Source organism: Rhodanobacter sp. KK11, assembly GCF_033345435.1.
Lineage (GTDB): Bacteria > Pseudomonadota > Gammaproteobacteria > Xanthomonadales > Rhodanobacteraceae > Rhodanobacter.
The window spans coordinates 1-450,471 of record NZ_JAWPMI010000004.1 but is presented as its reverse complement, the minus strand read 5'-3'; the positions used below and the strand labels follow the sequence as shown (position 1 = coordinate 450,471).

The following is a 450,471-nucleotide window of genomic DNA, read 5'->3' as shown; positions in this document are numbered from 1 at the left end:
GACCGCGGCACGGGCCGCCATGGCGGCGGCACAGGCTGCCGGCATCGACGACCGCGACATCTCGCTGCTGGCCCGCGAGGACATCGAGCTGGAAAGAATCCCCGATCATCTGCTGCAGGGCCGCAACGACTTCTACCCCGCCGCGCTGCGCGGCGGCGCCTGCGGCGGCGGTACCGGCCTGCTGCTGGGGCTGATCGCGGTGGCCGTGCCGCCGCTGGGCGTGACGCTGGCCGGCGCCGCGGCGATGGCCGTTGCCGGCGCCGCGTTCGGCAGCTGCATCGGCGAGATCGTCGGCTTCGAGGTGCCGGACACGGTCAGCCGCAAATTCAAGGCCGAGATCGCAGCGGGCCGCATACTGGTGGTGATCGACGCCCGCCGGGACCAGCTCGGCGTGGCCGAGTCGGCGGTGGCGCGCACCGGCGCCACGCCGCTGCCGTTCCACGCGCATACCGTACTGACCTGACCGGCCCGCTCAGGCCTTCAGCCGGTAGCCGCTGCGGAAGATCCACCACACCAGCGCGAGGCAGATCGCGAGGAAGCCCAGCGTCATGCCCAGACTGAGGGCCACGCCGACGTCTGCCTTGCCGTAGAAGCTCCAGCGGAAACCGCTGATCAGGTACACCACCGGATTGAACAGGGTGACCTTCTGCCACAGCGGCGGCAGCATGTGGATCGAGTAGAAGCTGCCGCCGAGGAAGGTCAGCGGCGTCACCACCAGCAGCGGCACCAGCTGCAGCTTCTCGAAGTTGTCCGCCCAGATGCCGATGATGAAGCCGAACAGGCTGAAGGTCACCGCGGTGAGCAGCAGGAACGCGACCATCCACAGCGGATGCTCGATCTGGAACGGCACGAACAGCCGTGCGGTGGCCAGGATGATCAGGCCCAGGATGACCGACTTGCTCGCCGCCGCGCCGACGTAACCGGCCACGATCTCGAACGGCGACACCGGCGCCGACAGGATCTCGTAGATGGTGCCGACAAACTTCGGGAAGTAGATGCCGAACGAGGCGTTGGAGATGCTCTGCGTCAGCAGCGACAGCATGATCAGCCCCGGCACGATGAAGGCGCCGTAGCTGACCCCGTCGATGCCGTTCATGTGCGAGCCGATCGCCGCGCCGAACACCACGAAGTACAGCGAGGTGGAGATCACCGGCGAGACGATGCTCTGCAACAGCGTGCGCCACGTGCGGGCCATCTCGAAGCGGTAGATCGCGCGGATCGCGTAAATGTTCATGCGCGCTCCCGCAGCAGCCCGACGAAGATGTCCTCCAGCGAACTCTGCCGGGTCTGCAGGTCCTTGAAGTCGATGCCCGCCTCGCCCAGCCGGCGCAGCAGCGCGTCGATGCCGGTGTGCTCGCCCTGAGCGTCGAAGGTGTAGACCAGCCGACGATGGTCGTCCGACAGCTGCAGCGGGTAGCCGGCCAGTGCGGCAGGGATGCTTTCCAGCGGATTCTGCAAATGCAGGGTCAGCTGCCTGCGACCGAGCTTGTTCATCAGCTCGACCTTGTCTTCGACCAGGATCAGCTCGCCCTTGTGGATCACCCCGATGCGGTCGGCCATCTCCTCGGCCTCCTCGATGTAGTGGGTGGTCAGGATGATGGTGACGCCGGTGGCGCGCAGCGTGCGCACCATCGCCCACATGTCGCGGCGCAACTCCACGTCGACTCCGGCGGTGGGCTCGTCGAGGAACAGGATCCGTGGCTCGTGCGACAGCGCCTTGGCGATCATCACGCGCCGCTTCATGCCGCCGGACAGGGTGATCAGCTTGTTGTGGCGCTTCTCCCACAGCGAGAGATCCCTGAGCACCTTCTCGATGTGCGCCGGGTTGGCGCTCCTGCCGAACAGCCCGCGGCTGAAGCTGACCGTGTTCCACACCGTCTCGAACGCGTCGGTGGTCAGCTCCTGCGGCACCAGACCGATCTTCGCGCGCGCCGCGCGGTAGTCGCGCACCACGTCGTGGCCGTCAGCCAGCACGCTGCCCTCGCTGGGGTTGACGATGCCGCAGATGATGCTGATCAGGGTGGTCTTGCCGGCGCCGTTCGGCCCCAGCAACGCGAAAATCTCGCCGGAACGGATATCCAGATCGATCTGCCTCAGCGCCTGGAATCCGGAGGCGTAAGTCTTGCCGAGCTGCCTGACGCTGACGATCGGCTGCATGCGAGCTCCTGGGAAACGGGTCGGCCGCGGGGAGCGCCGATGGTATGCCCATCGCTGCCGTCGCGGCCAGCGCGGCGACACATCGGCCGCGGCTCTTCTCGACGGCGCGGCTGCGCTCTTGCTAAGGTCGCAAGCCCGTCGCCGGAACCTGCATGAACTCGATCGAAGTAGCGTTGGCCATGCTGCTGGCCGTGGTCGGCAGCGGCTACCTGGTGCGCATGCTGCCGTTCTCGCTGCCGCTGCCGCTGGTGCAGATCGGGCTGGGCGCGGTGATCGCCGGCGTGTTCAAGCACGGCGTGGCGCTCGATCCGGAGATCTTCTTCCTGCTGTTCCTGCCGCCGTTGCTGTTCCTGGACGGCTGGCGCATCCCCAAGGACGGCCTGCTGCGCGACCGCGGCGCGATCCTGGCGCTGGCGCTGGGCCTGGTGGTGGTCACCGTGGTCGGCGCCGGTTTCCTGATCCACTGGCTGATTCCCGCCATGCCGCTGGCGGTGGCGTTCGCGCTGGCGGCGATCGTGTCGCCGACCGATCCGGTGGCGGTGTCGTCGATCACCGCGCGCGTGCCGATCCCGAAGCGGCTGATGCACATCCTCGAAGGCGAGTCGCTGCTCAACGACGCGACCGGCCTGGTCTGCTTCCGCTTCGCCGTGGCGGCGGCGATGACCGGCGGCTTCTCGCTGCTGTCGGCGTCGCTGACCTTCCTGTGGGTGGCGCTGGCCGGGCTCGGCGTCGGCGTGCTGTTCACCGTGGCAGTGAGCTTCGCGCAACGCTGGCTGTCGCGGCACTTCGGCCAGGAGGCCGGCTCGCCGATCCTGATCAGCCTGCTGATCCCGTTCGGCGCCTACCTGCTGGCCGAGCAGTTGCATGCCTCCGGCATCCTCGCCGCGGTCGCCGCCGGCATCACCATGAGCTACGTCGAACTCAGCGGCCGCCTGCTGGCGACCACGCGGGTGCAGCGCACGGCGGTGTGGAACACCGTGCAATTCACCTTGAACGGCATCATGTTCGTGCTGCTGGGCGAGCAGTTGCCCGCCAGCCTGCAGGGCGCCATGGAGTCGGTAGCGCAGAGCGGCCACCGCAACCCCTGGTGGCTGCTGGTGTATGCGCTGGCGATCAACGCCGGGCTGGCGCTGCTGCGCCTGGCCTGGGTCTGGATCTCACTGCGGCTGAACGTGCTCAAGGCGCACCACCACGGCACCCCGGTGCGCCGGCCACACTGGCGTCTGCTGCTGGCCACCTCGCTGGCCGGCGTGCGTGGCGCGATCACCCTGGCCGGCGTGATGACACTGCCGTGGCTGCTGCCCGACGGCACGCCCTTCCCCGCGCGCGAGCTGACCATCTTCCTGGCCACCGCGGTGATCCTGCTCTCGCTGCTGGTCGCCAGCATCGGCCTGCCGCCGTTGCTGAAAGGCCTGGAATTGCCGCCCGAACCGGCCGTCCAGCGGGAAGAAAACCTGGCGCGTCGGGTCGCCGCCACCGCGGCGATCGCCGCCGTCGAGAAGACCCAGCACGAACTGCTGGAAAAAGCCCCGGCCAGTGATGTCGATACCTACACCAGTGCGGCCACCCGGGTGATCGCGCTGTACCAACACTGGCTGGACGAGGACGCCTCCAGCGAAGACGAGGCGCGACAACTGCGCAAGGCCGACACGGCCGAACGCGAGTTGCGCCTGGCCGCGCTGCAGGGCCAGCGCGAGGCGATCTTCGAACTGGCGCGCCACCGCCGCGTCTCCGACGAGGTGTCGCGCCGGCTGGTGCGCGAGATCGACCTGCAGGAAGCGCGCTACCGCTAGACCGCCTGCGGCGGTTCGATCATGCTTGGTCCTGCCCGTACCTTGCACGCTGCACGGAACCCGGCCATGCACCTGTCTTGCCGATTGCTGATGGTGGCGACCCTGGCCTGCACCGGGCCGGTTGCCGCCGCCAACCTGCCGAACCGGCCGGTGCCGTCGCTGGACCTGCACCGCTACGCCGGCCAGTGGCACGAGATCGCGCGCCTGCCGATGTACTTCGAGCGCAGGTGCCTGGATGGCGTGGTCGCCACCTACACGCCGAACCCCGACGGCACCGTACAGATCCACAATACCTGCCGCACCAGCAAGGGCCCGATGTCGGTGGAAGGCGTGGCGCGGATGAAGGACGACCAGCCTGCCGCGCTCGAAGTGCGCTTCGCGCCGGCCTGGCTGAGCTGGCTGCCGATGGCCCGGGCCGACTACTGGGTGATCGAGGTGGACGCCGACTACCAGTGGGCGGTGATCGGCAGTCCGGGGCGCCAGCACCTGTGGATACTCTCGCGCCGCCCCACGATGGATCGCGCACTGTTCCACGTCCTGGAGGAACACTCGCGCCAGCGCGGCTACGATGTCGGCCGACTGATCATGACCGCGCCGCTGGATTGACCGCACGGCGTGCGACGAAAGTCTCCGGACGAAGCCGACGCCTCAATCGACCGGGAAGATCGCTGCCGGCGCCAGCCCGAGCCCCAGGCCGACGATCAGGCGCAAACGCGCCTTGAGCGGCTGCAGGTTGCCCACCGGCAGCAGACCCTGCGCGATCAGGTCGCTCTCCGCGCCCGCGCCGCGATAGGTGGAAGTCAGCACCGGCCCGGCCGCACAACGGCTGGCGAGCACCACCGGCATGCGCCGGGCCAGCGTCTCCAGCACCTTCGCCGCCGCCGGCGGCACGTGGCCACCACCCATGCCGGCGACCACCAGACCGTCGGCGTAACTGCCCGCCGCCGCGGCGAGGCGGCCGTCGTCGCCGCTGGCCATGGTCAGCAACTCGACCCGATGCGACAGTTCACGCGGCCGGCCCAGTACCGGGCCCGCCGATGCACCCCACAGACGCACGCGGCCCTCACCGACGACGCCGACCGGACCGGCACCGGGACTGGCGAACGCTGCGGGACGGCTGGTGTGCACCTTGGTCACCCAGCGCGCGGCGTGGATCTCGTCGCCGAACACCAGCAGCGGCCCCAGCGCGGCGGCCTCGGCCTGCGCGGCCACCGCGATCGCCGCGGCCAGATTGGCCGGGCCGTCCGAGCCGGCAACTACGCCGGGGCGCATCGCGCCGGTCAGCACCACCGGCAACCGCGCGCCGCACATCAGCGCGAACAGGTAGGCGGTTTCCTCCAGCGTGTCGGTGCCCTGGCTGATCACCACACCGTCCGGCGGCTGCGCGCCGGTCGCCAGCGTCTCGACACACTCCACCAGTTGCAACACGTCGGCCAGCGACATCGCACGGCTCGGCACGGTGAGCGCGTCGATCGCGCTGACTTCGATGCCCGCCGGCAACGTCACCCCCGCCAGCAGTTCGGCGGCACGGCCCATCGGGCGAAAGCGGCCGGCTTCGTCGGCTCGGCCGGCGATCGTTCCCCCGCACGCAATCAGCATCACTCGGCGCATGTCCAGCCTCGTCATTCCAGGTCCAGCCGGGCGCGACGCGGTATCCGGCTTGCAGAGTCGGCCACAGCCAGCGCGATCAGCCGGCCGTTGGCAAAGGCGGCCAGCGGCAGGCCTGCAGGACGAAGCCTCCGCGTCGAGCGCTCGCTACCCCTCGCTGTCCAACGGGCTTGGCGCGCAACCCGCCTTCTGCACGGTGTAACTGACCCCGGCCACGCGCCAGCCGTCGGCGCTGCGCACCAGGCTGAAACTGTCGACGCCGCAGTGGGACAGCTTGCCGTCGAGGTGAAAATCGTACGGCGCCCATACCTGGGCAAGGTTGCCCTGCACCGTCACCTGCGCGTCCCAGATGCGCTCGCGGAACGCTTCCTTGTGCTTGCCCAGCGTCTCCAGGTAGCCGGTGTCGGGTTCGATCTTCACCGTGCCATCGGGCAGCACCACCACGAAACTGGCACCGGGCAGGATCAGCTGACGTGAGGCGTCCACGTCATGTCTTGCCATCGCCGCGAACAACGCATCCACCGCCCCGAGCGCTTCGCGCTGGGAGGCGTCGTAGGGGTCTTTCGCCTGCACGTTGCCGCCAGCCAGCACGAAGTACGCGGCAGCCAGCGTCGCAAGGGTTCTCGTCCGGAGGTTCATGCCAGGGCCTCATGCTGGTTTTCGGCGGTCATCGCCATCACGTCGTCGGCACGCCGGCCCGGCCAGCGTGCGGTACCGGTTTCGCGGCCGGCGCCCGCAGCAACTCTGCCGTATCGAGCAACTGCAGGCCGCCCGCCTGGGCCAGGTGGCCGCGCAGCCAGTAGCCATGCTCGGCGCCCACCAGCACCACGATGCGCTTGCCCGGGTTTTCTTTCGCCGCCCGCAGGATGACGTCCAGGAAATGCCGGTTCCAGCGCTCCCAACCGGTGCGCTCGCCGTCGCCGACCATCGCCTGTTGCAGCTCGTGCTTGGCGTGCAGCACCGCATCGGTCACCGCGTCGTTGACCCGTGCCGGTGACGTCCAGTACGCCTGCAGACCGGTATAGGCGCCGTCGCTGTAGCGGGAAAACGCTTCGGCCTGATCCGGCGCCCGCACGCTGAAATCGTGGCCGGCCTGGATGTACGGTTTGAGGATGTCGCTGTAGACCGGTTCGGCCGGTTCCATCGCATAGACGCGGTAATGGTGGCGGTCGATCAGCGGATAGACGACTTCGGGATATTCCTGCTTGGTCGCCTCCTCCGGGCGCCGCTGCAGGTCGTCCGGCTGCAGTTCCACGCACAGCACGTCCGGCTGCAGTTGCTCGACGGCACGGCCCAGCGCCTCGAACGAATAACCCGGCGTGGTCGCATGCAACTGGTGCAGCGTGACCAGCACGGCCACCTGCGCCGGCGGGGCCTTCGTCGCCGCCAGCGCCGGCAATGCCATGGCCAAAGCCATGGCCAGAACCAGCAGGATCCGCCTGGACATCTCTCGCTCCTCACCCGATGCGTGCGCCGCCACTTTAGGCCCAACGGCCAAGGTTTCGCCCGTGCCGGAAGCCATCCGGAAAACGGCATCGCCGCAGCCGCCGCAAGCTCGCATAGACATTTTCCGCACGAATTCCGGCTAGGCTTCGAAGCCGGCATGACCGCCACGCCAGGCTACGTACCCGCACTTACCCGAATGAACCAACCGCCTTCCCCGCTGCAACCGGGCGCCGACCCTCCCTTCAGCAACGTCATGGATCTCCTGCTCGACGCGATCTGCGTGGTGGACGCCCAGGGCCGTTATGTCTTTGTCAGCGCCGCCTTCGAGCGCATCTTCGGCTACGCACCGCAGGAGGTCATCGGCCAGCCGATGATCCAGCTGGTCCACCCCGACGACCGTGAGCGCACCCTGCAGGCGGCGTGCGAGATCATGTCCGGCCAGGCCAAGCCGCACTTCCAGAACCGCTACGTGCGCAAGGACGGCCGGGTCATCCACGTCATGTGGTCGGCGCGCTGGTCGGAGGCGGACCGGGTGCGGATCGCGGTGGCGCGCGACGTCACCGAGCTCAAGCGCGCCGAGCTGATGCAGGCAGCGCTGCACGCCATTTCCGAGGCGGCACACTCGGCGGAGGATCTGCTGGCGCTGTTCCAGCACATCCACCGCATCGTCGGCGAGCTGTTGCCGGCCAACAATTTCTTCGTGGCCCTGTACGACCCGGACAAGGACGAACTGAGCTTCCCCTACTTCGTCGACGAACACGACCCGCCACCGCCGACGCAGAGCCTGGACTCCGGCACGCTCAGCAGCGAGGTGATCCGCAGCGGACAGGCGCTGCTGCTGACGCCGGACACCCGGGTGGAACTGCCGCCGCGGGTGCGTCCGATCGTCGGCCGGGATCCGCTGGAATGGCTTGGCGTACCGCTTGGCGGGCCGCAGGGCGTGATCGGCGCACTGGTGGTGCAGAGCTACTCCGGCGAAGTGCGCTACACCCAGCAGGACAAGGCGCTGCTGCAGTTCGTCTCCACCCAGATCGCCGCGGCGATCGAGCGCAAGAAGGCCGAGACCCGGCTGCAATATCTTGCCCGGCACGACCAGCTCACCGACCTGCCCAACCGCGGACTGTTCCACGACCGGCTGCGCACCGCGCTGGCCAGGGCCCGGCGCGACCGGCAGCAGCTGGCCGTGCTGTACCTCGACCTCGACCGGTTCAAGCCGGTCAATGATCGCCACGGCCACGACGTCGGCGACTTGCTGCTGCGCGAGGTGGCCGCGCGCATCAACCGGTGCGTGCGCGAGTCGGACACGGTAGGCCGCATCGGCGGCGACGAATTCGTGGTGCTGCTCAACGGCATCGGCCGGCCCGAACACGCCGCCGCGGTTGCCGCGAAGATCCATGCCGCCTTCGAGCAGCCGTTCGAGCTGGCCGGCTGCCGGCTGCAGGTGTCGACGAGCATTGGCATCGCTCTCTACCCCGACCACGGCGAGGACGACAAACAACTGCTGCGGCACGCCGACGACGCGATGTACGACGCCAAGCGACAGGGCGGCAGGCGCACGCTGGTGAGCAGCGCGCCGTAACGGCCCCGCGCGCCGATGCCGCGCAGGCGCCAGGCCAACGCGACACGACCGTCATTGGCGCCTGAATCCGCACTGCTGCTAGGCTCACGCGTGCGTCGCGGCCGCTGCGGCACCGTCTGCCCGCCCCGTTTTCCCCACCGAACTGGAGGCCGACCAGCCATGACACGCCATGTCCGCGGCTGAGTCCTCCGGCGGCATCGCCTTTGCGCTGGAACAGGTGGGCAAGCGCTACGGCAAGGTCCGCGCGCTCGAACGGGTCAACCTGACGTTCCCCGCCGGCACCACCACGGCGCTTATCGGCAGCAGCGGTTCGGGCAAGTCCACCGTGCTGCGCCTGTTGCTCGGGCTGGAGTGGCCGGACCACGGCCACGTCGAAGTCGACGGCCGTGCCCTGCAGCGCAGCGACGTGCTGCCGCTGCGCCGGCGGGTCGGCTACGTGATCCAGGACGGCGGCCTGTTCCCGCACCTCACCGCACTGGGCAACCTGGCCCTGCTGCCGCGCCACCTCGGCTGGAACCGCGAGCGCATCCGCCAGCGCGCGGAGCAGCTCGCCGCACTGACTCACCTGCCGGCCGGCGTGCTGGAACGCTACCCGGCCGAACTGTCCGGTGGCCAGCGCCAGCGCGTGGCGCTGATGCGCGCGCTGATGGCCGACCCCGACGCGCTGCTGCTGGACGAACCGCTGGGTGCGCTCGACCCGGTGGTGCGGCACGAACTGCAGGACGAGCTCAAGCAGATCTTCGACCAGCTCGGCAAGACCGTGATCGTGGTCACCCACGACCTCTCCGAGGCGGCCTGGTTCGCCGAACGGCTGGTGCTGCTGCGCCGCGGCGCCGTGCTGCAGGACGGAACGCTCCGGGACCTGCGCGAGCGCCCCGCCGACGCCTTCGTCAGCCGCTTCGTCGCGGCGCAGCGACGCTTGCCGGAGGCCCCGTGATGCGCTGCCTGCTGAGCGCACTGATCCTGCTGCTGGGCACCTGCCCACTGCCCGCGTCGGCACAGGCCACGCCGGTGCACATCGGTTCCAAGCAGTTCACCGAGTCGGTGATCCTGGGCGAACTGGCGCTGGCCGGTGCGCGCGAGGCCGGCGTCGATGCCGTGCACCGGCGCGAACTGGGCGGCACCAGCATCCTGTGGCGCGCCCTGCTCGAAGGCGAGATCGACGCCTATCCCGAATACACCGGCACGCTCACCCAGGAGCTGCTGAAAGGCGTGCCGGCGAACGCGGACATCGCCACCTTGCGCACGCGGCTCCAGCCGCTCGGCATCGGCATCACCGATTCGCTCGGCTTCAGCGACACCTATGCAATCGGCATGCGCGCCGACACCGCTGCGCGGCTGGGCATCAAGAACATTTCCGACCTGCTGCAGCACCCCGACCTGCGCTTCGGCTTCTCCAACGAGTTCATGGACCGCGGCGATGGCTGGCCCGGCCTGCGCCGGCACTACGGCCTGCCGCAGACGAACGTGAGCGGCCTCGACCACACGCTGTCGTACCGCGCGGTGGCCAGCGGCGCGGTCGACGCTATCGACCTGTACAGCACGGATGCGGAAATCCCCTACTACCACCTGCGCACGCTGCGCGACGATCGCGATTACTTTCCGCGCTACGAGGCGGTCTACCTGTACCGCCTGGCCCTGGAGCAGCGTGCGCCCGCCTTCGTCGGCGTGCTGCACAAGCTCACCGGCAGCATCGACGAGGACGCGATGCGCGCAATGAACGCCCGGGTGAAACTGCGCGGCACCAACGAAAACGTGGTGGCCGCCGATTTCCTCGGCATCCATGCGGACGACCACGACGGCGGCCTATGGCCGCACCTGCTCCAGCGCAGCGCCGAACACGTCAAGCTGGTGGCGATCTCGCTGGGGCTGGCCATGCTGCTGGCGATCCCGCTGGGCATCCTGGCGGCCCGCCTGCGACGGCTGGGCCAGTGGGTGATCGGCCTGACCGGCGTGCTGCAGACGGTGCCATCGCTGGCGATGTTCGTGTTCATGATCCCGCTGCTCGGCATCGGCACCTGGCCGGCGATCGCCGCGCTGTTCCTGTACAGCCTGCTGCCGATCGTGCGCAACACGCACGCCGGCCTGGTCGGCATCGCGCCGGAATTGCGCGAATCCGCCGCCGCGCTGGGCCTGCCGCCCGGCGTGCGACTGCGCCGGGTGGAGCTGCCGCTGGCGATGCGCTCGATCCTGGCCGGCATCAAGACCGCGGCGGTGATCAACGTGGGCACCGCCACGCTGGCGGCGCTGATCGGCGCCGGCGGTTACGGCCAGCCGATCCTCACCGGCATCCGGCTGGACGACATGGGCCTGATCCTGCAGGGCGCGGTGCCGGCCGCGGTGCTGGCGTTGCTGGTGCAGGGTTTGTTCGAACTGGTCGAGCGCTGGCTGACGCCACGCGGGTTGCGGCTCGAAGCGCGCCAGTAGACCGATCTCAGGCCTTCTTCAGGAAGCAGGTCTTCAGCACCAGCCCCTTGATCTTGTCCGAGTTGCCTTCGATGTGTTCGTCGTCGCCGTCGACCAGGCGGATGTTGCGGATCAGCGTGCCCTGCTTCAGCGGGATCGACGAGCCCTTCACCTTCAGGTCCTTGATCACCGTCACCGTGTCGCCGCTGTTGAGCACGTTGCCGTTGACGTCGCGCACCACCGGCGCGGCATCGGCCGCATGCGCGCCCGCCGCGATCGGCCACTCGTGGCCGCAGTCGGCGCAGACGTAGTTGTCGCCATCCGGGTAGGTGTTCTCCATCGCGCACAGCGGGCAGGCGGGGATGTCGGGCATCGGTCGATCCTGGTCGTTCGTCGAGGGCCGCCGATTATACGGGGCCTGCGGCGCGCATCCGGCCGCGGTCGCGCGAATCGCCAACTGGATTATCCTGAACCCCCCTCGCCGAGGTATCCGCCATGTACCGTTTCCTGCTGCTGTTGCTGGCGCTCGTCATGTCCGTTTCGGTTTCCGTCGCCGCCGCGCCCGAGGAAGCCGCACTGGGCGGGCTCGACCACGTCGCGTTCCCGGCGCCGCACCGGGTGGCCTCCGGGCGCCTGCAGGCCAGCGACATCCCTGCGCTGAAGCACGCCGGCATCCGCCAGGTGATCGACCTCAGCCTGGACAGCGAGACGCCCGGCTTCGACGAAGCCGCCGCGGTGCGCGCGGCCGGCATCGGCTATCACAACCTGCCGATCCGCGGCGTCGGTGACCTCACCCGCGCCAGGGTCGTGCAGTTCGACCGCCTGCTGCGCGAGGTCGGCGAGCAGCCGACCCTGGTGCACTGCGCCAGCGGCAACCGGGTGGGCGCGATGATCGCCCTGCGCGCCGCGCTGATCGACGGTCAGCCGACCGACGCCGCGTTGGCGGAAGGCCGCCGCTGGGGCCTGAAAGGCCTGGAGCCGGCCGTGCGCAAACAGCTGCAGGCGTGGTCGAACGGCGCCATCGACGCGCCCGCGCCGCCCGCCCACTGACGCGCCGCGCCCGGCGGCGCGAAAGCCGCGGTGCAAGTGGGGTACCATGCGCGCCTGCCCAAGCTCCCACGGCCCGGCCCTGGACCCGATCCCCGCAACGTCGCCCACCTCCACGCCGCTGCCGCTGCGCGCGGTGCTGCTGATGCTGGGCAGCGCCGGCCTGTTCGCGCTGATGGCGGTCACCATCCGCTTCGCCTCCGCCCAGCTGCACCCGTTCCAGATCACCTTTTTCCGCAGCACGTTCGGCGCGCTGTTCGCGTTGCCGCTGCTGCATCTGCACGGCTGGCAGTTGCTGCACACGCCGCGCTTCGGCTTCTACGTGATGCGCTGCGTGCTCGGCATGGGCGGCATGCTGGCCGGCTTCTGGGCGATCGTGAACCTGCCGCTGGCCGAAGCGGTGGCGCTGTCGTATTCCTCGCCGCTGTTCGTCACCATCGGCGCGGTGCTGTTCCTCGGCGAGGTGGTGCGCCTGCGCCGCTGGAGCGCGGTGGTCGCCGGCTTCATCGGCGTGCTGGTGATCGTGCGGCCCGGCAGCGACGCGTTCACCGCCGGCAGCCTGGTCGCCCTGCTGGCGGCGGGGTTGAGTGGCGCGGTGACGATCAGCATCAAGTCGCTGACCGGCAGCGAGCCGGCCGACCGCATCGTGCTGCTGACCACCCTGCTGTGGGTACCGCTGTCGCTGCCCGCCGCGCTGGCCGTATGGCAATGGCCGCACGCGAACATCTGGCCGTGGCTGGTACTGTCCGGCGCGCTCGGCACCGGCGGGCACTGGTGCTGGACCCGCGCACTGCGCATGGCCGACGCCTCGTTGCTGGCGCCGTTCAGCTACCTGCAGCTGCTGATCGTGGCGGTGCTGGCGTGGTGGATCTTCGACGAAGGCGTGGACCGCTACACCATGGCGGGCGCGGCCATCATCATCGGCGCCAGCCTGTACATCGCCCATCGCGAACACAGCCTGGCACGCCAACGACGCCACGCGTTGCGCGCCGCGAATGCCGAACCGCCGATCTGACGGCCACCCTGCCCTGCGTCGATCACTCTTCGTCGGACCATGCCGGCAGATCCGGCAGATTGGCCATTTCCGCCAGCAGGTCCAGCGGCTCGGGCTCGGGGGGCAGCGTCAACGGCCAGCGGCCGACCACCTCGTATCTGCATTGGCCGAAGAAACTGCGGATCAGCACGAACTCGGACACGCGCCACTGGATCGCCACGACCGATTCCTCGATCGCATCGATGGCCTGGCCGTGCAGCACGGCCACGTGCGGCAGGAAACTGGACACGCCGCTGACCTGCAGGCCTGCGCGCAGCTGCGCCGCGGCCACAGCCTTGCGCAGCTCCAGCGCCGCCGCGGTGGTGGCGCCGTCTGCACACAGCACGAACGGAAACTGCTCGTCGCGGGCGCTGAAGCGCATCGCCGAATCCAGCGTGGCCACGAAACCCTGTGCGCGCACTTCGCCGGCCGCGGCGAGCAGTGCGTCTTCCAGCGGTTGCCGCAAGCCCGCCGGTTTGCCCATCGGGCATAGCGTCAGGTGCAGGTTGTCGACGCCGACCGGCGAGCCGGCAAGCCGGTGCGATTTGCGAAAACGCTCGCCCATGTCGGCGATCGCGCGGCGCGCGGCGTCATCCGGCAGCAACGCAAAAAAATAGTTGATGCCGGCGGCAAGCTCGGCTGGATTCGATGAGATGGGAATGACCGGTGCCTCCACGCAATCACGCCAGTGGCCGAAGCTCGGGCCGAGCAGACCCGAGCTTGCCGGTTGGCGGCGGGACGCACAAGTACCAGGTAGCCCGGCCCACTCAGCGCAGCTGGCTGTCCTTGCTGCCGCGGCGGTTGTACAGGGCGGCGCTGCGCTGTTCCGCATCCTGCGCCGTCTGGCAGGCCACGCACAGGCGCACGCCGGGCACCGCCTGGCGCCGTGCTGCGGGAATCGGCGCATCGCATTCCTCGCAGCGCTCCCGGCCCGGGCCCTGGCGCAACTGCTGGCGCGCCCGCTGCACCGCATCGTTGACGGTGGCGTCGATCTGGTCCTGCACGGCGCCGTCGCCGGCCCAACCGGTTGCCATGGTCTTGCCTCCACAAGTCAGGGGCGCGGGCGGGTCGCTCAGTGCGCCTTCGCCCGCAAGCCCTGGATATATCCAAGCTCGGCCAATGACTTGGGTTCGCCCGGCACGAGTTTCAAGCAGCCCTGGTAGGCCCCGGTCGCCTCGTCGAGCCGATGCAGCTCGACCAGCGCGTAGCCCTGGCCGCGCAAGGCCACGCACTTCAAGCGGGCGGCATCTTCGGGGGTGGCGCCACTGATCCCCGCATCGCCCTCGGCTTCCCGGTACAGGGCCAGCATCTTCTCCCAGTTACCGCTGCGCTGGTAGGTGAACGCAAGTTCGCTCTTGTACTGGCTGTCCATCGGCGACAACGCCAGGGCCTTCTCCAGCTCGGCGCGCGCATCGGCATAGCGGGCCATCTCGCTGTAGGCGTAGCCGCGCGCCCAGTACGCCTGCGCCCAGGCCGGGCCGATCACCTGCACGGGCACGTCGGCCTTGCCGTTGACCGCCTTGGCGCCCATGCCGGCGTAGGCCAGCGCATCGACCAGGCCGCGGGCGCAGAACACCTTGCCCGGCTTGCCCGCGTACATCGTCTCGTACTTGCTGACGACTTCGGTCAGCGGCCCGTCGATCGCCAGCTGGATCTTGCCCGCCTCGATCATCTTCAACGCGTCGAGCACTTTCTGTTCGTCGGCATCGGCAACCTGCTTGCCCGCCTCGTCGAGCGACAGGGTGATGGTACTGTCCGGCTTGACCGCGGCGTGCGGTGCGCAGCCGGCCAGCGTGAACGCGGCGAGCAGTGCCGCGCCGGCGAAGAGTCGTTTCATGGCATTCCCCCGAAATGATGCAGGGCGAGGATAGCCGAAGCGGGCCTGCGTCCATTGGCAGCAGGGCCAGACCGTCGGGAAGTGCCAGAATGGGCCATTCACCCACGCCAGGAGAACGCGTCGTGAGCACGCCATCGCCCGCCACCACCGAGCAGCCTGCGCTGCGCAGCGACGAGAGCGTCGCCAAGCAGCTGTTCCTGGGCAACATCCTGGAAGAGAACCTGTTCCCCTACCCGCAGATACGCGCCCGCGACCGCGAGATGCTGGGCGCGATGACCGACGCAATCGACCAGTTCCTGGCCGACAAAGGCGCCGAGCTGAAGCAGTACGACCGCGACGCCGAACAGCCGGCCGAGTTCATCCAGGCGCTGCGCGAGATGGGCCTGTTCGGCCTGATCATCCCCGAGCAGTTCGGCGGCATGGAACTCTCCAACGGCGCCTACGCCCGCGTGCTCGGCCAGACCAGCAGCCACGACAGCTCGGTCTCGCTGACCATCGGCGCGCACAGCTCGATCGGCATGAAGGGCCTCTTGCTGTTCGGCACCGACGCGCAGAAGCAGCGCTACCTGCCGAGGCTGGCCACGGGCGAGATGATTGCCGCGTTCTGCCTCACCGAATCCGGCGCCGGCTCCGACGCCGCCTCGATCCGCACCAAGGCGACCCGCAACGACGACGGCAGCTGGACGCTCTCCGGCGAGAAGATCTGGATCACCAACGGCGGCATCGCGGATTTCTACACCGTGTTCGCACGCACCGACACGCCCGAGGGCAAGATCACCGCGTTCCTGGTCGAAGCGGCGTGGCCCGGCGTCAGCCACGGTCCGCACGAGGACAAGATGGGCATCCGCGCCTCGTCCACCACCACGGTCGCATTCGCCGACGTGCGGGTGCCGCCGGAAAACGTGCTGGGCCCGGTCGGCAAGGGCTTCAAGGTGGCCATGAGCATCTTGAACAGCGGCCGCACCGGCCTGGGCGGCGGCGCGGTCGGCGGCATGCGCTCGCTGATCCGCCTTGCCTGCGCGCAGGCCAAGGAGCGCAAGCAGTTCGGCCAGCCGATCGCCGAGTTCGGCCTGGTGCGCGAGAAGATCGCGCAGATGACGGTGGACTGCTTCGCCGCCGAAAGTGCGGTGTGGATGGTTGCGCACCTTATCGACGGCGGCGCCAGCGACTACTCGGTCGAGGCGGCGATGAGCAAGGTGTTCGCCAGCGAGGCGGTACAGCGCGCCTCCTACGAGGCGCTGCAGATCGCCGCCGGCAACGGCTTCATGCGCGAGTTCCCGTACGAGCAGATCACCCGCGACACGCGCATCCTGTCGATCTTCGAGGGCACCAACGAGATCCTGCGCCTGTACGTCGCGTTGTCCGGCCTGAAAGGCGTGGGCGCGGGCCTCAGTGAACTGAAGGCCGCCGTCGGCGACATCTTCAACGACCCGATCAAGGGCTTCGGCGTGCTCGGCACGTACACCGGCCGGCGCGTGCGCGAGGCCACCGGCTACGGCATCGACCGCATCGCCCATGAGCTGTCGCCGCGCCTGCGCAAGGTCGCCGCCACTTACGAGAAGTACACGGTGGAGCTGTCCAAGTCCTCCGACGCGCTGCTGCGCCGCTACGGCAAGCAGGTGGCCGACCAGCAGCACGCACAGAAGCGCCTGGCCGACATCGCGATCGACCTGTTCGTGGGCCTGTGCGTGCTGTCGCGTGCCGACGCCCTGGCAAAACAGTCGCACCCGGCCGCCGAGGAGGCCGCCGGCATCGCCGAGATCTTCGCCAGGCAGGCACGCCGGCGCATGGCCCGCAACGTGCGCGGGCTGGAGCGCAACGAGGACGAAGCGATCGAACAGCTGGCCGGCGCGGTACTCGCGCACGACGGCTACCTGTGGGACGTGATCTGAAACCCGCCCAAGGAGAATCTTCCATGAGTACACCCTCCGTCCGCGCCAGCACCGGCAGCGCGCCGTACGCGGTCGATTTCACCGACGACCAGGGCAACACCTGGCGCGCCGACGAGCCGGTCGACGAAGGCGGCGCCAACACCGGCCCGGCGCCGCACCGACTGCTGCTTTCCGCGCTGGGCGCCTGCACCGCGATCACGCTGCAGATGTACGCGGCGCGCAAGGGCTGGCCGCTGCGCCATGTCGACGTCGAGCTCAAGTTCAACCCCGACGGCGCGCCCGCCGCGGGCAACGACATCACCCGCGTGATCACGCTCGAGGGCGAGCTGGATGACGAACAGCGCGAACGCCTGCTGCAGATCGCCAACAAGTGCCCCATCCACAAGGTGCTGACCGGCGGGGTGCGCATCGCCTCCAGCCTCGCGCCGTGACCTTCGGCGCTCCGGCGAAAACCGGAGCGTGGCGTGCTGCGCTCCCCGCTCAGGCCGGGACGCGCGGACGCAGCCACCGCAGCGGTGCCGGTACGCCGCCATGTTCGGCGGTGAGGCCCGACATCACCAGCCGCCGGAACGGCCGCAGCCGCGCGCCGGCGCCCAGCGCCAGCTTGCGCAATGCGCGCGCCGGGCGGCGGTCGTCGGTGTACAGGCCGGCCAGCGCGTTGGTGGCCAGGTACAGCGGCCGCGTGGCCAGCCGCAGGCGGCGTTCGTAGCGCGCCAGCAGCGCCGGTGCGGCGATGGGCTGGCCGGCGGCCCGCGCAGCACGCAGCTCGCGCGCCAGCAGCTCCTGCCCGAGCAGGCCGAAATTGAAGCCGTGCGCGGTGACCGGGTGCATGCCCACCGCGGCGTCGCCGACCAGCGCGAAGCGTTCGGCCACGAAGCGCTTCGCGTACACGCCCACCAGCGGATAGGCGCAGCGCGGGCCGGCCACGGTCATCGTGCCCAGCCGGTGCCCGAAGCGTTCGGCCATCGCCGCCTCCAGCGCCGCGTCGTCCAGTGCCAGCAGCTCGCGCATCGCCGGCGGAGCCAGGGTCAGCACCACCGAAGACGTGTGTGCATCGTGCAACGGCAGCAGCGCCAGGGTCTGGCCGTGGCCGAACCACTCCCATGCCACCTGCCCGTGCGGCACCTGGTGGCGCATGCGCAGCACCAGCATGGTCTTGCCGAAGTCGCGCATCTCCGCGCCGATGCCCATGGCCCGGCGGGTGTCGGAGAAGCGGCTGTCTGCCGCCACCACGAGCTGCGCGCGCAGCGTGTCGCCGTTGTCGAGGCCGACCTCGGCGCCGCCGGCATCGGTACGCACCGCGCCGACCCGCGCGCCGGTGATGCGCTCGACCTCGGGCAGCGTCATCACCTCTTCGTACGCGGCGCGGCGGATCGCATGGTTGGACAGCAGCCAACCCAGTTGTTCCCTGCCGGCTTCATCGTGGCGAAACATCAGGCCGTCGCGGTCGTCGCCGTCGAGCACCATCGCATCGCGCAGGGTGCCGATCTCCTCTTCACGCAGGCGCGCCCACAGGCCCAGCTCGCGCAGCAGGCGCTGCGAGTGGTGGGTGATCGCGATCTCGCGGCCATCGTCGGCCGGCGCGATCAGCGCCGCCTCTTCCTGCCGCTCCACCAGCGCGATGCGCAGGCCTCTGCCGGCCAGCGAACGGGCGAAGCACAAGCCGGCAGGGCCGGCGCCGATGATCACGATATCGAACGACATGCGGAGTACTCCGTGAAACGACACAGGCAGACCAGGCGCCGGCCGGACCGGCCGCGCCGAACGGGATCGGGCAACGCCGTGCTCAGCCGCTGCAGCCGCCGCAGCAGATCGAGGGCAGCTGTACCACCTGCTCCACCGCCACCGGCCAGCCGAGCTGGCGCAGTACCTCGGCCAGGTCCACCGCCGTCATGGCGGCAGATACCCGCAGCACCTGACCGCTCATGTCCAGATCGACCACCGCGGTCGGGTCGAGGTCGAACAGGGCATCCTGCACGACAGCGGGTTCGGGGGATGCGCTGGTCAGCGCGATATGGAATTCCATCGGTTTTCCTTGTTTCACGGGCAGCGCCGGGCGCCCTTGGCCCGATGCTGCGCGGGGTTGCCGCACGCCGCTTTGACGCCGGTCAAGCACCGCGTGGGGCAAATTGCCTCACCGGCGCCCGCATCGGCACCGGTACTCCGGCTTCGCTACCCGCTTCCATGAGGACTTCGTCGGCGCCGAAGGCGCGTCGTTCGGCCTGTCGGTATTCCTGTGCAAAGGCGATGCGATCTTCCAGACCGGGTTCAGCAGCGGCCGCGGCATCGAGCTGCCCACCAGCACCTTCGGCCTGCTCGACGTCACTCGTGGGATCGCCAGGACGCCTGGGAGGATTCACCCGACGGCTGGCCGCAGCAGCCCACCTGGAGCCAGGTGAAACTGCACGACCGGTACTCGCGCGAGTGCCTGCGCCACCACGGCGACGCAACCCGCAGGGCGGGCACGACCTGCCGTTCCCGCCCGTGGCACATCGAAGAGCGGACAGGCCCGGCCTGTCGTGCGGAAGACCAGGCGCGTGCCGGCCCCGGACAACCGTCACCCGCCCCGTTCCCGCGGCTCCCGGCGCAAACGCCTGCCGGCACAGCGCAGACGATGCCGGGCGTGCGTTACACGCCGCGACGACACGGCACTGCCAATACTCTGCGACGCAGCGCCCGAGGGCCAGGGCGCCGGCGTCACCATCCGGGCCCCAATCTGGAGGCAATCATGAAACGGCTGCTCCTCGCGGGCTTCGCGCTCGCGTTGCTGGTTCCTGCGTGCGCATTCGCGCAGGATTCGTTCACCGGCACCTGGAAACTGGACCCGGCCTCGGTGCAACGATCCGGCAAACCGCTGGTGTTTTCGCTCAAGGACGGCATGTACCACTGCAACTGCACGCCGCCGGTCAGCGTCAAGGCTGACGGCGAGGATCACCCGGTCAGCGGGCACGACGGCTTCAACACGGTCGCCGTCAAGGTCGTCGACGACCACGCCATCCAGGAAACCGACAAGCAGGACGGCAAGGTCGTGTCCACCAGCACGTTCACGGTGGCGGCCGACGGCAAGACCGCCACCAGCGAGTTCACCGATTACCACGACGGGGTCGCGACCGGCGGCACCAAGGCCACGTTCAAGCGGGTCGGCAAGGGCGCCCCGGGATCGCACGCGGTTGCCGGCTCATGGCAATTCGGCCGCGGCATCAGCGCCAGCGGCGGCATCTCCAGCAATACCTACAAGGTTGCCGGCAACGACATCAGCTACAGCGACGAGTCCGGCAATTCCTATACCGCAACGATCGACGGCAAGGCCGTGCCGCTGATGAACCACGGCAAGCAGGACGGCACCGTGTCGGTGAAACGGCTGGGCAAGCTGACCCTGCGCGAAACCTACCAGAAGGACGGCAAGACCACGCTGACCAGCACGATGGTCGTGTCGGCCGACGGCAAGTCCATGAAGACGACCAACCACAGCGAACCGTCCGGCCGCACCACGACGTTCGTTTCAGACAAGCAGTAAACCATCGGGAACCGCCACGCGGTCGTCGCCGCGTCGCGGGAAACCACGGGAAGGCCACGCTGTCGTGGCCTTCCCGCGCCACGACAGGGACCGCCGGCGCGCCGCACCTGCCGCGGCGCTGCCCGCCGCTACCAGCGGGCGATCACTCGGCCGGCACCGCCACCGCACGGCGCGCCCGGCGCCCCTTCCACAGGTATCCGATGCCCAGCAGCACGAACCACACCGGGCTGGCGATCAGCGCCTCGCGGGTATCCGGCTGCAGGCTCAGCAGCACCAGCACGAACACGAAAAACACCAGGCAGGCCCAGCACATGAACACGCCGCCGGGCATCTTGTAGATGGAGACCTCATGCAAGTGCGGGCGCTTGCGCCGGTAGGCCATGTAGGCGAACAGGATCAGCGACCACACGAACATGAACAGCACCGCGGACAGCGTGGTGATCAGGGTGAACGCGGTGATCAGGTCGGGGATCAGGTAGATCATCGCCGCGCCCAGCAGCAGGCAGAAGCAGGAGAACAGCAAGCCCAGCGACGGCACCGCCGCGCGCGACAGCCGCGCGAACGTCTTCGGCGCATGCTGCTCCTCGGCCAGGCCATAGAGCATGCGGCTGGTGGAGAAGATGCCGCTGTTGGCCGAGGACGTGGCCGAGGTCAGCACCACGAAGTTGATCAGGCTGGCCGCCGCCGGGATGCCGGCCAGCACGAACAGCTCCACGAACGGGCTCTTGCCGGCTTCCACCAGGCGCCACGGCGTCACCATCATGATCGCGACCAGGGCCAGCACGTAGAAGATGATGATGCGGATCGGGATCGAGTTGATCGCCTTGGGCAGGTTGCGCTTCGGGTCGGCCGTCTCGGCAGCGGTGGTGCCGACCAGCTCGATGCCGACGAAGGCGAACACTGCGATCTGGAAGCCGGCGAAGAAGCCGCTCATCCCCTGCGGGAAGAAGCCGCCGTCATTCCACAGGTTGGCCACGGAAGCCTTGTGCCCGCTCGGCGAGGTGAAGCCCCAGGCGACCAGCGCGAAGCCGGTGGCGATCAGCGCGATGATCGCCACGATCTTGATCAGCGCGAACCAGAATTCCATCTCGCCGAACAGCTTCACCGTCACCAGGTTCAGGCCGAGCAGCAGCAGCACGCACAGCACCGCGGGGATCCACGGCGCCAGTTCGGGAAACCAGAACTGCGTATAGGCGGCGATCGCGATCACGTCGGCGATCGCGGTGATGACCCAGCAGAACCAGTAGGTCCAGCCGCAGAAAAAGCCGGCCCACGGCCCGAGCAGGTCGGTGGAGAAGTCGATGAAGGACTTGTACTCGAGGTTGGACAGCAGCAGCTCGCCCATCGCCCGCATCACGAAGAACAGCATCACGCCGATGATCAGGTAGACCAGCAGGATCGACGGCCCGGCCAGGCTGATCGTCTTGCCCGAGCCCATGAACAGGCCGGTGCCGATCGCGCCGCCGATGGCGATCAGCTGCAGGTGCCGGTTGGAAAGGCTGCGCCTCAGGTGTTCGGGGTGTTCCAGCGATGCGGTCATGCGGCGCGCCTTGTCATGGAAAGCGGCCAACATACCGAAAAGCGCGCGCCGCATCCATGCGGTACGCGTCGCCCTTCGCCGTGGTCCGGCTCAATGCTGCCCACGCGGCTTCGCCGGCAGGCTGCGCAAGTAGGCGTACAGCGCGCCGATCTCCTCGTCGGTGAGGAAGCGGGTCACCCGCACCGGCATGTAGTCGGTCTTCATGGCCCGGCCGCCCGGCGCCACGCCGTCGCGCAACGCCTTCTTCAGGTCAGCCTCGCTCCAGTTCGCCAGGCCACTCGGGTCCGGCGTGAGGTTGGCCGCATCGGGCCAGTCTGGCGGCGTGCCGGGAATATGCCCGCCGGAGAAACCCTTGCCGTGGCAGCCGGCGCAGGCGGTGGCGAGGTAGGCGCCGTAGGCGGCGGTGGGGCCGGCCACGGGCGGCTCGCTGCGCTGCACGGTGTGGTCGACGATCTCCGCCGGCAGCAGCGGCACCTTGCCGGCCACGAACAGCACGCGTCCGAGCGGGCCGACCCGGTTCGCCGGCAGCGTGCGCTGCACCGCCGGCACGCTGTGCAGGTAGGCCAGCAGGTCGCCCAGGTCCGCGTCGCCGAGGTGGTTGAACTCCTGCGCCGGCATGAACAGCAGCGAGCGCCCGTCCGGCGCCACGCCGTGGCGGATCGCGCGGACCCGGTCCGCGTCGCTGAGCTTGCCGCCCGGCCCGGCCGGCGTGAGGTTGGTGCCCGACAGGCGGGCGAACAGCGGGTCGTCGATGAAGGTGGCACCGCCAAGGTCGGCGCCGTGGCAATCCTTGCAGCCACGGATCGCGGCCAGGTGGCTGCCCCGCTCGACCGCGGCCGCATCGGTGGGCACCACCGGCACCACCGGATCGATCCGGTACACCTTCGCCATGCGCCGCTCGCTCAGCACATAGGCCGCGAGCGACACCGCCACCAACAACACCAGCACGGCGGCCAGCAGGCGGCCGAGCCATTTCCACGCCCTGCGCATAAAGCCCCCTTCCCCATCTCCCCATGCGGAAGCGCGCAGGCTAGCGCGATGTCAGGCGCCGCGCCATCGGAACCGAGGGCCGGCGCTCGGGGCGCCGCCCGGGTGCCGCTTGTTCGTACTCGGTAAGCAAGCTAACGCCTGAATCACGCCGAGCCGCCGAGCGGCGTCGGCTTGGACGAATTGCCGGGCCTCGGCCGAGTACTCCACAAGGCCGGGGCCACGGCAAAGAACACCAGCGAGACTAGATAAACGCTGCCCGAAACAGGATCGCGGGAGGCGACATATTGGCCAGGCGACCGGGCTCCAAGGAAAAGCGCAACGGCCAGTTCCGCTGCCACCAAAAGGGCAAGAGCGACCAGGCCGACCGAAAGGCGCTCGAAACGGGTAAGGGTTGGATTGCGGTGCACGAGACGGCGCGAGGCCCATACGATGACTGCAAGCATGACCGGCATTTCGATCAGCTCGGCTATGCGTACACCGAATACCGGCACCAGGAAGGGGATTCGGATGAAGGCAAGAGCGAAGCCGGCACTGAACACCAGCAGGAAGTAAACGAACGCGAGCTTCGAAACGCGCATGAATCCGACGTCCCCCCGCTGAACGAATGAGGTCTCCGGGCGCGGTTTATACCCTGGTCCGAGCCAGCATCACCGGCTCAACAAGACCGTCTAAGGAAATGCAGTCTGGCAACGTTCGACGCCGCATCCCACTGACAAAGCAGCAAGCAACAAAGGACAAACACGACCACCAGCAGTCGCCTGAAAGCTCAGGGCAAAAGCATCATGCGCCCGGGGTTGACGGGAAGTCTCCTAAGGAGTGGTTAGGGCACATGTGTGACGACGTACCCACCGAGAGCCTCTAGCTTTTGAACGAGCAAATTGAGGTCGCTGTTGTTGTTTGCACTGAGTGTCAGATCGCCGGGATCTCCTTCGTAGTGCAAGTAAACTTCTGATTCGCCAAATTCGAACGTGTCGAACCTCTCGGCGAATGCAACGACTCCGGAGCTTGCCTTGACAGTAAGCCCCAGGCCCTTCGTTAGATCGAGGTTGACCTTGCACCACGCTTCGTGGGCGTGAGGATCGTTGGTCCCATTGACGAACGCAAACATCTTCTGCTGCCCAGCTACGTCTGAAGTAAATACACGGATGGCAAGAGACGTTTCTGGCATAGGAGATGCCCCGGCTGATGAGCCCTAACGCTAAGTAGACCCCAAAAGTGGGGTGTTGCGCCGAGTATGCAGTTCCATCCCCGACCGTTCAAGCAGCGGACTCCTGCGGCAAATCAGGCGTTTGCGTCGCGGCGCCGGTACGGACGTGGATGCGGGAGGCCGATGTTATCCGACATTTTTGAGGGTGTATGAGTTACACCGGCAAAAGTGGAGGTGTAACGGGAACGAAAACGCCGCGGTTGTTGGATCGGGTGCTGGCGTGCCGGGACATGGGGCGGGTCCATATGTCCCAGGCGGAAAACGGATCCCCCTCACCCCGGCCTCTCTACCCCCGGGCTCCATGCCACCTGATCGCGTCCCAGGTGCTTGGCCCGATACAGCGCCACGTCGGCGGCGCTGACCAGGCGCTCGAAGTTCGCGTCGGTGGCGGCAGCTCCGCCGATGCTGGTGGTGATGTTGATGGTGCGGCCGTCGAACACTGCCGGCTTCGCCGCCACCGCGGCGCGCATGCGTTCGGCCAGCGCGCCAACCTGCACCGGTTCGACCGCAGGCAACACCAGCACGAACTCCTCGCCGCCGTAACGCGCGAACAGGGCGTCGCGCACCAGGCCCACGCCGCGGATCACCCCGACGAAATGCCCGAGCACGGCGTCGCCCGCGGCATGGCCCCAGCTGTCGTTGATCGACTTGAAATGGTCCAGGTCGAACATCAGCACGCTGCAGGCCTGCCCGCGCGCGCGGCAGGCATCGACCAGGCGGGTGCCCGCCTCGATCAACGCGCTGCGGTTGAGCAGGCCGGTGAGTCCGTCGGTGCGCGCCAGCCGGCGCAGGTCCAGGGTCAGCCGCTCGGCCAGCATCAGGGTGAATCCGGTGCTCAGCAGGAACGAGGACAGGATGCCGAACAGGTAATTCCAGGTGGTAAGCAGCTCGTCGAGCGGCGTGTGCGCGAACGTCTGCGGAAACAGCACGACCACCGAACGCAGCAGGTAGAAGACTGCGTCGACGATGAAAATCAGCGCGGTGAAGCTGCAGGTGTTGCGCATGTCCCGCGGCGCGCGCCACAACAGCACCCAGACCATCCACACGTCCCAGACCACGCTGTACGCGCCGAACATCAGTGCCGATACCGTCTGCGACGGCGGCACCAGGTAGGCGTGGAGCTGATTGGCGGCGAACAACCCGACGACCGCCAGCGGCCAGCGCCAGCGCAGCGGGTAGTGCAGGTGGATGGCGATGCCCATCAGCATCAGCGCGTTGGCCAGCGCGATCAGGCCACCGCCCGCGACCGTCGAAAGCAGGCTGCCGTTTTCATCGAGACCCTGCGCGAACGCGGCGGCGGTCACTACCCAGAACGCGCTGGCCCAGATGCGCAGCGCCGGCAGGCCGCGCAGCACCAGCCCGAGCAGGGTGAAACTCATCGAGATGGCGATGCCGATGGCCGCGCCGATGACGCCCAGCGTATAGAGATCGAAGTGCATGCCCATGTCCATGTGCAACCCGAAAGCCAGGGTCGGCGTGACGCTTCCATCATGCGCACGCGGGACGTTCGGGCCGGCACGGCCCGCAAGGTAGCACGCCGTAGCACCCGCATCCCTGGCCGATGCCATGCCGCCGCAACACCACCTGCCCACCTCACCGTGCATACTCCGTCGGCAAACGCCCCACCGGCCCCCTGAAACCGCGCAGGAGTTATCCATGAAAATACTGGCCCCGCTCCTGTCCGCACTCGTCGTGCTCACCCTCACGGCGGTCGCGCCCGCCATCGCCACCACACCTGCCGCCAAGGAGCCCGCTGCCATGCATGCCACCGGCCATTTCGACGTCAAGGTCTCCCCGCAAACCCCCGACAATCCGCAGGCCCAGGCCTCCGGTCTTGCGCGGCTGTCGCTGGACAAGCAGTTCCACGGCGACCTCGACGCCGCAAGCCAGGGCGAGATGCTGGCGGCGGGTGACGGCACCACTTCGGGCGCCTACGTGGCGCTGGAAAAAGTCAGCGGCAAACTGCATGGCCGCAGCGGCAGCTTCGTGCTGGTGCACCGTGCCCTGATGGTCGACGGCACGCCGCAGGAGTGGACCGTGACGGTGGTGCCCGGCTCCGGCACCGGCGAACTGGCCGGCCTCGCTGGTGCGATGACGATCGCCATCGCCGACGGCAGGCACGGCTACGAGCTCGCCTATACCCTGCCCGGCCACTGAGCGATCGGACCGATCCCCGCCTTCGGAAAACGCCGCGATGAACCAGCCCACGGAAGCATCCGGCAGCGCCATGGCGAAAACGCCTTCCGTGCTGCGCCGGATACCGACCGGCATCTGGGCGCTCGGCCTGGTCTCGCTGTTGATGGACACCTCCTCGGAGATGATCCACGCGCTGTTGCCGATGTACCTGGTCAGCGTGCTCGGCGCCTCGGCGCTTGCGGTCGGCTTCATCGAAGGTATCGCCGAGGCCACCGCGGCGATCACCAAGGTGTTCTCCGGTGCGCTGTCCGACTGGCTGGGCCGGCGCAAGCTGCTGGTGGCGATCGGCTATGGCCTGGCCGCGTTCACCAAGCCGGTCTTCCCGCTGGCAGGCACGCTCGGCTGGGTGGTCGGCGCGCGCTTCGTGGACCGCATCGGCAAGGGTATCCGCGGCGCGCCGCGCGACGCGCTGATCGCCGACCTGGCGCCGGCCGAATTGCGCGGCGCCTCGTTCGGCCTGCGCCAGTCGCTCGATACCACCGGCGCGTTCCTTGGCCCCGCACTGGCGATCGCGCTGATGTGGCTGACCGCCGACAACATCCCGCTGGTGTTCTGGTTCGCCGTGCTGCCGGCGTTCGCCGCGTTCGCGCTGGTGCTGTTCGGCGTGCACGACGTGCCCGGCGACAGGGAAATGAAGCGGGTGCGCGCGCCGCTGTCGCGCGCCGAGCTGGCGCGCCTGCCGCGCTTGTACTGGGGCGTGGTGGCGATCGCCGCGGTGTTCACTTTGGCCCGTTTCAGCGAAGCGTTCCTGGTGCTGCGTGCGCAGGAACTGGGGTTGGGGCTGGCGCTGATCCCGCTGGTGCTGGTGGTGATGAACGTGGTGTATGCGTTGTCGTCCTACCCGGTCGGCGTGCTGGCCGATCGCTTCGACCGTGGCACGCTGCTGGCGCTGGGCGTGCTGGTGCTGGTGCTGTCGGACCTGGCACTGGCGCTCGTCGGCGGCTTGGCCGGGCTGGCCCTGGGCGTGACACTGTGGGGCCTGCACATGGGCATGACGCAAGGCCTGCTTGCCGCGATGGTCGCCGACACCGCGCCAGCCAATCTGCGCGGCACCGCGTACGGCATGTTCAACCTGGTCAGCGGATTGGCCCTGCTGGCGGCCAGCGTGGTCGCCGGCGGACTGTGGGATGCGTTCGGCTCGCGCGCCACCTTCCTCGCCGGCGCGGGCTTCGCGATCGTGGCGCTGCTCGCGCTGATCCCCGTCGCGCGGCGGGTGCGCAGGCATCGGCCCGCGCCGGGCTGAACAGCGTCACGGCGCGATGTCGATTTCGCCGGCACCGGTTCGTCGCCCAGACAATCCCGCCCCTCAGGAAAGCTGCGATGAGCCACATTCCCGCCCTCGTTCCCGCCACCGAACTGGCGGCGCGCAACCGCATGCGCTTCCCCAACGAAAGCGGCGATTACCGCCGCGCGCGCACCGCACTGCTGGCCGAGGAGATCGAGTTGCGACGGCACATCGAGCGCGTGGCCGCACTGCGCCGTGCGCTGCCGCCCGGTGGCGAGGTGACGGCCGGCTATCGCTTCCAGGGCGAACACGGGCCGGTCGATTTCGCCGGCCTGTTCGGCGACAAGCAGACCCTGGTCATCTACAGCTACATGTTCGGCCCGCAGCGCGCGCGGCCCTGTCCGATGTGCACCTCGCTGCTGAGCGCATGGGACGGCGAGGCGCGTGACGTCGACCAGCGCGTGGCGCTGGCCGTGGTGGCGCGATCGCCGATCGAGCGCCTGGTTGCGCTCAAGAACGAGCGCGGCTGGCGCGACCTCCGGCTGTACTCGGACAGCGACGGCGCCTACAGTCGCGACTACTTCGCCGTCGACCCGGCCGGCGGCGACGGCGACCAGGCCGCGCTCAATGTGTTCACCCGCCGCGACGGCACGATCCGCCACTTCTGGAGCGGCGAGATGGGCTTCGAGAGCGCCGACCCCGGCCAGGACCCGCGCGGTGCGCCGGACCTGATGCCGCTGTGGACCATCCTGGACATGACGCCCGAGGGCCGCGGCAGCGACTGGTACCCGAAACTCGACTACTGACCCCGCCAGCGGCGGAGGCGCGCGCCTCCGCCGAGCGCTCCTCAGGGCTTCGGCGCGCCGCAGTTCTCGTCCAGCTGACGCACTTCGCACTCGATCTCCCACTCGTCGCCGTGCACCTGCAGGAAGCGCCGGGTCAGCTCCAGCGCCTGCTGCATCGAATCGGCCTGCAGCAGCGCGTAGCCGCCGATCACCTCCTTGGTCTCGGTGAACGGGCCGTCGGTGTTGCCCAGCTTGCCGCGTGACAGCCGTACCCGCACGCCTTCGGCGGTGGGGCGCAGGCCACCGGTGTCCAGCAGCGTGCCGTCGGCCATCATCTCCGCCATCAGCTTGCCCATGTCGTCGATCAATTGCTGGCTGGGCTTCTGCCCGGTGCTCTCGTCGAGCCGGATCATCGAAAGGAATCGCATCGTCGTCTCTCCAGTGGGGGTGATGGAGCCATGCGACCGGGCCATCCGGCCCGCAAGCCACGCTCCTGCCATGGCGACGAACACAGTGGAGCCGGATCGACATCTGCGAAGCCACGCCCCCGCTGGCGACGAACCGCCAGCCGCACGAACTTGCGCCTATACTCGCCCGGCGTCAGCCGCACGGCGACGCCATCCATCCACGCAACGGGAGGTCATCATGATCCGCACGCTTGCATCCACCCTGCTGTTCGCGCTCGCCCTGCCCGTCCTGGCCCAGGATCACGCCAAGCCCCAGATGTCGCCGGACGAGGCGGCGATGATGGCGGCCTACCAGCGGGCCGGCACACCCGGCAAGCAGCACGCCGAACTGGCCAAGTCGGCCGGCAACTACACACTGTCGATCCGCAGCTGGGATCGGCCGGGCGCCGCGCCCAGCGATGAAAAAGGCACCGCCACGCGCAAGATGACCCTGGACGGCCGGGTGATGGTGGAAATGGTGCAGGCAAAGATGCACGGCCAGCCGTTCAGCGGCCACGGCATGGTCGGCTACGACAACGTCAGCGGCAAATGGTGGAGCACCTGGAACGACTCCATGTCCACCGGCCTGATGGTCAGCGAGGGCGACTGCGACGACCAGGGTGCCTGCATCTTCACCGGCAGCTGGAACGACCCGATCACCAAGGGCAAGGTCAGCGCGCGCATGGAAAGCCGCTGGACGAACCCCGACACCGAGGTGTTCTCGATGTACGGCCCGGGCCCGGACGGCAAGGAGTACAAGATGATGGAGATGACCTACACCCGCCATTGATCCGCCACGCGGTGCCGGGCCGCCGTGGCCCGGTACCGCATCACCGCAACGGCGTGCTCATGGCCCTCTCGCGCAGCGGTCGTCGCTGCAACCCTCTGCCGCTTGCGCGTCGACTGCCGCAGCGGACGACTGCCTCGCCTCGACCAGCAGCGCGCCAAGTTCCGCGCCGAGCAGCAGGTCGTCGTACTGGCCGAACACCTGGCGCCGCAAGCGTCCCTGCGCGTCGATCAGGATCGCGGTCGGCGTGCCCTGCATGGCGTACGCGCGCATGGTGCAAGGGATCGGATCGCCGTCCGGGCCGGGCGCGTCGATGCCGACCGGAAACGTCACGCGGTATTCGTACAGGAATGCGCGCAGCGACTCCGGCCCCATCGCCGCGTGATGCTCGAACACCGTGTGCAGGCCGACCACCGCCAGCGGCGCGCCCTCGAACAACTTCGCCACGCGCTGCGCCTGCGGGATGCCGTGCGCCACGCAACCCGGGCAGAGCATCTGGAAAGCATGCAGCAGCACCACCTTGCCGCGCAGCTGCGCGAGCTCCAGCGGCTGCGGCGTATTCAGCCAGGCGGTGGTGTGCCACTCGGGGGCCGGTTCCGGCAGCATCAGAAATCTCCCTCCTTGATGTACGGGTAGGTCCACAGCGTCATCTGCAGCAGACATGACTTCAGCCACGCAGCGTACATCTTCTCCACGTCTCCAGCGGAATGCCCCTTGCTGGCGAGGAACGCCCGGAGCGTGATCGTCACCGGGTAGATCAACGCAAACAGGTCGCGGAACGGCACGATGGCGGTCGAGGCGGCACCATCGGTGCGGTTCTTCTTCGCGCGGTGGTGGCGCAGGCCGATCTCGTGCTGGTAGTCGAGCCAGCGCTGGTCGTACTCGGCGTCGGCCGTGTCGAGGATCCAGCGGCCGAAGCGCTTGCGCACGGCGCCGAGGTAATCGCCCAGCGGCTTGCCGTCGGCGCTGCCGGTGAAGGATGCCAACAAGTGCGGTTGCGAGCCGACGAAGCCGTACCAGACGTCGAGGATCGCCTCGACCTGGTCTTCCACGATGCCGCGCGAAAGGCGCAGATACTTGACGTCCTCATCATCGAACAGGATGCTCTTCTTCATCAGTTCGAAGTCGCCGAGCGTCACTGGAGAACGCGCGAGCGCACTGGTGCCGAAGGTGTAGCCGGGGATGGCGTGGGTTTCTTTCATGGCCTGGTTCCTTTGGTTGCGCCGGGTTCGGGGCGCGGGCTTGCGCCTCGTGGCCGGGGACTCTAGCGACGGCGACGGCGCACGTCAGGAAGGCACTTTCCGGTAAGGTGGTTACGACATGGGCGAGCACGAACCCGCAACCAGCAGGCAGCCGGATACGGCGAACGCAGCTCCCATTCCCGTCGCCTCGATGGTCGAGAGCATCGTCGGCTGCAAGTGGTCGATCCGGCTGCTGCAGCTCTGCGCGGAAGGCAACCACCGCCCCAGCGCGCTGCTGCGCGCCTGCGCGGGGCTGTCCGCCAAGGTGATGAACGAGCGCCTGCGCAAGATGACCCGCTTCGGCATCATGCATCGCACCGTGCATGGCGAGAAACCGCCGGTGGAGGTGGAATACCGGCTGACGCCGTTCGGCCGCCGCTTCATGGGCATACTCGAAGAGGTGCAGCGGCTGCAGCAGGCGGTCGAGTGTGGCGCGATCGGCGACGTGTCGGAAAGGGCGCGGCGGGAAAACGCCTGATCGTCGATCGGGCGCCTGCATTTGGCGTAGGCCACATGGCAGGCCGGTCGCAGCGGACGACGGCGATGGTGCTATCCGTCCGCGGCGCGCGCTTCCGCGACCAGCGTGGGGATCAGTTCCGACACCGTCGGATGGATCGGCACCGTGCGCTGCAGCTGCGCGGCGGTGGCGCCCGTGCTCATCATGTCGATGATGCCGTGGATCGCCTCGTCGCCTTCGACGCCGAGGATCGCGGCGCCGAGGATCGCCTTCGTCTCCGCGTCGACGATCACCTTCATGAAGCCCTGCGTCTCGTCCTTTTCCACCGCGCGGCCGACCCGGCTCATCAGCCGCTTGCCGATCAGGAACGGGCGCCCGCGCTGGCGCGCCTGCGCCTCGTTGATGCCGACGCGACCCAGTGGCGGGTCGATGTACAGCGCGTAGCCGCTGACGCGTTCGCTGAGCTTGCGCTGCTCGCCATCGAGCAGGTTCGCCGCGACCATCTCGAAGTCGTTGTACGCGGTATGCGTGAACGCACCGCGGCCGTTGCAGTCGCCGAGTGCCCAGATGCCGGGCGCGCTGGTGCGCAACTCGTCGTCGACGGTGATGTAGCCGCGCGCATCGGTCGTCACGCCAGCCTTGTCGAGGCCGAGATCAGCGGTGTTCGGCACGCGCCCTACCGCTACCAGCACGTGGCTGCAGGCGAGCCGCTCGCCGTCGACCGTCACCGCGAGCGTTTCACCGGCGCCCGCGAACGCGAGCTCGGCGACGCCGGTACGGATGTCGATGCCCTCGCCTTCCAATATCCCGCGCACCGCCGTTGCCACGTCCTCGTCCTCGCGCCCGATCAGCTGTGGGCCTTTTTCCACCACGGTGACGCGGGCGCCAAAGCGGCGATACATCTGCGCGTATTCCAGCCCGATGTAGCTGCCGCCGACGATCAGCAAGTGTGCCGGTACGCGGTCCAGGCCCAGGATCGAGGTATTGGTGAGGTACGGAATGTCGTGCAGGCCGGGCATCTCCGGCACCGCGGCGCGGCCACCGACATTCAGGAAGATCTGCGGCGCGCTGAGCCGCTCCTCGCCCACGCGCAGGGTTCGCGCATCCTCGAACTGCGCATGGCCTTCGATCACCGTGCAGCCGTCCATGCCGTCCAGCCAGCTGCGCACGTTGCGGCGTGCGTTCGCGATGACGGTATCGGCGCGCGCCTTCACCCTGGCCATGTCGACGCCCACCGCGCCCGTCAGCACCACGCCGAAATCGGCCGCGCGGCGGGCTACGTGCGCGGCACGCGCGCTGGCGACCAGGGTCTTGGTCGGCATGCAGCCGGTGTTGACGCAGGTACCGCCAAACAGCTTGCGCTCGACCAGCGCCACCGACTGGCCGGCCTGGGTCAGCCGGTTCGCCAGCGGCGGGCCGGCCTGACCGGCGCCGACGATGATGGCGTCGAAGCGGCGGCTCACAGCGCCACGGCCGTGAACTGCAACGCGCCGTGCTTCGGCAACCCGGACCCGTGGAGAACCATGCCGCCACTTCCCGTACGAAAGCGGCTTTTGTAACGCGAACCGCCGCACGAGCCCGGCAAATTTCCGTGAAGCCAGCGTCCACGAGGACAGCGTGACCGCAACCCTTCAACCGCCGGGCGGCACGTCGAACCGATAAGTCGTGCTTTGCGCCGACGCGCGCTGGCCGAACTCGTGGGCGAAAGCCGCGAGGTGCGCATAGGGCGCGAGCGGGACGGTAACGCGGAAGGCCAGATGCTCGAGCAGGCAGAACAGCGAGACTTCCAGCACGCTGAGGTCGCGTGGCGGCAGCGCGTCGATCACCGCCGACAGCCGTTGGTCCAGCCACGCCAGCGCGTTGCGCAGGCCCGCGGCGGCCTTGACGAAGTAGACGCTGTCCGCCGGAAGCTTCGCGACCTGCATGCCGAAGGCGAGCTGCACCTGCGCCTGCATGGCATGCCAGACGAGTTCCTGCGCGTTGCGCGCCCGCAGGTCGCGCACATCCTCGGGCCAGACGATGCGCCGCGGCTGCGGCGCGGCTTCCGCCAGCACGCGGCAGATGTTTTCGGCGCCGAACACGGTCGCGGTGCCGATGCTGAGCACCGGCAGCTTGAGCGCCGGATTGCCCGCGTAGTCGCGCGCATCCAGCGACGCCAGGTCGTACACCGGAGCGAACTCGCAGGTCACGCCCAGCTCCTGCGCAAATACGCGCACCAGGCGGGTGAAATGCGAACTGCTGCGACCGGTGATCCGCAGCGGCGGCTTCATGTCTTCAGCACCATCTTCACGGGACAAGACACCACCTCATCGGCAACTCTGGAACAGGCAGGCTACTCCTCCAGGCCCGCGCCGACCCACTGCATTTCCGCAGCCACCGGCATTACGCGTTCCTCGCCGAACTGCCCTGCGCGAAAGCGACGAAACCCTCCACGAACTTGCGCAGCGAGTCACGGGCGCGCGCATCGGTGATGGCGCCGTCGGCATCGAACACGCTGCCTGCGCGCGACACCAGCAGGCGGCCGCCGGTCCAGAGTTCCGCACCAAGCGTGCGCAGCACCGGCAGCCAGGCGTTCTGCGACAGGATGGTGCCGAAGCCGCCGGGCGACGCGCCCATCAGCGCCACCGGCTTGCCGGCGAACACGCGCGGGATGTCGGCCGCCGGTCGCGTCAGCCAGTCCAGCGCGTTCTTGGTCACGCCGGGAATGCTGTTGTTGTATTCGGGCGTGGCGATCAGCAGGCCGTCGGCCGCGGCGATCGCATCCTTGAGCGCGGCGACCTCGGCAGGGATGCCGTGCGCGGCTTCATCGTCGCCGTTGTAGAGCGGAAACGCGGCGATCGACATCATCTCCAGCCGGCTGCCGGCCGGCATCATCGCGTCCGCGGCACGCAGCAGCGCGGTATTGAACGAGTTCTTGCGCAGGCTGCTGGAAAACCCCACCAGAACGGTCATGTCCCACCTCCGACACCGTCGCGGCGACGGGAGCGGCAAGCATAACGCAGGGGAAACGCGGCCGCGCCACGAGCGGGACTTTCGGCCCGGTCGCGGCCAACGCGCTTCCTCTACCATCGAAGAATCACCGATCCGGAGTTCCCCATGTCACTGCTTCGCCTCGCGATGCTCGCCACCCTGTCGCTCGCGCCCGCCGCGGCGTTCGCCGCCGACGAGAAGGACGGCAAGACGTCCAAATGGGACATCAATGCCGCGCATGGCCCGACCAAGACGGTCAAGTTCACCACCGACGAGGGCACCTGGATCGACCTCGACGTCAGCCCGGACGGCCGCAGCATCGTGTTCGCCCTGCTCGGCGACCTCTACCTGCTGCCGATCGAAGGCGGCAGCGCGAAGCGGCTCACCTCGGGGCCGGCCTGGGACGTGCAGCCGCGGTTTTCGCCGGACGGCAGGGAGATCGCGTTCACTTCGGACCGCGGCGGCGGCAACAATCTCTGGCGCATACCGGTGGGTGGCGGCAGCGCGAGCGCAGTCAGCAAGGAGGATTTCCGCCTGTTGAACAACCCGGCGTGGACGCCGGATGGCCAGTACCTGATCGGCCGCAAGCATTTCACCGGCGAGCGCTCGCTCGGCGCCGGCGAGCTGTGGATGTATCACAAGAGCGGCGGCGCCGGCCTGCAGCTGACCAAGCAGAAGAACGACCAGCAGGACCTGGGCGAACCTGCAGTGAGTCCGGATGGCCGCTATGTCTATTACTCCGAGGACGTCAGCGCCGGGCCGTACTTCCAATACAACAAGAATCCGCACGAGGTGATCTACGCGATCAAGCGGCTCGACCGCCGGACCGGCGAGACCGAGACCATCGTGGCGACGCCCGGTGGCGCGGTACGGCCGCAGCCATCGCCGGACGGAAAATCGCTGGCCTTCGTCAAGCGCGTGCGCGATAAGAGCGTGCTGCACCTGGTCGACCTCGACACCGGCGACGTGCGTGCGCTGTGGGACGGCCTCTCGCACGACATGCAGGAAGCCTGGGCGATCTTCGGCCCCTACGCGAACTTCGCCTGGACCCCGGATGCGAAAAACCTGGTGATCTGGGCGCAGGGCAAGCTGTGGCGCGTCGATGCCGACCATGGCGCGGCCACCCAGATCCCGTTCAGCGCCGCCGTCGAGCAGACCGTCGCGCAACCGCTGCGCTTCGAACAGAAACTCGACCAGGGCAGCTTCGCGCCGAAGATGATCCGCGACGTCGCCACCAGCCCCGACGGCACGACGCTGGTGTTCCATGCGGTCGGCCACCTGTGGACCAAGGCATTGCCGGATGGCACGCCGCAGCGGCTGGTTGCCGGAGACGGCCAGTTCGAATACCAGCCCGCGTTCAGCCCCGACGGTCGCAAGCTGCTGTACACGACCTGGTCCGACGCGGCACAGGGCGCGATCGTCGAGCGCGACCTTGCCAGCGGCCAGACCCGCACGCTGACCAACAAGCCCGGCTTCTACTACGCCCCGACGTATTCGCGCGACGGCAGCCAGATCGCCTACGCGAAGACCGCCGGCGGTTCGATCAGCGGCAATCTCAATGCCGGCGAAGCCGGCATCTACCTGATGCCGACCAACGGCGTCATGGCGACGCGGATCGCGAAATCCGGCAGCAACCCGCAGTTCGCTGCCGATGGTCAGCGCGTGTACTTCCTGACCGGCAGCGGCCTCAAGAAAAAGCTGCAAAGCGTGGGCATCCACGGCGAGGAACCGCGCGACGTGTTCGACCTGAAATACGTCGATGCAGTCAGCCTGAGCCCGGACGGCCAGTGGGTCGCGTTCACCGAACTGTTCAACGCCTACGTCGCACCGTTGCCGCAGACCGGCGCCGCGATCGAGCTGTCCAAGGACACCAAGGCGATTCCGGTGACCCAGGTCAGCAAGGATGTCGGCTCCTACCTGCACTGGTCGGCCGACTCGAAGGCGCTGCACTGGATGGTCGGGCGCAACTACCACTCGCGCGATCTCAAGGACGCGTTCGCCTTCGTGCCCGGCGCGCCGAAACAGCTGCCCAAGCCCGGCAGCGAAAAGGGCATCGACGTCGGCCTGACCGTGCCGATGGACCGCCCGAACGACACCTTTGCATTCACCCACGCGCGCATCATCACGATGAAGAACGCGCAAGGCGGCGAGCAGGAAGTGATCGAGGACGGCACGCTCGTCGTCGAGGGCGACACGATCAAGGCGGTCGGCGCGAACGTCGCGATCCCGGCCGACGCGACAGTCATCGACGTCACCGGCAAGACCATCGCGCCGGGCTACGTCGACGCGCACGCGCACGCCAACCACTTCTTCACCGGCGTGGTGCCGCAGGCGAACTGGGCGTATTACGCCAACCTCGCGTTCGGCGTCACCACCATGCACGATCCGTCGGCCACCACCGAAACCGTGTTCTCGCAGGCCGAACTGCTCAAGTCCGGCGACCTGGTCGGCCCGCGCGTGTTCTCCACCGGCACGATCCTGTACGGCGCCGACGGCGACTTCAAGGCGGTGGTGAACTCGCTCGACGACGCCCGCGCCCACCTGCGCCGGATGCAGGCGAACGGCGCGTTCAGCGTGAAGAGCTACAACCAGCCGCGCCGCGAACAGCACCAGCAGATCAACCAGGCCGCGCGCGAGCTGGGCATGCTGGTGGTCGAGGAAGGCGGCTCCACGCTCAACCACAACCTGCCGATGATCCTCGACGGCGTCACCAGCATCGAGCACAACCTGCCGGTCGCGCCGCTGTACGCCGACGTGATCAACCTGTGGAAGCAGACCGACGTGCGCAACACGCCGACCCTGGTGGTGAACTACGGCGGCCTGTCCGGCGAGAACTACTGGTATGCGCGCGACAACGTGTGGGAAGACAAGAAGCTCAACCGCTTCTTCCCGCGCGAAACGCTGGACGCCCGCTCGATCCGCCGCGACACCGCGCCGGAGTGGGACTACTACTACAAGGAAGTCGGCGCGGCCGCGAAGAAACTGCGCGACGCCGGCGTGAAGATCCAGACCGGCGGCCACGGCCAGCTGCAGGGCCTGTCCGAGAACTGGGAAATCTGGATGCTCGCGCAGAGCGGCTTCAGCAACTGGGAAGCCCTGCGCGCAGCCACCTACGACGGCGCCGACCTGCTCGGCCTGGCCCGCTACATCGGCTCGCTGGAACCGGGCAAGCGCGCCGACTTCGTTGTGCTCAACGGCAACCCGCTGGAGAACATCCGCGCCACCGCCGACACCCGCTACGTCGCCATCAATGGCCGCGTCTTCGACGTGGACGCCGACATGGCCGAAGTGGGCGGGAAAAATCGTCCGGCGCCCGAGTTCTACTGGCAACGCCACCGCGACGGCCGCAGCTTCGGCACCGAATTCGGGCCCACCGCGCAGTGCCACTGCCCGAAGTCCGGCACCGCGCACCGGCACTGAGGTTGAAGCCCCTCCCCCGGCGCCGGCGGGGGAAGGGCGGCTCGGCGGCCGGCATGCACTCCTGGCTGCCGCCGACGCGTTGGCCGGCAACGCCGGCCCGATGCCCTGAGGCCCCGGGTTTCGCCGCGGCGTTCCGCCTGCGACCGAAAATATCCATTTTTTGCCGCACTTCGACTCACATAACATCATGTTCATGGATGTTTGCGTAAGATACGTGGACTTCCCCTGCTCCGCAGCCCCATGTCGGGCTTTACCGCGCGCCCGGTCGTGCCGCAGAGCTATTGAGTCGTCGCCCGCCCCGGCGGGCGTCCCACCCTCTTCGCCGCACACCGCAGCAGCACAGGCCTGCACACCACCACGGAGCAACCAGCAGAAAGGAGAAACCATGCCCCGCAAGTCCATCCAGACCGCCAGCCAGCGCAGCACCACGTCGCGCCTGTTCGGCACCGGCAAGGGCAAAAACCCGGGCCACATCATGACCAGCGAAACCATCGCCGCCGACATCGCGGCATTCAAGAAACGCGGCGGCCGCATCGAGGTCTTGGGCGACACTCCGTTCCGTACCCGCAGCCAGGCCACCAGCTTCCGCTCCCGCAAGCCACGCCCCGCAGCCAGCAACACCGCCGCGCGAGACTGACGCCCGCCACCGGCAGGCGGACTTCGCATCGGGCGAAGTCTGCCTTCGATGCAGGACAGGACCCACTCCCGGAACACCCTTGGTTCCGTCCGAGGCCGGCGCTCGGCAAACCGGTCAGTCACGCGCCCTGCCCCGACCCCGCCCGTGGGTTACGATGCCGCCCTCGCCGCGCTCATGGCGAGCCGCCGCTCCAAGGAGATTGCCCGCCGTGCCGCACTATTCCGGCCCCCTGCTCACGCGCCCGACTGCCGCGGCGCTGCTGGCCGCGCGCGATGCCGGCGCGGGCGAATGGCACGGCTCGCTGGACCTGGAAGTCTCGAACGACAAGGCGTCGCTGCAGGCGGATGACTGGCTGTGGCGGGGGCGGCGCTATCCGTATCCGTCCGCGCTGAAGGACCGCACGATCTACTGCTGGGACGGCGACGAATTCGCGCCGGCGGCACGCTATGCCGGTTCGCTGATCAAGCTGGTGCCCACCGGGTGGGGGGCACCCACCTTCGAGATCGACGGCATCAAGATGCTGCCCACCGCGAAGGAATCGCCGATCGAGGACGCCCGGCGCAAGGTCGCGCTGATCGAGCCCCGCGGCAAGGTCGTGCTGGATACCTGCGGCGGCCTGGGCTACTTCGCGGCATGCTGCCTGGAGGCCGGCGCGGCCCGCATCCATTCGTTCGAGAAGAATTCCGACGTGCTGTGGCTGCGCACGCTCAACCCGTGGTCGCCCGACCCCGACGCCCCGGCAAGCGGCGGCCGCCTGCAGCTCACCCATGCCGACGTGTCGCAGGCGATTGCGCACATCGCCGACGCCTCGGCGGACGCGCTGCTGCACGACCCGCCGCGCTTCGGCATCGCCGGCGAGCTGTACGCGCAGGCATTCTACGAACAACTCGCGCGCGTGCTGCGCCGCGGCGGCCGGCTGTTCCACTACACCGGCAGCCCGAACAAGCTCACCAGTGGCCGCGACGTGCCGCGCGAGGTGGCCAGGCGACTGGAGCAAGCCGGCTTCAAGGCGCAACTGGCGCTGGACGGCGTGCTGGCGACGCGGCGCTGAAGAAGGCCGACCGGGAAAGCGGCCCGGGCTGATCCTCCGGTTCAAGCCAGAACGGGCGCGATGGACACCGCCCATCACGCCCGTTGCCGGGTGCCTTACCGAAACCTCAGAGCCCGATAGCCGAGATACGCGTCGCCCAGTTGCCCAGCGCACCGCGCGTGCCGCCACACTGGAACAGCGGAGCGGTCAGGTATTGGGCCAGGGTGCACGTCTGCGCGATGTACTCCGACGCGGTCCAGATCGTGTTGCCGTCGGCCGCAGCTGCACCATAGTCGCCCCAGCGCGGCGCGGAGCCGAAGAAGGGAAGCCCGGTAAAGCCGTCCCACGGACCGGCGCCCGCCGCGGCGACATGCACCTCGCCGGCGCCGATCTTCGCGTCCAGGCTGGCGTAGCCGGCGCTGGGATAGTCGTTGGGTCCAACCACGGTGAACGCGATGACGCCGCGTCCGCTTTGCGTGACGGCTGCCGCGCCGTAGGTCAGATTCGCGTCGGGCAGGGCCAGCGTGCCGTTGGCGAAGACGCCGCCGGAGTTCGGATTGATGACGAAGTAGTTGATGCCCGAACCATGGCTGCCATCAGCCAGCAGGACGTCGGTATCCAGCGTACCCCAGAGTTTGCCGTTGGCGTAGCTCACCTGCTGCATGCGCGAGTCGTTCACCGCCATGCCGCGTGGTGCCGGATAGACGATGTTCGGATAGCCGAGATAGGTCGGCGCGCACCCGGTCAGGGCGAAGCAGTCGCGCAGCGGCGTACTGCCCGGCTTCTGCCTGGCCAGGCTGCTCGGCACAGCGTACTGCTGCACCGTCAGCGGCGAAACGTTCAGCGTCAGCGCGGTGGGCGCGGTGTCGATGGCCTGCGTGTTCGACACCGACCACAACCAGATCGTGTTCGACGTGCCCGAGTCGTAGAACACGGCGTCCGAACTGAGCAGGTACTCGGTGCCGCCCTGCTTGCCGGCATATTGCCCGCCGGACGAGATGGCCGGCCAGACCGTGAACGCGGGCGCCGGGATGCTCGGATCGCCGCCGTTGAACAGCACCACGTTCGGCGAGGCGCCACCCGACGCCAGCGCCTGCTTGGAGATGGCGTAGATCTGCGCGCCGTAGAAGCCGGGTCCGAACAGCGCGAACTCGTTGGTGGTCAGGAAGACCGCATGGGCGTCGGCGCCGATGTGGGGGTAGTCGCCCAGGCAGAATCCGCCCGTACAGCCGTGATCCGGCGTGCCCTGCGTGCCGTTGTTCTGCACCGGCAGCGAGTAAACGTTCCAGGCGCCGGTGGGGTCGGCAGTCTGGCTGACCGCGATGTCCAGGTGATTGGTGCCGGCCAGGAACGACGTCGTGCCGATGCGGTCGAGCGTCAGCACGACCTGGAACCAGCGCTGCGTGCCTGCATCGTAGTAACAGGACGGGTCGGTGATGCTGGGTCCGTACGCGCCGGTGCCGCGATTGATCGCCGCGGGGTAGCCGTAGAACGTGTTGAGATCGACCGGGCCGACGAGCCTGTTGCCGGCGTTGTCGTAGATCGCCAGGACGTCGTTGACGCTTTCCATGACGAATCCGTTGCCGGCACACAAGCCCTGGTCAGGCGGCTCCACCGAGAACTGATTGCCGCCATTGGCGTAACGCTGGTCGTGGAAGTTGAGGCCGTCGAAGCCGCCCAGGAGTTCCGGGTGCGACTTGGCGCGCCTGGCATTTCCCATCCGGTTGCTGCCGGCGTGGCCGTGGGCGATGCTGCGATTCACCACGGGTTGCCCTCCGAGGTCACCGCCATCGCCCGAATCGGCGTCCCCCGCGGTCATCGCCGGATCCAGCTCCAGGCTGGCCAGCGGCGCGCCGCCTACCGGCGTGGTCGCTGGCACCGTGGTGCCCACTTTCTGCAGTTTGAGCGTCGTCGGCGTAGTGCCCAGGGCGCACGTGGCGAACGCCACGGCCGCTACTGCGATGAGCAGTCGAGTCTTCATGTCATCGGTCTCCCGTTTGTTTGACTAGGTGACCGCGTCCCCTGAAGGACGCTGGCATCGGTCGTGCCGACGAGCGCCCACGCAAGTACGCATATGGACATATGCGCCCGGCCACGATACGCGCGCCCAAAAAAGATCGCCACTGCCCCCGCAGAGCCCCCGGAAACCCCGCGCGAGCCAGCCAGACGACTGGAGAAAGCCTGGTTCAAGCCGCAGCTGGTGCCGGATGGCGTGCTGGCCACGCGGTACTGAAGCGCCAGTTGGCGGAAACACTCCCGGCAGGAACCACCCGGCGGATCGAATTCGATCTCCCAAAGGTGCACTGCGGTCCGACTGGCGAACGATTGTTGATCCACCGGTCGTGAAGAAGCACGGACTCAGGTGCTGATAAGCCCATCGCGCGAAAGCGGAGGCATGGACCGCAGTTGAGACTCGTCAGGCACGACATGCAACTCGTATTCGAAGCTCTGCTCCAGATCACCAGATGGCTTCCCCGCGTTGTCGTAGCGCGCATGCACCACCAAATAATGGACGCCCTCGCTCAACGGGCCAAGCATGATCCAGTAGCCGTCGCTGGCCGCCGGAACGTAGTCTTCGCGGCGTTCGAGATATTTTGCATTCGCATAGGCGTCGAAGCAGCGCGTGCCGCTGACCCGATGCGAACTGATCCGCTGGACGGGTTGGCCGTCCAGTATCACGCTGGCCTCGGCGAGTTTGTCGTTGTTGTCGCGAGCCTGCGACCGGGCTGCACTGCAGCCGATGGGCCTGCCGGGCCGGGCATGGACATTCATGGCAATGACGGGAAAGAAAATGAAGCGCCCACCCGGGACATCACATCGCCTTTTGACCCGCATCGTCCCCTCTGTGCCGGCCAGGAACCAGACTGGCCCCGACTGGTTCATACCGCACTGCGCGCCAGTGGGATCCTGATAGGCACGCACGCCGTCGGGCAGTTGCATCGCCCATTGCCACCAGCGTTCGGCATACTCCGACTGCGCTATGCCATCGACTTTCTGCTGCGGATCCAGCACCAGTGTCGTGGTGGTTTGCGCAACCACACCGGAAGCGGCCAGGAGGCAGGCCATCCAGACGTACCGGATCATTCGGACGATGCCTCCGATGTCTTGTCGATCGTCTTCAACATCGCCCTGACATGCTGCAGCTCCTGCATCTGCCGGAAATCGTTGGGATCGGCGGTTGCCTCAAACTTGCGTAGAGCCTGAGTCACTTCCTCGCCGTTGATGCCCTGCCCCAGCAACACGGACCCGCGGGTCATCCAGCCAGGAGCGAACTTGGGGTATTCCTTGTTCAGCAGATCGACGTACTTGCGCGCCTTGGTCAACTTGTGCGCGCTGAGCATTGCGCGCGTCAGTTCATGCAACGCAGCGCGCCGCGTACCGGCATCCTTCATGGCGGCCAGATAATCGGCTTCTGCCTGTGCAGGTGCCCCGGAATTCCAGTACGCGGCACCAAGCAGGTAATGGGCATAGGCATCTCCCGGGTCTTGTGCCACGGCGGCTTTCAGGCTGTCGATCGCCCACTTCGGCTCCCACGCCAGATTGACCAGCAGGCGCCCGCGAATCCGGTTGGCCTCCTGCGTACCCTGACCAAAACGCGAGGCTTCGAGCAGTATCACCAATTGCTCCCAGCGATCCACCGACGTCGTGTAGTCCAGCCATCGGCCCATCTTGTCAAAGGCAAGGCTGTTGGTCGAGTTGATCAGCACGGATCGAAGCATGCTTGCCGCAGCGTTGTAACTGTCGGTCTTGCTGGCCATGTCTGCCGCGTCGACTTGCGGCCAGATGGTATTGAGTGCCAGCAGGGGACGCTGTGGCACGTAAGCCGAAAGCTGGACAGCCAGCGTATTCATTGCCGCGTAACTGCCACCCCAGCGAGGCTCCAGGTTCACCATCATGGTGGCCGTGAGCACCTTGCATGCCGGATCCACGCTCATGCCATGCGCAAAAGCCGCGTTCTGCACATCATCGCGGCGTGATTCGAATCCGGCCGCCGACGCGATACCCGCGTCAGCCTGCAGCAACCGCGGCTCAAGCTCCAGCGCCTTGCGGTAGTTCTCGATGGCCTTGTCGAGGAACTCGGACATGCGCTGCATGTTCTCCGACGGAGTGTCAGCTGCCCATTTGCCTCCCCTCGCCTTGCTCGCCATGGCAAGAAAGTACTGGCCACGCGCAGTCAGGGCATAAGGACTTGCGGGTGCCATCTCGACCCATCGCATACTCAACTGACCGGACGCCACCGAGTCATCGAACCCCTCAAAGTCGCGGTGGATGACCTCGCTGAAGCGGTCCTTCGAAAAATGGCGGTCAAGGTCCGCCTTGAACCGGGCATCGAGTTCAGTGATGGCGTCGCGATCAAGATAACCACGAACGTCATCAAGCGTGATCGCCGGGTCGAACACCAAATGGCAGTGGGCGGCGGCCAGACCGGCAGGCCATTGGTTGTCCGGATAGTCCGGATACGCCAGGCAGCGCTGCAAGGGATCCTTGATCGCCTCTGCCTGTTTGGCCTTCTCGATAAAGCTGCGGTAACCCGCTGGCGCATCACGCCATGGCGCAGGCTTGGCTGGTACGGCTTGCGCCATGACCGACGGCATACCGACCGCCATGGCAATGCACAGCACGCCCCATGACAGGAATCGGCGACGGTTTTGCATTTCTTCCCCTGTGACCAGAGACCGACCCTGGCCCCCGCTGGCGATATTGCGCAAAACCGTAACCGTTTGTCACGTATCTACCCAGTTACGTCATGCACGTGATTCGCCGACAGCTATTCACCGCCACCATGATCGCCCGCGGGCGGATCAGGAGCCTGGTCGCCGCAGGCACTTCGATCCGCGTGGGTGGCATCTTCTCGCCCTACTTGCGCGCCGCGATGATCCGGCCGAGGTAGTCCGGCGTGCCTTCGACGCGCACCAGGTGCGGGTACTTCAGGCCGTCGTGGTAGTCCACCGGCACGGTCCGGTATGCGCCCTGGTACTTCAGCAACAGCTGGATCGGCGCCTTGCCGCCCTTGGCCGCGGCGATCGCATCCTTCAGCACGTCGCGCGTGTAGGCCGTGTCGTTGACCGCCACCAGGGTCGCGCCGGTGCTGACGCCGGCCTTGAACGCCGGGCCGTTCCAGCGCACGTCGTTGATCCGGTCGTTCTTGCCGATGGTCAGGCCGATCGACCAGGCGAAGTTGAACAGATGGCGGGACGATTCCGGCCGGCTGTCGTACTGCTTCTCGTATGCGCTCTGCTGGTCGGTGTAGACCAGCTTCCAGCCGCTGCCCGCGATGCCGTCCAGCAGCGGCGGCTTGCGCGCATCGACGCGCGCATGCAGGAAGTCGGCCCAGTCGTACGACGCCACGCCGTTCAGCGCCGCGACCACGTCGTCGAAGGTGTAGGTCCTGGTGACGAAGCTGCCGTCGTCGACGCCGAAGAATGCGCGTGCGAAATCGTCCAGCGACTTGCGCTCATGGGTAAGCGCGCGCAGTTTGGCGTCCACCGCCAGCCACAGCATCTGGCCGCCGCTGTAGTACTCCTCGCTCATCTGCCAGCTGCGGTACGGCAGGCCCGAGCGGCGCGCGGCAGTCGGGTCGTTGGTGGTGTCCTCCAGCGTGCGCCAGCCCAGACCGGGGCGGTTGCGCTCGTAGTTGGCGGCCACCATGGCCAGCGCGTCGCGGAACTGCTCGGGTGTCCACAGGCCGGCGCGCGCGGTCAGCACGAAGCCCCAGTACTGCGTCTGCCCTTCGTATACCCACAGCAGCGAATCGCCCATCGGCACGTTGAAGTTGGGCGTCCACAGGTCGGCCGGGCGGCGGAACTTGCCGTTCCACGAATGCGTGTACTCGTGCGCCAGCAGGTCGCGGCCGGGCGCGGCGTCGCTCCAGGCGGTGAAGTAGTCAGCGCCCAGGCCGTTCTCGCTGGACTGGTGATGTTCCAGGCCGTTGCCGTCCAGTTCGTCCGACAGCGAGAACAGGAAGTCGTAGTGGTCGTAATGGTGCGAGCCGAACAGCTTGGTCGCCTGCGTCACCAGCGCACGGTGCGCCTGCAGCTGCTGCGGGGTGATCTCCAGATACTTCGGCGCGTCGGCGACGATGTCCAGGTGCACCGGCGCCTTGCCGCCGGGGTTGAGGTCGACACGCTTGAAGTAGCGGCCCGCGTACATCGGCGAGTCGACCAGCGTGTTGAACGGCACCGGATTGAAGGCGGTGGTGTCGCCCGCGTGCGAGGCCGGCTCCAGCGCGCTGCCGAACTGCCAGCCCCGCGGCAGCGTCACGCTGGGCGCGAAGCTGATGCCGCGCGTGTATTGCCCGGCCGGATACAGCGCCATCTTGTTCCACTCCAGCGCCAGCATGCGGTCGGTCATTTCGATCGAGCCGTCGCTGCCGGTGCGGCCGGACAGGTACTGAAAGTCCGCCTCGATGCTGGAGACGCCGGCAGGCACGTCGAGATGGAACGCGTACACGTCGTACTCGTCGCGCGTCCATGCCAGCGACTTGCCGCCGGCGCTGAAGGCGAGGCCGGCGAGCATGGCGACCGGACCGGTCGGCGAGTGGTCGCCGGGAATCCACTGCGGGTACAGCAGGGTCAAGGCGCCGGGCTGCACCGGGATCGTCTCGTGCACCCGGAAGATGCCCTGCGAGGTGTCGCCGGCATCGACGTGGATGGCGATCGTGCCGGGGTACGGCGTGTCTTGCGGAGGCGGCACCCTGGCGCCCGATGCCGCTTGTGCGCACACGGTACCCGCGGCCAGCGCGAACGCTACGGCCATGGCCACGCGCGCCGCCCGGCGGTGCGCACCAGCCGGCAACCCGGCGAGAAAAGCAACGGACATGAGAGGCTCCAGCATGCAGCGCCAAGGACCCCAACAACTTAGCACCAGGCGAGGCCACGGCGCCCCGAAATGCGTTCCTTGCCGATGCGCAGCCACCTTCCCCTGCATCCTCCAGCCCGGTTGTGCCCTACTATCGGCCCGTGAGCACATCGACTCTCCGGCCTTCGGACAACTCCCGACGCGGCAGCCTGGCCTGCGTCGGCATGGGCATGACCCTGGGCTCCCACCTCACGCCGTTGGCGCGCAGCCATATCGAACAGGCCGACGTGGTGTTCGCGGCGCTCTCCGACGGTATCGTGGAGCTGTGGCTGCAGCGCATGCATCCGGACGTGCGCAGCCTGCAGCCCTACTACGCGGAGGGCAAGTCGAGGATGGTCACGTACCGGCAATGGGTCGAACTGATGATGACCGAGGTGCGTGCCGGCAAGAACGTCTGCGGCGTGTTCTACGGCCACCCGGGCATCTTCGCCTGGTCGCCGCACAAGGCCATCGAGGCGGCCCGTGCGGAAGGCTTCGAGGCGCACATGGAGCCAGGTATTTCCGCCGAAGACTGCCTCTATGCCGACCTGGGCATCGACCCGGGCCGCTTCGGCTGCCAGCACTTCGAGGCCAGCCAGCTGCTTTTCTACGAACGACGGATCGATCCGGCCGGCTATCTGGTGCTGTGGCAGGTCGGACTGGTCGGCGACATCTCGCTGAAGCGCTTTTCCACCGGGCCGGCCTACCGGCAGGCGCTGGTGGACGTGCTGAGCGCGGACTACCCACTCGACCACGAGGTGATCGTCTATCGCGGCGCCACCTTGCCGATCCAGCAGCCGCGGGTCCGCCGCATGGCGCTACGCGACTTGCCCGACGCCGAATTGACTGCCGAAGAGACCGTAGTGCTGCCGCCCGGCGCGCCCTTGAAGCAGGATCAATCCATGCGTGAGCGGCTGGCGGCGCTGGACAAGGAAGCTTCCGGCGCTTGACACACCGCGGCGGTCCGCAGCGCTTCAAAACGAACACTCGAGAACCATAGAAGCAGGGGGAACACATGTCGGACACGATCGAACTTCTGGAAGCCATCGGCCAGAACGCCGCTCTGCGCCACGCATCCGCCGACAAGCTTGCGTCCATGCTCGAACAGGCGGAGGCGTCCGTGGCCCTCCAGGCTGCCGTCGCTGCCGGCGACAGCTCGCTTCTATCCGGAGAGTTCGGACACAAGCTGAATCAGGTACCGCAGATCACCAACATTCCGGGGCATGAAGAGGACGAGCCGGACGATGACGGCGACAACAAGCCACATCGCCCATCCGAACCAGGCCACACTACGCCGCACAAACCTTCACCGCACACGCTATAGCCTCCCGCATCGTGTCCATCGGCCGGCGAAGCAGGAAACTGAGGGCCACCCTGGCGGCCCTGCTTCTCTGCGTCCCGATGCAGACAATCCGCGCCGCCGATCCTCCCCGGATCACCGACGCAAGCGCCTTCCTCAACCAGACCGAGGAGCTGCGCGTCAAGGACCACCGGCAGTTCGCCGAACGGCTGGCGCAGATCCATCGCGAGTCGCCCGCACTCACCACGGCCGAGCAATGGCACCTGCGCTACCTCGACGCATTTGAGTTTTCGATGAATGGCAAATTCGCCGCCGCGGAAAAGCCGCTGCACGATGTGATCGATCATTCAGGCGATCCGACGCTTGCCACCAAGGCATCGGCACTGCTCATGAACAACCTGGCAGTCGAGCGCCGCTACGAAGACGCCTTCAAACTGGCCCAGCAGCTCACGACCGACCTGCCCCGGATCAAGGACAGGATGGTCCGTCTCCAGGTCCTCAGCTACCTGTCGCAGGTGTTGAACCTGGCCGGACAGACCGACCTGGCGGTCAAGTACGCCCACATGATGGAGGACGCCACTCCTCCCGGCATGAGCTTGTGCAACTCGCGTTTCAGGCTGATTGCCGCGCTCTGGAACGCCAAGCGACTGCCCCTTTCCAGCCCGGAGCTGAAGCAGACCATCGATACTTGCCAAGCGGCCGGGCAGCCCATCGTGACAACAGCCGCGCAACTCATCCTCGGCACACTCCACCTGGAAGAGCACCAGCCGGCCAAGACATTGGCGCTGCTCGACCGGATCGCACCTGACATCCGGATCAACCATTACTACCCGCACACGCTGTCCGCACAGGTGCAACGGGCCCAGGCCTACGAGCAGCTCGGCAGGGACGAAGACGCACGCAAGGCAGCCCTGGCTGCCGTGGCCATGGCCGCTCCGGACGATGTCAACGATTACCTCAAGGAAGCCTACGAGGTGCTCTATCGGATCGCGAAGCGGCACGGCAACGCAGCCGCCGCGCTTGCCTACTATGAACACTACGTCACCCAGGACAAGGGCTCGCTCGACGATGTCGCCGCACAGGCACTGGCTTATCAAACGGTCCAGCAGCAGGTCCTGACCCGCAAGCTGGAAACCGAAGAGCTCAGCAAGCAGAACAGCATCCTCAGACTCCAGCAGGCTCTCGATGCCAAGGCGGCGGAAACCAGCCGGATCTACATCGCCCTGCTGCTCATTCTGCTGTCAGCCATCGTGCTCTGGCTGATCCGCACCACGCACTCGCAACGACGCTTCAAGCAAATGGCGGCTCGCGACGGGCTCACCGGCATCCTGAACCACCAGCACTTCATCAGCGAGGCCGATCGTGCACTGCACCTGCTGAAGAAGAAGCCCGGCCAGGCCTGCCTGATATCGATCGACCTCGACCACTTCAAGCAGGTCAACGACACCTATGGGCATGCCACGGGCGACGCCGTGCTGAAGCGGGCCGTCGCCATCTGCCAGCAACACCTGCGCCCCGCCGACCTGTTCGGCCGGCTGGGCGGCGAGGAATTCGGCATCCTGTTGCAGGAGTGCACCCGCGAACAGGGCATGGAGATCGCCAATCGCATCCGGGTGGCCATAGGCACCACCCCGATGGAGGCGGACGGGCACGGCATATTGATCTCCGCCAGCGTCGGCCTGGCTGCCACCGACGCTTCCGGCTACCAGCTGCAACGGCTCTGCAAGGAAGCGGATGCCGCGCTCTACCGTGCCAAGCGCACCGGACGCAACCGCGTCGTCGTCGACACCGGGAAAGGCAGCCTGATCGAGGCCTGAACCGAGCGGTCGTCGCGACCTCGTGACCCTTCAGAAAACCCGCATCGTGCCGATGATCCGGTCAGACCCGAAGGATCCTCCGATGCCACGACACGTCCGGACGCTCTCCCGTACAACGACGACGGCTGCCGAAAACGAGAGCTGCCGTCCGGCTCGGTCGCTTCGGCCGGGCCCATGCGCCGGACCCATGACCGGGTACGGCAAAGCCGATCGCTTCGTCGGCGCCCGTCGCAGCGCGTGGCCAGCATGATGGCCGGCAAAAACCACCCCACCCGCGCCAGCAACCGGGTCGACTGGAGCGACCCCAAGCTGCAGAAGTTGCTGGACAAGATCGAAGGCTGGGACCTGGACAACCGCGAAAACTTCCCGCGGGAAGACGTGCAGATCCAGGTCGGCTGGAGCGCCGGAAGCGGCAGGCCGGCAGTGCTGGTATGGAAGCGCGAGAAGGTCATGGTGCTGGAAGCCGGCTTCCCGATCCCCACCGGCGAATTCGTGCGGGTGGACAGCTTCTGCGGGGACGGCATGCGCAGCGTGTGGGGCGTGGTAGTCGAGGGCCGCGCCGGCAGGCGCGCGGAGGACTGCCGCAACGGCGTGAATGTCTACTGGCTGCACGAGTGCTGAGCGCCGGCTCGCCCGCACGGCCCTCATCCAGCCGCGGCATCACCTCACGGCACCTGCCGTGGCGGCGTCAGCCGATGCTCAGCCTGCTCAGGAACAGTCCGCGCTCGCGATCCTCGACGCGGTAGCCCTCGCGCCCCTCGACGATCCAGCCCCATACGCTGTGCGTACCGCCGGCACGCTGGCTGTCCACGCGCACATGTTCGCCCTGCGGCATCGGAAAGCGGGTCACCAGCACCAGGGTCTGCTCATCCATAGAGATCATCTGCGCCGGCTTGCTGACGACGGAGTTGGCCGTCCATCCGGAATTGACGTGGATCTGCACCTCCTGCCACGGCAGGTCGCTGCGGTTGTCGAGTTTCCAGCCGTCGACCTTCTGCATCAGTGCCTCCAGGCTCGGGGCACTCCAGTCGACCGGGCCGACCGAAACATCCGAGCGTGACTTGTCGTGACCCATATGGCTGACCTCCGCCGGTGAGTGCGCGTGGACATGCAGGCGTGCTTCCCGCGGCCAACATAGCAGAACCCGTGTCCGGCGACGGGCGGAAAAAAGATGGCCATGTCCATCATTTGTCCCGACGGGCCGGCGAAACGTCCGGCGCCGGGGTCGCCGCGCATCCGCCCGCGCGCTTGTAGCGTATAACTTGGCCGATCCATCAGCCCAGGAGCCCCCATGAACACCTTGTTGAAATTCGCCACGTTCGCCCTCGCCGGTGCCGCCACCCTCGCGGCGCCGGCATGGGCAGCGCTGAAGGAAGGCGCCCAGGCGCCCGACTTTTCCGCGCCGGCCTACCTCGCCGGAAAGCCCTTCACGTTCAAGCTCGCCGATGCCCTGAAGAAGGGCCCGGTGGTGGTGTACTTCTTTCCCGCCGCGCACACCCCGGGCTGCAACCTAGAGGCGCACCTGTTCTCCGAAGCCATCGACCAGTTCAAGGCGCAGCACGCCACGGTGATCGGCGTCACCGCCGGCAACACCTCGGAGCTGGCGGCGTTCTCGCAGGAAACCGAGCACTGCGGCGGCAAGTTCCCGGTCGCCGCCGACGACGGCGCAAAGATCGCCAAGGAATACGACGCGCTGCTGCCGATGCGACCGGGCTGGTCGGACCGCACTTCGTACGTGATCGCACCGTCCGGGAAGATCGTGCACGTCTACTCGAACCTGAACCCGAAGCAGCACGTGCGCGAGACGCTGGACGCGGTGAAGGCACTCGGGAAATAAGACGAGCTGGCGTCGCCCATGGCGACTTTCCCGGCATGACGACGGGCCGGAAAAACCGGCCCGTCAGTGCAACCGGCCGCGGAAATCAGTCTTCCAGCAGCGGCTTGCGCGGCAGTTTTTCCTCGCGCATGGCGGCGTGATAGACGAATGACGCGACGATGGCCGCCGCCTGCTTCAGGTCTTCCGGCTCGGCGTGGTCCCAGGTGTCCAGATGGCTGTGGTGGACGTTGCTGAAGTAGTCCAGGCGATCCTGGATGAACTGGAACCCCGGCAGGCCAACGCGATCGAAGGACACGTGGTCGGTGCTGCCGGTGTTGCGGGTGACCACGGTGGTGGCGCCGACGTCATGGAACGGCTCCAGCCAGGCCTGGAAGATCGGCATCACCGCCAGGTTTTCCTGGGCATAGATGCCGCGGAAACGGCCCGAGCCGTTGTCCATGTTGAAGTAGGCCGCGAAGCGGTCGTAGTCGCGCTTCTTCTGCAACGCACCGGTCGGTTCGCGCAGCGATGCCGGCAGCGCCTTCTGTTTCGGATCGGTCGGCTCCGGATACGCGGCGAAGTGCTTGGCCACGTACGCCTGCGAACCGATCAGGCCCTGCTCCTCGCCGCTCCACAGCGCCACGCGGATGGTGCGCTTCGGCTTGGCGCCCACCGCCTTGAGGATGCGCATGGCCTCCATCATCACCGCCACGCCGGCGGCGTTGTCGGCCGCGCCGGTGCCGGTGTGCCAGGAATCCATGTGCGCGCCCAGCATGACGATCTCGCCGGCCTTGCTGCCGCTGCCCGGGATCTCGGCCAGGGTGTTGTAGCCGGGCTGGTTGGCCTCGTCGGTGAAACGTGCTTTCACGTTCACCCGCAGCTTCACCGTCTGCTTGCGCTCGATTGCGCGCGCCAGCTGGTTGTAGTGCTCGGCCGCCATCGCCAGCTCCGGCACGCCCACCGATTCACCGGCCTTGCGCGAACCACCCCCGCCGACGCGGATGATGCCGTTGTCCCAGCCGCTGATGCCGATCGTGGCCAGCACGCCTTCGGCGACGAAGAACTCGTTGGTGGCGCGGGTCAGCTCCTGGCGCTCGGTGTATTGCTTGACCCGCTTGGCGCGATCCTTGTCGGCGTCCTTGGGCACGGCGAACGCCTGCAGTTCGGCCAGGCCGGCCTCGTCGTGGCGGTGCGAATCCGCTTCGACGCCGCGCTTGTACTCGCGCGCCTCGTTCAACAGCAGGATCTTGCCCGCCAGCTTGCCCTTGTACTTGTCCAGATCGGCGCGCTTCTTGATGGTGACCGCCATCACCTCGCCCTCGACCGGGCCGTTGGTGCCGGGCGTCCACGCCTTGGGCAACGCATGCAGCGGCAGCGTGCGCGGGCTGAGCATTTCCACGCTGGCGTCGCTGAATTCCCAGCCACGGCCGAAGTCGTCGAAGGCCTCGTCGTGGACGTTGGCCAGGCCCCACTCGCTGAATTTCCCGCGGGTCCAGGCATTGGCCTGGGCCATCTGCGGCGAGTTGGTCAGGCGCGGACCAATGCTCTCGGTCAGATGGCTGAAGGTGGCCATGACCTGCGAGCGATGGAACGCCTCCTGGCGGATGCGGCTGACCATATCCAGGTCCACCGGCTCCTGGGCTGCGGCGATACCGCTGATTCCCAGACCCACCATCAACAACATGCAACGCTTGATCACAGCTTTCCCCGGTACGGTTTGGACGCAAGAACTTTCGAATCTAGCGCCCTGCCTGCTCGCACTCATGGGCCTTTAGTCATGTTGCCTGCCCGACCCGGCGAATGGGCTGTTCGCAGGTACATGCGACCACGGGTGCCCGATCGACACGATGACGGCCGCGTTTGCCGAACCGGCATCGCTCTTCGCCAGTCGCAACGAACCGGTCGGGCCAGAAGCTGCTGCCGGCCGCATTCGATGGCTCGACTTGGCCGGTGCGATCACGAAATGCTGCAACCTCATCCTACGGCTCATCGGGCGAGCCCTGCCACGTGAAGGCGTCTCTTGAATACGTTTGGCCAAACGCCGGCCAGTGCGCCCGGCCCCGGCCTGTAATACCTTCGGCGCCGTACAGTGACTTGAGCCCGCGGAGGTCGCATGAACACTGTCGCCACGCCTGCACCCGGCCAGCCGCCCGCCCGCTTCCAGGGCAACGACCGCCTGCTGCTGGGCATCATCATGGGCGTGGTCGCGTTCTGGCTGTTCGCCCAGACCACGCTCAACATCGCACCCGACATGCAGCGCGACTTGGGGCTGGACGCGGCCACCATGAACATCGCGGTGGCGCTGACCTCGCTGTTCTCCGGCATCTTCATCGTGGTCTTCGGCGGGCTGGCCGACCGGGTCGGGCGGCTGCGGATCACCCGCATCGGCTTTTATCTCAGCATCGCCGGCTCGCTGCTGGTGGCGGTCACGCCCACCGGCGCGATGGCCGCGCCGGTGCTGTTGGCGGGGCGCGCGCTGCAGGGGCTGTCGGCGGCCTGCATGATGCCGGCCAGCCTGGCGCTGGTGAAGGCGTACTGGGACGGCGCCGCGCGCCAGCGCGCGGTGTCGATGTGGTCGATCGGCTCATGGGGCGGCGGCGGGCTGTGCTCGCTGGTCGGCGGACTGATGTCGCAGAATCTGGGCTGGCGCTCGATCTTCTGGCTGGCGATCGTGGTCAACGTGCTCGGCCTGTGGCTGATGCGCGGCACGCCGGAGAACAAGGCCGAGGCCAGCGGCAACTACAGGTTCGACCTGCCCGGAGTACTCACCTTCATGGTCGCGATGCTGGCGCTGCAGGTGCTGGTGACCCAGGGCAACACGCTGGGCTGGACCAGTCCGGCGGTGCTTGGCCTGATCGTCGCGACGCTGATATTCGGCGCGCTGTTCGTGGCGATCGAACGCCGCTCGGCGAATGCGTTCTTCGATTTCCGTCTGTTCGGCAATTCGACCTACACCGGCGCCACCATCTCCAACTTCCTGATCAACGCCACCGCCGGCACGCTGATCGTCTCGCTGCAGCTGGTGCAGCTGGGTGGCGGCATGAATGCGCAGCAGGCGGGCCTGCTGACGCTGGGCTACGCGATCGCGATCATCGCCTTCATCCGCGTGGGCGAGAAACTGCTGCAGCGCTTCGGTCCGCGCCAGCCGATGATCTGGGGCTGCCTGATCACCGGCGTGGCGATCGCGCTGTTGATGCCCACGCAACTGATGCTGGGGCAGTACACGATCCTGGCGGTGATCGGCTACGCGCTGTTCGGCCTGGGCCTGGCGTTCTACGCCACGCCGTCCACCGACGCGGCGCTGTCCAATCTGCCGGCCGCGCAAGGCGGTTCGGGTTCGGGCATCTACAAGATGGCCTCGTCGCTGGGCGCGGCCTTCGGCGTAGCGATCTCGGCGGCGGTGTTCACCGCGCTGGCCGGTGACAGCGGCAGCGTGCGCTGGCTGGAGGGCGTGATCACCTTCGCCGGCCGCCAGGACAACCTGGCGTTGCGCGAAGCCGCCTTCGTGGCGCTGGGTTTCAACGTGCTGATGGTGGCGGCGGCGATCGCCTCGATCGTCCTTACCGTGCCAAAGGGCCGCAGGACCAACGACTGAGCGCGGACCGGCGGATCAGCGGCGTCACGCCGGCTTGCACAGCCACGCCGAAGCCGCGACCGGGATCGCCCGCGCACCGACCTCGAAGGTTGAGCAACGGTCCCCATGCCTGCATGAGCGAATTCATCGGATGCTCCTGGGGGCGCTGCGGGCGTTTCACGTGACGCCCCTCCCCCGCAGGTCATCATCGGGATGGCCCCGGAAGCTGTCATTGGCAGGGTCGGCTATGGAACGATGCGCGCTGGTTCGTTTCGCCCTGAGGATTCGATGAAGACCATACATTCACCGCTGCATGCCCTGCATGACGGCGGCATGGAACTGCACCGCGGCGAGCTGGTGCCGTGTTTCGAGATGCCGGCGCGGGTCGACCATATCCTGACGGCGATCGCGCGCGCGGGCTGGGCGGTGGAAGCGCCGCGCGAGTACGACGATGCCGTGCTCGAGCGCGTACACGATGCGGACTACCTGGCGTTCCTGCGCGGGGCCTATGCGGAATGGCAGGCGGAAGGCCGCGACGGCTTCATGCTGCCCGGGGCATTCCCGGCGCGCGGCATGCGCCGCGACCGCGTGCCCACAGGCCTGCATGCGCGCCTGGGCTACTACGCCTTCGACGCCGGCAGCCCGATCGTGCAAGGCACTTGGCAGGCGGCACGCGCGTCGGCGTTCTGCGCACTGACCGCCGCGGACCTGGTCGCCGCGGGCGAACGTAGCACCTATGCCTTGTGCCGGCCGCCCGGCCATCACGCCGGGCGCGCGATGTTCGGCGGCTACTGCTTCCTCAACAATGCGGCGCTGGCAGCGCAGCGCCTGCGCGATGCCGGCCTGGCCCGGGTCGCGGTGCTCGACGTGGATTACCACCACGGCAATGGCACCCAGGACATCTTCCGCGAACGCGACGACGTGCTGTTCGTCTCGATCCACGGCGATCCGGACACCGAGTACCCGTTCTACCTCGGCTACGCGGACGAACGCGGCACCGGTGCCGGCGAGGGCTACAACCACAACTTCCCGCTGCCGCGCGGCACCGACTGGGCGCGCTATGCGGAGACGCTCGAGCGCGCGCTCGGGCTGGTGGCCGACTACGCCCCGCAGACGCTGGTCGTTTCGCTGGGTGTGGACATTTTCGAGGGTGACCCGATCAGCCAGTTCCGGCTGGGCGTGGGGGATTTCCCGCGACTGGGCGCGCGCATCGCCGCGCTGGGCCTGCCGACGGTGCTGGTGCAGGAAGGCGGCTACGCCGTGGCCGGGATCGGCGACAACGTGGTCGGCGTGCTCGCGGCGTTTGCCGGGCCATGAACCAGGCGCCCGACGGCACCGCGTTGGGGCGCTGGCTGCGCGCGGAATGGCAGCACCTGTCCACCTTCCATCCGTCGCGCCGACGCTGGCAGATGCCGGTGGCGGCCGGGCTGGCCACCGGCTTGCCGGTGCTGGTGGGCGTGTACTTCGGCCGGCTCGATGACGGACTGATCTCGTCGCTGGGCGGGCTGGCGTTCCTGTACCTGCCCGACACGCCGATGTACCACCGCATGGCCAGGCTGATGGCGTGCGCGTTCGGCATCGCGGCATGCTACGCGCTCGGCATCATGACCCACGCCGTGGCGGCGGCGACGGTGCCGCTGCTCACGGTGATCGCGGTGCTGGTCACGATGGCCTGCCGCTACTACCGCGTGGGGCCGCCGGCCAGCCTGTTTTTCGTGATGGTCGCGGCGATCGGCGCCTATTCCCCGGTACCGTTTCTCGACCTGCCGCTGATGGTCGGGCTGGTCTTCCTCGGCGGACTGCTGGCGGCCGTCATCGCCTTCGGCTACAGCCTGATCGTGCTGCGGCTGCAGGCGCCGGCGCCGGTGGAGCCGCTGCCCCAACCCACCTTCGACCACGTGGTGCTCGACTCGGTGCTGATCGGCGCGCTGGTCGGCCTGTCGCTGCTGCTGGCGGTGGCACTGCGGCTGGAGCGGCCGTACTGGGTGCCGGTGAGCTGCATGGCGGTGATCCAGGGAACGACGCTGCGCGCAGTCTGGAACCGCAACCTGCAACGCGTCGTCGGCACCGCGCTCGGCATGCTGGTGGCGTGGGGGCTGCTGTCGCTGCCGCTGGGCTCGTGGGCCGTGGCGCCGATCCTGATGCTGCTGTCGTTCACGGTGGAGTGGCTGGTCGTGCGCCACTACGGGTTGGCGACGGTGTTCATCACGCCACTGACGATCCTGCTGGCCGAGGCTGCCCGGCTCGACCCGCAGGTTTCGCATGCGGCGCTGATCCAGTCGCGTTTCCTGGATACCACGCTGGGCTGCGCGGTCGGCCTGCTCGGCGGCGTGGTCATGCACCAGCCACGCCTGCGCGCCGCGGTCGGCCAGGCGTTGCGGGCGCTGGTGCCGGCACGCATGAAAGGCAAACGCGACCGCGACGTCCGCTGAATGCACGATCCCCGCGCTGCATGAAACATGGCGGCCGGCGGCAAGACGGGCCCGGCGTACGGGCCCGTCCGCTCAACGGCGACGCAGGATCTTCGGGTTCGAGGTGCCCCAGACCGTGTACTGGTCGGCCAGGATGACACCGGTGATCTGCTCGACCTCAGCCAGGGTGATTTCGGCATCGCCCTGCTTGCCGAACAGCACGACCTCGTCGCCCGCCTGGACGCCGGGGATGTCGGTCACGTCGACCATCGTGGTATTCATGGTGACGTTGCCCATCACCGGCGCCCGCTGCCCGCGGATCAGCATCGAGCCCTTGTTGGAATACGCGCGCCGGTAGCCGTCCGAATAACCCACGGGAATGTTGGCCAGCAGCGAATCGCGCTTCAGCACGCAGGTGCGGTCGTAGCTCACCGTGTCGCCGGCGGGATAGGCCTGGACCGAGACCACCCGCGACTTGAAGGACGCCACGTGCGCGAACGGCGGCTTGGGCGTGCCGCCATAGCCGTACAGCGCGCCGCCGGGGCGCACCATGTCCAGGTGCGCCTCGGGAATGTGCTGGACGGCGTAGGAATTGGCGGCATGCAGGAGCACGTCCTCGCGCCGCAAGGCGGTATGGGCGAACAGCCAGTCGGTCTGTGCCTTGAACGCGTCGAGTCCCTGCAGGATGTCCGCGCGCTCTTCGGTCGGGAAATGGGTCATCAGGCCGACGATCTGCAGGCCCTCGATCCTCGTCAGCGCTTCGGCGTCCTGCCGGCCCTGTTCGGTCTCCATCTCGATCCCGTTGCGGCTCATGCCCGCCGAGTTCAGCGCCAGGTGCACGCGCAGCGTGCGACCGCGCTTGCGCGCACTGTCGCCCATGGCCCGTGCCTGGACGAGGTTGCCCGCCAGCTCCTCGACCTTGTACCGCAGCGCGTCGTGGATCTCGTCCAGCGTGGCGGCACGCACGCGCATGACGCGGCCCTTGTAGCCGCAGGCCCGCACCATGCGGGCTTCCTCGGTACTCGCGATGCCGACATAGGGGATGCGCGCCTTGATGACGCTGGGCATCACCAGGTCGATGCCGACGCCATAGGCATCGGCCTTCATGACGGCGCAGATCTTGGGCTGGCCGACCAGGGCGGCCTCGACCAGCCGAAGGTTGCTTTCGAACACCGCCGGATCGATCTCGATCCAAGCATTAAATGCGCCCGCCTTCCGCTGCCCCGGCAGGCCGAGCAGCGGCGCGGCAGGCGCGGGGATGGCCATCGCAAGGGCCGTCCCCGCGGTGGCCAGGAGGAATTGGCGGCGGCTGAGGGAGGGAGATGCGGAATGGCGCTCTGGCATGGTGCTCTCGAAGTGGCCGTCGCCGGTTTTCCGGCGGCGGCTGGATGCAGGTCGGGTCAGGCGACCGCCGATGTCAATCGAACCTGTATTCGGCCATCAGGTAGAACGAGCGGCCGCGCGGATCGGCCACGCGCGGCTCCCACGCGGCGCCCGAGGCGAAGTCGACCTGGTGCGCAGTGAACGGCGGATCGGTGTTCAGCAGGTTGCGCACCGCGAAGGTGAACTTCGTGTTCCGCAGGCCCGACCAGCCCAGGCTGTAGTTGTAGAGGATGTAGTCGTCGACGTTCGGGTTCCAGTTCACCGGGGTGTAGCTGCCGTTGGCGACGCTGATCGGCAATTCGTCCTTGTAGCCGGCGCGGTAGATCTGGCTCAGCGTATGCGTCCAGTCGCCCTTGGACCAGTTGAAGCTCAGGGTGTGCTTCCACTTCAACGGCAGGTTGTAGAACTGCACGTACTCGCCCACCCGGTTGCCGCTGTAGGGCTCGTTGGCCAGCGGTTTTTCCTTGAAGGTGTTGATGTAGCTGCCGTTGAGGTTGACGTGCCAACGGCCGCCCGCCAGTTCGCCGAGCAGGTTGGCGTCCAGCTCCACGCCGCGCATCAGGGTGCCGCCGGAGTTGATGAAGCGGCGGTCGATCGCGACCACCTTGCCGCTGCTGTCGCGGATCCAGTTGGCGGAGAACAGGCCGTAGTTGTCGATCAGCGTCGGCAGGTTGGGCGAGCGGATCGTGTTGGTGCGCTCGATCTCCCACCAGTCGAGGCTGGCGTTGAAGGTGCCGGTGGGCGCATAGACGAAGCCCACGCTCTTCTGCCTGGACGTCTCCGGCTGCAGGTCGGTCTTGCCGCCGGTGATGATGGTCGGCTGGATCAGCGCACAGCCCGGCACCGCCGAGTTGGCCACGCCACCGGGGCAGCTGGCCGGGTCGGCCAGGTCGAGGCCGAAATAGTCGACCCGGTTCACGCCGGCGAACAGCTTGGTGAATTCGGGCACCTTGAAGCCGATGCTGTAGGCCCCGCGGAACGCCAGCGATTCGAGCGGCTGCCACTTGAACGAATACTTCGGGTTGGTGGTGCCGCCGAAGGTGTCGTACTGGTCGCGGCGCACGGCCAGGGTCACGTCCAGCGTCTTCACGATCGGCAGATAGGCTTCCACGTAGGCCGCCTTCACGTTGCGGTGCACCTTGGGCAGGTCGCTCGTCTCGTCGAACGGCGCCTGGAAGATGGTGTCGTAGTTGAGCGGCAACCCGTTCAACTCCTGGACTCCGCCAAACTTGAATTCCTCGCGTCGCACTTCCAGGCCGGTCGCCAGCTGCGCCTCGCCACCCCACAGGTTGAAGCCCAGTCCGCCGCTGAAGCTGGCGTCCAGCGAGGTGACCGTGGACTCGCCGCCGTACAGATGGATCCCGGTGGCCGATGCCGCCTGCAACGCGGAAATGCCTGCCGGGTTCTGCGCCTGGCCCGGCATCAGGAACGGATTCAGCAGGCCACTGCCGAGCGCCTGCTTCAGGCCGCTCGAGAAGTAATAGCCCCCGGCAAGTACCGATTCGGCCTTGCTGGATGCGTGCGACAAGCCCACGTCGTAGTCCCAGCGGCCGATGATGCCCTGCACGCCGGCCAGCAGGCGCTGGGCCTTGGTGGTGGTTTCGATCTGGCGCGGCCCGCAGGGGACGCAGCGCCAACGGTACGGAATCTTGTTGCCGTATATCAGATTGTCCGTGCCGAAGAAGTCGGCGATGGCGTTGTAGATCATGTCGTAGGTCGGCTGGGTGTCCGCGTTCAGCGGATACCAGGTGCTGGGGTCGAGCACGGCGGTCGCTGACGCGCTGGAGGAAAGCTGCAGCGGCTCGTACTCGCGCTTCACCTTCACACGCGAGCCCATCGCTTCGGCGTAGAAACGGTGACTCTCGGCGATCTTGTAAGTGGTGCGCCCCAGGAACTGCAGGCTGTCCTGCGGCTGCTGCAGCGCCTGCGCGGCGGGGTAATCCCAGGCGCAGGCGTACTTCGAGCTGGCGCCGTCCCACAGCCGGTAGTCGTACGGCCCCATGTTGTCGCCGCCGTTCTTGCAGCCGGCGCCGCCCGGCAGGTTCAGGATGTTGATGTAGCGCATGGCGCCGCCGCCGTCCGGATCGGTCAGCGCGCCGTTGATGATGCCGCCGGTGGCGTTGGTCACCGTGGCGAATGGCGTGCCACGCGTGTCGGGCGATACGCCGCGGTCGGGCTGGAAGCTGTTGGCGAAGTCGCGCTGGCCGCTGCGCAGAATCTGCGCGCGCCGGTAGTTGATCGTGCCCCACGCGTTCCAGCCGTCGCGGTCGAGATCACCGATACCGCCCAGCGCACTGTAGGTCGTGATGCCACCGCCGCCATCCGCGGTCACGTCGACGCCGGCGTTGAGCGTGACGCCCCGGTAGTCGGTGCGGGTAATGAAGTTGATCACGCCGCCGATGGCGTCGGTGCCGTACATCGCCGAGGCGCCGTCGCGCAGCACCTCCACGCGCTCGATCGCCGCGAACGGAATCGAGTTCAGGTCCACCGCCTGGCCGCGCAGGCCGTGGGTTGCGACGCGGCGACCGTTCAGCAGCACCAGCGTGGCGTCGGACCCCTGCCCGCGCAGGTTGGCGCCCGACACGCCGGCGGTGCCGCGCAGTTCGCCGAGATCCATGTCGACGGCGGCCGAGGTGAGCCCGTCGGCACCGTTGCCGGCGATGTTGAGGAACTGCAGCAGTTGTTCCGCCGAGGTGATGCCCTGCGCGTCGATCTTCTCTTTCTCGATGATGGTGATCGGCAGCGCCGCTTCCACGTCGGTGCGCTTGATGCGCGAACCGGTGACGGTGATTTCCTTGAGCGTGACCGCCGCGGACTGCCCGGCGTCCGGCGCAGACTGGGCGGCCTCCTGCGCCGCGGCGGGAGCAGCCATCGCGACCAGCAGGGCCGCACAGAGAAGATTCAATCGGAGGTCGCGCCGGATATGCATGATGTGGCCTCTAGGTGATGAACGACGGATCGGGGTGGAACCAGCTCTCTGTTGCGGAAATCGGATTCAGTGCGGCTCGACCTGGGCATCGGCCAGGAACCATCGGCTGATCGAGATCGCCAGGTCGTACGGCGTCGGCTCGTTGCGGTTGCTCAGCACGACCACGGTCAGGCGCTGCTTCGGCCAGCGCACGATCGTGTTGCGAAAGCCGATGCTTTCGCCGGAATGCCATTGCAGGCCGTCGGCAAGGCGCCAGCCGAAGCCGTACCAGGTCGCGTCAGGCGCGCTGGAAACCTGCACCTGGTGCTTGAAGGCCAGCGCGCGCGACGCTTTGCTGAGCAGGCGGTCGTCGTCCAGCGCGGCCGCCCAGCGCGCCATGTCGGCGATGTTCGAATAGATGCCGCCATCGCCGAGCACCGCGCTGTAGGCGTTCTGATCGGTGCGGGTCCAGCCGTTGCAGGCCTTGCTGTAACCCCACGCACGGTGCGGCACTTCCGGCCCGCCTGCCACGTAGGCCAGGGTGTCGCGCATGCCCAGCGGCTGGAAGATGCGCGTGCGCAAGTACTCCGCGAAGCTCATCCCCGAAGCGCGTTCCGCCACCAGCGCCAGCAGCGCGTAGCCGCTGTTGCTGTAGCGGAAGGCGCTGCCTGGCGGGAAATACAGCCGGTCTTCCTTTTCCAGCAGGGCCAGCACGCCGGCATCGCGGATCTGCCCTTCGTAGGGCGCGGCCATCAGGTCTTCGTAATCCAGCACGCCCGAGGTGTGGTCGAGCAGGTTGCGCAGGGTGATGCCATCCGCCACCTTCGGCAGCGACGGCAGCCAGCGCTTGACCGGATCGTCGATGGCGAGTTTCCCGTCCTGCGCGAGCAGCAGGATCGCGGCGGCGGTGAATTGCTTGGTCACCGAGGCGAGCCGGTAGCTGGTCGCCGAGCTCGCCTCGATACCCCGCTCCAGATCGGATCGCCCGTAGCTGCGGCTGAAAACGGCCTTGCCGTCCTTGAGCACCAGCAGCGAGACGCCCGGCGCGTCGCCGTCATAGGGTTGCATCAGACGTTCGATCTCGGCCTGCCATCCGGCGTCGGTGAGGGCCGCCACCGGGATGTCGTAGAGCGTGTCCGGCGCGGGTTCGGGACGCAGCGTGTAGTGCCACCACTCCATCGCGTAGTTGCGGAAGCCCTGGGCTTCCATCGCCTCGCGCAGCAGGTGGCGGTTCGCGCGTTGCGCGGCATCGACTTCGGGCGAATCGGTATGCGCGCGGGTTCCGAAGAAATCGAAGTCGGTACCCATGTCCAGCGGTTCGCAATCGGCGTCGTGCGCATCGCAGCGCAGTACGGTCAGGTCGACGGTGGCGCCGCGGCTGTGGCCGGAGACCGGTGCGATGTAATCGCCGAGCAGCTTCGACTTGTCGAGGTCGGGGTAATGCGCAGCCTTCGTGCGCTGGTCGGCGGGGTCATTCGCCCAGCGCACGAAATGGGCGACCGCGCGCACCGGCCGGTAGCAGTCGAACACGCGCAGGCGCATGTGGCGTTCGCGCAGCGCGGCATCCACCCGCGCCAGTGCCTCGGCGGCTTCACGCTTCAGCCAGCAGCGCGGCGCCTGATAGCCGTGGATCGGCGCACCGACGAAGTTGTCGCTGCCGGCGTAGGCGATGGATTGCGAGATGTCCGGCACCAGGCTGCGGATGTCGACCATCCCGGCCTGTTCCATCGTGACCGCGGCCGACACACGCGGCGTGCCGTCGGCTTGCGCCAGTGCCGATACCGATGCCATGCACAGCGCAAGCAGCAGGGCGAGCTGCGTCGAACCGGGAACTCCGCTGCGCTTCCGGTCACGGCCGGCAGGGCTGGAGGAAGGGAAATCAAACGCAAGATAGTGCGAAATTGACCACCGGTATTGTCGGATTGGCACGGCATCTCCCGGGCGCCAGATCGAATGTGGATGGACAGCGTGCATGCCGGGCCAACCAGGCCCCGGATATCCGCGCCCGCCTCTTTCCCCTTTTGGGCCGTGTTTTCGGGTTCCCCGCCCGATGCCCCATCGCATGGCGCGCCTTGCTGTCACGCCATGTCTGCCGTCGCTGTGTACACGGCCAATTCAGAAGCGTCAACGGCGTGCCGCGAAGGCGTCACGACCTGTCCGGGACGGCTTCCGGGGCGATCGCATGCGCGCCAGCGGACACGGACGCCATCTTGCCTTCCGGCGAAAGATCATGCGAATCCGCGGGTTACCGGGATCGTCGCGGACCAGCGTGGCAGCGGGCAGCACTCGGTGGTGGCGTCGTGCGCCGAGGCGCCACGGCAAAAATCCATAACCAGGGGTTGTGGTACTAGCAAATCATTCCATGGACGGCCGATGCTTCCTGCACGTTGCCGGACACCCCACGGACACGCCACAGCCGCGCGGCCGACGCGAGCCGAAAACAAGCCCGACTGCTTTCAATGTCCCCACCCCGGTTTCGCGCGCCTCAATGCGGTAACAATGACGGCGATATCCCACAGGAAGCTGCTCCCATGATCCAGCGTTTCGATACCGGTCCCCGCATGTCCAAGATCATCATCCACAACGGCGTGGCCTATCTCGCCGGGCAGGTGCCCCAGGACGCCAGTGCCAGCATCGCCGGACAGGCCGAGCAGGTGCTCCATGCCATTGACGATCTGCTGCAGCGGGCTGGGACCGACAAGGCCCACATCCTTCGTGCGGACATCTTCCTGGCCGACATGGCGGATTTCGACGGCATGAACGAAGTCTGGGAGCGATGGGTGCCGGAAGGCGCCGCGCCGGCGCGTGCCACGGTGCAGGCCCGGCTCGCCCGACCGAACCTGAAAATCGAGATCGTGATCATTGCCGCGGTGCCGTGATCAAGCCGGACCACGAGATCAAGCCGAGTCAGGGGCTCTTCATGCGGCGCTTCGCCCGCGCGGGCCGATCGGTCCGCGTCCGTCGCCATGCCAGTCGCCGAGAACCAAGCCTGCAAGGAGCTGGCTGTCAGCCTGGGCCCCTGGCCTGCTTGACTCGGCGAAGCCATGCCGGCGAGCATGCCGGGGCGACTCAAGCCCGCCTTGCGCGGGCAGAACAACCGGAGAGGCTGCCTGGGGGGAGGTAGCGCACCCGGTGCCGGCAGCAGCGCCCATGCAATCGAGCTCCCCTTGCCCGTTTCCGACACGGGCTTCGTTACGGTCCGGTAACCACCTCGGGAGAACCACGATGATCCATCGATCCTTGCTCCTGCCACTGCTGGCGGTCCTGCTGGCGGGCTGCGATCCGTCGCCGAAGGCAGCCGGCGACACCGCGGCCGCTTCGCAAGCCGCCGCATTGCCGCTGTTCGACACCTTCGGCGATCTGCACCACGATGTGGCCACCCGCGTGCCGGCCGCGCAACACTATTTCGACCAGGGCCTGCGCCTGGCCTACGGCTTCAACCACGAGGCGGCCGGACGCAGTTTCGCCGAGGCGGCGCGGCTGGACCCGCAATGCGCGATGTGCGTCTGGGGCCAGGCCCTGGTGCTGGGACCGAACATCAACCTGGCGATGGACCCGGCGCAGGCGAAGGACGCCACCGCCCTCGCCGCGCGCGCCGCGAGCCTGGCCGCCACCGCGCGCCCGGTCGACCGCGCGCTGATCCAGGCGCTGCAGCTGCGTTACGCCGATCCGGCGCCGACGGATCGCACGCCGCTGGACCACGCCTATGCCGAGGCGATGGCGAAGGTGGTCGCGCAGTTTCCCGAGGACGACGACGCGGCGACCCTGTACGCGGAGGCGTTGATGGATCTCTCGCCGTGGGCGTACTGGGAAAAGGACGGTGCCCCGGCCGAGTTCACCCCGCGCCTGCTCGGCGAACTGGAACGCGTGCTGGCGCGCAACCCGCGCCACATCGGCGCGATGCACTACTACATCCACGCTACCGAATCGTCGCCCGAACCGCAGCGCGCCGAACCCTACGCGGACACCCTGGCGGCGCTGGCGCCCGGCTCGGGGCATCTGGTGCACATGCCTGCGCATACCTACATCCGCGTCGGCCGTTACCACGACGCCACCCTGACCAACCTTGCCGCCACCACCGCGGACAAGGATTTCCTCGCGATGTGCCGTGGCAGCAACGGCGTCTACCCGCTGGGCTACGTGCCGCACAACTGGCACTTCGCCACCATGACCACCGGCCTGACCGGCTCGCGCACGCTGGCGCTGCAGGCGGCCGAGCAGACCGCCCAGCGCGCCGACCGCGCCGTGATGGGCGAGGCGCCGATGGAATTCATGCAGCAGTTCGTGGTCACGCCGCTGCTCACCCAGGTCCGCTTCGGCGACTGGGACGCGATCCTGTCCGATGCCGCCGCGCAGCCGGAACTGCCGTACCCGGCCGCCATCCGGCACTTCGCCCGCGGCATGGCCCACCTGCGCAAGGGCGCACCGGCCGAGGCTGCGCGCGAGGCCGACGCGCTGCATGCGATCGCCGTCGACCCGGCCATGGCCAAGGTGGCCTTCTTCGACATCAACCACGCCGACAACGTGTTGCGCGTCGCCGATGCCCTGTTGCGCGGGGAACTGTTGCGTACGCGGGGCAAGCACGTGCAGGCCATCGCCGCCTTGCGCGAAGCGGCCGCCGCCGAGGACGCCCTGGCCTACAACGAACCGGCCGACTGGCCGCTGCCGGTGCGCCCCTACCTGGGCGCCGCACTGCTCGAAGCCGGTGACGCCAAGGGCGCAGCGCAAGCATTCGAGCAGGACCTGAAGACCTACCCGCTCAACGGCTGGTCGCTGTTCGGCCTGGCGCAGGCCCAGCAAAAACTCGGGCTGGCCGATGCGGCACGCGAGACCTCGAAGCAACAGGCAGACGCGTGGCAGTGGGCCGATGCGCCGCTGACGGCAGCGCGGTATTGAGGGCCCATCGGTGATCCGGGACGTGGCCGACTGAACGACCGAAGGCGGTGAAGCCACGCCGCCTTCGTCATCTGCGCTCGCATCGAATTCTCGCCGACGACGTTGTTCTTGTCATGGCTGGCCCGACGACGAGGCCGGCGCGCCCGCCACGACGATGTCTTTCTTTCCGACGACTTCGCCGTCTGCGGTGGTCAGGCTCAGCCGATAGCTGCCCGGCCGCAGATAGAGATCGCCCGAAGGTACGTTCTCGTAGTCGCCGAACACGGGAATGGAGGATCGGGTATTCATCGGCGGTGGCTGGGCGAGCACCATGCGATCTGCCGGAATCGCGTCCGCGCCTTCATCGCTGTAGCGTGCCTCGACCAGGCAGGGAAAGTGCCTGCGGCAGCGATCGCCACTGACCCGGTACGGCCGGCGCAGGCCACCCAGGCTGAGCCAGGTGGGACGCCCGTGCAGCATCTGCACCGGCGGAAAGAACACGCTCACGTCATAACCCGGACGCAACGACCACGGCTCGCCGGCTGCATTGACGAACACGATGGGCTCCTTCGGCCGCAACGCCTGCATGACGGTCGCGTAATAAGGATGGTCGGCGCTGCCCGAAGGGTGGGGATACAGCATGGTCTGCTCCACCGACAGCATGGGGATGCGGGTGAGCTTGTAAAGATGCTCGGCCATCGATGCGCCGCCGAGATACGCACCCGACTTCACGATATGGCTGTAGCCGGCATTGACCACCAGTCGCGCCTGCGGGTCGGTCTCGAACACCCGTTGCTCGATGTTGCGCGCCTGCCCGGTTTCGCGTGCGTCGCTCCCCACGGCATCCGAGGTCGCCTCATAGGCAATCACCTTGAAGCCGAGTTTCAGCGCCGTACGCACTATTTCCGCGTAAACCGGCTCCCTGGTGTAGAAGCCGCTGGCGTCGACGGGATAACCACGCGATGGCAGTGCGGTGTCGCCCTCATAAAGCGTTTCGGCGGCGAAATAATTGAAGCCTTCCCGGCGCAACCTGCCGAGCAGTTGCACGCTCAGGCTGCGGGTGAGCGGAATGTTGTGCGCTTCGTTGAGAAGCACGATGCGATAGCCGCGCGCCAGTTCCGCAATGGCATCCACGGCAGGACGGGCCACATAGCCGGCCCCGGCCAGTGGCGACGGGCTGTCGTCTTCCAGCGGTGGCTGCCCGATCGAATAGCTGTCCATCGCGGCGGGATAGTCGCCAAGAAAGCTCTGATACCAGCTGATGTATTGCGCGAAGATCAGGCGAAACGCCGGAGAATCGTCGCCGACATAGGCCTGGCGCATCACCTGATACTGGGCCAACAGCCCTTTGTGGGTGTTGGCTTCGGCCATGATCTTGTCCGACTTGCTTGCGGCGGCAGCCTGCAGCGCCTGCCACTCGGCGGCCGACTGGGCCCGGGCCGCCGTGGGCGCGCAGGCGCACAGCAGACATCCGATCGTCAGGGCCATGCGGCGTGCAGGCATCGGGCTTTCCTGGCAGATCCAGCCTCGTTGCAGCGTGTTTTACCACTCTCTCCTTTGTTGCGGCGGAACCGACGATCCGGGGTGCCGTGACGCCTGGGCATCCGGCATCTCCCAAGCGATCGTCCGCAATCAAAAGTGTCCGTTGAATCCGCGCCAGCTCACTGCGTTCCGCTTTCGCCCGGTTTGTTCCCGACGCGTGTTTCCTTGCTTGAGAAAGTGCACTTCGGCCCAGATGCTGTTGACCTGCGACGTCCTTCCGTTTGTGGGCCATGTTCGACAAGATCAGAAACTGGCGCGTACGGCGCACCATCGCCCGGCGCCCGATCGCCGAGCCGCTCTGGCGCGACGCGCTGCAGCGCTGTACTGCAGCGCGCCGGCTGGGCGCTTCCGACCAGGCCACGCTGCGCGTGCTGGCGACACTGTTCCTCGAAGCCAAGTCGCTGGAGCCGACCCAGGGCCTGCAGTTGGAGGACGCCGACCGCGTCCTGCTCGCGGCGCATGCCTGCGTCCCCATCGTGAAACTGGGCATCGACTGGTACGACGGCTGGCACAGCATCATCGTGTACCCGGACGTATTCATCCCACGCCGTCCGCACACGGATGCCGCGGGCGTGGTGCACCAGACCCACACCATGATGGCCGGCGAGGCATGGGGGCGCGGGCCGGTGATCCTGTCGTGGGCGGACGTGCTGAACAGCGGGAAGCGACCGGGGCACAACGTGGTCGTCCACGAAATGGCCCACAAGCTCGACATGCTCAACGGCGACGCCAACGGCTTCCCGCCGTTGCACCGACGCATGGACCGCCGCGCGTGGTCGCAGGTTTTCTCCAGCGCATGGGATCGCCTCAAGGAGGAGCAACGCAACGGGGCCGACTTGCCGATCGACCCGTATGCGCTGGAAAGCCCGGCCGAGTTCTTTGCGGTGGTCAGCGAGCAATTTTTCGAGACACCGGCCAACTTGCGCGAGCATCTACCGGACGTCTATCGGCAACTCGAGCAGTTTTACCGGCAGCACCCGTACTGAGCCCGGTGCTCGAGGGCCCGAAAGGAGGCTTGCGGAACCGGTGCGGCAACGCCCTTCCATGTGTTCCTGACCCACCTGGCCGGCGTCCTCGCGGTGGGCGATGCCCGTTCGGATTCGGTGAAGCATCCACGCCGATCACGCGCTGGCCCGAGTGAACCGGACGCCGCTTTTCAAGCACGCGAGCGCCCAGGCCGCAGCGTGCGTCGTTGGCCATGACGTCACGGACTGTCCCCGGCACCTTTTTTCACCAGCACTCCGCTGTCGTGCACGATGCGGCCGTCGATCAGGGTCAACACGCTGGTTGTGGCCGGCAGTGCGTCGACGTCCACGGTGAAAATGTCCTGCGACAGCACGGCCAGGTCGGCGAGCTGGCCGGGAGCGAGCCGGCCCCTGTCGTGCTCGGCAAACTCGGCATAGGCCGAACCGTAGGTATAGGCGGCCACCGCCGCCTCGCGCGAGATCGCCTCGGCCGGGTTGTTCGGATGGGTAACCGCGAACTTCAGGTTGAGGAACGGATTGACCGGGCCGTCCGAACCGAGCGCGAGCGGGATGCCGGCCTCGATCAGCGAACGCAGCGGCTGGTACTGCCGCACCCGCTCCGGACCGAGACGCGCCAGCGAAACTCCCGGCGGGTCGTCGAAGTGCGCCGGGTTCTCGACCACGATCACGCCCAGTTCGCGCGCCAACGCGTGCAGGTCGTCGAACAGGCCCTCGGCGTGTTCGAGACGCACGCGGCGTGCCCGCCAGGTCGCCGCGGGCGCAAGCTCCTGCATCAGGCGCAGCACTTGTTCGGCACTACGGTCGCCGCAGGTGTGGAACATCAACTGGTGCCCGGGCCCCGGTGGCTGCGCCAGCGCCTCGCGCAGCCGCGCACGCAGTTCGTCATCGGAAAAGTTGAGCCTGCCCGACTCGCCCGGTCGATCCGCATACGGGGCACGCAAGGCGGCCTGGCGTTCCAGCGGCGTGCCGTCGAGCATCCACTTCACGCCAGCCACACGGGCCTTGCCGCCGCTGGGCAACGGCCACGTCTGTTCGGCCGCACGCCACGCCGGGCGACCGGCAACCGCATCGGTGCCGGGCATCGGAATCAGGCGCAGCCGCACCGGCAACTCCATGCCGTGAAGCGCCTGCAACGTGGGCGCCGGCGCGATGTTGCTCGCGATGCTCTGGATCGAGGTGATGCCCAGCGGCAACGCTTCGGAAGCCGCCTGACTCAGCGCGGTCCGATGCAACGCCGCGGAGCGCCAGCCGACCTGCCGCATCACCGCATTGGTGTTGGCGTATTCAAGCAGCACGCCGGTCAGGCGGCCATCGCGGTCGCGCAGGAACTGGCCACCCGGCGGGTCGCGGGTGGTTTCGTCGTAGCCCAGTGCGCGCAGTGCGGCTGAGTTCAGCACGCTGCCATGGCCGGTATCGGCAGTGAGCATCACCGGGTTGTCCGGGGCGACGCGATCGAGCGCATCGCGTGGTACCTGCGAGTCCAGCACGGCCGCGCTGATCCGCATGCTCAACACCCAGCTTCCCCGCGGTGCCTCGGCGACCGTGCGGGCGAGCGCATCGAGCACCATGGCCATGGGCGGGTCGGGCGGCGGTTCCTGTTCACCGAACTTCAGCCGCACGCCGCCACGATCGACGGCGACATGCGCGTGGGCGTCATTGAACCCCGGCACCACGACGCGACCGCCAAGCTCGACGACACGCGTCCGCGGGCCGGCCAGCGCGCGCATGGCGGCATCGTCACCCACCGCGAGCACGCGCTGGCCGGCAATCGCCACGGCCGTGACCCACGGCCGCGCGGCATCGCCGGTGAACACCTTGCCGCCGAGCAGAACCCATTCGGGCGGACGGGCCGGCGAGTCCGACGGCGTGGCGTGCACCGCGGCGGACGCGAGCAGAAGCAGCATGCAGGCGATCAGTCTGAACATGGCGATCTCGCAAAGTCAGGGCAAACCAGCCGGGACCGAATGGGCCGTATCCGCCCCCTGCCCCCAGGCCGAACGCGCAGCGTCGGCGGCGGCAGATGGCCCCTGTGGCCAGCGCGATCATGCCGCAGCCGGGCACCCGATCAAAGCGGATCAGAGCTGCTTCCCGCAGCAGCTTTCCCATGCCGTGGCCGATGCGAGACAGGAGCCGGAGTGGACGTTCTCGAGCGTCGGCGCTGTCCCCGGCTTTCGCGCAGATGCACCCGCGCCTGCTCCGTCACCGCTTGCCGCAAGTGGGTCAGCGCCGCCGATGGTGGGCCGGGGGCGACATGCAGGCACAGCTCCACGTTCGGCAGCGGTGGCAGGCCGTGACGTTCATCCAGGCGCATCAGCGAAGGCGGGAGGTCGACGCCCGTGCGCACGGTAAGCCCCAGGCCCGCGGCCACGCCAGCCCACAGGCTGTGCAGGCTGGCGGTGACGAAGGCCGGCCGCCAGGCGATGCCGACCCGATCCAGTGCGGTCGTGCCGGCCTGGCGGAAGAAACACGGCGGCTGATACAGCGCCAGGTCCAGCACGGCATCGGGCCGCACGACCTCGCACGTGCCTGCCGCTCCGATCCAGGTCATCGGCAACAAGGCCAAGCGTTCGGCATCCGCGCGCCCGCCCTGGTTCATGGCAAGAACCAGCTCGAGCTCGCCGCGGTCGAGCCGTTCGAGCAGCACCCCGTTGCGTTCGACCAGTACATCCACCCGCACCGCCGGGTAGGCCTTGCGGAACTGCCCCAACGCCGCCGGCAACCAGGACTCGGCGAAGTCGCCCGGAAGGCCGAAGCGCACCGTGCCGTCGATCGCCGCACCACGCACCGCGTGGACCGCTTCGTCGTTGAGTTCCAGGATGCGGCGAGCGTAGGCGTGGACCCGATCGCCCGCCTCGGTCAACAACACGCGGCGGCCCTGCTTGCGGAACAGCGGCTGGCCCAGTTGCAGCTCCAGCTTGCGCATCTGCTGGCTGATCGCCGAGGGCGAACGCCCGATCCGTTCCGCGGCACGGGTCAGGCTGCCCAGGTGCAGGATCGCCACCAGGCTGCGCAGCGCGTCCATGTCGAGATTGGGGAGCGGCATCGGTAAGCAATTCGAAAATATCGCCGTCAAATTATTCGGTTTTCCCACATGGCGGCAAGCCCTACGATCGGCCAGGCCTCACCCACGAGTGCGCCACCCGATTCGAACGAGGAAACCCCCATGAGCCTGCATCACCTGTTCCCCCGCCTTGCCGCCATCGCCTGTCTGCTGCCCGGCCTGGCGTTGTCCTGCGGCACCCGGGCAGCCGACACCCGCGGCGATGTTTCGCTGGCCGGCACCTGGAGGCTGGTGGCGGCCGACGTGCTGCATCCGGACGGCTCGCGTTCGCATGACTACGGCGAGGCGCCGAAGGGCCTGCTGCTGATCGACCGCGCGGGGCATTACTCGCTGCAGATCTTCCGCACCGACCGCCCGCGCTTCGCCAACCCGGACAAGGCCAAGGCCAGCGCGCAGGAATACCGGGCGGCCGTGCTGGGCGCGAGCACCCACTACGGCACGCTCGCGCTCGATCCGGGCCGGCAGCAGATGGTGTTCCATATCGAGGGTGCCTCCTTCCCCAATTGGGAAGGGCAAGAGCAGCGCCGCGCCTTCGAGTTGCGCGGCGACACGCTCAGCTACCGGGTACCGCCGCGCCCCGACGGCAACGTGCCCGTATCGGTCTGGCGACGCATCGGCGACGGTGGCGTGGCCGAGCCTTTCCCTGACGCGCGAACAAGCAGCGCGTCAGGGAGCTGGTGAGCACTCATCCGTCGAACTCGACCGGACAGTCTGCTTTCCGTGAGCAGGAATCAGAGCCGGCTTTTCAAATCAAGCGCACTCCGCCCCCGCCTGGATCCCTGCCCTGATGGAGAATGGACCCGACCACTTCGGTTGAGCGTCAGGACGAGGACCTGTGGATGCGGTTGAACCATGTCGTGTACGCGCGCGTGAAAACGCCGCTGGGTGTGTTCGTGGTGGCGGCACGCGACGGCGCGCTGAAGGGCGGCTGGTTCGAAGGGCAGAAGTATTTTCCCGAGATCGACCCAGGCACCGGCTGGCGCGAGGACGAGACAGCCCTGTTGCACGCGGCGCGGCAACAGCTCGATGCTTATTTCGCCGGCGCGCTGACGCGTTTCGAGCTGCCGCTGGCGCCCGAAGGCACGGTATTCCAGCAACAGGTATGGAACGCGCTGTGCGCGGTGCCCTGCGGAGAAACCACGACCTATGCGGCGCTCGCACGCGCGCTGGGCCGGCCCGACGCCTTTCATCCGGTCGGTGCCGCGGTCGGGCGCAACCCGATCTCGTTGTTCGTTCCCTGCCACCGCGCGCTGGGCAGCGATGGCTCACTGACCGGGTACGCGGGCGGGCTCGAGCGCAAGCGCTGGCTGTTGGCTCACGAAGGCGGGGAGCGCGACCTGTTCGACTGAGAAGAGAAAAAGCGGACGCGGCCAATGCAAGGGCAAGCTTGCCGGTGACGGGCACGCCGACTGACGGCGCTGACCGTTCAGTGCGAAAGGTGACACTTTTTTCTCATCATTCCCCCAACTCCGGATCCAGCAGCAGCAGCGCGGCGGCGGCCGCGGCGAAGTACGTGCGCTGGCGATCATCGAGCCGGCGGTCCAGATGCACGCGGCCCTGGTTGAGCACGTCGACCACGGCGAGCGTGCGGCTGCCGTCGGCGATGACATAGCCGGTCGGGATCACGCCGGTAATCGGGGTTCCTTCGTAACCATGCAAGTCGCGCACGGCGTACTCGCGCCCCCACGGCGCCGACAGGCGGCCTCGCAGGCGGCCACCCTCGCGCGCGACGTCCAGCAGCTGCACGTCGTGGCCGTCCGGGCGCACGCCACAGGCCAGCAGCGGGCCGGCCAGTGCGGTGAGGTCCGCCGTGGTTCGCTGCGACTCGGGGCCGACACCCGCGGTCCACGCCCGCATGCGGCACTGCACTTCCACCGGCGCCTGCCCGGGCGCGGTCAGGGTATAGGCGTACGGCTTGGCAGTGCGGCCCACGCCCAGTGTGTTCAGCGATACGCTCCAGGCGAACGTCGAGCCCTCGCGCATGGCCTGCGCGCTATACGGGCCGAACTGCACCGGCTGGTTGAAGCGCCGCGGCGAATGACCGCTCACCTCATAGACCACCGCGTCGTGCGCGACGAAACCTTCCGGCAGGCGCACGCGCGCCGGTGCACAGGCCGACAGCGCGGCGGCGAGCGATGAGGAGATCAGGGCAAGGCGGATGGCGTGCATGGTCGAATCCTTTCAGAGAGGTGTGCACATGTTAGACGGCCGCCCGCGCACCCTACCCTGCCATTGGTTGGCCTCGCGCCGCCTGGTTCAGCCGCGGTTGGCGGCGAACCAGAGGCCGCATGGAGCTTCTCCGCGCCGCGGAGCGGCCGTTTCGCCAACGCTCGCGCGATGGCCCGCTACGCGAGCCGTGCCATGACCGCGTAACCCGCAGGCGTCGGGTGCACGCCGTCGCTGGCAAGGCGAGGGCAAAAGGCGGCGAAATGGTGACACCCTTTTTCCCGGCAACACCGCGGGGAAAATCGTGCCAGTCCGCCTGTTCTTCCGTGCCCGTGGATCCGGCGCAGGCACTGGCCACGCAGTACGTATTACCTCTGGCAGATGGCACGGTGTCACCAACAGGCGCACTCTACGTTCGCAGGGTGAGTCTCCGAGAGGCACGATCATGCCCCCCTCCGAACTGGACGACCACTGGCTATACCAATGCGACGGCATCGTCGTCGATCCCAGCGCACACCTGCTGGAACGTGATGGTCGAGCGCAACCCGTGGAACCCAAGGTCTATACGGTGCTGCTGACGCTGCTGCGGCAGGCGGGCAAGGTGGTCGACAAAGATACGTTGCTTGATGCGGCATGGGGTCACCGCTGCGTCACGCCGGGCGTACTGAGCCACGCGATCTCGCAGCTGCGTCGTGCCTTGGGTGATTCGGCGCTCCATCCGCGCTACATCGCCACCGTGCACACCATCGGTTATCGCTTCATCGGCGAGGTGCACCGGCGCTCCCGCCATACTCCCGTACCGACCGAACCATCACCCGGTGGACGCGTCCGCTGGCATCGAGGCCACCTCCTCAGCAACTTCAGCTTCCGCCTGGCCACCCGGTGAGCCATGGTGCTTCAGCGCCGGATGCGCGACTGTCCCGTTGAGGCAAAAATCCTCATGGCTGAGCTCACCCGCCTCGACGATAAGCCGGATCGGCTCATGGATGAGGTTCGGCACGTCATCGACGAAGCGAATTCCCTCAACGATGAGTGAAAAAGCCTCAGGCGTGAGCATGCGGAGCCTCGCCGAGTATCCGGGACCTCATGCATGAGTCGTTCGGGCTCGGCGTTGAGGCAAAGCCACTCGACGTCGAGCAGGCGGGAGTCAGCGCCGAGGTGCCCTCGCCTCAACGACGACACGCCGTTTCAGCGCTTCATATCCCCCAGGCGGCCAGCCGGCGCTGGCCGGCCTCCGTCATCGTGAGTTGGCGCGACTTGCCGCCCAGTACCCAGCGTTGGCTCAGCATCGCCTGCAACAGCAATCGGCCGAAGTCGCCCGCGAAATGAAATTCCCGCTCGGACCAGTCGAGGCAGGGCGTCGACTTGACCGGCAGCAGATCGCGGGGGATGCCGAGTTCGCCGAGAAAGTCCGCTGCCGCCGCAGTGATGGCAAATTGCGCCCCGGCGTGCGTGGTCCAGCCCCTGCTGGTGATCGCCCGGTAGATCCGTACGCCCAGTGCCCCGGCGATGTGATCGAAACACGTGCGGGCTTCGCGCAGCCGCGAAGGACAGCTCGACACGATCTGCCGCGGCAAGGGCGCATGCTGCAGCGACAGGATGGATTCGAGCGTGCGGGCGACATCCGGCCCGGCCAGTCTGAAATAGCGGTAGCGGCCCTGACGCAGCAGGACAAGCAGACCCGCTTTCGACATCTTGTCGAGATGGAAACTTGCGGTCTGCGGCGTGATGTCGGCGGCCCGCGCAAGTTCGTTTGCGGTATAGGCCTTGCCGTCGAGCAGGGCCAACAGCATCGCCGCACGCGAAGCATCGCTCAGCAAGGCGGCAGTCGCGGAAAAAGCGGCCGATTCTTCCATACTTCGATACCCATCGAACCTGTACGCCATCGGGCGTGGTTAGAGTTCCGCTCCGCAATGATGGAGCGCGATACATGATGTCACTACTCGCACTTGGCATGGCGTCAGCCCTGTCCACGGCGACGCCACGAATGGAGACCATCCGCCTGCCCGTCGGGCCGGGTTCCACCGACTACGTCGCCCTGCACTGCCTCGCCCCCGGATCGACCGTGGCCCGGTCCGCGCCCACGCCAGGCGTGCTGTTCATTCATGGCGCCAGCTTCCCCACCATGCTGGCGTTCGGATTCGAGTTCGCGCCGGGCGATTCGTGGATGTCCTACATGGCCGGCCGTGGCTACCTCGCATGCGGTCTGGATTTCCTCGGCTTTGGCGAGTCCAGCCGCCCGGCCGCCATGAAGGTGGCGGCGCAGGACGCGCCACCGGTGGATCGCGCTGCCGAGGCTGCGCGGCAGATTGCACTGGCGGTCGACTACATGCGCCGCCAGAGAGGCATCGCCCGACTGCACCTCGTCGCGCATTCGTGGGGCACCATCCCCGCGGCGACGTACACGGCCGGATCGCCGTCGACGGTGGCTTCGCTGACGCTGTTCGGACCGGTGGTGCCGAAGCCGGAGAAGCATCCCGAAAAGGTGGACTTCGCGTGGTGGCCGCTGTCTGCGCAAACACGCTACGAGCAGCTCAAGTTCACCGACGTGCTGCCGCCGACGATGCACCTGCTCGAACCCGCGGTGCATGCGCGATGGGCCGGCCAGTTCGCCGCTTCCGCGCCGCCGTCGTCAAAGGCATCGAACGGCGACCTGCGCATCCCGGCCGGCCCGCTGGCCGACCTGGCCGCCGCCGAGGCCGACCGTTATCCCTACGCGCAGGACAAGGTCACCTGCCCGGTATTCGTGGTGCTGGGGGATTACGACACCGTGGTCGATCGCGCAGGCGGCGCCGCCTTCCTGGCCCGATTCGTCGCCAGCCCGCTGAAATGGCTGGTGCAAATCGACCATGGCACGCACGTCATGCACCTGGAGAAGAACCGGCATTCGCTGTACTCGAGCGTCCAGGCCTTCATCGCCGCGGTGGAGGACCAAACCCCATGAAGCCTGCCTGCCCGATCCCGCCCAAGACCCCGATTGCGCTGCACATGCGGCAGCCCCTGGAGGAAGACCGATGATCGCCGTGATCTTCGAAGTGCGACCGCACGATCACCGGAAGGCCGCCTACCTGCAAGCCGCCGAACGGCTGCGCCCGCTCCTGGACCAGGTCGATGGCTTCATCTCGATCGAGCGATTCGAGAGCCTCGCGTCACCCGGGAAAATCCTCTCGTTGTCCTTCTGGCGCGATGAGGAAGCGGTGCGCCAATGGCGGAACAACGATGAGCACCGCCAGGTCCAGAAGGCCGGCCGCGACAGCATCTTCGCCGCATACCACCTGACTGTCGCGGAGGTATGCCGGACCTACGACATGCACGATCGGGCACAGGCCCCGGAAGATTCGCGTGCGGCCCACGATGACGCATCGAGGCGATCCGCAGACCCGCAAGCCGCTCCCGGTCCGGACAGGCCCGAAGGTGACGACCCGTAGTACGGCAAGCGCGGTTTCAGGCCGGCCGACCCGGTAGGCGCAGATGCATCGCGGCACGACCGGAGAAAAAGGAAAAGGCGCGGCGTCCTTTTCTCCTCCGGCGGCGGCGAAGCGCACGTTGACCAGGATGTTCCCTGCCTCCGGTTTTCCCGGGAATTGTCGCCGGCAGCTTCGCACTGCCGTCACCGGGCGCTTACGTGCCAAGGTCCACAATGGCTTTACCGCCCCTCGATCTACATCGCCGCCCGCCCCATCGCGGCGGTCAGCCGTAGATTTGTGCGACGTGATCACGCGGCAGCTGTCTTGTCCTCGTCCGGAAGATGGAAGCCCGAAGCGGAGAACGCGTCGTTTGCTTCCACCCAGTCGAGGAGAGGAACGATGAAATGTCCAGCCCGTAGCGCAAGGTTCACCAAGGCCATGCTGCTTGGTGTCGCGTTCGTCACCATACCGGTCGCCGCCTTGCATGCCGAAGACAACGATAACAGCAGGGTCAGGCAGGGGTTCGCGTTGAACCCGGTGCCGCTCAATCTCAACGGCAAGAATCCGGCACTGGTTGGCCTCGGGAGCTACATCGTCAACACGGGCGGCTGCAACGATTGCCATACCAATCCGGCGTTCGCCCCTGGCGGCAATCCCTATCTCGGTCAGCGAGAGCGAATCAACACGGCCGAATTCATGGCAGGTGGCCGCCTGTTTCCACCCTCCCCATTCAAGTCGGCCAACCTCACGCCCGATGCGACCGGCAAGCCGGCAGGCCTGACCCTTTATCAATTCATCGTAACGTTGCGCACGGGACACAACCCGCTCGACCCGCCGGGCGCACTGCTGCAAATCATGCCGTGGCCGGCGTTCGGGAAGAAAACCGATCTCGACCTTCGCGCGATCTACGAATACCTGCGCGCGATTCCACCGCTGCCCGACAACCCGCATCCCAGTCCCAATCCGTGAAGCGGGCTTCAGGCAAACCACGGCACGGGCTGCACACGATTAAAACAGGGTCAGAGTCGACTCTCGAGGAAGTGCAATCTGGCCCCTGTTTTTTTTCGGCGCACGCACGGTGGCCGCAGCAGGCTCCGACCCGGTCGGCTCTGCGAGCATCGTGTCGTTGCGAACGGGGCCCTAGCGCCCAAGCTGGCACGCGCCCGCTGCCACAGGCTGCACAAAGGCACGACGTTCGACCTCACGCGTGCCTTCGGTTGGTCACGCTGACGGTCGCAGGCCGGAACCGGGGCTTGGCTTCAAGCCAGTCACTCTGAAAGGCCGCGGCCGTCGGCACCCATGTCGTACGCAGGACCGCATGCGGACCCCTGGCGCCGCATGAAACACAACAGCGGGTGGTCAGCGGCATCGGTCAGAAATTGTCCCCGACATTTTTGCTCAATGACTCCGCCTCGCCTCTTTCATCCTGACCGCCTCGAGTTTCTTGTCGGTCCACGGTGTGGGCTGGATGTTGCTGGCTTTCTGGTACGCGTCCGTGGCGGCCGTGGTGTCGCCTTGCGCCCAGAGTACGTCGCCTTTCATGTTCAAGCCGTACGCCTTCAGCGAGGGTACGGCCTGCATCTTTGCGGACAGGTCCGACCAGGCGTGCAGATCATCGGCGCCCAAGCCCCTGGGCCTGCCCACTGACGAAATGGTTGCCTGGGCATGTGTCACGTCAGCGCTGACCATTTCTCCTGGTTCGCCCTTCGGCGGTTCCAGCGCCGGGTCCTGCAAGACACTCGGCACGCCCGACTTGGCGGAAATCACACTGGCTACCATCTGGGCGCCTTGCGTATTGACGATGTGCGGGGACGCCTGTTGCGCGTTCTGCAGTGCGGCGTTCGCAGGAGTGAGCAGCCCCAGCGATGCGAGCGCATCCGCCGTCAGCACCCATTTCGCCGCGGACGGTAGTTCCGGCGCCGTGCGGGAAACCGATTCACCGGCAACCTCGGCGATCTTCGCGAACTGCTGTTCCCTCGGCAGCCGGGTCAGCTCGGCGATGTTGTCGGACGACGACAAGTAGTTGGCCACCTGCGCCGTCACCTGGCGTGCCACGGCGTCCTGCCTGGCCTGCACGGCCTCCGCGTCCTTGATGCGTACCAAGACGAGTCGATCATCCAGCGGAGGCACGCTGAGCGTGAAGTGATATTCCTGCTGCAGCTGTCCGCGCATGAGCACCAGTTTCAGGTTGTCGCTGTGCTGCGCGGGAATGTCCTTGGGCGTGTCGTCGGGCAACACCATGAGATGGGGGTCCGATATCTGCCCGATGGTGTAGTTGAGCTTGCGCGCGCCATTGTTGATCAGGCGCGCGTCGTTCTTGCCGTTCGGGTCGGTGAGCTCGTACGTCCAGTGATCGCCCTCGTGCTGGAAGTCCGGCGTCACGAGCAGGGGCTGGCTGGAGCTGCCGAAGACATACTTGTTGAGAGCGTTGACCAGCACCACCACCGACGGATGCGCCAGCCGGTCCGGCTTGACGATGGTGAGATGGTCGGTGCCCTCGATGGCGGTGGGCACGTCCTTGCAGAACCGGGTGGCACTGGACCATGGAACGATCATGACGCCAGCCAGCGGCGCCGTTTCGTAGGCGCAGATGATGGCCGGCTTGTCCTGGTCCGGCAGCCGCCCCCATTCATCGCTCAGCAGTTGAAGAAAATCGTTCTGGTCCGCCATCAGCATCTGCCTGACAGCCGGGTTGCCGACCACGTGCTGGGCGATAGCGGTGATCTGCGAACCCTCCTGGGGTGTTGCGTAAAACACCATGAGCGGCACCTTGTCCCGGTGCGCCGGGTTGTCGATCATCTCGCGCATCGCGATCAGCCCGCCCATGCTGTGGGCGGCGAACACGACGGTCGGATAGTTCCACACGCCGTTGTACTGCAGCGACTGCTCCAGCATGTTCGCCGCCTCGCGGATATCGAGCGAGCCGTTCTTCAGCTTGTTGGACGTGAACCCGAACGCAAAGATATCGACCTGGTTGCCGATACCCGGCGCGGACTTCAGCAGCGTGAAGAAGCTTTTCCCGCTGGCGTTCGTCCAGGTGCCGTCCGTATCACCGAAAAGACCGTGGACGAAGACCACCGCCACCCTGGATGGCGGCGTGGCCTGCTGGACCCAGTGAGGGTCGGTGGTATTCGCTGCCGTGTTGTCGCTTCCGCAGCTCGCCATGACGGTGGCGATGCCGATCACCAGGGCCGCGCAGAGGGAAACCCGTAACGCAGGGCGATACCAAGTCACCCAGGCCGATAAACGCCGCAGAGTGTCCATGGACCCTCTCCCGAAGCAACGACATGGCGGTCGCCGACACATACTAAGGCCGCCGATTCCCGGCTTTCAATCACAATCAAGGCCAGTCAAAGCGACTCCGGGCCCGCACCGACAGCGCCCCTGTTCCGCCGCGGGCGGGCGGCGCGGATGCTGGTGCACGGCCGGTCATCGCCTCGATCTCGCGCTGGAACCGCGACGCGCCAAGCGCGTTGCCGTTGCAGGTACGCGCCAGTCCCTGTCTGGTCCCGGTTTCGCACGGCGCGAACCGCGGAGGTCCTGGTCGATCCGGTCTACACTGCGAAAGCCCTTGACCTGGTCGAACGCTGCGCACTGCCCGACGTGCGCAACATCGTCCACTGCACACCGGCGGCACGCCGGCCCTGTTTTTCTGTCCGACACCGAGCGACATGCATTCCCTGGAGCCCCTTGCATGAAAAACATCCTGTCGAGCGCACGCCGCGCCCTCCCGGCGGCATGCCTTCTCCTTCTCTCGGTGGCGCTGTCCGCCTGCAGCGGCCCCGCCGACAGCGTCAAGGCAGCGAGCCATGACCTCGCGATCACCAACGCGACCATCGTCGACGGCACCGGCAAGCCCGCGTACAAGGGCACGGTGCTGATCCGCGACGGCCGCTTTGCGGCGGTCGGCGACGTCGACACCTCTACGCTGGACGTCGCGCGCACCATCGACGCCGGCGGCAAGGTGCTCGCGCCCGGCTTCATCGACATGCATTCGCATGGCAACCCGCTGACGCAGTCGTTCGAGAATTTTCTCGCGATGGGCGTGACCAGCGTCGTGCTCGGGCAGGATGGAAGCAACCCGGTCGACACGCCATTGAAGCCCTGGCTTGCGACGCTGGAAGCCGACGGCGCCGAGGTCAACGTGCTGGCGCTGGCCGGCCACGGCGATATCCGCCGCGAGGCGGGCATCCCCGACGCGGTGCGCAAGCTCGACGCCGCACAGTCGCAGCGCCTGGCCGAGGTGCTGGAGGCCTCGCTGGCGCTCGGTCTGCACGGCATGTCCACCGGGCTGGAGTACGTCCCTGGGATCTACTCCGAGCCGTCGGAAATCGTCGCGCTGGGCAAGGTCATCAACCGCCATGGCGGCATCTTGATGAGCCACATGCGCAGCGAGAACGACGACCGGATCGAGGATTCGATCCGCGAGCTGGTCTCGCACAACCCAGACGGCCGCGTGCACATCTCGCACCTGAAGGACATTTACGGCAAGGGTGCGGAGCGTGCGAAGTCGCTGCTCGACTTCATCGACAACCTCGCGCAGCAAGGCCATGCCTTGACGGCCGATGCCTATCCCTACACCGCCGGTTACACCTGGATCGGCATCGTGTTTCCGGAGTGGGCGCTGCCGCCCACCGACTACGCGAAGGTGGTGGCCGAGCGGCACGACGAGCTGGCGGCCTACCTGCAGGAGCGCGTCACCGACCGCGGCGGTCCCGAGGCGATCCTGTTCGGCACGGCCCCTTATGCGGGCAAGCGGCTGGCCGACGTGGCGGCGGAGAAAAAGCAGTCCTTCGTCGACGTGCTGATCGAGCTTGGCCCCACGGGCGCCTCCGCGGCACACTTCACCATGGACGCGACGCTGCAAGACGCGCTGGTCGCAAGCCTGAAAACCGCGCTGTCGACCGACGGCAGCCCGAGCCTTTCGCACCCGCGCAGCAGCGGCACCTATGCGCGGCTGATCGAGCACTTCGTGGTCAAGACCGGGCAGTTGAGTCTGGAAGACGCGGTGTACAAGGCGAGCGGGCTGCCGGCACGGATCATGGGCCTGCCCGATCGCGGCACGATCAAGGTCGGCCAGTGGGCCGATGCGGTGCTGTTCGACCCCGCGTCGGTGCGCGAGCGTTCGACCTATGTCGAGCCGCATGCCCTCGCCGAAGGGTTCGACCTGGTGTTGGTCAACGGCGTGGTCGCGCGCGAGAACGGACGCCTGCAGGAAACGCACGCCGGTACGCTGATCAAGCCCGCGGCCACCGAGTGAATTCGCTGCGCGGGCCTGCCTGGCGGTGCCCGCGCGAGTGCACCGCGGAAAGGACAATCGGCCGCCCGGTCAACCTGCGCCGGTCTGGCCGGCCGAGGCGTGCGGACGTCGAGTCGGAGGATTCAACTTCCTCCGTCCCGGTTTCAGGGCGAACCGAGCGCAGTGCTGCTGCCGCTGTTGCGGGCTGACATGAAGACCTGCGAGGTGCCTGCACACCACGCCTGACTCCAGCTGGCGCCGGGCGCCAGGCCCCAACGTGCGCTGCAATCCCACCCCTTGGGCGTCATCGAGCACATGCGTACGTCCACAGGCGAAGGGCACTGGTTGGTGACCGAGGCCGACGTACCCTTGCCGCACGCATGGTTGGGGCCGACGATCGGCCGGCTCACGCAGGTGTTGGCATCGGTCAGCGTGGACGCCGAGCCGGCAGCTGCGGCCGACGCACTCTGCGCCTGGCGTTGCGTCTGCGTCTGCGCCCGGGCCTCCGCCTGTGTCTGGCGTTGCGCCTGCTGCTGCGCCTCGAACTGGCGTGCGATCTCGTACTGGCGCTGGGTGGCCTGGCGCGCGTTCTCGGCCTCGCGCCGGCGCTGCTCGGACTGGGCTGCCTGTTGTGCGTACTGCTGTTGCAGCCGGTACTGCTCCTGCTGGGCCTGGACCCGCGCCGCGGTTTCGTTGAGGCGCGCGATGGAGTCCGCCAGCCCCTGCTCGGAGGCCGATGCCATCGCATTCCAGGCGGCAGCCTTCTGGGCACGCTCGGCCTCGAACTCCGCTTCGTCCTCGGCCTCTTGCTGCTGCCGCGCCAACTCCTGCGCTTCCATCGCATCGCGCTCGGCCTGCCACCGCTCCGCCGCGAGCCGCGCCTCTTCGCGGAGACGCGCCTGCCGCTGCTGCCACCGGGCGACCCATTCGGGTGTGCTGGGGACATCGTAGCTCGTGCCGAGGGTGGTCCACGCCCCATCCCTGATGGCTTGGCTGGTCCACTGGATCCCACCGTCGGGCAACGCCCGCAACAACGTGCGTGATCCGCGGTTGTTCGGCTGCAGCGTCGATATGTGCGTGACGTCCCCGGTCTCGACGGTCACCTTGTGCACGTAGGCGGCCTTGGGATCGAGCGGCAGGCCGATCACCTCCCGGCGCTTGGCGTTCCACCGGTGGATCTGGATGGCCGGGCCTTCCTCGCCTGCCGTGATGCGCTTCCACTCGAGCTCCACCTCGGGGACGGTCCACGCGAACACGTAGCCTTTGTCGGGCGAACTGGGCGGATCGCGCTCGGGCTCCCTCCTGAAAACGAATCGCGGCTGGTCGATCAGCTTGGCCATCACGCCCAGGTGCGACGACAGCAGCTCTTGCTGCGTCACGCTTTTCGCGGCGCCTTTCTTGCCGGCAACGCCCTTCTTCGCAGCCGGCTTTTCGGGCGCCGGCTCATGGATTTCGATGGCGATGCCATCGGCCTGCCGCTTCGCGATCAGCGCCACCAGCGCATCGCAGAAGCGGCTCTTGCGCTCCGTCGCCGACGCGCACATATCCTCGAAGGTGCTCTGCAGCAGAGCATCGAAATCGGACAACGTCGGAGCGGCAGGGGCCGCTGCAGTAGCCGCCGTACCGCCGGCCGCAGCGACGACGGGTGCCTGCTTCACCTCGCTGGCCTGCGGCGCAGCAACGGTCGCGGGCGATGCGGGTGCCGTCGGCGTGGCCTGCGCCAGGCGAGCCTCCGGCGCCGGCGGCAAGCTGCCCGTCGGACCTTGCATCGCCGGCACTGCAGCCACCACGGGCGTGGGCGCCGTGGCCGGGGCTGTACCGCCATCGACCCGGCGGTAGCGCGTCTCGCGGGTGACCCGAACCACCCGGTTGGCGTCGTCCAGCTTCACCTTTTCCATCACCAGTTCGTCGCCGTCCAGCCGGATGCGCATCGGCATCTTGAGGACGCCGCGGCGGATCCACAGCACCGAGCCGTCCTCGCCGATGTAGCCGTCGTAGGTATGCCGCGACGTGTAGTACTGCACCAGCGTGCCCGGGCGTTCGCCCTGCACGATGGTGGCCGTGGGGAAGCCGGAGCCGGACTCAAGCAGGCTGTTGTCCGGTCCCCAGCGCCAGCGGTAATTGAGGTACTTGTCGCTCCAGCTGGTGCCGGCCAGCTGGCCGAGCACGCCCCACGGCGCGGGATCGCGGGCAACCGCCGGCTCCTCCGCGCGGGCAACGACAGCCAGCAACAGGCACAGGGGCAGCAGCAATACTGCCCGGATGACGGAAATGGCCATGGATGGCTCCCCCCCAGGAGGCTCCAATGTAACGGAGAACAAGGAGAAAAGGAGAAAAACGCGAAAGCGGGACGGCGGAAGTCAAATGACTTCGAGACCGGGCCCGCGCCTGCCTGCGCCGCCTCGCACCGCCGATGTTGCGCGAGACCCCGCCCGACGACGAGCTGACGACCATCCAAGCCCATCTCCGACAGCAACGTACCTTGGGTCGAGACGACTTCCACGCCATGGTCGAAGCCAAGGCTCGACGCTTTGTCGGCCTCGGGTCTGCGTACGGGCCACCAAGTCGCGATTCAAGCGGGTACAAGTGAAGCTGACCCTGTTTTTCTTTGCCCGCTGCCGTTCTCCGCTCCTCTTGACCTGCATCAACACCACCGCACGTCGCGGTACCAGCATGGGGTTCACGACCACCTCGCCGGACGGAGGGCACAAGCCATGAGCCATCGGTCTGGAGAGGGCATGCCGCGGCTCGGGTTCGCCGGTTCTCGACGACTACGCGCCAGGTCCAAACGGGGCAGCCGGGCGCCAGAACATGCCCGGGGCATTGCCGGACCACCCATGAAGCAACCTGGAGTGCTGGATGGCCATGAGACGAGGAATGCTGGCCGGCGTGTTGTTCGTCGCCGTACTCGGAAACGCAGCGATGGCCGTTGAAACGCCTGCGTACAACGAAGTCCGTCGCGACGGTGACTTTGAAGTGCGTGACTACCCCGCGCTCGTGGTGGCCGAAGTCACCGTGGACGGCGGTCAGAAAGAGGCCGCCAACAAGGGCTTTCGCCTGCTCGCCGGGTATATCTTCGGCGCCAACAAGAAGCGTCAGAGCATCGCCATGACGGCTCCCGTCGCGCAGCAAGCCGTCGGCGAAAGGATCGCGATGACCGCACCGGTCGCGCAAACGCAGGGTGCTGTCGGCAGCTGGGTGGTCCGCTTCACCATGCCACGCGCCTGGTCACTGGAAACACTTCCGGTACCCGACGACGCCAGGGTGAGGTTGCGCCGCACCAGACCGGCACGCGTTGCCGCCCTGCGGTTCTCGGGCCTGGCGAAACCCGATGATGTCCAGCGGAAATCCAGCGAACTGCTGGCATGGGTGGCATCCCATGGCCTGCACGCCACCGGCGCGGTCACGCTGGCGCAGTACAACCCGCCATGGACCTTGTGGTTCATGCGCCGGAACGAGGTCATGGTCGAGATCGAACGCTAGGTCAGCAGCCCTCGAAGCCGAGGCGTAAGCATTCGTGATGCGTGGTTTCCACCAGGCCGCCACGCCATCGGAGCCTGCGCCGCGGCATGGAGACGCAGCTGCGCGCCAACCGCCTCACCAACGAACGCTTCTGGGGTTGCACGTCCTACACGGGCTGCCACGGCACGCACCAACTAGCCGGAAGTGCACTCTGAGCCGGGTTTTCCGGAGAAGATTGCGGCCGCCTGCGACCTGCTCGAACGGGAGCTCGACGGCGCGCTGCCGGTGGATACCGTGCCCGACATCGGCGACATCGCTCTGGCCACCGCGCTCAGCTGGATTGCCTTCCGCCACATCTATCCATTTGCCGACGGCCGCCCACGCCTGTCCGCCTGGTACACGCACTTCAGCCAGCGCCCATCGATGCTGGCCACCACGCTCAGCGGCGACACTCGCGACTGAACGCTTCCCTCCGCACCGACTGGACCGCACACCCCCATGAGCTCCCTCTGGACCGACCTGTTGTTCCTGCATGGCCATATCACCGATGCGCGCCTGGCGCGCCGACTGGCTGCAGCGAAGCGATCCGCACCGCCGCCCGCCACCATCACGCCAGCAAAGTCTTCGCTGGACTGGCTGCGGCGGCTCTGCCTGGGCATTGGCGACGGCCAGCTGCGCCGGCAGTGACGTAAATCGTGAGTGGCGTAAAAGGTGCCGGGGACAATTTGAACGTGCAGGCGGACGCCGATCGGTCGGACCGCGGCAAACCGGCCTGTTCGTGCTTCGACCCATGCGCGGAACCGGCCGGATCCCGACACTTTCTGCTGCTGCAGATGATCGCGGACCGGATTGAGTTCGACATGGCGGCTGCAGGCAAGGAAGTAACGCCCCGAATCCACCAGGCTCGCCTTGTAGCGCCCTTCCCACAGCGTCCCGGTACGGCCGCCGCCCATTGAACAAACCCGCACAGTTTCGCGCGAAGACATGCATCAATCGCGGCAGTGCGCCCGCCGCGTCCCTCACCCCCAGCCGCCGCCGGAAATTGTCCCTGACACCTTCCTGAGGAAGTGAGCCTGCCCCCGTTGACCGGCAGCCCCTCCGCCGAAGGCGGGGCTCTTGCTGCGTCGTGCCAAGACGTCTAGAGTCGCTGGGCGCACGCGCCGAGTTTCTGCAGCTCATTGATCTTTCAGGGAGGATCTTTCCATGGCTGACCCCTCACCCTATCTGACGATCCACAAGAAGCTCGTCGCGGCGGTGCAGTCACCCGACAAGTATGCGAGCGACTGGAAACCCGTCGCCGAAGCGCTGCCGCGGCTGGTTCGCGACGATGGATTCAATTACCTGCAGGCGACGATTCCCAGCGCCATACGCCGGCGGCTCGCCGGCGCGAAATCGCTGGCCAAGACTTTTCGCGCCGCTGCCAAGGCCAACGGCGGGCTGCTCGGCAAGCCCTCGGACAATGCGCGCTCGCGGGCGTTGCTGCTCAAGACGCTCGCGCATCTCTATTACTCCGAAGTTGCGGGCGCGCAAAAGCTCTGGATGCTTTCCACCCCCTCGGCGCTGACCTCCCACCCGATCGAATTTGCCAACGAATCGGACGCGCTGGTGGACCAGGTGTTGAACGCCACCACGGAGATCTACAGCGAAGAGCAGAAGCGTCGCATCGAGGGCGCCGTGACGACAGCGCTGCGCTGGGTCGAACGCGCAATGATCGTGGCGGGGGATCCGACGCGGCCCGAACACAGGGCGCTGCTGCAGCGCTGGTTCATTCCGGCGGGCCATGCCGACATCGATGGTGCCGTCGCCGCCGCGGCGACCTCGCTGCGCCGCGGCCTGTTGAAAATCGCCATCGGCCTTAAGATCGGCGACCTGATTGTTCTCGACGATCCCGCCCAGCGCGGCTCCGGCAGCAGCTGGGAGCAGAGCGAGGCTTATACGTTTACCAATCACGACATCCACGCCATATGGGTCGAGCCCGGCTTCTGGGGTAACGGCAACACGCTGACCGGCGCCACCAACTGGGCGAGGATCATCGTGCACGAACTCACCCACAACTACTGCCAGACCGCCGACCACAGCTACAGCTGGCAGGGGCTGTTGCCGCGCGACTCGGATGTGTTCCGTCGTGTCAACAATGCGCGAGTGGCACTGCAACCCGGCTTTGCTCCCGTGCGCACGCTCACGATGGCGCAGTGCCTGGCCAATGCCGACAGCTGGGCATTCTTCTGCGCGGACGCCGCCGGTGCGCTGGGCGAGCGCGACCGCATTGCGGCGCTGGGCAACAAGCTCTACGACGACACAGGCTGGACAGCGACACAAAGGGTCGAGCGCAAGCTCGTCCGGCAATGAGGCATGCCGTCGTCATTGCGGCTGCGTTTTTCGTTTTGGCCGTGGCCGCGGGCTGCGGCGCCAGTGGCAAGGAAAACACCATGACCCACACTCCCGAACCCAGCGCCAGCCGCGCGCCTCCGCCGCGTGTACCACCCGTCTTCATCGCGGGCATGCGTTACGCCCAGGTTCCCGGCGACCTTGAAACGGATGGCCAGGTCGGCGGCATTCTCGCGGCTTACGACGCGTCCAATCGCGAAGTGTGGCGCCTCAAGGTTTACGAGAACCCACGTCGCCCCGAGCTGGAGGGCGACGTGCAGGACGTGTGGTTCCGCTCGCTGCGCGCCGAAGGCGGCAAGCTGCTGATCGAGAACGAGCGTGGCGAGCGGTTCGAGGTGGATCCCGCGACGCAGCGCGTCTCCGGCCGCCCGGCGCCTGCTCCGAAGCCCCAGTCGGACATCGATCCGACCTCGGGCCAGCCGCGCATCCGCAAGCCTGGGTAGTCGCCGGGCCCCATTTCCGGAAACCGGCGAGTGGCAGCGCCATTCCATTCGGCAATGTCCTGAATGGCCTGGTTCCGTCCTTAAAACCGGGGTCTAAAACAGTAAAACCGGGGTCAGAGTGCACTTTTAAAACCGGGGTCAGAGTGCACTTTCCGACGAAACGTCGTGGTAAGACCCGACAGATCGTGATCGGCTGGGCAGGAACACTGGCGATCTGCCCGCACGGAAGCCGCCATGCCCCGCCTGCCACGACTCGACCTCGCTCATATCCCCCAGCACGTCGTCCAGCGTGGCAATGATCGCCAGCCGTGCTTCTTTACCGACTTGGATCGCGTGCGTTACCTGCAAGACTTGCGCGAAATCTCACTGCGCGAAGGCTGCTACGTCCATGCGTATGTGTTGATGACCAATCACGTGCATCTGTTGATGACGCCCGCCGCCGGCGGACAGATCGCGCGGGTGATGCAGTCCCTGGGGCGGCGTTACGTGCGTTACGTCAATGATCGCTACCGGCGCACCGGCACGTTGTGGGAAGGCCGCTACAAGTCCTCACTGGTGGACCGGGAAACCTACCTGCTGCACTGCTATCGCTATATCGAACTGAACCCGGTCCGCGCCCGCATGACCGTCGACCCGCTGGACTACCCTTGGTCAAGCCACGCACACAATGCGTTCGGCCATGACGACCCGCTGATCCATCCCCATCCTGTATATCAGGCGCTGGGCAGCACAGACGATGAGCGACATCGCGCATACCGCGCCATCGCCACGGAAGACCTGCCCCAGGATCATCTCGACGCGATCCGCATCCACCTTCAGCGCCAGCACGCCCTAGGCCCCGACCGCTTCCGCATCGCTATTGAAGCGCAACTCTCGCGCCGCGCGGGGCCTGCCAAGATCGGCCGACCGAGGAAGACGCCTCAAAAAGCAAACATCAGAAAGTGCACTCTGACCCCTGTTTTTGATCATGGGCCTGCCCGACCGCGGCACGATCAAGGTCGGCCAGTGGGCCGATGCGGTGCTGTTCGACCCCGCGTCGGTGCGCGAGCGTTCGACCTATGTCGAGCCGCATGCCCTCGCCGAAGGGTTCGACCTGGTGCTGGTCAACGGCGTGGTCGCGCGCGAGAACGGACGCCTGCAGGAAACGCACGCCGGCATGCTGATCAAGCCGGCGGCCACCGAGTGAATTCGCTGCGCGGACCTGCCCTGGCCGTGCCCGCACACGTGCACAGGGACGGGATCCGCGATGACCGACGAGTGTCTGGACAGCAGCAAGGGCTGCTGTCGCGGCACTAACGGTGACTGGCGCCATCTTGGCGCCGCATGAAACACGGCGGAGGTGATCAGCGGCAAGACGAGCACTCACTCTTCGGGATTACCGGGGAAGAGCGAGTGCGGCCTATTGAATGCGGACGGCGAAATGGTGAACCAGCGGTGAAATGGTGGCCCCGTCCCCCGTTTCCCGGAGCATCTTGCGAAAGTGTCGACGATGTTTACAGAAACCGCTTCAAATCGCGACATTGAATAAACGTAACATGTTGATAAAAATAAACTTTAATATTATGGCACGAAGCGTGCTGGATAAAGCATGCCGCTGGAAACTATTGGTGCAGGCGGCTCACGTAATAAGCGTCTGAGAGACTCGCTACCTCCTGAACACAAATCCAAGTCGCCCACCCAGTCTGGGTTCTGAGACTGACATGGAGGCCGCGTTACCCCGCTCTCTATCTGTAATCATAAGGAGCCATGTCATGTTGAAGATCATAAAAGGTGTATTGAGGAGCACCTGGGTCGGCGCCGCTGTCCTGCTTTTCACTGGCGCCATGATCCAGTCGGCCAACGCGACCGTCATCCTGGAAGGCAGCGATGCGATCGGGCTCCATTCGAGATTCGGCGATCCAAGCGCGGTCGCCTATCGCGATCAGACTTGGACAGCCATCGGAGGCAGCGATCCAAGGCCAATCGCCGCCATTGGCAGTGCCACGTTGTCTTCGGGGACCCACTCCGTCATGAACTTCGCAAGCGTGGCTGCTGCGGGGCCGTTGAATGGTTATGTCGCTCTTTACTTCATCTCCTCCAGCGGCGGTTGCTGCATTGAGGATGACAGCTTGGTCACAGCTCCTGGTGCGGCGAGCGCCATCAGCGCGTACTTGGCGGCCGGCGGGACGGTGATGATCGAGAACTACACCGGCGGTGCGGCATGGGACTTTGCCGTCGGTGCCGGCGGTGCCGGCAATGCGCACGTTGCTGGTGTCGGCGGCAGTCTGTCCGGTTCAGGCTGCAGCGATGGCGAGACGGTCACTGCCGCGGGGATATCGAATGGCTTCACACAGCCCGGCGTTATTGGCTGCTGGACCCATCAGGCCTACGACCAGGCTGGTTTCTTTGCTGCGCTGGGTTTCACAACCAGCTATTTCAACGGTGGCCCCGATTATCCTGCCGGCTTCTCCAGCCTGTTGGCGAACGGTAAAACCGTTACGGGTGGTGGCGGCGGCGAGACAGTTCCCGAACCCCCAGCACTTGCGCTTTTCGGCCTCGGCCTGGCCGGACTCGCATTAAGCCGTCGCAAACTCGCCCGCTGAGCGAGCGGTTCCCGTTGACGGGCAAGCTTAAAACAGGGTCAGAGTCGACCTTCAAGAAAGTGCGCTCTGACCCTGCTTTCGCCGCAAAAGGCAAAAGGTGCCACCTTTTTGGGTTCGGAACCGGTTCGGAACCCCGAGACCCGGGCCCTCATGCCGCAATCCGCTCAATCTTGTCGACAGCCTTGCCGAGTGTCCGGCGGGCCTCTTCCAGATCGTAGTCCGCCTGAAGTCCCAGCCAGAAGCGCTCGCTGGTCCCCAGGGCAGCGGCCAGGCGCACGGCGGTATCTGCCGTGACACCACGCTTGCCGAGCACGATCTCGTTGATGCGGCGCGGCGGCACGCCGGCGGCACGGGCCAAGGCGTTCTGGCTGATGCCCATGGGCGTCAGAAACTCCTCGAGCAACACTTCGCCGGGATGGATGTTGGGCAGGCTCTTCATGATCGACTCGTTGGCGTCAGTGGTAATCGACGATTTCCACGTCGTGGGCGTCACCGTCGATCCATCGAAAGCAGATACGCCATTGATCGTTGATCCGGATGCTGTACTGGCCTTTGCGATCGCCTTTGAGGGCTTCGAGCCGATTGGCCGGCGGAACGCGCAGATCATCCAGCACGGAAGCGTTGCCAAGCATGCGCAATTTGCGGCGCGCCACGGATTGGATATCGGCGGGCAAGTGCCGGGATGGCGTTCCGCCGCAGATCTTTTCCGCTTCCTTGTCGGCAAAGTTCCTGATCACAGCCCCACCATAACGCAAGCCGTCATATGACGCAAGGCGTCATGAGAATCAAGGCGGGTCAGAGCCCGTTCCGAAAGCATCCTTGTTCCGTCGCGGGCGGTGGGCAGCACGAACGCTGGCGCAACGGCCGATCATTGCCTCGATCTCGCGCTGGAATCGCGGCGTGCCAAGCGCGCGTTGCTGCTGCACGTACGCACGAATCTGGACCAGGCGATCGTTGCCCAATACTTCCTCGAATAGTTGCCGGTAGGCGACGCAGCGTTCCGACACACTGGTACCAAGACGCAGATATTCGACGTGCGGCATTACCACCTTGTCTGGCAACGCCTGCGCGTTGGCACGGCAGCTTGACCACGCATAGTCGGCCGGATCAGCCACCATGGCTGCCCGCACAAGGTTCAGTTCGATATAGCGATAGCAGGTGAGCAGGTAGCGCTCGGTATCGACCAGGCAAGACTTGTAACGACCCTCCCACAGCGTGCCGGTACGCCGATACCGTCCGTTGATATAGCCCACATACTGGCGACCCAGCCACTGCATCATCCGCGACATTGCGCCAGCCGATGACGGCGTGACCAGCAAGTGCACGTGATTGGTCATCAGCACGTACGCATGTACCGAACAGCCATAGCGGATGGCTGATTCGCGCAATCCGGCAAGATAACGTCGGTAGTCGTCAGTCACGTAAAAGCATGGCTGACGATCATTGCCCCGCTGAACCACATGCTGCGGAACATCGGCAAGATCAGGTCTGGGTTGGCGCGGCATCCGGAGTCTCCCTCGGCACCACTCCAGCCTGCCAAGCCGATCACGTCCTGCCCATCAGCCTCCACCCCTCACCACGCCAGCCACCACGAACCTTGCTTGCAAGGGGCTCTGACCCGGTTACGCGGCGCCCTGGAAAAGCCACGCGCCGAGGGGGAAACAAGCCAGCCCCCTTTTTGGGGGCCAAGCACCAAGACCGCGCAATCCCTTCGCACCCTGCTGCCCGCCAGGCCAATCGCACGCGGTCGGAAAGTGCACTCTGACCCGGGCTTTGCTTGTGCCAGAATTCCGGCTCCAATCCACTGGGCGATGCACGGCATGAAAACCATCGGGCTGATCGGTGGCATGAGCTGGGAATCCACTCTGCACTACTACCAGCGCATCAACGAGCTGGTTGCCGCGCGCCTGGGCGGCCTGCACTCGGCCAGGTTGCTGCTGTGGAGTGTCGAGTTCGCCGAGATCGCGGCCCTGCAACACGCCGATGACTGGGATGCCGCCGGCCGCATCCTCGCCGATGCCGCGCGCCGGCTGGAAAACGCCGGGGCCGAAGGCCTGTTGATCTGCGCCAACACGATGCATCGGGTGGCGCCCGCGGTCGAGGCGGCCGTCAACGTTCCCGTGCTGCATCTTGCAGACATCACCGCCCGCGCCTTGCTGGCCGATGGCCACCGCCGCGCCGCGTTGCTCGGCACCCGCTTCACCATGGCCCAGCCGTTCTACCGCGAACGGCTGGAACGCCACGGCCTGTCCATCAGCGTGCCGACGCCGGAAGAACAGGACACGCTGCACCAGATCATTTTTGACGAGCTGGTAAAAGGACGCGTGGAAGCGGCATCGCGCGAACGTTTCATCACCATCATGCGCCGGATGCATACCGCAGGCGCGCAGGCGGTGATCCTCGGCTGCACCGAGTTCGGCATGCTGCTGCGCGCAGTGGACGCGCCGGACATCCCGCGCGTCGACACCACCGAACTGCACTGCCAGGCCGCCGTGGACTGGATGCTCGCGGAGCATTCCGGTTAAAGGTGCGACCTGATCGAAGTCGAGTCGGCCCCCTGCTCTCGCGTGTCGAGCCCGTGCCATTCGCCGCAGGGAACACTATCCTGGGCCATACTGACCGAGAGGGGCACTCAGCCGAATGGAAGGCGAATCCGACATCCGCATGCGTTCGGCCGCATTCGAGCACCTGCGTCGGCTAAACGCCACGCACGACTATTTGTCATCCCAGCAACTCGCCGAAGGTTTCTTTTTCGAAGGCAATCGTATACCGCTGGTGAATCCACAGCGCGGAATCTTCAAGCCGCGGCAGATGGAGCACCTCTTGTCCATCCGCACTGTCTTCCCGAAACCGGGCGCAAAGATCTGGTACGACGACCAACGCCATGTGCATCGCCAGATTTACCAAAGCGAGGACCTGGTCGAATACGCCTTTATGGGGACCAACCCGGATGCCGCTGACAACCGCTGGCTGCGAGAAGCCTGCGAGCAAAAAATCCCCATCATCTATTTCATTGGAATCGCGCCGGGGCGCTTCCTCGCGCAGGTTCCAGCGTTCATCGCAGCATGGGATCGGCACGCACTGAAAGCCATGGTGGGATTCGGCCAGCCTGCCGCGCACGGTGGCGCCGCATTTCCAGACGAACAGCCGGCACGTCGCTATGCCCTCAGTGCGGTCAAGCAACGCCTTCACCAGGCAACGTTCCGGCAAGCCGTACTCACCGCCTATGACGGGCGTTGCGCGCTAACCGGCCTGCCCGAGCCCATGCTGCTGGACGCCGCACACATCATCAGCGACAAGCATGAAGCCTTGGGTCAACCGGTCGTCCCTAATGGCCTCCCCCTATCAAAAATCCACCACGCCGCATTCGACGCCCACCTCATCGGCATTGACCCAGACTACTGCTTGCATGTTTCACAGCGCTTGATGGGCCAAAGGGATGGGCCGATGCTGGAAGCATTGAAGCAGCTTGACCGTCACCGCATCCGCTTGCCGGCGCGGCCGCGGGATCTGCCCGATCGCGATCGCCTCGCACTGCGATTCTCAGAGTTTCGCTCGGCGAACTAAGGCGAGCACCAACATAAAGCGCTTGGCGGCGTGACTTAATTACCTCCGTCCCCTTTGGCTGAACTTCCTCCATCCCGGTTTCGAAGGGCAGCCCGCGCGACCGGCCCGTCCGATCAGCGCGTCAATGAGCCTGTCGCCTGTTGCCCACTTGTAATGACCCAGCGGTTCCTGCACAGGTCAGGCCGCTAAAGCATACGCTTGAGCGGGTGTCTTCATGCCCAGTGCCTGATGCGGGCGCCGGTGGTTGTAGAAGCCGATCCAGTCGCCGATCACGCGCATGGCGTGCTGCTGGGTCTCGAAGCGGTGGCGATGGGCGCATTGCTCCTTCAAGGTGCGGATGACGCGCTCGACCATGCCGTTCTGCTGCGGGCAGTGCGGGGTGATGAACTCCTGCTTCAGGCCGTAGCTGCGCACCAGCCGGGTGTAGATGCGGCTGGTGAACACCAAGCCGTTGTCCGAGCGCAGCAGGAATGGCGTTGCAACCCGCCCCAACGTGTCGTAGCGCGCAAGCAGTGCCTGCTCCAGGGCCGCGGCGGCCGTGCTGGCCTTGCCACTGCGCGAGAGCTGCCAGCCCAGCAGCTGGCGGGTGTGGCAGTCGATGACCAGGGCTAGCGTCAGCCAGCCATCGCGACCACCCCAGATGCGGCAAAGGTCGGTGGCCCAGCGCTGATCCGGTGCCGTCGCCACGGAAGGCAAGGCCTGGACACGCGGGCGATGGCCCACCGCACGCTTGCGTACCTGCCAGCCCTTGAGCTGGAAGATCCGCTGCACGGTGTTCTTGTTCATGCCCAGCAGCCCAGCCACCGTGCGGTAACCGAACGAAGGTTCTTCCTCAATCAACGCCTTGATCGGTGTGGCCAACGCCTCGTTCACCTCCGGCGGCGCCTTGGTCGGCCGGTAGTACACCGTGCGTCGCGCCACGCCAAACCACCGGCACAGCTTGGCCATCGATACCGCGATGCCGTCCTCCTGCAGTCCCTGCTGGATCGTGACCATCAGGTCTCGTCCTTGCCCAACAGGGACGCCAATTTTTTTCGTGCGCGCAGCTCCAGCATGGCCTCGCCGTAGGCCTCCTGTAGGTCCTTCAGCTGTCGCTCGTACTGCTCGCGCACATCTTCCGGCTTGGCGCGCAGGGCGTTCTCCATCCCCGCCTTGCCCTGGTCGATCCATTCCTCGATCTCGGAGGGCTGCAGGTCAAACTGCCGGCTGGCTTCCGCCACCGTGGTCTTGCCTTGCACGATCTCCAGTACCAGCGCCGCCTTCCGGCGTGCCGTCCAACGCTTGATCTCTTCGTCCATCGTGATGCTCATGGGGTGTTCCTCTTCAAGGTAACACCTGAGCAGGTTTTCACTGGGTCAGTACACACTCGCGCTACTTTGCGCGAACTCCGGGAAGACCTCCGCGATCGACGTCTCTTCCGGCAAGATGTAGAACACCCCGCCCCGCTCGAAGGTCGGACGGATGATCTGCTCGTAGAACTCGGGCGAGACGTTGATACAACCGTGCGTAATGCGGTTGTCGTCCGGCGAAGGCGATGCAAGGCGTTCGGCGCGTCGCTCGGACGGGACGCCCGTCGCGGTAGGGTGGATGGAGACCGCGGAATCGTAGTCCACCCACAGCACGCGCCCGGCGTCGATCGACGGACCGAAACCGCCCACGAAGCGACCAGCCGGCGTCGTGCGATCCCGGGCCGGAATCTTGCGTAGCGCTAAACCGGCGACGCCGGGCGCCGAATGATCGCCGACCGCCGATCCGAAGAGCGCAGGGGCCGCGCCACGAAGCCGGCCGTCGCCGCCGAAGACCAGGACCTGTGCGGCGGCCTTGTCGATGACCGCGAATGGATAGCCTTGGTTGTCCCTGACGGCGACAACCCAGCCCGCGAGCGCGATCACCGTCCCGGACACCTTCTGGCCCGGCGGAAGCTGGTCGACGGCGGCGACCGGTGGCGCGGCGATCTCCTCGGCGCTGGCCACGCCGAAACTCGCAAACGCCAGCGCAAGTGCCAGTGCGCCACGAACGGCCCGGATCGCAGGGTATGGGCAGGTGCGGATGGGACGGCTCCTTGAAACCAGGATGGGGTGCAGACAAGGGATCCGGTGGCCAGCAAGGGCCACCGAATTCCGGTTCAGCCGTTCATCGCGAAGCGATGACTAACCGCGCGGCACGCGGCGCGGCGCCGTTTCGAGCTTCTGGACGCGGCCTTCCAATTGATCCAGCCGCTGGTTGGCCTGCTGCGCGGACTGATTGGCCTGCTGCGCGGACTGATTGGCGGCTTCGGCGCTCTGGGCCGCGCTCTGCACCTTCGCATCGAGTTGATCGAGGCGCGAGTTGACCCGCACGAAGTCGTCTTTGTAGGCGCAGGCGCCAAGGCCGCAGGTGGCAACGATCGCCACGCCGAGCAGACGCGCCATCGCCAGGTGTCGTTTGGTCAGAGACATTTCCTATCTCCTTCGTCTCGTATGGGAAATAAAGCGGCCTGCGTGCCGGCCTCCCGGCCCGCCTCCGGTGACGCTGGAATACATCCCTGCGTGTGAAGATGAGGTTGAATCCCGAGGCGTGGCTTGGACCAAGACCACATTTTCCTACAGCCGGACGAGGTCCTTGGCTGCGCGCTTGATGGAATCCAACGGCAGCCGTGTCGTGTCGCCAGGGGCATGCTGAGCCGACTCATCCCAGCGGACGCCCACCATGGCCAGACTGCCAAGACTTGACCTGCCGGGCATCCCGCAACACGTCGTGCAACGTGGCAACGATCGGCAGGCATGCTTCGCTACCAACGTCGATTACGGACAATACCTGCAGGAACTAGGCGAAGCCGCGCTCAAGCATGACTGCGCCGTACACGCCTTCGTACTGATAACCAACCATGTCCACCTGCTTGTAACGCCATCCGGCACGGGTGCCATTTCCCGCATGATGCAAGCGGTTGGGCGTCGCTACGTCGGCAGCTTCAACGCACGCTATCGGCGTACCGGCACATTGTGGGAGGGCCGATTCAAGGCCGCACTGATCGACTCGGAGCGCTACCTGATGGCCTGTTATCGGTATATCGAGCTCAACCCTGTCCGAGCCGGCATGACCACCATGCCCGGGGATTACCCGTGGTCGAGCTACGCCCACAATGCATGGGGAAAACAGCATCCACTGATCACCCCGCACCAGGAATATCTCAATCTGGGGCTCGATCCCGCCGCGCGCCAAACGGCCTATCGCGAACTGATCCGTGAGCACCTGGACGAACCACAGCTCATCGCCTTGCGCCAACACACCCAGCAACAACGTGCCTGGGGCAGCGACCGTTTCCACCAACAGATCGAAGCACTAACCCAGCGAGCCGTCAGCGTCCGACCGCGCGGCCGGCCACCGAAGCCACCCGAAACATTGGAAAAATGAACCTGACCCCTTTTTTTGGCCCTTTTTTCCGGCGGTTATCCACCATCGAACAGCTCATCGTCGTCGATGCCACGCGCCTTCACTCCGTTCTCCGACCTTTCACTTATACCGCGCCGGCCTGCAACTGTGGCCCAGACCTTCCCAACTGCCTGAAGAAATCTGGCGGCAAACTTCTTTTTCAAATAGTCGCCAAGTATGGATGTGACAACACCCAAAAAGAAGGTAGCTATTAACGACACGATAGAGTTAAAGGCAGAGGGCCTTTCTGCCTCCCCAAGGACGTCGTGCAATCGGCTAATTTCCTGAGCTTGCAACTGATTGGTTGCCGCCAGGCTTCGCTGCAGTTCTTGATAGGCTTTCGCGTCGACCGATGCACTCTGCTTGATCTCAAGCCACGCATCTGACTGCGCCTTGATCTCACGGTTGGCATACGACGCTAGACGAGCAGTATCGCTCAGCAACTCGGTGATATCTTTTAACCGGTAATCTTCGACATGTGCAGACACCTGCTCAATCCGTTTTGTTTGCTCTTCTAGCTGCAACAGGCTATGAGGTGTTCTCGTCATCAAGACAAGATTAGTTCGGCTACGGTTATCGTCTCCAACACTTAGATATGCAGCGCGCCAGAGCAATAACGCTGCGGCTAAGATTAAAAACGAGACAAGCAACGCCAACCGCTGTCGAACCCTGACATGAGACATGATCGACCCCTGCTCTCAAACCATTACAAATATCCCGGCGCCGAAAGAGCAGAAATTGTCCCTGACACTTTTTTTCCCTTGAACTCTGCCGTGAATCGTTGCCGCTTGACCACCTGACACCTCCCGGGGATTGTCCCCGTTCAAAGGTGTCCGTCAAACTCGGCCATCTTACTCTGACACCTTTTTTCTATTGTTGTTTTTTCTTCTTCTAGGTTTCGGCTAATCTTTTCGTTTCCGCGGTACCGCGAGCGCGTTTAGCAGAGCCTCCTCCGCATCGCGGATCGCTGTAATCACTGGGCTGGTGGCATCTCGGCACTGCCTTTGAGGGTCCTGGAAATCTTCTTGAAGGGTGATTGCGTTATTGAATGCACGCAATGCATCCGCCGTGCGCTTTGCATCTCCGCTATTAACGCACAAAGTTTCACAAACGTGCTGATTCAAACGACGAATTTCACTCACAATCAAAGCCGCGGATACGGGTGTTTTGGCGATAGCATCAGCGGCGACGTAGTGTGTTAGAGCGTCATTGGATATTTTATGGACTGATGTCTTGGCATCGTCCAACCAACGTGCTGACCACTCGTTCCTCGCTTTCGACCTCTCTCTTGAGAGAGTAAGAAAGTGCGTAGCGATCGCCACCACAATAGGTAGTGATACCACCAACCACCACGGAGCACCTGATGTGGTGGCCACTACTGCGTTTTCCCCGCTTCGTCGGAAGCCTCTCTAATTCTATCCCAAGCAGTTTCCACTGCCTCCGGGTCGTCCTCGGCCCGAATAATGACTCGTCGTTTGACTTCCGCCAACCCAAATATCGCCCCCAATTCTCCAAACGCCTCGTCCAAAAATCCAGAGCTATATCCAGCACTACCGGATAGGTCGAATATTACTCTGTCATGCTTCTCGAGTAACGGAAGTGCCACTGACTCAAGGAACTCTTCCCCAGAGTGAGGGCCATGCTGACGACGCCGGCCACCTGGGAAGCGTGTAAAGCTTTTTGCCACTGAGTAGTAGAACGAATCATTCATGGTCGTTTCCCGGGCTTGTTGCCAAGGCGCGCCCCTCGACGCCACGAAGTTTCCATACGATGAGTGTTCCATCCAGACCGTCATTTGGTAAATCCGTATTAAGCACTTGTCCAGAGGTTAGAAATTCAACATCACCCTTATTTGCCAACACCCGTAGAGCTCCGTCAACATCAAGGCCATCCAGAAATCTCTTCAATCTATCAAGGCCGTGCCCACGTCTCTTTGATTTATGCCTAGAAATAGGCCGAAGCACAGCTCGCTCAATCCAATGACTGTCCTTCCATGAAAGAAGATGTCTACTTCTTTCTATAAGTGAACGCTTCTTCCTCTTAATGGTTGAAGGAATACCCATGCCTTGATCATAAAAAATAAATCCAATAGATGAGTCACTGTGATCAGCATAACCGGCAAGCCACCATTCTTTATACAAATATGGATCATCGGCCATCTGATCGTAGGCGTGCTCAAAAACATTATCCATACATTCCACCAAAGCTACGTGAAGGCGCTTTCTATCGTCTGCTAAAAATGAACGCTCCTTAGAAAAGCAGTCCAATAGGGAGTCCGCGACTTCGGGGGAAATTTTGTCGCGACGCTCAATCCTTACATAGGTCCTTCTTTTATAGGACTCAGGCAATTGAGGAGGTTTAATATTAAGAGCCTCATAAAATCCAATTTCTTCTAACAGCTCAGTAACCTCATGTGCGCGTGGGTGCGTTCCAGTAATTTCTGTCTTCCCCTTGCAGTAAGCCTCGCACCTTTGGATTTCAGAAAGTATGAGAAGCGCAGCCTCGGGGTCCATGTACTTCAAATTGCTATGATCAAGCACAATTCGCTTGTGGCTTCCTTGTAATGCGGCTGTTCTAATTTCTTTCAAGAGGTCAAGCAGCCTGACGGAGTCGCCAAGAGAAGATAGCTGCAGCACCTCTGGAAATTTGAGAATTACTGTACCTCGGCGCTTGCCAGTGACTTTGAAGCGTGGATTGCGCTTGGGTTCATGTTCTTCGGACCATCGATCTGCCTGGTAAGTTCTAAGCCGACGAGCCAGCCTGCGGTCGTTTCGCTTTTTCGCAATGGCGATCTGATCCCATCGACTTCTTGGATTTTTTCGACCACCACTAGCCAAATCGTTCCCCTAGACAAGTCGAAAACGGAACGGAGGGAATTAACCTCCCTTGGCATTCTTCAAAGCCTGAACTCGAACTGCTTCGCCATCGGGCGTTTCTCCCTCGGCCACACCGGGCACAACGCCTCCACCGCCTCCATCAACTCCACCCAGTCCGACAGATCACCCCTGCCCGCCTGCACGACATCCAGCACGTTGGCACCGACCAACGGCTCGCGGACGCCTTCATGCTTCGTCGTTGGCGATTTCGGCGAGTAATTCATCCAGCATCTCCTGGCGATCGAACAGCGCGAAGTACTCTTGCACTTCCTGCATGTTGAGCCTGCCGCGCTGCGCGCGCAACAGCGCGCGAATGTCGTCGAGGTCGCGTGTGCGGGACGGGTTGTTGACCAGTGCCTGCAACTTGAAACCGATCAAACCTTCCGCGCTGATCACCCGCAGGGTGCCAAGCGCCGTAGCGCGTTCGCTGGCTTCACCCAGCAGGCGCCTCGCGATAGGGCGATGGGCGTAGAGCAGGTCCAGTCCTTCATCGCCGCGCAGGTAGTTGGCCGCGTCTTCGCTGCGATGCACGCAGCGATAACCCAGGCCCAGCAGGATGCCGTGCAGGCGATCCGCGTCGCCCGCATCGACGAGGAAGTCTACGTCCCGAGTGGCGCGTACCACCTGGTGCGCCGCCAACGCCAGCCCGCCGATCAACGCGGGCTTCGTCTTGCAGCCGACAAACGCGGCTACGGCCTGCTTGATCTGATCAACCAGGCGCGACATGCGTTACATGTTCCGCCGGTATTCGCCACCCACGTCATACAACGCATGGCTGATCTGCCCCAACGAGTGCGTCTTCACCGCCTCCATCAGCGCTGCAAAGACATTCTTGCGATCCCGCGCGGTGTTCTGCAGATAGGCCAGGCCGTGGTTGTCGTGGACGTGCTGCACGGGTGCGTCGGTGGAATCGGTGCCGTGCGTGTGCGAGGTCTCGCCCGCCGGCGCCAGCACATTGCGTGCCTTCTGGAACGCCTGCACGTTGGCGATCTGCTGCCCCTTCTCCTCCTCCGTCGAGCGAATCAACTCGATCTCGGTGGCGATCTCCCCGCCATGATCCTTCGGCAGGAACGTGTTGACGCCGATCAGCGGCAGCGAGCCGTCGTGCTTCTTGTGCTCGTAATACAGCGACTCTTCCTGGATCTTGCCGCGCTGGTACATGGTGTCCATCGCGCCGAGCACGCCGCCGCGCTCGCTGATCGCCTCGAACTCCTTGTAGACGGCCTCTTCCACCAGGTCGGTGAGTTCCTCGACCACGTAGCTGCCCTGCCACGGGTTCTCGTTGAAGTTGAGGCCCAGTTCCTTGTTGATGATCATCTGGATCGCCACCGCGCGGCGCACGCTCTCTTCGGTGGGCGTGGTGATGGCTTCGTCGTAGGCGTTGGTGTGCAGGGAGTTGCAGTTGTCGAACAGCGCGTACAGCGCCTGCAGCGTGGTGCGGATGTCGTTGAACTGGATCTCCTGCGCGTGCAGCGAGCGACCGCTCGTCTGGATGTGGTACTTCATCATCTGGCTGCGCGCGCTGGCGCCGTAGCGCTCGCGCATGGCGCGGGCCCAGATGCGGCGGGCGACGCGGCCGATCACGGTGTATTCCGGGTCCATGCCGTTGGAGAAGAAGAACGACAGGTTGGGCGCGAAGTCGTCGATCTTCATGCCGCGCGCGAGGTAGTACTCCACGATGGTGAAGCCGTTGCTCAGGGTGAAGGCGAGCTGGCTGATCGGGTTCGCGCCGGCTTCGGCGATGTGGTAGCCGGAAATGGACACCGAGTAGAAGTTGCGGACCTTGTGCTCCACGAAGTACTGCTGGATGTCGCCCATCATGCGCAGGGCGAATTCGGTGGAGAAGATGCAGGTGTTCTGCGCCTGGTCCTCCTTCAGGATGTCGGCCTGCACGGTGCCGCGCACGCGGGTCAGCGTGTCGGCCTTGATGCGGGCGTAGGTTTCCGCATCGACCAGCTGGTCGCCGGTCACGCCGAGCAGGCCCAACCCCAGGCCGTCGTTGCCCTGGGGCAGCTCGCCGGAATACTGCGGACGGCCGTTGGGGTACATCGCGGCGATGGTCTTTTCCGCCGCGGCCCAGCGCGCGGGATCTTCCTTGAGGTACTTCTCCACGTTCTGGTCGATCGCGGTGTTCATGAACATCGCCAGGATCATCGGCGCCGGGCCGTTGATGGTCATCGACACCGAGGTATCGGGCGCGCTCAGGTCAAAGCCGGAGTACAGCTTCTTCATGTCGTCCAACGTGGCGATGTTGACGCCGGAGTTGCCGATCTTGCCGTAGATGTCCGGGCGCGGCGCCGGGTCTTCGCCGTACAGCGTCACCGAGTCGAACGCGGTGGACAGGCGCGTGGCGGCGCCGCCCTGGCTGAGGTAGTGGAAGCGGCGGTTGGTGCGCTCCGGCGTGCCCTCGCCGGCGAACATGCGGGTGGGGTCCTCGCCGCTGCGGCGGTACGGGTACACGCCGCCGGTGTAGGGGTAGTGGCCGGGCAGGTTTTCCTTGCCGAGGAACATGAGCTGGTCGCCCCAGCTTTCGGTCTTCGGCGGCGCCACCTTGGGGATCTTCTGGTGGCTCAGCGATTCGCGGTAGTTCTCCACGCGGATCAGCTTGTCGCGCACCTTGTATTCGTTGACGTCCTTGGTCACCGACTCGCGCAGCTTCGGCCAGTCGCGCAGCAGGTGGATGGACTCGTGGCTGAGCTCCTTCAGCGCGGCATTGTAGCGCTGGCGCAGCAGCAGCAGGGTGCGGTCGGCGGCGCTGCCATCCTGGGGGTGAAGATCCTCGCCGTGGTACAGCTCCAGCGGCTTCGGCAGCTTGGCGTCGCCCAGTTCCTTCAGCGACTCGTAGTAGTGCTGCGCCTTGCTGGCGGCCTCGGCCTGGTGCGCGACCGAGGCGTTGATGCCGCGGCCCTGCTCGGCGATCTCGGCCAGGTAGCGCACGCGGCTGCCGGGGATCAGCACGGTGGCGCGCGGCTCCTTCAGCGTGGTGTCGACCTGCGGCGTCCACTTCTCCGCCGGCAAGTGCAGCTTGTCGCGCAGCAGCCGGCACAGGTTGGCGAACATCCAGGTGACGCCGGGGTCGTTGAACTGGCTGGCGATGGTGGGATACACCGGCACGTCCTCGTCGGCCACCTTGAACGCGGTGCGGTTGCGCTTCCATTGTTTGCGCACGTCGCGCAGCGCGTCCTCGGCGCCGCGCTTGTCGAACTTGTTGAGCACGATGAGCTCGGCGAAGTCGATCATGTCGATCTTCTCCAGCTGGCTGGCCGCGCCGTAGTCGCTGGTCATCACGTAGACCGGGAAGTCGACCAGGTCGACGATCTCCGAATCGCTCTGGCCGATGCCGGCGGTCTCGACGATGACCAGGTCGTACGGCTGGCTCTTCAGGAAATTGATGCAGTCGTGCAGCACCACGCTGGTGGCGGCGTGCTGGCGGCGGGTGGCCATCGAGCGCATGTAGACGCGCTTGGAGCGCAGCGAATTCATGCGGATGCGATCGCCCAGCAGCGCGCCACCGGAACGACGGCGGGTGGGGTCGACCGCGAGCACGGCGATGCGCATCTGCGGGAACGCGTGCAGGAAGCGCAGCAGCAGTTCGTCCACCACGCTGGATTTGCCGGCGCCGCCGGTGCCGGTGAGGCCGAGCACGGGCGTGTGCTTGCCGGCCAGCTTCCACTGCTTGCGCTGGTGTTCCAGCTCGGCATCGGAGAGCTTGCCCTCCTCGATCGCCGAGAGCATGTGGCCGATCGAGATCTCGTCGTCGATGTCGACCTTCGGCAGTGCGCCGGTTTCGGATTCGGCGCGCTTCGCGGCGGCGCTGCCGGCACGCTGCATCACGTCCTCGATCATCTCGACCAGGCCGAGCTTCATGCCGTCGTTCGGGTGGTAGATGCGCTCCACGCCGTAGGCCTGCAGTTCGCGGATCTCTTCCGGCGTGATGGTGCCGCCGCCGCCGCCGAACACGCGCACGTGGCCGGCGCCGCGCTCGCGCAGCATGTCGACCATGTACTTGAAGTATTCGACGTGGCCGCCCTGGTAGGAACTCAGCGCGATCGCGTCGGCGTCTTCCTGCAGCGCGGCGCGCACCACGTCCTCGACCGAGCGGTTGTGGCCGAGGTGGATCACTTCCGCGCCCTGGCTCTGGATGATCCGCCGCATGATGTTGATGGCCGCATCGTGGCCATCGAACAGGCTGGCCGCGGTGACGAAACGCAGCGGGGTGGTTTCCGTTTGCGTGGCGCTGGCGGGGACGTGCTTGGCGGGGGAACTCATGGCAACTCCGGACATCGGTGCTTGAACTTGTCGATTCTAGTGGATCGACAGGGAGCGCGGAGTTTTGAGCTACCACGCCGTCATCCCGGCGAAGGCCAGAAGTGCGATCCCGGCCTTCGCCGGGATGACGGCGTTATTTCCCCTGAAATTCCGGGGGAGAAGGGAAACCTACATGCAGAGCGCGAGGTCCGGGCTGCCGACCACGCGCGTGCCCACCTGTTCGCCGCGCACGAAAGCCAGCGCTGCCCCGATCACTTCGGGTGCGTCGAGCACGCGGCGGTGGCCCAAGCCCTGCGTGGTATACAGCCGCGCGCCGGGCGAGCACTGAGCATAGCGCTCGCCTTCGCCCCACGGCACGTCCGCGTCGCCCAGGTCATGCACGATCAGCGCGGGTCGGCCCAGCATGGGCAACTTGCGCTCCAGCCGCAGCTCGTCGATGTGCACGCCGGTGCGGCGATGCAGCCATTCGTAGAACTGCGGGCGCAGGTAGCCGGCCAGGTGCACGAAGCGGAAGAAGCGCCGAGTTGCCGCTTTCATGTCGGCGGCCGGCGCCACCAGGATCAGTCGGTCGGCATGCCAGGCTTCATCCTGCGCGAGGGTGACCGCGGCGCCGCCGAGCGAGTGGCCGACCGCCAGCGCGGCATTGCCGTAGCGCGCGCCGATCGCGCGGATCGTGGCGATGAATTCCGGCAGCGTGCACAGCTTGCCGCTGCTGTGGCCGTGGCCGGGCTGGTCGAAGGTGACCACGGCCAGACCCTGCGCGCGCAACTGCGCCACCCACGGCAGGAAGCGCAGGCCGAAGCTGGACCAGCCGTGCGCCAGCAGCGCGTACGGCTGGGTCGACGGGTCGCCCCAGACGTAGGTGGCGATGGTTTCGCCGCCGACCTGCAGTTCGCTGCGCCGCATGTCCGCGTCGCCCTGTGCCGCCTGCGCGCGGCGGCGGCTGCTGGCGAACGGGGTGGCGAACAGGCGCGCGGCGCGGTTCACCGTGCGCTGCGGGGCGATCCGGCCGCCCAGCACGAAGCCGGTGCGCACGGTGGTGAGCTTGATTCGGTCGATCACGGTGGACATGGGCATGGCCTCAGGGTTGCCAACTGCGCCACAGGCGCTCGAAAGCGGCGCGGGTGCGCTGCCCGGCCTCGTCGAAGCCGAACAGCCCGGCGTCGTGGTGCAGGCCGAGCATCAGGGCGTAGATCTCGAAGGCGAGCTGGGCGACGTCGGTGTCGCTGCGCAGGTGGCCCAGTTCGACCGCCTGCGCGATCGCCTTCTGCAGCTCGTCGCGCCAGCCGGCCTGCTGCGCCACCACACCGTCGTGCAGCGCGCCGTCGCGGCCGTCGTATTCGCTGGCGGCGGACAGCAGCACGCAGCCGCTCTTGTGCTCGCGTGCCCACTCGAACCAGTTCGCCACGATCGCGCGCAGCCGCGGCAGCCCGCGCGGCTGGCGCAGCGCCGGCAGCAGCACCCGGGCCACGAAGCGCTGGCGGCCGGTGTTGAGCACGGCCAGCTGCAGGTCTTCGCGCGAGCCGAAGTGGGCGAACACGCCGCTCTTGGACATGCCCACATCGCTCGCCAGATTGCCGATCGACAGGCCTTCCAACCCGTCGCGTCGGGCCAGCGCATAGGCGTGGTCAAGGATGGTGTCGCGGGTGGCCGCGCGCTTGCCGGGCTGCGTTACGATCGTCATGGCGGCATAAATAGCACGATCGTTCGTTCTATATCAAGCAAAAGCTCACGCCGTCTCCGCAGCCCCTGCCGGTATGCTGACCACTGCAAGCCAAGGAGGATCCCGCATGAAAATCCGCAACCTGAGCGTTCCGCTCGCCACCGCCCTGCTGGCCGCCTGCGTCACCTCGCCGACCGGCCGCTCGCAGCTGATGATGGTGTCGGACAGCCAGATGAGCCAGATGGGCCTGAGCGCGTTCAACGACATGCGCAAGCAGGGCAAGTTCGTCGACGCGCCGCGCGAACGTGCCTACGCCACCTGCGTGTCCAATGCGCTGATCGCGGTACTGCCGCCGCCGTGGAACACCCAGCAATGGGAAGTGCAGATCATCGGTGACGACACGGCCAACGCGTTCGCCCTGCCCGGCGGCCGGATCGGCGTGAACCGCGGCATGTTCAAGCTCGCCACCGACCAGGACCAGCTCGCGGTGGTGCTGGGTCACGAACTGTCACACGTGGTATCGCGCCACGGCGCGGAGCGCGTCTCCGACAACATGGCGGCGCAGGCCGCGGTGGCTGCCGGCAGCATCTACGCCGGCACGCGCGGCAGCGACACCGGCAACGTCGCGGCACTGCTCGGCGTGGGTGCGCAGGTGGGCATCCTGCTGCCGTTCTCGCGCACCCAGGAGAGCGAGGCCGACACACTGGGCCAGCGCTACATGGCCCAGGCCGGTTTCGATCCGCGCGCGGCAGTGACGCTGTGGCAGAAGATGGGCGCGCAAGGCGGCAGCAAGCCGCCGGCCTTCCTGTCCACCCACCCGTCTTCCGGCAACCGCGCGCAGGCGCTGGACCGGCAGGCGCAGCAACTGCTGCCGGTGTACCAGCAGGCGCGCGCCGGCGGCCATGCGCCGAACTGCCGCATGTAGGCGGGTGGAGATAATCACCGGCTGAACGGGTGGCGGCACGCCGTCAACTGTGCGCGCAGCCCTTCGTTTTCCGTCCTGCCTGCCGCATTTCGCGGCGCCGACGGAGCACCTGATGATGACCCGCATGCCTCTCAAGCTGGCCCTGCTGGCCGGACTCGGCCTGACCTTTGCCGGCGCCACCTACGCGCCGCCCGCCGCCGCGCGCACCCAGGTGGCGGTCGGCATCCACATCGGCGTGGCTCCGCCGCCGCCGCGCTTCGAGCGGGTGCCGCCGCCGCGCCGCGGCTATGTGTGGGCGCCGGGCTACTGGCGCTGGGATGGCTACGCGCACCGCCACGTGTGGGTCGGCGGCGGCTGGGTCCGGGTACAGCCGGGCCGCCACTACCGGCCGGCGCACTGGGTGCGCCATGGCCGCGAGTGGCGCTTCCGACCCGGTCACTGGGGCCGCTGAGCACCCCATACGCGCGTGGCTTGTTGCGTCGCGGCACCACCCACGGGAGCGACGTACTAAACTTGTCGCTTTGATTCATCGCCCCGGCCCCGGTCGGGGCGATGAGTTTCAGGCGTTTTCACACCCCTGGCAGGGTCCCTCGTCGCTCCCCGCCGCCCCTCTGTAGATGCCCACCGGCACCGCGAATCAATGGAGTCACCGTTCCAATGATCTTTGAAACCATCGCCAACACGGGTCACGAAGAAGTCGTCTTCTGCCACAACAAGGACGCCGGCCTGAAGGCCATCATCGCGATCCACAACACGGTGCTGGGCCCTGCGCTCGGCGGTCTGCGCATGTGGCCGTACAAGACCGAGCAGGAGGCGGTGAACGACGTGCTGCGCCTGTCGCGCGGCATGACCTACAAGAACGCCGTGGCCGGCCTCAACCTGGGCGGCGGCAAGGCGGTGATCATCGGCGACCCGAGCAAGGACAAGTCGGAGGCGCTGTTCCGCGCGTTCGGCCGCTTCGTCAACTCGCTCAACGGCCGTTACATCACCGCCGAGGACGTCGGCATCGACGTCAACGACATGGAATACGTGTTCCGCGAGACCGAATACGTGACCGGCGTGCACCAGGTGCATGGCGGCTCGGGCGACCCGTCGCCGTTCACCGCCTACGGCTCGCTGCAGGGTCTGATGGCCGCGCTGCACTTCAAGCACGGCAACGAGGAAGTGGGCAAGTACAGCTACGCCGTGCAAGGCGCCGGCCACGTCGGCGGCGAGTTCATCAAGCTGCTGCGCGAACAGGGCGCCAAGGTGTTCGTCACCGACATCAACAAGGATGCGGTGCAGCGTTGCGTGGACGAGCTGGGCTGCGAAGCGGTGGGCCTGGACGAGATCTACGACGTCGACGCCGACGTGTACTCGCCGTGCGCGCTGGGCGGCACGCTGAACGAGCAGACCATCGACCGCATCAAGGCCAAGATCATCTGCGGCCCGGCCAACAACCAGCTGGCCACCGACGAGATCGGCGACGAACTGAACCGTCGCGGCGTGCTGTACGCACCGGACTACGCGGTCAACGCCGGCGGCGTGATGAACGTGTCGCTGGAAATCGACGGCTACAACCGCGAGCGTGCGATGCGCATGATGCGCACGATCTACTACAACCTGGGGCGCATCTTCGAGATCTCGAAGAGCGAGAACATCCCGACCTACCGCGCCGCGGACCGCCTGGCCGAGGAGCGCATCAGCGCGATCGGCAAGCTGAAGCTGTCGCACATGGGCAACGGCGGCACCCGCTTCCAGGGTCGCATGCGCGGCCAGTAAGCCGCGCCGATCGGGCTCCTGCCGGCTTTCGGCAGGCCCGTGTTTCGCCAGGGCCTGCCGCCACCCGCGGCAGGCCTTTGCTTGTGCGGGGCGGTGACCGAATAATCGGCAGGCAAGGGGGTGTCACGGGTGCGCAGGATGATGATCTGGCTGGGCTGGGGCTTGTTCGCGCTGGTGCTGCTGATGATCAGCGGCCTGCTGCTGGCCGACTACCTGACGCCGCGTGCCACCGGTGCGCCCGGCACGACGTTGCCACTGCAGCCGGCACAAACCGCGATCGACCGCGAACTGGCGCCGTACCTGGCCACGCATCCCGGCGAGACGGCGGCGACCCTGTTGCCCGACGGCCTGGATGCGTTCGCCGCACGTGCCGCTTCCGCGCGGCTGGCCGGACGCAGTCTCGACCTGCAGTACTACATGTGGCACGACGACCTGGTCGGCCACCTGCTGGCCCGCGAGGTATACGCCGCGGCCGAGCGCGGCGTGCGCGTGCGCCTGCTGCTCGACGACATCAATACCAAGGGGCTCGACCCGGCGCTGCTGGCGCTGGACGCGCACCCGAACATCGAGGTGCGCCTGTACAACCCGTTCCGCAACCGCCGCGGCGCATGGCGCCTGCTGGAGATGGTGCAGCGCTTCTTCAGCGTGAACCACCGCATGCACAACAAGGCGTGGATCGCCGACGGCCGCGTCGCGCTGGTCGGCGGCCGCAACATCGGCGACGAATACTTCGACGCCGGCAGCAACGTGAACTTCCGCGACCTCGACATGCTGCTGCTCGGCCCGGCGGTGGCCGACGCCAGCGCGATCTTCGACGACTTCTGGAACTCCAGCGCCGCCGTGCCGATCGAGGCGCTGAACCCGCAGACGCCGGAGAACCTGCACAAGCTGGTGGCCGCGCTTGCCGACGAGTCCGCCGATGCCGCCGCGCAGGTCTACCTGGATCGGGTCGCCGCCTCGCCCTCGGCGCAGCGCCTGGCCAACCACGAACTGTCGCCGCACTGGAGCGCGAACATCACGGTGGCATCCGACCCGCCGCTGAAGACGAAAAGCGCCGATCGCCGCGACTGGCTGCAGCCGCGGCTGGCCGCCCACCTGGGCGGCGTGCACAGCGAGGTGCTGCTGATCTCGCCCTACTTCGTTCCCGGCAGCAAGGGCACGGCGACGCTGCTCGACCTGGTCCGCCGCGGCACCCGTGTCGGCGTGATCACCAACTCGCTGGCCGCGAACGACGTGCCCGCCGTGCACAGCGGCTACGAGCGCTACCGCCGGCAGCTGCTGAACGGCGGCGTGAGCCTGTTCGAGATCCGCCGCCACGGCCCGGTCGCCACCCACGGCCTGTTCGGCAGCAGCGGCGCGAGCCTGCACACCAAGGCCTTCGTGATCGACGGCGCGCGCGGTTTCGTCGGCTCGTTCAACCTCGACCCGCGCTCGGCCAACCTCAACACCGAGATGGGCGTGCTGTTCGACGACCCCGCCCTGGCCAGCGACCTGCGCCAGGAATACCTGCGGCTGGCCGCACCGGCGCTGAGCTACCGGCTCCGCCGCGGCGCGGACGGCTCGACGCAATGGCTGGATCGCAGCGTGCAGCCGCCGCAGGTGCTCGAACACGAACCCGAGGCCGGCTGGTGGCTGCGCACGATCACCCGTGCGATCAGCTGGCTGCCGATCGAGTCGCAGCTATAGCACCCTGCGCGATCGGCGCCGCGAAGCCGCGTGCGCTAAAATCGCCGTTCTGCCCTCCATGGAGTCCGCGATGCGTCCGTTCCCGCTCGGTGAAGAGATCGACCTGCTGCGCGAGTCCGTGCATGCGTTCGCGGAAAAGGAGATCGCGCCGCGCGCCGACCGCATCGACCGCGACAACCTGTTCCCCGCCGACCTGTGGCGCAAGTTCGGCGAGATGGGCCTGCTCGGCGTGACCATCCCCACCGAATACGGCGGCTCCGGCATGGGCTACCTCGCGCACATGGTGGCGATGGAGGAAATCTCGCGCGCGTCCGGCTCGGTGGGACTGTCCTACGGCGCGCACTCCAACCTGTGCGTCAACAACATCTTCCACAACGGCAACGAGGCACAGCGGCGCAAGTACATCCCCAGACTGTGCTCGGGCGAGTACGTGGGTGCGCTGGCGATGAGCGAGCCGGGCGCCGGCTCCGACGTGGTCGGCTCGATGAGCTGCAAGGCCGAGTTGCGCGGCGACGTATGGGTCGCCAATGGCACCAAGATGTGGATCACCAACGGCCCCGACGCCGATGTGCTGCTGGTCTACATGCGCACCGCGCCGCGCGCCGCCGGCAGCCGCTGCATGACCGCCTTCATCGTCGAGAAGGGCATGCCGGGTTTCGGCACGGCACAGAAGCTGGACAAGCTCGGCATGCGCGGCTCCAACACCTGCGAACTGGTGTTCGAGAACTGCGAGATCCCGGCCGAGAACATCGTGGGCGAGGTCAACGAAGGCGTGCGCGTGCTGATGAGCGGCCTGGACACCGAGCGGCTGGTGCTGTCCGGCGGTCCGATCGGCCTGATGCAGGCGGCGCTGGACCTTACCCTGCCCTACGTGCGCGAGCGCAAGCAGTTCAACGCACCGATCGGCACCTTCGGCGTGATGCAGGCCAAGGTGGCCGACATGTATACGGCGCTGCAGTCCTCGCGCGGCTTTGCCTACATGGTGGCGCAGCAGTTCGACGCCGGCGTGAAGTCGCGCATCGACCCGGCCGCCTGCCTGCTCAACGCCTCCACCAACGCGGTGAAGGTCGCGCTGGAGGCGATCCAGTCGCTGGGCGGCAACGGCTACATCAACGAGTTCCCCGCCGGCCGCCTGCTGCGCGACGCCAAGCTGTACGAGATCGGCGCGGGCACCAACGAGATCCGCCGCATGCTGATCGGCCGCGAGCTGTTTCACGGCAAGGCGTGAGACAACGCGCCACCGATGGAAGGCATCGGCGCCGGCACATCGAGCCGGCTTCCGCCGCATGCTGATCGGCCGCGAGCTGTTTCACGGCAAGGCGTGAGACAACGCGCCGCCGATGGAAGGCATCGGCGCCGGCACATCGAGCCGGCTCCCGCCGCATGCTGATTGGCCGCGAGCTGTTTCACGGCAAGGCGTGAGACAACGGCAAGGGGTGAGACAACGGCAAGGGGTGACTCCGCCTTGTCGGAAAAGGAAAGGCCCGCGCCATGCGGGCCTTTCTTCGGTGTGCTCCGATGTACTCAGAACGTCCAGCTGAAACTGGCGCTGGCCATCTGCCCCTGCCGGCCTTGACCCAGGTAACGGTCGTAGCCGAACTGCAGGCTGGCGCGCGGCGTCATCCGCCAGTCCAGCGTGGTGCCGAGCATGCCGCCGTAACGCGACAAACCGATACCGCCCACCGGGGCGAACAGGTTGATGCCGCTGAAGCTGGCATCGAATACCTCGCCGCGCAGGCCGAACGATTGCTGCCACAGCGCGTGCACCTGCAGGCCGAGGCTGCCGCCGCCGACCAATGTCCAGTCATGGCTGGCACGCATGCCTGCGCCGGCCTGCCAGCGCGCCGTGCTGTGCGCACCCGATTTCAGGCCGAAGCCGTAGGCGCCCAGCTCGTTGAAACCATCGCGCTGGATCTGCGCGTATTGGAGGCTCATGTACGGGGTGACCTGCGTGCGGCCCAGGGTGAAGCGGTAACCGCTTTCGCCATAGGCCACGCCGTAGCGGCCATTGACGTCGCTGGCCACCCCGGCGAACTGGTCGCCGAGTTGCAGTTGGCGACGCATGGTCTCGCGATAACTGCCGACGCCGAAGCGGCCCAGGGTGTACCACGAGCCGCGGATCATGCCGCCGTACAGCATGCCCTCCAGGGCGTGGCTGCGGCCCTGATCCGCGCTTTCGGCCAGCCGTCCCAGCCCCTGGCTCTGGCTCAGCGCATAGCCGGCGAAGCCGTTGCTGCCGACACGCAAGTCCTGCCCCACCAGCGCACCGCTGAGGTCGTAGCCGACGTGGCCGTAGCCGCTGCGCGACATGCCACCGTGATAGCCGAGGCTCTGCGCCCAGGCGCCGGCCTGCGGCGCATCGAGCAGGCTGTCGAAACGGTCGGACAGTGCGCGCGTGCCGGCGTCGATCGCCTCGAAGGTCATCGCCGCGCTGGCCGCATGCAGCTGACCGGAAAGACTTTCCAGCGAACGCTGCAACGAGCCCATGGTGGGCGTCTGCTGCAGGCTGGCCGCACCGGCGACGAACGCCGTCGCCGCCGGTGCGGCGCCCGCGGCCGACGTACCGTGGCCGAGCCCGGCGTTGATCAGCCCGAACGCACCGTCCACCCGCTGCGCGGCGCCATGCGAGGCGGCGGTGTACGCCATGCCCTGCACGGCCGTGGCCTGCACCTGGGTCACGTCGAGCCAGGCGCTGCCGGCGTCGTAGCCGAGCGTGGCGTCGAGCAGGACGACGTTGCTCGCCTTGTCCAGGGCGTCGAACGTGCCCTGCAATCCGCCAGCGGCGTCGATCACGTCGGTATGCAAATGGACGAGGTAACCCGGTTCGGTGCCGGTCACGTACAGGTCGCCGCCATTCAGGTAGGCGCCACCGCTTACCCGCAACACCGAACCCAGCGACAGCTCGAGCCGGCCATGGCCTTCCTGCACGTAATTGCCGGAGACCGTCACGTCGCCGCCGCTGACGCCCAGCACGCCCTGGTTGTTGATCGTGCCGCCGATCGACGGCGTACCGCGCAAGGCGCCTTGCGCACTTATGCGGACGCCGGATCCCAGCGACTTGGCCACCAGCGTGCCCGCCTGCACCTGGGTCGTTCCGTGATAGCTGGCATCTGCCGTCAGCGTCAGCGTGCCGCTGCCCTGCTTGATCAAGCCACCCGGGCCACTGATGGGATTGTTCCAGCGGGAGTCGCCGTCGAGATTGGCGGTGACGTCGCCCCAGTCGAACTTCATCGGTCCGTTCACCGCCCGGCCCACGTTCAACTTGCCGTAGCCGAACACCGGGTCGGGGCCGGCGGCGCCGACGTCGTCGGCGGTGCCGAGCAGGGTCTGCCGCACCAGGTCGTTGCTGAAATACGGATAGGCCTGCCACACCAGCGCAGCCGCGCCGGAGACTTCCGGCGCCGCGAACGAGGTGCCGCCGACGACCCAGTAGGCCGGACGGGTGCCGGCGACGGCGTCCTTGTCGCTGACGACCACGTCGCCCGGTGCGGCGAGGCAGTAGCTCATCGTCCTGCCGCAGGCGTTCGAGTAACTGGCCAGTTGACCCGGACGGTTGCTGTCGAGCGCCACAGCGACCAGCCAGCCCTGCTCCAGTTGCCGCGACGCCGTGCTGACCAGGCTGGGCAGGCTGGCGATGTCGCTGGGATTGCTGCGCGATTCGTTGCCGGCGGCGAACACCACCAGCCCGCCATGCTGCACCACGAACGGCGCATAAGCCTGGGCGAATGCCTGGGTGATCGAGAGGTCGCCGGTATTCCAGTAGATGCCGCCCCAGGAGTTGTTCATCACCTGCACGCCGGCATTGATCAGGGCCGGGTTGAGGGTCTGCGCGAAGAAGGCCGCATCGGCGGCGGTGACCGCATTGCCCTGGCCCGAACCGTCGTCCTTCGGTGCCACGTCGCTGATGATGCGCGCCGAAACCAGACTGGCGCCCGGCGCGATGCCGCCGGGGAACCTGTCGAACGCCTGGCCGGCTGCGATCTGCGAGACCCAGGTGCCGTGGCCGACCACATCGTCGATCGCCGTGTTGTTCGCGGCCGGATCGACGTAGATCAATTCCTGCCTGACCCGTCCGGCCAGCGCCGGATGATTGCGCATGATGCCGCTGTCGACCACGCCGATGGTCACGCCGGCGCCGGTGTAGCCCAGGATATGTGCGGCGGAGGCATTGGTGAGCGAAAGCTGGGCATCCAGCGGCGGCTGGCCGGTCGACGTGCTCGGCGGCGGTGACGGCGAACTCGGGATCGGCGTCGGCTTGACGTTTCCGCCTCCGCCGCAGGCACTCAATCCAAGTGCCATGGCCACCAGCCAAGCCATTTCGCGACGCCGCACACCCGAATCGAACATGTTCATCAGCCCCCGCCCGCACAGTCCCGATCGAAGCATCGCCGGCGTAATGGATACGCCGCGGTACTGCCCCGATGCACATCTTGGCACAACGAAAATCCAATGAAACGGACGCAAATCCGCGCACCACAAGGCCCCGGCCGCCGTTTGCCGAGCTTTGCGGCGGGCTGCGATAATCGCCCGGTTGTCTGTCAGGCGCTCGCGCCCCTCAAGTCTTGCAAGCGGAGTTATCCATGTCGGATGTCAACGTCGTCATCGTCGGTGCCAAGCGCACCGCCATCGGCTCCTTCCTCGGCCAGTTCACCGGCGTGCCCACCCCGAAGCTCGGCGCCACCGCCATCCGCGCCGCGCTGGAACAATCCGGCGTCGCCCCGGCCGAGGTCGGCGAAGTGATCATGGGCTGCGTGCTGCCGGCCAACCTGGGCCAGGCGCCGGCGCGCCAGGCGTCGCTCGGTGCGGGCCTGCCGGCCGGTACCGGCTGCACCACCATCAACAAGGTGTGCGGCTCGGGCATGAAGGCGATCATGCTGGGCCACGACCTGATCAAGGCCGGCTCGGCGGCCATCGTGGTGGCCGGCGGCATGGAGTCGATGACCAATGCGCCGCACATGGTGCAGGCGCGCACCGGCATCCGCTACGGCGACGGCCAGCTGGTCGACCACATGGCCTGGGACGGCCTCACCAACCCCTACGACGGCAAGGCCATGGGCGTGTTCGGCGAGCTGTGTGCCGACGAGTACCACTTCACCCGCGAGCAGCAGGACGCCTTCGCCATCGAGTCGGTCAAGCGCGCCCAGGCGGCGCAGCAGAACGGCGCGTTCGCCGGCGAGATCGTGCCGGTCACGGTCAGCGGCCGCAAGGGCGACGTGGTGGTCGACACCGACGAGCAGCCCGGCCGCTCCGACATCGCCAAGGTTCCCTCGCTGAAGCCGGCCTTCCGCAAGGAGAACGGCACCATCACCGCCGCCAGCTCGTCCAGCATCTCCGACGGCGCCGCGGCCGTGGTGCTGCTGTCGGCCGACGACGCGAAGGCGCGCGGGCTGCAGCCGTTGGCGCGCATCGTGGCGCACGCCACCCACTCGCAGGAGCCGGAGTGGTTCACCACCGCCCCGGTCGGGGCGATCCAGAAGGTGCTGGACAAGGCCGGCTGGAAGGTCGGCGACGTCGACCTGTTCGAGATCAACGAGGCGTTCGCGGTGGTGGCGATGACCCCGATGAAGGAGCTCGGCATCCCGCACGACAAGCTCAACGTCAACGGCGGCGCCTGCGCGCTCGGCCACCCGATCGGCGCCAGCGGTGCGCGCCTGGTGGTGACCCTGCTCAACGCGCTGAAAACACGCGGCCTCAAGCGCGGTGTCGCCTCCTTGTGCATCGGCGGCGGCGAGGCAACGGCGATCGCGGTGGAGTGCACCGACTGAGAGTCCGCTGCCGGCATGCCAGACGCACGATATCCAGATGACGGCCGGCTAAATCGGTTTTTAATCCGTCCTGAAGCATTCCCCATAAAGATGTGGCGCAATTAGCGCGAAAGCGCTATTAATACACGGCCAAACGGCATTCCACGGCAAAGGAGATCCACCATGAAGTTTACGCGTACCCTACTCGCCGCCGCGCTCGTCGCGCTGTTGGCGGCATGCAGCAACGGCGCGCAGGATTCCGCGCAAGACGCCCAGAAATCGGCCGACACCGCCCAGCAAGCTGCCGATACCGCGCAGCAGGCTGCCGCGGCCACCCCGACCCAGGCGACCGAGCAGGCTGCAGACCAGGCCAAGACCGCTGCCGAGGCAGCTGGCCAGGCCGCCGACCAGGCTGCCCAGGCGGCCACGGCTGCTTCCGCCGCTCCGGCTGCGACTTCCACCAGTGCTGCTGACCAGGCCAAGGACGCCGCGGCCAACGCCGCCAACGCCGCCGACAAGGCTGCGGACGCTGCCAAGGACGCCGCCAGCAACGCCAAGGAAGCTGCCAAGGACGCCACCAAGGGTCACTGACCTTTCCTGGTTGCCCGAGAAAACGGCCGCCTCGCGCGGCCGTTTTTTTTGCCGACTGCCGGCCGCTGCGCCCGCCGATTTTGGCCGCCGGCCGGCGACCGTTATCATCCGTGGTTTGGCCTTGATGGCAGCCCAACCGTGAGTCCGCATCCATGAGCGTCATTGCTTCGCAGGTCGATCCGCGTTCTGCCGAGTTCCAGGCCAGCAGCCGCCAGCTGCGCGCCGTGGTGGAGGATCTGCAGCGCGAGCTGGCGCGCAGCGCGGAAGGCGGTGGCGCGAAGGCCCGCGAGAAGCACGTCGCCCGCGGCAAGCTGCTGCCGCGCGAGCGCATCCGTGCACTGCTGGACCCCGGCTCGCCCTTCCTCGAGCTCTCGCCGCTGGCCGCCCACGGCATGTACGACGACGCCGCGCCGGCCGCCGGCCTGATCACCGGCATCGGCCGGGTCAACGGCACCGAGGTGGTAGTGGTCGCCAACGATGCCACGGTCAAGGGCGGCACCTACTTCCCGATCACCGTGAAGAAGCATCTGCGCGCGCAGGAAGTGGCGCTGGAAAACAACCTGCCGTGCATCTACCTGGTCGACTCCGGCGGCGCCTTCCTGCCGCTGCAGGACGAGGTGTTCCCGGACAAGGAGCATTTCGGGCGGATCTTCTACAACCAGGCGCGGATGTCCGCGCTGAACATCCCGCAGATCGCCGTGGTGATGGGCTCGTGCACCGCCGGCGGCGCCTACGTGCCGGCGATGAGCGACGAGACCATCATCGTGCGCGAACAGGGCACCATCTTCCTCGGCGGCCCGCCGCTGGTGAAGGCCGCCACCGGCGAAGTGGTGGATGCCGAGACGCTGGGTGGTGCGGACGTCCATACGTCCATCTCCGGCGTGGCCGACCACTACGCCGAGAACGACGCGCATGCGCTGTCGATCGCCCGTGACATCGTGGCCAGCCTCAACCGCAGGAAGGCCATGCCGCTGGCGCTGCGCACCCCGGTCGAGCCGAAGTACCCGGCCGAAGAGCTCTACGGCGTGATCCCGCAGGACACCCGCCGCCCGTTCGACATCCGCGAAGTGATCGCGCGCATCGTCGACGGCTCGGAGTTCCACGAGTTCAAGGCGCGTTACGGCAAGACCCTGGTGTGCGGCTTCGCGCACATCCACGGCTACCCGGTGGGCATCGTCGCCAACAACGGCATCCTGTTCGCCGAGAGCGCACTGAAGGGCGCGCACTTCATCGAGCTGTGCAACCAGCGCAACGTGCCGCTGGTGTTCCTGCAGAACATCACCGGCTTCATGGTCGGCAGGAAGTACGAGCAGGCCGGCATCGCCAAGGACGGCGCCAAGATGGTCACCGCGGTCGCCTGCTCGCACGTGCCGAAGTTCACCGTGGTGATCGGCGGCAGCTTCGGCGCCGGCAACTACGCCATGTGCGGCAGGGCTTATGGAGCAAGGTTCCTGTGGATGTGGCCGAACGCGCGCATCAGCGTGATGGGCGGCGAGCAGGCGGCGTCGGTGCTGGCCACGGTGAAGCGCGACGGCATCGAGGCCAAGGGCGGCGAATGGTCAGCTGACGAAGAGGAGGCGTTCAAGGCACCGCTGCGCGAGCAGTACGAACGCCAGGGCCACCCCTACTACGCCAGCGCTCGCCTGTGGGACGACGGCATCATCGACCCGGTCGACACTCGCCGCGTGCTGGGGCTGGCGATCTCCGCCTCGCTCAATGCGCCGATCGAGCCGCAGCGCTACGGCGTGTTCCGCATGTAGCCAGCCGGCCTCGCATGCATGCTGGCACGTGCGCTGGCCGGCGTCCTGCCGACCACCCGTGCCCCGGCCCACAACGCCAGCAGGGTCAGCACATAGAACAGCAATTGCATGCCGGCCGGCTGCGCATCGTAGCCGACCAGGATGTGCGCGGTCTGGCCCAGCAGCGAGCCGTTGCCGAGCAGCCACGAACTGTCCCACAACTGCTGGCCCCAGGCCGGCAGCAGGTTGGCCTGGATCAGGTAGCGCGCCGCGGTCGAGGCCAGGCCGGCGGCCAGCAGCACCAGCATAGCGTTGGTGGCGCCGAAGAAATGACGCATCGGAATGCGCAGCAGTCCCGCGTACAGCGCAACGCCCAGCGCCGCACCAGCCACCACACCGATCGTCAGGCCTGCCCACAAGTGCTCCGCGCCGCCGGCACGCATGCCGTACAGGAACAGCACTACCTCCGAGCCCTCGCGCAGCACGGCCAGCGCCACCACCGCCAGCAGCAGCCCCAGCGAACTGGCGCCACTGTGCACGGCATTGCCCAGCTCGCGCATCTGCCGGCTCAGTTCGCGGCCGTGGCTGGACATCCACAGCACGTGCCAGCCGATCATCAGCACCGCCGCCAGCAACACCGCAGCGTTGAACAGCTCCTGCCCCACGCCGCTGAAGGCCGCCGCCAGCCAGCCGGCCGACAGCGCCACCAGCACCGCGCCGCCCACGCCCAGCGCGATGCCGCCGGCCACGAACCCGCCGCGCCGCGGCACGCCGCGGGTGGCCGCGGCCACCACGCTGACGATCAGCGCCGCCTCCAGCACTTCCCGGAACACCAGCAAGGCAACTCCCCACATGGTCGCTACTCCACCACCAGCACGCCCTGCGCGGTCGGCTGGTGGAAATCGCCATAGAAGCGGTAGCGCCCCGGCTTGAACGGGCCGATGAACAGGCTGATGCGGCTGTTCGGCATCACGATCTTCTCGGCCGGAAAATCGTCGCTCTCGAATTCTTCCGGCGAAGGATCCTGGTTGATCAGTTCCAGCTTGATCCGGGTATTCGCGGGTATGCGCAGCTCGCTGGGCTGATAGCGGTGATCCTTCAGGGTCAGTGTGTAGCTGGGAGCGTCGGCCGCGCTGGCCAGGAGCGGCACCAGCATGGCAAGTACGAACGGCAGCCAACGGCGCATGGAAGTACTCCCGAATTTAATTGATTGATAGTCATTCTCATCCAATGGGCGCATAGTACTCCCTGACCTCCGCTGCCGCCAGCGGAATTCATTCAATGGCGTGGAACGCATATTCTGGCAGGCGCGAACCGCTGCCCCCTTGATCTGGATCAGAGGCCCGTTGACCGCGGTCTGATCAATCCTGCGCTTTTTCCCCACGCAGGCGCACGTCGCTCGGCAGCATGCCGATACGCTCCGCACTGGCCTCGCGCTGCGACTCGAAGAAGCGCTGCACCTGCTGGCACACGGCCATGGTGCCTTCGCGCGCGATCGCGGAGACCAGGAACCACGGTTGGGTCCAGCCCAGCTCGGCGATGAGCTTTTCCGCCACCGCCTGGCGGTCGCCCTCCGGCAGCACGTCGGCCTTGTTCAACACCAGCCAGCGCGGGCGCTCCAGCAGCTCCGGATTGAATTTCCGCAACTCCTGCTCGATGGCACGCACCTGGTCGGCCACGTTCGCGCCATCGATCGGGGCGATGTCGACGATGTGCAGCAGCAGGCTGGTGCGCGCCACGTGGCGCAGGAACTGGATGCCCAGCCCGGCGCCATCGGCGGCGCCCTCGATCAGGCCGGGGATGTCGGCGATCACGAAGCTCTGGTCGGTGCCCAGGCTGACCACGCCCAGGTTCGGGTGCAGCGTGGTGAACGGGTAATCCGCCACCCGCGGCGTTGCCGCGGACACCGCGCGAATGAAGGTGGACTTGCCGGCGTTCGGGAAACCGAGCAGGCCGACGTCCGCCAGCAGGCGCAGCTCCAGCTTCAGCTCGCGCAGCTCGCCCGGGGTGCCCGGGGTGGCCTTGCGCGGTGCGCGGTTCACCGAGCTCTTGAAATGGATGTTGCCCAGCCCGCCCTTGCCGCCCTGCGCCACCAGCAGGCGCTGGCCGTGGGCGGTGAGGTCACCGATCACTTCGTCGGTGTCGACGTTGGTGATCACGGTGCCCACCGGCACGCGAATGCTGGTGTCCTCGCCGCCCTTGCCGTACATCTGGCTGCCCATGCCGTTCTCGCCGCGCTGCGCCTTGAAGCTGCGCTGGTGGCGAAAGTCGACCAGGGTATTGAGCCCCTCGTCGGCCACCAGCCAGACCGAGCCACCCGAGCCGCCATCGCCGCCGTCGGGGCCACCGAACGGTATGAACTTCTCGCGGCGGAAGCTGATGCAGCCATTGCCGCCGTCACCGGCCTGGACCTTGATGATTGCTTCGTCGACGAATTTCATGGGAATGCCGGGACTGGGGATTCGGGATGGGAAATACGGTGAGCGCTGGCCGTCTGGCCATGGTACGGGAGGCGGAGCGTTTCGGCTTCCGCGGATTCCGCATCCCCCGACAAAAAACAAAGGCCCCGCCGAAGCGGGGCCTTCGCTGCCGCATCGAGAAGGGCTCAGCCCTGCACGACGCTGACGAAACGGCGGTTCTTGGCGCCGCCGATCTTGAACTCGACCTTGCCGTCGACCAGCGCGAACAACGTGTGGTCGCGCCCCAGGCCCACGCCGGTGCCCGGATGGAACTGGGTGCCGCGCTGGCGCACGATGATGTTGCCGGCCTCGATGGCCTGGCCACCGTACACCTTGACGCCGAGGTATTTCGGGTTCGAATCGCGACCGTTGCGGCTGGAACCTACGCCTTTTTTATGTGCCATGACTCAATGCTCCAGTTGCTCAGGCGTTGATGCCCGTGATCTCGATTTCGGTGAAATGCTGCCGATGGCCCTGCTGGCGCTTGTAATGCTTGCGGCGGCGGAACTTGATGATGCGGATCTTGTCGGCACGGCCGTGCTTGCGCACGGTGGCGCTGACGGTGGCGCCCGCGACCACCGGCGCACCGATGGTGACCGACTCGCCGGTACCGACCAGCAGCACCTGATCGAAGCTCACGCTGGCGCCTTCTTCGGCGGTCAGCAGCTCCACGCGCAGCACGTCGCCCTGCTGCACACGGTACTGCTTGCCACCGGTCTTGATGACTGCGTAACTCATGGGAATGCCCTTCTGTCGTTATTCTCTTGGGTATCGCCCCGGCCTGCATGGGCCCGGCGAACTGCGGATTGTAGCGGCACGCCGGCCCGGTGGTCAAATACTGACCACTCGGCCCGGCGGAAAGCCCGCGCGTCTCAGCGACTGGAGGACGGCGCCGGTTTCGGCGGCGTCGCGCCCGGGCTGGCCGGGCAGCGGCCGTTGGCGTCCAGCGTGCCGTTCTGCTGCAGCTGCCGGATCATCGCCTGGCCACGCTGGCGCCCCCATTCTTGGCCGACCTTCATGCCCTCGGCCATGGTTACCGGCATCTGCGTGATGACCTTCTGGCCCAGCGGCGACTTGTAGAACTTCAGCAGGCCGGCCACGTCGGCGGCACTGAAGTGGCGCTGGTAGATGGGCACCATCCGATCCAGCAGTTGCCGGCTGCCGCTGGCGTCGATGAAGCCCTGCCAGTACGACGCCGGCACGCACGGCACCGCCTGCCCCATCACGCCGGCCATCTGCGAATTCATCTGGTCAAACATGCGCTCCATGTGCATCACCTCGAACAGCTCGCGCACCTGTTTGTCGCTGGGCTGCGCAGCCATGACCTGCCCGGCGGCGCCCAGCGCCAACACGGCCGCAGCGGCCATTCCTGTCCATTTGTGCATTGCGGTCTCCCCCTTGAAGTCGAACCGGCATTTAGCCACAGCCGGCACTGCCGGCGAAAGCCGGGCGCCAGCTTTCACGCCAGGCGCTGAGCCACCAGAACTCCTTGGTATAGTAAAGAGTCCCCCTCATATCCGGCGTCCATGGACACCATTCGCATCCGCGGTGCACGCACGCACAACCTCAAGAACATCGACCTCGACCTGCCCCGCGACCAGTTGATCGTGATCACCGGCCTGTCCGGTTCGGGCAAATCCTCGCTGGCGTTCGACACCATCTACGCCGAAGGCCAGCGCCGCTATGTGGAATCCCTGTCGGCGTATGCGCGGCAGTTCCTGTCGATGATGGAAAAGCCCGACGTCGACCACATCGAAGGCCTCTCGCCGGCGATCTCGATCGAGCAGAAATCCACCTCGCACAACCCGCGCTCCACCGTCGGCACCATCACCGAGGTGTACGACTACCTGCGCCTGCTGTACGCCCGCGTCGGCACGCCGCGCTGCCCTGACCACGGCATCCCGCTGGAGGCGCAGACGGTGAGCCAGATGGTCGACGCCACGCTCACGCTCGCCCCCGAGAAACGCTACATGCTGCTGGCGCCGGTAGTGCGCGAGCGCAAGGGCGAGCACGTACAGGTGTTCGAGCAGCTGCGCGCGCAGGGCTTCGTGCGCGCCCGCGTCGACGGCCAGGTGTACGACCTCGACGCGGTGCCGCCGCTGGGCCTGCGCATCAAGCACACCATCGAGGCGGTGATCGACCGCTTCCGCCCGCGCGAGGACATCAAGCAGCGCCTGGCCGAGTCGTTCGAGACCGCGCTGCGGCTGGGCGACGGCCTGGTGATCCTGGCGGACATGGATGATCCGAAAGCGCAAGAACAGCTGCTGTCTTCGCGCTACTCCTGCCCGGTCTGCGACTACTCGCTGCCGGAGCTGGAGCCGCGACTGTTCTCGTTCAACTCGCCGATCGGCGCCTGTCCCGCCTGCGACGGCCTTGGCGTGACCCAGGTGTTCGATGCCGCCCGCGTGGTCGGCCACCCCGAGCTGTCGCTGGCAAGCGGCGCGGTGCGCGGTTGGGACCGGCGCAACGCACACTACTTCCAGCTGATCCTGTCGCTGGCCGCACACTACGGCTTCGACGTGGACACGCCGTGGCAGAAGCTTCCCGCGGACGTCCAGAAGGCCATCCTGTACGGCAGCGGCAAGGAGCGCATCGCGTTCCGTTACCTCACCGAGCGCGGTGGCAAGGTCACCCGCGAGCATCCGTTCGAGGGCATCCTGCCGAACCTGGAACGACGCTACAAGGAAACCGAATCCACCGCGGTGCGCGAGGAACTGGCCAAGTACATCAGCGACCAGCCCTGCCCGGACTGTGCCGGTCAGCGCCTGAACCGCTCGGCCCGCAACGTGTTCGTGGCCGACCACGCGCTGCCTTCGCTTACCGCGCGCTCGATCGACGACGCGTTGGCGTTCTTCGAGGAGCTGAAGCTCAGCGGCTGGCGCGGCGAGATCGCGGCGAAAATCGTCAAGGAGATCCGCGAGCGACTCACCTTCCTCAACGACGTGGGCCTGAACTATCTCACCCTCGACCGCCAGGCCGATTCGCTGTCCGGCGGCGAGGCGCAGCGCATCCGGCTCGCCTCGCAGATCGGCGCCGGTCTGGTCGGCGTGATGTACGTGCTGGACGAACCTTCCATCGGCCTGCACCAGCGCGACAACGAGCGCCTGCTCGGCACGCTCACGCGGCTGCGCGACCTCGGCAACACGGTGATCGTGGTCGAACACGACGAGGACGCGATCCGCATGGCCGACCACGTGCTCGACATCGGCCCCGGCGCCGGCGTGCACGGCGGCGAAGTGGTGGCGCAAGGCACGGTGCAGGACATGCTCGATGCGCCGCGTTCGGTTACCGGCCAGTTCCTCTCCGGCGAACGCGCGATCGAGGTGCCGAAACAGCGCCGCCTGCCCAACGACGACGCCTACTGGCTGCGCCTGAAAGGCGCCAGCGGCAACAACCTCAAGCACGTCGACCTGGCGATCCCGGCGGGGCTGTTCACCTGCGTCACCGGCGTCTCCGGTTCGGGCAAGTCGACCCTGGTCAACGACACCCTGTTCCGCCTCGCCGCGGCCGAACTCAACGGCGCCAGCGCGCAGCCGGCGCCGTTCAAGTCGGTGACCGGGCTGGAGCTGTTCGACAAGGTGGTCGACATCGACCAGTCGCCGATCGGCCGCACGCCGCGTTCCAACCCCGCCACGTACACCGGCTTGTTCACCCCGCTGCGCGAGATGTTCGCGCAGGTGCCCGAAGCGCGCTCGCGCGGCTACACGCCGGGCCGCTTCAGCTTCAACGTGCGCGGCGGCCGCTGCGAGGCATGCGAGGGCGACGGCATGCTCAAGGTGGAGATGCACTTCCTGCCCGACGTCTACGTGCCCTGCGACGTCTGCCACGGCAAGCGCTACAACCGCGAAACGCTGGAGGTCATGTACAAGGGCCACACCATCGCCGACGTGCTCGACATGACGGTGGAGGACGCGCTGAAGCTGTTCGAGAACGTGCCGACCATCGCGCGCAAGCTCGACACCCTGCGCGCCGTGGGCCTGGACTACATCAAGCTCGGCCAGAGCGCGACCACGCTGTCCGGCGGCGAGGCGCAGCGCGTGAAGCTGTCCAAGGAACTGTCCAAGCGCGACACCGGCAACACCCTGTACATCCTCGACGAACCCACCACCGGCCTGCATTTCCACGACATCGAGCAGTTGCTCGACGTGCTGCACCAGTTGGTCGACCAGGGCAACACGGTGGTGGTGATCGAGCACAACCTGGACGTGATCAAGACTGCTGACTGGGTCGTCGACCTCGGTCCCGAGGGCGGCGCCGGCGGCGGCCGCATCCTGGTCGCCGGCACGCCGGAAACCATCGCCGCCACGCCGGAGTCGCACACCGGCCGTTTCCTCGCGCCGCACCTGAAGCCGGCCAAGCCGAAGAAACCCGGCACCATCACGCGGGTCAAGGCCGCCACCAAGCACATCGCCTCGGCCGACAAGTACAAGCCGATGCGCGGCAGGAAGAAACCATCATGAGCTCCACCGGGATCGCCGACGCCAGCGGCACGCGTGAGCCGCATGCCGAGGCCGGCCAACCGCTGCACACCGCCTCGATCGGCGTACGCTGGCGCGACCTCGACGCGTTCAACCACGTCAACAACTCCAACTATCTCACCTACCTGGAAGAGGCGCGGCTGCAGTGGCTGAGCCATGTGCCCGGGCCATGGTTCGACGATCACGCGATGCCGGTGATGGCCGCCAGCCAGCTCAACTACCGCCGCCCGATCGCCTGGCCGGCGCAGCTGCAGGTGCAGTTGTTCTGCGCACGCATGGGCAACAGCTCGATGACCATCGCGCACCGGGTGATCGACGCCGAACATCCCGACCGGCTGTATTGCGACGGCCACGTGGTGATGGTGTGGATGGATCCGGCCAGCGGCAAGCCGGTGCCGCTGCCCGAGGCGATCCGCAGCGCCGTGGGGTAGCGGCCCATGCCGGCCACGGCGACGCGGTCGACGCACGGCATGCACGTGCCGTCGTTATGATGGCGATCCGTCCCCACGATGGAACGCGCCCCATGACGACCGCATATCGCCCCGTCCTTGCCCTCGCCTGTATCGCCGCCCTGGCCGGCGCCTCGACGGCGCAGGCCGCCGACACCACGGCGCTCACCCTGTACCGCAGCGACAGCCCCGCGCTGTACGCCAGCCACGGCGGCGGCGGTGAGGTCGACGAAGGCTACGCGGTGGTACGCGAGCAGCGTTCGCTGAGCCTCGCCGCCGGCGTCCACGACGTGGTGATCGGCGAGCTGCCCAACGCGCTCGACGCCGAGGCGCTGGCGCTGGGCTTTCCCGACGGCAACGCGAAAGTGATCTCGCAGCGCCTGCTGCTGGCGCAAGGCGCGGACGCGGCGCTGAGCGGCCTGCTCGGGCAGCAGGTGAGCGTGCTCGGCAGCAACGGCGAAGCGCTGGCCAGCGGCACCCTGCTGCGCGCGGGCAGCGGCCTGCTGGTGCGCGGCGCCAACGGCACCACGCTGGTGCGCGATTACGCCGCCGTGCGCAGCGCCGCAGGCGACTTCCCGCTTGGCTCCAGCCTCAGCCTGCGCGTGGACGCCGCGCGCACCGGCCAGGCCCGCGCCGTACTCAACTACCCCACCTCCGGCCTCGGCTGGCGCGCTGCCTACGTGGCCACGCTGCAGCCCGGCGCGGGCTGCCGCATGCGGTTCGAGTCGCGCGCCAGCATCGCCAACCGCAGCGGCCGCGACTGGCACGATGCACAAGTCACCCTGATCGCCGGCCAGCCGAACATGGCCAAGGCCTCGGCACCGCAACCGATGATGACGATGGCGCGCGGCTACTCGGCGAAGGCCGAAGCCATGCCGCAGCAGGACAGCCTCGGCGACTACCGCAGCTATGCCCTGCCCGACGCGGTCGAGCTGCCCGACGGCAGCGTCAGCCAGGTGCCGCTGTATGCCGACCGCACGCTGGGCTGCGAACGCACCGCGCTGTACGAAAACGGCAACCGCTACCAGCCGCCGCGACCGATCCTCGAACGCGACTTCAACCTCGACGGCGGCAGCGCCATCGTCAGCACGCTGAAGCTGACCGCGTTCGACAGCCTGCCGGCCGGCTACCTGCGCGTGCTCACCGCCGACCACCACGGCACGCCGCAGTTCATCGGCGAAGGCCGCATCGAGGACACCCCTAAAGGCAGCGACGCCTCCATCACGCTGGGCACCGCCTTCGACCTGCGCGCCACGCGCGAGCGCACCGCCTTCCACGTGGACAAGGATGGCCGCACGCTGGACGAGGCCTTCCGCATCAAGCTCAGCAACGCCGGCGACAGCGCCCGCACGGTGACCGTGCGCGAGCATCCCGGCCGCTGGCGCCAATGGACGCTGGTCTCCTCCAGCAGCAAGCCGAGCGCGCAGACGCCGGACACGCTGGAGTTCCGCATCGAAGTACCAGCCAACGGCCATGCCGTGCTGGATTACGCGGTGCGCTACCAGTGGACCGCCGACGAACAACCGCAATGACCCGACCGGAGTTTCCCATGCTCAAGCTCAGCAACCACGACCACGGCATCCGCGAGATCCAGCTCGCCCGCCCGCCGGTCAACGCCCTGGACCTGGAGTTGCTGCGCGAGCTGCATGCCGCCCTCGACGAGGCGGTGCGGGACGGCGTGCGCGGCATCGTGCTGTCCGGCGCGCCGGGGTTGTTCTCCGCCGGGGTCGACGTGCCGGCCCTGCTCCAGCGCGACCGCGCCGGCGTGCGCGAGTACTGGCGCGAGTTCTTCGCGCTGTGCGGCGCCCTGGCCCGCGCACCGATGCCGCTGGTGGCCGCGGTCACCGGCCACAGCCCGGCCGGCGGCGCGGTGCTGGCGCTGTTCTGCGACTACCGCGTGATGGCCGAAGGGCCGTACCGGATCGGCCTCAACGAGGTGCAGGTCGGGCTGATCGTGCCGGAGGCGATCCAGCTGGCGCTGCGCCGCGTGGTCGGCACATATCGGGCCGAACGCCTGCTGGTGGCCGGCGCGATGATCGAGTCCGCCGAGGCGCTGGCTTGCGGCTTCGTCGACGAACTCATCGGCGCCGACCAGGTCACCGTGCGCGCCCTGCAGTGGCTCGGCGAACTGCTGGCGCTGCCCTCGCACGCCATGCTGACTACCCGCGCACTGGCCCGCGCCGATCTCATCTCCGCCTACGCCGACCTGGACGCGCTACCGCTGGACGATTTCGTCGAGGCGTTCTTCCACCCGCAGACGCAGGCGGTATTGCAGCAACTGGTCGCCCGCCTGAAAGCCAAGAAATAAAACGCCCACCCGTAGGAGCCCGCTCGCGGGCGATGCTATTTGCTTTTGCGAATCGCGGCTTTCAACGGACGAACGTCCGGTCATCCCGGCCCTCGGGGCATCGCCCGCGAGCGGGCTCCTGCAACGGCTCGCCGGTTGCCACCGGCCGTGACGGGTCGCTGACCCAGCCGCTCCACGACGGCGCGTACAGGCGCGAGCCGGTGAGGCCGGCATGCTCCATCGCCAGCAGGTTGTAGCAGGCGGTGACGCCGGAGCCGCACATGTGCACGACCTGTGCGGGCGCGGTGTCGCCCAGTACCGCAGCGAACTCCTCGCGCAACTGCGCCGGCGGCTTGAAGTGGCCGTCGGCGAACAGGTTGTCCACGTAGGGGCGATTGCGCGCGCCCGGCACGTGGCCGGCGGCGCGGTCCAGCGGTTCGGTTTCGCCGCGATAGCGCGCAGCGGCGCGGGCGTCCAGCAGCAGTGGCGGCGGTGCGGCATGCAGCGTCGCGTGATCGACGATCACCTGGCGCGGGTCGTAATCCAGCATCACCTGCGTCGGCGTGCGCACCGGGACCGCGGTTTCCACCGGCCGTCCGGCCGCCTGCCAGGCGGCGTAGCCGCCGTCGAGCACCGCCACCGCACGCACGCCGGCGAAGCGCAGCAACCACCACAGCCGCGCCGCGGCCAACGCGCCCGGGCCGGCGTCGTAGCAGACCACCTGTTGCCGCGGCGTCCAGCCCCAACGACCGAGCAGGGCGCTGAACGCCTTCGCCGCCGGCAACGGGTGGCGTCCAAGCCCTTCGGGCACGCGCGACATGTCGGAGAGGTCGCGTTCCAGGTCGGCGTGCACGGCGCCGGGAAGGTGTCCGGCCAGATAGACCCGCTCACCTTGCGTGCGGTCGGCCAGGTCGACGCGGCAGTCGACGATGAGCAACTCGTCCGCCGGCAACGCGGCCAGCGCGTCGACGTCGATCAGCGTGGTATGCATGCTCATGTGCGTCCCATCCTCTCCAGCAGGTTGTACAGCATCGCGGCGGTGGCGCCCCAGATGCGGTGGCCGCCGTGGACGAATTCCACCATCGGTCGCGAGTGGCCGCGGAATTCCATCGTATAGCGGCGCAGGTTGGCCGGTTCCAGCAGGAACGCCAGCGGCACCTCGAACACTTCGGCCACCTCGGCGGGCGCCGGATACAGCCGGGCTTCGGCGGCGATCCGCGCCACCACCGGGGTGATGCAGTAGCCGCTGATCGTCTCGAAACGGTCGAGGTAGCCCAGCGGCGTCACCAGCGCGCGATCGAGACCGATCTCCTCTTCGCTCTCGCGCAGCGCGGTGGCCAGCGCATCGCCGTCGCCGGGGTCGCTGCGTCCACCGGGAAACGCCACCTGGCCGGCGTGCGCCTGCAACTGGTCGGTGCGCACGGTGAGCACCAGCCGCGGCTGCACGCCTTCGCGAAAACCCATCAGCACCGCAGCCGGCTGTCGCTCGCTGCCGCCGAGCAACTCGGACATGTCCGCATGGTTCCAGCCCGGCCCGGTCGGCGGCATCGACAACGGTCGCAGGGCGTTGGCCAATTCGTCCATCATGGGGTCTTGCGCAGCGGCAGGACGTCGCGCATCACGCGCAGCCGTTCGGCGTCGCTCATCGCGCGCCAGCGGCCGATCTCCTCGCCGGTGCGGCGACAGCCGAGGCAGTAGCCGCGCGCGTCCAGCCGGCAGGTGCCGATGCAGGGCGTCAATGGCGGGGTTTCGACGGGGAGCGGTGCGTTCTGCATGGCAAGCCATGCTACCACCGCGGCACTCAGGGCTTGTCCGTGTCCGGCTTGATCGCGAGCAGCTCGATCTCGAACACCAGTGCCTCGTTCGGACCGATCCGCGGCAACGCGCCGGTTTCGCCGTACGCCAGCTGCGGCGGAATCACCACCTTCCAGCGATCGCCCACGTGCATGCGCGGAATCACGTCCTGCCAGCCGCGGATCACCTTGTTGACGGTGAAGCTGACCGGCGCGCCATGCGCCCAGGTGCTGTCGAACTCGGTGCCGTCCACCAGCATGCCGCGATAGTTCACGGTGACCGTGCTGGTGACCGTGGGACTGACCTTGCCGCTGCCCTTGCTCAGCACCGCGTACTGGATGCCCGACGGCAGCTGCACCACGCCGGGCTGCTGCCGGTTCTTCGCCAGATAGCTGGTGCTCTTGCTCGCGTTGGCAGCGGCGATCCGCTTGAACTCGGCCAGCGCATCGGCATGCATCTGCTGGTCCAGCCGCTGCAGTTGCTGATGCATGTCCTGCATCGACACGCTGGGGTGGCGCCGGGCGTAGGCATCCTGGATCGCCCGCACCAGCACCGGGATCTCCACGTCCGGCTTGCCGTCGGCGAACTGGCTGCCGATCTGGTAGCCGATCGCGTACGACAACTTCACCTTGTCGGGCCTCGCGGCCGGCGCCGGCGCGACGCTCTGCGCATGTGCCGCGCCGCCCAGCAGCAGCGTCGCGCCGAGCAGCCCGCAACGCAGATGTGTCTTGCCTTTCTCCACCGGGCCCTTCCCTAATCGCGACAGTCGATCCTGACGGTTCATCCTAAGCGGTCCGCGCGCTTCGTGCAGCGCCGGCGCTCGTGGCTTGAGAAACCCTGCGGCGGCAAAGGTTCCCGCTGCTACCATCGCCCACTTGCCCCCTTCAGGAGCCGATCCATGGCCTATCGCAATCTGGAAACCGTCAACCGCGGCGCCGTCCGCACGATCGTCGTCAACCGCCCGGACAAGCTCAACGCGCTGAACCGCGACACGCTCAACGAGCTGAGCCTGGCGTTCGGCCAGGCCGCGCAGGACGACGCCGTGCGCGTGGTGGTGTTGACCGGCGCGGGCGAGAAGGCGTTCGTGGCCGGCGCCGACATCGCCGAAATGAACGGCTACACGCCGGTGCAGGCACAGGCGTTTTCGCGCGCCGGCCAGCGCCTGATGACGTCGATCGAGCGGCTCGGCAAGCCGGTGATCGCGCGCATCCAGGGCTTCGCGCTGGGCGGCGGCATGGAACTGGCGATGGCCTGCCACCTGCGGGTGGCCAGCGAGAAGGCGAAGCTCGGCCAGCCCGAAATCAACCTCGGCCTGATCCCCGGCTTCGGCGGCACCCAGCGCCTGCTGCGCCTGGCCGGCCGCGGCGCCGCGCTGGAACTGTGCCTCACCGGCGCACCGATCGGCGCGCAGCGTGCCTATGAGTTGGGCATCGTCAATCGCGTGACGACGCCGGAAGCGCTGGACGAAACCGTCGACGCGCTGGCCGACCAGCTTGCCGCCGCCGCGCCGCTGGCCGCCGCCGGTATCCTCGACGCGGTGCTGCAGGGCGGCGAAGCGTCGCTGGATCAAGGGCTGGAATTCGAAACCCAGGGCTTCGCGCTGGCGTTCTCCACCGAAGACATGCGCGAAGGCACCACGGCGTTCCTGGAAAAGCGCAAGGCCGCATTCAAGGGCCGCTGACCCTGCGCTGTGCTTCCGATGTCGGTCGCGACAAGACGCCGCGATCAGTCGTGCCCGCGAAACTTCAGCTCGCCTGCGGTCACCGGCAACTTCAGGCGGTTCTCCGGCGGCGCCAGCGGGCACACCACGTGCGGGGTGATCGCACACGGCGGGTTCTCGGCCAGGTTGAAGTCCAGCAGCACCTTGCCATCTTTCGGTGCGGCGGCGTACAGGAAGCGTGCGCCGGCATAGGTCAGCTTGCCGGCAGTGCGGTCGCTGAACACGAAGAACAGCCGACCGTCCTCGTCGATCGGCAGCAGTTCATACGTGTGGCCGTCACGCCGGAACACCGCCTTGCCCGCGACCGGCGTGTCGCTTTCGGTGCCGGTGACGTAGGCGATCTTCAGCACGTGCGGCACGGAGAACGGAACCCAGTCCGCCTCGATCCGCCACGACGGGTCGATCGGAAAATAATCAAAGCCCGGGAAGTGCGTGCGCAGCGGTGCGTCGTTGTCCTTCACGCGCAGGCCACGCTGCACGCCGCTCTCGATCACGTACAGGTAACTGTTGCCGAAGCCCACTCGGGTCGGTGGCTGCTTGCCGTCGGGACCCTGCGTACGCAGCGCGCTCACGGTCGATGCCGGCTGGCCGTCGATCGTGATTCCGCGGGTCTGCGCCAGCCGCAGGCTGACCTGTCCGTCCGCCGCCAACTGCAGCGTACCCAGCTGCGCAGGCGCACCGGGAACCTCGAAGCGATTGTCTGCGGCACTGCCCACGCTGTTCGCGCCGGGCTGCAGCCAGCCCGAGGCGGTGAGCGCCAGATAGCCGTCCACCTGCGTCAGCTGTTCGACGCGCTCGGCGCGTGCCCTGGTCACCGCAGCCACGTAGTCGGCCGGCGTGGCCGCCCTCAGCGAAAATACGGCCAGCAGGCCCAGCGCGGCGGCCGCGCACCGCTCAGCGATGCGCGCCACGATAGTTCTTCTCGCCGGCGGTGACGCGCAGGTCCAGCCGGTTTTCCGGCGGTGCCAAAGGACAGGTGGCGAACGGGGTGAACGCGCATGGCGGGTTGTAGGCCTTGTTGAAATCCAGCACGACCTTGCCGTCTTTCGGCGGGTCGATGTACAGGAAGCGCGCGGCACCGTAGGTTTCCTTGCCGCTGGTGCGATCGGCGAACACGATGAAGTACTGCGCATCGCCGGGCACCTCGATCACCGGCAGGATCTCGAAGCGCCTGCCGTCGCGACTGAACGCCAGCTTGCCCGGCACCGGGTACTTGTCGACGGTGCCGATCGCCGTGCCCATCTCCAGCGTCTCGCCCGGTGCTGCCGGCACCCAGTCCGCCTCGATCCGCCACGACGGGTCGACCGGGAACGCGTCGATGCCGGCGAAGTGCTTGCGGGTGGGCGCTTCGGTGTCCTTTACGCGCAGGCCCTTGCGGCCTTCGCGGTCGATCACGTAGAAGCTCGCCGTGCCGAAGCTCACCCGGGTCGGCGCAGCGTCCGCGCCGGCATGCAGGTCATCCACCAGCGTGGCTTCCGTCACGGACTTGCCGTCGATCGTCGCGTCGCCGTACTTGTCCAGCGCGATGCGCACGCTGCCGTCGCGCGCGAGCGTGACCACGCCCAGGTGCGCAGGCCCGGCACCCAGCACGATGTCGTTGTCGGCGGCGCTGCCGACGCGGTTCGCGCCTTCCTTCAACCATTCCAGCCCGATCAGGCTCAGCCAGCCGTCCGGCGCGGTCAGTCGCTCGAGCCGGCCGGCCTGCCATTGCTCGATGTTGTGCTTGTAACTGTCGATGTCGGCGGCGTGCACGGTGGCGACTCCCAGGATGGCGGCGGCAACAAACAAGCTGGTACGTATCATCAATGTCTCCAGCGAAACGTCTCTTGAAGGCGCGTCAACGGCCGCGCATGAACAACTTGTCGAGCTCGGCCAGGCTCAGCTGGACCCAGGTCGGACGCCCATGATTGCATTGTCCGGAGCGTTCGGTCGCCTCCATCTCGCGCAGCAGCGCATTCATCTCGGGCACCGTCAGGCGGCGCCCTGCGCGGACCGAGCCATGGCAGGCCATGGTAGAAAGCAGCTCGTTCTCCAGTTCCTGCAGGCGACGCGAGCTGCCGTGTTGGGCCAGCTCGGACAGCACGTCGCGGCTGAGCCGGCTCACGTCGGCGCCTTCCAGCAGCGCGGGAATGCGCCGCACCACGACCGCCGACGGGCCGCTGCGCGACAGCTCCAGGCCCCACTCGGCCAGCGCATCGGCGTGCTCCTCGGCCGCGGCGGCCTCCTTCGCGCTGACCGCGATCGACAGCGGCACCAGCAGCATCTGCGAGCGCAGGTTGCTGCAGGCGCGGCCGGCCTTCAGCTTCTCGTAGGTGATGCGCTCGTGCGCGGCGTGCATGTCCACCAGCACCAGGCCCTGCGCATTCTCGGCGAGGATGTAGATGCTCTTGAGCTGGGCGACGGCATAACCGAGCGGCGGTGCTTCACCCTCTTCCGCCGCCGGCAGCGGCGCGACGGGCACCAGGCGCGGCGCCTCGCCCAGCAGCGCGGCGTAGTCGGCCAGCGGTTCGTCACGCACGCCGAGCGCAAGGCGGTTCTGCCCGGCGTGCGCCGGCCACGATGTGGCGCGGGCGATGGCCGGCATGCCTGGAGGGGGCGGATGGGCGGCGCCCAGGCGCAGGTGACCGTCGTCCGTCTGCGCCTGCGAGACCACCTGCCCGGCACGGGTCCGCGCCAGGGCCTCGTGCAGGGTACGGAACAGAAAGTCGTGCACCAGCCGCTGTTCGCGGAAACGCACTTCATGCTTGGCCGGGTGCACATTCACGTCGACGCCGGCCGGGTCGAGTTCGAGATACAGCACGAACGCGGCATGGCGACCGTGGAACAGCACGTCGGCGTAGGCCTGGCGTACCGCGTGCGCCACCACGCGGTCGCGCACCAGCCGGCCGTTGACGTAGAAGTACTGCTGGTCGGGCTGGCTGCGCGAGGCGGTGGGCAAGCCGACCCAGCCGGACAGGCGCAGGCCGGCGGCGGCGTGGTCGATGCGCAGGCTCTGCGCCGGGAAATCCTCGCCGAGCACCTCGGCTACCCGCTGCAGCTGTGCCTGCTCGTCGCGCGCCGCCTTCCAGATGCGCACCGGCCTGCCGTTGTGGCTGAGCCGGAATTCCACCGAGCCGCGCGCCAGCGCCAGTGATTTCAGCAGGTCGTCGATGTGCGCGAATTCGGTGCGCTCGGCGCGCATGAACTTCTTGCGCGCCGGCACGTTGTAGAACAGGTCGCGCACCTCCACGCTGGTGCCTTGCGGATGCTGTGCCGGCCGCGCCGCCTGCAGCTTGCCGCCGTCGACCTCGATGCGGAACGCGGCGTCCTGGTCACGCGCACGCGAGGTCAGCGCGAAGCGCGCCACCGACGACACCGAAGCCAGCGCCTCGCCGCGGAAGCCCATGCTGGCGACGTGCTCCAGATCGTCGAAGCTGCCGATCTTGCTGGTCGCGTGCGAGGCCACCGCCAGCGGCAATTCCTCGGCGTGGATGCCACCGCCGTCGTCGCGCACGCGGATCAGCCGGGCACCACCGGCCTCGATCTCCACCTCGATGCGCGTGGCGCCGGCGTCGAGGCTGTTCTCGACCAGTTCCTTGACCACCGAGGACGGGCGTTCGATGACTTCGCCGGCGGCGATCTGGTTGATGAGTTCGGGGGGAAGCGGACGGATGACGGTCATCCGCGAACTTTAGCAGCGAACGCCTGCCAGGCCGTCGGCGAAGTCGGGATCAGCCGGCGGGAATGGTCAGCGTGGTGCCGGCACGCACTGTGTTGCTGTTGATCTGGTTGGCGTTCTTCAGGGCGCCGACGCTCACGCCATACTGCCGCGCGATGCTGCTCAGGCTCTCCCCGCGCCCGACCTTGTGCACGTCGCGCGCCTGCGCCCGCGTGCGGGCCGCAGGCCGACCTGCCGAGGCCGTGGCCGCCTTGCTGTCGCCGGAGCCCGCGCTGGACGCCAGCTGCACGCCGTTGCGGCGCGCGGCCTCGGCCGCGAACCAGGTACCAGGCGGCGGCGTGGATTCGAAATAATTCCGCACGCCGCCCATCACCGCTTCGGCAAGCTTCTTCTGGTGCGCCGGATCGCGCAGCTTGCGTTCCTCGGCCGGGTTGCTGATGAACGCGGTCTCGACCAGGATCGACGGCACGTCGGGCGAGCGCAGTACCACGAAGTTCGCGCGCTCGACGTAGCCGCGGTGGGTCGGCCCCAGTTGGGCCAATGCCTTCAGCACGTTGCCGGCGACCATGTCGCTGGCCTGCATCGCCCAGCCTTGCTGCATGTCCAGCAGCACCTTGGCCAGGCTGTCGTCCTTGTCGTCCAGCGTGGTGCCGCCAATCAGGTCGGCGCGGTTCTCGCGGTCGGCGAGCCAGCGCGCGGCCTCGCTGGTCTTGCCGCGCGGCGACAGCACCCATACCGACGAACCCCTGGCGTCGTCGCGGGTGAAGGCGTCGGCATGGATCGACACGAACAGGTCCGCATTGTGCTCGCGGGCGATCCGGTAACGCTGCGCCAGCGGGATGAAGAAGTCGCTGTCGCGGGTCAGCACCGCCTTCATGCCGGGCTGACGATTGATCTGCGCTGCCAGTTCGCGCGCCACCGCCAGGGTGACGTTCTTCTCCAGCGTGCCGCCGGGGCCGTGCGAACCGGGGTCCTTGCCGCCGTGGCCGGCGTCGATCGCCACCACCACCTGGCGCTGGCCGTTGAGCAATGCCGCCGCATGCTCGGCCGCCACCCGGCGGCTGTGGGTGGGATTGCTGTACTGCGGCACCGTTGCGGCGGCGACTTTCGTCGGGGCTGCCACGGGCGCGGCTCCGGACGTTCCGGCATCGGTGCCGTCGCCGGCGGGATACAGATCCAGCACCAGGCGATAGTCCGTGCCGGCGGCCGGCTTCAGCTCGAAGGTTTTCAGCCGGCTGGCCGGATCGACCCGGGCGGTCAACTGCAGGTTGTCGCCGATGCGGGCATGGCGCATGCCCCGGTACAGGCCCTGCGCGGCAGGCTCGGAAAAGTCATGGCTTGCGCGGCTGCCGATCAGGTCCACCACGACCTGGCCGTCCTTCTGGCTGATCGTGTAATGCAGCGGGCCGGTGGCATCGAGCACCATGCGGGTGTACTCGGGGCCCGCCCAGACCCGCGCACCCTTCAGATCCGCCGCCTGGGCCGCACACAGCGGCGCGGCCGCCAGGATCGCGACGACGACACATCCACCCAGCTTGTTCAGGTAGGCCCGCATGGGCCGCATTGAAACGCAGCCGGGCATCGAATGCAAGAAGGTTTTCCCTTGAATATCCATGACCTGCGAATCATTCGTCAGGTCGTATCAAGTTATGGACCGCAAAACGTACATTTCGGACAGATTTCGGCCGGCACCACGGGTCAGCAATCTGCAAGGAGAATCAATACTTAGCCAGCCGCCGCCGCAGCCGTTCGCCGCGTGCGGTGAATGCCCGCAGCGATGCCCGGCGCCCTTGGCCGGCATAGTCCAGGCACACTTCAAGATCCGCCGCCGGCAAGGCTCCGGCGCCGCGCTCGGGCCACTCCACCAGCACCAGGGCAGCCGGGTCGGCCAGTGCATCGAGGCCCAGCCATTCCAGTTCGCCGGGATCGGCAATCCGGTACAGGTCCAGGTGCCAAGCCGGGCGATCACGCAACGCATAGCCCTCGATCAGGCTGTAGGTGGGGCTCTTGACCCGCTCGCCTACTCCCAGCGCGGTCAGCAGGGCACGCGCGAAACTGGTTTTGCCGGCGCCAAGCGGACCGTGCAGGTACAGCACCAGGCCATCGTCCAGCACGCTGGCCAACTGCGCGGCCAGCGACGCCGTAGCCGCCTCGTCGGGCAGCGCCCAGGCCAGGTCGGCATCGGCCGACTCAGTCATGCTCACGCTCATGACCCGTCACGTCGTTGCCGAGTGCCTGCAGCGGGATCAGCAAGTCACTGGCCAGCAGCCCCCGCTCGCCCTGCCGGGCAGCGCGATCGCCGGCCCGCGCATGCAGCCCGACACCGAGGCAGGCGGCCCGCCATGCATTGCAGCCCTGCGCCAGAAGGGCTGCCACGATGCCGGTAAGCAGATCACCCATGCCGCCCGAAGCCATGCCGGGGTTGCCCCACGGACAGACGTCCAGACGTCCATCCGGATCGGCGACCAGGCTGCCGGCCCCCTTCAGCACGACGACCGCATCGTGGCGCCGCGCCAGTTCGCGCACGGCGGCGAAACGATCCTGCTCCACGGCGGCGGTGGCCACCCCGAGCAGCCGCGCCGCTTCGCCGGGGTGGGGCGTCAGTACGGCCGGCACGGCGAAACGGCGCGGCTCGTGCGCCAACAGGTTGAGACCGTCGGCATCGAGCACCAGCGGCTTGCCCGCCTCCAGCGCGGTCAGCCACAGCGCATGCCCCCAGGCCCCTTGCCCCAGGCCCGGCCCCAGCGCCAGCACGCTGGCGCGTTCGAGCAGCGGCGCCAGCGCCTGCGGGCCATCGACGCCATGTGCCATCAGTTCCGGTCGTGCCGCGTTCAGCGCGCCTACGTGCCCGGCACGGGTCGCTACGCTGACCAGACCGGCGCCGGCGCGCAGCGCCGACTCGCCGGCCAGGCGTACCGCGCCGGCCATGCCGTGCTCGCCGCCGATCACCAGCACATGGCCATAGTTGCCCTTGTTCGCGCAGCGCGTGCGTGGCGGCAGGGCCTCGGCGGCCAGCAATTGCGCATCGGGCAGCACGCCGGCGTACACGCTGTCCGGCACACCCAGGGTGGCCAGTTCGAGCATACCGACCTGATCGGCCGCACGCCCGCTATGCAGTCCGCGCTTGCCGGCGATGAAGGTCACCGTGACGTCCGCGCGGATCGCCGCGCCGGGACAATGGCCGGTGTCGGCGTCCAGCCCGCTGGGGATGTCCAGCGCCAGCACCGGACGACCGCTGCGGTTGATCGCCTCGATCAACCGGGCTGCATCCGGCTCCGGCGCACGGTTGAGGCCGATGCCGTACAGCGCGTCCACGTGCAGCTCGGCGTCGGGCAACTCGCCGTGCGCATCCCACAACCGCACCCGGCCACCACCCGCTTCCCAAGCCGTGCGCGCCGCCGCGGCGTCGCCGTGCGAGGCGGCGGTCAACGCCACCAACTCGACCTGCAGCCCGGCTTCGCGCGCCAGCACGGCGAGCAGGAAACCGTCGCCGCCGTTATTGCCGGGGCCGCAGTGGATGCAGACGTGCTGCAGTTGCGGCCAGGCCCGGCGCAGGCTGTTCAGCGCGGCGCTGGCCGCGCGGCGCATCAGCGCGGGGCCGGAAATGCCCAGTGCCGCCAGTGCCGCACGCTCCATCACCCGCACCTGTTCGACGGTATGCAGATGGCGGCTGTATGGGTGGGCGGGCATGCGCGGATTATAGGCATGCGCCGCATCTACAATAGGCGGATGCCCGATACCGAGACCCGCGTCGCTCCCGACTACGTCGCGCTCGCCCGCGACATCAAGCGCTGGGCGACCGAGCTGGGCTTCGCCGATGCCGGCATCAGCGGCACCGATCTGGGCGAGGACGAGCAGCACCTGCTGCGCTGGCTCGAGCACGGCCACCACGGCGAGATGGAGTACATGGCCCGCCATGGCACCAAGCGCACCCGCCCGGCCGAACTGGAGCCGGGCACGCAGCGGGTGATCTCGGTGCGCATGGACTACATCCCGCCCGGCACCGCGAGCGCCTGGGACGTGCTGGGCGATGGCGAGGCCGGTTACGTGTCGCGCTACGCGCTGGGACGCGACTACCACAAGCTGATGCGCCAGCGCCTGCAGAAGCTGGCCGAGCGCATCCACGGCGTGGTCGGCGACTTCGGCTACCGCGCCTACGTCGATTCCGCGCCGGTGCTGGAAAAGGCGCTGGCGCGCAACGCGGGGCTGGGCTGGATCGGCAAGCACACGGTGCTGATCAACCGTCACGCCGGTTCGTACTTCTTCCTCGGCGAGCTGTACACCGACCTGCCGCTGCCGGTGGACGCGCCGGCCAGCGCGCATTGCGGCAGCTGCACGCGCTGCATCGAGGTGTGCCCGACCCAGGCGATCCTGGGACCGTACCGGCTCGACGCGAAGCGCTGCATCTCGTACCTCACCATCGAGCTCAAGGGCAGCATCCCGGAAGAACTGCGCACGCCGATGGGCAACCGCATCTTCGGTTGTGACGACTGCCAGTTGGTGTGCCCGTGGAACAAGTTCGCCCAGGTCGCCGCCGAGCCGGACTTCGCGCCGCGGCACAGCCTGGACGGCGCCAAGCTGGTCGAGCTGTTCGCCTGGAGCGAGGACGAATTCCTCAAGCGCACCGAAGGCATGGCGATCCGCCGCACCGGCTACGAGGGCTGGCTGCGCAACATCGCGGTGGCGCTGGGCAACGCGCCGAAGTCGGCCGCGGCAATCGAAGCGCTCAGCACCCGCGCCGACCACCCTTCGGCGGTCGTGCGCGAGCACGTGGCATGGGCGCTGGCGAAGCAGCGCAGCTGAGAGCCTGTTCGAAGGTCTCAGGCCGCGGCCATCTGCTTCGGAATGGAATGATTGGTGTGGCTGATGCGGTTGCCCGGACCCGCTGCGATGTAGACGCAGGTGGGCCGGTACTGCTCCAGTTCCGCCTCGCTCAGCTGGGCGAACGCGGCGATGATGACGATGTCGCCTGCCTGCGCGCTGCGCGCGGCGCTGCCGTTGACCGAGATGATGCCGGAGCCTTCCTCGGCGCGCAGCGCGTAGGTGACGAAGCGCTGGCCGCTGTTGACGTTCCAGGCGTGGATCTGCTCGTACTCGCGGATGCCCGCGGCATCCAGCAACAGACCGTCGATCGCGATCGAGCCTTCGTAGTGCAGCTCGGCGTGGGTCACCGTGGCGCGGTGGATCTTGGCCTTGAGCATGTTCAGGTGCATGACTTTCTTTCCGGCAGGGACAGCCTGCAAAGTCGCCGATTATCGAACCGTTGACGCTGCGCCGCAACATCGCACGGCGTCAGGTCCGATATGCGGCCAGCTCAGCCGAACCGCAAGTTGTCGATCAGCCGGGTGTTGCCCAGACGGGCCGCAATCAGCGCCACCAGGCCCTCGTGTTCGCCATCGGCCGGCTCGGCCAGGTCTTCGGCACGGCGGATCACCACGTAGTCTGGAACGAAGCCCGCCCGCTCGAGGCGAGCGGTGGCGGTCTGCTCGACGACCCGCCACGGGTGGCCCTGCGCCAGCAGCTCGCGCATCTTCTGCAGGGTGTCGTGGATCAGCGGCGCGCGCGCACGCTCCGCGGCGTTCAGGTACTGGTTGCGCGAACTCAGTGCCAGGCCGTCATCGGCGCGCAGGATCGGCGCCGCCACCACCTTCACCGGCAGCCCCAGGTCGCGCACCATCCGTTCGACCACCTTCAGCTGCTGGAAATCCTTCTGGCCGAACACCGCCACGTCCGGCTGCACCAGGTTGAACAGCTTGCACACCACGGTGGCCATGCCGTCGAAATGCCCGGGGCGATGCGCGCCCTCCAGCGTGTCGGTGATCTGCGGCACGCGCACGCTGACGCTGTGCTCGGGGCCGAACGGATACATCGTGGCCACGTCCGGCGCAAACAGCAGGTCGCAATCCTGCTCTGCCAGCGCCGCCTGGTCCTGCACCAGGGTGCGCGGATAACGGTCGTAATCCTCGTTCGGACCGAACTGGGTGGGGTTGACGAAGACACTGGCCACCACCCGCTCGGTGCGCGCCCGCGCCAGCTTGATCAGCGACTGGTGACCCGCATGCAGGTTGCCCATGGTCGGCACGAAGCCCACCGTCTGGCCTTGCGTGCGCCAGCCACGGATCGCAGCGCGCAGTGCCGGGACGTCTTGTACGGTCTGCATGGGATGTCGACTCGCCAGGTCAGTTGAAACAATGCTCGGGAGCCGGGAAAGCACCGCTGCGCACGTCCTCGGCATAAGCAGCGATCGCCGCGGCGACGGAATCGCGCCCGGCCAGAAAATCCTTGCTGAACTTCGGCCGCTTGCCCGGGGTGATGCCGAGCATGTCGTGGATCACCAGCACCTGGCCGTCGCAATGCGGGCCGGCGCCGATGCCGATCACCGGAATCTTCAGCGCCGCCGTGACCCGCTGGCCCAGTTCGACCGGCACGCCTTCCATCACCAGCAGGTCCGCCCCGGCCGCCTGCACCGCCAGCGCCTCGGCCAGCACGCGCTCGGCGGCAGCCTGCTCGCGGCCCTGGATCTTGAAACCGCCGAACTTGTGCACCGACTGCGGAGTGAGCCCGAGATGCGCGCAGACCGGGATCGCGCGCGCGGTGAGTGCCGCGATAGCCTCCAGGATGTGCGGCGCGGCGCCCTCGATCTTCACCATGGCCGCGCCGGCTTCGCCGACCAGCCGCGCCCCCGCCTCCAGCGCATGCGCCACGTCACGATCGGCCATGAACGGCAGGTCGGCCACCAGCATCGTGGCCGACAGCCCGCGCGCCACCGCGGCGGTGTGATAGACCATGTGATCCAGCGTCACCGGCAGTGTGCTGCGATGCCCTTGCACCACCATGCCGAGCGAATCGCCGACCAGTGCGATGTCGACGCCGGCCGCCTCCAGCTGCCAGGCGAAACTGGCGTCGTAGGCGGTGAGCATCACGATGCGCCGTCCCTGCGCCTTCATCGCAAGCAGGCCTGGCACGGTCACCGGCTTGCGGTCGGGGACACTGGCGTTCTGCACGTACACGGCAATTCCTGGATGGGGGTGGCCGCCGATTATCCGGCGCGCTACGGTGATGGCTCAAGCCACGCGTTCGCAGCCGGTCAGGTCGAGGCGGGCAAGCAGCTCCGCCACCGTGGCCTGGCCGGGCAGGCGCAGCGTGGGCGCAATATCGTGCAAGGGCAACAGCACGAAGGCCCGTTCGGCCAGGCGCGGATGCGGCAGGGTCAGTTGCGGGTCGGCGAGCTGCACGCCGGTAACGTGCAACAGGTCCAGGTCCAGCGTACGCGGCCCGTTGCGCCCGGCGCGCACGCGGCCGGCGCGCTGCTCGATCGCCAGCAGGGCGTCCAGCAAGGCGTGCGGCGACAGCGCGGTGTCCAGTTCCACCGCGGCGTTGATGAATGGCGGCTGCTCCAGTACGCCCCACGGGGGCGTGCGGTACAGATGTGAGCGCTGCAGCAGGCGGGTGTCGGGCAGGTTCGCCAATGCCTCCATGGCATCGAGCAACTGTTGCCGCGGGTCGCCGAGATTGCTGCCCAGCGCGACGTAGGCCAGGGTCACGCGGGGTCCGAGTTGCGAGCCGACCGGTGCCGACGGCGGCGCGGACGCGGCGGCCTGGCGGCCACCGGCGGCGGTGCGTAATCGCCGGCACCACTGCTGCCGGCCGGCAGCGCAGCGGCCAGCACATCCGGCGGCAGCTGCTGGGCATGCGCCCACCATTGGCCCAGTTCGCGCACCGCCGGCGATTCCTCGCCGCGCAGCAGCAGGAAGTCGAACGCGGCGCGGAACCGCGGGTGCGCCATCAGGCGGAATACCCGCTTGCGCTGGACCTGTTCGAAACGCGGCTGCAGCGACCAGATCTCCTCCATGGTGAAGGTGAACCGGCGCGGGATCGCCACCCGCTGGCACTGCTCGCCGACCACCTGCGCCGCGGCGCGCGACCATGCCTCGTTGCCTTCGATGCCCCGACCGATCAGCTGGTGCGCCACGTCGCGCACCTCGCCCCACAGCAGCACCGCGAACAGGAACGCCGGGGTCACCGACTTGCCTTCGGCGATCCGCGCGTCGGTGTTCGCCAGGCCGCGCTCGACCAGCGCACGCAACGCCTCGTCGCCGCGCCTGAGTGCGCGCGCAGTGGCCGGGAACAGGAATTTCAGCAGGCCGCATTGCTCCAGCATGCGGAAGCCCTTCAGTCCGTTGCCGGCCAGGAACATCTTCAGCGACTCGTCGAACAGCCGTGCCGGAGCGGCGTCGGCCAGCAGCGGCCCCAGCGTCTCGAACGGCGCCATCGCGGCCGCATCGATGCGCATGCCAAGCTTCGCCGCCAGCCGCGCCGCGCGCAGCATGCGCACCGGGTCCTCGTGATAGCGGGTATCCGGGTCGCCGATCAGACGCAGCACGCGGTCTTCGAGATCCTGCATGCCGCCGACGTAGTCGCGCACCGAAAAATCGCTGATGTCGTAGTACATCGCGTTGACGCGGAAGTCGCGGCGCAGCGCATCCTCCTCGATCGTGCCCCAGATGTTGTCGCGCACGATGCGGCCATCGATGATGTGGCGGTCGCCTTCGCCGCCTTCCTCGCCGGTACCGCGGAAGGTGGCCACCTCGATGATCTCCGGTCCGAACACCACGTGGGCGAGCCGGAAGCGGCGGCCGATCAGACGGCAGTTGCGGAACAGTTTCTTCACCTCGTCCGGCGTGGCGTCGGTGGCCACGTCGAAGTCCTTCGGCCGCAGCCCCAGCAAGAGGTCGCGTACCGCGCCGCCGACCAGGTAGGCGGCATAGCCTGCCTCGTTGAGACGGTACAGCACGCGCAACGCCGCCTTGCTGATGTTCTTGCGCGAGATGACGTGCTGGTCACGCGGAATGATCCGCAGCGTCGACGTGGCGTCGGTCCTCGATTCGAGATTCAAGCGGTCGGAATCCTTGCAGGGCGAAGCTGCCCTTGAGTGGCAATATATCGCGGCGCGCAGCACCGCAACCCGTCCCGTCGGGGGCGCGGGACATCTGCGCCGGCGGGCCTGTCCCGGACCGAGCAAGCCAATGGCTGCCAAGCATTGCCGGGCGAAACAATTCCGCTATACTAGCGCGCTTCGGAAGTCAGCGCTCCCTTCGTCTAGTGGCCCAGGACACCGCCCTCTCAAGGCGGGAACACGAGTTCGAACCTCGTAGGGAGCGCCAGTTACCTGTGCGATCATCCGTGATCGCCGTTGTCTGGAAAGGCCTCGGTAACCCACGGTTGCCGGCCATTGGCCGGACCAGAAGCGGCCATCCATGGCCGCACTCTTCACAAGAGCGCTCCGATTCGCTTCTCTCAGAGCAGAGCCGCCCATGACTTTCGTTGTCATCGACAACTGCATCAAGTGCAAGTACACCGACTGCGTCGAGGTATGCCCGGTCGATGCCTTCCATGAAGGCCCCAATTTCCTGGTGATCGACCCGGACGAGTGCATCGACTGCACCTTGTGCGAACCGGAGTGTCCGATCAACGCGATCTATCCGGAAGACGACGTACCAGCCGGCCAGGAAGGCTTCGTGGCGCTGAATGCCGAACTGGCCAAGAGCTGGCCGGTGATCACCGAACGCAAGGACCCCCTGCCCGACGCCAAGGACTGGGAAGGCAGGCCGGGCAAGCTCGAACTGCTGCAGCGCTGAATGCACCTGCAAAAACGCCGCCCCGAGGGCGGCGTTTTTTGACGGTTGCCGCCGGGGATCAGCCGCCCAGACGCGATTTCAGCGCGTCGACCACCTTGCCCACCGCCGCGGCATTGCCTTCGGCGCGGATTTCGCTGGCCGCCGTACCGCTGCTGTTGACGCTGATCTGCACCTGGTGCGAGCCGGCGCCCGGGGCGGCCACCGAGCCGCTCTTGTCACGCCCGAACAGGCGGCCGAAAAAGCCTTTCTTCTTCTGCTGCACCATGGCGTCGGAAACATTCAGCGTATAGCTGTGCGCGGCGGCGTCGTGCCCGACCAGTTCGCCCAGGCTGCCGCTTTCCAGCACCTGGCCGACCCGGCGATAGGCACTGTCGACGCTGTCGGCCAGCACGAAGCCATCGCTGATCTGGCCGCCGGCCGAACCGACGCGTGCGGTGGCTCCGTTGGCGGTCGGCTGGTTCGCACCCGGCGGCGGGATCACCAGTGCTTCGCTGGTCGAGGGTCGGTCGAGGCTCGGCGGAATCTCCAGCGGGGCTTCCTGCACGGCCTTGTCCCACGCCTTGTGCGAACGGAACGCGCCGCAACCGGAAAGCAGCAGGCCACTGAGGGCCACGGCCGGCAGGGCCACGAGGAGCGAGGTTTTCTTCATGTAGTCGGATTCCGTGAGTAGGTCTAGCAACCGTCAGCCGGCTGCAGTCGCCAAGGATGCCAGACTGGACAGCGCTTGGTGCAACCTGGCGCGATCCGGGCCGTCGTTCAGTTCCACCAGCGGCAATCTCGGCAGCGCCAGTCCCAGCCCCAGCAGGGGCAGGCCGGCCTTGACCGCGATCGGGTTGGGCGCGCAGTTGAGTGCCTGCAGCAGCGGTTCCAACGCGGCATGGCAGCGCGCCGTCGCCACCCGATCACCCGCGACAGCCGCGTCGCACAGGGCGCGGAACGCCTGCGGCACCAGGTTGGCCACCACCGAGACCGTACCGGCCGCTCCGGCCAGCATCGCCGCGCCGGCACTGCCGTCGTCGCCGGACAGATAGACGAAATCCTCGCGCACAAGTTCCGCCAGCGCCGTTATCCGTTCGCGGTCGCCACGCGCCTCCTTGATGCCGACGATCGCCGGGTGTTCGCGCAACGCGGCCACGGTCGAGGGCAGCAGGTCGCAGCCGGTGCGGGTCGGCACGTTGTACAGCAGCACCGGCAATCCGCCGTGTTCGGCCACTTCGAGGAAATGCCGGCGCAGGCCTTCCTGGGTCGGGCGCACGTAATAAGGCGTCACCACCAGCGCCGCGTCGGCACCCAGCGCCTTCGCGCGGCGGGTCAGCGCCACCGTCTTGGCGGTGCCGGCCTCGCCGGTGCCGGCGATCACCGGCACCCGCCCGGCCACGCGCTCGAGCGCGAACGCCAGCAGGCGATCGAACTCGTCGTGCTCCAGCATGTGCGCCTCGCCGGTGGAACCGGCCACCACCAGCGCCTGGGTACCACCGACCAACTGATGATCGAGCAGCCGACCGAACGCATCCAGGTCGAGTGCACCGTCAGCCGTGAACGGGGTGGCCAATGCGCAGATGCTTCCGCGAATGTTCAAGACACGATTCCGCAACAAGGCAAGCTGCTCATGTTACTTGCCGCTTCGCGAGGCGGGCAAGTAAGCTCGACCGGAGTAGTCTCATGGCCCCGCGCCGCGCACGCAGACGTCCACAGGCAGACCCTTGAAACCTTCTCCCGGCCCTTCCTCCGCTTCGACGCGCTCGGGCAACGACAACCACTTGCTGATCCACGCACTCACCGCGACGACCAAATCGCCGCTGCTGGCGCTCGCGCGGCGCATCGCCGACGCCGGCTGCAACCTGTCCGAGTCGCGCGTGTCGACCATCGGCACGGAAGTCTCGCTGATGCTGCTGGCCACCGGCGCGTGGGACGCGCTGGCCAAGCTGGAGACCGCGCTGGCCAAGCTCGGCCGCGACGAGAGCCTGCACCTGGTGCATTACCGCACCGGGCCACGCCAGAACAGTTCGCACCTGCTGCCTTATCTGGTGGAAGTGGTGGCTGCCGACCGGCCGGGCATCGTGGCGCGCATCATGGATTTCTTCAGCCAGCACGGGATCAGCGTGGAACAGCTGAACTCCACCCGCTACCAGGCCATGCAGACCGGGGCGGAGATGTTCCAGGCCCAGTTCACCATCGGCATTCCGGCGGAAATCCACATCGCCGCCCTGCGCGACGATTTCCTGGAACTGTGCGACGGCCTGAACCTCGACGCGATCATGGATCCGGTGAAGTTCTAGGATGCATCGGCGATGACGGCCTGACAAGGCTGTCATCCGCCACGGTCGTCGCGCTAGTCTCTGCCTGCACACAGGCGAAACCCCCGTCGGGTTTCCGGAGAGACCATGCCAGACATCGGAAAGAAAGCCCCTGCCCTCAGCGGCACCACCGGCGACGGCCACGCCCTGAAGCTTGCCGACCTCAAGGGCCAATGGGTGGTGTTGTACTTCTACCCCAAGGACTCCACCCCCGGCTGCACCAGCGAGGCGAAGGATTTCCGCGACCTCTACCCCGCCTTCCGCAAGCGCCGCGCGCAGGTCGTCGGCGTGTCGCGCGATTCGCAGAAGTCCCACGCCAACTTCGCCGCCAAGCAGGAACTGCCGTTCCCGCTGGTGTCCGATGCCGACGAAAGCTGGTGTCGCGCGTTCGACGTGATCCACGAGAAAGTGCTGTATGGCAAGCGCCACCTTGGCATCGTGCGCAGCACCTTCCTGATCGACCCCGACGGCAAGCTGGTGCGCGAATGGCGCGGCGTGAAGGTGCCCGGCCATGCCCAGGCCGTGCTCGACGCCATTCCCGCCCGGTGACCGCCTCGCCGCGCATGGCCTCCATCCGCAGGCTCCCTCCACCCACCAGCGAGGACACTTCCGCATGACCGGAAGCAAGCGCATCTACGCTCTCGACACCAACGTCCTGCTGCACGACCCGACCTCGCTGTTCCGTTTCGAGGAACACGACGTCTTCATCCCGATGACCGTGCTGGAGGAACTGGACGAAAAGAAGAAGGGCGCCTCCGAGGTCTCGCGCAACGGCCGCCAGGCCAGCCGCTTCCTCAACGAGCTGATCGAGCGCGGCAAGCAGCATGACCTCGCCGACGGCCTGGAACTGAGCAACCCGCAGGGCGTCAAGCTCAAGCGTGGCTCCTCGGTCGGCCGGCTGTACTTCCAGCACCGCACCAGCAGCAATGGCCACGCCAAGGCGGACAACCAGATCCTGGCGGCGGTGATCGAGCTGCGCGACCAGCACCCGGGCCGCGACGTCATCCTGGTCACCAAGGACATCAACCTGCGGATCAAGGCCAGCATCAACGGGCTGGTCGCCGAGGACTACGAGAACGACCGCGCGCTGGACGACTTCTCGCTGCTCTACACCGGCTCGACCGCGTTGCCGGAGGATTTCTGGGAGCTGCACCCGGAGGTGCGCTCGTGGACCGAACGTGGGCGCACGTTCTACGAGCTGAAGCGGCGCGAAGATGAAGCCTGGTACCCCAACGAATGCCTGTACCTGCCCGGCGAGAACGCGATCGAGCTGCGCGTGCTGCACCTGGACGAGGCCAGTGCAACCTTGGTGCTGCTGGACGACCACTCGCACGCCAACCACCACGTGTGGGGCATCGGCGCGCGCAACCGCGAACAGAACTTCGCGCTCAACGCGCTGATGGACCCGGACATCGACTTCGTCACCCTGCTCGGCAACGCCGGCACCGGCAAGACCCTGCTGGCGCTGGCCGCCGGCCTGGCCCAGGTGATGGACCAGCAGCGCTACCGCGAGATCATCATGACCCGCGCCACCGTTTCCGTCGGCGAGGACATCGGCTTCCTGCCCGGCACCGAGGAAGAGAAGATGACGCCGTGGATGGGCGCGCTGACCGACAACCTCGAAGTGCTGGCCAACCCCGAGGACGGCGGCAGCTGGGGCCGCCAGGCTACCAACGACCTGCTCGCCTCGCGCATCAAGATCCGCTCGCTGAACTTCATGCGCGGGCGTACCTTCCTCAACCGCTACCTGATCATCGACGAGGCGCAGAATCTCACCCCGAAGCAGATGAAGACCCTGATCACCCGCGCCGGCCCCGGCACCAAGATCGTCTGCCTCGGCAACGTCGAGCAGATCGACACGCCCTACCTCACCGAGACCACCTCCGGCCTCACCTACGCGGTGGACCGCTTCAAGAACTGGGAGCACTCGGCGCACGTCACCCTGCGTCGCGGCGAGCGTTCGCGGCTGGCGGATTTCGCGGCCGAGGCGCTTTGAGCCGGAAACCGGGAAAAGCGCGACGCGCCCGATGCGCGTCGCGGAACCGGCGTGGCGAAGCAGCCCGGGGCCGGAGCGCGGCAAACGGGTAGAATGAAGGCTCCGGAATCCCCGCCAGGGCTGCTCGCCGCGCCATGATCCTCACGCCTCGCCTGATCCTGCTGATCCTGTTCGCCCTCTTCGTGCTGTGTGTGCTGCTGGTGCACCTTCGCGGGCGCGTGCGGTTGCGCTTCGACCGTCAGCTGGTTGACCACTCGGCGGTGTTCGCGCCGTACAACCTGCTGATGTACGCGTTCTCGGCAGTTCCGGCCAGGCCGATCCTCGACCGCCGCAGTTTCCCGCAGCTGGACCTGCTGCAGGCGAACTGGCAGACCATCCGCGACGAGGCGCTGCAGCTGTTCGACGAAGGCCACATCCGCGCCGCCGCGAAAAACGACGACGCCAGCTTCAACAGCTTCTTCAAGCAGGGCTGGAAGCGCTTCTACCTGAAGTGGTACGGCGAGCCGCTGGCCTCGGCCGAGGCGCTGTGCCCGAAGACGGTCGCGCTGCTGAACGCCATCCCCGGCATCAAGGCGGCGATGTTCGCCACGCTGGCCCCGAACAGCAAACTCAATCCCCACCGCGACCCGTTCGCCGGTTCGCTGCGCTACCACCTGGGCCTGATCACGCCGAATTCGCGCGACTGCCGCATCTTCGTCGACGGCGAGGAGCATGCCTGGGGCGATGGCAAGGACGTGGTATTCGACGAAACCTACGTGCACTGGGTAGAGAACAAGACCGACCAGACCCGGGTGATCCTGTTCGCCGACGTGGAGCGCCCGCTGCGCACGCGCTGGATGAACGCCATCAACCATCGCGTGGGCGCGTTCATGGGTCGCATCACCGCGTCGCCCAACAGCGACGCCGGCGCCGAGAAGACCGGCATCGTCAACCGCCTGTACGCGTGGAGCCAGCGCAAGGGCCCCGTGCACCACTGGAAGGCGGCGTTCAAGCGGCGCCACAAGAAGCTGTACAAGGCCGGCAAGTACGCCGGCATCTTGCTGCTGATCTGGTTGGTCTTCCTGGCGCCCTGGCCGCTGTTCCGCTGACGCTTGGCGAAAACAAGCGCCCGGCCTGGGCAGGCCGGTCACGTTCCGCCCTACCCGTGCGTCTTGGTAGCGTCCCTCCCCCGGAGCGTTCCATGGACCCGCAAACCGCTGTGTTCCAGCAACACCGCCAGCGCCTGTTCAGCCTGGCCTATCGCATGCTTGGCACGCCCAGCGACGCCGAAGACGTGCTGCACGACGCCTGGCTGCGCTGGCACGCCCAGGACGTCGCTGCGCTGGACGACCCGCAGGCTTGGCTGGTCACCGTGACCACGCGCATCGCGCTGGATCGCCTGCGCCGAGCCAAGACCGAGCGCGCGCACTACTCCGGCCCGTGGCTGCCGGAGCCGCTGACCGTCGACGCCGACCAGCCCGAAGCGCAACTGGAGCGCGCCGAAAGCCTCACCCTCACCTTCCTGTTGCTGCTGGAACGGCTGAGCGCCGAGGAGCGCGCCGCCTTCCTGCTGCGCGAAGTGTTCGACTACAGCCACGCCGAAACGGCTGCGATGCTGGAGATCAGCGAGGATGCCTGTCGCCAGCGCGTGCACCGCGCGAAGCAACGCCTGCGCGAAGACCGGCCGCGTCAGCCGCTGCCCGACACCAAGGCGCAGCACCGCCTGCTCGAACGCTTCGTGCAGGCGTTGCAGCAGCCGGACCTGGAAACCCTGCGCGCCCTGTTCGCCGAGGACGCGCTGCACGTCGCCGACAGCGGCGGGCTGGCCCGCGCCACGCTGCACCCGCTGCACGGCGCCGACCGGCTGGCGCGGCTCTATCTGCAGATTGCGCGGCAGCAGCGCCGCTACGGCGTACGCCACGAGATCCGCCAGCTCAACGGCACGCCGGCCCTGCTCAGCTGGTGTGACCAGACGCTGGTGGCAGCCAGCTGGATCGACAGCGACGGCGAACACATCACCGCGGTGCACGCTCTGCGTCACCCCGACAAACTCGCCCGGCTGGCGGCGGTCACAAAAGCGGCGGCGCCTGCGTCCTTGCATTGAACGGCCGCTGCCGGCCGCACATCGCGAGGAAAACCCATGCCCCGTTTCAACGTCAACAAGCGCCCCGACGCAGTCAAGCCACTGTTCGCCCTGAGCGAGTACGTCAGGAAATCCGGCCTCGAACCAGGCTTGATCGAACTGGTACAGATGCGCGTCTCGCAGCTCAACGGCTGCGCCTACTGCCTGGACATGCACAGCCAGGACGCCCGCGCCGCCGGCGAGACCGAGCAGCGCCTGTACCTGCTGCAGGCGTGGCGCGAGGCGCCGTTCTACAGCCCGCGCGAACGCGCCGCGCTGGCCTGGTGCGAGGCGGTGACCCGGCTCGACCCGATCCATGGCGTGCCGGACGAGGTCTACGAGGAGGCCCTCGCCGAATTCGGCGAGGAACAGCTGATCGACCTCAACATGGCGGTGATCGCGATCAACAGCTGGAACCGCATCGCCATCCCCTCGCGCGCCGAGCCCGGCCACTACAAGCCAAGCAAGCACTGAGCGGCTGCCGTCATGGCCACGATCAGGCTGTACCGCCATCCCAACTGCGCGGAATGCACACACTGCGAGCGGTAGCACCGCCTTCGATCGGCCGGATTGTTTCGGTCCGGGCGCCGCTCATGCAGGCGTGGATCCGACCAAAAAGCCGCGGAGCGACCGCGGCTTTTTGGTCGACCGGCGTTCCGGATCAGGCCGCGAGGCGCTTCACGATCGCGTCGGCGAAACTGCTGGTGCTGCCCTTGCCGCCGATGTCCGGCGTCACGCTGTCGCGGTCGTGGGTCATGGTGTCGCGGATCGCCTGGCGCAGGCGGTCGCCCTTGGCCACCATGTCCAGGTAATCGAGCATGTCGGCGGCGGCCAGCAGCAGCGCGCACGGGTTGGCGATGCCCTTGCCCGCGATGTCCGGCGCCGAGCCGTGCACCGCCTCGAAAATCGCCGCGTGCTCGCCGATGTTGTCGCCCGGCGCCAGGCCGAGGCCGCCGACCAGGCCGGCGCACAGGTCCGACAGGATGTCGCCGAACAGGTTGGTGGTGACGATCACGTCGAACTGGTACGGGTTCATCACCAGCTGCATGCAGGTGTTGTCCACGATCATCTCGTTGAACTCGATCTGCGGGTATTCCCTGGCGATCTCGCGCGCCACGTTGAGGAAGAGGCCCGAGGCAGTCTTGATGATGTTGGCCTTGTGCACCGCGGTGACCTTCTTGCGGCCCTTCTTCACCGCCAGCTCGAAGGCGTAGCGCACGATGCGCGCACAGCCCTTGCGGGTGACGCGGATCATCGAGGTGGCAACCTCGCCGTCCTCGGACAGGGTCTGGCCCTCGGACAGGTAGGCGCCCTCGGTGTTCTCGCGCACCGTGATGATGTCGATGTTGTCGAAACGCGCCTTGGTGCCGGGGAAGCTCACCGCCGGACGCACGTTGGCGTACAGGTCGAAGTGGCGGCGCAGGGTGACGTTGACCGAGGTGAAGCCGCCGCCGATCGGCGTGGTCAGCGGGCCCTTCAGCGCGACCCTGTGCTCGGCGATCCTGTCCAGCGTGGCCTTCGGCAGCAGGTCGCCGTGCTTCTCCAGCGCGACCATGCCGGCGTCGACGAAGTCGTACTTCAGGCCGCAGTCCAGCGCGTCGAGCACGCGCAGCGTGGCAGTCATGATCTCCGGGCCGATGCCGTCGCCGGGGATCACGGCAATCGTCTTGCTCATGGGGGGAACTCCTTGAAACGAAAGCTACGGGCAGTGCGTGCGCATGGGGATGCGCACGCACCGAAACCGGTCGATTATCGCCGATAAGCCCCCACACGAACAGGGCAACCGCCTCGCAACGCGTTGAAAATGCTCGCACGCAGCATTGCGGAAAGCCGCACACTCGTCCACGCGCCGAAGGCAACCGCCACGCCGGACGGGCCATGACCGCCCGGCAAAACGGAAGGTGCCGCGCTCAGGCGTGATCGGCGCATTCCGGCGCGGTGGATTCGCCGGCTTCCAGCTTGTCCAAGAAATCCACCGCGCGGCGCAGGTGCGGGATCACGATCGAGCCGCCCACCACCAGACCCACGCTGAACACCTCGAAGAACTCGTCGCGCTGCACGCCGGCGTCCTTGCACTGGGCCACGTGGTAGCTGATGCAGTCGTCGCAGCGCAGCACCAGCGAGGCGACCAGGCCCAGCATCTCCTTGGTCTTCACGTCCAGCGCACCGGCCTTGTAGGTCTGCGTGTCCAGCGCGAAGAAGCGCCGCACGACCTGGTTGTCCTCGGCCAGGATGCGCTCGTTCATGCGCTGGCGGAACGCGGTGAACTCGGCCAGACGGTCGCTCATGCGGCTTGCCCCAGCAGTTCGGCCAGCTTGCCGCTGCGGTCGGCGGCGACCAGGTCGTCGTAGCCGCCCACGTGCCGGTCGTTGATGAAGATCTGCGGCACCGTGCGGCGACCGCCGCTGCGCGCCAGCATCGCATCGCGCTGCACCGGATCGGTATCGATGCGCACCTCGGTCCACTCCAGCCCCTTGGACTTGAGCAGGTTCTTGGCCGCCACGCAGTACGGGCACACCGCAGTGGAATAGACCTCGATCTTCGACATCACGACACTCCGCAACTTGGTAGAGACACTCCAGATGGGGGCGCGCGCCGCCGGCTCAAGCGGAACCGACGCGGCGAGCCACGGTCACAATGCTATTGTCATCCACCTTATGAACATGGCACCACAACGACTCGTCCCGCGCCTGCTGACCGCCCTGACCTGCGCCGGACTGGCCTGCGCCGCCGGCGCCCGGCAGGACGTGCGCCTGCCCGACCTGGGCAGTTCGGCGAACGCGCTGATCTCGCCGCAGGAGGCGCAGAACTACGGCGCCTCCATGCTGCGCCAGATGCGTGCGCTGGACATGGTGGTGGACGACCCGCTGCTGGACGACTACATCAACGATCTCGGCTACCGGCTGGTCGCCAGCAGCGACAAGCCGAAGGAACACTTCGCGTTCTTCATCGTCAAGGATCCGGAAATCAATGCGTTCGCTGCTCCAGGCGGCTACATCGCAGTGAACGCCGGGCTGATGACGATCACCCGTGACGAAAGCGAGCTGGCCGGCGTGCTCGCCCACGAAATCGGCCACATCACCCAGAACCACCTGCAGCGCGCATTCGAGGATTCCAAGAAGGACGCGCCGCTGATGGCGCTGGTACTGCTCGGTGCGATCGCCGCCGGCGCCGGCAGCAAGAGTGGCGACGCACCGATGGCGGTGCTGGCCGGCGGCCAGGGCCTGATTGCACAGAAGTCGATCAACTTCACCCGCAAGGACGAAGTCGAGGCCGACCGCGTCGGCATCCAGACGCTGGCCCGGGCCGGCTTCGACCCGAACGCGATGGCCGGCTTCTTCCAGCGCATGCAGGACGCCATGAGCGCCGGCGCCGGCGGCGAGGACGTACCCGCCCTGCTGCAGACGCACCCGGTGACCACCATGCGTATCAGCGATGCCAAGGCGCGCGCCGGCGCGCTGATCGCCGCACAGAAGCTGCGCCCGGCCGGCACCGCCATGGACAGGCAGCAGTGGGAAAAAAGCACTGCGCCGATCGCCTTCGTGAAGGATCCCTCCCTGCTGGTCGCCGCACGGGGAAGCGGCGGCCTGGACAGCTACGCGCTGATGCGCGAGCGCGTGCGCGTGCTGGCCGGCGACGCCACCAAGCTGGCCACCTTCTACAGCGCCAGCCTGCACGACCGGCAGGACTTCGACAGCCCCGCGAACCGCTACGGCTATGCGCTGGCGCTCACCCGCAGCGGTCGCGGCGCCGCGGCGATCGAACAGTTGCAGCCGTTGCTGCAATCCCACCCCGAAAGCCTGATCCTGAAGCTGGCGCTGGCCGACGCCCGCCTGCAGGCCGGACAGCGCGCCGCGGCGCTGGCGGTGTACGCCGGACTCAACACGCAGTCCCCGCGCAACCGTGCCGTCGCGCTCGCCTACGCCAAGGCGCTCACCGCCGGCGGCGACCAGCAGCAGGCCCGCCTCGCCGCCGACCTGCTGCGGCCGCTGCTGGACAACGCCAGCGAACCGCAAATCTACGACGCCTACGCCCGCGCCAGCGACAAGGCCGGCGACGGCGTGCGCGCCGGCGAGGCGTTTGCCGATGCCAGCTATTATTCCGGCCGCCCGTACGACGCCATGGAGCAGCTCAAGCGGCTGCTCAAGCGCGACGACCTGGACTACTACGCGCGCGTGCGCATCCAGGCGCGCATCGCCGAACTGACTCCGCTGGTGCTGGAATTGCACAAGCGCAAGATCAAGACCGAGGACAGCCCGGGCGACGGCTCCCGGCAATAGGCCTGCCCGTGTCATCGACACGTAACATGGATCGGCTGCAATATGCCCGTCACAAGCCAAGGCGGACCACGGCGTGCACAAACGCATCCTGATCGTTGAAGACGAGGCCTCGATCCGCGAAATGATCGCCTTTGCCCTGCGCAAGGCCGGCATGGACGCGGTGCAGGCCGCCGATGCCCGTGCCGCCCAGCTGGCGCTGGCCGAACAGGTGCCCGACCTGATCCTGCTCGACTGGATGCTGCCGGGCATGAGCGGCCTGGAACTGGCCCGGCGCCTGCGCAAGGAAGAGCTGAGCCGCGAGGTCCCGATCATCATGCTCACCGCCCGCGGCGAGGAAATGGACCGCGTCAACGGCCTCGAGGCCGGCGTCGACGACTACGTGGTGAAACCCTTTTCCACCCGCGAACTGGTCGCCCGGATCAAGGCTGTGCTGCGGCGCAGCCAGGGCGACGACGGCTCCGGCGTGGTCGAGCTGGGCGGCCTGCGCATCGACGGTCCCGCCCACCGGGTGTTCGCCGGCGACGAGCCGGTATCGATCGGGCCCACCGAATACCGCCTGCTGTACTTCTTCATGACCCACCCCGAGCGCGTCTACTCGCGCACGCAGCTGCTCGATCACGTCTGGGGCGGCAGCGTGTACGTCGAAGAGCGTACCGTCGACGTGCACATCCGCCGCCTGCGCAAGACACTGGAGCCGTGGAAGCTGGACGAACTGGTGCAGACCGTGCGCGGCAGCGGCTACCGTTTCTCGACCAGCGTCTGAGCCGGCGGCGAGCTTGCGGTATGCGCGGCTTTTGCCGATGCTGGCTCGTCTTCCACGCTCCGGCGCCAGCATGACCCCGCCCACCCCGCCTTCCTGGAAACTGTCCACGGCGCTCGCCGCGGCACTGGGCGCCGGCGCCGTGCTGGGCTGGCTCGTCGGCGGGCATGCGGCCGCGGGCATCGCCCTGGTCGCCGTGGCCGAAGTCGTCTTGCTGCTGACCCGAATCCGTCATCAAGCGCGGGCGATGATGGCCGCACCGACGGCCGCCAGCCCTCTCCAGCATGACCGTTTCATGACGCGCTCCCGCCGCATCGCCTCCTCCCTGCGCGACTTGCGCAACGCCGCCGGCCAGTTGCCCGACGCGGTGGTCCTGCTCGACCAGCAACAGAACATCCGCTGGTTCAACCACGCCGCCGAAAGCCTGCTCGGGCTGCATCGCCCGGACGATCGCGGCGCCTCGCTGCAGCAGCAACTGGCCGGCTCGGAGCTGGCCGGCTGGCTGCGCGACGGCGCGCGCGAGCCGCTCACCGACGCCGTCGCCCCCGGCCGGGCGGACGGCCGGCTCAACGTCAGCCTGCTGCCGTTCGGCGATCACGAACAGTTGCTGCTGGCACACGACATCAGCCACCTGAGCCGACTCGAACAGGTGCGCCGCGACTTCGTGGCGAACGTGTCGCACGAGTTGCGCACGCCGCTGACGGTGATCCACGGCTACCTCGAACTGCTCGACCCGGAAGACGTGCCTGAACTGGCCCCGGTGCTGGGCGAGATGCGCACGCAATCGAAACGCATGGGCCAGATCGTGGAAGACCTGCTGACCCTGTCGCGGCTGGAAACCCAGCACGAAGTGGCCGACGAACGCGTGCCGATGGCGGCGCTGCTGGCCACCGTGCGCAAGGAGGCCGAGGCGCTCAGCCAGGGCCGCCACCGCATCGTGCTGGAATCCACCGCCGAGGCGGACCTGCTCGGCTCGCCGAAGGATCTGCACAGCGCGCTGTCGAACCTGGCCAGCAACGCAGTGCGCTACACCCCGGCCGGCGGCAGCATCACCATCCGCTGGCAGCGTGTGGCCGACGGCGCGGTGTACTCGGTCACCGATACCGGCTTCGGCATCCCCGCCTCGCACCTGGCCCGGCTCACCGAACGCTTCTACCGGGTCTCCTCCAGCCGCTCGCGCGAAAGCGGCGGCACCGGTCTGGGCCTGTCGATCGTCAAGCACGTGCTGAACCTGCACCAGGCGCAACTGAAGATCGAAAGCGCGCCGGGCATCGGCTCCACTTTTTCCTGCCATTTCGGTTCGGCCCGGCTGCTCGTTCCCGGCGGCGGCGACGAAAGCTGAGCGCCGGCCGGGCTTCCGCGGAGGCCCCGGGCAGGCTGCGGTGCCATGGCGGCGCGGCATGCAATGGCACGAGCCATGCGCCAGAATGCGGCATGGCCCAAGCTTCCCCCACTTCGCCCGACGCCACCGACCTGACCACGCCCGGCCTCTATCTCAGCCGCGAGCTGGCCGCACTGGAGTTCAACTTCCGCGTGCTGGCGATGGCCCGCGACGCCACCGTGCCGCTGCTGGAACGGCTGCGCTACCTGAGCATCGTGGCCAGCAACCTCGACGAATTCTTCGAGGTGCGGGTGGCGATGCTCAAGCACCACCACACCTACGGTTCGGCCGCGCCGGGGCCGGACGGCATTCCCTCCGGCGAGCTGCTGGCGCGCATCCGCAGCCGCGTGCTGGACCTGGTCGCCGAGCAGTACGCCGCCTGGCAGGAGCAGATCGGCCCGCAGCTCGACGCCGAACGGATCCACATCCTCACCCGCAAGCAGTGGAGCCCGCGCCAGCACCGCTGGCTGCGCGGCTATTTCGAGCACGAGGTGCTGCCGGTGCTGTCGCCGCTGGGACTGGACCCGGCGCACCCGTTCCCGCGCATCCTCAACAAGACGCTGAACATCGCGGTGGTGCTGCGCGGGCGCGACGCGTTCGGCCACGAAGGCCACATGGCGCTGGTGCGCGCGCCGCGTTCGCTGCCGCGGATCATCCGCATACCGGCCGAGGTCAGCGGCCCCGGCGAGCACTTCGTGTTCCTCGCCGAACTGCTGCAGGCCTTCGTCGACCTGATGTTCCCCGGCCTCAAGGTGGTCGGTTCGTACCAGTTTCGGGTCACCCGCAACAGCGAGCTGATCGTCGAGGAGGCCGAAGTGGAGAACCTCGCCCTCGCGCTCAGCGAGGAGCTGGCCGGGCGCGGCTACGCGCGGCCGGTGCGGCTGGAGATCGCCAACGATTGCCCGCAGGCGATCACCGCGATGCTGACCCACAATTTCCAGTTGGACGACGCCGACGTGTACCGCTGCGACGGCCCGGTCAACATCATTCGCGCCGGCCTGATCTACGACTGGCTGGATCGCCCGGAGCTGAAGTTCCCGCGCTTCACGCCGCAGTTGCCGCCGGCGCTGGAAAGCGGCCGCAACAAGTTCGACCTGATCGGCCAGCACGACGTGCTGCTGCATCACCCGTACCAGAGCTTCAGCGCGGTGATCGACCTGCTGCGTCAGGCCACCGCCGACCCGCAGGTGCTGGCGATCAAGCAGACCCTGTACCGTGCCGGCGAAGACACCCCGCTGGTCGACCTGCTGGTGGAGGCCGCGCGCAACGGCAAGGACGTCACCGTGGTGATCGAGCTGCGCGCACGCTTCGACGAGGAGGCCAACATCCGCCTCGCCACGCGGCTGCAGGAGGCCGGCGTGCAGGTGGTATACGGCGTGGTCGGCTACAAGACCCACGCCAAGATGATGCTGATCGTGCGCCGCGAGGGCGAGGCGCTGCGCCGCTACGTGCACCTGTCCACCGGCAACTACCACCAGGCCAACAGCCGCATGTACACCGACATCGGCCTGATGACGGCGGACCCGGAGATCGGCGAGGACATGCACAAGGTGTTCCAGCAGCTGTCCGGGCTGGGGCCGATCATCGAGCTGAAGCGGTTGCTGCATTCGCCGTTCACGCTGTACCCGAGCGTGCTGGCCAAGATCGAGCGCGAGACCGCGCACGCGCAGGCCGGCCGGCCCGCGCGCATCGTGGCCAAGCTCAACGCGCTGAACGAGGCGCGCGTGATCGCGGCGTTGTACCGCGCCTCACAGGCCGGGGTGGAGATCGACCTGATCGTGCGCGGCGCCTGCACGCTGCGACCCGGCCTGCCCGGCGTCTCCGAGCGCATCCGCGTGCGCTCGATCGTGGGACGCTTCCTCGAGCACAGCCGGGTGTACTGGTTCGCCAACGACGGCAACCCGGAAATCTACTGCGCCAGCGCCGACTGGATGGAGCGCAACCTGATGCGGCGGATCGAGGTGGCGTTCCCGATCCTCGACCCCGAGCTGGCCGCACGCGTGTTCGAGGAGACCCTGGCCAACGGCCTGGCAGACAACACCCAAGCATGGCTGCTTGACGGCGACGGCCGCTACGTGCGTGCCGAGCCCGGCGACCTCCCGCCGTACAGCGCCCAGCAGGGCCTGCTCGAGCGCTACTGCAAGTGAGCCGGGCGATCCGCATGGGCCGCCGTTTTCGCCATGCCGCGCATGCATGCGAGAATTCGCGCTTCGCCGTCGCCGGAGCCCGGGCGTGAGTCCAGCCGAACAGACACCGATCCGCGATGGCGAACTGATCGCCGCCGTGGACATGGGCTCGAACAGCTTCCATCTGGTGGTGGCGCGCATGGAGCACGGCGAGCCGCGCGTGATCGACCGCCTGCGCGACACCGTGCGCATGGCCGCCGGGCTGCGCGCCGACGGCACCCTGGATGCCGAACGGCGCGCCCGCGCGCTGGCCTGCCTGGCCCGCTTCGGCCAGCGCATCGCCGGCCTGCCGTCGATGCGGGTGCGCGCGGTGGCCACCAACACGGTGCGCCGGCTGGCTTCGCCGCAGACCTTCCTGACCGCCGCCGAAGCCGCGCTGGGCCATCCGATCGAGGTGGTTTCCGGGCGCGAGGAAGGCCGCCTGATCTTCCTCGGCGCCGCACACGATCTGCCCGCCTCGCGCGAGCCGCGGCTGGTGATGGACGTGGGCGGCGGCAGCACCGAGTTCATCATCGGCCGCGGACTGGCGCCGCTGCATACCGAAAGCGTGCAAGCCGGCTGCATCGCCTCGACCCTGCGTTTCTTCCCGGGCGGCAAGATCAACCGCAAGCGCTGGCAGCGCGCACGCAGCGAAATCGGCGTGCTGCTGCAGCAGTTCGCCGAGGATTACCGCGAATCGGGCTGGCAGGACGCCTACGGCTCCTCCGGCACCGCCAAGTCGATCGGCTCGGTGGTGCAGGCGATGAAGTTCTCCGACGACGGCATCACCCCGGGCTCGCTCGCCGCGCTGGCCGACGCGCTGATCGAGCACGGCCAAATCGGCACGCTCAAGCTGCCCGGCCTGGTCGACGAGCGCGCGCCGGTGCTCGCCGGTGGCGTGGTGATCTTCGAGGCGGCCTTCGCCGCGCTCGGCATCGAGCGGCTGCGCGTATGCGAAAGCTCGATGCGCGAGGGCCTGCTGTGGGACCTGCTCGGCCGCGCCGGCGGCAGCGACCCGCGCACCGCCAGCATCGACGCGCTGGCCACCCGCTACGGTGTCGACCGCGCCCAGGCACGGCGGGTGGAATCCACCGCACTGATGCTGTTCGACCAGGTCGCGCGCGCATGGAAACTGGACGCCGACGCCCGCGAATGGCTGTCGTGGGCGTCGCGCGTGCACGAGATCGGCCTGGCCATCGCGCACAGCCAGCACCACCACCACGGCGCGTACATCCTGCGCCACGCCGACCTGGCCGGCTTCTCGCGGCAGGAGCAGCAGCTGCTGGCCGCAGTGGTCGAGATGCACCGGCGCAAGCCGGACAAGTCGGTGGTCGCCGCGCTGCCGCAGCGCTACCGCCAGTTGGCTCGCCAGACCACCGCACTGCTGCGCCTGGCCGTGCTGTTCCGCCGCGCCCGCCGGGCCGAGTCGCTGCCGCAGATGAAACTCGCCGCCACCAGCAAGTCGCTACGGCTGACCCTGCCGTTGGCCTGGTTCGAGCAACACCCGCTCAGCGAAGCCGACCTGCAGCAGGAGCAGGCACCGATGGTCGAGCTCGGCATCAAGCTGGACATCTCCAGCAGCTGAGCGCGCCGACAAGCCCGCTTGCGTCGCAGCCGCGTATCATGCCCGGACGCCCAGACCATCCCGATGCCCATGTTGAAATCCCTGCTTGCCACACTGCTCCTGACCCTTCCGCCAGCGCTGGCGGCGCAATCGGCCAAGCCGGCGCCGACCACCGTCGCCGCGCCAGCAGCGCAGGTCGTGCTGCGTACCACGCAGGGCGACATCACGCTGGAGCTGTACCCGGACAAGGCGCCGAAGAGCGTGGCCAACTTCCTGCAGTACGTGCGCGACGGCTTCTACGACGGCACCCTGCTGCACCGGGCCATCCCCGGCTACCTGGTGCAGGGCGGCCTGTACACCCGCGACCTGCAGCCGAAGCGCACGCGCTCGGCGATCGCCAGCGAGGCGGACAACGGCCTGTCCAATCTGCGCGGCACCGTCGCCGTCGCCCGCGGCGCCGACCCGAACTCCGGCACCGCGCAGTTCTTCTTCAACCTGGTCGACAACCGCCGGCTGGACTTCGCCGGCACCCAGAGCGGACTGACCTGGGGCTACACCGTGTTCGGCAAGGTCATCAAGGGCATGGACGTGGTCGACAAGATCGCCGCCCTGCCCACCCGCCCGCTCGGCCCGTTCGCCGGCGACGTACCGAACCCGCTGGTGCTGATCGAAAGCGCCCACGTGGTCGGCGAGGAAACCCCGCCCGCCGCCAGCGCGGCCGCGCCGGCCACGGCCGCCTCCGCGGCCGCCGCGCCGGAGGCCGCCAAATCGGGCCGGAAAGCCGCCAAACCCGCCGGCAAAGGCTGACGCCGGCATGGCCACCCTGTTCATCGCCGACCTGCACCTGGATGCTTCCCGCCCGCAGATCACCGCGTTGTTCGAACGCTACCTGGCCGGCAGCGAAGTTCGCCACGCCGACGCGCTGTACATCCTCGGCGACCTGGTCGAAGCCTGGATCGGCGACGACGACGACGCCGAACTGCCCGCGCGCATCGCCACTGCCACCCGCGCCGTGCGCGACGCCGGCGTGCCGGTGTACTTCATGGCCGGCAACCGCGACTTCCTGCTCGGCCCCGCGTTCGCCGCACACGCCGGCCTGAGCCTGCTCGATGACGGCACCGTGCACGACATCCAGGGTCGGCGCACCCTGCTGATGCACGGCGACGTGCTGTGCACCGACGACCTCGCCTACCAGGCCGTGCGCCGGCAGGTGCGTACGCCCGCATGGCAGGCGCAGATCCTGGCAATGCCGCTGCCGGCACGCCGCGCATTCGCCGCCAAGGCGCGCGAGGACAGCAAGGCGCATACCGGCAGCACGATGGAAAGCATCATGGACGTCAACGGAGCGGCCGTGGCCGAGGCCATGCGCAAGGCGCAGGTGACCCGGTTGATCCACGGCCACACGCACCGGCCTGCCGTGCACGACTTCCGGCTCGATGGCGCGGCGGCACAACGAATCGTGCTGGGCGACTGGTACGAGCACGGCTCGGTGCTGCGGGTGGATGCGACCGGGGTCGAACTGCGCGGGCTGGCGGTGGCATGAGCCGCATCGCGCCGGCATCTACCCGCGACCGCGCCACCCGGACAAGGTGAGCTGATGTCCGGCCTCCTCGGCGATACGGCGGCTCGTGACTACTCGCGCAAGTTGCGCTTGTTCAACGCCTTCGCCGAGCCCGAGCTGCGCCAAGCCATCGCCAGCCTGGGCCTGGATCCGGGTGCCAGCGTGCTCGACGCGGGGTGCGGCACCGGCGAGGTACTGCGCTGGTTCGCCGATGCGGTAGGCCCTGACGGTACCGTGATCGGCATCGATCTGGCGACAGCACACGCCACTGCCGCCCGTGCGTGCGCTCCCGCCCAGGCCCTCGTACTGCAGGCGGATCTGCTGCATGCACCGCTGCGCGCCGGCAGCTTCGACCGGGTCTGGTGCATGAACACGATCAACCACCTGCGTGACCCGGTCGCCGGCACGCAGTTGCTCGCCTCCCTGCTGCGACCCGCCGGTCGCATCGCGCTGTGCCAAAGCTCCCTGCTGCCGGACATGTACTTCGCCTGGGACGCGCGGCTCGAGCGCCTGGTCAACGAGGCGGTGCGCCAGTACTACCGCGACCGCTACGGCGTCAGCGAACGCGACCTGGCGGCAGTCCGGTCCCTGGTCGGCGTGCTGCGCCGGGCGCAGCTGCGCAACGTCAGAGCGCACACGTTCGCGATCGAACGCGTATTCCCCCTGGGATCGGCGGACGAGGCCTATCTCGCCGAGGCCATCTTCCGCGACAGCTGGGGAGCACGGTTGCAGCCGTACCTGTCAAGCGACGACTACGACGAACTCACGCGTCTTTGCGATCCGCAGCACCCGCAGTTCGCCCTGCGTCGGGCGGACTTCCATTTTCTGCAGACTTTCACGGTAGTGAGCGGGGAACCGTGAGGTTGAGTGGCAAGCGGCGGGTAAATCGTCTGCACACAGCCTTCTTCCGGCGGATGCGCAAAATGTCCCGTGCAGGCTCGACTTTGATGGACGACGCGGCGTGGCGTGCGGGATTGTGAATCCCATCCATGGGATTCACGCTTCCGCGCTGCGCGCTCCGGGGCCGACCTTCGGTCGTCCAAATTCGTTCCGGACGAATTTGTCGAACCGTAAGGGTTCGTCCACCACCGCTCTCCGTCAGATACGCAAAACGCCCCTTGCGGGGCGCCCTTCGCTCGACTCCACGTTGACGTGTCGTGAGGGATTGTGAACCCCATTCGTGGGGTTCACCCCTGCGCGCTGCGCGCTCCGGGGCCGACCTTCGGTCGCCCAAATTCGTTCCGGACGAATTTGTCGAACCGGAGGGCTCGTCCACCACCGTCTCTCCGCCAGATACGCAAAACGCCCCTTGCGGGGCGCCCTTCGCTCGACTCCACGTTGACGTGTCGTGAGGGATTGTGAACCCGATCCATGGGGTTCACCCCTGCGCGCTGCGCGCTCCGGGGCCGACCTTCGGTCGTCCAAATTCGTTCCGGACGAATTTGTCGAACCGTAAGGGTTCGTCCACCACCGCTCTCCGCCAGATACGCAAAACGCCCCTTGCGGGGCGCCCTTCGCTCGACTCCACGTTGACGTGTCGTGAGGGATTGTGAACCCCGTCCATGGGGTTCACCCTTCCGCGCTGCGCGCTCCAGGGCCAGCCTGCGGCTGTCCGAATTCGTTCCAGACGAATTTGTCGAACCGGAGGGCTCGTCCACCACCGTCTCTCCGCCAGATACGCAAAACGCCCCTTGCGGGGCGCCCTTCGCTCGACTCCACGTTGACGTGTCGTGAGGGATTGTGAACCCCATCCATGGGGTTCACCCCTGCGCGCTGCGCGCTCCGGGGCCGACCTTCGGTCGTCCAAATTCGTTCCGGACGAATTTGTCGAACCGTAAGGGTTCGTCCACCACCTCTCTCCGCCAGATACGCAAAACGCCCCTTGCGGGGCGCTTTGCGTATCTGGCGGAGAGAGAGGGATTCGAACCCTCGATAAGGCTTTTGACCCTATACTCCCTTAGCAGGGGAGCCCCTTCGGCCACTCGGGCATCTCTCCGGGGTTTTCTTCGCATCGCTGCGGAGCCGGCAAGGATACCGACCGACGCGGTCGAGGTAAAGCCTCGATTCACACGATCAATGCTCGGCGGACTCGTCGGGAGTACTGCCGGTGTCGTGTTCGCCCTTGATCCGCTGGTAGATTTCTTCGCGATGGACGGCCACGGTTTTCGGTGCATTGATGCCGATGCGCACCTGATTGCCTTTCACGCCAAGAACGGTAACGGTCACCTCGTCACCGATCATCAGGGTTTCACCGACCCTGCGGGTCAGAATCAACATGATTGCTACTCCATGATGCTGTTGGTCACAGGCCTGCAGATTAACGGTGCCTCACCCCTGAGCGCCCGCCTTCCCGCAGTTCGACGATTGATCCGCCGAAGGCCCTACCGCCTTCCCGGCTCACAGCCAAAACACTCCTGAGCGTCCTGACTGGCAACACCACCGTTACCGATGGCGTCGACACTTGGTCGATAGTAACTGAGCCCGATTCACCTGTGCAATGCACCGGCACCGTGGTGGACGGTGCATTCAGGTTGCCCGCGCGCCAGCTACTGGGCCGCCACCCAATTCGGCAGCGCAGCAAGGATGGCGGGCAGGTTCGGCGCGTCGGTTCCGCCGCCCTGGGCCATGTCCGGCCGGCCGCCGCCCTTGCCGTCGATCTGCGTGGCGACGTGGGCCACCACGTTGCCGGCCTTGACCCGTTCGAGCGCCTTGCCGTGCACGCCGGCGATCAGCGAAACGCGGCCATCGGCGGCGCCGGCCAGCAGCACCACGCAGTCACCCAGTTGTTGCTTCAGGCGGTCCACGCTGTCACGCAGCGACTTCACGTCCAGCCCTTCCAGCCGGGCGGCGGCCACCTTGATCCCGCCGACGTCCTTCGCCGCGCGTGCCAGGTCGGCCGTGGCCGAACCTGCCGTCTTGCTGCGCAGCGACTCCAGTTCGCGCTCAAGTTTCTTCTGGCGGTCGAACAGCTGGTGCAGCTTTTCCACCGCATCGTCGCCGCTGCTGGAAAGCAGATGCGACAGCTCACCCAGGCGGCGTTCCTCGTCGGCCACCCAGGCCAGCGCGCCGGCGCCGGTAACCGCCTCGATGCGGCGTACGCCGGAGGCCACGCCGGCTTCGCCGACGATCTTGAACAGGCCGATGTCGCCGGTACGCGCCACGTGGGTGCCGCCGCACAATTCGGTGGAGAAATCGCCCATCCTCAGCACGCGCACTTCGTCGCCGTACTTCTCGCCGAACAACGCCATGGCGCCGAACGCGATGGCGTCGTCGTAGGCCATGTGATGCACCTCGGCCTCGGCGTTGCGGCGCACCTCGGCGTTCACCAATGCCTCGACCTGGGCCAGCTCCTCGCGGCTCATCGGCTTGTGATGGGCGAAATCGAAGCGCAGGCGGTCGGGCGCCACCAGCGAACCCTTCTGCGTCACGTGGGTACCCAGCACCGTGCGCAACGCGGCGTGCAGCAAGTGGGTGGCCGAATGATTGAGCACGATGGCCTGGCGGCGCGCAGCGTCGACCTGCGCATCCAGCATGTCGCCAGCCTTCAGTGGCTGGGTTCCGTGCCAGGTGCCGGCGTGGCCGAAGAACACGCCGCCCATCTTCAGCGTGTCGTCGACCTCGAAACGGCCGGCAGTACCGGACAACATGCCGGTGTCGCCGACCTGGCCGCCGGACTCGGCGTAGAACGGCGTGCGGTCGAGGATCACGTTGCCCTGTTCGCCTTGGGCGAGCTGCTTCACCTCGCGGCCATCGTGCACGATGCCCAGCACCTTGCAGCCCTGCGCCGCCAGCGCCTCGTAACCGAGGAAGGCGGTGGGTGCGAGCTGGCTGGCGAGTTCCGCCGGCATCTGGCCCCTGGCCCCGAACTTGCCCGCGGCACGGGCGCGCTCGCGCTGTTCGTTCATGGCCTGCTCGAAGCCGGCCATGTCCACTTCCAGCCCGCGCTCACGCGCGATGTCGGCAGTGAGGTCGACCGGAAAACCGTAGGTGTCGTAAAGACGGAACGCATCGGCACCGGGAATGGTTTTCCCCGACTTCGCCGCCACCTCGTCGAACAGGTGCATGCCGTGCTCCAGCGTCTCGCCGAAGCGATGCTCCTCGGTGCGCAACGCATCCTCGACGAACGCCTGCTTCGCCGGCAACTCGGGATAGGCCTGGCCCATTTCCTCGACCAGCGGCTGTACCATTTTCCAGAAGAAATCACCGCGCACGCCGAGCATCCAGCCATGGCGCAAGGCGCGGCGGATGATCCGGCGCAGCACGTAGCCGCGGCCTTCGTTCGACGGCAGCACGCCGTCGACGATCAGGAACGAACAGGCACGGATGTGGTCGGCGATCACGCGCAGCGACTTGTTGGCAAGGTCCTGCGTGCCGGTGAGTTCGCCGGCGACGCGGATCAGGTGCGCGAACAGGTCGATCTCGTAGTTCGAATGCTTGTGCTGCAGCACCGCGGCGAGGCGCTCCAGGCCCATGCCGGTATCCACGCACGGCGCCGGCAGCGGGCTCAGCGTGCCGTCGGGCGCGCGGTCGAACTGCATGAACACCAGGTTCCAGATCTCGATGTAGCGGTCGCCGTCCTCGTCCGGCGAACCGGGCGGACCGCCGGCCACGCCGGGGCCGTGGTCGTAGAAGATCTCGGTGCACGGGCCGCACGGGCCGGTATCGGCCATCTGCCAGAAATTGTCCGACGCGTAGGGTGCGCCCTTGTTGTCGCCGATGCGCACGATGCGTTCGGCCGGCACGCCCACTTCCTCGTGCCAGATGCCGTAGGCCTCGTCGTCGGTGTGATAGACCGTGACCCAGAGCTTGTCCGCCGGAAGCTTGAACACCTGGGTCAGCAGTTCCCAGGCCCAGATGATCGCGTCGCGCTTGAAGTAGTCGCCGAACGACCAGTTGCCCAGCATCTCGAAGAAGGTGTGGTGGCGCGCGGTATAGCCCACGGCGTCGAGGTCGTTGTGCTTGCCGCCGGCGCGCAGGCAGCGCTGCACGTCGGCTGCGCGCACGTAGGACAGTTTCTCGCTGCCCAGGAACACGTTCTTGAATGGCACCATGCCCGAGTTGGTGAACAGCAGGGTCGGGTCGCTGGCCGGCACCAGCGAGCTGGACGGCACGATGGTGTGGCCCTTGGAGCGGAAGTAGTCGAGGAAGGCAGAGCGGATGTCGGAGGTTTTCATGCAGATCAAACGTGGCAGGCGATAAAGGCCACGCCGCGGCCAGGCCGATCGACCCGTCAACCCGCCATCTTCGGAGGGCGGATTTCAGGAAATATCGTCGGCTTCGTCCACATCGGCGTGGGTAACACTTCGTACTGTGGCGGCGGCAAAGCCGCGGCGCAAGAGGAATTGCGCCCGGCGGGTGCGTTCGGCCGGGTCATTCGTGCCCGCGCCGCCATAGCGGCGGCGCAACTGGGCGGTGGCCGAAGCGGCCCAGTCGACCTCGGCTTCGTCCAGCAATTCGCGAATGCGCGCGTCGGCCAGGCCGTGGCTTTTCAGCTCCATGCGCAGGCGCTGCGGACCGTAACCCTGGGCGATCCGGCTGCGCAGCAGCACCTCGGCGAAGCGGTCGTCGTCCTGGTAATGCTGCTTGCCCAGCCGGTCCAGCGCGGCCGTGGCCTCGTCCCCCTCGTAGCCGCCCTGGCGCAGCTTGGTCTTCAGCTCCTTGCGCGAATGCTCGCGGCGCGCCAGCAGGCCCAGCGCCTTGTCATAGGCGCTGCGCTTCGGCTTGCCCGGATCGTCCGCGCCGGCGCGGCGTTTCATGGCTGCACAAACGGACATGGCCCGGGCGAGCCGGGCCATGTCTTCCGTGAGGAACCGTCAGCGGGCACGGCTCACGCTTCCTCGAGTGCCTCTTCCGCGGCGGCGGCCGGCTTGCCGACCGGCACCAGCAGACGCTCGCGCAGCTGCTTGTCGATCTCGTTGGCGATCGCCGGGTTGTCGCGCAGGAACTGGCGCACGTTCTCCTTGCCCTGGCCGATGCGGTCGCCGTTGTAGCTGTACCAGGCGCCTGACTTGTCGATCAGGTTCTGCGCCACGCCCAGCTCGATGATCTCGCCCTCGCGCGAGGTGCCCTCGCCGTACAGGATCTCGAACTCGCACTGGCGGAACGGCGGCGCCACCTTGTTCTTGACCACCTTGACGCGGGTTTCCGAGCCGATGATCTCGTCGCCCTTCTTCACCGCGCCGATGCGGCGGATGTCCAGGCGCACCGAGGCGTAGAACTTCAGCGCGTTGCCGCCGGTGGTGGTCTCGGGGCTGCCGAACATCACGCCGATCTTCATGCGGATCTGGTTGATGAAGATCACCAGGCAGCCGGATTTCTTGATGTTGGCGGTGAGCTTGCGCAGCGCCTGGCTCATCAGGCGGGCATGCAGGCCGACGTGGGAGTCGCCCATCTCGCCCTCGATTTCCGCCTTCGGGGTCAGCGCGGCGACCGAGTCGACCACCACCATGTCCACCGCTCCGGAACGCACCAGCATGTCGGCGATTTCCAGCGCCTGCTCACCGGTGTCCGGCTGCGAGACCAGCAGGTCGTCGACCTTGACGCCGAGCTTCTCGGCATAGCTGGGGTCGAGCGCGTGCTCGGCGTCGATGAAGGCGGCGGTGCCGCCGGCACGCTGGCAGCTGGCGATCGCCTGCAGGGTCATGGTGGTCTTGCCGGACGACTCCGGCCCGTAGATCTCGACCACGCGACCGCGCGGCAGGCCGCCGACGCCGAGCGCGATGTCCAACCCCAGCGAACCGGTGGAAATCGTCTCGACCGGTTCGTTGACGCGGTCGCCCATGCGCATCACGGCGCCTTTGCCGAACTGTTTTTCGATCTGGCCGAGGGCGGAGGTGAGCGCCTTGCGCTTGTTGTCATCCATCGTCTTGTGTTCCGGTTGGGCTGTGATTGGGTGGCATGATGCCCGGATCGAATCTCACCGGCTGCGATCAGGCTGGTGCGACCACGGAGGATCGACGCTGGCGGCCAGTATCCCACACCGGTCAAGCCGGTCTGGCGGCTGACCGCGCGTCACTCCGTCAGCGTTTTGCGCAAGCCGGTGAGCGCCGCCGCCACGGTCTGCCGGCGCACCGCCTCGCGGTCGCCCTGGAAGTGGAACAGCTGCGCGTGACCGTAGCCGCCGCGACGTTTCCAGCCGATCCACACCGTGCCGACCGGCTTGTCCGGAGTGCCGCCGGACGGCCCGGCGATGCCGGTCACCGCCACCGCCACGCCGGCGCCGAAACGGGCCAGCGCGCCGGACACCATCTCCAGCACGGTTTCCTCGCTGACCGCGCCGGTGTGCTCCAGCGTACGTGGATTGACCCCGAGCAGCGCTTCCTTGGCCTCGTAGCTGTAGGTCACCACGCCGGCGTCGAACCAGGCCGAGCTACCCGGCAGGTCGGTGAGCGTCTTGGCGATCCAACCGCCACTGCAGGATTCGGCCGTCACCAGCATCAGCCGGCAGCGCTGTACCTCGCTGGCCACCTCGGCGGCCAGCGCCAGCAACTCGGCATCGTTAGGAACGGACGACGACTCCATGCGAGACTCCCGGACTTGAACGAAACTTTGCGCCACGCGCAGAGGCACCGTTCTACCTGTTCCGCGCGACCACGCCAAGACTTGCATTGCATGAGCCCAGACGATCTCACCAAGCACACCCCGTTCATGCGCCAGTACCTGTCGGCCAAGGCCGCGCACCCGGACGTGCTGCTGTTCTTCCGCATGGGCGATTTCTACGAGCTGTTCTACGACGACGCGCGCAAGGCAGCGCGACTGCTCGACATCACCCTGACCCAGCGCGGGCAATCCGGCGGTGCGCCGATCCCGATGGCCGGCGTGCCGTACCACGCGGCGGAGAACTACCTGGCGCGGCTGGTGCGCCTCGGCGAATCAGTGGCGATCTGCGAGCAGATGGGCGATCCGGCGCTGGCCAAGGGCATCGTCGAGCGCAAGGTGGTGCGCATCGTCACCCCCGGCACGGTGACCGACGCCGCACTGCTGGAGGAACGCCGCGACAACCTGCTGCTGGCGATCGCTGCCGGCGCGCACGGCGACTACGGGCTGGCCTGGGTCGACCTCAGCAGCGGACGCTTCCTGCTCAGCGAAGTGCCGAATGCCGAGGCGCTGGCCGCCGAACTGGCGCGGCTGCAGCCGGCCGAGACGCTGGTCCAGGAAGACGTGGCCTGGCCGAAGCTGGTCAGTGCCCTGCCCGGCCTGCGCAAGCGGCCGCCATGGCATTTCGACGGCGACGCCGCCGCGCGCGAGCTGAACCGCTTCTTCGGCACCCGCGACCTCGGCGGCTTCGGCGCGGACAAGCTGCCGCTGGCGGTCGCTGCCGCCGGCTGCCTGCTCGGCTACGTCGAGGAAACCCAGAAGAGCGCGCTGCCGCACCTCACCGGCATGGCGGTGGAAAGCGCCAGCGAAACCATTGCGCTGGACGCCGCCACTCGCCGCAACCTGGAGCTGGACATCCACCCCAGCGGGCGCATCGAACACACCCTGCTCGGCGTGCTCGACGAGACGGTGACGCCGATGGGTGCGCGAGCGTTGCGTCGCTGGCTGACCCGGCCGCTGCGCTCACGCGAACTGCTGCGCCAGCGCCATCAGGCGATCGGCACGCTGATCGACAGCCATCGGCACGAAACGCTGCGCGAAACGCTGCGCGGCATCGGCGACCTGGAGCGCATCCTCGCCCGCGTGGCGCTGCGTTCGGCGCGTCCGCGCGATCTCTCCACCCTGCGCGACGGCTTGGCCGCGGCACCGAGGTTGCGCGAACACATCGCCACGCTGGACAGCCCGCTACTGCATGCCCTGGTCGAACGCATCGGCGACCACGCGGAAACCGCCGCCCTGCTCGCCCACGCCATCGTGGCGCAGCCGCCGGTGCTGCAGCGCGACGGCGGCGTGATCGCCGACGGCTACGACGCCGAACTCGACGAACTGCGCCGGCTGTCCACCCACGCCGACCAGTTCCTGGTCGAGCTGGAGGAACGCGAGAAGGCCGCCAGCGGCATCACCACGCTGAAGGTCGGCTACAACCGCGTGCACGGCTACTACATCGAGATCACCAAGGCGCAGTCGGACAAGGCGCCCACGCATTACACGCGCCGGCAGACCACAAAGAACGCCGAGCGCTATGTCACCGAGGAACTGAAAACGTTCGAGGACAAGGTGCTGTCGGCGAAGGAACGCTCGCTGATGCGCGAACGGGCGCTGTACGAGGCGCTGCTCGACAAGCTCATCGAGAACCTCGAACCGCTGAAAACCGCCGCCGCCGCGATGGCCGAGCTGGACGTGCTGGCCACCCTGGCCGAGCGCGCCGAGGCACTGGACTGGAGTGCACCGCAGCTCACCGACGAACCCGGCATCGCGATCGAGCGCGGCCGCCACCCGGTAGTCGAGAAAGTCCGCGACGAGCCGTTCGAGCCGAACGACCTGAAGCTCGACGACACCCGCCGCATGCTGGTGATCACCGGCCCGAACATGGGCGGCAAGTCCACCTACATGCGCCAGAACGCGCTGATCGTGCTGCTCGCGCACATCGGCAGCTACGTGCCGGCGGCGCGCGCGGTGATCGGCCCGATCGACCGCATCTTCACCCGCATCGGCGCCGGCGACGATCTTTCGCGTGGCCAGTCCACCTTCATGGTGGAAATGAGCGAGACGGCGAACATCCTGCACAACGCCACCGCCGACAGCCTGGTGCTGATGGACGAGGTCGGCCGCGGCACCAGCACCTACGACGGCCTGGCGCTGGCCCGCGCCGCCGCCGTGCACCTGGCGCGGCACAGCCGCGCCTATACGCTGTTCGCCACCCACTACTTCGAGCTGACCGAACTGGCCGGCGAGATTTCCACCATCGCCAACGTGCACCTGGACGCGGTGGAGTACGGCGAACAACTGGTGTTCATGCACGCGGTGAAGGACGGTCCGGCGAACCGCAGCTTCGGCCTGCAGGTGGCCGCGCTGGCCGGCCTGCCGAAGTCGGTGATCGCCGACGCCAAACGCACCCTGACCGAGCTCGAACGCGGCATGCACCGGCACGCCGGTACGCCCGCGCCGGCCGCCGAATCCTCGCCGCAGCTGGGACTGTTCGCTCCGGCCCAACCTTCCGCCGCCGAACGCGCGCTGGAACAGCTCGACCCGGATGCGCTTAGCCCGCGCGAAGCGCTAGAAGCCCTGTACCGCCTGAAACAGCTGAGCTGACCGCTCCGGCGGGCAACGTCGCCCGCCGCCGCCACCTTGCGCTCACGCTTCATCGGCCATGCTGGCTCGCCGGGCCCGGCAGGTGACCGCTCGACCCATAGCCGGGAGCTATCGCCTACATCGGAACATTCGAATTCCATTGATCGCCGTGCCGGCGCAGATTGACCGAACGCCCAAGTCCCCCACAGGAGCCCACCATGAGCCAGGACCGCAAGACCCTGACCACCGATGCCGGTGCACCGCTGGCCGACAACCAGAACAGCCTCACCGCCGGCCCGCGCGGCCCGCTGCTGGTGCAGGACGTGGCGCTGTTCGAGAAGCACGCGCACTTCAACCGCGAGCGCATCCCCGAACGCGTGGTGCATGCCAAGGCCTCGGCCGCGTTCGGCACGCTCACCATCACCCACGACATCACGAAGTACACCCGCGCCGAGGTGTTCAAGCCGGTCACGGTCACGCCGATGCTGGCGCGCTTCTCCACCGTGGCCGGCGAGCGCGGCGCGGCGGATGCCGAGCGCGACGTACGCGGCTTCGCATTGAAGTTCTACACCGGGGAAGGCAACTGGGATCTGGTCGGCAACAACACGCCGGTGTTCTTCATCCGTGACCCGTACAAGTTCCCCGACTTCATCCACACCCAGAAGCGCGACCCGCGTACGAACATGCGCAACGCCACCGCGATGTGGGACTACTGGTCGCTGTCGCCCGAGTCGCTGCACCAGGTCACCACGCTGATGAGCGACCGCGGCATCCCTGCCACGCTGCGCCACATGCACGGCTTCGGCAGCCACACCTACAGCTTCTGGAACGAGGCCGGCGAGCGTTACTGGGTGAAGTTCCACTTCAAGACCCGGCAAGGCATCAAGAACCTCACCAACGCCGAAGCGGCGACGCTGATCGGCAACGACCGCGAATCGCACCAGCGCGACCTGTACGAGGCGATCGAACGCAAGGATTTCCCGCGGTGGACGCTGTACGTGCAAATCATGCCCGAAGCCGATGCCGGAAGGACCTGGTACAACCCGTTCGACCTGACCAAGGTATGGCCGCACAAGGATTACCCGCTGATCGAGGTCGGCGTGATGGAGTTGAACCGCAACCCGGACAACTACTTCGCCCAGGTCGAACAGTCCAGCTTCTCGCCGGCCAACGTGGTGCCCGGCATCGGCTTCTCGCCGGACAAGGTGCTGCAGTTCCGCCTGTTCGCCTACGCCGACGCCGCGCGCTACCGGCTCGGCGCGAACCACGACCAGTTGCCGGTGAACCAGCCGCGCTGCCCGGTGCACAACTATGCCCGCGACGGCTCGATGCGCTACGGCGACAACGGCGGCGGCCGCGTGAACTACGAGCCGAACTCGTTCGGTGGCCCGGTCGAGGACCCGTCGATGAAGGAACCGCCGCTGCGGATCTCCGGCGACGCCGACCGCTACGACCATCGCGCCGGCAACGACGATTACCGGCAACCCGGCGATCTGTTCCGGCTGATGAGCGAGCAGCAGCAACAGCAGCTGTTCGACAACATCGCCGCGGCGATGCAGGGCGTGCCGGAGGAAATCATCCGTCGCCAACTCGGCCACTTCGCCAAGGCCGATCCGGCCTACGCGGCGGGCGTGGCCAGGGCACTGGGCATGACACTCTGAGGCAGGCGCTCAGCCGATGCCGTGAACCACCTGCAGCGGGGCTGCGCCAGCCAGGTGCGGCGTGGCTTCCGCGTCGGGCATCGCGATGTCGGGAATGTCGGCCAGCTCGTCGGCCGGCAGTTCCGCGACCAGTGCCGGCAATGCATCGACAGCCACCGGCGCCGACGGCTGCCGGCCGTCCAGGCGCCCGCAACGTACCAGCTGGCCGATGCGCAGGTAGACCTCGTCGCGGTCGAAGGGCTTCTGCATGAAATCGTCAGCGCCGAAGCGCTGCACGTAGAACTGCTCGGTCGCCTGCGGATTGCCGCTGATCATCACGATCGGGATGTCACGAGTCAGCGGGTCGTGGCGCAGCGCGCGCAACACCGCAAAGCCGTTCATGCCCGGCATCACGATGTCCAGGAAGATTAGCGCCGGCCGTTCGTTGCGGGCCAGCTCGATCGCCTCCTTGCCGTCGGTGGCCTTGAGCACCGCGTAGCCGTCCTGGCGCAGCATCTTGCCGAGCACGGCGCAGATCGTGGGCGAGTCGTCCACCACCAGCATGCGCGTGCCCAGCGCGGCCTGCGGCTCCACGCGCTGCTCGACGGCGCCGCGGCTGCCCAGCAGGCGCTTGAAGAAGCCGAGGCCGTTCATCAGTGCGTGTCCGTCCATGCAAACCTCCCGATTTTGTGAGATGGCGGTGCCAACCCGTGGAGTTGCATGGATATTCCCGCAGATTTGACCGACATTCTGCGATGCACTGCTCAGCGCAAGTCTCTAAGCCGTCGCAATTCGCGCCGCGCCTGCTTGTCCGGGCGCTTCGGCGGGCCGCCCGCGCCGATCAGCCGGTGCTGCTCGCGGGCGACTTCACGCGCCGCGCGACTGGCCTCGGTCTCGACATACAACGCCTGCGCCACGCTGGCCGGACCGCGCCGGTCGGACAACGCCACGACCTCGACTTCCAGCCGCTCCTCGCCACGGCCGATCTTCAGCCGGTCGCCGGCACGCAGGGTCTTCGCCGGCTTGCAGGCGGCGCCGTTGACGTCGATGCGCCCGCCGACGATCGCCTGCTTGGCGAGGCTGCGCGTCTTGAAGAAACGCGCGGCCCACAGCCACACGTCGGCGCGCACGTCGGTCATCGGTGGGGTGGGTGGTTGGCTCATCGCGCGGATTATCGCGCGATCGCGGACAGTTCAGGCCTGTTCGGCGGGCGGCACGACCATGTCGTGCGGGTCCGGCATCGCGATGTCCGGAATGGCGGCATGCTCGGCCGCGCTGGGTTCGGGCTCCGCCGGAATCCGTTCTGTTTCCGACCGCTGGCGCACCACCAGGCGCCCGCTGCGCGTGAGGTTGTCGATGCGCGCGAACACCTCGCTGCGGCCGAACGGCTTCTTCATGAAATCGTCGGCGCCGAAACGCTGCACGTAGAACTGCTCGGTCGCCTGCAGGTTGCCGCTGATCATCACGATCGGGATGTCGCGGGTCATCAGGTCGTGGCGCAACGCACGCAGTACGACGAAGCCGCTCATGCCGGGCATCACGATGTCGAGGAAGATCAGGTCGGGGCGTTCCGTGCGCGCGATCTCCAGCGCGCTCTCGCCATCGGCCGCCTTCAGCACCACGTGGTGGTTCTGCGCCAGCATCTTGCCGAGTACCGCGCGGATGGTGGGCGAGTCGTCCACCACCAGGATGCAGGCTTCCTTCGGCTCGCCGCTGCGCGGCGTCGCGCGACGTTCGCCGTGCTCGCCGAACATGCGCTTGATCAGATCGAAACCTGCCATGACACGAGCTCCCCCAGCCCATGAGACTGCGCGCTAGTCTCGACGCAGCGCGGGCCGGAAGCAAGCCGCGCGCTACGCCCCCAGCAGCCAGTTGCCCAGCGGGACGGTGAGCAGCGACAGCACGATGCCGGCGCCCAGCACGGTGTTGGCCAGCGCCGGCTCCAGGCCGTACTCGTCGGCCAGGATCGTCGCCGACACCATCGGCGCCATCGCCGCCTGCAGCACGCCGACGGTCAGCACCAGCCCGTCGACCCCGGCGGCCGCGCCTACCACCCAGCACAGCAGCGGCGCCAGCAACAGCTTCCAGCCCAAGCCCCAGCCGGTCGCGCCGAGCTGCCGCTGGCCCGGATGGAACCTGAACTGCAGGCCGACCGAGAACAGCGCCAGCGGCGTCAGCGTGGCGCCGATCGGCGCGAACACGCCATTCAACAGCTCGGGCCAGCCGCCGCACAGGCCGGCGATGACGCCCGCCACCAGCGCGATGAAGGCCGGAAAGGTGACGATGCGCCGGACGATCAGGCGCGGCTGCAGCGTGCGCCCGGAATAGACCGAAGCCACCACGATGCCGGCCGAGGCCAGCACCGGAAACGCGCCGATCTGGTCGGCCACCACCGCCAGCGCCAGGCCCGCCTTGCCGTGCAAGGCCTCGATCATCGGGTAGCCCATGTACGCCGTATTGCCCAGCCCGCACACCAGTATCAGCGCGCCGGTGCGCTGCCGCGACCAGCCCAGCCGCGGCCCGAGCAGGCCGAACAGCAGCCACGCGCCGCCGAAGGTGAGCCACATCGCCGCCACCGGAAACCACAGCTGCGGATCGAACTTCACCTTCGGGATCAGTTCCAGCACCAGCGCCGGCAGCGCCACATTGAGCACCCACCAGTTGATGCCCGGCACGATCCCCGCTGGCGGCTTCGCGTAGCGCGCCACCAGAGTGCCGAGGATCAGGCAGACGAACAGCAGCAGCATCGCGCTCATGCGTGGGCACCACGGGAAAGTCGGCCATTATAGGGACCGCCTGCCGCACGCCGGCGACCGGCGGACGCAGCCGCCACGCCCTTTCGGGGATAATCCGCGGCCTGCCCTGCCTGCGGACACCTCGCCACTCCATGAACGACCCGCTGCACCTCGCCCACGGACTGGCCGGCGACCACACACCGCCGGACTGGCCGCCGCTGACCGCCGGCGAGGTCGCCACGCTGCTGCGCGGCTATCCGGCACCCGGTGCGCCGCGCCGCATCGACTGGCACAGCCCGCGCCCACTGTCGGCGGCATGCCTGGTCGAGACCGAGCACGCCACCGTGTTCGTCAAGCGCCACCACCGCAGCGTGCGCTCGGTCGCCACGCTCACCGAGGAACATCGCTTCATCGCGCACCTGCGCGAACGCGACATGCCGATCCCGGGCGTGCTGCGCGATGCGCAAGGACGGACTGCCGTGGCGCTCGGCGACTGGGTCTACGAAGTGCACGAACGTGCCGCCGGCATCGACCTGTATCGCGAGGCGATCTCGTGGGAGCCGTTGTCGAACCTCGAACACGCCCGCACCGCCGGCCGCATGCTGGCCACGCTGCACGACGCCGCCGCGGACTACCGCGCGCCCCAGCGCGATGCCCACATCCTGGTTGCGCGCAGCGAGCTGATCGCTGCGCCCGATCCCGTCGCCGCGCTGCGCGCGCAGTTACCGCAGCGCCCGGGCCTGGACGATTACCTGCGCGAGCGCGACTGGCCACATGACTTCGCCGAACTGCTCGCCCCATGGCACGCTGCCGCCCAGCCACGACTGGCGCAGCAGCCGCGGCTGTGGACCCACGGCGACTGGCACGTCTCCAACCTGTGCTGGAGCAGCGGCGGCAGCGACGCGCGGATCAGCGCCGTGCTCGACTTCGGCCTCGCCGCCGCCAATTTCGCGCTGTTCGACCTGGCCACCGCGATCGAGCGCAACGCGATCGCCTGGTTAGCACTCGACACCGGACGCGACGCCGCCCACCCGGACGTCGCCCTTGCGCTGATCGACGGCTATCGCCGGCAGCGCCCGCTGGATGCGACCGACCTGGACTTGCTGGCGGACCTGCTACCGCTGGTGCACGTGGAATTCGCGCTGTCCGAGGTCGAGTATTACCACGCCATCACGCATTCGCGCGCGAACGCCGACGTCGCCTACGACACCTTCCTGCGCGGCCACGCGGCATGGTTCGGCACACCATCGGGGCAGGCCCTGCTGCAGGCCATCCGCGAGCACGCCTGACCCTCCCCGGCCATTCGTGGTCTAATACGCGTTCTTGAAGCGGGGGTGCCCGGCAAAAGCCGGGCTGAGAGAGTCCCTTGGAACCTGACCCGGTTAGTACCGGCGTAGGGAGCTTGCAGATCCGGTCTGTCCCGCGACAGCCGGGTCGCCGTCGCTTCGTCCGTACTCCCTTGACGACGACGATGACGATGCCATTTCCCCGCACTCCCCTGCTGCTCGCCCTGCTCGCCGCCATCGCACCGGCCCACGCCGGCGACACCGCCGACAACCCGCAAACGACGCAACTGGCGCCGGTGCAGGTGGAAGCCGACAGCGCCACCGGCTACCGCGCCGACAACTCGCAGATCGACACCTTCGGCAGCTTCGGCAATGCGCCGCTGCGCGACACCCCCGCCGCGATCACCGTGATCACCCGCGACCAGATCGACGACCGCCAGCCGCGCACGCTGAGCGAACTGGCCCGCTCCGACGCGGCACTCGGCGACAACTACGCGCCGGTCGGCTACTACCAGGACATCGCCATCCGCGGCTTCGCGCTGGACCTGGCCACCGGCTACCGGCTCAACGACATGACCATCAGCGGCGAGCAGCTGGCGCCGCTGGAGGACAAGCAGCGGGTGGAGATCCTCAAGGGCCTCGGCGGCCTCGAAGCCGGCGTGGTCGCGCCGGGCGGCCTGGTCAACTACGTCAGCAAGCGCCCGGCCGATGTGCGCAGCGCCACCGTCGGCACCGACTCGCACGGCTCGCGCTATGTCGCGGTGGACGTCGGCGGCTGGCTCTCGCCCGCCTTCGGCGCGCGCGTGAATGCCGCCCACGAGGACATGAACTCCGATGTGCGGCACGCCGATGGCCGCCGCACGTTCCTTTCGCTGGCCGCCGACTGGAAGATCAGTTCGAACGCCACGCTGCGGCTGGACACCAATTACCAGACCAGCGGGCAGCGCTCGGTCTCCGGCTACCAGTTGCTCGGCGGCACCATGCTTCCGGCGCATCCCGACCGCACGCGCCTGCTCGGCTTCCAGCCGTGGCAACAGCCGGTCGGCATCGACGCCAGCAACAGCACGCTGCGCTTCGATTACCGCTTCAGCGACCAATGGAGCACGCAACTGTCGGCCGGCCACAGCCACGTGGTGATCGACGACAACGTGGCGTTCGCCTACGGCTGCTTCTACTCGCCCGACTGCGCCAGCGGCGCCACGCCGGGCTGGTTCTTCGCGCCGAACGGCGACTACGACATCTACGACTACCGCAGCCCCGACGACACCCGCGTCAATGACGAGGCGCGAGCGGTGCTGAAGGGCGCGTTCGACACCGGCGCGCTCAGCCATGAAATCAGCGTCGGCACCAGCGCATTTCGCCGCAGCATCGACCGCCGCCCCTATGTCTACGACTACGTCGGCACCGGCAACATCGACCAGGTGGACCCACCGGTGTTCGCGCCGTCGCCGAACCAGCCGGGCGCGTCGGCACGCCGGCTGACCAGTTGGCAGCACTCGGTGTTCGCGCTGGACCGCGTGCACCTCGGTCCGCAGTGGCAGGTGCTGTTCGGCGGCCGCTTCGTGCGCCTGCACGAGCGCGCCTACGACGCCGGCGGCGTGCCGGAACGCGACACGCGTCTCAGCAAGGCACTGCCACAGGCTGCCGTGCTGTGGCAGCCCTCCGCGCAACTGACCACCTACGTCAGCTACAGCGAAAGCCTGTCGCTGGGCAACGAGGCACCGTACTGGACCTCCAACGGCGGTACCACGCTGCCCCCGTTGCTGGCACGTCAGGCCGAAGCCGGCGTGAAGTACGCCTGGAGCGATACGCTGGATCTTTCGGCCGCGCTGTACCGCATCCGCCAGCCGTACCAGTTCGCCCGGCCGGACGGCACCGCCGAAGGCTTCACCTTCGTGCAGCAGGGCAACGAGGTGCACAGCGGCCTGGAACTCAACGCCGCCGGCCAGCTCACCGACAACCTGCGCCTCACCGCCAGCCTCAACCTGATCCGGGCGCGCGCCGAGGGCACCGGCGCCCCGACCTACGAAGGCCACCAGGTAGTCAACGTGCCGCGCCTGCGCAGTGCGTTGTATGTCGACTACCGCCTGCCGTTCGCACCCCGGCTCGGCCTGCTCGGCGGCTGGCGCTATGCCAGCCCCAACGTGGCCACGCCGAACGGTCTGACCCGCGTGCCGGCGTACAACGTGTTCGATGCCGGCCTGCGTTACGCCAGCCAGTGGAACGGCCATGCGCTGACCTGGCGACTCAGCGTCGACAACGTGTTCAACCGCTTCTACTGGCGCGACACCGGCAGCTCCGGCGGCGACAGCTACCTGTTCCCGGGTGCGCCGCGGCTGGCCCGGCTGTCCGTGACGTACGCATTCTGAGCGGCCGGCAGCCATGACCTGGGTCGAACTCGTCGCCGCGCTGGTCAGCGCCTGGGGCGTCTGGCTCACCACCCGCCGGCGCCCGTGGTGCTGGCCGGTGGGGCTGATCTCGGTGCTGGTCTACGCGTGGGTGTTCGTCCACGCGAAGCTCTACTCCGATGCGCTGCTGCAGCTGGCGTTCGCGGTACTGATCGGCTACGGCTGGTACCGCTGGCTGCAGCACATGGGCGAGGACGGCCGCGTCGAAGTGGCCGCGCTGCCGCGACGGCAGGCGATCGTGCACCTGGCGCTCGGCAGCCTCGGCGCGCTGGCGCTGGGCGCGTTCATGCACTACCGCACCGACGCCGCCCTGCCCTGGCTGGACGCGGCGCTCACCGCCTTCAGTCTGGTCGCGCAGTGGTGGCAGGCCAAGCGGCACGTCGCCGCGTGGTGGCTGTGGATCGTGGTGGACGTGATCTACGTGGGCGAATACGTCTACAAGCATCTGCTGATCACGTCAGTGTTGTATGTGGGGTTCGTGGCACTGGCGGTGATCGGCCTGCGCGCATGGCGGCGCGTGGACAAGGCACCCACGCCAGCTCTCCCCATCCCGCCTCGCTGAAGCCCGCTGCAGCGCGACGTCGCTCTCGGCAGCACTCCACCCGGTGCCCGCCAAGCCGGAGCGATCAGAGCTTGCTGTGCTCCACCTGGCGCTCGCGCTGCATCAGCGTCCATTCGGCGTGTTCGGTGAGTGCCGCGTCGCCGAGCGAAAGCAGGATCTGCCGCTGCAGCACGGGATCGTGCGTGCGGTCCAGCGCCGCGCGTGCGCTGGCGAAGATGCGCTGCATGAAGCGGTACTGCCTGATCAATTCCTTGTCGGCCTTGCGGTAAGCGTAAGCCTCGCGCACGGCGGCGATGATCGACAGCACCGCCATGACCATCACCAGGGTGGTCTTGGTTTCCTGCGACAGCTTGAGCACGAAGGCGGCAAGGAACACGCTGATCGCCACGCCGCCCCACAGGCTGAGCGAGCCGATCGCTTCGGTCACGTGGTGCAGGCCGGTGCGCTCGATGGTCTTGCGCTCGTAGTAATGCAGCTGCCCGGACTTCCCCGACTCCCCCACCCACTCCGCAATGACGTCCGCCAGCGCGGTCGGCGGGGACGTCGCCACACCGGTCGCCGCGTCGAGGCCGGCAGCGCGCATGACGTTGCGGATCCAGCCCAGCTCGATGTTCTGCCTCTGCAGGAAGTTGTCATGCGCGAACTCGTGGTCGGCGTTCGCCGAGACGCCCGCCCGTCGCCAGTACGACTGGATCCGCAGGCCCTCCGCCAGCGCGCGGTAATCCAGATACTTGCGGTGCCAGCCGCGATACCGGGCCAGCGCCGCCACCGCGCCGCCGCTGGCGAACAGGAACAGGAACAGGTAGATCAGGAAGTTCTGCGCGGGCATGTGCGCATAGAACGTGAAGGCGATGCCCATCAAGGCCGCCAGCGTGTAAGTCAGGCGCATGGCCAGCAGTACCCGCCGCTGGAAATGCATCGCCAGCCAGTCGGCGGCATGGAACAGTCGATCGATCGCCGCGGTGTCGCGCGTTCCGGCGGCCGCTTGCGCCGGCGCGGCCGCGGCGATCGCGTCGGCGTATTTGTCGCATTCGCGATTGAACTCGACCATGCGCGCGAACATCAGCCGGAAATCCGCCGGCAGGCTGTCGGCGGCGGAAACCGTGTCAGCGGTACGCCACAACACCTGCAAGGGCAGCAGCCCGGCCGCCGGCGCACCATCGGGCCCGTCGCGCGAACAGACGATGTGATAGAGCAGGCTCTCGTCGCCGCCGCCCAGCACGTGGCGCGTATCCCGGCGCCGGTCGATCAGGCCCGGCATGCTGCCGCTCAGATGGTATTTCACGATCTGCGCGGTGCCGCCGAGCCGGCCCGATTCCTTGCCGTCCCAGATCGCCAGCAGGACATGGCAGTGGCTGGCGATATACACGCCGGCCTTGGCGTATTGACGATCGCGCGCGAAGCCCGGCGTGCCGAGCTCAAGCAACGACTGCTCCTTCGGCAGCGGCAGCTGCATGACCTCGGCCTGCGCGCACAGCGCGTCGAAACCGGCGCGCACCGCCGGGTCGGCAAAGTCATCCACGTACAGTTCCCGCGGCAACGGCAACGGCGCGACCAGGCGCGCGCCGGCGGCGAGCGCCTCGTGCGCCACCAGCTGGTCGCCGCCCTCGGCCAGTGCCGACAGCACCACCAGCGGCAGCGCAGGGAAGTCGCGCCGCAGTTGCGCCAGGAAATCCCGCACGCGTTGCCGGATCGGCTCGATTTCGCCGGCGGGGATGTTGCGATGGCTGGTGACGCCGATGACCAAGGGAGTCATGACGGCTTCCGGGTGAAGAGGGCTACGCACGATGGACCACGCACGCTCCCGCAGGCCCATGAAACCCCGCAGGAGGCCGCTGCCGGCAGCCTCCTCACGGAGCCGCATGAGCCCTGATGAATGCCAGGGCCGCAGCGCACCCTAATTATTCTTGATCGACGGGCGAGTGGCGGTGTCCGGCGAGGGCGTCCTCACCAGTGCGGATTCCTGCTCGGCTTCGCTATTCGCCAGGACGTTCTCGTCGTCAGCGGGCAGCGGCGTGGCCGGAGCGTCCTGACTTTCATGGCTGGTCTTTGGCATGTCGGTCTCCAAGGTGGTTGAAGCGATGACGTTGGTGCTCCGTGCCGGCATCCGTGCCTTGATGCGCATTGCCCCGAATTTTCCAAGGCTGCCGCGATGTCCGGACCTGGAGCCTGTCGGGCTCCTCGGGAACTAGTTGTTTTTGATCGACGGGTTCGTATTGGTCTCCGTGAGGGATGTCTTGTTGGACTGGTAGACCACACCGCCGATGGTGGCGCTCAGCTGATAGACCCAGTCGCCCGCCGTGCTGGCGCTGTTGTTGAGGTCGCTCATGGTTATTTCGTTGCCGTTCGAGCTGAGCGTCGGGGAGCCGAAGATGCCTGCCGGTGGCGCCGGGTCGACCCAGGCGAAGCCCGGCTTGGCAGCGTTTTGCGCATTGAACGATCCCGACGCCGCGTTGCCGTTCAGCTGCCAGGTGATGGTTTGCGCGTTGGGGCCTCGGCTGACGTGATTCGCGTTGTCTTTCTGATCGATGTCGAGACTTGGCGGGCTCGTGCTGTTGTCGAGGGTGACCTTGAGAAGGTTTGGCATGATGGATTCCTTGGTGATGAGGGTTTGATCCGATACCGCACTTGCCGGTGTTGCCTGCCCCCTGTTCGTTGCGCCCGGCCTTACTGACGGGCGCTGGTGTCGGTTGCCGCCAGCAGTTTCTGCTGGAAGGCCGCATTGACCGGATAGTCGATCCGCTCGCGCCGCAGCACGGCCAGCAGCGCCGCATCGCGGTAGCCGCTGCTCCACAGTTGCCGGATCACGGCCTGCGCTTCGGCTTTCATGCCCAGCGCCAGCAGCGCCTCGACCTGCAACGCCAGCAGACGCGGATCGTCGCCGCCGCTTTTCACCGCCTGCATCGCGTTCAAGGCGTCGTTGCGAAGTTGTCGGGTGGCCCGCGCCTCATCGGATACTGCCGCGAGCAAAAGCTGCGCTCCTGCCGTCGCCAGCAGAATGGCGCGGTCGTCGGGCTGCTTGACGAACAAGGGGGCGAGGATGGCCAGTGCAGCCTGCGCCTGCCTGCGCGCTGCGTCGGTTTGGCCGGCGGCCTGCGCTTGCGCGGCTTGCTCAAGCTGGGCCTCGGCGAACTCGCGCTGCCGGCCGACGTTTGCCGGATCCTGTTTCGTCAAGGCAAGGAAAATGGACAACGACTGCGCATTCAGCGCCTGAGCCGCGGGCAGATCGCCGCTCAGGCGCCGCAGCCGGCCCAGCTGTGAGGCATACAGTGCCAGATGCTCCTGGAAGCTGGTATTGCCCGGATCGATCTTCGTCAGTTGCCCGGCGATGTCGACCGCCTGTTGCAGATCGCGCATGCCCGCTTTGACGTCGCCGGTCAGGGCCAGCGTGCGCCCCAGAATGGCGCGAACGGTAAGCATGCTCTCGCGCTGATCGTTGTCCCTTGGGTCGCGCGCGGAGAGCGCGGTTTCGATCGTGTCGTCGGCGGCGTATTCGGCGACGGCCGTGGCAAGGTCGCCGCGCATTAATGCCAGCTTGCCGAGATTGTTGTGCGCTCCGCCCAATTCCAACGCCCACTCGGTGTTGCCGGGTTTGGTGGCCACCAGCTTCCGCGACAACACCAGCGCCTTGTGGTAGTAGCCGGCGGCCTCGTCCAGCTGACCGCGCGCTTCGAGCACATGGCCGATGTTGTTGTCCAGCATGGCCAGTTCGTACTGGAAGGGCAGGTTATCCGCGGCATTTGAACCGACACGCTGCAGAACGGTTTGCGCCGACACAAAACTCCGTTGCGCCGCATCCAGCTGTCCCTGATACCAATGGGTCATGCCGACGAAGGTCAATACCCGTGCATAGGCGTGCTGTCGCGCGGCATCTGCGGGAGCTGCCTCCGCCAGCGTGGCAGCGAGCTTCGAGGCCGCCCGAAACGACGCCATCGCCGCCGGCAGATGCCCCTGATCCAGCCGCACGCTGCCGATCTTTTCCAGCGCCTTGGCGCGCTGCGCCAGCGCTGCGTCGGTGACGTCGGCGGTCGGCAGCGACTGAAAATAATTCATCGCCTGGTCGTCGACGGCTTCCAGGATGTCCAGGCGCGACACTTGCCGAAGCTTGTCGTTGAGATCGCCGAGCATGAAGCCGACCAGATCCTCGGCCTGCTTCTGCCGGCGCTCGGCGGCCTGGCTGGCGACCACTGCGGCGTGGCGGGCGATCATGGCGGTGATCGCCAGGGTGGTGGTCGCCGCCATCACGATCAGCGCCAGCGTGGCCAGCGCCGCCATGCGCCGGGCGCGTCGCTGCAGCTCGCGCCGCTTCAGCGCATCGAAGCCGAGGTCGAGCATGCCGGCGATCAGCTTCAGCTTGGCGTTGGCCTTGCCGTCCTTGCCCGCGCGCGCGTCGGCGGCGATCGGCTCGGTGCGCTCATGGCTCAACGCACCATCGGCGCCGAGCTGGTGACGCAGTGCCGGCGCGAAACATTCCTCGACGGCGCGGCCGGGCAGCTCGCTGGCGCCGGGTTCGCCATCGACGATCAGGCAGAAGATGCGCTCGCTGCGGCCGAGCCGCTTGAACGCCAGCACTTCCTCGTTGACCCAGTGCGAAGTCGCCGAGTGCGGCGAGCAGATCACGATCAGGTTGGCCGATTGCGCCAGCGCCTCGTTGACCTTGCGGCCGAGGTCGGTGGCGCTGGCCAGCTCTTCGCGATCGCGGAAGATCGGCGCGAGGCGGGCGGGGATTTCGCCAAACGCCGTCACCTGGCCGACCAGGCGCTTCGGAACCGCGTAGGTTTCCAGCGCCCGATGCAGCCAGCCCGCCCAGGCCTTGTCCCGGTGGCTGTAGCTGATGAAGGCGCGGTACCGGAACACCGGCACCGCGGAAGCTTGCGTCATGACGCATTGGCTCCCGCACGAGGTGACGCATTCCCTTGCCGGGAAGTCCCCATCCACTCGACCTGACCCCGGTCGCCGGCCGGTCTGGACACTCCGGCAGGCACCCGTGGCGCGGGACAATAGCACCGTAAATGTGATGCAAGCCTCATTTTTTGAAGGCTTGAAGGCGGTTTCGGGGCTTGGAACCGCGCCATCGCGCCGCTCCGGCGCACCGGCAGGCAAACCGCCGGATTCCGCTGGTCGAACCGCCAGGCCGCCCGTCTGGCGGCTTTCCGTTCCGGCCATGGTGCAGACGACACCAGCCGGAGGCAGAATGTAGCCACCATGAAAAGCCTGACGACCGGAATCCGCCTCTCGGCTGCCGCCTTGCTGCTGGCCGCGGCACCGATCGCCGCCGGCCAGGACATCTACAAGTGCACGCAGGGCGGGCAAGTCGCCTACACCGACCATCCCTGCCCGAACGGCAGCGGCGAGTTGCTGCACCAGGCCGACGACACCGAGATCATCGACCGCTACCTGCGCCTGGGCCAGGACGAGCTGGCAAAGCGTTATGCGGATTCGCACCAGTTGGAAGCGCTCTACCAGCAGCGCCTCGACGCCCGCCAGCAGGCGCTGGACGAAAAGGCCCAGCGCCAGGTCGATGAAGCCTACGCTGCGCAACAGCGTGCCGAAGAGGCGCAGCAGCAGGCGCTGGCCGACCAGGCCGCGGAGCGCGACCGGCTGCAGGCCGAGAACCAGACGCTGCGCCAGCAGAACGCGGATTACCAGAACCAGTTGAACCAGCCGGTCTACAACGCGCCGCCCGCCTACTGGGGCGCCCCGCCGTACCCACGCCGCCATCGCGACCGTGACCACGACGGCGACCACCATCCGCCACCGGTATCGGACAAGCCGATCTTCCACCCGTGCAAGCAGCTGGCCGGCGGTCGCACGCAGTGCTGACAGGCCTGGCCTGACGGACCAAGGCCGCCGGGAAAAGTCAGGGCAACGCGGGAATCGCCAGACTGCGTTCCGCATCGCCGGTAGCGCCGGTGCGCAGGCTGGGCGGCAGGTGCCCGACGTCACCCACCGATATCACCTTGTAGCGGCCGTCCGCCTCGACCAGGATCCGGGTGATGCTGGCGTTGCCCACCGACATCTCCAGCCATGCGCGGCTGTCCACGCCCAGTGCGCGCACGACCATGTTGCGGATCACGTTGCCGTGGCAAACCATCAGCTCGGTCCGCGCATGCCCCGTCGCCGGCCTGAAGTAGCGGGCGAACAGGCGATCCAGCTGCTGCTTGCACGCCGCCAGGTCGGCCGGCTTCTCGTCCGCGACGGCCTCGGTACGCCGCGTCGGCGGCGTGCATTCGGCAAGGTCGTCCACCACCTCGAAGCGGCTGCCGGGAACATCGGCGGCGATGATGGCCGCCGTGTCTCTCGCACGCTGCACCGGACTGACGTACATCGCGCCGAAACGCCCAGGCAGGCCCGCCAGGCGCGCCCCAACCAGGCGAGCCTGCGCCACGCCGAGCGGCGCCAGGTGCGGGCCCAGCTTCGGATCGGCCTTCGCATCGGGCAGGTAGTAGCCGTGGCGCACCAGCACGATGGTGCGCGTCGCCGGTGCCTCGGCAGCGCACAGCGGCGCCGTCAGCAACAGGCAGCAAAGCATCAACGAAAGACGGGGCGGCATGGCATGTCTCGACGCGGGATCAGTGCCCGGAGTATCCACCGGCGCCCCACCCCGGACCAACCGTTCTGCCGCGGCGCGACCCGCCTCGGCCCCGCGCCTCACTTGAACCGATGGATGAAACCGACCCTGAAGCCGCCGGGCAGCCAGCTGACGATCAACGGCGAATCCCGATGCGCCGCCCACAGGCCAACTCCGGTACCGAGCGCGGCGCCGACCAGCACGTCGCTCTGCCAATGGCCATGCGTCTTCACCCGCGCCACCGCATCGTAGGCCGGCAGCAGGGCCAGCGCATACACCGCCGGGTGGTCGCGGCCATAGGTGACGATGAACGGCGTGACCGCCGCCGAGATTGCTGCCACTTCCCCGCTGGGAAAACTCTGCGCGTGGCTGCCGGCGAAGAAGCGGTCGGGATTGTCGGTCTGTGAAGGCCGCTCGCGCTGAAAGGCGTACTTCATCGCCTGGGCGCCGACGCTGGAAATCACCATGGCATCCACCGAGCGCCAGAACGTGTCGCCCAGTTGGTCGTTGTCGCCAAAGACCAGGGCACCCCCGACGACCGTACCGATCGTGCCGTACAGCAGCGCATTCTGATCGGAGCGGTTCCAGATGCCGCTGTTGTCGTAGCGGACGCGGTGGTCGATGCCGAGCGGGCCGCCACCCGCATGGGCAGCGCCCGAAACCAGGATGGCGGCGGCGCATAGCCAGGATCGCAATGCAGGCATCTCGCGGCTCCCGCATGACAGGCAGCGCCTGCCTTCCGGCCCGGACGCTACGCGACCCAGCTTTCGGTTGGCTTACGCGGCCAACCCGGAAGGGCCGTCGAAGCGCGCGCGAAAAAAGCGCACTCTGGGCTACCTAGGCCGACCCCGGATGCCGGGACGAACGGGAACCTCATGGAAAGTGCGGACGCGATCATCGTCGGCGCGGGCCCGGCAGGCCTTGCCTGCGCGGCGTGCATGCGCCAGCGCGGCCTCGACGTGCTGATCCTGGAAAAGGCCGGCGCGGTCGCTTCGGTGTGGCGGCGCCACTACGACCGGCTGCACCTGCACACGGACCGTGGCCACTCCGGCCTGCCCGGCATGGCGATGCCGCGCAGCTGGCCACGGTACCCGTCGCGCGCCCAGGTCGTCGACTATCTGGAAAGCTACGCGGCGCAGTTCGATCTGCAGCCGGTTTTCCACTGCGCGGTACACACGGTCCGTCGCGATGGTTACGCGTGGCGCGTGGAAACGACGCGGGGCGAGTTCACCGCGCCGGTGGTGGTGATCGCAACCGGCTGGGCCGATTTCCCGCATCGCCCGCGCTGGCCGGGGATGGATGCCTATCAAGGCCTGCTCGTCCACAGCAGCGACTATCGCAACCCGGCGGCCTGCGCGGGCAAGCGGGTGCTGGTGGTGGGCTTCGGCAATTCGGGCGGCGAGATTGCGCTGGACCTGGCGCAAGCCGGAGTCGACGTGACCCTGGCCGTGCGCGGCCCGGTGCAGATCCTGCCGCGCGAGCTGCTGGGCATCCCGATCCTGACCTGGGCGATCGCGCAGGCGCACCTGCCCGCGCGCGTGGCCGACTTCATCAACGCGCCGGCGATCCGGCTCGCCATCGGCCCGGTCAGGAGGCTCGGCTTGACCATCGCCCGCAAGGGGCCGCGCCGCATGATCGAGGAAGACCGTCGCATCCCCCTGCTCGACGTGGGCACGCTGGCCCGGATCCGCGACGGCGCGATCAAGGTGCGCGGCGGCATCGAGCGCTTCACCCGCGATGGCGTGGTGTTTGCGCAGTCGCCAGCCGAACCGTTCGATGCCGTCATCCTCGCCACCGGCTTCCGCCCCGACCTGCGCCCGCTGCTGCCCGAGGCGCATGGCGTCTTCGACGACCACGGCATGCCGCTGGTGACCGGCCGCACAACGTCCGAACCGGGGCTGTTCTTCTGCGGACTGATCGCCTCACCCACCGGACAATTACGCGAGATCGGCATCGAAGCCCGGCGCATCGCCGGCCTGGTGGCGGCTTGCCAGAGGTAGCCGCAGCCCCTTGCCGGTTAACGCGGCAGCACTCCGCGATAACAATGGAAACACCGGAGAGGTGCCACAATGCATGGGAGTCTCCACGCGGTTCCGCGATGCTTCAAGGAGGTCACCATGAAACGGTTCCAAACCACCCTGCTTTTCGGAATGCTGTCGATCGCGGCAGGCACGGCCCTGGCCTCCTCCGGCTCGCTCAACGAATTCCCGCCCAGGTTCCTGCCGGTGCTGGTGCAGGTGAACGCCCACGGCAAGGTCACCGACGCCTCACCGGCGATGGAACTTTCGCCGCGGCTCAACCGGCTGCTGCTGCAGAACCTGAATGAGATGATCGTCAAGCCGGCGACCGAACACGGGCGCCCGGTGTCCAGCCAGTTCGTCGCCAACCTGGCCCTGCGCACGACGCCTCGCACCGAAGGCAACTACGACGCCCAGTTCGTCTTCGTATCGAGCTCGCCGGTGCCGTCGGGCTCCTGGTACTGGGTCCACATCGACGGTCATCGGCTGGCGCTGGCGAGCCGGGATTCCTTCAATCGCGGGGCACGCATCCGCTTCAACGGCGACCGGAGAATGAGCCGACCCTGGACTCCCGCAAACTACCGGTCTGCGCCCATGCCGCTCATCCAGAACGCCATCCGCAGCACGCCCAGCCCCGCACCGGCACGCGCACCCGGACAGGGTCGCTGACACCTGACAAGGGCTGACATGAAAAGGCCCGCCTTCAGCGGCGAGCCTTTTGTTTGAAACAGCAAGCCAGGCGGCTTACGCCCCCAGCAACACCCGGTTCATCCTCTGCACGAACGCCGACGGGTCCGGCAGCTGCGCACCGGCCGCAATCTCGGCCTGCTCCAGCAGCAGCGTGGCCAGGTCCTTCGCCTTCGCCTCGTCCGCTTCCGCCTCGACCCGCTTCAGCAGCGCGTGCTGCGGGTTGATCTCCAGCGTGGGCTTGTTCTCGGGCATGTCGTGGCCGGCTTCGCGCAGCAGGCGGGCCAGGTGCGGGGCCATTTCGTAGTCGCTGAGGGCCAGGCACGACGGCGAGTCGGTGAGGCGTGCCGACACCTTCACCTCGCCGACGCGGTCGCCGAGCAGGTCCTTGAGTTTCTTCAGCAGCGGCTCGGCTTCTTTCGTCGCTTCCTCCTGCTTTTTCTTGTCCGCCTCGTCCAGCGGCAGCTCGCCCTTGGCCACGTTCCTGAGCTTCTTGCCTTCGTACTCGCTCAGGCTGCCGATCATCCACTCGTCGATGCGATCGGACATCAGCAGCACTTCGATGTCCTTGGCCTTGAACGCTTCCAGCTGCGGGCTGCCGAAGGCGGCGGCGTAGCTGTCGGCGGTGATGTACCAGATGGCGTCCTGGCCGACGGCCATGCGGCCGATGTAGTCGTCCAGCGAGACGTTCTGCGCCGTGCCTTCGCCCTTGGTGGAGGCGAAGCGCAGCAGCTTGGCGATGCGCTCGCGGTTGTTGGCGTCTTCGCTGATGCCTTCCTTCAACGTGTTGCCGAACGCCTTGTAGAAGGTGGCGAACTTCTCCGGCTCGTCCTTGGCCAGCTTCTCGATCAGGTCGAGCACGCGCTTGACGCAGGCGGCCTTGATGCGCTCGAGCTGGCGGTTGTGCTGCAGGATCTCGCGGCTGACGTTGAGCGGCAGGTCGTCGGCGTCGACCACGCCGCGCACGAAGCGCAGGTAGTTCGGCAGCAGTTCCTCGGCCGCGTCCATGATGAAGACGCGCTTGATGTAGAGCTTGAGTCCCTTGCGCTCGTCGCGGCCGCCCATCATCAGGTCGAACGGCGGTTGCGAGGGGACGTACAGCAAGGTGGTGAAGCTCTGGCTACCCTCGACGCGGTTGTGCGTCCACGCCAGCGCGTCGTTGAAGTCGTGGCCGAGCGACTTGTAGAAGCTCTGGTAGTCCGCGTCGGATATCTCAGCCTTGGGTTTGGTCCACAGCGCCGAGGCGGCGTTGATGGTCTCGAACTCGTCGGTGGGCTTGTCGTCTTTTTCCTTCGGCATGCGGATCGGGAAGGCAACGTGGTCGGAGTAGCGGGTGATCAGCGCGCGCAGCTGCCAGCGGCTGAGGAACTCGTCCTCGTCGGCCTTCAGGTGCAGGATCACGGCGGTGCCGCGCTCGGCCAGCTCGACCGGCTCCAGCGAGTACTCGCCCTTGCCGTCGCTCTCCCACTTCACGCCCTCGCCTGCCGGCGCGTCGGCGCGGCGGCTCAGCACGGTGACCTTGTCGGCCACCACGAAGGCGGAGTAGAAGCCCACGCCGAACTGGCCGATCAGGCGCGCGTCGGCCTTCTGCTCGCCCGACATGGCTTCCAGGAAACGGCGCGTGCCGGAGCTGGCGATGGTGCCGATGTTCGCCACCACCTCGTCGCGGCTCATGCCGATGCCGTTGTCGCGCACGGTGACGGTGCGCGCGGCCGGGTCCCAGCTGACGTCGATGTGCAGCTCGCTGTCGCCGGCGGAAAGTTCCGGCTTGGCGATCGACTCGAAGCGCAGCTTGTCGCAGGCGTCGGAGGCGTTGGAGATCAGCTCGCGCAGGAAGATTTCCTTGTGCGAGTACAGCGAGTGGGTGACCAGGTGCAGTACCTGGGCGACTTCGGCTTCGAACTTGCGGGTTTCGGCGGGTGCGTTCATGCGTGGATGTTCCGTTGTTGCGTTGACGATGGCGTGATTCCTCCCCCTGCTGGCAGGGGGAGGTCAGGAGGGGGTAGCTTTTGATCTCAAGCCTTGTCAAAAGCACCCCTCCCCGTCCCTCCCCTGCCTTGCAGGGAAGGGAGCAAAGCCTGCGATCAGACGCCGCGCTGCAGCGCGGCGATGCGCTCTTCCAGCGGCGGGTGGCTCATGAACAGGCGGCGGAAGCCGTCGGCCAGCGGGCCGGAGATGCCGAACGCGGCGATCGTGCTCGGCAGCGTGCTCTCGCCGTGGTTGGCCTGCAGCCGCTGCAGCGCCGAGATCATCGCGCCGCGACCGGCGAACTGCGCGCCCGCCGCGTCGGCGCGGAACTCGCGCCAGCGCGAGAACGCCATCACGATGATCGAGGCGAACAGGCCGAACACCAGCTGCAGCACCATCACCGTCACGAAGTAGCCGATGCCGGTGCCGCCCTCGCGGTCATCGCGGCCGCCCGACATCCAGCTGTCGACCAGCCGGCCCACGATGCGCGCGGCGAGGATCACCAGCGTGTTCAGCACGCCCTGGATCAGGGTCAGGGTGACCATGTCGCCGTTCGCCACGTGGCCGATCTCGTGGCCGAGCACGGCACCGGCCTGCTCGCGGTTCATCTGCTGCAGCAGACCGGAGCTGACCGCCACCAGCGAGCTGTTTTTCGTCATGCCGGTGGCGAAGGCGTTCATCTCCGGCGCGTCGTAGATCGCCACTTCCGGCATGCCGATGCCGGCGTTCTGCGCATGGCGGCGCACGGTGTCGACCAGCCAGCGCTCGGTCTCGTTCTGCGGCTGCTCGATCACCCGCGCGCCGGTGGACCACTTGGCGATCGTCTTGGACATTGCCAGCGAAATGAAGGCGCCGCCCATGCCGAACACGGCGGCGTAGGCCAGCAGGCCGCCCATGCCGCCGTAGCCGCGCGCGGCGGCCATCTGGTCGATGCCGAACAGACGGCAGACGATGCTCAGCAGGAGCAGGACGGCAAGGTTGGTGGCAATGAACAATGCGATGCGACGCATGGCTGTCTCTCTTTGGCAGTCATGAAGGAAACGGAAAAACCGCGGCTCAAGATTCGGGGCGCAAGTGGCATCTTTCAAGGGCCGCGAAGGTGGCGACCGGTCACGTCCCGCTACCCTAGAATGCGCCGATGAGCTACCGCGGCCGCTTCGCCCCCTCGCCCACCGGACAGCTGCACTTCGGCTCGCTGGTCGCCGCGGTGGGCAGCTGGCTGTGCGCGCGACATGCCGGCGGCGAGTGGCTGCTGCGGGTGGAAGACATCGACCCGCCGCGCGAGGTTCCCGGCTCGGCGTCGAGCATCCTCGCCGCGCTGCCGGCGTTCGGCCTGGTTGCCGACGCGCCGGCGCTGTTCCAGTCGCAACGCATCGCCGCCTACGACGCCGCGTTCGAGCAGCTGCGCGCGACCGGCCAAGTGTTCCCGTGCTGGTGCAGCCGCAGCGAGCTGGCCGGCACCGGCGGCATCCATCGCGACGGCCACTGCGTCGCGTCGCCGCGGGCGGACCAACCGCCGGCCTGGCGATTGCGCGTGCCGGACATCACCATCGCATTCGACGATGCGCTGCAAGGCCCGCAGCGGCAGAACCTGCGCGACGAGGTGGGCGACTTCGTGATCCGCCGGGTCGAGGGTTTCTATTCGTACCAGCTCGCCTGCGTGGTGGACGACGCGTACCAGGGCATCACCGAGGTGGTGCGCGGGCAAGACCTGCTCGACTCCACGGCGCGTCAGATCTGGCTGCAGCGCTGCCTGGGCCTGCCCACGCCGGCCTGGCGCCACCTGCCGCTGGTGCTGGATGGCGAGGGACGCAAGTTGTCCAAGTCCGAACAGGCCTTCCCGGTCGACCCGGCCGACCCGCTGCCGGCGCTGCGGCGGGCACTGGCGTTCCTGCGGGTACCGGCGCCGGCCGCGGCAGCAAATGCCGGCGATCTGCTGGCGCAGGCGCTGGCGAACTTCGACCCGGCGGGTTTGCCGCATTGCAGCGGTCACTCTTTCGCCTGAAACGCTATAAATGCAGTACGCATCGGCGTCCCGCGGCAACGGCTGCAACATGCCCCCGCCATGCTCCGGGGCGACAGCCCTCCGCTTCACTTGCACAGGAGTTACAAGGACATGACGCAGCGCACGGCATTGGTCACAGGCGGCACCGGCGGCATCGGCAGCGCGATCGTTCGCTACCTTGCCGGGCAAGGGCATCGGGTAGCCACCAACTATCGCGACCCGGGCAAGGCCGAAGCCTGGCGCAAGGCGATGGCGGCCGAGGGCATCGAGGTGTGCATGGTGCCCGGCGACGTCTCCGACCCGGTCGCCTGCGAGGCGATGATCCGTGCGATCGAGCAACAGTGCGGGCCGGTCGACATCCTGGTCAACAACGCCGGCATCACCCGCGACACCACCTTCCACAAGATGACCTACGAGCAGTGGACGGACGTGATCAACACCAACCTGAACGCCTGCTTCAACGTCACCCGCCCGGTGATCGAAGGCATGCGCGCGCGCAAGTGGGGCCGCATCGTGCAGATCAGCTCGATCAACGGCCAGAAGGGCCAGTACGGCCAGGCCAACTACGCCGCGGCGAAGGCCGGCATGCACGGCTTCACCATCTCGCTGGCGCAGGAGAACGCGAAGTTCGGCATCACCGTGAACACGGTCTCCCCCGGCTACGTCGGCACCGACATGGTGATGGCGGTGCCCGAGGAAGTGCGCGAGAAGATCGTGGCGCAGATCCCGGTGGGCCGCCTCGGTCGCCCGGACGAAATCGCCCATGCGGTGGCGTTCTTCACCGGCGAGCAGGCCAGCTGGATCACCGGCGCCAACCTGGCGATCAACGGCGGGCATTACATGGGGTGGTAATGACCCGGTAGGAGCCCGCTGGCGGGCGATGCTCTTGCTCTGGAGCCGCAAAGCAAACAGCATCGCCCGCCAGCGGGCTCCTACGAGGAAGGCAGCAGCTTCTCCAGCACCTTGCCTACCGCCGCGAAGGCGAACGCGCCGGTGACGTGGGTGGCCGCGCCAAGCCCGCCACCGCAGGCCAGGTTCATCGCGTCGCCGCCCGGCGGGCGGGTGCCGCACACGGTGCCGTCGGGTTGCGGGTACTGCACGTTCTGCAATGAGTAGACCGCGGACACGCCGAAGTAGCGGCCCGGGTTGCGCGGGAAGTTGAAATCCGCGCGGAGCTTCTTGCGGATCAGGCTGAACATCGCGTCGTGCTCGGTACGCGACAGGTCGCGCACGCGGATCTGGGTCGGGTCGGTGCGCCCGCCGGCCGAACCCACGCTGACGATCGGCAGCTTGCGCCGGCGGCACCAGGCGATGGTTTCCAGCTTCACGCGGAACGCATCGCAGGCATCCAGCACCATGTCGTAGCCGCGGTCGAGCAGTTCGTCCAGCGTGGACGGGGTGAGGAAGCGCTCGACTGCCTCCAGCCGGATGGTCGGGTTGATCGCATGGGCGCGTGCCGCCATCACGCCCACCTTGGACTTGCCGTACTCGCCGTCCAGCGCATGCAGCTGGCGATTGGTGTTGGACACGCAGACCTCGTCCGCGTCGATCAGGGTGAGCCGGCCCACGCCGCTGCGCGCCAGCGCCTCGACCGCCCACGAACCGACGCCGCCGATGCCGATCACGCACACGTGCGCACCCGCGAGCGTGGCCACGCTGCCAGTGCCATACAAACGCTCGACACCGGCGAAACGTTCAGTCGGAAAGGTCATCCCGCCCGCAGCGCCGTCGAGCGGATGCGTGGTCGTATCTGCGTGGGTCACCGGCGAATCCTGCAATGCGAATGCGGCATTTTATCGTGCCTGCGTGGATGCGGTGCGCCCGTGCGGGTTATCCTGCGCACTTCCCCACTCATGGAACCGTACCGATGCGCGTAGCCCTGATGATCCTGCTTGGCCTGGCGATCGGCGTGATCGGTACGGCCAACGTGATGAACGCGCTGGCCGCGCGCAACCCGATGCCCAAGGCGGTGATGGAAACCATGGGGTACCACATGGGCGAACTGAAGAACGCGATGAAGGCGAAGCAGTGCGACCCGGTCAAGGTGCAACATCACCTGGCCCGCATGGAGTCCACGTCCAGCGACATCATGCCGGTGTTCGGCATCGATGAAAAAACCTTCACCGACGACGCCACCCAGTTGCAGAACCGCCTGCAGCAGGCCGTGCAGGCCGCGCCCGTCACCTGCGAGGCGCTGGCCGCGGCGATCAAGCCGGTCGGCGAGACCTGCAAGAGCTGCCATCAGCAATATCGCTGAAACGTCTTCCTCCCCTGCCTGCAGGTAAGGACAGAATCAGAAGCGGATCTTGCCGCGCAGCATCTGGCCGTACATCACCCAGTCGCCGGCCAGGCTGTACAGCGGGTGCTTGAACGTGGCCGGGCGGTTCTTCTCGAACCCGAAGTGGCCGATCCAGGCAAAGCCGTAACCGAACACCGGCGCCAGCCACAGCCAGCGCAGCTGACCACTCGCCAAGGCCAGCACGATCACCGCCAGCACCAGCGTGCTGCCGATGAAGTGCATGCGCCGACAGCTGCGGTTGCTGTGCTCGCTGAGGTAGAACGGATAGAACTCGGCAAAGCTGTTGTAGCTGGACATCGTTCTGCTCCCCCGCGGAATGCCCTGATAGTGCCACGCAAGAGTGCCGCATGCCCTGCCTATTCCGGCAGCGGAATGAACTCCTTGTCGTCACCGGGCACTTTCGGAAAGCGGCCTTCGCGCCAGTCGGCCTTGGCCTGCTCGATGCGATCGCGCGTGCTGGCCACGAAGTTCCACCACAGGCTCCGCTCGCCATCCAGCGGCGCGCCGCCGAACAGCATCAGGCGGCTGGCCTCGTGCGCGCGCAGCGACGGCGCCGACGGGCCGGCCTGTACCGCCATCTGTTGTGCGCCGAGCGCCAGCTCGCCCCAGGCGACCGCGCCCTCGACCACGTGCACGCCACGCTCGACGTGCTCCGCCGGCAGCGCCAGTTCGGCGCCGGCGGCCAGCTGCACCTCGAGGAAGAACATCGGCGCGAACACCTTCACCGGCGAGCGCTCGCCGTAGGCCGTCCCCGCGATCAGCACCGCATCCACGCCGGGCCGGCGGATCCGCGGCAACGCCTCGCGCTCGTGGTGGTGGAACTCCGGCGCCACCTCGGCATCGGCCTGCGGCAGCGCCACCCAGACCTGGATGCCGTGCAGCTGCTGGCCGCTGGCGCGCGCCTCGGGCGGCGTGCGCTCGGAATGCACGATGCCGTGCCCGGCCGTCATCCAGTTCACCGCGCCGGGGCGGATGTCGGCCAGACTGCCCAGACTGTCGCGATGGCGGATCACGCCGTCGAACAGCCAGGTCACGGTGGCCAGGCCGATATGCGGATGCGGCCGCACGTCCATGCCGTTGCCGGCGGCGAAGGTGACCGGCCCCATGTGGTCGTAGAACACGAACGGGCCGACGTGGCGCGCCAGCAACACCGGCAGCATGCGCCGCACCACGAAGCCGTCGCCCAGATCGTGCAGGCGGGTACCTTCGACCAGGGTCGGCACGACGTTCATCACGATCTCCTCAGCGATTTACCACGCCCGCTGATATTGCACGGGCGCCTCGATCTTTGCACCCAACTGCTGCGCGGCGCGACGCGGAAAGTATGGATCACGCAGGCTTTCGCGGGCGATCAGCACCACGTCGGCGTCGCCGTTGGCGACGATCTGCGCGGCCTGCTCGGCACCGGTGATCAGGCCCACCGCGCCGGTGGCGATACCCGCCTCGCGGCGGATCTGCGCCGCGAACGGCACCTGGTAACCGGGCGCCGGCGTGATCTTCGCGTGCGGCACCAGGCCGCCGCTGGAAACGTCGACCAGATCCACGCCCAGCGGCTGTACCTGGCGCGCCAGTGCCACGCTCTCGGCTGCGCTCCAGCCGCCGTCGGCCCAATCGGTCGCCGAGACGCGCAGCCACAGCGGCAACTCGACCGGCCACACCCCGCGTATCGCGGTGACCACCTCGCGCACCAGCCGGGTGCGGTTCTCGAAACTGCCGCCGTAGCGATCCTCGCGGCGGTTGCTCAACGGCGACAGGAACTGGTGCAGCAGGTAGCCGTGCGCCGCATGCAGCTCGACCAGCTCGAAGCCGGCCGCCAGCGCGCGCTGCGCCGCGGCGCGGAAGTCCTCGACCAGTTGGCGGATGCCGGCCTCGTCCAGCGCCTGCGGCACCTGCCAGCCTTCGTCGAAAGCCAGCGCCGACGGCGCCACGATGGGCCAGTCGCCCTGCCCGGCCGGCACCGGGCCGTGTCCTTCCCACGGTCGCCGCGTGCTGGCCTTGCGCCCGGCATGCGCCAGTTGCACGCCGGCGACCGCGCCATGCGCCTTGATGAAGCGGGCGATCGGCTGCCATGCCTCGACCTGGACCTGGTTCCACAGGCCGGTGTCCTGCGGCGAGATGCGCCCCTGCGCGGTCACCGCGGTGGCCTCGGCGATCACCGCGCCCGCGCCGCCCACCGCGCGGCTGCCCAGGTGCACCAGATGCCAGTCGTTCGGCAGGCCGTCGACGGCCGAGTACTCGCACATCGGCGACACCACCAGGCGGTTGCGCAGGCGCAGGCTGCGCTGGGCGAATGGCTCGAACAGTTTCATGGGGAAATCCGGCAAGGCGGGCACTTCGACATGCTGGCGGGCCGCCGCGGAATCAACCGGCCGAATGGTCACGCACGATGGACGCTGCGTCCGATGCAGTCAGCCAGTCGGCGAGGCGCGAGGCGATCGGCACCGGCGTGTTCATCCAGCTGAAGTGATCGGCCGGCACGCCGTCCATGTCCGCGCGCGCGATCACTTCCACGCGCCGCTCGCCCGGGCCGAGCTTGCCCAGCAACCAGTCCAGCGACGCCGGCGGGCCCAGCCAGTCTTCCTGCAGGCGCAGCGCCAGCAGCGGCAACTGCAGCTCGGCCAGTCGGCGCTCGAAGTCCTGCGCGATCCCGGCCGCCGCATAACGGCCAGTGCGACCGCTGCGCGCCCAGTCGGCGGTCACCCCGCGCGCCTCGTTGCCGCCGAAACCGATCCGCCGCCCGGGCAGGTAACCGACCAGCGCGGCCAGCAGCGGCGCCAGTGCATAAGCCGCTCCGATCAACCAGCCATGCCGGAAGCGACGCCAGTACGGCGAACCGCTGGCGACCAGCAGCAGGCCGGCGAAATCGTGCGGATGCAGGCTGGCGTAGAGCAGGCCGAGCTGGCCGCCCAGGCTGTGCCCGCCCAGCCAGCGATGCGCCAGCGGCCAGCGCCGGCGCACCTCGGCCAGGCCGGCGGGCAGATCGCCCTGCAGCAGTTCGCGATAACCCCAGTTGCAGCCACGGCCGGCACGCCGATCACTGGAACCGATGCCGCGCCACTCATGCAGCACCACCGCGATGCCCCGCGCCGCCAGCGCCTGCGCCAACGGCAGGTAATGCCGGGCCGGAATACCCATCGCCGGGACCCAGTACAGCAAATGCCGCCAGGCGCCGGCGGGAAGCACGACCAGCAATTCACAGCGGGCGCCGTCGGCGGCGGTTACCGGAACCACCAGCGGCTCGCTCGCCGGGGAGGTGCTCGAGACGAATGAATCGGACATCGCCCCAGACTAGCCAATTGCCCCCGCCACCACAAAAAAGAGGCCGGCTTGCGCCGGCCTCTTCAAACGAATGCCGTCACCGCGATCAAACCGGGGTGACGTCTTCGGCCTGCAAGCCCTTCTGGCCATCGACGACCTTGAAGCTCACCTTCTGGCCTTCCTGCAGACTCTTGAAACCCGTACCGGTGATGGCACGGAAATGCACGAATACGTCAGGGCCGTTTTCCCGGCTGATGAAACCGAAACCCTTGGCGTCGTTGAACCACTTGACGGTACCTACTTCACGATCCGACATGACTCACTCCGATCCTTTCCAGACGCTGAGACAAACCGGCCCCAACGGGCCGACGGTTTACTGAGCATGCAGGGTCCGGTGCAACAGTCGGATTCAGGAAATCCCTACCGGGCACTCTCGTAGCCAAGCAGACGCAGCGGCCCAAGCATAACGGATTTTCAGCTCGCAAGTGATTTGTCAAGCGGGCCGCCCGGGACATTATCCAAGTAGGAAAAACCGGACATCTCTGCCCGGTTTCCCTTGCACAAGACCACGATCAGGCCGGGGTCACTTCCTCGGCCTGCAGGCCCTTCTGGCCTTGCACTACCTTGAACGAAACCTGCTGGCCTTCCTGCAGGCTCTTGAAGCCGCTGCCGGTAATGGCGCGGAAGTGCACGAAAACGTCCGGGCCATTGTCGCGGGCAATGAAACCGAAGCCCTTGGCGTCGTTGAACCACTTGACGGTACCCATCTGCCGATCAGACATGTTTATCACTCCACAGGTTTTATGGACGCGGCCGCCCGGGTCACCGACCGGCTCGACTGGTATGCAAGGAAACAACCCAGGGGGTGAACGATGAGGCAGATCGCGGATCGGCTGCATCGGGCCACAAACTCTGCTGACCCCGGCAAACACAGTGGGCGGATCATAACGGCACAACAGGGCCGAACGGAATGGAGCGGATTCACCGTTTTCCTGCCGATCCGGCGGCCAATTCAGATTCCCTTGACCTCCGGCGCGGTTTAGTGACGGTCCCGTTCCCGCGCCGGCCAACCCGATTTGCCGGCCGGGGCCGCCACCGCCGAGGAGAACCATGATGCCTGCCCCGTCCCGTCCGACCCTGATGTGGGTATTCGCAGGTCTGCTGCTGGCTGGCTGCGCGCAGCACCGCCAGGACACCAGGACGACGACTACGTCCAGCACGACAACCTCGTCGTCCTCCGCCACGAAAACCGCTGGCACCGCCCAGCGCGAACGCACCACGCCGGCCCGCGGCAAGCCTGCCGCCGAATCCGACCTGTCGGGGAACACCGGCATCGCCGCCTGCGACGACTACCTCGCCAGTTACCTGGCCTGCCACCGCGCGGCGGCGATCTTCCCGCCGGACCAGTTGCCGGCCCGCTACGAGGCGATGCGCACCGGCCTGCTGCGCGACTCGAAGAACCCGCAGACCCGACCGCAGCTGGCGGCCCGCTGCAACTCACTGGCCAGTCAGCTGCGCGAGGCCCTGCACGGCAAGTCGTGCGCAGCGAATCCGGCGCCGGCGGGCAGCACGCCGTAGGCCACCGGAATCGGGGCCGGCTGAAAAGCGCCTGTCACGCGTCGCGCCAGGCCGCGCGCAACAGTCGCGCCAGCAGCGCCGGCTGGGTGCGGCCCAGGCGGATTTCCGGGGTACCGTGCCAGCGGGCGGTATCGGCAATGGCCCCGGCCACCGCCCGCACCAGTGTCGGCTCCGGCGACACTCCGGGCTCCAGGTACAGGGCTTTGACCTCGAACACGCCGGCGTCACGATGGGCCTTCGCATCGAGTCGGCCGACCAGACGGCCCCGATGCAGGATCGGCAGCGCGTAGTAGCCGTAGCGGCGTTTCGACGCCGGCGTGTAGCACTCGATGGTGTACTCGAAATCGAACATCGCCAGTACGCGCGCCCGGTCCCACACCAGCGGGTCGAACGGCGACAGCAGCGCGGTACGGGTGGCGCGCAGCTTGCCGGCCCGTGCCCTGTCCAATGCCTCGGCATGGTCGCGGTGCACATAGCCGGGCGCGCTCCAGCCCTGCACCGGTACCGCCAGCAGTTCGCCGCTGGCCACCAGCGGCGCCAGCTCGCGCTCGCCGACCCTTGGCTTCAGGCGGAAGTAGTCGGCGATCCAGGCCGCCTGCGTCACCCCCAGCGCACGCACGCTGTCGACCACGAAGCGCCGGCGCCGCTGCGCCGCCGAAGGCGCGGCGGCGGCGTCGAACGGCGGGTCGAGCCGGGCCAGCACGTGCTCGGCCAGGTCGTAGACGCGCTGGAAATTGTCGCGCCGCGCCACCATCAGCTCGCCCAGCGCGAACCACGCCTCCAGCCAGCGCTTCTCCGGTTTCCATTCCCACCAGCCCGGTTTGCCGGCAGTGTCCTTGCGTGCGAAATCGGCGGCCCGCACCGGACCGGAGGCACGGATCGCAGCCAGCAGGGCCTCCATTTCGGCCCGCTGTTCGCGATGCATCCGCGCGGCGCTGCGATGCGCCCAGTGATGCGCGCGGTGGTCGTGTCCGCCGCGATGCCAGGCGACGTCGGCGGCGGTGATGAAACACGCCTCGTGCGCCCAGCATTCAGCCAGCCGCCCCTGTGCCAGCGCGTCGTCCAGCCAGTCCGCCGGGTAGTCGCCCAGACGCGAGTGCAGGACCAGGTAGGGGCTGCGCGCCACCACGTGGATGGTGTCGATCTGCAGCAGGCGCATGCGCCCGATCGCCGCCACCACGTCGTCGCGCCGGGGCCGTCGCCGCGGCGACTGCAACAAGCCCTGTGCGAACAGCTGCAGCGCCCGCGCCTGCGCCAGGCTCAACACGCGACCGTCACCTGAAGCGGCGCCCAACGGCGGTGCATCTTCACGACCTCGTGACCCGTATAGTGAGCCGGCATTTACAAAACCCTTGTTAGCGTGAAATCCGAATGGGGCCGGACGGAAACTCCACCCGATGGATCACCGACATCCGCACACCCTCGCTCAATCATTCTGACATGGAGCACCGATGATGAAATCCCGCAAGCCACTGCTGACCACCCTCGCCGCCGGCTCGCTGCTGTTCGCCGGCAGCCTGCTCGCACAGGACGTGCCTTCGCCGCCGTCCTCGACCGCGACGGCGACGCCGTCGCCGGCCGGCCAGCCCGACGCCGTCACCATGAATACGCCCGCCGGCGAGCTGGTCGTGCGCTCGAGCATGCCGCCGCCCCCGCCGGTCACCACGCCGCCCGCCTTCGAGCAGCTGTCCGGCGGCGGGAAATACATCAGCGAGGAACAGGCTGCGGTCTACCCGCTGCTCGCCAATGACTTCCTCTACGCCGACCACAACCGCGACGGCCGCATCAGCAAAAGCGAGTACGAGCGCTGGATCGCGAACAAGTAGACCCGTGCAAAAGCGGACGCCGGCTGCATGCGCGGCCGGCGTTTTCATGTGCCGGTCATCGCTGCCCATGGCCGCTCCGCTAGACTGGGCCGCTGCCCTGCCAGGAACTTTCCTCCATGAAGCGATCGACCGCGGCCGCTCTTCTGGCCTTGTCCGCCGGCGCCCTGGCCACCGTCGCGCATGCGCAGAACCCGGACCCCACCGACATCCGCGCCTGCACCGCGATCGAAAGCGATGCCCAGCGGCTGGCCTGCTACGACCATGCGACCGGCCGGGTCAACCTGCCGATCGCACAGAAGCGGGTGGACGCGACCACCACGACGCCGGACATCTTCAGCCGCGACCGCCAGAAGACGTCCAGTGCCAGCGTGGAGTCCAACAGCGAAGTGGCCACGCCGCTGTCGCTGCTCGACAGCCGCTGGGAACTGTCGCCGGAAAGCAAGCTCGGCACCTACAACATCCGCGGCTACAAGCCGGTGTACGTGTTGCCGGTGTTCGCCACCAGCAACCAGAACAGCCGGCCGCACAGCCCGAATCCGGACAACACCGTGCCGGCGCCGGGGGAGCAGCTGGACAACGCCGAGATGAAGTTCCAGCTCAGCCTGAAGGCCAAGCTGTGGCAGGGCGTGTTCGGCGACGCCGGTGACCTGTGGGTGGGCTACACCCAGTCCTCGCGCTGGCAGGTCTACAACGCGCAGCTGTCACGCCCGTTCCGCGAGACCAACTACGAACCCGAGGCGATGCTGATGTTCAGCACCCACTATCGGGTACTGGGCTGGGACGGGCGGATGCTCGGCATCGGCTTCAACCACCAGTCCAACGGCCGCAGCAACCCACTGTCGCGCAGCTGGAACCGGGTGATCGCCAACGTCGGTTTCGAGCGCGATGGCTGGACCGTGATGCTGCGCCCGTGGTGGCGCGTGCCGGAAGCACGCAGCGACGACAACAACCCCGACATCAGCGACTACATGGGGCGTGGCGAAATGCAGATCGTGCACGAATGGCACGGCCAGGAATTCGGCATGCAGCTGCGCCATTCCCTGCGCGGCGGCAGCCGCAGCCACGGCGCCGCACGCTTCAGCTGGAGCTTCCCGATGGCCGGCAACCTGCGCGGCTACATGGAAGTGTTCAAGGGCTACGGCGAAAGCCTGATCGACTACAACCACAACGCCACCTACCTGGGCCTGGGCGTGTCGCTGCTCGACTGGTATTGATAGCGACGAAGGCCCGGTGCGAGCGCCGGGCCTTCGTCGCATCAGCAGGGCGGCCTGGGGCCGCGCCGGCAATCAGTGGTGGTGGCCGCCGGCGCCGTGCACGTGGCCGTGCGCCAGCTCTTCGGCGGTGGCGCCACGCACGTCGGTCACCTCGATGGCGAAATGCAGGGTCTTGCCGGCCAGCGGGTGGTTGGCGTCGATGAAGACCACGTCATTCTCGACCTTGGTCACGGTGACGTTGATCTGGCCTTCCGGACCGTGGCCCTGGAACTGCATGCCGGGCTGGATGTCCTCGACGCCCTGGAACGCCGCGCGCGGCACTTCCTGCATCAGCTCGTCATGGCGCACGCCGTAGCCCTCTTCGGGCGCCACGTCGGCGGTGAACTTGTCGCCGACCGCGCGGCCTTCCATCTGTCTTTCCAGGCCCGGCACGATATGGCCGCTGCCATGCAGGTAGGTCAGCGGCTCGCGACCCTCGGAGCTGTCGATGACCTGGCCGTCGTCGTCGGTCAGCGTGTAGTGGAAGGCGGCAACGGCGTTCTGGGCAATCTGCATGAGGTTCTCGCGAATAGGTTCAAGTCCGCCGGCCAGGTGCCGACACGAACCGCGCAGGTTACCAGAACCGCGAAGAACCGCCTGCAGGCTGCGGGAATGCGCCAGCGTCGGCGCCGGCGAACTGGCGCGGAACTCGCGGGGAACCCGATCAGCCGGCCAGCCGGGCCCGCGTCTCCTTGCCGATCTTCTCCGGCGTGTCGGTGGAGGCGTAGCGCTTCACTACCTGGCCGTCCGCATCGACCAGGAACTTGGTGAAGTTCCACTTGATCGACTCGCTGCCGAGGATGCCCTTGCCTTCGCTCTTCAGCCACTTGTACAGCGGATCGGCATGCTCGCCGTTCACCTCGATCTTGGCGAACATCGGAAAGGTCACGTCGTACTGGGTGCTGCAGAACGTCTTGATCTCGGCCTCGTCGCCAGGTTCCTGGTGGCCGAACTGGTCGCATGGAAAGCCGAGCACCACCAGGCCCAGGTCGCGCTGGTCCTGCCACAGCGTCTCCAGCCCGCGGTACTGCGGGGTGAAGCCGCACTTGGAGGCAACATTGACGATCAACAGCGTCTTGCCGCGCCATTCGGCGAGCGAGCGCGGGTTGCCATCGATATCGCGAACGGTGAAATCGTAGACGCTGGACATGGACGGACTCCGTATTGATGGATCAATCCGGCAGCATACGCCATCGACCGTGATGCCCGTGGCATAGAATGGCCCACCACCCGCAAGCCAGGTTCCGTCGTGATCCGCTTCGTCGATGTCCACAAGTCCTACCGCGTCGACGGCAGGGACATTCCCGCGCTGCAGCCGTTCAACCTCGAGATCGCCGATGGCGAGGTGTTCGGCATCATCGGTCTGTCCGGCGCCGGCAAATCGACGCTCATACGGCTGATCAACCTGCTCGAGCGACCCAGTGGCGGGCGCATCTTCGTGGGCGACACCGAGATGACCGCGCTGGCCGAACCGGCATTGCGCGCACAGCGACGCCGGATCGGCATGATCTTCCAGCACTTCAACCTGCTCGCCTCGCAGACGGTGGCCGACAACGTCGCGTTTCCGCTGCGACTGGCCGGCGAGCGCGATGCCGGTGCATTGCGCGCACGCGTCGACGAGCTGCTGGCGCGGGTGGAGCTGACCGCGCATGCCGACAAGTACCCGTCGCAGTTGTCCGGCGGCCAGAAGCAGCGCGTCGGCATCGCCCGCGCACTGGCCAACCGGCCGTCCATCCTGCTGTGCGACGAGGCCACCAGTGCGCTCGACCCGCAGACCACCGCCTCGGTGCTGGAGCTGCTCGCCGAGATCAACCGCGAGCTGCAACTCACCATCGTGCTGATCACCCACGAAATGGACGTGGTGCGCCGGGTGTGCGATCGCGTGGCGGTGCTCGACGCCGGCACGATCGTCGAGCGCGGCGCGGTCGCCGACGTGTTCCTGCACCCGCAGCATCCCACCACGAAGCGCTTCGTCAACGAGGCGCTGCCGGAAGAAGCGGCCAGCGAACTGGCGCCGTTCGCCAAGGTGCCCGGACGCATCCTGCGCCTGAGTTTCCGCGGCGACGCCACGCTGACGCCGGCGCTGGGCCGCGTCGCGCGCGAGACCGGAGTCGAGTTCAACATCCTCGCCGGCCGCATCGACCGCATCAAGGACCTGCCCTACGGCCAGCTCACCCTGGCGATGCAGGGCGAACGGGTGGACGCCGCGCTCGCCGCGCTGCGCACGGCCGGCATCGAGATCGAGGAGTTGCACCGATGAACCCGCTGCAGGAACTCTTTCCGAACATCGACGACTGGGGCGAAATCGGCCGCGCCTGCATCGACACCCTGCTGATGCTGGGCGGCTCGCTGGCGCTCACCGTGCTGATCGGCCTGCCGCTGGGCGTGCTGCTGTATCTCACCGCCAAGGGCCAGCTGCGGCCGATGCCGAAGCTCTACGCGGTGACCTCGCTGCTGGTGAACATCCTGCGCTCGGTGCCGTTCATCATCCTGATGATCGTGCTGATGCCGGTCACCTACGCCCTGGTCGGCACCAAGCTGGGCATCCGCGGCGCGATCCCGCCGCTGGTGATCGGCGCCGCGCCGTTCTTCGCGCGGCTGGTGGAGACCGCGCTGCGCGAGGTGCAGCAAGGCGTGATCGAGGCCAGCCAGGCGATGGGCGCCAGCCTGTGGCAGATCGTGCGCCACGTACTCCTGCCGGAGGCGCGCGGTGGCCTGTTCGCCGGCATCACGGTCACCGCGATCGCCCTGGTCGGCTATACCGCGATGGGCGGCGCCATCGGCTCCGGCGGCCTCGGCGACCTGGCCTACCGCTACGGCTACCTCAGCTACAAGTCCGACTACATGCTGGTCACCGTGGTGCTGCTGATCGTGCTGGTGCAGCTGCTGCAGATGATCGGCGACCGTATCGTGGCTCACTACGGCCGGCGCTGAACGGACGTCTTTGCATCTGGCGGTATGGACGGCTATTCTTGTGCACCGCACAAGACTCCGCCACCATGAAACTGCAACTGCCCGCCATCGCCGCCATCTTTTCCCTGCTGTTGCTGGCCGGTTGCTCCGGTTCCGGCAAGCCGGACGACCATGTCCTCACCGTGGCCGCCACCGCCGTACCGCACGCGGAAATCCTCAAGCAGGCGAAGCCGCTGCTGGCGCAGGAAGGCGTGGACTTGCAAATCAAGGTGTTCGCCGACTACGTGCAACCGAATACCCAGGTAGCCGAGAAGAACATCGACCTGAATTATTTCCAGACCAAACCTTATCTGGATGCGTTCAACCGCGAACGCGGCACCCGGCTCACCATCATCACCGGCGTGCACATCGAACCGTTCGGTGCGTACTCGCACAAATACAAGAGCATCGACCAGCTGCCCGATGGCGCCAGCGTGACGCTTCCCAACGATCCCAGCAACAACAGCCGCGCGCTGCTGCTGCTGGCGAAACACGGCCTGATCACGCTGAAGGATCCGACCGACGAGATGGCCACGTTGAAGGACATCACCGCGAATCCGAAACACCTGAAGTTCCGCGAGCTGGAAGCGGCGATGCTGCCGCGCACGCTGGACGAGGTCGACCTGGCGCTGATCAACACCAACTACGCGCTGGCCGCGGGGCTTAACCCCACCAAGGACGCGCTGCTGATCGAGAGCAAGGACTCGCCCTACGTGAACTACCTGGTCGGCCGCCCCGACAACCAGAACGATCCGCGCGTGCAGAAACTGGCCAGGGCACTGACCAGCCCGCAGATCAAGGCATTCATCGAGCAGAAGTACCACGGCGCCGTGCTGCCCGCGTTCTGACTCCGTGCTCCCTCCCCTGCAACGCAGGGGAGGGCCGGGGAGGGGTTCGCTTTTGACTTGCTGTTTCCCGCCAGCCGGGGCTACCCCCTCCCAACCTCCCCCTGCAAGCAGGGGGAGGAGCAAAGCGTTTACCCCTGCGTCGCGGGAATCTGGAACACCTGCCGCAGATACGCCACGTAAGCCTCGTCCTCGCACATGTTCTTGCCCGGCGAGTCGCTGAGCTTGGCCACCGGCTGGCCGTTGCAGCGAATCATCTTGATCACGATGTTGAGCGGCGCGGGGCCCACGTCGTTGGTGAGGTTGGTGCCCACGCCGAAGGCAAGCTGGCAGCGGCCACGGAAGTGCGCGTACAGCTGCATCACTTTGGGGATGTCCAGCCCGTCGCTGAACACCAGCACCTTGCTGCGCGGATCGACGCGGTTCGCGCGGTAGTGCGCCAGCACCTTCTCGCCCCAGGCGAACGGGTCGCCGGAGTCGTGGCGGGTGCCGTCGAACAGCTTGCAGAAGTACATGTCGAAGTCGCGCAGAAACGCGTCCAGCCCATAGACGTCCGACAGCGCGATGCCGAGATCGCCGCGATACTCCTTCGCCCATGCTTCCAGTGCCGCCACCTGCGAGTCGCGCAGGCGCGGGCCCAGCGCCTGGTGCGCCTGCAGGTATTCGTGTGCCAGCGTGCCCAGCGGGGTCAGGTTGAGCTTGCGCGCCAACCACACGTTGCTGGTGCCGGCCAGCTGCTCGCCCAACCCCTCGCGCAACAGGGTCACCACTTTTTCCTGCCACACCCGCGAATAGCGCCGGCGCGTGCCGTAGTCGGCGATCCTGCAACCGGCGTAGTCCGGCGTGTCGCGCAACAATTCGATCTTCGCCTGCAACCGCCGATGCCCCTCGGCAAGATCGAGGCCGCTGCTGGTGTGGCGGAAGTACACCTCGTTGACGATCGCCAGCAACGGTACCTCGAACAGGATGGTGTGCAGCCACGGCCCGCGGATGCGGATCTCGATCTCGCCGTTGGCCGCCGCGGCCGGCGCGATCGCCACGTACTTCTCGTTGAGCTGGAACAGCCCCAGGAAATCGACGAAATCGCTCTTGATGAAGCGCCACGTGCGCAGGTAGTCGAGCTCGTCCGGCGCGAAGCGCAGCTGGCACAAGGCCTTCAGCTCGGTACGGATCTCGTCGATGTACGGCACCAGGTCGATGCCCGGCGTGCGGCACTTGAAACGGTACTCGACCTGGGCGGCCGGATACTGATGCAGCACCACCTGCATCATCGAGAACTTGTACAGGTCGGTGTCGAGCAGCGAGTCGATGATCATCGGTGGGCGGGGAGCGGGGCGGTGCCGGCCATTATCCACGCGAACCGCGCGGCTTGTTCCGCCCAAAAAGAAACCCCATCGGCCAGGGGAGGACCGACGGGGTTTGTCAGGCGGCATCCAGGGGAGGAAATGCCGGCCCCTCAGTGACGCGATGCATTGCGCCACTTCCTGTCGCCATCACGGCGATACGCCTGCTTAGTGTGGCTGCCAGCAGGTGAGTTCAACGTGCATGCCGGCCTTTGTTCAGCTTGCCGACAGGCTTGCGCCGCAAACGCAGCACGCGACGATGCGTATATCCGACGTCTACAATTTCCTCGCTCCTCAAGCGGGATCGACCATGAAGCTGTTCGCCGCGTACCTGTTCGCGCTGTGCCTGACCCTGCCCGCAATGGCCGCCGAGTTGAAGGTGGATCTCGGCCACGGCGTCGTCACCTACCGCAGCGAAGTCCTGCTCCAGCGCCGCGACGTGCGCACGATCAGCGTGCCCGGCGACGTCGCCTTCCACCGCACGATGCACTACCGCGCCGTGCCGCTGGCCGCGCTGCTCGAAGGCACCGGTCCCGGCGATCATCTGCAGTTCGTCGCCGGCGACGGCTTTGCCGCCGAGATCCCCGCCGCCCTGCTGCTGAACACGCAGGGCAGCACAGCCTGGCTGGCGATCGAGGACCCGGCGCAGCCGTGGCCCGCCGTGCCCGGGCACGGCAACGCCGGGCCGTTCTACGTGGTGTGGACGCAGCCGCAGGCCGCGCACGTCGGTCCGGAACAATGGCCGTACCAGCTGGCAAGCATCCGAAAGTCGAGTGGTGTGACCGAACGCTTTCCGGCGATCCTGCCCGATGCCTCGCTGCCGGCGGACAGCGACGTGCAGCGCGGCTTCGCGGCATTCCAGCGCACCTGTTTCGCCTGCCACACGCTCAACGGCCAGGGCGACGCCAGGCTCGGTCCGGACCTGAACATTCCGCACAACCCCACCGAATACCTGCGCGCCGACCTGCTGCGCGCCTTCATCCGCAATCCGCAGTCGCTGCGGCAATGGCCGCAGGCGAAGATGCCGGGGTTCGACACGCAAGCGCTGCCCGACGCCGACCTCGACGCCGTGCTGGCCTATCTGCGTCACATGGCTGGGCGCAAGCGCGGCGGCTGAGGCGACTGCGTCGCTCACGGCCCGGCCGCCGCCTCTGCCTGCTGCGCATCGCACAACGCCTGCAGCGCCTGTTCGCGCTGCGCCTTCGGTTCGCGCGCCAGTTCGCGCACGCCGGCGTAGAACGCCGGCCACTGCCCCTCGGCCTGGCGGAACAGCGCGGCGAACGCCGGCGTCCAGCGCTCGTACAGGCCGAACGGCAGCAGCCGCGCATTGTTGATCGGCTGCGCGACCCAGGCGTCGTAGCGGTGGTCGTCCGGCCAGTCGCGCTCGCGCCACTGCGCGTAGCGGGCGCGAAATGCCGCGATCTCGCGTTGCTTGCCGGCCTCCATCGCCGCCGCGTCCGCGCCGCTGGCGTACACGGCCGCCAGGCGCGCGCGCAGGTCCAGCACCAGATGGGTGAAGCCCTCGTCCATCGCCCGCGCCCGCTCGTCCGGCGGCGGCAGGCCGCGCGACCGGCGCCATTCGCGCAGGCCCTCGTTCTGCACGAAGGTCGCGAAAGATTCGTTGAACGCGGTGTCACCCTTCACGTAGAGCAGCTGGTGCGCCAGCTCGTGGAAGATGGTGCCGTCCAGTTCGTCGTCGTCCCAGCGCAGCATGCTCGACAGGATCGGATCGGCGAACCAGCCCAGGGTGGAATACGCCGGCACACCACCGACCCACACGTCGTCGCCGCGTTCGTGCAACCGTGCCGCGTACTTCTTCGCCGCCGCCTCGCTGAACCAGCCGCGGTAAGCCACGCAGCCGGCGATCGGGAAGCACTGCGGCACCGCCTGCACCGAATAGCGCGGCGCGGCGAACACGTTCCACACCACGTAGGGGCGATCCAGCGCGACATAGCCGGTGTAGCTGCGGTTGTCCGGCAGGGCCAGTCGCTGCGAGGCGAACCGGCGCGCCTGCTGCGCCTGGCGAAGGCGCGCGGCGAGTTGCAGGTCGGTGGACGGATCGCGCACCAGCTTGCTCACCGCTCGCCGCTGCACGATCAGCGCGCCCTGCCCGCGCGCCGCCTGCGCGTAGTAGCGCAGGCTGCCGCAGGCACACAGCAGAAGGCCCATCGACGCGATGACGATGAGCCTTGCAATACGGGGGCGTGGCGGCACGAATCCGGGCATCCCCCGATTGTGCCTCAAGCCTCAGTCGCGGCGATCGTGATCGCCGCTGTAGGAGCCTCGCCGCTGCCGGTTGCCGTCGCGACCGCCGCCGCGATAGTCGCTGCGGCCATCGCCATGGCCCCGCCACTGGCCGGCGTGACTGCGGTAGTCGCGATGATCGCGATAGCCGTCATGCCGATAGCGCGAACCGCCGTACCACACGCTGCTGACGCCCACGCTCACGCCGGGTGCGTAGCAGCAGCCGTAGTAGCCGTCGTAATAACCGCCGTAGTAGCTCGGCGCCACGTAGTAGGCGTTGCCGCCATCGCCATAGTAGGCATCGCCGCCGTAGGCGGAACCTCGCACATAGCTGTAGCCCGGATCGTAATAGCAGCCCGACAGCGTCGCGGCTGCGACGATCAGGACAACACTGGCCAACAGGCGTTTCATGATCCGTCCCCAGGTGGGAGTGGCAACGTCACGTTAGGCCGCCACACTTGAACGCGCACTGAGTTTCGGCACACGGCTCCAGCATGTTTACCCGCCAGCCATGTATCGCCGCCCGACCGCTTTCGCCGCCGCGGAACCGGCCGCCGGCGCCGGGCCGGCCTTACCCGCCCCGCTTGGCCAGCAAGGCCTGGATCTTCGCCACGGCGTCTTCCTGGCTGATGCGACGGACCGGCGTCGACTCCGGCGGACGCTGGTGCAAGTCGTGTTTCTTCGCGGCGACCCGGGTGGCGGGGCTGGCCACGGCCTTCTTCGCCGTCGTCTTCGTGGCCACTTTCTTCGCGGCTGCCTTCTTCGCCGCCGCCTTCTTCGCGGAGGCCTTCGCCACCGCCGTCTTGCGCGGGGCGGACTGCTGTGCGGCCGTTTTCGTGGCAGGCGCCTTGCTGGCGGCGGCTTTCTTTGCCGCGGATTTCCTCGCAGCCGACTTGCGGGTCATGGCCATGCGTTCGTTCTCCTGCGGTGGACAATGGAACCGCAGCCAGTATGCGCGCCCGGGCCGCGGCAGGCATTACGCAGCGCAGGAGGTGCCCATCACCGGAAGCTGGGCTGCATCAGCGCGTCGAGGAAATGCGGCAGCACCCGCGGCTCCACCAGCAAAGTGAAGACCACGCCGTAGGCCGCACCCCACAGGTGCGCGCTGTGATTGACGTTGCCCTGCCCGCGCCGGTCCATGTAGATCGAGTAGCCGGTATACAGCACGGCGTAGACGATCGCCGGCATCGGGATCACCAGCACGATGATGAGCGACCACGGCGCCAGCAGGATGAAGGCGAACAGCACCGCCGACACCGCGCCCGAGGCGCCGAGGCTGCGGTAGTCCGGGTTGCCGCGGTTCTTCAGGTAGGTCGGCAGGATCGAGACCACCAGGCCGCCGATATAGAACAGCGCGAAGCCGAACGGCCCCATGCGCGAGGCGAAGAAGTTCTCCATCACGCGGCCGAAGAAGAACAGCGTGATCATGTTGAACAGCAGGTGGCCGAAGTCCGCGTGCACCAGGCCGTAGGTCACCAGCCGGTGGTATTCGCGCTGGCGGGCGATCGCCGGCGGCCACAGGATCAGGTCGTTCAGCAGGCGGCTGTTCTTGAACGCCATGAACGAAACGATGCAGGTGATGGCGATGATGACCAGGGTGATCGGCATGGGCGGTTCCGCGTCCGGCAGCAAAAGCGCACATCTTGGCGCCGCCGCCGCGGCTTGTCGACTTCCGCGCGCATGCCCCTGCCGTCGCGTCACATGCCGGGAAATCACTGCCCGTACCCGCGGCGGGCAGCTATCATTCGCCGTTTTACGCGGCCATCCGGTCGCCCGGCGCATACCATGACCCCGCTTCGCTACCTGCATCTGGACGTCTTTGCCGCCACCTTGGGCGGCGGCAACCACCTCGGCGTGGTCATCGGCGCCGGCGGCTGGAACAGCGAGGCGATGCAGCGCTTCGCGCGCTGGACCGCGCTGGTCGAAACCACCTTCCTGCTGCCGCCGACCGATCCGCGGGCCAGCTATCGCGTACGCATCTTCACTCCGCACAAGGAGATTCCGTTCGCCGGCCATCCCAGCATCGGCAGTGCGCATGCCGCGCTCGAATGCGGCCTGGCCCAGCCGCGCGATGGCCTGTTGTGGCAGGAATGCGGCGCCGGCGTGCTGCCGATCCGCGTGCTGGGCCATGGCGCCCAGCGCGAACTGCTGCTGCAGTCGCCCGGCGAGCGCGTGCTGGATACCGGCCGCGACGCCCACCCGCGACTGGCGGCCACGCTGACCGGCATCGAACCAGGCGTGCTGCCGCCGGCGCTGGTCGACGGCGGCCGCCGCTGGTGGTTGGCCGAGGTGGCCGACGAAGCCGGCCTGCGCGCCTGGCAACCCGACCATGCGGCGATCGCCGCGCTGGCGCAGGCCAGCGACAGCATGGGCCTGTGCGCGTTCGCCCGCAGCCGTCACCCCGACTACCAGCTGGTGGTGCGCGCGTTCCCGGCCGGCGTGGGCATCGTCGAGGACCCTGCCTCCGGCGCCGCCAACGGCCTGATCGCCGCCTACATCGCCCACGCCGAACCGCACGGCCCGCTGGCCCGCGGCTACCAGGTCAGCCAGGGGCGCGAGATCGGCCACGACGCGCAACTGATCGTGCACATCGACGACGACGCGATCTGGGTCGGCGGGCGCAGCCATACGGTGATCGACGGCACGCTGCAGTGGGCGCCGTAACGCCTCGTGCCGGCTATTCGCGCTCGTCCAGATGCGCCCGGCGCGCGGCGACCAGCGCCAGCGCGGACCAGTCCAGTTCCGCGTCGCCGGCGGCCAGCGCCTCCAGCATGGCGTCGCGCAGCACGCCGGCGAACGGCAGCGGCACGCGCTGCGCGTCTCCCGCGGCCAGCGCCAACCCCACATCCTTGTAGCCCAGCGGCAAGGCGAACCCGGCCGGCTTGAAGCGCTGCTCGGCGATCAGCTTGCCGTAGCCCTGATAGGCGGGTGACGCAAACAAGGTGTTCGTCATCACGTCGAGAAAGTCCGCGGCACTGACGCCGTAGGCGCGCGTCAGCGCCGTCGCCTCGGCCATGCTTTCGATCGCGCTGGCCAGCATGAAGTTGCCGGCGATCTTCGCCACGTTGGCGCGCTCCGGCGCATCGCCCAATGGCCATACCCTGCTGCCCATCGCCTCCAGCAACGGCCGCGCGCGTTCGATCGCGGCCGACCCGCCGGCCACCAGGATATTCAGCCTCGCCGCGGCGGCCATGTCCGGACGGCCGAACACCGGCGCGGCGACGTACTCCAGTCCGCGTTTCTCATGCTCCGCGGCCAACTGCTGCGCCAACGCCACCGAGATCGTGGCGTGGTTGACGTGCACGGTGCCGCGATCCATCGCGTCGAGCAGGCCGCCGTCGAGGAACACCTCGCGTACCGCCTGGTCGTTCGCCAGCATGCTGCACAGCACCTCGCCCTGCGCGGCGCGATCGGCCGTCTTCGCTACCCTGGCGCCCAGCGAGGCCAGCGGCTCGGTGGCCGCGACGGAGCGGTTCCACACCGTCAGCGTGTGGCCGGCCGCCAGCAGGTTGCTGGCCATCGCGCTACCCATCGCGCCGAGACCGATGAATCCGACTTTCATGCGGGTGTCCTCGTGTCGAAACCGGCGCACAGTGAAGCACGCGGGATATTCAATCCATGCGAAGTCCAGCACGCGGGCAGCTCATGCCGCCTGCCCTGCCGCCTGCCCCGAGGCCCACGCCCACTGGAAGTTGTAGCCGCCGAGCCAGCCGGTGACGTCGACCACCTCGCCGACGAAATACAGCCCCGGCACCAGCTTCGACTGCATCGTGCTGGAGGACAGGCCGTCGGTGTCGACGCCGCCCAGGGTGACTTCGGCGGTGCGATAGCCTTCGGTGCCGCTGGCGATGATCGGCCAGGCGTTGAGTTGCGCACCGATCTGGCTCAGGTCGGCGTCGCGGTACTGGCGCATCGGGCGGCTCTCCAGCCACCGCTCGCACAGACGCTGCGCGAGGCGTTTCGGCAGCACGTCGCCGAGCACGGTCTTCAATTCCGCCAGCGGCCGCGCCGCGCGCTGCTCGACCAGATGCGCGCCGGCGTCCCGGTCCGGCAGCAGGTCGATGCGCAGATCGTCGCCGGGCTGCCAGTACGAGGAAATCTGCAGGATCGCCGGGCCGCTGAGGCCGCGGTGGGTGAACAGCAGCCCGGCACGGAAGCCCTGCTTGCCCACGCACGCCTCCACCGCGGGCAGCGCCACGCCGGCGAGGTCCGCGTAATGCTCCTGATGCTTGCCGCTCAAGGTCAGCGGCACCAGCCCGGCGCGCGTGGTCAGCACGGCGTGGCCGAACTGGCGCGCCAGTTCGTAGCCGAAACCGCTGGCGCCCATGCTGGGGATCGACAAACCGCCCGAGGCGACCACCAGCGATTCGGCGTGCACCTCGCCGCGCGCGGTGAGCACGCTGAAGCCTTCCGGCGTCTTGCGCACGCGCTGCACGCCACAGTTCGCTTCCACCGTGGCGCCGGCGGCGGCGCATTCGTCCAGCAGCATGCGCACGATCTGCCTGGACGAGTCGTCGCAGAACAGCTGGCCCAGTTCCTTCTCGTGGTAGGCGATGCGGTGTTTTTCCACCAGCGCGATGAAATCCCACGGCGTGTAGCGCGCCAGCGCGGACTTGGCGAAATGCGGGTTGGCCGACAGGTAGTTCGCCGGCGTGGCGCCCATGTTGGTGAAGTTGCAGCGCCCGCCACCGGACATCAGGATCTTCTTGCCGACCTTGTTCGCGTGATCGACCACCAGCACGCGGCGACCGCGCTGGCCCGCGGCGATCGCGCACATCAGGCCCGCGGCGCCGGCGCCGATGATCAACACGTCCACTTTCACGAACCGGCATCCTCGCGCCGCCACGGGTCGCGCATTATCGCCCAGCCGCATGGCTTACACTTCGGCCCTGTTTCCAGCGAGCCGCCGCCATGCCTTCCTTTGACGTGATCTCCGAAGTCGACAAGCACGAACTGACCAATGCGATCGACCAGGCCAACCGCGAGCTGACCACGCGCTTCGACTTCAAGGGCGTGGACGCGAAGTACGTGCTGGACGATGGCGTGATCACCCAGAGCGCGCCCAGCGAATTCCAGCTGCAGCAGATGCTGGACATCCTGCGCGGCCGGCTGACCGCGCGGAAGATCGACATCCGCGCGCTCGACGTCGGCGACCCGGAAACCAACCTGGGCGGCTCGCGGCAGAAGATCACCGTGAAGCAGGGCATCGAGCAGCCGGTCGCGAAGAAACTGGTGGCCGAGCTGAAGGCGGCCAAGCTCAAGGTCGAGGCGCAGATCAACGGCGACAAGCTGCGCGTCAGCGGCAAGAAGCGCGACGACCTGCAGCTGGCGATGGCGGTGCTGCGCAAGGCCGACGTGGAACTGCCGCTGCAGTTCGACAATTTCCGCGACTGAGCTTCCGCACCGCTCCGTAGGGCGGGCACGGCCCGCCGCCTTCCATGACGGCGCAAGGCAAGAGCAGAAGCCGGCGGGCAGTGCCCGCCCTACAACAGCCGCGCGGCCTCAAGCCTTTGACAGCAGCCGCCCACCCATCGCCGAATTGACCGCCATCACCACGATTACCGCCAGCGCATGGGTCAGCAGGTCGGTGGCAGCGGAGTCGAACGCGTGGCAGATCTCCAGCAGGCTGGCCGAAGCCGCCGCGCTGGCCAGCCCGATCAGCACCGCGGTGAGTACCGGCCGCAGCGGGCAGGCACGGCGCAGCAGCACGATCAACAGCGCGGACAGCGGCACCGAGAAGCCGATGATGAAGAGCAGGCAGTCGGCGCTCTGATGCACTCCGGCGAGTTCGGTGCCCGGTGCGATCCAGGTGCGCAGGCAGCCGAGGCCGCTGGCGCCGATCCACAGCAAGGCCCCGGGCAGCGGCAGCCACGCCCATGCCGCACGCCGCCCCGGCACGCCCAGCGCGAACGCGGCCCACGCCGCGCTGATCGCGGTGACCGCCGCGCCGATGCCGGCCCAGGCCAGGTCCGGCGTGGCGGCCCAGCGCCGCAGCATCGGGTCCGCGCCGTAATGCATCAGCAACCCGGCCGCCAGCGCCGCCACCAGCAGCAGCCAGCCGGCGGTGCGCAGCCATGGCGGCGGCAGCCGCCGCACCGGCACCAGCGCGGTGCCAAGGCGGCCGATCAGTGCCTCATGGGATTGCGGGTCGGCCATCACGTCAGGGTTCTCCATGGAAACGTTCGCGCAGTGCCTTCAGCGCACGATGCAGGTTCACTTTCAGCGCGCCAGTGTTGCGCCCGGTCAGCTCGGCCGCCTCGCTGAGCGAACGTTCGCGCAGGCCCAGCTGCTCCACCGCCTCGCGCTGGCCCGGCGGCAGGTCGGCGATCGCCTCGTGCAGGCGCTGCGCGCGCTGCTCGCCTTCGGCCGCCGCGCTGGCGTCGCTGCTGTCCGGATGCTGGTCGAGCGCGAAATCGTCGTGCAGTTCGCGGCTGTCGCGCCGACCGCGGCTGCGCAGCGCATCGATCGCGCGGCGGCTGGCGATCGCAGTCAGCCACGCGTCGTACGAACGGGTCGGGTCGTAGGTGTGACGCACCCGATGCACGGTGATCAGGGTTTCCTGCACCACGTCGTCCAGGCCATCCGGCGCGACGCCCTGGCGCCGCGCCGCGGCGCGGATCAGCGCCACCGAATCGGCCAGCAGCTTCTCGTAGGCACGCCGGTCACCGGCCTGCGCAGCCGCCATCCACGCCGCCCGGCGCCGGTCGGGCGATTCGCTGTCGTTCACCGTGGCGACATCGGCTGGCATGGTCTGCTCGAGACTCGCCCGCAGGGAAAGTCCACTATCTAGACCCATGCAGGCGGTGGCGGTCAAGGCTTGCGACATGCTTCGCTCCACGGCGGAACGCCTGTGAGGTATTCGCCGCAGCCGGCGCCAACGTTACTTCATGCCAGCGTGTAACCCTCGCCGGCGCAACGGCGAATAACCAGACAACCTTCCACGGATGCCCCCCATGCTCGTGCTGATCCTTGCCTACCTCGGCGGCGTACTGACCATCCTCAGCCCGTGCATCCTGCCGGTGCTGCCGTTCGTGTTCGCCCGCTCCGACCGGCCGTTCATGCGCAACGGTTTCCCGATGCTGCTGGGCATGGCGATCACCTTCGCCGCAGTCGCCACGCTGGCGGCGCTGGGCGGCGGCTGGGCGGTGCACGCGAACCAGTACGGCCGCTGGGTGGCGATGGCGGTGCTGGCCTTCCTGGGCCTGACCCTGCTGTCGACCCGCCTGGCCGAATGGATCACCCGCCCGTTCGTGGCGCTGGGCAACCGGCTGTCGCAGCGCTCGGCCGGCGACGGTGACTCGATCTGGGGCGCGGCCGGTCTCGGCGTCGCCACCGGATTGCTGTGGGCACCGTGCGCGGGGCCGATCCTGGGCCTGCTGCTGACCGGCGCGGCGCTGAACGGCGCCAGCGTGCAGACCACCTTGCTGCTGCTCACCTATGCCGCCGGCGCGGCCACCTCGCTGGGCCTGGCGCTGCTGATCGGCGGCAAGGTGTTCGCCCTGATGAAGCGTTCGCTCGGCGCCGGCGAATGGGTGCGTCGCGCGCTCGGCGCGCTGGTGCTGTGCGGCGTGGCCGCGATCGCGCTGGGCCTGGATACCGGCCTGCTCACCCGCGTTTCGCTGGCCAGCACCAGCGGCATCGAACAGAAGCTGATCAACGCCGTGCGCCCGGCACCGGCGCCACGGCCGGCACCGAAGGCTGGCGAGCCGCTGCCGGTGGAAGGCAGCTTCCCGTCGCTGGCCGGCGCCACGCAATGGCTGAACAGCCCGCCGCTGACCACCGAGTCGCTGCGCGGCAAGGTGGTGCTGGTCGATTTCTGGACCTACTCCTGCATCAACTGCATCCGCGCGCTGCCGTACGTGCGCGGCTGGGCCGACAAGTACAAGGACCACGGTCTGGTGGTGATCGGCGTGCATGCGCCGGAGTTCGCCTTCGAGAAGGATCCGGCCAACGTGATCAAAGCCGTGAAGGACCTGGGCGTCGACTACCCGGTCGCGCTGGACAACGATTACGCGATCTGGCAAGGCTTCGACAACCAATACTGGCCGGCGCACTACTTCATCGACGCGCAGGGACAGATCCGCCACCACCACTTCGGCGAAGGCGAATACCGGCAAAGCGAAGACGTGATCCGCCGGCTGCTGGCCGACGCCGGCCAGAAGAACCTGCCCGGCGGCTACGTCAGCGACGACCACCGCGGCGTCGAGGCGGCCGCGTCGGAGGACCCCACCCGTTCGCCGGAAACCTACGTCGGCTACGCGCGCGCGATGAACTTCGTCGGCGGCCGGGTGGCGCGCGACGACGCGCGTGATTACCGCGCACCCGCCTCGCTCGCCGTGAACCAGTGGTCACTCGACGGGCGCTGGACCGTGCACGACGAAAACGCTCAGCTGGCGCAGGCCGGCGGCCGCATCGTCTATCGCTTCCGCGGCCGCGACCTGCACCTGGTGCTCGGCCCCGCCGCTGACGGCAAGCCGATCCGCTACCGCGTCAGCATCGACGGCAAGCCGCCCGGCGCCGATCACGGCATGGACACCGACGCGGGCGGCAACGGCACGGTCACCAGCCAACGCCTGTACCAGCTGGTACGCCAGGCCCATGGCAGCGGCGAGCGGCTGTTCGAGATCGAGTTCCTGGATCCGGGCGTGCAGGCGTATGCGTTCACGTTCGGTTGATTGATTGCTGCATGCATCTCCACGGAGGCTGTCATGTCCCGCATCGATGAAACCCTCGCGATGGACCGCCGCCGCTTCCTGCGTGCCGCCCTTGGCGGTGGTGCGCTGCTCGCCGTCGGCGGCGGACTGCTGCTGCCGCGCCTGCACGCGGCGGCGAATACGCCAGTCGGCACGCCCGGCGAGGTATTGCTGGAAATCTTCGACGACGCCGGCCACGACCTCGGCGCGCGCAAGGTGGCGAAGCTGGTGCTGAGCGACGCGCAATGGCGCCGGCGGCTGTCGTGGGCGGCGTACGAAATCATGCGCCGCGACGGCACCGAGCCGGCCTTCAGCGGTGATCACGAAAAGCCCGCCAGACCCGGCCTGTTCCGCTGCGCGGCCTGCGCCACCGCGCTGTACGACGCGGCCACCGAGTTCGATTCCGGCACCGGTTGGCCCAGCTTCTGGCAGCCGATCGCGAAGACCAACGTGATCGAACGCAGCGACCACAGCTTCGGCTGGGTGCGCACCGCCGTCTCCTGCGCCGGCTGCGACAGCCACCTCGGCCACGTCTTCGACGACGGCCCGCGGCCGACCGGCCTGCGCTACTGCATGAACTCGGTGGCACTGCGCTTCGTGGCGCGCGCGGCAGCCTGATCGCCGAAGCGGCCTATCGGCCTTCCCGCCACCACGGCCACCAGCCACGCCCCGAGCGCGCGTAGCGGTCGGCCGCGCGCTCGAACGGGTTGCGCACGCTGATGCCGCCGCACAACAGATACAGCGGCAGGAACAGCGGACCCAGCAGCATGTACTGGTAGACATGCGCACGTTCGTGGTCGGCCAGCGACACCGGCGGCTCGATGCCACGACCGGCGCGATGCGCGTAGGTGAGGCACGGCACGTCCAAACGCTCGCCAGTGTGCACGATCACGTTGCCCAGGGTCAGCGCCCCGCCGCGCCCCCACGGCCAGCACCGCACCACCAGCGCCAGCTCGCGCGGCTGCCAGCGCAGGCGCGCACCGAAGGCCAGGCCGACCGCGCCGACCAGCAGGCCGAGCGCGCTGTTCGGCAGCGTCCACAGCATGCCAAGCACGAGCAGGCTTCGCCGCGGCCAGCGTGAAACGGATAAGACGGGGTGTCGCAGCATGTCGGCTCGGCTTGGTTTCGGAAACGGGCGCCGCCATCTAGCCAGCGTTGGCGCCTGCGCCGTCCGTGACCGGAGTCTGCCATGAGTACACCGCTGGCCATCCCCTGCCCGCATTGCGGCGCGCTGAACCGCGTACCGGCCGAACGCGCAGGCGAGCACCCGAACTGTGGCCGCTGCAAACAGGCGTTGTTCGAGGGACGTCCGGTGGAACTGACCGCGGCGAACTTCGACGCGATCGCCGGCCGCGGCGACCTGCCGGTGCTGGTGGATTTCTGGGCGCCGTGGTGCGGGCCGTGCGTCGGCTTCGCGCCGGTGTTCGTGCAGGCCGCCGGCAAGTTCGAACCGCGCCTGCGACTGGCCAAGCTGGACACCGAGGCGCAGCCGCAACTGGCCGGGCGCTTCAACATCCGCAGCATTCCCACCCTGATCCTGTTCAGGCAGGGCCGCGAGGTCGCGCGGCAATCCGGTGCGTTGAACGCGGCGCAGCTCTCGCAGTTCGTCGAGGGAGCGCTGGCGCGCGGCTGATCAGCGGGTACCGCCGGCCGCCTGCCAGCGCAGCCAGTCGATCACCGCGGCCACCGCCGCACGCGGCTTCGCCGGCGGCCGCACGATCCAGTACGACGGTCCCAGCGGCACGTCGAGCTCGCCGAACGGACGCAGCAAACTGCCGTTCGCCACGTCGTCCGCGGCCAGCCGGTGCCGTGCCAGCGCCACGCCCTGGCCCTGCATCGCCGCGCGCAGCACCAGGTCGGACGAGGTGTAGCGCGCGCCACCCTGCAGCGAAAGCCTGGCCGGCCCGTGTGCCTGCCGCCACAACTCCCATGCCGCCTGCGGGTCGCGATCGTGCAGCAAGCGCAGGCCAGCCAGCTGGGCCGGTTTCGACGGACGTCCGGACGCCTGCCACAGCGCCGGGCTCATCACCGGATACAGCGCGTCGTCCATCAGCGGTTCGGCATGCAGCGCAGGCCACGGCCCCTTGCCCATGCGGATCGCCAGGTCGATGCGGCCGTCGTCCAGCGCGTCGAGGCGCTGCTCCACCTGCACCGACAGTTCGATCTTCGGATGCGCCTTTTCCAGCGCAGGCAGTCGCGGCAGCAGCCAGCGGATCGCAAACGACGGCGAGGCGGACAAGGTCACCGCGTGCGCCGGGCGGGTCTCGCGCAACGCCGCCACCGCCTGTTCGATCTCGCGCAGGCCAGACAACGTGGCGCGACCCAGCGCCTCGCCCTGCGGCGTGAAAACCAGCGCGCCGCGACCCGCCGCCGTGCGCAGCAGCGGCACGCCCAGCCACCGGTCCAGTTCGCCCAGGTGCCGGCTTACCGAAGAATGCGCCATGCCCAGCTCGCGCGCCGCGGCGCGCACGCCGCCGTGGGCGTAGACCATGGCAAAGGCACGCAAGGCATTCAGCGGCAGCTCGTTCATGGTCGGAATTCTAGACCATAAGCCGTTCGACACAGACCAGCCATCGGCTTGAACATGCACTTCATCCGACCATTCACGATGAAGGACATGCCATGGATCCGTTGCTCGCCGCGTGCGGCCTGCTCTGCGTGGCCGCGATCACACCCGGCCCGAACAACCTGGTGGTCCTGCGCGCGGCAGGGCAGGCCGGCCTGCGCGGCGCGCTGCCGGCGGTCATCGGCATCGTGTGCGGCGGTCTGTTGCTGCTCGCGGTGATGGCGCTGGGTGCAGGTGCGGCGTTCGCCACGCACCCGCCACTGCGGCGCTGGACCGGCGCGATGGGCGCCCTGTACCTGATCTGGCTCGGCGTGTCGCTGTGCGTGGCCGGCATCGCGCCACGGCACGCCGTCGCGACGTCGGCGGCCTTGCCGGCCGGCATCCTGGGCCTGATCGGCTTCCAGTTCCTCAACCCGAAAAGCTGGGTGATCGTGCTGACCGTGCTGGCGGCGGTGCCGGCCGCCGGCCTGCGCGACTACCTGCCGCTGGCCGGACTGTTCGTGCTGATCCCCGCCCTGTGCCTGCTGCTGTGGGCCGCACTGGGTGCATGGCTGGCGCGCTGGCTGGTGCGTCCCACGGTCCGCCACGGCGTCGACATCGTGATGGGCGCCCTGCTGGTCGCCTGTGCCTTCCTGCTGCTGATCGAACCCTGACTCACTCTTTGCTCACCGGAGATACCGAGAATGACCACCTTCCACACGACTCCCGTCCGCCGCGTGCTGTGCCTTGCCGGCAGCCTGCGCCGCGATTCCTGGAACCGCCGCCTGCTGCAGGCGGCCGTGGTCCAGGCGCCGGCGACACTGCAGCTGGACGTCTACAACGCGCTGTCCGCCGTACCGCTGTTCGACGAGGACCTGGAACGGCGCGAACCGGCCGGCCCCGCCAGCGTGCAGGCACTGCGCGCGGCGATCGCCGCCGCGGACGGCCTGATCATCGCCACGCCCGAGTACAACCACGCCATGCCCGGCGTGCTGAAGAACGCGCTGGACTGGCTCTCGCGCGAAAGCCCCGCCGGCGAAGTGTTGTCGGAGAAGCCCGTCGGTGTGCTTGGCGCCAGCAGCGGTCCGTGGGGTACGCGCCTGGCGCAGGCCTCGCTGCGCCAGGTGCTGCATGCCTGCGGCGCCCTGGTGATGCCGGCGCCGACCCTGTTCGTGGCAAACGCGGCCAGCCGCTTCGACGCCGACAGCGCACTGACCGACCTGGCCACCGTACAGTCGCTGCAGAGCTTCACGCTGGCGTTCGAGCGCTGGATGGAACGCCTGGCCCCGCCGCTGCGTATGCCGGTGCCCGCCGTGGCGGCACGGCGCTGACCGCCATCACCCATGCCTTTACGCACCCCCCGGCCGCCGTGCCGCCGGTTAAGCTTGCCGCTTTCGCCCGCGAGGAAACGCCGTGCACAAGTCCCTGCTTTCCGCCCTGCTGGCCGCCTTCGTGCTGGCCGGCGCCGGCCTCGCCCCAGCCTTCGCCGCCGACGGCCACAAACCGGCGGCAGCAGAGGGGAGCAGCAGCGACGGCTTCCAGTTGCCGCCGCTGCCGGCCGATGCGCACGTGACGCAATCGACCACGGTGGATGGCCGCACGCTCAAGTACACCGTCACCGTCGGCTCGCTGCCGGTGCGCGACGACAAGGGCAAGACCACCGCCGAAGTGGTGTTCACCGCCTACACCATGCCTGGCAAGGATCGGCCGGTGACGTTCGCGCTGAACGGCGGTCCGGGCGCCTCGTCGGTGTACCTGAACCTCGGCGCGATCGGGCCGAAGAAGGTGAGCTTCGGCGTCGAGGGCGACAGCCCGTCCGACCCGGCCACGCTGCACGACAACCCCGGCACCTGGCTGGGCTTCACCGACCTGGTGTTCATCGACCCGGTGGGCACCGGCTACAGCCGCGCGCTGGTCGACGACAAGGAGGCGACCCGGCAGTTCTACAGCACCGACAGCGACATCAAGTACCTGTCGCGCATCGTCTACGACTGGCTGGTCAAGAACGGCCGCATGGGCTCGCGCAAGTACCTGGTCGGCGAGAGCTACGGCGGCTTCCGTGGCCCGCGCATCACCGAGTACCTGCAGACCCGCCTCGGCGTGGCGATGAAGGGCGTGGTGCTGCTGTCGCCCTACCTCGACCCGGCGGCGTACCACGACGAGAACGTATCGCCGCTGCCGTGGATGCTCACCCTGCCCTCGATCGCCGCCGCGCACCTGGAGCGCGAGCACAAGCTCAGCGCCGAGGCGATGGCGCCGATCATCGAGTACACCCGCGGCGAATACGCCAGCGACCTGATGCGCGGCCGCTCCAACCCGCACGCCACCGACCGCGTGGTGAAGAAGGTCACCGAGCTGACCGGGCTTGACCCGTTGTTCGTCAAGCGCTCCGGCGGCCGCATCGAGACCCAGGCCTACCTGCGCGAGGTGTACCGCGCCGAGGGCAAGCTGGGCAGCCGCTACGACTCCAACGTCACCGCCTGGGACCCGTTCCCGTATGCGCCGCACCAGCAGACCGGCGACCCTATCCTCAACGGCATCATCGCACCCACCACCACGGCGATGGTCGACTTCGTCACCCGCGTCGTGGGCTGGAAGGTCGACGCCCGCTACAACGCGCTCAGCTACGAGGTGAACAAGCTGTGGCACGAGGACGAGGACGCCGACAAGGGTTCGGTGTCGCAGCTGCGCGAGGCGGTCGCCAACGACCCGGGCCTGCGCGTGCTGATCGCTCACGGCTGGGACGACCTGTCCTGCCCGTTCATGGCCTCGGTACTGATCGTCGACCAGATGCCGGCGATGGGCGACCCGACCCGGGTGCAGGTGAAGAACTATCCCGGCGGTCACATGTTCTACGCGCGGGCGGACAGCCAGGCCGCATTGACCGCCGACGTGAAGGCACTGTACGGCGTGAAATGATCCGCTGGCCTGCGCGCAGGGCCGGCATCGCCAGCCCTGCACCGTGGCTCATCGCGCCGCCGCGCCGGCACGCACCAGGTACTGCACGCTGAACATCCGTTGCGGATCGGTCCACACGCGCTTCACGGCCAGTCCGGCCCGGGCAGCCAGCGCGGTGAAGTCCTCCAGCGAATACTTGCAGCTGTATTCGACCTGGATCGCCTCGTCGGCGCGGAACTTCACGTTCGCACGGCCCACCTTCACCTGCTGCTCGCGGCGGCTGACCAGATGCGTTTCGATGCGCCCGGCCATCGGGTTGTAGTGCGCGCGATGGGCGAACGCCGACAGTTCGAAGTTGCTGCCGATCTCGCGGTTGAGCCGCGCCAGCATGTTCAGGGTGAACTCGGCGGTGACGCCGGCGCGGTCGTTGTAGGCCGCCTCGATCAGCGCCGGGTCCTTCTTCAGGTCCACCCCGATCAGGATGCCGCCGGCGTCGCCCATCTCGTTGCGCATCTTGCGCAACAGGACAGCCGCTTCGCGATTCTCGAAATTGCCGATGGTGGAGCCGGGGAAGTACAGCACGGTGCGCCGCGGCGCACGCGGCGGGATCGGCAATCGCAGCGGCTTGCTGAAATCCGCACACAGCGGTTGCAGTGGCAACTGCGGGAACGCCGCGGCCAGCCGCTCGACACTGCGCCGCAACGGCTCCGGCGAAATTTCCACCGGCACGTAAGCCACCGGCGCGCGCAGGTGTTCGAGCAGCATGCGGGTCTTGTGCGCGTTGCCGCTGCCGTACTCGACCAGGCGCACGCCGCTGCCCAGTTCATCGGCGATGCTGGCCGCGTGTTCATCCATCAGCGCGATCTCGCAGCGCGTGAGGTAGTACTCCGGCTGCTCGCAGATCCGCTCGAACAGCGCCGAGCCGCGCTCGTCGTAGAACAGCCACGACGGCAGCCGCTTGGGCTTTGCACCGAGGCCGCGCTGGACGACTTCCAGAAGATCGCTCGACGGTGGGCGACGCTCGTCGTCGCTGAGGCCAAAGGGTTGCACGCTGCTCATCGGTCCTGTCCCAGTCGTAGCCCGGCAAACTGCCAGCGGGCCTGGGGTGGAAAGAAATTGCGGTAACTGGCGCGCAGGTGATCGCGCGGGGTGACGCAGGAACCGCCGCGCAACACCCATTGGCCGCACATGAATTTGCCGTTGTATTCGCCCAGCGAGCCGGGCAGCGGGCGGAAGCCCGGATAACTGATGTAAGGCGATGCGGTCCATTCCCACACATCGCCGTAAAGCTGCTGCAGCCCTGCATCGCCATTGGCCGCACGCGGCTGGAAGCGACCCTCGTCCTGCAGGTTGCCGTCGATGTCGACGCCCTGCGCCGCCGATTCCCATTCGGCCTCGGTGGGCAGCCGCGCACCGGCCCAACGCGCGAACGCCTCGGCCTCGTAATAGCTGAGGTGACAGACCGGCTCGTGCGGATCGAGCGCACGCACGCCGGCCAGGGTGAACTCGCTGGCCAGGTCGTCCTGCCAGTAGAGCGGATGCTGCCAGCCCTCGCGCTGCACCGTGGCCCAGCCGTCGGACAGCCACAGCCCGGGTTCGCGGTAACCGCCTTCGCGCACGAACGCCAGGTATTCGGCATTGGTCACCGGCCGGTTGGCCAGCGCGTGCGGCTGCAGCAGGGTGCGATGGCGCGGCGTCTCGTTGTCGAACGCGAAGCCCTCGCCACGATGGCCGATCTCGACGATGCCCTCGCAACCATCGACGAAGCGCAGCGGCACGGCTTTCGTACCCGCCGCCGCGATCGGCGCGCGATAGGCCGGCTGCAACGGATTGCACCAGAGCGCGTGCTTGATGTCGGTCAGCAGCAGCTCCTGGTGTTGCTGTTCGTGCTGCAGGCCCAGCTCGACCAGCCCGGACAGTTCCGCGTCGTCGTTGCGGCCGAGCAGTTCGCCCACCGCGTCGTCGATGTAGCGCCGGTAGTCGCGCACCTCGTCCAGCGACGGCCGCGACAACAGCCCGCGCTGCGGCCGCGCGTGCATCGGGCCGACCGACTGGTAGTAGGAGTTGAACAGGTAGCGCCAGGCCGGATCGCGCGGCCGGTACACCGGGTCGCGGCCCAGCACGAACTGCTCGAAGAACCAGCTGGTATGCGCCAGGTGCCACTTGCCGGGGCTGGCGTCGGGCATCGACTGCAGCTGCAGGTCCTCGGCGCTGAGGCCGGCGCAAAGTTCGAGTGTCCGCTGCCGCACCCGCAGGAACCGGGTCGCGATGCCTGCAGGTGCGGACGAGTGCCAGGTCGTCATCGCACCTCCCCGGGCACAGCCGGCAAGGCGGCCGCACGGCATGAGGTGTCGAGTGCTCTATCGCTCAAACGCATGTCCGCCAGCATGCCGCGCCAATCGTTCACTTCTCGTGATATGAAGATGGCAGATACTTTGCAGCGGCCTTCCCCATGCCGGTGCCAGTGCGGGCCGGCATACAGTCCCCGTGAGCGAATCACGGTATGCGTATTACCCGAACGGATGAGGTAACGCCCATGAAAACGATTCTCCCCACCCTGCTGCTCGCTCTCGCCGTCGGCACCGGCACCAGTGCCGTGCAGGCTGCCGAGACGGCGCCTGCCCGCTCGCCGCTGCCCGCGGGCGACTGCATCGACACCACCCAGATCAACGAGTGGCACATCGTCGACGATCGCACCGCCATCGTGCGCACCGGTCCGAAGCGTTACCTGGTGACACTGCAGAGCGCCTGCCCGCGACTGGGCACCCCGCCGCCCGGGCTGATCTTCCGCGCCAACCCGTCCAACGCCGTCGTCAATCGCGGTCGCATCTGCGGCGAGGTAGGCGAGACCGTGCATTCGCGCTACCAGCCGCCATGTGCAATCGAGTCGGTCAGCAAGATCGACAAGGAGCGCTTCGACCAGCTCAGTGCTCGTGCCACGCGCCATGGCAGCGGTGCGGAACAGCCGACGGCCATGCCGCCCGTCCACTGAACGAGCGCCGCGCCGGCTTGCACCCACAGGCGAAGGGCCCGGACATGCCGGGCCCTTCCTGTTTCTGGCACATCCGCCGATCGGCTCAGTCGTCGTAGCCGTCGTCGCGGATGTAGCGGGTCTGGTACGGGTCGTCGTATACCACCGTGCGCGTCTCGACCACGCGGCGGCGCACTACCGGCGCATCCTCGTAGATCACCGTGCGCGGCGGGCCGTACACCACCGGCGCTCCGTAATAGACCGGCGCCGGACGCAGCGCATTGTCGACCAGGCCGATCACCGCACCGGTGACGATCGCGCCGGCGATCCAGCGACCGCCGCTCCAATGACCGCCATGGCCGCCGTAGTAACCACCGTGATAGCCGCCATGGTAACCGCCGTAATAACCACCGCCGTGGCCGTGGTAGCCATGACCCCGCGCAGACGCGCTCAGTGGCATCGCCACTGCCGCTGCGACTGCCAGACTGATGGCTGCCAGCTTGCCTGCACCACTGAAACGTCGGGTCATGATCGTTCTCCGTTGTACGGGACGGATGCTCGTCCGATCACGCTTAATATGCACTGAAGGGTTCATTTTTTGATGTGCGCGGTGTCCCACGGATTGATTTCGGGGTCGGCCTTGCGCCGACGCAGCAGCCAGCAGCCGTGGATGTCGGCGCGACGGGCGAAGTCGAACGGGATGCTGGGCGTGGTCCAGTCCTCGATCTCGAAGTGCTGCGCCAGCGCCTCACGATCCAGCTTGAAGCGGCGGAAATTGTTCGAGAACACGATCACGCCGTCGCGGGTCAGCCGCTGGTTGCAGGCTTCCAGCAGCTTCACGTGGTCGCGCTGCACGTCGAAATCGTCGGCACGCTTGGAGTTGGAGAACGTCGGCGGGTCGACGAAGATCAGGCCGTAATGGCCGCGGTCGCGCAGCAGGAATTCCAGCGCATCGAACTGCATCAGCCGGTGGCGGGCGCCGGTGAAACCGTTCAACGCCAGGTTGCGCGAGGCCCATTCCAGGTAGGTGGCGGAAAGATCCACGCTGGTGGTTTCCAGCGCGCCGCCGGCCGCGGCGTACACGCTGGCGGTGGCGGTGTAGGCGAACAGGTTGAGGAAGCACTTGCCGTCGGCCAGTTCGCGCAGCTTGGCACGCACCAGCCGGTGGTCGAGGAACAGGCCGGTATCCAGATAGTCGGTGAGGTTGACCAGGAACTTCAGGCCGCCTTCTTCCACCTCGATGAATTCGCCGCGCTGGTCGAACTGGCCGTACTTGGAGCCACCCTTGCCGCGCTCGCGGGTCTTGATCGCGATGCGCTCGCGCGGCACGCCGAGCACTTCGCCGGCGACGCGGGCGAGCTCGCGCAGGCGCAGCCGCGCCACGTCGGCCGGCACGTCGGCCGGTGCGCGGTACTCCTGGATGTGCAGGTGGTCGTCGCCATGCGTGTCGCCGTAGACGTCGATCGCGGCGGCGTACTCGGGCAGGTCCTGATCGTAGGCGCGCCAGCAGCGGATGCCCTCGCGGGCGAGCCGCTTGCGCAGGTGCCTGGCGTTCTTCTCCAGCCGGTTCTTCAGCATCTGCGCACCGGCCGACAGCGGCTTCGGTTCGCGCGGCTTCTCGTCGCGCTGCTTCAGGTCGAAGGTCAGCAGCACGGTTTCCAGCGCGCCGTTGTACAGCACGTAGCGCTTGTCCGCATGCAGTTGCATCGCGCGGCCCAGTTCGGCGTCGCCGGCCAGCACTGCGGCACGCCAGCCGCTAAAGCGGTTGCGCAAGGTGTCGCCCAATGCGCGGTACAGTTTCGGCATCTCGGCGCGATCGCCGAGCCGCTCGCCGTACGGCGGATTGGTGATGACCAGGCCGTAGCCGACGCCCGGCGGCGGCGCGGCGTGCGCCACGTCCTGCCGGTCCAGGGTGAAGAAGCCGGCCACGCCCGCGGCCTGCGCATTGCGTTTGGCCGTCTGCACCATGCGCGGGTCGGCGTCGCTGCCGAAGAACACGCTGCGCAGGCCGCGCAGGCCGGTCTCGGCGCGCAGCGTCGCCTCGTCCAGCAGGCTGCGCCACAGCGCGATGTCGTGCTGCTGCCAGCCGAGGAACCCGAAGTACTCGCGGCGCAGGCCGGGCGCCGCGTCGGCGGCCATCAGCGCGCCTTCGATCAGCAGCGTGCCGGAACCGCACATCGGGTCGAGCAGCGCGCCACCGGCGGCGTACACTTCGGGCCAGTGCGCGCGCAGCAGCATTGCCGCGGCGAGGTTCTCCTTCAGCGGCGCTTCGCCCTGCTCCTCGCGCCAGCCGCGGCGGTGCAGCGGCGTACCGGCAAGATCCAGCGACACGGTGGCGCGATCGCGGCGCAGGCGCACGTTGATGCGCACGTCCGGCTCCTCGGTGTCGATGCCGGGGCGTGAACCGTCACGCTGGCGGAACTGGTCCACTACCGCGTCCTTCACCCGCAGGCCGACGAACTGGCTGTGGGTGAGCTTGCTCAGCGCAGTGCCGGCATCCACCGCAAAGGTAGCGTGCGCGGCGAGGTGTTCGCTCCAGTCGATCGCCTGCACGCCGCGGTACAGCGCCTCGTCGTCGGCCGCGTCGAACACGGCCAGCGGCAGCAGGATGCGGCTGGCCAGGCGCGACCACAGGCAGGCACGATAGGCAGTTTCCAGCGTGCCGGAGAAGTGCACGCCGGCCAGCGCCTCACGCACATCGAGCGCGCCGAGCGCAGCCAGTTCGTCGCGCAGCAGGTATTCCATGCCTTTCGGGCAGGTGGCGAAGAACGCGCCTGAGGGAAGCCGGTTCATGCGGCGACCGCCACGCGATCCAGCAGCAGACGAAACTGCGCCGCGATCGCGTCCATGCTGGTGCTCAGTCGATGATCGTCATCCAGCACCAGCAGCGGCAAGCGGCGCCTCGCGGCGAACGCGTGCACGCCGGCCAGCGGGCATACCTCGTCGCGCCAGCCGTGGACCAGCGTGGCGGGCACGCCCTCGCGCAGATCGAGCGGCCGCGCGTAACCGGGGATCGCGCTCGGCGTGGCCAGCAGCAGCAGGCCGGCCACCGGCGCGTCCAGCGAGACCAGGCCGGAAATGAATGCGCCCATGCTGGAGCCGACCAGCACGGGCGGCGCATCCAGCGCCTCGATGGTGGCGCGCAGGCGCGCGATGCGCGGCGCCACCGAGCCGGCGTAGCCGCGTGCATCGTCGCTGCGGTAGTCCGGCCGCTGCGTGCGCCAGCCCAGCGCCTCGGCCTGCGCGGCCAGCGCGCTGACCTTGGTGGCCTCCGGACCGGCGCCCGAGCCGTGCGAAAGGATGATCTGGCCGCGCATGGCGGGCTCCGTGGAAAACGCGAAAGGCAGGACGCGCATGGTAACAGGCGCGTTTCCGTCCCCGCCTGCCGCATGCGAGACTGCGCCGATGCCACTGACCCTGCGCGACCAGCCGCTGCCCTACGTCGACCTGCTGCCCGAACGTCCGGTCGGGGCGGTCGAGCTGGTGGTGATCCACTGCACCGAGCTGCCGGACCTGGCCATCGCGCGCGAGTACGGCGAACGGGTGCTGCACGCCAGCGGCACCGGCAACAGCGGCCACTACTACATCGACCGCGACGGCACGGTGCTGCGCTACGTGCCCGGCACCCGCGTGGCCAACCACGTGCGCGGGCACAACCCGAACTCGATCGGCATCGAGCTGGTCAACCTCGGGCGCTACCCGCACTGGTGGGATTCGCGCCACCAGCGGATGGACGAGCCGTACACCGCTGCGCAGATCGCCTCACTGGACGCCCTGCTCGCGCGATTACGCGAGGAGTTCCCGAACCTGCGCCAGATTGCCGGGCATGAAGATCTGGATACCGCATGGATGCCGGCCAGCGACGACCCTGCGCTGCAGGTCCGCCGCAAGCTCGACCCCGGCCCGCTGTTCCCGTGGAACGGCGTGCTCGAGCGCAGCGGGCTGGAGCGGATCGACGCACCCCCGGATCCCGTCCGGCCGCCACTATAATCGCGGCTTCGCCTTCGCCACGAGCCGCCCGCATGATGTCGCCCAACCACGTCGCCGAACTGGTCGAGTTGCTGCAGTTGGAACGGCTGGAGGACAACCTGTTCCGTGGCCAGAGCCGCGACATCGGCACCCGCTTCGTATTCGGCGGCCAGGTGCTGGGGCAGGCGCTGGCGGCGGCGCAGCAGACCGTGGACACCTCGCGCGAGGCGCATTCGCTGCACGCCTACTTCCTGCGCGCCGGCGACATCGAGGCGCCGATCGTCTACAGCGTGGAGCGCACCCGCGACGGCGGCACGTTCTCCTCGCGCCGGGTGGTGGCGATCCAGCACGGCCAGCCGATCCTGAACGGCTCGATCTCGTTCCAGGCACCCGAGCCGGGCGTCGAGCACCAGACCACGATGCCGGAAGTGCCGGCACCGGAAGACATCGAACCGTTGCACCCGCTGCCGCCGGGCGAACTGGCGCGGCTGCCGGTGAAGCTGCAACGCTGGCTCGGCATCGACGGCCCGTTCGAGTTCCGCCAGGTGTGGCCGCGCGACGAGCTGCATCCGGTCAAGCGCCCGCCGATCCAGCACATCTGGTTCCGGCTCACCGCGCCGATCGACGACGCGGCGATCCTGCACCGCGCGCTGCTGGCCTACGCCTCGGATTTCCACCTGATCGGCACCGCCACGCTGCCGCACGGCATCTCCTACATGACCCACAACGTGCAGATGGCCAGCCTCGACCACGCGCTGTGGTTCCACCGCCCGTTCCGCGTCGACGAATGGCTGCTGTACTCGTTCGACAGCCCCACCGCGCAGGGCGCACGTGGCCTGGCGCGCGGACAGATCTTCAGCCGCGACGGCCGCCTGGTCGCCTCCTCCGCACAGGAAGGGCTGATCCGCGTGCGCGGCGACTGAATACCGGCACCTGGCCATTCGCGTAAACTGCCTGCATGCGCCAGATCTACACCTCGCCCCGCCAGGAAAACATCGATATCGTGGTCGCCCTGATGGCCGAGCACGGCATCGAGGCCACCGTGGCCAACCGCTCCAACTACAACCGCCCGACCTGGAAGCGCTTCAGCTACTCGCAGCGGCAGGACGACCGCAGCAGCTGGGCGCAGGTGTGGATCACCCGCGCCGACGACTACACCAGGGCGCGCAAGCTGCTGCTCGACCTGGGCATCGAGCCGGTGATCCGCTACGGCGAGGAACTGGCCGCCGCGCGCAACCCCACCCCGGCCGATCGGCGCGCCCGCACGGTGGCCCGCGTGCGCCGCATCGTGCTGCTGGCCGTGCTGGCGGTGCTCGCCGTGGCGATGCTGCGCTTCCTGCGCATGGGCTGAACCGGCCGGGATGCGCCGCCATCGCGGGCGGCATAGAATCGGGAAATGCGCCGCTCCGACCAAGTCCGCCTGTTCCAGACGCTGCCCCATGCGTGCGGCTACTACGCCGATCGCACGGCGCAGAACCTGGTGCTGGACCCGGCCGCGCCGAACCTCGACAAGCTGTACGGCCCCGCGCTCGAGCGCGGCTTCCGCCGTGCCGGCGGCCACCTGTATTTCCCGCACTGCGCGCAATGCCACGCCTGCACGCCGTGCCGCATCGACGTGGCGAATTTCCGGCCGGACCGCTCCCAGCGCCGCTGCCTGAAGCGCAACGCCGACCTCACCGTCAGCGAGTCGATCCCCGGCTACAATCGCGAGCGCCACGCGCTGTACGAGCGCTACCTGCAGAATCGCCACGCCGGCGGCGGCATGGACGACGCCGAGGCCAGCGACTTCCGGCGGTTCCTCACTGCGCCGTGGAGCCCCACCCTGTTCATGGAATTGCGCCTGGGCGAACGCCTGCTCGCGGTGGCGGTCACCGACGTTTGCCCCAATGGAGCCTCGGCGGTCTACACGTTCTACGACCCCGACGAGACCGCGCGCGGCCTGGGCACCTACGCGATCCTGCAGCAGGTGGAACTGGCCCGCCGCCGTGGCCTGCCCTGGCTGTATCTCGGCTTCTGGATCGACGGCCACCCGAAGATGGACTACAAGCGCCGCTTCAAGCCACTGCAGATCCGCACCGCCGAGGGCTGGCAACCCATGGCGTAGGGGCCCGCTCGAGGGCGATGCTTTTGCTCTGCATGCCCAGGGGGAGACTCAGAGCAGGAGCATCGCCCGCCAGCGGGCTCCTAGGGGTGTGCGGGCGGAGCGCCGACTTGCGGGTACGGAAACAGCTTCTCCAGCGGAATCGACAACCCATCGTCGCCGACCACGCGGCAGTGGCTGCGGTTGAGCTGGCGCGGTTCGCTGACGCCGCAGCTGTGCGCGATGATGCCGACCTCGTGCATCAGGTTCTTCGCGTAGTGGTACACCCGCTCGCTCTTGTCGCTGACCACCAGGCCGCGCTGCAGCTTCGGGTTCTGCGTGGTGATGCCGGTGGGGCAGGTGTTGCGGTTGCACTGCAGCGACTGGATGCAGCCCAGCGCCAGCATGAAGCCGCGTGCGGAATTGACGAAGTCCGCGCCGATCGAGAGCGCCCACGCCACGTCGTAGGCGGTGATGCACTTGCCCGAGCAGACCACCTTGATACGCTGGCGCAGGCCCTTGACGATCAGCATGTCGATCAGTGCCGGCAACGCCTCGTGCAACGGCAGGCCGACGCCTTCCATCAGGGTCTGCGGCGCCGCGCCGGTACCGCCCTCGGAGCCGTCGACGATGATGAAGTCCGGCGCGCTCTCGATGCCGCGCTTCCACACCTCGTCGCACAGCTCGCCGATCCATTCGACGCCGCCCAGTACCGCCTTGAAGCCGACCGGCTTGCCGGTGAGCTCGCGGATGTGCGCGATCGCATCCATCAGCTCGGGCACGTTGCCGATGTCGAGATGGCGATTCGGGCTTTGCGAATCCTGGCCGACCGGGATGCCGCGGATCGCGGCGATCTCGGCGGTGACCTTGGCGCCGGGCAGCAGGCCGCCCATGCCGGGCTTGGCGCCCTGGCCGAGCTTGATGCTGACCATCTTCACCTGTGGGTGCGCGCAAATCGCCAGCAGCTTGCCGTCGTCGAGCTTGCCCTCGCTCGTGCGCACGCCGTACTTGGCGGTGCCGATCTCGAAGATGATGTCGCAACCGCCTTCGAGGTGATATGGCGCCAGGCCGCCCTCGCCGGTGTCCATCCAGATCCCGGCCTTGGCCGCGCCGCGCGACAGCGCGCGCACCGCCGGTGCCGACAAGGCGCCGAAGCTCATCGCCGAAATGTTGAAGAACGCCGCGTGGCTGTACGGCTCGCGCGCGTATGGGCCGATCGTGACCGGCACCGGCTCGACGTGGTCCACGCCCAGGTCGGGGAATGGCGCGTTGACGAAGAACGGCACGCCCTCGGCACGCAGGTCACGGCTGGAGCCGAACGCGTTGGTGTTGTCCACGTTCTTGGCGGCGCGATAGACCCAGGTGCGCTGCGCGCGGTTGAACGGCATCTCCTCGCGATCGCTGGAATACAGGTACTGGCGGAAGAACTCGCCCAGGTGCAGGAACCAGTAGCGGAAGTGGCCGATCACCGGAAAGTTGCGCAGCACCGCGTTGCCGGTCTGGTTGCGGTCGACCACCCAGGTCACCGCCAGCACCACCACTGCCAGCGCCAGCAGCAGCAGGGCAAAGGCCGTGACCAGTTCGACCAGCACGACCAGCCAGTGCGCAAATCCTGTCGATTCCATCCTGCCACCCTCTGTCAGTCAGCTGTCACGGCAGACCGCCCGCATGCCTGCAGGAGCCTCGTCACCCAAGCCTATCGCATCGAACCTGACCGGCGCCGGCGCTCACAACTCGATGCGCAGATGCCCGGCCGCGCGCACCGCCTTGCCCACCGCCGCTTCGAGCGACCCGGCACGCGCCAGCGTCACCGCCATGCGCCGGCGGCCCTTCACTTCGGGCTTGCCGAAGATGCGCAGCTGCGTGTCCGCCTCGACCAGCGCCGCGGCGACGCCGTGGTAGCGCGGCCCCGCACCGTCGCCTTCGACCAGCACCGCGCACGAGGCTGACGGCCCGTACTGGTGGATCACCGGGATCGGCAAACCAAGGATCGCGCGTGCATGCAGCGCGAACTCGGAGAACTCCTGCGAGATCAGCGTGACCAGGCCGGTGTCGTGCGGCCGCGGGCTCACCTCGGAGAAGATCACCGCATCGCCTTTCACGAAGAACTCCACGCCAAACACGCCCCAGCCGCCCAGCGCGCCGGTGACCGCGGCAGCCTGCCGTTGCGCCTCGGCCAGCGCGGCGTCGCTCATCGGTTGCGGTTGCCACGATTCGCGGTAGTCGCCCTCTTCCTGGCGGTGGCCGATCGGCGCGCAGAAACTCACGCCGTCGACGTGCCGCACGGTCAGCAGGGTGATCTCGTAGTCGAAGTCGACGAAGCCCTCGACGATCACCCGGCCCTTGCCGGCGCGCCCGCCGGACTGCGCGTAATCCCACGCGCGCTGCAGCGCGCCGGCGCCGCGCACCACGCTCTGGCCCTTGCCGGAGGAACTCATCACCGGCTTGATCACGAACGGGTAGCCGATCGCGGCCACCGCCTCGCGGTACTGCGCCTCGTCGTCGCAGAAGCGGTACGGCGAGGTGGGCAGCCTGAGCTCCTCGGCGGCCAGCCGGCGGATGCCTTCGCGGTCCATGGTCAGCCACGCCGCGCGCGCGGTGGGGATCACCCGCTGCCCCTCCTTTTCCAGTTCGATCAGGGTCGGCGTGTGGATCGCCTCGATCTCCGGCACCACCAGGTCGGGCCGCTCCTGCTCGATCACCGCGCGCAGCGCCTGGCCGTCCAGCATGTCGATCACATGGCTGCGATGGGCCACCTGCATCGCCGGTGCGTTCGCATAGCGGTCCACCGCGATCACCTCCACCGCATAGCGCTGCAGCTCGATCGCGACCTCTTTGCCGAGCTCGCCGGCGCCGAGCAGCAGCACGCGCAGCGCATGCTCGGAATGGGGGGTGCCGAATGGCTTCATCGGACTTCTCCGCGGCGTGCAAACCGACATTGTATGCGGCCGGGCCAGTCGACTGGCGGCGATGCCGCCGGCGTGCCGGAAGCCAGCTTGATTTAGATATCATTTTGATATCTAATTATCCAACCTCAGGGAGATCACCATGAACGAACAGCAAGGTTTTTCCGTCGCCGGCATCCCTTTCATCGGCTTCTGCCTGATCCTGGCCGCCATCGGCGTGTGGATGGTGACCGGCGCCATCCACGGCCAGCCGGATGCGCCGCCCGTCGCCCGTCTGCTTGGCGGTGCGCTGCTGCTGGCCTTTGACGGCTTCCTGCTCAAGGGCTTCTTCCAGGTCGCCCCGAACGAAGGCCAGGTACTGCAGTTGTTCGGCAAGTACGCCGGCAGCGTGCGCACGGAAGGCCTGCGCTGGACCAACCCGTTCTGCAGCCGCCGGCGCATCTCGCTGCGCGTGCGCAATTTCGAGAGCGGCAAGCTGAAGGTCAACGACAGCGACGGCAACCCGATCGAGATCGCCGCGGTGGTGGTGTGGCAGGTGATCGACACCGCCGAGGCGGTGTTCTGCGTCGACGACTACGAGAACTTCGTGCACATCCAGAGCGAATCGGCGCTGCGGCAGATGGCGCAGAGCTACCCGTACGACGCGCACGAGGACGGCAAGCCCTCGCTGCGCAGCCACGGCGACGTGATCAACTCGCACCTGCGCGACGAGATCCAGGCGCGCCTCGGCAAGGCCGGCGTGCAGGTGATCGAAGCGCGCATCAGCCACCTCGCCTACGCCCAGGAAATCGCCCAGGCGATGCTGCAGCGACAGCAGGCCGGTGCGATCATCGCCGCCCGCACGAAGATCGTCGAGGGCGCGGTGAGCATGGTTGAGATGGCACTGGACCAGCTCAGCCAGCGCGGCGTGGTGAACCTGGACGAGGAACGCAAGGCGGCCATGGTCAGCAACCTGCTGGTGGTGCTGTGCGGCGAGCGCGGTACCCAGCCGGTGCTGAACACCGGCACGCTGTACAACTGACGCGTTCCGATGGCGGTCGAGAAAAAAGCCTATCCCCTGCGCATCAGCGCCACCGTGCTGGACGCAATGCAGCGCTGGTCGGACGACGAGCTGCGCAGCCTCAACGCGCAGATCGAGTACGTGCTGCGCGAGGCACTGCGCAAGGCCGGCCGGCTGAAGGCCGGCCCGGCCAGGCCGGCAGTCGACGACAACGACGCGGATTGAACCGCCCACGAGGGAGTACGCACGCATGTCCGCCAGCCCCTCCACCGCGCCGGTCAACGGTCCGCACCTGAAACTCGCCGTGCTGTTCGGCAGCGCCGGCGCACTGGCCACGCTGGCGCTGATGCCGTACGTGATAGCGCTGACGCCGCAGAAATTCAGCGCACTGCCGCTGCCCTTGCCCGTCATCGTGCTGGCCGCGGCGGCACAGACCGGCATGCTGTGCTGGCTGCTGGGCTGGCTCGGCCTGTATCTGGGCGCGCCGTACGGCCTAGATGCGCCATGGCTGCGCGCCTGGGTATACCGGCGCCTGCGCGATCCGGCACGGCGCCCGCACTGGTGGCTGGCCACCCTGCTCGGCGTGCTGGCGGCGTTGCTGGTGGCCGGACTGTCGGCGTTCGGGCCGGAGCATGCGCACGACACCATCCAGGCGTGGCGTGGCGCGTTGGCTTCGCTCTACGGCGGCATCGTGGAGGAAGTGCTGTGCCGGCTGCTGCTGGTCAGCGCGCTGGTATGGCTGCTGGCGCGCTGCAACCGGCGCATGGCGCAACCGTGGATGTTCGCACTGGCGATCGTGCTGGCCGCGCTGCTGTTCGGCGCCAGCCACCTGCCCGCCGCACAGGCTGCCGGCCTGCTCGGCACGCCCCTGCTGATCGCGCGCATCGTGCTGTTGAATGCCGTCGCCGCCGTCGTGTTCGGCGGCCTGTTCTGGAAGTACGGGCTGGAGCACGCGATGCTGGCGCACTTCTGCGCCGACCTGGTGCTGCACGTGGCGCTGCCGCTGGCCGGCGGTTTCTAGCGCCCACCCACGGCAACCGCCTGCAACTCCGGCAACTTCAGCAGGCGCAGCTTCGGCTGCTGCCGGCCCGTCACCAACAGCCACCGCCCCAGCCGCGCGATCGACTGCACGTCCGGCAAGCCGTCGTCTGCGCCAAGCCGCTCCAGCGGGCGGCCGTCGGTGGCGTCGTAGACCACCAGCTCACGGGTCGCCGGGTCGACCACCAGCAGCCAGTCATGGGCCGCATCCTGCCAGTGCACGATCGGCTGGATCGAGGGTCCCGCCGCCGCGCGACCGGCGGCCGGCCAGCACCACCACAGCAGGCCCGCCGACAACGCCGCCAGCAGCACGATGGCGTTCAGGCGGCGGGGAATGCCGCCAGGCGACCAGGCTGCGAGGGCTCGTCGGCGCAGGGCGATTTGCATGCTCATGCCGGCACCATCGCTGCCGGCCATGACCGCGGCATGACATCCGCAAGAACTATTCGTTGCGCGTGCGCAGGCTCCAGCCGAGCGCAAGCCAGCCGACGACGAAAGCAAGCCCGCCGCATGGCGTGACGATCCCCGCCCCGCGCGGTGCACCCAGCGCCAGTGCGTACAGGCTGCCGCTGAACAGCACGATGCCGACGGCGAACGCCGCCAGCGCGATCCGCCCGCTGCGGCCGCGCCCGAGCCCGGCCGCCACGGCCAGCGCCAGCGCATGCCACGCGTGGTAGCTCACCGCCGTACGCCACAACTCGGCGCCACGGGCGTCGAGTACGCCGCGCAATGCATGCGCGCCGACCGCACCCAGCAGCACGGCACTGGCCCCGGCGATGCCGACCAGTACGGCGACGCGGGTATCGGCAGGTTGTCGCATCGCGTTCGTGTCCTCGGCCGGCGAACCCGGCCCGACTGTCGGTGTCGTATGCTTGCGCGGATGAAGACCAAGGATTCTCGCATGAAGCCCCGCCACTGGCTGCGCCCCGCCCTGCTGTGCCTGTTGCTGGTTGCCGCAACACTGCTGGGCGGTTGCCACCGCGGCGAGCCGCTGCCGTTCCGGCTGACCAACATCAGCGGGCACATGCCTGATCTCGACTTCAAGCTCACCGACGACAACGGCAAGGCCGTCACCGGCGCCGACTACCGCGGCAAGGTGGTGCTGCTGTACTTCGGCTATACCCACTGCCCCGACGTCTGCCCGCTGACCCTGGCGCAACTGCACGTGGTGATGCAGCGGCTGGAGCCGCTGGCCGACGACGCGCGCATCCTGTTCGTCAGCGTCGACCCGGCGCGCGACACGCCGGCGATCATGCACGCCTACGTCAACGCATTCGACAAGCGGGCCGTCGGACTGGTCGGCGACGCACGCAGCGTCGAGGCGCTGAGCAAGCGCTACCGTTCCGCCTTCACCCGCGAGCCGAGTTCGGCCGACGGCACCTACGAAGTCAGCCACAGCTCGGCGATCTACGTGTTCGACCGCGACGGCCGCGCCCGCGTGCTGGCCACGCCGTCCGCCTCGCAGGACGACCTGGTGCACGACCTGCATCTGCTGCTCAATACCGGAGCCACTCCATGAAGCCGATTGCCCTGTCGCTGCTGCTTTCCGGCCTGCTGTTGGCCGGCGGCGCGCACGCCGCCGACGCCGACCAGGTCCGCGCCAGCCATGCCTGGATCCGCCTGCTGCCCGGCGCGCTGCCGGCCGGCGCCTATGTCACGCTGGAGAATGACGGCGACCGACCGGTCGCGCTGCGCGGCGCCGCCAGCACGGTGTACGCCGAGGTGATGCTGCACCGGAGCTCGCGCGAGGGCGGCATGAGCCGCATGAGCATGGTCGACGCGCTGGAGGTGCCTGCGCACGGCAAGGCCGAACTGGCGCCCGCCGGCTACCACCTGATGCTGACGCAGCCGAAGGTGCCGGTAAAACCCGGCGACACCGTCACGCTGACGCTGCGGTTCGGCGACGGCAGCACGCTGGCCACCGATTTCATCGCACGCCCGGCGAATGCGCTGGACGCCGGCGATGAACACGCCGATCACGCGATGCCGGCGATGGACCACGGCGCGATGCCGCACGGCCACTGAGCCGCGGAAACCCTCAGTCCGGCACGGTCGCATCGACCGCGGCCGCGCGGCGGGCGGCGGGCCGGTGCGGCGGCTTGCGCGGCAGCCGGCCGTTGCGCGACAGCCGCAGCCACATGCGCAACGCCATCAGCCCGCCGACCGTTTCCACCAGCGCCGACGGCACCCAGATGATCACGCCGCCGATCAGCTGCCCGGTCAGCACGTTGAAGGTGAACGCGCGGCCGCAGATCTCGAAGATCGGGTACAGGTCGGTCTTGGAAAAGGTGACGATCGCGCCGGCCACGATCTGCGGCGTCATGGTGATCGCCGGCGACAGCACGCGCAGCCCGGCGGTCATCCGCCCCGGCGGATGCGGCCGGTGGTCCAGCACCAGCGACCAGTAGGCGAAGCCGCTGATCAACATGCTCCAGTTCATGAAGCGGTAGATGCGCCAGTCCAGCATCGCCAGCGTCTGCATGGAAGGGATCAGCCAGACCAGGATGAAGGCGATGAACAGCAGCGTCGCCACGGTGGGGTTGAGCAGTACGCCGAAGACCAGCCGCCACGGCCACGAACGCTGCAGCGGCCGCAGCAGGCGCAGCCGCCACGCCAGCGGCAGGCCGGCGCGCAGCGCCGTGGCCGGATACGCGGTGACGATCAGCAGCGGCGCGATGTGGTGCAGCAGCAGCTGCTGGATGCGATGCATGAAGAACTCATGCTCGGCGTAGTAGTCCAGGTAGGTGTGCAGCGACAGGTAGATGATCGCCATGCCGCACCAGAACGCCAGCCTGCGGCCGAAACCCACCGACAAGCGGCGACTGCCGCGCAGGTACAGCACGCCGGCCGTCACGAAGCACGCGAGCAGCACCCACGAGAACTCCCACGGCACGATCCATTTCAGCAAGGTTGCGGTCACTGCGCCGGCACTTCTGTCTGCGCCGGCAACGGCCGGCGACCGCCCAGCATAATGCCGCGCGGCGGCGGAGTCAGCCGCAGCGGCGCCACGGGCTTGCGGCAGATCGCCGCCCCGGAGCCTGCGCGCGCCGCGCCCCGAGGCTTCGTGCAGGCACTCAACGCCGCCGCCGGCTGTAGCGGGTGCGCCGCCAGCCGTACAGCAGGCCGAACAGCACCACCAGCGCCGGCACCAGCACGATGTTGATGAACTTCAGGCGCAGGCCGAGCGCGTCGATCTCGGCGTTGAGCTGGTGCTGCACGTCGCGCAGCTCCTTGTTGATCGCCAGCTGGCGTTGGCGGAACTGCTCGATCTCGCGGCGCTGCTCGGCGCTGGCGGTACTGGCGTGGCCGCCCTTGGCCGGCTGCAGCTCGTCCAGCCGGCGACGGGTGTCGGCCAGCTCCTGCTCCAGCTCGCGTTCCTTCTGCAGGAATTTCTGGTCGGCCACGTTGCGCAGTGCCTGCACCCGGGTGAACGGCCGCTGCGAGGTGGAGCGGCCACGGATCGACAGCAACGCCGAGGAACCACTGAGGTTGTCCACCAGGTTGGTGACGAAATCCCCGTTGTTGGCGAAGATCCGCATCATGGTCTGGCCCAGGATGGTCTGCGGCTCCACCCACAGCCGGTCGCTGAGCAGGTCGGTGTCGGCGATCAGGATCACCTCGGCATCCGGCGCCGACCGGGCATGGTGGCCCGCCACACCGGCCCGCTCCGGGAACGCGCTGTCGAAGGTGCCGCGCAGGCGCGCCGCCAGCACGTAGTGCGCGTTGTCCGGCTTGTAGTCCTGCAGCAGCGCGGTAGGGTCGCTGCTGGCATCCAGCACCCGCTGGGTCGGTACCACCTCGGCCTCGGCGCTGCTCTGCAGCAGCGGCACCAGCCGCGTGCGCGCATCCGCCGCCAGGTCGAAGTGGCCCGCGGTGGACACGTTGATGCGCTGCAGGCTGGCGGTGACCACGTCGTTGCGGTTCAGTTCCTGCGCACCCAGGTCGAGCATCGCCGGATGGTTGAGGCTGCTGCCGGCCAGTTCGATCTGCAGCGCGCGGGCGCGGTCCAGCACCACCTTGCGCGGGTCGTAAGTCACCCCCCAGGCCTTGAACAGCCGCGGCAGGTCCGAAGCGTGGTCGGGGAAGGTGATGCTGTCGGGCGCGTACGGCGAGGTGTCGAGTTCCGCGTCGGGATCGACGAACACCACCAGGTGGCCACCGCGCAGCACGTACTGGTCGATCGCGTACTGCGCGTCGGACGGCAGCCGCTTGGGATGGATCAGCAGCAGCACCTTGATGTCGTCGCCGACCTTCCGCAGCGTCGACGCGTCCAGCGTCCTTACGTCGAACAGCTGGCCGAGCTGCTGCAGCACCGTCCACGGCTGCTCGCCGAGCAGCGGATTGCCCTGCACCGGCAGCGAACTGATCACCCCGATCGGCGGCTTGCTGGCCTGGCTCAGCTCGTACAGCAACTTGGCGATGTCGTACTCCAGGAAGGCCTCGCGGGCCGGGTCGAAGAACGCGATCGCCAGTGTCTTCTCCGGCACGCGGTCGTCCGTGCTTTCGCTCTCGAAACCGCCGGACATGGCGCTGCCGGCCAGCCCGAAGAACACCCGTTCGCCGTTGCTGCCGCCGTTCGCCGCGGTCAGGCCGTTGCCCTCGGCGCTGGCCTCGTCGTCGGAATACGGCACCGGGTCGATGATCTGCAGGCGGATGTGCCCGTGCGAGCGCGCCACCACCTCCTGCAGCATCTCGCGCACGCGCTGCTCGTAGCTGCGCAGCTGCGGCAGGTCGCGGGTGGCGTGCTCGGAGAAGTACAGGGTCAGCCGCAGCGGCCGCTGCAGCGTGTCGACGATGTGCAGCGTGCCTGGCGTCAGCGTGTACAGCTTGTCGGTGGTGAGGTCGACCCGCGACGCATGCAGCCAGCGGCTGCTGGCCACGATCAACGGCACGAACAGCAGCACCAGCAGCACCAGCGCGCCATACAGCACACCGCGCCGGGTCAGCTGCAGCGGCGTGGTGAGCAGGCGAGGCAGGCGCGGGCGGGGCATGGCGTCAGCGCGTCCGTTTCAGGTCGAGCAGCAGCACGCCGGCGACCAGCCAGCCGACCGTGCTGAGCAGGAAGTACGTCAGGTCGCGGATGTCCAGCACGCCGCGCGCGATCGCCTCGAAGTGGCGCAGCATGGACAGGTGCGCCACCGCGTTGATCAGCTTGCGCGGCACGGTGCCCGAGAAGAAATCCTGCACCTGCGGCTGGCCGACCAGGATCAGCAGCACGCACACCAGCGCGGTGAGAATGAACGCCACCACCTGGCTGCGGGTCAGCGCGGACAGGCAGGCGCCGATCGCGATGAAGCTGCCGGCCATCAGCCAGCTGCCGAGGTAGCCGGCCAGGATCACCCCGTTGTCCGGCGAGCCGAGGTAGTTGACGGTGATCCAGATCGGGAACGTCAGCGCCAGCGCCAGCCCGATGAACAGCCACGCGGCGAGGAACTTGCCCAGCATCGCCTGCCACAGCGTCAGCGGCAGGGTCAGCAGCAGCTCCAGCGTGCCGCCCTTGGCCTCCTCCGCCCACATGCGCATGGTGATCGCCGGCACCAGGATCAGGTACAGCCACGGGTGCATGATGAAGAACGGTTGCAGGTCGGCCTGGCCGCGCTCGTAGAAATCGCCCGCGTAGAAAGTGAGGATGCCGGCCAGCACCAGGAAGATCACCAGGAACACGTACGCCACCGGGGTCACGAAATAGCTGCGCAGTTCGCGCCGCAGTACCGCGTTGAGCGGGCTCATGCGCGGCCTCCGGCGGCATCTCCGCCGGTAGTGATCTGGCGAAACACCTCGTCCAGCCGGCCGCGTTCGAGCTGAATCTCCGACACCTCGAGCCCCTGCTCGCGCAGCAGCGTCTCGACCGGCTCCAGGATCCGCACGCCCGGCTTCGGGAACACCGTGATGCGGCCGTCCAGCGGATCGACCTCGATCGCCGCCACCTGCGGCAGGCGGCCCAGCATTTCCTGCGACATGCCGCTGCCCGGCGCACTGAACGACACCGCGCCGTGGTAGCGCGAGCGCGCCTCCAGCTCCGCCGGCGTGGCATCCGCCAGCAGCTTGCCGCGCGCGATGATCACCACCCGGTTGCACAGCGCATGCACTTCTTCCAGCAGGTGGGTGGAAACCAGGATGGTGCGGTCGCGCGCCATCATGTCGATCAGCTGGCGCACCGTGTGTTTCTGGTTCGGGTCGAGGCCGTCGGTGGGTTCGTCCAGCATCAGCACCGGCGGGTCGTGCAGGATCGCCTGGGCCAGCCCGACGCGCCGGCGCAGGCCCTTCGACAACGTGTCGATGCACAGTCCCAGCACTTCCTCCAGCTGCAGCTGCTGCACCACCGCGTCGAAGTGCCGATAACCCGCCTCGGCCCCGAGCCCACGCATGCGCACGATGAACTGCAGGAACTCGCGCACGGTCATCTCGCCGTAGCTGGGCGCGCCTTCGGGCAGGTAGCCAAGCGCGCGCTTCGCCTTCAGCGGCTCGCGCATCACATCGTGCCCGCACACCCGCGCGCTGCCCGAGGTGGGCACCAGGAACCCGGCGATCATGCGCATCGCGGTGGACTTGCCCGCGCCGTTGGGGCCGAGCAGGCCGAGCACCTGGCCCGGCTCGGCACGAATGCTCAGCGCGTCCACTGCGGTCAGGTTGCCATAGCGTCGGGTGAGCTGGTCGGTCTCGATCATGTCCGGTAGCGGGCTGGAGCGGCATGCCGCGTCGGGTACGGGAAACCCTGCCGGGGCGCCGCGAACCGCCTTGCAATGTACCGCAAGACACCGTCCCGCGACCCGAAAAGAAAAAGGCCCTTCCGACGGAAGGGCCTTTCGATGCGTTGCCGCAGCGCCCGGCTTATTCGCCGGCGCTGGCCGCCTCGGCCGGCGCAGCGGCGCTGCCGGCGGGGGCCGGAGCGGAGCCCGACGTTGCCGGCGCCGCCTCGTCGAGCGTCGGCGGCTGCAGGCCGGCTTCCTGCTCCGGGGTCTGCTGCGGCGCGTTGCTGAGCGGCAGGAACACGTTGTACTTCGCATAGCGGGTGATGTTGCCGCCGGCATCCTTCACTTCCGGCGTGGCGATCACGTCGTAGGCGCGGTTGACCACGTCGTCGTACTTGTAGCCGTGGGTCTGCGCGTAGGCCTTGAGCATGTCGCGGGTCTGCGGCACGCCGGCGAAGGTGCCGTTCCACACGCCCTTCAATGCCGCGCCGCCGAAGGCCAGCGTGGCGCGCACGTTGCCGTCCACCACCAGGCGGCCGTAACGGTCGCGGCTGCCGACGGCGACGTTGGCATCCGCGGCAGCGGCCGCGCTGCTGGCCTCGGCCGGTGCGCCGGCGGCATCCAGCGACGGCGGAGTCGCCGCGGTCAGCTGCTCGCTCTGGCCGTTGATGGTCAGCGTGCTGGTGTCGATCGGGAACGCCACGTCGAAGCTGTAGGTCTGGTCGCCGTAGTTGGTGGTGATCAGGATGCGCGAGCCGGTGACGTTCACGCCAAGCTTCTTGGCAGCCGCCTGGATCTCGGTGTTGGCCTTGGCGATGGCGTCTTCCACCGCCTCCATGCCGTCCTTGCGCTGGATCGAGGTGGACACCAGCAGCACCGGGGTCGGCTGGGTCTGTTCGATGTACGGAATCAGCTGGCTGTAGTCGATGTTCGGCACGCCGGCCAGCACGTTCTGCAGGTTGTTCAGGCTGAACTGGATGAACGAGTCGGGCTCGCCATGGATGTACAGGTTGGCGAAACGGTTGATCAGGTTCCAGCCATAGGAAACGTCATATGACCAGGTGACCTGGGTCAGCTGGCCGCGGCTGCCCTGGCGCTCCAGGTCCAGCGTGAAATGCTTGTCCAGGCCGCGCCAGCTGTTGTCCAGGTTCCAGACGATGCTGGCGTTCTTGGTGTTGCTGTCGATCTTGTCGAACTCCGGCGTGGCGCTGGCGATGGTCAGGCCGCCGCTGCCGACCTTCGGGTCGCTGCTGGTCCAGCTGATCTCGGCGCCCGGGCCGTACGCCTTGCCGGAGAAGGTGAACTGGATGTTCGGGTCGAACGAGCGCAGCACCGAGTAGTCGGGCAGCCGCCGATAGTTGTCGAGCACGTCGTAGACCTGCCGCATGTCCTTGCCGATGACCAGCTGGCGCTCCACATGGCCACTGCCGGGCATGACCACGGCTGCCAGGACGCCGATGACCACCACGATCACCAAGGCAACCAGAAATTCAAAGACACGCATCATTCCAGAGTTCTCCGAAGCGTCTTTACGCCATACCTGGGTAGTGTTGCCCCAGCCGTCCGCGCGGGCCTGCCCGAGGTCTTCCCGAGGGCCATGGCAGGGGGTCGGCAAACGCCGAAGGAAGCGATGTTACTTGCTCGCGGGCTGGAACGCTATCGCCGGCATTGCCCCGTCCGGAAGGCCAAAAGCAGGGCCCGGCGACGCCCGGCCTGCTTCAGACGATGCCCATTTCCAGTGCCTTGAGCACGGCGCGGGTGCGGTCGCGCACGCCGAGCTTGGACAGGATGTTGGAAACGTGGTTTTTCACCGTGCCCTCGGCCACCTTCAGCGAGTTGGCGATTTCCTTGTTGCTGTAGCCGCCGGAGAGAAGGCGCAGTATCTCGGTCTCGCGCTCGGTCAGCGGATCGGGCTGCTCCAGGCTGGTGAAGCTGTTCTGCATCCGCGCCACGCCGGCCATCAGGCGCTGGGTGACCATCGGCGCCACCAGCGAGCCGCCGCCGGCCACGGTGCGTACCGCCTCGACCAGTTGCTCCAGCGAGACGTCCTTCAGCAGGTAGCCGCGCGCGCCGGCCTTGAGGCCCTGCAGCACCAACTGGTCGTCATCGAAGGTGGTCAGGATGATGGTCGGCGGCAGCTCGTTGCGGGCGGACAGTGTCTGCAGCACTTCCAGTCCACTCATGTTCGGCATGCGCAGGTCCAGCAGCACCACGTCCGGCCTGACCCGCGGAATGTCCTGCACGGCCTGGGCGCCGTCGGCGCACTCGGCCACCACACGGATGTCCTCGGCCAGGTCCAGCAGCGAGCGGACGCCCTGGCGCACCAGATTCTGGTCGTCGACGAGACAAACGGAAATCATCGTGGATCCTCGGGCTAGGCTGACTTCAAGGAAGGTGATGTTGACAGCCGGCAAGCCGGCCCGCTGCCGACGCCGACGCATTTTTGCACGCCGTGCGCGCCGCCAAGATTACGACACATCCAGCGCCGGCGGCTCGAGCCGCGTCGGTGCGTGCGCCAGTGCGGTGTGCTCGTCCAGCGGCAGCCGCACGGTCAGCGCGAAGCCCTGGCTCAACGCGGTATCCAGCGTCACGCTGCCGCCGAATTCGGCCAGCCGCTCGCGCATGCCGGACAGGCCGTTGCCGGGCTCGACGTTCTCGGCGCCGCGGCCGTCGTCGCGCGCATGCAGGCCGAGCAGGCTTTCCCCTGCATAGGCGAAGTTCAGCCACAGGTTGCGCGCGCCGGCATGGCGGGCGGTATTGGTGATGATCTCCTGTGCGCAGCGCAGCAGCACCTGGGCGCGGCGCGGGTCCTCCACGCTGAAGCGCGGCGGCATGATCACGTGCACGTTCAGGCCAGGCACGCCCTCGGTAAGGCTGCGCAGCGCCTGGGTCAGGTCGATCGCGTCGTCCTGGCGCAACTCGCTGACCACCTCGCGCACGTCGGCCAGCAGCAGTTTGGCCGTGCCCTGCGCCTTGCGCACGTGCGCGCCGGCCGCCTCGTTGCTGAGATGGCTGGCCACTTCGAGGTTCAGGCTCAACGCGGTCAGGTGGTGGCCGATCAGGTCATGCAGGTCGCGTGCGATGCGCATGCGCTCGGCAATCCGGCTGGATTCGGCCAGCAGGGCGCGAGTGGCCCTCAGCTCGGAATTCAGCCGGCGCTGCACCTCGCGCTGCTCGGCCTGCTGGCTGGCCGCCATCGATGCGATGTACATCAGCGCGGAGATGCCCAGATAGATGCTGGTCTGCAGGAAGGCCAGGCTCACGCTGTGGTCGTACTCGGGGAAGTTCACGAACACGACGACCAGGCTGAGGTTCTGCAGCACGATGCAGAGCACGCCGAGCCAGACCGGCAGCAGCCACGGCAGCGCCACCGCGCTGATCGCCATCAGCATGGCCGACAGGCCGCTGTGGCTGTACCAGCCCACCGCCATCGCGAAGATGCTCATCGCGACAAGCCCCAGCAGGCGCAGGCCCTGGTAACGGCGCGAGCCGAGATTGCTGGTCACCGCCCAGTACAGCAACCCGAACAACAGGTAGCACAGCGTCCACAGCAGCAGCGCGAAGTTGGGGCGGTGCAGCAGGCTCACGCGCTCGGCCGCCCAGTTGGTGATCAACGGCGTGCCGACGCACAGGTAGGTGAATAACCCGGCGTAGCGCAGCAACCGGACATGATTGAAATTGGACAACTGCATGCCCCGCATCATTGGCGAAGCGCGGCGCCCACGCAATGCGCGGGAAGTCATGCCCGCCGCCGGACCCGCCGCTTTACGAAGCTTTTACATGTGCCCTTGCGAGGTGTAAGGGCCGCGGGCGCATGTCATAATGGGCCATTGCAACGAGGCCGCTGCCTGACCTCGCCCCCGAATCCACCATTGCGGAGCAACGAATGGCCCTTGCCATCCGCGACGTGCGTGAGCACGACCTGGATGCCGTCCTGGCGCTCAACAACGCCGCCGGCCGCTCCATCCTCGCCCTCGATGCAGCCCAACTGCGCTATTTCCACGAACACGCCGAGTACTTCCGCGTGGCCGAGATCGACGGCCACTTGGCCGGCTTCCTGATCGCGCTGCGCGAAGGCAGCGACTACGCCAGCCCGAACTACCGCTGGTTCGCCGAGCACTACCCGCAGTTCGTCTACATCGACCGCATCGTGATCGCCAACGCCTACCGCCGCCACGGCCTGGGCCGCATCTTCTACTGCGACGTGCACAGCTACGCCGAGGTGCGCGTGCCGCTGCTCACCTGCGAGGTGTTGCTGGAGCCGCGCGACGACGTGGTGGTGCTGTTCCACGGCACTTACGGCTTCCAGGAGGTCGGCCAGCAGCGCATGGGCGAGCACGGCCCGCAGGTCAGCCTGCTGGCCCGCGACCTGCCCAGCTACGCCTACGTGCGCGACACCTGGCTCGAACACGGCGGCCTGCCCGACGTGCCATGGCTGGCCGAACGCGAACGCCCCTCCCTGCATGACTCCATCCCGCGCCGCCTCGCCGGAGAGCGGCGCCCATGAATGCACGAGTGGATGCTTCCGATGCCTGCGACCTGCGCTTCGGCCAGGTCGGCATTGCCTGCGTGCGCGTGCGCCGGGTCGACGCCGCCGCGCTGTGCGACGAACTGGAGCGCCGCGTGCGCTCGGCGCCGCAGATGTTCGCCCGCGCCGCGGTGGTGCTGGACCTGAGCCATCTGCCCGCGCTGCCCGATGACGGCGCCGTCGATGCGCTGCTCGAAGCCGTGCGCAGCGCCGGCATGCTGCCGGTGGGCCTGGCCTACGGCACCAGCGAAACCGAGGCGCTGGCCAGGCGCATGGGCCTGCCGTTGATCGCCAAGTTCCGCGCCGCCTACGAACCGGCCCAGGGCGGCGCGCCTGCCGCCGAGTCCGCCGCGCGCGCCGAACCGGCAGCGGCGGTGCAACACGAGCCGATCCTGTCCGCGCCGCCGGCCGGCGGCATGCAGGGCGCCCAGCACCATGCCGGCTCGGTGCGCTCGGGCCAGCAGGTCTATGCCCGCGAGCGCGACCTGATCGTCACCGGCGCCATCGCCAACGGCGCCGAAGTGATCGCCGACGGCAACATCCACATCTACGGCAGCCTGCGTGGCCGCGCCATGGCCGGCGCGCAGGGTGACGAGAAGGCACGCATCTTCGTCTCCGACTTTCGCGCCGAGCTGGTGGCGATTGCCGGGCAGTATCGCGTGTTCGAACAGATTCCCGGCGACCTCGAGGGCCAGTCCGTGCAATGCTGGCTCGAAGGCGACAAGCTGCTGATCGCCAGGCTGTAACCACCCACAACAAGAACAACCACGCGGAGATGGGCCCTTGACTGCTGAGATTATCGTTGTCACCTCCGGCAAAGGCGGCGTCGGCAAGACGACGACCAGCGCCTCCCTCGCCACCGGATTGGCCATGGCCGGCAAGAAAACCGCCGTGATCGACTTTGACGTCGGCTTGCGCAACCTCGACCTGATCATGGGCTGTGAGCGGCGCGTGGTGTACGACTTCGTCAACGTCGTGCACGGCGAAGCGACGCTGAAGCAGTCGCTGATCAAGGACAAGCGCTACGACAACCTCTACGTGCTGGCCGCCAGCCAGACCCGCGACAAGGACGCGCTGACCATGGAAGGCGTGGAGAAGGTACTCACCAGCCTGTCGGAGGACGGCTTCGAGTACGTGGTGTGCGACTCTCCGGCCGGCATCGAGAAGGGCGCCCACCTGGCGATGTACTTCGCCGACCACGCAGTCGTGGTGGTCAACCCGGAAGTCTCCTCGGTACGCGACTCCGACCGCATCCTCGGCCTGCTCGCCAGCAAGACCCGGCGCGCCGAGAAGGGCGAGACGCCGGTCGTCCAGCACCTGCTGCTGACCCGCTATAACCCCGCGCGCGTCGCCATCGGCGAAATGCTCAGCGTGAAGGACGTCGAGGAAATCCTCGGCATCGACGTGGTCGGCGTGATCCCCGAGTCGGAGAACGTGCTGACCGCCTCCAACAACGGCATCCCGGTGATCGTCGACGCCAACTCGCAGGCCGGCCAGGCCTACAGCGACACCGTGGCCCGCATCCTCGGCGAGGAGCGCCCGCTGCGCTTCATCGACGTGCCGAAGAAAGGCTTTCTCCAGCGCGTGTTCGGAGGTTGATCACGATGGGTATCCTCGATTTCCTCAAGCGCAAGCCCGAAGCCACCGCCAGCGTGGCGCGCGAACGCCTGCGCATCATCGTGGCGCAGGAACGCTCCACCCGCGGCGCACCCGATTACCTGCCGATGATGCGCAACGAGCTGCTCGAAGTGATCAAGAAATACGTCCAGGTCGACATCGACGCCATCAACATCAACGTCGAGCGCGACAGCGGCCAGGAGATCCTGGAGCTCTCGGTCACCCTGCCGGAAAGCAAACCGGGCGCGCGGAGCGAAACCAAGGGCGAAGCCAAGACCGGCTGAGCCGGCGCGCCGTCGCACACGCCTGCCGGGCGGCGCCGCGCCGCCCGGCCCCTTTCGCCATCCGAACCGCCAGCGCCCGCCGCGCCCGCCCATGCACCCCGACACCCACCCTGCTTCCGCCGACCCGGCCAGCACCGTGCTGCGCGTGGGCCAGATCGGCTTCGACGCGCCGGCGGCCCTGCTCGGCCGCTTCGGCCTGCAGCTTCGGCGCGTGATGCCGGACGAACCGATCCCCGGCAGCTTCTGGGGCGACGCCGAGGCCGGCATCATCGGCAACACCGTCTATGCCCGCGACGACACCCCGGTGCACTCGCTGCTGCATGAAGCCGGTCACCTGATCGTGCTGCCGGCGGAACGGCGCCCGGACGTCCATACCGACGCCACCGACTCGGTCGAGGAAGAGGACGCCACCTGCTACCTGCAGATCGTGCTGGCCGATCAGCTTCCCGGCGTGGGACGCGATCGCCTGATGGCCGACATGGACGCCTGGGGCTACACCTTCCGGCTCGGCTCGGCCCGCGCCTGGTTCGAGCGCGACGCCGGCAACGCCCGCGAATTCCTCACGGCGCGCGGCCTGCCGCACGCCTGAGGGGCGAGTCCCGAACCCTGGTCCCAACGCTACTTCGCGTGCCAGTCGCCGTCGGCGCCCTTCTCGTACTTCTTCTTGACCGCGGCCCAGGCCACCTTGTGCGCGGCCTCCTCGCGCGATTCGCGGCCGCGGCGCTCGCCCTTGTCGGCGTAGCCGTCCCAGGCGCTGTTGAACGCCGCCCTGTAGATCTCCTGCGCGTGTTTCGGTACGTGCTCGCGCACGCTGTCGGGCAGTTCGCCGATGGATGCATAAGGCATGGCAAGGACTCCGCAATGGACGGGTGACGCCCGGCCACCGTGTACCCCGTCCGATCAAGCCGTCGTCAACCCCACGTGGTCGCCACGGCAACCGCCACACCCCGTTCAGCGACGCGAGACGTGCGCATCGCCCGGCACGTACCAGCGCCACGGCTGCTCGATCGCCCGGGTGATGCCCACGCGCGTCGTGGCCACCGGCACGGCAGGCGGCGGCACGCCGTCGTCGACGATGCTGAAACCGCCGCTGCCGTCGACCAGGTCGATGCCGTCCTGCGTGCGGTCGATGCCCATGGCCTGGCACAGCCGCGCCGGCCCGCGGCACAGGTCGCGGTCGCTGCGGCAAGCCGGCCGCGCCGCACGCATCGCAGCCAGTCCGGTCAGTGGCGCCAATGCACGCAACAACACCGCGACGCCCTCGCCTTCCTCGCCGCAGACCGGGTTACAACACCAGTGCATGCCATAAGTGAAGTACACATAGAGCAGTCCCGGCACGCCGAACATCGTCGCATTGCGCGCCGTGCGGCCGCGCCAGGAGTGCGCGGCCGGATCCAGCGGCCCGCAGTAGGCTTCGGTTTCCACGATGCGGCCGCTGCGGCCGTCCGCACTCAGCAACACCTTGTTCAGCAGGTCGGGAGCGACTTCGCGCGGATCGCGCCGGTAAAACGCGCGGCCCAGCGCCACGGGGCGGCCGGACACGCCCGGCTGCGGTGCCGTCCGCGCCACGCTCAAGCCGCAGGCTTCGGCTGGTAGCTGCCCACGTCTGCGCGAAAACCGATCGCCAGACGGTTCCAGCCGTTGATGGCGATGATGGCGAGGGTCAGCTCGACCATGCCTTTGTCGTCGAACTGTGCGTGCACCTCGTCGTACAGCGCATCAGGCAGATCGTTGGTGGCCACCAGGGTGACCGCCTCGGCCCACGCCAGCGCCGCGCGCTCGCGCGCCGTGTAGCACGGCGCCTCGCGCCACGCCGACAACAGGTACAGTCGCTGCTCGGTTTCGCCGGCGGCGCGCGCATCCTTGCTGTGCATGTCCAGGCAATAGGCGCAGCCGTTGATCTGCGACACGCGCATCTTCACCAGCTCGATCAGCGCATGCTCCAGGCCGCCACGCTGCACGCCCGCCTCCAGCGCCAGCATCGCCTTGAATGCCTCGGGCGCGGCCTTGCGGTAATCAACACGGCTCTTGGTCATCGAAATCTCCTTGGGGTAAGTGTCGGTTCACGGCGGCGCGAACAGCCGCTGCGCGTCCGCATAGGTGAACGCGGACGCCAGGGCATCGAAACGGCCGCCGTCGAGCAGCGCCGTCGCCGCGCGGTCCACCGCTGCCAGCGCCAGCGTGGCGAAGCGCGTGGCCGTGCTCACGCGCGCCACGCCGAGTCGGGCCAGCTCGGCCGGCGCCGGCATGCCGGCGCCGGCGGCCACGTTGACCGGAGCGTCGATGGCCTGCACCAGCGCAGCCAGCGTGGCGCGGTCCTCCAGCCCGATCGGGTAGATGCAGTCCGCTCCTGCCGCCCGATAGGCCTGCGCACGCTGCACGGCGTCGGCGAGCGGCGCGGCCGGATCGGTGGCGTGCTGCAGCCAGTGGTCCACCCGTGCGTTGATCACGATCGGCACGCCGCTTGCGTCGGCGGCGACGCGCGCGGCGCGGATGCGGGCCGCGGCTTCCCCGACCGGCCGCAACGGACCGTGGCCGGGGCGGCCGTCTTCCAGGTTGATGCCCACCGCGCCGGCCGCGATCACCGCGCGCACCGTGGCGGCCACCGCCTCCGGTGTCTCGCCGTAGCCGGTCTCGATGTCCGCCGTCACCGGCAGCCCGGCCACCCGCACGATCCGCGCGATCGCCGCCAGCACCTCGGCCAGCGGTGCCCGTTCGCCGTCGGCATAGCCGAGCGACCAGGCCACGCCCGCACTGGTGGTGGCGATCGCCGCGAAACCGCGCTGCGCGAACAACCGCGCGCTGCCCGCGTCCCACGCATTCGGCAGCAGCAGGATCGCCGTGCGATCGTGCATCCGGCGGAACGCCCGCGCCTGGTCGATCTGTACCTGCCTGTCCATGCCCGTGGTATGCGCCCGTTGGCGATGTGGAAATGCACAGGGTACGCCTGCGCGCCGCTTCCGGCACTGGCCCGGCCAGCCGACGGGGCCTAGAGTCGCCATCGGCAACCCCGAATGCACCGCGCTGGAGGGCACCATGGCCACACGCCGGCTGGTACTGCTGTTCGACGGCACCTGGAACAAGCCCGAATCGAACACCAGCGTGGAGCGCCTGCGCCAGCTGATCGCGCCGCGCGATGCCGCCGGCAACCCGCAGCTGGTCAACTACATCCCGGGCGTGGGCGTGAAACCCGGCATCACCCACCTGCTCGGCGGTGCGTTCGGCTACGGCCTGTCCGACCACGTGCTCCATGGTTACCGCTGGCTGTGCGAAACCTGGCAGCCCGGCGACCTGCTCTACCTGTTCGGATTCAGCCGCGGCGCCTATACCGCGCGCAGCCTCGGCGGGCTGATCCGCAAGTGCGGCCTGCTGCGCTGCGACACCCACGGCAGCGTGGCCGAAGCCGACGTCTCCGCCGCCTACGATTTCTATCGCGACGCCGCCAGCCGGCCCGACGACCCGCTGGCGGTGGCATTCCGCGCCAGCCATTCGACCGTGATCGACATCCACTTCATCGGCGTATGGGACACCGTCGGCTCGCTCGGCATCCCCGGTACCGCCTCGTGGTTTCCGTTCGCGCGCAAGCGCTACCAGTTCCACGACACCGAACTCAGCAAGATCGTGAAATACGCCTACCAGGCGCTGGCGCTGGACGAGCACCGCGCCGACTTCGCGCCGACGGTGTGGACGCGCAACCCGTACACGGTGAAGCCCGGCGAGACGCTGACCTCGAAGAAGCTCGAACAGATCGAGATCGAGCAGCGCTGGTTCATCGGCGCGCACGCCGACGTCGGCGGCGGCAACGACCGCGACGGCGCCGGGCGCCGGCCCGACCCGCTGCCCGACCTGCCGCTGGCGTGGCTGCAGCGCAAGGCGATCGACGCCGGCCTGGCCTGCAACACGCTGTTCGTGCCGGCAGGCGACGCCGACAGCGGCGTGCCGCGCAACTCGTACGCGGAGTTCATGGCCGGCATCTACAAGGAGTTCAAGCCGCCGTTCGACCGCCGGCTCGGCACCGGCGTCAACGAGAAGGTGGACGACTCGGTCTGGCAACGCTGGCTCGCCGACGGCAGCTATCGCTCGCCGTCGCTGGTCCGCGCGTTGGCCGATGCTACCGTGCTGATGGCGGGGGATGCGGTGGTGCGCAACCCGGCGACCCTGCCGGAATCGCCGGCCTGACCCGCACCTTCAGCGCGGCTCGGCCATCTCCGCCTGCATGGCCGCCGCCGTGCCGGTGTCGGCCAGCGGCCGGTCCAGCGACTGGCGCGTGATGCGGTGATACCACCACCACGCCAGCACGCCGGCCACCGTCAACGCCGACGCGCCCAGCGCCAGTGGCAGCATGCTCATCGACAGCAGCGGCGACATCACCCCGGCCACGAAGCCGCACAACAGCAAGCTGGCGAACGCCTGCACCGAGGAAATCCCCCCGCGATGGTGCGGGAAACGATCCAGCAGCAGCAGCGTGAGAGTGGGGAACGCCAACTGCACGCCGATGCCGTGCAGCACCAGCGGCAGCATCGACCATGGCAGTCGTGGCGCGGGCAGCACCAGCGCCAGCAGCAGGTGCAGCGCGCAGGCCAGCAGCATCGCCGCATAGCCCAGGCTCACCGTGAACTTCGCGCTGCACCGTGAAGCCATCCGCCCGGACAGCCAGGCACCGCCGATCAGGCCGGCCACCACCGGCAGGAACAGCCACGGAAAGCCCTGCGCCGACAACTGCAGCAACTCGCGCACGATGCGCGGTGCCGAGGCGATGTACAGGAACAGCCCGGCAAAATTCACCGAGCTGGATACCAGCAGTGGCCAGAACGACCGGTCGCGGCCGAACCCGAGGTAACCGGCCAGCAGTGGCCGCAGCGCGAAACGGATGCGCCGCGACGGCGGATGCGTCTCGTGGAAGCTGCCCTGGAACACCACGGCCAGCAGCAGCGTGAAGCCGGCCAGCAGCCAGAAGATGCCGTGCCAGCCGCCCAGCGGCAGCAGCCATGCGCCAACCATCGGCGCAATCACCGGCGCCACCCCGAAGATCATCATCACCCGCGACATCAGCCGTTGCGCGTCGGCGCCTTCGAGACTGTCGCGGATCACCGCCCGTCCCACCACGATGCCGGCGCCGGCGCTCATGCCCTGCAGCGCGCGGCAGGCCAGCAGCATCGCGAACGAAGTGGACAGCGCCGCGCCCACCGATGCCAGCGCATACACCACCAGGCCCGCCACGATCACCGGCTTGCGCCCACGTGCATCGGAGATCGCGCCATGGAGCAGGCTCATCGCCGCATAGGTCACCAGATACACGCTGACCAGCTGTTGCAGCGCCGTGTCGTCCACCCGGAAATGCGCGCCGACCAGCGGGAACGCCGGGAACACCGCGTCGATCGAGAACGGCCCGATCATCGACAGCGCGGCCAGCAGCCACGGCAGGCGGCGGCGCACGGGATGGCGGGGTGGATTCATGGAGACACGGGTCATCGACGGGGCCGGGCAGTATAGATGTCCGCGCTTGACGTCGGGGCTGCCGGATCGACTAGGATGGCCGCTCGGAGATGGCATGCCTCCCGTTGCGGCACCCGCGATGGCGCCGGCACGAACCGCTTCCCGCGCCCGCGTCGAAGCTGATGATGCCTGCACCACCGGCTTCCGGCGGCGCAGGCGTGCCTGCCGCCGCGGCAGCCGGACACTTTCACTGTCGGGAGGCGTGCACGTGAGCTGGAACGGATTTGTGGCAATCGGCATCGGCGGCGCTTTGGGCTGCTGGCTGCGCTGGGGACTGGGCGTGCTGCTCAACCCCGTCTTCCCCACCCTGCCGCTGGGCACGCTGGCGGCGAACCTCGCCGGCGGCCTGCTGATGGGCTGCGTGATGGGCCTGTTCGACCACTTCCAGGCACTGTCACCGGCACTGCGGCTGTTCGTGTTCACCGGCTTCCTCGGCGGGCTGACCACGTTCTCCACTTTCTCGGCCGAGTCGGCCACCCTGCTGCTGCGCCAGCAATACCTGTGGTTCAGCGGGCACGTGGCGGCGCACCTGGCGGGTTCGCTGGCGATGACCGTGCTCGGCATCGCCCTCACCCGCAGCCTGTTGCGGCATTGAACCGGGAGCAGCGCATGCACCAGGAAACCCTGCAACACGGCGTGCACCTGACCTTCTACTGCCACTCGCGCAGCAAGCACGACGGCATGTTGCTGTCCGAGTGGCTGCTGGAGCAGGCCAGGGCGCATGGCCTGGGCGGCGGCTCGGTGTTCCGCGCGATCGCCGGCTTCGGCCGCCACGGCGTGCTGCACGAGGAGCAGTTCTTCGAGCTGGCCGACGACCTGCCGGTGAAGATCGAGTTCCTGCTGCGCGAGGATCAGGCCGAGTTGCTGCTGCAGCTGGTGCGCAACGCCGGCGTCGACGCGACGTATGCATGTGCGCCGGCAAGCTTTGCCGTGCTCGGCGGCGACTGACCTTCACGATTCCACCCACCGCGAGAACGACGCATGAGCCAGGACGATCTGAAAAATCGCGCCAGCGAACTGCTCGAACAGGCCGGCATCCGCATCGACGGCGATGCGCCCACCGACCTGCGTGTGCACGACGAACGCCTGTACGCACGCGTGTTCGCGCACGGCTCGCTGGGCCTGGGCGAAGCCTACATGGACGGCTGGTGGGACGCCGACGACCTGCCCGCCATGTGTACCCGCCTGCTCACCGCCGGGCTGGACCAGGAACTGAGAACCCTCGATACCCTGCTCGCCCACCTCAAGGCCCGCTTCGTCAACCTGCAGCGCGGCGAGCGCGCATTCGAGATCGGCAAGGTCCACTACGACCTCGGCAACGACCTGTTCCACGCCATGCTCGGCAAGCGCCTGGTGTATTCCTGCGGCTACTGGGCCAAGGCCGACAACCTCGACGACGCGCAGGCGGCCAAGCTCGACCTGGTCTGCCGCAAGCTGCAGCTGAAAACCGGCCAGCGCGTGCTCGACATCGGCTGCGGCTGGGGCGAGGCGCTGAAGTACGCGGCCGAGCGCTACGGCGTCGAGGGCGTCGGCATCACCGTGTCGCAGCAGCAGGCCGAGTACGCGCGCGAGCTGTGCGCCGGGCTGCCGATCGAGATCCGCCTGCAGGACTACCGCGAGGTCGACGAACGCTTCGACGCGGTGTACTCGATCGGCATGTTCGAGCACGTCGGCGGCAAGAACTACCGCACCTATTTCGAAACCGTGCGTCGCTGCCTGAAAGGTGACGGCCTGTCGCTGCTGCACTGCATCGGCAGCAACGGCGCGCCGGCGCAACCGGACCCGTGGATCGAGAAATACATCTTCCCCAACTCGATGATCCCCGCCGCCAGTCAGGTTGCCGCCGCGCTGGAAGACCTGTTCGTGGTCGAGGACTGGCACAATTTCGGCGCCGACTACGACCGCACCCTGACCGCCTGGCGCGCCAACATCGAAGCGGCGTGGCCCAGCCTGCCGCCGCACTACGACGAGCGCTTCCGGCGCATGTGGCGCTACTACCTGGCCGTCTCCGCCGCGGTGTTCCGCAGCCGCCGCGACCAGCTGTGGCAGATCACCCTGAGCCCGCACGGCGTGCCCGGCGGCTATCGCGTGCCGCGCTGAGTGCCGGCGGCGATAGCGGGCATGTGTGCGTCATTTCGGCCTGCAGCCAGGTTCCCAGCGCCTGCAGTTCGTCGCGTCGCGGCGTATCGGGTGCATGCACCAAGTGATAGCGGTAGCCCTCCAGTTCCGGGCCGAACGGCTGCACCAGCGCACCGCTATGGAGGTCGGGGGCCACTAGCAGCAGGCTGAGCAGTGCCACACCCTGTCCGGCCAGTGCCGCTTGGATCGCATGGCTCTCATCGGTGAATACCACACCCGAATCCACTTCCACGCCACGCACACCGGCTTGTTCCAGCCATCGCCCCCAGGTGGGATTGTCGCGGCGCCGATGGCGCCATTCGAAATGCAGCAGCGGCCACCGACGCAGGTCCGTGCGTCGGCGTAGGCCCAGGGCGGGGCTGCACACCGGAGCAAAGCGGTCGGCCACGAGCGGCAGCACGAACAGGCCGGGATACGGTCCGTGGCCGTAGCGAATCGCCGCGTCGATGTCGCGCCCTTGCAGACGCACCGGCTCATCCGACGCATGCACGCGCAAGTCGAGATCCGGGTGCGCCTTGCGGAACGAGGCGATGCGCGGTACCAGCCAGCGCGCGGCGAACGCGCTGGTCACCGATAGCGTCAGGCTGTGGCGGGTACGGCGCTCGGCCAGCGCATCCAACGCCCGCGCGAAAGCGTCGAAGCCGTCGCGCAATACCGGGTACAGCTCTCTCGCCGCCGCGGTGGCCACCACCTGGCGTGTCTGCCGCTCGAACAACCGCACTCCCAGCCGCTCCTCGAGCTGACGGATCTGGTGGCTTATCGCGGCTGGCGTCACGGCCAATTCGTCGGCCGCGTGTTTGAAACTCGAATGCCTCGCCGCCGCCTCGAAGGCGAGCAGCGAGGCCAGGGGCGGAAGCTTGCGCATGGCGATCCCGTAGTTGAATCAAGTTCATCCATCGGTTGGAAAATTATCGTTTGTCGCCCGTCTTTTCCAGCCTCACGCTGGCAACTAGATGAACTTTCCTCATCCTGCACGAGACGACTCATGATGACATTGCTACACATCGACGCGAGCGCCCGCCCCGGCCGCTCCGACCGCCAGGCTCACGGCTCGCACACCCGCCGGCTGAGCGCCCGCTTCGTCGAGCGCTGGCGGGCGGCGCGGCCGGGCGATGCCTACGTCTATCGCGACGTCGGCCGCCAACCGCCACCGCCGGTCAGCGGCGAATGGATCCATGCCGCCTTCACCCCGCCGGTTCAACGCGAGCCATGGATGCGCAAGGTATTGGCCGGCAGCGATGCGCTGGTGGACGAGCTGATCGACGCCGACCTGATCGTCGCCGGTGTGCCGATGTACAACTTCGGCGTGCCCGCCGCATTCAAGGCGTACATCGACCAGGTCGTCCGTGTGGGCCGCACCTTCGGCTTCGATCATTCACGCAAGGGCGCCCCCTACTGGCCCCTGCTGGACGACCGCCCGCGCCGGCTGGTGATCCTCGGCGCGCGCGGCGACTTCGGCTATGCCGACCGGTTGCGCGCGATGAACCACGTGGAGGACGCCATCCGCACCGCATTCGGTTATATCGGCATCACCGAGGTACATGCGGTGGCGGTGGAATACGATGAGTTCGGTGGAGAGGCGCTTGCCCGCTCGCTCGCTCAGGCGGAGGCAGACGTCGACCGGCTGGTCGAACGGCTGTGCGAGGCAGTGCGGAGCCCGCTCGTCCGCACCTCCTGAACGGCGTGAAGCAACGGAGCCACTGAGAGGCGCGTCCGGCCGCCACCGCGTGCCGCACTGGAACGCCCGTACCGCCGCAGTTGCAGGCAACACCACAGCACCGCATAGTCCTGTTTGACCTTGCACCCGAGGGAATACCGATGAAGCGTCGCATCGCCACCTTGCTGGCCGGCTTGGCCCTGCTCGCCGGCGCCGCCATGGCCAGCACCACCACACCCACCACCACCGCGCCCGGCGCTGGCTACTTCGACAACAGCGGCCGCGACGACGTGCTCGCCGGCGGCGTCAAGATGATCCCGATCACCACGCCCAAGGGCACGTTCCGCGTCTGGACCAAGCGCGTGGGCAACAACCCGAAGCTGAAAGTCCTGCTGCTGCACGGCGGCCCCGGCGCCACCCACGAATACTTCGAGGCGTTCGACAGCTACTTCCCTGGCGCCGGCATCGAGTACTACTACTACGACCAGCTCGGCTCGGCCTACAGCGACCAGCCGAAAGACGATGCGCTGTGGACCATCGACCGCTACGTAGACGAAGTGGAGCAGGTGCGCCGGGCGCTGCACCTGGACAAAGACAACTTCTGCCTGCTCGGCCAGTCCTGGGGCGGCATCCTGGCGATGGAGTACGCGCTGAAATACCAGCAGCACCTGAAGTGCCTGGTGATCTCCAACATGGTCGACTCGATCCCCGCCTACAACGACTACGCACACAAGATGCTGATGCCGGCGATGGATCAGAAACAGCTCGCCGAAGTAAAGAAGCTGGAAGCCGAACACCGCACCGACGACCCGCGCTACATGCAGATCCTCACCACCATGCACTACGAGAAACACGTGCTGCGCATGCCGTCGGCGCAATGGCCGGAACCCGTAACCCGTTCGTTCGGCCACATCAACCAGCATATCTACGCCCTGATGCAGGGCCCCAGCGAACTCGGCGCCAGCGGCCGCCTGCTCAACTGGGACCGCAGCAAGGACCTGCATCTCATCACCGTGCCCACCCTGGTGATCGGCGCGCAATACGACACCATGGACCCGAAGTACATGGCCGGCATGGCGAAGAAACTGCCGCACGGGCAGTTCCTGCTGTGCCCGAAGGGGAGCCATATGGCGATGTATGACGATCAGCAGGTGTACTTCGGGGGATTGATCGGGTTCTTGCGGGGCATCGAAGCCAAGTGACGTGAATCGGCGCGTCGAAACACCATGAATTTCTCAGGATCAGGGGTGACACATGAACATGTTCTTGCGGTGGGGCAGCGGGTTGTGCGTACTCGTGCTGTTCGGCATGGGATCGAGTGGCGCTGCCTTGGCCGCCGCTGCCAAGGCAATGCCCGCGTTCGGCAAATACGGCTGCACCTCGTCCAGGTACAAGGCTGCTTCAGGCACTTACGAGTATGCCCCGCGCGGCTCGTTTACGCTGGCAGCTGATGGAGCCTACGACTATCTCGGTTTCGACAAGCCGAGCAAGGGGAGTTACCGCTTCGACGGGTCGACTGGAAAAATCTCCTTCCGGGGCGGTTATTTCGACAAGGGCGAAGCCACGCCCATCGAGGGTCATGCCAACAGGTTCTATCTCGTTTTCCCGGGCATGCCGGAGAGCCGCTGGACCTGCGGCCTGAAGTGACCCTCGAAAATAAGGGGACGGAGGAAGTTAAATAGGCCAGCACTTATGGACCGTCCCCGCCCGTGCTCCGACACCTCCTTCCCCGCCCAGTCAACGGAAGCCATCCATGAGCCAGCCAGACCCGCCCTCCGACTACCTCATCCTCTCCCGCGGCCAATGGGACAAGGACGCCTCGCCGGAGCAGATCCAGACCGTGATCGACCGGTTCTACGCGTGGTACGACCGGCTGGTGAGCGAGGGCCGGATCGGTCCCGGCCAGCGGTTGGCGCGCGAGGGCAAGGTGGTGTCTCGGCAGGCGACTACGGACGGCCCGTTTGCCGAGGCCAAGGAAGTGGTCGGCGGTTACTGGTTCATCCGCGCGCACAGCCTGGATGAAGCAGCGCGCATCGCGGCGGAGAACCCATGCCTGGCCTACGGCCTGGTCTGCGAGGTGCGGCCGCTCGACCTGACGCGCGCCAGCGCCTATGCCCTGACCAACGAGACTCCGACGTAACCGCGGTACCGCACACCCCTCCACTCCACGCGAATCGCAGGCCGCGCCATGACCATTTCAGCCCTGGTACTCACCCTGTTCCTTGCCTGGACGCTGCTCCTGCTGGTCGTCATGGAGGTGCTGCGCAGCTACCTCGTCGTCACCGGCCGCGTGCGCTCGAACGAGTTCAAGCCCGACAACTCGAATATCTCGCCGTTCATGCAGCGGCTCGCCCGCGCACATGCGAACTGTGTCGAGAGCCTGCCGGTCTTCGGCGGCCTGCTGCTGGTCGCCATCGCGACGGGCCGGACGGAAGTCACGGACGCGCTGGCGCCCTGGTTGCTGGGCGCCCGGATCGTCCAGTCCGGCATCCACCTGGCCTCGACCAGCGTCATCGCCGTCAACGCCCGCTTCACCGCCTTCGCCGTGCAAATGGGCATCGGCGTCTATTGGGTCTGGAAGCTGCTTGGCCTGTAAGAGATAGGGCGACGGAAGGAATCAATCGACTGCAGGTGCAGGCACCACACCCTCACCACAAGGAACCGCAATGGATAGCCAGAACAAGTATTGGTTTCCGGCCAAGCGGTACGGCTGGGGTTGGGGTCTGCCGGTTCGATGGCAGGGCTGGGTTTGCGTGGCCATTTACGCGGGGTGCGTGGCGCTGGTCTTTCGTTTCCTGCGGCCAACGGCCGACCCCGTCATGTTCGCGATCAGCCTGGTGTTGCTTACCCTCGGCCTGACGGCCGTGTGCTGGCTGAAGGGCGAACCGCCCCGTTGGCGCTCGGGCGAGCGACCGGCCCTGAAATCGCGGGCATCCGCCCGCTCGGCCTCGCTGCGTCGCGCCGGGCGAGGCGACAGCGAAGCCCGGCGTCGGGGTCGCGAAGCCCGGCCGGGACGTGCCGAACCCCGACGCCGAGGTTCCGGACATCGACGGGGACCTGCGCCACCCCGACGCCGAGGTTCCGGACGTCGACGGGGACCTGCGCCACCCCGGCGCCGAGGCTCCGGACGTCGACGGGGACGTGCGCCACCCCGACGCCGAGGTTCCGGACGTCGACGGGGACGTGCGTAACCCCGACAGCGGGGTTGCCGAGATCGGCGGAGACCAACCGGACTTCGACGGCGAGGTTCCCGGAGCCGGCCGGCACCTGCGCCACCCCGACATCGCGGTTCCCCACTCCTTCGCCATCTCGCCGGGATTGAACTGGTCGCGGCCTGCCGCGACACTCCCGACATGAAGCCCTCGATCGCGCTGCGCCTGCTCGCCTGCCTCGCCTTGCTGCTCACCGGCGCCCCGGCGCTGGCGAAACCGGCCTTGTGGGTGGTGAAGGACGCCGACACCACGATCTACCTGTTCGGCACGGTGCACCTGATGCCGAGCGACGCCAGCTGGCATTACCCCGAGCTGGATCGGGCGATGGCGGACAGCCGCACGCTGTACATCGAGATCACCGACGACGACCCGGCGAACATGGCGGCGCTGGTGCTGCGCCACGGCATGGATGCGGCGCACCCGCTGTCCGGCCAGCTCGGCCCGGCGCAAGCGCACCGGCTGGACCGGCTGGCGAACAAGCTCGGCGTGCCCGGCGGCATGCAGACGCTGGACGTGATGCGCCCGTGGCTGGCCGCGCTGACGCTGGCGGTGACGCCGCTGCTGAAGGCCGGGCTCGACCCGGAACATGGCGTGGACAAGCAACTGAAGGCGCAGATGAGCGCTGCCGGCAAGCCGGTGCTGGGGCTGGAAACCGCCGAGCAGCAGATCCGCTTTCTCGCCGACCTGCCGCGCCCGGTCGAGCTGGCCCTGCTGCGCTCGACCATGCGCGACGCGGACAAAGGCACGTTGCGGCTCACCGAACTGATCGACGCCTGGAAGGCCGGCGACGTGGACGGCATCGCCCGCATCGGCAACGACGACATGCGCCGGCACGAGCCCAAGCTCTACCAACTGCTGCTGGTACAACGCAACCAGGCCTGGGCGACCAAGATCGCCGCGATGCTGCAGCAACCCGGCACCATCTTCATCGCCGTCGGCGCCGCGCACCTGGCCGGACCGGACAGCGTGCAGGCGCAGTTGCAAAAGCTCGGCGTCGAGGCCGTGCGCCAGTAATTCCCCGGCAGGAGTCCGCTCGCGGGCGATGCCTTTCGTGCCGTCATGCACCAGGGCGAACAGCATCGCCCGCGAGCGGGCTCCTACAAGAGGTCGCGGCTTTCTGGCACCATCGACCGGTTATCCCGCGCGTCGCGCGCCATTTTGCTGATCCAACCGCATGAACCTGCAAGCCAATTACGAACAGATCCCGCTGAAGGAATACGCCGAGCGGGCCTATCTCGATTATTCGATGTACGTGGTGCTGGACCGCGCGCTGCCGTTCGTGGGCGACGGGCTGAAGCCGGTGCAGCGGCGCATCATCTACGCGATGAGCGAGCTGGGCCTGGCCGCCACCGCCAAGCCGAAGAAGTCCGCGCGCACCATCGGCGACGTGATCGGCAAGTTCCACCCGCACGGCGACACTTCGTGCTACGAGGCGATGGTGCTGATGGCGCAGCCGTTCTCGTACCGCTATCCGCTGGTGGACGGCCAGGGCAACTTCGGCTCGCCGGACGACCCGAAGAGCTTCGCGGCGATGCGCTACACCGAAAGCAAGCTCAGCCCGATCGCCGAGGCGCTGCTGGGCGAGCTGGGCCAGGGCACGGTGGACTGGGTGCCGAACTTCGACGGCACGCTGGAGGAGCCCAGCTGGCTGCCGGCGCGCGTGCCGCACGTGCTGCTGAACGGCTCGATGGGCATCGCCGTGGGCATGGCCACCGACATCCCGCCGCACAACCTGCGCGAGCTGGCCAGCGCGTGCATCCACCTGCTCGACGAGCCGGACGCCACCGTGGCCCAGCTGTGCGAACACGTGCCGGGGCCGGATTACCCGACCGAGGCGGAAATCATCACACCGCGCAGGGAGTTGCTGGCGATCTACCAGACCGGCGGCGGCTCGGTGCGCGCCCGCGCGGTGTACAAGCGCGAGGAAGGCAACATCGTGATCACCGCGCTGCCGCACCAGGTCAGCCCGTCGAAGATCCTGGAGCAGATCGCCGCGCAGATGCGCGCGAAGAAGCTGCCGATGATCGAGGACCTGCGCGACGAGTCCGATCACGAGAACCCGATCCGCCTGGTGATCGTGCCGCGCTCGAACCGCGTCGACGCCGACGAGACCATGCAGCACCTGTTCGCCACCACCGACCTGGAAAAGAGCTTCCGCGTCAACCTCAACATGATCGGCCTGAACGGCCGGCCGCAGGTGAAGGACCTGAAGAAGATCCTCGCCGAGTGGCTGAGCTTCCGCACCAGCACGGTGACGCGCCGGCTCAACCACCGCCTGGCCAAGGTCGAGCGCCGCCTGCACCTGCTGGAAGGCCTGCGCATCGCCTACCTCAATCTCGATGAAGTCATCCGCATCGTGCGCACGGAGGACGAGCCCAAGCCGGCGCTGATGGCGCGCTTCAAGCTCTCCGAGGAGCAGACCGACTACATCCTGGAGACGAAGCTGCGCCAGCTGGCTCGCCTCGAGGAGATGAAGATCAACGCCGAGCGCGACCAGCTCGAAGAGGAGCGCGCGCGCATCAACGTGTTGCTGAAATCGCCGACCAAGTTGAAGAGCCTGATCAAGGATGAGCTACGCCTGGATGCCGAGAAATTCGGCGACGCGCGCCGTTCGCCGCTGGTCGAGCGCGAAGCGGCCCACGCCTTGGACGAGAGCGCGCTGGTGGCCAGCGAACCGGTCACCGTGGTGCTCTCGCAGAAGGGCTGGACACGCGCGGCCAAGGGCCACGACATCGACGCCGATGGCCTGAACTACCGCGAGGGCGACGGCCTGCTTGCCGCGGTGAAGGCGCGCACGACACAGCAGGTCGCCTTCATCGACTCCACCGGCCGCGCCTACTCCACGCCGGCGCACACCCTGCCCTCGGCGCGCGGCAACGGCGAACCGCTGACCGGCCGCTTCAGCCCGGCTGCCGGCGCCAGCTTCGACGCGGTGATCGCCGGCGACAACGACACCCGGCTGATCCTCGCCACCGACTTCGGCTACGGCTTCGTCAGCCGCTTCGAGGCGCTCACCGGCCGCAACAAGGCCGGCAAGCAGATCATCTCGCTCAGCGACGGCGCGAAAGTGCTGGCGCCGCAGGTCAGCGCCGATCCGGCGCGCGACCGCATCGTGGTGGTCACCAGCGAAGGCCACCTGCTGATGTTCTCGGTGGCCGAATTGCCCGAGCTGGACAAGGGCAAGGGCAACAAACTGATCGAGATCCCGAAGAAGCAGCTGGCCGAGGGCGAGCGCGTGGCCGGCGTGGCGGTGGTCACCGAAGGCAAGGGCGAAGTCACCATGTACGCCGGCGCGCGCAAGCTGACCCTGAAGTGGGCCGACCTGGTCGAATACGGCGGCAACCGCGCCACCCGCGGCGGCCTGCTGCCGCGCGGCCTGCGCCGGGTCGAGCGGATCGAGACCACCGGCTGAGCCACGCATCATCCGTAGGAGCCCGCTCGCGGGCGATGCCTTTGGGGCAGGATGACCAGACGTTCGTCTGTTGAGAGCCGGGATTCGCAAAAGCATCGCCTGCGGGCAGGCTCCTGCGATGGAGAGGAACTTGCCGTGGTTGCGCCGTTCCAACACGGATGTACACGACGGCGCAGCCTCGCGCGTTGGATACATGACAACTCCGGAGCGCGCATGAACATCCCACGATTTATTCCTGTCCTGCTGGCCACCCTGCTCGCCGCACCGGCATGGGCGCAGAGCACCGGCAAGCCGCTGAACCTGAAATTGCCGCCCAGCGACCTGCCGGCCGCCGGTAGCACTGCCGCGGCACCCGCCCGCGACGCGCCCGGCACGTACTACGGCGACACCAGCGGGCGCATGGGCAACAACGACACCGCCACGGCCGCGACCACCACCGACTGCGACGACTCCACCTACAACCAGCCGCAACTGCACGGCAGCGTCGGCATGGGCGTGGTCAGCGGCAACCATGTCGGCGGCAGCTACCAGACCGGCCGGGTGAACCTCACCAAGGCGTTCGGCAGCTGCGACCATCCCACCGGCGGCGTCAGCATCTCGGTCGGCGCCGGCAGCGGCCGCTTCCACGACCGCGGCCACTGACCGAAGCTATAATCGCCGGGTTGCGCAAGGGATGCTTTCGATGCACGGCGAATACAAGATGCCCGGCGGCAAGCTGGTGGTGATCGACCTGGCCGTGCGCGATGGTCGCCTCGCCGGCGTGCAGCTGAGCGGCGACTTCTTCCTGGAACCGGACAGCGCACTGGGCGCGATCAACCGCGCGCTGGAAGGCCACAGCGAACATGCCGACGAAGCCGCACTCGCCGCCAGCGTGCGCAACGCCCTCGCCACCGACGTGATGATGTACGGCATTTCGCCGGAAGCGATTGCAGCGGCCGTGCGCCGCGCCTTGCACGGGGAATCCGCCGCATGATGCGCACCGACTGGCGCGACCACGATTGGCAGCTGATCCACACCGCGCCGCAATCGCCCACCCTGCACATGGCGCTGGACGACGTACTGACCCACGAAGTCGGCGCCGGCCGCCGCGCACCGACCCTGCGCATCTGGGAGTGGGCGTCGCCGGCGGTGGTGATCGGCCGCTTCCAGTCGCTGCGCAACGAGGTGGACGGCGAGGCGGCGCGGCGCCACGGCATCGAGGTGGTGCGGCGCGTGTCCGGCGGCGGCGCGATGTTCATCGAGCCGGGTAACACCATCACCTATTCGATCTACGCGCCGCAGTCGCTGGTCAAGGGCTTGTCGTTCCAGGAGGCCTATGCCTTCTTCGACGCCTGGGTGCTGCAGGCGCTGGCCGAGCTGGGCATCAAGGCGTGGTACCAGCCGCTCAACGACATCACCTCCGAAGGCGGCAAGATCGCCGGCGCCGCCCAGGTACACCGCGGCGGCGCGGTGCTGCACCACGTCACCATGGCCTATGACATCGACGCGGCGAAGATGCTGGACGTGCTGCGCATCGGCCGCGAGAAACTCTCCGACAAGGGTACCGTCAGCGCGGCCAAGCGGGTCGACCCGCTGCGCAGCCAGACCGGCCTGCCGCGCGAGGCGGTGATCGAGCGCATGGTCGCCACCTTCCGTCGCCTGCACGGCCTCAGCGACAGCGCGCTGCGCGCCGACGAGCTGGCCCAGGCCGAAGCGCTCGCGCAGACCAAGTTCGGCAACCCCGCCTGGCTTGCCGACGTGGCCTGATCGCACGCATCGCCGCGGCTTTCGCAGGGCCCTGCGAACCCGGGGGCCGCCTCCCCCATTCGTCACTTGTGGACCCTCGCCGATCGCAGGACGATCCGGGTTCCGTTCGCGTTGACAAGGAGAGGTAGATGCGCGCTTCACGACTGTCCGTACTGGTCGCCGGGCTGTGCCTGGCCTTCGCCGCCCACGCGGCCGACACCGATACCTGGAAGCTGCCGGTCGCGGTGAAGAAACTCGACAACGGCCTCACCGTGGTGGTCTCCGAGGACCACAGCTCGCCCACCGTCGGCATCAGCATGGTCTACCACGTCGGCATGCGGCTGGAACCGCAGAACCGCACCGGCTTCGCCCACCTGTTCGAGCACCTGATGTTCGAAGGCACGCCGGACGCGCCCAAGGGCACCTTCGAGCGCGTGATCCAGGGCGGTGGCGGCGTGTTCAACGGTTCCACCCGCGCCGACTACACCAACTACATCGCTTCCGCGCCGTCGTCCGCGCTGGCGCCGATCCTGTGGCTGGAGGCCGACCGCATGAAGTCGCTCGACTTCAGCGCGAAGAACCTCGCCAACCAGCAGAACGTGGTGAAGGAGGAGATCCGCGTCAACGTGAAGAACCAGCCGTACGGCCTGTTCTTCTGGACCGACCTCAACCGCCTCGCGTTCGACAAGTGGGCCAACAACCACGACGGCTACGGCTCGTTCAAGGACCTGGACCACGCCAGCATCGCCGACGTGAAGACCTTCCACGACACCTTCTACCAGCCGGCCAACGCGGTGCTCGGCATCGCCGGCGACGTCACCCCGGAGCAGGCCTTCGCGCTGGCGCAGAAATATTTCGGCGGTCTGCCCGCGCGCGCGCTGCCGCCGCGGCCGGACGTTTCCGAACCGCTGAACGTCAAGCCACGCCACGAGGAGCAGACCGATGCGCTGGCCAAGGTGCCGGCGCTGGCGATCGGCTGGAAGATGCCCGCGCGCGGCAGCCGGGACCAGGTGCCGATGATGGTGCTGTCGCAGCTGCTGGTCGGCGACGACGCCTCGCGCTTCTACCAGGGCCTGGTCAAGGGCCGCGAGCTGCTGCTGAACATCCAGGGTGGGGTGAACTTCCCGCTCGGCGACGGCAGCGACTACGCCGGTCCGACCCTGCTGGGGCTGTTCGCGCTGTACAAGCCCAACGCCACGCCCGAGCAGGTGCTGGCCGCGATCGACGAGGAGATCGGCAAGGTCGCCAGCGGCGGCGTCGACGACGCCACCCTGGCCCGCGTGAAGACCAAGATGCTGTCGGACTGGTATGGCGGACTGGAATCCTTCCTCGGCCGCGCCGACACGCTGGCCAAGCTGCAGACCCTGTGGGGCGACGCGAACGTCGCTAACAAGATGCCCGGCTGGATCGAGGCGGTGAGTTCCGACGACCTCAAGCGCGTCGCCAGCGCCTATCTCACCGACGCCAACCGCAGCGTGATCGTGCGCCGTCCGGTCGCCGCCGCTGCCGCCCCCGCCGCCAAGGCATCCGCCAAGTGAGGACCGCCATGCAGACGCATACGACATTCAAGACGCTCGCCCTCGCGCTCGGCCTGGCCCTGGCCGGCGTCGCCCAGGCCTCCACCGCGCCGCTGCCGAAGGACCTGCCCGCGTACGGCCCGGACCAGCCGCTGCCCACTCCGCAGATCGCCCAGCGCACTTTGTCGAACGGGCTTACCGTGTGGGTGGTGCCGCGTGAAGGCCTGCCCAAGGTCAACGTGGCGCTGTCCGTGCTCGGCGGCACCGCCGCCGACGATGCCGCCACGCCGGCGATGTCGCAGATGCTGGCGCGCCTGCTCGACGAAGGTACCGCCAGCCGCAGCTCGCGCGACATCGCCGAAGCGTTGCAGGCGATCGGCGGCGACTACAGCGCCAGCGCCGACGACGACGCGGTCAACATCCGCGCCAGCGCACTGGCCTCGCACGCGTCGCAGCTGCTGGCGCTGGTAGCCGACACCGCGTTGCACCCGAGCTTCCCGGCCAGCGAAGTCGCCCTGGCCAAGGCCAACGCCCTGCAGTCGCTGAAGGTGCAGGAGTCCGATCCGGACTGGCAGGCCGGCCGCGCGTTCAACCACGCGGTCTTCGGCGAGCACCCGTATGCGCGCGATTCGCTGGCGGAAGCCACCGTGCAGGCCACCTCCACCGACGCGCTGCGCGCGCTGCACGATACCCGCTTCCGGCCTGATCGCGCCTTGCTGGTGATCGTCGGGCGCATCGATGCAAACGAGGCGTTCCGCCTGGCCGAACAGCAGTTCGGCGACTGGAAAGCCGACGGCAAGGCCTTGCCCGACACCGCACCGGCACCGCGCGAAGCGGCGCCGCAACGACTGCTGGTGTCGCGCGAGGGCGCCGTGCAGAGCAACATCCGCTACGGCCGCCCGGCCGTGCCCGCCAGTGATCCGGACTACATCCCGCTGACCGTGGCCAACACCATCCTCGGCGGCGGCTTCACCAGCCGCATCGTCCAGGACATCCGCGAGGACAAGGGCTACTCGTACAGCCCGTGGTCGCGCTTCGGCGCCAACCGCGTCGGCGGCAGCACGGTGGCCACGGTCGACGTGCGCAACGAGGTCACCGGCGCCACCCTGGCCGAACTGGCCAAACTGTTCGACAGCATGGCCAGCCAGCCGGTCAGCGCGGAAGAGCTCAACGGCGCCAAGCGCCTGGTCGGCGGCATCTACCTGCTGCGCAACCAGATCCAGGGCGCGCTGACCGGCACGCTGGCGAACTACTGGGTGGACGGATTGCCGCCGAGCTTCCTCGGCAGTTACGTCGCCGAGGCCAACAAGGTGACCGCCGCGCAGGTGCAGGCGATGGGGCGCAAGTACTTCGCCGCGAAGGACCAGAGCATCGTGATCGTCGGTGACCCCAAGGCAATCGATGCCCAGTTGAATCCGTACGGCACCTTCACCGCGTTCAAGCCCTGACGCCCGGGAATCGGGAAAGCATCGCGCTCAACGCGGGCTTCTCCGAAAACCCCGCCGGTGCACGGAAGCCCGCCACCGCTCCCTCCCCCTGCATCGCAGGGGACGGAGCAGGACGTGCAGTGGCGGGCTCGGTCCCTCCCCCTGCGATACAGAGGAGGGAGCAGAGCGTGCAGCCCCGGGATCGGTCCCTCCCCCTGCGCAGCAGGGGGAGGTCAGGAGGGGGTGCGCTCTTGATCCTGGCCCGAGAGCAAAGAGCGACCCCACCCCGACCCTCCCCTGCTTTGCAGGGGAGGGAGCAGAGCATGCGGCTGCGGGATCAGTCCCTCCCCCTGCGATGCAGAGGAGGGAGCAGAGCATGCGGCTGCGGGATCAGTCCCTCCCCCTGCGATGCAGAAGAGGGAGCAGAGCGTGCAGCTGCGGGATCAGTCCCTCCCCCTGCGATGCAGGGGAGGGAGCAGAGCATGCGGCTGCGGGATCAGTCCCTCCCCCTGCGCAGCAGGGGGAGGTCAGGAGGGGGTGCGCTCTTGACCTTGCATCACGAAGTACGGTCCCACCCTTGCAATCCAAAGGAGGAGCGGACACGCACGTCGCCGCTCACAACCGGCTGTACGACCACGACTGCATGCGGCCGTCCTTGTACGGCATCACGCCATGGAACGGGCGCGGGTCGGCGTCGAACACCAGCGGCAGGAAGTGGCGGTCGCCCTCCCACATCGGCAGTTCCATCAGCCGCGCGCGCGGCACCCATTCCAGCGTGCCTTCATGGTTGCCCTGGTGCGTCTCGCCGCTGAAGCGGTCGATCAGGAAGATGAAGCCGAGCCAGTCCTCGCCGTGCTTGCCGAAACCGGGCCAGTTCAGGGTGCCGCGCAACTGCATCGACTCGCACTCGATGCCGGCCTCCTCGCGGATCTCGCGGCGCATGCACACGGCGATGTCCTCGCCCGACTCCATCTTGCCGCCGAGGCCGTTGTACTTGCCGAGGTGCAGGTCGTCCGGGCGCGCATTGCGGTGGATCATCAGCACGTCGCGGTGATCGGGCGACAACACGTAACCGAGCGTCGCCACTATCGGGGTATAGGGCATGGGCGGGTACCGCGAAAAGAACCCAGTTTAGCGACAGCCGCCGCAACGTGCAGGCCCGGGCTTGCACCCGCACGGCCAGGCGGCGACCATCAATGGATGCATCCGCCCGCTTCCGCGCCCTGTCCTTTTCCGCTGCCGCCGTTGCGGCGCACGCTGCCGCACCTGCTGTCGCTCCTGCTGCTCGCCGGCATGTCCGGCTGCGCCCCGGGCGCACAGGCACTGGATAGCCGCGAGCTGGCGTTCGAGGGCCAGAACTACCGCGTCGTGCACGTGAACCTGAAACGCGAGCAGCTGAGTCTGCACTGGCGCGAGCCCGCCAGCGGCCAGCCATTCGGCAGTATCGAAGCGCTGCGCCAGTGGGGCGCGCGGCGCGGCCAGCGGCTGCTGTTTGCCGCCAACGCCGGCATCTACGACCACAAGTTCGCACCGCTGGGCCTGCACGTGGAGAACGGCAAGACCGTGGTGCCGCTGAACCTGGCACACGGCAACCCCGCCTCGGGCAATTTCTCGCTGCTGCCGAACGGCGTGTTCGCGGTGTACCCGGACGGCCATGCCGCGGTGCGCACCAGCGCCGCGTTCAAGGCCGAGGGCAAGAGCGTGCAGTGGGCGACCCAGTCGGGGCCGATGCTGCTGATCGACGGCAAGCTCAACGAGCAGTTCGTCGACGACTCCGCCAGCATGAAGTGGCGCAGCGGCGTCTGCGCGAAAACGCCCACCGACGTGGTGTTCGCCGTCAGCGAGACTCCGGTGAACTTCCACGCGTTCGGACGGCTGTTCCGCGACAGGCTGGGCTGCCGCGACGCACTCTACCTGGACGGCAGCATCTCGCAGCTGTACGTCGACGGTGAAGGCTATGCCGGCGCGCCGGCCTTCATGGTCAAGCCGTACGCGGGCATCTTCGCGGTATTCGCCAAGCCATGACGGCCCGCCGGTGGCGCGTCCTGCATGCCCTGTCGCTGGCCTTGCTGGCGCTGCTGGCGGTTGCCTTCGTGGTGTTGTGGTGGCTGCTCGCCGGCAGCCGCGCCCGGCTCGACGGCACGCGCCCGGCTACCGGCCTCGCCGCCGCGGTCAGCATCGGCCGCGACGCGCTGGGCACGGTCACCATCGAAGGCAAAAACCGTACGGACATCAGCTACGCGCTTGGCTACGTGCACGCACAGGAACGCTTCTTCGCGATGGACCTGATGCGCCGCGCGAGCGCCGGCGAGCTGTCCGCACTGGTCGGCCCGGCCGCGCTGAAGGTCGATCTCAACCATCGCCGCCATCGCCTGCGCGCCGTGGTCGAAGCCGCCTTTGCGCAGTTGCCGCCGGAGCAGCAACACGAACTCGACCGCTACCGCGACGGCGTCAACGCCGGCCTCGCCGATCTGCGCGTGCGGCCGTGGGAATACCTGCTGCTGGGCAGCCGGCCACAGCCGTGGCGTACGCAGGACAGCGCGCTGGTGATCGCCGCGATGTACCTGGACTTGAACGGCGACGGCCGCAACGAGCGTGAGCTGCGCCTGGCGCAAGTGCGGGCCGCGTTGCCCGGTCCGCTGGCGGATTTCCTGCTGGCGCCCGATCCCGACTGGGAGGCGCCGCTGAGCGGGCGGCTGTCGCGGGCACCGGTGATTCCAGGGGCCGACGTGTTCGACCTGCGCCAGCTGGCGCCGTCGCAGCCCTCCGCGACGCTGGTCGCCGCACTGGCGCCTGCGCTCGACGCAGTGCGCTCCGGCAGCAACAACTTCGCCGTTGCCGGCGCGCTCACCGGCAGCGGCGCGGCGATGCTGGCGAACGACATGCACCTGGGCCTGCGCGTGCCGAACATCTGGTTCCGCACCCGCCTGCGCTATCCAGACGCCAGCGCACCGGACGGCCGACGCGACGTCAACGGCGTCAGCCTGCCGGGCACGCCGGCGATCATCGTCGGCTCCAACGGCCAGATCGCCTGGGGCTTCACCAACAGCTACGGCGACTGGCAGGACTGGGTACGCGTGCTGCGTGATCCCGCCAACCCCACGCGCTACAAGGTGCCGGACGGCTGGGCATCGATCGAAAGCCACGACGAGCACATCCGGGTCAAGGGCCAGCCCGACACCATCCTCAAGGTCGAGGACACCCGCTGGGGCCCGATCATGGGCACCGACGTCGACGGCACGCCGCTGGCGCTGGCCTGGATCGGCGGCCGGCCGCGCGGCTACAACGTCGAGCTGATGCAGCTGGAACGCAGCACCGACGTGGCCGGCGCGCTGGACCTCGCCCCCACGCTCGGCATGCCGCCGCAGAACCTGCTGGTCGCCGACAATCGCGGCCACATCGGCTGGACCATCGCCGGCAACAGCATCCCGCTGCGCGCCGGCATCGACCCGCTGCTGCCGTCGGACTGGTCCAAGCCCGGTAGCGGCTGGCGAGGCTGGGCCACGCCGGCGCAATACCCGCGCATCGAGAACCCCGCCGACGGGCGGCTGTGGACGGCGAACAACCGCACCATCGACGGCGAGGCACTGGCCCTGCTCGGCAACGGCGGCCACGACCTCGGCGCGCGTGCGCAGCAGATCCGCGACGAGCTGCATGCACGCGCCAGCTTCACCCCCGGCGACCTGCTCGACATCCAGCTCGACGACCGCGCCGTGTTCCTCGCCCGCTGGCAGCGTCTGCTGCAGGACACCCTGGCCGACAACAGCGAGCCGTCGCTGCAACCGTTGCGCCAGCTGACCGCCGCCTGGCGCGGTCGCGCTGCCGTCGACAGCGTCGACTACCGGCTCGTGCGCACGTTCCGCGACCGGGTCAGCGCAGCCGTGCTGGCTCCGTTTGCAGCGCAGGTGCGGCAGCGCTACCCGGATTTCAGCTGGCCCGGCGAGAACAGCGCCGAGGCAGCCGTGTGGGCACTGCTGCGCGCCCGGCCCGCGCACCTGCTCGACCCGAAATACCCTGACTGGCATGCCCTGTTCGTTGATGCCGCGAGACAGGTGGTGGCCGAACTGGGGCGGCAACCCGGCGGCCTCGCCGCGCGCAGCTGGGGCGAACGCAACCGCGCCGGCATCCGCCATCCGCTGTCCGCCGCCCTGCCGTCGTGGCTGGCCCGTTTCATCGACATGCCCGACCAACCCATCCCCGGCGACAGCAACATGCCGCACGTCGCCACCCCCGGCTTCGGCGCCTCCGAGCACCTGGCCGTGGCCCCTGGCCACGAAGCCCACGGCATCCTCAACATGCCCGGCGGCCAGAGCGACCACCCGCTGTCGCCGTACTTCGGCGCGGGGCACCAGGATTGGGTCGAAGGAAAGCCGACACCGCTGCTGCCGGGGCCGACGCGGCACACACTGGTGCTGCAGCCGGCGGCACACTGACACGCCGCCCGGCGCCGACCGGCCGGGCCGCCCTGTGACATTCGACCGCACACCGCTCCCGGACATGTCTGATCGAAGTCAAAGGCAGCGTGCCCGTGCGCGCGCATGATCCGCACCGTCCACACGGCGGATTCATCCATGACCAGCCGCGACACCGTCATCGTCGGTACGAGCCTGTCCCGGGCCATCGCGCGGGGATTGCCGTGGCTGGACGCGCGCATGGTCGAGCGCACCCGTCCGGGCACGGCCTCGTCGCGCCGCCCCGTTGTGCATGAGGTCGGGCGCGGCACCGCCGCGCAACCTCCGCCACGCGTGGCCGCCAGCGCGGCCTGAACTCCCCCGCAGCACATCGCGCCCACACGCTCACCGCCACGGGAGACATCCCTTGCGCCGCTCCGCCGACTGCAACGACCCCGACGACCTGCACTCCCCCACGCGCCGCCACTGGTTGCGGCAGACCGGCCGGCTCGCGCTGGCCGGCGGCCTGCTGGCCGGCGGCGGCTGGGCGGTGCTCAGGCGCAAGCAGAACCTGTGGCAGGTGCGCCTCGAGCGCACGCTGATGCAGACCTCCGTTTCGGTGACCTGCATGTCCGACGACGTACAGGCCGCGGGTGCGGCGATCGAGGCGGCGTTCGCGCGGATGGCCGCGACCGCCGCCGAGCTGACCCGCTTCGACCCGGCCAGCCCGCTGGCGCGGCTGAACCGCGACGGCCGGCTGGCGCTGGTGCCGGCGAACCTGCACGCGGTGCTGCGCGAGGCGCTGTCGCTGTCGGCGCTGACCGGGGGCGCGTTCGACGTCACCGTGCTGCCGGTGCTGCGCTACTTCGAAACGCTGCGCGGCGCGAGCCGCACCGACGCGCACGAACGGCGCGCAGCCGAGGACCGCGACGCGCTGGTCGGCTACCGCGACCTCGTGCTGGACGCACGCGGCGCGCGGCTGCTGCGCCCCGGCATGGCGATCACTCTGGACGGCATCGCCAAGGGCCACGTGGTCGACCAGGGCATCGCGGCGCTGCGCGCGGCAGGCATCGAGTACGGCCTGATCGACGCCGGCGGCGACATCCAGGCGATCAGCGGCAACGACCCCGGGCGGCACTGGAACGTGGGCATCGTCGATCCGCGCGACACGAGCCGGGTGGCGGCGGTGCTGCAGTTGCGCAACGCGGCGCTGTCCACCTCGGGCAACTACCGCGTGTTCTTCTCCGCCGACCGGCGCCTGTTCCACATCGTCAACCCGCGCACCGGCTGGTCGCCGCAAAGCTATTCGAGCGTCACCGTGATGGCGCAACGTTCCGTGCTGGCCGACGGCATGAGCACCGCGGCGTTCTCGCTGGTGCGGCCGCAGCTGTCTGCGCTGATGGCGGCGCAGGACCACCAGTGGCTCGCGTTCTCGCGTACCGGCGAGCAACGCTGGCGTTCGCGCGAACTGCCGCTGATCGCCGGCACGGCGGAGCCGGCCTGATGCGCGACGCACGCTCACTCATCGCCCGGCTGCTGCTCGCGCTGGCGTTGCTGCTGCCCGCCTCCGCGGCGCTGGCCGGCATCGACGCGAAGTATCCGCAGCTGCACCAGGTGTTCCCGCAGGCCGACCGCTTCGGCGACGTCGAGGGCGATCCGCCCGCCGCGGCCGTGTACCACGGCGACCAGGTGATCGGTTACGTGTTCGAGACGGTGATGGTGGCGCCGGTGCCGGCCTACTCCGGCGCGCCGATCAACATGCTGGTGTCGATCGGCACCGACGGCAGCATCCGCGACGTCCGCGTGCTGGAGCAGCACGAGCCGATCCTCCTGGTCGGCATCCCGGTGCAGAAGCTGTACGACTTCGTGGCTCGCTACATCGGTCACCGCGTGGACGACCAGATCGTGGTCGGCGGCGGCGGCAGCGGCAGCGTGCGCATCGACGCGATCAGCAGCGCCACGGTGACCTCGATGGTGGCCAACGAGACCATCATGAACTCGGCGCTGAAGGTGGCCGCCTCGCGCAAGCTGATCGCCGGCGCCGTCGACACCGGCGCGGCCGCCGCGCAGGTGCGCGCCGACTACTTCGTGCCGGCCGACTGGCAGGCGCTGACCGGCAACGGCGCGATCGGCCACCTGCAGCTGACCCGGCAGGAGGTGATCGACGCCTTCAAGGGCCAGCCGGAGAGCGGCCTGGTCGACGACCCTACCGCGCCGGCGCCCGGCCACGGCGCGGACAGCTTCATCGACCTGTACTTCGCCGACGTCACCCCGCCGACGGTGGGCCGCAACCTGCTCGGTGAGGTGGCCCATGCCGACCTGATGAAGCTGCTCAAGCCCGGCGACTCGGCGATCGCGGTGATGGCCAACGGCATCTACTCGTTCAAGGGCGTGGGCTACGTGCGCGGCGGCATCTTCGACCGCGTGCACCTGCTGCAGGACGGCAAGCTGGTGCTGTTCAAGGACACCGACCTGGTGCCGTTGAACGACACCCCGCTGCGTGGCAAGCCGGCGTTCGTCGAGCAGGCGATCTTCATCGTGCGTGGCGGCGGCAGCGGCTTCGACGCGACGCGGCCGTGGACGCTGCAGCTGTTGGTGAATCGCCAGGTCGGCCCGCTGCAGAGCATCTACCACACCTTCACCCGCGACTACCGCATGCCGCCGGCCTACACCACGCGTCCGGAAGCGGCGGCCGCGACGGATGTCGACGCACTGCCGGCCGACGCGCCGCTGTGGCAGAAGGTGTGGCACGGACGGCGCGTCGATATCGCGCTGCTGGTGGCGGGGCTCAGCGTGCTCACCCTGATCCTGATGTTCCAGGACTGGATCGTGACGCGCCCGCACCTGCTCGAACGCCTGCGCGTGGGCTTCCTGATCTACACGCTGGTGTTCATCGGCTGGTACGGGCTGGCGCAGCTGTCGGTGGTGAACATCCTCACCTTCATCCAGGCGGTGCTGCACGGCTTCCACTGGTCCACCTTCCTGATGGATCCGCTGGTGTTCATCCTGTGGGTGTTCGTGGCCGCCACGTTGCTGCTGCTCGGGCGTGGCATCTACTGCGGCTGGCTGTGCCCGTTCGGCGCGCTGCAGGTGCTGGTGAACAAGCTGGCGCGCCGGCTGCACGTGCCGCAGTTCGAGGTGCCGCAGTACCTGCACGAGCGGCTGTGGGCGATCAAGTACATCGTGCTGCTGGTGCTGTTCGGCATGTCGCTGCAGTCGCTCAACCTGGCCGAGCACTACGCCGAGATCGAGCCGTTCAAGACCGCCATCACGCTGCACTTCGCCCGCTCCTGGGGCTACGTGCTCTATGCCGTGGCGCTGGTGGCGATGGCGGCGTTCAACAACAAGTTCTACTGCCGCTACGTGTGTCCGCTGGGCGCCGGGCTGGCGGTGTCCGGTCGCTGGCACCTGTTCGAGTGGCTGCGCCGGCGCAAGGAATGCGGCCGTCCCTGCCAGATCTGCGCCAACGAGTGCGAAGTGAAGGCGATCAACGCGATCGGCCAGATCAACTTCAACGAATGCCACTACTGCCTGGACTGCCAGGTCACCTACGCCAACGACCAGAAGTGCCCGCCGCTGGTGGAGCGCCGCAAGAAGCACGAGCGCGCCGCGCGGCCGCTGCCCACCCCGGTGCTGACGATCACCCCGGCGGCGACGCCGGCAACCCATGAGCCGGCGAAGGTCGCCGACTGACCCACCACCTATCCAAAGGGATGGAGCGCCATGCACGACGAATCGAGCAACCAACCCGGCCAGTCCGGACAAACTGCGGAACCGGGCAACCCTGCACGCCGCAACTTCATGAAGACCAGCGCACTGGCTGGCCTCGCCGGCGCGGCGGGACTGGCGCTGGCGGCTTGCGGCCGCAACGGCGAGCACGCCGGCGTGGACGGCGACGAGCATGAGGACAAGCGCCGACACGAAAAAGGTGAGCACGCAGCGGCTTCCGACCACGTGCCGCCCGGCCAGCTCGACGAGTACTACGGCTTCTGGAGCGGCGGCCAGTCCGGCGAGGTGCGCCTGGTCGGCGTGCCCTCGATGCGCGAGCTGATGCGCATCCCGGTGTTCAACCCCGACTTCACCATCGGCTGGGGCGTCACCAACGAGAGCAAGCGCGTGCTGGGGCCGAACTTCCCGCCCGGCGGCGACTGCCACCACCCGCACATGAGCCAGACCGACGGCCACTACGACGGCCGCTACATCTTCATCAACGACAAGGCGCACACCCGCGTGGCGCGCATCCGCTGCGACGTGATGCGCACCGACCGCATCATCGACGTACCCAACGTGCAGGCGATCCACGGCCTGCGCGTGCAGCGCGCGCCGCGCACCGGCTACGTGTTCGCCAACGGCGAGTTCCTGATCCCGGCGCCGAACGACGGCCGCGACCTGGACGACCCCGACAAGTACCAGACCATGTTCAGCGCCATCGACGGCGACACCATGGAAGTCGCCTGGCAGGTGCTGGTGGACGGCAACCTGGACAACACCGAGGCTGACTACGCCGGCAAGTACGCCATCTCCACCTGCTACAACAGCGAGAAGGGCGTGGACCTGCCCAGCACGATGCAGGCCGAGCGCGACTGGGTGGTGGTGTTCAACATCGCGCGCATCGAGGAGGCAGTGAAGCAGGGCAAGTTCAAGACCATCGGCAGCTCGAAGGTGCCGGTGCTGGACGGCCGCCACGGCTCCGCGTTCACGCTGTACATCCCGATCCCGAAGAACCCGCACGGCATCAACGCCAGCCCCGACGGCAAGTACGTGGTGGCCAACGGCAAGCTGTCGCCCACCGTCAGCGTGATGGAGTGGAGCCGCATCGACGACTGGTTCGCCGGCAAGCTGAAGGACCCGCGCGACGTGGTGGTGGCCGAGCCGGAGCTGGGCCTGGGCCCGCTGCATACCGCCTACGACGGCCGCGGCAACGCGTACACCACGCTGTTCATCGACAGCCAGATCGCCAAGTGGAACATCGCCGACGCGATCGCCGCCCACGACGGCAAGAAGGTCAACTACCTGCGCCAGAAGATCGACGTGGCCTACCAGCCCGGCCATTGCCACACCTCGATGGGCGAGACGCGCGACGCCGACGGCAAGTGGCTGGTGTCGCTGAACAAGTTCTCCAAGGACCGCTTCCTGCCCACCGGCCCGCTGCACCCGGACAACGATCAGCTGATCGACATCTCCGGCGAGACCATGAAGCTGGTCGCCGACGGCCCGGTCTACGCCGAGCCGCACGACGTGATCCTGCTGCACCGGCGGCTGCTGATCGACAAGGTGAAGAAGAGCTGGGACCGCGACGACCCGTTCTTCGCCGAGACGGTGGCGATGGCCAAGCGCCACGGCGTCAACGTGCTGTCCGACAGCAAGGTCATCCGCGAAGGCCGCAAGGTGTTCGTCTACATGACCTCGGCCGCGCCGATCTTCAGCATGGGCAGCTTCCAGGTGAAGAAGGGCGACGAGGTGACCGTGGTGGTGACCAACATCGACGCGGTGGAGGACGTCAGCCACGGCTTCTGCATCGTCAACTACGGCATCAACATGGAGATCAGCCCCGGCGCCACCGCCTCGGCCACCTTCACCGCCGACAAGGCGGGGGTGTTCTGGTACTACTGCACGTTCTTCTGCCATGCGATGCACATGGAGATGAGCGGGCGGATGCTGGTCGAGGCCTGAGCCGCGTTGTGCCGCCGCGCAGTGCGCGGCGGCACGAGCGGATCTCCTTTCCCATGCATGCACTTCGTTTCCTCGCGGTCCTGATGCTGGCATTGCCGCTGGCGGCGCCGGCGCGCGAGCCGCTGGAGCAGCGGGTGGCGGCGGCGGCGCCGGGCGCCACCATCAGCGTACCGGCCGGCGTGCACGCGGTGCACCTCAAGCTGGACAAGCCGATCACCCTCGTCGGCGAACCCGGCGCGATCCTCGATGGCGGCGGCTCAGGCGACGTCGTGCGCATCGCCGCCACCAACGTCACCGTGCGCGGCCTGACCGTGCGCCGCAGCGGCACCGACCTCACTGCGACGAACGCCGGCATCTTCGTCGAGCGCCAGGCGCGCGACGTCACGCTGGAGGGCAACCGCATCGAGCAGAGCCTGTTCGGCGTCTACCTCGACGGCGCGTCCAACGTGCGGGTCGCGCGCAACGTGATCCGCGGCATGCGCTCGCTGCGCGTGGCCGACCGCGGCGACGGCATCCATATGTGGAACGACACCGGCTGCACCATCGAGGACAACGACGTGGCCGACTCGCGCGACGGCATCTACGTCTACGTCAGCCCGCACAACACCATCGCGCGCAACGTGGTGCACGGCGTGCGCTACGGCATCCACTACATGTATTCCCAGGACAACCTGCTGCTGGACAACGTCAGCCGCGGCAACCTGGCCGGCTACGCGCTGATGTCCTCGCACCACCTGAAGGTGATCGGCAACAGTTCCGAGGACGAGCAATCCTACGGCTTCCTGCTCAACTACATCGCGCACAGCGAGATCGCCGGCAACCGCGTGCACCGCATCGACGGCCAGCGCGACGACGCCGGCGGCACCGTCGAGGGCACCGAGGGCAAGGGCCTGTTCGTCTACCTGTCGCAGTTCAACGACTTCCACGACAACGTCGTCGCCGACTCGCAGATCGGCATCCACGTGACCGCCGGCTCGGAGAACAACCGCCTGTGGAGCAACCGCTTCGTGGACAACCGCATCCAGGTGAAATACGTGCAGAACCTCGCCCAGGAGTGGTCGGCGCACGGCCGCGGCAATTTCTGGAGCGACTACCTCGGCTGGGACCTGGACGCCGACGGCATCGGCGACGTGCCGTTCCGTCCCAACGACGGCGTCGACGTGCTGCTGTGGAAATACCCCTCCGCGCGCAACCTGATGTCCAGCCCCTCGGTGCTGCTGCTGCGCTACGTGCAGCGCGCGTTCCCGGTATTCACGCCGCCGTCGGTGCAGGACAGCCGCCCGCTGATGCAAGCCCCCTCCTCCTTCCGGCCCGACCATGAACCACGCGATTGAATTCGAGGCGCTGGCCAAGCGCTACGGCGCGCTCGCCGCGCTCGACGGCATCAGCGCCTGCGTGCCGCGCGGCCGGGTGATCGGCCTGCTCGGCCACAACGGCGCCGGCAAGTCCACCCTGATCAAACTCATTCTTGGCCTGATCGCACCCAGCGACGGCCGCCTGGAGGTGCTCGGCCAGTCGCCGTGGCGCGCGCACGCGCTGCGCCGGCGCATCGGCTACCTGCCCGAGAACGCCACCTTCTACGCCAGCCTCAGCGGGCGCGAACTGCTCGACTACCTGGCCCGGCTGAAGCAGGCGCCGCGCGGCCAGGTCGCGGCGCTGCTGGAGCGCGTGGGCCTGGCGCACGCCGCCGACCGGCGCATCGGCACCTATTCCAAAGGCATGCGCCAGCGCCTCGGCCTGGCCCAGGCATTGCTGGGCTCGCCGGAACTGGTGCTGCTGGACGAGCCGACCACCGGGCTCGACCCGCAGGCCTCGCGCGAGCTGTACCGCATCGTCGGCGAGCTGCGCGCGGACGGGCGCAGCGTGCTGCTCTCCTCGCACCTGCTGGCCGAGCTGGAGCCGCACATCGACGGCGCGCTGATCCTGCGCCAGGGCCGCCTGCTCGCTGCCGGCAGCCTCGATGCACTGGGCGAACAGGCTGCGCTGCCCGCACGCCTGCTGCTGCGCCCGCGCGAGGACGCCGCCAGCGGGCTGCTGGTCCGGCTGGACGCGCGCGGCCTGCCTGCTCTGCTGCGCCCGGACGGCCTGCTGGAACTGCAGGTGCCGCGCGCCGGCAAGCTGCCGGTGCTGCGTGAACTGCTGGCCGACCCCGCGGTGGCCGACCTCGACGTGCGCGAGCCTACCCTGGCGCAGCTCTACGACTGGCTGGGCGCCGGCCAGCACAGCATGGCGGAGGCCTGCGCATGAACACCGTGCTGACCGTCGCCGGGAAGGAATTCCGCGACGACTTCCGCAACCGCTGGACAGTGGCGCTGACCATCCTGTTTGCGCTGCTGGCGCTGGGCATTGCCTGGTTCGGCAGCGCCGCCGCCGGCCGCGTGGGCTTCACCTCGTTCGACGCCACGCTGGCCAGCCTGACCACGCTGGGCGCGTTCGTGATCCCGCTGATCGGCCTGCTGATCGCCTACGACGCCATCGTCGGCGAGCGCGACGACGGCACCTTGCTGCTGATGCTGAGCTACCCGCTCTCGCGCGGCCAGCTGGTGGCCGGCAAGTTCCTCGGCCACTGCGGCGCACTGGCCGCCGCCACGCTAGCCGGTTTCGGCCTGGCGGTGGCGATCATGCAGTGGATGCAGCCGCCTGCGCAGACGCTGCAGGCGTGGCTGCACATCGGCCGCTTCATCCTCAGCGCCTCGCTGCTGGGCGCCTGTTTCGTCGGGCTGGCCTGTCTGATCAGCGTGCAGACTGCCGACAAGTCGCGCGCCGCCGGCCTGGCACTGATCGGCTGGCTGGCCAGCGTGGTGCTGTTCGACCTCGCGCTGCTGGCGCTGCTGGTGGTCAGCGGCGGCAACCCGGTGGAGCGGGCGGTGTATCCGTACCTGCTGCTGCTCAACCCGGTCGATGTGTTCCGCCTGGTCAACCTCACCGCGCTGGGCGACGGCGCCGGCAATGACCTGCTCACCGGGATGACCGCCCACCACGGCTACCCGCCGCTGCTGCTGGGCCTGGTGATGCTGACCTGGGCGGTGCTGCCATTCGCGTGGGCGCTGTTCGCGTTCCGGCGCAAGGAAGTCTGAGGAGAATCGCATGCGCAGCCACTGCACCCGCCCGCCCGCGCTGGTCCTGGCGCTGGCCCTGCTCGCCGGCTGCGGCGGTGGCCACGCCCCCGCCCAGCACGCGGTCGATACACATCCGGACGACGCCTGCGCGGTGTGCGGCATGTACCTGGACGGCTCGCCCGGCCCGCGCGCGGAAGCCTGGGTAAGCGGACGCACCAAGCCGCTGGTGTTCGATTCCACCCGCGACTTCTTTGCTTACGTGCTGCAGCCGGAGAACCAGTCCGCGCTGCAGGAGCTGTACGTGCAGGACAGCGCGCATATCGACTGGCGCCAGCCCAGCCATGCCGCAGCCAGCTTCATCGACGCGCGCCGTGCCTACTACGTGGCCTGGCAGCCGCTGCCCGGATCGATGGGACCGACGCTGGCGCCGTTCGCTACCCGCGCGGCGGCGGAAACCTTCGTGCACCAGCACGGCGGCGCCGTGCTCGCTTTCGACGAAGTCACGCCCGCGCTGGTGGCCACGCTGGATTACCGCTGCCCTGCCCAGGCCGCCGGCGCGCGTGGCCCGTTGCAGTGCCTGGCCGCAGCCACGGCATCCTTCGCCCTGCCGGCCACGCCGCACTCGCCGGCTGCATCTGCCTCGCCGGCGACGCCAGCCCATCCTCTTCCCTGACGAGAATCCACCCATGCTCGGACTGAACAGTTTTTCGCACTGGATCGTGCTGCTGGTGCTGGTGCTGCTGGTGTTCGGCACCGGCAAGCTGCGCAACGTCGGCCGCGACCTCGGCGGCGCCATCGCCGATTTCCGCAAGGGGCTGCGCGGCACCGCGCCGGACGAGGCCACGCCGCCAGCGATCCGCGCGGACGAACGGCAGCCCTGACCCGCGGCGCACGCCGACGAGGCGGCGCCCGGCCGGCCCGCCGCAGCAGGCGCCGCGAGGAGCGACGCCTGCTGCGGCGTTACGCGTTCAATGCTTCGCGTCGAGCGCCTGCGACAGGCCGGGCACGTACTCCTTGCCGTGCGGCACGGTGGCGCTGGAAGGGCCGAGCGCGCCGCCAATCGGCTCCACCCGCCCGCCCAGGCACTTACCCAGGAACTGCTCGGCCACCGCGTTGAAGGCGATGCTGTTCTCGGGCCGCGCGAAGCCGTGGCCCTCGTCGGGGAACAGCACGTAGGTGACCGGGATGTGCCTGGCCTGCATCGCCTTCACGATCTGGTCCGACTCGGCCTGGTTCACGCGCGGGTCGTTGGCGCCCTGCCCGATCAGCAACGGCCGCTTGATCGCCGCCGCCCTGAACACCGGTGAGCGGTCGTGCAGCAGTTGCCGGCCGGCCTCGGTGGTGGGGTCGCCCATGCGCTTGTAGAACTGCTGCTTGATCGCCTCCCAGTACGGCGGAATGGTCTTCAGCAAGGTGGCGAGATTGGACGGGCCGACGATGTCCACGCCGCAGGCGAAGGCGTCGGGCGTGAAGGTGAGGCCGACCAGGGTGGCGTAGCCGCCGTAGGAGCCGCCCATGATGGCCACCTTGTCCGCTTCGGCAATGCGGTTCTGCACCGCCCACTGCACGGCGTCGATCAGGTCGTCGTGCATCTTGCCGGCCCACTGCAGGTCGCCCGCGGCGATGTACTGCTTGCCGAACCCGGTGGAACCGCGGTAGTTCACCGACAGCACGGCATAGCCGCGGTTGGCCAGCCACTGGTGGTAGCTGTGGTAGCCGTAGCCGTCGCGCGCCCACGGACCGCCGTGCACGAACAGCACCATCGGCAGCGGCCGGTCGGGACGCCCGGCATGCGCCTGGTCGCTGCCGGCCGGCAGGGTCAGGTAGGAGACCTCGGTGAGGCCATCGCGGGTGCCGATCTCCTGCGGATACATCGGCGACAAGGTGGCCTTCTCCAGCTCCGGCCGGTTCACGAACAGCTTCACCAGCGTCTTCGCCTTGCGCCGGTACAGGTAGGTGGTGGCCGGCGCGGTGACCGGATCCACCGTCACCGTCCAGGCGTCGTCCGCGTCGGTGCGCGAACCGATGCCGAGGTTGCCCTTGAGCTGCGACGTTAGGAAATCGAGGTCGCCCTGGATGGCCGGGTCGATCGCCTTCCACTCGGTCTTCAGGTATTCCGCGGCATAGGCCTGCGCGCGGCCCGTCTGCGGGTCGGTGAGCACCTCGCCGATGTCGGCCCTGGGGTTTTCCGCCAGCACCGTGGTCTTGCCGCTGGCCACGTCCTGGGCGACCAGCGCGGCGGTGTCGCGACCGCGCGAATCGAGCCAGTACAGCGTCTTGCCGTCGGTGGTGAAGCCCAGCGGCGCCGTGGTCAGCGAATCGTCCAGCCCCACGCTGGCGAACGGCTTGGCTTCCACCTTGCCGTCGGCGAAGCGGTAGAAGTCGGTGCCTCCGTCGGCGCGCGACTTCGTCGCCAGGCGCAGGGTCAGCGTGTCGTCGGCGGTGAAGCCCGCGTAGTCACCGGTGTTCTCGAACACCGGGGTGAGCTTGCCGTTCCTCAGGTCCACGCTGTACACGTCATGCCAGCGCGGGTCGCGGTTGTTCACGCCGATCAGGATGCGGTCCTTGATGTGCACGCTGGTGGCGATCACTTCCACCCGCGTCTTCTGGAACGCGGTCAGCGACTGGGCCTTGCCACCCTTCACCGCGACCTTGTAGAGCAGGAAGTTCTCGTCGCCACCCTGGTCGTTGACGTAAAGGATGGACGAGGAATCGGGCGCCCAGAAATACTGGCGGATGGGCCGCGTCTTCTCGTCGGTCAGCGCGCGCGCCTGGTCGGGGTGGTCGATCGGCGCCACCCAGACGTTGAGCACGCCGTCGCGCGGCGCGATCCACGCCAGCCAGTGCCCATCGGGACTGAGTCGGCCGGCCACCCGGCTGGGATTGCCGAACAAGGCGGCGCGTTCGATCAGGGGAGCGGTGGGAGCAGTGGCGGCCCAGGCGGCGCTGGACAAGCCGGCGGCGGCGAGCGCCACGGCGAGCACGAACTTGCGCATGCGATTCTCCTTGGTGGATGAATACAGCGGCTTCCCGTGCGGGCACCCTCGCGGATGCCCGGTCGACGACAACGCGCTCCACTGTAGGCGAGCCTCCGCCGGGAGGCCAGTGCACTCAGAGCAGGCGCTCGCAGATCGCGCGGTACAGCTGCGGCAAGCGTTCCAGCTCGGCCACGTCCACCCACTCGTCCACCTTGTGGATGCTGGCGTTGACCGGCCCCAGCTCCACCACCTCGGCGCCGAGCGGCGCGATGAAGCGGCCGTCCGAGGTGCCGCCGCCGGTGCTCTGTTCGGGTTCGATCCCGCACAGCTCGCGACATACGGCCACCACGGTCTCGCGCAGCACGCCGCCGGGCGGCGTGAGGAAAGGCATGCCGCTCAAGTTCCAGTCCAGCACGTAGTCGAGGCCGTGCCGCTGCAGGATCGCCTCGGTGCGCGCACGCAGGTCGTCGGCGCGGCTGGCGGTGCAGTAGCGGAAGTTGATCGCGGCGACGAGCCCGCCCGGGATCACGTTGTTGGCGCCGGTACCGGCGTTGAGGTTGGAGACCTGGAACGAGGTGGGCGGGAAGTCGTCGTTGCCTTCGTCCCAGCGCTCGGTGGCCAGCTCGGCCAGGGCCGGTGCGAATGCGTGGATCGGGTTCAGCGCCTTCTCCGGGTAGGCCACGTGGCCTTGCACGCCGCGCACGCTGAGCGTTCCGGACAGCGAGCCGCGGCGGCCCACGCGGATCAGGTCGCCGAGCTTTTCCTTCGCCGACGGTTCGCCCACCACGCACCAGTCGATGCGCTCGCCGGTGGCGCGGAAGCGTTCCGCCACCTTGCGCACGCCATCGAGATTGGTCGGACCTTCCTCATCGCTGGTCAGCAGCAGTCCGACCCGGCCGCGATGATCCGGATGCATCGCCACGAACTGCTCCAGCGCCACCGCCATCGCCGCCACGGAACCTTTCATGTCGGCGGCGCCGCGGCCGTATAGACGGCCATCGCGCAGGGTCGGTTCGAACGGCGGGCTCTGCCACGCGACTTCCGGTCCGCTCGGCACCACGTCGGTATGGCCAAGGAAGATCAGGGTGGGACTGCCCGCGCCGTGGGTGGCCCACAGGTTGTCCACGTCGCCATAGCGCAGGTACTCGACGGCAAAACCGGCACGCGCCAACCGCCCGCCGAGCAGCGGCAGGCAGCCGGCATCCTCGGGCGTCACCGAGCGGCGGCGGATCAGGTCACGGGCGAGTTCGAGCACGTCGGACATGGGCTTCACGAAACGGTCGGTAGGCGCCGGCGCAGCATAGCAAGCGCGCCACGCGGCAGCGCCTTCAGCGGTCGCCTTCCGCGTCGCGCTGGCCCAGGAAGATCAGCGCGGCCAGCAGCACCACCACGAAGCGGAAGGCACTGGCCAGGCCATTCCATTGCGTGGACATCCACATGCCGAACCATTCGCCGCCGATCGCCATGAAGCCGCCCAGCCACAGCAACACGCCGAGCGTGAGTCCGGCCACGGCGGGCCGCATGGCGCGCTGGAACGTCGCCGCCGGCGTGCGGCGTGCGCACCACATGCGCCAGGCGCCGGCGCCGCACAGCACGGCGGCCAGCGTTTCGGCGGCGATGATCAGCACGTACGCGGCATGCTGCAGCAGCGGCGCATGGATCGCGCGGTAGTGGATGGCGGCGTCGGGGAAGATCGAATCCATCGCCAGCACGTGCTGCACGAAGGCGAGGTTGCTGCCGTAGTCGGTGAGGTTGCCGAACGCGACCAGCGCCAGCCACAGCGCGATCGTCGCCAGCAGCGCGATCTTCGACAGGCGCATCGCCATGTCAGCGCCCGAACAGTTTCTTGAAGCCGTTGTCGGTGAAGCCCACGCTTACCGAGCCGTCGCCCTGCACCACCACCGGACGGCGGATCAGCGCGGGATATTCCTTCAGCAGCAACGTCCACTCCGGATCGCTGCCGGGGTTCTTGCGCTGCGGCAGCAGGTTGCGCCAGGTGGTGGAGGACTTGTTGACCAGTTTTTCCCAGCCGCCGAGCTGCGCCGCCCAGTCCTTCAGCGTCGCCGCCGGCACCGGGTTGGCGCGGTAGTCGACGAAATCGTGCGCCACCTCGAAGCGGGTCAGCCAGTTGCGCGCCTTGCGGCAGGTATCGCAGGTGGGCAGTCCGTACAACACAGGGTTCATTCGCCGCTCCTGAGCAGTTCGTTGATGCTGGTCTTGCTGCGGGTCCTCTCGTCCACCTGCTTGACGATGATCGCCGCGTACAGGCTGTGGCTGCCGTCCTTCGCCGGCAGGCTGCCGGCCACCACCACGCTGCCGGCCGGCACGCGGCCGTAGCTGACTTCGCCGGTGGCGCGGTTGTAGATGCGGGTGGACTGGCCGAGGAACACGCCCATGCCGATCACGCTGCCGCGCTCCACCACCACCCCCTCGACCACTTCCGAGCGCGCGCCGATGAAGCAGCCGTCCTCGATGATGGTGGGGTTGGCCTGCAGCGGCTCCAGCACGCCGCCGATGCCGACGCCGCCGGACAGATGCACGCCCGCACCGATCTGTGCGCAGGAGCCCACCGTGGCCCAAGTGTCGACCATCGTGCCGGCACCGACGTAGGCACCGATGTTGACGTAGCTGGGCATCAGCACCGCATCCTTCGCGATGTGCGCGCCGCGGCGCACCAGCGCGCCGGGCACCACGCGCGCGCCGAGTTGCTGCAGTTCGGCGTCGTTGCCGTGGGCAAAGCGCAGCGGCACCTTGTCGAACGCCTGCGCCGGGCCGCCGTCGACCACGCGGTTGTCGTTGATGCGGAAGTACAACAGCACCGCCTTCTTGATCCACTGGCTCACCGTCCAGCCGCCGTGGCCATCGGGCTCGGCGACACGGCGCTCGCCGGCTTCGAGCAGGTCAAGCACCTGGCCGATGGCCGGCCGCAGGTGGGTTTCGATCTCGGCCTGGGTCAGCGCGTTGCGGCGTTCGAAGGCGTCGTCGATCAGGGTTTCGATGGCTTGCATGGGGCTCATTCGCTGGGGGGCGGCGACGACAGTCGCGGCCGGATTCGGCCATCCGTGATGGCGGGTTCTCCATTCTTCCACAGCCGACCCGCAAGCCGCGAATCGGGCCACGGCCAGGCCGGCGCAAGAGTTTCCATTTTCACCGTGCCGAGACGAGGACTGTGTCCATCATGCGCCACGGCTCGCCGCCGTTTGCGGAGCCCCTCCCGCCAACCCGCCCCGGGGGATCATGACATGCGCGAACAGATCAACGAGGGTTCCATGGTTTTCGTCGCCGACGGCCGCGAAGGCATCGGTTCCGTCCGCGAGATCCGGCATGGGCTGCCCGAACTGCTGGTCTACATCGAGAACGCCGGCGACTTCGTGGTACCGATGTCGGCCGTCAAGGCGATCCATTCGGGCAAGGTCATCCTCGACTTCGACCACCTCGACTTGCGCCTGCGCAACGCCATCCGCCATGCACGCGACTCGGAAGACCCCAACTACGTATCGCCCCCGTCGGAAGACGAAGAGTGACGCCCGTCCGGCACGGGCCGCGATTGCCGGTTTGCCGATACGATGGCGCTTTCCGGCACGGGGTAAGCTTTGCGGCATGATCGACAAAGACGAGGCCAGGCTCAACCGGCAACTCGACCGCTTCGAGCGGGAATTGCCGCAAGGCATCGGCCGCAGCTTCCGCTGGTTGCGCGAACCGTCTGCGCGCTGGGTGCGTATCCCCGCAGGACTGCTGCTCATCGCCGGAGGCATCCTCAGCATCCTGCCGTTCCTCGGCCTGTGGATGCTGCCGCTCGGACTGTTGCTGCTGGCCCAGGACCTGCCCTTCCTGCGCCGCCCGATGCGGCAGGCCTTGCTGTGGATGGAGCGGCGCTGGGTGCGATGGAAACGATTCCGCCGCACGCGGCAAGGCTGAGTGCCTGACGATCGGCGCATCGCCCTCCCTTCGCGAGGCCGTGCAGCCGATTATCGCGATATCGCCGGCAAAATCCCCCCGCCATTCATTCGCCGGCGCCGCCGCGATATTGCCGATTCGAATCCGGACCGGCCGCCTGCTGGTTTTGCGCAAATAATTTGTGATAATGGAACAATCCCACCCGGAAGGCGGTGCGAAACCATGGCGCAATACGATCTTGAGTCCTTGTTGGCACCGGTCGGAGACGAATCTCCGGCGGGCGACGATCTGGAATACGATCCCGAGTTTCTCGCACTCGAACGCGCCGCCGCGCCGAAGGCCGAACGCGCCATTGGCGACAACGTCAAGGCGGCCGAAGAACCCGACTGGGACAAGGTCATCGAACTGGCCCGGGCCGTACTGCTCAGGTCGAAAGATCTGCGCGCTGCCGTCCACCTCACCACGGCCTGGACCCGCACGTCGGGCATGCCGGGCTGGAACGCGGGCCTCAGCCTGATCCGGGGCCTGCTGGAGCATTTCTGGGACACCGTGCATCCGCAGCTGGACGCCGAGGACGACAACGACCCGACCATGCGGGTCAATTCGGTGGTTCCGCTCGGCGACCTGCAGGGAGCGTTGCGCTACTTCCGCACGACGCCTTTCGTGCAATCGCCACGCCTTGGCCGCTTCGACCTGCGCGACCTGCGTATCGCCAACGGCACGCTGAAAGTCGCCGCCACCGAGGGCGAGCCGCAGGCGAGCATGACCGAAATCGAAGCCTGCTGCATGGACTGCGCCGAGGAGGAGCTGGTTGCCGTGACGGCGGCCGTCAGCCAGGCGCTGGAAAACGCCAAGGCCATCGACTCGATTTTCAATGATCGGGTCGGCACCGCCGGGCCGGATTTCAAGACCCTGCTCAGCGAAATCTATGAACTGAAGAAGTTTCTGGATCCGCAGCTCGCGCGCCGCCTGCCGGCGGAAGGTTCTGCTGAAGATGGCGCAACCGGTGAAGAAGGCGGTGGCGGGGGCAGCGGAGTGCGCGCCTCCAACGGCGCGATTTCCGGTCCGCAGGACGTGATGCGCCGCATCGACGAGCTGTGCGATTACTACACCCGCAACGAACCGTCGAGCCCGGTACCGCTGCTGCTGCGCCGTGCGCAACGCCTGGTCGGCATGAGCTTCATGGACCTGCTGCAGGACCTCGCGCCCGGCGGCATTCCGGAGTTGCGCGTCGTTTCCGGGACGCCCGAGGACGAATGAGTCGCTGCGCAACCCGCAGCGCATTGCCCTGGGCCGCTCCCCATCCGCCTAGTACACGCCCCGGCAGCCGTTCGCGCCGGGGCGCAGGAACAGCTGGCGCACCGAGGGATCCCAGCTCAACGAAAGGCCACCCGGCAGCCCGGTGGTGATGCCGGCCGAGGCGGTCTGGCTGATCGGACCCACGGAAACGGCATGGCCGTCGCCGAACGTCGCCTTCGCACTGATCGCGTAGCTGACCGGATCGTCGCACCCTGGCACGTCGATCTGCTGCACGACCGCACCACCTCCGGTGAAATCCGGCAATGTCCCGGTGATCGCCGGCATGGCCCGGTCCGCGTCCCTGCCGGCGCGACACGTCGCGGTCAGCGTATAGCCCACGGACACCCTGACCGGCGGCGCCACCTGCACCACGGCGACAGCTTCGGGCTGCGCGGTGCAGCCGACCAGGAACGCCTTGTGCTTCGGCACCACGTGCAGCACGTAGCTGCCCGACTGGAGCTGGCCGCCGCCCAACTTCACCTCGATGCGGTTCGGCGACACGCCGGTCACGCTGGGCTGAATGCCCTGCGGCTTGCCTTGCGCATCGGTCGCGGTGACCACCGGATCCTCGCACTGGGCGTCGAGCAGGTTCGCGCCGACCAGCGCGAAAGTCATTTCCTTGCCGCCATCACGCAACACGAACAGCGGCCGGTGATCCACCGTCTCGACGCCGTCGATGACCGGTGGCAGCTTGGCCGGCCCGGATACGGCAGCGAGCTGCGCCACGCTGCTGGCCAATGCGTCGGCCATCGCGCCCGCATCGGCATCCAGGCAACCCTTGCTGGCGTCGAGAAAGGCTTGCGTCCGCTGGGCCATCGCGTGAGCCCGATACGCACTGGCTTTCGCACCCGCGCCGAGCGTGTCGATCGGCTTGCCGGCATCACCGCCCAGCATCTTGCGCAACGTGTCGGCCATGCCGGCCAGACGCTCGCTGACGGTGCCCAGACCGGAATGCGGCAGGCTGGCCGCTCGCACGGACAACTCGTGCCCGGCTGCCTCGAGTTCGGCGACGACGGTCGCTCCGGTCAACCGCGGGGCCACCTGCGCCACCGTCGGGCCGGCCAGGCCCGGCGCGAGCAGCCCGAACAGGATGCCGGCACCGAGTCTGCCGATCCTCATCGACGAACGTTCATCAGCACGCCCACCATGCCCACGGTATCGCCTCCCTCGCAGCCGGGCTGATCCGGCTGATCCGGGTCGCAACTGCCCTGCTGGTCGGCCGGCAGACGCACGCCGGACGGCACGATGCCATAGGAGCGATAGTTGGCGGTGATCACGCTCGGGTCGATGTAGGAGTCACCGTGATTGCCGTTCTGCGCACTGCCCGCGCCCGACGCCGTGGGCACGTTGACGGCCAGACCGCCACCCAGCGGCAACAGGTTGCCGCTGCTGTCCACCGCGTAGAAGTAGGCCGGCGGCAGGCCGATGTTGGCAATCGTCTGCAGCCCGGTGCCGACCACGTAGATCGGCGCCGCACCCGTGCCCATGCGCCCGGTCGACCCCCACACACCCATGCCGTTGTATACCGGCGTAGTACCGAGCTGGAACAGGTCGCCGTTGGTCACGGACAGGTAGAACGCGGATGTTCCTGCGTTCACCGTGAACGCGCTGCCTGCCACCGAGGCCAGCGTCAGCGTCTTGTTGTTGGTCATGCTGAAGCCGGCCGGCGACGAGAAGTTGCCGAGCGTGCTGACCAGGTTGCTGTTGCGCTGGCTCGGACCGCCGAGCATGGTCGTGCCGACGGCACTGCCGCTCAAGGTGCTGGCCGTGATCACGCCGCCCGCTCCTTCGCTGATCGCGCCGGCGGACTTGAGCGTGGTCTGGTTGCCGCTCACCGCCCCGTTGATCAGCAGGTCGCCCGCGGTGGTGGTCAGCGCGGTGCTGTTGCCGCCGTTGACCGGGCCGACTACGGTCAGCGCTTGCGCGTTGGTCAGACCGAAGTTCGCCGCGCTGAAACTGCCCAGCGTGCCGATGTGGTTGACGCCGTTCAGCGTGGTGGCACCGCCCGACTGGCCGCTCAGGGTGCCGGCCGTGATGCTGCCGCTGGCCCCTTCGCTGATTGCACCGGCCGATTTCAGCGTGGTGGTCGTGCCGCTGACCGCGCCGTTGATGGCCAGGTCGCCGGCCGTGGTGGTCAGCGCCGTGCTGGCCCCGCCGTTGACTGGGCCGCCGACCGTCAGTGCCTGCGCGTTGGTCAGTGCGAAGCCTGTTGCGGTGAAGCTGCCCAGCGTACCGACGCGGTTGCTGCCGTTCAGTGCCGTGGCGCCCGCCGACTGGCCGCTCAGGGTAGTGGCGGTGATGCTGCCGCCGGCCCCTTCGCTGATCGCGCCGGCCGACTTCAGCGTGGTGGTCGTGCCGCTGACCGTACCGTTGATGGCCAGGTCGCCGGCCGTGGTGGTCAGCGACGTGCTGGCGCCGCCGTTGACCGGGCCGCCTACCGCCAGCGCCTGTGCGTTGGTCAGCGTGAAGCCCGCTGCAGTGAAGCTACCCAGCGTGCCGATGTGGTTGCTGCCGTTCAGTGTGGTGGCGCCGGCCGACTGGCCACTCAGCGTGGCGGCGGTGATGCTGCCGCCGGCCCCTTCACTGATCGCACCGGCCGAGGTCAGCGTGGTAGTCGTGCCGCTCACGGCACCGTTGATGATCAGGTCACCAGCGGTCGTGGTCAACGACACCACCGGGCCACCGACCAGCGGTCCGACCACGGTCAGCGTCTGCCCATTGGTGAGGCTGAAGTCGGCACTGAAGCTGCCCAGCTGATTGATGTGGTTGACACCGTTGAGCGTCGTGGTGCCGGCCGAATGACCGGTCAGCAGGTTGGCCGTGATGCTGCCGCCGGCGCCTTCGCTGATAGCCCCCGCCGACTGCAGCGTGGTGGTGGCGCCACTGAGCGCGCCGTTGATGGCGAGGCCGCCGGCGGTGGTGGTCAGCGCCACGCTGCTCCCCCCGTTGATCGGACCGTTCACCGCCAGCGCCTGGCTGTTGACCAGGCTGAAGCCGTCGGCGCTGAAGCTGCCGAGTGTCGTGACCTTGTTGGCCCGACCCAGCGTGGCGCTGCCCACCGCACTGCCGTTCAGCGTGCCGGCCGTGAGGGTGCCGCCGCTCTGGCTGATGCTGCCGCCGGAGCCCAGCGTCACCGTGCCGCCGGTGATGTCGTTGGCCAACGCGAGGTCGCCGGCCGAGTTCAGCGCGACCGCGTGACCGACCAGCCCGGTGTTCACGGCCAGCGTACCGCTGGTGGTGGTCAAGGCGACATCGCCGCTGTTGCCGGTCGTCGTCAGCGGACCGTTCACCGTCAGCGCCTGCGCGTTGATCAGGCTGAAGTTCGCCGCGCTGAAGCTGCCCAGCGTGCCGATCAGGTTGGCTTGGCCAAGCGTGGTGTTGCCCACCGAGCTGCCGGTCAGCGTCCCGGCAGTGATGATACCCGCGCTCTGGCTGATGCCCGCACCACTGGTCAGACTCAGCGTGCCCGTGGCGTTCACGTTGTTGCTCAGCGTCAGGCCGCCATTCGCAGTCAGCGAGATGTCGTGCCCGCTGAGGTCTCCGGGCGTGCTCAGTGCGCCGCCATTCGAGGCCAGCACGAGGTTCGCGCTGCCGGTATTGATTGCCCCTGCCGGCAGCGTGAGCGTACCTCCCGCCACCAGGCTGACTGCACCGTTTGCGCCGTTGGTCAGTGCGGCCACAGTGAGGTTGCCGGCATCGACGACCTGCACGCCGGCGCCCGCCAGCGTCATCGCACCGGCGAAGTGGTTGCCGGCGTTGCTCAGCGTGATCGCGCCGTTGCCGGCATTGAGGTTGCTGGTGCCGCTCACGTTCAGCGCGCCAGTCTGGCTGATCGCGCCGTTGTTGCTGGTCGCCGCCAGATTGCCGCCGATGCTGCCGGCGCCAAGGTTCAGCGCACCGTGACTCACCGCGGTCAGCGCACCGGTGGCCAGCGTGCCCAACGTCAGCGCGTTCGCGCTGGTGATCTGGGTCGCGCCACCGGTCAGGTTGACCACGCCGGCGAAGTCGTTGCCCGCGTTGGTCAACGTGATCGTGCCGCTGCCGGCGTTGAAACTCGACGCCCCCGTCACCTTGAAGCCGCCACCCTGCGCGATGCCGCCAGTCGCGGCGGTCACCGACAACGGCCCGTTGATGGTCAGGGCGTTGGCACTGAAGGTGCCGCTGTTGGTGCTCAGGCGGGTCAATGCCGTGGCACCGCCCACCGCACCGCCGAAGCTGGTGCCGCCGCCGGTATTCACCGTCAACGCGTGCGCTCCGTCCACCGTCGAGCCGAAGCCGATATTGCCGCTACCGCTGCTCGTCAGCGTCGCGTCCGCACCCAGCGTCACCGCGCCGGTGTAGCTCTGCCCGCCGGTGGTGCTCACGCTGGAGGTGTTGAGTGCCGTGGTGCCGCTGACCTGCAGTGCGTTCACTCCCGCCACCGCGCCGCCCAGCACTGCGTTGCCCGCCACCGTCAGGTCGTGGGTTGCGCCGGTCACCCCGGCCAGGCTCACCGTGGTACCGGTCAGCGTGGCGTTGCCGCCCAGCGTTACGGTATCGCCGTAGGTCTGCGCACCGGTCGTAGTGACGTTGCCACCCAGCGTGGTGCCGCCACCGGCGTCCGTGCTCAGGCTGGTCAGCGTCGTGCTGCCACCCACCGCACCGCCGAAGCTGGTGCCGCCGCCGGTATTCACCGTCAACGCGTGCGCTCCGTCCACCGTCGAGCCGAAGCCGATATTGCCGCTACCGCTGCTCGTCAGCGTCGCGTCCGCACCCAGCGTCACCGCGCCGGTGTAGCTCTGTCCGCCGGTGGTGCTCACGCTGGCGGTATTGAGTGCCGTGGTGCCGCTGACCTGCAGTGCGTTCACTCCCGCCACCGCGCCGCCCAGCACCGCGTTGCCCGCCACCGTCAGGTCGTGGGTCGCGCCGGTCACCCCGGCCAGGCTCACCGTGGTACCGGTCAGCGTGGCGTTGCCGCCCAGCGTTACGGTATCGCCGTAAGTCTGCGCACCGGTCGTAGTGACGTTGCCGCCCAGCGTGGTGCCGCCGCCGGCATCCGTGCTCAGGCTGGCCAGCGCGACGGTGCCGCCCACTGCACCGCCAAAGCCGGTGACGCCTGAAGCGTTGACCGTCAGTGCCTGCGCGCCTGTCGACACGCCATCCAGCGTCGAAGAGAAATGGACGTCGCTGCCGGTCAGTGTTTGTGGCATGGCGCCGTACAACAGCACGGCATTGCCGTAGGTCTGCGCACCGCCCGTTTTCACGTTGCCGCCCAGGTAGATGCTGCCACCCGCCCCAACAGTGAGGCTGGTCAGCGCTGTCGTGCTGCCGATATCACCCGCAAAGGCCGCCCAAGCCACAGGCGCATTGACGGTCAATGCATGGGCACCATCCAGCGTCGAGCCAAAATAGACGACACCGCCGGTGCTGCCCAGCGTGACATCGGTCCCCAGCGTCACGGCATCGTAGTAGACCTGATCGCCGCTGGTGGTGACGTTGCCACCCAGCACGGTGCTGCCGCCGACATCCGTGGCCAGGCTGGTCAGCGCCGTGGTGCCACCCACCGCACCGCCGAAGCTGGTGGCTCCGCCGGTGTTCACCGTCAATGCATGCGCCCCGTCCAGCGTCGAGCCGAAGCTGATATTGCCGTTGCCGCTGCTCGCCAGCGTCGTGTCGGCACCCAGCGTCACCGCACCGGCGTAGCTCTGCCCGCCCGTGGTGTTCACGCTGGCAGTATTGAGCGCCGTGGTGCCACTGACCTGCAGCGTGTTCACCCCCGCCACCGCGCCGCTCAGCACCGCGTTGCCGGACACCGTCAGGTTGTTTCCAGCCCCCGTCACCCCAGTCAGGCTCACCGTCGTACCGGTCAGCGTGGCGTTGCCGCCCAGTGTCACCATGTCGTTGTAGGCCTGCGTGCCGCTGGTGGTGACATTGCCGCCCAGCACGGTACCGCCACCGGCATCCGTGGCCAGGCTCGCCACCTTCACCGCAGCATTGAAGTTGGTGATGCCGGTGCTGTTGACCGAAAGCGCTCCCAATGCGCCGTTGGCACCGCCGCCCACCGCGCCGCCGAACGTCACCGCGCCGCTGCCGGCGTTCACCGTGAGGTTGCGTGCCGTGGCGCTGGCGTTGTCCACCGTGCTGCCGAAGCCCACGCTGCTGTTCGTCGTGGCCAGCGTCACGTTGCCGCCCAGCGTCACCGCATCGCCATACGTCTGCGCGCCACTGGTGGTGACGTTGCCGCCCAGCGCGGCGCTGCCGCCGGCATCCGTGGCCAGGCTGGTCAGCGCCGTGGTGCCGCCCACCGCACCGCCGAAGCTGGTGGCGCCGCCAGTGTTCACCGTCAGCGCATGCGCACCGTTCACCGTCGCAGCGAAACCGATGTTGCCGTTGCCGCTGCTCGCCAGCGTCGCATCGGCACCCAGCGTCACCGCGCTGCGGTAGGTCTGCGCACCGGCCGTGGTGATGCTGCCGTTGATCGTGATGCCGCCGCCGGCCGTCACGTCCAGCGCGCCACCCACGCCGGTGGCCGGTACCGTCAGGGCTGCCGTGGTGTAGTTCAGCGTCAGGTTGCCGGCCACGCTCGCCGGCAGCGTCAGGGCACCCGGGGTCGCCCAGGTATTCTTCAGCGACAGGTTGTTGATGCCCGCGCCGGCACCCGCGGCAAACGTCACGCCGCCCCGGAGGCTGTTGTTCTGGCTGCCGAGGTCGATGTCCTGCGTGGCTCCGGCCGTGGTGTTGTTCTGGGTGAACGTGGCGAGACCGGTCACCGTCAGTGCACCGCTCTGGCTGATCGCTCCGTTGCTGCCCACGTCCAGGCTGCTTGCCGTCGTGGTGCCCAGCACCGTCGCCTGGCCGTTCGCCAGGCTCACGCTGCCGCCAATCAGGCTCACCGGGCCGGTGAAAGCATTGCCGGCGTTGGCCAGCGTGATCGCGTTCGCGCCAGCGTTGAAGCTCGACGCGCCGGTGACCGTGAACGCACCACCTTGTGTGATGCCGCCCGTCGTCGTCGTTACGGACAGGCCGCCGCTGCCGATGTTCAGCGCGCCCGCGCTGAACGTGGCGCTGTTCGTGGTCAGCCCGGCCAGCGCGCCATTGGCACCACCGCCCACCGCGCCGCCGAACGTCACCGCGCCGTTGCCGGCGTTCACCGTGAGGTTGCGTGCCGTGGCGCTGGCGTTGTCCACCGTGCTGCCGAAGCCCACGCTGCTGTTCGTCGTGGCCAGCGTCACGTTGCCGCCCAGCGTCACCGCATCGCCATACGTCTGCGCGCCACTGGTGGTGACGTTGCCGCCCAGTACGGTACTGCCGCCGGCATCCGTGGCCAGGCTGGTCAGCGCCGTGGTGCCACCCACCGCACCGCCGAAGCTGGTCGCTCCGCCGGTGTTCACCGTCAGTGCATGCGCCCCGTCCAGCGTCGAGCCGAAGCTGATATTGCCGTTGCCGCTGCTCGCCAGCGTCGTGTCGGCAACCAGCGTCACCGCACCGGTGTAGCTCTGCCCGCCCGTGGTGTTCACGCTGGCAGTATTGAGCGCCGTGGTGCCACTGACCTGCAGCGTGTTCACCCCCGCCACCGCGCCGCTCAGCACCGCGTTGCCGGACACCGTCAGGTTGTTTCCAGCCCCCGTCACCCCAGCCAGGCTCACCGTCGTACCGGTCAGCGTGGCGTTGCCGCCCAGTGTCACCATGTCGTTGTAGGTCTGCGTGCCGCTGGTGGTGACATTGCCGCCCAACACAGTACCGCCGCCGGCATCCGTGGCCAGGCTCGCCGCCTTCACCGCAGCATTGAAATTGGTGATGCCGGTGCTGTTGACCGAAAGTGCTCCCAATGCGCCGTTGGCACCGCCGCCCACCGCGCCGCCGAACGTCACCGCGCCGCTGCCGGCGTTCACCGTGAGGTTGCGTGCCGTGGCGCTGGCGTTGTCCACCGTGCTGCCGAAGCCCACGCTGCTGTTCGTCGTGGCCAGCGTCACGTTGCCGCCCAGCGTCACCGCATCGCCATACGTCTGCGCGCCACTGGTGGTGACGTTGCCGCCCAGCGCGGCGCTGCCGCCGGCATCCGTGGCCAGGCTGGTCAGCGCCGTGGTGCCGCCCACCGCACCGCCGAAGCTGGTGGCGCCGCCAGTGTTCACCGTCAGCGCATGCGCACCGTTCACCGTCGCAGCGAAACCGATGTTGCCGTTGCCGCTGCTCGCCAGCGTCGCATCGGCACCCAGCGTCACCGCGCTGCGGTAGGTCTGCGCACCGGCCGTGGTGATGTTGCCGTTGATCGTGATGCCACCGCCGGCCGTCAGATCCAGCCCGCCGGCTGTCGTGCTTGCCAATGGCACCGTCAAGGCGGCACTGGTGTAGTTCAAGGTCAGCATGCCGGCCACGCTCGCCGGCAGCGTCAGGGCACCCGGGGTCGCCCAGGTATTCTTCAGCGACAGGTTGTTGATGCCCGCGCCTGCACCCGCGGCAAACGTCACGCCGCCCCGGAGGCTGTTGTTCTGGCTGCCGAGGTCGATGTCCTGCGTGGCTCCGGCCGTGGTGTTGTTCTGGGTGAACGTGGCGAGACCGGTCACCGTCAGTGCACCGCTCTGGCTGATCGCTCCGTTGCTGCCCACGTCCAGGCTGCTTGCCGTCGTGGTGCCCAGCACCGTCGCCTGGCCGTTCGCCAGGCTCACGCTGCCGCCAACCAGGCTCACCGGGCCGGTGAAAGCATTGCCGGCATTGGCCAGCGTGATCGCGTTCGCGCCGGCGTTGAAGCTCGACGCGCCGGTGACCGTGAACGCACCACCTTGCGTGATGCCGCCCGCCGTCGTCGTTACGGACAGGCCGCCGCTGCCGATGTTCAGCGCGCCCGCGCTGAACGTGCCGCTGTTCGTCGTCAGTCCGGCCAGCGCGCCATTGGCACCGCCGCCCACCGCGCCGCCGAACGTCACCGCGCCGCTGCCGGCGTTCACCGTGAGGTTGCGTGCCGTGGCGCTGGCGTTGTCCACCGTGCTGGCGAAGTTCACGTCGCTGCTGTTCGAGCTCAGCGTGATGTCGCCGCCCAACGCTACTGCGCTGTGATAGGTCTGCGCACCGGCCGAGGTGATGTTGCCGCCGATCGTGATGCCACCGCTGGCCGTCACGTCCAGCGCCCCACCCACACCGATTGCCGATACCGCCAGCGCTGCTGCGGTGTAGTTGAGCGTCAGGTCGCCGTCCACGCTCGCCGGCAACGTCAGGGCACCCGGGGTCGCCCAGGTATTCTTCAGCGACAGGTTGTTGATGCCCGCGCCTGCACCCGCGGCAAACGTCACGCCGCCCCGGAGGCTGTTGTTCTGGCTGCCGAGGTCGATGTCCTGCGTGGCTCCGGCCGTGGTGTTGTTCTGGGTGAACGTGGCGAGGCCGGTCACCGTCAGTGCACCGTTCTGGCTGATCGCCCCGTTGCTGCCCACGTCCAGGCTGCTTGCCGTCGTGGTGCCCAGCACCGTCGCCTGGCCGTTCACCAGGCTCACGCTGCCGCCGGTCAGGCTTACCGGACCGCTGAAAGCGTTGCCGGTGTTGAGCAGCGAAATCGTGCCACTGTTTCCGGCGCTGAGCGTTGCCTGGCCCGCCACGATACTGTTGCCAACCGCGGACAACTGGGCGATGCCTGTGGCATTCACCGTCAACGCACCCCGCGCCGACGCGGCACCTGATGTGTTGATGGAGCCGATAAATGTTCCATTGCCGATCTTGAGGCCACCACCGGCATGGGTGGCATCACCAGTGCGGATATCCACGGCGCCACCGAACGTGGTGATCGCCGCATTGGCCGCATTGCCGATAGTGACCACGCAAGTCGCGCATGCTGCATTGCTGGAGTAGCTGGTGGCTGCCGCCGTTCCGCCGTAATTCGCCCAGAGATTCACGTTCAGGGCATTGGACCCGTCGCTCGAGATGCCGTCATTCAGGAGAATGCTGCCTGCAGCCTTGAGATAGAGCGTGCCTGCACCCGTGGCGGTAATGCCGTTGGTGACGGTGATGTCTCCGTTCTGGCCACCGCCCGTACCGGTATAGATGGAGACGCTGGTACCGCCAGTCAGCGCACTGCCGATAACGCCGGGGTCAATCGTGGAATTGGCCGCCGGCGCGGAAAAGATGCCCCCGGTAAGTGTCCCGCCACCACCCGTCACGATTTCAACGTTGCGCGGGTCGAGCAGCCAGAGGCCCGCCGTACCGTTCGGCGCCGAGGCATCGACATGACCTTGTACGTTCAGACCATAAAGCGACGAAGTCTCGACCCGCCCGCCGTTGCCACCCAGCGCACCGCCACGCGCGCTGATGCTGCCGTAGAAGTTGTTGACGTCGTTGCCCCACACCACCACTGAACCGCCGTCGCCCTGTTGCGTGGCGTCGGCCCTGAGTACGGCGTCCGGAGCCACGTAGGTCGCCGCCGCGGTCTGCAGCCCTTCGCCGCCCTGCCAGCCACCACCCACGCGGATACTGCCTCCGCCGAGGGTGCCCGAGGCGTCGATGCTGCCGCCGGTCACCCCGACGTTCCGGTCGGACAACAGCTGCACGCTGCCGCCGTGCGCACCGGACACATTGATGCTGCCGCTGCTCTCGACATTGCCGCCGGTGCCGACCAGCCGTACCACGCCGCCATCGGTGTTGATGCCTCTGGCATCGACGATGCCGGTGTTGTTGACCAGACTGGTGAACAGGTCCTTCGTCGCCGAGGCCTGCAGCACTACCGTGCCGTCCTCGGCGCGCAAGGTGCCCTTGTTGGTGACGGCCGCTTCGCGCTGGTCCAGGCGTTGCTTCAGTTCGCCGGTGATCTGGATGTTGATCAGGCCATTGCCGTCGAAGTCGAGCACGGCATGGTCGGCGCCGTCGAGGTTGATCTTGCCGTAGTTGGCGAAGATCAGCCCGTCGTTGAACACACTGCCGCCGACCAGCGCCACGGAACCACCGCTGGCGGCCTCGATCAGGCCGTGGTTGACGATGCCGGCGCCGGCACCGGCGACGTTGAGGTTGTAGTGCCCGGCAAGGAAGTCGTTCGGCGTAAGGTCGAGCGTGCTGGCGAGCAGACCGCCCACGTTCAACTGCGCGGTGGCGCCGAAGATGATGCCGTGGGTGTTGATCAGGAAGATCTGGCCGTTCGAGTTGATGCGGCCGAAGATCTGGCTGGGGTTCTGGTCGAGGATGCGGTTCAGCGCCACCGCCGAGCTCGATGGCTGGTTGAACAGCACCGATTCGTTGGCACCCACGTTGAAGGTCTGCCAGTTCAGCGCCAGCTTCTGCGACGCCTGGTTGATGATCGTGCTGTTGCCGCTCTGGGTGATCGAGCCCGCGCCCCCGACCACCGTGCCGCCGGTGGGGCCGCCAGCCAGCGCTTCACCGCTGAAAACGATCGAGCCCAACGCCAGCCCGACGCACAGGCTGATCGGCCAGGTCCTGCGCAGCGGCAAGGCCTTGCTCGTGACGGGATCCGTATGGGCATGCGCGAAGCCGCGCGACTGACGTAGGTGAGTGCTCTTGCTCATGGTCGTCATCCGTCAGAACGTGAAGCCGAAGCGGGAATAGATGTGATAGCCCTTTTTGTCGGACGCATCCTGCGAACTCAGGGGCACGGCACCATTGAGGTGGAACTCGAAGTGGCTGAACCGCGGCAGTCGGAAGATCAGGCCCGCACCCACGCCGCTGAGGGTTGCCGTATCCGGCGTGATGAGCTTGTTGGCGCCTGCCGAGTAGCCCTTGGCATAGTCGACGAAAACCTGGAATTCCAGCAGCTCGCGCCAGGGCCGGCCGTAGAATGGCGAAACCTTGTCGCCGAAGCCCGGCGCATCGACGTGGTATTCGAGGGAGGTGTAGTAGCCGCGGTCGCGCAGGGCATCGGCGATCGGATACGCGCGGGTGCTGTCCGGGCCGCCCAGCGCGAACTGCTCCAGCGGAATCAGCGCGTCGTTGCTGTACTGGCCGACGAACTTGAAGTTGAGCCGCTGCGACTTGGTCAGGAACTGCATGCGCGTGTAGGACAGTTTGGCGACCAGGAAATTGCTCGCGTGCTGCGGACTGACCAGATCCGGTTCCCGGGAGTCGTCGTTGATGGACTTGCGCAGGCCGACCTGCAGGATGTCGACGCCATGGAAGCGACGATCGGTGTGGAGCATCCCGTAGGTCAGCTCGGCCACACTGAACTTCTCGTCCGACAGGTTGATGCCGAGGCTGTCGAGCCGGGATTCCTCGCGGATGAAATGCAGCGTGCTCAGGGCCTGCAGGTCGTCCCGGTTGATGAACTTCCAGTCCAGGCCACCGTAGTAGAGCGAGCTGGGGCCCTTGACGTTCAGCGCGGCGAACGAGCCGGTGTTGATCTGCAACTCGTTGCGCGAAGCGCCGACCACGGCGCTCAGGCCCGGCACGCCCGGGGCCGGCGCGCGATACGACATGGCGCCGTAGACGTTGTCACTGGGATCCAGCGCGTAGTCCACGTTGAGGTTGAAGACATCGCCGACGCCGAGCGGGTTGGCCCACTCGACCCCGGCCTGCGCGCGGTAGCGGCCGGTGAGCTCGGTACCGTAGTTGTTGGCGCCGAGCATGAACTTGTAGGGACGTTTCGCCTCCGTGGCGATCATCACCAGATCGGTGTCACCGGTGTGCTCGCCCGGCTGGAACGTCGACGCCACGGTGACGCCGGGCAAATCGCGCGCGTACAGCAGTGCGCTGTCGACGTCGCTCTTCAGCAGCGGTTTGCCGCGCAGCTTTTCCGCCGGCGCCGAGATCACGGCGGGGCGATAGCGCTTGGTGCCCTTGACGATGATCTTGCCGATCTGGCCTTCCAGCACGCGGATTTCGACAATCTGGTCCGGACCGACGGTCTGTGCCGGAAGAAACGCATTGGAGACGATGAAGCCGGCCGTGCGGTAGCGCTCAACGATCTTGTCGGCGACGCCCTGCATGTCCTCGAAGCCCAGCTCGACCGGATGGCCGGCCTTGGCAGCCAGTTCCCGGTACTGTGCATCGGCCAGCGCCTGGATGCTTGCCGGCGTGACGCCCCGATCCGCATGGTCCGCAACGCCGGTAACGCGAAAACCGCGCACCGCGATCTTCTGCACGGGCGCGGTATCGCGATCCCGCACCGGCGGCACGACATTGCCGGGCGCCTGTTGCGGTGTACCGGCGGCCTCTGCTGGCGCAGCGGGGGGATCACCGGACGGTACCTGGTCGGGGAGAGCCCTGTCGGGCGAAACGGCGCCGGCGTCCTGCGCCCAAGCCGCTCCGCCAGTCGATGCCAACGCCAACGCCAACGTTGCCGCGAAGCAAACATTTCGCACGATACATTCCCCCGGTCGCATCATCGTTCCATTGACAGCACGCCCCGGATGCCGAGGCGTGCCAACTGCGAGATTCCAAAGCCCCCGATGACCAGGCAATTGCTGCCTGTTGGCGCGTACAGCCCCCATCAGGATACACCTTAGCACGTCCAAAGGAAGGGTCGCCCACCGTTGCGAAAAGCCTGCACAACGGCCGCACGACACCTACCAGCAAGACTGGAAAACCCTACCTTTCGGCGCCGCCATTCCTTGCAAAAAACAGCTCCATAGCGGACTTCCCTCCGAAACGACAATCCACCGCACCACGAATTCACGGCCCAGGCCCGGCATCGGTCCGCCGCCGCGCCACGGTCGCACGACGCAACTCATGCGCAAGAGCGCTGAATCACTGCCACGGACAGCATCGGCCGCGCGCTGACCGTGGTGAAAAACGCCTCTACTCCCCGAGAAAAAACCAGCACGCCGTCAGGATCAGCAGCGCGGCACCGACCAGCAAGGCAAGCAACGGTTTCCAGGCAATCGCCGGACGCATCGAGAGCAACGAGGTCAACGCCCGTCCGGCGGCCGCCGAAGCGTCATCGGATGCTGCGGCATGGACGCGGCGCGTGCGTGCGGTCGTGCTGGCGCCCGACGGCAGCAGAGTCTTGCGGGCGGTGACCACGCTGCTGCTGTCGTGCAGTGCCTGGAGCACGCGACGACGCCGGGCGCGGTATTCGGCGCGCGAGATCCGGCCCAGCCGGTGTGCCTCGTCCAGGACATGCAGATCCCGATTGATGGCACGTTCCCGATCGGTCATTTCAGCTCCCTGAGTACCCGAAAACCCACATCCCGCTGCGGCGAGCCACTATCGGAACGCTTCGTGTCGACGCTGCAGTCGGACCAGTAGCTGCTGTAGCTGCCGCCGCGCACCATCACGCTGCCGCCGCTGACCACCCACTCCCAGACATTGCCGGTCATGTTGACCAGGCCCCACGGGTTGCGCGAGCGCCCCCGCGCCGATACCGGGGCACCACTGCCGTCGCCGCCGCCGGCGGAAGGTGGTACGCAATTGCTGTCCTCGGCCTGCTTCCAGCTGCCGCCGGCCTTGGCCGCATGCACCCACTCGGCATCGGTCGGCAGCCGATAGGTGAAGCCGCCGCCGAGATCGCTGAGCCAGCGCGCATAGGCCCGTGCCTGGTCGAGGCTGATGTTGCTGATCGGCGCATTGCCGAGATCCTGGTCCGCCACGGCCACCGCGGCGCACTTGCCGGTCGCGCGGCAAAACTGGTTGAACTCGTTGATGGATATTTCGGCACGCGACATGGCGTAGGGCTTGCCGCCGCCGACGCCGGGCACCACCACCAGCAAGGGTCCGCGTGCGCCGGCGAGGGTGTCCGAGCAGAACTTGCCCTTGCCGACCAGGGCGGGGTTGGCGCATGCGTCGGGGCCGCTGGGGCCCGCCGGCCCGGCGACGGGAGGCGCCTTGGTGGCCGGCGCTGTACCGGGTTTGCCGGTGGCTGCGGGCAACCGGCCCGGGGTAGCGGCGGGCACCTCGGCGACCGGCGTGGACGGCGCCGCCTCGGCCGCCGGCTCCGCCGGTGCGGCACCGGTGGGCTTGAGCCGGTCGAGCTGCTCGGCCAGCGATTTGGCGCTCAGCTGACCCCGCATCTTCATGCTCGTCTCGAGTTTGCCGAGCTCGGTGGCATCGGTCCGGCGGAGCCCATCGAGTTGCTTCTTCAGCCGGGCATAGTCGGCGCCGGCCAACGGGCGCCCGCCTGCGGCCATGATGGCGGCAACCGTGTCGTAGCGCGCCTTCGCCGCACGCAACTCCGGATTGCCGCCGAGCGTGCCGAGTCCCTGCCCGAGCACGTCCGCGGCGCGCTGGTAACGACCCTTCTGGAACGCATCCTCGGCCTGGCCGAGATAGGCGTCAGCCAGCAGCTTCGGCCCTTCGGTCTGCAGGAACGGGTTGTCCGGCTGCAACGCCCTGATCCGTGCCAGCGACTGGCTGGCCTTGCCGACGTCGCCGGCCGCCACGGCGCTCTTCATCGACTCGATGCGCGACTTCACCTCGGCATCGGCGCTTTCCTGTGCCGCCTTGGCCTGCAGTTCCTGCTGCAGCGTATCGAGTGCCGCGCTCTGCGCGAGCAGCGGCGCCGATTTCGGCGCGTACTTCAGGCCGAAATCCACCGCGATCCTGGCTTGCGACAGGTGTTGCGGATCGGCAAGGCGCGCCGCCTCGTCGGCGATGGCTGCACCCAGCGCATTGATCGCCTGCTCGGTCTGCACCGACTTGTCGGCACGCAACGTATCCATGGCCGCGGCCACCGAACGCTGCCAGTCCGGCGTCAGCGTCGGCTTGGCGCCCAGCGCGGCCAGCGCCGTGCGCGCATCGGTGAGCGCCTGTGCCTGCTGCTGCAGGCTCTTCTGCTGGGCGGCGTTGCGGGCCCCCGCCACGTCGGCAAGGACCTTCGCATGGCCGGCTTCGGCCGGGTCGAGCTGCTGGCCGGCTTGGCCGATGCGCTCGGCGGCGTCCAGATCCCCCGCCGCGATCCGCTCGCGCGCCAGCTTGATCAGGCTGGCATCGACCTGGCCACGCACCTCGGCGTAACCCGGCGAATCGGCGCCGATCTGGCTGCGTGCGTTGTTCAGCGCGCTCTTGACGTCCTGCAACCAGACCACGGTGCCGAGCGGATTGGCCAGCAGGTCGGTGACCCTACTCTTGGCCAGCGCCAGGCGTTGCGCTTCGCTGGCCGCCTTCTGCGCCAGTTGGTTCTGCTGGTCCAGCAGCTTCTGGCGAGTGGCCGAGAGGCTGGCGTCGCCGGGGAACAGGTCGATGCCGAAGCCGGCGATAGCAATCGCGCCGGCCAGGTCACCCGCCCCCTGCTTCTCCGCCGCCTGCGCCGCCAGCACCTGCTTCAGCCGGGTAGTCTGCGCAGCCAGTCGCGGATCATCGCCGAGCAGGCCTGCCGCGTCGTGATACGCCGCCGCCACTTTCGTGCGCCAGTCGTCGGCGTTGCTTGCCTGATCGAGCAGTCCGGTGAGTGCCTGCAGGCCCTGCTCGCGTTGCTGCTCCAGTTGCTTCGCCTGTTGCTCCTGCAGCCGCTGCGCCGCCAGTGCCTTGCCCATTTCGTCCAGCTGCGCACCGCGCTGTTTCAGACGGGCGGAGTCGGGGAACAGGCCGCTGGCCAGCTTGAACTCGCTGGCCGCCTCGTCCACCCGCCCGGCGTCGAGTGACTTGCCGATCGCCGCGTCGTACTTCAATTCGAGTTCGGGATTCTTCAGCAGGCTGCTGTTCGGGTCGATCGCGCGGATATGCGCCAGCGTGGTGACGACGTTGTCCGGCTGGTTCTCGAAGATCGCATCGGCGCCGATCTGCTCGCTCAGCCTGGTGTCCAGCGTATTGAGCAGGTCGTTCTTCTGCTTCTCCACTTCGCTGCGCTTGATGTCCAGCGCCGGCGAATACAGCTTCAGCTCGTCGCGCAGCTTGAAGACCTGCTGCGTCCCGGCGTAGTTGTAGCGGTCCTTGTCCGGGTTCCAGTAGGCATCGATACGGCCCAGCAGGTAGTTCTGGATCAGCTCGCCCTGGTCAACGATGATGCGCTTGCGGTCGTCGTCGCCGAGGGTGCCCAGCGCCTGTTGCGCCTGGTTTTCGTTGGCGTAGTGATCGGGCCGCGCCAGCTGGAAGCGCGCGATCACTTCGGCCACATGGTGATTGTGCTGATAGGTGATCCAGCCCCATGCGCCACCGGCAATCAGCAGCACCGCCGGCACGCCGTAAAGCAGGTACGGCATGGCCTGCTCACGCAGGCCGACTTCGCGCAGGCCCTCCACCAGTTCGCTGGCGCTCTTCAGGCGCTGCGCCTTGGTGAAGGCGACGCTGGCGCACAGCGTCTTGTACTGCTGCTTGGTCAGGCCCTTCACCGGCGGCGGCTTGCGGCCTTCCCTCATCGCCACTTCGGCGCTGACCTTGTCGTACGGATGCTTGCCGGTCAGCAGCTCGAACGTCACGCAACCCAGCGCATAGACGTCGTCGCTGGGTACCGGATCTTCGCCCCGGATCATCTCCAGGCTGGCGTACGCCGGAGTCAGCGCGCCCAGCGTGCCGGCGTCGAACACGGTCTGCTCGCCCACCGCATCGCCCATGTGCTTGCCGGCGCGGGCGATGCCGAAGTCGAACACCTTGGGCACGCCGTCGCGGGTGACCATGACGTTGCCCGGTTTGAAGTCGGAGTGCACCACGCCGGCGGCATGCGCGCGACCGAGCGCACGGGCCATGCCTTCGATCAACGGCCGCGCCTGCGCCAGCGGCATGCCGTTGTAGGCCTTCTCGCGGATCAGCTGCTTGAGGTCGGAGCCGTCGACGTACTCCATCGTCATGAAGACGATGGTGCGGTCCTTGTCGAAATCGTAGACGCGCACGATGTTGTCGTGTGCCAGCTGCTGCGAACGGCGCGACTCGCGCTGCAGCGAGATCAGCGAATCGGGGTGGCGGCGGAATTCGTCGTTCAGCACCTTCACCGCGACGTAGGGGTCGCGGTCGCGCGCCTCGACCTTGCGCTCGTCGCGCGCCTTGAACACCACGCCCATGCCGCCGCGGCCGATCTCCTTCTCCAGGTAGAAACGGCCCTTGAGCAGCGAGCCGACGGTGACGAAGTCTCCGGCCTCGGCATCGGCGATGTGGCTCCAAGTGGAACTGCTCATGCTGGAACTGGTGCCGGTCCTGCCCTGCTGGGTGCCTTGCGTGCCGGTGGCCCCGACGGTATGCCCCTCGGCCGGGGGCAGCGGCGTACCCGAGGCAGGCTTGACGATGGTGACCTCGTCCGCGACGGGCGGTTGCGCGGGGCGCGAGGTCGGCTTGACCACGGTGGCATCGCCGACGTCGGCTGCCGACGGCGCAGCGGGGCGCGAGGCCGGCTGCACCCGGGTGGCCTCCTCGTCGCCGTCGCCCGGTGGCGGAACCGTCGGCGCGACCGGTCGCTGCGTGGCCGGCTTGATCATGGTGACGTCGGCGTCGGGCGTTGCCGGCACCAGCGGCGTCTGCACCGCGGCCAGCTTGGCCAGCAGGGCCTTGGCGACCATAGGATCGAGCGTGCCGGCGTCGCGCTGCTGCTCGAGCCATGCGCGCTCGGCGTGGTAGTCGGCTTCGGGCAGCGCGCCACGCGCGCCCAGCGCATCGAACACGGCGGGGAGTTTGAGCTTGTCGGCCTGGTAGGCGGAGACCAGTTCGGCTATGGAATTCATGATCGGGGAAGCTTCATCATTCTTGGATGCGTACGACGACGGCAGAAATGTTGTCCCGCCCGGCGCGGCTCATCGCCAGGTCGAACAGGCTGGCAACGAGATCCTGCGGCTGCGGGTTGCGGCGACATTCGTCGTCGAGTTCGGCATCGGACATCTCCTTGTTGATGCCGTCGGAACAAAGCACGAACGCCGTGCCAGGCCGGTTGCCGGCGATGACCCAGTCGACGAACAGGCTCTCTTCGGCCCCGACCGCGCGCGTGAGCACGCCGGAGCCGGCCTGCGGCGCCGGCGCGGCGCCGAAATGGGTGACGTCGTCCTCGTTGCCGTGCACATGGTCGCGCGTGATCTGGCGCAACCGGCCGTCTTCGAAACAGTAGGCGCGGCTGTCGCCGACCCAGCCGCACAGCATGCAGTCGGCATCGGACACCAGCACCACCACGGTCGAGCCGATCAGGTCGACGCCGCGCGTAGCCGCGGTCTGCAGCAGGTCGGCGTTGATCTGGACCAGGGTGTCCTCGATCGTCTCGATGAAGTCGACGGCGCTGCCCGGCCGGGGCAGCGCGCCGAGACGTTCGACGATCATGCTGCTGGCGTAGTCGCCGGCCGAGTGGCCGCCGAGGCCGTCGGCAACGACCCACAGGCCGACTTCGTCGCGCACCAGGATGGCGTCCTCGTTGTGCTTGCGGACCTTCCCGGTCACCGTGCGCCCGGCCGAAACGTATCGAGTCGTCATGCGTCAATCTCGATGATCGCCAGCGGCCAGCGGGCCGCATCCGTGCCCAGGCCCGCCGCCGTGGCGATATGCAGGTACGCGTCACCGCGGGACGGCATTGCCAGGCCGCGGGCAAGAACGTCCGGCGAAAGCTGCAGCAGCGGATGGGTGGCCATCAGCAGCAGGCGGTCGCCGGGCTCGACGGCACAGAGCACCTCGCTGCAGGCGGGCTGTGCCGTCGCGCCGAGCCCGGGCGTGGCCAGCGGTGCCGGGCTGAACAGCAGGTCGTCGAAATCGTCACCCCCGCCGGGGTTTTCCTGCGCCGGCGCCGCACCGTTCGCGAAGCAGGGCTGCAGTCGCCCCTGCCGCCAGTGCCAGGCAACGGCGGCGCCGATCCGCAGCATGCCCGCGCGGCCACCGGCCACCTGGGCGGCGACCACCGCACAATCTTCCAGCACCGGATCAATCAGGTCCTCGCTGGCCTGCTGCAGCTGTGGATTCAGCGCCATGATCCGCGTGCGCAACGCCTGCATGCCGGCCGCCGGTTCGGCAGCGGGCAGCAGCTCGCGGGCAATCGCGGACACGGCGGCAACGGCCTGCTGCCGCCGGTCGGGATGGCCAGCCTCGGCTGCCACCAGGGTCACCGCGGCGTCCGCTCGATGCCACACCGCCACGCCGGCAGCGGGACCCTCCGCCGCTGCCGCGGCGGCGACAGCGGCCTGGCCGACGGGTGGCGCCGGCGATGTCGACGTCAGCGTGGCCGCGTCGAGGTTGGACAGCAGTTCGGGATCGTCCGGCAACCAGGCAGCGGATGGTGGCGGCGGCGGGGGCGGCAAGGCGAACGCATCGGCCAGGTCGGCGGGGTCGACGGTGGCGACCGGTGTCGAGGGCCGCCGCGGCATGGCATCCGCAAATACGCCGCATGACTGCCACGAAGCCGCGCTGCCGGCATCGAGATAGCCGGCATAGGCCGCCGGCTGCGGCAGGCCGTTGGTGGCCAGCACGCTTGCCGGCACCCGCTCCGCGCCGGCCGTCCACCACAGGCACCAGCGTCCGGGCGCGGCGGCCAGGCGTGCCCACAGGTCGCCCAGGAACGGCCCGGCAGCGGTACCGGCCGACAGCGGCAGGCGCCAGTGACTGGACGAATTCCAGTCGACGCCTTGCAGGTATGCCGGCGCCGGCATGTCGAGCGGGCCGGCGAGTGCGGCGACCTGCTGGTCGAACATGTCCACGCTGATCGCCGCATCGGCCTGGGCGGCGTCGTGCGCCTGCGCGGCCGCATCGAACCAGCCGCTGCCCGCGGCCAGTGCCCGGGTGCAGGACGCGACATCGCCGGCGACGGGAGCGGCGATGACCATCGGGAAGCAGCGCCCCACCCGATCCACGCCCGGCCCCATGATCCCGGCCCAGGCCGACTCCCCGCAGATTCCCGCGGCCAGCAGGAAACGCCACACCGGGCTGGCGTGGTAGGCCTCGTGCCAGCCGCTGCCCAGCGCGCTGCGGCTTTCTGCCACCGCGTTCTCGAAATGGCGGTCCCACACGTCGACGAACCCCGCCGGCAAGCGCCGCTGCACGAAATCCCCGGCACTGGGCAGCTTTCCGAAAAAGCCGGCGGCGGGATTCGGCATGCGTTATCCCCCGCACCGGAAACTGGACAGGGCATTGCTCAGGAACGGGTTCTTCAGGTTGTTTGCCTGGATCGTCACTTTCGCCACGTGGCCGCCGAAGTTGAAGCTGGCCACGAAGCGCAGGTCGGACTGCTTCTGCAGATTGGCCGCCTGCAGCGCGCGGAAGAACGCCCAGTCGCCGTGATAGTCGAACGTGGTCAGCAGCGCACCGGCCGGGTCGTAGGCGGAGATCGAGACGCGCCCCGGCGTCGGCCCCGGCCACTTCATGGCGACGTTGCTGGCGCCGCCGGCCTGGTACTCGTACTTCTGTCCGTCGACCTCGATCACCAGCTTGCCGATGCCGGCGTCGAGCACCGGGGTGAGCAGCGTGAAATCGACCTCGGGCATGTTGCCGCTGCGGAAGAACATCTGCTTGATGCGGTCGGCGCCCTGCAGTTGCGCCAACATGCCGGCCGAACCGCTGACCGCACCCGGGCCGGTCTTCCATTGCCAATTGCGGCCGCTGGCGTCGATCAGCTTGCCGGCGGTCTGGTTGTAGAAGCTGTCGAAGCGTCCGCCGTAGCCGAACATCTCGCCGAAGTTCTGCAGCGGGATATCGTTGCTGCTGGACGGCGAGAACGGATAGCGGCCACGAGTGTAATCCGCGCAATCCTTCGCGACCGCCTGCTGATACTGGTCGTCCAGCGCGCCCTTGGTGCTGCTGGCCACCAGCGCCTGGCTCTTGCCGGTCAGCGCGGCGAACCAGCCGGCGGCCGGCGGCGGCAACTGCGCAGCCGCCTGCTGCGCCATCAGCAGTTGCGGATTCGGCTGCCCGGCGGCGTTGCTGAAGTCGCCCATGGTCAGCAGGGTCTTGCTGAGGTCGTCGAGCGTCTTCAGGGTCTGATCGATCGGTGCCGCACCCGGCGCGCCGTCGCTGAGCTTGTTGACCTGCTCGAAGTGGTCGCTGATCGCCTGCCCCGGCTTCTCGGCCGCCGCATCCGCGCCCGACGCCCCGGCGCTTGCGCCGGCCTGGGCCAACGCGCGCGCCAGCGCCGTCTGCGTGGCCTTCTTCTGCGCCAGCTTCTTGGCCACGTCCTCGGCCTTGTCCGCCGCATCGGCGGGCGGCGCGCGCATCAGGTCACTGGTGTTGTCACGCACCACCTTCAGCAGCAATTTCATCGGCGAGTTGGGCCCGGCCAGCTTGGCGGCAATCGTGCTGGCGTCCTGGATGTTGCCGATCGGCTGCAGTTCCAGGTCGGCCAGCAGGCCGTCCCACGCCTTGATGTAATCCTGCTCGTACAGCGCCAGCACCTGCTGCGCGAGGCGCGCCTTCTGCAGCGCGTCGATCTTGCTGGCGCCGAACACCCAGTCGTCCGCGGCGAACTGCGTCACCGCCAGCTCGATGCCCTTGTCGACCTCGTCCTTGAACACCGGCTGGGTGAACAGCGCCGGCAGCGGCTCGGACAGCGGCGCGCCGCTCTTGCGCCGGTACACGTTGCCGAGCAGGCCCAGCTCCTTGTCCAGCCGCAGCGGCGGGTAGGCGCCGTTGTCCGCGGTGAGCTTGATGTTGCCGTAGATCAGCGAGGCCAGGTCGGCGGTGCGTAGCGTGTTGCGCGCCTGTTCGACCAGGCTGTCGTCCAGGCTCAGCGCGCGCACGCGCCCCTCATGCCCGACCAGTGCATCGAAGTGTTTGCCCAGTGCCTTCTGCAGCACCGGATCGTTCGGGAACAGGCGACGCCACTCGATGCCGGCCAGGGCCACGATCTGGTCGCGGTCCAGATGCTGCGGCTGGCCCAGCATCAGGTAACCCTTGAGGTAGTAGTACAGCGTCTGCGGGTCGGTGGCGTTCGCCGCGAGGCCGGCGCGGAACTGCGACGCCACGCCCGGCAGCAACAGGCCGTTGAGCTCGCGGAAGTACGCATCGCGCACCTCGCCGCCGACGGCATTGCCCTGGTACAGCCCGAAGCGCATCGACAGCGGCACGTCGCCCTTGTACTGGTCGGCGACGTCCACCACGCCGGACAGCGACTCCAGCCGCTCCAGCACCATCGCGAAATACGCCTGCTGGTTCGGCGCCAGCGACAGGTCGCTCTGCGCCGGGTACTTCTGCAGCGCCGTCTGCACCTGCGCCAGGTAACTGCCGTTGCGCCGGTAGCTGCTGGCCAGGCCGAACACCAGCAGCGCGCACACCAGCAGCACGCCGGCGTAGGACGCCGCCTGCAGCAGCACCTTCTGCCGCTCCAGCTTCGGATCGGTACCGGCGAAACCCGATTCCTTGAACAGCACTTCCCTGAGCAGGCGCTCGACGAAGAAGGTGCGGCTCTGCGCACCAGGCGCGTGCAGGCGCGAGGCATCCAGCCCGAACGTGCGCGCCACCGCGCCCATCATGCGGTCGATCGGCGTGCCTTCCTGCGTGCCCGAGGTGAAGTACGCGCCGCGCAGCAGCAGCGGCGCATCGTACTGGTGGCCGGTGAACACGCCTTCGACGAACTGCCGGGTGATCTCGCGCAGCGCGCCGAGCTGCTGCGGGAACGACAGGATCGCCGCGCGCCGGCTGCGGTCGCGCTCGCCGTGCAGGCGGTCGAGGATGCGCGTGTTGAGCCGCTCCAGCAGCAGGTTGAACTCGTCGAGGAATTGCTTGGCGGCGGTGCCGTCCATGGTCTTGTCGACCGGGAACGACATGCCCCAGACCTGGCTGCGCAGCTGCGGGTTGAGATCGTCGAAGAACTCGGTGAAGCCGGCCACCAGATCGCACTTGGTGAACACCAGGTAGGCGGGCACGCCGATGCGCAGGTGCTTGGCCAGCTCGTCCAGCCGCTGGCGCACCGCAAGGATGTGCTGCTGGCGGCCGCTGGCGTCCAGCGTGAGCAGGTCGGACAGGCTCATCGCCACGATCACGCCATTGATCGGCCGGCGCTTGCGGTACTTGCGCAGCAGGTCGAGGAACTCCGCCCATGCCGAGGCGTCGGCGCCGCGGTCGGAATCCTGCGTGGTGTAGCGGCCGGCGGTATCGAGGAACACTGCCTCGTCGGTGAACCACCAGTCGCAGTTGCGGGTGCCGCCGACGCCGCGGATCGCTTCCTTGCCGAACTTGTTCGACAGCGGGAAGTTGAGCCCGGAGTTCTGCAGCAGCGTGCTCTTGCCGGAGCCGGGCGGACCGATCACCACGTACCACGGCAACGCGTACAGATTGGTGCCGCTGCTGCGGTTCTTCCGCAGCGTGTCGACCGCTTCCTGGAAACGCCCCTGCAGTTGGGCGCGCTCGTTGGCGGCGCGGTCGTCGCGCTCGCCGCCGGTCGGCGCGCCCTGCCCGCTCAGGTCGCTGGCCATCTGCTTGGCCTTGCCGCGCACGCGCATCTGCTGGACCTGCAGCCACACCGCCCAGACCACCACGATCACGATGATCACCAGCAACCGCACCACCGGGCTGGCCAGCGGCTGCGATTCGCCGATGCCGAGATAGGGGCCGCCGAACCAGATCAGCAACGACAGCAGCAACAAGCCGACGAGAGTGATGAACAGGCGGGATTTGAACAGCGCAAGAAGCTTGCCCACGGTGTTCAGTCCTCCGGGCTGTAAAGGATTTCGACGCGGCGGTTGCGCGCGCGGTTGGCCGGCAGGTCGGGCGGCAAGGCGATCGGCTGCGACGAGCCGGCACCGCTGGATTCCAGCCGCCCGGCGTTGTCGATGCCGTCGGCCAGGATCTTCAGCACGGCGCGCGCGCGTTCGGCCGACAGCGCGTAGTTGTCCTTGAAACGCAGCGAACGCACCGGCTGGTCGTCGGTATGGCCGACCACCACCACCCGCCCCGACACCTGGTTCAGCGCCGCGGTGATCGCATGCAGCATCGGTACCTGCTTCGCGGCGACCTCGGTGCCGCCCGAGGCGAACATCGCGGCCGCGTTGAGCCGCACCAGCGCGGAACCGTCCGGCTTCTCGTCGACGGTCAGCGCTCCGGCCTGCTCCTCGGGCGCCAACAACTGCTTCAGGCTCTTGCGCGCGACGGCCGGCGCGGGTTTGGGCCCGTCGCCCGGAGGCACCGCGCCGCGCAGGCCGATCTGCGCGACCTGCGCGCTGACCGGTGACGACAGCTCGTTCAGCCGCGTGTAGAAGTACAGGAAGACGCCGAGCAGCAGGCAGGCACCAGCGGCCACGATCACCCACAGCGGCACATAGCGCACCAGCGGGTTGCGCCGATCCTCGATGCCCTTCCAGTGCGGTGCCAGTTCCTCTGCCGCCGGCGGCCGCTGCGACTTGATGCGCCGGTACAGTTCTTCCTGGATGTCGGCCAGCTTGGCACGGCCGTCGGCCTCGATCTGGTAGCGCCCGCCGAAGCCGAGCGTGAGGCAGATGTACATCAGCTCGATCAGGTCGATATGCCGCGCAAAGTCGGCGCATAGCCGGTCGAGGATGACGAAAAACTTCTCGCCGCCGTATGACTCGCCATGGAACACCACCAGCAGGGTCTTCGCCGCCCAGCCGCTCTGCCCACCCCACGGCGTGTTCATCACCGATTCGTCGATCATCGTGCACAGCACATAGCGCGCCGCGGTGATCGTCTGCGTGGCGATACCGGCGGCCTGGGCGTTGCTTTCGAACTGGCGCACCTGCGCGATCACCTGCTCGCGCAGATGGACGGCATCGGGTTGCGACACGCTGTTGCGCAGTTGCACCGCCAGCAGCAGCAGCGGGCTGGCGGCCTGCACCAGCGCATTCAGGCCACCGCCAAGGAAGTCGCCGATCGCCGCTGGCGGCGCCGTGTCGGCGCGCGGCGCGGGCCCTCTCGTCGGCGCCGCGCCCGGCAGCGGCGTGCTGGGCGCCTGGGCCGCCGGAGCCACCGGGGCAGGCGCAGGAGCGGGAGGTGTCGGCGCCCCGCGCGGACGGACTACCGTGGCATCGCGCAGGGGATCGTCGTCATGGGGACCGTTGCTGCTCATGCGCTCAACCTCTGATCGCCCACAGTTGCAAGTCGAGACCTGCGAACTCGCCGCCGAAATGGAAGGCGATGCCGCCCGATGTCTTCAAGACCCGCCACATCGGCGAATTCTTGTCGAATTCGAAATACAGGTAGCCGGAGTTGTACGGAATCTGCCGCGGTGCCACCGGCATCGGCGCCACCGGAATGCCGGGCAGTTGCAGGTTCACCAGGTCGCGGATCTTCTCGACCGGACCGATCTTCGATTGCGCAGGCAACTGCCGGCGCAGGTCCTCGGATTTCAGGTCGGCCTTGGCCGCCAGCACGAACGCGGCGGTGTCGATCAGGCTGAGGTCCGGCACCACCGCGACCCACACGCCGAACTTGCGCTGCTGCAGCGGGATCGGGATGGCGGTCTGCTCCATCACCGCGCTGAGGCTGTTGCGCAGGGCGACGATCAGCGGCTCGAAGCTTTCGTAAAGCGCTTCGTGCCGGTACGGCGGAAACATCGGCGGCCGCTTGCCGGGCGCGGTGAAGGTGGAAAGCTCGCCGGCCATCTCGGTCAGCAGCCGGTAGAAGTCCTCCGGGTGCAGGATCGGCGCCGCGGCCAGGTGCGCGACCAGCGGCTGATAGCGGTTCACCACTTGCAGCAGCAGGAAGTCGGCGATCTCCGCCGCACCACCGCGGTCGGTCAGCGCAACGCGGCTGGCCAGCGCTTCGCCGCGCTGATGCAGCAGGCCGAGCAGCTCGGTGAGGAAGGTGGTCAACCGCGGCGCCGCGTGGCAGCTGAGCGCTGTCGGCATGAAGGCTTCTTCAAGGATCACGCGCCGGTCGGAACGGCACTCGACGATGCGCGCCAGCGGGATCTGCGTCAGGCCTTCCAGCGGCTGCGACTGCGGCAGCAGGCGGCTGTTGAGCCCGCCCACTTCCAGCGTGGTCAGACCATCGACGCTGCCCGAGGCGTCGCGGACCTCGGCCTCACGCACGCGGAAGCGGAACAGCTTGTCGGCCGACGCCTCGGGCCGGCCGCTGTCCGGCTGCGCCGGCGAGCGCAACGGCAAGGTGAGGAACACGGTCTGGTCGCGCCAGTTGCCGTCGACCTCCAGCGCCAGCGGCAGCGGATCGTCGCCAGGCATCGAGAAGGGCGTGCCGTCAGGGAACACGCCCCGCGCGCGCTTGATGCCGAGCTTGCCGATCGCCAGCAGGTCGGTCTCCAGTTCCAGTTCGGAGAAACCCCAGGTGTAGGGCCGCAGGCTGCCGGCGCGCAGTTCCACGAAGCGCTCGAGATAGCGTTCCTGCTGCTGCAGATGCTGGGGCCGAAGGAAAAGTCCCTCGCTCCAGACGACTTTGTTGTTGTCCGTCATGCGTTGCGTCTGCCCCTGTCAGATTCCCCCCGGCAGCGCTGCCGGGCATTCCGGTGCCGGCGGCATGGCCGTCGACACGTCCCCTGGATCCGTTCCCCAGCCTGTGGACTGCAGTGCCCCCCGTGCGCCCTAGCGACGTGACTGTTGCATTCTCCGCGCCGATTTCAGACGTGACAACTGTTCTTCGTAGGCCCGCGCGAACTCGTCGCCGAACAGCCGGCGGAAGCATTCGTCCGGATCCCGCGACAGCCCCTCGAAGTGCTCGCGGTACTTGTCCCAGTACTTGCCCTTGCCGGCAAACGCCGAACGCTTGCCGCCGTCGGTTTCCTGCTCGAAACGGTCCGGGCTGAAATGCGTCAGCAGCGATTCGAACGCTGCGCGCACGCCGGCCAGCATCGCCATCTGGTGGCAGCGGATATCGTCGAAGGCATCCTCGAACGCTGCCGTGCCCGACATGAACGCGCCGTTCGACGGCGCCATGATCTTCGCCAGCGCCTCGTCCGGGTTCGGCGCGAACTTCAGCGGGTTGTTCTCGGAGCGCTGGATGATCGTGACCGGCAGGCGGAACGTGTTCTTGATCTCGGCGCGTGCGCGCAGCACATCCATCACGCCGTCGACCACCACCCGGAAAATTTGGTCGACGTCCGCGGGCAAGGCCGTGGGGCCGGTCGTTTCGGCGAACGCCGTCGATGGCGGCGTGTGGTGCGAGTGCGCGGCGACGGGCGGTGTGGCGAGCGGAGCGGGCGGCGGACTGGGCGGCGACGAAAAATCGCCCATCGTCAGGTCCCAGTTTTCCGGCAAGGTGTTCGTGCTGGCCTGCCGTTGTTCGGTGGTCATCGGCGGGCGGAAGAAATCCTCCGTGCCGGGCGAATGGTTCCAGCCGGAGCTGGCGTTGCCGGTGGTGGCGTTCGACAGCAGGCCGGACGAAGCGCCGCTCGAGTCCAGAAAGCTCAGCGGATCGAGCTCGCTGGCGGAAGCCGTGCCGACCTCACCGGGAATCAGCTCAGCATCCAGCGGGATCGTCGTGGCCGGCGGCGGATAGGCGGGCGCGCGCGGCGCGGAACCCAGCAGGCCGAAATCCAGCGGATCCAGCGCCGCGGCCGCCGGTGCCACCGCAGCCAGCGGGTCCGGTGCGCCGGGCATGACCGATGCGGCCGCGGCATCCTGCAAGCGCACCTCGATTTCGAAAGTGTCGATCAGCAGCCGGTCGCCGTCCTTCAGGGCGGAAGGGTCGCCCTTGATCAGCGGCGCATCGTTCAGCAGCATGCCGTTGGTGCTGCGGTCCTCGATGAAGTACATGCCGTTGAGATAGCGGATCATCGCGTGGACACGCGAGACGCCGGAGGCGCTGAGCACCCAGTCGCAGTCCTCGGAACGGCCGATGCTGCCGCCTGCGGCCTCGAAAACCCTGCTGCTGCGACTGCCGAACTGGGCAGCCTGACGACCGGCAACGGCAAGGATCAGGGTCTGCGACGTCGGCACGCTTCTATTTCCCCTGCAACTGTCTACCCACCAGGACAGCGATGGACGGATCGCCCGTACCCGGGCAATGAACCAGTATCCAAGTACGCGGAAACCCAGCCTGGCTGATCGTTCGCGAACTATGCATCTTGCCCGGGAATGGGCCGAACGCGCGGACGATTCCCGCACCCCCGGCAATGCGCCCCCGCCATTCGTAACCCGACTCCCGTCGTTGACGACAGTCCGCGCGCAACGAAGCCGCGCAGGCCATCAATCCGAGGCCGGGGAGTCTCGTCCCGGCATGACTGATGAACCAGTCCGACGCGACGAAACCATCGTTCGCCATCCTATCGCCCATCCGCACAACGGGCAAGTCGGCGGGCAAGCAGGCAAGTGGGTTTCAGGCTCCGCTGGCGGCGTCCGCACCGGTATTGAGCAGGCTCATCGCCGGCTCGATGAAGCCGATGCGGCGGGCATCGAACTTCTCGATCACCAGCGCGGCCAGCATGTTGATTCCGGCCACCACCGCGCACGCGGTCAGGTGGTCCGCCGGCGGCACCGGCGTCGCCTGCGCGGCCGGCGCCAGGCTGCCGCCGGACCAGCCCGCCGCCGCCGCCAACCAGGCGCCGGCGGACTTGTAGCCGCCGGCATTGGCGTACTCGAACGCGGCACGGCGGTTGCTCTCGTTCGGTTCGCGTACCCACTTCTCGGCCAGCGACGCACCCGCCTTGTCCTCGGGATCAAGCGTCTGATCGCGGGCCACCTGGCACAGCCACGCCACTGCATAGCGCTTCGGCAGCAGCCTGGCCAGCAGCTTCAGGGCATCCTGCACCTGGCCGGCGTCGACCAGGGCCCGCACGGCAGTCGGCGCCGTCATGTCCGGCAGCAGCAGGGCGCGGGCGGGTTCGGACAATTCCATCTGGATGGATGCTTGCATGACTGCGGACATGTACGTTTCTCCCTGCCCGATCAACCGATCATGATCAAGCCGCCGGACAACTGCGCCATGCCGTCGCCCTTCAGCGTCAGCATCGGTCCCTTGACGGTCGCCATCGCACCACCGGCCACTTCCAGCATGGCGTCGGAGTGCATCTTCAGGGAGGCCCCCGCACCGATATCCATGGTAGCGCCCGCCTTGACCCCGACCTCGGCCTGCCCTTCCACCTTCACCGACACGGAGCCGGTGACCTTGATGTTGACGCCCTTGATCTCGATGGTCCCGTCGCTTTTCATGACGATGCTGGAGGCACCGGTGACCAGCTCGATCTCGGTGCCGGCGCTGAGCTTGAACTTCTGGCCGATCGTGGTGGTGCCGTTCTGGGTGACGTCGAGCTTGTCGTCATTGCCGACCTTGGTCTTGCGGTCGTGCTTGACCTCTTCGGTCTGGTCGTTCTTGATCGTGATCGTCTCGTCATGGTCGATCTGCACGAAGTGGTCGTTCTCCACTTCCTCACGCATGTCCTTCTGCGCGTGCAGGAACAGCTCCTCGCTGCCCTTCTTGTCCTCGAAGCGGATCTCGTTGAAATCGTCCGCGCCGCCGCCGGCATGGCTGCGGCTCTTGATGCCGCTCTGCGTCTTGTTGTCGGGCAGCGTGTACGGCGGCATGTTGTCCGCGTTGTAGACGCTGCCGATGACCAGCGGACGATCCGGGTCACCCTCCAGGAAGCTGACCACCACCTCCTGGCCGACGCGGGGAATGCTCACCGCGCCCCAGCTCTTGCCGGCCCATGACGAGGCCACCCGCACCGGGCAGGAAATGTGCGCGTTCTTCTTGTCCGGCTTGTTCCAGTGGAACGTCACCTGGATGCGCCCGTACTTGTCCACCGAGATGTCTTCGGCGGTGTCGCTGCCGGCCACCACCGCCGTCTGCAGACCCACGATCATCGGCTTCACCGCGGTCGGCATGGTGCGGAACGGCTGCCGGCTGCGGATCGCCGAAAAGTTGCACAGGAACAACTCGCCGTCCTGCTGCCCAGAGGTGCGCGCGGCGTTCTCGATATGCACCGTCGAGCCGGTGACCAGATACTCCTGGTTCAGTTCGTCGCGCGGGAACTTCATCAGCTTGAACAGTGCCCCGGTCAACAGGCCGGGGGCGTCGGTCGAACCCGAGCACTGCGACTGGGACACGTTGATCGCCTCGAGGCGAACCTGCGCGTAATGCTTGCCGGCGTCGCTGGCCTCGTGGTCCCCGGGGAAATCGAATGATTCGAGGCCGGGCACAGGGTGGTTGTCGTCGGCATTGCTGATCGCCTCGGTGCCCAGCAGCGAGGTCTTCGGCTTCATCGGGTCGTAATCGGTCAGCGAATACCTGGTCGTCTGCACCGAGCGCACCGACGAGAAGTCGCTGATCGAGACTTCCTGCGTCGAGCGGCTGCCCGCCGCCTGCGGCCGGTACGGCAGCTCCGCATACCCCTTCGTGGCGGCATGGGCGCCCAGCGAATCCGCCAGCACCATGGTGTGCACGCCATCGGCATGCTGGAAGAAATAATAGATGCCTTCCTGCTCCATCAGGCGACTGATGAAATTGAAGTAGTCCTCCCGGTACTGCACGCAGTACTCGCGCGCGGCATAGTTCCCGCTGAGGCTGAGCTTGACGTCGCCATAGCCGATTTCGGACAGCACGGTCTTGACGATGTCGGGCACCGACATCTTGAGGTAGATGCGGCAATCCACCTTGTGCAGCAACAACCACGCCTTGGGCACCAGCGTCACCGCATACTCGGCGTAGCGCTCTTCCTTGTAGCTCTCGAACCCGGTCTGGGAGATCTCCGAAACGATGCCGTTGAAATGGCGCGTGTAGCTGTCCGACTCGAACTTCACCGTCATCGAACTGCCGAGCAGGGGCAGCAGCTTGATCTCGCTGTCCTTGCTGAGCAGCTTCAGCTGGTAGGAAAAAAGCCTGCCGAGCTGCTCGCTGCCCGACAGGCTCGCCGGCAGCAGCTTGTCACCGAGGTCTGACTTCAGTGTCATCTGATGCGTCATTTCCGATCTCCCCCAGCGAGCCCGAGAAAGCGCTCATGCGATCCCGTCTGTTTACCATACTCGCGGCTTGCGCGGGAGGCCCTTCGAAGCGCCGTACCCGCGGTCGCCGCAACGTCTTGCCGCTATCGGCAAGCTCCCTGTCCGCGCGCATTTCGGGATACGCGCCGGTGCGGCCGTCCGCTGCCCTTCACGCCTGGCCGCGGGCGAATCCTCCCTTGCGCGCCAGCACCACCCAGCCAGCCACCGGCTTGCCCACCTCCTTGCGCAGGGCGGATGCAGTCATGCGCGCCTCCACGAAACCCGCCTCATCCAGCATCTGCTCGACGTAACCGCGCTCGTGCTGATAGCGTCCGCTGGAAGACAGTTCCAGGCGGCCGTTGCCCCCATCCAGCGCCTCCAGCGTGAAAGCCATCCAACCGCCGGCCCGCAGCGCCGCGTGGGCCGCAGCGAGCACCTCGCCCAGGTCGCCGAAGTAGACCAGCGTGTCGGCGGAAAGCACGACGTCCCACCTCTCCGGCCGTTCCCGCAGATAGGCGGTCAGCTCGGCCACCACCAGCTCGTCGTAGCCGCCGCGCAGGCGCGCCTTTTCGAGCATGCCGCCGGACAGGTCCACTCCGTCCAGGCGCCGGGCGTGCGGCCGTATCAGCGGGCCGCACAGGCCGGTGCCGCAACCGGCATCGAGCACGTCCAGCGCGTGCGCGGGCGCCCCGAGGATGCCGACCAGCGCATCGACCAGCACCTGCGGCGCGCGATAGTCGAGGTTTTCCAGCAGCTGCTCGTCGAAACTTTCGGCAAACTGGTCGAACACGTCGCGTACGTAGGCATCGTCCGCTCGCGGTGGTGCCGCCTCGCCGCCGCAGGCGGCGAGCATGTGCCGCGGCACGGGGTTGTCCGGTTCGTGCGCAAGCCAATCGCGATAGGCCCCCACCGCCTCGTCGCGGCGGCCGAGCATGTACAGCGTGACACCGAGCGCATCGAGCGCGCGCACGTTGCCGCCGTCGCAGCGGATCGCGCTCCGGAAGCAGGCCACCGCCTGCTCCAGATCCGCGATCTCGTCCACGTGCCGACGCAGGTACATGCCCTTCAGGTAATGGGCGCGACTGAGCTGCGGCGCCCGCTCGGGCAGATCGGCATAGGCCCGTCTCGCTTCCTGGAAACGCTGCTGCGCCTCCAGCACCAGCGCCAGGTTGCCCAGCGCGTCGATGTGATGCCCGTCGCAGGCCAGCGCGCGGCGATAGCAGGCTTCGGCTTCGGCAAGCTCGCCGGTCTCCTTGTGGATGTTGCCGAGGTTGTTGTGCGCATCGGCATGCCGCGGGACAGCGCGCAGGGCCATGCGGATCAGCCGGATGCCTTCGTCGCTGCGCCCGCGCTGGTGGCACAGCACGCCGAGGAAATGCAGCGCATCGGGCTGCCCGGCCCGCGTCTGCAGTACCTTGCGGTAGAGCGCCTCCGCCGCATCCAGTTGCCCGGCCCGATGCACCTCGACCGCCTGCTGCAGCATGCCGGCCAGGTCGCGCCCGGCCGCGGCGGCACGACGCCCGTGCCCGCGGCGGCCGGCCGATGCCCGCTTCATGCCGGCATCCGGCGACGGCCACCCGGGATTGCGCTTTCCGTGCTCGTCATCGCGAGGGCCGGTCCGCTCAACTGATCAGCACCTTGGGGCAACCCAGCACGATGCTGCCGCCGTGCGCCGTCAGGTCGCCCATGCGCGCGGCCGGCATCTTGTTGATGAGCACCTTGAACGAGCCCATCGCGATGACGTCGGGAGGGCCCACGCAGGTGGCCATGTCGCCGACCCGCGCGGCCGGCAGGCCGCCGATCAGTACCGTGACCGCACCCGGCGGCAGGATCGGGCCGCCCACGTGCGGCACCACGCCCGTCACCATCGGGCAGACATGCATGTCGGTGATTCTTGCTGCCGGAGGCATGCTTGATCTCCTTGAATGGATGGCTCGGCGGTCGAGGCCCGCCGTCTCGTCCGGTGGCCCGCGACCGGCCCGGTTGCCCGCCCCGCGCGGTCACCCGGTGAACGCCTCCACGGCGCGCAACGCTACCGTGGAGATGAATCTGAACAACAGGCCCAGCACATACTGCACGAAGTCCACCGTGATGCTCACGCTGGCGCTTGCCACGCGCCCCATGAAGCGCATCGCGGCCAGCATCAGGTTCCTGATCATGCCGGCCAGCCGGATCGACTGCAGGGCGCCGCTGTAAAGCAGCCGCGCGAGGCTGTCGATGATGGTGGCGCCGCCGAACAGGGTCAGCCCGGCCGCGTTGCCCAGTTGCTTCAGGATCCAGTCCAGCGCGGACAACACGAGCCTCAGCGCGGTGGCCGACAGCAGGATGCTGGCGCCGCCGCTGTCCGCGGCCTGGGCCAGCCACGCCTCGGCACTCTCCAGGCTGCCGAGTTTCGGCTGCAGCACCGGCAGCGACGCCCACGTCGATTCGCCGACCGAACGCATGTATTCGGGCATCAGGTGCGCATCCACGTTGACCCGCTGGCCCGGTCCTTTCATCGCATGGCCCGGCGACCGACAGGGTACGTGGCTGTACGGGAAGATTGGCACCATCGGCACCGGATCGGTGTCGTGCCAGGCGCGGTGGATGTTGCCGGCGCCGAGCTTGTCGGTGAGGTATTCGGCGTGCAGTTCCACCCCGGAGCGCGGCGCGCCGAACGTGTAGAGCTTCAGCCCGCAGCCGGTGTCGCCGAGGCTGTCCGCCATCAGCGTGGCGATCGCGCCGCCCAGGCTGTGGCCGACGACGTGGATGGTGGAAACGTCGCGGCGGCTGCGCAACTCCCGGCGCACTTGCGGCAGCAGCGATTGCGCCGCGGCCCAGAAACCGGCGTGCACCGGAAAGCCGCTCGGCCCGCGCACGCCGGCCATGCGGGCATTGGTGATCCAGTCGCAGGCGCTGGTCTTGAAGGTGCCACGCACGGAGACCAGGCACTCGCCCTGGCGCACGCCCTTGCCGAAGGCGACGTAGCCGAAGCCGGTCCGCTGCTGCAGGGCGGCCGCGCCGAGGCCGGTCACGCCGGTCAGGCGCGCGCCGCCGAGCAGGTCGAATGCACCGCGAGCCCGTGGCGCGGCGGTCGCCGCATCGAGCATGTCGGCCGACAGGCGCAACGCATACGCGCTGTTGGCGACCTCGGCCGCTTCGCCTGGCGAAAGTTCCACGGACATCGTCGCTCCCTCCGTCGTGGTGAGTAGGCCCCGGACTCAGGAGGCCCGGCATATTCCGTAATGCGTTCCCTCGAAATCGGGCTCTCTCGACAACTCGCAGACCAGTTGCATGGGCCTGCCGTCGAGCTCCGAGTTCTCCCCGTAGCTGTTCTTCGTATGCCGCCATGCCGGATAGTCGACGCCGTCGTAGCGGATGATCAGCTTCTGCAGGATCACCGGCTGGTGCGGCACCACCCGCAGTGTCCCCGGGCGGCGCTCGACGGCGGCAAAGGAAAACCGGCCGCTGCCGTCGCTGACCGTTTCCCGCGCAGGAATTTCATCCTTGTCGTCCGACCACACCACTTCCTGCCGGATCTGCGCTCCCGCGATCGGCACGCCATTCCTGAGCACCGTGCCATGCACTTCCGAGAACAGAACCAGTCGCGATGAAGCTCCCATGGCACACCCTCCACAAAGACCGAGCGACAAGACTGCGGCAATCGCCATGCCGCGGACAAGGCGCCATGCGGCAGGGCTGGCCCGACCAGGTCGCTCGTCTGCTTTCATGCGCATCGGCACGGCGCTCGTATTTTTCATGACAGGCGACCTCTCCCACCTGCCTGGCGTACCGAACCCGATCGTGGCACGGCGAACCGGACTGGTACGTCCGCTGCGTCATGCAGTTGGCAGGGGCTCTTCATGGTCCAACCCGCCTCAGCTCAACCCGATCTGCTTCATCGCCTTGCTCTTGATCCCGGCGAAGAAGCCCTTCTTGGTGTGCGTGCCCTTGTCGCTGCTCAGTCCTTCCAGTTGCAGCCGGGAGCTGCTGATGTTCTTGGTGGCGATCTTCAGCAGCGGGTCCATCTGCTTCTTCTTCATCAGCTCGACCTTGTCCATCCATCCCGGCAGGCCGATGTCGGCGACGAACATGTTCGCCACCGCCGAGGTGTCGGCGCAGGTGAGCAGGTAGCAGCCGAGGATCGGGCACTCGTTGAACACGGTCAGGTCCAGCGTGTTGGGTGCCGCCAGCCGCTTGTTGCCGGCACGCATGTCCTTGATGTCCAGGCCCAGCGAGAACAGCTGCAGGCCCAGGCTGGCCAGCGTGTTGGCCACGCCGATGGCCGCGGTGGTGCCGGTACCGAAGTCGGCGAACAAGCCGCCGATCTTCGCTCCCGTCGCGACCGTCTGCTGGCCCAGCTTCACCGAATGCTGGGCCAGGTCGCGCCTGATGATCGCCTGGATCGCCTCGGCCGCGGCGCTCGGGTCACCCATGCGGAAGCCGTTCTTGTATTCGTCGCTCTTGTAGAGGTTGTAGCCGTCCTGCGCCACCGCCTTGGCCGCCTTGGCCAGCTTCACCGTACTGGTGACCACGCCCAGGTAGGGCGTCACCTCCGACACCAATTCATGCAGCACTTCGCCGCCGATCGCCTCGATCACGTCGTGGATGTTGTGCACATCCGCGCACTCGACCATGAAGTTCTCGAACGCCTCCTTCATGCCCGGCACGCTGGCGACCTTGCTGGCCGTGCTGCCGCCCTTGGCGAGCTTGCCGACGCCCGACTTCAGCTTCTTGCCGGACGACAGCAGCGACTTGCCCGACGACAGCACGCTGGCGCTGCCGAATTTCAGGCGGGTACCGCCGAACATGTTTACCACCAGCTGGCGTCGCGCCTTGGCGAGCTCGCCCATGGCGATGAATTCGGCGCGACTCAAAGGGGTGGAAGGCATGACTATCCTCGGCTCATCAATGTTTCGGTCGGACCAGCACGATCATTGGCGGGCGACAGGGCTTTTGCACGCGGAGACACCATCAGCGACGAGGCGCCCCGCCTTGCGTCCGCTGGACTGCCTCGCACCCATGGCGCCGGTTCCCAACCGCCACCATTCCGTTCCCGTCCCGGCGGGCCCCGGCTCGCCCGACCTGCGCCGCCCCGGCGTCTCGACCAGGGCGAAAGACCTTCCTGGTGCACGCGCCTTGTCTCCCCTTCCCTCAAAGAATGCTGCCGACATTGGTGAGGTCGTTGCCCATCCTGGCCATCATGTCGTCGGTCGTCAGGTTGAGGTTCCAGATGGTTGCGCAACGATCGGGATCGGCAAAGTCCATCATGATGATGTTCGGCATGAAGGATTTCGCGCTACGCCCCATTGCGGTGGGCGGATAGCCATTGGCAAGCCACTGGCGATGCTGATGCCCCGCCCTGGCCACGATGTGGTCCCTCACGCCGGCACGCCACGCTTTCACCAGGGCCTGCTGGCCGGAGTTCCACATCTTCCGGTCACGGACCTGGATGCTCTCGAATGTCTTCAGGAGCTTTTCCCCGATCTTGGTAGTGAGGGTCCAGTACATCATGCCGAGCATCTCCGGGCTGCTCACGGGACCCTGCGAAAGAATCTCCAGCTGCTTGCGGATGTTCTTGTCGGTGGAACGGGTGTTGGAGTACTTGCCGAAATACTGCAACCCCCACTTGTACGGCTCGTACGTGGCATGTCCCTCTTCGGAATTGAACATGGCCTTCACCGGCAGGATGCCGGGCGTGGCTTTCGACGCCGGCGACAACTTGTTGAAATCGCCCTGGTCGAAGATGGTGATCACCTTGCCCTGGAGCGAATTGATGGATGCGATGTTGAGATTGACATTCTGGGCAAAACGCTCGTCGCCCAGTTTCAGGATGCATTGGTTGACCACGTCCTGCATGTCGCCGCATTTGGAGAACCGCAGAATGAGGAACTCTCCCGCGTTCTGCATGACGAAAGAACGCGCCTGGTCGAGCATCTGCGACAGGCGGTCGCTTCCATGGCCGGTGAACGTTCCGATCGCCACGGCGCTGGTCAACGACGGCTTCTGGTAGTTGCCCTCCTTGCCCGACACTTTCTTGAGCGCCGGGGCATGGTAGGCGCGTTGCTCCAGTCCGTTGCCGGTCTTGATGGTCGCGATGCGCAGATCGAAATACCTCACCCCTGCCGCGGCCTGCTCGCCGAGACTCAGGCTCTGCGTTTTTGCCGTACCGCCCAGTTCCGGGCCGTATATGCCGGCATCGTGTGTTCCAGGGAAGACCACATCGCACAGTCGCTTGTTCGGAAATGCAGCAAAGCCAGCCATCTCGTCACCTCGTCAGAAATCGATCCAAGCGAATCGGAAGCCGTGAGACCGGAACCCAGTCAGGCCATCGGCCGCCGCGTTTGCCGGCCATCGGGGCGCATGCCGGCCATCGCACCCGGTCACGGACATTGGCGGCGACGCGGCGATGGTCGCCCGCCAGTCAGAACGCATAGCTGAACTCCCCGTCCCTCACGCCGATGCGTGCCCGCTCGATCGGCTTGCCGTCGATCATCCGGTTGAGGAACTCGCGCGAGATGTCGGGCAGCATGGTATTGGTGAGGATCGCGTCGATCATGCGGCCGCCCGACTCGCTCTCGGTGCAACGACTCACCACCAGCTTCACCACCTCGTCGTCGTACTCGAACGGAATCCTGTAGCGGCCCTCGATGCGCTTCTTGATGCGGTTGAGCTGCAGCTTGACGATCTCGCCCAGCATCTTTTCGCTGAGCGGGTAGTACGGGATCGTGACCAGGCGGCCGAGCAGCGCGGGCGGAAAGATCTTCAGCAGCGGCTCGCGCAAGGCCTTAGCGATGCCCTCGGGTTCGGGCATCAGCTCCGGATCCTTGCACAGGCCGGCGATCATGTCGGTACCGGCGTTGGTGGTGAGCAGGATCAGGGTGTTCTTGAAGTCGATCTGGCGGCCCTCGCCGTCTTCCATCACGCCCTTGTCGAACACCTGGAAGAAGATCTCGTGGACGTCCGGGTGGGCCTTCTCCACCTCGTCCAGCAGCACCACGGAGTACGGCTTGCGGCGCACCGCCTCGGTCAGCACGCCGCCTTCGCCGTAACCGACGTAGCCCGGAGGCGCGCCCTTCAGCGTGGAGACGGTGTGTGCCTCCTGGAACTCGCTCATGTTGATGGTGATGACGTTCTGCTCGCCGCCGTACAACGCCTCGGCCAGCGCCAGCGCGGTCTCGGTCTTGCCCACGCCGGAGGTGCCGGCGAGCATGAACACGCCGATCGGCTTGTTGGGGTTGTCCAGGCCCGCACGCGAGGTCTGGATGCGCTTGGCGATCATCTCCATCGCGTGGTCCTGGCCGATCACGCGCTGCCCCATCAGCCTGGCCAGGTTCATCACGGTCTCGAGCTCGCTCTTGACCATGCGACCGACCGGGATGCCGGTCCAGTCGGACACCACCGAGCCCACCGCCACGTAGTCGACGGTGGGCAGGATCAACGGGCTTTCCCCCTGCAGCTCGGCCAGCTGCGCCTGCAGGCTCTTGAGCTGCTCCAGGGTGGCGGCGCGCTCGGCGTCGCTGAGGCCGGCCGGCGTTTCAGGCGCGGCCTCGGCTTCAGCCTTGGCGCTGGCGGCTTCCTCCAGCTGGCTGCCGGTGCCCTCCACCGGCGCGGCGTCGCCGCGCAGCTTGGCGCGCAGGGCAAGCACCTGCTCGACCAGCGCCTTCTCGGCCTGCCAGTCGGCTTCGAGCTTTTCCAGCCGCGCCTTCTGCGTGGCGAGTTTCTCGCTGGCGTTCGCCTCGCGCTCGGCCACGTCCACGCCAACGGTCTTTTCGCGGCCGATGATGGCGAGTTCGGTTTCCAGCGCCTGGATGCGCTTGCGGGTGTCGTCCACCTCCGGCGGCACGGCGTGCTGGCTGATCGCCACGCGGGCGCAGGCGGTGTCGAGCAGGCTCACCGCCTTGTCGGGCAGCTGGCGCGCGGGGATGTAGCGGTGCGACAGCTTCACCGCCGCCTCCAGTGCCTCGTCGAGGATCTGCACGCGGTGGTGCTTCTCCATCACGCTGGCCACGCCGCGCATCATCAGGATGCCCTTCTCCTCGCTGGGCTCTTCCACCAGCACGGTCTGGAAGCGGCGGGTGAGCGCGGGATCCTTCTCGATGTGTTTCTTGTACTCGGCCCAGGTGGTGGCGCCCACGGTGCGCAGGTTGCCGCGCGCCAGCGCGGGCTTGAGCAGGTTGGCGGCATCGCCTGTGCCCGCCGCGCCGCCTGCGCCGACCAGGGTGTGCGCCTCGTCGATGAACAGGATGATCGGCCTGGGACTGGACTGCACCTCCTCGATCACTTGGCGCAGGCGGTTTTCGAATTCGCCCTTCATGCTGGCGCCGGCCTGCAGCAGGCCCACGTCCAGCGTGCGCAGCTCCACGTCCTTCAGCTGCGGCGGCACGTCGCCATTGGCGATGCGCAGCGCGAAGCCCTCGACCACCGCGGTCTTGCCCACGCCGGCCTCGCCCACCAGCATCGGGTTGTTCTGGCGGCGGCGCATCAGGATGTCCACCACCTGGCGGATTTCCTCGTCGCGGCCAACGATGGGGTCGATCTTGCCGTTGCGGGCCTGTTCGGTGAGGTCCACGGTGAACTGGCGCAGCGCCTCCTGCTTGCCCATCTGCGCCGGCGACATCGCGCCGCTGGCTTCGCCCGGCGCGCTGCCGCCGCCCATGCGGAAACCGTCGTTGGCGACCTGGCCGTCCTCCGGCGAGCCGGCCACCACCTCGGCGAACTTTTCCAGCAGGGCCTCGGGCTTGATCTTGTCGAACTCGGCCGAGATGTGCACCAGCGTGTTGCGCAGATGGCGCGTGCGCAGGCAGCCCACGATCAGGTAGCCGGTGCGCACCTGGGCTTCGCCGAACATCAGCGTGGCGAACACCCAGCCGCGCTCGACCGCCTCCTCGACGTCGCTGGAAAGGTCGGAAATGGAGGAGGAACCGCGCGGCAGCCGGTCCAGTGCATCGGTGAGGTCGCGCACCAGATTGGAGGGATTGAGGTTGAACTGCTTGACGATGCGGTGCAGATCGGAATCCTGTAGTTGCAGGATCTGGTGGATCCAGTGCACCAGTTCCACGTACGGATTGCCGCGCAGCTTGCAGAATACGGTAGCGCTCTCGATACCCCGGAAAGCCAGCTTGTTGAGCTTTCCGAACAAGGCGCCGCGACTGATCTCGGCCATGGTCTTCGATCCTTATGCAGTAGTTGTCGATCCGGGTATCTTTCGTTGCGAACTCATTCCAAAGTCATGGCCCGCGTGTCGCTGCGCCCTAGCCCACCGGTCGCAGCACCACGTCGTCGGCATCGCCATCGCGCCGCGGCTGGCCCATCCAAGTGCTCAGGCCCATGCGGCCGCCCTGGCCCAGGCGAGTGGTCGGCACGTCGGCCTTTCTCAGCACCAATTGCACGTCCCACGCCTTCTCCTCGCCCACATAGGTCTTGACCGCGGCAACCAGCTGCCTGAGCGCCTCGCCGCCGGGCAGGAAGTTGTTGAATTCGGCCCGGCTCAGCGGCCCCAGTCGCAGACGGAAACGCTGCTGGCTGCCCCAGACATATTCGCCGGCGACTGCGGTAAGCCCCAGTGCCGCCACTTCGCCCGAACCGCCAAGCCGCAGATGCGCGGATGCCGGCAGCCGCATCCACTCGGCCACGAACTCGACGACGCCCACCGGAATGCGGAAGAACCGTTCGAGCAACCCCTTGAGACCTTCGGCATTGCGCGTCTGCTGCAGCAGGCGGCCAGCAAAGAAGCGCTTGAACTGGTCGGGTAGCGCATCGCGACCGCCGAGGCCCGGCGTGGCCAGCCCCACCAGCGCGCCCATGTACAGGCGGAAATGGTCCTCGGCGGGGCGATCCAGTTCCACGGTGGGCTGCGAATCGGCCCAGGCCCGGTAGAACAGGCTCATCATGCGGTGATGGAAGATGTTCGCGAATGCGGTGAAGGTGGAGTCCTTCGCGTTCAGTTCGCGCTCCATCGCGTATTCGGTGAGGTGCAACGGCATCGGCGCATTCGGCCCGAACAGGCCGAAAAACAGGCCATGCAGACTCGCCGGCTTGCCGGCACCGCCGGGCCGGTAGCGATCGACCGTTTTCGGGGCGAACGCCAGCGACGGCGTCTGGCACAGCCGCACGAAATCGTCCGCCGCCTTGGCCGAATGACCCAGCCGCGGCCGCTCGGGGAACGCGCACTCCAGCCGACGGACCGCTTCGAAGAATTCGAAGGCCTCGGGATGGTCGCGCAGCGCGATCTCCAGCGCTACAGCGTCTGCCGTGTTCCCAGCCTGGCCGGCCATCGGGCAACCTCGTTGCGTTCCAGCGTGCGCAGAACGGTTTCAGTGAAGGAGTTGATGGAGACGTAGCGCGCGAAGAAGTGCTGCATCACGGCCCCGAGCAGGAAGGCGCCGGTACCTTCGAACGCGCCATCGTCGCAGGTCAGGGTGATTTCCAGGCCACGGCCGAAGGTGATCGGGCCCGGCACCGGGACGCGCCGCACGATCGGCCGCGAACTGACCGCCTTGACGCCTTCGATCTGGCGCAACGCGCTGGAATCGAACTCGTCGCAGTACAGCGTCAGCATCTCGCGCAACGCCGCGGCGCCCTCGCCCGCATTGTTCTCCAACAACGAGACGTAGTTCAGCTGCAGGTGGCTGAGCAGCCGCCACGCGGTTTCGCCGGCGGCCACCGAGGCGCGCGGCTTGGTCGGCCCGGCGACGCAGCGGATCGACTCCACCGGCGCGCCGGATTCCAGGGTGAAGTCGGTCTTCGACTTGCCCACCGGCATCTGCAACGGCAGGTCGCGGTTGGTGCACATCAGCATCATGCCGATCTGGCGCAACTGGGTGGAGTAAGGCGCCTCGCTGGAGTCGACCAGGGAGATGAACAGCTCGTTGCCGATGTAGCTTGAGCGTGCGCCCTGCCGCTTCTGCCGCGACGAGATCAGACGCGGCTCGCGGCGGATCGTGTAGTAGGCCGAATGCCGACTGTGCCAGGTGCGCTCGTCGCAGCCGTAGAACGGCAGGAAACGCTGCTCCGGCTCCTGCCGGTCGCCGAAGCCTTCCACATTGCCGATGCTGTGCACCTCGAAATCCATCGGCCGGGTGCGGTCGGCGAGGATGTGATACTCGGCCTTGCCCTGCTGCAAATGGATGCGGTCGGCGCGACGCGGGAACAGATTGATTGCCGGCGTGCAGAACAGCCGGAAATTGCTCACATCAACCGCGTTGTGCAGGCTGGCCACGCTGCGGTCGAACAGCGCCACGATCTCGAATTCGCTGCCCTTCGAACGCGCCAGCACGGATTTCAGGCCGCTGAACTCGGCGAACAGGAAGCGCTCGGGACAGGCGAAGTATTCCTGCAGCAGCCGGTAGCCACTGAACGAGCGCCCGGTATAGGGGATCAGCGCCTCGTTCTCCTCGAAGCCCTTGCGGTGGATGTTCGAGGCGTCGAAATGCCGGCTGATCTCGCCGCTGGCGCCCTGCGCGCGCACGACGAAACCGGTGGCGTTGCCCAGCAGTTGCTCGTACAGGCGCTTGGGCAGCTCGTCCGCACCGGCGATGAAGACGGGCAACGCGTCGAGCGCCAGCATGTTCGCCTGCGCGCCGGCGGTCACCCGGAACTTCAGCCGCAGGCCTGCACGCACGGGTTTGCCCGCGGGCAGGGTCACGCCGGCGGCGGCGATCGCGGCTGGCGTTTCCAGGTACTTCGCATCAGTGAGTTCCAGCGGCCACAAGGTGACGTCATGGGCCGTGCGGTATTCGCAGGCGGTACGGTCGTCCTTGCCGATCAGGCTGCGCAAGGCCGTGTGGCGCTCCACGACATGGCCGGTCAGCAGGCCGCTCTCCTTCAGGTCCGGCTGCATCTGCACCACCGCCATCGACGGCACCGGCGCCAGGTAATGCGGGTAGATCATCTCCAGCAGGTGCTGGGTGAACACCGGGAACTGCGCGTCCAGCTTGAGTTGTACGCGGGCAGCGAGGAAGGCGAAGCCCTCCAGCAGCCGCTCCACGTAGGGGTCGGCGCACTCGAAGCCCTCCAGCCCGAGCCGCCCGGCGATCTTCGGGTACTCGCGCGCGAACTCGCCGCCCATCTCGCGGACGTGCTGCAGCTCCCGGTTGTAGTAACGCAGCAGGCGCGGGTCCATGGGCGATCAGCCGAAGCCCTCCGACACCTTGAAGCTGCCCGTTTCCAGGTCCACCTCAGTCTTCAGGAACAGGTTCAGCGGGATAGGCTGCGCCCACATTTCCGATTCGATGTTGAACATCAACGCCTGGCGATCCATCCGCTTGTGGTCGGCGTTCACCGCGACCCGCAGCGTGTTGGCGGTCAGGCGTGGCTCGAAGGCGAGGATCGCATCCTTGATCCGCCGCTGCAGGGTCTCCGAATTGATGCCCGACAAGGAAGCGCCGGTAAGGTCGGGAATGCCGAAATTGAGTACGGAACGGGCCACTTCCGGGTAATCGTCCAGGTTCACGTCCACGTCCAGGCTCACGCAGTTCAGCAGCCAGGAGACGTCGCGCGTGACGCAGTCGCGCAGCCGCGTGGCCGAGATCACGCGCTTGTCGCGGCTCTCCTCCAGCTTGTCCGGTTCGTCGTCGGTAAGCCGGTCCAGCAACGAGGGTTGCAACCGTTCCTGGGTGGTCAATTCGGCCATGGCTTGCGCGAACCTCCGCTCAGTCGACGTCGAACGAGATGAGCCTGGCATCGAGCAACGGGTACTCGCCCGCGTCGGTGGCCAGCATGCGTTGGCCGAGGCAGGTCTGCAGGCCGCCCCCACCATCCACCCATTCCGTCTTGCGGCCCTGCACCAGGTCATTGTCGCCGCTCCGCTCGGAGCCGGGGTAGCGTCCCGGCACAAAACCGATCGCCTTGCCGCCATTGGTCCAGGTCACTTCGGCCGGCACCCAGATCTTGTCGCGCAGATCGGTGGGCGCCTCGAACTTCAGTTCACGCAGGCGCGAGAACGGCACCCATGAATAGCCGCCGTTGACGACGATCTCCAGGCACGGCCCCAGCCTGGGGTCGGCGTCCGCGATCCATTCGAAGGCCACGCCGTCAATGCTGCCGCTCACGGCCGCGGCCAGCTCAAACGCCTGCTCGCGCAGATCGGCGGCTTGCTCATGGCGCCCCTGCGCATCCAGCTTGAGTGCCTGCAGCAGCAAGGCCAGCCACTGCTCGGGCTCGCCGATGATCACCGGCAGCCGCGCCCCGGCAAAGACCTCGGTGCGCACCGCCTCGCCCTTCAGCGCCTCGGTGTAGGCACCAACCATCATCGCGTTGAGTGGTTCCAGCTCGCCGCTGACGTTCAACTGGTTCTGCGCCCGCTCCCACTGCCCCAGCAAGGCCAGCAACTGGAATAAAAAAACCCGGCGCTTGGCATCTGCCGGGTTGTTGCGGACTTCCACCGTCAGCAGTTGCAGCGCCTCGTCCAGTCGACCTTCCTTCAGCTTGCTTTCAGGTGTCATTTCATCTCTCGCAAGCGCGCCTGGGCAATGTCCAGGCACGCCCGATCAAATGAGGGGATGTATCCGGGCAAGCCGGTCGAATCCCTGGACAAGCAGTCGGCTGAGTCATGCCGCCAGAACCGGGCTTGCGCCCGTGCGCGGTTTCAGGACCGACTTGCCCAGAGATTCACCGGGAGCTTCAGACTCCAATCGACAACCGTGGAGCGAGGCTCAACTGACTGCCACTTCCTCGACGCTGTAGCCCACGGTGCCTGCCGAAGCCACGACGCCCTTGTCGTTCTGCGCGAAGTACTCGACGTCGAATTTCGCGAAGCTGATCGAGATGTTTTCCGTCAGCATGTCTTCGCCGCCGGAGCCGCCCGTGCTGTAGCTGGTGACCATCGCGCTGGTCAGCTTGATCGTCAGGTAGTCTTCCTGCTTGCCGCCGGCCTTGGACACCGACAGTGTCACCGTGTCCATGTGGTCGCCGGTCACGAGCGCCTTGATGAACGAGGTCGTGCTCTTGTCGATGTACTTGGTGAAGCTGATGTCCTGCACGTTCGCCTTGCCCGCGCCGCCGCCGGTGCCGTGGCCGAACGAACCGCTCTGGGACATTCCCCACGACCACGCCAGGACCTGGATCTCGTCCTTGTGCTTGGCATGCTTCGATTCGCCCGTGAACTTGACCGAACCGCCTTCCAATTTCAAATGCATGTCTAGTGCCATCAGAATTCTCCTGGACTGCTTAGTTTCAGTTGAACCAGCTGCCGGACGAATTCATCCGGCAAACGCTGGAGGTTACCTTGCAACTACGTCGTACTCCTGGTGGAACCAGGTGACACCCATGCCGCTCAGCCCTTGGCGGCCGACGGCAGACGAGACACGAGCCTCAGGGAAACGGTCAGGCCTTCCAGCTGGTAATGCGGCTTGAGGAAGAACTTCGAGGTGTAGTAACCCGGGGCACCTTCGACTTCCTCGACGACCACTTCCGCAGCGGACAATGGCTTGCGCGCCTTGGTTTCCTCGCTGGAGTTCGCCGGGTCACCATCGACGTACTGCAGGATCCAGGACGTCAGCCAGCGTTCCATCGCGTCGCGGTCCTTGAACGAACCGATCTTGTCGCGCACGATGCACTTCAGGTAATGCGCGAAACGGCAGCACGCGAACATGTACGGCAGGCGTGCCCCGAGGGCGGCGTTGGCGGTGGCGTCGGGATCGTCGTATTCCTCCGGCTTGGCCAGCGACTGCGCGCTGATGAACGCGGCCATGTCCGAGTTCTTGCGGTGCACCAGCGGCATCATGCCCATCTTGTCCAGCTCGGCCGAGCGGCGATCGGTGATCGCGATCTCGGTGGGGCACTTCATGTCCACGCCGCCGTCGTCGGTGGGGAAGGTGTGCGCCGGCAGGCCTTCCACCGCACCGCCGGATTCGATGCCGCGGATGCGCGAGCACCAGCCGTACATCTTGAACGAGCGGTTGATGTTCACCGCCATCGCGTAGGCCGCGTTCTGCCAGGTGTACTTGGACGAATCCGCGCCGGCGGTGTCTTCCTCGAAGTTGAATTCCTCGACCGGATCCGTTGCCGCACCGTAAGGCAAACGGGCCAGCGTGCGCGGCATGGTCAGGCCGATGTACTTGGCGTCGTCCGACTCGCGCAAGGAACGCCACGCGGCGTAGTCCGGCGTGGAGAACACCTTGGCCAAGTCGCGCGGGTTGGCCAGCTCGTTCCAGCTGTCCATGCCCATCAGGGTGGAAGCGGCGGCCGAGATGAACGGGGCATGCGCGGCGGCCGCGACCTGGGCGATGCCGGAAAGCAGCTCGACGTCGGGCGGGCTGTGGTCGAAATAGTAGTCGCCGACCAGGCAGCCGTAGGGCTCGCCGCCCAACTGGCCGTATTCCTCTTCGTACAGCTTCTTGAAGATCGGACTCTGGTCCCAGGCCGTACCCTTGTAGCGCTTCAGGGTCTTGGCCAGTTCCTTCTTGGAGATGTTCATCACGCGGATCTTCAGCTGCTGATCCGTCTCGGTGTTGTTGACCAGGTGATGCAGGCCGCGCCATGCGCTTTCCAGCTTCTGGAAATCGGGGTGGTGCATGATCAGGTTGATCTGTTCGCTGAGCTTGCGATCGATTTCTGCAATGTAGGCGTTGATGGTCTGGGCAACGTCGTCAGAGACGATGTCTGACTTGTTCAGCACCTGCTCGGCCAGCGTGCGCACCGCCGACTCCACTTCTTCCTTCGCGCGGTCGCTCTTGGGCTTGAATTCCTTGCTCAGCAATGCGGCGAAATCGCCGGCATCCAGCGTCTGTACGGCACCGCCCTGTTCGGCGAGTTTCTCGGTTGCCATGCTCGCTTACTCCCCGTCTTTGTTGTTGTCGGCCGGCTTGGGCGCCGATACCAGGGATTGCAGCAGCGCCGGATCCTTCAGCGCCTGCGCGATCAGGTTCTCGGCACCGGCCTTGCCGTCCATGTAGGTGTCGAGGTTGGCGAGCTGGGTGCGTGCCTCGAGCAGTTTGGCCACCGCGCCCACCTTCCGCGCCACGGCGGTCGGCGAGAAGTCGTCCATGCTCTCGAACGTGATGTCCACGGCCAGGCTGCCCTCGCCGGTCAAGGTGTTCGGCACCGCAAAGGTGACCCGGGGCTTCATCGACTGCAGGCGGTTGTCGAAATTGTCGACGTCGATCTCGAGCGCCTTGCGGTCCTCGACCGGCGGAAGCTCACCCGCGTTGGCACCGGAAAGGTCTGACATCACGCCCATCACGAAGGGCACCTGGACCTTCTTCTGTGCGCCGTATACCTCGACGTCGTATTCGATCTGCACGCGCGGTGCCCGGTTGCGTGCGATGAATTTCTGACTGCTTTGCTTGGCCATGCGATGTCTCCCAGTAAATACTCTTCCGGTGTTGAATGGAGCGACCAGTTCGGCGCGGCGTAAGGCTGGCTCGCCACGGGAAAGCGGGACGTCGGCTTGACGATCGTCGGCGCGGCGCGGGCATTCCGCGGCGGCTTGCCGTCGATCTGCTGTCGATGCCATGGTGTCGCCGCCGCCAAGGCTGAGCGGGCCACGACTTGCGCGGACCGGCGGAATGCCCGGGGCATCAGCCAGCACGGTGGCGACATCGGCGGGTAAGCGTGTTCTTGTGTGCCGCGATCGGCGTCATCCGCTGCCGGGCCCGGTGCATGCCGAGCGGCCTGGGCTCCACGGGGTCAGCCCCGTCGCCGTCAGATGCGCATGTTCGCAAGCGTGATCGTCCCCCCTTCATTCCATGTGCTGGACAGGCATGCGGGGCATCCATAACGGCCCCCGCCCGGATCCTTACTACTCCACCGCCAAGTCCACCCCTCCAGTCGATGGACGTGCACTAGCGCCCTTGCTGCGGCAGTGAAGCATGTTGCGCCTTCCCATCCGCCCTACCGTCACCGGAGTACTGCCCGCTACCGGCGCAGTTCCTGTGAAAAAACGGAGGCCCCCGGATCTGACGCACGAAGCGCCGTGTCCCCTGCGCTCCGCTAGAATTCTGAACCAGAACGGTTCGCCCGCTAACCTACATCCGCCAACGCCTGTCTGCAAGCTGAATTTGAATTTGCCCGGCAAAAACGCTGCCTTGTCGGTATTCGGCATGGGTGTGCCTGGCGGAGGGCGCATGACGATTGCCGCGCATGGCACGCGCGTGTCGACGACAGGGGACCGCTGCCATGGTGGCAGCGATGGAAGCGCAGCGTGATGAGCACGGCAGAGTGCGACTGCCCTTGCCACAAAAATGCGCTCGTGAAGAGCGACTGCCGGGCTGCTGCACGCGAGTGCAAAGTTAGGCGGACGAAGGACCCGCCTCGACTTCGCGGGGTCAGTGCGGGTCAGTCGAAGCCGGATACAGAAACGGCGCCAAGCCCGAAAGCCGCGCCGTTGCCGGGTTTCAATTGGTGGGCGGTACAAGGATCGAACTTGTGACCCCTACCATGTCAAGGTAGTGCTCTACCGCTGAGCTAACCGCCCGTTTCGCGGCCCGTACCGGCCACGCGAGCCGCGCAGTATACGGCACGCACCGACGCTCGACAATATCCCGCCGCCGTGCCGCAATCGACTCAGCGCAAGGCCTGCTCTCGCAGCTGGTGGATCTGGTCGCGCAGCCGCGCTGCGTCCTCGAATTCCAGGTTCTGGGCGTGCTTGTACATCTGCGCCTCCAGCTTCCTGATCGCGGCGGCGGCTTTGGCCGGGTCCATCGCCTCGTAGCCTGCCGCCGGCTCGGCCACGACGGTGGCGGTGCGTTGTCGGCCCTTGCCGCCGCGACCGCGCGGCGACTCGCTGCGCGCACCTTCCATGATGTCGGCGATGCGCCGTTCCACCGTTTTCGGCGTGATGCCGTGCGCCTCGTTGAAGGCGACCTGCTTCTCGCGGCGCCGCGCGGTCTCGTCCATCGCCGCCTGCATCGAGCGGGTCACCCCGTCGGCGTAGAGGATCGCCTTGCCGCGCACGTTGCGGGCGGCGCGCCCGATGGTCTGGATCAGCGAGCCGGTGGAGCGCAGGAAGCCTTCCTTGTCGGCGTCGAGGACCGCCACCAGCGACACCTCGGGCATGTCCAGCCCCTCGCGCAGCAGGTTGATGCCGACCAGCACGTCGAACTCGCCAAGGCGCAGGTCGCGGATGATCTCGCTGCGTTCGACCGTCTCGATGTCCGAGTGCAGGTAGCGCACCTTCACGTCGTGCTCGGCGAGGTACTCGGTAAGGTTCTCGGCCATGCGCTTGGTCAGCGTGGTGACCAGCACGCGGTCGCCCATGGCGATGCGCTTGTGCGCTTCGCTGAGCAGGTCGTCGACCTGGGTGCGCACCGGGCGCACCTCCACTTCCGGGTCGACCAGGCCGGTCGGGCGCACCACCAGCTCGGTCACCGCATCGCCGGATTTGTGCAGCTCGTAATCGCGCGGCGTAGCCGAGACGTAGATTGCGCGGGGCACGCGTGCTTCCCATTCCTCGAAACGCAGCGGCCGGTTGTCCATCGCCGACGGCAGGCGGAAGCCGAACTCGACCAGGGTTTCCTTGCGCGAACGGTCGCCCTTGAACATGGCGCCGAGCTGCGGCACGGTGACGTGCGACTCGTCCACCACCAGCAGGCCGTCGGCCGGTAGGTAGTCGAACAGCGTGGGCGGGGGCTCGCCCGGCTCGCGCCGGCTCAGGTGGCGCGAGTAGTTCTCGATGCCCTGGCAGTAGCCGACCTCGGCCATCATCTCCAGGTCGAAGCGGGTGCGTTGTTCCAACCGCTGCGCCTCGACCAGCTTGTTGTCCCTGTACAACAACTCCAGCCGCTCCTTCAGCTCGATCTTGATCGTCTCGATCGCGTTGAGCACGCTCTCGCGCGTGCTGGCGTAGTGCGTGCGCGGGTAGACCGTGTAGCGCGGCACCTTGCGGATCGTCTCGCCGGTGAGCGGATCGAACAGCGACAGGTTCTCCACCTCGCCATCGAACAACTCGATGCGCAGCGCCTCGGTTTCCGACTCGGCCGGGAACACGTCGACGATCTCGCCGCGCACGCGGTAGGCACCGCGGCGCAGTTCCATCTCGTTGCGGGTGTACTGCAGCTCGGTCAGCTGGTGGATCAGTTTGCGCTGGTCGATGCGCTCACCCTTGGCCAGGATCAGACGCAGGCTCAGGTAGTCCTCCGGATTGCCCAGGCCGTAGATCGCCGATACCGTGGCCACGATGATCGAATCCCTGCGCGACAGCAGCGCCTTGGTCGCCGACAGCCGCATCTGCTCGATGTGCTCGTTGATCGAGGCGTCCTTCTCGATGAAGGTGTCCGACGCCACCACGTAGGCTTCCGGCTGGTAGTAGTCGTAGTAGCTGACGAAGTACTCCACCGCGTTGTGCGGGAAGAATTCCCGGAACTCACCGTACAGCTGCGCCGCCAGCGTCTTGTTCGGCGCCATCACGATGGTCGGACGCTGCACCCGCTCGATCACGTTGGCGATGGTGTAGGTCTTGCCCGAGCCGGTCACGCCGAGCAAGGTCTGCGCGGCCAGGCCGGCCTCGAAGCCTTCGGCCAGGCGCGCGATCGCCTGCGGCTGATCGCCGGCGGGCTGGTAAGGGGCGACGAGTTGGAAGCGGTCGGTCATCGGCTACAGATGTGGGTGCGGCGGGCCATTTTAAATCGCCCCTGCTGACAGCATGCGTCAGCAGGAGCCGACGCCAGGATGGCGTCCGGACGACTGGCCCGTCGACGGCGGCCCCCTAGCATGGGCTTCCCGGACCACGCAGGAAGCGACAACGTGACGGTTTCAAGGACTTCCCGGTTGCTGCAACGGCAATGCGGCATGACCCTGATCGAGCAGATCATGGTGCTCGCCATTACCGCGATCCTCATGGGCATCGCCGCCCCGCCCCTGCGGCAGTTGCTGACCCGCAACGCGCTGCGGGTCGCCCAGAACGATTTCATCGCCGCCCTGCAGCACGCCCGCGAGACTGCCGTGATGAGCGGCAAGCGCACGCTGTTCTGCCCTACCCGGGACGGCAGCCGCTGCAGCAATGCCAACCGGTGGGAAGGCGGTTGGCTGCTCGGCCGCGACGGCAACCGCGACGACCAGCCCGACAACGGCCCGCTGCGCGTCGGCCGCGGCTACGACGGCAAGATGATCATCCAGAGCGGCAACGGCCGGCATGTCGTGCGCTTCCACCCCGACGGCAGCGCCAGCGGCAGCAACATCACGCTGCTGTTCTGCCAGCCGGCCCACGCGAAAGATGCGCTCGCCGTGGTGGTCTCCAATGCCGGCCGCATCCGCGGCGCTCCCGCCGACGCTACCCAGGTCGCCGGCTGCGCCCAGTTGAACTGATCTGCTCCGGCGCCATCCGCGCGCCGGCATCGCATTCACTTGACCCCGATCAATACCCGGACCCACCGGTGCGCACATGCTTGTGTCCCGACCCCCGGAAGACACGGCCATGGGCAGACTGAGCGGCAAAGTGGCGCTGGTGACCGGCGGCGCCGTGGGCATCGGCGCCGCCTGCGTGCGGCGTCTGCGGGAGGCCGGTGCGCAGGTGGCCGTGGTCGACCTGCACGACGGGCCGGGACAGCAGTTGGCCGCGGAGCTCGGCGACGACGTGCGCTACTTCCACGCCGACGTGGCGGTGGAAGCCGAGGTGGCCGCAGCGGTCGCCGCCACCGTGGCGGCGTTCGGACGTCTGGACGTCCTGGTCAACAACGCCGGCATCGCCGGGGCGAACAAGCCCACCCACGAACTCACCGAGGCGGAATGGGACCGGGTGCAGGCAGTCAACGTGAAGGGCGTGTTCTTCTGCACCAAGCATGCGATCGCACCGCTGCGCGCGGCCGGCGGCGGCAGCATCATCAACCTGTCGTCGATCTACGGCCTGGTCGGCGCGGCGGACTCACCGCCCTACCATGCGTCCAAGGGTGCGGTGCGCCTGATGAGCAAGACCGACGCCATGCTGTACGCGGCTGAGCGCATCCGGGTCAACTCGATCCACCCCGGTTTCATCTGGACGCCGATGGTGGAGCAGCACATCGCCTCGATGGGCGGCGATCCGGCACAGCATCGGCGCGAAGTCGGCGCATTGCACCCGCTGGGGCACATGGGCGAGCCGGACGACATCGCGTGGGGCGTGGTGTACCTGGCTTCCGACGAGTCGAAATTCGTGACCGGCAGCGAGCTGGTCATCGATGGCGGCTACACCTGCCACTGATCATCCCGAGCAAGAGGAGTCACCATGTTCAAGCACATCCTGCTGCCCACCGACGGCTCCGAGCTGTCCCTGCGTGCGGTCGACACCGGCATCGAGCTGGCTGCCCGGCTGGGTGCCCGCGTGTACGCGTTCCACGTGATCGCGCCGTTCCCCGCCTCGATCTACTTCGCCGAGTTCGTCATGGCCAACGAACCGGCCTATACCCGCGAAGCCCTCGCCAACGCCGAACGCTATCTCGCCGACGTGCGCCAACGCGCCCGGACCGCCGGCGTTCCCTGCGAGAGCGGCCACGAGCTCGACGCACGGCCCTATTCGGCCATCGTCGGCGCCGCGCGCAAGCAGCAGTGCGACCTGATCGTGATGGCTTCGCACGGCTGGCGCGGCTTCGACCGGCTGCTGCTGGGCAGCGAGACGCACAAGGTGATCCTGAACGGCGACGTGCCGGTACTGGTTTGCCGTTGAGCGGCATCGGGGGCAGCCGGCGAATCAGGGCATGAACGAAATCGGATCGGCGGCATCGCCCGGCCACCCTGGCCTCGACCCGGCCGAGGCCGCACGGCGCCTGGCCGAACATGGCCCGAACCTGCTGCCGGGCAGCACACCCAAGAGCCTGCCCGCCATCGTCCGTGGCGTGCTGACCGAGCCGATGTTCCTGATGCTGCTGGTCGCCGGCGGCCTGTACCTGGCGCTGGGCGACCGCGCCGAGGCGGCGTTCCTGCTGTCGGCCGTGTTCGTGATCATCGGCATCACGCTGGCGCAGGAGCGCAAGACCCAGCGCGCGCTGGAATCGTTGCGCGAGCTGTCCGCCCCGCGCGCGCTGGTGATCCGCGGTGGCCGGGAAATCCGCGTGCCCGGGCGCGAGGTGGTGGTCGGCGACCTTCTGGTATTGCACGAGGGCGACCGCATCGCCGCCGACGCGCACCTGCTGGACGGCCATCTGGATGTCAACGAGTCGCTGCTGACCGGCGAGGCGGTGCCGGTCACCAAGCTGCCTGGCAGCGACACCGGCCAGCTGTTCGCCAGCACGGTGGTGACCAAGGGCGTCGGTACCGCCGAGGTCCACGCCGTGGCCGAATCCACCGCCGTCGGCCGTATCGGCCAGGCGCTGTCGTCCACCGTCGAACCGGTATCCAAATTGCAGCAGGACTCGCGTCGACTGATCCGCAACCTCGCCACCGGCGGGCTGCTGCTGGCCACGGCGTATGCGCTGCTCGGCTGGCTGTGGGACGGCCACGGCCTGCTGCAGAGCGTGCTGGCCGGCATCGCGCTGACCATGGCGATCCTGCCGGAAGAGATTCCGGTGATCCTCACCGTGTTCCTCGCATTGGGCGCGTGGCGGATCTCGAAGCACAAGGTGCTGACCCGGCGCGTGCCGGCGGTGGAGGCGCTGGGCGCGATCTCGGTGCTGGCGGTCGACAAGACCGGCACGCTGACGCAGAACCGCATGCAGGTGGCCGAATTGCGCCTGGCCGACGACAGCACGCACGACGAGCAGGCGAGCGAGCTGCCCGAGCCGTTCCATGCGCTGGTCGAGTTCGCCATGCTGGCCACCCCGGCCGATCCGTTCGATCCGATGGAGAAGGCGATCCAGCAGTTCGGGCTGCACTGGCTCACCGACACCGAGCACGTGCACGCCGAATGGGCGCCGGAATTCGAGTACGCGCTGTCACCGGACATCCTGGCGATGACCCACGTATTCCGCGGCGACGCGCGCCACGCGCATCTGCTGGCCACCAAGGGCGCACCGGAAGCGGTGATCGACCTGTGCCACCTGCCCGATGCCGACGCGGCGGCGATCCTGCACCAGGTGGAGGCGATGGCCGAACGCGGCCTGCGCGTGCTCGGCGTGGCCCGCGGCGAGTGGCAAGGCGAGACGTGGCCGCGCAGCCAGCACGACTTCGACTTCCGCTTCCTCGGCCTGGTCGGCTTCGTCGACCCGCCGCGCCCGGAGGTGCCGGCGGCGATCGCCGAGTGCCGCGACGCCGGCGTGCGCATCATCATGATGACCGGCGACCATCCGGCCACCGCACGCGCGATCGCCCGCCAGGTAGGCCTGAGCGAACGCGCCGAGGTGATCACCGGCGCGGAAATGGCCGCGCTGGACGCCGCCGCGTTGCGCGAACGCCTGCACCACGTCGACCTGTGCGCGCGGCTCAAGCCCGAGCAGAAGCTGCGCCTGGTGCAACTGCTGCGCGAGGACGGCGAGGTGGTGGCGATGACCGGCGACGGCGTCAACGACGCTCCCGCGCTGAAGGCCGCCGACGTCGGCATCGCGATGGGCGAGCGCGGCACCGACGTGGCGCGCGAGGCGGCCGCGCTGGTGCTGCTGGACGACAGCTTCGCCAGCATCGTCCGCGCGATCCGCCAGGGCCGGCGCATCTACGACAACATCACCAAGGCGACCCGCTTCGTGTTCGCCGTGCACATGCCGATCATCGCGCTGGCGCTGGTGCCGACCGTGCTGCACTGGCCGGTGCTGCTGATGCCGGTGCACATCGTGCTGCTGGAACTGCTGATCGACCCGGCCTGCTCGGTGGTGTACGAGGCCGAGCCCGCCGCCGGTGACATCATGCGGCGGCCGCCGCGCGCGCCATCGGACTCCCCGTTCGCCGTCGTCAACCTGCGCCAGGCGGTGATCCAGGGGCTCGGCTTCGCCGGTATCCTGCTGCTCGGCTACGGCCTGCTGCTCGGCCAGGGCATGCCTGCCGCGCAAAGTCGCAGCGCGGTGTTCATCGCGCTGATCGTCGGGTTGTTCCTGCTGACTCTGGCCAACCGCGATGCATCCCGCCCGGCGCTGGCCCGCGCCCCGGCGAAGAACCCCTGGCTGGCGCGAATGTTCGGCGGCGTGGCGCTGCTGCTGGCGGTGGTGGTCGGCGTGCCGTTCTTGCGCGACGTGATGGGACTGGCGCTGCCGGACCCGCTGATGCTGCTGGCCATCGCCGCCATGCTGGCGGCCACCATCGCATGGCTGGAACTGCTGCGCCGTACCACGCGCCAGGCCGAACGCGGAATTTCGCCGCAGCGTCCGTGACGGAGCGCCCGGCGTTCACGCATAGCCGGGCGCATGCGGCGCAACGGTGGCGATGCGTGGCAGGCTCAGGCTGACCCGGGCGCCGCCCAGCGCGGAACGGCCGAACGCCAGTTCACCGTGGTGCAGCCGGGCGATCGCCTGCGCGATCGACAGGCCCAGCCCGCTGCCCTCGCCCACGCTGCCTTCGGGACGGTGGAAGCGCTCGCCCAGCCGCTCGGCGTCGGCTGCGGCGAAGCCGGCGCCGTCGTCGTCCACCTCCAGGACCACCCGCTCGGCATGGCCGCCGACACGCACGCTCACCCGGCCGTGGTCGGGGGCGTGGCGCAAGGCGTTGTCGAGCAGATTCTGCAGCAGGATGCCGAGCAGGCCGCGGCTGCCCAGCACGAAGTCGTTGCCCTCGTGATCCAGCGACAACTCGATCGAGCGCGCCGCGGCGCGTTCGCTGACGTCGCGCAGCACGGCTTCGGCCACGCTGGCCAGGCGCAGCGGACCAGCGTCGTCCAGCTCGGTCAGCTTCTCGACCCGCGCCAGCATCAGCAACTGGGCCACCAGCCGCTGCATGCGGTCCAGCGCCTCCTGCGCGCGCTGCAGGTGCCGCGCGCGGGCGGCCGCATCCCCGTCGCGCCCGGCCAGGGCCAGCTCCAGCCGCAGCGCCGCCAGCGGGTGGCGCAATTCGTGCGCCGCGTCGGCGGTGAAGCGGCGCTCGTGCTCGAGGCTGCGCTGGAGCCGCGCCACCAGCCGGTCGATCGCCTCGGTGAACGGCGCCAGCTCGACCGGCACCCGCGCGTCGGTGAGCGAGGCGCCTGCCGCGTGGGTGTCGGCGGACAGCTGCCGGGTCAGTCGGCGCAGCGGCTGCAGCCCGCCGCGCAAACCGGCAAACACCGTCGGCGGCACCAGCACCAGCAACGCCAGCAGGGACAGCAGCGCCGGCGCCAGCAGCTTGCGCACCAGCTCGTCGCGCTCCTCCAGCGGCGCGCCGACCTGGATCCAGTATTTCTGCTGCGCGTCCCAGCGCTGGAACACCCGCCAGCGTCGCTGCGCATGGTTGACCGTGTGCAGGTGCGCGTCGCCCGGATCGAACTCCAGCGCGGGCAGCTCGGCACTGGCCACCAGCAGCCGGCCCCGCGCGTCGCGCACGGTGATGGCGGGCCGATGCGCGGTGGCATCGGAGTCCAGCAGCGGCCGATCCGGCAACTGCGCCGCCACGCCCGACGGCGGCGCGGCCGGCATCACCGCCAGCACGCTGGCCGCGCTGCGCACCAGCATCTGGTCGAAAATCTCGTCGACCTCGTGCAGGCTGCGCCAGGCCAGCCAGCCGGCGGCGGCGCACCACACCAGCACGATCCCGGCCACCAGCCGCAACACCAGCCGCCGGTTGAGCGAGGGGCGGATCATGCGGGCTCGCCGGCGGGCGGGTTGATCGCGTAGCCGATGCCGCGCAGGGTACGGATCCAGCCCGGCCCCAGCTTGTGGCGCAGGTGATGGATGTGCACCTCCACCGCGTTGCTGGCCACTTCGCGGTCCCAGCCGTACAGCGCATCCTCCAGTTGCTCGCGCGAATAGGCGCGCCCGGGGTGCCGCACCAGCATCTCCAGCAGTGCGTACTCGCGCGCGGTCAGCTCCAGCGCCGTGCCGGCCAGCGTGGCGCTGCGCGCGGCCGGGGTGACCTCCAGCGCGCCGACACGGATCGCCGGCTCGAGCTGGCCGTCGGCACGGCGCAGCAGCGCGCGCAGGCGCGCGGCCAGCTCGTCCAGGTGCACCGGCTTGACCACGTAGTCGTCGGCGCCGGCATCGAGCCCGGCGACGCGGTCGGCCAGTTCGTCGCGGGCGGTCAGCAGCAGCACCGGGGTGGCGTCCTTGCGCCGGCGCATGCCCGCAATGATCGCCGGGCCGCTGCTGCGCGGCAGGTTCCAGTCCAGCACGGCGGCCGCATAGCTGGTGTCGGCCAGCGCGACGGCGGCCTGGTTGCCGTCGGTGATCCAGTCCACCGCATAGCCGAGCTGGCGCAGGCCATCGGCCAGCGCCTGCCCCAGTGCCCGGTCGTCTTCGGCTAGCAGGATGCGCATGGCCGGATTCTAGTCAGCGCTGTAGCCGTCCATTTGACCTGAGGCAATTCATCGCAGGCCCTGCTCGCCGGCCGGGTCGTGCTCCAGCGCGCGCTTGCGGCCGTGGATCATCGCGGCCACCAGGTTCTCGCGGTAGTGCACGCTCTCGCCCACCGCCGCCAGCACGTGCACCACCACCAGCCCCAGTACGCCGTAGGCCAGCAGCTCGTGCAGTTCCTCCAGCCAGGGCGTGCCGAAGAACGCGTCGGTGGTCTGCAGCCAGCCGCTGACGCCCACCAGCAGCACGCCGACGAGCAGGGCCAGGATCATCACCGCCGCACCCGGGTTGTGTCCCAGCTGCCGCCGCGAGCGGCCGGCCAGGCGTTCGCGCAGGTAAGTGCGCACGCGGCGCGGGCCGGGCACCCAGTCGACGAAGCGCGCATGCCGCGTGCCGAGCCAGCCCCACACGAAGCGCACGGCGAGCAGGGCCAGCACGGCATAGCCGATCCCGCGATGGACCAGCTCGCCATCCTCGGTGAAGAAATTGGCGAGGAACAAGCCCGCCAGCGACCAGTGAAATACGCGTACCAGCGGATCCCACACCTTGACCATGGCATTCATGGGCTTGTCCTCGCGTCAGTGGTTGATTAGCCGCCCTTCTGCTTGACGATGCGGCCGTCGGTGGGGTCGAAGTAGATCTCCACGTTCTTGCCGGCCTTGTCCTTGCCGTAGATCTCGTAGCAGTTGCCCGAGACCTGGAACACCTTGATGGTGTAGCCCTGGTCGAGCACTTTCTGCTTCATCGTCGCCTCGGTGAGCCACTGCGCACGCGGCGCGTTGGTGCATTGCGGGGCGGCGAAGGCGGACGCCGACAGCGCGGCGGCGGCGAGGAACAGCGGAACGATGACGGTGCGTTTCATGGTGCGTCTCCGGTATCGGCAGGATTGCCTTGGACGGCATTGCAACCGGGACGGCTTATGTGGGTCTTAAGAACCCGCTGCGGCACGCGTCAGGTTCTGGAGCGGAGCGCCGACGGCGACACCACCACCGTCACCGCCTGGTCCCGCCCCGCATGCTTGGCGTCGTACAGCGCGGCGTCCACGCGCCGGATCAGATCCTCGCTGCCGTCAGCGACCGCGGCCTGCGCCACGCCGATGCTCACCGTTACAGCGCGGTACGGCCATGCAAAGTCGCGAAACGCATCGAGGACGCGCGTCGCCACTTCGTTCGCCCCCGCCACGTCGGTCTCCGGCAGCAGCAGCACGAACTCCTCGCCGCCGTAGCGCGCGGCCAGGTCCGAGGGCCGCAGTGTGGCGCGCAGCAGCTGACCGGTGATCCGCAGCACCTGGTCGCCGGCGAGGTGGCCGAACTCGTCGTTGAACGCCTTGAAGCGGTCCAGGTCGAGCATCAGCAGCGAGAACATCCGGTCGTGCTCGCGCTGGCTGCGCAGCAGGCCGGCCAGCACCTCGTCGAGCGCACGCCGGTTGGCCAGCCCGGTCAGGATGTCGGTGCCGGCGTCGTTGCGCAGCTCGATGCTCTCGCGGCGCTGGCGTTCCAGCTTGTCGAACAGGTTCGCCGCCGACCACACCATCCCGGCCGCCACGCCGCCGCTGAACAGGGCCATGAACACGAAGGCCAGCGTTTCGGGCGGGCCCAGCCAGGACCACAGCAGCTGGAACACGAACGCAAACAGGGCCGGCAGCAGCAGGGCCGGCAGCAGCAGGCGACGCGCCAGCACTCCACCCAGCGTATCTGCCGTGGCCACCCGGGTCAGCCCAAGGGTGGGTGTGGCGGACAGCCAGCCCAGTGTCGCCAGCAGCAACAGCAGCGCGGTGTGGATCGGCATCCGCCCGAACGACAGGTCGCTCCTGCCGGCCAGGGTGATGCCGTAGGAAGCCAGGCCGCTCATGGCAATCGCCAGCAGGCCCACGGCCAATCCTTCGCGCAGGTACAGCCAGTGCCGGACCGGCAGCAGCAGGCCCAAGCCGCCAAGCAGCACGAACCCCACCGCGACCGGTTCGCCCATGCGTCCGGGCCAGCGGCCGGAGCCGTGCGCCGGCGGGCCGCCAATGAGGTAGTCGATGCCCAGATCGGTCGCCCACCAGTACTCCGCCAGCGTGACCGCGCCGATCGCAAGCACGGCCAACGACAGCCCGCGACTGAAGTTCGGCCGCCCTGGCGGGTAGTGCTGGCTGAGCAGCAACGAACTGCCGGACAGCACGAAGCCGATCGCCGCGTTCGCCGTCATCGCGGCCTGGCCCGGCCATACCGTGGTCAGCAGCGGTCGATCCCACCACCAGCCGGCCAGCACGACCAGCGCCACCGCGCAGACCAGCAGGGCGATCGCACGCGAGAAGCGCAGGAACCCCTGCACAACGCCCAAATCGTGATGGAAAGGCACTATGGCCATGGCGACCCCGCGCGTGCCAGGGAAGCCCACCGCTACCCGCGCACGGCAGTACAACGGCACAGTCACACCATGGCACAGTGGGCGTGAGCCCCGAATTGACGGCGATCAATCCGGCGACTGGGGTACCCTGCCAGCGTCTGCCGCTGGCCGTCCGGACGGCCACCACCCGCACCTTCGAGGAACGCATGATCATCTACAGCTGCCACGGCGCCGCCAAGCAGGTCACCGGCTCCTGCCACCTGATTACCTGCAACGACCGCCGCGTGCTGATCGACTGCGGCCTGTTCCAGGGCAGCGAGGAGGTCGAGCGGGGCAACACCGAACCGTTCGGCTTCGACCCGGCCGGCATCGACGTGCTGCTGCTCACCCACGCCCACCTCGATCATTGCGGGCGCATCCCGCTGCTGGTGCGCCGGGGGTTCCGCGGCCGCATCCTCACCACCGCCGCCACCCGCGAACTGGCCCGCGTGGTGATGCTGGACGCCGCCGGCCTGCAGGAGGAGGACGCGCGCCGCGCGCAACGCAACAACCGCCGCGGCGACGTGGTGGCGCCGCCGCTGTACACGCTGGACGACGCACTGCACGCGCTGGACTTCTTCGGCCCGAACGTGGTCTACGGCGAAACCGTGCCCGTCGTCGACGGCATCAGCGCCTGCTTCCTCGACGCCGGCCACATCCTCGGCTCAGCCTCGGTGCTGCTGGAACTGGACGACGGCAAGCAGCGCCGCCGCATGCTGTTCTCCGGCGACCTCGGCAACCCGGGCCGCCCGCTGCTGCGCGACCCCACGCCCGCGCCGACCGCCGACTACGTGGTGATGGAGTGCACCTACGGCGATCGCCCGCACCGCTCGGTGCCCGACTCGGTCGACGAGATGTACCGCGCCATTCGCGACACGGTGAACCGGCGCGGCAACGTGGTGATTCCCACCTTCGCGCTGGAACGCACGCAGGAGATCCTCTACTACCTGCACCGCGGCATCACCGACGGTGCGATCCCGCCGCACGTGCGGGTGTTCCTGGATTCGCCGATGGCAATCTCCGCCACCGAGATCTTCCGCCGCCATCCGGAATGCTTCGACGACGGCTTCCTCGACGAACTGCGGCACGGCGACCCGTTCGCCATGCCCGGCCTGCATTTCACCCGCGAGACGGCCGAGTCGATGGCGATCAACAACGTCGACGGCGGCGCGATCATCCTGGCCGGCTCGGGCATGTGCAACGGGGGCCGCGTGCGCCACCACCTCAAGCACAACCTGTGGCGCGAGCGCTGCAGCGTGGTGTTCGTCGGCTATGCCGCGGAGGGCACGCTGGCGCGGCGGATCATCGACGGCGCGGCCAGCGTGCGCGTGTTCAACGAGGAGATCCCGGTGCGCGCGCAGGTGTGGACGATCAACGGCTTCTCCGCGCATGCCGACCGGCCCTCGCTGCTGGCCTGGCTGGGCGACGCGCCGCGGCGCAAGGTGTTCCTGGTGCACGGCGAATACAACCGCGGCATGCAGACCATGCGCGAGGTGCTGGAAGCGCGCGGCGTCGCCTGCCAGCTGCCGGGGCTGCACGAGCCGATCAAGATCGACTGAGCGGGCTGGCGCGCACCGGCGCGTGACCGGGGCAACATGCCTCGCGATTGACCTGGGTCAATTGCGCGGACTTGCTCAACCCTAGACTGAGTCCGTCGCGCGAGCGGGTCCGGCCAGCAGATGCCGGCACCGGCATTCACCCGTTCGGTTCCAACGGCCTCAGGAGCAACTTGCGATGAAGCGGATCATCCCCCAGCCCCTTCCTTCGCGGAACGACGCCCATGCCGGACTCCCCCCGCGATCGCTTCAGGGCGAGCTGACACCCGGGCGCCTGATCCGCTCGATACTGCGCAGCGTGCCGCTGCTGTTGCTGGGCGCCTGGCTGGCGCTGCTGCCGACGCAAAGCGCGTCGGCCATGCCCGAGTTCGCCCGCCGCTACAACCTCAGCTGCGCCGCCTGCCACTCCGCCTTCCCGCGCCTCAACAAGTTCGGCGAGGTCTTCATCAAGAACAACATGCGCCTGCCGAACTGGATGGAAACCGCCGACCAGCTCGGCGACGACCGGCTCGCCCTGCCCGACCACGTGCCGCTCGCCATCCGCGCCCAGGCTTACGTGCAGGCCCGCCAGGGCAAGGCGATCGATCCGGTCAGCGGCGCGCGTCAGTCCGCCACGACGGACTTCCAGTCGCCGTACCTGCTCAAGCTGCTGTCCAGCGCGCCGCTGAGCAAGGACATCACCTATTACTTCTACGCCATCATGGCCGAGAAGGGCGGCAACGGCGAGATCGTGGTGGAGGACGCCTGGTTCCGCCACGCCAACCTCTTCGGCAGCGGCATCGGCATGATGCTCGGCCAGTTCTCGCTGTCCGACGCGATGTTTCCGCGCGAGATCCGCCTGCCGTTCCAGGACTACATGGTCTACCGCATGGCCGGCATCACCTACGACCGCGGCGTGCAGTTCGACCGCGACGTCGGGCCGTTCGGCATCACCCTGGGCTTCACCAACGGCAACGGCATCACCGACAACTTCAAGATCAACGGCACTGGCTACTCGCGCCCGGACCGGATGTTCGACAACGACAACTCCAAGACCACCTTTGCCCATGTCGGCACCGATATCGGCCCGGTTGCCGTGGGGCTGTTCGGCGCCAGCGGCAAGCAGCGTGGCGCCGCCGGCCCAGCCGGCATGGACAAGAGCCGGCGCAACACCGACAAGCGCGTCGCCGGCCTCGACGCGTCCGGCGACGTCGGCGCCGACGCGCACTGGTACGCGCAATACCTGTGGAACAGCTGGAACGGTTTCCTGGACGCCGACCCGACGCGCAACTACCGATGGAACGGCGGCTTCGCCGGCCTCGACTGGATCCCGAACGAACGCTGGGCCTTCTCGGCGCTGTACAACTACGCCGGCGCGGGCGACTTCGCCCGCACCAACACCATCTACGAAGGCATTGCCATCAACAGCCTGAGCCTGACCGCGTCGCACTACTTCATGCGCAACGTCAAGGGCATCGTCGAGGTCAACATCGATTTCCTGAACAAGACCAAGCCGACTGGCCCCTACTTCACCGGCCACTTGAGCAGCGAGAACTACATCCTGTTCGGCTTCGACACCGCGTTCTGACATGCCAGCCCGCCGCCTCCCGACGCGATCGTGGGCACACGCCGGCGCGACCGTGCTCTTGCTCGCCGCCAGTGCCAGCGCGCATGCGCAGGCACTGCAGGTCGGCACGCTGCGCATCGAATCGACGCCTTCGGCAGCCGAGGTCGAACTGATCGGCGGCAAGGCCGGCGTCACGCCGCTGACCGTCAGCGAACGCGACATCTACCCGAACAGCTACCCGGATACGCGCGCCGCACTCTACGGCACGGTCACGCTGCGCCACGCCGGTTGTGATCCGCTGCGCCACCGCGTGACGCTGGACGACCTCAAGCAGGATCTGCACCTGCGCCTGGATTGCGTCGCCGCGACGACGACGCCCGCACCACCCCCGACGACACCGGCAGCGACGCCGGCAGCAGCAACAGCGGCGACGCGCGTGCCGCCCGCCCCGCCATCGACCATGCCGCAGCGGCGGCTGCGCCAGCTGCAAGTGCTGCAGGAACTGCTGGACGAAGGACTCATCAGTCCGGCCGAGGAGCAGCGTGTGCGTCGAAAGATCCTGCAGCTCAGCATCGGCACGGACGACTGACTGCAGCCACCACCGCGCATGGCCCGCGCAACGGCGCCCGCGGTTCCCGCGCAAGCGATGGCCCGCGTCGACGCCCCGCAACGGACGCGTCGAAATCACGCGCCCGCTTGACCTGGATCAGGCGTGCGCGCAAACGCCGCACCCTAGTATTCAACCGCCTTGCACGCGAATCCCTAGGGGTAGGGTTTCGGTGGTTCTGGTGCTATCCGACGAGGCTCGAACCCAAAGGGGGAAATCGCATGACGCAGCGGATCACTGATCTGATGCTTTCGGTGCTGGCCTGCGTGGCAGCCGTCCTGTTGTCCTGGCCATTCTGGCGCGACTTCGAGTACTGGCCCGAATCGCACGTCGCCTGGTGGATCTACTTCGCCTCCGGCTTCGTGCTGGCCGTGTACGTGTTCTACGTCTTCATCGGCAGCCTGCGCATCCTGTTCGTGCACGACACCCAGGGGCAGACCGCCATCACCAAGGACAAACTCTCATGAGCTGCGGAACCGGCGGTAGCAGTTGCGAGACGCCCCGGCGCCGGGGCGCATTCACGGTGTTGGCCATCCTGGCCCTGATCTTCGTCGTGTTGTCGATCTTCTCCTTCCTGAAGTCGCGCAACCAGGTGACTCCGGACACGGTGTCCTTCGGCCCCTACCAGGCCGTCGACGGCAAGCGCGTGTTCCAGGCCTACAACTGCATGGGCTGCCACACCATGGTCGGCAACGGCGCCTACCTGGGCCCGGACCTCACCCAGGAGTACAAGCACGCCGGACCGGCGTGGCTGGCGGCGTTCCTGCCGTCGGCCGGCGGCTGGCCGACCACGGCGGCGGTACGTGCGCAGCTGCTGGACCCGAACCAGCAGGCTGACGTCGGCAGCGACTCGATCGAGACCTACCTTAAGAAGTTCCCCGGCGCCGCCGAGCGCATCGATCGGCGCGGCGGCGGCACCACGATGATGCCGAACCTGCCGCTGACCAAGGACGAGATCGGCCAGCTCATCGCCTACCTCAAGTACACCTCGGCGATGAACACCGAGGGCTGGCCGCCGAAGGTGGAGGTGCAGGGCTTCGACCGCCGCGTGCAGCTTGCGCACGGCACGGTCGCGCTCGCCCAGGGCGTACCCGCGCCGGCACCGGCGTCAGCCGCGCCCGCCGCGGCAGACCCGGTGGCTCGCGGCGCGCAGTTGGCCAGGGACACCGGCTGCGTGGCCTGCCACGCCACCGACGACAAGAAGCTGGTCGGGCCCGGCTGGGGCGGCCTGTACAACTCGACGGTCAAGCTCGCCGACGGCAGCACGGTGATCGCCGATGACGCCTACCTGCGCGAGTCGATCCGCCAGCCCAACGCCAAGATCGTGGCTGGCTACGCGACCGGCGTGATGCCCGCCTACGAGGCCTTGCTCAAGGACGACGAAGTCAACGCCATCGTGGCCTACCTCCACTCCCTGGAGAAGCAGTGATGCAGATCGAATTCCAGACCCAACGGCTGAGCCTGCGTTTCTTCATGCTGATGCTGGTGCTGTTCGTGCTGCAGGTCGGCTACGGCCTGCTGCTGTCCTTGCAACAGACCGACCCGACCGTGCTCGCCGGCGTGGTGAACTTCAACGTCGCCCGCGCCGAGCACCTCAACCTCGGCATCCTGTGGATCCTGTGCGGCTTCATCGGCGCGATCCTGTTCGTCGGGCCGCTGCTGGCCAAGCGCGAGATGGTGGCGCCGTGGCTGATCAAGCTGCTGTTCTACGCGCTGATCGTGATCGCCGTGTGGAACTTCTTCACCCTGCGCCTGGCCCAGTTCGGCATCGCCGGCTGGTGGCAGGGGCAGCCGTGGCTGCAGCAGGGGCTCGAGTACCTGGAGGCGGGGCGGATCGCCGGCGTGCTGGTGCTGATCGGCTTCGCGATCCTCGCCTACGTGGTGCTGCGCACGTTCCCGCCGGTGCGCCAGTGGAACGAGATCCACTGGGGCCTCGGCCTCGGCGTCAGCGCGCTGATGGCGGTGTGGGTGTTCGGCCTGTTCTACGTGGCGCGGCTGGACCTGCAGGAATATTTCCGCTGGTTCGTGGTGCACTACTGGGTGGAGGGCGTGTGGGAAGTCATCCACATCACCCTGGTCGGCTTCCTGCTGGTGCTGATGTTCAAGGTCGACGTCAAGTCGGTGGGCTTCGCGGTGTTCTGGGGCGTGATGCTGGTGTGGCTGTCCGGGCTGATCGGCAACGCGCACCACTATTTCTGGATCGGCACGCCGGAGTTCTGGCAGTTCTGGGGTTCGCTGTTCAGCGCGCTGGAACCGCTGCCGCTGGTGTTCTGCTTCTGGCACATCTACCTCGACGCGCACGTCAACAAGCGCCCGCTGGAGAATGCGCCCGCGTTCTACTTCATCCTGGGCTCGGTGGTGCTGGAGCAGATCGGCGCCGGCATCCTGGGCTTCACCATGACCTTCGCGCTGACCAACGTGTGGTCCCACGGCACCTGGGTGACGCCGGGGCACGCGCACCTGGCGCTGTTCGGCACCTTCGGCATGCTGGGCATCGCGGCGGCCTATTACGCCGTGCCGATCCTGCGCAAGGTGCCGAACTACGACCAGCGGCTGGGCAAGCTCGGTTTCTGGCTGGTGCTGACCGGCGTGCTCGGCATGGCGTTCTCCTTCGCCATCGGCGGCACCGTGCAGATCTACGTCTACCGCATCCTGGGCCTGGACTGGTTCGGCGGCGACGTGGCCCGCACGATGGGCGTGTTCAAGCTGATGCTGCCGCTGTTCGGCATCGTCTTCGCGGTGGGCGCCGGCGTGCTGGCGTACGACCTGCTCACCCTGGGCCGTCGCGTGGCCGTGTCGGCCGGCACGGACGTCCACGGCGAGACCGTCGCGCCGCACGCCGCCACCCGCTGGAGCCGCCCGCTGAGCGGTTTCGAGGCAGGCATCTGGCTGATGCTGATGTGGATCTTCGGTGCGGTCATCACGCTCGGCCTGCTCAGCTTCAACCTGCCGCGGGTACGCGTGGAGGGCGACCCGACCCTGCCCTACCTGCTGGCCGGCGTGGGCTATCCGGGGCTGCTGCTGGTCACCCTGCTGTTCGTGTGGCGCTTCCTCGCCTCGATGGAGGCGCGCGCCAGCGCAGTGAGCGCACCGTCGCTGTTGAGAGTATTGCCTGCACAAGCCTGAGTGCAGGCGGGTGCGCAAGGTGAAGCAAGGGGAAAGGCCGTCGGGGGAAATTCCGGCGGCCTTCTTGCTGGCCCTCGGCCATCGTCTGCCTGATGTCGCCGGCGCCAGCGCACCGACAGCCGTGCCCGCTCAGCGCATCGCGAAGAGCTCCTGGTGGAAACGCCGCTCCACCGGAAATCCGTGTTTGGCCAGGTCCTGCTTCAATGCCTCGCCGAAGCCCGCCGGCCCGCAAAACCAGATACTCGCCTCGCGCCATTCGGGTACGGCAGCCCGTATGCGTTCGCCCGTCAGGCGGCCGTCGCGTGCGTCGATCAGCACGTGCAGTTGCACGTCGGCGGAGTGGGCGTCGCCGGCCAGCCGGTCGAGCGCTTCATCATCCACATCCGCGGTGCTGTGGAAGAGGTCGATCCTCTGGCCTGCGGGCCAATCCCGCGCTTCCTTCTGCCACGCCATGTGCTTCATGCGCCCGATGAAGGGCGTGATGCCGATGCCGCCGCCGATCCAGATCTGGCGGGGGCTGCCGTCGTCGAACGTGAAGCAGCCATAGGGGCCCTCGACCCGCACCGCCTGCGCCACGCGAAGCTTCTCGTGCAGGCGGTGCGTGTGGTCGCCCAGATCCTTGACCACGAAGGTGATCCTGGAGGTTTCTTTTCGCCAACCGGAGGCGATGGTGTAGGGGTGTGCGCCGTCCGCGGCGTCCGCGCTGACGAAAGCGAACTGGCCCGGCTTGTGGCCCGGCCACCCCTGCACCTCGGTTTCGATTTCGAGCGCATCCACCCCGTCGAAATGGTGCAGGGAGACGATGCTTCCCTGCATTTGCGAGCGCCTGCCCACCCGACGCAGCAGCACCACGAAGGCCGCCCAGCTGCCGCCGGCGAGCAGGACCGCCATCAGCCAGCCGACCGGCGTCGTCCAGTGGTCGAGCTTCAGCAGTACGACCGCATGGAAGACCAGCGCGAGATAGCCGACGGCAAGCAGGCGGTGCGTCTTGTAGAACAAGTGGTACGGAAAACGCCGGATCAGGGCCAGCGCGATCAGCACGACGATGGCGTAGAAAACCCATTCGCCCACGCCCTCCGCGGCACCGCGTTGACTGGACAGCAAGGACGCCAGCGGGTTTTCCGGCGCGCCCCGCACGCCGCGCGCTGGACGCTCCAGCCAGCCCCAACCCACCGCCCATTTCGGCCCCTGCGCCCACAACCAATGGACGATGGCGACGACCAGCGCGGAGATGCCGAGCCATTTGTGCATGCGGTACATCTTGTCGAGGCCGCCCAGCCACGCCTCGGGCCACCGCGGCCGCAGCGCCAGGACCATCGCCAGGCTCATGCAGCCGATCGCGACGAAGCCCGTCAGTTGCACCATGGCCCCGCGCAGGCCGAAAAAAGTGCTCGACCGGAAAACGGTGGGCTCGACAACGAGCCACAGCAGGACCAGGAAAGCGAGAGACCCCCAGAATGCACGCTTGAGATTACGCATGCGGTCCCCTCGAAGTCGTCGCGATGCGCGGTCGCCCCGCAGGCGGCCGGCAGCCCCGCATTCGCCGCATGCCGCTGCCCCAGCAGCAGCCGCTGCCGGCGGCATCGGCGCACGGCCTCACGAGGCCTGTCCGCCGCGCCGCGGCAGCATGTGCTGCAAGGAGTCGTCCCGGCTCACGTAGTGGTGGAACAGCGCGGCCGCCGCATGCAGGCCGACCAGGTAGTAGCCGGCGGTGCCGATGGTTTCGTGGATCTCCTTGAGCGAGCCGGCGAGTGCCTTGTCCGGCCCCACCAGCGCCGGCAGTTGCAGGCCGAAGAACGGGATCGGCTTGCCCGAGGCGCTGAGGGTGAGCCAGCCGAGCAGCGGCATCGCGATCAGGAAAACGTACAGCGCCAGGTGCATCAGCGCAGCCAGGCGCTGCTGCCACATCGGCGGCGTCGGCCGGACCGGCGGCGTCGGCCCCGACACGAGGCGGATCGCCAGCCGCACGAGGACCAGCGCGAACACGCTGAGGCCCAGCATGAAGTGCCAGGTCTTCAGGCCCTCGCGCAGGTCGCTGCCGCGCGGATAGAAGCCGCGCAGCTCGATGCAGGCATACACGGCGACCAGCACCAGCAGCATCAGCCAGTGCATGGCGATCGAGAGCGAGCCGTAATGATCGGTGGTGTTCTTCCAGTTCATGGCAACCTCTTGGCGGGATGTCGGCAACGGCCGGTTCGACGCGGTCACGCGTCGACCGGCACATGGCCACAGCCTGCGGCGAGGACGGCGTGCGCGACTTGATCGCAGTCAAATGGACACGAATTTTGCACCTCGCCATGCTATGGTGCGACCATGCGGCTTGGCTGCGTGCCGCGTTCACGAGAGCCCATCCCAAGCCACGCGGGGACGCCGATGGATCCCGGAACCAACGTCCTTGATCTGAGCCAGCTGCGCCGCAGTTGCTCGTCCTGCGCGCTGAGCGAGCTGTGCCTGCCGGCCGGCATCGGCAACGACGACCTGGAGCGGCTGGATACGGCCGTCCGCGACAAGCGCACGATAGACCGCGGCAGCGTGCTGTACCGCGATGGCGACCCGTTCGAGGCGCTTTACGTGGTGCGTTCCGGCTCGCTCAAGACTTTCGTGCAGGACGAGGCCGGCAACGTGCAGGTTCTCGGCTTCCACCTGCCCGGCGAGATCATCGGCTTCGACGCGCTGGCGTCCGACCGGCACGTCAGCCAGGCCGAGGCGCTGGAACGCAGCAGCATCTGCGAGCTGCCCTATGCGCGGCTGCAGCAGGTCACCGGACAAGTGCCCGCACTGCACCGGCAATTGATGCGGGTGATCAGCCGCGAGGTGATCGAGGAGCATCGCCATCTGGCGATGATGGGCCGGCAGCAGGCGCAGGAACAGCTGGCGATCTTCCTGAAGAGCCTGGCCGACCGCTACCAGCGCCTGCAGCGCGACAGCACCGCGCTCACCCTGTCGATGTCGCGCTACGACATCGCGAACTACCTTGGCCTGGTGGTCGAGACGGTCAGCCGGCTGTTCTCGCGCATGGAGGAAATGGGCGTGCTCGAGGTCAACCGCAAATCCGTGCGCATCCGCCGCCCCGATCTGCTGGCCGATCTCTGTCGCAGCGGCGTGATGGCACCGAAACAGAGCGGCGCCGGCTGAGCCTGCCGCCGCATTCCTCGGGATTGACCAGGGTCAAGTTGAGCCCCCGCCGGCCGGCGTAGAACTGAATCCCGCAAGAAGCCATGCTGCGACGGCCGCCCGTTTCGGCGTGGCATCGACTGCGATTCACCCGCCACCGGGAGCAGGCCATGTCCAACGTCCAGCATACTGACCACGTCCCCCCGCCCGCCGCGCCCTTCGGCGCCATCGAAGGCACCCACTGGATCGAGACCCTGAACGACGGCAGCGTGGTGCTGGTCCGTCCGCTGCGTCCGGAGGATCGCCAGCGCGAAGCGGATTTCATCAACCGCCTGTCGGAACAGGCCTGCCGCTTCCGCTTCCTCGGCAACGTGAAGGAAGCCAGCCCGGCCCTGCTCGACCAGCTGATGGACGTCGACGAGCGCCAGCGCGTGGCCTTCGTGGCGCTCGCCCACGACAACGGCGAACTGCGCGAGGTCGGCGTCAGCCGCTACGGCGCCAGTGACGACGGAAAACAATGCGAGTGTGCGGTGACGGTGGCCGACGACTGGCGTCATCGCGGCCTGGCCGTGCTGCTGATGAAGCGCCTGATCGACATCGCGCGCAAGAACGGATTCCGCCGGATGTTCTCGATCGACGCCGCCGAAAACGAGCCGATGCACGAATTGGCCGACTACCTGGGCTTCCAGCGCCGGCTCGATCCTGACGACGCCACGCAGGCCATCCACACCCTCGACCTCTGAACGATGCGCCACCCGGATTGAACGCCATGACCAAGACCGAACCGGCATCGCGCGTGACGCGCCCTGGCGACATCTTCGCCCTGGTGACCGCGACCGATCCGTGGAGTCCCGCCGCCGTCGCCGGCACTGCCATCGCCTCACGCTGGGACGCCGACCTGACCGGCTGCTTCATCGACCCCACGCTGCGGAAACTCGCCGGCGGCGAGGCCGGCGACGAGCCCACGGTGCTCGGCCTGCTGCTCGAACCGCGACCCGACTTCGCCGACGAGCGTGCGGCCTTCGAATCCTTCGCGCACCAGTCCGGCGTGCGCAACGCCGACTGGATCGTCGCCCGGGCCGGAGTCGCCGCCACCCTGCGCTGGCTCGGCGCGCGGCACGACCTGGCGGTGCTCGAGCGCGACATGGTGCAGGCATCCGGCCTGCTCGACATCCTCGGCGAGGCGATCCTGGGCTGCCGCGTGCCCTGCCTGATCCTGCCGCCGCAGTGGCGCGGCGAGATCCGCTTCGAGCGGATCGTGATCGGCTGCAACGGCAGCCTCGAAGCGATCCGCGCGATCCATGCCGCGCTGCCGTTCCTCAAGGTGGCGCAGCAGGTCGTCCTGGTCGACGGCGACCTGCGCGACGGCGACGAAGGGCGTCCGCGCTTCGACCCGTTCGTCTACCTGCTGCGCCACGGCATCACGCCGCGGCCCGGCTACGTCCGCGCCTCCTCCGCGATGGCCGGCGAAATCCTGCTGAAGGAAGTCGGCAACCTCGGCGCCGACCTGCTGGTGATGGGCGCCTATGGCCGCTCGCGCATGCGCGAGCGCGTGTTCGGCGGCGCCACCCGGCGGGTGCTGGAAGAAGCCACCGTCCCGGTGCTGATGCAGCATTAGGGGCGCGTGCGCGGAGCGTGCGTCCGCCGGCGCCCGCTGGATTGCGCCACTGCCGCAGCCTCGCGCCGGCGGCGGCGCCGGGCAGCGGCGGCAAGCACGGCGACCGCAGCGAGACTCCCCAGCAGGGCCTGCAGCATGTCCTGCTGCGCATCCCACGGATCGCCCTGGGTACCCAGGTAGGCCACGCCGAGATCGCCGCCGAAGCACACCGCGGCAGCCCACTCGAACAGCTCGAACAAGGTCGAACCCGCGGTGATCAGGCTGACCGGCACGAGCCAGCGCCAGACGCCGGGCGACGACGTGCGCGCAGCCACCAGCTCCGCCACCGCCGGGGTCACCAGCAGGCCGTACGCGAAATGGATGACCCGGTCGAAGTGGTTGCGCGAGAGCCCCAGCGCCTCGTGCAGCGAGAAGCCGCACAGCGCCGAGAACCACCGATCCCATGGCACCTCGGCATAGGTGTAATGCGCGCCGATCTCGTGCAGCAGCAGGAACACGAACAACGCCGCATAACTGCCATCGGAAAAGCGCAGCCGGCGAAACCCCAGCACCAGCACCGGCAAAGCCAGCAGCACCAGCACGTTCTCCAGCAGCCAGTCCTGGCGGTAGTGCGGCGAAATGCCCAGGGCCACCGCCACGACCAGGAAAACTGCCAGCAGCAGCAGCGGAAATCGGGCGTCCCGCAGCTTGTGCTGATCGTTCATGCCTGCCTGCCCCCTCGGCGTTGCGCGTCGCGCCGATCATGCCATGCCGGCCGCGCCCGGCTGCGACAATTTGCGCGGCACGTCGCAGTCGCCCGAATGACCTGCATCAAGATGGCTCCTCCCGGCCTCGCCGAGCATGCGCGCACTTTCCAGGGAGATGCGCGATGAGTACCACCCGAAAACTCTGGCTTGGACTGGCGACCCTGCTCGTCGCGTCCTTCGCCGTGCTGCTGTGGGTCGGCAGCGTGGTCCACCAGCAGGCACCGCCGCTGCCTGCCGCCGTCGTCACCGGCAATGGACAGACGCTGTACACCAGAGCCGACCTGGACCAGGGCCGCCAGGTGTGGCAGAGCATCGGCGGCCAGCAGCTCGGTTCGATCTGGGGCCACGGTGCGCTGCTGGCGCCGGACTGGAGCGCCGACTGGCTGCACCGCGAAGCCGCCACCATGCTCGAACTGCTGGCGCGCGACGAAGGCGCCGCCTCGTTCGAATCGCTCGACGCCGAGCGCCAGGCCGCACTGAAGGCACGCATCCAGCCCGAGCTGCGCACCAACACCTACGACGCCGCCACCGACACCATCACCGTGTCGCCGTTGCGCGCGCAGGCGATGGCCGTGGTGGCCGCGCACTACATGAGCCTGTTCAGCAACGACCCGGCCACCGCCAAGCTGCGCGAAACCTACGCGATGCGCGACAACACCGTCGCCGAGCTTGACCATCGCCGCGCGGTCACCGCGTTCTTCTGGTGGACGGCCTGGGCCGCCGCGGCCGACCGCCCCGGCAGCAGCATGAGCTACACGCAGAACTGGCCGTACGACCCGACGGTGGGCAACACTCCCACCTCGGCCAACTTCCTCTGGTCGGTTTTCAGCATCCTGTTCCTGATCCTCGGCATCGGCCTGCTGGGCTGGCACCACGCGCGCCAGACCCACGACCAGCCGCTGCCGCCGGTACCCGCACGCGACCCGCTGGGCGAGCTGAAACCCACCCCCTCGATGAAAGCCACCGCCAAGTATTTCTGGACGGTGATCGGCCTGTTCCTGGTGCAGATCCTGCTGGGCGCCACCACCGCGCACTACCAGGTGGAAGGCCAGCAGGCCTACGGCTTCGCGCTGGCCAACTACCTGCCCTACAGCCTCACGCGCACCTGGCATACCGAACTGGCGGTGCTGTGGATCGCCACCGCCTGGCTGGCCGCCGGCCTGTACATCGCGCCGATGATCTCGGGCTACGAGCCGAAGTACCAGCGCCTCGGGGTGAACTTCCTGTGGGTGTGCCTGCTGGTCATCGTGGTGGGTTCCTTCGCCGGCCAGTGGCTGGCGGTGATGGACAAGATGGACCTGTCGAAGAACTTCTGGTTCGGCCACCAGGGCTGGGAGTACGTTGACCTCGGCCGCTTCTGGCAGATCTTCCTGTTCGTCGGCCTGATGCTGTGGCTGTTCCTGGTGGGTCGCGCGCTGTGGCCGGCGATGCGCGGCGGCAAGCAGACCGCTTCCATCGTGGGCCTGCTGTTCCTCTCCACCGTGGCGATCGGCCTGCTCTACGGTGCCGGCCTGATGTGGGGCGAGCACACCCACATCGCGATGGTCGAATACTGGCGCTGGTGGGTGGTGCACCTGTGGGTGGAAGGCTTCTTCGAAGTGTTCGCCGCCGCCCTGATGAGCTACCTGTTCGTGCGCCTGGGCCTGCTGCGCGTCAGCAGCGCCACCACCAACGTGCTGTTCGCCACCATCGTGTTCATGGCCGGCGGCGTGCTGGGCACGCTGCACCATCTGTACTTCAGCGGCACCACCACGGCGGTGATCGCGCTGGGTGCCAGCTTCTCGGCGCTGGAAGTGGTGCCGCTGGCGCTGATCGGCCTGGAGGCCCTGGACACCTGGAAGAAGCAGCACGCCGCGCCGTGGATGGCGCGCTACCGCTGGCCGATCATGTTCTTCGTGGCGGTGAGCTTCTGGAACCTGGTGGGCGCCGGCCTGTTCGGCTTCCTGGTCAACACGCCGATCGCGCTGTACTTCATGCAGGGCCTCAACCTCACCGCCACCCACGGCCACACCGCGCTGATGGGCGTATACGGCATGCTCGGCCTGGGCCTGATGCTGTTCTGCCTGCGCGGCATCAAGCCGCAGGCCGAGTGGCGCGAAGGCTGGCTGAAGGGCTCGTTCTGGACCCTCAACATCGGCCTGTCGATGATGGCCGCGCTGACCCTGCTGCCGCTGGGCATCCTGCAGCTGAAGGCGGTGCTGGAACATGGCTACTGGTTCGCCCGCTCCGCCGAGTTCATGGACCAGGCCATCGTGCACCTGCTGGTGTGGATGCGCGTGCCGGGCGACACCCTGTTCGCGGTCGGCGCCCTGCTCTTCGGCGTGTTCGTCGCCTCGCTGTGGCTGGCGCCGGGGCGCAAGGCCGTCGTCCCCGACGCCCTTCCCGAAAACGCCTGACCCATGTCAGGGCGCGCCGCAAGGCGCGCCCTGATGCTTTGGTCAAACCGATTCCCCCATCCCCGATTCCCGCCGCCATGCTCGAGTTCTACCCGCAGATCAAATGGACGCACATCGCCTGCGTGCTGGCCAGCGGCGCGCTGTTCGCGCTGCGCGGCCTGCTGGTGCAGGCCGGCCACGCCGGCGTCGCGCAATCGGCACCGCTGCGCTGGCTGAGCTACGCCATCGACACCGCCCTGCTCACCGCGGCGCTGATGCTGGTGTCGATCCTGCCGCATGCGCTGTACGCCAACGGCTGGCTCGCCACCAAGCTGGTGCTGCTGGTGGTCTACGTGCTGATGGGCACGCTGGCGCTGAAGCGGGCGCGCACGCCGCACGCACGGCGAGCCTTCTACGTGGCCGCGCTGGCCATCTACGTCTACATGCTCGGCGTGGCGCGCATGCACCATCCGCTGGGCTGGCTGCACGGATGGCTGACATGAGTGCGGCACGGCCGTTTCCCGCGCAGGAGCCGCGCGACCACACGCTGGACGCCTGCTTCCTCGGCCCCTACGGCGAGAACGACGCGCTGCTGGAAAAGCTGCTGGTGGAGTTCCTGCGCGACCACGTCTACTGGCGGCGCAACTTCCACCCCGAGGACCCGCCGGCGATCGCCACCGCCGCCGCGCACCACCCGGACTACCTCGCCTTCGAGTCGCGCATGCGCCGCGAGCTGCACCAGCTCTCCGCCGCGCTGAAGAAGTCGGTGCCGTTCCACAGCCCGCGCTACATCGGCCACATGGCCAGCGACCTGCTGCTGCCGGGGTTGGCTGCGCAGATGCTCACGCTGCCGTACAACCCCAACAACGTCAGCGAGGACGCCGCGCCGGTCACCGTGGACATGGAGGTGCAGGCCGGCCTGCAGCTGGCGCGCATGCTCGGCTACCCGCACGACCCGGCGCAGGACGCCTGCGCGTTCGGCCACCTCACCTCGGGCGGCACCCTGGCCAACTACCAGGCATTGCGCCTGGCGCTGGCGCTGAAGGCGTTCCCGGTGGCGCTGCGCGCGGCGCAGGTGCCCGAGCTTGCGCTGCCGGAGGATGACTGGACCGCGTTCAACCTGTCGCAGGCCGCGGGCATCGCCCTGCTGGAACGCTGGCAGCAGTGGCTGGCCGCACAGGCACCGGCTGCGCGCCGGCACTGGCTGGACAAGGTCGAGCGCGAACGCATCGAGCAGCGCGGCCTGGCCGGCTTCTTCGCCGCGCACCCGTCTTTGCGCGTGCCGCGGGTGCTGGCGCCGGTCACCGCCCACTACTCGTGGAGCAAGGGACTGAAACTGCTCGGCTTCGGTCGCGACCAGCTGGAGCTGTTGCCCACCGACGGCATGCGCCTCGATGCCGCCGCCCTGCGCGACGCGCTGGCGCGCTGCGCGCGCGAATGCCAACCCGTGCTGATGTGCGTGGCCGTGCTCGGCGGCACCGAGTACGGCACCATCGACCCGATCGACGCCGTGCTCGCCGCGCGCGACGCCTCGCGCCGTGCCGGGCTGGATTTCGCCGTGCACGTCGACGCCGCCTGGGGCGGCTACCTGGCCACGCTGTTCCGCCATGAGGACGGCACGCTGCGCACCCGCGACGAGGTGGCCGCCGATTACGTGCAGTTCCCCACGCCTGCCGTGCACGCCGCGTTCGCCGCGCTGGGCGACACCGACTCGGTCACCGTCGACCCGCACAAGCTGGGCTATCTGCCCTACGGCAGCGGCGCCTTCGTCTGCCGCGACCACCGTGCGATGGCACTGCTGGCCGAGCGTGCCGACTACGTGTTCCATGCCGCCACGCCCGCCGGCTATCTGGCGCGCTACCGCAGTCTCGGCCAGTTCATTCCGGAAGGCTCGAAGTCCGGCGCGGCGGCCGCGGCGGTGTACGTGACGCACAAGGTGCTGCCGCTGGACCACGCCCACTTCGGCGCGTTGCCGCGCGCCACCGTGCGCGCCGCCGAGGCCTTCCATGCCCGCGCGCAGCGCTTCGCGCTGGAACTGGCCGGCGTCGCGCACGCACTGGTGCCGTTCGCGCCGGACAGCAACCTGGTGTGCCTGGCGCTCAACCCCTGCGGCAACACCTTGCCGGCGGCGGCCAATGCGTTCGTGCGCGCGCTGCACGACGAGCTGCGCTGCGATCCGCAGCAGCCGCTGCAGCTGAAGGAATTCTTCGGCTCGGTGACCAGCCTGCGCCCGGACATGCTGGGTCCGGCCCAGACCACACGTCTGCTTACTGCGCTGGGGCTGCGCGCGGACAGCTTCGATGCGGACGAGGATCGCCTGCTGATCCTGCGCCACACGCTGATGAACCCGTACCTGATGGACCACGAGAACGGCATCAGCTACATCGACCGCTACTTCGACTTCCTTGCCCGTCGTGTGCGCGCCCTGAGCCGCAACGCCGACCTTCGCCCATGATCACGGAGCCCCCGATGGACAGCGTCCTGCGTCTGGTCAACCTGCAACACGAGACGGATCGCCGCTGGGTGCACGATGCCCTGGCGAAGCTGGCGCAGGAGGCGGCACGTTCGGCCGACACCCACCTGCTGAAGCTGAACTTCCCCGGCTTTCACGGCATCGACTTCTACTTCAAGGACGAGGCCGCGCACCCCAGCGGCAGCCTGAAGCATCGCCTCGCGCGCTCGCTGTTCCTGTACGCGCTGTGCAACGGCCGGCTGCGCGGCGGGCAGGTCGTGGTGGACGCCTCCTCCGGCAGCACGGCGATCTCGGAAGCCTGGTTCGCGCGCCTGCTCGGCCTGTCCTTCACCGCGGTGATGCCGGCCTGCACCGCGCCGGGCAAGATCCGCGACGTGCAGGCGCTGGGCGGCGAGTGCGACCTGGTCGAGGACCCCGCCCAGGTACATGCGCGCGCCGCTGAGCACGCGGCGCGCGGCGCCTGCCACCTGGACCAGTTCGGTCTGGCCGAGCGCGCCACCGACTGGCGCGGCAACAACAACATCGCCGAGTCGATCATCGGCCAGCTCGCGCTCGAGGCCGAACCGGAACCCGCCTGGATCGTCTGTGGCGCCGGCACCGGCGGCACCTCGGCCACCATCGGCCGCTACCTGCGCTACCGCCGGCTGCATACCCGGCTGTGCGTGGCCGAGCCGACCGGCAGCGCCTACGTGCACGGCTGGCGCGACCGCGATGCACAGGCCGTCGCCAGCCAGCCCACCCTGATCGAAGGCATCGGCCGGCCGCGGGTGGAGCCGGGCTTCATCTTCGACGTGGTCGACCGCGTGGTCGAAGTGCCCGATGCCGCCTCGATCGCCGCCGCCTGGCTGCTGGAGGACCTGTTCGGCCACCGCTACGGCGGCTCCTCCGGCACCAACCTGGTCGCCTGCCTGCAACTGGCCGCCTCGATGCGTGCCCGCGGCGAGCGCGGCAGCATCGTCAGCCTGCTGTGCGATCGCGGCGAGCGCTACGCGCAGACGCTGTTCGATCCGTCGTGGCTGGCCGCCCGCGGCATCGACCTCGCGCCGTGGAGCGCCACCCTGCGTGCCAGCCTGGCCAGCGGTCGCCCGCCGCTCACCGCATGAACGCCGCCCGGCCACGCGAGCCGGCGCAGCCGGCCGCGACTTTCGCCGTGCTCGGCTACGGCCGTTTCGGCCGGGCCTTCGCCGACCTGCTGACGCAGGCGGGGCATCGCGTGCGCGCCTGGGATCCGCACGCGGCCGTTCCCGCCGCGCTCGCCGCCGCGTCGATGCCGGCCACGCTGGCCGATGCGTCGTGGATCGTGCTGGCGATGCCGGTGCCGCAGTTGCGCGATGCGCTGCTGGCGCTGCGCCCGCTGCTGCACGCCGGGCAGACCGTGCTCGACGTGGGCAGCGTGAAACTGCACCCCTGCGCGACGATGGACGAACTGCTCGGAGCGGACTTTCCGCACGTCGGCACGCATCCGCTGTTCGGCCCGCTCAGCCTGGCCCGCGGCGAGCCGTTGCGCACGGTGATCTGCCCCTCGGCGGCGCATACCGAGGCCGCCGCCCGCGCCGGCGAGCTGTTCCGCGCGCTGGGCTGCGAGGTCGTCGTGCAGGACCCGGAAAGCCACGACCGCGCCATGGCCCGCACCCACGCGCTGGCCTTCTTCGTGGCCAAGGGACTGGTCGGGCTGGGCGTGGGCGACGACATGGCGCTGGCGCCGCCCTCGTTCCAGGGCATGCGCCACATGCTGGACGCGGTGCGCGGCGACGCCGGCCACCTGTTCGCGGCGATCCAGCGCGAGAACCCGTTCGCCGCCGAGGCGCGCGCGCAGTTGCTGGCCGAGCTCGAACGGGTGCATCGCCAGTTGCTGACCGGCGCGGACGACGACCGCCTGGCGATCCCCGCGCCGTCCGCCTGAGTGGCTGCGACTCAGGGCTCGTCGTGCATCACGTGCTCGACCGGCGCCGGCTTGTCCCAGCCGGGGTCGTCGAAGTACTGCGGGTAGTGCGCGATCGCCGCACGCATGTCGGCCACCGCCGAGACTTTCTTCGGATCGGCCTTCAGGGTCTGTGCCGCAGCCATCAGCGGCACCAGGATGCCGTGCAGCGCGGCATCGGGCTCGGGTGCCAGCTTGCAGTGCGCGAACATGTAGGTCACCGCCTGCTCGACCTCGGTGGCGCGATCCACCGCCATCGGCGCGCTCATGTGGCCCATCTCGTAGTGGGCGAGCTGGTCCACCGCCGCGTGCGCGCGACGCATGCCCTCCGCCAGCGGCGCGTCGGGCGTCCAGCGCTGCGCCGGCACCGCCGCGGCGGCCGTGGCCGCATGCGCCGCATGGCTTTCGTGGGCATGCTGGGGGGAAGCCTGCACGGCCGTGGCCAGGCCCAGGCTGCACGCCAGTGCAAGAACGGCATGGAACGATTTCATGCGGAATACTCCGGCAAGCGGCATGGTGGCCGCGGGTGGCAACAGGCTAGCGTGCCGCGCGACGGCATTGGCTGACCCACGTCAATCCGGCACCACCGCCATCGGCGCCTGCGACAAACGGCCATCCGGTCCGACCCGGCGCCGCAGCCATGCGTAGTACAGCAGCGGGATCACCAGCAGGGTCAGCGCGGTCGAGACCAGGATGCCGAAGATCAGCGACACCGCCAGGCCCTGGAAGATCGGGTCGTCGAGGATGAAGAAGCCGCCGATCATCGCCGCCAGGCCGGTCAGCACGATCGGCTTGGCGCGCACCGCCGCGGCCTCGATCACCGCATCGCGCAACGGTTGGCCGGCGGCCAGCGCGTGGTTGATGAAGTCGATCAGCAGGATCGAGTTGCGCACGATGATGCCGGCCAGCGCGATCATGCCGATCATCGAGGTGGCGGTGTACTGCGCGCCCAGCAGGGCATGCCCGGGCATCACGCCGATCACGGTCAGCGGGATCGGCGCCATGATGATCAGCGGCACCAGGTAGCTCCTGAACTGGCCGACCACCAGCAGGTAGATCAGCAGCAGGCCGGCTGCATAGGCCAGCCCCATGTCGCGGAAGGTCTCGTAGGTGATCTGCCACTCGCCGTCCCACTTCACCGAGGCGGCGGTGGTGTCGGTCGGCTGGGCGATGAAATGCTGCTGCAGCAACTGCCCCGCCACCTTGTCGTGGCCGAGCTTGCCGACCAGCGAGAACATGCCGTACAGCGGGCTGTCGGTGGCGCCGGCGTCGTCGCCGGTGACGGCGGCATAGGGCAGCAGGTCCTTGTGCCAGATCGCCTGCTCGCGCTGCGCCGGCTGCACCGCGACCACCTCGGACAACGGCACCAGCGCGCCGCTGCGCGCCCGCACGCGCAGGGCCAGCAGCTGGCCCAGCGCCGCTTGGTCGCCGGCGCCCAGGCGCAGCCGGATCGGCACCGCGTACTTCGCCTGGCCGTCCATCAGGTAGCTGGCGTCGTCGCCGGACAGGGCGGTGCGCAGCGCCTGCGCGATGGCGGCCTGGTCCAGCCCCAGCCGCGCCGCGCGGGCGCGGTCGACCACCAGCACGTCGCGCGGCGCCTGCGCCTCCACGCTGGTGTCGACGTCGACGATGTCCGGGTTGGCCTTGAAATCCCGCTCCAGCCCCAGCGCGACCTTGCGCACGGTGGCGTAGTCCGGGCCGTACACCTCGGCCACGATCGGCGCCAGCACCGGCGGCCCGGGCGGCACCTCGACCACTTTCACCGAGGCGCCGTAGCGCGCGCCGATCCTCGCCAACGCCGGCCGCACGGCCAGCGCGATGGCGTGGCTCTGGCGCGAACGCTCGCTCTTGTCGACCAGGCCCACCTGCAGGTCGCCGACGATCGGGCCGCTGCGCAGGTAGTACTGGCGCACCAGCCCGTTGAAGGTGATCGGCGCGGCGATGCCGGCGTAGCCCTGCCAGTCCTTCACCTCGGGCAGCTTCGCCACTTCCTGCGCCAGCTCGCCGAGCAGGCGGTTGGTGCGCTCCAGCGTGCTGCCTTCGGGCATGTCCACCACCACCTGGAACTCGGACTTGTTGTCGAACGGCAGCATCTTCAGCACCACCGCCTTGGCCACCACCAGGCCCACCGCCGCCAGCACCAGCACGCCCATCGCGGCAAACAGCAGGTGGCGCCGGCGCGGCGCGCGGTCGCCGTGCAGGAACGGCGTCATCAGCCGCTGGAACAGCCGCGGCAGCCAGCCGCCGGCCGACTCGTGCGCAGCGGCCGTGGCGGCTTCGCCGGCAGGGTGGCTGTGGCCGAGCAGCCGCAGCGCCAGCCATGGCGTGACCACCAGCGCGACCGCCAGCGACAGCAGCATGCCGGCCGAGGCGTTGATCGGGATCGGCCGCATGTACGGCCCCATCAGGCCGGACACGAACGCCATCGGCAGCAGCGCGGCGATCACCGTGAAGGTGGCCAGGATGGTCGGCCCGCCGACCTCGCCGACCGCCTCGGGGATGGCCTCGCGCAACGTGCGCCCGCCCAGCGCCATGTGCCGGTGGATGTTCTCCACCACCACGATGGCGTCGTCGACCAGGATGCCGATCGAGAAGATCAGCGCGAACAGCGAGACGCGGTTGATGGTGAAGCCCATCGCCCACGAGGCGAACAGGGTCAGCGCCAAGGTGACGATCACCGCGCTGCCGACCACCACCGCCGCGCGCCAGCTCAGCGCCAGCAGCACCAGCAGCACCACCGACAAGGTGGCGAAGATCAGCTTGTGGATCAGCTTGTCCGCCTTGTCGGTGGCGGTCTGGCCGTAGTCGCGGGTGACCGCCACGTGCACCCCGGCGGGGATCGCCACGCCCTGCAGCGCGGCCAGCCGCTGGCGGATCGCGCCGGTGATGTCGGCTGCGTTGGTGCCCGGCTTTTTCGCCACCACGATGGTCACCGCCGGCGCATGGCCGGTGGCCGGGCCGGCCTTGCCCGCCGGCGCGCCGAACCAGGCGTAGCTGTCGGGCAGGTCGGCGCCCTGGCGGATCGTGGCCACGTCGGAGAGGAATACCGGCTGGCCGTTGTTCAGGCCGATCACCAGCTGCGACACCTCCGCCGCGTCGGCGAGGAAGCGCCCCGCGGTCACCGGCACGTCGCGGTCGCCGCCCACGCGGTCGCCGGCCTGGGCGACCGTGTTGGCCACCTTCAGCGCGTTCGACAGGTCGCCTGTGGTCAGGCCGTACGCGGCCAGCTTCGCCGCGTCCAGTTCCACCACCACCGCGCGGGTCGGCGTGCCGATGGTGTAGACGTCGCGGGTGCCCGGCACGCGCTTCAATTCGGTCTCCAGCGTGTGCGCCACCTCGGCCAATTGCACCGGGCCCTGCGCGGGGTCGTCGCTCCACAGGGTCAGCGCCATCACCGGCACGTCGTCGATGCCCATCGGCCGCACCAGCGGCGGGCCCACGCCGAGTCCCGGCGGCACGAAGCCCTGGTTCTGGAACACCTGGTTGTACAGCCGCACGATCGCCGCCTGCCGCGGCACGCCGACCTGGAACTCCACCGTCATCACCGCCATGCCGGGTCGGCTCACCGAGTAGACGTGCTTGACGCCCTCGATCTCGGCCAGCTTCTGCTCCAGCGGAAACGCCACCAGGTTCTCCACGTCGCGCACGTCGGCGCCGGGAAACGGCACCATCACGTTGGCCATGGTCACGTCGATCTGCGGCTCTTCCTCGCGCGGCGTGATCATCACCGCGACCAGCCCCAGCAGCAGCGCCGCGATTGCCAGGATCGGGGTCAGCGGCGAATCCTGGAAAGCGCGGGCGATGCGGCCGGAGAAGCCGAGCCGTGGCACGCTCACGGCGCGGCCCCGCGCCGCTGTGCGGCCAGCCAGCGCGCCGCGGCGGCCGGATCGACGGCGATGCGCTCGCCATCGTCGAGCCCGGCCAGCACCTCGACCCGGTCGCCGTGGCGGTGACCCAGGCGCAGCTGGCGCAGCACGGCCCCATGCTCGCCCAGCACGTACACGCCGACCAGCTCGCCACGCCGCACCAGCGCGGCCAGCGGCAGCAGCAGGCGCTTCGTCTCGCCGCCGGCGAACGCCACCCTCACCGTCATGCCCGGATACAGGCCGGTGTCGGCGCCGGGCAACTCCAGCCGCACGCCGAAGCTGTGCGTCTGCGGATCGGCATACGGGAACACGGTGAGCTTGCCGGCCGCCACGCGGCGACCGTCGTCGAGCACCACCTCGGCGGCACGGTAGCGGCGGATCGCGGCGACCGCACTTTGCGGCACCTGCACGCTGACCCGCAGATCCTGCAGCGACGCCAGCGCGATCAGCGGCTGCGGCGCCGGCGGCCCCGCCTGCACCGCTTCGCCCACCTGCACGAAGCGGCGGGTGACGATGCCGTCGTACGGCGCGCGCAGCACGGTGTAGTCGAACTGCTGGCCGACCTGGCTGGACTGCGCCCGCGCCGACTGCAACGCCGCCAGCGCCGCGTCGCGGCGGGCGCGTTCGGCGTCGAATTGCGCCTTGGAGACGAAACCCTTGCCGTAGATCTCGGCGAAGCGCCGGTAGGAGGCATCCGCCTCGGTGTACGCCGCCTGCGCCGCGGCGACCTGCGCCTGGGCGGCGCGCTGCGCGGACGCCTGCTCGACGTCGCTGAAGCGCACCAGCACATCGCCCTTGCGCACGGCGTCGTTGACGTCGTAGGGCAGCTCGGTCACCCGCGCGTTGGTCTGCGCCGAGATGACCGCCTCGTGCACCGCCTCCACCACGCCGTCCCAGGCCTGCTCGTCGTGCGCCGGCTCCGCGTGCAGCGTCAGCGCGGCCAGCGGCGGCGGTGCCGCCGCGGCGGGCGGTGGCGGCGTGCGCCCGCAGGCCGCGAGCGCGGCCACGGCGAACGCGGCGATGACGAGACGAGGTACGCCTCCGGTGATGTGCTTGCGCTGCATGTGGTTCTTCCGTCGATGGGACGCGGTCGTCGTGCTCATTCGTCGCCCGTGCCGGGCCGGATGCGCGCGATGCCCAGCGCCTTCATCACGTATTTCTCGTAGACCGGCGTGGTGTTGCCGGTGCGGATCTTGTGCATGAAGTATTTCTCGAACGCCACCTTGGCCAGATGCACCCACTTGCCCTCGCGCGCCCAGGTCACGTTGCGCGGCGGAATCTGCGGCAGCGCCACGAAGGCGGCGCCGCTGTCGCCCATGTCGGCCAGGCACACCGCATTCCAGGTCGCCTCGGCGGTGGCCGGCCGACTCTCGATGTCGGCCTTGATGTTCGCCGCCAGCGTGCTGACCATCGACTCGATCATGAAACCGGTCTTGGGCGCGCCGGTGGGCACCGGGGTGGCTTCCACCGGGGGGATCGCCACGCACACGCCGGCGGCGAACACGTTGCGGAAAGTGGGGTTGCGCTGGTGCTTGTCGATCAGCACGAAGCCGCGCGGGTTGACCAGGCCCTCGACGCCGCGCACGGCGGCGACACCGGTGAAGGCGGGGATCACCATCGCATAGCGGAACGGCAGCGCATGCTGCTCCGGCGCCTGGCCATGCGCGTCGAGCCCGCTGACGTGCATGGTGCCGTCCTCGACCTTGTCGATCCGCGCGTTGCAGATCCACTTGATGTGGCGCTGGCGCAACTGCCGCTCCAGCAGGCCCTGCGAGTCGCCGATGCCGCCCAGTCCCATGTGGCCGACGTAGGGCTCGCTGGTGACGAAGGTCATCGGCACGCGGTCGCGCAGCCTGCGCCGGCGCAGGTCAGTGTCGAGGATCAGGGCGAACTCGTAGGCCGGGCCGAAGCAGCTGGCGCCCTGCGCCGCGCCCACCACCACCGGGCCGGGGTTCCCCAGGAACGCCTGGTAGGCCTGCCATGCCGCGGCGGCATGCGGCGTGGTGCAGACCGACTGGGTATGGCCGTCCAGCGGCCCCAGTCCGGGGACTTCGTCGAACGCCAGCCGCGGCCCGGTGGTGATCACGAGGTAGTCGTATGCCAGCTCGCGGCCGTCCTGCAGCACCACGCGGTTGTCCGCCGGGCGCACCGCACTGGCCGGCGAATCGATGAACGCGATGTCATGCCGCTCCAGCGCCGATGCCGCGTCGAGCTGCACGTCGGCCGGCTGGCGCCAGCCGATGCCGACCCACGGGTTGGACGGCGTGAAAGAGAACTGGCGCCCATCGCCGACCACCGTGACACGGTGGGCCGCGCCCAGCGCCGCCTTGATTTCGAAAGCGGCGCTCATGCCGCCGAGGCCTGAACCCAAAACGACGATGTCGCTCATGATGACGGACTCCTGATCCGAGGTATCGACAGCATGCGCCGCCGGCATGGGCACCGACTTGAGCCTGGTCAAGCCAGCGGGTGCCGTGCCGGCGCCGGCGAGCCGGTTGCCGGCGGACCCGATCGGCGCGGCGCGGCGGCAGGCATCAAACCGCCTCGTCGATGCTGCGCATGACCACCGCCTGCACCTCCTGCGCGACCTGCGCCAGCGCGGGGTCGGTGGAGAGCATGGCCAGCATCGCCACCGGCTCGATCATGCCGATGCGGGTGCCGCCCGCCTCGGTGTACACCGACACGCGGCAGGGCAGCGCCATGTTCAGCCGCATGTCCACGGCCAGCACACGAGCCGCCTGGCGCGGGTTGCATACCTCGAACACCTTGCACTCGCGCTCGAACGCCACGCCCTTGCCGCGCAAGGTGGCGCCGAGGTCGTGCACGTGCAGCACGCCGAAGCCGTTGCGGACGATCGCCGCCTCCAGGTCAGCCGCGGCCTGGTCGAAGCCCTTGTTTGTCTCCACGACGTAGTACATGGCTCACCTCGCTATGTGCCGGATCGGCTTACGACGGGAAGGCGCAGCCGGGCTTCAGCCCCAGCTTGCGCAGCACCATCGCCAGCGGGCAAAAGCCGGTGAACGAGGACTGCAGCAGGTTGGCGCCCACGAACACCGACAACCAGATCCAGCCGGGTGCCACGAAATGCGCCAGCGCGATGCCGGCCAGCACCATGCTGCCGGCGAAACCAAGGACGAAACGGTCGACGTTCATGCGGGTTCCTCTTCTCGCTTGTATGGTTACTACCTAAATTAGATTTATCTTAATTAGATTGATGTGGTAAAGTCAAGCCGCTGGCCCCAACCAACCGGATGCCCATGAACACCCTCGCCCACGCCGACATGGCGCTCATGCATGCCAACGCCGAAGAGGCCTCGCGCCTGCTCAAGGCACTCGGCAACGCGCAGCGCCTGCGCATGCTGTGCCTGCTGGCCGACGGCGAGATGTCGGTGGGGCAGATCAACGAGCAGTTGCCGGAACTGAGCCAGTCGGCGCTCTCGCAGCACCTGGCCCGGCTGCGCGAGGAAGGCCTGGTGGATACCCGGCGCGAGGCGCAGAACGTGTGGTACTCGCTGCCGCCAGGGCCGGCACAGGCCATCATCGACACGCTGTACGGGCTCTACTGCGCCCCCACCGTGCGCAAGCCGGCGAAGCGAAGCGGTACGGCGCGCGGTCGCTGAGCGCACGCAGGCACGAGGCAGGATGGGCGCCCTTGGCGCCGAACGAAGCCTGTGCCCCCTATCGCAAGCAGGGAACAAACAAAGCGCGAGCCCCCTCACTGCAAAGCAGCAGGACAAGCAGAGTTTGTGCGCCCTCCCCTGCTTGCAGGGGAGGGCTGTGACCGAAGGGAATTCCTTCTGGGAGGGAGGGGTCGCTCTCTTTTGACGAGCGGAGAGCAAGAGCCTTACCCCCTCCCAACCTCCCCCTGCAAGCAGGGGGAGGAGCAGAGCTCGTGCGCCTTCACTACAAAGCAGGGGGAGTAGCAGAGCTCGCGCGCCTTCACTACAAAGCAGGGAACATCGCCACGGACCGCCGCGTGCAGCGCGCGTGACCTGTCCGGACCGCAGCGCGCCGGGACGGAACCGGTGGCTGCCTCGCTACGGCCCTAGACCCGGGCGAACACCAGGCTGGCGTTGGTGCCGCCGAAGCCGAAGCTGTTCGACATCACCGTGGCCAGTTGCGCCGGGCGGCTCTCGCGCAGGATCGGGAAACCCTCGGCACGCGGATCGAGTTCGTCGATGTTGGCCGAGCCGGCCATGAAGCCCTCGTTGAGCATCAGCAGGCTGTAGATCGCCTCGTGCACGCTGGCCGCGCCAAGCGAATGGCCGGTCAATGCCTTGGTCGAGGACAGCGGCGGCACCGCCTCGCCGAACGCCTCGCGCAGCGCCTGCAGTTCGACGATGTCGCCCAGCGGCGTGGCGGTGCCGTGGGTGTTGACGTAGTCGATCGGCGCGTCGACGCCGGCCATCGCCATGCGCATGCAGCGCACCGCGCCTTCGCCCGAGGGCGCCACCATGTCGGCGCCGTCGGAGGTGACGCCGTAGCCGACCAGCTCGGCGTGGATGTGCGCACCGCGCGCCTTCGCGTGCTCGTATTCCTCCAGCACCAGCATGCCGCCGCCGCCGGCGATGACGAAGCCGTCGCGGCCGGTGTCGTATGGGCGCGAGGCGGCCGCCGGCGTGGCGTTGTGGTGGCTGGACAGCGCGCCCATCGCATCGAACTGCGCGGTCATGCCCCAATGCACTTCCTCGCCGCCGCCGGCGAACATCACGTCCTGCGCGCCGTGGCGGATCAGGTCCGCGGCCGCACCGATGCAGTGCGCCGAGGTGGCGCAGGCGGCGGAGATCGAATAGCTCAGGCCGAGGATGCCGAACGCGGTGGCCAGCGTGGCCGACACGGTCGAGCACATCGTGCGCGGCACCATGTACGGGCCGACCTTGCGCACACCCTTCTCGCGCAGCAGGTCGCCGGTCTCGATCTGCCACTGCGCCGAGCCGCCGCCGGAGCCGGCGATCACGCCGCTGCGCGGATGGCGGATGTGCTCGATGGCCAGCCCCGCGTCGGCGATCGCCGAACGCATCGCCACGTAGGCGTACGCGGCGGCGTCACCCATGAAGCGCTTCAGCTTGCGGTCGATCGCCGCCTCCAGGTCGATCTGCGGCACGCCGGCCACGTGGCTGCGCAGGCCGCGTTCGATGTACTCCGGGATCGCCCGGATGCCGCTGCGGCCGTCGCGCAGCGCGTGCGCCACCGTCGCCGGCAGGTTGCCCAGGCACGACACGATGCCCATGCCGGTCACTACGACACGACGCATCTCAAAAACCCTCGGTGGTCTGGAACAGGCCCACGCGCATGTCGCTGGCCTCGTAGATCAGGCGATCGTCGACGAAGGTCTTGCCGTCGGCGATCACCAGTCGCAGCTTGCCGCGCATCACGCGGCGGATGTCGATCTCGTAGCGCACCAGCTTCGCGCTCGGCAGCACCTGGCCGGTGAACTTCACCTGGCCCACGCCCAGCGCGCGGCCGCGACCGGGTTCGCCCAGCCACGGCAGGAAGAAGCCGCTGAGCTGCCACATCGCATCCAGGCCGAGGCAACCGGGCATCACCGGATCGCCGATGAAATGGCAGTCGAAAAACCACAACTGCGGATGGATATCCAGTTCGGCACGGATCACGCCCTTGCCGTACGCCCCACCCTCGCTGGCGATGTGGGTGATGCGGTCGAACATCAGCATCGGCGGCGACGGCAGGCGGGCGTTGCCGTCGCCGAAAAGTTCGCCGCGGCCGCAGGCGCGCAGCTGTTCGTAGTCGAACGAAGAAGAGCGTGTCATGAAATGCTCACAGGCTGGGGAGTCTGTAGTGTGAAAGCCGCGACCGGTCGCCGCCTTGACTCCAGTCAACGGCGGACACGACGGCGGCGCATCCGGCGCCGCTGCAAGCACGGGAAAGCGTGCGGCACATCGCCGCATCGTACACTGACGCCTCAGACGGGGCAGCCGTGATCCTCGCGACAGTGCGCGCCGAGGCTGCGCCGGCGCAGACGCGCTGCGCGCAGCAGCGACTTGGCCAGCCGCGCCTGCCAGCCCGCATCGGCCATCGCGGCGCAGACGCGCCAGGCATCGCGCAGTCGCGACGCTTCGCGCACCGGGCCGGCAGCCTGCCACAGCAGCTCGCGCAAGGCTGCCAAGGGCTCCGCCTGCAGGCCGGCGCCGCGCTCGATCCAGCGACTCGCAGCATGCTCGCTACGATGGGCCCCGAGGCCCGCCAGCACGCCACCCAGCCGGCGCCCGCACGCCACCGCCTCGAGCAGCGAGTTGCTGGCCAGCCGGTTCGCGCCGTGCACGCCGTTGCAGGCCACCTCACCCACCGCGTAAAGCCCGGGCACACTGGTGCGGCCGTCGGCGTCGACCGCCAGGCCGCCCATGTGGAAATGCGCCGCCGGCGTGACCGGCATGGCGGCGCGGCGCGGATCGATCCCATGCGCCAGGCACGCCGCCAGCACAGTGGGAAAGCTCGCCGCCCAGTCGATCGCCAGGCCGCTCGCATCCAGCCAGACCCGGGTGCCTTCGCGTTGCGCCTGCCATACCCGCCGTGCCACCACGTCGCGCGGCGCCAGGTCGCCCAGCGGATGCAGCCCGGCCATCAGGCGTTGCCCGCCGGCATCGAGCAAGCGCGCACCGGCACCGCGCAGCGCTTCGGTGACCAACGGCAGACACTGTCCGGCGACGTCCAGCGCGGTCGGGTGGAACTGCACAAATTCGAGATCGCGCGGCATCGCGCCGGCCGCCAGCCCCAGCGCCAAGCCGACGCCGTCCGCGCCCGGCGGATTGCTGGTGCGCGCGAACAGCGCACCGATACCACCGGTAGCCAGCACCACCGCGGCTGCCTCGATCTCGGCCTGTCGTCCACACGCGTCGAGGGTACGCACTCCGGCCACGCAGCCGCCGCGCAGCAGCAACGCGTCAACCTCGACGCCGCCACGCCACTGGACGTGCGGTGCCGCCTGCGCCCGCGCGCGCAATGCCATGACCAGCGCGGCACCGCTGGCGTCGCCGCCAGCGTGCACGATGCGCGCCGCGCCGTGGCCGCCTTCACGCCCCAGCTGCAAGCGGCCATCGGCGTCGCAGTCGAACCGCACGCCCTGCGCCTGCAGCCACGCCACAACGCCCGGCGCCTCGCGGGTGAGCCACTGCACCATCGCCACGTCGTTGTGATGGGCACCGGCCAGCAAGGTGTCGGCGGCATGCGCGGCCGGATCGTCGGCCGGGTCCATCGCTGCGGCGATCCCGCCCTGCGCCAGTGCGCTGGCGCTGCCGCTGCCATCGTGCGCACGGCACAGCAGGCGCACCGGCGCGGGCGCTGCGGCCAGCGCCGTCGCCAGCCCGGCGACGCCGCTGCCTACCACCACGATCGGCAGACGTGCGTGCCTCACACGGTTTCGCGCCGGCCCACTGCCAGCATCCGTTCCAGCGCGCGACGCGCGCCCGCGATCGTTTCGGCAGGAATCTCGATGGCATGCTTCAGATCGCGCAGCGCGGCGTAAATGTTCTGCAAGGTAATGCGCTGCATGTGCGGACACAGGTTGCAGGGCTTGATGAACTCGGTCCGCGGGAACTGCGCACGCAGGTTGTCGGCCATCGAGCACTCGGTGATCATCGCCACCCTGCCCGGCTTCTCGCGTGCCAGCCACTTGCCCATGGCGGTGGTGGAACCCACGAAATCGGCCTCGGCCAGCACTTCCGGCGAACATTCCGGATGCGCCACCACCCGGGTGCCGAACTGCTCGCGCACGTGCCGCACCTCCTGCGCGGTGAACTTCTCGTGCACCTCGCAGCGACCGTGCCACAGCACCAGCTCCACCCCGGTCTGGCCGGCCACGTGGCGACCGAGGAATTCGTCGGGCAGGAAGATCACCTTGGCCGCGCCCATCGACTCCACCACCTGCACCGCGTTGGCCGAAGTGCAGATCGCGTCGGACTCCGCCTTCACCGCGGCCGAGGTGTTGGCGTAGCTCACCACCGGCACGCCTGGATGCTGCGCGCGCAGCGCACGCACGTCGGCGGCGGTGATCGACGAAGCCAGCGAGCAGCCGGCCTCCAGGTCAGGAATCAGCACGGTCTTGTGCGGCGCGAGGATCTTCGCGCTCTCGGCCATGAAGTGCACGCCGCACACCACGATCAGGTCTGCGTCGCAGTCGCGCGCCGCCTGCGCCAGGCCCAGCGAGTCGCCGGTGATGTCGGCCACGCCGTGGAAGATCTCCGGCGACTGGTAGCTGTGCGCCATGATCACCGCGCCGCGCTGCTTCTTCAGCTTGTTGATCGCGTCGATCCACGGCAGGTGCAGCGGGATCTCCAGGCACGGCACCAGCGGTTCGAGTCGCTCGGCCAGCGCGGCGTATTCGTGTTCGAGTTCGTCGCGCCAGACCGGCACGGGCAGCGTTGCAGAGGCGGTCATGGCGATCGCTTTTCGGTGGAGGGAAACGGGGTGGCTCAGACAGGCGTGCTGCGGTAGACGGATGCAGCGTACCGTTGTGCAAGGGTCGTGTCGAAAGCCTGGCCGGACATGGTGGGCGGCATCATGGCGGTGACGGCCAGACGCATGCCTTGACCCACGTCAACCGCCCCGCCCCGTTGCCGCTGCGCGCAGCGGGAGCGGACGAACTGGCGTTCACCGGCGGGGCTGCACGGTCGACAGGAAGAGCACGGCACGCCGCCGCACGCCGCACAACACCCACCACGCGCAGCCCCAGGCCAGCCCCAGCGCCAGTCCGGCGGCGCGGGCCAGCCACGGCGACGGCCACAGCGCGGCCGCCGGCAACAGCAGCAGCGGCACCTGCGCCAGCAGCACGCAGGTCTTGTCGCGCACAGGCAACAACCGCTGCACGCCGGGCAGCTGCACGCCACGACCGACGCGCCGATGCAACTCGATCCAGCCGACGAACGGAACGATCTCCAACGCCATGCCGACCACCAGCAGCGGCAACGCGATGCCCAGCCCCAGCGCCCCGGCCAGCATGCCGCCGCGCGCATCGGCAAGCAGCGCCAGCGCAGCCAGCGCCAGCACGATTAGTCCGGCGCGCCAGCTCCACAGCAACGGGCCGCGGCGCAGTCGCGACGCGCGCCATTGCAGCCACAGCGCGGCAGCAGCGAACAGCAAGGCGTGCACGGCCACCGTGCCGACCAGCCAGGCGCCACCGCGATCGGCCAGACGCCCGCACGCCGCGGCGGACAGCATCAGTACCACGCTGCCCAGCCACACCGCCTGCACCGGCGCGTGCAGCGTGCCGGTGCCCTGGAACATCGGCATCACCACCCGTGCCACGCTGGCCATCAACACCACCACCCAGCCCAGCACGCCCCAGCTCGCGTGCACGTCGGCCAGTGGCGCCAGCGGCAAGGCCACGTGGCCGGCAAGACCCAGCGCAAGCAAGCCGCCAAGCAGGGCGGTGAGCACGGCGCTACCGATCGCCACGCCGAAGCCGGCGCGCAGCAGGCGCTGCCCCAGCGCCGCCAGCAGGCCGGGCACGGTCATCGCCGCCAGCAGCACGAAGGCCAGCGGCAACAGAATCGCGGCGGCGACCAGGGCACTGCGCCAGCCCTGGTGCAGTCCCGCCACCAGCAAAACTACGCCGAGGTTGAACAGGACGTGCAGCCACGGTCCCAGCGCCGCGCCGCCGCGCACCCGCACGCCGGCCGCGGCGGGCAGGAACTGCAGCACGCTGCCGAACATCGCGTTGCCCAGCACGCCCAGCACGAACACGTGCACCAGTGCCAGCGTGGCGGGATTCCAGCGTGCGTGCAGCGCGACGTCGCCGTCGGCGATCAGCAGCGCACCGGCCAGCACACCCCAGCACGGCGCACCGAGCAGGAAGCGCCGCGGCAGCGAGGGTGGCGGAGCCTGCTCAAGCCGGAGCGACGTCATCGTTGCCCGGGCAGCGGATCAGCACGCGCGCGCCGCCGGTCGGCAAGGCGAACGCCGTCGCCTGCAGGCCGCGTGCGGCCAGTGCGTCGAGCAGCGGCGTCGGCAACAGCGGGGTGAGTACCTGTGTCGCCTGCCCCGGCAGCAGGGCGTCGGCAGCCGCCAGCGCGCGCAGCATCGGTTCCGGCGACGGCAGCCAGCGCAGGTCGAGTTCGGGCAATACCGCGTCGTCGACGGAGCGGGAGGATGATGACTGGGCTTGCATGGCAGCATTCCAGCGCAGTCGCGGGGCGTGTGCGCTGACCTGGGTCAACGCATGCGCCCGCCTTGCCGCACCGTTCAACGCGTGCCGGCCAGTGCCTGCTGGCCATGCCACTCCAGTTGCAGCCACAGCTTCGCGCTGTCGCGGCCGAAGCCGTCGGCGCGATAGTCCGCCACCTTGAGCAGGCCGCTGAGACCCCGCGCCAGCGGCACCGCCAGCGAAGCATTCCACTCGCTGCCGTAGCGGCCGCCGCGATCGGCGCGGTAGTCGTGGTACGCCACCGTCCAGTTCAGCCTGGCGGCCAGGCCATCGTGCCCGAAGTTGCCGGCGACGCTGGCGTAGCGATCTTCCAGCCCGCCGTTCGGCGTGACGTTGAACTGGTCGTCCCAGCCATTGAATGCGTGCAGCGTGGCCAACGGCGTCTGCAACGCATGTCGGCCATTGCCGCCCAGGTGTTCCCAGCCCAGCTTCGCGGTGATCCCGGATTGTGTCCAGCTCGGTTCCAGCAGCCAGTAGCTGTGCGCGAAATGCTGCGGGTTGTTGGCGTAGTCGTATTGCCGCGCCCCCTCCAGCGTCCAGCCGGGGCCATTGCCGCCGCGCAATGCCTTGCCGCTCCAACGCAGGCCGTAGGTGGCGCTGGAGGCGCTGGCCACGTCGCGGTCCTCGTGCAGGTAGGCGTAACCGCCCCATTGCTGCGCACCCTGGCTCCAGGCCAGGTTGAGCAGGTGGGTATTCAACTTGCGCTCGCGCGCCAACGGATTCAGTGCATCGCGGCCGGCGACCCGGTGCACCCGGTCGAGCCAGTCGTAGCGCAGCGTCAACGCCGCCAGTGGCTGCCAGCGCAACTCGACTGCATCGAAGGTCTGCTCATGCTGGCGCCAGCCGCTGTTGCCGACCCAGCGCTGGTTGTCCAGCAGCAGTCGTTGGCGGCCCACGGTGGCGCCGAACTGCTCGCCCTGCCAGCGCAACCAGTACTGGTTGAACTCGCCGCCGCGCGGGTCGGTCACCGCCGGGTACGAAGTACGGCCATTGGCGCCGCTGTTGTAGCGGTCGCCGGTGCTGGCCACGCCGGCGCCCTCGACCAGGCCGCTCCAGCCATGTCCGAACTCGGCATGCAGGCCAAGGCGCAGGCGCAAGGTGTCGGCACGGGCGTCGCGCGCGAACGCGTCGTCGTCGACCTGCTCGTGGCGCAGGCGGGCGTCCCATTCCAGTTGCCACGATGGCCCGGCCGGTGCGGCCGTCCCACCGGCGTCGCCGGTTCCGTTGGTCGCCCAGGCCGGTGTGGCCAGGATGGCGAGCAGGCAGGCGGTCGAAAGATAGTTGCGTACTCGGTTCATGCGGTTGCTCCCTGTTGATCGGCGGCAGTCTCGAAGCGGACGTGCATGCCCGACCTGACTCCGGTCAAGCCACGCTCATGCAGCGTTCGGCTGTGACAACGCGCCGCGGCCACGCACACCGCCGGAACGACAACGCCGGCCACGAGGGCCGGCGTTGTTTTTTGCCATGTTTCGTATGGGCGTCTTTGCTTCCAGACAGTTTTCCCGGAACAGCGCCGAATCAGTGCCCCGGCGCTGCCGCCGGTGCTGCCTCGGCCCGTGCCTTGGCCACCTCTTCCTTGGTGTACTGGCCGCCCGGGTTGCCCCAGCTGTTGATCACGTAGGTCAGAATGTTGGCCACCTCGTCGTCGTTGAGCTGGCTCATCGGCGGCATCACCGAGTCGTACTCGTGGCCGTTCACCGTGACCTTGCCGGACAGGCCGTGCGTCACGATCGTCATCGCCCGCTTCGGGTCGGCCGCCAGGTAGTCCGACTTGGCCAGCGGCGGGAACACGTTCGGCAGGCCTTCGCCGTTCGCCTGGTGGCACACCGAGCAGGTGCCGGTGAACAGCTGTTTGCCCGCCGCGATCTGTTCGGCCTTGGTCAGCGTGCCGGCCGCATGCGCCTTCGCCGCCGTGGTCACCGCCTTCAGGTTCGGCTCCGAGCGGTCGCCCAGGTAGACGTAGTCGACTTCCTTGCCCGAGTAGATCGTCTTGTCCTCCGGACCGTCCACCTTCAGGATGCCCAGCGCGCCCTTGTTGAATGCGCGGAAGATCGAGTGGTCGACCAGCACGTAGCTGCCCGGCACGTCGGTGTGGAACTCGACCATCGCCGCGCCGCCGGCCGGGATCAGCGTGGTCTGCACGTTGTGCTGCGCTACCGTGCCGCCTTCGGGCTGCACCTTGTCGAAGATCTCGCCGATCACGTGGAAGCTCGACACCAGGTTCGGCCCGCCGTTGCCCACGAACAGCCGCACCGTCTCGTTGGTCTTGGCGGTCAGCGCGTTGTCGCCGGTCAGCGCGCCTTCCTTGCCGTTGAACAGCACGTAGGTCGGGTGCTCGTCGATCGCCTTCTCCATGTCGAACGGCTGCAGGCCCTTCTGCCGGTACTTGCCGGTGGTGTAGAAGTCGCCCTGCATCACGTAGTACTCGTGATCGACCTTCGGCAACCCCTCCGGCGGCTCGACCAGGATCAGCCCGTACATGCCGTTGGCGATGTGCATGCCCACCGGCGCGGTGGCGCAGTGGTACACGTAGATGCCCTGGTTCAGCGCCTTGAAGGTGAACTGCGAGGCATGCCCCGGCGCGGTGAAGCTCGATGCCGCCCCGCCGCCCGGCCCGGTCACCCCGTGCAGGTCGATGTTGTGCGGCATCTTGCTGTCCGGCGCGTTCTTCAGGTGGAACTCCACCGTGTCGCCCTGGCGCACCCGGATGAAGCTGCCCGGCACGGTGCCGCCGAAGGTCCAGAACGTGTAGCTGACGCCTTCGGAGATCGGCATCTCCTTCTCGATCACCTCCAGCTCCACGATCACCTTCGCCGGGTAGTTGCGGTTGACCGGCGGCGGCACGTGCGGCGGGCTGGTCAGCACTGCGTGGATCGGCTCGCCCTGCGGCGGACCGAAGTCGCCGTGGAGGGCGGCGAGCGCAGCGGGGCTGGCGTCCGCCTCCCCCACCGGCGATATCGCAGATGGCTTGCCGGAGCAGCCGGCAAGCGCCAACGCGCCTGCCGCGGCAAGGATGAGCAACAACGAACGTGACATGGGTGTCTCCCTGTGGTTTCTGCGCGCAGACTAGGGAGACGCCGAAAAACGCGCTTGACGCAAGTCATGCCTGCCGATGGAAAACGGCAACTGCGTCAAGCCGCCACAGCCACCGCGAAGGCGCTCAGTGCGCGAGCAGGTTACGGCCGATCGCGCGCAGCTTTTCGGGATCGCGCAGGACCATTTCGCGACCCTCGAGTTCGATCAAGCCCTGCTGGCGGAAACGGCTGAGCACACGGCTCACCGTCTCGGCCGCCAGCCGCAGGTAGTTGGCGATGTCGCCGCGCGACATGCTGAGGTGGAAGCGCGTGCCGGAAAAGCCGCGCTCCTCGTAGCGCACGGCCAGGTCGGTGAGGAAAGCCGCCATGCGCACGTCGGCGTTGTGGTCCCCGGCCAGCAGGGTGGCCATGCCCAGCTCCTTGCTGATCAGCCGGAACAGGCGCTGCTGTACCGCCGGCATGCGCGTGGCCAGCGCGCTCATCGCCGGGAACGAGAAGCGGCAGAAGTAGGCGGTGTCCAGGGCCACCGCATCGCACGGAAACTGGTCCGGGTAGATCGCGTTGAGGCCGATCACCTCGCCGGGCAGGTAGAAGCCGAGCACCTGCTCGCGCCCCGCCGGATCGACCATGCTGGTCTTCACCGTGCCGGCGCGCACCGCGAAGATCGAGCGGAACGGATCGCCGGTACGAAAAATGTGCTCGCCGGCATGGAACGGCCCGACGTGCTCGACGAGGCAATGCAGCTCGACCAGCTCCGGCTTGCCGTAGCCCTCCGCAATGCACGCCCCGGAAAACGCGCAGGTGCGGCAAAAGTGCGTCTCGTCGCCGTCATCGGCGATCGGATTCGGTGGTTCGGGCAGGCGACCTGCCGGATGGTTGCGGCGCATGGGGAACCTTGGCAATCGCACGGATCGGATCGGACGCGAATGGCGCCTGGCTGCAGCCGGCACGCCAACACGCGGCGGAATATATCGCGATGATACGCAAATGACCGCGGTTGCCGCGGAGAGCGCCGCAGGGCATGACGTCGCACCGGCGCACGTGCCCGTCCCCGCGGCACCCGGAAAGAACAAGGGCCGGCATCGCTGCCGGCCCTTGTTAGCATATGGCGCCCGAAGTTGGACTCGAACCAACGACCCCCTGATTAACAGTCAAGTGCTCTAACCGGCTGAGCTATTCGGGCGGGAGCTGCGTAGTTTGCTGAGCATGTGGCGAACTGTCAAGTTCACGCGGACCCGCCGCCACCCCTCATTTTCAGGCGTTCAGCACCCGGTAGCACGGCTCGTACGCGGTGCCGCCAGGAAGCTTCATGCGGTGCTGCTCGACGAACGCCTGCAGCAGCTTGTCCAGCGCACGCATGATGTCCGCGTCGCCATCGATGGCGAACGGGCCGTCCTTCTCGATCGCCTGCATGCCCTCTTCCTTCACGTTGCCGGCGACGATGCCGGAAAACGCCCGGCGCAGGTCAGCCGCCAGCTCGTGCCGCGGACGGTCATGGTGGATCTGCAGGGCGCGCATCGCCTCGTGGGTGGGGCGGAACGGCTGCTGAAACTCCAGCGGGATCTGCAGCGCCCAGTTGAAGAAGAACGCGTCCTTGGTGTCGAGCCGGTTGTGGCGCACTTTCTCCAGGCCCTTCACCATCGTGCGCGCCACCGTCTCCGGATCGCTCACGATGATCTGGTAGTGCCGGGCCACCTCGTCGCCCAGGCTGAGTCGCAGGAAACGGTCGATCTGCTCGAAATAGGCGGCCGACTGGCGTGGCCCGGTGAAGATCAGCGGGAACGGTGTGCTGGCGTTGTCCGGATGCAGCAGGATGCCGAGCAGGTAGAGGATCTCCTCGGCTGTGCCGACGCCGCCCGGGAACACGATGATGCCGTGGCCCAGGCGCACGAAGGCCTCCAGCCGCTTCTCGATGTCCGGCATGATTACCAGGTGGTTGACGATCGGGTTCGGCGACTCGGCCGCGATGATGCCCGGCTCGGTAATGCCGATGTAGCGGTTGTGCCGGCGCCGCTGCTTGGCGTGCGAGATGGTGGCGCCCTTCATCGGCCCCTTCATCGCGCCGGGGCCGCAGCCGGTGCAGATGTCCAGCCCGCGCAGGCCGAGCTGGTAGCCGACCAGCTTGGTGTAGTCGTACTCCTCGCGCGAGATCGAGTGGCCGCCCCAGCACACCACCAGGTTCGGATCGACCTGCGGCTTGAGGATGCGCGCGTTGCGCAGAATCTCGAACACGCCCTGGGTCAACGCGGCGGACTCGTCCAGATCGAAACCGATCTGTTCCATCTGGGTCGACACGTAGACGATGTCGCGCACCACCGCGACCAGCAGCTCGTTGATGCCGCGGATGATCTGGCCGTCCACGAACGCCTGCGCCGGCGCGTTCGACAGCTCGATCTTCATGCCGCGATCCTGCTGCAGCACCTGGATGTCGAAGTCCGGATACTGCTCGAGGATCGCGCGCGGGTCGTCGCTGATGTTGCCGGAAGTCAGCACCGCCAGCGCGCAACGGCGCAGCAGCGCGTGCAGGCCCGAACCGCTGGCGCCGCGCAGGCGTGCCACTTCATTGCGGGACAGCACGTCCAGGCCGCCGATGGGGGAGATGCGTGCGCTGACGGTATTGGTGGAGCCGGCAAGTTCGGCGTGGGGGGTGTTCATCGAATCTCCATGTTCCTGCATCGAATGCTGCCCTGGCGCAAAGCAGACCGCCTAGCTTCAGGCCATACCCTGGGCAGGGTCAAGTGTTGCCCGACCGGTCGCGCTCTGGGCATGCGGCAATAAAAAACCGGCGCCCTCGCGGGCGCCGGCTGCTGCTTCCGGATAACGGCTTGCTCAGAAAGTGTAGCGAACCGTGGCCAGGATCGACCAACGCTGGGTCGGACCATTCAACTCGTCCGCGCGCGGCAAGGCCAGCGGGCTGTAGTTGCCGTTGCTGTCCTTGTAGGCCGCCTTGCTGATGTCGTAGATGTACTTGCCGTTGGCATCGACACCGGCGAAATCGGCGAGGTTGCGAACCAGCGGGAAGCTGGCGCGGTGGTCGACACCCCACTTCTTGTTGAGCATGTTGCCCAGGTTGTAGATGTCCAGGCGGATCACGCCCTTGTTGCCCTTGAACAGGCCCGGGATCTCCTGGCTGAAACTCAGGTCGATCTGGTTGACCCAGGGAGCGCGGGCACCATTGCGGCCGGCGATCTGCCCCTTGTGGTCCTTCAGGTACTTGTCGCTGTCGATGTACTGCCAGAACGAATCCTGCTGCGCCTGGGTCGTCCCCGGTGCGAAGGTGATGTCGCCCTTGTTCGGGATATAGACCAGGTCCGAGGTGAAGCCGTCACCGTTGGCGTCGTTGCCGAAGCGCCAGCTGTACGGGGTGCCCGAGTGACCGTCGTAGAACACCGTGGCGCTGGTGGCATAGTCGCCGAAGAAGCGATGCTGCCAGGTCAGCGAGGCGATCACGCGCTTCGGGATCGAGTAGCTGGAGGTGCTCGCCTTGTTCTCGTTCGGGTTCACCCAGACGTTGTTGCTGTAGCTCGAACGGGCCACGCTCGAGGTACCCGGGTTCACTTCGGTGGCGCGACTCCAGGTGAAGCCGACCATGCCGGACCACTCGTCCGCGAACGGCTTCTTCAAGGACAGGCTGAGGCTGTCGGCGCTGCCCTTGTCGCTGTTGGCCAGATTGATCACGGCATCGCCAAACGCCTGGTTGGCGTTCGAGCGCGCCGTGTTGCCGCCGGTACCGCCGACCGGGTTCTTGTAGTAGGTGAACCGGCCATCAGGCAACAAGCCCGTCGGTGCACCGATGTTGAGGTTCTGGTACCAGATCGCGTTGCGGTTCTTGATGTGCTCGTAGTCGGCCGTGAACACCACGCCCCACCACGGCAGCTCGCGATCAAAACCGAGCGACATCTTCCACACGCTTGGCAGCTGGAAGTTGTCGCTGACCGTGCTGACCGCCATCTGCGCGCCCTTGGCGCCGGGGATCGGCGCCGAGCCACCGTTCTGCCCATACGGGTTGGCGCTGAACGGCGGCAGGCCGGTCACGTTGTTGCACGCGCTCTGCGTCGGACCGCAGTTGTACTGCACCTGGGTCACGCCGGAGTTCTGGTAGATATTGCCCAGCCACACGCTCGGCGGGTTGGAAATGAACAGGCCGGCGCCGCCGCGCAGCTGGGTCAGGCGCTCGGTGTCGAAGGTGTAGTTGAACGACGCGCGCGGCTGCACCTGGCGGTTGCCATTGATCGTGCTGGTGTTGGTGCGACCGAAGCCACCGGCGGCCGAAACGCAGTTGGCAGCCACCACGGCCACGCCAGGGTTGGCCGCATAGCAGGGGTTGTACAGCGGCTGGTCGCTGGTCAACGGAATGTCGACACGGAAGCCGTACTGCACCGACAGATTCGAGTTCACCTGCCAAGTGTCCTGCAGGAACAGGCCGTATTCCTTCAGCTCGAATTTCGCGGCGACATCGCTCAGGCCCAGACCCGCAGCCGGCGCGTTGTAGCGATACTGCCAGTAATTGCCGTTGATGAAATCATTGAGCGTGTTGAACTGATAGCTGCCGAAGGCATTCTGCAGGAACAGGTTGTAGTACTGGCCGCGCTGGAAGTCGAAACCGCCCTTGACCGTGTGGTCACCCAGGTAGAGGCTGCCCGCCCACGCTGCATTCAGCGTCTTCACGTGCAGCACGTTGGCCTGGCTCGAGTACTCGGTACCGAACTCCACACCCGGCGAGCTGCTGCTGCTGGTGCAGCCGCTGGTGCCGTTCAGGCACACCGAAACGTCCGGCTGGGCGACGCCGTTGTACGGACCGCGGTTCTGCTGGAAATCGGCATAGGAGAGAGTGGTGTCGGTGGAGAAGACATCCGACCAGTCATCGTAGAAATGCAGTGCGTAGCTCTTGTTGTCGACGTTGGTCTTGTACCAGCCGCTGGACAGCACCAGGATGTTGTTGTTGCCGGTGATGATCGGCTTGTTTTCCTTGGTCTGGCTGTAGGTGAAGCTGGCGCGGTGGTTGTTGGTGATGTTCCAGTCGATCTTGGCCAGGTAACGCTTGTCCTGCAGATCGGAGCTGCCGCCACCGAGGCCGCCGACGTCAAAACCCTTGGCCTTGGCTGCCGCGGTGATGTCATCCACATTCTGCTGGGTCAGACCACGGATCTCGGTGGTCGCGCCGGAGCCCTGCACGCCATACTGGGAGGTCGGGCCGATCTGCTTGCTCTTCTCATACGAAGCAAAGAAGAACAGCTTGTCCTTGATGATCGGGCCGCCGACGGTGCCGCCGGCCGTCCAGGTGCGACGGAAGCCACCGTACGGCTTGCCGTTGTAGTCGGCGATCATGTCGTCACGGTTCTGGAATGCGTAGTACGCCGAGCCATGGAAATCGTTGGTACCGCTCTTGGTCACTGCATTCACGATCGCGCCGACGCCGCGGCGCGTGGCCACGTCGTAGTTGGCGGTCGAGATGTTGTATTCCTGGATCGTGTCCTGCGAAATCGGCGTGCCCAGCGTGGGCAGGCCGTTCGCGTTCAAGCCGAACGGATCGTTCGCGCTGACCGAATCCACCGTGATGTTGTTGTAACGGCTGTTCTGGCCGATCGCGGAGATCTCGCCGCGGTCGCGGTCGGAGATCACGATGCGCGGATCGAGGCGCACGATGTTCTGGATCGAACGACCCGGCGTCGGCGTCGCTTCGATTTCACGCTGCGACACGTTGGTCGAGATGCCCTTGTTGTCCGGGGTAAAGGTCTGCGCCAGAGTGTTTGCCGACACGGTGACGCCGGCAAGGTTCTGGACCTGCTGTGCCTGCTCGGCACCCATGGTCAGATTGACCGGGGTTTCCTGGGCCAGCTGCAGGTATACCTGCCCTTGCTCAGCCTGGGTCAGGCCGGCCTTGGAAGCAGTGACGTCGAACGGACCGCCCACGCGCAGGCCCTGCGCCGCATAGCGGCCATTGGCATCCGTCGTGGTGATCTTGGTGGTGCCCGACGGCTCATGCACGATCTGCACGGTGGCGCCGGCCACCGGCTGGCCGTTCGCGTCGAGCACGCGGCCGCTGATCGAGGAGGAGGTGTCCTGCGCGATGGCGGGCACCGACGCTGCCAGCAACGAGGCGATGGCAAGCGGCAGGAGTTTGGCGCGAATGCGGCTGTTCATTACTTGATTGACCCTCAGGCTCGAAACGAAAAAACTCTTGGATCGGGATCAAAAACGCGACCTCGCCCGGCATGTGCCAAGCGCAACTCGTCGCGATGAGTGACCCCAGTTGTGGTGACGCCGCGGTCCCATGAGGACATGGGCCCGCAAAATTCCAGCTCGCCGGACCTTCCCGCCTGCGGCTCTTGTTAAGGGATTTTAACGGTATTGTATGACACTTTTGTAACGCTTACACGTCGATTGCGTTCATCAGAGCCATCAGGATTCACGACGCGAATCGTTTGAAATCAAACAACTGGCGGCAGCCCTTGCTCCCTCATGCCGGCCATGCTGCAGCTCGCCGGCCCGGCTTGCCCATGCCGGATCAGTCGCGCTTGCCGAGATAGCGCGCACGTTTGGCCGGCTTCAGGTTGGCCAGGTCGAGCATCACCAGGCCGTCGACGCAGCCGGAAAAATCCGGATCCTCGCCAAAGTCAAGGAACTGCACGCCGGCAGGCTCGACCAGGTCGACGTACTGGCGGTACAGCACCGGCATGCTGACGCCCAGTGCATCCAGATGGTGTTTCAGCTTGCCCAGGCCGGCGACGGCATCAAGCCCTTCCAGCGCGGCGCGCACGCCCTGCACCACTTCGGACGAGACCACGAAGGGCTGGCGCGCAGCGGCCAGTCCCGGCGCACCGAAGTAATGCTGGTGCGCCGCGGCGATCCACTCGCGCGCCTCGCGCGGCAGATGCACCGACATGCTGACCGGGCCGAACAGGTAGCGCAGCTCCGGGTGCCGTTGCAGGTACAGGCCGATGCCCTGCCACAATTGGTCCAGTGCACGCGAGCGCCAGTAAGCCGGCGCGATGAAGCTGCGGCCCAGTTCCAGCCCCTGCGCCAGCCGCGACTCCAGCGCCGGCGAATAGTCGAACAAGCTGGAGGTGTACAGGCCGGCCAAGCCGCGCTCGGCGATCAGCCGGCCGCCGTGGCCGAAGCGATAGGCGCCGACGATGCGCAGCGCCTGCGGATCCCATAACACCAGATGTTCGTAATGCGGGTCGTAGGCGTCCAGGTCGCGCCGGGCACCGGTGCCCTCGCCGACCTTGCGGAAGGTCAGTTCGCGCAAGCGGCCGATCTCGCGCATCACCACGCTGTCGGGCGTGCCCCTGAACAGCCACGCCTGCTTGCCGTCGGCCAGGTCGGCCAGCTTCTCGCAAGCGGCCAGCTCCGCCGCGACTTGTTCGGCCGACTCGGGCAAGGCCAGCGGCGCCTGGCCGCCGAATACCAGGCCACGGTGCCGACCGACGCGGTAGACGTGCCGGCGCATCAGCTTCGCGGCCTGCTTCGGCGAGCCGCCGCTGCGTTGTCCGAGTTCCTCGGCGCCGACCAGGGCGCCGATGCTGAAGCCGATCCGCCGCTTGCCCGGCGCCACCGCCTCGCGCGGCAGCATCGCCGTGCTCAGCGGCTTGGCCAGCATCGACAGGCCATAGAACATCGCCGAATTGCGCGCCGAAACGTGCACCGGCAGCACCGGTGTCTTGCTGCGCAACGACAGCCGCGCGAAGCCGTCCGACCAGCGGCCGTCGCGCACGCCGCCGGGGCGCACGCGCGAGACCTCGCCGGCAGGAAACACGATCAGCGCCTCACCACGCTCCAGCGCGCGGTAGACGCCGCGCAGGCGCGAGGCGGCACCCTTGCCGAACACGTCCACCGGCAGCAGCAGCCGGCCCAGTTGCGGCACCGTCGCCAGCCAGTCGTTGCCGAGGATGCGTGCATCGCGACGCACCGAGCCGATCAGCTGCAGCAGCGCCAGCGCGTCCTGCATGCCCAGCGGATGATTGGCCACCACCAGCAGCGGACCGTCGACGGGAATGTTGTCGAGCTCGCCCGGATTGACGTGATGACTGGTACCGAGCACGTCGAGCACGCGGTCGACGAAATCAAAACCTTCGGCGGCTCCGACCCGCTCCAGCACGCGGTTGAACCCGTCTTCGTCGGCCAGCCGCCCAAGCACGCCCGCCATCGGCCGGCGGATGCGCGGGTACTGCGCCAACCATGGCAGTCGATCGACAAGGGACTGTTCGATGCTCAGCATGTCTGCCTCCTCGGATGCCCCCCATCCTGGCGACCGATTATGACAGCAGCTCGATCGCCCGAAACGATGCTTGCGGCATCGTGGCAACGCCGCCGTTTCAAACGTTCATGTGCAGGAACGATGCCACGCCGGCCATGAACATCTGCACGGACAGCGCGATCAGCAGCATGCCCATCACGCGCTCCAGTGCGGTCAGCACGCTCTCGCCCAGCCAGCGGAACAGATAGGTGGCGCTGAGCAGGATCGCCGAACTGGCCAGCCACGCCAGCAGCAGCGCGGTGACCCAGTCGGCAGTGCGGCCCGGCTGGGTATTGGTCAGCAGCAGCAACGCCGCCATCGCCGAGGGGCCGGCCACGCCGGGGATCGCCATCGGCACGATGAACGGCTCGCCGCCGCCGGCCTTGCCGAAAATGCCGCTGCCGTCGGCCGGCGGGAACACCATGCGGATGCCGATCAGGAACAGCACGATGCCGCCGGCGATGCTGATCGATTCCTGCTTCAGCTGCAGCAGCCGCAGGAAATACTGGCCGCCGAACAGGAACGCCAGCAACACGCCCAGCGCGATCAGCAGTTCGCGCACCATCACGTGGCGCCGGCGCTTCGGCGGCACTTCCTTCAGCAGGCTCAGGAACAGCGGGATGTTGCCCAGCGGGTCCATGATCAGGAACAGCAGGATGCCCGCCGACAATGTGGTCATCTGCGCTTCCATCTCGACTCTCTTCTCGCTGGCGGCACGCCACCGTGCCGCGGGTGAACCATCAGCCGGCCCGCAGGTCCAGCACCGCGCCGCGCGCCGCCGCACCCTGCGCGCTGAGCAGATAGACCGCGGCGGCGGCCGCCGCATCCGGCAAGGGCCGCTGCAGGATATCTTCGCCGAAATACGCCAGCTGCCGCAGCGCCGTGCGCATCGGCCCCGGCAGCAGCGCATGGACGCGCAGCGGCCCGTTGTCGGTTTCCTCGTGCAGGATCGCCACGAACCGCTCCAGCGCCGCCTTCGACGCGCCGTAGGCACCCCAGTGCGCGCGCTGCAGCAGCGCGGGATCGTCCAGCACGAACACCACCGCGCTGTCGCTGGCGTCGGTCAGCAGCGGCAGGCAGGCCTGGGTCAGTGCGAACGGGGCGTTCACGTTGACGTGCATGGCGCGCAGCCAGGCGTCCGGCTTGTGCATGCCGATCGGAGTCAGTCCGCCGAAACTCACCGCCGCGTGCACGATGCCGTCGAGCCGGCCGAAGTCGCGCTCCAGCCCTTCGGCCAGCGCAGCGTATTCGCGTGGCGTGGCCAGCTCCATGTCCAACGGATGGATCACCGGCTCGGCCAGGCCTTCGGCCAGCATCGCGTCGTACAGCTGCTCCAGCTGGCGCTTGCGTTTGCCGGTGATCACCACGGTGGCTCCGGCCCGCGATGCCGCGCGCGCCACCGCACCGCCGAGCCCGCCGTAGGCGCCGGTCACCAGCACCACGCGGTCGGCCAGGGTATCGGCGGCCGGTTGCCAGGCGCCCGGCAGACGCGATGTCGGCAGCGTCGTCAAGACGCCGCCCCGGCCACGTCACTGGCCATGCGTGACAACTCGCCGGAGGACTTCAGGTCTTCGATGATGTCGCAGCCGCCGATCAGCTCGCCCTGGATGAACAGCTGCGGGAAAGTCGGCCAGTTCGAGAAGTGCGGCAGCGCCGCGCGAATCTGCGGATCGGCCAGCACGTTCACCGCATGGAACACGGCGCCGGCGTCGGCCAGCGCCTTGGCCGCGCGGCTGGAGAAGCCGCACATCGGGAATTCGGGCGTGCCCTTCATGAAAAGCACGATGGGATGCGCAGCCAGCATCGCCTTGATTTGCTCGTTGATGTCCATAGCTTGGTGATTCATCTTTACAATGCAGGCAGGCCGATATTGTATCAGTCACCCGTCGGCTGCCGTTGCTTGCGCCGACCTTTTCCCCCCGCCACCGTTTAAGGAGCCTCATCATGGCGATCGAACTTCCTCCTCTGCCGTACGAGAAGAACGCACTGGAGCCGCATATCTCCGCCGAGACGCTGGAATACCACTACGGCAAGCATCACCAGGCCTACGTGACCAATCTCAACAAGCTGATCGAAGGCACCGAATTCGCCGACGCCTCGCTTGAAGACATCATCCGCAAGTCGTCCGGCGGCGTGTTCAACAACGCCGCGCAGATCTGGAACCACACCTTCTACTGGAATTCGATGAGCCCGAAGGGCGGCGGCGCGCCCAGCGGCAAGCTGGCCGACGCAATCAACAAGGCGTTCGGCTCGTTCGACAAGTTCAAGGAGGAATTCAGCAAGTCCGCCGCCGGCAACTTCGGCTCCGGCTGGACCTGGCTGGTGCAGCGCCCGGACGGCTCGCTCGGCATCGTCAACACCTCCAACGCGGCCACCCCGATCACCGGCAGCGACAAGCCGCTGTTCACCACCGACGTGTGGGAACACGCCTACTACATCGACTACCGCAACGCGCGCCCGAAGTACGTGGAAGCGTTCTGGAACCTGGTGAACTGGGAATTCGCAGCCGGCAACCTGGCCTGATCCCGGCAGCACGCGACAAAAAACGGAGCCGTCAGCGGCTCCGTTTTTTGCGTGCAACCGCTCCGCCGGCTTGTGCCGGCCCGGAGCCCGCGCACTCCCGAAGGAAGTCCCCTCGCGGCAGGATGCACTCCTACCGGAGGTTCAGCGCCTGCAGCACCGGGGCGGCCTGCTGCTCCCGCCCGAGCGCCGTGGCGATCTCAGACAACCGTGCGGCCAACAGGCCGGCGTCCGGAGCACATACCGTGGCATGCCCTACCTTGCGTCCCGGCCGGGCCTGCTTGCCGTAGTCGTGCCAGTGCGCATCGACGGCACCCAGCACCGCGGCCTCCTGCGGCAGCTCGCCGATCCAGTTGAACATCGCCGACAGGCCACACGCACCGGTGTCGCCCAGCGGCAGGCCGAGCACGGCGCGCACGTGGTTTTCGAACTGGCTGGTATGCGCGCCCTCGATGCTCCAGTGGCCGGAGTTGTGCACGCGCGGCGCCATCTCGTTGCCGAGCAACTCGCCATCCTTGACGAACAGCTCCAGCGCGAACACGCCGACGTAGTCCAGCCGTTCGGCCAGCGTGCGGGCCAGTGCGGTGGCGCGCGACTGCAGTTGCCCGATATCCGGCGCCGGCGCCAGGCTCATCGAGAGCACGCCGTCGACGTGCCAGTTGCCGGTCAGCGGCCAGGTGCGGAACTCGCCGTCGCGGCCGCGTACGGCGAGCACCGACAGCTCCCGTTCGAACGGCACGAACGCCTCCAGGATCAGGCCGTGCTTCGCTGCGGACGCGCCGAGCGCGGCCCACGCCGCGTCCGCGTCCGCCAATGCGTGCAGGCGGAACTGGCCCTTGCCGTCGTAGCCGAGCCGGCGCGTCTTCAGGATCGCCGGCGCGCCGACCGCGGCCAGTGCCTGATCCAGTTGCTCGCGCGTATCCACCGCCATGAAATCCGGCGTGGCCAGGCCGCACTCGCGGAACAGCGTCTTCTCGGCCAGCCGGTCCTGCGCCGCCGCCAGCGCCTGCGGGTTCGGGAACACCGCCACCCGCTCGGCCAGCCAGCGCGCCGTCTCGGCCGGCACATTCTCGAAATCGAAGGTGACCACATCGACCCGCGCGGCAAATGCGGCCAGCGCGGCGTAGTCGGTCCAGTCGGCCACCACCAGCGGCGCGACCTGGCCGGCGCAGGCGTCGGCAAGGTTGTCCACCGCCAGCGTCTTCACGCCCAGCGGCGCCGCCGCCAGCGCAAGCATGCGCGCCAGCTGGCCGCCGCCCAGGACACCCATCACGGGCTGTCGCCGTTCGCTCATTGGCGTGGGTCCGGCTGCTCGAGCACGGCCTGGGTCTGGCGCGCGCGCCAGTGGTCCAGCGCCGCGGCCAGTGCAGGATCGTGCAGCGCCAGCACCGCGGCGGCCAGCAGGCCGGCATTCACTGCGCCGGCGCGGCCGATGGCGAGGGTGCCGACCGGGACGCCGGCCGGCATCTGCGCGATCGAAAGCAGCGAATCCATGCCATTCAGCGCCTTCGACTGCACCGGCACGCCGAACACCGGCAGGCGGGTTTTCGCCGCCAGCATGCCCGGCAAGTGGGCGGCGCCGCCGGCGCCGGCGATGATCACCTGGATACCGCGAGCCGGTGCCTGCTCGGCGTAGCTGAACAGCAGATCCGGCGTGCGGTGGGCGGAAACCACCTGCACCTCGTGCGGCACGCCCAGCTCGGTCAGCACGTTGGCCGCGTGCTGCATGGTTTCCCAGTCCGAACGCGAGCCCATCACGACGCCGATGCGCGGCGACCTGCTTGTTCCTGTCATGGCCGGGCCGTCCAAAAACCGTTATTGTACGAACTTTCCCCACCCCGCACATCCAAGCCATGGACAAGCGCCTGCTCGACATCCTGTGCTGCCCGGTCAGCAAAATGCCGGTGCGTCCGCTGGGCAGGCGCGAACTCGACGCGCTGAACGACGCCATCGCTGCAGGCAAGGTCGACACCGTGACCGGCGTCGCCGTACGCGAGCGGATCGGCGAGGGCCTGATCACCACCGACCACAAGGTGATCTACCGGGTCGAGGACGGCATCCCGGTGATGCTGCCCGAGGAAGGCATCGGTACCGCCCAGCTGACCGGCTTTCCCACGGGCTGAAACCGCGCCGGCGGCCCCGACGGGCGCCCCGCGCATGACACGGACACCCGCTTTGCCTTATCGTGGACACTTGCGCGGCCCTGCCGGGCCGGTCTGTACATCGCAATGCTTCAAGGGGGCCGGCGATGAACGAAGCCAGTGATCCATCCCGAGTCGTCAATCTGAGCCAGCGCCTGGTTCCAACCAGCGAGCGCGTCGGCGAATTGCTGGGTGCGGTGCGCAACATCGCCGTCCAGCGGCTGCAGCAGTGGGTCGGCAACGCCTTCGAGCGGGTCGACGACGCCCTGTTCGACCTGGCCGAGAAGGCCGAGAACAACGCCGCCCAGACACATTACTTCGACGGCATGCGCGAGGTGCGCAAGCGCCGGCCGGCAGTGGAGCGCGCCTTCCTGGGCACGATCAGCCGCCATATCGGCGAACTGGCCCACTCGCCGCAACAGGCGGCCGCCGCCACACCGATGTCGCTGGGCACGGTCGAGCTGTCGCTGGTGGCCGACAACGAGCTGGAAGAGTCGCTGGCCATCACCAGCATGATCGGCAAGAACGAGTCGCGGCTGTCACGCGAGCTGTTCGCGGTCAACCAGCGGTTGTCGGTGATTTGCGGCGGCCGCAAAGTCGACGACGCCAGCAATCCGGTGGCGCCGGCGATCCTGGCGCAATCGTTCCGCCAGGCGCTGCAGGAGCTCAGCGCCGACATGCGGGTGAAGCTGATCATCTACAAGCTGTTCGACCGTTACGTGCTGTCGTCGCTGGAAGATCTCTACCAGGAGATCAACACTGAACTGGTACGCGCCGGCGTGCTGCCGCAGCTGCGCCACGAAGTGCAGCGCGGCAACGCGAAAGCCGCCGGCCAGGTGGCCGCCGGTGCGACGGACGAGGCCACCGGCGAGATCCCCAGCGACCTGCTGCAGACCTTGCATACGCTGTTCAGCGCGCGCCGCGGCCCGGCCGCAGGCACGGGCGCCGGCGTGCACGCGGTGCCGAGCGGCCCGCTGCCGTCGGCGAACGAATTGCTCGGCGCGCTCAGCGTGCTGCAGAACCAGATCGCCAGCGCCGGCCCGCTGCAGTACGCACAGCCCGGCGACGTCGCCGCGCTCGGCCAGGAAGTCCTGCAACTGAAGAGCCAGCTGATGACCCAGCTCGGTGCGTTGCGCGGCGAGAAACCCAGCCACGTCGCCAGCATCGATGAAGACACCATCGACCTGGTCGGCATGTTGTTCGAATTCATCCTGGAAGACCGCAACCTGCCGGCCACCATGCAGGTGATGCTGGCCCGGCTGCAGATCCCCTATCTCAAGGCGGCGATCCTCGACCGCAAGCTGTTCGCGCATCGCCAGCATCCGGCGCGCCGGCTGCTGGACTGCCTGGCCGAACAGGCCAAGGGCTGGTCGGAAGAGTCCGACCGCGATCGCCGCCTGCACGACAAGGTGAAGTCGGTCGTCGACCAGTTGCTGCACGACTTCGACGACGACATGGGCATCTTCGATCGCCTGCTGGTCGACCTGCAGCAATTCCAGGACCTCAACAAGCGCCGTTCCGAACTGGCCGAACAACGCGTGGCCGAATCCACCCGCGGCCGCGAGAAGCTCGAGCAGGCGCGCCGCCGCGCCGCCCGCGAGATTCTCGAACGCATCGGCGAGCACAAACTGCCGCCGCTGGTGCACGGCGTGCTGGCCCGCGCCTGGGCCAATCATCTCGTGCTGACCCTGCTGCGCCAGGGCGAGGCCTCGCCCGAGTTCAAGAGCGCGCTGCGCTTCGTCGACGACTTCATCGCCAGCACCGGGCCGGTGACCACCACGGAAAGCCGGCAGGCGCTGCGGCAGATGCTGCCCGGGATCGAGCGCGCGCTGCGCCAGGGCCTGGCCAACGTGGCGTTCCAGGAACAGGACATCGAGCGTCTGCTGGGCCAGCTGCACACCTATTACCGGCAGCAGCTCGGCGAAACGCTGGACGCCGCCGAAACGATCGCCGTCGACGAAGACGCCGCGATGCTGGCGATCCCCGACAGCATCCAGCCGGTCATCGACCAGAACACCACGCCGCAGGACGACCTCGGGGAAGACTTCGCCGAGGCGCCGCTGGACAGCCCGGAATGGCACCAGGTGCAGGCCTTGCAGCCTGGCACCTGGCTGGAATTCTGCCTGCCCGACGAGCCGATGACCCGCGCCAAGCTGTCCTGGATCAGCCCGATGAGCGGCCGCTACCTGTTCGTCAACCGGCGTGGTCTGAAGGTGGCCGACTACTCGCCGCAGGAACTGACCGTGCTGATCACCGACGGCCAGGCCCGCGTGCTGGCAGCCAATGCGCTGTTCGACCGCGCGATGAGCGCGATCGTCGACAAGCTGAGCCAGCCCGGCGCTGCGCCCACCGCCGGTACGGCCGCCGAATGAGCGAGGCCCCATCGTTTGCGGCGCCGGACGCCGCCCAGATCGTCGTCGACATCGAACGCGCCTTCGCCGAGGACCTCGGCCCGGGCGACGCCACCGCAGAGCTGCTGCCGCTCGATGCCCGGGCCCGCGCCGAGCTGACCTGCCGCGATGCGGCGGTGATCGCGGGTACACCATGGTTCGACGCCTGCTTCCGCCGGCTCGACCCCGCCGTGCGGATCGACTGGCAAGTCCGCGACGGCGACCGGGTCGCTCCCGGCTCGGTGATCTGCCGCTTGTCCGGCCATGCCCGTTCGCTGGTCACCGCGGAACGCTCGGCGCTGAATTTCCTGCAGCTGCTGTCCGCCACCGCCACGACGACCGCCGACTACGTCGCTGCCGTCGCCGGCACCGCGGTGCGCGTGCTGGACACCCGCAAGACCATCCCCGGCCTGCGCCTGGCGCAAAAGTACGCAGTACGCTGCGGCGGCGGCCACAACCAGCGCATGGGCCTGTACGACGCGATCCTGATCAAGGAAAACCACATCATCGCCGCCGGCGGCATCGGCGCCGCAGTGCAGGCCGCGCGCCGGCTGCGCCCCCACCTGCTGCTCGAAATCGAGGTGGAGAACCTCGACGAACTGGAGCAGGCACTGCGCTCCGGCGTGGACCGGATCATGCTGGACAATTTCGGGCTGGCGCAGATGCGCGAGGCGGTGCAGCGCACCGCCGGCCGCGTGCCGCTGGAAGTTTCCGGCAACGTCGACCTGCGCACCATCGGCGAATACGCGCGCACCGGCGTCGATTTCATTTCGGTCGGTGCGCTGACCAAGCACGTGCGCGCCGTCGACCTGTCGCTGCGCCTGCAACTGGACTGAGCGCCGGCTTGCGCCCACTTGCCCGTGCCCACACACTGCGGGCATGAGCGACCTTTCCAACCTGTTGCTGCTGCTGACGCTGGCCGCCGTCGTGGCACTGTGGCTGAGGCTCAGTGCAGCGCGCGAGCGTGCCGTGCTGGAAGCGCGGCAGCAATGCCAGCAGCACGGCCTGCAACTGCTCGACGAAACCGTCGGCCTGCGCGCCGTGCGCCTGCGCCGCGTCGACGGCCTGCGCAGGATCGAGCGCTGCTATGGTTTCGAGGTGAGCATCGACGGCCACGATCGCGAGTCGGCCCGGCTGTGGATGCTCGGCAACACGCTCAGCAGCCTGAGCCTGCCCACGATCGAGCTGCTGCCGCACGAAGAGGCCGCCGCAGGGAGCGATGCCCTGCCCCCGCCGTCCGGCAACGTCGTACCGTTGCGCCCGCGCGGCCGATTGAACTGAGTGCCGGCGACGTCCGCCGCAACCGGCGAACGCAGCAGACTTCCTCTCCGGCGCTGCCTACTTGACCACGCGCAGGTGCGGCATGCCGCGCTTCGGCCTGTCGCCGCCAACGTCGGTGGCGCCCGGCGCCGGCGTGGTGCCGTCGGGTTCGGGAGCGGGCGGCGGCGTGTCGTCGCCCTCTTCCTCGGCCGGGAACATCATGCCCTGGCCGTTTTCCTGCGCGTACAGCGCCAGCACCGCCTGGACCGGGATCCGGATCGCCTGGCTGACGCCGGAAAAGCGTGCCTCGAAACTGATCCACTCGTTGCCGAGGTCGAGGTTCGCCACCGCACGCATGGCCAGGTTGAGCACCACCTGGCCGTTCTTGACCACCTGCGGCGGCACCCGCACGCCGGCGAAACCGGCGTCGACCAGCACGTACGGGGTCAGGTCGTTGTCGCTGATCCAGTCGTAGATCGCCCGCAGCAGGTATGGGCGGTTGGTGGTCATCGGTACCGCTTCATTCTTGCTCATGGACTTGCCGCATCGCCTTTTCCTGGTCGGTCATGCTGCGCGCAAAACCCTGACTGTGGAACAAACGCTCGCCGTAATCGATCACCGGCTTGCCTTCGCGCCCCAGCTCCACACCCAGCCACGGCAGCCGCCAGATCACCGGGGCCACCAGGCAGTCGGCCAGGCTCATTTCCGGGTTGAGGAAGAATTTCGCGGCCTTGAACAGCGGCACCGAAGCCAGCAGATGCCCGCGCAGCCGCTTGCGCGCCGCGTCCGCGGGGCGGCCGCCCGCGCGGATGATGTCGATCTCGGTCAGCCAGTCCTTCTCGATGCGCACCGCGGCCACCCGCAGGCGCGCGCGCGATTGCGGATCGATCGGCATCAGCGGCGGGTGCGGATAACGCTCGTCGAGGTACTCGCACACCACCGAGGTGTCGAACAGGGTGAGATCGCGATCGACCAGGGTCGGCGTGCTGGCGTACGGATTCAGGTCGACCAGGTCTTCCGGCGGCCGGGCCGGATCCACCAATACCCTTTCGTAGCTGACCCCCTTGGCGGCCAGCACCAGCCGGGCGCGATGACACTGCACGTCATCGGCGGTGGTGTAGAGCGTCAGTACGCTGCGTGAGCGAGCGCTTGGGACCATGCGCAATTCCCCATCGGTGAGACGACTGCGGCGGCTCGTGGCCGCCGCAGTCGGATAATGCCATCCAGGCTGCTCAGTGGACGTCCTTCCAGTATTCCTTCTTCAGCAAGGCGGTCAGGAAAGTGAAGAACGCCAGGAACAGCAGCACCCACACGCCGTAATGGTGGCGCTGCAGGGCGGCCGGCTCGGAAGCGTATTCCAGGAAGGTCGTCAGGTCACGGCTGGCCTGCTGGAACTGCGCCGGAGTCAGCTTGCCCGGCTGCGACAACACCAGCTTCTCCACCGTGGCGTCCTCGCCCGGCTTGGCCTCGGTCATCACCGCGGTCTGCAGGCCCTGCAATTCCCACAGCGGGAATGGCATCGACGCGTTCGGGAACACCGTGTTGTTCCAGCCCACCGGACGGCTCGGGTCCAGGTAGAACGAGTTGAGATAGGCGTAGACCCAATCGGCGCCCTTCGCGCGAACCTCCAGCGAGAGATCCGGCGGAGCCTTGCCGAACCACTTGGCGGCCGAAGCTTCGGGCATGTGCGAAACCACGGTTTCACCGAACTTGGCGCCGGTGAAGTTGAGGTTCTGCATCACGTCCTGCTCGGTCAGCCCCAGGTCGCTGGCGATCCGCTCGTAGCGCATGTACTTCAGCGAGTGGCAGCCGACGCAGTAGTTGAAGAACAGCTTGGCGCCACGCTGCAGCGAGGCCTGGTCCTGCACGTTGGTGCCGGCAGGGGGCAGGCCGCCTTCCGAAGCCTGCACCGGCACGCTGCCGACGGCCAGACCGAACGCCACGGCCACCGGGAAGATGTATCGCTTCATTAGCAGCTGCCGCTTAGTCATGCGTGGTCACCCGTTCCGGAACCGGCTTGGTCTTTTCCCAGCCGTAGTATGTGTAGGCCCAAAGGAAGGCGAAGAACCCGAAGTAGATCAGCGTCATCACGCGGCCGAACAGGTTCTCCCAGAACGTCACGTCGACGTCGCCGAACCAGACCGGGATCACCTCGGCGGTGACGCCCGCACCGACCGCGCCGAGCATGATGTACGACACCACGAACAGGCCCAGCGCCACCTTGAAACCGGTGCCGCGGTAGCGGATCGACTTCACCTGGCCACGGTCGAGCCACGGCAGCAGGAACAGCAGTGCGATGGCGCCGAACATGCCCAGCACGCCCCACACGGCGGTGCCGAACAGCGACGGGATCATGCGCAGGATCGCGTAGAATGGGGTGAAGTACCACACCGGCTTGATGTGCGACGGCGTCGCCAGGTTGTTGGCCGGGATGAAGTTGTCGTGCTCCAGGAACCAGCCGCCGAAGGTCGGCGCGAAGAAGATGATGAACGCGGCGATCAGCAGGAAGAAGCCCACCCCGACCAGGTCCTTCACCGTGTAGTACGGATGGAACGGGATGCCGTCGGCCGGCTTCAGCGCATCCCAGCGGTTGCCCTTGGGACCCTTCTTGATCTCCACGCCGTCCGGGTTGTTCGAGCCCACCTCGTGCAGCGCTGCCAGGTGCAGCACCACCAGCAGCAGCAGCACGATCGGCAGCGCGATCACATGCAGCGCGAAGAAGCGGTTCAGCGTGGCGTCGGCCGGCAGGAAGTCGCCCATGATCCACTCGACCAGGTCGCCGCCGATGACGGGAATCGTGCCGAACAGCGAGATGATCACCTTGGCGCCCCAGAACGACATGTTGCCCCACGGCAGCACGTAGCCCATGAAGGCCTCGGCCATCAGCACCAGGAAGATCAGCATGCCGAGCAGCCACACCAGCTCGCGCGGCTTCTTGTACGAGCCGTACATGATGCCGCGGAACATGTGCAGGAAGACCACCACGAAGAACAGCGACGCGCCGGTGGAATGCATGTAGCGGATCAGCCAGCCCCACTCCACGTCACGCATGATGTACTCGACCGAGGCGAAGGCTCCTGCCGCGCTCGGGTTGTAGTTCATGGTGAGGAAGATGCCGGTGACGATCTGGTTGACCAGCACCAGCAGCGCCAGCGAACCGAAGTAGTACCAGAGGTTGAAGTTCTTCGGCGCGTAGTACTCGGTCATGTGCTTGCGATACACCGGCATCAAGCCGGGCGCCCGCTCGTTGAACCACTCGCCGATGCTCGTGAATACGTTGGCCATTAGCCAGCCTCCTTCGGATCCACGCCAATCTGGATGGTGCTGTCGTCAACGAAATGGTACGGCGGCACCGGCAGGTTCTTCGGCGCCGGCACGCCGGCGTAGACGCGACCGGCCAGGTCGTAGCGCGACTTGTGGCAGGGGCAGTAGAAGCCACCCTTCCATTCCGGATCGAACGGCTCGGGCTTGATCTCCGGCACGAAGTCGGGCACACAGCCCAGGTGCGTGCAGATGCCGATCACCACCAGCCACTCCGGCTTGATCGAGCGCGCCTCGTTCTGTGCGTACTTCGGCTGCTGGTCGGCGGAGGTGCCGTCGGACTTGGGATCCGCCAGGCGCGAGTCGACCATCGGCAGCGTGGCCAACTGGGCCTTGGTGCGGTTGAGCACGAACACCGGCAGGCTGCGCCACGACACGGTCAGCATCTGCCCCGCCTCGATCTTGGCCAGCGACTGGGTGACCGGAGCACCAGCGGCCTTGGCGCGCGCGCTGGGTTCCCACGACTTGATGAAGGGCACAGCCGCCGACACGATTCCGATGCCACCAACCACCGCGGTGGTTGCTGTCAGAAAACGGCGGCGGCCATGATCGACGACTTCGTTCGCCATCAGGCTCTCCGGTGCTTGCAATGTCATGGCAGGTGGGGTTTCGGACCCCGCAAAAATCGCGTTAGTGTAGCGTCAGGCCCCGCCCCGTACAATAAACCGCATCGCGGCGAAGTCCAGTTGCCGCAACACTCGCCACGATTGCCGGGACCCTTCTTTCGACATGAAACATGCCGCCGGCACGCTCCTTTTCATCGCGCGCTTCGCCATCCTCGGCCTAGCCGTGGCCTTCGTGGTCGGCCTGTTTTGGCCCGGCAGCGGCGAGCGCCTGCGCGAGCGCTTCGGCCTGGACGCGCCACCGGCCCACAAGACCAGTCCGAGCCGTGTCGACAGCGGCCCGGTCTCGTACGCCGACGCCGTGGCCGCCGCGGCGCCGTCGGTGGTCAACATCTACGCCAACAAGATCGTCACCGAGCAGGCCGTGCGGATGTACGACAACCCGGTGCTGCAGCAATTGTTCGGCGGCCAGCCCACCACCTTCCAGCACCGCGAGCAGACCCTCGGCTCCGGCGTCATCGTCAGCGCGCAGGGCCAGGGCTACGTGCTGACCAACAACCACGTGATCGTCCATGCGGCCGACATCCAGGTGCTGCTGTACGACGGGCGCATCGCCAAGGCCAGCCTGGTCGGCGCCGACGAGGAATCCGACCTGGCGGTACTCAGGATCGACGCCAGCAACCTGCCGGTGATCCACATCGCCGAGCAGCCGCTGCGGCCCGGCGACGTGGTGCTGGCGATCGGCAATCCGCTCGGCCTCAACCAGACCGTCACCATGGGCATCGTCAGCGCGATCGGACGCCAGTTGAACAGTTCCAGCGCGGAGGACTTCATCCAGACCGACGCGGCCATCAACCTGGGCAATTCCGGCGGCGCGCTGGTCAACGCCGAGGGCGACCTGGTCGGCATCAACACCCTGCTGATCGGCAAGGCCGCCGGCGCCGAAGGCATCGGCTTCGCGATCCCGGTGACCACGGCCAAGAAGGTGCTGGACCAGATCATCGCCACCGGCCACGTGGTGCGCGGCTGGCTCGGCGCCGACTACGCATTCGTGCCGGTGGCCGCCAACAGCGGCCTGCCGGGGGCGGCGCGCGGCGCCCTGGTCACCGCGGTCTATCCCGGCAGCCCGGCGGCGCTGGCCGGCATCCGCCCGCGCGACATCCTGCTGCGCCTGGGCACCGACGACATCCGCGATCCGGCCGACCTGCGCCGGCACGAGGCGGCGCTCAAGCCCGGCAGTCCGGTGGAAGTCTCGGGGCTGCGCAACGGCAATCCGTTCCACTTCGAAATCACTCCCGTCCAGCGGCCCGCGATGAACACCGGTGCCGAGTTCGGCAACTGACGCGGCTGGCGCCGGCGCGGCTCAGCCCGGCCCGCGCGACGCCAGCGGCGGGTGGATCGCCGCGCCATAGCGCTTGCGCAAGGTGCCCACCCGCTCCACGTAGACCCGGGTCTCGGCGTACGGCGGCACGCCCTTGTAGCGCTGCACCGCGCCGGGGCCGGCATTGTAGGCGGCGGCAGCCAGCCGCTCGTTGCCGTCGAAGTCGCGCAACAGCAAACCCAGGTAGCGCGCGCCGCCGCGGATGTTCTGGCCGGAGTCGAACGCGTCCAGCACGCCCATGTCGCTGGCCGTGCCCGGCATCAGCTGCATCAGCCCCTGCGCGCCCTTCAGCGACAGCGCACGCGGATTGAACGCGCTCTCGGCATGGATGATCGCGCGCAGGAACGCCTCGTCGACGCCGTACTCCATGCTGGCGGCACGGATCGTGTCCGCATACGCGGTGAGGTTGAGCGGCACGCTGCCCCAGCGGACCGTCGAGTGCAGGCTGCACGCAAAGCAGGTCTGGATGTACTCGACGAAGCTCCTGGTCACGAGATCGCCTTTCTGCACCGAAGGCTGCTGATCTCCAAGGTACAGGCTGCCGTCTGCGCGAACGACCTTGTAGTAGTAGGTGCGTCTCACGACCCCGGCCCCGGTGTCTCTTGAAGCCGCCGCGGGCGATGCCTTCGAGCCTGCCTTGCCCGAAGGCATTCCCGGCCCGGCTGCAACGGGATCCAGCGCGGTGCTCTCGGCCGAGCCCTGCACCGCGGCCAGCGAGGCCTGCTCCGCCGAAGTCCCGCCGATGCGCTGCGCGCTGGTCTCGACCGAGCCGCGCACGCCGGTCAGCGAGGCCGCTTCGCCGGCGTCCGCCGCAAGGCTGCGTGCCGTGGTCACGGCCGAGCCGGCCACCCGACCCAGCGCCGTTCGCGGCGGTGGCGCCGGTGGCGCAGGGCGCCGCGACGCAGGCGCGGCATAGCTGCTGATGACTCTGCAGCCGCGATAGCCGGCCTTGCTGCTGCTGAACACCGCCTCGCCGCTGGCGCCGGTGCACTGGTACAGCACGCCGGCGCGTGCCGATGGCCACCACAGCAGCGCACAGCCGAACGCGACCCCGCAAAGGATCGAACGCAATGGGAAGCCCCCGGCAGGCCGATCGACGCTTCCCCCATGGCTTGCGACGCCGAACATGGGGCGCAGTGTGCCGCCGGCAGGCGCCAGCGCCAAGTGCGAAGCGCCGATTCCGTGCGCCATGCGGCGTTCCGGCACCCGCGGGCGCGACCAGCGCCACCCGGACCGCCTCGCAAGTGGTTGATCCGCCATGTCGAATTGCTGGCGGCATCGCTTGCACGCGGGTACACTGCGCGGTTCATCGGATGGCGCGTCCGACTACACGAACCACGGTACCCCACGCCCATGAGCGGCAAACTTTTCATCAAGACCCACGGCTGCCAGATGAACGAGTACGACTCGGCCAAGATGGCCGACGTGCTGAAGGCCTCGCACGGCCTGGAGCTGACCCAGGACGAGTCCGAGGCGGACGTGATCCTGATCAACACCTGCTCGATCCGCGAAAAGGCGCAGGAGAAAGTGTTCAGCCAGCTCGGTCGCTGGAAGCAGCACAAGCAGGACGGCAAGCCGGTGCTGATCGGCGTCGGCGGTTGCGTGGCTTCGCAGGAAGGCGAGGCGATCGTCAAGCGCGCGCCCTACGTCGACCTGGTGTTCGGCCCGCAGACGCTGCATCGACTGCCGCAATTGATCGAGGCGCAGCGCGCCACCGGCAAGCCGCAGGTGGACATCAGCTTCCCCGAGATCGAAAAGTTCGACTGCCTGCCCGAGCCGCGCGCCGAAGGCCCGACCGCGTTCGTCTCGATCATGGAAGGCTGCTCGAAGTACTGCAGCTACTGCGTGGTGCCGTACACCCGCGGCGAGGAAATCAGCCGCCCGTTCGACGACGTGCTGGTGGAGGTGGCCAAGCTCGCCGCGCAGGGCGTGCGCGAGGTGAACCTGCTCGGCCAGAACGTCAACGCCTACCGCGGCCCGACCTTCGATGGCGGCACCGCCGACCTCGCCGTGCTGATCCACGCGATCGCGCAGATCGACGGCATCGGCCGCATCCGCTTCACCACTTCGCATCCGCTGGAGTTCTCCGACTCGCTGATCGAGGCCTACGCCAACGTGCCGCAGCTGGCGAACTACCTGCACCTGCCGGTGCAGGCCGGCTCCGACCGCATCCTCTCGGCGATGAAGCGTGGCTACACCACGCTGGAGTTCAAGCAGAAGATCCGCAAGCTGCGCGCGGTGCGGCCGGACATCTGCGTGTCGTCCGACTTCATCGTGGGCTTCCCCGGCGAGACCGACGAGGATTTCGAGAAGACCATGAAGCTGGTCGACGACATCGGCTTCGACCAGAGCTTCTCCTTCATCTTCTCCGCCCGCCCCGGCACGCCGGCGGCCAAGCTCGCCGACGACACCCCGGCGGCGGTGAAGCACGAACGGCTGGCGCGCCTGCAGGCCGCGCTCAACGCCAATGCGAAGCAGATCAACGAGGCGATGGTCGGTTCCGTGCAGCGCGTGCTGGTCGAAAAGCCCAGCACGCGCAACCCGAACGAACTCAGCGGCCGCACCGAGAACATGCGCTACGTGAACTTCGCCGGCCACCCGCGCCTGATCGGCCAGTTCGTCGACGTGGTGATCACCGAGGCGATGGCGAACTCGCTGCGGGGGCGGGTGAAGCTGGCCGGCGAAGTCGCCGCGTAGGGTGGGCACCGCCTGCCACGGTTCCGACACACGGCGATGGCGGGCGATGCCCGCTCTACGCGTTGTTGCTGTAGGAGCGCACCCTGTGCGCGATGCTTTTGGTGACGTGACGAAGAGCATCGCGCACAGGGTGCGCTCCTACAGCGCCATCGGGCAGCTCCTCAATCCAGCCGCTTGCGGAACCGCGCGATCGCCAGCGCCATCATCACCCCGGTGAACACCGCCAGCGCCAGCACGTCGATCCACATCTCCGACAACCCCGCACCGCGCAGCATCACGCCGCGGATCAGGCGCAGGAAATGGGTCAGCGGCAACACCTCGGCAAGCCATTGCACCAGCTTCGGCATGCCGGCGAACGGGAACATGAAGCCCGACAGCAGGATCGACGGCAGGAACACGAAGAAGGTCATCTGCATCGCCTGGAACTGCGACTGCGCGCGGGTGGAAATCAGCAGGCCGAGCGCCAGGTTGGCGAGGATCAGCAGACCCGCGGCCAGGTAGACATCGAGCACGCTGCCGCGGATCGGCACCTCGAACAACCACGTTCCGAGCGCCAGGATCACGCTGGTCTGCACCAGGCCGATCGCGACATACGGCAGCACCTTGCCGACCATCAGCTCGGCGCTGGTCAGCGGCGTGGCGATCAGCAGTTCCATGTTGCCGCGCTCGCGTTCGCGCACGACCGCGATGGCGGTGAACAGCACCATCGTCATGGTCAGGATCACGCCGATCAGGCCGGGCACGATGTTGACCGCCGAACGCCGCTGCGGGTTGTAGAAGCCGACCACGCTGATCCGCCCTTCGGCCGGCGTGCTGGTCGGCGGCGCGCGCGTGTCGGGCACGGCACTGTCGATCGGCACCTGCATCAGTTGCGCGGCAGCGGCCTGCACCGCCGTGTCGCTGCCGTCGACCAGGATCTGCGCCACGGCGCGGCCGTCGATGCGGCGACGTTCGAAATCCGGCGGCACCACGATGCCGATGCTGATCCGGCCCTGGCGGATCATCGCCATCAGTTCCTGCGGCGTCTCCGCCCTGGCCACCGGCGCGACCACGCCGGTAGCCAGCATGTCCAGCACCAGCGCGCGCGAACCGGCGGTGTTGGCCTGGTCGACGATGCCGGCATCGAGCCCGCGCAGGTTGGTGTTGATCGCGTAGCCGAACAGCACCAGCTGGATCACCGGAATGCCCACGATCATCGTCAGCGTGATGCGGTCGCGGCGCAGCTGGCGCAGCTCCTTGACCACGATCGCCCACAGCCGGCGCCAGTTCATGCCGCGCGCTCCTCGCCGCCGCCCTTGCGCGTGGCGGCGACGAACACGTCTTCGAGATTCGGCGGTGCCGCCGCCAGTCCGGCTTCCTGCCCGGCCGCAGCCAACGCCTTGTCCATGTCCGGCGTCGCGCCGTCGGCGCCGGTCAGCACGCGCAAGGTATTGCCGACCTGGGCCACGCCCAGCACGCCCGGCACATCGACCAGCGCACGCTGGGCAGCACGCGGGTTGCCCGTCTCGACGAGGAAGGTACGCCCCTCCAGTTGCGCGGTCAGCTCATGCGGCGTGCCGTCGGCGACCAGCACGCCACGATCGAGGATCGCCAGCCGGTGGCAACGCTCGGCCTCGTCCATCAGGTGGGTCGAGACCAGCAGGGTGGTGCCGAGGTCGGCCAGTTCAAAAAGCTTCTCCCAGAAGTCGCGGCGCGATTCCGGATCGACCGCGCTGGTCGGCTCGTCCAGGAACAGCAATTCCGGCTCGTGGATCGCCGCGCCGGCCAGTGCCAGGCGCTGCTTCTGGCCGCCGCTCAGGGTGCCGGCCAGTTGTTTCTGCCGATCGCCGAAGTGGTATTGCCCGATCAGCTCGCCGACGCGGCGCCCCGCCTTCACCTTCGGCACGCCCTGGATCGCGGCGAGGAACTCCAGGTTCTCGCGCACGCTGAGGTCCTCGAACAGCGAGAATTTCTGCGTCATGTAGCCGATGTGCGGACGCAACGCATCGGCCTGCGCCGGGATGCGCAGGCCGAGCACCTCGATCTCGCCCTCGCTCGGCGTCAACAGGCCGCACAGCATGCGGATCGTGGTCGACTTGCCCGAGCCGTTCGGGCCGAGGAAGCCGTAGACGCGCCTGGCCGGCACTTCGAGGTCGACATGATCGACCGCCACCAGCTTGCCGAAGCGCCGGGTCAGGCCGCGCGCGCGGATCGCCACGCCGCCGGCGCCGGTGCTCACTGCGCGGCTCCGCCGAGTTCGACGCGCACCGGCAGGCCGGCGGGCAGTGCCGCCGCGTCCGCGCCCAGCGCGACCTCGGCGAGATAGCTCAGCCGCGCCGCGTCGTCACCGATCAGCGCGTAGTACGGGGTGAACTCCGGTTCGCTGCGGATCATCCGCACCCTGCCCTCATATGCTTGCGCACGGCCAGCCACGAACACCCGCATCATGTCGCCCACGCGCACGCCGGCGCGCTGCGGCTCGGGCACGTAGATGCGCGCGTACGGCGCGTCGCCGGCCAGCAGGATCGCCAGCGGCGCGCCGACCGGCGCCTGGTCGCCCAGCTTGTACGGCAGGCTGTCGACGCGGCCGGCGCGCGGCGCCACCACGGCCAGCTTGCCCAGCAGTACTTGCTGCGCGTCGACCTGCGCGTCGGCCGCCGCCACCGCGGCCCGGGCCTGCGCGAGCTGCTCCGGGCGGGTGCCGTGCAGCAGTTCGTCCAGCGCGGCCTGCGCCGCCGCCACCCGGCCATCCGCGTTGCCTGCCGCAGCGCGGGCGCGGTCGAGGTCGGCGGCGGCCACGTAGCCGTTGCCCCTCAGCGGCGCCAGCCGCGCGTAATAGGCCCGCGCCTCGCGCGCCTGCGCCTGTGCGGCGGCGAGGTTGGCGCGCGCCTTGTCGATGTCCTCGCGGCGCGGCCCGGCTTCGAGCTCGGCCAGCCGCTCGCGTTGCTGCCGCGCCTGCGCCCGTGCCGTGGCGAGCTCGGCGCGGGTGCGCGCGGGGTCGAGCCGCAGCAACGGCTGGCCGGTTCGTACCGGTTCGCCTTCGCGCACCTCGATCGCCACGACGCGCTCGGCCGCCGGCGCCGGCAGGGTGATGCGGTCAAACTCGAGCGTGCCCAGTGCCTGCGGCGGCGGTTTGCTGCAACCGGCAAGGCTGGTCACGACCAGCAGCAGGGTCGCCAGCGACAGGCGATTGGCGGACGCGATCTTCATGCGATTTCTCCGGGTTGCGCCGTGCCGACTCCCTGCCCCAACAGCGCCAAGGTGTGCTCGAGCATGACCTCGGGCCCCAGCCCCTCGGCGCCCAGCGCACGCCGCCAGATCGGCGCACCGGCGGCAGGAAACAGGGTCAATCCGACCAGCGAGACGACCAGCAGGCGCGGGTCCAGCGCCGCATTCAGCCGCCCATCCGCCTGCGCCGTCGCGAAGCGCTGCGCCAGCAATTGCGGCACGCCCGGCACGGCCCGGGCGAACAGCACCTCACGCAGTGCGCCGCCTTCGCACAGCACCTCGCGCACCCACAGCGCCGGCAGCCAGGGATGGCGCTGCACCGCCGCGGCGATGCCGTGCGCGAAGATCCCGATCAGTTCGGACGGATCGTCGCCGGCAGCTTCGAGCCGGGCGCGCAACGGGGCCAGCACCGGCAGCAGCCGCTCGTCGATCACGGCGCGGACCAGCCGCGCCTTGTCGCCGAAGTAGTAATGCAGCATCGCCGGCGTGACACCCGCCCCCGCGGCGATCGCCCGCAGCGGGGTCGCGCCGATGCCTGCCCGCGCGAACTGCGCGATCGCGACATCGAGCAGGCGCGCGCGCAGGTCCGGCTCGTCACCGCTGGGTCGACCGGCGCGACGCCCGGCTTTCGGCTTGTTCGAAGCAGTCATGCGCATAAATTAATTCAATAGTTAATTATCGGCAAGCCATCCGTCGCCGGCCGCGGCCGTGGCTCTCCGGGCAGCGGCGCGCTACTCTCGCGCCCCTATGAGCGAACTCAACCAACGCGATTTCACCCTCGATCCCGAAGACAACGCCCGCCTCGCCAACCTGTGCGGCCCGTTCGACGAACACCTGCGCCAGGTCGAGCTGCGCCTGGGCGTGGAGATCAACCACCGCGGCAGCATCTTCCAGGTGATCGGCGAGGAAGCTCCCGCCAGGGCCACCGAGAAAGTGCTGCGCGCGCTGTACGCCGCCACCGCGGACGAGGCCCTGACCGGCGCGAAGATCAACCTGCAACTGGCCGAATCCGGCATCGACACGATCGCCGACGCGGCCGCCGAGGGCGCGCAGGAAGTGGTGATCAAGGTCAAGCGCGGCGTGATCAAGGGCCGCGGCCCGAACCAGGCACGCTACCTGCACGCGATCGCCAACCATGACATCAACTTCGGCGTAGGTCCGGCCGGCACCGGCAAGACCTACCTGGCCGTCGCCAGCGCGGTCGAGGCGCTGGAGGCGAACCGGGTGCAGCGACTGATCCTGGTGCGCCCGGCGGTTGAGGCCGGCGAGAAACTGGGTTTCCTGCCCGGCGACCTCAGCCAGAAGGTCGATCCCTACCTGCGCCCGCTGTACGACGCGCTGTACGAAATGCTCGGCTTCGAGAAGGTGGCCAAGCTGATCGAGCGCAACGTGATCGAGATCGCGCCGCTGGCCTACATGCGCGGGCGCACCTTGAACGATTCCTACGTGATCCTCGACGAGGCGCAGAACACCACCGTCGAGCAGATGAAGATGTTCCTGACCCGCATCGGCTTCGGCACGGTGGCGGTGATCACCGGCGACGTCACCCAGGTCGACCTGCCGCGCAACACGCGCTCGGGCCTGCGCCAGGCGATCGAGGTGCTGCGCGGCGTGGGCGGCATCAGCTTCACCTTCTTCACTTCGCGCGACGTGGTGCGCCACCCGCTGGTGGCGAAGATCGTGCGCGCCTACGAGACGTTCGAGCAGAAGGACGAGGACGGCGCATGAGCGCGCCGCTGACGCTCGCCGTCGGCTACGCGGTGCCGCGCGCCGGCCTGCCCGCACCAGCCAGCTTCCGCCGCTGGGTCGAGGCGGCGCTGCGCGGGGCGAAGCGGCGCAAGGGCGCCGAACTGGCGATCCGCATCGTCGACGCCGACGAAGGCCGCACGCTCAACCGCGACTACCGCGGCAAGGACTACGCCACCAACGTGCTGTCCTTCCCCGCCGAGTTGCCGCCCGGGGTGCACCTGCCGCTGCTCGGCGACCTGGCGATCTGCGCCCCGGTGGTGCTGCGCGAGGCCGCCGAACAAGGCAAATCGCCGCGCGACCACTGGGCCCATCTGACCGTCCACGGCGTACTGCACCTGCTCGGTTACGACCACATCGAAGATGCCGAGGCCGAGGCGATGGAAGCGCTGGAGACGCGCATCCTGGCCGGACTGGGCATCGCCGATCCCTACGCCTGAGCCCGGCATTGGCGTAGGGCGGGCACCGCCCGCCGTTGTTGCACCAGATCAAGAGCCGGCGGGCCGTGCCCGCCCTACACCGCTCAGAGAGGCGGGAGAGCAACACGTCGCTTGTGCCCTGAACTGAGCCCCGCTGTCGCAGTAGGGCGGGCACCGCCCGCCGCTCATCCAGCGAAGTCAAAAGCCGGCGAACAGTGTCCGCCCTGCCAGGCCTTCGCTCCTGAACCGTCGCGATTTTTCCTATAGAATCAGTCTTCCGCCCGGCTTCGGGCAGAATCCCAACGAGTAATGAGCGACGACCCTGGCAGTACCAGCGGCCCGGCCCACCGAACCTGGTGGGATCGACTGGGCCACATGTTTTCCGGCGAGCCGCGCAACCGCGACGAACTGATCGAGGAACTGCGTTCCGCCCAGACCAACGGACTGCTGTCCGTGGACACCCTCACCATGGTCGAGGGGGCGATCAAGGTCACCGAGCTGGACGTGGACGACGTGATGGTGCCGCGCGCGCAGATCGTGATGCTCGCCGCCGACTCGCCGCTGCCCGACATCCTCGCCGCCGTGGTCGAATCCGGCCACTCGCGCTTCCCCGTGCACGGCGAGGACAAGGACGAGATCCTCGGCATCCTGCTGGCCAAGGACCTGCTGAAATACTTCGGCGCCGCCGAACACTTCGACATCCGCGCGATCCTGCGCCCGGCCGTGCTGATTCCCGAGTCGATGCGACTGAACGTGCTGCTGGAGGAATTCCGGCTCAGCCGCAACCACATGGCGCTGGTGGTCAACGAATACGGCGGCGTCGCCGGCCTGGTCACCATCGAGGACGTGCTGGAGCAGATCGTCGGCGAGATCGACGACGAGCACGACGACGAGGTCGAGCCCGAGCTGATGCACGCGCAGCCCGGCGGCGACTGGCTGGTCAGCGCGTTGACTCCGATCGAGGATTTCAACGAACAGACCGGCGCCAATTTCTCCGACGAGGAATACGACACGGTGGGCGGCATGGTCACCTCCGAATTCGGCCACCTGCCCGAGGTCGGCGAAGAGGTCCGCGTCGGCGACTACCTGTTCCACGTCACCGAGGCCGACGACCGTCGCGTGCAGGCATTCCGCGTGGTCCGGCAGTAACTGCTTTGCCCCCTCCCAGCCTCCCCTGCAAGCGGGGGAGGAGCAAAAGCGCACAGGCGTCTGCATGATTTTCCCCCGCCAGCAAACCCGTCACCGCCACCTGTACGCACTGCTGCTCGCACTGCTGCTCGCCATTCTTCCGGCCGCCCACGCCAGCGTCGCCAACGCGCCCGGTGCGAACCTCGAGGTGTCGCTGGTCACCTACGGCCCGGGCGAAACCTACTGGGAACGCTTCGGCCACGACGCGATCGAACTGCGCGACACGGTCTCGGGCGAGGCGGTCAACTTCAATTACGGCGTGTTCGATTTCAGCGAAAAGAACTTCCTGCTGAACTTCGCCCGCGGCCGCATGCATTACCTGATGGACGCGGCGCCCAGCGATGTCGACGAGCGTTACTACGTCGGGACCGGCCGCTCGATCACCCGCCAGCGGCTGGCGATGACGGCTGACCAATCCGCCGCGCTGCGCGATTTCCTGCTGTGGAACCTGCGCCCGGAAAATGCCGGCTACGCCTACGACTACTACGTCGACAACTGCACCACCCGCGTGCGCGACGCGCTGGACAAGGCGCTCGGCGGCGTGCTGGAAACCCGCCTGAAGGCACGCCCCGGCGGCATGACCTATCGTCAGCAGACCGTGCGGCTGATGAGCGCGCAGCCCTGGCTGATGCTGCTGCTCGACCTGGGCCTGGGTCCGTATGCCGACCAGCCGCTGGATGCCTGGCAGGAAAGCTTCCTGCCCGAGGTGCTGCAGGCGCAGCTGCGCGCGGTGCGCGTCGGCGACGGCCGCGGTGGCCTGCGCCCGCTGGTGCAGGACGAACGGCTCGTCTCGCCGAACCGGCTGCAGGCGCCACCGCCCACCGCGCCCGACCTGCGCCTGCCGCTGGCGCTGGCCGGCCTGCTGCTGGCCGCGCTGATCGTGCTCGCCCGTCGCCGCTGGCCGGCCGGCCATGCCCTGCTCGGCGCGCTGTACCTGCTTGCCGCCGGCCTGGTCGGCCTGCTGCTGCTTGGGTTGTGGACGCTGACCACCCACCATTCGGCCTGGGCCAACGCGAACCTGCTGCTGTTCAACCCGCTGGCGTTCGTGTTGCTGCCCACACTGTGGCGCGCGCGCCGCGGCCTCGCCGCCTCGCGCCTCATCGACGGCGCGATCGCACTGCAGCTGCTCGCCTGCATGGCCGCGGTGCTGCTGCACCTGTTGCCCGGCACCGTGCAGCAGAACCAGCCGTGGCTGCTGTTCGCCCTGCCGTGCTGGCTGGCGCTGGCGTGGAGCCTGCGCCGCCGGTGAGCCGATTGCCCCGTCCGAGGGTGCGGGGCATGATGCGCGCATGAATGCGATCCCGCCGCCGAGCGCACCGCCAGCCAGCAGCCCGCCGATGGTGGTCAACTGCATCGCCTACCGCAAGGACGGCAGCCGCGTCGGAGAAATCACCATCGACGCGATCAGCGACGTGCTGGCCGAACCGGACACCTTCGTATGGGTCGGCCTGTACGAGCCGGACGAGGCGCTGCTGGAAAAGATCCAGGACGAATTCGGCCTGCACGACCTGGCCATCGAAGACGCGCACGCCGCGCACCAGCGCACCAAGCTGGAAGCCTACGGCGACTCGCTGTTCCTGGTGGTGCAGACCGCGCAGCTGATCGGCGGCGAGCTGGCCTTCGGCGAGACGCACATCTTCTTCGGCCCGCGCTACCTGGTCACCGTGCGCCACGGCGCCTCGCAGTCCTACGCGCCGGCGCGGCGCACCTGCGAGCACGCGCCGGAGCTGCTGGCGAACGGACCCAGCTACGGGCTGTACGGCGTGCTCGACTTCATCGTCGACAACCTGCTGCCGATCGTGCGCGACTTCCGCGAGGAGGTGCAGCAGCTCGAGCACGACATCTTCGGCGAGACGTTCAAGAGCAGCACGATCCGCCGCCTGTACGACATGCAGCGCGACCTGATGACGCTGCGCCTGGCGGTCGCGCCGCTGCAGGACATCATCAACCAGCTGATCCGGCTGCATCCGAACCTGATCCCCGACGAACTGCGCGTGTACTTCCGCGACGTCTACGACCACGCCTTCCGCGTCAACGAGGCGATCGGCGCGATGCGCGAGATGCTCACCGCCGCGATCAACGTCAACCTGTCGCTGGTCAGCCTGCGCCAGAACGAGGTGATGAAGAAGCTCGCCGGCTGGGCCGCGATGCTCGCCGCGCCGACCCTGCTGACCAGCTGGTACGGCATGAACTTCACCCACATGCCCGAGCTCGCCCAGCCGTGGGCCTACCCCGCCATCATCATGGTGGTGGGCAGCGTGGTCGGCGGCATCTATCTCGGGCTGAAGCGCGCGAAATGGCTATAGTGCGCGGCGGGCGGTTGTCGCTGCCGCACGGACCGTTCAAGATGCCGGCCAACGCCCGCTCCGCACGCAACCGCCGATGAACGACTCCGCCAGCCATGTCCCCGCCGATGCCTTCGCACCGGTGGAAACCCTGTACGAAGGCCGCTGGCTGAGCCTGCGCAAGCGCGGCCGCTGGGAATACGCCGAGCGCAACCACCCCGGCGGCGCGGTGATCATCCTGGCGGTGACGCCGCAGGACAAGGTGCTGTTCGTCGAGCAGTACCGCGTATCGATCCTGCAGAACACCATCGAGATGCCGGCCGGCCTGGTCGGCGACGAACCCGGCCTGGCCGACGAAGACGCGCTGCTGGCGGCGCGCCGCGAGCTGGAGGAAGAAACCGGCTGGCGCTGCGCGCGGGTGGAGTTCGTCCATCGCGGCCCGTCGTCCTCGGGCATGAGCACCGAGATGATCGCCTTCGTGCGCGCCTGGGGCCTGGAAAAGGTCGGCCCCGGCGGCGGCGACGACACCGAGAACATCGTGGTGCACGAGGTGCCGCGCCGCGAAGCGGGCGCCTGGCTGTTCGCCCGCGCCGCGGAAGGCTACTCGATCGACCCGAAGCTGTTCGCCGGGCTGTGGTTCATCGAGCACGGCCGCGGCTGAGCGCAGCTCGCCGCGGACGGCAAGGCTCGCTGCGGGACCCTTCCGTCTGCGCGGGTCGAGAGGGACTCACCAGGTGCGCACGTCGACCACACTGACAGTGAAGCTGCTCATGCCGGACTGGTAGCGGAACATGCAGGACTACACCGTCAGCGTGGTCGACGTGCGTACCTGGTGAGGCATCCGGCGCCATGACACGAAAAAAGGCTCCGAAAGGAGCCTTTTCGTGTCCGACGCCGGCGATGCGCGGCCGGCGCGAAAACCGCCGACGCGCTCAGTGCAGCACGAACAACTTGTCGAAGCCGGCCACGCGCAGGGTGCCGCGCAGCTCGTCGGAGGCGTTGACGATACGGATGTCGGCGCGGTCGGCACCGGCGTGCTCGCGCAGCAGCAACAGCATGCCGAGCGCCGAGCTGTCCATGCCGGTGACCGCGCCCAGGTCGACCACGTAACTGCGCGCGGGCTTGCCGCTGCCCAAACAGGCGTCGTGGAAGTCGCGGTGGATGCTGAAGTCGAAGTGCTCGCCCAATTGCAGGGTGAGGCAGTCCAGTTCGTGGTCGTGGTGGACGATCATGTTGCCATCCTCAGAAGAGTTCGATTTCGCCGGCATCCATCGAGTTCTGCAGCGCCGGGCCGCGCGAGCGCAGGCGCGCCTTCTCGCGCTGGATCGCCAGCCGGCTGCGCACGCGCTGGGCGCGTTCCTCCAGCGCGTCGGCCTCGAGCGTGGCGCAGGCCAGTTCCTCGATGTCGCGGGTGCACTCGATGGTGATCTCCTGCAGTTCGGCGAGCCGGGTACGGGTCTGGCCGATCAGCTGGCTCAGGATGTCCTCGAACTGCAGCGAGCGCACCGTGGTGGAGACGTCGCTGCCGAGGCCGCGGCTGATCTCGACCACCTGGTCGGCCACCTTGCTGGTGCGCGCGTCGCTCTCGGTGACGTGGGCCATCATCGCGTCGATGCCGCCCTTGGCCGACAGCGCCACGTTGAGGTCCTGCGAGGCCATCGCGCCGATCAGGCCGCGCAGTTGCTCCATCGCCGTGCGGGCGCGCTCGACGTGGCCGCCGATCTGCCCGTTGAGCTGGTTGGAATTGCTGGCCAGGTTGCGGATCTCGCCGGCCACCACCGCGAAGCCGCGGCCGGACTCGCCGGCGCGCGCGGCCTCGATCGCGGCGTTCAGCGCCAGCAGGTTGGTTTCCTCGGCGATGGTGTTGACGTTGCGCAGCAGGCCGAACACCGCGTCCATCTCCTTCGCCATGCCGTCGATGCGGTAGACGATGCGCAGGCTCTCGCGCGACATCTGCACGATCATGCCCACGAAGTGCTGCAGCAGGTCGCCGGTGCGCGCGGCAAAGTCCTGCACCGACACGCCGCCGTCCTGCACGTCGATGATCTGCTTGAGCAGCGACTGTTGCAGCGCGGTCTTGCTGGACAGGCCGTCGAAGCCGCCGCCCAGTTCGGAGACCGCGTCGCGCAGCAGGTCCAGGCCCTGGTGCAGTTCGCGGGTGGCGTGGCCGAGCTCGTCGACCAGCGCGCTGCGCACGTCCTCCAGCGCCACGCGCACCGGTTCGCTGTTGGCGGCGGCGGCGGCGACCGGCGCCGGTGCGTCGGCGCGGGCGGCGACGGCCCATGCCGCGGTCAGCGCCAGCACCAGCAGCGGCGCCAGCCAGGCCGGGTGCCACAGCAGCGCCAGCAGAAGGGCCACGGCGCTGGCCAGCCAGCCGTGGAGCCGGGGCGGGGCGAGGAAGGCGGGAAGATGCGACATGATCCGGTATCCGCAGGTCAGGCGCCGACGGCGCCGGTGTGAAGTTGGCGGGCCAGCCCCAGCAGGCGCGCCGCGATATGGTCCAGCGGCAGCATCTCGCTCGCCGCGTCGAGCTTCCAGGCGGCGCCGGGCATGCCCCACACCACCGAGCTGGCCTCGTCCTGCACCAGCGTGGCGGCGCCGGACTGGCGCAGCTCGAGCAGGCCGCGCGCGCCGTCGTCACCCATGCCGGTGAGCACGGCGGCGATGGTGGCCGCGCCGGCGCTGGCCGCCAGCGAACGGAACAGCACGTCGACGCTGGGGCGGTGCCGGTTCACCGGCGGGCCGTCGTGCAGGCGGCACACGTACTTCGCGCCGTCCCACATCACCAGCAGGTGGTGGCTGCCGGGCGCGATGTAGGCATGGCCGGACTGGATCGGCTGGCCGTCCTGCGCCTCGCACACGCGCATCGCCGAGCAGCGGTCCATGCGCGCGGCGAACGGGCCGCTGAAGGCCGCGGGGATGTGCTGGGTCACCAGGATCGGCGGCGCGTCCGGCGGCATCGCCTCCAGCACCACGCGCACCGCCTCGGTGCCGCCGGTGGAGGCGCCGATCGCGATGATCGGGCTGCCGCCGCGGCTGCCCGGCATCTGCGCCCGCGGCAACACCGCATCGGCCGAGAGCCGCGGCGCCACGTCCAGCTTGCGCACCGTGGTGCGCGCGCGCGGCTTCGCCTGCGCCGCCTGCTTTACCTTGGCGCAGATCTCCCGCGCGCTGTCGCCGAAACTGTTGGCCAGGTCGCTGCTGGGCTTGGCCAGGAAGTCCACCGCGCCGAGCTCCAGCGCGCGCAGGGTCACCTCGGCACCCTGCATGGTCAGCGACGACACCATCACCACCGGCATCGGCCGCAGCCGCATCAGGTTTTCCAGGAAGGTCAGTCCGTCCATGCGCGGCATCTCGACGTCCAGCGTGAGCACGTCGGGATCGAGCTGCTTGATCTTCTCGCGGGCGATCAGCGGGTCCGCCGCCGTGCCCACGACTTCGATGCCCGGATCGCAGGCAAGCATGGTCGACATCAGCTTGCGCACTAGCGCGGAATCGTCGACTACCAGAACACGCACTCTTTCCATTGCCCACCTTGCCAATGCATCCACGGCCGCTGCCGCCGGCGGCGGCCCGGTCTTCGCGCCGCGGCGGACATCCCGCCGCTAGAACAGCTCGACCTCACCCTTTATCGGATCGTTTGCCAAACGCTTGAGGTAGCCGCGCTCGTCGGCCACCAGCGCCACGTCGTCGCTGCGCCGCAGCTGGCGCACGCGCGCCCGGCCGCTGTACGGGAAAAACTGCACCTGGCGCGGGTACACGTCGCCCAGGTCTTCCGCCACCAGTTGCAATTGCTCGGCAGCGATGTAGCGGTGCACGAAGTCGATGTTGCGCTGGCCCACGTCGCTGAGCTGGGCCAGCACACGGCCCCCGCCGAACACCTTCACGCGCAGGTCCGCGCGCTGTCCGCCCGCCTTCAATATCGCGTTGATCAACTGCTCCATCGCGTCGCTGCCGTAGCGCGCCGCGCGGCCCACGGTGGACGACCAGTCGCCGCGCTCGCCCATCGGCTCAGGCAACATGAAGTGGTTCATGCCGCCGATGCCGCGGTTCACGTCGTGGATGCAGGCCGACACGCAGGAGCCGAGCACGGTGCTGACCAGCTCGTCCTGTGCGCTCACGTAGAACTCGCCCGGCAGCACCTTCACCACCATGCGCTGCTGGCCCGGGTCCCAGAAGCGGCGCAGATGCTCGAAGCCGGGCATGGCCTCGAGCAGCGTGGGCAGCGCCCGGCGATCGGCCGTCCGCACTGGCGTCATCCGCGTTTCCGGTAGACGGTGCGGCCGATCAGGTCGAAATCGTCGCTGATGCCGTGCAGCGACTCGGAGTGGCCCAGGAACAGGTGGCCGCCCGCCGGCAGCAGCGCGGCGTAGCGGCGAAACAGCCGCTGCTTGGTCGGCTGGTCGAAGTAGATCACCACGTTGCGGCAGAAGATCACGTCGAACGGCCCGCGCATCGGCCACTCGTGCAGCAGGTTCAGCGGCTGCACGGTCACCAGTTCGCGCAGGCGCGGGTGCACGCAGGCGTAGCCCTCGTACTCGCCGGCGCCGCGCAGCATCCAGCGGCGCCGGCGCTCTTCACTGACGCCACCGAGCCGGTCCAGCGGATACACGCCGTTGCGCGCGGCCTCCAGCGCCTGCGGCGACAGGTCGGTGGCGAGGATCTTCGCGTCGACGCCCGCGGCGCCATGCTGTTCCAGCGCCTCGGCCAGCACCATCGCCAGCGCATACGGCTCCTCGCCGGTGGAACAGCCGGCCGACCAGATCCGCAGGCGGTCGCCGTCGCGGCGCTTGTGCTGCAACCACTGCGGCAGCAATTCGCGCTCCAGCAATTCGTAGTGGTGCGGCTCGCGGAAGAACGAAGTGACATTGGTACTGATCACGCTGGCCAGCTCGCCCAGCTCGCTCTGCGGATCGTCGCGCAGCAGCGCGCAATAGGCGGCGTAGTCCGGCAGGCCCAGCGCGCGCAGGCGCCGCGCCAGCCGTCCCTGCACCAGCTGGCGCTTGTGCTCGCCCAGCGCGATGCCGCAGTGCTGGTAGACGAAGTCGCGCAGGAAGCGGAACTCGGCGTTGCCGAGCAGGACCACGCCGTCGCCTGCCGGGGCGATATCGCCTGCGCCCGCACCGGCGGCGACGGCCATCTCAGAACTCCTTCCAGGCACCGGCATCCGCCGCCTCGGCGGCGACGGCGCGCGGCGGCGCCTTGCGCACGGCGGCAAACACCGCCTCGGTGGCCCGCGCCACGTCCTTTACGCGCTCCCGCGGCGCGCCCTCCGCCGCCGGGCGGCTGGCGGCGAGACGGAAGAAGCCCACCTGGCTGGTCAGGTCGCCGGCCTGCTCGTGCATGGCGCGGGCGGCGGCCGAGGCTTCCTCGACCAGCGCCGCGTTCTGCTGGGTCATCTCGTCCATCTGCATCACGGCGTTGTTGACCTGGTCGATGCCGGCCGACTGTTCCTGGCTGGCCGCGGCGATCTCGGCCACGATGTCAGTGACCTTCTTCACGCTGTCGACGATGTCGGCCAGCGCCTTGCCGGACTGGTTGACCAGCTCCGAGCCGCTGCGCACCTTCTCCTCGCTCTCGGCGATCAGGCCCTTGATCTCCTTCGCCGCGCCGGCGCTGCGCTGCGCCAGGCTGCGCACCTCGCTGGCCACCACGGCGAAGCCGCGGCCCTGCTCGCCGGCGCGCGCCGCTTCCACCGCGGCGTTCAGCGCCAGCAGGTTGGTCTGGAACGCGATCTCCTGGATCAGGCCCACGATGTCGCCGATCTTGCGGCTGGAGGCGTCGATCTCGGCCATCGCGGCGATCGCCTTGACCGCCACTTCGCCGCCATGCTCGGCCTGTTCGCGGGCGCCGCGCGCCAGCTGGTTGGCATGGCTGGCGTTCTCCGCGTTCTGCTTCACGGTGGAGGTCATCTGCTCCATCGACGAGGCGGTTTCCTCCAGGCTGGAGGCCTGTTCCTGCGTGCGCTGGCTGAGGTCGTCGTTGCCGCGCGCGATCTGCTGCGCCGCGCTGCTCACGGCGTCGGAACCGTGAAGCACCTCGCCCACGATCGCGCTGAGGCGCTCGTCCATCGTGCGGAAGGCGTCGAGCAGGCGGCCCAGTTCGTCGTTCCGGCGGGTCTTGATCTCGTGGCCCAGCTGCCCTTCGGCGATGGCATGCGCGACCTTGACCAGATGCGTCAGCGTGCCGCTGATCGAGCGCACCAGCAAGGTCGCCACCAGCAGCGCGAACAGCAGGCCGCCGGCCAGCGCGATCAGCACCAGCACCCGCACCATCCTGAAGCGGGCGAGCTGGTCCTGGTAGAGCTGTTTGACCTCGCCGCTCTGCGCCTGCACCAGCTGGTTGAGGGTATCCAGGCGCAGCATCAGCTCCGGGCGTACCTGCATCTCCAGCAGGTCGCCGGTGCCTTCGTCCTGCTGGGCCAGGGCGTCGTAGATGTCCTTCAGGTTGCTCTCGTAATCCGCGTCGGTGGCGCGGTAGGCCTTGTACTTCGCCATGATGCCCGCGCTCATCGGCAGCGCCGACAGTTTCTTGTCGACCTCGGCGATTTCCTTCTGGATCGTCCGGGATTCGGCGACCTTCTGCTTCACCTGGTCGGGCTTGCCGATCGCCCCCGCCGCCTCGCCGAGCACGACGAAGTTCAGCAGCGACTTGGAGCGCAGGTCGCCCATCAGCTGGGCCGGCACCATGGCGTCTTCGTAGCTGTGGCGCAGACCTTCGTTCTGCCATTGCATCATGCCCAGGCCGACCGCCGCGCCCGCCACGAGCATGATCCCGAGCAGGGAGAACGTGCCGATCAGGCGGGCCTTGACGGTGAGGCTCGGCAGCCTGGTGAAACGTGCCATGAATTTCTTGATGTTCATCGTGATTCCCGGATCAAGCGGCAACTTCGACATCCCGGACGTCCGTCAGCGCGGCGTCCAGGGTTTCAACGTCTTCCGGACGCATCAGCTTCTCCACGTCCAGCAGCATCACCATGCGTTCGACATGGGTGGCCAGGCCCTTCAGGTAGCGGGTGTCGACGATCGCGCCCATGTCCGGCACCGGCCGGATCGCCGCCATGTCGATGTCCACCACGTCGGACACCGCGTCCACCACGATGCCGAACAGGCGCTCGGCCACCGCCACGATGATCATCACCGTGCTGTCGCCGTAGCTCTCGCGCTCCAGGCCGAAGCGCAGGCGCAGGTCCATCACCGGCACGATCGCGCCGCGCAGGTTCAGCACGCCGAGCACGTAGGCGGGTGCCTGCGGAATCCGCGTGACCCGTGTCCAGCCGCGTATCTCGCGCACCGTCAGGATGTCGACGCCGTACTCCTCGCCGGCCAGGCTGAAGGTGAGCTGCTGCACGGTGGACGCGACGCCCTGCTTGCTGTCGTTCATTGACCTGTCACCTCGTGATGGAGGCCCGCGGCCCCCCGTTGTCTCTGCCTGTGTCGGCGTGGCCGGTGGAAACTTGAGCCGCACGGCGACGCCGGCGCTGCGCCGCGCAGCCGCGTGTGGCCGACCCCGCATGAAAAAACCGCCAGGCCGTTGCCGGCCCGGCGGATTGGCGCATGACGGCCGAAACCCGTGGCGATGGTCGCGCCGGCGCACGCCCGGCGTGCAGCGGCTCAGGCGGCCTTGCCGGTGACCTTGTTGCGCCGGCTCAGCTGCACCACGCCGCCCACGTCGACGATCAGCGCCACCGAGCCGTCGCTGAGGATGGTGGCGCCGGAGATGCCCTGCACGCGGCGGTAATGCGCCTCCAGCGACTTGATCACCGCCTGCTGCTGGCCCAGCAGGTCGTCCACCAGCAGGCCCACGCGGCGGCCATCGTCCTCGATCACCACCACGATGCCGCGCTCGATCTCGGTGACCGCCGCGGCGCAGCCGAAGGTCCGGTGCAGGCGCATGATCGGCAGGTACTCGTCGCGGAAATGGAACACCTCGCCGCCGCTGGCGAGGCGCCGCACCGCCTCCGGCCCGAGCCGCAGCGACTCGACGATGGAAATCAGCGGCACGATGTAGCGCTCCTCGCCCACCGCGGTGACCAGGCCGTCGATGATCGCCAGGGTCAGCGGCAAGGCGATGGTGAAGGTGCTGCCCTGGCCGGCCACGCTCTTCACGCTCACGCTGCCGCCGAGGTCGCGCACGTTGCGGCGGACCACGTCCATGCCCACGCCGCGGCCGGACAGGTCGGTGGCCTGCGCGGCGGTGGAGAAGCCGGGCGCGAAGATCAGCTCGGCCACCTCCTCGTCGGAAAGCTCCTGGCCCGGGCTGACCAGGCCGCGCTCGACCGCCTTGCCGAGGATCGCGGCACGATTGAGCCCTGCGCCGTCGTCGCTGATCCGCACGATGATGTTGCCGCCCTCGTGGTGGGCGTCCAGGGTGAGCGTACCGGCCTCGGACTTGCCCGCTGCACGGCGCTTCTCCGGCGTTTCCAGGCCGTGGTCGATCGCGTTGCGCACCAGGTGCACCAGCGGGTCGCCGATCTTCTCCAGCACGGTCTTGTCCAGCTCGGTGTGCTCGCCGTGCAGTTCCAGCTTCACCTGCTTGCCCAGCTTGCGTTCCAGGTCGCGCACCAGCCGCGGGAAGCGGTTGAACACGCTGCCGATCGGCAGCATGCGGATGCGCATCACGCTTTCCTGCAGCTCGCGCGTGTTGCGTTCCAGCTGCGCCAGGCCCTCGCGCAGGCGTTCCAGCCTGGAGAAATCGAAATGCTCGCCGATGTCGCTGAGCATCGCCTGGGTGATCACCAGCTCGCCCATCATGTTGATCAGCGCGTCGACCTTGTCGATGCCCACGCGGATCGAACCGCCTTCGCCGGAGGTGGCAGTCGCGGTGGCCTCGCGTGCCGACGGCGTGGCGGGCACGGGCGCCATTGCTGCGGGAGCGGCAACCGCTGCCGGTGCTTCCACGGCCACCGCCTCGATGGCCAGTTCGCAGTCGCCGTCGAGCCAGTCGAATACCGCGTCGACGTCGCCGCGTGCCACCGCGCCGTGCAGACGCAGCTCCCAGCCGAGATGGCACTGGCCGGGATCGAGCTCGGCCAGCCGCGCCGGCGCGCTGTCCAGCACGAAGGCGCGGCGCACTTCCAGCCGGCCCAGTTGGCCAAGCTCGCGGAACAGCCGCAGCGGGTCGTTGCCGGTCTGCAGCAGGTGCGGCAGCGCGACGAAACGGATGTCCCAGCCGTCCACGGCCGCCGCCTGCGGCGCGGCGGCGGGCGCCGCTGCCGCCGCGCCGCTGACCAGCCGCACCAGTTCGCCGCGCAGCGCCTCGCTGTCGGCGTCGGCCGCCGGCTGGCCGCTACTCGAGCGCGCCAGCATGGCGCGCAGGCAGTCGACCGAGCGCAGCAGCAGGTCGATCAGCCCGCCATCCACCGCGCGGCGTTCGCTGCGCACTTCCTCCAGCAGCGATTCGGCCACGTGGGTGAACGCGGCCACGTCGGCGAAGCCGAAGGTCGCCGCACCGCCCTTGATCGAATGCGCGGCGCGGAAGATCGTATGCACCAGCTCGAGGTCGGTCGCGCCCGAGTCCAGCGCCAGCAACGCCGCCTCCATCGCATCGAGCCCTTCCAGGCTCTCCTCGAAGAAGGTCTTGTGGAATTGAGTCAGGTCGACCGCGCCCATGGACGTCTAACCCAGCACGCGCTTGACGGTCGCCAGCAGTTGCTCCGGGTCGAACGGCTTGACCAGCCAGCCGGTGGCGCCGGCCGCCTTGCCTTCCATCTTCTTGTCGGTATGCGACTCGGTGGTCAGCATCAGGATCGGCACGCCCTTGTAGGCGTCCATCGCGCGCAGCTCGCGCACCATGGCGATGCCATCCATCACCGGCATGTTGACGTCGGCCAGCACCAGGTCGAACGCGCTGCCGCGCGCGACGTCCAGCGCCAGCTGCCCGTTCTCGGCCTCGGCCACCTCGTGGCCGGCGCCGCGCAGGGTGAACGCCACCATGCCGCGCATCGAAACCGAATCGTCCACCGCGAGAATCTTTGCCATGCTGCCACCTCGTTCAGGCCGGCCCTGCGGCCGGCAGTTCCAGAATCCGCGCCAGGCCGAGCAGGCCGGCCGCTTCGTTGAAGGCCGCGCTGGCGTTGCGCCAGTCCAGCGTGGCGCCGCGCGCCTGCAGCTCGCGCCGCAGCAGCACCAGCAGCTGCAGCGCCGCGGTATCGACACGCTCCACTTCGCCGGCATCCAGCACCACGCCGGCGCCTTGCTCCAGCGCGTCCAGCAACTGCACCTTCAGCGCGGCCTGGGCGGCGATGCGGCAGTCGGCCGGCAGCACCACCGCGGCGGCGCCGTCCGGTGCCGTCTGCCGTCCGCCCTGTTCCTGCTTCGCCGCTCGTTTGCCGGCCATGCCGCCACTCCACGCGCGCCCGTCGGCGCTGACGAGTGGCTTATCGGCCATCGGCGCGATCGCTTTAGGGCGCCGCGGAAAACCGCCGTCACTCCGGCGAAAGCCGGGGCCAGTGCCGGCAAACCCTTGAAGCACAACGGCGCCGGATGCCTGCTTGCGCAGGAATGTCCAGCGAAAATGCCGGCCGCGTATGCGCCAGGCGCCCGATACGGGCCGCGGCTCAAGTTCGCCCGGGCGCGGCCGATGTCCTGCTGGACGCCCCCACTCGCATCCACGGCCCGCGTGCAGGAACCGACGTGATCATCCAACCGACCAGCCTGGCCGCTCTCACCTGGGCCGGTGCAGCCTCCGGCACCACGGCGCAAAGCTGGCGCATCGGCAGCGTGCTGTCGGCGCGGCCGTTGGGGGTGAACCCGCAGGGCCTGCTGGTGCTGCAGGTCGGCGCGCTCACGGTGGAGACGGAGCTGCCCGGCAGCCAGTTGCCGGCGCAGTTCCAGGTGCGGGTGCTGAGCCTGGGCGCGCAGCCGCAACTGGAAGTGCTGTCGCATCCGGCCGACCCGACCTTCCAGCGCGTGCTGCGCGAACGCCTGCCGCAGCAGAACGGCTATGCGCCGCTGCTGGCCACGCTGGGCACGCTGGCGCAGCGGCCGGTGCTGCGCCAGCTGCCGCCGGACCTGCGCACGGCGCTGGCCCTGCTCGAGCAATCGCTGCGCACGCCCGCCGAAATCACCCGCGGCGAAGGCCTGCGCGAGGCGATCAGCCGCAGCGGCCTGTTCTTCGAATCCCGCCTGGCCAGCCCGCACGGCAGCCTGGCCGCACTGGCCGAGGATGACTGGAAAGGCGCGCTGCTGCGCCTGGCCGGCCTGCTCGACCGGCGTGCGCCGGCGCCCGCGCCGCCGAACCGCAGCGATGCCGCGCCGCCGCTGCTGCAGCGTGGCATGCAGGCGCAACCGCGCCTGCCGCTGGCGCCGGCCGACGACGGCGTGGAACTGCTGCTGGATCGCCTGCACGGTGACGTGAAGGCAGCGCTGGCACGGGTGGAAGTGGCCCAGCTGGAAGCCGGCGCCAGTCCGCTGCCGGCCTGGATGATCGAGATTCCGCTGCAAAGCAAGGACGGCCGCGACGTGCTGCAGCTGCAGCTGGAGTTCGCCGCCGATCCCGTCGACGGCAGTCATGGCTGGACGCTCGGCTTCGCGCTGGACTTGCCGACCCTGGGTCCGGTGCAGGGCGAACTGCAGTTGCGCGAACCGCGACTGGCGGTGCGGCTGTGGGCCGAACAGGCGGAGACGGCGCAACGGCTGGAACGTCAGTTCGGCCCGCTGCGCCAGCGGCTGGCCGCCTGCGGCGTGCTGCTCGACCAGTTGAGCTGCCAGGTCGGCCTGCCGCAGCCGCCGGGCCGGCACAGCGCCGTGCTGCTGCAGGCCACCGCATGAGTACGCCATCATCGCTGCGCCGGGTCAGCCTGCGGCTGGCCGGCGGCAACCAGGCCGAGATCAAGCCGCTGCCGCCCGAGACGCTGGAAGCCCTGCTGGCGCGCGCGCAGGTGCTGGGCCTGCCGCTGCATCACGATCCGCAGATCGCCGCCCTGCTGACCGGCTTGCGCCTGCGCGAGGACGTACCGGCGCTGCTCTACGCCGCGGCTGCCTCGGTGCTGGCGGCGGTGTACGACGCGGCGGAAGAACAAGGCTGATTCGCGCCACCGGCACACGTGGCGCGAGGATCAGCGCCGCCTCGTCGCACGACAGTCCAAAGCATGCAAGCCGTGGTCTGGCATCCGCGCCTTCGCACGCGAGTTGTCCTGCCGGCAAGTGAACATGGAACCCCTCTAGAACCCAGGCTGTAGTGGCTGACCCGTAGCACCCGCCACACCTCGCCCAGCAGCCGCCGCGACTTGCCCGCATCGGCATGCATATCGGCGTTTTCGGAGCAACAAGACATGCACACCTCATTTCGCGAGATATGCATGCCAGCATCCGCCTGCGCGGCGAGCCGAGACAGCCGGACAAGTCCTTGATGGTTTGCAGGGATTCCCACGCTTGACGGTGCCTCAGCGAGCGTGGAGCATGGGATGCATATGCCCCAAGTTGGGGCAGGATCATTGCGGTAATGCGCATCGAAGGCGGACAGATCCAGCTGATCGACCAGGTGGTGCACGGCATGGGCAAATGATCCCGGCACCAGTTGCGCCTGCAGATCCACCGGCAACAGCTGCGAACTCATGTCGATGTGCCGGTAACGCGCCATACCGATCCCCTTGTCCACGTGAGGGGTATTGAAGCAAGGTCGGCAGAGATTTTTCTACAACCTCATTAGGGCTCAACATGACTATCGTCTCTTTGAAGAGAGTTTCTGCGACAAAAGGAGAGCCGCTTCCCGTTGAAGTAGCATTTGAGAAAGGTTCCAATTATCAGCGAGTTCAGATTGAAGTGTATGATGCTGGTGTGGTGAATCCAATTTCAAGATTAGGCTTTGGCACAGATCCAAAAATAAAAAATGGAGTTTTCGAAGTAGATATAGATACCAATTACTTAGATCTAGGAATATTTGAAGTCAAAATGGTTAGATTTCACTCTCCAAAAGAACCTACAATATTGCCACAAGTTGATTTGATATCTGGAAAAGACTATGAACGTATGTTTTTTGAGATTATCGACAAAGAACAAGAGCCCCACACTCAGGCAGAGCTTCGTAAAAAAATATTAAATATTGAATATCATCTTGAACAAGAATTTTTGAAACCTGTTGACATTCGAAGTTCTAAAGACGCACAGTTAAAAAACTGTTGTGTGTTTGTATTTGTCCACAATCTTCTCATAGGCACAAGAATTCGATTTGATCACTTCGAAATGATCCCAACAAATAGCGGCCTAGGAGCTAAAGACCAAATAGATTTAGTGAATGAGTTTTTCAAAAATAACAGTAGCGTGAGATTAAATTTCCCATACAGCAACGAACTTCGTAATTCCTCGCAACGATCAAATCCTGCGTTCGTTTTACATTTCCCGGAAGTGATAGGATCGAATTATGATGAAATAAATAAGTATTGCATTGATAAAGCAGTTCTACTATTACTCGCTGCTGCCCTGTCAAGAGATTCCAGTGGTGAAATATTCGGGATAGTTTTGTTAGATCGCATTTCTGGAAAGGCCATGCACTACCCAATTTCGAACCCGTATATTGGCAACCTCTTGGTTGGGAATTTATCTGGGGAAAGTCCTCGGCAATTGGAAACTTACTTAGCGGGCCTTCAGACCAAACCCATAAACCAGTTTTTCGCCAGATTATTCAAAGAGGCTAGGCGCGAAAAAAATACCGACTTTCAGTACGTTAGATATTGGCAAATTCTCGAGACCCTTGCTGAAAGCCGAAATTATGATTCATCGAAACCCTTGCTTGACTATGAAGGTGAACCACTGAAAAATGACTCTCAATTGAGATATGTAAGAGGTAGTGTAAATATTGTATTTAACCTATTGCGAGAATCTCAAATCGGTAACACAAAGGATTCTTGGGAAAACGTCAATGTTTGGTTTGCATTTAGAAATTCAGTTGCCCATCAGGGATCCGTCTCTCGATACACAGAATTATCTCAAGACAGAAGTAAAGTATGGGCAAAATATGGGCTTGGCGAAATCCAACGATTAGGCGGACATGATAGATATTTATGGGAACTCAAAGAAGATGTAAAACTTCTCATAATGCGTGAACTGGTATTGAATCGGGGCTAGATTGTCCACTATCGCCCTAACCACTCCGTAAGAGACTTCCCGTCAATGCCGGCTGCATGAAGTTTTTGCCCTGGGCGTTCGGGCCGCTGCCGGATGGGATCTTCTGGTGTTGCATGTCCGCCGCATGACGGCGGGCAACGTGTGTCAGGCGGCGTTTCATTCAAACCTGTTCTGGCGCCGCTTCCGCCATGTCGCCTTTCTCTTGCTTTTTCTTGGCCACGCAAGAGAAAAGTAACTCAGGCGCCGCAGGCGACCGAAACGGCTTTGATCCAGCGGTGACGAAGAGCAAAGGCCCCTCTCCCCCAAGCCCTTTCTGTACTGACCCAGTGAAAACCTGCTCAGGTGTTACCTTGAAGAGGAACACCCCATGAGCATCACGATGGACGAAGAGATCAAGCGTTGGACGGCACGCCGGAAGGCGGCGCTGGTACTGGAGATCGTGCAAGGCAAGACCACGGTGGCGGAAGCCAGCCGGCAGTTTGACCTGCAGCCCTCCGAGATCGAGGAATGGATCGACCAGGGCAAGGCGGGGATGGAGAACGCCCTGCGCGCCAAGCCGGAAGATGTGCGCGAGCAGTACGAGCGACAGCTGAAGGACCTACAGGAGGCCTACGGCGAGGCCATGCTGGAGCTGCGCGCACGAAAAAAATTGGCGTCCCTGTTGGGCAAGGACGAGACCTGATGGTCACGATCCAGCAGGGACTGCAGGAGGACGGCATCGCGGTATCGATGGCCAAGCTGTGCCGGTGGTTTGGCGTGGCGCGACGCACGGTGTACTACCGGCCGACCAAGGCGCCGCCGGAGGTGAACGAGGCGTTGGCCACACCGATCAAGGCGTTGATTGAGGAAGAACCTTCGTTCGGTTACCGCACGGTGGCTGGGCTGCTGGGCATGAACAAGAACACCGTGCAGCGGATCTTCCAGCTCAAGGGCTGGCAGGTACGCAAGCGTGCGGTGGGCCATCGCCCGCGTGTCCAGGCCTTGCCTTCCGTGGCGACGGCACCGGATCAGCGCTGGGCCACCGACCTTTGCCGCATCTGGGGTGGTCGCGATGGCTGGCTGACGCTAGCCCTGGTCATCGACTGCCACACCCGCCAGCTGCTGGGCTGGCAGCTCTCGCGCAGTGGCAAGGCCAGCACGGCCGCCGCGGCCCTGGAGCAGGCACTGCTTGCGCGCTACGACACGTTGGGGCGGGTTGCAACGCCATTCCTGCTGCGCTCGGACAACGGCTTGGTGTTCACCAGCCGCATCTACACCCGGCTGGTGCGCAGCTACGGCCTGAAGCAGGAGTTCATCACCCCGCACTGCCCGCAGCAGAACGGCATGGTCGAGCGCGTCATCCGCACCTTGAAGGAGCAATGCGCCCATCGCCACCGCTTCGAGACCCAGCAGCACGCCATGCGCGTGATCGGCGACTGGATCGGCTTCTACAACCACCGGCGCCCGCATCAGGCACTGGGCATGAAGACACCCGCTCAAGCGTATGCTTTAGCGGCCTGACCTGTGCAGGAACCGCTGGGTCATTACATTTCCCTCGAGTGGGAGAGGAAAGCAGAGTCGCTGCCCATCATCAAAGGCAGCGCCGGGCACCGGGAGACGTTGAACCGGTGCTTTACCTGGCCGGCGGGCGCATCGCGAGCACCAGCTTCGCCTCGTCGCGCGACAGGCCGCAGCGGCTGACCAGTTGCTCCACGTCGGCACCTTCGCGCGCCAGTTGCTGGGCCAGTTCGTAGGATTGGCGGGTCGGCGGCGGTTGCTGTTCGATCCGGCCAAGCTGGCGCTGCAGCTGCCCCAGCGCGGTCACCAGCATCGAGGTCGGCACGTCGGTGCAGGCATAGGCCACGTCGCGCGACTGGGCGGCAACGCGCCGCTGCAGCTCGCGCAACTGGCGCCAGCCGTGGAACAGCAACACCGATTGCGCCAGTGCCAACAGCAGCAGCACGCCCACGCCAAGCTCAAGCCACATGGCTGCCGCCCTCATCCGCCCGGCACAGCCGGCGCACGTCGAGCAGGGCCACGAAACCGCCCTGCCAGGCCAGCACGCCGCTGACCGGATCGCCGGCGCGACTGACGCGCCCCGGCGGCGGCGGCGCGATCTCGATGCCGTCGCTGCACAGCAGTTCGCCGACCGCATCCACCCGCAGGCCGACCCGCTGGCCGGCGTGTGCCAGCATCACCACGCGCACGGTGGCCGGGTCCGCCGCCGGCAAGGCGGGCAGACCCAGTCGGCGACGGCCGTCCATCACCGGCACGATGCGTCCGCGCAGATGCCGCACGCCGAGCAGGTCGGGGGCGGCGCCCGGCACCGGAGTCAGCTCGCCGTCGCGGATGACCTCGCTGACCTCGTCCAGCGGCGCGGCGTACAGTTGCGCGCCGATCCGGAACGACAGCCAGTGGCGGCTCCCTGCGATGCTGTCAGCGACAGTGGCGTTCATGCGGTGACTCCATGATGGTGCGGCCCGCTCATCGGACGGCATGGGCCGGACTGGTGCGCTCGGACAGGCGGCCCGCGCGGTCGTTGGCGTCCGGCGCCGCCGTCGTGGCCGGCGCGGCGGATGCGTTGTCCGCCGCGCCGCTTTCGGACGAGGCCGGCGTCAGCGGCATGACGGCGCGCACGGTGGGCAGCATGGCGGGTGCCGGCGCCTCGGCCACTCCGGCATGCTGGCCGAGATCGTCGGCGTCGCTGTGCTCGCGCGTCGGCAGCGGGCTGTTGGACATCACCACCACCAGCACGCGACGGTTCTGGTTGCGGCCTTCCACGGTGGCGTTGTCGGCCACCGGGTGCATCTCGCCCCAGCCGATGATGCCCAGCCGGTCCTGGGCCACCCCGCTGTTGACGAACAGGCGCGCCACGCTGCCGGCGCGTGCCGCCGAGAGCTCCCAGTTCGAGGGGTATAGCGCGGTGTTGATCGGCACGTCGTCGGTAAAACCCTCGACGCGCAACGGATTGGCGAATTCCCCCAGCACGCCGGCAAGGCTGTGCAGGATGCCCTGCGCCGGCGCCGACAGCTGGGCCACTCCGCTGGGGAACAGGATATCGGTGCGGATCTCGATTTCCAGCCAGTCCACCTTGTTGCGCACCTCGACCATCTTGCGGTCGATCAGCGGCTGCAGCGCCTTGCGCACTTCGCTCTCGATGCGCCCGAGGTCCTGCTGCGGCGCGCTGCGGTTGGCCACGTCGCGCCCGTTGCCGCCGCGCAGCGCCACCGGGTGCGGCGGGATCGGCACCGCGATCGGCACCATCGACGCACCCGACTGGCCGGCCGGCGCGGCAATCGCCGGGTTGATGTTGTGCGGGCGCACGTGGGTGGGCGGCAGCGGCGCGATGGCGTGGCTGGAGCCGTTGAACGCCTCGATCAGCGACTCGGACATCACCCGGAACTTGCCCTCGTTGACCACCGAGACCGCATACATCACCACGAAGAATGCGAGCAGCAGGGTCATCAGGTCGGCGTACGGGATCGCCCAGGCCTCATGATTGAGGTGCTCGTCGTGCTTGCGCCGTTTCATGCCAGGTAACCCTGCAGGCGCGCCTCGATCTGCCGCGGATTGTCGCCCTGGGCGATCGACACCAGGCCCTCGATCAGGATCTCGCGCATCTGCGTCTGCTTGCTGATCAGGCCCTTCAGCCGGGCCGCCATCGGCAGCATGAACAGGTTGGCCAGCGCCACGCCGTAAATCGTGGCGACGAACGCCGCGGCGATGCCGTGGCCGAGCTTGCTCGGATCGGCCAGGTTCTGCATCACCGCCATCAGGCCCATCACCGCGCCGATGATGCCCAGCGTGGGCGAGTAGATGCCGGCCATCTCGTATACCTTGGCGGCGGCCAGGTCGATCGCCTCACGGGTCTCCAGGTCCACCTCCAGCACGCTGCGGATCGCCTCCGGCTCGCCGCCGTCGACCAGCAGTTGCAGCCCCTTGCTGACGAACGGGTCCGGCTCGGCCTCGATCTGCGGCTCCAGTCCGAGCAGGCCCTGCCGGCGCGAGATCTCGCTCCAGCCGACGATGCGGCTGATCAGGTCGCCCGGCTGGTGCTGCGGCGGCCGGTAGACCATCGAGAGCATCTTGAACGCGCGCTTGAGCACCTTGCCCTGGGTCTGCACCAGCAAGGCGGCAGCCGTGCCGGCAAAGACGATCACGAACGCCGCGGCGTTCCACAGCGCACCGACGGTGGAACCCTTCAGGATGGTGCCGATGATGATGACCAGAAAGGCCAGAATGGTGCCGATGATGCTTACCAGGTCCATGCCAGTCAGCCGGTGAGTTGCAGTGAAGTCGGGAATTGCCGGTCGCCGCTGGCCAGGCCGGCCAGGTCCATCACCAGCGCCAGCCGGCCGTCACCGGTGACGGTGGCGCCGGCGACGCCCGGCACGCCGTCGAACAGCGGGCCGAGCGGCTTGACGATGACGTCCTCGCGGCCGAGCACCTCGTGTACCAGGCAGCCCAGCCGCTGGTGGCCGATGTGCAGCACGGCCACGTGCCGGCCCGCGCTCGCGGCCGCCGCAGCGGCCCAGCCGACCAGGTCGACCAGCGGCAGCGCACGGTCACGGTGCCGGGCGACCAGGCGACCGTCCAGCAGGCCATCCTGGCCGTCGTCGAGTTCGAACACCTCCTCCACGTTGCCCAGCGGCAAGGCGAGCAGGCGCTTGTCCACGCGCACCATCAGCACGCGCAGCACGGCCAGGGTCAGCGGCACCGCCAGCTCCAGCTCGCTGCCGTGGCCGAGTCGCGAATGCACCGCCAGGGTGCCGCCCAACTCGGTAATGCGGGTCTTCACCACGTCCATGCCCACGCCGCGGCCGGAGATGTCCGACACCGCCGCGGCGGTGCTGAAGCCGGGGCGGAAGATCAGCTCGTAGCACTCGACTTCGGACAGCCGTGCGGCCTGCGCCGCGTCGACCACGCCCTTCTCGACCGCCTTGCGGCGCAGGATCTCCGGGTCCATGCCGCGGCCGTCGTCGCGCACCGCGATCACGATGCGCTCGCCGCGCTGGCTGGCCGACAGGCACACCCGGCCCTTGCGCGGCTTGCCGGCCTGTTCGCGCTCGCCGGGCATCTCCACGCCATGGTCGAGCGCGTTGCGCAGCAGGTGGATCAGCGGGTCGGCCAGGGCCTCGACCAGGCTGCGGTCGAGGTCGGTGCCCTCGCCTTCCAGCACCAGTTCCACTTCCTTGCCGAGCTGGCGCGCCAGGTCGCGCACGATGCGCGGAAAGCGCTGGAACAAGCGGCCCACCGGCTGCATGCGCATCCCCATCACCGCGCTCTGCAGTTCGTCGGTGATGCGATCCAGTTCGCCGGCCGCTTCGGCCAGTGCCTCGTTGCCGTGACGCGCGGCCAGGCTGAGCAGGCGATTGCGCGCCAGCACCAGTTCGCCGGCGTGGTTGACCAGCGTATCCAGCCGCGCGGTATCCACCCGCACGGTGCTCTCCGCCGGCGCCGCGTGGTGCGCGGGAGCGACGGGAGCAGCCGGCGTCGGCGGCACGGCAGCGGCCGGTGGCGCTGCGCCGGGCTGGCCGGCCTTGCCGTGCAGCGTGTCCAGCAGCGCCTCGAACTCGTCGTCGTCGATCGTCGCCGCCGGCGCGGCCGGCAACGGCGCCGGCGCGACAGTGCCCGGCGCGGCGCTGCCGTACATGCTGTCCAGCAGTGCCTCGAATTCGCTGTCGTCGATCGTGCCGCCGCCGGTCGCCGCGGGCGCCGGCGCCGGCGCCGGCGCGGCGACCGGTACGACCGCCGCCGGCCGGTTGTCCGGCAGCAGCGATGCCAGCAGCGCCGGCGGCGGCATGTCCAGCGGCGCTCCGCTGCCCACTGCCCCCATCATGCCGTTGAGCAGGTCGAGCGACTCGAGCAGCGCGTCCATGTGGACGGCGCCCAGCACCAGCTTGCCGTTGCGGGCCTCGTTGAGCAGGTCCTCGGCGTGATGGCACAGCACCACCATCGGTTCCAGCGCCAGGAACCCGGCGCCGCCCTTGACCGTGTGGAAGGCGCGGAACACGGCATTCAGCAGCTCGCCGTCACCCGGCGCCGCTTCCAGCCCGACCAGCTGCTCGTCCAGCCGCTGCAGCAGCTCGCCGGCCTCGACCAGGAAATCCTGGCGCAGCTCGTTGTCGAAATCCGCGTTCACCTAGAACCCGAACTCGCTGAGCAGGCGATCGGCATCCTCCTGGCTGGACACCTTCACCGCACCCACCGGCGCCTCGGCGCCGGCCAGCGCGCCGGTCAGCCGCACCAGCTCCAGCAGCGACGATTCGACCGTGCCGATGAAGCTGGCGACTTTCTTGATGCGCTGCCCGGTCAGGTCCTGCCACGACTGCGCCAGCACCATGTCGGCGAGGCCGTCGCGGCAGCTGCCGGCGAACGCCACCGCCTCGCGCGCCAGTACCGCGGCGGCGTCGTTGCCGTTGGTCCATTCGAGCACCTGGCCGGCGTTGCGCGTCAGCGATTCGGCCTGCGGCCGCATGCGCTCGGCGAAATCGAGGCTGCGATGGGCGGCCTGCGCGCTCATCTCCAGCACGTCCTGCAGGTGCTGGCGCGCATCGGCCATGATGCCGGGCACGCCTTCCTGGGCCAGTTCGCCGCCGAGCCGGCGCACCGCGTCGTGCAGTTCGCGGGCCAGTTGGCCGAGCGCGCGGAACAGGCGCTGCTCGCGCTGGCGCACGATCGCGTCCAGCGCCTGCTCGAAGGCCGGGCCGTCGGGGCTGTTCAGCAGGTTGCGCAGTTCGGGCGGCAGGGTCTCGTCGATGGCGAGGGAGGATGGTGCGTTCATGCGCTGACTCCGCTGGCGGCGATCCGTTCGAAGATCTTGGTGAGCTTTTCCTTGAGGGTGACCGCGGTGAACGGCTTGACGATGTAGCCGTTCACGCCGGCCTGCGCGGCGGCGATGATCTGGTCGCGGTTGTTCTCGGCGGTGACCATCAGCACCGGCAGGCCTTTCAGCGACTCCTCCGTGCGGATCGCGCGCAGCAGGTCGATGCCGGTCATGTTCGGCATGTTCCAGTCGGTCACCACCAGGTCGAACGGCTGGCTGCGCAGCAGCGCCAGTGCACTCTCGCCGTCGTCGGCCTCCTGGATCAGCGGGTTGCTGAAGCCCAGCTCGACCAGCAGGTTGCGGACGATCCGTCGCATGGTGGAAAAGTCGTCCACCACCAGGATTTTCATGTTCTTGTCCAAACGTCTTCTCCACGTGCGGTACAGGCCGAGGTCCGGCCGCGGGGATTCGGGGGGATTTACTCGATCAACTGCGCCAACCGGCAAGCCGCGCGCGCAACCGGATCACCGCCTGCCCGTGGATCTGGCACACGCGCGATTCGCTCACGCCGAGCACGGCGCCGATTTCCTTGAGGTTCAGTTCCTGCTCGTAGTACAGCGACATCACCATCTGCTCGCGCTCGGGCAGGCCGCCGATCGCCTCGGCCAGCGCCTCGCGCATGCCGTCGCGCTCGATGTTCTCGGACGGGCCCAGGCTGCCTTCGTCGGCCACGTCGAGCACCGAGCCCTCCTCGCCGTCGTCCGATGCGGTAAGGCTGAGCAGGCGCACGCAGGCCGCGTCGGCAAGCACCTGGTGGTACTCCTCCACGCCGATGCCCAGCCGCCGCATGACTTCGGCGTCGTCGGCCTCGGCGCCGGTCTCGGTCTCGATCTGGCGAACCACCTCGGCCACTTCGCGGGTCTTGCGGTGCACCGAACGCGGGGTCCAGTCGGTCTTGCGCAACTCGTCCAGCATGGCGCCACGGATGCGGATGCCCGCATACGTCTCGAAGCTGGCGCCCTTGTCGTGGGCGAAGTGCCGTGCCGCCTCCAGCAAGCCGATCATTCCCGCCTGGATCAGGTCACCCACGTCGACGCTGGCCGGCAACCGCCCCATCAGGTGATAGGCGATCCGCCGGACCAGCGGCGCGTGCCGACGTACCAGTTCGTCGGCACTCTCGCGGGAAAGTTGCAGATATTCCGAAGCCACGCTCATCTCGGCACCCCACCCACCGGTGTTGTCCGGCCTCCAAAAAAAGCGATCCGGTCGAGACCCGCGCGGTCGGGCTCCACCCATTTATCGACCGCACCGGCCAATTGCTTGAATGCCAGCGCGGCGTGGCTGGACGGCCACAGGTCGACCACCGCGCACTGCCGGCGGATGGCCTGGCGCAGGCGCTCGTCGTGCGGCACCCAGCCGCCGAACTCGATCACCACGTCGAGGAAGCGGTCGCTGACCCGCGCCAGCTTCTGGTGCAGCGCCCGCGCGTCACCCTCGTTGCGCACCATGTTGGCGACCATGCGGATGCGCCGCACGCCGAAATCGCGGCTGAGCACCTTGGTCAGGCCGTAGGCATCGGTCAGAGACGCCGGCTCGTCGCACACCACCACGATCACCTCGGCGGCGGCCGCGGCGAACATCGTCACGTTGTCCGACAGGCCGGCGGCGGTATCCACCAGCAGGTATTCGGGCGGCTGCGCCAGTTCGTCGAAGGCGCGGATGATCGCGGCGTGCTCGCCGTTGTCCAGCTGCGCCAGCCGGCGCGCGCCGGAACCGGCCGGCACCACGCGCAGGCCGCGCGGCGCGCCCAGCATCAGTTCGTCCAGCGTGCATTCGCCGTCGAGCAGGTGGCCGATGTGGCGCGACGGCGTGAGGCCCAGCATCACGTCGACGTTGGCCAGGCCCATGTCGGCATCCAGCAGCACCACGTCGTGCCCGGCCACCGACAGCGCCATGCCCAGGTTCACCGCCACCGTGCTCTTGCCGACGCCGCCCTTGCCGCCGGCCACAGCGATCGTGCGGCAGGGCCGCTGCGCGGCCGACACGGCGGCCAGCAGGCTGCTGGCCTGGTGGGCGGACGGCGTGTCCGCCGCGGGCCGGCCGCTCGTGACCGACAACAGCTGCTTCAGTCCGGAAGCCTGATCCATCGCCAATGCTCCGCTCATGCGCCAGCCACCGCGAAGCCGAAGCGCTCGGCCATCAGGCCGTCGTCGGGCGGCGGGCTTTTCAGCGACTTCGCAGCGCGGCACACCAGCGCGCGCGCATCCGCCGCAGCGATGTCCTCGGGCACGCGCTGGCCGTCGGTGACGTAGTCCAGCGGCAGCTTGTGGCGGATCAGCACCGACAAGGCGCCGCCCAGCGCCGGCGCCTCGTCCAGCTTGGTCAGGATGCAGGCCTGCGGCTTCAGCGGCAGGTAGGCGCGGACCGCCTCGTCCAGCGCCTGCGACTGCGCGTTCGCCGCCAGCACCAGGCAGGCGCGCAGGCCGCCGGCGTCGGCGAGGATCTCCAGTTGCTGGTTGAGCCGCGGGTCGCTGCCGGCGACGCCGGCGGTGTCGATCAGCACGGTATGACTGCCGCGCAGCATCTCCAGCACCTTGTGCAGGCTCCGCGCGTCGTAGGCCGGGTAGACCCGCGCGCCGAGCAGCCGGCCGTAGTGCTCCAGCTGCGCGGCGGCGCCGATGCGGTAGTGGTCGGTGCTGACCAGCGCCACCTGGTCGGCGCCGTGGCGCATCACCGCTCTCGCAGCGAGTTTCGCAATGGTCGTGGTCTTGCCCACGCCGGTCGGGCCGACCAGCGCGACGACGCTGCTGTCGTCGCCGGACAGGTCGCGGCCGCTCACCATCAGGCTGCGGCTGAGCATGCCCAGCGGCAGGTAGCGTGCCTGGTCGGCGTTGATCTGCTCGGGCAGTTCAGCCACCAGCGTGCGCGCCACGTCGGGTTCGATCCCGAGCCGGGTCATCTCGCGCAGGATCCGCGCACGCAGCGGCTGGCGCCGCTCCAGGTCG

The 450,471-nt window shown here is 67.9% G+C and carries 417 protein-coding genes, 4 tRNA genes, 5 pseudogenes and 2 riboswitches (1 of these 428 only partly in view); of the genes and pseudogenes, 188 read left to right on the top strand and 238 right to left on the bottom strand.

What is annotated here, in order from left to right:
- Positions 1-463, top strand: partial view of a hypothetical protein gene (locus R5H19_RS12660; protein WP_318159356.1) — the 3' portion only. Its footprint begins 35 nt before the window's first position; only the last 463 of its 498 coding nucleotides appear in the window; its start codon lies off the left edge, out of view; it ends in the stop codon at positions 461-463.
- A gap of 9 nt (positions 464-472) precedes the next feature.
- Here R5H19_RS12660 and R5H19_RS12655 read toward each other — a convergent pair whose 3' ends face one another.
- Entirely contained in the window at positions 473-1,234 is a 762-nt protein-coding gene (locus R5H19_RS12655) for an ABC transporter permease (protein WP_318159355.1), read from the bottom strand.
- Complete coding sequence (locus R5H19_RS12650) at positions 1,231-2,157, bottom strand: ABC transporter ATP-binding protein (RefSeq protein WP_318159354.1); 927 nt, start codon at positions 2,155-2,157, stop codon at positions 1,231-1,233. The genes R5H19_RS12655 and R5H19_RS12650 overlap by 4 nt, the downstream gene beginning before the upstream one ends.
- A gap of 152 nt (positions 2,158-2,309) precedes the next feature.
- On the opposite strand from R5H19_RS12650, the gene R5H19_RS12645 reads away from it, so the two are divergent.
- Positions 2,310-3,950 carry a Na+/H+ antiporter gene (locus R5H19_RS12645; RefSeq protein ID WP_318159353.1) on the top strand — a complete coding sequence of 547 codons (1,641 nt, stop codon included), beginning with the start codon at positions 2,310-2,312 and terminating at the stop codon, positions 3,948-3,950.
- A gap of 66 nt (positions 3,951-4,016) precedes the next feature.
- Positions 4,017-4,556, top strand: a complete 540-nt coding sequence (locus tag R5H19_RS12640; protein WP_318159352.1) for a lipocalin family protein — start codon at positions 4,017-4,019, stop codon at positions 4,554-4,556.
- 42 nt (positions 4,557-4,598) lie between these two features.
- On the opposite strand, the gene R5H19_RS12635 is transcribed toward R5H19_RS12640, so the two are convergent.
- The 3 genes from R5H19_RS12635 to R5H19_RS12625 all read right to left on the bottom strand — a co-directional run bounded on the left by R5H19_RS12635 (position 4,599) and on the right by R5H19_RS12625 (position 7,005).
- Positions 4,599-5,561: an asparaginase gene (locus R5H19_RS12635; RefSeq protein WP_318159351.1), complete on the bottom strand. Its 963-nt coding sequence runs from the start codon at positions 5,559-5,561 to the stop codon at positions 4,599-4,601.
- Between the two features lie 144 nt (positions 5,562-5,705).
- Positions 5,706-6,197, bottom strand: coding sequence for a nuclear transport factor 2 family protein (locus R5H19_RS12630; RefSeq protein ID WP_318159350.1), 492 nt, complete (start codon positions 6,195-6,197; stop codon positions 5,706-5,708).
- Positions 6,198-6,234: 37 nt separating this feature from the next.
- Positions 6,235-7,005, bottom strand: coding sequence for a hypothetical protein (locus tag R5H19_RS12625; protein WP_318159349.1), 771 nt, complete (start codon positions 7,003-7,005; stop codon positions 6,235-6,237).
- A 195-nt stretch (positions 7,006-7,200) separates the two neighbouring features.
- Here R5H19_RS12625 and R5H19_RS12620 point away from each other — a divergent pair, with 195 nt between their 5' ends.
- The 3 genes from R5H19_RS12620 (at position 7,201) to R5H19_RS12610 (ending at position 11,010) form a co-directional block, all read left to right on the top strand.
- Positions 7,201-8,583: a diguanylate cyclase gene (locus R5H19_RS12620; protein WP_318159539.1), complete on the top strand. Its 1,383-nt coding sequence runs from the start codon at positions 7,201-7,203 to the stop codon at positions 8,581-8,583.
- 169 nt (positions 8,584-8,752) lie between these two features.
- Positions 8,753-9,520 (top strand): ATP-binding cassette domain-containing protein, encoded by a 768-nt coding sequence (locus tag R5H19_RS12615; RefSeq protein ID WP_318159348.1) that lies wholly within the window; start codon positions 8,753-8,755, stop codon positions 9,518-9,520.
- A complete protein-coding gene (locus R5H19_RS12610; RefSeq protein WP_318159347.1) occupies positions 9,517-11,010 on the top strand; it encodes a glycine betaine ABC transporter substrate-binding protein in 1,494 nt (497 codons plus the stop codon). Before R5H19_RS12615 ends, R5H19_RS12610 begins: the two co-directional genes overlap by 4 nt.
- Before the next feature lie 7 nt (positions 11,011-11,017).
- Here R5H19_RS12610 and R5H19_RS12605 read toward each other — a convergent pair whose 3' ends face one another.
- Positions 11,018-11,362: a zinc ribbon domain-containing protein YjdM gene (locus R5H19_RS12605; protein WP_318159346.1), complete on the bottom strand. Its 345-nt coding sequence runs from the start codon at positions 11,360-11,362 to the stop codon at positions 11,018-11,020.
- 122 nt (positions 11,363-11,484) lie between these two features.
- On the opposite strand from R5H19_RS12605, the gene R5H19_RS12600 reads away from it, so the two are divergent.
- Together R5H19_RS12600 and R5H19_RS12595 are read left to right on the top strand one after the other, a co-directional pair.
- Positions 11,485-12,039, top strand: coding sequence for a sulfur transferase domain-containing protein (locus R5H19_RS12600; RefSeq protein WP_318159345.1), 555 nt, complete (start codon positions 11,485-11,487; stop codon positions 12,037-12,039).
- A gap of 46 nt (positions 12,040-12,085) precedes the next feature.
- Positions 12,086-13,051 carry a DMT family transporter gene (locus tag R5H19_RS12595; RefSeq protein ID WP_318159344.1) on the top strand — a complete coding sequence of 322 codons (966 nt, stop codon included), beginning with the start codon at positions 12,086-12,088 and terminating at the stop codon, positions 13,049-13,051.
- A 22-nt stretch (positions 13,052-13,073) separates the two neighbouring features.
- Here R5H19_RS12595 and R5H19_RS12590 read toward each other — a convergent pair whose 3' ends face one another.
- The 3 genes from R5H19_RS12590 to R5H19_RS12580 form a co-directional block, all read right to left on the bottom strand.
- Positions 13,074-13,745 carry a 2'-5' RNA ligase family protein gene (locus R5H19_RS12590; protein ID WP_318159343.1) on the bottom strand — a complete coding sequence of 224 codons (672 nt, stop codon included), beginning with the start codon at positions 13,743-13,745 and terminating at the stop codon, positions 13,074-13,076.
- 91 nt (positions 13,746-13,836) lie between these two features.
- Positions 13,837-14,103 carry a DksA/TraR family C4-type zinc finger protein gene (locus tag R5H19_RS12585; RefSeq protein ID WP_318159342.1) on the bottom strand — a complete coding sequence of 89 codons (267 nt, stop codon included), beginning with the start codon at positions 14,101-14,103 and terminating at the stop codon, positions 13,837-13,839.
- 38 nt (positions 14,104-14,141) lie between these two features.
- Positions 14,142-14,906: a hypothetical protein gene (locus tag R5H19_RS12580; RefSeq protein WP_318159341.1), complete on the bottom strand. Its 765-nt coding sequence runs from the start codon at positions 14,904-14,906 to the stop codon at positions 14,142-14,144.
- Positions 14,907-15,028: 122 nt separating this feature from the next.
- On the opposite strand from R5H19_RS12580, the gene R5H19_RS12575 reads away from it, so the two are divergent.
- Both R5H19_RS12575 and R5H19_RS12570 read left to right on the top strand, forming a co-directional pair.
- A complete protein-coding gene (locus R5H19_RS12575) occupies positions 15,029-16,798 on the top strand; it encodes an acyl-CoA dehydrogenase family protein (protein ID WP_318159340.1) in 1,770 nt (589 codons plus the stop codon).
- Between the two features lie 23 nt (positions 16,799-16,821).
- Complete coding sequence (locus R5H19_RS12570) at positions 16,822-17,229, top strand: OsmC family protein (RefSeq protein WP_318159339.1); 408 nt, start codon at positions 16,822-16,824, stop codon at positions 17,227-17,229.
- A gap of 49 nt (positions 17,230-17,278) precedes the next feature.
- Here R5H19_RS12570 and ubiM read toward each other — a convergent pair whose 3' ends face one another.
- Together ubiM and R5H19_RS12560 are read right to left on the bottom strand one after the other, a co-directional pair.
- A complete protein-coding gene (ubiM, locus tag R5H19_RS12565; protein ID WP_318159338.1) occupies positions 17,279-18,502 on the bottom strand; it encodes a 5-demethoxyubiquinol-8 5-hydroxylase UbiM in 1,224 nt (407 codons plus the stop codon).
- Positions 18,503-18,584: 82 nt separating this feature from the next.
- The gene (locus R5H19_RS12560; protein WP_318159337.1) at positions 18,585-18,824 is read right to left on the bottom strand and encodes a hypothetical protein; all 240 of its coding nucleotides are present in this window, start codon (positions 18,822-18,824) and stop codon (positions 18,585-18,587) included.
- 702 nt (positions 18,825-19,526) lie between these two features.
- On the opposite strand from R5H19_RS12560, the gene R5H19_RS12555 reads away from it, so the two are divergent.
- Positions 19,527-20,315, top strand: coding sequence for a hypothetical protein (locus R5H19_RS12555; RefSeq protein ID WP_318159336.1), 789 nt, complete (start codon positions 19,527-19,529; stop codon positions 20,313-20,315).
- 142 nt (positions 20,316-20,457) lie between these two features.
- Here the strand turns inward: R5H19_RS12555 and cycA are convergent, their stop codons facing one another.
- From cycA to R5H19_RS12530, 5 genes are all read right to left on the bottom strand, one after another.
- Positions 20,458-21,855: a D-serine/D-alanine/glycine transporter gene (cycA, locus tag R5H19_RS12550; protein WP_318159335.1), complete on the bottom strand. Its 1,398-nt coding sequence runs from the start codon at positions 21,853-21,855 to the stop codon at positions 20,458-20,460.
- Between the two features lie 90 nt (positions 21,856-21,945).
- Entirely contained in the window at positions 21,946-22,845 is a 900-nt protein-coding gene (locus R5H19_RS12545) for a cytochrome c (protein ID WP_318159334.1), read from the bottom strand.
- Between the two features lie 143 nt (positions 22,846-22,988).
- Positions 22,989-23,423: a hypothetical protein gene (locus R5H19_RS12540; protein ID WP_318159333.1), complete on the bottom strand. Its 435-nt coding sequence runs from the start codon at positions 23,421-23,423 to the stop codon at positions 22,989-22,991.
- Between the two features lie 242 nt (positions 23,424-23,665).
- Positions 23,666-23,953, bottom strand: coding sequence for a hypothetical protein (locus tag R5H19_RS12535; RefSeq protein WP_318159332.1), 288 nt, complete (start codon positions 23,951-23,953; stop codon positions 23,666-23,668).
- Positions 23,954-24,324: 371 nt separating this feature from the next.
- Positions 24,325-25,491: a GGDEF domain-containing protein gene (locus tag R5H19_RS12530; RefSeq protein WP_318159331.1), complete on the bottom strand. Its 1,167-nt coding sequence runs from the start codon at positions 25,489-25,491 to the stop codon at positions 24,325-24,327.
- 217 nt (positions 25,492-25,708) lie between these two features.
- Between R5H19_RS12530 and R5H19_RS12525 the strand changes: the two genes are divergently transcribed.
- The 3 genes from R5H19_RS12525 (at position 25,709) to R5H19_RS12515 (ending at position 28,279) form a co-directional block, all read left to right on the top strand.
- Positions 25,709-26,209: a DUF3224 domain-containing protein gene (locus tag R5H19_RS12525; protein ID WP_318159330.1), complete on the top strand. Its 501-nt coding sequence runs from the start codon at positions 25,709-25,711 to the stop codon at positions 26,207-26,209.
- Between the two features lie 37 nt (positions 26,210-26,246).
- Complete coding sequence (locus tag R5H19_RS12520) at positions 26,247-27,491, top strand: MFS transporter (RefSeq protein WP_318159329.1); 1,245 nt, start codon at positions 26,247-26,249, stop codon at positions 27,489-27,491.
- A gap of 77 nt (positions 27,492-27,568) precedes the next feature.
- The gene (locus R5H19_RS12515; protein ID WP_318159328.1) at positions 27,569-28,279 is read left to right on the top strand and encodes a DUF899 family protein; all 711 of its coding nucleotides are present in this window, start codon (positions 27,569-27,571) and stop codon (positions 28,277-28,279) included.
- Between the two features lie 41 nt (positions 28,280-28,320).
- On the opposite strand, the gene R5H19_RS12510 is transcribed toward R5H19_RS12515, so the two are convergent.
- Positions 28,321-28,686 carry a YciI family protein gene (locus tag R5H19_RS12510; protein WP_318159327.1) on the bottom strand — a complete coding sequence of 122 codons (366 nt, stop codon included), beginning with the start codon at positions 28,684-28,686 and terminating at the stop codon, positions 28,321-28,323.
- Positions 28,687-28,903: 217 nt separating this feature from the next.
- Between R5H19_RS12510 and R5H19_RS12505 the strand changes: the two genes are divergently transcribed.
- Positions 28,904-29,494 (top strand): DUF1579 domain-containing protein, encoded by a 591-nt coding sequence (locus R5H19_RS12505; protein ID WP_318159326.1) that lies wholly within the window; start codon positions 28,904-28,906, stop codon positions 29,492-29,494.
- A gap of 57 nt (positions 29,495-29,551) precedes the next feature.
- On the opposite strand, the gene R5H19_RS12500 is transcribed toward R5H19_RS12505, so the two are convergent.
- Both R5H19_RS12500 and R5H19_RS12495 read right to left on the bottom strand, forming a co-directional pair.
- Positions 29,552-30,097 (bottom strand): redoxin domain-containing protein, encoded by a 546-nt coding sequence (locus R5H19_RS12500; RefSeq protein ID WP_318159325.1) that lies wholly within the window; start codon positions 30,095-30,097, stop codon positions 29,552-29,554.
- Positions 30,097-30,693 (bottom strand): protoglobin domain-containing protein, encoded by a 597-nt coding sequence (locus tag R5H19_RS12495; protein WP_318159324.1) that lies wholly within the window; start codon positions 30,691-30,693, stop codon positions 30,097-30,099. The genes R5H19_RS12500 and R5H19_RS12495 overlap by 1 nt, the downstream gene beginning before the upstream one ends.
- A gap of 118 nt (positions 30,694-30,811) precedes the next feature.
- Between R5H19_RS12495 and R5H19_RS12490 the strand changes: the two genes are divergently transcribed.
- Positions 30,812-31,210: a winged helix-turn-helix transcriptional regulator gene (locus tag R5H19_RS12490; RefSeq protein WP_318159323.1), complete on the top strand. Its 399-nt coding sequence runs from the start codon at positions 30,812-30,814 to the stop codon at positions 31,208-31,210.
- Positions 31,211-31,281: 71 nt separating this feature from the next.
- On the opposite strand, the gene R5H19_RS12485 is transcribed toward R5H19_RS12490, so the two are convergent.
- The 3 genes from R5H19_RS12485 to R5H19_RS12475 form a co-directional block, all read right to left on the bottom strand.
- Positions 31,282-32,652, bottom strand: a complete 1,371-nt coding sequence (locus R5H19_RS12485) for an FAD-containing oxidoreductase (protein ID WP_318159322.1) — start codon at positions 32,650-32,652, stop codon at positions 31,282-31,284.
- Positions 32,653-32,820: 168 nt separating this feature from the next.
- Positions 32,821-33,459, bottom strand: a complete 639-nt coding sequence (locus tag R5H19_RS12480; protein WP_318159321.1) for a glutathione S-transferase family protein — start codon at positions 33,457-33,459, stop codon at positions 32,821-32,823.
- Between the two features lie 112 nt (positions 33,460-33,571).
- Positions 33,572-34,141: an NADPH-dependent FMN reductase gene (locus tag R5H19_RS12475; protein ID WP_318159320.1), complete on the bottom strand. Its 570-nt coding sequence runs from the start codon at positions 34,139-34,141 to the stop codon at positions 33,572-33,574.
- A 144-nt stretch (positions 34,142-34,285) separates the two neighbouring features.
- Between R5H19_RS12475 and R5H19_RS12470 the strand changes: the two genes are divergently transcribed.
- From R5H19_RS12470 to R5H19_RS12460, 3 genes are all read left to right on the top strand, one after another.
- Complete coding sequence (locus R5H19_RS12470) at positions 34,286-37,579, top strand: amidohydrolase family protein (protein ID WP_318159319.1); 3,294 nt, start codon at positions 34,286-34,288, stop codon at positions 37,577-37,579.
- A gap of 385 nt (positions 37,580-37,964) precedes the next feature.
- The gene (locus R5H19_RS12465; RefSeq protein WP_318159318.1) at positions 37,965-38,216 is read left to right on the top strand and encodes a hypothetical protein; all 252 of its coding nucleotides are present in this window, start codon (positions 37,965-37,967) and stop codon (positions 38,214-38,216) included.
- A 208-nt stretch (positions 38,217-38,424) separates the two neighbouring features.
- Complete coding sequence (locus R5H19_RS12460; protein WP_318159317.1) at positions 38,425-39,267, top strand: SAM-dependent methyltransferase; 843 nt, start codon at positions 38,425-38,427, stop codon at positions 39,265-39,267.
- Between the two features lie 106 nt (positions 39,268-39,373).
- Here R5H19_RS12460 and R5H19_RS12455 read toward each other — a convergent pair whose 3' ends face one another.
- The 4 genes from R5H19_RS12455 to R5H19_RS12440 all read right to left on the bottom strand — a co-directional run bounded on the left by R5H19_RS12455 (position 39,374) and on the right by R5H19_RS12440 (position 46,065).
- Positions 39,374-41,227, bottom strand: a complete 1,854-nt coding sequence (locus R5H19_RS12455; RefSeq protein ID WP_318159316.1) for a hypothetical protein — start codon at positions 41,225-41,227, stop codon at positions 39,374-39,376.
- Between the two features lie 377 nt (positions 41,228-41,604).
- Entirely contained in the window at positions 41,605-42,330 is a 726-nt protein-coding gene (locus R5H19_RS12450) for a hypothetical protein (protein WP_318159315.1), read from the bottom strand.
- Positions 42,327-43,901, bottom strand: a complete 1,575-nt coding sequence (locus R5H19_RS12445; protein ID WP_318159314.1) for a DUF4034 domain-containing protein — start codon at positions 43,899-43,901, stop codon at positions 42,327-42,329. Before R5H19_RS12445 ends, R5H19_RS12450 begins: the two co-directional genes overlap by 4 nt.
- A gap of 202 nt (positions 43,902-44,103) precedes the next feature.
- A complete protein-coding gene (locus R5H19_RS12440) occupies positions 44,104-46,065 on the bottom strand; it encodes a peptidase M61 (RefSeq protein ID WP_318159313.1) in 1,962 nt (653 codons plus the stop codon).
- 188 nt (positions 46,066-46,253) lie between these two features.
- Here R5H19_RS12440 and R5H19_RS12435 point away from each other — a divergent pair, with 188 nt between their 5' ends.
- From R5H19_RS12435 to R5H19_RS12420, 4 genes are all read left to right on the top strand, one after another.
- Positions 46,254-47,033 carry an SAM-dependent methyltransferase gene (locus R5H19_RS12435; protein ID WP_318159538.1) on the top strand — a complete coding sequence of 260 codons (780 nt, stop codon included), beginning with the start codon at positions 46,254-46,256 and terminating at the stop codon, positions 47,031-47,033.
- Between the two features lie 65 nt (positions 47,034-47,098).
- Positions 47,099-47,407 carry a hypothetical protein gene (locus R5H19_RS12430; RefSeq protein ID WP_318159312.1) on the top strand — a complete coding sequence of 103 codons (309 nt, stop codon included), beginning with the start codon at positions 47,099-47,101 and terminating at the stop codon, positions 47,405-47,407.
- A 77-nt stretch (positions 47,408-47,484) separates the two neighbouring features.
- Complete coding sequence (locus tag R5H19_RS12425) at positions 47,485-49,200, top strand: GGDEF domain-containing protein (RefSeq protein WP_318159311.1); 1,716 nt, start codon at positions 47,485-47,487, stop codon at positions 49,198-49,200.
- Between the two features lie 246 nt (positions 49,201-49,446).
- Positions 49,447-49,821 carry a hypothetical protein gene (locus R5H19_RS12420; RefSeq protein WP_318159310.1) on the top strand — a complete coding sequence of 125 codons (375 nt, stop codon included), beginning with the start codon at positions 49,447-49,449 and terminating at the stop codon, positions 49,819-49,821.
- A gap of 67 nt (positions 49,822-49,888) precedes the next feature.
- Here R5H19_RS12420 and R5H19_RS12415 read toward each other — a convergent pair whose 3' ends face one another.
- The gene (locus R5H19_RS12415) at positions 49,889-50,200 is read right to left on the bottom strand and encodes a hypothetical protein (RefSeq protein ID WP_318159309.1); all 312 of its coding nucleotides are present in this window, start codon (positions 50,198-50,200) and stop codon (positions 49,889-49,891) included.
- Between the two features lie 291 nt (positions 50,201-50,491).
- Here R5H19_RS12415 and R5H19_RS12410 point away from each other — a divergent pair, with 291 nt between their 5' ends.
- A complete protein-coding gene (locus R5H19_RS12410) occupies positions 50,492-51,037 on the top strand; it encodes a peroxiredoxin (protein WP_318159308.1) in 546 nt (181 codons plus the stop codon).
- A gap of 85 nt (positions 51,038-51,122) precedes the next feature.
- Here R5H19_RS12410 and R5H19_RS12405 read toward each other — a convergent pair whose 3' ends face one another.
- On the bottom strand, positions 51,123-52,700 hold the full coding sequence (locus R5H19_RS12405) for a M20/M25/M40 family metallo-hydrolase (protein ID WP_318159307.1): 1,578 nt from the start codon (positions 52,698-52,700) through the stop codon (positions 51,123-51,125).
- A gap of 429 nt (positions 52,701-53,129) precedes the next feature.
- On the opposite strand from R5H19_RS12405, the gene R5H19_RS12400 reads away from it, so the two are divergent.
- The 3 genes from R5H19_RS12400 to R5H19_RS12390 all read left to right on the top strand — a co-directional run bounded on the left by R5H19_RS12400 (position 53,130) and on the right by R5H19_RS12390 (position 57,022).
- Positions 53,130-54,611: an MFS transporter gene (locus tag R5H19_RS12400; RefSeq protein WP_318159306.1), complete on the top strand. Its 1,482-nt coding sequence runs from the start codon at positions 53,130-53,132 to the stop codon at positions 54,609-54,611.
- Between the two features lie 267 nt (positions 54,612-54,878).
- Entirely contained in the window at positions 54,879-55,907 is a 1,029-nt protein-coding gene (locus tag R5H19_RS12395; RefSeq protein ID WP_318159305.1) for a histone deacetylase family protein, read from the top strand.
- Positions 55,904-57,022: an FUSC family protein gene (locus tag R5H19_RS12390; protein ID WP_318159304.1), complete on the top strand. Its 1,119-nt coding sequence runs from the start codon at positions 55,904-55,906 to the stop codon at positions 57,020-57,022. The genes R5H19_RS12395 and R5H19_RS12390 overlap by 4 nt, the downstream gene beginning before the upstream one ends.
- A 72-nt stretch (positions 57,023-57,094) precedes the next feature.
- Here the strand turns inward: R5H19_RS12390 and alr are convergent, their stop codons facing one another.
- The 4 genes and pseudogenes from alr to R5H19_RS12370 all read right to left on the bottom strand — a co-directional run.
- Complete coding sequence (gene alr, locus R5H19_RS12385) at positions 57,095-58,267, bottom strand: alanine racemase (RefSeq protein WP_318159303.1); 1,173 nt, start codon at positions 58,265-58,267, stop codon at positions 57,095-57,097.
- A gap of 151 nt (positions 58,268-58,418) precedes the next feature.
- Positions 58,419-61,289, bottom strand: a complete 2,871-nt coding sequence (locus R5H19_RS12380; RefSeq protein ID WP_318159302.1) for a TonB-dependent receptor — start codon at positions 61,287-61,289, stop codon at positions 58,419-58,421.
- A 90-nt stretch (positions 61,290-61,379) separates the two neighbouring features.
- Positions 61,380-62,357, bottom strand: a pseudogene (locus tag R5H19_RS12375) (serine hydrolase domain-containing protein); the annotation flags it as partial.
- Positions 62,358-62,405: 48 nt separating this feature from the next.
- Positions 62,406-63,083: pseudogene (locus R5H19_RS12370) on the bottom strand (M15 family metallopeptidase); the annotation flags it as partial.
- Positions 63,084-63,823: 740 nt separating this feature from the next.
- Here R5H19_RS12370 and R5H19_RS12365 point away from each other — a divergent pair.
- Positions 63,824-64,171: a RidA family protein gene (locus R5H19_RS12365; protein WP_318159301.1), complete on the top strand. Its 348-nt coding sequence runs from the start codon at positions 63,824-63,826 to the stop codon at positions 64,169-64,171.
- A 346-nt stretch (positions 64,172-64,517) separates the two neighbouring features.
- Positions 64,518-66,188: a hypothetical protein gene (locus tag R5H19_RS12360; protein ID WP_318159300.1), complete on the top strand. Its 1,671-nt coding sequence runs from the start codon at positions 64,518-64,520 to the stop codon at positions 66,186-66,188.
- Between the two features lie 111 nt (positions 66,189-66,299).
- Here R5H19_RS12360 and R5H19_RS12355 read toward each other — a convergent pair whose 3' ends face one another.
- Positions 66,300-67,670, bottom strand: a complete 1,371-nt coding sequence (locus R5H19_RS12355; protein WP_318159299.1) for a hypothetical protein — start codon at positions 67,668-67,670, stop codon at positions 66,300-66,302.
- Positions 67,671-67,939: 269 nt separating this feature from the next.
- Here R5H19_RS12355 and R5H19_RS12350 point away from each other — a divergent pair, with 269 nt between their 5' ends.
- Complete coding sequence (locus R5H19_RS12350) at positions 67,940-68,695, top strand: zinc-dependent peptidase (RefSeq protein WP_318159298.1); 756 nt, start codon at positions 67,940-67,942, stop codon at positions 68,693-68,695.
- A gap of 218 nt (positions 68,696-68,913) precedes the next feature.
- On the opposite strand, the gene R5H19_RS12345 is transcribed toward R5H19_RS12350, so the two are convergent.
- Complete coding sequence (locus R5H19_RS12345; RefSeq protein WP_318159297.1) at positions 68,914-70,620, bottom strand: amidohydrolase; 1,707 nt, start codon at positions 70,618-70,620, stop codon at positions 68,914-68,916.
- A gap of 140 nt (positions 70,621-70,760) precedes the next feature.
- Positions 70,761-71,738, bottom strand: a complete 978-nt coding sequence (locus tag R5H19_RS12340; RefSeq protein WP_318159296.1) for a LysR substrate-binding domain-containing protein — start codon at positions 71,736-71,738, stop codon at positions 70,761-70,763.
- A gap of 120 nt (positions 71,739-71,858) precedes the next feature.
- On the opposite strand from R5H19_RS12340, the gene R5H19_RS12335 reads away from it, so the two are divergent.
- The gene (locus R5H19_RS12335) at positions 71,859-72,437 is read left to right on the top strand and encodes a lipocalin-like domain-containing protein (protein ID WP_318159295.1); all 579 of its coding nucleotides are present in this window, start codon (positions 71,859-71,861) and stop codon (positions 72,435-72,437) included.
- Positions 72,438-72,550: 113 nt separating this feature from the next.
- On the top strand, positions 72,551-73,105 hold the full coding sequence (locus tag R5H19_RS12330) for a methylated-DNA--[protein]-cysteine S-methyltransferase (RefSeq protein WP_318159294.1): 555 nt from the start codon (positions 72,551-72,553) through the stop codon (positions 73,103-73,105).
- Between the two features lie 106 nt (positions 73,106-73,211).
- On the opposite strand, the gene R5H19_RS12325 is transcribed toward R5H19_RS12330, so the two are convergent.
- Complete coding sequence (locus R5H19_RS12325) at positions 73,212-73,925, bottom strand: hypothetical protein (protein ID WP_318159293.1); 714 nt, start codon at positions 73,923-73,925, stop codon at positions 73,212-73,214.
- Positions 73,926-74,367: 442 nt separating this feature from the next.
- Between R5H19_RS12325 and R5H19_RS12320 the strand changes: the two genes are divergently transcribed.
- Positions 74,368-74,808: a winged helix-turn-helix domain-containing protein gene (locus R5H19_RS12320; RefSeq protein ID WP_318159292.1), complete on the top strand. Its 441-nt coding sequence runs from the start codon at positions 74,368-74,370 to the stop codon at positions 74,806-74,808.
- 3 nt (positions 74,809-74,811) lie between these two features.
- Positions 74,812-74,958 carry a hypothetical protein gene (locus R5H19_RS12315; protein ID WP_318159291.1) on the top strand — a complete coding sequence of 49 codons (147 nt, stop codon included), beginning with the start codon at positions 74,812-74,814 and terminating at the stop codon, positions 74,956-74,958.
- Positions 74,959-75,118: 160 nt separating this feature from the next.
- On the opposite strand, the gene R5H19_RS12310 is transcribed toward R5H19_RS12315, so the two are convergent.
- On the bottom strand, positions 75,119-75,778 hold the full coding sequence (locus R5H19_RS12310) for a winged helix-turn-helix domain-containing protein (protein WP_318159290.1): 660 nt from the start codon (positions 75,776-75,778) through the stop codon (positions 75,119-75,121).
- Positions 75,779-75,852: 74 nt separating this feature from the next.
- On the opposite strand from R5H19_RS12310, the gene R5H19_RS12305 reads away from it, so the two are divergent.
- The 3 genes from R5H19_RS12305 (at position 75,853) to R5H19_RS12295 (ending at position 78,298) form a co-directional block, all read left to right on the top strand.
- Positions 75,853-76,866 carry an alpha/beta fold hydrolase gene (locus tag R5H19_RS12305; RefSeq protein WP_318159289.1) on the top strand — a complete coding sequence of 338 codons (1,014 nt, stop codon included), beginning with the start codon at positions 75,853-75,855 and terminating at the stop codon, positions 76,864-76,866.
- Positions 76,867-76,936: 70 nt separating this feature from the next.
- The gene (locus tag R5H19_RS12300; RefSeq protein ID WP_318159288.1) at positions 76,937-77,350 is read left to right on the top strand and encodes an antibiotic biosynthesis monooxygenase; all 414 of its coding nucleotides are present in this window, start codon (positions 76,937-76,939) and stop codon (positions 77,348-77,350) included.
- 378 nt (positions 77,351-77,728) lie between these two features.
- Complete coding sequence (locus R5H19_RS12295) at positions 77,729-78,298, top strand: hypothetical protein (RefSeq protein ID WP_318159287.1); 570 nt, start codon at positions 77,729-77,731, stop codon at positions 78,296-78,298.
- A 429-nt stretch (positions 78,299-78,727) separates the two neighbouring features.
- Here the strand turns inward: R5H19_RS12295 and R5H19_RS12290 are convergent, their stop codons facing one another.
- Complete coding sequence (locus R5H19_RS12290) at positions 78,728-80,593, bottom strand: hypothetical protein (protein ID WP_318159286.1); 1,866 nt, start codon at positions 80,591-80,593, stop codon at positions 78,728-78,730.
- 430 nt (positions 80,594-81,023) lie between these two features.
- Between R5H19_RS12290 and R5H19_RS12285 the strand changes: the two genes are divergently transcribed.
- The gene (locus tag R5H19_RS12285; protein ID WP_318159285.1) at positions 81,024-82,589 is read left to right on the top strand and encodes an amidohydrolase family protein; all 1,566 of its coding nucleotides are present in this window, start codon (positions 81,024-81,026) and stop codon (positions 82,587-82,589) included.
- A gap of 143 nt (positions 82,590-82,732) precedes the next feature.
- Here the strand turns inward: R5H19_RS12285 and R5H19_RS12280 are convergent, their stop codons facing one another.
- Entirely contained in the window at positions 82,733-84,847 is a 2,115-nt protein-coding gene (locus R5H19_RS12280; RefSeq protein WP_318159284.1) for a hypothetical protein, read from the bottom strand.
- Between the two features lie 598 nt (positions 84,848-85,445).
- On the opposite strand from R5H19_RS12280, the gene R5H19_RS12275 reads away from it, so the two are divergent.
- The 6 genes and pseudogenes from R5H19_RS12275 to R5H19_RS12250 all read left to right on the top strand — a co-directional run.
- Positions 85,446-86,051, top strand: a complete 606-nt coding sequence (locus tag R5H19_RS12275; protein WP_318159283.1) for a heme-binding protein — start codon at positions 85,446-85,448, stop codon at positions 86,049-86,051.
- A gap of 183 nt (positions 86,052-86,234) precedes the next feature.
- Entirely contained in the window at positions 86,235-86,492 is a 258-nt protein-coding gene (locus R5H19_RS12270; RefSeq protein ID WP_318159282.1) for a glutathione S-transferase C-terminal domain-containing protein, read from the top strand.
- A gap of 36 nt (positions 86,493-86,528) precedes the next feature.
- A complete protein-coding gene (locus R5H19_RS12265) occupies positions 86,529-86,717 on the top strand; it encodes a hypothetical protein (protein ID WP_318159281.1) in 189 nt (62 codons plus the stop codon).
- Between the two features lie 516 nt (positions 86,718-87,233).
- Complete coding sequence (locus R5H19_RS12260) at positions 87,234-88,379, top strand: M35 family metallo-endopeptidase (protein WP_318159280.1); 1,146 nt, start codon at positions 87,234-87,236, stop codon at positions 88,377-88,379.
- An 80-nt stretch (positions 88,380-88,459) separates the two neighbouring features.
- Positions 88,460-88,861, top strand: coding sequence for a hypothetical protein (locus R5H19_RS12255; protein WP_318159279.1), 402 nt, complete (start codon positions 88,460-88,462; stop codon positions 88,859-88,861).
- Positions 88,862-89,095: 234 nt separating this feature from the next.
- Positions 89,096-89,449 (top strand): annotated as a pseudogene (locus R5H19_RS12250) (transposase); the annotation flags it as partial.
- A 63-nt stretch (positions 89,450-89,512) separates the two neighbouring features.
- On the opposite strand, the gene R5H19_RS12245 reads toward R5H19_RS12250, so the two are convergent.
- Positions 89,513-89,689 (bottom strand): hypothetical protein, encoded by a 177-nt coding sequence (locus R5H19_RS12245; protein WP_318159550.1) that lies wholly within the window; start codon positions 89,687-89,689, stop codon positions 89,513-89,515.
- A 139-nt stretch (positions 89,690-89,828) separates the two neighbouring features.
- Between R5H19_RS12245 and R5H19_RS12240 the strand changes: the two genes are divergently transcribed.
- On the top strand, positions 89,829-90,047 hold the full coding sequence (locus tag R5H19_RS12240) for a hypothetical protein (protein ID WP_318159549.1): 219 nt from the start codon (positions 89,829-89,831) through the stop codon (positions 90,045-90,047).
- A 565-nt stretch (positions 90,048-90,612) separates the two neighbouring features.
- Entirely contained in the window at positions 90,613-91,443 is an 831-nt protein-coding gene (locus tag R5H19_RS12235; RefSeq protein WP_318159278.1) for a PEP-CTERM sorting domain-containing protein, read from the top strand.
- Between the two features lie 148 nt (positions 91,444-91,591).
- On the opposite strand, the gene R5H19_RS12230 is transcribed toward R5H19_RS12235, so the two are convergent.
- The 3 genes from R5H19_RS12230 to R5H19_RS12220 are packed head-to-tail and all read right to left on the bottom strand — an operon-like array spanning position 91,592 to position 92,948.
- On the bottom strand, positions 91,592-91,882 hold the full coding sequence (locus tag R5H19_RS12230; RefSeq protein ID WP_318159277.1) for a HigA family addiction module antitoxin: 291 nt from the start codon (positions 91,880-91,882) through the stop codon (positions 91,592-91,594).
- Between the two features lie 16 nt (positions 91,883-91,898).
- Positions 91,899-92,180, bottom strand: coding sequence for a type II toxin-antitoxin system RelE/ParE family toxin (locus tag R5H19_RS12225; RefSeq protein ID WP_318159276.1), 282 nt, complete (start codon positions 92,178-92,180; stop codon positions 91,899-91,901).
- A gap of 48 nt (positions 92,181-92,228) precedes the next feature.
- A complete protein-coding gene (locus R5H19_RS12220) occupies positions 92,229-92,948 on the bottom strand; it encodes a transposase (RefSeq protein WP_318159275.1) in 720 nt (239 codons plus the stop codon).
- Between the two features lie 315 nt (positions 92,949-93,263).
- On the opposite strand from R5H19_RS12220, the gene R5H19_RS12215 reads away from it, so the two are divergent.
- Both R5H19_RS12215 and R5H19_RS12210 read left to right on the top strand, forming a co-directional pair.
- Entirely contained in the window at positions 93,264-93,968 is a 705-nt protein-coding gene (locus R5H19_RS12215) for an aspartate/glutamate racemase family protein (RefSeq protein WP_318159274.1), read from the top strand.
- A gap of 115 nt (positions 93,969-94,083) precedes the next feature.
- Positions 94,084-95,010, top strand: coding sequence for an HNH endonuclease (locus R5H19_RS12210; RefSeq protein ID WP_318159273.1), 927 nt, complete (start codon positions 94,084-94,086; stop codon positions 95,008-95,010).
- A 177-nt stretch (positions 95,011-95,187) separates the two neighbouring features.
- Here the strand turns inward: R5H19_RS12210 and R5H19_RS12205 are convergent, their stop codons facing one another.
- From R5H19_RS12205 to R5H19_RS12190, 4 genes are all read right to left on the bottom strand, one after another.
- Positions 95,188-96,006 carry an IS3 family transposase gene (locus R5H19_RS12205; protein ID WP_318156980.1) on the bottom strand — a complete coding sequence of 273 codons (819 nt, stop codon included), beginning with the start codon at positions 96,004-96,006 and terminating at the stop codon, positions 95,188-95,190.
- Entirely contained in the window at positions 96,006-96,320 is a 315-nt protein-coding gene (locus R5H19_RS12200) for a transposase (RefSeq protein ID WP_318156981.1), read from the bottom strand. Before R5H19_RS12200 ends, R5H19_RS12205 begins: the two co-directional genes overlap by 1 nt.
- Before the next feature lie 45 nt (positions 96,321-96,365).
- Positions 96,366-96,983: a L,D-transpeptidase gene (locus tag R5H19_RS12195; RefSeq protein WP_343230727.1), complete on the bottom strand. Its 618-nt coding sequence runs from the start codon at positions 96,981-96,983 to the stop codon at positions 96,366-96,368.
- A gap of 177 nt (positions 96,984-97,160) precedes the next feature.
- Positions 97,161-97,448: an alanine-zipper protein gene (locus R5H19_RS12190; RefSeq protein ID WP_318159272.1), complete on the bottom strand. Its 288-nt coding sequence runs from the start codon at positions 97,446-97,448 to the stop codon at positions 97,161-97,163.
- Positions 97,449-97,698: 250 nt separating this feature from the next.
- On the opposite strand from R5H19_RS12190, the gene R5H19_RS12185 reads away from it, so the two are divergent.
- Positions 97,699-98,403: a transposase gene (locus R5H19_RS12185; RefSeq protein WP_318159271.1), complete on the top strand. Its 705-nt coding sequence runs from the start codon at positions 97,699-97,701 to the stop codon at positions 98,401-98,403.
- Between the two features lie 35 nt (positions 98,404-98,438).
- Here R5H19_RS12185 and R5H19_RS12180 read toward each other — a convergent pair whose 3' ends face one another.
- From R5H19_RS12180 to R5H19_RS12150, 7 genes are all read right to left on the bottom strand, one after another.
- Entirely contained in the window at positions 98,439-99,104 is a 666-nt protein-coding gene (locus R5H19_RS12180) for a hypothetical protein (RefSeq protein WP_318159270.1), read from the bottom strand.
- A 1,020-nt stretch (positions 99,105-100,124) separates the two neighbouring features.
- Positions 100,125-101,258 carry a hypothetical protein gene (locus R5H19_RS12175; protein ID WP_318159269.1) on the bottom strand — a complete coding sequence of 378 codons (1,134 nt, stop codon included), beginning with the start codon at positions 101,256-101,258 and terminating at the stop codon, positions 100,125-100,127.
- Between the two features lie 59 nt (positions 101,259-101,317).
- Positions 101,318-101,521, bottom strand: coding sequence for a hypothetical protein (locus R5H19_RS12170; protein WP_318159268.1), 204 nt, complete (start codon positions 101,519-101,521; stop codon positions 101,318-101,320).
- Complete coding sequence (locus R5H19_RS12165; protein WP_318159267.1) at positions 101,484-102,023, bottom strand: hypothetical protein; 540 nt, start codon at positions 102,021-102,023, stop codon at positions 101,484-101,486. The genes R5H19_RS12170 and R5H19_RS12165 overlap by 38 nt, the downstream gene beginning before the upstream one ends.
- 3 nt (positions 102,024-102,026) lie before the next feature.
- Positions 102,027-105,566: a methylmalonyl-CoA mutase family protein gene (locus R5H19_RS12160; protein ID WP_318159266.1), complete on the bottom strand. Its 3,540-nt coding sequence runs from the start codon at positions 105,564-105,566 to the stop codon at positions 102,027-102,029.
- 168 nt (positions 105,567-105,734) lie between these two features.
- On the bottom strand, positions 105,735-106,637 hold the full coding sequence (locus tag R5H19_RS12155; protein ID WP_318159265.1) for an alpha/beta fold hydrolase: 903 nt from the start codon (positions 106,635-106,637) through the stop codon (positions 105,735-105,737).
- 10 nt (positions 106,638-106,647) lie between these two features.
- Positions 106,648-107,250 carry a TetR/AcrR family transcriptional regulator gene (locus tag R5H19_RS12150; RefSeq protein ID WP_318159264.1) on the bottom strand — a complete coding sequence of 201 codons (603 nt, stop codon included), beginning with the start codon at positions 107,248-107,250 and terminating at the stop codon, positions 106,648-106,650.
- A 106-nt stretch (positions 107,251-107,356) separates the two neighbouring features.
- On the opposite strand from R5H19_RS12150, the gene R5H19_RS12145 reads away from it, so the two are divergent.
- The 5 genes from R5H19_RS12145 to R5H19_RS12125 all read left to right on the top strand — a co-directional run bounded on the left by R5H19_RS12145 (position 107,357) and on the right by R5H19_RS12125 (position 112,829).
- On the top strand, positions 107,357-108,154 hold the full coding sequence (locus R5H19_RS12145) for a M48 family metallopeptidase (RefSeq protein ID WP_318159263.1): 798 nt from the start codon (positions 107,357-107,359) through the stop codon (positions 108,152-108,154).
- A gap of 115 nt (positions 108,155-108,269) precedes the next feature.
- The gene (locus R5H19_RS12140) at positions 108,270-108,605 is read left to right on the top strand and encodes a hypothetical protein (RefSeq protein ID WP_318159262.1); all 336 of its coding nucleotides are present in this window, start codon (positions 108,270-108,272) and stop codon (positions 108,603-108,605) included.
- A 206-nt stretch (positions 108,606-108,811) separates the two neighbouring features.
- Positions 108,812-109,915: a Glu/Leu/Phe/Val dehydrogenase dimerization domain-containing protein gene (locus R5H19_RS12135; RefSeq protein WP_318159261.1), complete on the top strand. Its 1,104-nt coding sequence runs from the start codon at positions 108,812-108,814 to the stop codon at positions 109,913-109,915.
- A 138-nt stretch (positions 109,916-110,053) separates the two neighbouring features.
- Positions 110,054-111,601, top strand: coding sequence for a phospholipase D family protein (locus R5H19_RS12130; protein ID WP_318159260.1), 1,548 nt, complete (start codon positions 110,054-110,056; stop codon positions 111,599-111,601).
- A 70-nt stretch (positions 111,602-111,671) separates the two neighbouring features.
- A complete protein-coding gene (locus R5H19_RS12125; protein ID WP_318159259.1) occupies positions 111,672-112,829 on the top strand; it encodes an isovaleryl-CoA dehydrogenase in 1,158 nt (385 codons plus the stop codon).
- A gap of 296 nt (positions 112,830-113,125) precedes the next feature.
- On the opposite strand, the gene R5H19_RS12120 is transcribed toward R5H19_RS12125, so the two are convergent.
- On the bottom strand, positions 113,126-115,954 hold the full coding sequence (locus R5H19_RS12120; RefSeq protein WP_318159258.1) for a S8 family serine peptidase: 2,829 nt from the start codon (positions 115,952-115,954) through the stop codon (positions 113,126-113,128).
- A gap of 227 nt (positions 115,955-116,181) precedes the next feature.
- On the opposite strand from R5H19_RS12120, the gene R5H19_RS12115 reads away from it, so the two are divergent.
- The 3 genes from R5H19_RS12115 to R5H19_RS12105 all read left to right on the top strand — a co-directional run bounded on the left by R5H19_RS12115 (position 116,182) and on the right by R5H19_RS12105 (position 119,696).
- Positions 116,182-117,366, top strand: a complete 1,185-nt coding sequence (locus tag R5H19_RS12115; RefSeq protein ID WP_318159257.1) for an acetyl-CoA C-acyltransferase — start codon at positions 116,182-116,184, stop codon at positions 117,364-117,366.
- A gap of 162 nt (positions 117,367-117,528) precedes the next feature.
- Complete coding sequence (locus tag R5H19_RS12110; RefSeq protein WP_318159256.1) at positions 117,529-117,936, top strand: hypothetical protein; 408 nt, start codon at positions 117,529-117,531, stop codon at positions 117,934-117,936.
- 152 nt (positions 117,937-118,088) lie between these two features.
- Entirely contained in the window at positions 118,089-119,696 is a 1,608-nt protein-coding gene (locus R5H19_RS12105; protein ID WP_318159255.1) for a carboxyl transferase domain-containing protein, read from the top strand.
- Here the strand turns inward: R5H19_RS12105 and R5H19_RS12100 are convergent.
- The 6 genes from R5H19_RS12100 to R5H19_RS12075 form a co-directional block, all read right to left on the bottom strand.
- Complete coding sequence (locus R5H19_RS12100; RefSeq protein WP_318159254.1) at positions 119,675-120,529, bottom strand: FTR1 family protein; 855 nt, start codon at positions 120,527-120,529, stop codon at positions 119,675-119,677. The two genes, R5H19_RS12105 and R5H19_RS12100, sit on opposite strands and share 22 nt — an antisense overlap.
- A 5-nt stretch (positions 120,530-120,534) precedes the next feature.
- Positions 120,535-120,861, bottom strand: coding sequence for a cupredoxin domain-containing protein (locus R5H19_RS12095; protein WP_318159253.1), 327 nt, complete (start codon positions 120,859-120,861; stop codon positions 120,535-120,537).
- Between the two features lie 175 nt (positions 120,862-121,036).
- The gene (gene cgtA, locus R5H19_RS12090) at positions 121,037-122,116 is read right to left on the bottom strand and encodes an Obg family GTPase CgtA (protein WP_318159252.1); all 1,080 of its coding nucleotides are present in this window, start codon (positions 122,114-122,116) and stop codon (positions 121,037-121,039) included.
- Positions 122,117-122,280: 164 nt separating this feature from the next.
- Entirely contained in the window at positions 122,281-122,538 is a 258-nt protein-coding gene (rpmA, locus tag R5H19_RS12085; protein WP_318159251.1) for a 50S ribosomal protein L27, read from the bottom strand.
- A gap of 19 nt (positions 122,539-122,557) precedes the next feature.
- Positions 122,558-122,872 carry a 50S ribosomal protein L21 gene (rplU, locus tag R5H19_RS12080; protein ID WP_318159250.1) on the bottom strand — a complete coding sequence of 105 codons (315 nt, stop codon included), beginning with the start codon at positions 122,870-122,872 and terminating at the stop codon, positions 122,558-122,560.
- A gap of 134 nt (positions 122,873-123,006) precedes the next feature.
- Entirely contained in the window at positions 123,007-123,501 is a 495-nt protein-coding gene (locus tag R5H19_RS12075; RefSeq protein ID WP_318159249.1) for a DUF2059 domain-containing protein, read from the bottom strand.
- A 159-nt stretch (positions 123,502-123,660) separates the two neighbouring features.
- On the opposite strand from R5H19_RS12075, the gene uvrA reads away from it, so the two are divergent.
- The 4 genes from uvrA (at position 123,661) to R5H19_RS12055 (ending at position 129,369) form a co-directional block, all read left to right on the top strand.
- Positions 123,661-126,594 carry an excinuclease ABC subunit UvrA gene (gene uvrA / locus R5H19_RS12070; protein WP_318159248.1) on the top strand — a complete coding sequence of 978 codons (2,934 nt, stop codon included), beginning with the start codon at positions 123,661-123,663 and terminating at the stop codon, positions 126,592-126,594.
- Positions 126,591-127,043 (top strand): thioesterase family protein, encoded by a 453-nt coding sequence (locus R5H19_RS12065; RefSeq protein ID WP_318159247.1) that lies wholly within the window; start codon positions 126,591-126,593, stop codon positions 127,041-127,043. Before uvrA ends, R5H19_RS12065 begins: the two co-directional genes overlap by 4 nt.
- Before the next feature lie 92 nt (positions 127,044-127,135).
- Entirely contained in the window at positions 127,136-128,593 is a 1,458-nt protein-coding gene (locus R5H19_RS12060; protein WP_318159246.1) for a DUF4139 domain-containing protein, read from the top strand.
- A gap of 17 nt (positions 128,594-128,610) precedes the next feature.
- Entirely contained in the window at positions 128,611-129,369 is a 759-nt protein-coding gene (locus R5H19_RS12055; protein ID WP_318159245.1) for an enoyl-CoA hydratase/isomerase family protein, read from the top strand.
- 61 nt (positions 129,370-129,430) lie between these two features.
- Here R5H19_RS12055 and R5H19_RS12050 read toward each other — a convergent pair whose 3' ends face one another.
- From R5H19_RS12050 to R5H19_RS12040, 3 genes and pseudogenes are all read right to left on the bottom strand, one after another.
- The gene (locus R5H19_RS12050; RefSeq protein WP_318159244.1) at positions 129,431-130,345 is read right to left on the bottom strand and encodes a sulfurtransferase; all 915 of its coding nucleotides are present in this window, start codon (positions 130,343-130,345) and stop codon (positions 129,431-129,433) included.
- A pseudogene (locus tag R5H19_RS12045) lies at positions 130,342-131,123 on the bottom strand (DUF1289 domain-containing protein). The gene R5H19_RS12050 and the pseudogene R5H19_RS12045 overlap by 4 nt, the downstream one beginning before the upstream one ends.
- Positions 131,124-131,149: 26 nt before the next feature.
- The gene (locus R5H19_RS12040) at positions 131,150-131,926 is read right to left on the bottom strand and encodes an FKBP-type peptidyl-prolyl cis-trans isomerase (protein WP_318159243.1); all 777 of its coding nucleotides are present in this window, start codon (positions 131,924-131,926) and stop codon (positions 131,150-131,152) included.
- 114 nt (positions 131,927-132,040) lie between these two features.
- Here R5H19_RS12040 and R5H19_RS12035 point away from each other — a divergent pair, with 114 nt between their 5' ends.
- Entirely contained in the window at positions 132,041-132,823 is a 783-nt protein-coding gene (locus R5H19_RS12035; RefSeq protein WP_318159242.1) for an enoyl-CoA hydratase-related protein, read from the top strand.
- Positions 132,824-132,867: 44 nt separating this feature from the next.
- On the opposite strand, the gene R5H19_RS12030 is transcribed toward R5H19_RS12035, so the two are convergent.
- The 6 genes from R5H19_RS12030 to R5H19_RS12005 all read right to left on the bottom strand — a co-directional run bounded on the left by R5H19_RS12030 (position 132,868) and on the right by R5H19_RS12005 (position 140,210).
- On the bottom strand, positions 132,868-133,773 hold the full coding sequence (locus R5H19_RS12030) for a DUF1684 domain-containing protein (protein ID WP_318159241.1): 906 nt from the start codon (positions 133,771-133,773) through the stop codon (positions 132,868-132,870).
- Positions 133,757-134,665 (bottom strand): DUF1684 domain-containing protein, encoded by a 909-nt coding sequence (locus R5H19_RS12025; protein WP_318159240.1) that lies wholly within the window; start codon positions 134,663-134,665, stop codon positions 133,757-133,759. Before R5H19_RS12025 ends, R5H19_RS12030 begins: the two co-directional genes overlap by 17 nt.
- A gap of 34 nt (positions 134,666-134,699) precedes the next feature.
- Positions 134,700-136,523: a DNA mismatch repair endonuclease MutL gene (gene mutL, locus R5H19_RS12020; protein WP_318159239.1), complete on the bottom strand. Its 1,824-nt coding sequence runs from the start codon at positions 136,521-136,523 to the stop codon at positions 134,700-134,702.
- A 49-nt stretch (positions 136,524-136,572) separates the two neighbouring features.
- Positions 136,573-138,075 (bottom strand): N-acetylmuramoyl-L-alanine amidase, encoded by a 1,503-nt coding sequence (locus tag R5H19_RS12015; RefSeq protein ID WP_318159238.1) that lies wholly within the window; start codon positions 138,073-138,075, stop codon positions 136,573-136,575.
- Between the two features lie 163 nt (positions 138,076-138,238).
- Positions 138,239-138,718, bottom strand: coding sequence for a tRNA (adenosine(37)-N6)-threonylcarbamoyltransferase complex ATPase subunit type 1 TsaE (tsaE, locus tag R5H19_RS12010; RefSeq protein ID WP_318159237.1), 480 nt, complete (start codon positions 138,716-138,718; stop codon positions 138,239-138,241).
- The gene (locus R5H19_RS12005) at positions 138,711-140,210 is read right to left on the bottom strand and encodes an NAD(P)H-hydrate dehydratase (RefSeq protein ID WP_318159236.1); all 1,500 of its coding nucleotides are present in this window, start codon (positions 140,208-140,210) and stop codon (positions 138,711-138,713) included. Before R5H19_RS12005 ends, tsaE begins: the two co-directional genes overlap by 8 nt.
- 15 nt (positions 140,211-140,225) lie before the next feature.
- On the opposite strand from R5H19_RS12005, the gene queG reads away from it, so the two are divergent.
- Entirely contained in the window at positions 140,226-141,323 is a 1,098-nt protein-coding gene (gene queG / locus R5H19_RS12000; protein WP_318159235.1) for a tRNA epoxyqueuosine(34) reductase QueG, read from the top strand.
- Positions 141,324-141,340: 17 nt separating this feature from the next.
- Here queG and panD read toward each other — a convergent pair whose 3' ends face one another.
- The 5 genes from panD to pcnB all read right to left on the bottom strand — a co-directional run bounded on the left by panD (position 141,341) and on the right by pcnB (position 145,416).
- A complete protein-coding gene (gene panD, locus R5H19_RS11995) occupies positions 141,341-141,733 on the bottom strand; it encodes an aspartate 1-decarboxylase (RefSeq protein ID WP_318159234.1) in 393 nt (130 codons plus the stop codon).
- Positions 141,734-141,834: 101 nt separating this feature from the next.
- Positions 141,835-142,680, bottom strand: coding sequence for a pantoate--beta-alanine ligase (gene panC, locus R5H19_RS11990; RefSeq protein WP_318159233.1), 846 nt, complete (start codon positions 142,678-142,680; stop codon positions 141,835-141,837).
- Positions 142,681-142,699: 19 nt separating this feature from the next.
- Positions 142,700-143,491 (bottom strand): 3-methyl-2-oxobutanoate hydroxymethyltransferase, encoded by a 792-nt coding sequence (gene panB, locus R5H19_RS11985; protein WP_318159535.1) that lies wholly within the window; start codon positions 143,489-143,491, stop codon positions 142,700-142,702.
- Positions 143,492-143,584: 93 nt separating this feature from the next.
- Positions 143,585-144,064 carry a 2-amino-4-hydroxy-6-hydroxymethyldihydropteridine diphosphokinase gene (gene folK, locus R5H19_RS11980; protein WP_318159232.1) on the bottom strand — a complete coding sequence of 160 codons (480 nt, stop codon included), beginning with the start codon at positions 144,062-144,064 and terminating at the stop codon, positions 143,585-143,587.
- Positions 144,061-145,416, bottom strand: a complete 1,356-nt coding sequence (pcnB, locus tag R5H19_RS11975; RefSeq protein WP_318159231.1) for a polynucleotide adenylyltransferase PcnB — start codon at positions 145,414-145,416, stop codon at positions 144,061-144,063. The genes folK and pcnB overlap by 4 nt, the downstream gene beginning before the upstream one ends.
- 192 nt (positions 145,417-145,608) lie before the next feature.
- Here pcnB and R5H19_RS11970 point away from each other — a divergent pair.
- Together R5H19_RS11970 and fdxA are read left to right on the top strand one after the other, a co-directional pair.
- Positions 145,609-145,684, top strand: a tRNA-Glu gene (locus tag R5H19_RS11970).
- A 150-nt stretch (positions 145,685-145,834) separates the two neighbouring features.
- Positions 145,835-146,158, top strand: a complete 324-nt coding sequence (gene fdxA / locus R5H19_RS11965; protein ID WP_318159230.1) for a ferredoxin FdxA — start codon at positions 145,835-145,837, stop codon at positions 146,156-146,158.
- A gap of 58 nt (positions 146,159-146,216) precedes the next feature.
- On the opposite strand, the gene R5H19_RS11960 is transcribed toward fdxA, so the two are convergent.
- Together R5H19_RS11960 and dapA are read right to left on the bottom strand one after the other, a co-directional pair.
- Positions 146,217-146,807 (bottom strand): hypothetical protein, encoded by a 591-nt coding sequence (locus tag R5H19_RS11960; protein WP_318159229.1) that lies wholly within the window; start codon positions 146,805-146,807, stop codon positions 146,217-146,219.
- Positions 146,808-146,840: 33 nt separating this feature from the next.
- Positions 146,841-147,737: a 4-hydroxy-tetrahydrodipicolinate synthase gene (gene dapA, locus R5H19_RS11955; RefSeq protein WP_318159228.1), complete on the bottom strand. Its 897-nt coding sequence runs from the start codon at positions 147,735-147,737 to the stop codon at positions 146,841-146,843.
- A 124-nt stretch (positions 147,738-147,861) separates the two neighbouring features.
- On the opposite strand from dapA, the gene R5H19_RS11950 reads away from it, so the two are divergent.
- The 6 genes from R5H19_RS11950 (at position 147,862) to R5H19_RS11925 (ending at position 153,026) form a co-directional block, all read left to right on the top strand.
- Positions 147,862-148,437: a glycine cleavage system protein R gene (locus R5H19_RS11950; RefSeq protein WP_318159227.1), complete on the top strand. Its 576-nt coding sequence runs from the start codon at positions 147,862-147,864 to the stop codon at positions 148,435-148,437.
- Positions 148,438-148,542: 105 nt separating this feature from the next.
- Positions 148,543-149,004: a peroxiredoxin gene (locus R5H19_RS11945; RefSeq protein WP_318159226.1), complete on the top strand. Its 462-nt coding sequence runs from the start codon at positions 148,543-148,545 to the stop codon at positions 149,002-149,004.
- A 64-nt stretch (positions 149,005-149,068) separates the two neighbouring features.
- Complete coding sequence (locus tag R5H19_RS11940; protein ID WP_318159225.1) at positions 149,069-150,451, top strand: PhoH family protein; 1,383 nt, start codon at positions 149,069-149,071, stop codon at positions 150,449-150,451.
- A 152-nt stretch (positions 150,452-150,603) separates the two neighbouring features.
- On the top strand, positions 150,604-151,539 hold the full coding sequence (locus tag R5H19_RS11935) for an aspartyl/asparaginyl beta-hydroxylase domain-containing protein (RefSeq protein ID WP_318159534.1): 936 nt from the start codon (positions 150,604-150,606) through the stop codon (positions 151,537-151,539).
- A 92-nt stretch (positions 151,540-151,631) separates the two neighbouring features.
- Positions 151,632-152,534 (top strand): RNA polymerase sigma factor SigJ, encoded by a 903-nt coding sequence (sigJ, locus tag R5H19_RS11930; protein WP_318159224.1) that lies wholly within the window; start codon positions 151,632-151,634, stop codon positions 152,532-152,534.
- A 36-nt stretch (positions 152,535-152,570) separates the two neighbouring features.
- The gene (locus R5H19_RS11925; RefSeq protein ID WP_318159223.1) at positions 152,571-153,026 is read left to right on the top strand and encodes a carboxymuconolactone decarboxylase family protein; all 456 of its coding nucleotides are present in this window, start codon (positions 152,571-152,573) and stop codon (positions 153,024-153,026) included.
- Between the two features lie 187 nt (positions 153,027-153,213).
- Here the strand turns inward: R5H19_RS11925 and R5H19_RS11920 are convergent, their stop codons facing one another.
- The 3 genes from R5H19_RS11920 to grxC form a co-directional block, all read right to left on the bottom strand.
- Complete coding sequence (locus tag R5H19_RS11920) at positions 153,214-154,227, bottom strand: isocitrate dehydrogenase (protein ID WP_318159222.1); 1,014 nt, start codon at positions 154,225-154,227, stop codon at positions 153,214-153,216.
- A 235-nt stretch (positions 154,228-154,462) separates the two neighbouring features.
- On the bottom strand, positions 154,463-154,840 hold the full coding sequence (locus R5H19_RS11915) for a carboxymuconolactone decarboxylase family protein (protein ID WP_318159221.1): 378 nt from the start codon (positions 154,838-154,840) through the stop codon (positions 154,463-154,465).
- Positions 154,837-155,100: a glutaredoxin 3 gene (grxC, locus tag R5H19_RS11910; protein ID WP_318159220.1), complete on the bottom strand. Its 264-nt coding sequence runs from the start codon at positions 155,098-155,100 to the stop codon at positions 154,837-154,839. Before grxC ends, R5H19_RS11915 begins: the two co-directional genes overlap by 4 nt.
- A gap of 109 nt (positions 155,101-155,209) precedes the next feature.
- Between grxC and R5H19_RS11905 the strand changes: the two genes are divergently transcribed.
- From R5H19_RS11905 to R5H19_RS11870, 8 genes are all read left to right on the top strand, one after another.
- Positions 155,210-156,832 carry a M48 family metalloprotease gene (locus tag R5H19_RS11905; RefSeq protein WP_318159219.1) on the top strand — a complete coding sequence of 541 codons (1,623 nt, stop codon included), beginning with the start codon at positions 155,210-155,212 and terminating at the stop codon, positions 156,830-156,832.
- Positions 156,833-156,905: 73 nt separating this feature from the next.
- Positions 156,906-157,595, top strand: coding sequence for a phosphate regulon transcriptional regulator PhoB (gene phoB / locus R5H19_RS11900; RefSeq protein WP_318159218.1), 690 nt, complete (start codon positions 156,906-156,908; stop codon positions 157,593-157,595).
- A 70-nt stretch (positions 157,596-157,665) separates the two neighbouring features.
- Positions 157,666-158,934, top strand: a complete 1,269-nt coding sequence (gene phoR / locus R5H19_RS11895) for a phosphate regulon sensor histidine kinase PhoR (protein ID WP_318159217.1) — start codon at positions 157,666-157,668, stop codon at positions 158,932-158,934.
- Positions 158,935-159,026: 92 nt separating this feature from the next.
- On the top strand, positions 159,027-161,120 hold the full coding sequence (gene ppk1, locus R5H19_RS11890) for a polyphosphate kinase 1 (protein WP_318159216.1): 2,094 nt from the start codon (positions 159,027-159,029) through the stop codon (positions 161,118-161,120).
- Positions 161,121-161,205: 85 nt separating this feature from the next.
- A complete protein-coding gene (locus R5H19_RS11885) occupies positions 161,206-162,723 on the top strand; it encodes a Ppx/GppA phosphatase family protein (protein WP_318159215.1) in 1,518 nt (505 codons plus the stop codon).
- A 69-nt stretch (positions 162,724-162,792) separates the two neighbouring features.
- Positions 162,793-163,509 (top strand): peptidylprolyl isomerase, encoded by a 717-nt coding sequence (locus R5H19_RS11880; RefSeq protein ID WP_318159214.1) that lies wholly within the window; start codon positions 162,793-162,795, stop codon positions 163,507-163,509.
- Positions 163,510-163,516: 7 nt separating this feature from the next.
- Complete coding sequence (locus R5H19_RS11875; RefSeq protein WP_318159213.1) at positions 163,517-164,245, top strand: UDP-2,3-diacylglucosamine diphosphatase; 729 nt, start codon at positions 163,517-163,519, stop codon at positions 164,243-164,245.
- A gap of 54 nt (positions 164,246-164,299) precedes the next feature.
- Positions 164,300-165,124, top strand: a complete 825-nt coding sequence (locus R5H19_RS11870) for a methyltransferase domain-containing protein (protein WP_318159212.1) — start codon at positions 164,300-164,302, stop codon at positions 165,122-165,124.
- A 1,042-nt stretch (positions 165,125-166,166) separates the two neighbouring features.
- On the opposite strand, the gene R5H19_RS11865 is transcribed toward R5H19_RS11870, so the two are convergent.
- The 6 genes from R5H19_RS11865 to R5H19_RS11840 all read right to left on the bottom strand — a co-directional run bounded on the left by R5H19_RS11865 (position 166,167) and on the right by R5H19_RS11840 (position 171,784).
- Positions 166,167-166,259, bottom strand: a tRNA-Ser gene (locus R5H19_RS11865).
- A 77-nt stretch (positions 166,260-166,336) separates the two neighbouring features.
- Positions 166,337-166,540, bottom strand: coding sequence for a carbon storage regulator CsrA (csrA, locus tag R5H19_RS11860; protein ID WP_318159211.1), 204 nt, complete (start codon positions 166,538-166,540; stop codon positions 166,337-166,339).
- A gap of 269 nt (positions 166,541-166,809) precedes the next feature.
- Positions 166,810-169,437 (bottom strand): alanine--tRNA ligase, encoded by a 2,628-nt coding sequence (gene alaS / locus R5H19_RS11855; RefSeq protein ID WP_318159210.1) that lies wholly within the window; start codon positions 169,435-169,437, stop codon positions 166,810-166,812.
- 84 nt (positions 169,438-169,521) lie between these two features.
- Positions 169,522-170,058 carry a regulatory protein RecX gene (locus R5H19_RS11850; protein ID WP_318159209.1) on the bottom strand — a complete coding sequence of 179 codons (537 nt, stop codon included), beginning with the start codon at positions 170,056-170,058 and terminating at the stop codon, positions 169,522-169,524.
- 32 nt (positions 170,059-170,090) lie between these two features.
- Positions 170,091-171,125 (bottom strand): recombinase RecA, encoded by a 1,035-nt coding sequence (gene recA / locus R5H19_RS11845; protein WP_318159208.1) that lies wholly within the window; start codon positions 171,123-171,125, stop codon positions 170,091-170,093.
- A 149-nt stretch (positions 171,126-171,274) separates the two neighbouring features.
- The gene (locus R5H19_RS11840; protein WP_318159207.1) at positions 171,275-171,784 is read right to left on the bottom strand and encodes a CinA family protein; all 510 of its coding nucleotides are present in this window, start codon (positions 171,782-171,784) and stop codon (positions 171,275-171,277) included.
- Between the two features lie 90 nt (positions 171,785-171,874).
- On the opposite strand from R5H19_RS11840, the gene mutS reads away from it, so the two are divergent.
- Both mutS and R5H19_RS11830 read left to right on the top strand, forming a co-directional pair.
- Positions 171,875-174,451: a DNA mismatch repair protein MutS gene (gene mutS / locus R5H19_RS11835; protein ID WP_318159206.1), complete on the top strand. Its 2,577-nt coding sequence runs from the start codon at positions 171,875-171,877 to the stop codon at positions 174,449-174,451.
- Between the two features lie 197 nt (positions 174,452-174,648).
- Entirely contained in the window at positions 174,649-176,091 is a 1,443-nt protein-coding gene (locus tag R5H19_RS11830) for a catalase (RefSeq protein ID WP_318159205.1), read from the top strand.
- Between the two features lie 9 nt (positions 176,092-176,100).
- Here R5H19_RS11830 and R5H19_RS11825 read toward each other — a convergent pair whose 3' ends face one another.
- The 4 genes from R5H19_RS11825 to R5H19_RS11810 all read right to left on the bottom strand — a co-directional run bounded on the left by R5H19_RS11825 (position 176,101) and on the right by R5H19_RS11810 (position 178,817).
- A complete protein-coding gene (locus R5H19_RS11825) occupies positions 176,101-176,742 on the bottom strand; it encodes a response regulator (protein ID WP_318159204.1) in 642 nt (213 codons plus the stop codon).
- A gap of 92 nt (positions 176,743-176,834) precedes the next feature.
- Positions 176,835-177,233 carry an RNA-binding S4 domain-containing protein gene (locus R5H19_RS11820; RefSeq protein ID WP_318159203.1) on the bottom strand — a complete coding sequence of 133 codons (399 nt, stop codon included), beginning with the start codon at positions 177,231-177,233 and terminating at the stop codon, positions 176,835-176,837.
- Positions 177,234-177,263: 30 nt separating this feature from the next.
- Positions 177,264-177,851, bottom strand: coding sequence for a response regulator (locus R5H19_RS11815; protein WP_318159202.1), 588 nt, complete (start codon positions 177,849-177,851; stop codon positions 177,264-177,266).
- Between the two features lie 72 nt (positions 177,852-177,923).
- Positions 177,924-178,817: an AEC family transporter gene (locus R5H19_RS11810; RefSeq protein WP_318159533.1), complete on the bottom strand. Its 894-nt coding sequence runs from the start codon at positions 178,815-178,817 to the stop codon at positions 177,924-177,926.
- 140 nt (positions 178,818-178,957) lie between these two features.
- Between R5H19_RS11810 and R5H19_RS11805 the strand changes: the two genes are divergently transcribed.
- The 3 genes from R5H19_RS11805 (at position 178,958) to pnuC (ending at position 183,061) form a co-directional block, all read left to right on the top strand.
- Positions 178,958-180,094: a phosphotransferase gene (locus R5H19_RS11805; protein WP_318159201.1), complete on the top strand. Its 1,137-nt coding sequence runs from the start codon at positions 178,958-178,960 to the stop codon at positions 180,092-180,094.
- Between the two features lie 31 nt (positions 180,095-180,125).
- A riboswitch (TPP riboswitch) is annotated at positions 180,126-180,222 on the top strand.
- 54 nt (positions 180,223-180,276) lie between these two features.
- Positions 180,277-182,460 carry a TonB-dependent siderophore receptor gene (locus R5H19_RS11800; RefSeq protein WP_318159200.1) on the top strand — a complete coding sequence of 728 codons (2,184 nt, stop codon included), beginning with the start codon at positions 180,277-180,279 and terminating at the stop codon, positions 182,458-182,460.
- Between the two features lie 13 nt (positions 182,461-182,473).
- Positions 182,474-183,061 carry a nicotinamide riboside transporter PnuC gene (gene pnuC, locus R5H19_RS11795; RefSeq protein WP_318159199.1) on the top strand — a complete coding sequence of 196 codons (588 nt, stop codon included), beginning with the start codon at positions 182,474-182,476 and terminating at the stop codon, positions 183,059-183,061.
- A 64-nt stretch (positions 183,062-183,125) separates the two neighbouring features.
- Here pnuC and R5H19_RS11790 read toward each other — a convergent pair whose 3' ends face one another.
- From R5H19_RS11790 to R5H19_RS11775, 4 genes are all read right to left on the bottom strand, one after another.
- On the bottom strand, positions 183,126-184,817 hold the full coding sequence (locus tag R5H19_RS11790; protein WP_318159198.1) for a hypothetical protein: 1,692 nt from the start codon (positions 184,815-184,817) through the stop codon (positions 183,126-183,128).
- Between the two features lie 141 nt (positions 184,818-184,958).
- Positions 184,959-185,186, bottom strand: coding sequence for a hypothetical protein (locus R5H19_RS11785; protein WP_318159197.1), 228 nt, complete (start codon positions 185,184-185,186; stop codon positions 184,959-184,961).
- Positions 185,187-185,249: 63 nt separating this feature from the next.
- Complete coding sequence (locus tag R5H19_RS11780) at positions 185,250-185,648, bottom strand: hypothetical protein (protein WP_318159196.1); 399 nt, start codon at positions 185,646-185,648, stop codon at positions 185,250-185,252.
- 80 nt (positions 185,649-185,728) lie between these two features.
- Positions 185,729-188,374, bottom strand: coding sequence for a toll/interleukin-1 receptor domain-containing protein (locus R5H19_RS11775; RefSeq protein ID WP_318159195.1), 2,646 nt, complete (start codon positions 188,372-188,374; stop codon positions 185,729-185,731).
- On the opposite strand from R5H19_RS11775, the gene R5H19_RS11770 reads away from it, so the two are divergent.
- The gene (locus R5H19_RS11770; protein ID WP_318159194.1) at positions 188,309-188,884 is read left to right on the top strand and encodes a DUF4124 domain-containing protein; all 576 of its coding nucleotides are present in this window, start codon (positions 188,309-188,311) and stop codon (positions 188,882-188,884) included. The genes R5H19_RS11775 and R5H19_RS11770 overlap by 66 nt on opposite strands.
- A gap of 37 nt (positions 188,885-188,921) precedes the next feature.
- On the opposite strand, the gene R5H19_RS11765 is transcribed toward R5H19_RS11770, so the two are convergent.
- Together R5H19_RS11765 and R5H19_RS11760 are read right to left on the bottom strand one after the other, a co-directional pair.
- Positions 188,922-189,614 carry a histidine phosphatase family protein gene (locus tag R5H19_RS11765; protein ID WP_318159193.1) on the bottom strand — a complete coding sequence of 231 codons (693 nt, stop codon included), beginning with the start codon at positions 189,612-189,614 and terminating at the stop codon, positions 188,922-188,924.
- Positions 189,615-189,712: 98 nt separating this feature from the next.
- Complete coding sequence (locus tag R5H19_RS11760; RefSeq protein ID WP_318159192.1) at positions 189,713-190,336, bottom strand: phosphatase PAP2 family protein; 624 nt, start codon at positions 190,334-190,336, stop codon at positions 189,713-189,715.
- Positions 190,337-190,507: 171 nt separating this feature from the next.
- On the opposite strand from R5H19_RS11760, the gene R5H19_RS11755 reads away from it, so the two are divergent.
- Complete coding sequence (locus R5H19_RS11755) at positions 190,508-191,632, top strand: NAD(P)/FAD-dependent oxidoreductase (protein WP_318159191.1); 1,125 nt, start codon at positions 190,508-190,510, stop codon at positions 191,630-191,632.
- 150 nt (positions 191,633-191,782) lie between these two features.
- Positions 191,783-192,319, top strand: coding sequence for a hypothetical protein (locus R5H19_RS11750; protein ID WP_318159190.1), 537 nt, complete (start codon positions 191,783-191,785; stop codon positions 192,317-192,319).
- A 75-nt stretch (positions 192,320-192,394) separates the two neighbouring features.
- Here R5H19_RS11750 and htpG read toward each other — a convergent pair whose 3' ends face one another.
- A complete protein-coding gene (htpG, locus tag R5H19_RS11745; protein WP_318159189.1) occupies positions 192,395-194,266 on the bottom strand; it encodes a molecular chaperone HtpG in 1,872 nt (623 codons plus the stop codon).
- Between the two features lie 155 nt (positions 194,267-194,421).
- Positions 194,422-195,315 carry a protease HtpX gene (gene htpX / locus R5H19_RS11740; protein ID WP_318159188.1) on the bottom strand — a complete coding sequence of 298 codons (894 nt, stop codon included), beginning with the start codon at positions 195,313-195,315 and terminating at the stop codon, positions 194,422-194,424.
- Between the two features lie 128 nt (positions 195,316-195,443).
- On the opposite strand from htpX, the gene gluQRS reads away from it, so the two are divergent.
- Both gluQRS and phbB read left to right on the top strand, forming a co-directional pair.
- The gene (gene gluQRS / locus R5H19_RS11735) at positions 195,444-196,310 is read left to right on the top strand and encodes a tRNA glutamyl-Q(34) synthetase GluQRS (RefSeq protein WP_318159187.1); all 867 of its coding nucleotides are present in this window, start codon (positions 195,444-195,446) and stop codon (positions 196,308-196,310) included.
- A gap of 111 nt (positions 196,311-196,421) precedes the next feature.
- Positions 196,422-197,162, top strand: a complete 741-nt coding sequence (phbB, locus tag R5H19_RS11730) for an acetoacetyl-CoA reductase (protein ID WP_318159186.1) — start codon at positions 196,422-196,424, stop codon at positions 197,160-197,162.
- Positions 197,163-197,242: 80 nt separating this feature from the next.
- Here phbB and R5H19_RS11725 read toward each other — a convergent pair whose 3' ends face one another.
- Positions 197,243-198,022: a tRNA threonylcarbamoyladenosine dehydratase gene (locus R5H19_RS11725; RefSeq protein WP_318159532.1), complete on the bottom strand. Its 780-nt coding sequence runs from the start codon at positions 198,020-198,022 to the stop codon at positions 197,243-197,245.
- A 155-nt stretch (positions 198,023-198,177) separates the two neighbouring features.
- Between R5H19_RS11725 and R5H19_RS11720 the strand changes: the two genes are divergently transcribed.
- Positions 198,178-198,567 (top strand): cytochrome c, encoded by a 390-nt coding sequence (locus tag R5H19_RS11720; RefSeq protein WP_318159185.1) that lies wholly within the window; start codon positions 198,178-198,180, stop codon positions 198,565-198,567.
- A 36-nt stretch (positions 198,568-198,603) separates the two neighbouring features.
- Here R5H19_RS11720 and R5H19_RS11715 read toward each other — a convergent pair whose 3' ends face one another.
- The 6 genes from R5H19_RS11715 to R5H19_RS11690 all read right to left on the bottom strand — a co-directional run bounded on the left by R5H19_RS11715 (position 198,604) and on the right by R5H19_RS11690 (position 202,649).
- Positions 198,604-198,906 (bottom strand): DUF962 domain-containing protein, encoded by a 303-nt coding sequence (locus tag R5H19_RS11715; RefSeq protein WP_318159184.1) that lies wholly within the window; start codon positions 198,904-198,906, stop codon positions 198,604-198,606.
- Between the two features lie 59 nt (positions 198,907-198,965).
- On the bottom strand, positions 198,966-199,841 hold the full coding sequence (locus R5H19_RS11710) for a pirin family protein (RefSeq protein WP_318159183.1): 876 nt from the start codon (positions 199,839-199,841) through the stop codon (positions 198,966-198,968).
- Positions 199,842-199,859: 18 nt separating this feature from the next.
- Entirely contained in the window at positions 199,860-200,918 is a 1,059-nt protein-coding gene (locus R5H19_RS11705) for an NADH:flavin oxidoreductase/NADH oxidase (RefSeq protein ID WP_318159182.1), read from the bottom strand.
- 52 nt (positions 200,919-200,970) lie between these two features.
- Positions 200,971-201,888 carry an alpha/beta fold hydrolase gene (locus R5H19_RS11700; protein WP_318159181.1) on the bottom strand — a complete coding sequence of 306 codons (918 nt, stop codon included), beginning with the start codon at positions 201,886-201,888 and terminating at the stop codon, positions 200,971-200,973.
- Between the two features lie 85 nt (positions 201,889-201,973).
- Positions 201,974-202,183 (bottom strand): cold-shock protein, encoded by a 210-nt coding sequence (locus R5H19_RS11695; RefSeq protein ID WP_318159180.1) that lies wholly within the window; start codon positions 202,181-202,183, stop codon positions 201,974-201,976.
- A 256-nt stretch (positions 202,184-202,439) separates the two neighbouring features.
- The gene (locus R5H19_RS11690) at positions 202,440-202,649 is read right to left on the bottom strand and encodes a cold-shock protein (RefSeq protein ID WP_318159179.1); all 210 of its coding nucleotides are present in this window, start codon (positions 202,647-202,649) and stop codon (positions 202,440-202,442) included.
- A gap of 331 nt (positions 202,650-202,980) precedes the next feature.
- On the opposite strand from R5H19_RS11690, the gene R5H19_RS11685 reads away from it, so the two are divergent.
- On the top strand, positions 202,981-203,445 hold the full coding sequence (locus R5H19_RS11685; protein ID WP_318159178.1) for a hypothetical protein: 465 nt from the start codon (positions 202,981-202,983) through the stop codon (positions 203,443-203,445).
- Positions 203,446-203,479: 34 nt separating this feature from the next.
- Here R5H19_RS11685 and R5H19_RS11680 read toward each other — a convergent pair whose 3' ends face one another.
- On the bottom strand, positions 203,480-204,712 hold the full coding sequence (locus tag R5H19_RS11680; protein WP_318159177.1) for a crosslink repair DNA glycosylase YcaQ family protein: 1,233 nt from the start codon (positions 204,710-204,712) through the stop codon (positions 203,480-203,482).
- Between the two features lie 184 nt (positions 204,713-204,896).
- Between R5H19_RS11680 and R5H19_RS11675 the strand changes: the two genes are divergently transcribed.
- Positions 204,897-205,271 (top strand): hypothetical protein, encoded by a 375-nt coding sequence (locus tag R5H19_RS11675; protein ID WP_318159176.1) that lies wholly within the window; start codon positions 204,897-204,899, stop codon positions 205,269-205,271.
- Between the two features lie 116 nt (positions 205,272-205,387).
- Entirely contained in the window at positions 205,388-206,485 is a 1,098-nt protein-coding gene (locus R5H19_RS11670; RefSeq protein ID WP_318159175.1) for a phospholipase A, read from the top strand.
- A gap of 72 nt (positions 206,486-206,557) precedes the next feature.
- On the opposite strand, the gene R5H19_RS11665 is transcribed toward R5H19_RS11670, so the two are convergent.
- Positions 206,558-207,040, bottom strand: a complete 483-nt coding sequence (locus R5H19_RS11665) for a peptidylprolyl isomerase (protein ID WP_318159174.1) — start codon at positions 207,038-207,040, stop codon at positions 206,558-206,560.
- A 148-nt stretch (positions 207,041-207,188) separates the two neighbouring features.
- Positions 207,189-207,674, bottom strand: coding sequence for a glutathione peroxidase (locus R5H19_RS11660; RefSeq protein WP_318159173.1), 486 nt, complete (start codon positions 207,672-207,674; stop codon positions 207,189-207,191).
- Positions 207,675-207,773: 99 nt separating this feature from the next.
- Between R5H19_RS11660 and R5H19_RS11655 the strand changes: the two genes are divergently transcribed.
- The 3 genes from R5H19_RS11655 (at position 207,774) to R5H19_RS11645 (ending at position 210,324) form a co-directional block, all read left to right on the top strand.
- The gene (locus R5H19_RS11655; RefSeq protein WP_318159172.1) at positions 207,774-208,784 is read left to right on the top strand and encodes a methionine ABC transporter ATP-binding protein; all 1,011 of its coding nucleotides are present in this window, start codon (positions 207,774-207,776) and stop codon (positions 208,782-208,784) included.
- Entirely contained in the window at positions 208,781-209,458 is a 678-nt protein-coding gene (locus tag R5H19_RS11650; RefSeq protein ID WP_318159171.1) for a methionine ABC transporter permease, read from the top strand. Before R5H19_RS11655 ends, R5H19_RS11650 begins: the two co-directional genes overlap by 4 nt.
- Before the next feature lie 65 nt (positions 209,459-209,523).
- The gene (locus tag R5H19_RS11645; protein ID WP_318159170.1) at positions 209,524-210,324 is read left to right on the top strand and encodes a MetQ/NlpA family ABC transporter substrate-binding protein; all 801 of its coding nucleotides are present in this window, start codon (positions 209,524-209,526) and stop codon (positions 210,322-210,324) included.
- A 128-nt stretch (positions 210,325-210,452) separates the two neighbouring features.
- On the opposite strand, the gene pncB is transcribed toward R5H19_RS11645, so the two are convergent.
- Positions 210,453-211,637 carry a nicotinate phosphoribosyltransferase gene (gene pncB / locus R5H19_RS11640; protein ID WP_318159169.1) on the bottom strand — a complete coding sequence of 395 codons (1,185 nt, stop codon included), beginning with the start codon at positions 211,635-211,637 and terminating at the stop codon, positions 210,453-210,455.
- A gap of 337 nt (positions 211,638-211,974) precedes the next feature.
- Between pncB and R5H19_RS11635 the strand changes: the two genes are divergently transcribed.
- A complete protein-coding gene (locus R5H19_RS11635; protein WP_318159168.1) occupies positions 211,975-212,781 on the top strand; it encodes a cytochrome c in 807 nt (268 codons plus the stop codon).
- Between the two features lie 14 nt (positions 212,782-212,795).
- On the opposite strand, the gene R5H19_RS11630 is transcribed toward R5H19_RS11635, so the two are convergent.
- The 4 genes from R5H19_RS11630 to R5H19_RS11615 all read right to left on the bottom strand — a co-directional run bounded on the left by R5H19_RS11630 (position 212,796) and on the right by R5H19_RS11615 (position 215,516).
- On the bottom strand, positions 212,796-213,833 hold the full coding sequence (locus R5H19_RS11630; RefSeq protein ID WP_318159167.1) for an aminopeptidase: 1,038 nt from the start codon (positions 213,831-213,833) through the stop codon (positions 212,796-212,798).
- A 78-nt stretch (positions 213,834-213,911) separates the two neighbouring features.
- Positions 213,912-214,319, bottom strand: a complete 408-nt coding sequence (locus tag R5H19_RS11625) for a hypothetical protein (protein WP_318159166.1) — start codon at positions 214,317-214,319, stop codon at positions 213,912-213,914.
- Between the two features lie 160 nt (positions 214,320-214,479).
- Complete coding sequence (locus R5H19_RS11620) at positions 214,480-214,818, bottom strand: hypothetical protein (protein WP_318159165.1); 339 nt, start codon at positions 214,816-214,818, stop codon at positions 214,480-214,482.
- 89 nt (positions 214,819-214,907) lie between these two features.
- Positions 214,908-215,516, bottom strand: coding sequence for a rhomboid family intramembrane serine protease (locus R5H19_RS11615; RefSeq protein ID WP_318159164.1), 609 nt, complete (start codon positions 215,514-215,516; stop codon positions 214,908-214,910).
- Positions 215,517-215,693: 177 nt separating this feature from the next.
- Between R5H19_RS11615 and R5H19_RS11610 the strand changes: the two genes are divergently transcribed.
- Positions 215,694-216,572 carry a PhzF family phenazine biosynthesis protein gene (locus R5H19_RS11610; RefSeq protein ID WP_318159163.1) on the top strand — a complete coding sequence of 293 codons (879 nt, stop codon included), beginning with the start codon at positions 215,694-215,696 and terminating at the stop codon, positions 216,570-216,572.
- Between the two features lie 13 nt (positions 216,573-216,585).
- On the opposite strand, the gene R5H19_RS11605 is transcribed toward R5H19_RS11610, so the two are convergent.
- Both R5H19_RS11605 and R5H19_RS11600 read right to left on the bottom strand, forming a co-directional pair.
- Complete coding sequence (locus R5H19_RS11605; protein ID WP_343230726.1) at positions 216,586-217,470, bottom strand: NAD(P)-dependent oxidoreductase; 885 nt, start codon at positions 217,468-217,470, stop codon at positions 216,586-216,588.
- 81 nt (positions 217,471-217,551) lie between these two features.
- Positions 217,552-218,730 (bottom strand): NAD(P)/FAD-dependent oxidoreductase, encoded by a 1,179-nt coding sequence (locus R5H19_RS11600; protein WP_318159161.1) that lies wholly within the window; start codon positions 218,728-218,730, stop codon positions 217,552-217,554.
- A gap of 89 nt (positions 218,731-218,819) precedes the next feature.
- Between R5H19_RS11600 and R5H19_RS11595 the strand changes: the two genes are divergently transcribed.
- Complete coding sequence (locus R5H19_RS11595; protein ID WP_318159160.1) at positions 218,820-219,302, top strand: YajQ family cyclic di-GMP-binding protein; 483 nt, start codon at positions 218,820-218,822, stop codon at positions 219,300-219,302.
- A 108-nt stretch (positions 219,303-219,410) separates the two neighbouring features.
- On the opposite strand, the gene R5H19_RS11590 is transcribed toward R5H19_RS11595, so the two are convergent.
- Both R5H19_RS11590 and R5H19_RS11585 read right to left on the bottom strand, forming a co-directional pair.
- The gene (locus tag R5H19_RS11590) at positions 219,411-220,064 is read right to left on the bottom strand and encodes an NrsF family protein (RefSeq protein WP_318159531.1); all 654 of its coding nucleotides are present in this window, start codon (positions 220,062-220,064) and stop codon (positions 219,411-219,413) included.
- 4 nt (positions 220,065-220,068) lie between these two features.
- Positions 220,069-220,656 carry a sigma-70 family RNA polymerase sigma factor gene (locus R5H19_RS11585; protein ID WP_318159159.1) on the bottom strand — a complete coding sequence of 196 codons (588 nt, stop codon included), beginning with the start codon at positions 220,654-220,656 and terminating at the stop codon, positions 220,069-220,071.
- 205 nt (positions 220,657-220,861) lie between these two features.
- On the opposite strand from R5H19_RS11585, the gene R5H19_RS11580 reads away from it, so the two are divergent.
- Together R5H19_RS11580 and msrB are read left to right on the top strand one after the other, a co-directional pair.
- On the top strand, positions 220,862-222,583 hold the full coding sequence (locus tag R5H19_RS11580) for a cytochrome c biogenesis protein DipZ (protein ID WP_318159158.1): 1,722 nt from the start codon (positions 220,862-220,864) through the stop codon (positions 222,581-222,583).
- Between the two features lie 33 nt (positions 222,584-222,616).
- Positions 222,617-223,219, top strand: a complete 603-nt coding sequence (gene msrB / locus R5H19_RS11575; protein ID WP_318159157.1) for a peptide-methionine (R)-S-oxide reductase MsrB — start codon at positions 222,617-222,619, stop codon at positions 223,217-223,219.
- A gap of 13 nt (positions 223,220-223,232) precedes the next feature.
- Here msrB and R5H19_RS11570 read toward each other — a convergent pair whose 3' ends face one another.
- Positions 223,233-223,709 (bottom strand): hypothetical protein, encoded by a 477-nt coding sequence (locus R5H19_RS11570; RefSeq protein WP_318159156.1) that lies wholly within the window; start codon positions 223,707-223,709, stop codon positions 223,233-223,235.
- 81 nt (positions 223,710-223,790) lie between these two features.
- On the opposite strand from R5H19_RS11570, the gene trxC reads away from it, so the two are divergent.
- Positions 223,791-224,234, top strand: coding sequence for a thioredoxin TrxC (gene trxC / locus R5H19_RS11565; protein WP_318159155.1), 444 nt, complete (start codon positions 223,791-223,793; stop codon positions 224,232-224,234).
- On the opposite strand, the gene R5H19_RS11560 is transcribed toward trxC, so the two are convergent.
- A complete protein-coding gene (locus tag R5H19_RS11560; protein ID WP_318159154.1) occupies positions 224,235-225,131 on the bottom strand; it encodes a LysR substrate-binding domain-containing protein in 897 nt (298 codons plus the stop codon).
- A 92-nt stretch (positions 225,132-225,223) separates the two neighbouring features.
- Between R5H19_RS11560 and R5H19_RS11555 the strand changes: the two genes are divergently transcribed.
- From R5H19_RS11555 to R5H19_RS11545, 3 genes are all read left to right on the top strand, one after another.
- Positions 225,224-225,820, top strand: coding sequence for a LysE family transporter (locus tag R5H19_RS11555; protein WP_318159153.1), 597 nt, complete (start codon positions 225,224-225,226; stop codon positions 225,818-225,820).
- Positions 225,821-225,850: 30 nt separating this feature from the next.
- A complete protein-coding gene (locus tag R5H19_RS11550; RefSeq protein ID WP_318159152.1) occupies positions 225,851-226,477 on the top strand; it encodes an NADPH-dependent FMN reductase in 627 nt (208 codons plus the stop codon).
- An 82-nt stretch (positions 226,478-226,559) separates the two neighbouring features.
- A complete protein-coding gene (locus tag R5H19_RS11545; protein WP_318159151.1) occupies positions 226,560-228,065 on the top strand; it encodes a peptidase S10 in 1,506 nt (501 codons plus the stop codon).
- 48 nt (positions 228,066-228,113) lie between these two features.
- On the opposite strand, the gene egtD is transcribed toward R5H19_RS11545, so the two are convergent.
- The gene (gene egtD / locus R5H19_RS11540; RefSeq protein WP_318159150.1) at positions 228,114-229,103 is read right to left on the bottom strand and encodes an L-histidine N(alpha)-methyltransferase; all 990 of its coding nucleotides are present in this window, start codon (positions 229,101-229,103) and stop codon (positions 228,114-228,116) included.
- Positions 229,100-230,347, bottom strand: coding sequence for an ergothioneine biosynthesis protein EgtB (gene egtB, locus R5H19_RS11535; RefSeq protein ID WP_318159149.1), 1,248 nt, complete (start codon positions 230,345-230,347; stop codon positions 229,100-229,102). The genes egtD and egtB overlap by 4 nt, the downstream gene beginning before the upstream one ends.
- Positions 230,348-230,580: 233 nt before the next feature.
- Here egtB and R5H19_RS11530 point away from each other — a divergent pair, with 233 nt between their 5' ends.
- Complete coding sequence (locus R5H19_RS11530; RefSeq protein WP_318159148.1) at positions 230,581-231,036, top strand: DUF6491 family protein; 456 nt, start codon at positions 230,581-230,583, stop codon at positions 231,034-231,036.
- 85 nt (positions 231,037-231,121) lie between these two features.
- On the opposite strand, the gene R5H19_RS11525 is transcribed toward R5H19_RS11530, so the two are convergent.
- The 3 genes from R5H19_RS11525 to R5H19_RS11515 all read right to left on the bottom strand — a co-directional run bounded on the left by R5H19_RS11525 (position 231,122) and on the right by R5H19_RS11515 (position 234,332).
- A complete protein-coding gene (locus R5H19_RS11525; RefSeq protein ID WP_318159147.1) occupies positions 231,122-231,544 on the bottom strand; it encodes a hypothetical protein in 423 nt (140 codons plus the stop codon).
- A gap of 62 nt (positions 231,545-231,606) precedes the next feature.
- Positions 231,607-233,808, bottom strand: a complete 2,202-nt coding sequence (gene rlmKL, locus R5H19_RS11520) for a bifunctional 23S rRNA (guanine(2069)-N(7))-methyltransferase RlmK/23S rRNA (guanine(2445)-N(2))-methyltransferase RlmL (protein ID WP_318159146.1) — start codon at positions 233,806-233,808, stop codon at positions 231,607-231,609.
- The gene (locus R5H19_RS11515; RefSeq protein ID WP_318159145.1) at positions 233,805-234,332 is read right to left on the bottom strand and encodes an alpha/beta family hydrolase; all 528 of its coding nucleotides are present in this window, start codon (positions 234,330-234,332) and stop codon (positions 233,805-233,807) included. The genes rlmKL and R5H19_RS11515 overlap by 4 nt, the downstream gene beginning before the upstream one ends.
- Before the next feature lie 88 nt (positions 234,333-234,420).
- Here R5H19_RS11515 and R5H19_RS11510 point away from each other — a divergent pair, with 88 nt between their 5' ends.
- The 4 genes from R5H19_RS11510 to R5H19_RS11495 are packed head-to-tail and all read left to right on the top strand — an operon-like array spanning position 234,421 to position 237,088.
- Positions 234,421-235,005, top strand: coding sequence for an N-acetylmuramoyl-L-alanine amidase (locus R5H19_RS11510; protein ID WP_318159144.1), 585 nt, complete (start codon positions 234,421-234,423; stop codon positions 235,003-235,005).
- Positions 235,006-235,040: 35 nt separating this feature from the next.
- Positions 235,041-235,907, top strand: a complete 867-nt coding sequence (locus R5H19_RS11505; protein WP_318159530.1) for an acyl-CoA thioesterase II — start codon at positions 235,041-235,043, stop codon at positions 235,905-235,907.
- 35 nt (positions 235,908-235,942) lie between these two features.
- On the top strand, positions 235,943-236,335 hold the full coding sequence (locus R5H19_RS11500; protein ID WP_318159143.1) for a hypothetical protein: 393 nt from the start codon (positions 235,943-235,945) through the stop codon (positions 236,333-236,335).
- 45 nt (positions 236,336-236,380) lie between these two features.
- Positions 236,381-237,088 (top strand): arginyltransferase, encoded by a 708-nt coding sequence (locus R5H19_RS11495; RefSeq protein ID WP_318159142.1) that lies wholly within the window; start codon positions 236,381-236,383, stop codon positions 237,086-237,088.
- Positions 237,089-237,168: 80 nt separating this feature from the next.
- Here R5H19_RS11495 and R5H19_RS11490 read toward each other — a convergent pair whose 3' ends face one another.
- Together R5H19_RS11490 and purT are read right to left on the bottom strand one after the other, a co-directional pair.
- Positions 237,169-238,689: an FMN-binding glutamate synthase family protein gene (locus R5H19_RS11490; protein WP_318159141.1), complete on the bottom strand. Its 1,521-nt coding sequence runs from the start codon at positions 238,687-238,689 to the stop codon at positions 237,169-237,171.
- A 102-nt stretch (positions 238,690-238,791) separates the two neighbouring features.
- A complete protein-coding gene (gene purT, locus R5H19_RS11485; protein WP_318159140.1) occupies positions 238,792-239,973 on the bottom strand; it encodes a formate-dependent phosphoribosylglycinamide formyltransferase in 1,182 nt (393 codons plus the stop codon).
- 139 nt (positions 239,974-240,112) lie between these two features.
- On the opposite strand from purT, the gene R5H19_RS11480 reads away from it, so the two are divergent.
- Genes R5H19_RS11480 through R5H19_RS11470 form a run of 3 tightly spaced genes read left to right on the top strand, consistent with a single transcriptional unit; the run spans position 240,113 to position 241,991 of the window.
- Positions 240,113-240,991, top strand: coding sequence for an SPFH domain-containing protein (locus R5H19_RS11480; RefSeq protein ID WP_318159139.1), 879 nt, complete (start codon positions 240,113-240,115; stop codon positions 240,989-240,991).
- 9 nt (positions 240,992-241,000) lie between these two features.
- Positions 241,001-241,195, top strand: coding sequence for an Arc family DNA binding domain-containing protein (locus R5H19_RS11475; RefSeq protein ID WP_318159138.1), 195 nt, complete (start codon positions 241,001-241,003; stop codon positions 241,193-241,195).
- A 25-nt stretch (positions 241,196-241,220) separates the two neighbouring features.
- Entirely contained in the window at positions 241,221-241,991 is a 771-nt protein-coding gene (locus R5H19_RS11470; protein WP_318159137.1) for a CPBP family glutamic-type intramembrane protease, read from the top strand.
- Here the strand turns inward: R5H19_RS11470 and R5H19_RS11465 are convergent.
- Together R5H19_RS11465 and R5H19_RS11460 are read right to left on the bottom strand one after the other, a co-directional pair.
- Positions 241,988-242,401: a hypothetical protein gene (locus R5H19_RS11465; RefSeq protein WP_318159136.1), complete on the bottom strand. Its 414-nt coding sequence runs from the start codon at positions 242,399-242,401 to the stop codon at positions 241,988-241,990. The genes R5H19_RS11470 and R5H19_RS11465 overlap by 4 nt on opposite strands.
- Positions 242,402-242,450: 49 nt before the next feature.
- Positions 242,451-242,828 carry a DUF423 domain-containing protein gene (locus R5H19_RS11460; protein ID WP_318159135.1) on the bottom strand — a complete coding sequence of 126 codons (378 nt, stop codon included), beginning with the start codon at positions 242,826-242,828 and terminating at the stop codon, positions 242,451-242,453.
- An 81-nt stretch (positions 242,829-242,909) separates the two neighbouring features.
- On the opposite strand from R5H19_RS11460, the gene R5H19_RS11455 reads away from it, so the two are divergent.
- Both R5H19_RS11455 and R5H19_RS11450 read left to right on the top strand, forming a co-directional pair.
- On the top strand, positions 242,910-243,527 hold the full coding sequence (locus tag R5H19_RS11455; RefSeq protein ID WP_318159134.1) for an SCO family protein: 618 nt from the start codon (positions 242,910-242,912) through the stop codon (positions 243,525-243,527).
- Positions 243,524-244,033, top strand: coding sequence for a copper chaperone PCu(A)C (locus R5H19_RS11450; RefSeq protein WP_318159133.1), 510 nt, complete (start codon positions 243,524-243,526; stop codon positions 244,031-244,033). The genes R5H19_RS11455 and R5H19_RS11450 overlap by 4 nt, the downstream gene beginning before the upstream one ends.
- A gap of 13 nt (positions 244,034-244,046) precedes the next feature.
- On the opposite strand, the gene R5H19_RS11445 is transcribed toward R5H19_RS11450, so the two are convergent.
- The 7 genes from R5H19_RS11445 to R5H19_RS11415 all read right to left on the bottom strand — a co-directional run bounded on the left by R5H19_RS11445 (position 244,047) and on the right by R5H19_RS11415 (position 252,392).
- The gene (locus R5H19_RS11445; RefSeq protein ID WP_318159131.1) at positions 244,047-244,928 is read right to left on the bottom strand and encodes a cytochrome c oxidase assembly protein; all 882 of its coding nucleotides are present in this window, start codon (positions 244,926-244,928) and stop codon (positions 244,047-244,049) included.
- 154 nt (positions 244,929-245,082) lie between these two features.
- On the bottom strand, positions 245,083-246,999 hold the full coding sequence (locus R5H19_RS11440; RefSeq protein ID WP_318159130.1) for a Gldg family protein: 1,917 nt from the start codon (positions 246,997-246,999) through the stop codon (positions 245,083-245,085).
- A gap of 4 nt (positions 247,000-247,003) precedes the next feature.
- A complete protein-coding gene (locus R5H19_RS11435) occupies positions 247,004-247,738 on the bottom strand; it encodes an ABC transporter permease subunit (RefSeq protein WP_318159129.1) in 735 nt (244 codons plus the stop codon).
- Positions 247,735-248,676 (bottom strand): ABC transporter ATP-binding protein, encoded by a 942-nt coding sequence (locus tag R5H19_RS11430; RefSeq protein WP_318159128.1) that lies wholly within the window; start codon positions 248,674-248,676, stop codon positions 247,735-247,737. Before R5H19_RS11430 ends, R5H19_RS11435 begins: the two co-directional genes overlap by 4 nt.
- 163 nt (positions 248,677-248,839) lie before the next feature.
- Positions 248,840-250,207, bottom strand: coding sequence for a polyketide cyclase (locus R5H19_RS11425; RefSeq protein WP_318159127.1), 1,368 nt, complete (start codon positions 250,205-250,207; stop codon positions 248,840-248,842).
- Positions 250,208-250,418: 211 nt separating this feature from the next.
- Positions 250,419-251,060, bottom strand: coding sequence for a response regulator transcription factor (locus R5H19_RS11420; protein ID WP_318159126.1), 642 nt, complete (start codon positions 251,058-251,060; stop codon positions 250,419-250,421).
- 108 nt (positions 251,061-251,168) lie between these two features.
- Positions 251,169-252,392, bottom strand: coding sequence for a sensor histidine kinase (locus R5H19_RS11415; protein ID WP_318159125.1), 1,224 nt, complete (start codon positions 252,390-252,392; stop codon positions 251,169-251,171).
- A gap of 194 nt (positions 252,393-252,586) precedes the next feature.
- On the opposite strand from R5H19_RS11415, the gene R5H19_RS11410 reads away from it, so the two are divergent.
- From R5H19_RS11410 to R5H19_RS11390, 5 genes are all read left to right on the top strand, one after another.
- Entirely contained in the window at positions 252,587-253,207 is a 621-nt protein-coding gene (locus R5H19_RS11410; RefSeq protein ID WP_318159124.1) for a GNAT family N-acetyltransferase, read from the top strand.
- Positions 253,204-253,974, top strand: coding sequence for a septum site-determining protein MinC (gene minC / locus R5H19_RS11405; protein WP_318159123.1), 771 nt, complete (start codon positions 253,204-253,206; stop codon positions 253,972-253,974). Before R5H19_RS11410 ends, minC begins: the two co-directional genes overlap by 4 nt.
- 37 nt (positions 253,975-254,011) lie before the next feature.
- Positions 254,012-254,827, top strand: a complete 816-nt coding sequence (gene minD / locus R5H19_RS11400; protein ID WP_318159122.1) for a septum site-determining protein MinD — start codon at positions 254,012-254,014, stop codon at positions 254,825-254,827.
- A 5-nt stretch (positions 254,828-254,832) separates the two neighbouring features.
- Positions 254,833-255,129, top strand: a complete 297-nt coding sequence (gene minE / locus R5H19_RS11395) for a cell division topological specificity factor MinE (protein WP_318159121.1) — start codon at positions 254,833-254,835, stop codon at positions 255,127-255,129.
- 91 nt (positions 255,130-255,220) lie between these two features.
- Positions 255,221-255,718: a hypothetical protein gene (locus R5H19_RS11390; protein WP_318159120.1), complete on the top strand. Its 498-nt coding sequence runs from the start codon at positions 255,221-255,223 to the stop codon at positions 255,716-255,718.
- Between the two features lie 29 nt (positions 255,719-255,747).
- Here the strand turns inward: R5H19_RS11390 and R5H19_RS11385 are convergent, their stop codons facing one another.
- The 4 genes from R5H19_RS11385 to R5H19_RS11370 form a co-directional block, all read right to left on the bottom strand.
- Positions 255,748-255,975, bottom strand: coding sequence for a ChaB family protein (locus R5H19_RS11385; protein ID WP_318159119.1), 228 nt, complete (start codon positions 255,973-255,975; stop codon positions 255,748-255,750).
- Positions 255,976-256,080: 105 nt separating this feature from the next.
- Complete coding sequence (locus R5H19_RS11380) at positions 256,081-256,671, bottom strand: DNA-3-methyladenine glycosylase (RefSeq protein WP_318159118.1); 591 nt, start codon at positions 256,669-256,671, stop codon at positions 256,081-256,083.
- A 29-nt stretch (positions 256,672-256,700) separates the two neighbouring features.
- Complete coding sequence (locus tag R5H19_RS11375) at positions 256,701-257,165, bottom strand: carboxymuconolactone decarboxylase family protein (RefSeq protein ID WP_318159117.1); 465 nt, start codon at positions 257,163-257,165, stop codon at positions 256,701-256,703.
- A gap of 27 nt (positions 257,166-257,192) precedes the next feature.
- Positions 257,193-258,029 carry an isocitrate lyase/phosphoenolpyruvate mutase family protein gene (locus R5H19_RS11370; RefSeq protein WP_318159116.1) on the bottom strand — a complete coding sequence of 279 codons (837 nt, stop codon included), beginning with the start codon at positions 258,027-258,029 and terminating at the stop codon, positions 257,193-257,195.
- A 136-nt stretch (positions 258,030-258,165) separates the two neighbouring features.
- Between R5H19_RS11370 and R5H19_RS11365 the strand changes: the two genes are divergently transcribed.
- Positions 258,166-259,308 carry a DUF2235 domain-containing protein gene (locus R5H19_RS11365; RefSeq protein WP_318159115.1) on the top strand — a complete coding sequence of 381 codons (1,143 nt, stop codon included), beginning with the start codon at positions 258,166-258,168 and terminating at the stop codon, positions 259,306-259,308.
- A gap of 9 nt (positions 259,309-259,317) precedes the next feature.
- Here the strand turns inward: R5H19_RS11365 and R5H19_RS11360 are convergent, their stop codons facing one another.
- Complete coding sequence (locus R5H19_RS11360) at positions 259,318-260,586, bottom strand: multidrug effflux MFS transporter (protein ID WP_318159114.1); 1,269 nt, start codon at positions 260,584-260,586, stop codon at positions 259,318-259,320.
- A gap of 76 nt (positions 260,587-260,662) precedes the next feature.
- Positions 260,663-260,764, top strand: a riboswitch (Fluoride riboswitch).
- Between the two features lie 69 nt (positions 260,765-260,833).
- Between R5H19_RS11360 and crcB the strand changes: the two genes are divergently transcribed.
- The 3 genes from crcB to cfa are packed head-to-tail and all read left to right on the top strand — an operon-like array spanning position 260,834 to position 262,725.
- A complete protein-coding gene (gene crcB, locus R5H19_RS11355) occupies positions 260,834-261,220 on the top strand; it encodes a fluoride efflux transporter CrcB (RefSeq protein WP_318159112.1) in 387 nt (128 codons plus the stop codon).
- Between the two features lie 14 nt (positions 261,221-261,234).
- Positions 261,235-261,573 carry a DUF190 domain-containing protein gene (locus tag R5H19_RS11350; protein WP_318159111.1) on the top strand — a complete coding sequence of 113 codons (339 nt, stop codon included), beginning with the start codon at positions 261,235-261,237 and terminating at the stop codon, positions 261,571-261,573.
- A gap of 33 nt (positions 261,574-261,606) precedes the next feature.
- The gene (cfa, locus tag R5H19_RS11345) at positions 261,607-262,725 is read left to right on the top strand and encodes a cyclopropane fatty acyl phospholipid synthase (protein ID WP_318159110.1); all 1,119 of its coding nucleotides are present in this window, start codon (positions 261,607-261,609) and stop codon (positions 262,723-262,725) included.
- Here cfa and gcvA read toward each other — a convergent pair.
- Positions 262,676-263,629: a transcriptional regulator GcvA gene (gcvA, locus tag R5H19_RS11340; protein WP_318159109.1), complete on the bottom strand. Its 954-nt coding sequence runs from the start codon at positions 263,627-263,629 to the stop codon at positions 262,676-262,678. The two genes, cfa and gcvA, sit on opposite strands and share 50 nt — an antisense overlap.
- A gap of 120 nt (positions 263,630-263,749) precedes the next feature.
- On the opposite strand from gcvA, the gene R5H19_RS11335 reads away from it, so the two are divergent.
- The 13 genes from R5H19_RS11335 (at position 263,750) to R5H19_RS11275 (ending at position 275,735) form a co-directional block, all read left to right on the top strand.
- The gene (locus R5H19_RS11335; RefSeq protein ID WP_318159108.1) at positions 263,750-264,442 is read left to right on the top strand and encodes an NAD(P)H-dependent oxidoreductase; all 693 of its coding nucleotides are present in this window, start codon (positions 263,750-263,752) and stop codon (positions 264,440-264,442) included.
- Between the two features lie 140 nt (positions 264,443-264,582).
- Positions 264,583-265,623: a proline iminopeptidase-family hydrolase gene (locus R5H19_RS11330; RefSeq protein WP_318159107.1), complete on the top strand. Its 1,041-nt coding sequence runs from the start codon at positions 264,583-264,585 to the stop codon at positions 265,621-265,623.
- 52 nt (positions 265,624-265,675) lie between these two features.
- Entirely contained in the window at positions 265,676-266,068 is a 393-nt protein-coding gene (locus R5H19_RS11325; RefSeq protein ID WP_318159106.1) for a hypothetical protein, read from the top strand.
- 106 nt (positions 266,069-266,174) lie between these two features.
- Complete coding sequence (locus tag R5H19_RS11320; protein WP_318159105.1) at positions 266,175-266,561, top strand: YciI family protein; 387 nt, start codon at positions 266,175-266,177, stop codon at positions 266,559-266,561.
- 48 nt (positions 266,562-266,609) lie between these two features.
- Complete coding sequence (locus R5H19_RS11315; protein ID WP_318159104.1) at positions 266,610-267,017, top strand: MAPEG family protein; 408 nt, start codon at positions 266,610-266,612, stop codon at positions 267,015-267,017.
- Positions 267,018-267,436: 419 nt separating this feature from the next.
- On the top strand, positions 267,437-267,778 hold the full coding sequence (locus R5H19_RS11310; RefSeq protein WP_318159103.1) for a hypothetical protein: 342 nt from the start codon (positions 267,437-267,439) through the stop codon (positions 267,776-267,778).
- Positions 267,775-268,647, top strand: a complete 873-nt coding sequence (locus tag R5H19_RS11305) for a TraB/GumN family protein (RefSeq protein ID WP_318159102.1) — start codon at positions 267,775-267,777, stop codon at positions 268,645-268,647. Before R5H19_RS11310 ends, R5H19_RS11305 begins: the two co-directional genes overlap by 4 nt.
- Before the next feature lie 160 nt (positions 268,648-268,807).
- Positions 268,808-271,045, top strand: a complete 2,238-nt coding sequence (gene parC, locus R5H19_RS11300; protein WP_318159101.1) for a DNA topoisomerase IV subunit A — start codon at positions 268,808-268,810, stop codon at positions 271,043-271,045.
- A gap of 213 nt (positions 271,046-271,258) precedes the next feature.
- Positions 271,259-271,687 (top strand): hypothetical protein, encoded by a 429-nt coding sequence (locus tag R5H19_RS11295; RefSeq protein ID WP_318159100.1) that lies wholly within the window; start codon positions 271,259-271,261, stop codon positions 271,685-271,687.
- Positions 271,688-271,727: 40 nt separating this feature from the next.
- Positions 271,728-272,018: a biotin--protein ligase gene (locus R5H19_RS11290; protein ID WP_318159099.1), complete on the top strand. Its 291-nt coding sequence runs from the start codon at positions 271,728-271,730 to the stop codon at positions 272,016-272,018.
- Entirely contained in the window at positions 272,015-272,791 is a 777-nt protein-coding gene (locus R5H19_RS11285) for a biotin/lipoate A/B protein ligase family protein (RefSeq protein WP_318159098.1), read from the top strand. Before R5H19_RS11290 ends, R5H19_RS11285 begins: the two co-directional genes overlap by 4 nt.
- Before the next feature lie 128 nt (positions 272,792-272,919).
- Positions 272,920-274,308, top strand: a complete 1,389-nt coding sequence (locus R5H19_RS11280; protein WP_318159097.1) for a pitrilysin family protein — start codon at positions 272,920-272,922, stop codon at positions 274,306-274,308.
- 8 nt (positions 274,309-274,316) lie between these two features.
- Complete coding sequence (locus R5H19_RS11275; protein ID WP_318159096.1) at positions 274,317-275,735, top strand: pitrilysin family protein; 1,419 nt, start codon at positions 274,317-274,319, stop codon at positions 275,733-275,735.
- Positions 275,736-276,329: 594 nt separating this feature from the next.
- On the opposite strand, the gene R5H19_RS11270 is transcribed toward R5H19_RS11275, so the two are convergent.
- Positions 276,330-276,818 carry an 8-oxo-dGTP diphosphatase gene (locus R5H19_RS11270; RefSeq protein WP_318159095.1) on the bottom strand — a complete coding sequence of 163 codons (489 nt, stop codon included), beginning with the start codon at positions 276,816-276,818 and terminating at the stop codon, positions 276,330-276,332.
- A gap of 189 nt (positions 276,819-277,007) precedes the next feature.
- On the opposite strand from R5H19_RS11270, the gene R5H19_RS11265 reads away from it, so the two are divergent.
- The 11 genes from R5H19_RS11265 (at position 277,008) to tatA (ending at position 289,718) form a co-directional block, all read left to right on the top strand.
- Positions 277,008-277,739, top strand: a complete 732-nt coding sequence (locus R5H19_RS11265; RefSeq protein ID WP_318159529.1) for a phosphodiester glycosidase family protein — start codon at positions 277,008-277,010, stop codon at positions 277,737-277,739.
- The gene (locus R5H19_RS11260) at positions 277,736-280,147 is read left to right on the top strand and encodes a penicillin acylase family protein (protein ID WP_318159094.1); all 2,412 of its coding nucleotides are present in this window, start codon (positions 277,736-277,738) and stop codon (positions 280,145-280,147) included. Before R5H19_RS11265 ends, R5H19_RS11260 begins: the two co-directional genes overlap by 4 nt.
- A 138-nt stretch (positions 280,148-280,285) precedes the next feature.
- Positions 280,286-280,480, top strand: coding sequence for a hypothetical protein (locus tag R5H19_RS11255; protein ID WP_318159093.1), 195 nt, complete (start codon positions 280,286-280,288; stop codon positions 280,478-280,480).
- An 88-nt stretch (positions 280,481-280,568) separates the two neighbouring features.
- Positions 280,569-281,609, top strand: a complete 1,041-nt coding sequence (locus R5H19_RS11250; RefSeq protein WP_318159528.1) for an FAD:protein FMN transferase — start codon at positions 280,569-280,571, stop codon at positions 281,607-281,609.
- Positions 281,609-283,798 (top strand): 4Fe-4S binding protein, encoded by a 2,190-nt coding sequence (locus R5H19_RS11245; RefSeq protein WP_318159092.1) that lies wholly within the window; start codon positions 281,609-281,611, stop codon positions 283,796-283,798. The genes R5H19_RS11250 and R5H19_RS11245 overlap by 1 nt, the downstream gene beginning before the upstream one ends.
- 30 nt (positions 283,799-283,828) lie before the next feature.
- Complete coding sequence (gene nosZ, locus R5H19_RS11240) at positions 283,829-285,778, top strand: TAT-dependent nitrous-oxide reductase (RefSeq protein WP_318159091.1); 1,950 nt, start codon at positions 283,829-283,831, stop codon at positions 285,776-285,778.
- Positions 285,779-285,831: 53 nt separating this feature from the next.
- On the top strand, positions 285,832-287,112 hold the full coding sequence (locus R5H19_RS11235; protein WP_318159090.1) for a nitrous oxide reductase family maturation protein NosD: 1,281 nt from the start codon (positions 285,832-285,834) through the stop codon (positions 287,110-287,112).
- On the top strand, positions 287,096-288,025 hold the full coding sequence (locus R5H19_RS11230) for an ABC transporter ATP-binding protein (RefSeq protein WP_318159089.1): 930 nt from the start codon (positions 287,096-287,098) through the stop codon (positions 288,023-288,025). Before R5H19_RS11235 ends, R5H19_RS11230 begins: the two co-directional genes overlap by 17 nt.
- Positions 288,022-288,855: an ABC transporter permease subunit gene (locus R5H19_RS11225; protein ID WP_318159088.1), complete on the top strand. Its 834-nt coding sequence runs from the start codon at positions 288,022-288,024 to the stop codon at positions 288,853-288,855. The genes R5H19_RS11230 and R5H19_RS11225 overlap by 4 nt, the downstream gene beginning before the upstream one ends.
- 10 nt (positions 288,856-288,865) lie before the next feature.
- Positions 288,866-289,510, top strand: coding sequence for a nitrous oxide reductase accessory protein NosL (locus tag R5H19_RS11220; RefSeq protein ID WP_318159087.1), 645 nt, complete (start codon positions 288,866-288,868; stop codon positions 289,508-289,510).
- A gap of 13 nt (positions 289,511-289,523) precedes the next feature.
- The gene (gene tatA / locus R5H19_RS11215; protein ID WP_318159086.1) at positions 289,524-289,718 is read left to right on the top strand and encodes a twin-arginine translocase TatA/TatE family subunit; all 195 of its coding nucleotides are present in this window, start codon (positions 289,524-289,526) and stop codon (positions 289,716-289,718) included.
- A gap of 87 nt (positions 289,719-289,805) precedes the next feature.
- On the opposite strand, the pseudogene R5H19_RS11210 reads toward tatA, so the two are convergent.
- The 5 genes and pseudogenes from R5H19_RS11210 to dapD form a co-directional block, all read right to left on the bottom strand.
- Positions 289,806-291,856 (bottom strand): annotated as a pseudogene (locus R5H19_RS11210) (S9 family peptidase).
- A 92-nt stretch (positions 291,857-291,948) separates the two neighbouring features.
- A complete protein-coding gene (gene dapE / locus R5H19_RS11205) occupies positions 291,949-293,079 on the bottom strand; it encodes a succinyl-diaminopimelate desuccinylase (RefSeq protein WP_318159527.1) in 1,131 nt (376 codons plus the stop codon).
- 64 nt (positions 293,080-293,143) lie between these two features.
- Positions 293,144-293,641 (bottom strand): DUF2165 domain-containing protein, encoded by a 498-nt coding sequence (locus tag R5H19_RS11200; RefSeq protein ID WP_318159085.1) that lies wholly within the window; start codon positions 293,639-293,641, stop codon positions 293,144-293,146.
- Position 293,642: 1 nt separating this feature from the next.
- Positions 293,643-293,999: a Spx/MgsR family RNA polymerase-binding regulatory protein gene (locus tag R5H19_RS11195; RefSeq protein WP_318159084.1), complete on the bottom strand. Its 357-nt coding sequence runs from the start codon at positions 293,997-293,999 to the stop codon at positions 293,643-293,645.
- On the bottom strand, positions 293,996-294,823 hold the full coding sequence (dapD, locus tag R5H19_RS11190) for a 2,3,4,5-tetrahydropyridine-2,6-dicarboxylate N-succinyltransferase (RefSeq protein ID WP_318159083.1): 828 nt from the start codon (positions 294,821-294,823) through the stop codon (positions 293,996-293,998). The genes R5H19_RS11195 and dapD overlap by 4 nt, the downstream gene beginning before the upstream one ends.
- A gap of 234 nt (positions 294,824-295,057) precedes the next feature.
- Between dapD and R5H19_RS11185 the strand changes: the two genes are divergently transcribed.
- From R5H19_RS11185 to tssA, 3 genes are all read left to right on the top strand, one after another.
- The gene (locus R5H19_RS11185; protein ID WP_318159082.1) at positions 295,058-295,339 is read left to right on the top strand and encodes a hypothetical protein; all 282 of its coding nucleotides are present in this window, start codon (positions 295,058-295,060) and stop codon (positions 295,337-295,339) included.
- A 76-nt stretch (positions 295,340-295,415) separates the two neighbouring features.
- A complete protein-coding gene (locus R5H19_RS11180; protein ID WP_318159081.1) occupies positions 295,416-295,733 on the top strand; it encodes a hypothetical protein in 318 nt (105 codons plus the stop codon).
- Positions 295,734-295,934: 201 nt separating this feature from the next.
- Complete coding sequence (gene tssA / locus R5H19_RS11175; RefSeq protein ID WP_318159080.1) at positions 295,935-296,972, top strand: type VI secretion system protein TssA; 1,038 nt, start codon at positions 295,935-295,937, stop codon at positions 296,970-296,972.
- Positions 296,973-297,020: 48 nt separating this feature from the next.
- Here tssA and R5H19_RS11170 read toward each other — a convergent pair whose 3' ends face one another.
- The 29 genes from R5H19_RS11170 to uvrB form a co-directional block, all read right to left on the bottom strand.
- Positions 297,021-298,130, bottom strand: a complete 1,110-nt coding sequence (locus tag R5H19_RS11170) for a hypothetical protein (RefSeq protein ID WP_318159079.1) — start codon at positions 298,128-298,130, stop codon at positions 297,021-297,023.
- Entirely contained in the window at positions 298,127-308,488 is a 10,362-nt protein-coding gene (locus tag R5H19_RS11165; protein WP_318159078.1) for a filamentous hemagglutinin N-terminal domain-containing protein, read from the bottom strand. The genes R5H19_RS11170 and R5H19_RS11165 overlap by 4 nt, the downstream gene beginning before the upstream one ends.
- Before the next feature lie 12 nt (positions 308,489-308,500).
- Positions 308,501-310,405, bottom strand: a complete 1,905-nt coding sequence (locus R5H19_RS11160) for a ShlB/FhaC/HecB family hemolysin secretion/activation protein (RefSeq protein ID WP_318159077.1) — start codon at positions 310,403-310,405, stop codon at positions 308,501-308,503.
- Positions 310,406-310,712: 307 nt separating this feature from the next.
- Complete coding sequence (locus R5H19_RS11155; protein WP_318159076.1) at positions 310,713-311,072, bottom strand: hypothetical protein; 360 nt, start codon at positions 311,070-311,072, stop codon at positions 310,713-310,715.
- Positions 311,069-315,499 (bottom strand): protein kinase, encoded by a 4,431-nt coding sequence (locus tag R5H19_RS11150; RefSeq protein WP_318159075.1) that lies wholly within the window; start codon positions 315,497-315,499, stop codon positions 311,069-311,071. Before R5H19_RS11150 ends, R5H19_RS11155 begins: the two co-directional genes overlap by 4 nt.
- 16 nt (positions 315,500-315,515) lie before the next feature.
- On the bottom strand, positions 315,516-316,232 hold the full coding sequence (locus R5H19_RS11145) for a PP2C family serine/threonine-protein phosphatase (protein ID WP_318159074.1): 717 nt from the start codon (positions 316,230-316,232) through the stop codon (positions 315,516-315,518).
- Positions 316,229-317,839 carry a type VI secretion system-associated protein TagF gene (gene tagF, locus R5H19_RS11140; RefSeq protein WP_318159073.1) on the bottom strand — a complete coding sequence of 537 codons (1,611 nt, stop codon included), beginning with the start codon at positions 317,837-317,839 and terminating at the stop codon, positions 316,229-316,231. The genes R5H19_RS11145 and tagF overlap by 4 nt, the downstream gene beginning before the upstream one ends.
- A gap of 3 nt (positions 317,840-317,842) precedes the next feature.
- Positions 317,843-321,373: a type VI secretion system membrane subunit TssM gene (gene tssM, locus R5H19_RS11135; RefSeq protein ID WP_318159072.1), complete on the bottom strand. Its 3,531-nt coding sequence runs from the start codon at positions 321,371-321,373 to the stop codon at positions 317,843-317,845.
- A 5-nt stretch (positions 321,374-321,378) separates the two neighbouring features.
- The gene (gene icmH / locus R5H19_RS11130; protein WP_318159071.1) at positions 321,379-322,755 is read right to left on the bottom strand and encodes a type IVB secretion system protein IcmH/DotU; all 1,377 of its coding nucleotides are present in this window, start codon (positions 322,753-322,755) and stop codon (positions 321,379-321,381) included.
- A gap of 4 nt (positions 322,756-322,759) precedes the next feature.
- Positions 322,760-324,097 (bottom strand): type VI secretion system baseplate subunit TssK, encoded by a 1,338-nt coding sequence (gene tssK, locus R5H19_RS11125; RefSeq protein WP_318159070.1) that lies wholly within the window; start codon positions 324,095-324,097, stop codon positions 322,760-322,762.
- Between the two features lie 129 nt (positions 324,098-324,226).
- Entirely contained in the window at positions 324,227-325,579 is a 1,353-nt protein-coding gene (gene tagH, locus R5H19_RS11120; RefSeq protein WP_318159069.1) for a type VI secretion system-associated FHA domain protein TagH, read from the bottom strand.
- A 379-nt stretch (positions 325,580-325,958) separates the two neighbouring features.
- Positions 325,959-326,507 carry a hypothetical protein gene (locus tag R5H19_RS11115; RefSeq protein ID WP_318159068.1) on the bottom strand — a complete coding sequence of 183 codons (549 nt, stop codon included), beginning with the start codon at positions 326,505-326,507 and terminating at the stop codon, positions 325,959-325,961.
- A 20-nt stretch (positions 326,508-326,527) separates the two neighbouring features.
- On the bottom strand, positions 326,528-328,540 hold the full coding sequence (gene tssI / locus R5H19_RS11110; RefSeq protein ID WP_318159067.1) for a type VI secretion system tip protein TssI/VgrG: 2,013 nt from the start codon (positions 328,538-328,540) through the stop codon (positions 326,528-326,530).
- A 187-nt stretch (positions 328,541-328,727) separates the two neighbouring features.
- Positions 328,728-330,041 (bottom strand): tetratricopeptide repeat protein, encoded by a 1,314-nt coding sequence (locus R5H19_RS11105; protein ID WP_318159526.1) that lies wholly within the window; start codon positions 330,039-330,041, stop codon positions 328,728-328,730.
- Between the two features lie 139 nt (positions 330,042-330,180).
- Positions 330,181-330,468: a PAAR domain-containing protein gene (locus R5H19_RS11100; protein WP_318159066.1), complete on the bottom strand. Its 288-nt coding sequence runs from the start codon at positions 330,466-330,468 to the stop codon at positions 330,181-330,183.
- Positions 330,469-330,558: 90 nt separating this feature from the next.
- Positions 330,559-331,722, bottom strand: coding sequence for a lipase family protein (locus R5H19_RS11095; protein ID WP_318159065.1), 1,164 nt, complete (start codon positions 331,720-331,722; stop codon positions 330,559-330,561).
- A gap of 36 nt (positions 331,723-331,758) precedes the next feature.
- Positions 331,759-332,298 carry a carboxypeptidase-like regulatory domain-containing protein gene (locus R5H19_RS11090; RefSeq protein ID WP_318159064.1) on the bottom strand — a complete coding sequence of 180 codons (540 nt, stop codon included), beginning with the start codon at positions 332,296-332,298 and terminating at the stop codon, positions 331,759-331,761.
- A 117-nt stretch (positions 332,299-332,415) separates the two neighbouring features.
- A complete protein-coding gene (locus R5H19_RS11085) occupies positions 332,416-333,429 on the bottom strand; it encodes a hypothetical protein (RefSeq protein WP_318159063.1) in 1,014 nt (337 codons plus the stop codon).
- 262 nt (positions 333,430-333,691) lie between these two features.
- On the bottom strand, positions 333,692-334,801 hold the full coding sequence (locus R5H19_RS11080) for a hypothetical protein (protein ID WP_318159062.1): 1,110 nt from the start codon (positions 334,799-334,801) through the stop codon (positions 333,692-333,694).
- Positions 334,802-334,961: 160 nt separating this feature from the next.
- Positions 334,962-337,703, bottom strand: coding sequence for a type VI secretion system ATPase TssH (tssH, locus tag R5H19_RS11075; protein WP_318159061.1), 2,742 nt, complete (start codon positions 337,701-337,703; stop codon positions 334,962-334,964).
- 88 nt (positions 337,704-337,791) lie between these two features.
- Positions 337,792-338,814: a type VI secretion system baseplate subunit TssG gene (gene tssG / locus R5H19_RS11070; protein ID WP_318159060.1), complete on the bottom strand. Its 1,023-nt coding sequence runs from the start codon at positions 338,812-338,814 to the stop codon at positions 337,792-337,794.
- A complete protein-coding gene (tssF, locus tag R5H19_RS11065; protein WP_318159059.1) occupies positions 338,778-340,661 on the bottom strand; it encodes a type VI secretion system baseplate subunit TssF in 1,884 nt (627 codons plus the stop codon). The genes tssG and tssF overlap by 37 nt, the downstream gene beginning before the upstream one ends.
- 6 nt (positions 340,662-340,667) lie before the next feature.
- The gene (gene tssE, locus R5H19_RS11060; RefSeq protein WP_318159058.1) at positions 340,668-341,171 is read right to left on the bottom strand and encodes a type VI secretion system baseplate subunit TssE; all 504 of its coding nucleotides are present in this window, start codon (positions 341,169-341,171) and stop codon (positions 340,668-340,670) included.
- Between the two features lie 19 nt (positions 341,172-341,190).
- Positions 341,191-341,982, bottom strand: a complete 792-nt coding sequence (locus tag R5H19_RS11055) for a type VI secretion system accessory protein TagJ (RefSeq protein WP_318159057.1) — start codon at positions 341,980-341,982, stop codon at positions 341,191-341,193.
- A gap of 210 nt (positions 341,983-342,192) precedes the next feature.
- The gene (locus tag R5H19_RS11050) at positions 342,193-342,687 is read right to left on the bottom strand and encodes a type VI secretion system tube protein Hcp (RefSeq protein WP_318159056.1); all 495 of its coding nucleotides are present in this window, start codon (positions 342,685-342,687) and stop codon (positions 342,193-342,195) included.
- A gap of 125 nt (positions 342,688-342,812) precedes the next feature.
- Positions 342,813-344,306 carry a type VI secretion system contractile sheath large subunit gene (gene tssC, locus R5H19_RS11045; RefSeq protein WP_318159055.1) on the bottom strand — a complete coding sequence of 498 codons (1,494 nt, stop codon included), beginning with the start codon at positions 344,304-344,306 and terminating at the stop codon, positions 342,813-342,815.
- A gap of 6 nt (positions 344,307-344,312) precedes the next feature.
- On the bottom strand, positions 344,313-344,831 hold the full coding sequence (tssB, locus tag R5H19_RS11040; protein WP_318159525.1) for a type VI secretion system contractile sheath small subunit: 519 nt from the start codon (positions 344,829-344,831) through the stop codon (positions 344,313-344,315).
- Between the two features lie 1,047 nt (positions 344,832-345,878).
- A tRNA-Val gene (locus tag R5H19_RS11035) sits at positions 345,879-345,953 on the bottom strand.
- Positions 345,954-346,042: 89 nt separating this feature from the next.
- On the bottom strand, positions 346,043-348,067 hold the full coding sequence (uvrB, locus tag R5H19_RS11030; RefSeq protein WP_318159054.1) for an excinuclease ABC subunit UvrB: 2,025 nt from the start codon (positions 348,065-348,067) through the stop codon (positions 346,043-346,045).
- Between the two features lie 120 nt (positions 348,068-348,187).
- Here uvrB and R5H19_RS11025 point away from each other — a divergent pair, with 120 nt between their 5' ends.
- The 4 genes from R5H19_RS11025 to R5H19_RS11010 all read left to right on the top strand — a co-directional run bounded on the left by R5H19_RS11025 (position 348,188) and on the right by R5H19_RS11010 (position 352,683).
- Positions 348,188-348,781 (top strand): GspH/FimT family pseudopilin, encoded by a 594-nt coding sequence (locus tag R5H19_RS11025; RefSeq protein ID WP_318159053.1) that lies wholly within the window; start codon positions 348,188-348,190, stop codon positions 348,779-348,781.
- 109 nt (positions 348,782-348,890) lie between these two features.
- On the top strand, positions 348,891-349,652 hold the full coding sequence (locus R5H19_RS11020) for a glucose 1-dehydrogenase (RefSeq protein ID WP_318159052.1): 762 nt from the start codon (positions 348,891-348,893) through the stop codon (positions 349,650-349,652).
- Between the two features lie 24 nt (positions 349,653-349,676).
- Positions 349,677-350,114, top strand: coding sequence for a universal stress protein (locus R5H19_RS11015; protein WP_318159051.1), 438 nt, complete (start codon positions 349,677-349,679; stop codon positions 350,112-350,114).
- Positions 350,115-350,145: 31 nt separating this feature from the next.
- Positions 350,146-352,683: a cation-translocating P-type ATPase gene (locus tag R5H19_RS11010; protein WP_318159050.1), complete on the top strand. Its 2,538-nt coding sequence runs from the start codon at positions 350,146-350,148 to the stop codon at positions 352,681-352,683.
- A 15-nt stretch (positions 352,684-352,698) separates the two neighbouring features.
- Here R5H19_RS11010 and R5H19_RS11005 read toward each other — a convergent pair whose 3' ends face one another.
- The 5 genes from R5H19_RS11005 to R5H19_RS10985 form a co-directional block, all read right to left on the bottom strand.
- Entirely contained in the window at positions 352,699-354,078 is a 1,380-nt protein-coding gene (locus R5H19_RS11005) for an ATP-binding protein (RefSeq protein ID WP_318159049.1), read from the bottom strand.
- Positions 354,075-354,749 carry a response regulator transcription factor gene (locus tag R5H19_RS11000; protein WP_318159048.1) on the bottom strand — a complete coding sequence of 225 codons (675 nt, stop codon included), beginning with the start codon at positions 354,747-354,749 and terminating at the stop codon, positions 354,075-354,077. Before R5H19_RS11000 ends, R5H19_RS11005 begins: the two co-directional genes overlap by 4 nt.
- 48 nt (positions 354,750-354,797) lie before the next feature.
- Entirely contained in the window at positions 354,798-355,349 is a 552-nt protein-coding gene (locus R5H19_RS10995; RefSeq protein WP_318159047.1) for a cytochrome b/b6 domain-containing protein, read from the bottom strand.
- Positions 355,350-355,375: 26 nt separating this feature from the next.
- Positions 355,376-355,648 (bottom strand): PepSY domain-containing protein, encoded by a 273-nt coding sequence (locus R5H19_RS10990; protein ID WP_318159046.1) that lies wholly within the window; start codon positions 355,646-355,648, stop codon positions 355,376-355,378.
- Between the two features lie 89 nt (positions 355,649-355,737).
- A complete protein-coding gene (locus R5H19_RS10985; protein ID WP_318159045.1) occupies positions 355,738-357,138 on the bottom strand; it encodes a GGDEF domain-containing protein in 1,401 nt (466 codons plus the stop codon).
- Positions 357,139-357,221: 83 nt separating this feature from the next.
- Here R5H19_RS10985 and R5H19_RS10980 point away from each other — a divergent pair, with 83 nt between their 5' ends.
- The 6 genes from R5H19_RS10980 (at position 357,222) to R5H19_RS10955 (ending at position 363,991) form a co-directional block, all read left to right on the top strand.
- Complete coding sequence (locus R5H19_RS10980) at positions 357,222-358,715, top strand: MBL fold metallo-hydrolase (RefSeq protein ID WP_318159044.1); 1,494 nt, start codon at positions 357,222-357,224, stop codon at positions 358,713-358,715.
- A 295-nt stretch (positions 358,716-359,010) separates the two neighbouring features.
- Positions 359,011-360,279: a hypothetical protein gene (locus tag R5H19_RS10975; RefSeq protein ID WP_318159043.1), complete on the top strand. Its 1,269-nt coding sequence runs from the start codon at positions 359,011-359,013 to the stop codon at positions 360,277-360,279.
- Between the two features lie 52 nt (positions 360,280-360,331).
- A complete protein-coding gene (locus tag R5H19_RS10970) occupies positions 360,332-360,847 on the top strand; it encodes a hypothetical protein (RefSeq protein ID WP_318159042.1) in 516 nt (171 codons plus the stop codon).
- 239 nt (positions 360,848-361,086) lie between these two features.
- Positions 361,087-361,332 carry a hypothetical protein gene (locus R5H19_RS10965; RefSeq protein ID WP_318159041.1) on the top strand — a complete coding sequence of 82 codons (246 nt, stop codon included), beginning with the start codon at positions 361,087-361,089 and terminating at the stop codon, positions 361,330-361,332.
- A gap of 56 nt (positions 361,333-361,388) precedes the next feature.
- A complete protein-coding gene (locus R5H19_RS10960) occupies positions 361,389-362,294 on the top strand; it encodes a cytochrome c (RefSeq protein WP_318159040.1) in 906 nt (301 codons plus the stop codon).
- Entirely contained in the window at positions 362,294-363,991 is a 1,698-nt protein-coding gene (locus tag R5H19_RS10955; protein ID WP_318159039.1) for a cbb3-type cytochrome c oxidase subunit I, read from the top strand. Before R5H19_RS10960 ends, R5H19_RS10955 begins: the two co-directional genes overlap by 1 nt.
- Before the next feature lie 129 nt (positions 363,992-364,120).
- Here R5H19_RS10955 and R5H19_RS10950 read toward each other — a convergent pair whose 3' ends face one another.
- Together R5H19_RS10950 and R5H19_RS10945 are read right to left on the bottom strand one after the other, a co-directional pair.
- Positions 364,121-365,470 (bottom strand): ferric reductase-like transmembrane domain-containing protein, encoded by a 1,350-nt coding sequence (locus R5H19_RS10950; RefSeq protein WP_318159038.1) that lies wholly within the window; start codon positions 365,468-365,470, stop codon positions 364,121-364,123.
- A 117-nt stretch (positions 365,471-365,587) separates the two neighbouring features.
- Positions 365,588-366,151, bottom strand: coding sequence for a cytochrome b (locus R5H19_RS10945; protein ID WP_318159037.1), 564 nt, complete (start codon positions 366,149-366,151; stop codon positions 365,588-365,590).
- A gap of 213 nt (positions 366,152-366,364) precedes the next feature.
- On the opposite strand from R5H19_RS10945, the gene R5H19_RS10940 reads away from it, so the two are divergent.
- The 3 genes from R5H19_RS10940 (at position 366,365) to R5H19_RS10930 (ending at position 368,723) form a co-directional block, all read left to right on the top strand.
- A complete protein-coding gene (locus R5H19_RS10940) occupies positions 366,365-367,126 on the top strand; it encodes a cyclic nucleotide-binding domain-containing protein (protein WP_318159036.1) in 762 nt (253 codons plus the stop codon).
- 149 nt (positions 367,127-367,275) lie between these two features.
- Positions 367,276-367,848 carry a GNAT family N-acetyltransferase gene (locus tag R5H19_RS10935; RefSeq protein ID WP_318159035.1) on the top strand — a complete coding sequence of 191 codons (573 nt, stop codon included), beginning with the start codon at positions 367,276-367,278 and terminating at the stop codon, positions 367,846-367,848.
- Positions 367,849-367,874: 26 nt separating this feature from the next.
- A complete protein-coding gene (locus R5H19_RS10930) occupies positions 367,875-368,723 on the top strand; it encodes a universal stress protein (RefSeq protein WP_318159034.1) in 849 nt (282 codons plus the stop codon).
- On the opposite strand, the gene R5H19_RS10925 is transcribed toward R5H19_RS10930, so the two are convergent.
- On the bottom strand, positions 368,720-369,427 hold the full coding sequence (locus tag R5H19_RS10925) for a DUF2238 domain-containing protein (RefSeq protein ID WP_318159033.1): 708 nt from the start codon (positions 369,425-369,427) through the stop codon (positions 368,720-368,722). The two genes, R5H19_RS10930 and R5H19_RS10925, sit on opposite strands and share 4 nt — an antisense overlap.
- 164 nt (positions 369,428-369,591) lie before the next feature.
- On the opposite strand from R5H19_RS10925, the gene R5H19_RS10920 reads away from it, so the two are divergent.
- The 5 genes from R5H19_RS10920 (at position 369,592) to R5H19_RS10900 (ending at position 376,220) form a co-directional block, all read left to right on the top strand.
- Positions 369,592-371,865 (top strand): nitric-oxide reductase large subunit, encoded by a 2,274-nt coding sequence (locus tag R5H19_RS10920; RefSeq protein WP_318159032.1) that lies wholly within the window; start codon positions 369,592-369,594, stop codon positions 371,863-371,865.
- A gap of 77 nt (positions 371,866-371,942) precedes the next feature.
- Complete coding sequence (locus R5H19_RS10915) at positions 371,943-372,347, top strand: SirB2 family protein (RefSeq protein ID WP_318159031.1); 405 nt, start codon at positions 371,943-371,945, stop codon at positions 372,345-372,347.
- Positions 372,344-374,299 carry a pyridoxal-dependent decarboxylase gene (locus tag R5H19_RS10910; RefSeq protein WP_318159030.1) on the top strand — a complete coding sequence of 652 codons (1,956 nt, stop codon included), beginning with the start codon at positions 372,344-372,346 and terminating at the stop codon, positions 374,297-374,299. Before R5H19_RS10915 ends, R5H19_RS10910 begins: the two co-directional genes overlap by 4 nt.
- A 14-nt stretch (positions 374,300-374,313) precedes the next feature.
- Positions 374,314-375,420, top strand: a complete 1,107-nt coding sequence (locus tag R5H19_RS10905; protein WP_318159029.1) for a PLP-dependent cysteine synthase family protein — start codon at positions 374,314-374,316, stop codon at positions 375,418-375,420.
- Complete coding sequence (locus R5H19_RS10900) at positions 375,417-376,220, top strand: prephenate dehydrogenase/arogenate dehydrogenase family protein (RefSeq protein WP_318159028.1); 804 nt, start codon at positions 375,417-375,419, stop codon at positions 376,218-376,220. Before R5H19_RS10905 ends, R5H19_RS10900 begins: the two co-directional genes overlap by 4 nt.
- 11 nt (positions 376,221-376,231) lie before the next feature.
- On the opposite strand, the gene R5H19_RS10895 is transcribed toward R5H19_RS10900, so the two are convergent.
- The 6 genes from R5H19_RS10895 to R5H19_RS10870 all read right to left on the bottom strand — a co-directional run bounded on the left by R5H19_RS10895 (position 376,232) and on the right by R5H19_RS10870 (position 383,257).
- Positions 376,232-376,729: a DnrO protein gene (locus R5H19_RS10895; RefSeq protein WP_318159027.1), complete on the bottom strand. Its 498-nt coding sequence runs from the start codon at positions 376,727-376,729 to the stop codon at positions 376,232-376,234.
- 81 nt (positions 376,730-376,810) lie between these two features.
- Positions 376,811-380,074, bottom strand: a complete 3,264-nt coding sequence (locus R5H19_RS10890) for an efflux RND transporter permease subunit (protein WP_318159026.1) — start codon at positions 380,072-380,074, stop codon at positions 376,811-376,813.
- A complete protein-coding gene (locus R5H19_RS10885) occupies positions 380,071-381,168 on the bottom strand; it encodes an efflux RND transporter periplasmic adaptor subunit (protein ID WP_318159025.1) in 1,098 nt (365 codons plus the stop codon). Before R5H19_RS10885 ends, R5H19_RS10890 begins: the two co-directional genes overlap by 4 nt.
- Positions 381,169-381,203: 35 nt before the next feature.
- Positions 381,204-382,493 (bottom strand): FAD-dependent oxidoreductase, encoded by a 1,290-nt coding sequence (locus tag R5H19_RS10880; protein WP_318159024.1) that lies wholly within the window; start codon positions 382,491-382,493, stop codon positions 381,204-381,206.
- A gap of 145 nt (positions 382,494-382,638) precedes the next feature.
- A complete protein-coding gene (locus R5H19_RS10875) occupies positions 382,639-383,022 on the bottom strand; it encodes a DUF302 domain-containing protein (protein WP_318159023.1) in 384 nt (127 codons plus the stop codon).
- A gap of 28 nt (positions 383,023-383,050) precedes the next feature.
- Entirely contained in the window at positions 383,051-383,257 is a 207-nt protein-coding gene (locus tag R5H19_RS10870; RefSeq protein ID WP_318159022.1) for a DUF2892 domain-containing protein, read from the bottom strand.
- Between the two features lie 98 nt (positions 383,258-383,355).
- Here R5H19_RS10870 and R5H19_RS10865 point away from each other — a divergent pair, with 98 nt between their 5' ends.
- Entirely contained in the window at positions 383,356-383,724 is a 369-nt protein-coding gene (locus R5H19_RS10865) for a metalloregulator ArsR/SmtB family transcription factor (protein ID WP_318159021.1), read from the top strand.
- A 425-nt stretch (positions 383,725-384,149) separates the two neighbouring features.
- Here R5H19_RS10865 and fabB read toward each other — a convergent pair whose 3' ends face one another.
- The 16 genes from fabB to grxD all read right to left on the bottom strand — a co-directional run bounded on the left by fabB (position 384,150) and on the right by grxD (position 403,368).
- Positions 384,150-385,358 carry a beta-ketoacyl-ACP synthase I gene (gene fabB / locus R5H19_RS10860; protein WP_318159020.1) on the bottom strand — a complete coding sequence of 403 codons (1,209 nt, stop codon included), beginning with the start codon at positions 385,356-385,358 and terminating at the stop codon, positions 384,150-384,152.
- Between the two features lies 1 nt (position 385,359).
- Positions 385,360-385,875: a 3-hydroxyacyl-[acyl-carrier-protein] dehydratase FabA gene (fabA, locus tag R5H19_RS10855; RefSeq protein WP_318159019.1), complete on the bottom strand. Its 516-nt coding sequence runs from the start codon at positions 385,873-385,875 to the stop codon at positions 385,360-385,362.
- A gap of 152 nt (positions 385,876-386,027) precedes the next feature.
- The gene (locus R5H19_RS10850; RefSeq protein WP_318159018.1) at positions 386,028-387,476 is read right to left on the bottom strand and encodes an FAD-binding protein; all 1,449 of its coding nucleotides are present in this window, start codon (positions 387,474-387,476) and stop codon (positions 386,028-386,030) included.
- Entirely contained in the window at positions 387,473-388,498 is a 1,026-nt protein-coding gene (nadA, locus tag R5H19_RS10845) for a quinolinate synthase NadA (RefSeq protein WP_318159017.1), read from the bottom strand. The genes R5H19_RS10850 and nadA overlap by 4 nt, the downstream gene beginning before the upstream one ends.
- A 213-nt stretch (positions 388,499-388,711) precedes the next feature.
- Complete coding sequence (locus R5H19_RS10840) at positions 388,712-389,965, bottom strand: hypothetical protein (protein WP_318159016.1); 1,254 nt, start codon at positions 389,963-389,965, stop codon at positions 388,712-388,714.
- Positions 389,946-390,227 (bottom strand): DUF2249 domain-containing protein, encoded by a 282-nt coding sequence (locus tag R5H19_RS10835; RefSeq protein ID WP_318159015.1) that lies wholly within the window; start codon positions 390,225-390,227, stop codon positions 389,946-389,948. The genes R5H19_RS10840 and R5H19_RS10835 overlap by 20 nt, the downstream gene beginning before the upstream one ends.
- A 74-nt stretch (positions 390,228-390,301) precedes the next feature.
- Positions 390,302-391,561 carry an alginate export family protein gene (locus R5H19_RS10830; protein ID WP_318159014.1) on the bottom strand — a complete coding sequence of 420 codons (1,260 nt, stop codon included), beginning with the start codon at positions 391,559-391,561 and terminating at the stop codon, positions 390,302-390,304.
- A gap of 220 nt (positions 391,562-391,781) precedes the next feature.
- Positions 391,782-393,299: a copper-containing nitrite reductase gene (gene nirK, locus R5H19_RS10825; protein WP_318159013.1), complete on the bottom strand. Its 1,518-nt coding sequence runs from the start codon at positions 393,297-393,299 to the stop codon at positions 391,782-391,784.
- Between the two features lie 124 nt (positions 393,300-393,423).
- On the bottom strand, positions 393,424-394,185 hold the full coding sequence (locus tag R5H19_RS10820) for a helix-turn-helix domain-containing protein (RefSeq protein WP_318159012.1): 762 nt from the start codon (positions 394,183-394,185) through the stop codon (positions 393,424-393,426).
- A gap of 219 nt (positions 394,186-394,404) precedes the next feature.
- Positions 394,405-394,481 (bottom strand) — tRNA-Asn (locus R5H19_RS10815).
- Between the two features lie 71 nt (positions 394,482-394,552).
- On the bottom strand, positions 394,553-395,953 hold the full coding sequence (ppnN, locus tag R5H19_RS10810; protein ID WP_318159011.1) for a nucleotide 5'-monophosphate nucleosidase PpnN: 1,401 nt from the start codon (positions 395,951-395,953) through the stop codon (positions 394,553-394,555).
- 174 nt (positions 395,954-396,127) lie between these two features.
- Positions 396,128-399,442 carry a carboxypeptidase regulatory-like domain-containing protein gene (locus R5H19_RS10805; RefSeq protein WP_318159010.1) on the bottom strand — a complete coding sequence of 1,105 codons (3,315 nt, stop codon included), beginning with the start codon at positions 399,440-399,442 and terminating at the stop codon, positions 396,128-396,130.
- A 364-nt stretch (positions 399,443-399,806) separates the two neighbouring features.
- Positions 399,807-401,519: a lysophospholipid acyltransferase family protein gene (locus R5H19_RS10800; protein ID WP_318159009.1), complete on the bottom strand. Its 1,713-nt coding sequence runs from the start codon at positions 401,517-401,519 to the stop codon at positions 399,807-399,809.
- A gap of 97 nt (positions 401,520-401,616) precedes the next feature.
- Positions 401,617-402,216, bottom strand: a complete 600-nt coding sequence (locus R5H19_RS10795; protein WP_318159008.1) for a YhgN family NAAT transporter — start codon at positions 402,214-402,216, stop codon at positions 401,617-401,619.
- Positions 402,217-402,277: 61 nt separating this feature from the next.
- Entirely contained in the window at positions 402,278-403,048 is a 771-nt protein-coding gene (locus tag R5H19_RS10790) for an SDR family NAD(P)-dependent oxidoreductase (RefSeq protein WP_318159007.1), read from the bottom strand.
- Positions 403,045-403,368 (bottom strand): Grx4 family monothiol glutaredoxin, encoded by a 324-nt coding sequence (grxD, locus tag R5H19_RS10785; protein WP_318159524.1) that lies wholly within the window; start codon positions 403,366-403,368, stop codon positions 403,045-403,047. The genes R5H19_RS10790 and grxD overlap by 4 nt, the downstream gene beginning before the upstream one ends.
- A gap of 113 nt (positions 403,369-403,481) precedes the next feature.
- Here grxD and R5H19_RS10780 point away from each other — a divergent pair, with 113 nt between their 5' ends.
- A complete protein-coding gene (locus R5H19_RS10780; RefSeq protein ID WP_318159006.1) occupies positions 403,482-404,060 on the top strand; it encodes a Fe-Mn family superoxide dismutase in 579 nt (192 codons plus the stop codon).
- Between the two features lie 130 nt (positions 404,061-404,190).
- Here the strand turns inward: R5H19_RS10780 and R5H19_RS10775 are convergent, their stop codons facing one another.
- Both R5H19_RS10775 and purE read right to left on the bottom strand, forming a co-directional pair.
- A complete protein-coding gene (locus tag R5H19_RS10775) occupies positions 404,191-405,351 on the bottom strand; it encodes a 5-(carboxyamino)imidazole ribonucleotide synthase (RefSeq protein WP_318159005.1) in 1,161 nt (386 codons plus the stop codon).
- Positions 405,348-405,851: a 5-(carboxyamino)imidazole ribonucleotide mutase gene (purE, locus tag R5H19_RS10770; protein ID WP_318159004.1), complete on the bottom strand. Its 504-nt coding sequence runs from the start codon at positions 405,849-405,851 to the stop codon at positions 405,348-405,350. Before purE ends, R5H19_RS10775 begins: the two co-directional genes overlap by 4 nt.
- A gap of 59 nt (positions 405,852-405,910) precedes the next feature.
- On the opposite strand from purE, the gene R5H19_RS10765 reads away from it, so the two are divergent.
- From R5H19_RS10765 to R5H19_RS10750, 4 genes are all read left to right on the top strand, one after another.
- Positions 405,911-406,180 carry a Trm112 family protein gene (locus R5H19_RS10765; protein ID WP_318159003.1) on the top strand — a complete coding sequence of 90 codons (270 nt, stop codon included), beginning with the start codon at positions 405,911-405,913 and terminating at the stop codon, positions 406,178-406,180.
- Positions 406,181-406,305: 125 nt separating this feature from the next.
- A complete protein-coding gene (locus R5H19_RS10760; RefSeq protein ID WP_318159002.1) occupies positions 406,306-408,570 on the top strand; it encodes a DUF1631 domain-containing protein in 2,265 nt (754 codons plus the stop codon).
- Positions 408,567-409,424, top strand: coding sequence for a carboxylating nicotinate-nucleotide diphosphorylase (gene nadC, locus R5H19_RS10755; protein ID WP_318159001.1), 858 nt, complete (start codon positions 408,567-408,569; stop codon positions 409,422-409,424). The genes R5H19_RS10760 and nadC overlap by 4 nt, the downstream gene beginning before the upstream one ends.
- A gap of 43 nt (positions 409,425-409,467) precedes the next feature.
- On the top strand, positions 409,468-409,869 hold the full coding sequence (locus R5H19_RS10750) for a DUF3301 domain-containing protein (protein WP_318159000.1): 402 nt from the start codon (positions 409,468-409,470) through the stop codon (positions 409,867-409,869).
- Positions 409,870-409,926: 57 nt separating this feature from the next.
- Here the strand turns inward: R5H19_RS10750 and R5H19_RS10745 are convergent, their stop codons facing one another.
- The 5 genes from R5H19_RS10745 to petA form a co-directional block, all read right to left on the bottom strand.
- Entirely contained in the window at positions 409,927-410,382 is a 456-nt protein-coding gene (locus R5H19_RS10745; protein WP_318158999.1) for a ClpXP protease specificity-enhancing factor, read from the bottom strand.
- Positions 410,369-411,007, bottom strand: coding sequence for a glutathione S-transferase N-terminal domain-containing protein (locus tag R5H19_RS10740; RefSeq protein ID WP_318158998.1), 639 nt, complete (start codon positions 411,005-411,007; stop codon positions 410,369-410,371). Before R5H19_RS10740 ends, R5H19_RS10745 begins: the two co-directional genes overlap by 14 nt.
- A 73-nt stretch (positions 411,008-411,080) precedes the next feature.
- Positions 411,081-411,818, bottom strand: coding sequence for a cytochrome c1 (locus R5H19_RS10735; RefSeq protein WP_318158997.1), 738 nt, complete (start codon positions 411,816-411,818; stop codon positions 411,081-411,083).
- 13 nt (positions 411,819-411,831) lie between these two features.
- The gene (locus R5H19_RS10730) at positions 411,832-413,133 is read right to left on the bottom strand and encodes a cytochrome bc complex cytochrome b subunit (protein WP_318158996.1); all 1,302 of its coding nucleotides are present in this window, start codon (positions 413,131-413,133) and stop codon (positions 411,832-411,834) included.
- Positions 413,133-413,738 (bottom strand): ubiquinol-cytochrome c reductase iron-sulfur subunit, encoded by a 606-nt coding sequence (gene petA / locus R5H19_RS10725; protein ID WP_318158995.1) that lies wholly within the window; start codon positions 413,736-413,738, stop codon positions 413,133-413,135. Before petA ends, R5H19_RS10730 begins: the two co-directional genes overlap by 1 nt.
- 160 nt (positions 413,739-413,898) lie before the next feature.
- On the opposite strand from petA, the gene R5H19_RS10720 reads away from it, so the two are divergent.
- A complete protein-coding gene (locus R5H19_RS10720) occupies positions 413,899-415,074 on the top strand; it encodes a trypsin-like peptidase domain-containing protein (RefSeq protein ID WP_318158994.1) in 1,176 nt (391 codons plus the stop codon).
- 21 nt (positions 415,075-415,095) lie between these two features.
- Here R5H19_RS10720 and R5H19_RS10715 read toward each other — a convergent pair whose 3' ends face one another.
- Positions 415,096-416,241 carry a lytic transglycosylase domain-containing protein gene (locus R5H19_RS10715; protein WP_318159523.1) on the bottom strand — a complete coding sequence of 382 codons (1,146 nt, stop codon included), beginning with the start codon at positions 416,239-416,241 and terminating at the stop codon, positions 415,096-415,098.
- Between the two features lie 225 nt (positions 416,242-416,466).
- Between R5H19_RS10715 and miaB the strand changes: the two genes are divergently transcribed.
- Positions 416,467-417,810, top strand: a complete 1,344-nt coding sequence (miaB, locus tag R5H19_RS10710) for a tRNA (N6-isopentenyl adenosine(37)-C2)-methylthiotransferase MiaB (RefSeq protein ID WP_318158993.1) — start codon at positions 416,467-416,469, stop codon at positions 417,808-417,810.
- A gap of 161 nt (positions 417,811-417,971) precedes the next feature.
- Here the strand turns inward: miaB and R5H19_RS10705 are convergent, their stop codons facing one another.
- From R5H19_RS10705 to R5H19_RS10690, 4 genes are read right to left on the bottom strand one after another with little or no spacing between them, the layout of a single operon-like run.
- Entirely contained in the window at positions 417,972-419,081 is a 1,110-nt protein-coding gene (locus tag R5H19_RS10705) for an ABC transporter permease (protein WP_318158992.1), read from the bottom strand.
- A complete protein-coding gene (locus R5H19_RS10700; protein WP_318159522.1) occupies positions 419,078-420,001 on the bottom strand; it encodes an ABC transporter ATP-binding protein in 924 nt (307 codons plus the stop codon). Before R5H19_RS10700 ends, R5H19_RS10705 begins: the two co-directional genes overlap by 4 nt.
- 23 nt (positions 420,002-420,024) lie before the next feature.
- The gene (locus tag R5H19_RS10695) at positions 420,025-420,999 is read right to left on the bottom strand and encodes an HlyD family efflux transporter periplasmic adaptor subunit (protein WP_318158991.1); all 975 of its coding nucleotides are present in this window, start codon (positions 420,997-420,999) and stop codon (positions 420,025-420,027) included.
- A complete protein-coding gene (locus tag R5H19_RS10690; RefSeq protein WP_318158990.1) occupies positions 420,996-421,667 on the bottom strand; it encodes a TetR/AcrR family transcriptional regulator in 672 nt (223 codons plus the stop codon). Before R5H19_RS10690 ends, R5H19_RS10695 begins: the two co-directional genes overlap by 4 nt.
- Positions 421,668-421,764: 97 nt before the next feature.
- Here R5H19_RS10690 and R5H19_RS10685 point away from each other — a divergent pair, with 97 nt between their 5' ends.
- The 6 genes from R5H19_RS10685 to R5H19_RS10660 all read left to right on the top strand — a co-directional run bounded on the left by R5H19_RS10685 (position 421,765) and on the right by R5H19_RS10660 (position 427,316).
- Positions 421,765-422,745 (top strand): PhoH family protein, encoded by a 981-nt coding sequence (locus R5H19_RS10685; protein ID WP_318158989.1) that lies wholly within the window; start codon positions 421,765-421,767, stop codon positions 422,743-422,745.
- Positions 422,742-423,203 (top strand): rRNA maturation RNase YbeY, encoded by a 462-nt coding sequence (gene ybeY, locus R5H19_RS10680; protein WP_318158988.1) that lies wholly within the window; start codon positions 422,742-422,744, stop codon positions 423,201-423,203. Before R5H19_RS10685 ends, ybeY begins: the two co-directional genes overlap by 4 nt.
- Before the next feature lie 288 nt (positions 423,204-423,491).
- On the top strand, positions 423,492-424,331 hold the full coding sequence (locus R5H19_RS10675) for a transporter associated domain-containing protein (protein ID WP_318158987.1): 840 nt from the start codon (positions 423,492-423,494) through the stop codon (positions 424,329-424,331).
- A 64-nt stretch (positions 424,332-424,395) separates the two neighbouring features.
- On the top strand, positions 424,396-425,619 hold the full coding sequence (locus R5H19_RS10670) for a DUF4105 domain-containing protein (protein WP_318158986.1): 1,224 nt from the start codon (positions 424,396-424,398) through the stop codon (positions 425,617-425,619).
- Between the two features lie 40 nt (positions 425,620-425,659).
- Positions 425,660-426,676: a magnesium and cobalt transport protein CorA gene (locus tag R5H19_RS10665; protein ID WP_318158985.1), complete on the top strand. Its 1,017-nt coding sequence runs from the start codon at positions 425,660-425,662 to the stop codon at positions 426,674-426,676.
- Between the two features lie 76 nt (positions 426,677-426,752).
- Complete coding sequence (locus tag R5H19_RS10660) at positions 426,753-427,316, top strand: NUDIX hydrolase (RefSeq protein WP_318158984.1); 564 nt, start codon at positions 426,753-426,755, stop codon at positions 427,314-427,316.
- Positions 427,317-427,587: 271 nt separating this feature from the next.
- Here R5H19_RS10660 and R5H19_RS10655 read toward each other — a convergent pair whose 3' ends face one another.
- From R5H19_RS10655 to R5H19_RS10610, 10 genes are all read right to left on the bottom strand, one after another.
- A complete protein-coding gene (locus tag R5H19_RS10655) occupies positions 427,588-427,887 on the bottom strand; it encodes an STAS domain-containing protein (protein ID WP_318158983.1) in 300 nt (99 codons plus the stop codon).
- A 10-nt stretch (positions 427,888-427,897) separates the two neighbouring features.
- Positions 427,898-429,073 carry a methyl-accepting chemotaxis protein gene (locus tag R5H19_RS10650; protein WP_318158982.1) on the bottom strand — a complete coding sequence of 392 codons (1,176 nt, stop codon included), beginning with the start codon at positions 429,071-429,073 and terminating at the stop codon, positions 427,898-427,900.
- 17 nt (positions 429,074-429,090) lie between these two features.
- Entirely contained in the window at positions 429,091-430,182 is a 1,092-nt protein-coding gene (locus R5H19_RS10645; protein ID WP_318158981.1) for a chemotaxis response regulator protein-glutamate methylesterase, read from the bottom strand.
- A 78-nt stretch (positions 430,183-430,260) separates the two neighbouring features.
- Positions 430,261-430,914 (bottom strand): chemoreceptor glutamine deamidase CheD, encoded by a 654-nt coding sequence (gene cheD, locus R5H19_RS10640; RefSeq protein ID WP_318158980.1) that lies wholly within the window; start codon positions 430,912-430,914, stop codon positions 430,261-430,263.
- Complete coding sequence (locus tag R5H19_RS10635; RefSeq protein ID WP_318158979.1) at positions 430,911-431,795, bottom strand: protein-glutamate O-methyltransferase; 885 nt, start codon at positions 431,793-431,795, stop codon at positions 430,911-430,913. The genes cheD and R5H19_RS10635 overlap by 4 nt, the downstream gene beginning before the upstream one ends.
- Before the next feature lies 1 nt (position 431,796).
- On the bottom strand, positions 431,797-433,518 hold the full coding sequence (locus R5H19_RS10630) for a methyl-accepting chemotaxis protein (protein WP_318158978.1): 1,722 nt from the start codon (positions 433,516-433,518) through the stop codon (positions 431,797-431,799).
- Between the two features lie 13 nt (positions 433,519-433,531).
- A complete protein-coding gene (locus tag R5H19_RS10625; RefSeq protein ID WP_318158977.1) occupies positions 433,532-434,038 on the bottom strand; it encodes a chemotaxis protein CheW in 507 nt (168 codons plus the stop codon).
- A gap of 230 nt (positions 434,039-434,268) precedes the next feature.
- On the bottom strand, positions 434,269-436,266 hold the full coding sequence (locus R5H19_RS10620; protein WP_318158976.1) for a chemotaxis protein CheA: 1,998 nt from the start codon (positions 436,264-436,266) through the stop codon (positions 434,269-434,271).
- Positions 436,267-436,272: 6 nt separating this feature from the next.
- Positions 436,273-436,635 carry a response regulator gene (locus tag R5H19_RS10615; protein WP_318158975.1) on the bottom strand — a complete coding sequence of 121 codons (363 nt, stop codon included), beginning with the start codon at positions 436,633-436,635 and terminating at the stop codon, positions 436,273-436,275.
- Between the two features lie 13 nt (positions 436,636-436,648).
- Positions 436,649-437,044, bottom strand: a complete 396-nt coding sequence (locus R5H19_RS10610) for an STAS domain-containing protein (RefSeq protein WP_318158974.1) — start codon at positions 437,042-437,044, stop codon at positions 436,649-436,651.
- 245 nt (positions 437,045-437,289) lie between these two features.
- Here R5H19_RS10610 and R5H19_RS10605 point away from each other — a divergent pair, with 245 nt between their 5' ends.
- From R5H19_RS10605 to R5H19_RS10585, 5 genes are all read left to right on the top strand, one after another.
- Positions 437,290-438,426 (top strand): flagellar hook-length control protein FliK, encoded by a 1,137-nt coding sequence (locus tag R5H19_RS10605; protein ID WP_318158973.1) that lies wholly within the window; start codon positions 437,290-437,292, stop codon positions 438,424-438,426.
- Complete coding sequence (locus tag R5H19_RS10600) at positions 438,423-438,683, top strand: flagellar biosynthesis protein (RefSeq protein WP_318158972.1); 261 nt, start codon at positions 438,423-438,425, stop codon at positions 438,681-438,683. The genes R5H19_RS10605 and R5H19_RS10600 overlap by 4 nt, the downstream gene beginning before the upstream one ends.
- 631 nt (positions 438,684-439,314) lie before the next feature.
- Positions 439,315-440,721, top strand: coding sequence for a hypothetical protein (locus R5H19_RS10595; RefSeq protein ID WP_318158971.1), 1,407 nt, complete (start codon positions 439,315-439,317; stop codon positions 440,719-440,721).
- Between the two features lie 367 nt (positions 440,722-441,088).
- Positions 441,089-441,403: a transposase gene (locus R5H19_RS10590; RefSeq protein ID WP_318156981.1), complete on the top strand. Its 315-nt coding sequence runs from the start codon at positions 441,089-441,091 to the stop codon at positions 441,401-441,403.
- On the top strand, positions 441,403-442,221 hold the full coding sequence (locus tag R5H19_RS10585; RefSeq protein ID WP_318156980.1) for an IS3 family transposase: 819 nt from the start codon (positions 441,403-441,405) through the stop codon (positions 442,219-442,221). The genes R5H19_RS10590 and R5H19_RS10585 overlap by 1 nt, the downstream gene beginning before the upstream one ends.
- A gap of 112 nt (positions 442,222-442,333) precedes the next feature.
- On the opposite strand, the gene R5H19_RS10580 is transcribed toward R5H19_RS10585, so the two are convergent.
- The 10 genes from R5H19_RS10580 to R5H19_RS10535 form a co-directional block, all read right to left on the bottom strand.
- Positions 442,334-442,687, bottom strand: a complete 354-nt coding sequence (locus R5H19_RS10580; RefSeq protein WP_318158970.1) for a DUF2802 domain-containing protein — start codon at positions 442,685-442,687, stop codon at positions 442,334-442,336.
- On the bottom strand, positions 442,677-443,156 hold the full coding sequence (locus R5H19_RS10575) for a chemotaxis protein CheW (protein WP_318158969.1): 480 nt from the start codon (positions 443,154-443,156) through the stop codon (positions 442,677-442,679). Before R5H19_RS10575 ends, R5H19_RS10580 begins: the two co-directional genes overlap by 11 nt.
- A 28-nt stretch (positions 443,157-443,184) precedes the next feature.
- Positions 443,185-444,231: a flagellar motor protein MotD gene (gene motD, locus R5H19_RS10570; RefSeq protein WP_318158968.1), complete on the bottom strand. Its 1,047-nt coding sequence runs from the start codon at positions 444,229-444,231 to the stop codon at positions 443,185-443,187.
- On the bottom strand, positions 444,228-444,968 hold the full coding sequence (locus R5H19_RS10565) for a flagellar motor protein (protein WP_318158967.1): 741 nt from the start codon (positions 444,966-444,968) through the stop codon (positions 444,228-444,230). Before R5H19_RS10565 ends, motD begins: the two co-directional genes overlap by 4 nt.
- A gap of 5 nt (positions 444,969-444,973) precedes the next feature.
- Positions 444,974-446,842, bottom strand: coding sequence for a chemotaxis protein CheA (locus R5H19_RS10560; protein ID WP_318158966.1), 1,869 nt, complete (start codon positions 446,840-446,842; stop codon positions 444,974-444,976).
- On the bottom strand, positions 446,843-447,484 hold the full coding sequence (locus R5H19_RS10555) for a protein phosphatase CheZ (RefSeq protein ID WP_318158965.1): 642 nt from the start codon (positions 447,482-447,484) through the stop codon (positions 446,843-446,845).
- On the bottom strand, positions 447,481-447,888 hold the full coding sequence (locus R5H19_RS10550; RefSeq protein WP_318158964.1) for a chemotaxis response regulator CheY: 408 nt from the start codon (positions 447,886-447,888) through the stop codon (positions 447,481-447,483). The genes R5H19_RS10555 and R5H19_RS10550 overlap by 4 nt, the downstream gene beginning before the upstream one ends.
- A gap of 64 nt (positions 447,889-447,952) precedes the next feature.
- Entirely contained in the window at positions 447,953-448,681 is a 729-nt protein-coding gene (locus R5H19_RS10545) for an RNA polymerase sigma factor FliA (protein ID WP_318158963.1), read from the bottom strand.
- Positions 448,678-449,613, bottom strand: coding sequence for a P-loop NTPase (locus tag R5H19_RS10540; protein WP_318159521.1), 936 nt, complete (start codon positions 449,611-449,613; stop codon positions 448,678-448,680). The genes R5H19_RS10545 and R5H19_RS10540 overlap by 4 nt, the downstream gene beginning before the upstream one ends.
- A gap of 14 nt (positions 449,614-449,627) precedes the next feature.
- Positions 449,628-450,471 (bottom strand): FtsK/SpoIIIE domain-containing protein (locus R5H19_RS10535; protein ID WP_318158962.1); only part of this gene is annotated, 844 nt, incomplete at its 5' end.

What these genes read in the sequence shown, in the direction of transcription:
- R5H19_RS11385 (WP_318159119.1), bottom strand. Translation starts at nt 255,975, where the DNA reads ATGCCTTATGCATCCATCGGCGAACTGCCCGACAGCGTGCGCGAGCAC.
- R5H19_RS11335 (WP_318159108.1), top strand. Translation starts at nt 263,750, where the DNA reads ATGATGACATTGCTACACATCGACGCGAGCGCCCGCCCCGGCCGCTCC.
- R5H19_RS12640 (WP_318159352.1), top strand. Translation starts at nt 4,017, where the DNA reads ATGCACCTGTCTTGCCGATTGCTGATGGTGGCGACCCTGGCCTGCACC.
- grxC (WP_318159220.1), bottom strand. Translation starts at nt 155,100, where the DNA reads ATGTCGAAGATCGAGGTCTATTCCACTGCGGTGTGCCCGTACTGCGTG.
- R5H19_RS10715 (WP_318159523.1), bottom strand. Translation starts at nt 416,241, where the DNA reads ATGTTCGGCGTCGCAAGCCATGGGGGAAGCGTCGATCGGCCTGCCGGG.
- R5H19_RS11325 (WP_318159106.1), top strand. Translation starts at nt 265,676, where the DNA reads ATGAACATGTTCTTGCGGTGGGGCAGCGGGTTGTGCGTACTCGTGCTG.
- R5H19_RS11825 (WP_318159204.1), bottom strand. Translation starts at nt 176,742, where the DNA reads ATGGACGGACACGCACTGATGAACGGCCTCGGCTTCTTCAAGCGCCTG.
- R5H19_RS12500 (WP_318159325.1), bottom strand. Translation starts at nt 30,097, where the DNA reads ATGCTGCCGGAACCGGCCCCCGAGTGGCACACCACCGCCTGGCTGAAT.
- R5H19_RS10545 (WP_318158963.1), bottom strand. Translation starts at nt 448,681, where the DNA reads ATGAGCGTGGCTTCGGAATATCTGCAACTTTCCCGCGAGAGTGCCGAC.
- R5H19_RS12130 (WP_318159260.1), top strand. Translation starts at nt 110,054, where the DNA reads ATGATGATCTGGCTGGGCTGGGGCTTGTTCGCGCTGGTGCTGCTGATG.
- R5H19_RS11515 (WP_318159145.1), bottom strand. Translation starts at nt 234,332, where the DNA reads ATGCGCGGCCAGATCATCCTTTCGCACGGCTCGGGCGCCGGTCCGGAG.
- R5H19_RS11505 (WP_318159530.1), top strand. Translation starts at nt 235,041, where the DNA reads ATGTCGCCCAACCACGTCGCCGAACTGGTCGAGTTGCTGCAGTTGGAA.
- rpmA (WP_318159251.1), bottom strand. Translation starts at nt 122,538, where the DNA reads ATGGCACATAAAAAAGGCGTAGGTTCCAGCCGCAACGGTCGCGATTCG.
- R5H19_RS12005 (WP_318159236.1), bottom strand. Translation starts at nt 140,210, where the DNA reads ATGCCCGCCCACCCATACAGCCGCCATCTGCATACCGTCGAACAGGTG.
- R5H19_RS12525 (WP_318159330.1), top strand. Translation starts at nt 25,709, where the DNA reads ATGAAAATACTGGCCCCGCTCCTGTCCGCACTCGTCGTGCTCACCCTC.
- R5H19_RS12330 (WP_318159294.1), top strand. Translation starts at nt 72,551, where the DNA reads ATGGACCCGACCACTTCGGTTGAGCGTCAGGACGAGGACCTGTGGATG.
- phoR (WP_318159217.1), top strand. Translation starts at nt 157,666, where the DNA reads ATGACCCCGCCCACCCCGCCTTCCTGGAAACTGTCCACGGCGCTCGCC.
- R5H19_RS12305 (WP_318159289.1), top strand. Translation starts at nt 75,853, where the DNA reads ATGATGTCACTACTCGCACTTGGCATGGCGTCAGCCCTGTCCACGGCG.
- R5H19_RS10835 (WP_318159015.1), bottom strand. Translation starts at nt 390,227, where the DNA reads ATGCAAGCCCAGTCATCATCCTCCCGCTCCGTCGACGACGCGGTATTG.
- R5H19_RS12275 (WP_318159283.1), top strand. Translation starts at nt 85,446, where the DNA reads ATGCTGGCCGGCGTGTTGTTCGTCGCCGTACTCGGAAACGCAGCGATG.
- R5H19_RS12560 (WP_318159337.1), bottom strand. Translation starts at nt 18,824, where the DNA reads ATGGAATTCCATATCGCGCTGACCAGCGCATCCCCCGAACCCGCTGTC.
- dapE (WP_318159527.1), bottom strand. Translation starts at nt 293,079, where the DNA reads ATGTCCGACGTGCTCGAACTCGCCCGTGACCTGATCCGCCGCCGCTCG.
- R5H19_RS11010 (WP_318159050.1), top strand. Translation starts at nt 350,146, where the DNA reads ATGAACGAAATCGGATCGGCGGCATCGCCCGGCCACCCTGGCCTCGAC.
- R5H19_RS10650 (WP_318158982.1), bottom strand. Translation starts at nt 429,073, where the DNA reads ATGTCGCATCTTCCCGCCTTCCTCGCCCCGCCCCGGCTCCACGGCTGG.
- R5H19_RS11415 (WP_318159125.1), bottom strand. Translation starts at nt 252,392, where the DNA reads ATGCAGTTGTCCAATTTCAATCATGTCCGGTTGCTGCGCTACGCCGGG.
- R5H19_RS10910 (WP_318159030.1), top strand. Translation starts at nt 372,344, where the DNA reads ATGAGTGCGGCACGGCCGTTTCCCGCGCAGGAGCCGCGCGACCACACG.
- R5H19_RS11710 (WP_318159183.1), bottom strand. Translation starts at nt 199,841, where the DNA reads ATGAACGTCGTGCCGACCCTGGTCGAAGGTACCCGCCTGCACGATCTG.
- R5H19_RS12265 (WP_318159281.1), top strand. Translation starts at nt 86,529, where the DNA reads ATGAGCTCCCTCTGGACCGACCTGTTGTTCCTGCATGGCCATATCACC.
- rplU (WP_318159250.1), bottom strand. Translation starts at nt 122,872, where the DNA reads ATGAGTTACGCAGTCATCAAGACCGGTGGCAAGCAGTACCGTGTGCAG.
- R5H19_RS11875 (WP_318159213.1), top strand. Translation starts at nt 163,517, where the DNA reads ATGGCCACCCTGTTCATCGCCGACCTGCACCTGGATGCTTCCCGCCCG.
- minE (WP_318159121.1), top strand. Translation starts at nt 254,833, where the DNA reads ATGGGTATCCTCGATTTCCTCAAGCGCAAGCCCGAAGCCACCGCCAGC.
- R5H19_RS11920 (WP_318159222.1), bottom strand. Translation starts at nt 154,227, where the DNA reads ATGAGCAAGACGATTGCCGTGATCCCCGGCGACGGCATCGGCCCGGAG.
- pnuC (WP_318159199.1), top strand. Translation starts at nt 182,474, where the DNA reads ATGACCTGGGTCGAACTCGTCGCCGCGCTGGTCAGCGCCTGGGGCGTC.
- R5H19_RS10750 (WP_318159000.1), top strand. Translation starts at nt 409,468, where the DNA reads ATGAGCGACCTTTCCAACCTGTTGCTGCTGCTGACGCTGGCCGCCGTC.
- R5H19_RS12200 (WP_318156981.1), bottom strand. Translation starts at nt 96,320, where the DNA reads ATGAGCATCACGATGGACGAAGAGATCAAGCGTTGGACGGCACGCCGG.
- R5H19_RS12545 (WP_318159334.1), bottom strand. Translation starts at nt 22,845, where the DNA reads ATGCGCAGGGCGTGGAAATGGCTCGGCCGCCTGCTGGCCGCCGTGCTG.
- R5H19_RS11880 (WP_318159214.1), top strand. Translation starts at nt 162,793, where the DNA reads ATGTTGAAATCCCTGCTTGCCACACTGCTCCTGACCCTTCCGCCAGCG.
- R5H19_RS12285 (WP_318159285.1), top strand. Translation starts at nt 81,024, where the DNA reads ATGAAAAACATCCTGTCGAGCGCACGCCGCGCCCTCCCGGCGGCATGC.
- R5H19_RS11180 (WP_318159081.1), top strand. Translation starts at nt 295,416, where the DNA reads ATGATCGACAAAGACGAGGCCAGGCTCAACCGGCAACTCGACCGCTTC.
- ubiM (WP_318159338.1), bottom strand. Translation starts at nt 18,502, where the DNA reads ATGTCGTTCGATATCGTGATCATCGGCGCCGGCCCTGCCGGCTTGTGC.
- R5H19_RS11685 (WP_318159178.1), top strand. Translation starts at nt 202,981, where the DNA reads ATGCCTGCCCCGTCCCGTCCGACCCTGATGTGGGTATTCGCAGGTCTG.
- R5H19_RS12350 (WP_318159298.1), top strand. Translation starts at nt 67,940, where the DNA reads ATGTTCGACAAGATCAGAAACTGGCGCGTACGGCGCACCATCGCCCGG.
- R5H19_RS11925 (WP_318159223.1), top strand. Translation starts at nt 152,571, where the DNA reads ATGCCCCGTTTCAACGTCAACAAGCGCCCCGACGCAGTCAAGCCACTG.
- R5H19_RS10555 (WP_318158965.1), bottom strand. Translation starts at nt 447,484, where the DNA reads ATGAACGCACCATCCTCCCTCGCCATCGACGAGACCCTGCCGCCCGAA.
- R5H19_RS11150 (WP_318159075.1), bottom strand. Translation starts at nt 315,499, where the DNA reads ATGAATTCCATAGCCGAACTGGTCTCCGCCTACCAGGCCGACAAGCTC.
- tagF (WP_318159073.1), bottom strand. Translation starts at nt 317,839, where the DNA reads ATGCCGAATCCCGCCGCCGGCTTTTTCGGAAAGCTGCCCAGTGCCGGG.
- R5H19_RS11595 (WP_318159160.1), top strand. Translation starts at nt 218,820, where the DNA reads ATGCCTTCCTTTGACGTGATCTCCGAAGTCGACAAGCACGAACTGACC.
- R5H19_RS10955 (WP_318159039.1), top strand. Translation starts at nt 362,294, where the DNA reads ATGCAGATCGAATTCCAGACCCAACGGCTGAGCCTGCGTTTCTTCATG.
- tssK (WP_318159070.1), bottom strand. Translation starts at nt 324,097, where the DNA reads ATGACGGACAACAACAAAGTCGTCTGGAGCGAGGGACTTTTCCTTCGG.
- cfa (WP_318159110.1), top strand. Translation starts at nt 261,607, where the DNA reads ATGAGCCAGGACGATCTGAAAAATCGCGCCAGCGAACTGCTCGAACAG.
- R5H19_RS12320 (WP_318159292.1), top strand. Translation starts at nt 74,368, where the DNA reads ATGCCCCCCTCCGAACTGGACGACCACTGGCTATACCAATGCGACGGC.
- R5H19_RS12355 (WP_318159299.1), bottom strand. Translation starts at nt 67,670, where the DNA reads ATGCCTGCACGCCGCATGGCCCTGACGATCGGATGTCTGCTGTGCGCC.
- R5H19_RS12035 (WP_318159242.1), top strand. Translation starts at nt 132,041, where the DNA reads ATGGCCTATCGCAATCTGGAAACCGTCAACCGCGGCGCCGTCCGCACG.
- R5H19_RS10875 (WP_318159023.1), bottom strand. Translation starts at nt 383,022, where the DNA reads ATGTACTACGTCGTGGAGACAAACAAGGGCTTCGACCAGGCCGCGGCT.
- R5H19_RS12115 (WP_318159257.1), top strand. Translation starts at nt 116,182, where the DNA reads ATGTCGGATGTCAACGTCGTCATCGTCGGTGCCAAGCGCACCGCCATC.
- R5H19_RS12415 (WP_318159309.1), bottom strand. Translation starts at nt 50,200, where the DNA reads ATGCAGAAGGTCGACGGCTGGAAACTCGACAACCGCAGCGACCTGCCG.
- trxC (WP_318159155.1), top strand. Translation starts at nt 223,791, where the DNA reads ATGAGTACACCGCTGGCCATCCCCTGCCCGCATTGCGGCGCGCTGAAC.
- cgtA (WP_318159252.1), bottom strand. Translation starts at nt 122,116, where the DNA reads ATGAAATTCGTCGACGAAGCAATCATCAAGGTCCAGGCCGGTGACGGC.
- R5H19_RS12170 (WP_318159268.1), bottom strand. Translation starts at nt 101,521, where the DNA reads ATGAATTACTCGCCGAAATCGCCAACGACGAAGCATGAAGGCGTCCGC.
- purT (WP_318159140.1), bottom strand. Translation starts at nt 239,973, where the DNA reads ATGAAGCCATTCGGCACCCCCCATTCCGAGCATGCGCTGCGCGTGCTG.
- R5H19_RS12395 (WP_318159305.1), top strand. Translation starts at nt 54,879, where the DNA reads ATGAAGACCATACATTCACCGCTGCATGCCCTGCATGACGGCGGCATG.
- R5H19_RS11660 (WP_318159173.1), bottom strand. Translation starts at nt 207,674, where the DNA reads ATGTCCAGCGTCTACGATTTCACCGTTCGCGATATCGATGGCAACCCG.
- R5H19_RS10830 (WP_318159014.1), bottom strand. Translation starts at nt 391,561, where the DNA reads ATGAACCGAGTACGCAACTATCTTTCGACCGCCTGCCTGCTCGCCATC.
- R5H19_RS11330 (WP_318159107.1), top strand. Translation starts at nt 264,583, where the DNA reads ATGAAGCGTCGCATCGCCACCTTGCTGGCCGGCTTGGCCCTGCTCGCC.
- R5H19_RS12060 (WP_318159246.1), top strand. Translation starts at nt 127,136, where the DNA reads ATGACGACCGCATATCGCCCCGTCCTTGCCCTCGCCTGTATCGCCGCC.
- R5H19_RS11350 (WP_318159111.1), top strand. Translation starts at nt 261,235, where the DNA reads ATGCACCAGGAAACCCTGCAACACGGCGTGCACCTGACCTTCTACTGC.
- R5H19_RS12535 (WP_318159332.1), bottom strand. Translation starts at nt 23,953, where the DNA reads ATGTTTGCGTTCGTCAATGGGACCAACGATCCTCACGCCCACGAAGCG.
- R5H19_RS12530 (WP_318159331.1), bottom strand. Translation starts at nt 25,491, where the DNA reads ATGCACTTCGATCTCTATACGCTGGGCGTCATCGGCGCGGCCATCGGC.
- R5H19_RS12055 (WP_318159245.1), top strand. Translation starts at nt 128,611, where the DNA reads ATGCTCAAGCTCAGCAACCACGACCACGGCATCCGCGAGATCCAGCTC.
- R5H19_RS11620 (WP_318159165.1), bottom strand. Translation starts at nt 214,818, where the DNA reads ATGGCCATGACCCGCAAGTCGGCTGCGAGGAAATCCGCGGCAAAGAAA.
- R5H19_RS12065 (WP_318159247.1), top strand. Translation starts at nt 126,591, where the DNA reads ATGAGCTCCACCGGGATCGCCGACGCCAGCGGCACGCGTGAGCCGCAT.
- R5H19_RS12135 (WP_318159261.1), top strand. Translation starts at nt 108,812, where the DNA reads ATGATCTTTGAAACCATCGCCAACACGGGTCACGAAGAAGTCGTCTTC.
- R5H19_RS10665 (WP_318158985.1), top strand. Translation starts at nt 425,660, where the DNA reads ATGAATGCGATCCCGCCGCCGAGCGCACCGCCAGCCAGCAGCCCGCCG.
- icmH (WP_318159071.1), bottom strand. Translation starts at nt 322,755, where the DNA reads ATGAGCAGCAACGGTCCCCATGACGACGATCCCCTGCGCGATGCCACG.
- nadC (WP_318159001.1), top strand. Translation starts at nt 408,567, where the DNA reads ATGAGCGAGGCCCCATCGTTTGCGGCGCCGGACGCCGCCCAGATCGTC.
- R5H19_RS10590 (WP_318156981.1), top strand. Translation starts at nt 441,089, where the DNA reads ATGAGCATCACGATGGACGAAGAGATCAAGCGTTGGACGGCACGCCGG.
- R5H19_RS12185 (WP_318159271.1), top strand. Translation starts at nt 97,699, where the DNA reads ATGGCCAGACTGCCAAGACTTGACCTGCCGGGCATCCCGCAACACGTC.
- msrB (WP_318159157.1), top strand. Translation starts at nt 222,617, where the DNA reads ATGTCCCGCATCGATGAAACCCTCGCGATGGACCGCCGCCGCTTCCTG.
- R5H19_RS11870 (WP_318159212.1), top strand. Translation starts at nt 164,300, where the DNA reads ATGTCCGGCCTCCTCGGCGATACGGCGGCTCGTGACTACTCGCGCAAG.
- R5H19_RS10950 (WP_318159038.1), bottom strand. Translation starts at nt 365,470, where the DNA reads ATGCGTAATCTCAAGCGTGCATTCTGGGGGTCTCTCGCTTTCCTGGTC.
- R5H19_RS11015 (WP_318159051.1), top strand. Translation starts at nt 349,677, where the DNA reads ATGTTCAAGCACATCCTGCTGCCCACCGACGGCTCCGAGCTGTCCCTG.
- R5H19_RS10695 (WP_318158991.1), bottom strand. Translation starts at nt 420,999, where the DNA reads ATGAAGATCGCGTCCGCCAATCGCCTGTCGCTGGCGACCCTGCTGCTG.
- R5H19_RS11290 (WP_318159099.1), top strand. Translation starts at nt 271,728, where the DNA reads ATGCACGGCGAATACAAGATGCCCGGCGGCAAGCTGGTGGTGATCGAC.
- tssE (WP_318159058.1), bottom strand. Translation starts at nt 341,171, where the DNA reads ATGGCCGAATTGACCACCCAGGAACGGTTGCAACCCTCGTTGCTGGAC.
- parC (WP_318159101.1), top strand. Translation starts at nt 268,808, where the DNA reads ATGAACCTGCAAGCCAATTACGAACAGATCCCGCTGAAGGAATACGCC.
- R5H19_RS12425 (WP_318159311.1), top strand. Translation starts at nt 47,485, where the DNA reads ATGCAGACAATCCGCGCCGCCGATCCTCCCCGGATCACCGACGCAAGC.
- R5H19_RS12365 (WP_318159301.1), top strand. Translation starts at nt 63,824, where the DNA reads ATGATCCAGCGTTTCGATACCGGTCCCCGCATGTCCAAGATCATCATC.
- R5H19_RS11690 (WP_318159179.1), bottom strand. Translation starts at nt 202,649, where the DNA reads ATGTCTGATCGGCAGATGGGTACCGTCAAGTGGTTCAACGACGCCAAG.
- phbB (WP_318159186.1), top strand. Translation starts at nt 196,422, where the DNA reads ATGACGCAGCGCACGGCATTGGTCACAGGCGGCACCGGCGGCATCGGC.
- R5H19_RS12630 (WP_318159350.1), bottom strand. Translation starts at nt 6,197, where the DNA reads ATGAACCTCCGGACGAGAACCCTTGCGACGCTGGCTGCCGCGTACTTC.
- R5H19_RS11915 (WP_318159221.1), bottom strand. Translation starts at nt 154,840, where the DNA reads ATGAGCGACCGTCTGGCCGAGTTCACCGCGTTCCGCCAGCGCATGAAC.
- R5H19_RS11850 (WP_318159209.1), bottom strand. Translation starts at nt 170,058, where the DNA reads ATGGCCCGGCTCGCCCGGGCCATGTCCGTTTGTGCAGCCATGAAACGC.
- fabA (WP_318159019.1), bottom strand. Translation starts at nt 385,875, where the DNA reads ATGACACGCTCTTCTTCGTTCGACTACGAACAGCTGCGCGCCTGCGGC.
- R5H19_RS11695 (WP_318159180.1), bottom strand. Translation starts at nt 202,183, where the DNA reads ATGTCGGATCGTGAAGTAGGTACCGTCAAGTGGTTCAACGACGCCAAG.
- R5H19_RS11270 (WP_318159095.1), bottom strand. Translation starts at nt 276,818, where the DNA reads ATGCCCTATACCCCGATAGTGGCGACGCTCGGTTACGTGTTGTCGCCC.
- R5H19_RS12585 (WP_318159342.1), bottom strand. Translation starts at nt 14,103, where the DNA reads ATGGCAACCGGTTGGGCCGGCGACGGCGCCGTGCAGGACCAGATCGAC.
- R5H19_RS11960 (WP_318159229.1), bottom strand. Translation starts at nt 146,807, where the DNA reads ATGAAGAAAACCTCGCTCCTCGTGGCCCTGCCGGCCGTGGCCCTCAGT.
- R5H19_RS10990 (WP_318159046.1), bottom strand. Translation starts at nt 355,648, where the DNA reads ATGAAACGCACCGTCATCGTTCCGCTGTTCCTCGCCGCCGCCGCGCTG.
- R5H19_RS11720 (WP_318159185.1), top strand. Translation starts at nt 198,178, where the DNA reads ATGCGCGTAGCCCTGATGATCCTGCTTGGCCTGGCGATCGGCGTGATC.
- R5H19_RS11425 (WP_318159127.1), bottom strand. Translation starts at nt 250,207, where the DNA reads ATGATGCGTGTCTTTGAATTTCTGGTTGCCTTGGTGATCGTGGTGGTC.
- R5H19_RS11285 (WP_318159098.1), top strand. Translation starts at nt 272,015, where the DNA reads ATGATGCGCACCGACTGGCGCGACCACGATTGGCAGCTGATCCACACC.
- R5H19_RS11645 (WP_318159170.1), top strand. Translation starts at nt 209,524, where the DNA reads ATGAAACTGCAACTGCCCGCCATCGCCGCCATCTTTTCCCTGCTGTTG.
- R5H19_RS11455 (WP_318159134.1), top strand. Translation starts at nt 242,910, where the DNA reads ATGAAGCCCCGCCACTGGCTGCGCCCCGCCCTGCTGTGCCTGTTGCTG.
- R5H19_RS10720 (WP_318158994.1), top strand. Translation starts at nt 413,899, where the DNA reads ATGAAACATGCCGCCGGCACGCTCCTTTTCATCGCGCGCTTCGCCATC.
- R5H19_RS12165 (WP_318159267.1), bottom strand. Translation starts at nt 102,023, where the DNA reads ATGTCGCGCCTGGTTGATCAGATCAAGCAGGCCGTAGCCGCGTTTGTC.
- R5H19_RS12445 (WP_318159314.1), bottom strand. Translation starts at nt 43,901, where the DNA reads ATGCAAAACCGTCGCCGATTCCTGTCATGGGGCGTGCTGTGCATTGCC.
- R5H19_RS11830 (WP_318159205.1), top strand. Translation starts at nt 174,649, where the DNA reads ATGAGCCAGGACCGCAAGACCCTGACCACCGATGCCGGTGCACCGCTG.
- R5H19_RS12450 (WP_318159315.1), bottom strand. Translation starts at nt 42,330, where the DNA reads ATGATCCGGTACGTCTGGATGGCCTGCCTCCTGGCCGCTTCCGGTGTG.
- R5H19_RS11320 (WP_318159105.1), top strand. Translation starts at nt 266,175, where the DNA reads ATGAGCCAGCCAGACCCGCCCTCCGACTACCTCATCCTCTCCCGCGGC.
- R5H19_RS12470 (WP_318159319.1), top strand. Translation starts at nt 34,286, where the DNA reads ATGTCACTGCTTCGCCTCGCGATGCTCGCCACCCTGTCGCTCGCGCCC.
- R5H19_RS12215 (WP_318159274.1), top strand. Translation starts at nt 93,264, where the DNA reads ATGAAAACCATCGGGCTGATCGGTGGCATGAGCTGGGAATCCACTCTG.
- R5H19_RS11610 (WP_318159163.1), top strand. Translation starts at nt 215,694, where the DNA reads ATGACCCCGCTTCGCTACCTGCATCTGGACGTCTTTGCCGCCACCTTG.
- R5H19_RS12235 (WP_318159278.1), top strand. Translation starts at nt 90,613, where the DNA reads ATGTTGAAGATCATAAAAGGTGTATTGAGGAGCACCTGGGTCGGCGCC.
- purE (WP_318159004.1), bottom strand. Translation starts at nt 405,851, where the DNA reads ATGACAGGAACAAGCAGGTCGCCGCGCATCGGCGTCGTGATGGGCTCG.
- R5H19_RS10705 (WP_318158992.1), bottom strand. Translation starts at nt 419,081, where the DNA reads ATGAACTGGCGCCGGCTGTGGGCGATCGTGGTCAAGGAGCTGCGCCAG.
- R5H19_RS11365 (WP_318159115.1), top strand. Translation starts at nt 258,166, where the DNA reads ATGGCCACACGCCGGCTGGTACTGCTGTTCGACGGCACCTGGAACAAG.
- tsaE (WP_318159237.1), bottom strand. Translation starts at nt 138,718, where the DNA reads ATGACTGAGTCGGCCGATGCCGACCTGGCCTGGGCGCTGCCCGACGAG.
- R5H19_RS10920 (WP_318159032.1), top strand. Translation starts at nt 369,592, where the DNA reads ATGAGTACCACCCGAAAACTCTGGCTTGGACTGGCGACCCTGCTCGTC.
- R5H19_RS12555 (WP_318159336.1), top strand. Translation starts at nt 19,527, where the DNA reads ATGAAACGGCTGCTCCTCGCGGGCTTCGCGCTCGCGTTGCTGGTTCCT.
- R5H19_RS11815 (WP_318159202.1), bottom strand. Translation starts at nt 177,851, where the DNA reads ATGGCAGGTTTCGATCTGATCAAGCGCATGTTCGGCGAGCACGGCGAA.
- R5H19_RS11025 (WP_318159053.1), top strand. Translation starts at nt 348,188, where the DNA reads ATGGGCTTCCCGGACCACGCAGGAAGCGACAACGTGACGGTTTCAAGG.
- R5H19_RS10925 (WP_318159033.1), bottom strand. Translation starts at nt 369,427, where the DNA reads ATGAACGATCAGCACAAGCTGCGGGACGCCCGATTTCCGCTGCTGCTG.
- R5H19_RS11245 (WP_318159092.1), top strand. Translation starts at nt 281,609, where the DNA reads ATGCGCGACGCACGCTCACTCATCGCCCGGCTGCTGCTCGCGCTGGCG.
- R5H19_RS12110 (WP_318159256.1), top strand. Translation starts at nt 117,529, where the DNA reads ATGAAGTTTACGCGTACCCTACTCGCCGCCGCGCTCGTCGCGCTGTTG.
- R5H19_RS11085 (WP_318159063.1), bottom strand. Translation starts at nt 333,429, where the DNA reads ATGCCTTCCACCCCTTTGAGTCGCGCCGAATTCATCGCCATGGGCGAG.
- motD (WP_318158968.1), bottom strand. Translation starts at nt 444,231, where the DNA reads ATGAAACGGCGCAAGCACGACGAGCACCTCAATCATGAGGCCTGGGCG.
- R5H19_RS10575 (WP_318158969.1), bottom strand. Translation starts at nt 443,156, where the DNA reads ATGAACGCCACTGTCGCTGACAGCATCGCAGGGAGCCGCCACTGGCTG.
- R5H19_RS12455 (WP_318159316.1), bottom strand. Translation starts at nt 41,227, where the DNA reads ATGAAGACTCGACTGCTCATCGCAGTAGCGGCCGTGGCGTTCGCCACG.
- R5H19_RS10985 (WP_318159045.1), bottom strand. Translation starts at nt 357,138, where the DNA reads ATGGCCATAGTGCCTTTCCATCACGATTTGGGCGTTGTGCAGGGGTTC.
- R5H19_RS12615 (WP_318159348.1), top strand. Translation starts at nt 8,753, where the DNA reads ATGTCCGCGGCTGAGTCCTCCGGCGGCATCGCCTTTGCGCTGGAACAG.
- R5H19_RS12655 (WP_318159355.1), bottom strand. Translation starts at nt 1,234, where the DNA reads ATGAACATTTACGCGATCCGCGCGATCTACCGCTTCGAGATGGCCCGC.
- queG (WP_318159235.1), top strand. Translation starts at nt 140,226, where the DNA reads ATGCGCCGCATCTACAATAGGCGGATGCCCGATACCGAGACCCGCGTC.
- R5H19_RS11275 (WP_318159096.1), top strand. Translation starts at nt 274,317, where the DNA reads ATGCAGACGCATACGACATTCAAGACGCTCGCCCTCGCGCTCGGCCTG.
- fabB (WP_318159020.1), bottom strand. Translation starts at nt 385,358, where the DNA reads ATGCGTCGTGTCGTAGTGACCGGCATGGGCATCGTGTCGTGCCTGGGC.
- R5H19_RS10675 (WP_318158987.1), top strand. Translation starts at nt 423,492, where the DNA reads ATGAGCGACGACCCTGGCAGTACCAGCGGCCCGGCCCACCGAACCTGG.
- R5H19_RS11195 (WP_318159084.1), bottom strand. Translation starts at nt 293,999, where the DNA reads ATGAACCCTGTGTTGTACGGACTGCCCACCTGCGATACCTGCCGCAAG.
- R5H19_RS11495 (WP_318159142.1), top strand. Translation starts at nt 236,381, where the DNA reads ATGCGCCGCTCCGACCAAGTCCGCCTGTTCCAGACGCTGCCCCATGCG.
- tssB (WP_318159525.1), bottom strand. Translation starts at nt 344,831, where the DNA reads ATGGCCAAGCAAAGCAGTCAGAAATTCATCGCACGCAACCGGGCACCG.
- R5H19_RS12140 (WP_318159262.1), top strand. Translation starts at nt 108,270, where the DNA reads ATGACCCGCATGCCTCTCAAGCTGGCCCTGCTGGCCGGACTCGGCCTG.
- R5H19_RS11715 (WP_318159184.1), bottom strand. Translation starts at nt 198,906, where the DNA reads ATGTCCAGCTACAACAGCTTTGCCGAGTTCTATCCGTTCTACCTCAGC.
- R5H19_RS11605 (WP_343230726.1), bottom strand. Translation starts at nt 217,470, where the DNA reads ATGAAAGTCGGATTCATCGGTCTCGGCGCGATGGGTAGCGCGATGGCC.
- R5H19_RS12180 (WP_318159270.1), bottom strand. Translation starts at nt 99,104, where the DNA reads ATGTCTCATGTCAGGGTTCGACAGCGGTTGGCGTTGCTTGTCTCGTTT.
- R5H19_RS11225 (WP_318159088.1), top strand. Translation starts at nt 288,022, where the DNA reads ATGAACACCGTGCTGACCGTCGCCGGGAAGGAATTCCGCGACGACTTC.
- R5H19_RS11470 (WP_318159137.1), top strand. Translation starts at nt 241,221, where the DNA reads ATGTCCGCCAGCCCCTCCACCGCGCCGGTCAACGGTCCGCACCTGAAA.
- uvrA (WP_318159248.1), top strand. Translation starts at nt 123,661, where the DNA reads ATGGACACCATTCGCATCCGCGGTGCACGCACGCACAACCTCAAGAAC.
- R5H19_RS11490 (WP_318159141.1), bottom strand. Translation starts at nt 238,689, where the DNA reads ATGGAATCGACAGGATTTGCGCACTGGCTGGTCGTGCTGGTCGAACTG.
- R5H19_RS12520 (WP_318159329.1), top strand. Translation starts at nt 26,247, where the DNA reads ATGAACCAGCCCACGGAAGCATCCGGCAGCGCCATGGCGAAAACGCCT.
- htpG (WP_318159189.1), bottom strand. Translation starts at nt 194,266, where the DNA reads ATGAACGCACCCGCCGAAACCCGCAAGTTCGAAGCCGAAGTCGCCCAG.
- R5H19_RS11530 (WP_318159148.1), top strand. Translation starts at nt 230,581, where the DNA reads ATGAAAACGATTCTCCCCACCCTGCTGCTCGCTCTCGCCGTCGGCACC.
- R5H19_RS11940 (WP_318159225.1), top strand. Translation starts at nt 149,069, where the DNA reads ATGACCGGAAGCAAGCGCATCTACGCTCTCGACACCAACGTCCTGCTG.
- pncB (WP_318159169.1), bottom strand. Translation starts at nt 211,637, where the DNA reads ATGATCATCGACTCGCTGCTCGACACCGACCTGTACAAGTTCTCGATG.
- R5H19_RS11500 (WP_318159143.1), top strand. Translation starts at nt 235,943, where the DNA reads ATGCGCCAGATCTACACCTCGCCCCGCCAGGAAAACATCGATATCGTG.
- R5H19_RS12260 (WP_318159280.1), top strand. Translation starts at nt 87,234, where the DNA reads ATGGCTGACCCCTCACCCTATCTGACGATCCACAAGAAGCTCGTCGCG.
- R5H19_RS11665 (WP_318159174.1), bottom strand. Translation starts at nt 207,040, where the DNA reads ATGCAGATTGCCCAGAACGCCGTTGCCGCCTTCCACTACACGCTGACC.
- R5H19_RS11790 (WP_318159198.1), bottom strand. Translation starts at nt 184,817, where the DNA reads ATGACTCCCTTGGTCATCGGCGTCACCAGCCATCGCAACATCCCCGCC.
- R5H19_RS11005 (WP_318159049.1), bottom strand. Translation starts at nt 354,078, where the DNA reads ATGATCCGCCCCTCGCTCAACCGGCGGCTGGTGTTGCGGCTGGTGGCC.
- R5H19_RS12150 (WP_318159264.1), bottom strand. Translation starts at nt 107,250, where the DNA reads ATGACGATCGTAACGCAGCCCGGCAAGCGCGCGGCCACCCGCGACACC.
- R5H19_RS10685 (WP_318158989.1), top strand. Translation starts at nt 421,765, where the DNA reads ATGAGCGAACTCAACCAACGCGATTTCACCCTCGATCCCGAAGACAAC.
- R5H19_RS10765 (WP_318159003.1), top strand. Translation starts at nt 405,911, where the DNA reads ATGGACAAGCGCCTGCTCGACATCCTGTGCTGCCCGGTCAGCAAAATG.
- R5H19_RS12490 (WP_318159323.1), top strand. Translation starts at nt 30,812, where the DNA reads ATGGGCGAGCACGAACCCGCAACCAGCAGGCAGCCGGATACGGCGAAC.
- R5H19_RS12210 (WP_318159273.1), top strand. Translation starts at nt 94,084, where the DNA reads ATGGAAGGCGAATCCGACATCCGCATGCGTTCGGCCGCATTCGAGCAC.
- R5H19_RS10805 (WP_318159010.1), bottom strand. Translation starts at nt 399,442, where the DNA reads ATGAACAGCCGCATTCGCGCCAAACTCCTGCCGCTTGCCATCGCCTCG.
- R5H19_RS10730 (WP_318158996.1), bottom strand. Translation starts at nt 413,133, where the DNA reads ATGGCCAACGTATTCACGAGCATCGGCGAGTGGTTCAACGAGCGGGCG.
- R5H19_RS12100 (WP_318159254.1), bottom strand. Translation starts at nt 120,529, where the DNA reads ATGTGGGGAGTTGCCTTGCTGGTGTTCCGGGAAGTGCTGGAGGCGGCG.
- R5H19_RS10775 (WP_318159005.1), bottom strand. Translation starts at nt 405,351, where the DNA reads ATGAGCGAACGGCGACAGCCCGTGATGGGTGTCCTGGGCGGCGGCCAG.
- R5H19_RS12220 (WP_318159275.1), bottom strand. Translation starts at nt 92,948, where the DNA reads ATGCCGCGCCAACCCAGACCTGATCTTGCCGATGTTCCGCAGCATGTG.
- R5H19_RS12025 (WP_318159240.1), bottom strand. Translation starts at nt 134,665, where the DNA reads ATGATACGTACCAGCTTGTTTGTTGCCGCCGCCATCCTGGGAGTCGCC.
- R5H19_RS11115 (WP_318159068.1), bottom strand. Translation starts at nt 326,507, where the DNA reads ATGTCCGCAGTCATGCAAGCATCCATCCAGATGGAATTGTCCGAACCC.
- ybeY (WP_318158988.1), top strand. Translation starts at nt 422,742, where the DNA reads ATGAGCGCGCCGCTGACGCTCGCCGTCGGCTACGCGGTGCCGCGCGCC.
- R5H19_RS11305 (WP_318159102.1), top strand. Translation starts at nt 267,775, where the DNA reads ATGAAGCCCTCGATCGCGCTGCGCCTGCTCGCCTGCCTCGCCTTGCTG.
- mutL (WP_318159239.1), bottom strand. Translation starts at nt 136,523, where the DNA reads ATGACCGTCATCCGTCCGCTTCCCCCCGAACTCATCAACCAGATCGCC.
- R5H19_RS11820 (WP_318159203.1), bottom strand. Translation starts at nt 177,233, where the DNA reads ATGAGCCAACCACCCACCCCACCGATGACCGACGTGCGCGCCGACGTG.
- mutS (WP_318159206.1), top strand. Translation starts at nt 171,875, where the DNA reads ATGAGCCCAGACGATCTCACCAAGCACACCCCGTTCATGCGCCAGTAC.
- R5H19_RS11475 (WP_318159138.1), top strand. Translation starts at nt 241,001, where the DNA reads ATGGCGGTCGAGAAAAAAGCCTATCCCCTGCGCATCAGCGCCACCGTG.
- R5H19_RS12315 (WP_318159291.1), top strand. Translation starts at nt 74,812, where the DNA reads ATGGTGCTTCAGCGCCGGATGCGCGACTGTCCCGTTGAGGCAAAAATC.
- R5H19_RS12190 (WP_318159272.1), bottom strand. Translation starts at nt 97,448, where the DNA reads ATGTCTCTGACCAAACGACACCTGGCGATGGCGCGTCTGCTCGGCGTG.
- R5H19_RS11800 (WP_318159200.1), top strand. Translation starts at nt 180,277, where the DNA reads ATGACGATGCCATTTCCCCGCACTCCCCTGCTGCTCGCCCTGCTCGCC.
- R5H19_RS11160 (WP_318159077.1), bottom strand. Translation starts at nt 310,405, where the DNA reads ATGGGGGCTGTACGCGCCAACAGGCAGCAATTGCCTGGTCATCGGGGG.
- R5H19_RS12480 (WP_318159321.1), bottom strand. Translation starts at nt 33,459, where the DNA reads ATGAAGCCGCCGCTGCGGATCACCGGTCGCAGCAGTTCGCATTTCACC.
- R5H19_RS12580 (WP_318159341.1), bottom strand. Translation starts at nt 14,906, where the DNA reads ATGAAACGACTCTTCGCCGGCGCGGCACTGCTCGCCGCGTTCACGCTG.
- alr (WP_318159303.1), bottom strand. Translation starts at nt 58,267, where the DNA reads ATGGCCATCCCCGCGCCTGCCGCGCCGCTGCTCGGCCTGCCGGGGCAG.
- R5H19_RS11465 (WP_318159136.1), bottom strand. Translation starts at nt 242,401, where the DNA reads ATGAGCATGCAAATCGCCCTGCGCCGACGAGCCCTCGCAGCCTGGTCG.
- R5H19_RS12240 (WP_318159549.1), top strand. Translation starts at nt 89,829, where the DNA reads ATGGGCCTGCCCGACCGCGGCACGATCAAGGTCGGCCAGTGGGCCGAT.
- R5H19_RS12300 (WP_318159288.1), top strand. Translation starts at nt 76,937, where the DNA reads ATGATCGCCGTGATCTTCGAAGTGCGACCGCACGATCACCGGAAGGCC.
- R5H19_RS10630 (WP_318158978.1), bottom strand. Translation starts at nt 433,518, where the DNA reads ATGAACATCAAGAAATTCATGGCACGTTTCACCAGGCTGCCGAGCCTC.
- R5H19_RS12290 (WP_318159286.1), bottom strand. Translation starts at nt 80,593, where the DNA reads ATGGACACTCTGCGGCGTTTATCGGCCTGGGTGACTTGGTATCGCCCT.
- R5H19_RS11230 (WP_318159089.1), top strand. Translation starts at nt 287,096, where the DNA reads ATGAACCACGCGATTGAATTCGAGGCGCTGGCCAAGCGCTACGGCGCG.
- R5H19_RS10690 (WP_318158990.1), bottom strand. Translation starts at nt 421,667, where the DNA reads ATGACTGCTTCGAACAAGCCGAAAGCCGGGCGTCGCGCCGGTCGACCC.
- tssC (WP_318159055.1), bottom strand. Translation starts at nt 344,306, where the DNA reads ATGGCAACCGAGAAACTCGCCGAACAGGGCGGTGCCGTACAGACGCTG.
- R5H19_RS12040 (WP_318159243.1), bottom strand. Translation starts at nt 131,926, where the DNA reads ATGAACCGTCAGGATCGACTGTCGCGATTAGGGAAGGGCCCGGTGGAG.
- R5H19_RS10615 (WP_318158975.1), bottom strand. Translation starts at nt 436,635, where the DNA reads ATGGCAAAGATTCTCGCGGTGGACGATTCGGTTTCGATGCGCGGCATG.
- R5H19_RS10895 (WP_318159027.1), bottom strand. Translation starts at nt 376,729, where the DNA reads ATGAAATCGTTCCATGCCGTTCTTGCACTGGCGTGCAGCCTGGGCCTG.
- R5H19_RS12540 (WP_318159333.1), bottom strand. Translation starts at nt 23,423, where the DNA reads ATGCGCGTTTCGAAGCTCGCGTTCGTTTACTTCCTGCTGGTGTTCAGT.
- uvrB (WP_318159054.1), bottom strand. Translation starts at nt 348,067, where the DNA reads ATGACCGACCGCTTCCAACTCGTCGCCCCTTACCAGCCCGCCGGCGAT.
- egtD (WP_318159150.1), bottom strand. Translation starts at nt 229,103, where the DNA reads ATGAGCAGCGTGCAACCCTTTGGCCTCAGCGACGACGAGCGTCGCCCA.
- R5H19_RS11570 (WP_318159156.1), bottom strand. Translation starts at nt 223,709, where the DNA reads ATGCTGCGACACCCCGTCTTATCCGTTTCACGCTGGCCGCGGCGAAGC.
- panC (WP_318159233.1), bottom strand. Translation starts at nt 142,680, where the DNA reads ATGCAGACCGTACAAGACGTCCCGGCACTGCGCGCTGCGATCCGTGGC.
- R5H19_RS11750 (WP_318159190.1), top strand. Translation starts at nt 191,783, where the DNA reads ATGCTGTCGATCGCGGCAGGCACGGCCCTGGCCTCCTCCGGCTCGCTC.
- R5H19_RS11055 (WP_318159057.1), bottom strand. Translation starts at nt 341,982, where the DNA reads ATGACACCTGAAAGCAAGCTGAAGGAAGGTCGACTGGACGAGGCGCTG.
- panD (WP_318159234.1), bottom strand. Translation starts at nt 141,733, where the DNA reads ATGCACCTGAACATGCTCAAGGCCAAGATCCACCGCGCCACGGTGACC.
- R5H19_RS11440 (WP_318159130.1), bottom strand. Translation starts at nt 246,999, where the DNA reads ATGCCCCGCCCGCGCCTGCCTCGCCTGCTCACCACGCCGCTGCAGCTG.
- egtB (WP_318159149.1), bottom strand. Translation starts at nt 230,347, where the DNA reads ATGACGACCTGGCACTCGTCCGCACCTGCAGGCATCGCGACCCGGTTC.
- R5H19_RS11550 (WP_318159152.1), top strand. Translation starts at nt 225,851, where the DNA reads ATGACCACCTTCCACACGACTCCCGTCCGCCGCGTGCTGTGCCTTGCC.
- R5H19_RS12280 (WP_318159284.1), bottom strand. Translation starts at nt 84,847, where the DNA reads ATGGCCATTTCCGTCATCCGGGCAGTATTGCTGCTGCCCCTGTGCCTG.
- R5H19_RS11200 (WP_318159085.1), bottom strand. Translation starts at nt 293,641, where the DNA reads ATGGCGATGCGCCTGTCGAAGATCGCGCTGCTGGCGACGATCGCGCTG.
- R5H19_RS10900 (WP_318159028.1), top strand. Translation starts at nt 375,417, where the DNA reads ATGAACGCCGCCCGGCCACGCGAGCCGGCGCAGCCGGCCGCGACTTTC.
- R5H19_RS12400 (WP_318159306.1), top strand. Translation starts at nt 53,130, where the DNA reads ATGAACACTGTCGCCACGCCTGCACCCGGCCAGCCGCCCGCCCGCTTC.
- R5H19_RS12050 (WP_318159244.1), bottom strand. Translation starts at nt 130,345, where the DNA reads ATGAGCATGCATACCACGCTGATCGACGTCGACGCGCTGGCCGCGTTG.
- petA (WP_318158995.1), bottom strand. Translation starts at nt 413,738, where the DNA reads ATGGCGAACGAAGTCGTCGATCATGGCCGCCGCCGTTTTCTGACAGCA.
- R5H19_RS12230 (WP_318159277.1), bottom strand. Translation starts at nt 91,882, where the DNA reads ATGAAGAGCCTGCCCAACATCCATCCCGGCGAAGTGTTGCTCGAGGAG.
- R5H19_RS11625 (WP_318159166.1), bottom strand. Translation starts at nt 214,319, where the DNA reads ATGAAACGCCTGTTGGCCAGTGTTGTCCTGATCGTCGCAGCCGCGACG.
- R5H19_RS11450 (WP_318159133.1), top strand. Translation starts at nt 243,524, where the DNA reads ATGAAGCCGATTGCCCTGTCGCTGCTGCTTTCCGGCCTGCTGTTGGCC.
- R5H19_RS12340 (WP_318159296.1), bottom strand. Translation starts at nt 71,738, where the DNA reads ATGCCGCTCCCCAATCTCGACATGGACGCGCTGCGCAGCCTGGTGGCG.
- R5H19_RS10655 (WP_318158983.1), bottom strand. Translation starts at nt 427,887, where the DNA reads ATGATCGTCCACCACGACCACGAACTGGACTGCCTCACCCTGCAATTG.
- R5H19_RS12390 (WP_318159304.1), top strand. Translation starts at nt 55,904, where the DNA reads ATGAACCAGGCGCCCGACGGCACCGCGTTGGGGCGCTGGCTGCGCGCG.
- R5H19_RS12155 (WP_318159265.1), bottom strand. Translation starts at nt 106,637, where the DNA reads ATGTCCACCGTGATCGACCGAATCAAGCTCACCACCGTGCGCACCGGC.
- R5H19_RS12430 (WP_318159312.1), top strand. Translation starts at nt 47,099, where the DNA reads ATGTCGGACACGATCGAACTTCTGGAAGCCATCGGCCAGAACGCCGCT.
- R5H19_RS10635 (WP_318158979.1), bottom strand. Translation starts at nt 431,795, where the DNA reads ATGGCCGTCGCCGCCGGTGCGGGCGCAGGCGATATCGCCCCGGCAGGC.
- R5H19_RS12635 (WP_318159351.1), bottom strand. Translation starts at nt 5,561, where the DNA reads ATGCGCCGAGTGATGCTGATTGCGTGCGGGGGAACGATCGCCGGCCGA.
- R5H19_RS10935 (WP_318159035.1), top strand. Translation starts at nt 367,276, where the DNA reads ATGTCCAACGTCCAGCATACTGACCACGTCCCCCCGCCCGCCGCGCCC.
- R5H19_RS11105 (WP_318159526.1), bottom strand. Translation starts at nt 330,041, where the DNA reads ATGCTGCAGCAGGCGGTCGAGGTGCATCGGGCCGGGCAACTGGATGCG.
- gcvA (WP_318159109.1), bottom strand. Translation starts at nt 263,629, where the DNA reads ATGCGCAAGCTTCCGCCCCTGGCCTCGCTGCTCGCCTTCGAGGCGGCG.
- tatA (WP_318159086.1), top strand. Translation starts at nt 289,524, where the DNA reads ATGCTCGGACTGAACAGTTTTTCGCACTGGATCGTGCTGCTGGTGCTG.
- R5H19_RS10870 (WP_318159022.1), bottom strand. Translation starts at nt 383,257, where the DNA reads ATGAACGTCGACCGTTTCGTCCTTGGTTTCGCCGGCAGCATGGTGCTG.
- R5H19_RS12650 (WP_318159354.1), bottom strand. Translation starts at nt 2,157, where the DNA reads ATGCAGCCGATCGTCAGCGTCAGGCAGCTCGGCAAGACTTACGCCTCC.
- R5H19_RS11525 (WP_318159147.1), bottom strand. Translation starts at nt 231,544, where the DNA reads ATGACCCGACGTTTCAGTGGTGCAGGCAAGCTGGCAGCCATCAGTCTG.
- recA (WP_318159208.1), bottom strand. Translation starts at nt 171,125, where the DNA reads ATGGATGACAACAAGCGCAAGGCGCTCACCTCCGCCCTCGGCCAGATC.
- R5H19_RS10670 (WP_318158986.1), top strand. Translation starts at nt 424,396, where the DNA reads ATGATTTTCCCCCGCCAGCAAACCCGTCACCGCCACCTGTACGCACTG.
- R5H19_RS11780 (WP_318159196.1), bottom strand. Translation starts at nt 185,648, where the DNA reads ATGCCAAACCTTCTCAAGGTCACCCTCGACAACAGCACGAGCCCGCCA.
- R5H19_RS12465 (WP_318159318.1), top strand. Translation starts at nt 37,965, where the DNA reads ATGCCCCGCAAGTCCATCCAGACCGCCAGCCAGCGCAGCACCACGTCG.
- R5H19_RS10740 (WP_318158998.1), bottom strand. Translation starts at nt 411,007, where the DNA reads ATGGTCCCAAGCGCTCGCTCACGCAGCGTACTGACGCTCTACACCACC.
- R5H19_RS12295 (WP_318159287.1), top strand. Translation starts at nt 77,729, where the DNA reads ATGAAATGTCCAGCCCGTAGCGCAAGGTTCACCAAGGCCATGCTGCTT.
- R5H19_RS10820 (WP_318159012.1), bottom strand. Translation starts at nt 394,185, where the DNA reads ATGCGCCGCAACCATCCGGCAGGTCGCCTGCCCGAACCACCGAATCCG.
- R5H19_RS10995 (WP_318159047.1), bottom strand. Translation starts at nt 355,349, where the DNA reads ATGAATGCCATGGTCAAGGTGTGGGATCCGCTGGTACGCGTATTTCAC.
- R5H19_RS12600 (WP_318159345.1), top strand. Translation starts at nt 11,485, where the DNA reads ATGTACCGTTTCCTGCTGCTGTTGCTGGCGCTCGTCATGTCCGTTTCG.
- R5H19_RS10660 (WP_318158984.1), top strand. Translation starts at nt 426,753, where the DNA reads ATGAACGACTCCGCCAGCCATGTCCCCGCCGATGCCTTCGCACCGGTG.
- R5H19_RS11390 (WP_318159120.1), top strand. Translation starts at nt 255,221, where the DNA reads ATGCACCCCGACACCCACCCTGCTTCCGCCGACCCGGCCAGCACCGTG.
- R5H19_RS11560 (WP_318159154.1), bottom strand. Translation starts at nt 225,131, where the DNA reads ATGAACGAGCTGCCGCTGAATGCCTTGCGTGCCTTTGCCATGGTCTAC.
- sigJ (WP_318159224.1), top strand. Translation starts at nt 151,632, where the DNA reads ATGGACCCGCAAACCGCTGTGTTCCAGCAACACCGCCAGCGCCTGTTC.
- R5H19_RS12515 (WP_318159328.1), top strand. Translation starts at nt 27,569, where the DNA reads ATGAGCCACATTCCCGCCCTCGTTCCCGCCACCGAACTGGCGGCGCGC.
- R5H19_RS11805 (WP_318159201.1), top strand. Translation starts at nt 178,958, where the DNA reads ATGAACGACCCGCTGCACCTCGCCCACGGACTGGCCGGCGACCACACA.
- tssF (WP_318159059.1), bottom strand. Translation starts at nt 340,661, where the DNA reads ATGGACCCGCGCCTGCTGCGTTACTACAACCGGGAGCTGCAGCACGTC.
- R5H19_RS11420 (WP_318159126.1), bottom strand. Translation starts at nt 251,060, where the DNA reads ATGATTTCCGTTTGTCTCGTCGACGACCAGAATCTGGTGCGCCAGGGC.
- R5H19_RS11000 (WP_318159048.1), bottom strand. Translation starts at nt 354,749, where the DNA reads ATGCGCATCCTGCTAGCCGAAGACGACCGGGCACTGGGGCAGGCGCTG.
- cycA (WP_318159335.1), bottom strand. Translation starts at nt 21,855, where the DNA reads ATGACCGCATCGCTGGAACACCCCGAACACCTGAGGCGCAGCCTTTCC.
- nadA (WP_318159017.1), bottom strand. Translation starts at nt 388,498, where the DNA reads ATGACCGCCTCTGCAACGCTGCCCGTGCCGGTCTGGCGCGACGAACTC.
- R5H19_RS10915 (WP_318159031.1), top strand. Translation starts at nt 371,943, where the DNA reads ATGCTCGAGTTCTACCCGCAGATCAAATGGACGCACATCGCCTGCGTG.
- R5H19_RS12510 (WP_318159327.1), bottom strand. Translation starts at nt 28,686, where the DNA reads ATGCGATTCCTTTCGATGATCCGGCTCGACGAGAGCACCGGGCAGAAG.
- R5H19_RS11375 (WP_318159117.1), bottom strand. Translation starts at nt 257,165, where the DNA reads ATGACCAAGAGCCGTGTTGATTACCGCAAGGCCGCGCCCGAGGCATTC.
- R5H19_RS11280 (WP_318159097.1), top strand. Translation starts at nt 272,920, where the DNA reads ATGCGCGCTTCACGACTGTCCGTACTGGTCGCCGGGCTGTGCCTGGCC.
- htpX (WP_318159188.1), bottom strand. Translation starts at nt 195,315, where the DNA reads ATGCGTCGCATCGCATTGTTCATTGCCACCAACCTTGCCGTCCTGCTC.
- R5H19_RS11435 (WP_318159129.1), bottom strand. Translation starts at nt 247,738, where the DNA reads ATGAGCCCGCTCAACGCGGTACTGCGGCGCGAACTGCGCAGCTATTTC.
- R5H19_RS11765 (WP_318159193.1), bottom strand. Translation starts at nt 189,614, where the DNA reads ATGCCGCCCCGTCTTTCGTTGATGCTTTGCTGCCTGTTGCTGACGGCG.
- miaB (WP_318158993.1), top strand. Translation starts at nt 416,467, where the DNA reads ATGAGCGGCAAACTTTTCATCAAGACCCACGGCTGCCAGATGAACGAG.
- minC (WP_318159123.1), top strand. Translation starts at nt 253,204, where the DNA reads ATGAATGCACGAGTGGATGCTTCCGATGCCTGCGACCTGCGCTTCGGC.
- R5H19_RS10940 (WP_318159036.1), top strand. Translation starts at nt 366,365, where the DNA reads ATGGATCCCGGAACCAACGTCCTTGATCTGAGCCAGCTGCGCCGCAGT.
- R5H19_RS12595 (WP_318159344.1), top strand. Translation starts at nt 12,086, where the DNA reads ATGCGCGCCTGCCCAAGCTCCCACGGCCCGGCCCTGGACCCGATCCCC.
- R5H19_RS12440 (WP_318159313.1), bottom strand. Translation starts at nt 46,065, where the DNA reads ATGTCCGTTGCTTTTCTCGCCGGGTTGCCGGCTGGTGCGCACCGCCGG.
- R5H19_RS10625 (WP_318158977.1), bottom strand. Translation starts at nt 434,038, where the DNA reads ATGAACGACAGCAAGCAGGGCGTCGCGTCCACCGTGCAGCAGCTCACC.
- R5H19_RS12410 (WP_318159308.1), top strand. Translation starts at nt 50,492, where the DNA reads ATGAACACCTTGTTGAAATTCGCCACGTTCGCCCTCGCCGGTGCCGCC.
- R5H19_RS12645 (WP_318159353.1), top strand. Translation starts at nt 2,310, where the DNA reads ATGAACTCGATCGAAGTAGCGTTGGCCATGCTGCTGGCCGTGGTCGGC.
- R5H19_RS10905 (WP_318159029.1), top strand. Translation starts at nt 374,314, where the DNA reads ATGGACAGCGTCCTGCGTCTGGTCAACCTGCAACACGAGACGGATCGC.
- R5H19_RS12620 (WP_318159539.1), top strand. Translation starts at nt 7,201, where the DNA reads ATGAACCAACCGCCTTCCCCGCTGCAACCGGGCGCCGACCCTCCCTTC.
- R5H19_RS12360 (WP_318159300.1), top strand. Translation starts at nt 64,518, where the DNA reads ATGATCCATCGATCCTTGCTCCTGCCACTGCTGGCGGTCCTGCTGGCG.
- R5H19_RS10800 (WP_318159009.1), bottom strand. Translation starts at nt 401,519, where the DNA reads ATGCTGAGCATCGAACAGTCCCTTGTCGATCGACTGCCATGGTTGGCG.
- R5H19_RS11615 (WP_318159164.1), bottom strand. Translation starts at nt 215,516, where the DNA reads ATGCCGATCACCCTGGTCATCATCGCCATCACCTGCATCGTTTCGTTC.
- csrA (WP_318159211.1), bottom strand. Translation starts at nt 166,540, where the DNA reads ATGTTGATTCTGACCCGCAGGGTCGGTGAAACCCTGATGATCGGTGAC.
- grxD (WP_318159524.1), bottom strand. Translation starts at nt 403,368, where the DNA reads ATGGACATCAACGAGCAAATCAAGGCGATGCTGGCTGCGCATCCCATC.
- R5H19_RS11725 (WP_318159532.1), bottom strand. Translation starts at nt 198,022, where the DNA reads ATGACCTTTCCGACTGAACGTTTCGCCGGTGTCGAGCGTTTGTATGGC.
- R5H19_RS11235 (WP_318159090.1), top strand. Translation starts at nt 285,832, where the DNA reads ATGCATGCACTTCGTTTCCTCGCGGTCCTGATGCTGGCATTGCCGCTG.
- R5H19_RS11315 (WP_318159104.1), top strand. Translation starts at nt 266,610, where the DNA reads ATGACCATTTCAGCCCTGGTACTCACCCTGTTCCTTGCCTGGACGCTG.
- R5H19_RS11905 (WP_318159219.1), top strand. Translation starts at nt 155,210, where the DNA reads ATGAACATGGCACCACAACGACTCGTCCCGCGCCTGCTGACCGCCCTG.
- tssA (WP_318159080.1), top strand. Translation starts at nt 295,935, where the DNA reads ATGGCGCAATACGATCTTGAGTCCTTGTTGGCACCGGTCGGAGACGAA.
- R5H19_RS11360 (WP_318159114.1), bottom strand. Translation starts at nt 260,586, where the DNA reads ATGAATCCACCCCGCCATCCCGTGCGCCGCCGCCTGCCGTGGCTGCTG.
- R5H19_RS11295 (WP_318159100.1), top strand. Translation starts at nt 271,259, where the DNA reads ATGAACATCCCACGATTTATTCCTGTCCTGCTGGCCACCCTGCTCGCC.
- R5H19_RS12205 (WP_318156980.1), bottom strand. Translation starts at nt 96,006, where the DNA reads ATGGTCACGATCCAGCAGGGACTGCAGGAGGACGGCATCGCGGTATCG.
- R5H19_RS10610 (WP_318158974.1), bottom strand. Translation starts at nt 437,044, where the DNA reads ATGGCCGATAAGCCACTCGTCAGCGCCGACGGGCGCGCGTGGAGTGGC.
- R5H19_RS11650 (WP_318159171.1), top strand. Translation starts at nt 208,781, where the DNA reads ATGAACCCGCTGCAGGAACTCTTTCCGAACATCGACGACTGGGGCGAA.
- R5H19_RS11020 (WP_318159052.1), top strand. Translation starts at nt 348,891, where the DNA reads ATGGGCAGACTGAGCGGCAAAGTGGCGCTGGTGACCGGCGGCGCCGTG.
- R5H19_RS12570 (WP_318159339.1), top strand. Translation starts at nt 16,822, where the DNA reads ATGAGTACACCCTCCGTCCGCGCCAGCACCGGCAGCGCGCCGTACGCG.
- R5H19_RS11480 (WP_318159139.1), top strand. Translation starts at nt 240,113, where the DNA reads ATGAACGAACAGCAAGGTTTTTCCGTCGCCGGCATCCCTTTCATCGGC.
- R5H19_RS10885 (WP_318159025.1), bottom strand. Translation starts at nt 381,168, where the DNA reads ATGCAGCGCAAGCACATCACCGGAGGCGTACCTCGTCTCGTCATCGCC.
- nirK (WP_318159013.1), bottom strand. Translation starts at nt 393,299, where the DNA reads ATGTCACGTTCGTTGTTGCTCATCCTTGCCGCGGCAGGCGCGTTGGCG.
- R5H19_RS12075 (WP_318159249.1), bottom strand. Translation starts at nt 123,501, where the DNA reads ATGGCCGCTGCGGCCGTGTTGGCGCTGGGCGCCGCCGGGCAGGTCATG.
- R5H19_RS12505 (WP_318159326.1), top strand. Translation starts at nt 28,904, where the DNA reads ATGATCCGCACGCTTGCATCCACCCTGCTGTTCGCGCTCGCCCTGCCC.
- R5H19_RS10780 (WP_318159006.1), top strand. Translation starts at nt 403,482, where the DNA reads ATGGCGATCGAACTTCCTCCTCTGCCGTACGAGAAGAACGCACTGGAG.
- R5H19_RS10580 (WP_318158970.1), bottom strand. Translation starts at nt 442,687, where the DNA reads ATGTGGCTTGAGCTTGGCGTGGGCGTGCTGCTGCTGTTGGCACTGGCG.
- R5H19_RS11700 (WP_318159181.1), bottom strand. Translation starts at nt 201,888, where the DNA reads ATGTCCGATTCATTCGTCTCGAGCACCTCCCCGGCGAGCGAGCCGCTG.
- R5H19_RS12325 (WP_318159293.1), bottom strand. Translation starts at nt 73,925, where the DNA reads ATGCACGCCATCCGCCTTGCCCTGATCTCCTCATCGCTCGCCGCCGCG.
- R5H19_RS11155 (WP_318159076.1), bottom strand. Translation starts at nt 311,072, where the DNA reads ATGACCGATCGGGAACGTGCCATCAATCGGGATCTGCATGTCCTGGAC.
- R5H19_RS11840 (WP_318159207.1), bottom strand. Translation starts at nt 171,784, where the DNA reads ATGGAGTCGTCGTCCGTTCCTAACGATGCCGAGTTGCTGGCGCTGGCC.
- R5H19_RS11170 (WP_318159079.1), bottom strand. Translation starts at nt 298,130, where the DNA reads ATGAGGATCGGCAGACTCGGTGCCGGCATCCTGTTCGGGCTGCTCGCG.
- R5H19_RS11095 (WP_318159065.1), bottom strand. Translation starts at nt 331,722, where the DNA reads ATGTCCGTGGAACTTTCGCCAGGCGAAGCGGCCGAGGTCGCCAACAGC.
- R5H19_RS12605 (WP_318159346.1), bottom strand. Translation starts at nt 11,362, where the DNA reads ATGCCCGACATCCCCGCCTGCCCGCTGTGCGCGATGGAGAACACCTAC.
- R5H19_RS11050 (WP_318159056.1), bottom strand. Translation starts at nt 342,687, where the DNA reads ATGGCACTAGACATGCATTTGAAATTGGAAGGCGGTTCGGTCAAGTTC.
- gluQRS (WP_318159187.1), top strand. Translation starts at nt 195,444, where the DNA reads ATGAGCTACCGCGGCCGCTTCGCCCCCTCGCCCACCGGACAGCTGCAC.
- R5H19_RS12120 (WP_318159258.1), bottom strand. Translation starts at nt 115,954, where the DNA reads ATGAACATGTTCGATTCGGGTGTGCGGCGTCGCGAAATGGCTTGGCTG.
- R5H19_RS11670 (WP_318159175.1), top strand. Translation starts at nt 205,388, where the DNA reads ATGAAGCGATCGACCGCGGCCGCTCTTCTGGCCTTGTCCGCCGGCGCC.
- R5H19_RS11255 (WP_318159093.1), top strand. Translation starts at nt 280,286, where the DNA reads ATGACCAGCCGCGACACCGTCATCGTCGGTACGAGCCTGTCCCGGGCC.
- R5H19_RS10620 (WP_318158976.1), bottom strand. Translation starts at nt 436,266, where the DNA reads ATGGGCGCGGTCGACCTGACTCAATTCCACAAGACCTTCTTCGAGGAG.
- R5H19_RS12405 (WP_318159307.1), bottom strand. Translation starts at nt 52,700, where the DNA reads ATGTTGTTGATGGTGGGTCTGGGAATCAGCGGTATCGCCGCAGCCCAG.
- R5H19_RS10865 (WP_318159021.1), top strand. Translation starts at nt 383,356, where the DNA reads ATGCCCATGAACACCCTCGCCCACGCCGACATGGCGCTCATGCATGCC.
- R5H19_RS11265 (WP_318159529.1), top strand. Translation starts at nt 277,008, where the DNA reads ATGTCCGGCTGCGCCCCGGGCGCACAGGCACTGGATAGCCGCGAGCTG.
- R5H19_RS10930 (WP_318159034.1), top strand. Translation starts at nt 367,875, where the DNA reads ATGACCAAGACCGAACCGGCATCGCGCGTGACGCGCCCTGGCGACATC.
- R5H19_RS12015 (WP_318159238.1), bottom strand. Translation starts at nt 138,075, where the DNA reads ATGCGGGCCTACCTGAACAAGCTGGGTGGATGTGTCGTCGTCGCGATC.
- tssH (WP_318159061.1), bottom strand. Translation starts at nt 337,703, where the DNA reads ATGGCCGAGATCAGTCGCGGCGCCTTGTTCGGAAAGCTCAACAAGCTG.
- R5H19_RS11185 (WP_318159082.1), top strand. Translation starts at nt 295,058, where the DNA reads ATGCGCGAACAGATCAACGAGGGTTCCATGGTTTTCGTCGCCGACGGC.
- cheD (WP_318158980.1), bottom strand. Translation starts at nt 430,914, where the DNA reads ATGACGCCAGTGCGGACGGCCGATCGCCGGGCGCTGCCCACGCTGCTC.
- R5H19_RS12625 (WP_318159349.1), bottom strand. Translation starts at nt 7,005, where the DNA reads ATGTCCAGGCGGATCCTGCTGGTTCTGGCCATGGCTTTGGCCATGGCA.
- R5H19_RS11370 (WP_318159116.1), bottom strand. Translation starts at nt 258,029, where the DNA reads ATGGACAGGCAGGTACAGATCGACCAGGCGCGGGCGTTCCGCCGGATG.
- R5H19_RS11410 (WP_318159124.1), top strand. Translation starts at nt 252,587, where the DNA reads ATGGCCCTTGCCATCCGCGACGTGCGTGAGCACGACCTGGATGCCGTC.
- R5H19_RS12095 (WP_318159253.1), bottom strand. Translation starts at nt 120,861, where the DNA reads ATGCGCCGTTGGCTGCCGTTCGTACTTGCCATGCTGGTGCCGCTCCTG.
- R5H19_RS10565 (WP_318158967.1), bottom strand. Translation starts at nt 444,968, where the DNA reads ATGGACCTGGTAAGCATCATCGGCACCATTCTGGCCTTTCTGGTCATC.
- R5H19_RS11510 (WP_318159144.1), top strand. Translation starts at nt 234,421, where the DNA reads ATGCCACTGACCCTGCGCGACCAGCCGCTGCCCTACGTCGACCTGCTG.
- R5H19_RS11430 (WP_318159128.1), bottom strand. Translation starts at nt 248,676, where the DNA reads ATGATCGAGACCGACCAGCTCACCCGACGCTATGGCAACCTGACCGCA.
- R5H19_RS12310 (WP_318159290.1), bottom strand. Translation starts at nt 75,778, where the DNA reads ATGGAAGAATCGGCCGCTTTTTCCGCGACTGCCGCCTTGCTGAGCGAT.
- R5H19_RS11220 (WP_318159087.1), top strand. Translation starts at nt 288,866, where the DNA reads ATGCGCAGCCACTGCACCCGCCCGCCCGCGCTGGTCCTGGCGCTGGCC.
- tssI (WP_318159067.1), bottom strand. Translation starts at nt 328,540, where the DNA reads ATGACGCATCAGATGACACTGAAGTCAGACCTCGGTGACAAGCTGCTG.
- R5H19_RS12420 (WP_318159310.1), top strand. Translation starts at nt 49,447, where the DNA reads ATGATGGCCGGCAAAAACCACCCCACCCGCGCCAGCAACCGGGTCGAC.
- R5H19_RS11675 (WP_318159176.1), top strand. Translation starts at nt 204,897, where the DNA reads ATGATGAAATCCCGCAAGCCACTGCTGACCACCCTCGCCGCCGGCTCG.
- R5H19_RS10745 (WP_318158999.1), bottom strand. Translation starts at nt 410,382, where the DNA reads ATGAGCAAGAATGAAGCGGTACCGATGACCACCAACCGCCCATACCTG.
- R5H19_RS11810 (WP_318159533.1), bottom strand. Translation starts at nt 178,817, where the DNA reads ATGCTGCTGCTGTTCGTCTGCCTGATCCTCGGCACTCTGGTGGCGCGC.
- R5H19_RS10880 (WP_318159024.1), bottom strand. Translation starts at nt 382,493, where the DNA reads ATGAGCGACATCGTCGTTTTGGGTTCAGGCCTCGGCGGCATGAGCGCC.
- rlmKL (WP_318159146.1), bottom strand. Translation starts at nt 233,808, where the DNA reads ATGAACCGGCTTCCCTCAGGCGCGTTCTTCGCCACCTGCCCGAAAGGC.
- tssG (WP_318159060.1), bottom strand. Translation starts at nt 338,814, where the DNA reads ATGGCCGGCCAGGCTGGGAACACGGCAGACGCTGTAGCGCTGGAGATC.
- R5H19_RS10840 (WP_318159016.1), bottom strand. Translation starts at nt 389,965, where the DNA reads ATGACGTCGCTCCGGCTTGAGCAGGCTCCGCCACCCTCGCTGCCGCGG.
- R5H19_RS10600 (WP_318158972.1), top strand. Translation starts at nt 438,423, where the DNA reads ATGAGTACGCCATCATCGCTGCGCCGGGTCAGCCTGCGGCTGGCCGGC.
- R5H19_RS11580 (WP_318159158.1), top strand. Translation starts at nt 220,862, where the DNA reads ATGCTCGTGCTGATCCTTGCCTACCTCGGCGGCGTACTGACCATCCTC.
- R5H19_RS12495 (WP_318159324.1), bottom strand. Translation starts at nt 30,693, where the DNA reads ATGAAAGAAACCCACGCCATCCCCGGCTACACCTTCGGCACCAGTGCG.
- R5H19_RS12145 (WP_318159263.1), top strand. Translation starts at nt 107,357, where the DNA reads ATGAAAATCCGCAACCTGAGCGTTCCGCTCGCCACCGCCCTGCTGGCC.
- alaS (WP_318159210.1), bottom strand. Translation starts at nt 169,437, where the DNA reads ATGAAAACCTCCGACATCCGCTCTGCCTTCCTCGACTACTTCCGCTCC.
- R5H19_RS12335 (WP_318159295.1), top strand. Translation starts at nt 71,859, where the DNA reads ATGAGCCTGCATCACCTGTTCCCCCGCCTTGCCGCCATCGCCTGTCTG.
- R5H19_RS11635 (WP_318159168.1), top strand. Translation starts at nt 211,975, where the DNA reads ATGAAGCTGTTCGCCGCGTACCTGTTCGCGCTGTGCCTGACCCTGCCC.
- R5H19_RS10540 (WP_318159521.1), bottom strand. Translation starts at nt 449,613, where the DNA reads ATGGATCAGGCTTCCGGACTGAAGCAGCTGTTGTCGGTCACGAGCGGC.
- R5H19_RS11100 (WP_318159066.1), bottom strand. Translation starts at nt 330,468, where the DNA reads ATGCCTCCGGCAGCAAGAATCACCGACATGCATGTCTGCCCGATGGTG.
- dapD (WP_318159083.1), bottom strand. Translation starts at nt 294,823, where the DNA reads ATGCAAGCCATCGAAACCCTGATCGACGACGCCTTCGAACGCCGCAAC.
- R5H19_RS10735 (WP_318158997.1), bottom strand. Translation starts at nt 411,818, where the DNA reads ATGAAGCGATACATCTTCCCGGTGGCCGTGGCGTTCGGTCTGGCCGTC.
- R5H19_RS11145 (WP_318159074.1), bottom strand. Translation starts at nt 316,232, where the DNA reads ATGACGACTCGATACGTTTCGGCCGGGCGCACGGTGACCGGGAAGGTC.
- R5H19_RS12255 (WP_318159279.1), top strand. Translation starts at nt 88,460, where the DNA reads ATGACCCACACTCCCGAACCCAGCGCCAGCCGCGCGCCTCCGCCGCGT.
- R5H19_RS10595 (WP_318158971.1), top strand. Translation starts at nt 439,315, where the DNA reads ATGACTATCGTCTCTTTGAAGAGAGTTTCTGCGACAAAAGGAGAGCCG.
- R5H19_RS11785 (WP_318159197.1), bottom strand. Translation starts at nt 185,186, where the DNA reads ATGCGCATCAAGGCACGGATGCCGGCACGGAGCACCAACGTCATCGCT.
- R5H19_RS10965 (WP_318159041.1), top strand. Translation starts at nt 361,087, where the DNA reads ATGACGCAGCGGATCACTGATCTGATGCTTTCGGTGCTGGCCTGCGTG.
- R5H19_RS11755 (WP_318159191.1), top strand. Translation starts at nt 190,508, where the DNA reads ATGGAAAGTGCGGACGCGATCATCGTCGGCGCGGGCCCGGCAGGCCTT.
- R5H19_RS11555 (WP_318159153.1), top strand. Translation starts at nt 225,224, where the DNA reads ATGGATCCGTTGCTCGCCGCGTGCGGCCTGCTCTGCGTGGCCGCGATC.
- R5H19_RS12345 (WP_318159297.1), bottom strand. Translation starts at nt 70,620, where the DNA reads ATGTTCAGACTGATCGCCTGCATGCTGCTTCTGCTCGCGTCCGCCGCG.
- R5H19_RS11585 (WP_318159159.1), bottom strand. Translation starts at nt 220,656, where the DNA reads ATGCCAGCCGATGTCGCCACGGTGAACGACAGCGAATCGCCCGACCGG.
- ppk1 (WP_318159216.1), top strand. Translation starts at nt 159,027, where the DNA reads ATGGCCCAAGCTTCCCCCACTTCGCCCGACGCCACCGACCTGACCACG.
- R5H19_RS11630 (WP_318159167.1), bottom strand. Translation starts at nt 213,833, where the DNA reads ATGGGCCTTCTGCTGTGTGCCTGCGGCAGCCTGCGCTACTACGCGCAG.
- nosZ (WP_318159091.1), top strand. Translation starts at nt 283,829, where the DNA reads ATGCACGACGAATCGAGCAACCAACCCGGCCAGTCCGGACAAACTGCG.
- fdxA (WP_318159230.1), top strand. Translation starts at nt 145,835, where the DNA reads ATGACTTTCGTTGTCATCGACAACTGCATCAAGTGCAAGTACACCGAC.
- R5H19_RS12160 (WP_318159266.1), bottom strand. Translation starts at nt 105,566, where the DNA reads ATGAGTTCCCCCGCCAAGCACGTCCCCGCCAGCGCCACGCAAACGGAA.
- R5H19_RS10945 (WP_318159037.1), bottom strand. Translation starts at nt 366,151, where the DNA reads ATGAACTGGAAGAACACCACCGATCATTACGGCTCGCTCTCGATCGCC.
- R5H19_RS10760 (WP_318159002.1), top strand. Translation starts at nt 406,306, where the DNA reads ATGAACGAAGCCAGTGATCCATCCCGAGTCGTCAATCTGAGCCAGCGC.
- R5H19_RS12475 (WP_318159320.1), bottom strand. Translation starts at nt 34,141, where the DNA reads ATGACCGTTCTGGTGGGGTTTTCCAGCAGCCTGCGCAAGAACTCGTTC.
- R5H19_RS11260 (WP_318159094.1), top strand. Translation starts at nt 277,736, where the DNA reads ATGACGGCCCGCCGGTGGCGCGTCCTGCATGCCCTGTCGCTGGCCTTG.
- R5H19_RS11460 (WP_318159135.1), bottom strand. Translation starts at nt 242,828, where the DNA reads ATGCGACAACCTGCCGATACCCGCGTCGCCGTACTGGTCGGCATCGCC.
- R5H19_RS11090 (WP_318159064.1), bottom strand. Translation starts at nt 332,298, where the DNA reads ATGAAAAATACGAGCGCCGTGCCGATGCGCATGAAAGCAGACGAGCGA.
- R5H19_RS11760 (WP_318159192.1), bottom strand. Translation starts at nt 190,336, where the DNA reads ATGCCTGCATTGCGATCCTGGCTATGCGCCGCCGCCATCCTGGTTTCG.
- R5H19_RS11945 (WP_318159226.1), top strand. Translation starts at nt 148,543, where the DNA reads ATGCCAGACATCGGAAAGAAAGCCCCTGCCCTCAGCGGCACCACCGGC.
- R5H19_RS10645 (WP_318158981.1), bottom strand. Translation starts at nt 430,182, where the DNA reads ATGGAAAGAGTGCGTGTTCTGGTAGTCGACGATTCCGCGCTAGTGCGC.
- R5H19_RS11705 (WP_318159182.1), bottom strand. Translation starts at nt 200,918, where the DNA reads ATGAAACTGTTCGAGCCATTCGCCCAGCGCAGCCTGCGCCTGCGCAAC.
- R5H19_RS11080 (WP_318159062.1), bottom strand. Translation starts at nt 334,801, where the DNA reads ATGGCTGGCTTTGCTGCATTTCCGAACAAGCGACTGTGCGATGTGGTC.
- R5H19_RS11165 (WP_318159078.1), bottom strand. Translation starts at nt 308,488, where the DNA reads ATGAGCAAGAGCACTCACCTACGTCAGTCGCGCGGCTTCGCGCATGCC.
- R5H19_RS10585 (WP_318156980.1), top strand. Translation starts at nt 441,403, where the DNA reads ATGGTCACGATCCAGCAGGGACTGCAGGAGGACGGCATCGCGGTATCG.
- R5H19_RS12125 (WP_318159259.1), top strand. Translation starts at nt 111,672, where the DNA reads ATGCGTCCGTTCCCGCTCGGTGAAGAGATCGACCTGCTGCGCGAGTCC.
- R5H19_RS10795 (WP_318159008.1), bottom strand. Translation starts at nt 402,216, where the DNA reads ATGACCACATTGTCGGCGGGCATCCTGCTGTTCCTGATCATGGACCCG.
- R5H19_RS11590 (WP_318159531.1), bottom strand. Translation starts at nt 220,064, where the DNA reads ATGGCCGACCCGCAATCCCATGAGGCACTGATCGGCCGCCTTGGCACC.
- R5H19_RS12105 (WP_318159255.1), top strand. Translation starts at nt 118,089, where the DNA reads ATGAGCGTCATTGCTTCGCAGGTCGATCCGCGTTCTGCCGAGTTCCAG.
- ppnN (WP_318159011.1), bottom strand. Translation starts at nt 395,953, where the DNA reads ATGAACACCCCCCACGCCGAACTTGCCGGCTCCACCAATACCGTCAGC.